Source organism: Lacinutrix gracilariae (genome assembly GCF_042684485.1).
Taxonomy (GTDB): domain Bacteria; phylum Bacteroidota; class Bacteroidia; order Flavobacteriales; family Flavobacteriaceae; genus Oceanihabitans; species Oceanihabitans gracilariae.
Genome location: NZ_JBHULM010000011.1, coordinates 1,441,788 through 1,802,692, shown reverse-complemented (window position 1 = coordinate 1,802,692; position 360,905 = coordinate 1,441,788). Strand labels below are relative to the sequence as shown.

Genomic DNA, 360,905 nt, shown 5'->3' with positions numbered 1-360,905 from the left:
AGCCGTTTAACTTAAAAATGACTACAAAAAGATATAGCGGATAGCCTGACCTTACTTTACCCTTTTGTAAAGTAAGGTAACGCCATTAGTTTTATAAAAAGAAGTTCCAAACTACTCCAAAGCGAACCGTGAAGTCTCTATATGGGTAATTTGGTGCTGAATAATAATCATAACCTGTCCATGCAGAATTAAAGTGTTCTGCTTTTAAAAAGATTCTTGCTTGACGGATTTTTGCATTTATAAAGAAATCAAACCTTGGGAATTCGCCATACTCTTTTTGGTCTTGCACATATAGCTCTGCTAAAACTGGATCATAACCATTCATATAATATTTTGAGAAATAGCTAAAGGTTATTCCTGTTTGTAAAAATAGTTCTTTATTAAAGAAGTGGTTTGTATAATATAATGTATTACGTGTTACCAATTGTGGTATATTTAATGTATTGTTATTGTCTTTTACGTTTTGGTACAGTATAGTATTATGTAAGCCTAGGTTTTTATACTTTATTTCTTTTTCTACTTTTAGCTTAAAGTAGTTTATTGTTTGGTCATTTTGATAAGGCTTTATTAAACTATCTGTGGGATTACTTTTAAAATAGGTATAATCATCAATGTTTGAAAAACTCACAGATACATTAGCTATTTTATTTGACTGTAGTGCTATTTCTACTTCTTGTGTTTTTGTATTGTTAAAGTCGTTTTTCCAGTTATAGTTGATATAATCGTTTTGATACAGTTGAAAGTTGTAATTAGGCGCTTTAGAGTTTGTATTAATTTTAGCACTTACTATTGCTTCTTTATTTATAGAATAGGCTGCTTGTGCTGTTAGAAAATTACCATTAAAATCTCCAGAGATGTTTGCTCCTAATTCTGCTTGTACGTGTAATTTATTAAAAGTCTTGTTATAAGCTCCTCCTAGAGCTAACACCTGCCCTTTTAATCTGTTTGTTATCGTATTTTGATTTAAAACCACAACGTTATCATAACCATAGTTATAATCATTATGGCTAACGTTAAATTGTAAAGTTCCAATAGTTTTATTGGTGTAATTTACATTTAACTGATTATAAAAATTTTCTAGTGTTACACGTTTACTTAAATCGCTTGAACGGAATGACTCGCCAAAATAATCGGTTTCATCTTCTTGATCATATTGAAAGAATTTATCTTCAAAGGATATAATATGTCCTATACTTAACTTATTTGATGCTAAAGAATCTTTAGGTTGTATAATATTATATTGATGGTCTAAATGAAAGCGTTTTCCTTTTAATATACTTTCGGCATCTTCAAAATTAACTTCAAAAATACCTCTGTCTTTAAATTCGGGATCACCAGTTTCAAAATATATTATATTATCGTCTTGAAGTCCTCCGTTTTCTTCATTTAAAAGATCTTGAGCTACAAAATGTGCATTTGCTATATAGCGCTTATCTTTTGTGTTATAACTTGTAGTAAACCTGAAATTACCTGTACTGGTTAATATGTGTTGATACTTACCCAAGGAACGCAAGCCTTTATAAGCTATAGACATATTGAATTGCGGCGAAGTATTTACAGTAAAAAAAGCATCTACTTGTTGTCCTTGAGAAAAAGCGGTTTTATAATAAAGCTCTGTAAATGGTGTTGGAACGCGATAGTAGTTTATATCTTCAATTTCCATATAATTAAAGTGTCTAGCTCTAGCGCCAAACAATGGCATTAGCTTATCACTATTAAAATTATATGCTAGTCTGTTATAAGTTTGCCCAACATTAGAAAAAGGCAACAGCTCAAAATTATCTTTACGCAGATAATTAAACTTATACTCTTTTTTTATGGTTAGTGTAGTATCTACATGTATTGTATCTCTTCTATGAGAGATTATTAAGTAGTCTTGAATTTTAGCTTCTTCCTCTTCTTTTTTAACATTGCTAGAACTTCTATTTACTCTAGTAGCCAAAGAATCATTTGAACTATTAAACTGTTTGGTGTCTTTTACTGTTTCTTTTTCTAATTTTGGTTTCGGTGAAACTTGCGAATACCCAAAATGAAAAACACTTAATAAAAAGAATATCAGAATTTTTTGCTTCATAATTATTTTTTAGACCTTGCAACAACCTAAAGTCTATTGTTAAAATTTTGAACACCTTTGCAAAAGCTTTGGTGTTTAAAGTGGCAAAAATAGAAAATATCTAATAGGTATTAATTACAATATTACAATTTATAACAACTTGTTATTCTTAACAATTACTTAAATGCTAAAATTAAATTACTCGAAATTAAAATTTGAATGTGGTACAGACGAAGCTGGTAGAGGCTGTTTAGCTGGTCCTGTTACTGCTGCAGCTGTAATTTTGCCTGATAATTTTAAAAATAAAATCCTTAATGACTCGAAGCAATTAAGCGAAAAAAAGAGAGATTTATTAAAACCTGTTATTGAAACAGAAGCACATTGTTTTGGTTTTGCTCATGTTTTTCAGGAAGAAATTGATGAAATAAATATTCTTAATGCATCTATTCTTGCTATGCATAAGTCTATTGAAAGTTTAAAACAAACTCCTAACTTTATTATTGTTGATGGTAATAAGTTTAAACCTTATAAAAACATTCCACATGAAACCATTATAAAAGGAGATGGAAAATTTTTAAGTATTGCTGCTGCTTCGGTGTTAGCAAAAACCTATAGAGATGCATATATGAATACTATTCATGAAGAATTCCCAATGTATAACTGGAAAAAAAACAAAGGTTACCCAACAAAAGAACACAGAGAAGCCATTAAAAAATATGGTATTACAAAATACCACAGAAAATCTTTTAGACTATTACCTGAACAGATACGTTTAGACTTATAACTTATTATATTTGTACAAATTCCCTTTTACATGAAAAAAATTTGGAGCATATTCCTTCTTACTACCTTACTTATTAGTTGTACTACAACTAACAAACATATAAATACTACAGATTATATTCCAGAAAATGCTTCGGTAATCATACAAGTTAACAATTTAGAAAGTTTAAAAAGCAATTTAGATAATAACGATATTTTAGAAAATCTAGGAAATAGCGCTTTTTATACCAAGTTAAAAAAACAGTTAGCAAACCTTAAACACTTAAACACTAGTAACCCACTTTTGGTTTGTTTTAATTATGACAAAAAAGATAGTTTACAATATACTGTTATTACTAAGCAAACGCCTGGCTTGTTTGCTATAGACTCTCTTAAAAACATTAAAATAGAATCTTATGTTTATAAAAATCTATCTATAAACAAATCGCAAATTGAAAAAAACATTACTTACAACACCTTTAAGGATAGTCTTTTTATTGCTTCTTCTAGTAAAGAACTTTTAGAGACTTCATTAGTTACAACCAATAAAGACGAAGACTTAAAAACCATTTTAAAAACAAGCGATACAAAGAAACCTTTTTCTATTCTTGTAAACAATAAATACAAACAACCAATAAATACTGTTTTTGTAAACGATTCTATTTCATTTAACTCTTTTACAAACTATACGCTTGTAGATGCAGATATTAACCAAAATGCTATTATTTTAAACGGAATTACAAAAGCAACAGACTCTACAAAAAGCTTAATAAACATTTTTAAAAACACTTTAGCTAAAGAGAATAAAATTGCCAACATTGCACCTAGTAATGCCGATGGTTTTATGAGTTTTACCTTTGATGATTTTGCTGTTTTTAATGAAAACTTAAAGCAGTTTAACGCTACAGACTCTATACCTACTAACCATACGCTTTTTGATAATGTTATTGAAATTGGTGTTGTTTACCAAGGCAGCAACCAAGCCATTATATTAAATTCATTAGATGTTATTGCTACAAAAGATGCTTTATTAAACGAGCAAAACTTAGTAGAAACTTACCGACAAATAGATATTTTTAGTTTTAGTGATGCTACGTTATTTAACCAAACTTTTTCACCATTAATTACTTTTAAAAAGGCCAACTACTATGCCAACATCAATGACTTCTTTGTTTTTACTAATAATAAAGAAACCTTAGAAAACATAGTAGCAAACTACCAAAACAAAACAACGTTTAGCGAAAAAGAGTATTATAAAAGCACCAAAGAGTACCTTACAGATGCTTCGTCTTTACTTGTAGTAGCTACTCCTTCTAGCCTAAAAAACATTATAAATAAAAATATAAACGAAAGCCTAAATCTTAATCTTAATCTTAAAGATTATAAAACTTCGGCTTTACAGTTTGTGTATGACACCAACTTTGCGCATGTAAACGCTGTTATAAAAAAGAACGAAACAAAAGCAAGAGAAAACTCGGTAACCGAACAATACAACATTAAGCTTGAAGCAGATTTAATAAACAATCCGCAATTAGTTACCAACCACATTACTAAACAAAAAGAAATTGTTGTACAAGACATAAACAACAATCTATATCTTATTTCTAATAAAGGAAAAGTACTTTGGAAAAAACAACTACAAGGTGCTATTTTAGGAGAGGTACAACAAATAGACATGTACAAAAACGGAAGACTGCAATTAGCATTTACAACTCCTAACAGACTGTATGTTCTGGATAGAAAAGGAAAAGACGTTGCTCCTTTTCCTTTAAAATTTAAAGATAAAGTTACACAACCTCTTTCTGTTTTTGATTATGACAAGAATAAAAAATACCGACTATTAGTAACGCAAGACAAAAACGTTTTAATGTATGATGCCAAAGGAAAAACAGTAAAAGGCTTTAATTTTTCATCTGCAGAAAGCACTATTAACCACCAACCTCAACATTTTAGAATAGGACGTAAAGACTATTTAACCTTTAAAACAGACAACAAACTCTATATTTTAGATCGCGTTGGTAAAACAAGAGTAACACCTAAAAAGAAGTTCCTTTTTTCTAACCAAGCGCTATACCTTTATAATAACAAATTTACTACTACAACAAAAGATGGTAAACTAGTAAGTTTTAGTACTAAAGGAAGCAGTACTACCAAAAACCTTAATCTTGGTAGTAAACACCATTTAGTAACTACAACCAAAACATTAGTAGCACAGACCGAAAACAAACTAACCATAAAAAGTAAAACTTTAGATTTAGATTTTGGTAATTATGACACACCTAAACTCTTTTTCATAAACAACAAAATTTATGTTTCTGTAACAGACCTACAAACACAAAAAGTGTATTTATATGACAGTAATGGCTTATTGCAAAACAATTTTCCTGTATATGGTAATTCTGCAATAGAACTTAATAATATAGATAAAGACAGAAATTTAGAATTTGTTACTAAAGGAGAAAACAACGCTATCCTTATTTACCAAATAAACTAGCACACAAATACTTACAGAAAAATTTATCTGATTTTTTTATGTTTTTTTTGAAAAATTGTTAACTTTAGTTTCTCCTTATTATTAACTAACTACAGTGTAACCCTTAAACATAAAAAATTATGAAAACACGTTATGTAGTATTAGTACTTCTATCTTTTATTTTATTTACTCAATTTAGTTGTGATGAAGACGATATTAATAATGAGGATGAACCAGTAACATTTACCTCTACAAATTATATTTACGAAGGAGACTTACGTATATATTATTTAGAAACAAAAAACGCACAACTAGAAGCACAAATAGCTGTATGGCAACAAGTACCAGATAGCGATCCTGGTTATAATGATGCTCAAGCTAACATTGTTGAAGCAAACAACGAAATTGCAAGTAATGAAGAAGAAGCTAATGCTATAATGAGTCCTGCAAATGCTTTCTTTATTGTTAACCCAATTCCTCCTATTCCTCCTGCTCCTTCTCCTTGTTTATGTCTTATAGAATACAATACATTTAGACATATTGTTTTACAACCAGGAACAGATGAAATGAATTTAACCATTACTTCTATAGAAGATCAAAGTATAGTAGCAAGCACCAATAACAATACAGAAATAAACACGATTGCTAATACTGATGCTATTGGAAAATATCAAAGTTTTGAACTCTCTCAAGCCAATTTTACTGGTGAAGTTCTTATAACTGTAGATACAGAAACTAGAAGCTATTCTGTTTTAGCCTATCTGCAAAACCTAGAGTAGTAAACCACAGCATATTAATACTTTAAATATTTGTAAATTAGTCTTCAATTCCTTTTTTGAAGACTTTTTTATTTATGAAAACCAAAACACTTATTTTTTTTCTTTGTATAACCACATATAATTTATTTGGCCAAAGTATTAACGACTCTATATACACAAGTAATATTTACTCCTTATTTATTAAAGCAAACCAATTTATTTACACCAAACAAGATTCTGCATACCATTATTATGATAAAATAAACGCACTTGCTAAAAAGCATAAGGATTATGAAACTTTAATTAATAGCATTAATGCAACTAATAAAAGTGCGGCTCATTTTTATGATTTAGAAAAAATGAAAACCAATTTTATACAATTAGATACTATTGTTTTAAAAAATGAAGACAAATTACAAGAAAACCCAAACGCACTATTCTACACCAATTCTATACATTTAGACAAAGGCATCTATTATTATTTATTACATGATTATGAAAAATCTAGAGCAGCATTTCTTACCATAATAAACAGTACAGAAACATTACAAGAAAGCGAGTTAAATATCTATCTTCTTGATATGTTAACTAGCGCATACAGTTTTATAGCTAAAATGTATTTTAATGATGGTAAATATGATTTAGCAAAAGAATACTACACAAAAAACATACATGTATTAGAAACAAAAAAAGCAAATGACATTAAAAAAATTAATAGAAATTATAGCTTACTAGCCGAAGTTTTAAAAAACCAACAACAATACAAGGCCTCTAACCAATACTTTAAAAAATCACTGCAACACAATTTACTTTATAACGGGAACGCAAGTAGTATCATTACAGAGGCAAACCATTTATTAGAAAATTATTTAAGCACAAAACAAATAGACAGCGCTTCTTATTATCTAAACATCATAAAAAACAATCTTTCAAAAAACCACCCAAGATGGCATGTTTACCACCAAGCAAAAGCAAAAATATTACAAGCAGAAAACAACTATTTTGAAGCAGAAAAAGAGTTACAAACCGCTTTAGATCTTATACAACAAAAATGGAAAAACCAAGCGCATAATGATATTGCCAAAGCGTATAATAAAATAGGCTTACTACACGCAAAATTTAAAAATCCTGAAAAAGCTTTACAAAATTACAACCTTGCTTTGCAACAGTTTTCTAATAATAAAAACCCTTCAACCATTAACCAAACTGCTGTTTTAAAAATCTTAAAAAACAAAGCTGCTGTTTTAAATATTTTAAATAATTCTGAAAAAAGTATAGCTATAGTTAATCAAGCCATACAAATATTAGATGATATCAAACCAAGTTTTAAAAACAACACCGACAAGCTTTTTTTAATGGAAGAAGCTTTTCCTGTTTTTGAATCTGGCTTACAAGCTACTTTTAATTTATACCAAACCACCAAACAAGATTCATTAATAGACAAAGCTTTTTATTATGCCGAAAAAAGCAAATCTGCACTTTTACTTGAGGCGCTTTTAAGTACTAAAGCTACAGCATTTGCTAATATTCCTAAAGAAATTATTGAGCAAGAACAAGTACTAAAATCACAAATAAATCATATCGAAAAACAGATTAATCAATCTAAAAACAATGTGCTACAAGATCAATTATTTACACTTAAAAATACGTACAGAGCACTCATCACTACTATTGAAACGAAGTATAAAAGCTATTATGATTTAAAATACAACACGCAAGTACTTTCTGTTTCCCAATTACAAAATCAATTACAACCTGAGGATGTATTACTTTCTTACTTTTATGGTAACAACGCTATTTATACTATAGCAATTACTAAAAACTCTAAATCTATTCAGAAATATAAAATAGACAGAAATTTTGAAGAAGAAATTATTGCTATCTACCAAATGCTAAACAACCCAAAATCTGATCTTACCCTTTTAAATAATAAGACTTATCATTTCTATGAAAACCTAATAGCTCCAAGTTTGGTGAATCTGCAACAAAAAAATCTTATTATTATAGCTGATGGTCTATTAAACTATATTCCTTTTTCTAGTTTGAATACAAATCTGGATGACACAAGATACTTAGTAGAAGAGTATGCTATTAGTTATGCTAATTCTGCAACTTTATTAGAACAGCTTAACGAAAAACAAGGAATTAATAATGAAGTACTTGCCTTTGCTCCTAGTTTTAATAATACATCTTCCACGCTATTACCTTTACCTAATAATGCTTCTGAAGCTACTGATATTCTAAAATATTTTAGAGGTGAAACACTAACAAATAATCAAGCTACGTTAGAAAATTTTAATACTAAAAGCAGCAAATATGGTATTCTACATTTTGCTACACATGCAATTTTAAATGATGAAACTCCAGAATATTCTTATTTAGCATTTCAACCCAATAAAGAAAATAACAACCTTTTATATGTAAGCGATTTGTATAATTTAAACCTCAACACCAATTTAGTAACCTTAAGTGCTTGCGAAAGTGGTATAGGAAATTTAAAGCGTGGTGAAGGTTTTATGAGTCTTGCTCGCGGATTTTACTTTAGTGGTGCATCTAGTATTTCTAGTACTTTATGGAAAATAAATGATGCATCTGCCTTAAATATTATGGATGTTTTTTATAAAAACCTATCTAAAAACTCCACAAAAGATATTGCTTTACAAAAAGCGCAACAAAGCTTTTTAGAGGCAAACAAGCAAAATGCTTTAGTACATCCTTATTATTGGTCTGGATTTGTAATTTCTGGAAACACCACTGCTTTAACCTCTGGCAGTAATTTAATATGGTATTTATTAGGTGCAACTATTGTTATTATATTAGTAGTAATACTTAGAAAACGTAGAAAATAAAGAGGTGCATTACTTACAAATGATATAAAAAAACAGCTTCTTATTACAACTTTCTATTCCATTTCTGTAAAATTAAAATTCCTTGAAGAATTAAAACTATTGAAGCTCTTTTAAAAGCAACTTCGCTTTTTCTTGATTATAAGTGTAATTACCAACTAAGTTTTCTAGATATGTTTTTGCTTGGGTTTTATTTTCTTCTTTTATAGATATTAAGGCTAAATACCAAATAGATTCTGCAACAAAGTCTGTATGCTTATCTACAACTTGCGTAAATAAACGTTTTGCATTTGCAGTATCTTCTACATTTAAATAGGCTTGTGCTTTATAAAAATTAAAATACTCTTTGGTTGCTTCGGCAGGAATAGCATTTAATTTCTCTATAGTAGTTTTATAATCTCTACTTTCAAAAGCTACAAAAGCTTCACGTTCTAATGAGTTTTGCGTATCTCCTCTTGTAATGGTATATACAGTATTTGGGTAAACACTAAAATTATCATTATACATACCAGAATAGTTTGTTTTAAAAAACGAATGATAACCAAACCAACCCATTAATAATGCTATAGATGCAGCAATAGCTAGGTTTTTATAATGAAACACAAAGGTTTTAGGTTTTGTTTTTTCAGTATTAAAATATTCTGTTTTAGTGGATTTTGTTGTTGCTAAATCTTTTTCAAAACCTATAAGTTTTGCTTTTAAAGTATCTATTTCATTACTTTTTATTACTTCTTTTAAATTTTGTTCAAATAAAAACTGTGCTTTAAATTCGGCATCATTTTCTAATAAGTCTTTAAACGCAAGCTCCTGCTCTTTTGTCAAGCTGTTAGAAAAATAATGATATAGTAGATCTTGATTATTCATTGCTATTAATTTTGTGTAATAATTCTTTCTTTTAGAGTTTTCATACATCTAGATTTTGTACTTTTCACTACATTTTCACTGGTATAATCTCCTGTTTCAATAATGTCTTTTATAGTAAATCCTCTGTAATAAAATAAGGTCAATAATTCTTGACATTTTTTTCCGAGTGTAACAAAATACTTTTTTAATAAAATTTGTTCTGCAGTTAACTCTTGTTGTTCTAATTCTAAATCAGGATCTACAAGCTCTTCCCTTTCTCTAACAATAGACAAATCAAAATCTGGATGTATAGTCTTATTGTTTTTTTTCATTTTATCAAAAATCAAGTACTTACCAATACTAAATAAATAGGTAGAGATACTACTTGTAAACTCTGTAACCTTTCCTTCCATAACATTATTGTAAAAGATAATGTATGTATCTTGGTAAACATCTATATTATCCTCTTGTGATAAATTATACTTTTTAGCAAAATTTAAAAACTTGCCTCTATTGTCTTCGTATATACTTTTAAATAACTGATCAGAACCTTGTTTTAAATCTTGAACAGTAATGTTCTCTTGAACTCTATGCATTTAATACAACTAATTATTAAAGGTTAACACACTACTGCTAATTTAACTTTTTTAATTATAACTACTTAATTTTCTTATACATATATATTTTAAACACTATTAACTCTAAAATGTTAACCTTAAAACCCGTTGCACATTAAACCATACTATTAATCATAAAACCATAAATATTATGGCAACAAAACAATTTACAGTAAACTACTACAGAGCAACTTTAGGTTATCAAAACTCAGCAAATTGGGGAAATATTAATATAAAAATTCAAGGATATATTACTTGTTATGGTAGTGACCACAGATTTATCATGTATTTTTTACATGAATCAAGTCAAGTACCACAACCCACTTATAACACTACCAATAAAGTTGGTGCAATCTTTTTACCTTTTAAAAACATGCCTATTTATGGAGACATGGTACGAAATGAAAAACCTATTTATGCCTATTTAAATTCTAGTAAACCAGAATGGAATAGCATAAAAACAGCCTCTGAACCTGTATGAGAAGAAGAAAGCTAAAACATTTAATGTGTTTAACCGAAGTAAATTTACTTCGGTTTTTTTATGTCCTAATGTTAACCTTTTACGCATATGACTATTAAATAGTGTAATCTAAAAACATCTAATCATGAATTTTTTAAAATTAACACTAGTTACATTATGTGTGTGCCTAACCACAAATACACAAGCACAACTTTTAAAAAAATTAAGCAAAACAGCAGAGAGAGCTATAGAGCGTACTTTAGAAAAAAAGGTTGACCAAAAAGCAACCAAAGAAACCGAAAAAAACTTTGACTCTACTTTCAACTCTAAAAAAACCATAAAAAAAGAACCCAATAAGGTAGACAATAACACTACTTACACTACACAAGAAACTTACCAATTTACACACAAATTTGTAATGCAAATAGAAAGTAAAAAACAGGCAAGTACTATTCATTACTATTTAAACCCAAAGGCCAATTACATTGGGACTAGCGTAGATTTAGAAAACAACAATACCCAAATGATTACTGTAATGAATATGGACAACAATACTACAACCATGTTTATGGAAATGAATAATCAAAAATCACAAATGACTATTGCTCTAGACTTAGAAAGCATCACAGAAGATACTATAGAAGAACAACAAGTAAAAATTACACCAACAGGAAAAACAAAAACCATTTTAAATTTTACCTGTCATGAATATAAAGTAGAAGGCAAAGATTACTACGGAAACATTTGGGTAACACAAGATGCTGGAATTTCCTTTTCAAAATCCTTTTACAAAACAAAAGCTAAAAAAGGTTTAAACCAAGCTTGGCTATCATTGGTAAATGGGTTAACCATGGAAATGAATATTACAAACACCTCTAAAAGAAAAGAAGAAAATATGGTTATGAAATGTATTGCCTTAGAAAAAAACAACCTAACCATTAACAGCAGCGATTATAAAAAAATGATGTAAAACAACAAGTAACCAAAAACACACAGCTTTAGCTGTTAACCTTTAAAACTAAAAAAGCTATTAATTAAAAACTATAAAACTTAAAAAATGAAAACTACAATTATGAAATTATTAAAACAAAGCAGCAAACCAGTTATTACAAACAGATCTCTTTTAATAGTAGCAATACTCTTTTTGTTTGCTATACCAACAAAAGCACAAACAGCTGTTGGTGGTGGATTAGGATATAACGAAAAAATATCTGGACCAGGAGTTACCCTTAAAGGCGTTTTTAATATTACAGATAATATTGCTATTTCACCAAGTGCTTCTTACTTTTTCGGAAGCCAAATATATGGTTACCAACGTAACCTATTAGCAGGAGACCTTAATGCACATTATTATTTTAATATAATAGAAAGCAAATTAAACGTATATCCTGTAGTTGGTGCCAATTTTTCTAGCTATAAAACCGGAAACTCCTATTATGACATTTACTATGATTATGAAACAGAAAAAATTACAGACAATGCTTTTGGTGCTAATATAGGTGCTGGAGCTACTTGGAATTTTTCAGAAAAACTAAAAGTGTATTTAGAACCAAAGTATGTAGTTAGTGACTTTAGTCAAGTGGTTATAAATGCAGGAGTTTTACTCAACCTATAATACATTTTATTATAAAATAAGAATCTACAAGAAACAATTCCTGCTATTATTCTTTTATTTGAATTAGTCGTCAAATGCAAAAAAGCTTCAGACTAAAAACCTGAAGCTTTTTTATTTTCTATCCATCTATCATCTTTAAAAATATATAGTATAAAACCTACTTATCTAAAACAACAATAAATCTATAGTGTTTTTTGGGTTACTATAGTTAGGCAGGAAACTGCTGCATTAAAAGTCGGAGAAAAATATTTCGACTTTTTTTTTGATGTTATGTTAACCTTTCTAAAACACTTCCATTAAACAGTAAATAAATATTAATCAATAATAATTAAAAATTATGAAACTTTTAAAAACAACAATTTCAAAATCAAAGTATTTTCTTTTAGCACTTTTAGTAGCATTTAGTTTTTCATGCTCACCAGAAGATGGTGAAGATGGAGCTATTGGTCCTGCAGGACCTGCTGGTTCAAATGGAACTGATGGTAATGCCAACGTGCAAACATTAACTTTTGATGCTACTACTTTTGCAGGTTCTTATGACTCTGTAACAATAACAGAACTAACGCAAGATGTATTAGATAACGATGTAGTATTAAGCTATTTAACAGAAAACAACTCTGTATGGGTGCCAATACCTTGCCCTTACGATACTATTGGCTTTGACTTTTCTGTACATGTAGCTCTTTACAATGGTGGAATGGACTTAGATTACAATGATGCATCAGGTTCTGCATATACCGTTACAGCCGGAGATTTACAAACTCTTAAAGTTGTTATTATAGAATCTACAAGTACAACAGCAGGAAAAACTAATAACGGTAAACAACAAATTTACAACGAGCTTGCTCAAGCTGGTGTAAATATTAAAGACTATCAAGCTGTATGTGATTATTACGGAATTGCATATTAATCTTTATTATCCATTCATTAAAAACCGAAGTAAAAAGCTTCGGTTTTTTTAATGCCTTTTTATAACAAAATGATTAGTATTGTAGTCACAAAATTTTCAAGATGATTACACGTAAAAACGCAACCATATCCAAATTTATAATTCATAAAGTTGGTAATAAACATAACGATACAAAAAATGCATTTTCAGATAAAGAAGTACATTTTGATGAAGAAAGCTATGAACTTATGCTTCCTTTTTTATTAAGACCATTTGGCTCTGTTGTGCAAAGTTATCGTTTTAACCACCACTCTAATGTAGCTTTAAATGAAATTAATAGTTACGCAAAAAGTATTTTTAGTGATGAAGATTCCTTTGTTGAAACTTCAAAAAACATTGTAAAGCATTTATATGAGCAAAGTGATTCTGCACAAATAAAAACAGGAGATGTTTTAGTAGCGCTTTTTGAAGGTATAGAGTTTAAAGAAATGGTTACAAATGCTATTGGTATTTTTAAAATTGAAAATAAAACCAATTTCTTTCAAACCTATCTTGAAAACAATAGTTATGATGTTTTGGTGCAACAAGGTATTTCTTCTAAAAAAGTAGATAAAGGCTGTCTTATCTTAAACCAGTCTGATATGGAAGGAAATATTATTTTAAGTGTAGATAACAATAGTTATGATGCGCAATATTGGTTAGATAAATTTTTAAACATCAAGTACGCAGATGATATGAATAACCATACACATAACTATCTTGATATGTGTAGTGAGTTTTCTACTGAAATTTTAAAAACGAGTTATGGCGAACAAGAACGAAACATTTTTCTTGCAAAAACTATTGACTATTTTAAGGAAAACGAAATTATAAACGTTGAAAATTTTAAAGAAGAAATTTTTACCGAAGAAAAACACATACAACTGTTTGAAGATTTTAAAAAGGAATACGAAAGCGAACAAAACGTTTTACTACGTAACCAATTTGATCTTGCCGAAGCCGTTGTAAAAAAAGACAAAAAGAAAATTAAAACAGATATTAAGCTAGATACTAATATCCAGATTAAATTAGATATTGATGCTCCTGATGCTGCTCAAGAATATTTAGAGCGTGGTTTTGATGAAGAAAAGAAAATGTATTACTACAAAGTATTTTTTAATGCAGAAGGATAAAATATAAAACCTTCTTTTAATATATAGATTAATGTAAAACGTTATTTGTTATAACGTTTTACATTAATCTTAAAGTCCTTACTAAAACAATACAAAGATGTTTGTTTTAATAAAAATATTACATTCTTTCTGGTACATGCACTCCTAATAAACTAAATGCATTTTTAATAGTATTTGCTACTACTTGTGCTAACTGTACTCTAAACACTTTTTCATTTTCTGTATCTGCTCCAAGAATAGACACATTTTGGTAAAAAGAATTAAACTCTTTTACCAAATCATAAGTATAATTTGCAATTAAAGCAGGACTATGGTTGTCTGCCGCATTTTGTATTACTTCAGGAAAAAGTTGTAATTGTTTTACTAGTTCTTTTTCTTTTTCATGTAAAGTGACCTCTTCTACTCCTAAAGAAACAGTAGTATCTACTTCTGCTTTACGTAAAATAGATTGTATTCTTGCATAGGTATATTGTATAAAAGGTCCTGTATTACCTTGAAAGTCTATAGAACTTTTTGGATCAAACAAAATACGCTTTTTCGGGTCTACTTTTAATATGTAATATTTTAAAGCACCAAGACCTATGGTTTTGTATAGTTCTTGTTTTTCGGTTTCAGAGTAGTTTTCTAGTTTTCCTAGTTCTTGTGAAATTTCTCCTGCTGTATTAGCCATTTCCACAATTAAATCATCTGCATCTACAACAGTACCTTCTCTACTTTTCATTTTACCAGAAGGTAAATCTACCATTCCGTAACTTAAATGAAATAGATTTTTTGCCCAATCAAATCCTAGTTTTTTAAGAATTAAAAACAATACTTGAAAGTGATAATCTTGTTCATTACCAACGGTATAAACCATACCTCCTACATCTGGATAATCTTTTACACGTTGTATAGCTGTACCAATATCTTGGGTCATGTATACAGCAGTACCATCACTACGTAAAACAATTTTTTCGTCTAGACCATCTTCTGTTAAATCACACCAAACAGAACCATCTTCTTTAGTATAGAAAACGCCTGTTTTTAATCCTTCTGCTACAAACTCTTTTCCTAATAAATAGGTTTGGCTTTCATAATACAGTGTATCAAAATCTACACCTAAATTTTTATAAGTAATATTAAAACCATCATAAACCCAATTGTTCATTTTGGTCCAAAGTGCAACAACCTCATCATCTCCAGCTTCCCACTTACGCAACATTTCTTGTGCTTCAACTAAAATAGGTGCATTCTTTTTTGCTTCGTCTTCGGTTTGCCCTTTAGCAATTAAGTCTTGTATTTCCTTTTTATATTCTTGGTCAAACTTTACATAGTAATTACCAACCAATTTATCGCCTTTTAAACCTGTAGACTCTGGAGTTTCATTATTTCCAAAACGTTTCCAAGCCAACATACTTTTACAAATATGTATTCCTCTATCATTAATAATTTGCGTTTTGTATACTTTTTTACCAGAAGCTTTAATAATTTCTGCTACACTATACCCTAATAAGTTATTACGTATGTGCCCTAAATGCAAAGGTTTATTGGTATTAGGCGAAGAATACTCCACCATTACAGCTTTTTCATTAGCTGTTGGTTCTACAAAACCATAGGTAGTGTTGGTTTTAATGCTATTGAAAAAATCTACATAATAACTATCACTAATTTCTATGTTTAAAAAGCCCTTTACTACATTAAAAGCTTTTACATCTTCTACATTTTCTACCAAGTAATTACCAATAGCTTCTCCTATTTGCATTGGGTTTCCTTTTATAGCGCGTAACATAGGAAAAACAACAACGGTTATATCACCAGCAAATTCTTTTCTGGTAGCTTGAAATTCTATAGTTTCTAAGGTTACATTATAAATAGAGGTAACTGCTTGTTTTATGGTATTTGATAAAGTGTTTTGAAGACTCATTTTTCTTTTCATTTTAAGGATGCAAAGATAGTATTTTATTGCCGAAAATATTTGCTAAAAACTAGAAAGTAAAACAGCATTATTTTTTCTGTGTAGGCTTCATAACAGACCCCTTTTCTTGCTAATTGTTAAGCAATTAACTATCAAATTAGCAATATAAATTCAAATATTTTCACTTTATCTATTTTTTTTGCATTAAATCGCTTTAATTAGTTTATTAAATATGTTTTAATCAGTTTTGTGTATTAACAGTTTTATTCTAAAATAGAAATAGAATAATTCTTTTTTTATAACTAACAATCGAACAAAGCGTTTTTAATTCCCTCAAAAAAAGACTCTTAGTTGATACCTTACTTATGTAAATGTATTAAATGAGGAAACTGATAACTCTTATTTTTAGTCTTACTTTGTTTTTTGGTTTTTCTCAAACCGAAGACCTAGACAGTCTTACTATTCAATTAGCTTTTCAGAAACCTGACACTACAAAGGTTAATACATCTATACAGATAATTAAATTATTATACCACAACAAAGACTTTAACAAAGCATTACAGTTTATAAGAGAGAGCGAAAAACTTTCTAACACTTTAAGCTACTCAGCAGGTATTGCAGAAATCACCTATTACAAAGCGCTTATTTTTGCTAAAAAAGAAGATTACATAAATGCTATTGATAATTACACGAAGTCTAAAGAACTATATATAGAGCTAGGAGACACTTTAGGTGTTGCAAAAATCAACAATTGTATTGGTTTAATTGAAATAGCAAGAGGCAATTATGATAAAGGGTTACAGTTTTCACTTTCTGCCATTGAAGAACTTGAAAAACGCAATTTAAATAATGAACTCTGTGATGCCTTCAAAAATCTAGCAGAAGCCTACCATAATATGGAAGCTTATGACCAAGCTATTACGTTTTATAAAAAAACACTGCTTTGCTCAGAAAACCTAGATAGACAAGAGGCTATTATTGAAACCAATAAAAATTTAGGAGATTTATTTTATAACAAAGAAGACTACCAAAAAGCCATTTATTATTTTAATAATGTACTAACAAGTATAGATACTACAGACTCTATATTAAGAGGTGATGTTTTAACAAAAATAGGAAGCGCATATTTGGCTTTAAATAATTTAAATCAAGCCAAAGAATATGTAACTAAAGGTTTGAGATTAAGTAGAAGGCTAGATTATGACAAAGGGATTTTACAAGGTTTAAACAGTGCAGGAGAACTATACCTAAAAGAAAAAAAAACTATTGTTGCAGAGAGGCTGTTGTATGAAGCAACAACTATTGCTAGAAAACTAAAAGATAATAAAGAGTTAATAAAAAATTACGGCTTAAGAGCACAATTAGACTCTTTAGAAAGCAATTATAAACTAGCCTATATTTGGCAAAAAAGATACTACGAACTTAAAAGTAAAGTTGAAAAACAACAAGAAGAAGCTGCTTCAAAAAAATTGACGCAAACACCTATTGCTACTATTACACCTGTAGATTTAGAAGTTAATTTACAAGAAGAAAAGAAAGCTTTAATTAGTCAGCATGAAGAAGAAAAGAAAGCAAATCAAGTTGAAATAGAAAGACTAAAATTTGTTTTTTATGCATTGCTTGCTGCTTTTGCAATGGTAACTACTTTTTTAATATTAATTTATTTAAGACGTAAAAACAGAATTAAATATACAAAAGAGCTAGAAGCCAAAAACAAACAAATTAATTTACAAAACGAAGCTATTTTAGATCAATCTAGAAACCTAGAAGATATAAACACCGTTAAAGACAAACTTTTTTCTATAGTATCACATGATTTAAAAGACTCTATTACTTCTATTAAAGGGTTTATTGATTTATTAAAAGAAGGTTCATTAAGTCAAGAAGAATTTAACCAACTTATACCAGAACTAAGTGATAATGCTAACAATGCGTCTTTACTTTTATTTAATTTACTTAATTGGTCTAAATCACAAATGCAATCTTTAGAGTCTAAGCCTAGCTTATTTGATGTACAAGAAGTTTTTGAAGATAAAATAAAACTTATTGAACGAAAGACAGAGAAAAAAGGAATTAAGGTTGAAGATAATTCTTTACGTGACTTTGTTTATGCAGACAGAAGTATGGTAGAAATTATTATACAAAACTTACTTACTAATGCGGTTAAGTTTTGTAAATATGGAGATACTATAAGTATTGAAAACCATATTAGTAATGGTAAATGTTTAATTAGTATTGGCGACACTGGTGTTGGTATCTCTAAAGAAAACCAAGACCAATTATTTAAAAGTAACTCTTTTACTACCATTGGTACTAAAAATGAAAAAGGCACTGGATTAGGTTTAACCATTTGTAAAGAATTGGTAGAACTTAATCATGGCAGAATTTGGGTAGAAAGCACAGAAAATATTGGTAGCACTTTTTATGTAGAGCTACCAAAAACAAATCCTTCTGGAGGCTTTTAATTTTTTGGTAAAAACACTTCTGCCATCATACAACGTGCACTACCACCACCACAAGACTCAATAGTATGTAAACTACTACTAACAATTTGGCAATGCTTTTCTATAAGTTTAACTTGTGATGGCGTTAAACTAGTATGAGCAGCTTCACTCATAATTAAAAAACGTTTTTGGTCTTTACCTCTTACTTGTAACATATTACCTGCAAAACTAGCTACTTGGTCTTCGGTTATTCTAATAACTTCTTTACCACTTTCTTGTAAATGTTTTACAACGTTTTTACGTTCTTTTTTATCATCTATACTATCTAAGCAAATAACAGCAAATGTTTCTGCTAAACACATCATTACATTGGTATGGTAAATAGCTAAACGCTCTCCTTCTACAGTTTGATTGGCTGTAAAAACAACTGGAGTATACTCAAAATCTTCACAAAACTCTATAAACAAACTTTCGTCTGCACGAGCAGATAAAGCACAATACGCGATACTGTTTTCTCTATCTAGAATTAAGCTTCCTGTTCCTTCAAGAAAAACGCCTTCTTCTTCAGCACTAGTATAATCTACAATATTATCAATTACAAAACCTTCTTTTTCTAAGGTTTCTAAAACATCTTCACGTCTTTCATTTCTTCTATTTTCGGCAAACATTGGGTAAATACCAACGGTTCCGTTTTCATGAAATGAAATCCAATTGTTAGGAAAAATAGAATCTGGAGTATCAAATTCTTCCGTATCACTAACCACTACAACATGAACACCTATACCTCGTAATTTTTCTACAAAATTATCAAACTCTCTTTGCGCTTTAACATTTTCTGTTTCAGGCAATACGCTATCTGCTTCTTTTTGGTAATAATTATTTACAGCAGTTTGCTCATTCCTCCTAAAGTTTATAGGACGAATCATTAAAATAGTGTTTGTTGTTTGTTGCATGTTCTCTTTTTTTAGCGAAGCAAAACTAAGCTAAATTATTGTAATTTTCATCTATAAATCAAACCCAATTGAAAATTGCCAAACTCTATTTCTAGGACTTCCTTGATCTTCATATATATCCCCTAATCCTAAATGGTATCTTACACCAAGACTTACTCCGTTATTGGTTTTAAATCCTCCTCCAAAATTAATTCCCCAATCTAATTTATTAGGTTCAAATTCTTGTGAAGTATCAAATAAGTTAAAACTACTATCAAAGGTTTCTTTATGTGAAATAGCAAAACCTGCTTGTGGACCAACTTCTAAATAAAAGCTATCTTCTGGATACATTTTAAATAGTAATGGTATATTAATATAATCTAATTTTTGAGTAAAAGTACCTCCATTACTCTTGACTTGATAACCTTGTTGTGAGTATTGAAGTTCTAATTGAAGCGCTACAGCTTTAGAAACAAAAGACTCTCCATAAATACCAACATGAAAACTATGTCTTTGTCCTGTTTCTTCTTCGCCATCAAAACTTACTGCTGCTAAATTATATCCTCCTTTTAAACCAAAGTTAGATGCGTTTGTGTTTTCTTCTTGTGCATTACTAGTAAAAATTAAGCATAGCAATGCTATAGTTATTAAATATCCTTTTTTCATTTTTTTACAATTTTATTAATTATTTACCTCCATTAGCTTGCAAGTCTGCAATACATTGAGCGTCTAATTGTGGAGCCGAACCTCCTGTAATTAAATTGGCAATTCCGTCACCTGTTTCTGCTGCATAATACATTAAGCAATTTTCTTCATTGCAATGTTTTGGGTGCGTTGCATCTTCGTGATCAGACTGTAAATCGGTTCCTAAGTTTGTTAATCCTAAAAGATGTCCAAACTCATGTGTTATTACTGTAGTTTCTAATAAACTTCTACTAGGTTCTAAAGCACTATCACTATAACCATGTATGGTTTCTTCGTATATTACAAAAGAGGTATTTCTATATGCTGTACCTAAAACCACACCTTCACTTGTATTATTAGCAGAGGCTCCATCTGCAAAAAATGCCCAAACAGTTATTTGATTTTCTGTATTATAAGCAGTTCTATTAGCATCTTCAATGGCTCTTATTTCGGTATTGGTATAAGGCGCATTTCCTGGTGAAGCTATTGCTCTTTTTTCAACTGTAATACCATTAGGTTTAAAGGTTCTTGCTTCTAAAAAAGCTACAAAGTTATTGATTGCTGTTTGTGATGGCTCAAAACCTTCAACATAAACCAACTCAATTAACATGCTTGTATAGGTAGCGTCTGATAGTAAATCATTAGCAGAGCTTCCTGTGTTTTGTTGGTTAGCACTTGTAGTACTATTATTATTGTTATTATTAGATAAATTCAAAGAAGCTTCATCTGTTGTACAAGCTACAATTGCTACCAAAAAACTAATTACAAACATTATCTTTTTCATCTTAGGTGTTTTTATAAACAGCTGCTAGAAAATCTAGCAGCTGTTTTATTAATATTGGCTTTATTATTTTAAAATAATATTACACTTGTGAAAGTACTAAAGTAATTGCTGTATTTGTTGTGCTTTGTAACACAATACTAGAGTTACTATAACTTACTACTTGCCAATCATGGTTTAACAAACTAAAAGTAGCATCACCTGTAAAATTAAGGCTTAAATAAACTTCCATTTGCGAAGTTACTTCATAAGTACCTTGAACATCACTTACTGCTGTATTTACTGTGTTTTCTGCAACAATACTTAAATCGTTTGCAAAGTCTATAGTAAATTCTGCATAATCATTAGCAGTATTAATTCCTGCATTAACAAAAGACTCTACTTGAAAAAGACCATCTACTAAAATTTCTTCTAAAGCATCTGCATCTTCTTCTGCGTCTTCCATAGCTTCTTCATCATTTATACAATCATTAATACTTGCTTGTAAAGAAGTGTCACTAGTTATTGTTGTAGAACTACCACTAGCAAAATCAATATTTATTGGGTAATTAATAGAAAACAACTCATCATTACTAAAATCATTCATGTAAGCGTATAGTTGTTGTTCTGACTCTAATACAACACTTCCTGTTTGTTCAAGCGTAAGACTATATGTTAATATAGTAATAGGAAACTCAATGTCTAAACAAGATATTGCTGCTTCACCTTCTGCTTCTGCAGTTTCACATGCATCTACTAAAGCATCATACTCTGCTTGATTAGTAACAACAACTTCTGTATAGTTACTTAAAGCAACTGTTAACGGAAACTGAAGCACTACTGTATCATCATCTGTATTAAACTCTCCTAAAATATTTAAAACTTGCTCATAGTCTGTTTGGCTAACAATGGTTAATGTTGTTCCGTTTACTGTTGCTGTAACAGGTAATAAAATAGAAGAACATGAAACTCCGTCTAAAAAATCATCAAAAGAGCCATCATACATTGAGGTTCTTATTAAATTATCTGCGGTTTGTGAATCTGCAGTATTGGTGTTTGGGTTTTCACCACTTTCATTATCTATTTCGTCTTGACAAGACACAAATGAGAATAATGCCATAAATACAATTGATGTGATTAATTTTAAATTTTTCATAATTTTTTATTGTTTACAAATTTAACTTTATTTTTTTAACGAAAATTTCGCTTTCTATAAGTAAGACAACTCAATTTCAATTTACCCTACCTTTTTTTTAATTTATTTGATTTAGTATTAAAATGGATGTTATAATTAATGACATGATCAATATTATTAGTGTAAACTCAATTAACTCTAAAGTTCTGTCTTCCATATCATTTCGGTTTTTGGTTAGTATACTTGTAAGACATTTAAAAAACATTTCACCCTACTTGATTAAAAATATATTATCTTAGAATTTTAATATTCCTTTTTAAGAATATGGACAAACCCACTGATAACCTTTGCAAAGAATCTACTTTTAATGCCTTTTACACAAAACAGGTTCAAGCAGCTAGTAACTTTGCTTTTTACAAGTGTGGAGATAAAGACCATGCTCTAGATTTAGTACAAGATGCTTTTTCTAAAATTTGGGTGAACTGCTCAAAAATTGACTATACAAAAGCAAAAACATATTTATTTACTACTGTCAATAATTTGTTTTTAAATACCATAAAGCACAAAAAAGTAGTTTTAGAATATGCTAAAACCTCTCCTTATCAAGACACTAATAACCAAAACCCTGAGTATTTATTAGAAGAAGAGGAATTTAAAGTAAAATTGCAAAATGCTATTGCGTCATTAACAGATGGACAAAGAGAAGTTTTTTTATTAAATAGAATTGAAGGTAAAAAATACAGAGAAATTGCCGAACTATTAAACCTATCTCAAAAAGCAGTAGAAAAAAGAATGTCTGCAGCTTTAAAAGCTTTAAGAGCAGAAATAGAAAACATTTAATCATATTATGGTAGGGTAAAAACAAATGTAATTGTCTTACTATTAGAATGCTAAAAAATGAAACAAGAAAAAGACATATTAAAATGGTTTAACCAAGAGCTTTCTGAAAAGGAAATTGCTAATTTAAAAGCAAGCCAAAAAACAGAAACGCTTAGTAAGATAGCACATTATGCTTCGCAATTAGAAGCACCAGAAATTGATGCACAAAAAGCTTTAGAAGATTTTAAAACTAGAAAATTATCTAAAAAAGAAACAAAAGTAAAAACCTTAAACTATAAACAATTTTTAAGAATAGCTGCTGTTTTTGCTATCTTATTAACCTCATCTTATTTTTTATTTTTCAACAACTTACAGTCTTTTGAAACACAATACGCAGAAACAGAAACAGTACAACTTCCTGATAATTCTGAAGTTGTATTAAACGCTGGCTCTAAATTAAGTTTCAATAAAAAATCCTGGAAAAACAAAAGAGACTTAGAGCTAGATGGTGAAGCCTTTTTTAAGGTTGCAAAAGGGAAAAAATTTACAGTACATACAGACGCAGGAACTGTACAAGTTTTAGGAACCCAATTTAATGTAAAAGAAAGAGAAAACTTTTTTGAAGTTACCTGTTATGAAGGTTTAGTAAGTGTTACCTTTAATAACGAAACTATAAAATTAGCTAAAGGAAAGTCTTTTAGAATTTTAAACAATAATGTAGAATTTAAAGATATTGATGCTACAAATCCGTCTTGGTTACAACAAGAATCTAGCTTTACAAATATACCTTTAAGTCAAGTAATTGAAGAATTAGAAAGACAATACAACCTACAAATTGATGCTACTAGTGTAGATACAAACCAATTATTTACAGGAACCTTTACACACAACAACAAAGATATAGCGTTACAATCTGTAACTATTCCTTTAAAATTAAGTTATAGTATTACTGGTAAAAATGTTACTTTCAAAAACTATGACGCTAACTAGATGTATTTTTTACATACTATTCTTTTTTACATGTATAAGTTATAGCCAAACTACTACAGCAAAAAAGCCACTTCCTTCTATACTGAACTCTATAGAAGAAAAGTTTGATGTAAAATTCTCATACTCTGTAGATGATGTAAATAATGTAGTTATTGAAAGTCCTTCACCACAATATACCTTAAACCAAACTATAGCGTACTTAAACAACAAAACGCTTTTAAATTTTAAGCTTTTAAATGAGAGGTATATAACCGTTTCTATAGTTAATAAAACCATAGATATTTGTGGTATTATACTAGCACAAGAAAACAATACACCTTTATTAGGAGCCACTATTATTATTACTAATACGCAAATAGGAACAGCTACAAATTACTCAGGTAAATTTAAACTTACCAATGTACCTAGTAATGCTACACTAAGTATATCCTATTTAGGCTATGCCACCAAACAGCTAAAAGCAAATTACTTTTTTAATGAAGAAAACAATTGTAAAACCATTATTTTAAAAGAAACCAACCAAGAGTTAAACCCTATTACTATTACTAAATTTTTAACTACAGGTTTACAAAAAAGAATAGATGGTAGTACTGTTTTAAATACCGAAAAATTTGGCATACTTCCAGGTTTGATAGAACCAGATATACTAGAGTCTATTCAAGCGCTTCCAGGAATTGAAAGTGCTAATGAAAGTATAGCTAATATAAACGTAAGAGGCGGAACCAATGATCAAAACTTAATGCTTTGGGATAATATTAAAATGTACCATTCCGGACATTTCTTCGGACTGATTTCTGCCTATAATCCATACCTAACAAACAAAGTTATTGTTAGCAAAAACGGAACAAGCAGTGCTTTTAGTGATGGTGTTTCAAGTACTATAAACATGTTTAGTAAAGATCATATTACCAATACATTTTCTGGAGGAGCTGGTATAAATTTAATTAGCGCTGATGCTTTTTTACAAATACCTATTTCTAAAAAATTAGAATTTCATGTATCTGGTCGTCGTTCATTTACAGATTATTATAGCACACCAACCTATGATAATTATTTTAAACGAAGCTTTCAAGATAGCGATATCAATACCCAAGAAATAAACCAGAGTAATACCTCATCAAACTTTTACTTTTATGACTACTCTGCAAAACTTTTATTTAATCTAAACCCAAAACATAAATTTCGTGCTAACATCATTGGTATATTTAATAATTTAGATTACGCCGAAACGCTTACAGATACAAACCAAGAAACTACTTCTAAAAACAGTTATTTATCACAAGAAAATTTAGGGTTTGGCGGAAATTGGCAAGCACAATGGAGTAAGAAATTTAAAACCAAACTTATTGCTTATTCTTCAAAATACACTGTAGAAGCAGATGACTACACAGTACAAACAGACCAACGCTTACAACAAGGTAATGAAGTGTTAGAAACCGGATTAAAACTTAACACACATGTTTTAGTTTCTAATCATTTTTCACTGTTAAACGGTTATCAATTTAATGAAACCGGAATATTAAACAAAACCTTAGTTAGCAACCCTTCTTATATTAAAGAGAAAAAAGATGTACTCTTAAATCACGCCTTTTTTACCGAAGGAGAATATAAAAAAAACAGTACCTATTTAAGGCTAGGTGTGCGTGTTAATTACTTTCAAAAGTTTAACAAATTACTTATTGAACCACGATTAAACTTCAGACAAAATATATTTAAACATCTAGCAGTAAAACTAGAAGGCGAATTCAAAAATCAATCTACAACCCAAATAGTAGATTTTCAAGATGATTTTTTAGGTGTTGAAAATAGACGATGGATTTTAGCAAATCAAGAAAACATACCAATAACAACAAGTAAACAAGGCTCTTTTGGCTTAGAGTTTAATAAAAAAAATTTTCATGTAGATCTTACTAGTTTTTATAAAAAAGTAGAAGGTATAACTGCATCTAACCAAGGATTCTATAACAACTTTCAATACCTAAATGCTACAGGTAACTACACATCTAAAGGATTAGAATTTTTAACGAATGTAACTGCTGCTAAATACAGTACCTGGTTAAGCTACACCTATAGCATAAACAATTATTTTTTTGAAAGCTTTACGCCTAAACAGTTTCCTAACAATACAGATATTAGACATTCTATTTCTTTAGCTTTTAATTATAATATTTTTAAACGCTTACAAATTTCATTAGGTAGTATTTACAGAACAGGAATACCTTATACCAAACCATTAGAAGATAACGAAACCATACAAGTTGGTAGTTTTTATCAAGTAAATTATGATGTACCTAACAAAGAAAACTTAGATCCTTTTATTCGTTTTGATGCATCATTAAATTACAAACTTAATATTTCTAAAAAAGTGCAATCATCACTAAGAGTTGGTATTAAAAACATTACCAACCAAGACAATGTTATTAATCGTTATTACACTGTAGATGAAAACAATAAGCAGAAAGCAATTCAGGTAGATAACAAATCGTTAAGCTTTACTCCTAACGCCAGCCTAAGATTCAACTTTTAAAGTCTTTTTGTATTAAATCAACAAAAAGAATGTTAAATTTTTATTAAAACAAATTAGATTATATATTTGCGCTCAACTTATAAAACCTAAAAGCTAGTTCGGTTATGTTTTAAATAAAACCCAAACACTTTTATTATAAGTTTCACTATTATTCACTCTCGCTCTCAGTATTAATTTTAATAATTAATACAATAATCACTATTAACATGTATTACCAAGAAACCCTTGTATGTAAATATAGGTTTCTATCACTATTAACATGGTACTAATTATGTATATAATTGTTACCAATCTCTCTCAATAATACTTAACAAAAGTTATTCTTGTTAAGAAAACCTTAATTTTTTGTTAGGGTAAAATTAGATTCAATTGTCTTAACAATGTTAAGGGCATAATTTGTCTGTTTTTGTAATAACAAATCATGTCTTAACTACAGTATGACACTAAGAGTTAGTGTTTTATTTTTTAACTATTTAATTATTATTATGATGAAACAAATTTTACTTTTTGCTTACTGCATACTCCTTTCTGGATTTATGTGTGCACAAAACAAAAAACAACAAAATCTTGAAAACAATTTAAAGTCAAACACTAAAATTGAATCGTACTTTATAAATCCCGATCGGCAAACACCATCTATGATAAAAATTAAATCCGGATTTAATTTAACAGTAGACAACCTTCCAGAATTTATTAAAAACATTCTTCTAATTGATACTGATGCTTATCAATTAGCTATTTCAGACAAATCTAAATCTAAAAATGGTTCAGAAATTATTACTTTCTCAGCAACTTACAATGGCATCCCTTTAGCTCATGCAAAATACAAAGCCTTTATAAAAGAAGGTAGCGTAAAATTTATCTCCTTAGAGCATTATTTATTAGATGCTAGCATGAACCAATCTGTAAGCCTTACAAAAGACCAAGCAAGAACCTATGCTACACAACACATTGGTGCAGACACCTATGTTTGGGATTTTATTGAAGAACAAATGACAAATACGTTTAACACCGATTTATTACAACAACTAGAAGCGGACTATAACGCGTATTTCCCTGTAGGTGATTTAGTATATATAGATGATTACAATACTCCTGAAGCAGATTTAAAACTAGCCTATAAATTTAATATTTATGCCTATGAACCTGTGTACAGAGCTAATGTTTTTGTTGATGCACAATCAGGAAAAGTGTTACTTGTAGACGCTATTATTAAACATGCAGATGAAATAAACAAAAAAAGAGAAGAAGCAAAAAATAGCTATACCTATGCTCCTCCTTTTTTTAGTCAAGCATCAGGTGATACTAGATATGCTGGTACCAGAACTTTTGAAACCACTTTTGATGACCAAGGAGACATAGACCCTTTAAATGATAGATTTTCTTTAGACGGAACAATAAACCTAGCTCCTTATGGTATTACAGATGATCCTTTAACAACAGAAGTAGATGAATCTTTAGTACTTAACGAAACAAGATCTTATGATGGAATTGGTGGAGCACCTATTAGTGTAAGCGGAATTCCTTCATATTCTATTTATGATGGTTATTCAAGACCTGAAGAACTACAAGTTACTGCAGAAATTGGAGACAATAACTGGTCTGCTGCAGAGCATTACAGAAATGATTTTAGCCTTAGTTATCCTACGCATAACGAAACAAGTAATGATGATATTGCTTTAGATGCACATTGGGGAGCAGAAATAGTGGTAAGATATTGGGCAGATGTTCATGGTAGAAGTAGCCATGATAATAAAGGAACTAAAATTCTTAACTATGTACACTATGGTGATGCTTATGACAATGCTTTTTGGAACGGAACAGCAATGACTTATGGTGATGGTAGCTACCAAGGAGGAACAAACCCTAATGGTTCTTTTGCTCCTTTAACTTCTTTAGATGTTTGTGGTCATGAAATTGGTCATGGTGTATGTTCTGCAACATCAGATCTTGTGTACGCAAGTGAATCTGGTGCCATGAACGAAGGTTTTTCAGATATTTGGGCTGCTGCTGTAGAAAACTATGTACTAACACAAATAGACAACACCTTACCTTATGATCCTTGGGGAGTTGGTGAACAAATAGATGAAAGAGATGGAGGTGCTGCTCCTGGTGCTACAAATTCACAAGCTTTACGTTGGATGGATGATCCTAATGCAGAAGGAAATCCTTCTTGTTATGGTGGAGCAGATTGGACAGACACTGAAAATTGTGTAGCCTCTTTAGCAAATGACCAATGTGGTGTTCACAATAATAGTGGTGTACTAAACAAATGGTTTTATTTAATGGTAACAGGTTCAGGACAACCATTTTCTCCTGGTGCAGATAAAATTGCAGCAGACCCATCAAAAGCAGATAGAGGTGCAGGACATGATTATTATGTAGAACCTCTTGGTTTTGATATTGCCGAACAAATTACCTTTAAAGCAGAAGTATTATTAACGCCAAATGCTACATTTGAAGAAATGAGAAATGCAACAATTCTTGTTGCTGAAACAGATTATTCTATTTATGAAGTAGAGCAAGTTACCAACGCTTGGTATGCTGTTTGCGTAGGAGAGCAATATATCGCTCCAGATCCTAATGTTTTATATTACGAATCTTCTAGCGTTAGTTTAACTACCGAAAAAACAGCTACTAATGGTTGTAATGAATTTAAAACCATTACTGTTTCTGTTTCTGCAGCTTCGGTAACGGAAACACAAACGGCTACCTTTTCATTTGAAAATTCTACAGCTACTTTAGGTGAAGATTTTGATATTTCGCCTTCTAGTTTAACTTTTCCTGTGTCTGAAACTATTAATACACAACAAGTAACTGTTACTATATATAATGATGGACTTATTGAAGGCAATGAAACTATTGAAATGCATTTTTCTAATGGCCCTAATACAGAAGATTTAAGAAGCCATACCATCACTATTTTAGACGATGATTATATACCAACTGTAGGATCAGGAACCGTAGAATTATTAAATGAAACTTTTGATACTTCAGAAACTCCAGCAAACTGGTTTGTAAATTCAGAATTTGATGCAAACACATGGTTATTTAATGGTAGTGGAATAAAATCTGCAGGAAGAGCTTATGTAGTTCCTAGCCTTTCTTCTACTACAGAACCTACTTATGATGGTACTGCAAATAGTAGTATTCACTTAATTAGTAAAGTTGTTGATGCTCGTGGTATTAATAATGTAACCGTTTCTTTTGATTGGGAAGCTGGTGGTGAAAATGATCAAACCACCTATTTTGATTGGGGAGAATTTATGTACTCTTTTGATGGTGCAACTTATGAATCTGTAGAGAAATTTTCAACAACAGGATCTCCTGCAGGATTAGGTGCGAATGCATCAGGAACATTTAATCTAGCAATGCCTGCTTTAGATGACAAAGCTTTTACATTAATATGGAGATGGTATAATGATGCATTAGTTCAAGGTGCATTTAGCTTTAGTATTGATAATGTAGTAGTAACAGGTAACGCAACTCCTGTAGAAAGCAATATTGCAGATGCAGATAGCGAAACTGTAAAAGCAGGAAACCAAATATATTTTATTAGTGATCAAGATGCCGAAGTTATTGGTATTATTGAAAACGCTACTGAAGATTTAGGCTGTGTTACTTTATCTGTTCAAGAAATTGGCTCTTCTACAGATTTTACAAACATAACAGGTTCTCATTCTGGTAAAGTATTTAATATTGAAGCAGACGGACCAAATGCAAGTACAGCAAGTTATGATGTTACCCTTTATTTTACCAATGCAGAATTAAGTAGCTTTAGTCATGCAAGTGCTTTACAAATAATTAAAGTAGATAGCGCTACTATTGATGATGCTTCAGATGTTGCTAATAACTATACTATTTCTGGAGGTCTTTTAGAAACAAATACTACTCAAGAATATAGTACGTATAAAGGTACTTTTACTGGTTCTGGCACATTTGCATTGTATCAAAGCAATTCCTTATCTAACTCAGAATTTGAAACTTCTGCCTTTAAAGTGTACCCAACCATTTTAAATAGTAATGAAGTAATACACATTAAAAACGCTTCAAATACTATTGAATCTATTTCAATTTACAATATCAATGGTGCTTTAATTAATACACAAACAGTTCAGGCTAATAATGCTACAGTTTCTACAAGTAAACTGTCTTCTGGAATGTATTTCTTAATTATTAATAAAACCAATGTTGTAAAATTCATTGTGAAGTAGTTTAAATATTAAAAAAGCCTGGTGTTGTCCATCAGGCTTTTATTCCTAATAACTTTAATATAATAATATGAAAAAATTTACCATAATTATTACCGTAGTTCTTTGCGCTTTTATGAGTATTTCATGGGCACAAAACAAAACAAGTGATTGGTCTAAAACAACAGTTCAAAGCAACATAAAAAACATTAGTTTTAATAAAGATAAAATGCCTACAGCGTATACATTATACACTATGGATATTGAATCTATTAAAAACAAACTTCAAAATGCACCTATTCAAGGAGCCTTTTTTGGCGAGTCTTCAAACATAATTCAAGTACCTAATGCTGCTGGAGGATTAGAAAGTTACCGCGTTTTAGATACCGAAATATTACATCCAACTTTGGCTGCGCAACTTCCTAACATAAAAAGTTTTGTTGGACGTTCTATAGAAAATCCAGGTACTTTTATTCGTTTTAGTGTTTCACAAGCTGGATTTCACGGACAAGTTTTTGAACCAGGAAAATCAACTTTTTTTATTGATCCGTATACTAAAGACAAATCTGTATATATTGCTTATAAACGTGAGGATTTAGTAAATAGCTCTAGTGATATTTTTTCTTGCGAAACAGATAATACAATGTATGAAAAAGCAAAAAATACAGCTTCTAGTGAAGTACTTCGTGCTACAGACGATAGTAAAATTAGACGTTATGAACTAGCAATGTCATGTACTGGAGAATATGGTGCTTTGTTTATTGGAAGTGCTACTACAGACTTTGAAAAAAAATCGAATATCATGGCACAAATGGTAATAACCATGACTCGTGTAAATGGTATTTATGAAAAAGAAATGGGTATAACATTTCAGTTTGTACCAAACAATTTTGATATCATGTATTATGATGCAGCTACAGACCCTTTTGATGGAGAGTATAATGACAAAACACAAGAAGTTATAGATAATAATATTGGTGATGCAAATTATGATATAGGACATAACTTTAATACAGATGGAGGCGGAAACGCTGGTTGTATTGGTTGCGTATGTACTTCTGGAACTAAAGGAAGTGGAATGACAGGTAGAGCAAATCCTACTGGAGATTCTTTTGATGTAGATTATGTAGCGCATGAAATTGGTCACCAAATGGGAGGTTACCACACACACAACGGAACAACTACTTGTTTAAAAAGTGGAAACAATACTGAAGTAGAACCTGGAAGTGGATCTTCTATTATGGGTTATGCAGGAATATGTACAGGACAAAATGTACAAGACAACTCTGATGATTATTTTAATTATGTAAATATTAGAGATATTAGTGCAAACATTCAAGGCGGAGTTAGTTCTGCTTGTTTTGAAGAGATTACTGTTACTAACTTACCTCCTACTGCAGATGCTGGTGATGATTATATAATACCAATTGGTACTGCATTTGTTCTTACAGGTGCTGGTTCAGATCCTGATACTGCAACTAATGGTGATGTTCTTACGTATACTTGGGAGCAAAATGATAATGAAGACATGCAGTCTCCGCTTATGCCTGTACCAACAGCAACAGCAGGACCAATGTTTAGATCTAGAAGAGGTACCACTTCTCCTAAAAGATACTTTCCGCAAATGAGTGATATTATAAATAATGACCTTACACCTACTTGGGAAGTAATTCCGTATGCGCAACGTGCTTTTGAATTTGCACTAACGGTTAGAGATAATGTTATTTATGGAGGACAAACTGCTGATGATTTAATGACTATTAATACAGATATATCTGCAGGTCCTTTTGAAGTGTCTAGTCAAAATGAAAATACCACTTGGACTCAAGGTGCTACAGAAACCATTACTTGGGATGTTGCTAATACTACAAATATACTTACCGTTAATTGTCAATTAGTAAACATTACATTTTCTGCTGCAGGTGATTTTTCAGACACAGTAACTTTAGCTAATAATGTACCAAATAATGGAACAGCAAATATAGTTGTTCCTTCTACTGTTACAACTACTGGTCGTATAATGGTAAGTGCTGCAGACAATATCTTTTTAGATGTTAATGATGCTATAATAACTATTGAAGAAGTTACTACACCTACATTTTTCTTAACAGCAATAGATGTTACAAAATCAGAATGTAACAATACAAACAGTACTTCTTTTAGTTTTGACTATTTACCTTCAACCGGATTTTTAGAAACCGTAACATTTTCTGCTACAGGTTTACCTTCTGGAGCTTCTGCTACTTTTACTCCTGCTACAGCAAGTAGTACCGAAGAAACAATTGTTATGACTATAGAAGGTTATGATGGTGCAACAGCACAAGATTACTCTCTAATTGCTGAAGGTACTTCAATAAGTGCTACTAGATCTGCTACAGTTAATTTAACATTAAAAGCGAGTACTTTTTCTGTTCCATCCTTAGTAACTCCTGTAAATTATAGTACCAACCAAGCAACCTACCCGAACTACACTTGGAGTGCAGATAATACTGAAACAACAGTAGTTTATGATATTGAAATTGCAAGCGATTCTAATTTTAATACCATTATAGAAACAAGTACTGTAGCAAGTAATACCTATACACAAGCAACTAGTTTAAATGAAAACACAACGTATTATTGGCGAGTAAAACAAAAAAACGAATGTGGAGAAAGTGCTTTTTCTACTGCTTATAGTTTTACAACTGGCGCAACAGAGTGCTTAACAGCAAATAGTACAACTCCTACTTTAATTCTTTCTACACAAACAACAAGTAATACCATTACTATTGAAAATGATATTCCTTTATCAGATATTAATATTAGTGTAGATATAACACATCCTTATATTGGTGATGTAGTATTAGAGCTAGTTAGTCCTCAAGGAACTTCTATATCATTAATAGCTACACAATGTGATTCTAATCCAGATATGCTAGTAACGTTTGATGATGCAGGATCTACTGCTATTAACTGTTCTTCTACAAGTCCAGCTATTTCAGGAACGTTACAACCTATACAAGCGCTTTCAGCTCTTAATGGAGAGAGTAGTCTTGGAGATTGGACATTAAATATTACAGATACTGGTATTGGTGATGATGGTTACCTTAACTCTTGGAGTATGACTTACTGTGGTGTTCAAAGTGGTACCTTAAGCGTAGATACTTTTACTAAAAGTACTATAAAAATGTACCCTAATCCTGCCACTAATTATGTTACCATAACTTCTAATGATGGTGAAGAGCTTGCTGTTACTTTATATGATTTATTAGGTAGAAAAGTACTTTTTAAAGAGCTTGATAATACCAACAAAAACATAAACACCTCCAACTTATCTTCCGGAACTTATATTGTTAACATACAAACAAGTAATAACGTTAGAGTAATAAAAAAGTTAATTATAGATTGAGAGACTCTATGGTTAATAGTGAAGAAAATGCGTCGCAAATGTGGCGCATTTTCTATTTAACACTAATCTCTTATTAAAGGCATAGTACTACAACGCAGTAATCCTTCTTGTTTTGCTATTTCAGCATAAGGTACTTCTTCTACAGTAATACCATTTTTGCGTAACCATGTATTTAATCGTGTAAAGTTCTTTTCAGAAATTACTACATCTTCCGCAATAGAAAATACATTACTATTCATATTATACATTTCTTCTTTGGTAATAATGAAGCAATTTTCTTTTCCGAAATAATTTAACAACCATTCATATTCTTCCTCTTCTAAAAATCCTTCTTTATGTAAAATGGCTTTGTTGGTACCTATAGGTTGAAAACAGCAATCTAAATGCAATGCATTATCTCTAGGATTGGTTTGTGACTTCCTTAGGTTAAAAGATTTTACTTTTTTATGCGGAAAGGTTTTTTCAAGAAAAGCAACACCTTGTGTATTGGTTCTAGCAACAATATAATCTGGATAGTCTTCTTCTCTGTAGGTACCTACAAAGATATAATCATTCCAAAGCATCACGTCTCCTCCTTCAATATGTACTTCTTCTGGCGGACGAATAACTTTTTCTGGATGTACTTTATCTATAACATATTGTATAGCATCTAATTCTTCTTCTCTATCTGGTAAGATATTTGCTTTTACAAAAACATCGTCTATTACAAAGGCAATATCTCTAGCAAATATTTGATTACAATCTTTTATTAGCTCTGGTCTGTAAACCATAACATCATACTTTTTAAAAACAGCAGCAACGGCTTCCATTTCTTTTACCATATCTTCTTCTACAGGATAGGTTCCTGCTTTAATATGTTCTAAAGATTTAGGATCATAAGCTTCATCTAAGCTTGGTGTTGGTCCATTACTAACTGCAGTACCCAAAACAACTGCTCTTAACCTAGAAGTTTCATTTTTAACGTTTAGTTTTAGCATAATGTAAATATATAAAAAAGCTTCATAATTACTTATGAAGCTTTAATGGATAAAATAAAATATATTATCTGTTTTCTATGTCTTTAAATGCTCTACTGTTTTCTCCAGTATAGACTTGTCTTGGTCTTCCAATAGGTTCTTTACGTAAACGCATTTCACGCCATTGTGCAATCCAACCTGGTAATCTTCCTAATGCAAACATTACTGTAAACATATCTGTAGGAATACCCATCGCTCTATAAATAATTCCAGAATAGAAATCTACATTTGGATATAGTTTTCTATCTACAAAGTATTGGTCTTCTAAAGCTTCTTTTTCTAAACCTTTAGCAATATCTAAAATTGGGTCTTCTACACCAAGATCTCCTAAAACTTCGTCTGCAGCAACTTTAATGATTTTTGCTCTAGGGTCAAAGTTTTTATAAACTCTATGACCAAAGCCCATTAAACGGAAAGGATCACTTTTATCTTTAGCTTTAGCCATGTATTTTTTAGTATCTCCACCATCTGCTTCAATACCGCTTAACATTTCTAAAACCGCTTGGTTTGCTCCACCATGTAATGGTCCCCAAAGTGCAGATATACCAGAAGAAATAGAAGCAAATAAACCTGTATGTGCAGATCCTACTATACGTACTGTAGAAGTAGAACAGTTTTGTTCGTGATCTGCGTGTAAGATTAATAATTTATCTAAAGCGTTAACTAAAATAGAACTTTGGTTGTACTCTTCATTTGGTTTTTTAAACATCATTTTTAAGATGTTCTCTACATAACCTAAAGAGTTATCTCCATAGTCTAATGGTAAGCCTTGTTTTTTACGCATTGTCCAAGCTACTAATACAGGGAATTTCCCTAGTATTTTAACTACGCTTTTATACATATCTTCTTCAGAATCTACATTTACAGAAGAAGGGTTAAAAGCGGTTAAGGCACTTGTTAAAGACGATAACACTCCCATTGGGTGTGCTGTCTTAGGAAAAGCGTCTAATATCTTTTTTATATCATCATCTACAACAGATTGTTCTTTTATATCTGCATGAAATTTATCTAGTTCTTCTTTTGTTGGTAATTCACCAAAAATAAGTAAGAATGCTACTTCTAAAAAATCTGCTTTTTCAGCTAATTCTTCAATAGAGTAACCTCTGTACCTTAAGATACCTTCTTCACCATTTAAAAAAGTTATTGCACTTTCACAAGAACCTGTGTTTTTAAAACCAGGATCTATAGTTGTAACTCCTCCTGTTGCTGTTCTTAACGTTTTAATATCTATAGCAACTTCGTTTTCTGTTCCTACAATTAAAGGAAACTCATATTTTTTTCCATCAATTTCTAATGTAGCTGTTTTTGACATATTTATTTTTGAATATTATTTATTTTTGCGGAATGCTAAATTACGAAAAATCACACGATTTTTAAAGCGGAATGCCAAAGGTTTTTTCAATAATATTATTAGGAAAATTGATGATAAAAAAAAAGTGCTTATTTTAAACAAATAAGCACTTTTTATTCTTGGTATAAATGGTATTATTTAATTTTAAAAGCCTTCTCTTTTGGGTAATAAGCGACTTGACCTAGTTCTTCTTCTATACGAAGTAATTGGTTGTATTTAGCCATTCTATCACTACGTGAAGCAGAACCTGTTTTAATTTGTCCTGTGTTTAAAGCAACCGCTAAATCTGCAATAGTATTATCTTCTGTTTCACCAGATCTATGTGACATTACAGAAGTATATCCTGCATTATGTGCCATATTAACTGCAGCAATAGTTTCTGTTAAGGTACCTATTTGGTTTACTTTAATTAAAATAGAATTAGCGATACCATTTTCTATTCCTCTTGATAAACGCTCTACATTAGTTACAAATAAATCATCACCTACTAATTGTACTTTATCTCCAATTTGTTCGGTTAAATATTTCCAACCATCCCAATCATTTTCATCCATTCCGTCTTCAATAGAAATTATTGGGTATTTAGCAGCTAATTCTGCTAAGTAATCTGCTTGTTCTTTACTGGTTCTTATTTTTCCTTTGTCTCCTTCAAATTTCGTGTAGTCGTATTTACCATCTACATAAAATTCTGCAGATGCACAGTCTAAAGCAATCATTACATCATCACCTAATTTGTAACCTGCATTTGCTACTGCTTTAGCAATAGTTTCTAAAGCATCTTCTGTACCTCCTTCTAGGTTTGGTGCAAATCCACCTTCATCACCTACAGCTGTACTTAAACCTCTATCGTGCAATACTTTTTTAAGGTTGTGAAAAATTTCTGTTCCCATTTGCATTGCATGTGTAAAGTTTTTAGCCTTTACTGGCATTATCATAAACTCTTGAAATGCAATAGGAGCATCACTATGTGAACCTCCATTTATAATATTCATCATTGGTACAGGAAGTGTGTTTGCACTTACACCACCAACGTATCTGTATAATGGTAAACTTAATTCATTTGCTGCTGCTTTTGCTACAGCTAAAGAAACACCTAAAATGGCATTTGCTCCTAATTTAGATTTATTTGGTGTACCATCTAAATCAATCATAATTTGATCAATATCGTTTTGTTCAAAAACGGAAACACCTAATAATTCATCTGCAATTATAGTATTCACATTAGTTACTGCTTTAGTAACTCCTTTTCCCATAAATGTATCTCCTCCATCACGTAACTCTACAGCTTCGTGTTCTCCTGTTGATGCACCTGATGGTACAGCTGCTCTTCCTAAAAACCCGTTTTCTGTAATAACGTCAACCTCTACTGTTGGGTTTCCTCTTGAATCTAAAATTTGTCTTGCGTGAATATTAATTATAATGCTCATAAAATATGTTTTTGTTACTCAAATTTACTTTTTAATTCTCTTTTTTTTAGTACGTTAATTAAATTATTATATAAAATAATTGCTAAAACGTTATAGTAAAACAGAAAAGACAACAAATTTCTACATTTGTTGCCTTTTCTATATTAATTAGATGTCATATTTTTAACAAACTCATCAAATAAATAAGATGAATCATGTGGACCAGGACTAGCTTCTGGATGGTATTGTACAGAAAAACAATTTTTACTTTTCATTTTAATACCTGCAACGGTATTATCATTTAAGTGTACATGCGTAATTTCTATATCTTCATGTGCTTCTGTTTCTTCTCTATTTATTGCAAATCCATGGTTTTGTGAAGTAATTTCCCCTTTTCCTGTAATTAAGTTTTTAACAGGATGGTTAATACCTCTGTGTCCATTGTGCATTTTATAAGTAGAAATACCATTTGCTAGTGCAATTACTTGGTGGCCTAAGCAAATACCAAATAAAGGTAAATTTCTTTTAATAATTTCTTTAGCTACTTGTTGTGCTTCTACTAAAGGTTCTGGATCTCCAGGACCATTAGATAAGAAATAGCCATCTGGTTGCCATGCTTCTAAATCTTCAAATTTTGAATTATATGGAAATACTTTTATATAGGCATCTCTTTTAGCAAAATTACGAAGTATGTTCTTTTTAATACCAATATCTAAAGCTGCTATTTTTAATGAAGCATTTTCATCTCCAAAATAATATGGCTCTGTAGTAGAAACTTTAGAAGCTAGTTCTAAACCTTGCATGTTTGGTATATCAGCTAGTTGCTTTTTTAAAGCTTCTACATTTTCAACATCTGTAGATATTACTGCATTCATAGCTCCATGATCTCTTATATAACTTACAAGAGCTCTTGTGTCTATATCTGAAATTGCAAAAAGGTTATTTGCATCTAAAAATTCTTCAAGTGAATTGTCTGCTGCATCACGAGAATACTCATAGCTAAAGTTTTTACAAATAAGTCCTGCTATTTTTATGTCTTCAGATTCTACTTCATCTGCTTTGGTTCCATAATTACCTATATGTGCATTGGTAGTTACCATAAGTTGCCCAAAGTAAGAAGGATCTGTAAAAATTTCTTGATAACCTGTCATTCCTGTGTTAAAGCAAACTTCGCCAAAGGCTGTGCCTTCTTTATTAGCTACTGCTTTACCATGAAAAATAGTGCCATCTGCCAATAGAATAATAGCTTTTCTAAGAGATTGGTATTTCATTATATTTTTTATGTAGTGTTGTTTGTTTTGCAAAATTGCATAAAAAAAAGGATAAACTAAAATAGTTTATCCTTTATATTTTTTACACTCAAAATTTATTTGATTAATGTGTTATAATAATCTAATATTTGTATTAGATCTTGCTCTTTGGTAATGGATAAATCGTTCTCTTTCATATAGCTTTTAACTTCACTTTTTTTGTCATCCATTAAACTCATTAAAACCGATTTTTTAAGTTTTATTTCTTCTACCTTGTTGTTTTTCTCAAAATAATAATTGCTTTTTACTACTATTTTATCTTTTCCCATTTTTTGTTGTGTCATAGGATTAATAGTAGCTTTTGAAATAGATATATCATAGGCTTTAAATAAAACCGTTTGTTCACCTTGTTGTAATACTTCTACTAACTGGTTAGTACCTTTATTGGTGTTCTTTTTTATAAAGACTTTATTATTAATTTCAACTTTACTAATATCTCTAGTATTAAAAGCAAAAATTTTACCTTTTACATCATCTAATTGCGCTTCTATACGATTAGATTCAATATTAAAATTACAGTTTGGTAAATTGTAGCGCTTACCTGCTATATCATAAACAATGGCATTATTCAACCAATTTTTAAATAAATAAGAACTTCCTTCCATATCTTCTGCAACAGAGGAATTTTTAATCCAAAGTCCATTAGTAGATGAACTGTTAATTTCTGCAGCTCCATAATTAGATGAACTATTAGTGACTATTTCGGCATCTTGACCAAAAGAATTAGTTATTAAAAATAACGCAGGTACTAAAAAAAGATATTTCATAATTATTTATTTTAAAATTAAGGCGCAAAAATTATACCATATATTTGATTTAAGTTTAATAAAAAAGGCAAACTAAATAGCTTGCCTTTTGTATTTTTCTATAATGAATTATAGTAATTAAATATTTTATAAAGATCTGCTTCATTAGAAACAGAGAGTTTATTTTCTTTTATAAAGCTTTTAACTTCTTTTTTCTTACTAGACATTAAACTTAATATTGCTGATTTCTTTTGTTTAAGAGGAGTAAGCACACCATCTTTTTCTGTATAGTATTCTTCTGATATTTTTATCATATCATTTCCTAATTTTTGAGAAGTCATTGGGTTTACTTGTGCATACACTAATTTAGAACTGTATTCTTTATATAAAGAGAACTCGGTTCCTAAAGCTATTAACTCCATAAAATAGTTACTTCCTTTACCATCTACTTTTTTCTTTAAAAAGGTTTTGTTAGCAATAACAAACTTTTTAATGGTTCTTGAATCAAAAGAAAAAATAGAATCTACAGATACATCGCTTAAATTAGATTCAAATCTATTATACTGAATATTAAAGTTACAATTTGGTAATTTATAGCCTTTGTCTTCATTATCATAAACCACTGCTTTATTAAGCCAGTTTTTAAATAAATAATTAGTACCTACTATATCTGTTTCGACTGCTTTATTCTTTATCCAAACTCCATTCTTCATATTAAACCCTCCATAATTATCTGAATCATTATTTAAGATTAAAGATGCGCTTTGTTGGGAGAAAATAAAATTTGCGCTTAATAGGAGTGTAATTAAAAGGAGTTTTTTCATAGTATAAATAATGTTATTTTTTGTTTTGGTAAATTTAAAAAAAAAAGGCAAACTTCTTAAAGTTTGCCTTTTTTAGGGTGTTAAAAATATGTTATTTTTATTCCTCTTCGTTTGTAGCTTTTGTTTCTACAGCTGGAGCAGTAGTTTTGCTACCACCTCTTCTACTTCTACGAGTAGATTTCTTAGCTTTCTTATCTGCATTATAGATTTCATTGTAATCTACAAGTTCAATCATAGCCATATCAGCGTTATCTCCTAAACGATTACCTAATTTGATAATACGAGTATATCCACCTGGACGATCACCAACTTTAGTAGCTACTTCTCTAAATAATTCAGTAACTGCTTCTTTTTGTCTTAATCTAGAAAAAACAATACGTCTGTTGTGTGTTGTATCTTCTTTAGATTTTGTAATCATTGGTTCTACAAACTGCTTTAAAGCTTTTGCTTTAGCTACTGTTGTATTAATACGTTTGTGCTCTATTAAAGAACAAGCCATATTAGCTAACATTGCTTTTCTGTGTGCTGTTTGTCTACCTAAGTGGTTTACTTTTTTTCCGTGTCTCATGACCTTTTTGTTTTAGCTTCATCTTGCTCTAACTCACTATTGAGGAGCAAAATATGAAGTAATTAATCTTTATCTAATTTATATTTTGAAAGATCCATACCAAAGTTTAAACCTTTAACATTTACAAGCTCTTCAAGCTCTGTTAATGATTTTTTACCGAAGTTACGGAATTTCATTAAGTCGTTTTTATTGAAAGATACTAAGTCTCCTAATGTATCTACTTCTGCTGCTTTTAAACAGTTAAGAGCACGTACAGATAAATCCATATCTACTAATTTAGTTTTTAGTAGTTGTCTCATGTGAAGAGATTCTTCATCATAAGTTTCTGTTTGTGCAATTTCATCCGCTTCTAAAGTGATACGCTCATCAGAGAATAACATGAAGTGGTGAATTAATGTTTTAGCTGCTTCTGTTAATGCATCTTGTGGAGTAATAGAACCATCAGTAATAATTTCGAAAACTAATTTTTCGTAATCTGTTTTTTGCTCTACACGGAAGTTTTCAATGCTATACTTAACATTTTTTATTGGAGTGTAAATTGAATCTGTAAAGATTGTTCCTATTGGTGCAGATGATTTTTTGTTTTCTTCTGCAGGCACATAACCTCTACCTTTTTCAATGGTAATCTCCATGTTAACATTTACTTTAGGATCTAAGTTACAGATTACTAATTCTGAATTTAATACTTGGAATCCTGAAATAAATTTTTGAAAATCTCCAGCTGTAATTTGTTCTTGACCAGAAATAGAAATAGAAACAGACTCGTTATCTACATCTTCTATTTGACGCTTAAAACGCATTTGTTTTAAGTTTAAAATCATTTCTGTTACGTCTTCAACAACACCAGGAATAGTAGAAAACTCATGATCTACACCTTCCATTCTTACAGAAGTAATTGCAAACCCTTCTAAAGAAGAAAGTAAAACTCTTCTTAAAGCGTTTCCAACTGTTAATCCATATCCAGGTTCTAAAGGACGAAATTCGAATTTCCCTTCAAAATCTGTAGAATCAATCATGATTACCTTATCCGGTTTTTGAAAATTAAATACTGCCATTTTTTTCTTCGTTTTAATTGTTATATAGTTGCGCGATTTAAAAGTTTGAAGATCGCTTATAAATCCTTTGGCTATATACCAATATGATTAATTTATTATTTAGAATATAATTCTACGATGAACTGCTCGTTGATGTTTTCTGGAATTTGAATTCTAGCAGGTACAGAAACATATGTTCCTTGCTTAGTATCATTGTTCCAAGTAATCCATTCGTAAACTTGACTTGAGTTTGATAAAGATCTATCAATAGCTTCAAGTGATTTTGATTTTTCTCTTACTGCAACAACATCACCAGCTTTTAATTGGTAAGAAGGAATATTTACTAATTCTCCGTTTACTGTAATGTGCTTGTGAGATACTAATTGTCTTGCTCCAGATCTAGAAGGAGAGATTCCCATTCTGTATACTACGTTGTCTAATCTAGACTCGCAAAGTTGTAATAAAACTTCACCTGTAATACCTTGTGCAGCTGTTGCTTTTTTAAATAAACCTCTAAATTGACGCTCTAAAATACCATAAGTATATTTAGCTTTTTGTTTTTCCATTAATTGGATTGCGTATTCAGATTTTTTTCCACGACGTCTAGCGTTTCCGTGTTGTCCTGGAGGGTAATTTCTTTTTTCAAAAGATTTGTCTTCTCCAAATATAGCTTCTCCAAATTTACGAGCTATTTTAGTTTTAGGACCAGTATATCTTGCCATAATAAATTGTTTTTTAAGAGCATTTGTGAATTAAGGTCTTAATCTTATCCTTCGACAAATGTTGTTCTCTTTTTTAATACTTGTTTATATTAATTTTTTTCAGTTTGCAAATTTACATATAAAAAATGAAATAGCAACTATATAAACAGCTGCTATTTCATTTTAAAAATAAGTAAATTATACTCTTCTACGTTTAGGAGGACGACATCCATTATGTGGTAATGGTGTAACATCAATAATTTCTGTTACTTCAATTCCTGCATTATGAATAGAACGAATAGCAGATTCTCTACCATTTCCTGGTCCTTTAACGTAAGCTTTCACTTTCTTTAAACCAGCTTCTTTAGCTACACCTGCAGCATCTTCTGCAGCTAATTGTGCAGCATATGGAGTGTTCTTTTTAGAACCTCTAAATCCCATTTTACCAGCTGAAGACCATGAAATAACGTCTCCTTTTTTATTGGTAAGTGAAATAATGATGTTATTAAAAGAAGCAGTAATGTGTGCTTCTCCAACAGCATCTACTATAACTTTACGTTTTTTAGTACTTGACTTTGCCATATTATATTTAGCTTTTAGTTTTAGTTAATAGTCGCTAGAATCCTAAACCGTTAAATTTCAAACAGATTCTTTCCAACGTCTAAAGACTAAAGACTATATTATTATTTAGTTGCTTTTTTCTTGTTAGCAACAGTTTTTCTTCTACCTTTTCTAGTTCTAGAGTTGTTTTTAGTTCTTTGTCCTCTTAATGGAAGACCAGATCTATGACGAATACCTCTGTAACATCCAATATCCATTAATCGCTTAATGTTTATTTGAGTTTCAGAACGTAATTCACCCTCAATTGTGTACGTACCTACAGCATCACGAATGGCTGCTATTTGGTCATCGTTCCAATCTTGAACTTTAATACTTTCGTCAACTTTAGCTGCTGCTAAAATTTCTTTTGATCTGCTTCTACCTACTCCGTAGATATAAGTTAGAGATATTACTCCTCTTTTCTGTTTTGGTATGTCTACACCTGCAATTCTTGCCATAATTACCCTTGTCTTTGTTTGAATCTAGGATTCTTTTTGTTAATCACGTAAAGTCTACCTTTTCTACGCACTATTTTACAATCTGCGCTTCTTTTTTTAACTGATGCTCTTACTTTCATCGTATTGGTATTAGTATCTATAAGTTATACGAGCCTTCGTTAAATCGTAAGGACTCATTTCTAATTTTACTTTATCTCCTGGTAATAATTTAATATAATGCATACGCATCTTACCTGAGATATGTGCTGTCACAATGTGACCATTTTCTAATTCAACACGGAACATTGCATTAGATAATGCTTCAATTATTGTTCCGTCTTGTTCTATTGCTGCCTGTTTTGCCATAGTATATAAATTAAGCTACTGCCTTTCTATTTTTACCAGTTTTCATCAAGCCATCATAGTGTCTATTTAACAAGTAAGAATTTACTTGTTGCATAGTGTCAATTGCAACTCCAACCATAATTAATAGTGATGTACCACCAAAAAATAAGGCCCAACCAGATTGCACATTCATTAGCTTAACTATAAATGCTGGGAACACAGCAATAAGTGCTAAAAATATAGAACCAGGTAATGTTATTTGCGACATGATTTTATCTAGATATTCTGAAGTTTCAGATCCAGGACGTATACCAGGAATAAATCCTCCGCTACGTTTAAGATCGTCTGCCATTTTATTTGTTGGTACTGTAATTGCTGTATAAAAATAAGTAAATACTATAATTAATAAAGCAAATATTAAGTTGTACCAAAAGCCAAACATATCAGAAAAATTTGTTTGCATCCATTGTCCGGCTGCAGTATCTTTTAAGAATGAAGATCCGCCTATTAAACCTGGTACAAACATAATTGCTTGTGCAAATATAATTGGCATTACTCCTGAAGCATTCAGTTTTAATGGAATATATTGTCTTGACCCAAATACATTCTTTTCATAACCTCCTGAAGCGGTTCTTCTAGCGTATTGTACTGCAATTTTTCTAACAGCCATTACAAGCATAATACTTGCTGCAATAATTGCTAACCAAATTACAAGTTCAAAAAGAATTAACATAACGTTATTTCCTTCTAATCTAGAAGATGCATTAAGTAAGAAGTTTTTAGGTAAGGTTGCAATAATACCAACCATAATTAATAATGAAATACCATTACCAATACCTTTATCTGTAATCTTCTCACCTAACCACATTGCAAATATACATCCTGTTACTAAAATAATAACAGAAGAGAAATAGAATAAACCTCCTTGCCCTAGTAAAAAGGCAGATTGAGGAATACCTAAAGCTGGTAAACTTGCTAAATATCCTGGTGCTTGTACCAAACATATTGCAATAGTTAACCAACGTGTAATTTGCGTGATCTTCTTTTGTCCACTTGCTCCTTCTTTTTGTAGTTTTTGTAAATAAGGAATAGCTATTCCCATTAACTGAACTACAATAGAAGCAGAAATGTAAGGCATGATACCAAGAGCAAAAACAGATGCATTAGCAAATGCTCCTCCTGTAAATGCGTTTAATAAACCTAATAAACCATCTTCAGTATTACCTTGTATACCTTCTAATTGTGAAGCATCTATACCTGGAAGTACTACTTGTGCTCCAAAACGATATACTAAGAGTAAACCAATTGTTAAAACGATTCGGTTTCTTAGTTCTTCAATTTTCCAAACATTTTTTAATGTCTCTATAAATTTCATGCTTCTTAATTAAATTATAAAGTTACTGCTTCTCCACCAGCTGCTTCAATAGCTGCTTTTGCAGTTGCTGTAAATTTATGCGCTGTTACTGTTAGTTTAGATTTCAATTCACCACGTCCTAATATTTTAACTAGTTCATTTTTACCAGCTAAACGTAATGTAATCATTGTATCTAAATCAAGAGTATCTTTAATTTTTTTATCGTCAATTAACTGTTGTAATGTATCTAGATTAATTCCTTGATAGTCTTTACGGTTAATATTAGTAAAACCAAATTTAGGTACACGACGTTGAATAGGCATTTGACCTCCTTCAAAACCAACTTTTTTAGAGTAACCAGAACGAGATTTAGCTCCTTTGTGACCACGTGTTGCAGTACCACCTTTTCCAGAACCTTGTCCACGACCTATACGTTTACCTTGATTTTTTACTGAACCTTCTGCAGGTTTTAAATTACTTAAATCCATTTGTAAGTGTTATATTATTTTGCTTCTTCAACAGAAACTAAATGTGAAACTTTAGCAACCATACCAAGGATATTTGGTGTGGCATCGTGCTCTACTACTTGACCAATCTTTTTAAGACCAAGAGCTTCTAATGTTCTCTTTTGTCTTTGCGTACGATTGATTGCACTCTTTACTTTTTTAACTTTTATCTTTGCCATCGTTTTCCTTTATTATCCTTTAAAAACTTTTTCAAGAGAAACTCCTCTATCACGAGCAATTGATCTTGCATCTCTTAATTGTAATAAAGCATCAAAAGTTGCTTTAACTACGTTATGAGGGTTTGATGAACCTTGAGATTTAGATAATACATCGTGTACTCCTACTGCTTCAAGAACAGTTCTTACTGCTCCTCCAGCAATTACTCCTGTACCAGGAGCTGCAGGAATGATGTTTACTCTTGCTCCACCAAATTTTCCTTTTTGTTCATGTGGTAAAGTACTTTTTACTAGAGGAATACGTACTAGATTTTTCTTTGCGTCTTCTACTGCTTTTGCAATTGCACTAGCAACGTCTTTAGATTTTCCTAATCCGTGTCCTACTACACCAGCTTCATCACCAACCACTACGATTGCTGAAAAACCAAATGCTCTACCACCTTTAGTTACTTTAGTAACTCTTTGTACACCAACTAAACGATCTTTAAGATCTAATCCACTTGGTTTTACTAGCTCTGCGCTTTTGTATTTTTGATACATAATTTCTTAGAATTTAAGTCCTGCTTCTCTAGCTCCTTCAGCTAATGATTTTATTCTACCATGGTATAAATAACCACCTCTATCAAAAGAGATTGTATTAATACCAGCTTTTATTGCTTTTTCGGCAACAGATTTACCTACTAAAGTAGCTATTTCAGATTTATTACCTTTTGCAGAACTAATGTCTTTATCTCTTGAAGATGCTGCACTGATAGTGTTACCAGTTACATCGTCAACTATTTGAGCATAAATTTCTTTATTACTTCTAAAAACAGATAATCTTGGTCTTGTAGCTGTACCAGATACAGTCTTACGAATTCTGTTTTTTATTCTTATTCTTCTTTCGAATTTTGATAGTGCCATAACTTACTTATTAAGCTGATTTACCTGCTTTTCTTCTTAATACTTCTCCAACAAACTTAACACCTTTTCCTTTGTAAGGTTCTGGTCTACGGAAGCCACGAATTTTTGCAGCTACTTGACCAACTAATTGTTTGTCAAATGAAGTTAATTTGATAATTGGATTTTTTCCTTTGTCTGAAATTGTTTCAATTTTCACCTCTGGAGCAATATCCATTACTATGTTATGCGAAAAACCTAAAGCTAAATCTAATTTTTGCCCTTGGCTTGAAGCTCTATATCCTACACCTACTAACTCTAAACTTTTAGTCCATCCTTTAGATACACCTTCAATCATGTTATGCATTAATGATCTGTATAAACCATGTTTTGCTTTTTGATCTTTAGAGTCTGAAGAACGAGTAACTAATACGTTACCATCTTCTACTTTGATATCAATAGTATCAAAGTTTTGTGTTAATTCTCCTAATTTACCTTTTACAGTAACAACATTATCTTTAATGTCTACTGTTACGCCTTCTGGAATGGCTACTGGATTATTTCCTATTCTTGACATTTCTTTTGGGCTTTAAATTAGTAAACGTAACAAAGTACCTCACCACCTACATTCTCTCTCTGTGCTTGTTTACCTGTCATTACTCCGTGAGAAGTAGAAACAATGGCAATACCAAGACCGTTTAAGATTCTAGGTAATTCTTTTGAACTTGCATACTTACGTAAACCTGGTTTACTGATTCTTTGAATTTTCTTGATTACTGGTTCTTTTGTTTCTTTATTGTACTTAAGAGCAATTTTAATTGTTCCTTGTACTGAAGAATCATCGAACTTGTAACTTAAAATATATCCTTGATCGAATAATATTTTAGTGATTTCTTTTTTCAAGTTAGATGCAGGAATTTCTACCACTCTGTGGTTAGCTCTTACCGCATTTCTAACTCTAGTTAAATAATCCGCTATTGGATCTGTGTACATAACTAATTGATTTTGTGATCTTGGTTTTCAACGTTGGTGTTGAACCTAAAATCTGATTATATTTAAATTTACCAACTTGCTTTTCTAACTCCTGGGATTAAGCCTTGATTTGCCATTTCTCTAAATGTAACACGAGAAATACCAAAGGTACGCATGTATCCTTTAGGTCTTCCTGTTAATTTACATCTATTGTGCATACGCACTGGCGAAGCATTTTTAGGTAACTTTTGTAATGCTTCGTAGTCTCCAGCTGCTTTTAAAGCTTTACGTTTCTCTGCATATTTCGCTACTGTTTTTGCTCTTTTAACCTCGCGGGCTTTCATTGATTCTTTAGCCATAACTTAGTTCTTTTGAAAAGGTAATCCTAGTTCTGTTAATAATGATTTTGCTTCTTTATCTGTATCTGCAGAAGTTACAAATGTAATATCCATACCAGAGATTTTGTTTACCTTATCGATATCAATTTCTGGAAAGATAATTTGTTCTACAACACCTAAGTTGTAGTTTCCTCTTCCGTCAAATCCAGTAGCTTTAATTCCGTTAAAATCTCTTACTCGTGGTAAAGCAGTTGTTATTAAACGGTCTAAAAACTCATACATTCTTTCTCCTCGTAAAGTAACTTTTGCACCAATTGGCATTCCTTTACGTAATTTAAAAGTAGCAACATCCTTTTTAGAAATTGTTGCTATAGCTTTTTGTCCAGTTATAGTTGTTAATTCTTCTAACGCGTAGTCGATTAACTTTTTATCTGCAACTGCAGCACCAACACCTTTAGATAAAACTATCTTTTTAAGTTTAGGTACTTGCATTACATTATTATAACCAAATTCTTCTGTAAGAGCAGCAACTATTTTGCTGTTATACTCTTCTTTAAGTCTAGGTGTATATGCCATAACTATATTACTTCATTAGATTTTTTTGAAAATCTTACTTTCTTATCGCCTTCCATTCTGTATCCTACTCTTGTTGCTTCACCTTTAGAGGTTAACAATGTTAAGTTAGATATTTGAATTGCAGCTTCTTTTTCTACGATTCCACCTTGAGGACTTTGTGCACTTGGTTTAGTATGTTTCTTAACCATGTTTACTCCCTCAACGATCGCTTTGTTCTTATCGATTAATACTTTAAGTACTTTACCTTCTGAACCTTTATGGTCTCCAGCAATTACTCTTACTGTATCTCCTGATTTTATTTTAAGCTTTGTCATCTTTATAAATGTATTAAAGCACTTCTGGTGCTAATGATACAATTTTCATGAATTGTTTATCACGAAGTTCTCTAGCAACAGGTCCAAATACACGTGTTCCTCTCATTTCACCCGTTGGGTTTAAAAGTACACAAGCATTGTCATCAAATCTAATATAAGATCCGTCTGGACGTCTTACTTCTTTTTTAGTACGTACTACAACTGCAGTAGAAACAGCTCCTTTTTTAATGTTTCCATTAGGAGTTGCGTCTTTTACTGTAACAACGATTTTGTCACCTACAGATGCGTATCTTCTTTTTGTACCACCTAGAACACGAATGGTTAAAACCTCTTTTGCTCCAGTGTTATCAGCTACCTTTAATCTTGATTCTGTTTGTACCATAATTATTTAGCTCTTTCTATTATTTCAACTAATCTCCAACATTTAGATTTAGATAAAGGTCTTGTTTCCATGATCTTTACTGTATCTCCAATGTTACAGTCGTTTGTTTCGTCGTGTGCAACATATTTTTTTGTTTTTAACACGAACTTACCATACATAGGGTGTTTTACTTTTTTTACTTCGGCAACAACGATTGATTTCATCATTTTGTTGCTAGTAACTACACCTATACGTTCTTTTCTTAAGTTTCTTTTTTCCATCTTTTCAGCTGAATTATTGTAATTCTCTTTTAGTTAATTCAGTCGCAATTCTAGCTACTGCTCTTCTTACAGAACGTAACTGGATTGGATTCTCTAAAGGAGATACTACATGAGCCATTTTAAGGTCTGAATAACTTTTTCTAGTCTCACTAAGTTTCTCTTGTAACTCAGCAGTAGATAATTCTTTAATTTCTGATTGTTTCATCATCTTAAATTATTATGCTTGATAATCTCTAGCAATTACAAACTTAGTTTTAACTGGTAGTTTTTGTGCTGCTAAACGTAAAGCTTCTTGAGCTACTTCTAATGGCACTCCACCAATTTCAAATAATATTCTTCCTGGTTTAACTACTGCTGCCCAATATTCTACAGCACCTTTACCTTTACCCATACGTACTTCAAGAGGTTTCTTTGTGATTGGTTTATCTGGAAAGATTTTAATCCACAATGATCCTTCTCTTTTCATGTAACGAGTAGCAGCAATACGTGCAGCTTCAATTTGACGTGAAGTTAAAAAGTTTGAATCTAATGATTTTATTCCAAAAGTACCGTATGATAATTGGTGACCTCTACCAGAGTTCCCCTTCATACGTCCCTTTTGCATTTTTCTAAATTTTGTTCTTTTAGGCTGTAACATTTTTTCTTTTCTTTAAAAAATTACTTTCTACGACGAGATTGATTCTTATTATCTCTTCCGCCTCTTCCACCTTTTCCTTGCTTCTTAGATAATCCAACAAGCGGAGAAAGTTCTCTTTTACCATATACTTCGCCTTTCATGATCCATACTTTTACACCTAATCTACCGTAAGTAGTGTGTGCCTCAACTAAAGCATAGTCAATATCAGCTCTAAAGGTTGATAAAGGAATTCGTCCTTCTTTGTAGTGTTCACTACGTGCCATTTCAGCACCATTTAAACGACCACTAATTTGGATTTTAATTCCTTCAGCATTCATTCGCATTGTAGCAGCAATTGCCATTTTGATTGCACGTCTGTATGAAATTCTGTTTTCAATTTGACGAGCAATACTTGATCCTACTAAAAATGCGTCAAGTTCTGGTCTTTTGATTTCAAATATATTAATTTGAACCTCTTTACCTGTAATCTTTTTAAGCTCTTCTTTTAACTTGTCTACCTCTTGTCCTCCTTTTCCGATAATGATACCAGGTCTAGCAGTAGTGATAGTAACGGTTACAAGTTTTAAAGTTCTTTCAATGATTACTCTTGAAACACTAGCTTTAGATAAACGTGCGTGAACGTATTTTCTGATCTTATCGTCTTCGGCAAGCTTATCACCATAATCGTTTCCTCCGTACCAGTTAGATTCCCATCCTCTGATAATTCCTAAGCGATTTCCGATTGGATTTGTTTTTTGTCCCATATCTATCTTAGCTTTGTGTATTATTGTTTGCTCCTACCACTAATGTTACGTGGTTAGAACGTTTTCTTATTCTATGTGCACGACCTTGAGGTGCTGGACGCAATCTTTTTAACATTGCTCCACCATCTACTCTTATCTCTTTAACTATTAATTCTGCCTCTTCGATGTTAGCATCTTCGTTTTTAGCTTGCCAGTTTGCAATTGCAGACAATAACAATTTTTCTAAACGATTAGAAGCTTCTTTTTGGCTAAATTTTAATATGTTAAGTGCTTTTTCTACGCGTTCACCTCTTACTAAATCGGCTACTAAACGCATTTTTCTTGGTGATGTAGGACAGTTATTAAGTTTTGCAAAAGCGATTTCCTTTTTTGCTTCCTTAATAGCGTCTGCCATTTGTTTTTTACGACTTCCCATAGCTTTCTACTTTTTACCTTTATTTTTAGCACCAGCGTGACCTCTAAAAGATCTTGTTGGTGAAAATTCTCCTAACTTATGTCCTACCATGTTTTCTGTTACGTAAACTGGTACAAATTGACGACCGTTATGTACTGCTATTGTTTGTCCTACAAAATCTGGAGTAATCATACTTGCTCTTGACCAAGTTTTGATTACTGTTTTTTTGTTAGCTTCAACGTTAGCTTCAACTTTTTTCTCTAATTTATAATGAACGTAAGGTCCTTTTTTTAATGATCTTGACATGTCTTATTTCTTTCTACGTTCTACAATATATTTATTACTTGCTTTTGTTTTAGAACGGGTTCTATAACCTTTAGCAGGTATACCGTTTCTTGAACGAGGATGTCCTCCAGCAGATTTTCCTTCTCCACCACCCATTGGATGATCAACAGGATTCATTACTACTGGTCTAGTACGTGGACGTCTACCTAACCATCTTGTTCTACCAGCTTTACCTGATACTAACAATTGATGATCTGAGTTAGAAACCACACCTATTGTAGCCATACAAGTCACTAACACTAAACGTGTTTCACCTGATGGTAATTTTACTGTAGCAAATTTACCATCTCTTGCCATTAACTGAGCAAATGCTCCAGCACTACGCGCCATAACAGCACCTTGTCCAGGACGTAACTCCACACAAGAAATAATAGTACCTAATGGTATATTACTTAAAGGCATTGCATTACCAATTTCTGGAGTTGCTGTATCACCTGACACTACTGTTTGACCAACTTTAAGGCCGTTTTGAGCAATGATGTATCTTTTTTCGCCATCTTGATAATTCAATAATGCGATAAAAGCGGTTCTGTTTGGATCGTATTGGATAGACATAACTTCACCAGGAACTCCTGCTTTATCACGTTTAAAATCGATAATACGATACTTTCTTTTATGACCACCACCAATATAGCGCATGGTCATTCTTCCTTGACTGTTTCTACCACCAGACCTTTTATTCGGAGCTAATAAACTTTTCTCCGGCTTATCAGTAGTTATGGCGTCATACCCATTTACTACTCTAAATCGCTGTCCTGGTGTGATTGGTTTTAATTTTCTTACTGACATTTTAGTCTAATTACATGTTAGTGTATAAATCAATTATCTCACCTTCCGCCAGTTGTACAATTGCCTTTTTAACAGCATTTGTTTTACCATGTTGAATACCAGTTTTTGTAAACTTAGTACTTCTATCTGGACGGACATTTATAGTACGAACTTTTTCAACAGAAACTCCATAAGCAGCTTCCACCGCTTTTTTGATTTCTACCTTGTTCGCCTTAGTGTTCACTTGAAAAGTATAGCAGTTGTTTAACTCGCTATTAGCTGTCGCTTTTTCTGTGATTATCGGTTTAATTAAGATATTCATTTGTTTCTTATTTACTTAAATTCGTTTCAATTCCTTCTAAAGAACTCTCTAAAAGAACTACTTGATTTGCATTTAAAATCTTGTAAGTACTTAATTCTGAGTTAATTACCACTTCAGAGCCTTTTAAATTGCGTGACGACAAATATACATTATTATTTGACGCACCCAACACAAACAGTGATTTTTTGTTTTCTAAACCTAAAGCTTTTAAAACTGCTGTGAAATTTTTTGTCTTTGGAGTATCAAAATTTAAATCTTCTAATACAACAATTGACTTTTCACTTGCCTTAATACTTAAAGCCGATTTACGTGCTAAACGTTTTAGGTTTTTATTTAATTTAAAGCTATAGTTTCTTGGTCTTGGACCGAACATACGACCTCCACCTTTGAAAACTCCAGATTTAATAGATCCAGCTCTTGCTGTACCTGTTCCTTTTTGCTTTTTAATCTTACGTGTACTTCCAGTAATCTCTCCTCTTTCTTTTGATTTGTGAGTACCTTGTCTTTGGTTTGCTAAGTATTGTTTAACATCCAAATATACAGCATGATTATTAGGTTCAATAGCAAACACATCTTTAGAAAGGTCTACCTTTCTTCCTGTGTCTTTTCCGTTAATATCTACAACTGCTACTTTCATTATTTTCTAATAATTACATAAGCGTTTTTATGTCCAGGAACACATCCCTTAACAACAAGTAGATTCTTATCTGTAACTACTTTTAAAACTCTTAAATTTTGAACTTTTACTGTATCTCCACCCATTCTACCGGCCATTTTCATTCCTTTGAATACTCTCGCAGGATATGAAGCAGCACCAATAGATCCTGGAGCTCTTAAACGGTTATGTTGACCATGCGTAGCTTGACCAACTCCACCAAATCCATGACGTTTTACAACACCTTGGAAACCTTTTCCTTTTGAAGTTCCTGATACATCTACAAATTCACCTTCTACAAAGTGATCTACAGTGATAGCATCTCCTAATTTGTACTCCTCATCAAAACCTTGAAATTCAACGATTTTTCGCTTAACAGAAGTACCCGCTTTTTTAGCATGACCTAAGTCAGCTTTAGTAGCGCTTTTTTCTGTCGCGTCATCGAAACCAAGTTGTACAGCTTCATAACCGTCAACTTCTTCAGTTCTGACTTGGGTAACGATACATGGTCCAGCTTCGATTACTGTACATGGAATGTTTTTTCCATTTTCATCAAAGATGCTGGTCATACCGATTTTTTTTCCAATTAACCCAGACATAATTATTATTTATTTATTTGTTACTATTTATTAAAAAACAAGGCTGAAAATACGTTTCAGCCTTGAATTGTATTTTTTCCGTTTTTCCTTAACCATCGTTAAGGACATGTAAGTTTATACTTAAACTTTGATCTCTACTTCAACACCACTTGGTAACTCTAATTTCATTAGAGCATCAATTGTTTTAGAAGATGAAGAGTAAATATCTAATAAGCGCTTATAAGAGCTTAATTGAAATTGTTCTCTTGATTTCTTGTTAACGTGCGGTGAACGTAATACAGTGAAAATCTTTTTGTGCGTTGGTAATGGAATTGGTCCAGTTACAACAGCTCCCGTATTTTTTACGGTTTTTACAATCTTTTCAGCAGACTTGTCTACTAAGTTATGATCGTAAGACTTTAATTTTATTCTAATTTTTTGACTCATTTTCTTAACTTTTTAAGATTGTTCTCCTTTAGCTGCTTTAATTACTTCTTCAGAAATATTAGAAGGCGTTTCAGCATAGTGTGAAAATTCCATTGTTGATGTTGCACGACCTGAAGATAATGTTCTTAATGTTGTTACATATCCAAACATTTCAGATAATGGCACGGTAGCTTTTACAGTTTTTGCACCATTTCTATCTCCCATGTCACTTACTTGACCTCTTCTTCTGTTTAAGTCACCTACAATATCACCCATATTTTCTTCTGGAGTAATAACTTCTAGCTTCATAATAGGCTCCATGATTACAGCTTTTGCAGCTTTAGCACAGTTTTTAAATCCTAATTTAGCAGCTAATTCGAAAGAAAGTTGATCTGAATCGACATCGTGGTAAGAACCATCTTTTAATGTCACTTTCATAGCATCAATCTCGTAACCAGCTAAAGGTCCGTTTATCATTGCTTGTTTGAATCCTTTTTCAATAGAAGGGATAAATTCTTTAGGAACGTTACCACCTTTAATAATAGATTCAAATTGAAGTCCTACAGCTCCTTCTTCAGCAGGTTCTACAGTAAATACAATGTCTGCGAATTTACCACGTCCACCAGATTGCTTTTTATAAACCTCTCTGTGGTCTGCAGCTTGTGTAATAGCTTCTTTGTATTCTACTTGTGGTTGTCCTTGATTAACTTCTACTTTAAACTCACGTTTTAAACGGTCAACAATTACATCTAAGTGAAGCTCACCCATTCCTGATATAATAGTTTGTCCTGAAGCTTCGTCTGAACGTACTGTGAATGTTGGATCTTCTTCAGCTAATTTAGCTAATCCCATTCCTAATTTATCAACATCTGCTTTAGTTTTAGGCTCCACTGCAATACCAATTACTGGATCAGGGAAATCCATTGATTCTAAAACAATAGGATGTTTTTCATCTGTAAGTGTATCTCCTGTTTTAATAGATTTAAATCCAACAGCAGCTCCAATATCTCCAGCTTCTATATATTCAATTGCATTTTGCTTATTAGCATGCATTTGATAGATACGAGAAATACGTTCTTTTTTACCTGAACGGTTGTTTAACACATAAGATCCTGCGTCTAAACGACCTGAGTAAGCTCTAAAGAATGCTAAACGACCAACAAAAGGGTCTGTAGCAATTTTAAATGCTAAAGCAGCAAATGGCTCCTTTACACTTGGCTTACGTATTTCTTCTTCTTCTGTAACAGGGTTCATTCCTTTAATTCCTTCTTTATCAATTGGAGAAGGTAAGTAACGACATACTGCATCTAATAAGAATTGTACACCTTTATTTTTAAAAGCAGAACCACAAATCATAGGAATGATAGCCATATCCATTACAGCAGCTCTAAGTGCAGCATGCACTTCTTCTTCTGTAATAGAATCTTCATCTTCCATGAATTTTTCTAAAAGGTTCTCATCGTAACTTGCTACTTCTTCAATTAAAAGTGCACGATACTTATGAGCTTCTTCTTTCATATCTTCTGGTATGTCAATAACATCAAAAGTTGCCCCTTGTGTTTCGTCATGCCATACGATAGCTCTATTTTTTACTAAATCAATAATACCTTTAAAATCTGACTCATCACCAATGTTTAAAACGATTGGCACAGCGTTAGATTTTAACATATCTTTTACTTGTTGACAAACTCCTAAGAAGTTAGAACCTTGACGGTCCATTTTGTTAACAAATCCAATTCTTGGTACTTTATAGTTATCTGCAAGTCTCCAGTTAGTTTCAGATTGAGGCTCAACACCATCAACTGCACTAAATAAGAACACTAAACCATCTAACACACGTAAAGATCTATTTACCTCTACAGTAAAATCTACGTGACCTGGAGTATCAATAATATTAAAGTGATATCCTTTTGTATCTGGAGTTGGTTGTCCATTTTCTAATGGGAAATTCCATGTACAAGTTGTAGCTGCAGACGTAATAGTAATACCACGTTCTTGCTCTTGCTCCATCCAGTCCATAGTTGCTGCACCATCATGTACCTCACCAATTTTGTGTGAAACTCCTGTATAATATAGTACACGCTCTGTTGTTGTTGTTTTACCAGCATCAATATGAGCCGCAATACCAATGTTTCTTGTGAATTTTAAATCTCTAGCCATTTCTTATTAAAATCTAAAGTGAGAGAACGCTTTATTTGCCTCTGCCATTTTATGAGTATCTACTCTTTTCTTAACAGCTGCTCCTTCTTCTTTAGCTGCTGCTAAAACCTCTGAAGCTAAACGTTGTGCCATAGACTTCTCGTTTCTTTTACGAGCATAACCTATTAACCACTTCATTGCTGTTGATACTTTTCTATCTGGACGAATTTGCATTGGTATTTGAAATGTTGCACCACCTACTCTACGACTACGCACTTCTACGTGAGGCATAACGTTAGATAAAGCATCTTTCCAGATCTCTAATGCTGTTTTTTCATCATCTGTTTTCTTTTCTTCTACAATAGCAATTGCATCATAGAATACTTTAAAAGCTATAGACTTTTTACCATCCCACATCATCATATTAACGAAACGAGTTACTAACTGGTCGTTAAATTTAGGATCTGGTAAAAGCGGTCTTTTCTTCGCTGCTCTTTTTCTCATGTCTTCTTCTTAAAGTTTAAATTACTTCTTAGGGCGTTTTGCACCATACTTAGATCTACGTTGCGTTCTACCTGCAACACCTGCTGTGTCTAAGGCACCACGAACAATGTGATATCTAACTCCTGGTAAATCTTTTACCCTTCCACCTCTAACCAATACTATCGAGTGCTCTTGTAAATTGTGTCCTTCTCCACCAATGTATGCATTCACCTCGTTACCGTTTGTTAAACGAACCCTTGCCACCTTACGCATTGCTGAGTTAGGTTTTTTAGGTGTTGTTGTATAAACACGAGTACACACACCACGTCTTTGTGGACACGAATCTAAAGCAGCCGATTTACTCTTCTTGGTTATTTTGGCTCTTCCTTTTCGTACTAATTGTGAAATTGTTGGCATATATATTATATATAAATTTTAAAATCCTCTTCTTAGAGGGCTGCAAATGTAGGAATTAATTTGAAAGAATCAAACTCTAAACCATTAATTTTTAATAGATTTTAAAATTTAATTTTCAAACTGTATTATTCCTATTGTTTTTCCGTTAGATTTACACAATTAAAAAAAGCAGAAAATTCATCGTGTCTAAATCTTTCTTTTTTACCATATTATTATGCCTTTTATTTTCTTTGAAAGTAATTGGCCAAAATTTTTATTTAAAAATTACTGGTGAAACCGAAATAGAAAATACTGTTATTGACTCTCTTTCTTATAAGCAATCACATATTGATTTTAACAGTATTAAAGCAGAAGTAAATATGCTTCAGCAAAAACTTTTTCAAATTGGTTATATTGAAAACGAAGTAAAACCATTAATAAAAGAAAATGACAGTTCTTACCTCTCATTTTTCCAACTAAAAAAAAGATACGTTGATATACATATATATTATAACGAAAAAATAGTTCCGAGAAATATCATAGAGAAAGTTACCCACCAAATAAATGACAACTATTTTATTTTACCTTTTACAGATCTAGAAAAAAGTCTATATACTTTAAATTCTAAAATTAGCGATTTAGGTTTTCCTTTTAACAAAATACAACTGCAAAATATTACCATAAAAAACAATACTACCTTAAAAGCGAATTTAACTTCTGTAACCAACACCGAAAAAAGATCTATTGATAAAATTATAATTAAAGGATATGAGAAGTTTCCTAAAGCGTATTTAAAACACTATTTAAAGTTAAAAACAAATACCACTTTTAATCTTTCTGAAATAAAAGAAAAAACGGAGGCATTAAATGATTTAAGATTTGCCAATAAAATAAAAGACCCCGAAGTACTTTTTACAAAAGACTCTACCATACTATATATGTATATTGAAAAAGCTAAAAGCAATAATTTTGATGGCTTTCTAGGTTTTGGTACTAATGAGTCTACTAATAAGATTGATTTTAATGGTTACCTAAACCTTAACCTTAATAACAATTTAAATGCTGGGGAATCTTTTAACTTGATTTATAAAAGCGATGAAAGTGAACAAAAAACATTTAATGCCAATTTAAATATTCCATATTTATTTTCTTCCCCTGTTGGAACTGAAGTAGGTTTACAAATTTTAAAAAAGGATTCCTCCTACACCAACGTAAACCAAGTTGCTAAATTATATTACCAAATAAACCCACAAACCAACATTTACTTAGGTATTAAAAACACCAACTCTAATAACCTATTAAGTGATGATAATGCAATTTCAGAAATACAGGATTACAAGTCTAACATGTATACCTTAAAGTTTAGTTACAGTAAACTACAGAACAATTATCTTTTTAATAGAAATTTATTTTTAGCATTTGAAATAGGTAACGGAAAAAGAAAATATCTTAATAATTCTGAAAACCAAACCAGCTTATTTATTGATGCCTTTAAAATATTTAATCTAAACCAAAAAAATAGCGCCTACATTAGGCTAAATGCTTCTAGTTTATTTTCTGAAAATTACTTAGAAAACGAATTATTTTTATTTGGAGGTATAAACTCTATAAGAGGTTTTGAAGAAAATAGTCTTAACGCCTCTATGTATGGACTAGTAAACACAGAATACAGATACCAATTAAGCAACTCGCTTTACATACACTCCATCATTGATTTTTCTTATTTTGAAAACAAGCTTACCATACAAAAGGAAAAACTATACGGTTTTGGATTTGGTTTCGGGCTATTAACCAAGGCAGGATTACTTAAATTTAATTATGCAAATGGTAAAAATGAAAATCAAAAATTTAAATTTTCTAATTCTAAGATTCATTTAAGTTTAACCGCAATTTTCTGAGTTATTAGCAAGCTTAAAAGCATTACTCTGAAAAAAAATTCAAAATTTTAACCTATAATTATTGTTTTATTAACTTTTTATTATGATTTTTGGCATAGACTAATTCAAATAAAATATAAAATGAAAACAAAGTTTAGTGGAATTTTAACGCTATTACTGGCGTTTGTTGTGCAATTTACGTTTGCACAAGAAAAAACAATTTCAGGAACAGTTTCTGATGAAAACGGCTTGCCTCTTCCAACGGCAACAGTTATTATTCAAGGAACTAGTACTGGGACATCAACCGATTTTGATGGAAACTATTCAATTAGTGCAAAACAAGGTGATGTTTTAATTTTCAGTTATGTTGGTTACGCAAACCAAACACAAGCTGTAGGTACATCAAGTACAATTGATGTTTCTTTACAACCTGACAACACTTTAGATGAAGTAGTTGTAACTGCTCTTGGTATAAAAAGAGAAGAGAAAGCATTAGGTTACGCGTCTCAACAAGTTAAATCGGAAGAATTAACTACAGTAAGAGATGGTAACATTGTAAACTCTTTAAGTGGTAAAGTAGCTGGTGTAAATGTAACAAGCGCATCTGGAGCTGTAGGAGCTGAAAGTAGAATCGTTATTAGAGGTATTACTTCTATTAGTGGTGATACTCAGCCTTTAGTTGTTGTAGATGGTGTTGTGCTTGATAACGGAAGTTATGGTAACTCTACAAGTAGTGGAGGTACAAGTACACCTAACGGTTTAGCAGATTTAAATCAAGATGATATCGAATCTATAAACGTTTTAAAAGGTGGTGCTGCAACTTCTTTATATGGTATGCGTGGTGCTAACGGTGTATTAGTTGTAACAACTAAATCAGGTAGATCTAAATCTGACAAATTAGGAATTGAAATTACTTCAAGTGCTAGTTTTGAAAATCCTTTTATCTTACCAGATTACCAAAACTCTTACGGACAAGGTAACAGTGCTTCATATTTTGAATATGTAGACGGTGTAACTGGAGACGGTGGAGTTGATGAAAGTTGGGGTCCTGCTTTAGATGCTGGATTAGAATTTGTTCAATGGGATTCTGTTAATGGTGAAGCTACTCCATGGGTATCTTATCCTGATAACGTAAAAGATTTCTTTGAAACTGGTATTACTACTAATAACAACATTGCATTCTCAAAATCAAGTGAAACAGTAGATGCTAGATTATCTTTAGGTTTAACAGACCAACAAGGTATTCTTTACAATACAGACCTTAGAAAATACAATATTTCTACAAAAGTAAACATGAAATTATCAGACAAATGGACTGCTGGTGTTAGTGTTAACTATATTAAAACAGAAAGTAATAACTTACCATCTGTAGGTTATGGAGATGCTAATAACCAATTAGGTCAATTAGTTTGGTCTGCAAGAAACGTAGATTATACAGCTTTAAAAGATTGGAGAAACCTTCCAACAGGTTTTGCTGCTGGAACAGATGATGCTACTCCTATTAACTGGAACTTAGCATATAACAATAACCCTTACTGGTCATTAGATACAAACACAAATGAGTTTGATAGAGACCGTCTTAATGGTAATGTAAACTTAGGATACCAATTTAGCGAGAAATTTAGTGTTTCTGTACAAACTGGTCTTGATTACTTCTCTTCATTAGATGCTAAAAAACGTGCTTTTGGTACTTATGAAACTCCAAGAGGTTCTTACCAAGAAGTTATCCGTAACCGTTCTGAAATTAACTCACAAGCTATCTTAAGTTATAACACTGATATAGGAGAGAATTTTAAAACTAGTTTAAACGTGGGAGGTAACATGATGGTTAACAACTACCACTTAAACAACATGGTAGCTGGTGAATTACAAGTACCAGATGTATATAACATTTCTAATACAAGAGATGGTGTTACTCCAACTTTACAACAATTCACTTCTAAAGAACAAATAAACAGTGTATTTGGTTTTGCTCAAATTTCTTATAGAGATTACTTATTTATTGATGTAACAGGAAGAAATGACTGGGCATCTGTATTACCAGTAAAAAACAATAGCTTCTTTTACCCAAGTGTAACTGGTAGTGCTATTGTAACAGATATGTTTGATATTTCTGGAGAAACTGTATCTTACTTAAAAGTAAGAGGAGGTTGGTCTAAAGTAGGTAGTGCAGGTCCATTAGCACCTTACAGTATTGATCCTACTTTTGCATTTTCAACATCTCCTTGGGGATCTACTCCTGTAGCTTTCTTACCTGGTACTTTATATAACCCAGAAATTGGAAATGAAGATACGCAAGAATATGAAGTTGGTTTAGAAACAAGATTATTCAACAACAGAATTAACTTAAACGCTACTTACTACGATAAGAAAACTACAGATGTAATTATGGCTAAGGATATTGATCCTGCTTCAGGTTACACTGCTTTCTGGGATAACGTAGCAGATATTACTAATAAAGGTGTTGAGTTATCTTTAGGAGCTAAAATTTTAAGAAGTGATGATGGTTTTAACTTAGGTGTTAACATTAACTTCGCTAAGAATACAAATGAAGCAAGCAATATCGATGATGACCCAACAACAAACAACGGTCAAGTTGTTTTAGGAGGATTATGGAACGTAGATGTTGTAGCTCGTGAAGGAGAAGCAGTAGGAGCTTTATATGGTCCTGGTTTCTTAAGAGATGATGCTGGAAACATTATTTATGAAAATGGTTTACCACAAGCAGATGCTACTAACAAAATATTAGGTAACATCAACCCAGATTGGACTGGAGGTTTAGGAATTAACATGTCTTACAAAAACTTTAGTTTATCTACTTTATTTGATGTGAAGTCTGGTGGAGATATTTATTCTCAAACAAACTCTTGGGGTAAATTAGCTGGTGTATTAGAAGAAACAACTCAAGGTCGTGAGACTGGTATAGTTGGTCAAGGTGTAATGGATGATGGTACAGGAAACTATGTTCCTAATAACGTTGTTACAACTGCACAAAGTTTCTTCTCTACTACGTATTCTCAAAACATTGCAGAATCTTCAGTATATGACGCATCTTTCGTAAAATGGAGAGAATTAGCATTAACTTATACTATTCCTAACAGCTTATTTAAAAACACAGGAATTGATAATATTTCTGTTGGAGCAACAGTTAGAAACGTAGCTATTCTTTACAAAAAAGTTCCACATATTGATCCAGAATCTGCTTTTAGTAGTGGTACAGGTAACCAAGGTCTTGAGTATGCACAAATACCATCTACAAGAAGTATTGGATTCAATTTAAATCTTAAATTCTAAAAAAAAAGAATATGAAAAAAATAAAATTTTTACTAGCGCTTGTAATACTGGGGCAAGCCCTTACGTTTACAAGTTGTGATGGTGATTTCGAAGAGACAAACACCGACCCTAATAATCCTGTTTCTGTTCCTGCTGAATTACTTTTAGCTGGTATTACAAGATCTGCAGGAGATAGAATACAAGATATCTTTTTAGCTGGTGAGGCTGGTTCATGTTGGGCACAACACCTAGGAAAACCAGTATATAACGATAATGAATTATATATACCAAGACAAGCTTCTATTGAAGCTTTATGGTCTGTATTATACTCATCTGTAATTAAAGATGCTGTAACAATGGAAGAATTAGCAGCAGAAGAAGGTAATAGTAACCTACAAGGTGTTGCTTTAGTAATGCAAGCATATGCTTACCAATTATTAACAGATACTTTTGGAGATATTCCAATGACTGAAGCTTCTCAAGGAGAGTCAGGAATTATTACACCTGTTTATGATGATAGTGAAACAGTAGTTTACCCTGCAATAATTAGCATGCTTACTCGAGCTAATACATTATTAAATGGTACTGGTACTATTGATGCAAGTCAAGATTTAATTTACGGTGGAGATTACACGAAATGGAAATTATTTGCAAATTCCTTAAAATTTAGAGCTTTAATGAGAGCTTCTTCTGGTGGATATAATGCAGCTGCTGAATTACAAGCTTTAGTTAACGCTGGTGAAATGTTTGCTAGCAATGATGATGAGGCTAAAATGGCTTACTTAGCTGCTTCTCCAAATGCTAACCCTTATTTTGAAGGTTTAGTTGATGGTGGTCGTGTTAACGAATGGTGTTTAGGTGAAGAATTAGTAAACTATATGATTGCTACTGGTGACCCAAGATTACCAGTTTACGCTCAAGAAGTTGGAGGTAATGGTTCTGGAAACGGTTATGTAGGTAAGCCTGCAGGTATCGAAGCAATTGGAGATTCTTTCTACGGAGATTCTAACAATGTTTCTCTTATTGGAGAAAAATATTTAGAAGCTGAAGAACCAGCTTATTTTATGTCTTTTGCTCAATTAAATTTCTTAATGGCTGAAGCTGCTGAAAAAGGTTACATTGGTGGTAGTGCTGCTGATTACTTTAATGCAGGTATCGCTGCTTCATGTTCTTCTAACGGAGTTGCTAACGTATCTATTTCTTATAGTGGTGGGCAAGCAGGATTACAACAAATAGCTGAACAATCATGGGTAGCTTTATATTTACAAGGTTTTGAAGCATGGACTGAATATAGACGTACAGGATTCCCTGTTTTACCTCTAGCAATTGATGCTCAAGAATCTTCTATTCCTAGTCGTTTAAATTACCCTATTGCACAACAATCTGTGAATGGTGTTAATTATTCTGCAGCAGTAGCCGATCAAGGTCCTGATGTATTAACTACGCCATTATGGTGGACAAACTAATTTTAAAAAAAAAACAAAATGAAAAATTTAAAAAATATATTTTTAGCATTCGCAGCATTATTTAGTATTGTTGCATGTGAGACTGATGCAGATACTGTAGCAGAGATCGCAGACGAAGCTGGACTATTAGTAGATGTTACTGCTACTTCAAATAGTTCTATCTTAGGTAGTCCTGAAGCTGGAGTACCTCTAGAAGATGCTTTAGTAACAATTACTAATGCATACTTAGATATGACTGTTTCACAAACAGCTGGAACTACGGATCAATTAGAAAAAATCGAAATTGTAAAATCATTTAATGGTGGTACTGAGATTTCTTTAGCAGAAACAACTTCTTTACCTTACAACTTAGTTATTAGTGACCTAACGTCATTATTATCTGGTACAGGTGTTGTTGAAGCTGACTTACGTATTGGTGATGTTTTAAGCTTTAGAACTAAAGTTTACAAAACTGATGGATCTGTATACTACTATAACTCTTCAATGGGAGATTATAGCTTAGTAGTTAACTGTTCTTCTGATTTAGCTGGAACATATGCTATTAACTATTCTTCTGGACTTCAAAATCACATCGTTACTGAATTAGGACCTGGTTTATATGAAATCGATTCTATGATGGGATGGCCAGGTGCTGGTTATGCTGTAACATTTACTGATACTTGTGGTGAATTAAGTTTAATTGACGAATGGCAATACTCTAACCCTATCTATGCTGAAGGATATGTAGATAATGATGGTAACATTGTTTGGACTACTTCTGGAGTAGATGGTGTTTATGATGGAAGTGCTTGGGTTATGTACAAGCAATAATTTTAATATAAAACAAAGAAAATATTATGAATAAAATATTTAAAAACATTGGATTATTAGCTCTTACAGGTATTTTAGTTACTGCTTGTAATGAAGATGATAATACAAATGAATCAATTATAGATTACAGCACTGCTACTATAACTCTTTCTTCTTCATCTGCTACATCAATTGACGAAAGTGCAATTGACGCTGATGATGAAAGTACTTATCAAATAGAAGTAGTTGCTACTTTAGCAGAAACTCAACCTGTAAACGCAGTAATTGATTTAGTTCAAGTTGGAGGTTCAGCAGATAGCGCTGACTTTGAAGGACACACAATTACTATTCCTGCGGGAAGTACTACTGGTTCTGCAACTGTAGATATATTACAAACTGGTGATATTGAAGGAGATGAAACATTAGTTATTGGAGGTTCTTCTAGAGCTAACTTTAACATTGCTGCTTTTGAGCATACCGTAACTATTACTAATGACTATATCAATACTTTTATTGATTTAGATTTAGATTGGGATGGTCAAGTTACTATTGAAGAAGAAGATGTTTCTTCTACTACAGTAGAACTTTGTGCAATTGATTTTGATGTTGTTCTTTTTGATGCAGCTACTTTTGCTAACTTAGGTTACCTAATGGCTACAGCATCATGTCCAGAAAGTGATTCTTATTTCTTTGGTGATGGAGAATACCTTCTTATTGCTGAATTATATGACAATCCACATGCTGGATTTGGAGACACTACAGATGTTCCTTTAACTTTAAACTTTAACCACGAGTATTTTGACAATAGTGGTTCAATAGTTGTTACAGGTGCTTTTGATTTATCTGCTACTTCAGGTCAAGCTCCAATAGCTTACTTAACAGTATCTAATGGAGGACAAACTTATGAAGTTACTCCTTACTAATTTTAAGTAATTAAATCATATTAAAAACCACCTCTTTTTGAGGTGGTTTTTTTATATACATAGGTTAAGCTCTACTCTATTTATAATAATGATAAAGTAAAAGCATATATAAAATGACACATGTTCATGGTTTAAATAACCTAAAATATATCTTATAAAAAACCAACTAATACAAGTTGGTTTTTTTATACCTTTGCACCAATGGAAAACAGTACACAAATATTTGGTATAAGAGCAGTTATTGAAGCAATAAATGCTAATAAAGCAATTGATAAAGTTTTTATTCAGAAAGGTCTTAAAGGAGAACTATCTCATGAACTGGAATCTTTAATTAGAAAAGAAGGTATCAATACTTCTTATGTTCCTGTAGAAAAATTAAACCGACTTACTAAAAATAACCATCAAGGTGTTGTTGCACAAATTTCACCTATTGCATTTTATAACATAGAAGATCTTGTTTTAAATGTTAATGAATCCGGAAAAACACCCTTATTTTTACTTTTAGACCAACTAAGTGATGTTAGAAACTTTGGTGCTATTATTAGAACTGCCGAATGTACAGGAGTTGATGGTATTATTATTCAGAAAAGTGGTAGTGCTCCTGTAAATGGAGATACTATAAAAACTAGTGCTGGTGCTGTATTTAAAATACCTATTTGTAAGGTAGACCACATAAAAGATGCCATGTTCTATTTACAAGCTTCAGGCATTAAAGTAATTGCTGCTACAGAGAAAACAGATAATACGCTTTATGATGTTTCTTTTAAAGAACCTTGTGCTATAATTATGGGGAGTGAAGGTCGTGGTATTAACCCTTCGGTATTAAAATTAGTAGATGCTAAAGCAAAACTACCATTACTAGGTGAAATAGAATCATTAAATGTTTCTGTTGCTTGTGGTGCTTTTTTATATGAAGCTATAAGACAACGTATGTAGTTTGCTATAAACTACTCTTTACTTTTTTTATAAATATAATGAATTGTTGTACTTCCCTCCTTTTCAGGTGTATCTTGAATTTGAGGTTTTTCTTGTACTTTGTTTTCTTGTACTTTGTTTTCTGGTTCTGTTTCTGGTTCTGTTTCTGTTTCTGGTTCTAGTAATTCTATAAAGTTTCCGTTTGCATCAAAATGTTTTAAAAAAGGATCTTCATCTTCATTGTAATCTTTTTGTTGCCAAACGTATTTTTTGGGTTTTGCTATTTCTTTTCTAAATATAAAAGCAAATAGTAAACCGGTTATTAAACCAGACAAGTGTCCTTCCCATGAAATACCTTTTTCTATTGGCATGGTATACCAAACCATGCTTCCGTAAAGAAAAATAATCAATAGAGAAAGTGCTATTAATCGGTAATGTTTAGCTAATATTCCTTTAAAAAAAGTAAAACTTACTAACACATAAATAAGTCCGCTAGCACCAATATGGTAAGATGGTCTGCCAATACACCAAGTTAAAAAACCAGAAAGTAAAATACCGTAAAAAAGTACTTTCCAAGCAATGGGTCTATAAAAATAAAAAAGCGCTGTTGATAGTACAAATAACGGAATAGTATTAGAATACAAATGTTTTATACCTGAATGTATAAATGGACTAAAAAGCACACCTTGTAGTCCAGAAAGTCTTTTTGGGTATATACCATGACTATTTAAATTTACATGAAAGCGAATTTCGAACCAAAAAACAATCCATAATATCAATACAAATGCTATTGGATAACCTAAAACTCCTGGAGTAAATTTAAATTGTTCTTGCATATTTTAAAGATAGCAAATAGTTATCCAATATGATTAAGAATGATAAATTGTCAGCAATACAAATTTTACTAAAATTATAGTTAAAAATTTCAACAAGAAGATAATTGACAACTTAGGAATTTGTAATTTTACCATTATGAATGAACCATTAGCAGAACGTTTAAGACCTAAAACTTTAGATGACTATATTAGTCAATCACACTTGATTGGTGAAAATGGTTCTTTAACAAAACAGATAAAATTAGGTTTAATTCCGTCATTAATTCTTTGGGGACCACCAGGAATTGGTAAAACTACGCTTGCCAACATTATAGCAAATGAATCTGGAAGACCTTTTTACACCTTGAGTGCTATAAATTCTGGTGTTAAAGACGTGCGTGAAGTTATTGAAAAAGCCAAACAAAGTGGAGGGCTATTTACTACCAAAAACCCTATTTTGTTTATTGATGAAATTCATAGATTTAGCAAATCACAGCAAGATTCTTTATTACAAGCAGTAGAAAAAGGATGGGTTACTTTAATTGGTGCTACCACAGAAAACCCTAGTTTTGAAGTTATTTCTGCACTTTTGTCTCGTTGCCAAATATATATTTTAAAGGCTTTTAATAAAAACGATTTAGAGACCCTTTTAAAACGCGCTATAGAAAAAGATGCGTACTTATCTAAAAAAAACATAATTCTTGAAGAAACAGATGCCTTATTAAAGCTATCAGGTGGTGACGCAAGAAAATTATTAAATATTTTTGAGTTATTAGTAAATGCTGAAGATGCTGATAAAATAGTGATTACCAATGCTAGTGTTTTAGAAAAGGTACAGAACAATACAGTACGCTATGATAAAACAGGCGAACAACATTATGATATTATTTCTGCATTTATAAAATCTATTCGTGGTAGTGACCCAAATGGTGCTGTGTATTGGTTAGCAAGAATGATTGAAGGTGGTGAAGATGTAAAATTTATCGCTAGACGTTTATTAATTGCTGCTAGTGAAGATATTGGTAATGCAAACCCAACAGCTTTAGTAATTGCTAATAATACTTTTCAGGCAGTTTCTACCATTGGATATCCAGAATCTAGAATTATACTAAGTCAATGTGCTACTTATTTGGCATGCTCACCTAAAAGTAATGCTGCATACCAAGCAATTGGTAAGGCACAACAATTAGTTAGAGAAACAGGAGATCTTTCTGTGCCTTTAGAAATTAGAAATGCGCCTACCAAGTTAATGCAAGAATTAGGTTATGGCGATAACTATAAATACGCACATAATTATGAAAATAATTTTGCGAATCAAGAGTTTTTACCTGAAGAAATTAAAAACACCAAATTGTATGATCCTAGTAACAATACTAGAGAAAATGCACATAGAGAGTTTTTAAAAAAACGATGGAAAGATAAGTATGGTTATTAGTGTTAGTTGCAACTAGAATTTAATGGTATATGTTTTTGATTGTAGTTTTTCATTTTCATAATACTCCATTACCCAACTAGCATTTAACATATAGATTATGGCTTCTTTATCTTCTACTATATACACATTAGGGATTCCTGTTTTTTTTATGGTATACACTACTTGAAGTGCATTGTCTTTTAATTGATAACCATTTGCAATACGTACAGCGGTTAAAACATCTACAGCAACAGTTTCTTCAACCTTGGTAATACTTTCTATTACTTTAGTGTCTTCTATTAATGTAGTATCTACTTTAGCAACATTTTTAGCAACATTGTTTTGTGCTTCTTTTTCTTCCTTTAAAACTTTTATCTCTTCTTTTAATTTTTCAATTTCAATATTATCTACTTTATTGCCATTCTTACTGTATGCTAGTATGTCTGGATTTTCTTGATATTGGTAATTAATCGTGTGAAAAGATCTAAATGCTTGTCTTAATGCCAAAGTATAAGCAACTTGGTACATTTTTTCTCTAGAAGAGCCAATAGCTGTTGTAAAAACAACTTCATTTTTACAATTTTTTAATTGTACTTTTAATTTAGAATTAAATACTCCAGATTCATTTAAAACATTTGCTTTTAAAGATAAACAGTTATTTAAAACGGCATCATCAGGAAATTTTTCATCTTCCATAATGGTAGTAAAACCATGTTTTTCTAAAAGAACTTTTGTTAGTGTATTTAATCTATATTGGTCTGGTTCATTTAAAAAATCGAACTTGTTTGGTACAATTACATATTTATAATCATTAATATTAATTTGAGCTTGTATTTGATTACATGTAAATACTGCTATAAAAAGGAAAAAGATAATTTTAGTTTTCATTGCTTTTAAATATATAGTTAAAACCTAATTGCAAAGATACACTTTGTGCTTTTGCTAGGTTTTTATATTTTAATAAATTATCTGCTGCAATATAAAAATGTATATTTTTAATAGTAGTTGATACTGCCAAACCTACATTACTAAAAGAATAAGCGTCTAATGTATAACTAGTTTTTATACCTAGATTAGAAAGTAGTCTTCTATAATAAAATGCCGTTAATGCTGCTTGTGGTTTTCTTGGTCTCTTCATTAAAAAGAGATGTGCTCCTATTCTATTTTGAAAGTCTTCTTGTACAGATAAGCAATTACATTCTTTACTGTTTTTTTTACCAAATGCATACTGCAAAACAGCATTAAACTTTATAGGTTTGGCCAAAGTATATTTGGTATTGGTAGTATCTATTTTAAATAATTCTTCAAAGTCTTCTTCTACAGTATCCCAATATTCTTCTGCTGTTTGTCCTTCACCAGATTCTGGAAACAAAGGATTTATTCCTTCAAACGTAAGGTTTCCGTCTAGTTGATAATTTTCAACATCCTTATTATACTTTATAAAACCTACATCTTGAATACTTGCTTCTAGCATCCATTGGTCTGTAAAACTATAGGTAAAACCAATATCTAATCCTAAACCCAAATTGCCTCCAAAAAAGGCTCGTTGTACTATGGTACTTATATCTTTACTTAATTCTGTATTTTCATCCTCTAAAAGGCTTTTAAGTCCACTGGTTTGTACTTCTAAATCTAAATAAAACTGATGGTTTAAAAAGTTGTTTTCACCAACTGTAGTTTGAAAAGTACCTCTATTATTTGTAGCGTTAACATTAAAAATGCTAGAATAAATTTTACCTCGTAGTCCATAGGTTAGCTTTTTATTCACTTTTTTATTAAATCCTAGATGAAAGACAGCAAGTATCTCTGCACTAGTATTTAAATGTCCTAAATTAAAAACTCTATCTATATTTTCATGGTTTCCTTCATACGCTAAAACAGCATAATCTTTAGGAAAATATACAAAAGCATTGGTTTCTTGGTACATACCAAAAGAAAGGTATTTATCTTTTTCAAAACCTCTACCAAAAGCAAAACCTGCAGAAAACAAATCTAGTTGTTGGTTAACAGCAAAATAATCGGTGTCTTTCATAGCGTAAATAGCATCTTTTAATTTGCTATTAAAATCGCGACCATCATCTGCAAAAACATCATAGACAGTTAGCTTAGACATGCCTAAATTAGCGTGTATATGAGACAGAAAAGGTATACCAATAAAACCATTATTAGTTACAGGAGCTCCTGGATTTATTAAAAGGTTTTGTGGTATTTCATGAAAGCCATACAATAGCTGCTTGTTTTGCGCAAAAGTTACACAACAAGTAGTTATTAGTAATAACAGACTTAGTGCTTTCATGTAGAAGTGTCTAGATTAAGATAAAAGGTGGCTTTAGACCTAAATTTTAAGTTTCCAGGGCTTTCTTCGGTTAAAATAGAACCATCATTACTTGGCATTAAAGTAAGTGTGATTACTAACTTTGTAGTTTGTTTAAATGCTTGTAAAGATTGGTTTTCAAAGATTTCTAGGTGTTCTGCTAAAATTTCTTCTTGATTTAAGGAAGCTGCAACAGAAAAACTAAAACTATGTTGCAAAACGTTTGCTTGATCTAGCAAATCTACTTGCGCTTGAAAGCTTCTATTTATAGTATTTGTTACTTCAAATAGAAATATGGCTTTTGTAAGATTATCTACAGTAAATGCATCTGCAAACACATCTACATTAACAGAATCTCTAACTATGCTTTGTTCTGTTATTCCATTTACAAAAGAACTTGCTGGTGTATCAAAATAAATTACACTAGCATCTATTATAGGTGAAATTGCAAAACTTTCGCTTTGCGAAAAATCTATATCACTTACACAAGCGGTTAGACATAATACACCTGTAAAAAGAAGAATTGAATATTTTAAAGCACACTTAAACATAACGTAAACCACTTATTATTAGTGACTTACTAAATTTAAGCTATTTTATTTAAAAAAACTTTTTTAACTCTATTAAAGTTTCAATTTTTTTAATTTTTGCATCTAAAGTAAAATTATGATAATTAAAACATATAGCATCTATACCAAAATCTAATGCACCAAGTATATCTGCCTCATAATTATCTCCAATCATGACACTTTGTGCTTTTGTAGTATTGGCAAGACCTAAAGCATGGTCAAAAATTTTAGGGTTTGGTTTTTTAACACCTACCATTTCACTATTGGTTACTGTTTTAAAGTAATTATTAATGTTTGCTTTTTCTAACTTTTTATGTTGTACTTCATGAAAACCGTTAGTAATAATATGCAAATTATAATTAGGTTTCAGGTATTCTAAAATATCTACAGTACCTTCAAACAAATGATTAAAACTAGAAAGATGTGTAATATAGTCTTCTGAAAGCTGATGGATTAAGGCTTGATCTGCTGTAAAACGTATCGCTTCAAAAGTATCTGAAAGTCTTTTATAACGTAAATTTACTTTATCAATTTTTTCTTCTCGAAAAAGCTTCCAATAATTAAGATTTATTGGTTCATAATGTTTTAAAAATTCTTCGGTATTAATAGTAACATTATTTATTTCAAATATTTTTTGAAAGGTTAAAGCGGAGTTTTTATCAAAATCCCAAAGGGTATGATCTAAATCAAAAAAAATATCTGTTATGTTTTTATGCATCGTTTGGAGAGTCAATTATTATATTAAAAAGTTCTTTAAATCCATGCCATCTTTCTACATCACTAAAGGTATAATTATGAAACACAGGAATAAAAGAACCGTTTACTTTTTTAATTTCATTTATTACTTGGTTTAACACCTTCTTTTTATCTAAAAGCGAATTGTTTTTCAGTAAGGCATAGTCTAATAAATGGTATGAGTATATTTTTAAAGGTGTTTGCACTTCATAATCTAAATCATAGAAGAAAAAAGGTGTACAGGTTCCTGCTCTAAAACCAATATGGTTTACAAAACCCATGGTATAATCTTCTGGAACTTCTAATTCTACCAAATTTCTATAGGTTTCTGGTAGATTTAATTTTGAAAACGAATTTCTAGAAGCCAGTAAGGATGTATTTATAACAGCTTCTAGTTTTTCTTTTTCTTGTTTTAGTATTTTAAAATTAGAGATTGCAAAATAGGATGCTTTTAAACCTACAATACTATAGTCTGATACTTGTTTGATTAACGAAACAAACTGTGCTTTATTTATATTTATATTTTTATCATAGGTAGAATAATCACCAATTAAAAAGAAAAACACAAACTTAAATTTAGTTTGTTTTTGCTTGTTTAATATGTACTTAAAAGTATCATACGTATCTCTTTTGAATCCAAATAAAACCGAAAATCTAGTATATAATCTTTTAAATTTAAAGCTTACTAAATCATGTAATGTACCACCAAAACTTCGCATAAGTCCTTTATTTTTAAAAGTAAATGCTTCAGGAACATCAATTACAGGAATTACTTGGTATTGTTTTGTGGCAAACTGAAAATCTGGATAATTTTCTTGTAGTATTTTTTTAAACTTATACGCCCAAATATCTACAATGGGTTGTTGCAAAAAATTATGTTTATAGGCTAAACTTTCTTCTGCTGTAAAGCGCGAATAATCATCTTTTACATGAGGTAAATACTCTTCATACCTAGAAAGCATATAAAAAGAAGCTGCAAAAATATCATAAGGTAAAACGCTTTTATCTCCTGCAGTAAAAAAGCCTTTGGTGTCTTCCCAGTTTTGTACATTAATATCTACATCACTTAGTCCTTGCTCAAACAACAAATGGTGACTACGAATAAAAATTTCATGGCTTAATGGTTGTTTGGTATAAGATATTTTTAAACTATCATGTGCTATAAACTCTTCTATAGTTGTAGTAAATGTAACAGGAAGACCTAAAATTCTAGTACATATATGTTTAAAAACATATTTAACTCTTGGTGTAATTTTATGTGTATATACTAGTAACATGTTTTTTTAGTAGCAGTATTGAGTAGCAATTGGCAGCAAATAATTATTTCAAATGTAATAAAAGCATCTGTATTTAGCTTACCAATACCTTGTAAAAGGTATAACTATTTCTAATTTACACATACCCATTTTTATTTTATAGTATCTACCTTTTTTACTTTTAGCTATATCACTTTTAAATTTTAGATGCTTTTACAATAGCGCTTCGTCTGCAAAACTAAAGTATGCTTTTTCGGTTATAATTAAGTGGTCTAGCACTTTAATATCTAAACTTTGTGCTGCAGTTTTAAGTTTATTGGTAATTTGCTTATCTGCTTGGCTAGGTTTTAAAGTTCCTGAAGGATGGTTATGCGCCAAGATAATTCCTGTAGCACTAACCTCTAAGGCTGTTTTTAGTGCTAAGCGAACATCTACTAAGGTTCCTGTAATACCACCTTTACTCAATTGGTTTTTCTGTATTACTTTATTCGAGTTGTTTAAATATATAATCCAGAATTCTTCATGCGCCAAATCGCCAATTATAGGTTGCATTAGTTCAAAAACCGAAACACTAGAGGCTATTTTCTTTTTTTCTAAGGCCTCTCCTGCTCTACGTCTTCTTCCTAATTCTAATGCAGCAGTAATACTTATTGCTTTAGCTTCACCAATACCTTTAAATTGCATGAGTTGTTTTATAGACAGTTTACCAAGTTCACTTAAGTTGTTATCTACACTCGCCAAAATACGTTTACATAAGGCAACAGCACTTTCTTCTCTATTTCCAGAGCCTATTAAAATAGCAACCAACTCTGCATCACTTAAAGCAAGCTTGCCTTTATCGCGAAGTTTTTCGCGAGGCTGATCATCTTGACTCCAATTTTTTATGGAAAAGGAAGCTGGTTTTTCTTGCATCTTATAAATATAATTATTGTAAATTGATAAATCAAAAAACATACATTTAAATTCATTTTCCTTTTGAAGTATCCTCCTAAGCACCACCAAGATAACTCTAAAAGCAACTTATTAGAAGTCATTAAAACCTATCCGCTTGCAACCCTTATTTCGGTAAAGGATAACCAACCTTTTATTACGCATTTACCATTAATTTATAGAGAAACCGATGGTAAACTTATTGGCCATATTGATATTTATAATCCGCAAACCAAGTTATTACAAGATAATAATGAGGTAACGATTATCTTTTCTGGTCCACAATGCTATATTTCACCAAGCATTTATACTACCACACAATTACCTACATGGAATTACGTAAAAGTGCACCTTAAAGGAAGCGTTAAAGCCATTGAAAATAAAGAAGCTTTAAAAGAATCCTTAATAAAAATGACCGAATTTTTAGAAGCTCCAGAACACAAATATATTCTAGAAGTAGACAACCCAAGAATGGAAGCTAATCTAGAATATATTAAACTATTTGAAATTACTATAGATTCTTGGGAAGGCAAATTTAAACTCTCACAAGACAAAAAAACCATAGATACTGCTAACGCTAAAGCGGAATTGATTCGTGCTAGTCAAGAAAGTATTCAGGTGTTTTTAGATACTATATTTAATTAACCAAAGTATACGACTCTAATCGTCTTTCAAGAAAATGTTGAGCAGTAGAAAGAAAAGTACTTGTATTTAAAACCAAGCCTATACCATCTGCATAGTAATAATGCGAAATTCCTGGGTACTGATTGCCATCTTGATCTCTTGCATATAATTCCATATCTAAAGCATCAAATGTTCCTGCAGCTGTGGTAACATTATAGCTGTTTTCTGCTAAGCGCAGATACTGCAAAAGAGAAGTATTAAACGAATCTATTAATCTTTCTTCATGATTTTCTCTAAGAAAAATAATATCGTTTCTATCATTTATCAAATTCCCTGAATCTTCTCTAAAGTATCTAAAAGATTCTCCATTTGTTGGATAATTGGGTGAGTTAACATCGTTACCTGTTGTAAAATATCTAAATTTAAAATAGGTTTCGCCTTCTATTTCTTCGGTAGAAACAATAGATACAGATTCGGTAATAGTACTAGCTTCAAAACTATTACTAGATGAATTATAATCATAATAGCGATACTCCCAAGAATTACCAACTGTTAAGGCGTAAAATCCAGCCTCTGGTGTTGTCACACTATTATTAGTAGTATCATCATCAGAATTACAAGAAAAGAAAAGGGTAAAAAAGCATACAGAAAAAAGAATACGTTTCATATTTATTTGGTTTGATTAATAGTTAAAAAACGTAATTATGCTTTATAAAATACTGGTTTGGTTGGTTTTAGCATAACGCATCTATTCTTGTTTTATTTTATAGAACGCTATAATTTTTAACTTAGATGCTGAATCTGCTCAAAAGAGATACTTCGACAGGATCAGTATGACAACTGCTTAATCATTAAAGATGTATAGCATTGAAAACTGCTCTTTATCATTTTGAATTTAATACGGAATCTACTCAAAAGAGATACTTTGACAAGCTCAGTATGACAACCGCTTAATCATTAAACATGTATAGCATAAAAAACTGCTCTTTATCATTTTGAATTTAATACGGAATTGCTGAGAAGAGATACTTCGACAAGCTCAGTATGACAACCGCTTAATCATTAAACATGTATAGCATTAAAAACTACTATTTGTCGTTTTGAATTTAATACGGAATTACTGAAAAGAGATACTTCGACAAGCTCAGTATGACAATCGCTTAATCATTAAACATGTATAGCATGAAAAACTACTATTTATGGTTTTGAATTTAATACGGAATTGCTGAAAAGAGATACCTAGACAGGCTCAGTATGACAACTGCTTAATCATTAAAGATGTATAGCATTGAAAACTGCTCTTTATCGTTTTGAATTTAAGACGGAATCTGATGAAAAGAGATACCTAGACAGGCTCAGTATGACAACCGCTTAATCAATAAACATGTATAGCATGAAAAACTATTATTTGTCGTTTTGAATTTAATACGGAATCTGATGAGAAGAGATACTTCGACAGGCTCAGTATGCCAATATTTTAATGGATTAACTCTTTAACCGCATCAAAATCTAAACCTCCATAATTACCAGAACTCATTAACAACAAGGCTGTATTATCAAAGTTTTGTTTAAAAAGAAAGTCTTTAAACGCTTCTGGATTGGTATAAATAACTAAATCATCACGCTTAAAAGCATTTGCAATTTGGTCTTGTGTTACTTCTTCTAGTTTTTTAATTTCTACTGCATGCGGACTGTAAAATACTACAGCAACATCTGCTGCATCTAAAGCTCCTTTATATTCCTTTAAAAACTCAGCATTTAAACTACTATAAGTATGTAGTTCTAAACAAGCTATTAATTTTCTATCGTTATATTGTTCTTTTACTGCTTTAGTGGTTGCTTCTACCTTACTTGGCGAATGTGCAAAATCTTTATAAGCTACAGCGTTATTACTTTCGGCAATTTTTTCTAATCGCTTGCTTGCACCTTTAAATGTTGAAATTGCTTCATAAAAATCGTCTTCATCAATTCCCATGTGTTGGCAAATCCATTTTGCTCCTGCTAGGTTATTAAGATTGTGTTTACCAAAAATTTCAATTGGCATTAAACCTTCAGGTGTTTCTAATAAGGTTTCTCCATCTTCAACAGTATATTCTGGTGTGTGGTAAGCAATTTTACGAATAGGATTTTCTGATGCTTCTACTACGCGTTTCACCTCAGCATCTTCTTCGTTATAATTTATACTTCCTCCTTTAACAATACTATCTACAAAAATGCTAAACTGTTCTACATAGTTTTCATAAGTAGGAAACACGTTTATATGATCCCAAGCAATACCACTTAACAATGCTATGTTTGGTTTGTATAAATGAAATTTTGGTCTTCTATCTATTGGAGAACTTAAATATTCATCACCTTCTAAAACAATAAAATCATTGTCATCTGTTAATTTCACCATGACATCAAAACCTTCTAATTGTGCACCTACCATATAATCTACATCGCGATCATGATAATGCATCACGTGTAAAATCATAGAAGTAATGGTAGTTTTACCATGACTACCACCAATAACAACTCTAGTTTTATGTTTAGACTGCTCGTACAAAAACTCTGGATAACTGTATATTTTTAAGCCTAACTCTTGTGCTTTTAACAATTCTGGATTGTCTGCTTTAGCATGCATACCTAAAACAATAGCATCTAAATTTGCTGTTATTTTTTCTGGAAACCAGCCAAAAGATTCTGGTAATAATCCTTTTGCTGCTAACCTAGATTTAGAAGGCTCAAAAATAGTATCATCGCTTCCTGTTACTTGATATCCTTTATTGTGTAATGCTAAGGCTAGATTGTGCATTGCAGATCCACCAATAGCTATAAAATGTACGTTCATGTTTTATTTTTGAAGATGCTTCAAAGATAGTTTTTTGACCTGAATTTCACTAATTTTCAGGAATCTGTTCCTTTAAATTATTAAATACTAACTGCTAAATTATTAAATAGCTTGGCTTTAGTTTCAAAAAAACTGTTTTCTAATAAAATTGCTTTTAAGCGTGCATCCATAAGTTTTCTTTCTCTTGCATTTACTAAAAACAAAGAACTTTCTCCTAATGTAAATTTACGTTCTTCGGCAGCTACTAATTGCTGATAATCTTGAATCATTTTAGCTGTTAAATCGTTTTGAACAACATACGACTGCAACTCATTTTTAATAGCATCTACCTTATTTTTAATACTAAGTTTAGACAAACTAATATCTAAAGAGGTATTTTTCATTTTTAATTTTGCTAGTTTTAAATCTCCGCGTTCTTTTCTTAAAAACAACGGAAAAAGCATGGTTACACCACTTTTATAATTGGCAGTATTAAAACTATTAGTCGCTTCTGGTGTTTGTGATAAAAAATTATATTGCAAGTCTATTTTAGGCAATAGCATATTTGCTTTTAGGCGTTTTTCTATTTTTAAACTTTCGTATTTATAGCTTAAAGATTGTACTTTTGGATGCATTTCAACATCAAAATCATACAAAGCTAATTCTGAAATATTCAAACTATCATCAATACTTGCCTCGCTATTTACATTTGGTATTACGTTGTCTTGCAACTCGACAGGAATATTATTTTCTAGCCACAAGTAATTAGATAACTCTAAAGTTGCTTTCATGAATTTCACTTTTGCTTTTTCATGTAACAACGCTCTTTCATTTACAACAATTCTTGCTTCTACTGCATCTATTGCTGCACTTTCACCAACTTCTACATTTTGCTTAATACCATTAAACCTCACTTGCGCATTGGCTAAAAACTCTTGATATAGGTTTACTTCATTATACGCTTTTAACCAATTAAAATAAACCAAAGAAGCCTCAAAAAGAATGTTATTTACAATAATATCTCGATCTGCTTCTGCTTGCTGCTTAAAAAGCTTTGCTTGTTTTAAAGAAGCCATGCGTTTGTTAATAAGAAGCCCTTGTGCCACAGAAAACGAAATTCCTGCACTATACAAACCATCTTCAGGAAGTGTAGATTCTGGATTTAAATATACACCATCTGCTTCTTCAAAATTTGCCTTAAGCTCTATACCATACCAAGTAGGAATTTTAAAGGATGTGTTTAATTTATCATAATATTCTGTGCCTTTAAACTTCTTTCTATTATAATCTAAAGCTAATTTAGGATCGAAAGCACCTCTTGCTTTTAATAATTTTGCTTCACTTTCACTGATTACCAATTGTGCTTGTTTTGCTATAGGATGATATTTTTTTACAAATGCTAAATACTCATCAAAACGCAACACAGAAAGGTCTTCTTGCGCAAAAAGCATACTTGAAAAACAAAGCAAAAATAGAGTTAATCGCTTTTTCATTCTTTTACTTTTTTATCTGTTTTATTGGTTTCAGGTTGGTAATAATTAGGCGGAAAACCATTTAGTGTTCGCCATAATTCAAACCAAATTGGTACATCTTCTAATAAAGCCATTGTTTTGGCTCCAGAACCAACACGAATAGCTTCTGGCCAATTTGCTTCTTCACCATCTGGAGCTAGTAACACTCTATATTTTCCGTTGCTGCTTATAAAATTTTCTATAGCAACTACTTTTGCGCCATAGGTTCCATAAGATACGTTTGGCCAACCACTAAAAACAATTGCAGGCCAACCATCAAACTCAACACGTACTTTTTCGCCAACATGCAACAATGGCAAATCTAATGGCTTCACATAAGTTTCTACAGCCAAATCATATTGTGATGGCATGATATTAACTAGGCTTTCTCCTTCTTTAAAGGTTTCGCCTAAACCTCCACGAATGGCTTTGTTTATAAATCCGTTTTGAGGTGCAGTTACATAACGAAGTTTGTTTCGCATTTCGTAATTAGAATAACTAGTTTCTAATTTACTCACTTGTGCTTCTGTATCAAACTGACTAGATTGTGCAGTAAATTTATCGCTTTGTGCTTTAGATACTTTATCATTAAACGAAGCATTAACACTAGCTATTTCTACCTGTGCATTAATAACATTGTTTTTACTTGCCAATAGTTTATTTTCTTGCGAAATAAGTTTTGCTTGGGTTTCTTGAAGCTTCAACCTTTTTTCTTCTACATCTTTTAATGCTTTTAAGCCTTCCTCTTGAAGTGTAACTATACGATCAAATTGTGTTTGTGCAATTTTTAAATTGGTATGTGCTGCTTCTAGCTCAATACTATCGCTTTTTACTTTTAAATGCGCTTGCATTAATTTGTTTTTGGCTTGTTCTAGCTTTAAATTTCTTGCGGCATTTAATGCTGCAATTTGCCTATCTAGCGCTTTTACTTTTTCAGAATAAGAGCTTACAGATGCGTTTTTAGAATGTATTTGATTTTCTGTTCTTGTTACTAGATTAGGATCAAAATAATCGCTTTTAATTTCAGAAATTTCAAGAATAGTATCTCCTTTTTTTACTTGATCTCCTTCTTGTACAAACCATTTTTCAATTTTTCCAGGAATTGGAGATTGTATGGTTTGTGGTCTTTGATCAAGCCTTAAAGTAGTTACTTTTCCTTGTCCACTTATATTTTGTGTCCATGGAAAAAACAACACTATAAAACAAAAAATAGCAAAGCCTAAAAGAAACCTATTAAAATACTTATAGTATCTTTTGTTAAAGGTTTTTCGTCCGGATTTATAGGTATTAAAATCGAACTTTTTATGTAATGTATTGTTAGATATATTTAGCATAGCATTGATAAATTAAATCATTTTTCCTTTGTGTAATACAATAGTATTTTGGCATTTTTCTTTCCACCTTTTATTACCACTTACTACTATAACAGCCCAATTGTTTGCCTTATCTAATAAAAAGTTCATAACCCTTTCCCATTCGGTAAATTCAAACTGGTCTAAAGGATCTTCAAGAATTAATAGTTTTGGTTTTCTAACAATTGCTCTAGCTAAAATTATTTTTTTTGCATCTGTATACGCAATTTGTTTTCCTTCTGGATTAATAATAGCATTAAGTCCTTTAGGTTGTTCTTTAACAAATTTCAGGAGTCCTACTTTTTCAATGGCCCAAAAAACGTCTTCGTCTGTAAGACTAGCATCTCCAAAAGTAATATTTTCACGAAGCGTAGCTTGAAAAGGAGTTTCATCTGATAAAGACATTCCTATTTGTCCTCTATATTTATTTAAATGAATATTGCTTAAAGAAAAGTTATCTAAAAAGATACTTCCTTTTGTTGGCTTTATTAATCCTGCAAACAAACGCAACAAACTAGATTTACCTGCTCCACTTTCTCCACGAATCAAGGTACTTGTATTGGCATGTACTTGCATAGAGATATTTTCTAATATATTTTTATCTCTTTTAGGTACATTATAGGTTACGTTTTCTAGTTCTATTTTAAAATTGTCTTTAAATATAGGATCTTCTCCTGTTTGGCTTTCTAATTCTTTATCTACTACCTGACCAATTTTTTCTAAAGAAGTTAAAATATCATAGAAAGACTCTAAACCAAGTATTAGTTTTTCAACAGAACTAATTACCAATAGTATAATTATTTCTGCTGCTACAAATTGTCCAATATTCATTTCTTGGTTTAAAACTAAAGCACCACCAATAGTTAACAAACCAGCAGTTACAATAACCTTAAAACCTATCATTTGTATAAACTGAATGACTAACACCTTAAAATGTGCTTCTCTAGAATGTAAATACTTATCTACTAAAGCATCATTTTTGGTTAATGCTAAATTGGTTTTTCCAGACAACTTAAAACTTATAATAGTTCTTGCAACTTCTTGAATCCAATGCGCAACTTTGTATTTGTTTTTAGATTCTTGCAGACTTGTTTCCATTCCTTTACGTGCTGTAAATTTAAAAACCACATATACTAGTATTAAGAGTATAATACCAAAAGCAATAAAAAAAGGATGGTAAAAAGAAAGTAATATAAGTGCAAACACAATTTGCAAAACTGCTGCAGGAATATCTACTAATATTTTAGCTAAGCCCTTTTGCACAGTTAGTGTATCAAAAAAACGATTTGCTAATTCTGGTGGATAATAACTACGTAGCTCTTCCATTGTAATTTTTGGAAAGCGATAAATAAACTCAAAAGACGCTCTGGTAAAAACACGTTGCTGAAGGGTTTCTATAATTCGCATTTGCATCAATTGCAACACACCAACAAAGGCAACACCAAGAGTAACTAAAACAACTAAAACAATCCAAGAGGTAGTTACTTGTGCTCCTTGTAATAAGATAATAATTGCTTGAATACCTAAAGGCAAGGATAGCGAAACTAATCCTGCAAAGATGGCATAATAAAACACTTGAAAAACAGCACGCTTTTCTAATTTAAGCAAACCAAAAAGCCTTTGCCAAGGCGTCATTGTATTATTCTTCATAAATTTATTTTAAAGCATTAAAGGTGAGTTCTGTAAAAAATTGGGTTGGTGTGGTTGTTGCATCACAATCTGTAATAGACTTAAAGTGTTCTTTTAAAAAATGCTGATGCAAAGCTCCTTCAACTACTGTACTTGCAAGAGTGGATGCATATTTATACTTAGGGTTTATTTTAATCATCATATCTCGCAACCTAGTTACTAATCTTTTATAGACAATAAAGTATCCTTCTTTATTTTCGGTATCTACTTCTTTGGTTAAGTACGATTTTGAATACTCATTAATAACAATTCTATTTAATACAACTTCATTAATATACAAGAACGTATTATCTTCTTTAATCGACCTTGTAACTACTTCAATAGCTTTTTGTAGTTGTAATTTTTCATCAGTAATATTATGCGTAGCAAAAACAAGTTGATACTCTATCCAAGCCCAATACCACGAAGTTAAATACAATAAGAGTTTGTGCTTACTTTCAAAATAACGATATATAGAACTTTCATTAGAACCAATTTTTACACCTAATTTTTTAAACGTGTAACTATCAAAGCCTATTTCATCTATTAATAATATACTTTGCTCTATAATACGTCTACCTAATTTAGAGGACTCAGGATCTTTAAGATAGATTTTTTCTGGTACATTAATTTTTAAATTTGATAGTAAATTAATCATAATTACATATTTTGATTGCAAATATAATAGTATTACTATTAATTATGCAATCGAAATAAAAAAAAACTGCTAATGCAGTTATTAATAAAATTTATAATTGATCTATTTTAAGTTTCTCTTCTTTAAAAACTTGTATTTCTGGAAGCTCAGAAATAGCCAACGTAATGGCGCGTAATGCTTTTTCTTTTTTGTTTTGGTGCTTATAAATTTGTGCCAACCTATAATTTGCCCAAGCTATTGGCACACCATCTTCAGCTCTATAATTTTTTATATAAGTCTGTAAACATTGTTCTCCTTTAGCTAATTGTACATTATACTCAGCAGCAACCTTTCCTATTTGGTAATGCAATGCATTACGTTTGTGTTTTTTTTGTGATGCCTCTATAGTTGAAATCGCTTTTTCTGGTGTATTCGTACTTTCGTAAAACCTAGAAAGCTTCTCATAGCAAGTTAAAGACCCTCCTTCTGTAATTGCCATCTTATAATATTTCTCTGCTAAATCTGGCTGTTCATCATATTCATAAATATAACCTTTGGCCAAATAACCATCTACCTTAGATAAGGCTTCTAGCTCATTAGCATATTGTAAAGATTTACTTTGGCTTCCTCCAACTATTGCTGGTAACTGCATATATAATTCTACTAAAGCCCAACGCGTATTTATATGCTTAGTATCAAGTTTTGCTGCAGTTAAAAAGGCTTCTTTAACATCTCCAATAATAGTTAAAGCTATAAACTTATTTACTTGCAAAGCCTTCATACCTAAAGCGCCTCCATATTTATAATGGTAATTAGCTTCTAACGGTTTTGCCTCTACCAATTTTTTATATTGTGTAATGGCATCATCCCATTTTTTTTGGTAACCATAAGCATCTCCAAACAACTCAATAGCTTTTAAGTTTTTTGGGTGTTCTGCAATAATTAATTGGAGTAAATTTTCTGCGCTTACATATTTTTTTTGCATTAAAAGCGCTTCAGCTTTGCCAATATTTTGTTGGCTAAAGCTCAATAAAGGAAACATTAATAAAACAAATAATTTATGCATAGCATCAGGTTAGATACAACAAATATAACCTTTCAAAATCTAATTTAAGAAAGTACTATTTACTTAAAAAAAAGTTAACTTCACTCCACAAAACGCTGATTTTACGAATTCGGTGTTTTTTGGAACACATTTTGAAGTTAGCTTTACGTAAAACTAAGCACATGAAACACACCATCTCTATTCTTATGATTATTCTTTTTGCAAATTTTTCTCAAGCACAAAACAACGATTACAATAATCTTTGGGAAGAAATAAAACAATTAGAAAAAAAAGGCTTAACCCAATCTGCTTTAAAAGCTGTAGAAGCCATTAGCGTAAAAGCAAAAGCAGATAAAAACGCTCCACAAATTGTAAAAACACTACTATACAAAAGCAAATATGCTTTAACGTTAGAAGAAGATGCACAGCTAAAAATTATAAACGATTTTAAAGAAGAAATCAACCAAAGCGTTTCGCCTACCAAAAATCTACTGCAAAACATGCTTGCCAACTTATATTGGCAGTATTTTAATCAAAATCGTTATCTGTTTTACAACAGAACAAAAACCGAAGACAAAGTAGATGCCACAGATTTTAGAACTTGGGACTTACAAACACTGTTTGCCGAAATTAGTACTTACTACCAACACTCTTTAAAAAACAGCACACTACTACAGCAAACAAGTTTAAATAATTATGATGCGCTTTTACTAGAACAAGAAAACTCTAAACTATTTAGACCTACTCTTTTTGATTTACTAAACCATAATGCCTTAGAATTTTATAAAACTACAGAGAATAATATTACCAAACCTGCCTATACATTTGAAATAGATAAAGAAGCTTATTTACGAGAAGCAGAAGCTTTTGCTAACTTAAAAATCACTTCTAAAGATAGTGTATCTTTACAATTGCATGCTTTAAAAATCTATCAAGAACTTATACAGTTTCACAGTACAAACAAAACAGCAGAAGCTTTAGCAGATGTAAATATAGAAAGATTACATTTTGTTAAACAGCATGCTACTTTTAAAGATAAAGAGACTATTTATTTAAAAGCTCTACAAGCAGAAAGCAAACAATTAAAAGGAACTACAATTTCTGGCTTATATGATTATGAAATTGCTAATTTATTCTTAGAACAAGGGTATGAATACCAACCAGAAACCAAAGAAGAAAACCGTTGGAAAAACAAAGAAGCACTTGCTATTTGCGATACTGTTTTAAAGCAATTTCCTAAAAGTATTGCTGCACAAAAATGTCAAATTTTAAAGCAGCAAATTTTACAACAATCTTTACAGATTACTACAGAAACACATTTACCAATACAAAAAGAAGCAAGGCTTTTAATTCGCTATAAAAACATAGACCATATTTCTTTTACAGTATATAAAATTTCTGAAAACCAATTAGAACAACTAAACAAAACATACACACAAGAAGAACAGTTAGCCTATATAAAAAAACTTGAAAGCGTTACACAATGGCAAAGTACATTACGTAATGAAAAAGACTACCAAACACATACCACAGAAGTTATTTTACCAAAATTAAATAATGCACGCTACATTATTTTAGCAGAAACAAATAATGGCTCAAACACCTTTGGCTTTGCAAACCTACAAGTGACTAATTTGGCTGTAGTTGAAAACAAAGTTTCTGATAAAACCGTTTTTCAAGTAGTAGATAGAACCAACGGAAAACCTATTGCAAATGCCAAACTTAAAATCACTTATTTAAAAAATAACAACCGCAAACAACAAGTAAAAAACCTAGTTACCAACACGAATGGCGAAGCTTATATTTCTAAAACCAAAGAAAGATATAACAATCTAAAAATAGAAGTCGTACACAACAACGAGAAAGCCTATTTTGGCAACTATTATATTTACCAACTTTACAAAGAGAACAACAATAAAGTAAACGAAACCTACAATGGTTTTCTGTTTACAGACAGAAGTATTTACAGACCAGGACAAACCGTTTTCTTTAAAGGCATTGCCATAAAAACCAATAACGATGTCTCGGAAGTATTAACAGATACCAAACTAAACGTCACAATAAAAGACGCTAATTATCAACAAATAAAAACCTTAACATTTACTACCAATGCATTTGGTTCTTTTCAAGGCGAATTTATTTTACCAAATACAGGATTAACAGGTAATTTTAATATTAGTATTTCTTCTGAAAAAGTACACATAAACGGAAGCACAAATATTTCAGTTGAAGAATATAAACGACCTAAATTTGAAGCTAAATTTCTTCCTATTACAGAAACCTATACCATAAATGATGAAATTACAGTAAAAGGAAATGCGCTTGCTTACGCAGGAAGCAACATTACAGATGCTAAAGTGGTATATAGAGTACACCGAAAAGTACAATACCCAAGATGGTATTATTGGTATAGACCATCTTTTATTAGCGAACCACAAGAAATCACTTTTGGAGAAAGTAAAACCAATGCTAAAGGAGAATTTGAAATCAAATTCAATGCGCTTCCCGACCAAAGTGTAGACAAAAAAAACCTACCTGTTTTTCACTATGAAATAACAGCAGACATTACAGATTTAAATGGCGAAACACAAAGCGCAACCACAACGGTTAATGTTGGCTATCATGCTTTATTGGCCAACCTTTCAGTTGCCAACAAACTAGATAAAAATAGCAAAGAGCACACTTTACAAATAGATACCAAAAACTTAAATGGCGAATTTGCTCCTGCAAAAGGAAGTATTAAAATTTATAAATTAATTGCACCTCAACACGTTTTAAGACCTAGACCTTGGGATGCTCCAGATTATCAAGACATCTCAGAAAAAGAGTTTAAAACAAAATTTCCGCATGAAGCATATCAAGACGAATATAATAGCAATACTTGGCAAAAAGGAAAACTGGTTCTAGACGAAAAGTTTGACACCTCAAAAAAGAAAGAATTAAAATTAGGGAACATTAAAAAATGGCAGTCTGGAACATACTTAATCCTTTTAGAAAGCAAAGACAAATTTGGTCAACTAGTAAAAGACCAAACCAAAACAACACTCTTTAGCACTAAAGACAAAGATTTAGCAGACAACCAATTATTTAGTAGCACAACAGATAAAGACAGTTACCAACCTGGAGAAACTGCTTTAATAACATTTGCTTCTGCTGCAGAAGATGTCTATGTTTCTGTTTCCGTTGAAAAAAATCACAAAACAATTCAACAAGAGGTTATTCATTTAAACAAAAATAAAAAAACCATTAGTATACCTGTTACTAAAGACGATGTTGGTGGTTTTGTGGTGCATTATAGTTTTTCAGCTTTTAATAGTTACCATAGTTCTAGTATACATATTACGGTTCCGTATCCAAAAACCGAATTAGAAATAGAAACACAAACCTTTAGAGATAAACTACAACCAGGAACAAACGAAACGTGGAGTTTTAAAATTAAAGGACCTAAAGGTGAAAAAGTGAGTGCAGAGTTACTTGCAAGCATGTATGATGCTTCACTAGACCAATTTAAAGCGCATACTTGGAATTTTAACCCAATTAGTCAGCCAGATTACTATACATACAATACAAAAAACGCAAGGCAAAGTTTTGGCATTTCTGGTTTTAGAGTGTATAATAAAAATACAAGTACTGCATCACAATTGTATCAAAATTACGATCAAATTAATTGGTTCGGATTTTATTTTGGGCATTCTAGAATGTTGTATGATGCAGATAATGTGATGATGGCAAAACGAAGCGTTTCGCAACAAAAACAAGTTGCAGGTGCTCCTGTTGTTGAAATAGAAATGTCATACTCCACTTTAGATGAAGAAATTTCAATAGAAAATGCTTTATCAGAAAAAGCAGGTGGCATAAAAGTTAACAAAGAGCAAACAACACAAGAAGATGCATTCGCTGCAGTAAGCATTAGAAAAAACCTACAAGAAACGGCATTTTTCTTTCCGCAATTACAAACAGATAAAGACGGAAACATAAGCTTTAGCTTTACAACTCCTGAAGCATTAACTAAATGGAACGTACAATTATTAGCACATACCAAAAATTTAGAAAGCGCAGTTACTAACCTAGAAACAGTTACACAAAAAGAATTGATGGTACTACCAAATGCACCTCGTTTTTTACGTGAAGGAGATGAAATAGTAATTAGTTCTAAAATTGCAAATCTTACCAAAAAGCAAATTACAGGAGAAGCTGTGTTACAACTTTTTGATACCACAACAGGAGAACGTATTGATAAAAAACTATACACAGAAGCCGAAATACCTAGTGCAACCTATTCTGGAAGTTATGGTACAAGAACTTTTACTGTTAATGCAAACGGAAACACGCAAGTATCTTGGCTGTTATACATTCCTGAAGACATTGCTGCTGTGCAATATAAAATTATTGCGCAATCAGAAAACTATAGCGATGGCGAACAAAACGTGCTTCCTGTGTTAACCAATAGAATGTTGGTAACAGAAACGCTTCCAATGTGGATTAAAAGCAACCAAACAAAAACTTTTACTTTAAATAAGTTAAAAAACAATACTTCTACTACACTTAAAAATCATAATCTAGCTTTAGAAATGACAAGCAATCCTGCTTGGTATGCAGTGCAAGCGCTTCCGTATTTAATGGAATATCCTTATGATTGTAACGAGCAAACCTTTAGCAGATATTACGCAAATGCGTTGGCTAGTCATATTGCAAATAGCAACCCTAGAATTCAAGAGGTTTTTAAACAATGGAAAAACACAGACGCACTACTTTCTAACCTAGAAAAAAATCAAGAATTAAAATCTCTTTTAATTCAAGAAACACCTTGGTTACGTGATGCACAAAGCGAAACCGAACAGAAAAAACGCATTGCCTTGTTATTTGATTTAAACAAAATGAATAACGAATTACAAATCGCAAAACGTAAACTAGAACAAAACCAAATGCATAATGGCGCTTGGTCTTGGTTTGCTGGAGGAAGAGAAAATCGTTACATCACACAGCATATCATTACAGGTTTTGGTCATTTAAAACACTTAAATGTCATTCCGAGCGATAGCGAAGAATCTAATATGATTAAAAACGCTATAAATTATCTAGATGCAGCATTTGTAGAAGAATACAATGACATTAAAAAATACAACAAAAATGTAGACCTAAGTAAAGACCATTTAAGCAACATGCAGTTGCATTATTTATACATGCGAAGCTTTTTTCCTGAAATTAAAAAAAGTAAAGAAGTACAAGACATTACAGCATACTACCAAACACAAATAAAGAAACATTGGTTATCAAGAAGTTTATATGCTAAAGGAATGATGGCTTTAATTTTAGAAAGACTAGACGATAAAAACACTGCAAATGCCATTTTAAAATCGTTAAAAGAAAACAGTATTACTAATGAAGAATTAGGAATGTACTGGAAAGAAAACACCAATTCGTGGTATTGGTATCAAGCACCAATAGAAACCCAAGCCTTATTAATTGAAGCATTTTCAGAAATAGAAAATGACACAGAAACCATCGATAATTTAAAAATATGGTTACTTAAAAACAAACAAACCAACCGTTGGAAAACCACCAAAGCAACCACAGAAGCTATTTACGCTTTATTACTACAAGGTAGTGATTGGTTAAGTGTAACAGATATGATAGATATTACTATTGGTAATCAAGAAATAGATCCTAAAAAACTTGAGGCTGTACAAGTAGAAGCAGGAACAGGTTATTTTAAAACATCTTGGAAAGGCAACGATATTAAACCAGAAATGGCAGAAGTGAAGATTACTAAAAAAGGAAAAGGAATTGCTTGGGGAAGTTTATACTGGCAATACTTTGAAGATTTAGATAAAATAACAACAGCAAAAACACCTTTACAACTAAAGAAAAAACTGTTCTTAAAAAAGAATACAGATCTTGGTGAAGAACTAAAAGAAATTACCATAGATACTAAGCTGCAAATTGGTGACCTAGTTCGTGTTCGTATAGAATTAAAAAGCGATCGTGCCATGGAGTTTGTACACATGAAAGATATGCGTGCTGCAGGACTAGAACCTGTAAACGTACTATCACAATACAAATGGCAAGATGGTTTAGGGTATTATGAAAGTACTAAAGACGCTGCTACCAATTTCTTTTTTGACTATTTACCAAAAGGAGTTTTTGTATTTGAGTATGATTTACGTGTAAACAATTCAGGTTACATGAGTAATGGTATTACAACCATACAAAGTATGTATGCTCCAGAATTTAGTAGCCATAGCCAAGGAGTAAAAATTACTGTAGAATAAATACTAAAGAAAGATACCCTTTTCCTCTTTTCAAGGGAAAAGAACCTAAGTACAGAAGGATTTTACAAGAAAACAGCTATTTGTAAGTAAACATTTAACAACACGACCTAAGGTTAGAAATATAGAATTTATCATTCTATGATATTATACTAACTAACACATCCCTTATTATGAATTCAAAAGTATTTATGATTCTAAGAATTTTACTTGGAATCTTTGTATTGATTTTTGGACTAAACAAATTTTTAGGCTTTATGCCAATGCCAGAATTATCTGCAGAAGCAGGAGCTTTTTTTGGCGCATTAACTTCAGCAAAAACAATGACACTTGTTGGTATTGTAGAAATAGTTGCAGGTTTAGCTTTAATTCTAAACAAATATGGCGCTCTATTAACTATAATTTTAATGAGTATTTCTATTAATGCCGTTTTATTTCATGCTGTTTTAGATCCAGCAGGAATTGCAGGAGCTGCAGTTTTATTAATATTAAACATTGCTGTGCTTTATGGTTATAAAGACAAATACACCAATTTGTTAGCATAGCAAACAAATTAGATTTAATAAAAAAAGAGGCTTATATAAGCCTCTTTTTTTATTTATAAGGTTTTAAATTTTAATTAATTATTAACTTTACGCCTTATTATTTTTTATTCATAATCTGTTTATGGTATCAGCTAAAGTATATTTAAAATCTTCCGTTATAGTACTATTATTATGCTTGATTTCTTGTGCTTCAAAAAAACCAACAACATTAGAGAGTGAAAAAACAATAGAACAACCAAAGGTTATTTATAATAACAAAATTCTAATTATAAATTACCTACTAACAAAAAATGCACAAGACCAAAAAAGCATTTCGTTAATCAATAAAATCAACACCGAAGGAAATCTAAAAGAAAGACCTAAAAAACCACTAAACACCACTATTGGCGATTTACAATACGCTCTTTTAGATGCTGATTTAAAAGAAATTGAAACACATACTTTAAAAAATCCGTTAAAAAAAACAGTGGAGTTTGTAAACGATTTTGGTAATTTTGAAAAAAGAATTTTAGATTTAGATAGTGTACAATTTAGTATTAGATTACAACTACCTGAAAATGCAAAACATATTGTTATTTCAGAAATAACAAACAAAAAACCAATACAACTCCTTAGTACAAAAATAGAATAAGCATGAAAAAAACATTACTATTATTACTTCTTATTTTTAATTTACAACTTGTTTTTTCTCAGACTTTTGAAGTACTAAAAATAAAGGACTCTGGAGAAGATGCTAAGCGAATTAATCTAGTTATTTTAGGTGATGGTTATCAAGAAAGTGAGCTTTCGCAATTTGAAACAGATGCTACTAATTTTATGAACGATTTGTTTGCTGAAGAGCCTTTTGCTAGCTACGAAAACTACTTTAATGTACATATTATAAAAGTAATATCTACAGAAAGTGGTGCATCACATCCTGGAACTGCTAATGACGAATCTAGTTATACTGTGCCAGCACAAACAATAGATAATTATTTTGATACTACCTATGATAGTTATAATATTCACAGACTACTTTACACTTCAAACCAAGCATCTATTAGCACTGTTTTAGCAACTAATTTTCCAACGTATGATCAAGCACTTATTTTAGTAAACTCACCTTATTATGGAGGTAGTGGAGGTCAATTTCCTATTGCTTCTACTGGAGAAGATGCAGGAGAAATTGCTATTCATGAATTAGGACATTCATTTGTTGATTTAAAAGACGAATATTATCCTGGTGACGTACTTGCAGCCGAAGCAATAAATATGACCCAAGAAACAGATCCTAGTTTGGTGAGATGGAAAAACTGGATTGGTATTAATAATGTTGGTATCTATCCTTATGCTACTTCTGGTAATGCTTCTACATGGAACAGACCACATCAATCTTGTAAAATGCGCTATTTAGGCTATCCTTTTTGCTCTGTTTGTAAAGAAGGAATCATTGAAAAAATACACGATTTAGTTTCGCCTTTAGACTCTTATACACCTACAGAAACTACCATTAGCGAAGCTTCTTTTCCTTTAGATTTTGAAATAAATACTGTAGAAACACTTCCTACTAATACATTACAAAGTACATGGACACTTAATAACGTCAATTTTGCTACGAATGTAAACACTGTAAATATTGAAGAAAGTGATTTAAATTCAGGAACCAACAACTTAACTGTTATTGTGCATGATGCAACCAACTTACTAAACATTGATGGTCATGAATCTATTCACTTAGCAACAGTTTCTTGGTCTATTGATAACACTTTAGGTATTCAAGATATTACAGCTAATGAGCTTAACTTATCGATGTACCCAAACCCAACAAATAATGTGGTACACTTTAAACTAGAAAACACTTTAGCGAATAGTATTGTTGTTGAAATAGTAAGTATGGATGGTAAGCAAGTAAAAACAGTTACACTTAACAATAACCAAGACACACAAGTAGATATTAGTACTTTAAGCCAAGGAATTTATATCACTAACTTTTATGAAAACCAAGTTTTAATTGCTAGTAAAAAGTTAGTAAAAAATTAAGTTGCTAGTGTATTCAATTGTTTTTTAAAAGCTTAAAACACCAGAGAGAAATACGCTTATTTTGATTCTGGAGGATAATTTTTAAACACCTTTTCTACAATAGATTGCAGAACAGCTTCGCGTTTTTCTGGTGTAGCATTTGGGTTAAAACTACTTTCTGTTTCTGCTTGCCAAAAAAGGCCAATACCTTTTTCATCAACAAACTCAAATAAAATCTGTCTTGTAATTTTTTCTTGACCAACAGGAATACCAATAGATATTCCTCCACCAACAGTACTTCCTGTACCACCAACACCTACTCCAACAGCACTATTTTGCGCTGCTTTGTATTCTTTACTCTGAATATTAATATAGAAATCTGGGTTTTCTGTAACAGAGAACCCTTGAAGTTGTAATTGCTTATCTAAAACATAAAACAAACGTTTAGCCTCTAAATCGCTCAAGCCTGTTTCTATATCTTGATAATAGTTATAGGTTTTATACTTAGAAAAATTGGTGCCTTTTTCAAAATCTGTTGCAACATAAATTGGTGCACATGCTGTAAATAGAATGATTAAAGAAAATAGTATAAAATTATTTCTCATATCAAGACTATTTTTAATCATTCAGCATATTCCAGAGTTTATCTTTAAGTGCTGTTAATCCTTTTTGAGCAACCGAAGAAATAAACATATAATCAATTGGTAAGGTGTTATCTAATTCTTCTTTTAATTCTGCTTGTAATTCTTCGTCTAACATATCACATTTAGAAATAGCTATCATACGTTCTTTATCTAGCATTTCTGGATTGTAACGTCTTAATTCATCTAACAGAATATCATACTGTTTTTTAATATCATCTGCATCTGCAGGAATTAAAAACAAAAGAATAGAATTACGCTCAATATGACGTAAAAAGTAATAACCAAGTCCTTTTCCTTCTGCAGCTCCTTCAATAATACCTGGTATATCTGCCATTACAAAGGTTTGAAACTCTCTGTGTTTAACAATACCTAAGTTAGGTTTTAATGTAGTAAACTCATAATCTGCAATTTTTGGTTTTGCAGAAGTCACTACAGAAAGCAATGTAGACTTTCCTGCATTAGGGAAACCTACTAAACCAACATCTGCTAATAGTTTTAACTCTAGCGTAATGTCTTTTTCTTCTAACGGAATTCCTGGTTGTGCGTAACGAGGTGTTTGGTTGGTTGGCGATTTAAAATGCCAATTTCCACGACCACCTTTTCCTCCTTCTGCAATAATTCTTTCTTCTCCATCTTTGGTGATTTCAAAAAGAATTTCATTGGTTTCTGTATCTCTAACAACGGTTCCTAATGGTACTTCTACATATTGGTCTTGACCATCTGCACCAGAACTTCTACCACTACTACCATGTTCACCATGCGTGGCTCTTATGTGTCTTTTAAACTTTAAGTGTAAAAGCGTCCATAAATTAGAGTTTCCTTTAAGAATTACGTGACCTCCACGACCTCCATCACCTCCATCTGGACCTCCTTTTTCTAAATATTTTTCGCGGTGTAAATGCGTAGATCCTTTTCCTCCATTTCCAGAAGATACGTGCATTTTTACGTAGTCTACAAAGTTCCCTTCAGTCATAATAATTCCCCACAAAAGTGGAAATAAATTTAGTTAATTTCTTTTGATAATAAACATGCTTAATATCTCATGATGGCTTAAAACCACCATGAGATTTTATATATTAAAGCTTATCTATTACTGTATTTAATCGTTTTGTAATATCTGCAATACTACCAACTCCATCTACACCAAAATATTTATCTTGTGCTGTGTAGAAGTTTTTAAGAATAGCTGTTTTAGCGTAGTATTCTTTTATTCGGTTTCTAATTATACTTTCATCTGCATCATCTGCTCTTCCGCTAGTTTTACCTCTTTCTAATAAACGCTCTACTAAAACTTCATCATCTACTTCTAAAGCTACCATAGCATTAATTTGAGAATCTTTACGTTTCATTAAATCGTCTAAAGCCTCTGCTTGTGCATTAGTACGCGGAAAACCATCAAAAATAAAACCTTTAGCATCGGCATTTTTTTCTACTTCTGCTTCTAACATATCAATAGTCACTTGATCTGGCACCAACTCTCCTTTATCTATATAAGATTTAGCTAGCATACCTAAAGCAGTTTTATTTTTTATATTAAAACGAAACACATCACCTGTAGAGATATGCACTAAATTATATGTTTCTTTTAAAAAGTTAGCTTGTGTTCCTTTTCCTGCTCCAGGAGGTCCAAATAGGACTAAATTTGTCATGTGTTGTGTTGTTTTTAATTGATATATTTCTGGTAAATCTCTTCCTAAATTATTATAATCTAGACCATAGCCTACTATAAATTTATCTGGAATTTCTATACCAACATAATGAAGTTTAAAATCTTTTTTATATGCTTCTGGTTTAAAAAACAAGGTCGCTATAATTAAAGATTTAACATTTTCATTTTCAAAAATTCTATGTACTTCTGCTAATGTTTTTCCAGAGTCTATAATATCTTCTAGAATTACAACTGTACGTTCTGTTAAATCTTGTGTTATTCCTATTAGCCTTTGTATGTCGTCTGTAGATTTTAACCCTTCATAAGAAGCCAATTTTATAAAAGTAACTTCACAAGGTTTTGGGTATTTTTTTACAAAATCACTAACCAACATAAAAGATCCGTTTAAAATACCTATAAACACAGGTACCTCATCTCCTAAGTCAGCTGCAATATCATCTGCCATTTTTTGTACTGCAGCATCAATTTTTTCTGCAGAAATAAACGGCTTAAAATATAAATCGTCTAGCTTAATCATGTAAGTCTAACTTGTTTTTTATTAATTTCTAGCAAAGATAATTCTTTTAGTTTTAAGACAGAAGCTAGAAACTGGAAGATTTTAAAACTCCGTCTAAATTTAAACCTGAAACCATTCAATATTTAATGTATTGAATTAAAAAATGTTACGATTTAACATACAATCCTAAAAGAGAAATCTAGATATTTTAATAAATATACACAAAAAGTTTGTCTTTTATTCCTGTTGTTAAAGGGCTAGATGAATTTCTTACAATTCGTATTACTACAACGTAAACCAACTTATTAGTCCTTTAAAAAGCTACAAGCCTATGGAATAAAATTTCATTCAAACTGTACATAAATATTAGGTGAGACTCAGGTTTTAAGTGTATTTTTGTAAAATAGAACGATTTTTAAAACAAATGTTTCATTTAAAAACAAATTTTCGCTTACGCGGAAAAGCTTATGAATTATTTTTCTTCAAATTTTAAACTTGGTATTCTTGGTGGTGGACAACTTGGTAAAATGCTACTTACCGAAACCAGAAAACTAGATATTTATACTTGTATTTTAGATAGCAATACCGAAGCGCCTTGCAAAATAGGAAGCAATGAATTTCACTTAGGAAGCCTAATGGATTTTGATACGGTTTATCAATTTGGTAAACAAGTAGATGTGCTAACCATAGAAATTGAAAACGTAAATATTGACGCTCTTGAAAAATTAGAAAAAGAGGGTGTTACTGTTTATCCTGCTTCTAAAACGCTTCGAATTATTCAAAATAAAGCAAAACAAAAGCTATTTTATGTAGATGAAAATCTGCCTACTGCTCCGTTTTCTCGTTTTGCATATGTTTCAGAAATTGAAGACGCTATAGAAAATGGTGGTTTAAAATTTCCTTTTGTTTGGAAAGCTGCACAGTTTGGCTATGATGGTAATGGTGTAAAAGTGGTAAGAAATCTTGAAGATTTAAAAAAACTACCAAAAGGAGAATGTATTGCTGAAGAGTTAATTCCGTTTAAAAACGAATTAGCTGTTATTGTTTCTAGAAACGCTAAAGGAGAAGTAAAAACTTTTCCTGTTGTAGAAATGGAATTTCACCCAGAAGCTAACCAAGTAGAATATGTAATTTGTCCTGCTAGAATTGAACCTGAAATTGCTAAAAAAGCAGAACGTATTGCCTTAAAAACTTCAGAAGCTTTTAAACATGTTGGTTTATTAGCTGTAGAAATGTTTTTAACGCAAGACAATGAAATTTTAATAAATGAAGTTGCGCCTAGACCGCACAATTCTGGACACCAAACTATTGAAGCAAATTACACTTCACAATTTGAACAACATATAAGAGCTATTTTAAATTTACCTCTAGGAAGCACTGCAAATAAAGCAGGTGGTATCATGGTAAATCTTGTTGGTGCAGAAGGTTACACGGGTAATGTTATTTACCAAAACATAGAAGAAATCATGAATATGGAAGGCGTAACACCACATATTTATGGTAAAAAAGAAACACGTCCTTTTAGAAAAATGGGACACGTAACCATTGTAAATAAAGATATAAACGAAGCTCGTAAAATAGCCGAAGAAGTTAAAAACACAATTAAAGTAATAAGTAAATAATAAACAATTATGAAAGTAGGAGTAATCATGGGAAGCAAAAGTGATCTTCCAGTAATGCAAGAAGCAATAGATATTTTAAAAGGTTTTGATATACAAGTAGAAGTAGATATCGTTTCTGCACACAGAACACCAGAAAAAATGTTTGATTACGGAAAAAATGCACATAAAAATGGTATTGCTGTAATTATTGCAGGAGCTGGTGGTGCTGCTCATTTACCAGGAATGATAGCTTCTTTATCCCCTTTACCTGTTATTGGTGTTCCTGTAAAAAGTAGTAATTCTATAGATGGTTGGGATTCTGTTTTATCTATTCTACAAATGCCAGGAGGTGTTCCTGTGGCAACTGTAGCTTTAAATGGTTCTAAAAATGCAGGTATACTTGCTGCTCAAATTATTGCAACATCAGACTCCTGTGTATTAGATAAAGTAATTGCTTATAAAGAAGGATTAAAAGTAAAAGTAATAGAGTCTGCTAAAGGTCTATAAGCCAATAACCTCAAGATAAATCTTGAGGCCATATCGCTATTAATCAATTTCTTAAATATGAGACGCAAATCTCACATGAAAAAACCTTATACAAAGATTACACTAAATCCTTTTGTATTTTATAAAAAATGAGGGTTTTTTACTTTTTTCGATGAAAAGTAAATAAACACGATTAAGTGCTGTGTTCTTGATTTTTAAGCATAAAAAAAACCTTGACTTGCATCAAGGTTTTTAGCTATTAATCAATAATTTTAACAATGAGTAACCAGCTCTTATGAAAAAATCTTTACAAAGATAGATATAAAGGATTTTGCAATCAACACATAATTCACTTTTAACATAATATTAAAGAATGAACAAGAATATACTTACAGAAAAGTTTACTACAGCATTTCAGACAGCACCTTTCTCTAAAATTGCTACTAAAGATTTTCTTCCAGCTTTTAAACTATGCATAAAAAATGCGAAAGCAGAAATAGATACTATAATACATAATCCTGAAGCTCCTACCTTTAAAAACACCATTGAAGCTTTAGATTTTTCTGGTGAGCAATTAGATAGAGTATCTAGTATATTTTTCAATCTTAACTCGGCAGAAACCAATGAAGAAATTCAGAAAATAGCACAAGAAGTTTCTCCTTTACTTTCAGAATTTGGAAACGACATTACACTTAACCAAGATTTATTTGAACGTGTAAAAACAGTTTACAACAATAAAGCAGACTTACAACTAACTACAGAGCAAGAAACGCTATTAGATAAAAAGTACAAAAGCTTTGCTAGAAATGGTGCTAATTTACCAGAAGATAAAAAACAAGAACTTAGAGAAATAGATAAGCAACTAAGCAAGTTAAAACTTCAGTTTGGTGAAAATGTTTTAGCCGAAACCAATAAGTTTGAAATGCTAATTACAAATGAAGAGGATTTAGCAGGATTACCAGATGGCGCAAAAGAAGCAGCAAAACAATTAGCAGAATCTAAACAAAAAGAAGGTTGGCTAATCACCTTAGATTATCCTAGCTATATTCCGTTTATGACCTATGCAGACAATCGTGAATTACGTGAAAAATTATCATTAGCAGCAGGAAGTAAGGCGTTTAAAAAGGATGCTTTAGATAATCAAGAAATTGTGTTACAAATAGCAAAATTAAGATTTAAAAGAGCAAATCTTCTAGGCTATAAAACACATGCACATTTTGTGTTAGAAGAACGCATGGCTAAAACACCTGAAAAAGTAATCGACTTTTTAAACGAAATACTTGAAAAAGCAAAACCTGCTGCAAATAAAGAATATGCTAATCTAGAAACTTTTGCTAAAGAGCTAGATGCTATAGACACCTTACAAAAATGGGATTCTGCTTACTATTCCGAAAAGCTAAAACAAAAACTTTTTAGCTTAGATGATGAGCAACTAAAGCCCTATTTTAAATTAGAAAACGTAATTGATGGTGCTTTTACTATTGCAAATAAATTATTCGATTTACAGTTTGAAGAAATTGATACTATTGACAAATACCATGAAGATGTATTAACGTATAAGGTAAAAGACAAAAACGGAGAATTAGTTTCTATTTTTTATGCCGATTTTTTCCCTAGAAAAGGAAAACGTAATGGTGCATGGATGACAAGCTACAAACCACAAAGCATTAAAAACGGAGTAAATGATAGACCACACGTTTCTATTGTTTGCAACTTTACCAAACCTACAAAAAGCAAACCATCTCTTTTAACTTTTAATGAAGTAACGACACTTTTTCATGAGTTTGGTCACGCATTACATGGTATGCTAGCCAATACAACATATCCTAGTTTATCTGGAACTAGTGTTTTTTGGGATTTTGTAGAATTACCAAGTCAAGTTTTAGAAAACTGGTGCTATGAAAAAGAAGCCTTAGAGTTGTTTGCAAAACACTATGAAACAGGAGAAGTAATACCTATGGAATTGGTAGAAAAAATAAAAGAATCAGCAACCTTTCATGAAGGCATGCAAACACTACGTCAATTAAGTTTTGGTTTATTAGATATGTCTTGGCATGCACAAGACCCAACAGAAATAAAAGACGTAAAAGCACACGAAAAAGAAGCCTTTGGCGACACACAATTGTATCCAGATGTTGCAGAAAACTGTATGAGCACAGCATTCTCTCATATTTTTCAAGGTGGTTATTCGTCAGGATATTACAGCTACAAATGGGCAGAAGTATTAGATGCAGATGCCTTTGAATTCTTTAAAGAAGAAGGTATATTTAACAAAACAGTAGCAACCAAGTTTAAAGAAAATGTATTAAGTCAAGGAGGAACCGAAAACCCTATGACACTTTACAAACGTTTTAGAGGTCAAGAACCAAAACCAGAAGCTCTTTTAAGAAGAGCAGGATTAATTAAATAAAATTAAAACACGCATTTACAGTCCTTCTGTTAACAATTTTATAGGTATGCTACATACCCAAAAAATTAAAATAAAAAAAGGGGTTATTTCTGTTGACGCTACATCATGCTCACCTACAGATGAAGCCCCTTTAAATGTATCATCTTATAACAGTGAAGGTGAAGAAATAATTTTCATAAAACACATAGAAAACTATGTGAAAGAGACCTTTTTAAATCATAAAACTACCCTTACCACTAAATCTGATTTTTTCACTAGAAAAATGCTTGTAAGAAGTTTGATAGCTAATAAAGTCAATGAAAACTGTAAACTAAATCCGGATAAAATTGAACGTTTTATTTTAAAGTATGATGAACATATAGAAAAAGGTTAAATAAACTTTCAATAATTATTGAAAGTTTAGAAATTTTTATATATTTGTAGTATGAATTACGAAGAAGCTAAAATTAAATTTATTAACACTTGGGGAAGTTTAGGTACGCTTTGGGGAATTAATAAAGCAATGGCTCAAATACAGGCATTGCTTTTTATTACTCCAAATCCGTTATCTATGGAAGAAATCATGGAAGAACTTAAAATTTCTCGAGGCAATACAAGTATGAATTTAAGACAGCTTATGGATTGGGGAATTGTAAGTAAGGAACTTATTCCTGGTGAACGCAAGGAATATTTCACTACAGAAAAAGACGTACAAGAGCTAACCAGAGTTATTGCTAAAGAGAGAAGCAGAAGAGAAATAAAGCCAGTAATTAAAGTCTTAAAAGACGTATCCTCTATTAAAGATGATGGTACAGAAAAAACAAAAGAACTAATTAAACAAACAAAAGCACTACAAGATTTAACCGAAAATGCAGATTTAATGATTAACAATTTAGTTGACAAAAATCAAAATTGGATTACTAAATCTTTGATTAAACTCATCAAATAAAAAATTTACAACAAACTTTCAATATTTTCTGAAAGTTTAAAATAAACAAAATGAAAATCAACAATAATTATAAAGCACTCACCTATTTTATAGCTTTGGTTTGGAGTGTTAACGGGCTGCTTTGTAAAGTGTTGAATCTGGTTTCAAGACATCAAGATATTGTTGCAAGAATCTTAGACACTAATTACTCAAGAACCATTACCATAGCAATAGGAATATTAGAAACAATTATGGCTCTATGGATTTTAAGTAATTACAAATCGAAATTAAATGCCATTGTACAAATAATTATTATAGCTACCATGAATGTGTTAGAGTTAATATTGGCGCCAGATCTATTACTCTGGGGAACCTATAATTCTCTATTTGCTTTCTTATTTATTCTACTAGTTTATTTTACAAATTTTAAACAAAACAAGAAACATGTTCTCTTTTCTTAAAAATCATCCCTTTGCTGTTGAAGCCTTTTTTAAAAGCTCACTAGTACTCACTTTTGCAGTTCCAAAGGAAGAAGTACAACACCTAATACCTCCTTGTTTAGCATTAGACACCTTTAATGACAAATATGCCTTTGTCGCAGTGGCAATGGTTGAAACCAAAGACTTACGTCCTAAAGGTTTTCCAAAATTTACTGGAAATGATTTCATTTTAACAGGGTTTCGAATTTTTGTACGCTACACTAACAATAAAGGCAAACGATTACGTGGATTATATATTTTAAAATCGGAAACCAACAAACAGAAAATGAAAATTCTGGGTAATATTTTTACACATTATAACTATACGACTACAGATATAAAGTACAGCATTAAAGACCATAAAAAAGAAATCGCATCTATAAAGTCAGACTTTAAAATTGAATTAGATTCTGCAATAAAGGACGAAGTAGCATTACCTGAAAATTCTCCATTTGCAGATTGGAAAGAAGCTAGACGTTTTGCTGGACCTTTACCATTTACGTTTACGTATAACAAAAAAACAAAAGAAGTATTAATTATTGAAGGAGTAAGACATAATTGGAAACCAAAACCAGTAAAAGTCAACAAATATCACGTTCATTTTTTAAACACTTTAAACTTAAAAAACAAAGTATTGGCAAATGCTTTTATTACTGAAAATACCCCATATCACTGGAAAAAAGGTAGAAAAGAATTATGGAAATAAAAAGAAGAAAATTTAAAGGTGTTTTAAACATCCTTAGCTTTAATAGACATTTTTACTTTTATGGTGCAATCGTATTAATGTTAATAGTCATGAGTTACCTATGGTTTTCGTGGTCTACTACACTATTCTGGATAATTATTACAGCATTTATTTACGGATTATTAATGCCTTTAATTGTTTCGGCATACGTCTATGATTTTTCAGGTTATTACGATTTTAATTGGTTAAACAAAATGAACCTTAAAGACACAGGGACCAAAGAGATATTAAATATTAATGCTGGTTTTGATGAAACTAGTTTTATTCTTAAATACAATTTTCCTAAATCTAATTTAAAGGTGTTCGATTTTTATAATTCTGAAAAACACACAGAACCTGCCATAATAAGAGCCCGAAAAGTAAGTTTGGTTTATCCAAATACACAACAAATAAAGTCGAATGCTATACCTCTTAGCAACAAATCTGTAGATCTTATTTTTTTACTCTCTGCTGCTCATGAAATAAGATCTCAAGAGGAAAAAATACAGTTCTTAAAAGAATGTAGAAGGGTATGTAAACCTGACGGAAGCGTTATAATGGTAGAACACTTACGTGATTTTTCAAATTTCCTTGCCTTCTCCATTGGATTTACGCATTTTTTCTCAAAAAACACATGGAAAAAAGCTTTTAGCGATGCTGGATTTACAACATGTACTGAAAAAAAATTCACGCCATTTATGTCCATATTTACTTTTTTCTCTAAACCTTAATTTTTTTAAACATTATGTATTTTCACTTAAAAATAATAGGAGTACTTTTAATCCTTCTAGCTTTCATTCATGTGTTTTTTCCTAAATACTTTAATTGGAAAAAAGATTTAAAACCCCTAACTTTAATAAATAGACAAATGATGACAACGCACACATTTTTTATAGCACTCACCGTGTTTTTAATTGGTGTACTTTGTTTAACAGCAGCAACAGACTTAATAGAAACTAATTTAGGAAAGAAAATATCCCTTGGCATAGGAGCTTTTTGGACAATAAGACTGTTTTTCCAACTATTTATTTATTCTAAACAATTATGGAAAGGAAAAAAAATGGAGACAACAATACATATCCTGTTTACTATTCTATGGACATATTTTAGTTGTATATTTTTTATTATATACTTTCAATAAACAAAAACGAACTTGATAAAAAACAACATGAAAACAATACTTATAGCTGGAGGAACAGGATTTATAGGACAAACATTAGAAAAATATTTTTCTAACAAAGGCTATATGGTAAAAATACTAAGCAGAAATCCAAAACGTGAAAATGAAATACTTTGGGATGCTAAAACCATAAACGACACTTGGGTTTCACATCTAGAAAACTTAGATGTACTTATAAATCTTACCGGAAAAACCATTAACTGTAGGTTTACAGATGCAAATAAAAAAGCAATAAAACAATCTAGAGTAATTGCTACCGAACTTTTAGGAAAAGCTATTGACACTTGTAAAAACCCTCCAAAACTCTGGATGAACTCCTCTACTACTTCTATATATAAAGAAGCGTTTACTGAAGAACGAACAGAAGAAAGTACTGTATTTGGTAACGATTTTGAAGCAGAAGTAGCAACCGTTTGGGAAAAAGCTTTTTACAAAACCAAAAACCCTAAAACAAGAAAAATAGTTATACGCACATCTATAGTTTTTGGTGAAAATGATGGCGCATTTGTACCATTAAAAAAACTAACGCAATTTGGCTTAGGAGGAAAACAAGGTAGCGGAAAACAAATGGTTAGCTGGATTCATAAAACCGATTTTGCTAGAGCTGTAGATTTTTTAATACATAAAGAAGATGCTAATGGTGCTTTTAATTTTTGCGTACCAAAACCAACAGACAATGCAAGCATGATGCGTGACTTTAGAAAAGTAATGCACGTTCCTATTGGTATTCCTAGTCCTAAATTTATATTAAAAATTGGTGCTTATTTTATGCAAACCGAACCAGAACTTATTCTAAGCAGTAGAAATGTGGTTCCTAAAAAGTTATTACAATCAGGTTTTACGTTTAAATTTCCTACAATAACTACTGCTACAAAAGACTTAATAGAATAAATATAAAACCTTTTACGTACTTTTGTTAAAACTAGCTATAAAAGTATATGCCAAATCATCAAATAGATCCAAATAAATGGATTGATTCTTATTCCGATTATTTATTCAATTTCACCATTTCTCGTGTTAACGATAGAGATTTGGCTAAAGACTTGGTGCAAGAAACTTTTTTTGCTGGTTTAAAATCTATGAAAAACTTTAAAGGCGAAGCTAGTGAGCGCACTTGGTTAATATCTATTTTAAAACGAAAAATTATAGATTATTACCGAAAAATTAATTCTAACAAAGGAAAAGCAGAAGTACGAATGAACTATAATAGCAGTTCTGAATCTGAAGGTGATTGGTTAGAAGAACGTGTTGCAGACCCTTTTGACAAAACAGCAGAAGACTCTTTAGAAAATGAAGAACTTGGTGACGCTATCTACAATTGCTTAGGCAAACTTCCAGAAAAACAAGCAACAGTATTTAAAATGAAAACAATAGAAGGTATAGATACCGAAACTATTTGTAATGAACTAAATATTACAGCGTCTAACCTTTGGGTTATCATTCACAGAGCAAGAACCACAATGGCAACTTGTATGGAGAAAAACTGGTTTTAATATGTGTACAAAAATGAAAATAAATAAAGCTTGTGAAAAAGCAAATCATGTTTGTGACAAATCACAATATAAAGAAGCAACGTTATTAGAGAAACTTAAACTTATGCTACACCTTGTATTTTGTAGGGCTTGTAGAAATTACTCTAGCACTAATAAAAAGCTTACTACAACTATAAAAGACGCTAATGTAGACTGTATGCACAAAAATGAAAAAGAAGCTTTAAAAGAAAGCCTAGAAAAAGCCATACAGGAGCAACAACACCAACCATAATATTGGCAAACCTTCAACAAAAAAAGAACTATAATATGTAGCCTGATTTTTTTTAGAAAATACCACAAACAATAAGGTGATTAGCGTAAATAAAGCTAACACAAAAACATTTTCACTACTGGTTTGATCTTTAAAAAATTCTAAAAGGAAAAAAAACACTAATAAAACAGAACCTATAACCTTTGTTTTAGGTATTCCAATACGTTGTGGTATTGTTGAAAGCTTTAAACTATCATATTGTAAATCTCGTATTTCAAAAGGAATCATAAGCGCTAGCACAAAAATAAATCGCTGTAAAGTAGTAATAAACGCATCTGCATTTAACATAAATGCATTATCTAATAACGGAAGCAAAACAGTAACAGCAGACCACACTAAAGCAATTACATATACTTTTAATCCACTAATCTGTCTTAAATTTTGGTTACTATCTACAAATACACTTCTAGGCAGAAAAGGAATAGCATAAAAAAAGGTAATAACAGCAAGTACCAAAATATACAACCACGTTTTAATTTCTAGCTGAAACGCATAATAGCATAGCGCTAAAAAACAGAAAAAAGAAAACACTTGTATTACCTTTAACTTTCTTGCTAAACTTCTATGATGAAACTTAGCTAAGCCAAAATATTTCACAAAATTATATCCTGTTATGGTTGCAAAAAAGTTAAAATACAAAACGGTATTATCTTGAGAAACACCAAATTCTAAAAGCGTAATCCATGTTAAAGCATATACACTTAAAGCTACATGAATACTAGCATTTATATAAAAATCGAAAAAGTGTTTTACTATTCGCATAAAACAAAAATACACATTCTCTTTTACCCATTGAATATGTAAAAAGAAAAATAAAACCTAGTAATTATAAAGCTTGCTAAACAGACAAACAAACCTTCTAAAAACCAGTATATTTCAGTCTGTTAAATGCATAAAAACAAGGTTCTGTTAATAACCATTTAATTTGGTTAAAAACTTTCAAAATTCAAAACTAAAAACCTTTATTATTTGCGTATTTTTGCGCCACAAAACACAACTTTTTTAAAAATGAATACAAATACTTTTGCACTTCGTCATATTGGTCCTAGAGAAGAAGACCAAGAACAAATGCTAAAAACCATAGGTGTAGATAATTTAGATCAACTTATTTACGAAACGATTCCAGATGATATAAGATTACAAAAAGATTTGGATCTAGAGCAAGCCATGAGCGAGCAAGAATACTTAGTTTACCTAAATGAGGTTGCTAAAAAAAACAAAGTATATAAAACATATATTGGTTTAGGATACCATCCAACCATTTTGCCTGCAGTAATACAACGTAACATTTTAGAAAATCCGGGTTGGTATACAGCCTATACGCCATATCAAGCAGAAATTGCACAAGGTCGTTTAGAAGCACTTCTTAACTACCAAACCATGATTACAGACCTTACAGGTATGGAGCTTGCAAACGCATCACTTTTAGATGAAAGTACTGCAGCTGCTGAAGCCATGAGTTTACTTTTTGCAGTTAGAGATAGAGCACAAAAAAAAGCTGGAATAAATAAGTTTTTTGTTGCAGATAACATTTTACCTCAAACCCTTGCTTTATTACAAACAAGATCTAAACCAATTGGTGTAGAACTTGTTGTTGCAGATGAAAAAACTTTTGATTTTTCTTCAGACTATTTTGGTGCAATACTTCAATATCCTGGTAAAGACGGACAAGTAACAGACATACAATCTTTTATTTCTAAAGCACAAGAAGCTCAAATAAAAGTTGCTATTGCTGCAGACCTTTTAAGCTTAGTAAAACTAGAAGCTCCTGGTAAATTTGGTGCAGATATAGTACTAGGTACCACGCAACGCTTTGGTATACCAATGGGTTATGGAGGTCCTCATGCTGCCTATTTTGCAACAAAAATAGCTTACAAACGTGATATTCCTGGACGTATTATTGGTATCACCAAAGATGCTAATGGTAACAGAGCGTTACGTATGGCTTTACAAACTAGAGAGCAACACATAAAACGCGATAGAGCAACATCTAATATTTGTACTGCTCAAGTATTATTAGCTGTAATGGCAGGAATGTACGCTGTGTATCATGGACCTAAAGGCTTACAATTTATTGCCAACCAAGTACACAATGCTGCTTCTACTTTAGCAGAATCTTTAGAAAAATTAGGTTTTAAACAAACCAATACTTCGTATTTTGATACGCTTCAAATTAAAACAAAAGCTAAAAAAGTATACAAAGTTGCTAAAGACAAGAAAGTAAACTTCTTTTATCCAGATAAAAATACCGTTACTATTTCTTTAAACGAAACCACTTCCGTTAAAGATATAAATACTATCATTTCTATTTTCGCTAAAGTAGCAGACAAAAAAGCATTTACAATTTCGTCTTTTACAGAAGCAAACAACATCGATGACCATTTACAAAGAACTACAGATTTTTTAAACCTTGATGTATTTAATTCGTACCATTCTGAAACCGAATTAATGCGTTACATAAAAAAACTAGAACGTAAAGATTTATCTTTAAATCATTCTATGATTTCTCTTGGTTCTTGTACAATGAAATTAAATGCTGCTGCAGAAATGTTGCCTTTAAGCCAACCGGAATGGGGAAGCATTCATCCTTTTGCGCCTTTAAAACAAGCCAAAGGTTATGCTACTATTTTAAAAGAGCTAGAAGACCAACTTACAGAAATCACTGGTTTTGCTGCAACTTCATTACAACCTAATTCTGGTGCTCAAGGAGAATTTGCTGGCTTAATGGTTATAAAGGCATACCATGAATCTAGAAATGACCACCATAGAAACATCTGTTTAATTCCAAGTTCAGCACATGGTACTAATCCTGCAAGTGCTGTAATGGCAGGAATGAAAGTTGTAGTTACTAAATCTACAGAAGAAGGTAATATAGATGTTGAAGATTTACGTGAAAAAGCCATTCTACACAAAGACAATTTATCTTGTTTAATGGTAACATACCCATCAACACATGGTGTTTATGAAGCTTCTATTAAAGAAATCACCAAAATTATTCATGATAATGGAGGGCAAGTTTATATGGATGGAGCAAACATGAACGCACAAGTAGGATTAACTAATCCTGGAAATATTGGTGCAGATGTTTGCCATTTAAATCTACATAAAACTTTTGCTATTCCTCATGGAGGTGGAGGTCCTGGTGTTGGACCAATTTGTGTTGCAAAACAACTAGCTCCTTTTTTACCTGGAAACCCAATAGTTAAAACTGGAGGAAAAGATGCTATAACAGCTATTTCTGCAGCTCCTTTTGGTTCTGCTTTAGTTTGTTTAATTTCTTATGGCTATATAAAAATGCTTGGTGCTAAAGGCTTAACAGCTTCTACCAAAATTGCTATTTTAAATGCAAACTACATTAAAACTAGATTAGAAGGTCATTTTGATACTTTATACTCTGGAGAACGTGGTCGTGCAGCTCATGAAATGATTGTTGATTGTCGTGCTTTTAAAGCTAACGGAATTGAAGTTACAGACATAGCAAAACGTTTAATGGATTATGGTTTTCATGCACCAACAGTATCTTTCCCTGTTGCAGGAACTTTAATGATAGAACCTACAGAAAGTGAAAGTAAACAAGAAATAGATCGTTTTTGTGATGCTTTAATTTCTATTAAAAAAGAAATTGATGCCGCTAGCAAAGAAGACGCTAACAATGTACTTAAAAACGCACCACATACTTTAGCAATGGTAACTGCTAACGATTGGAGCTTCCCTTACTCTCGCGAAACAGCAGCATATCCTTTAGATTATGTACAAGACAACAAGTTTTGGCCTAGCGTAAGACGTGTTGACGATGCGTTTGGCGACAGAAATTTAATATGTACATGTGCTCCTATTGAGGAATATATGGAAGTAAATTAACGGTTGAACATCGTAAATTATTACACTTTTAAAATTGCCTTTAATTTTTTACTGCTTATCTTAGCAGTTAAACAATTAAAGGCAATCCTTTTTTTATGAATATTAAGATTACAGGTACTGGTAGCTATATACCTAGTACCATAGAAAAAAACGAAGATTTTTATAATCACGAATTTTTAAATGCAAACGGCTCTAAAATTAACAGTACTAATGAAGTTATTGTTAAAAAATTTAAAGCAATAACAGGTATTCAAGAAAGGCGATACATAAAACCAGAATTAACTAATTCTGACATTGCTTTTTATGCAGCAGAAAAAGCCATAGCAGATGCTAAAATTGACAAAGAAAGTCTAGATTATATCATTGTTGCTCATAATTATGGTGATATAAAGTACAATACAGAGCAGAGTGATACAGTACCTAGTATAGCGTCACGTGTAAAACATTTATTACAAATTAAAAACCCAAAATGCGTTGGTTACGACCTGCTTTTTGGTTGCCCTGGATGGATTCAAGGACTTATTCAAGCGAAAGCATTTATTGACGCAGGAATAGCTAAACGCTGTTTAGTAATAGGCTCTGAAACCCTTTCTCGTGTGATAGATAAACACGATAGAGATTCTATGATATATAGTGATGGTGCTGGCGCTGTTATTATTGAAGAAACTACAGAAGAAGGCGGAATTATTAGTCACAACGCTGCCACTTTTGCTTTAGACGAAGCACACTTTATTTATTTTGGCGAAACCAATAAACAGGAAGATTCTAGCCATCGTAAATACATAAAAATGTATGGTAGAAAAATTTATGAATTTGCTTTAAACAACGTGCCTTTAGCTTTAAAATCTTGTTTAGAAAAAAGTGAATACTCCATAAATGATGTCAAAAAAATACTAATCCATCAAGCTAATGAAAAGATGGACGAAGCAATTGTAGAACGTTTCTACAAGCTTTATGACATGAAAATGCCTGAAGGTATTATGCCAATGTCTATAAACATGCTTGGTAACTCAAGTGTTGCAACGGTTCCTACTTTATACGACCTAATTTTAAAAGGAAAACTGGAAAATCAAGAGATAAAAAAAGGAGATATCATTATGTTTGCAAGTGTTGGTGCTGGTATGAATATTAACGCCATAGTGTACAAGCACTAGTTGTAAAATTATGGACTTTTAAAAGTTTGCGCTTACGCGGAAAACAAATATGTACGAACAAACATTTCCTCATAAAAGATATAAGCTTACCTATCAATTTTTAGAAAAACACATTTCTAAATCAGAATCTATTTTAGATTTAGGTATAGAAAATCCTTTTACTAAAATTTTAAAAAACAACAATTATTCGGTTACCAACACCAAAGGAGAAGATTTAGACCTAGATACGACAAACATAGAAAATGCCGAAGCTACAGTTGTTACAGCTTTTGAAATTTTTGAACATCTACTCTCTCCTTTTACTGTTTTAAAAGCCATACAAGCAGATAAACTTGTAATAAGTGTACCACTTAAATTATGGTTTTCTTCGGCATACAGAAGCAAAACAGATCCATGGGATAGACATTACCATGAGTTTGAAGATTGGCAACTAGATTGGTTATTAGAAAAAGCAGGATGGAAAATTATAGACAGACAAAAATGGACCAATCCTACAAAAAAAATTGGAATTAGACCCATTTTACGTTGGTTTACACCAAGGTATTATATAGTGTATGCCGAAAAAATTAGTTAATCTACAACTACTAAAAAAACAAAATTCCAAATTTTAAAACTTACTAATATAGTTTTGGAATTTGGAATTTTAATATTGTAATTTGTTTTATGAATATTTCTATTGTCATTCCTGCGCATAACGAAGAAAAGTATATTGCACAAACATTACACTCCTTAGCAAAACAAACGCTACAGCCTAAAGAAATAGTGGTTGTTAATGATAACTCATCAGACAACACTAAAAGTATTGTTGAAGACTTTCAGAAAAAATACCATTTTATAAAATTAATAAACACCACCTCATCTAACAAGCATTTACCTGGAACAAAAATTATAAATGCGTTCTATAAAGGCTATACTATTTTAGACACTAATTATGATGTAATTTGCAAGTTTGATGCAGATTTAATATTTCCTAAAAACTACTTAGAACAATTAGCAAAGCACTTTCAAGCAGACCCTAAGCTAGGCATGGCTGCAGGTTTTTGTTATATTGAAAAAAACAACCAATGGGTTTTAGAAAACCTAACTAGAAAAGACCATATTCGTGGTGCATTAAAAGCCTATAAAAAAGAATGTTTTGAGCAAATAGGAAAACTAAAATCTTCTATGGGTTGGGATACTGTAGACGAGCTATTATCTAAATATTACGATTGGAAATTACTAACCGACGAAACACTACATGTAAAGCATTTAAAACCAACAGGAATTAGCTACAACAAAGCCTCTAAACACATGCAAGGTGAAGCTATGTATAAAATGCGTTATGGTTTTACAATTACACTTATTTCTGCATTAAAATTAGCTTACAAAAAAGGAAGTTTTGCTTTATTTAAAGATTATATGTCTGGTTATTTTAAAGCAAAAAACAACAAAACGGAATATCTAGTAACCCAAGAACAAGGTGCTTTTATTAGAAAATTACGTTGGGACGGAATGCTTAAAAAATTAAAATAAAGGGTATACTAAGAAGTACAATTGAAGCCTTTAAAAACTCCAATTACTATACACTGCAGAAGCCTCTAACCTATTTTCAACAGTATCCTCTAATTGAGAAAAGAAATCAATTCCTGTACGTTTTTCTATTTCATCTACAGATACTACAAACTTGTATAAAGGCTCTTTAGATTCTTTATGATCTAACAAAAACGCAAGCATTTTAGCTTCGCCTGAATTAACATCTATCAATACTTTGTAAAATTGATTTGGTACAGCTACTTTCTCCTCACCAATAGTTTTCATTTTTCCATTTAATATTCCTCCAGAAACTACAAATACGCCATCGTACTTATTTGCCCAATAGCGTGTTTTTTGTTCTAACCTATTCCAAACACCAGCATTAAAATCATGCTTTTGCGGAGTAATATTACTTGTTAAAAAAGTTTCATCATGTGCTGCTTGACTATATTTCCTGTCGCCTGCAGGACAAAGATGCCCTCGATCATAACCCGAATTTTTATAGTTTCGCCAATGTGCAGCTCCTGTTTTTACAGCCTTATCTATTTCAAAATATGGACGTTTAAAATTGGTATTAGATAAGTGTGATTTTTTTAACTCGTAGGCAACCCATTCTGGTTGCTCATGGGTTTCGCTATAACTTAAGCTGTAGCCTTCATGATGTACAACCTGTCCTGTTGTACTAGTTGGTAAAAAATACTCGTTGGTATTTGTTTTTGCAGTAGCGCCTTGCGCAACAACTTGTTCTTCTACTTGCTGATCAAAGTAAGCATCATACCCATAAACAGCAACTAGAATTATAATAGCAATTATGGAATATATTTTTTTATTCATTTAAATAAAAACCTACAAGACTTCACATGCCTTGTAGGTTATTGTATTTTTTATTTTAAACTAGCTAAGCTACTTTTTAAGGTTTCAATCTTAGCCAAAGCATCTGCTTCTTTTTTCTTTTCTGAAGCTACAACTTGTTCTGGTGCTCCTGCAACAAAACGCTCGTTAGAAAGTTTCTTTTGTACCGATTTTAAGAAACCTTCAGTATACGTTAACTCTTCGGTAAGTTTTTTAATTTCTGCTTCTACATCAATAGCACCTTCCATAGGAATAAAGTACTCGTTAGATTTTACTCTAAAGGTTAAAGCTCCTTCAACTGGTTCAGACACATATTCTATAGCTTCTAAGTTTCCTAGTTTTGCAATTACTGCATCAAATGCTGTATTTACATTTTCATTGTTTATAACAGAAAAACCAATAGCATCTTTAAACGCAATATTCTTTTCTTTTCTAACGGTTCTAATTCCTGAAATTACTTCCGAAGCAAACTCAAACTGAGAAATAATCTCTTCATTTACTGGCTTTACTTCTGGCCATTTCGCTACTATTAATGCTTCTTCTGGAGTTCTTTCTGCAATATATTGCCAAATATCTTCAGTTAAGAAAGGCATAAATGGATGTAATATTTTTAAGTTATCTTCAAAAATAGCCATCACTTTATTGTAAGTCGCTGCATCAATTGGTTGTTGATATGCTGGTTTTACTATCTCTAATAACCAACCACAAAAATCATCATAAATCAATTTATAGATTGCCATTAATGCATCACTTAAACGGTATTTACTAAAGTGGTCTTCAATTTCTACTAATGCTGTACTAAACTTTGCTTGGTACCAATCTAATGCAATTTTGCTAGATTCTGGTTGCTCAATAGCATCACTTACACTCCATAAATTAGTTAAGTTAAAGGCATTCCAAATTTTGTTTCCAAAACCTTTTCCTTGTTGGCAAAGCGCTTCGTCAAACATTAAATCGTTTCCTGCTGCACTACTTAATAGCAACCCAACACGAACTCCATCTGCACTATAATCTTCAATAAGTTTTAACGCATCTGGTGAGTTTCCTAAAGATTTACTCATTTTACGACGTTGCTTATCACGTACTAAACCTGTTAAATACACATTGTTGAATGGTTTTTGGTCTTTGTACTCATAACCAGCAATAATCATACGTGCTACCCAAAAGAATAAAATATCTGGTCCTGTTACTAAATCGTTAGTTGGATAGTAGTATTTTATTTCTTCGTTTTCTGGATTACGTATACCATCAAAAACAGACATTGGCCATAACCAAGAGCTAAACCAAGTATCTAAAGCATCTGTATCTTGTTTTAAATCTTCGGCTTTTAAATCTGCTTTTCCTGTAACTTTTTTTGCTTTTTCTAGAGCTAACTCCATAGTTTCAGCAACTACAAAATCTTCTTTTCCGTCGCCATAGAAATAGGCAGGTATTTGTTGTCCCCAAAGTAATTGACGTGAGATATTCCAATCGCGAATATTCTCCATCCAATGACGATAAGTATTTTCAAATTTCTTTGGAAATAATTTAATTTCAGCATCTTCTCCTAAAACTGCTTCAATAGCTGGTTTTACAAGGTCTTCCATTTTCAAGAACCATTGATCACTTAATCGTGGTTCAATAACCGCTTTAGTACGTTCTGATGTACCTACTTTATTTAAATGTGTTTCTGTTTTAATTAAAGCACCAATAGCTTCTAATTCTTTAGCTACTGTTTTTCTTGCTACAAAACGATCTTGTCCTTCAAATTGCAACCCAAAGCTATTTAAGCTAGCATCTTCATTAAAAATATCTATTACTTCTAAATTGTGCTTATCACCAAGGTTTTTATCATTTTCGTCATGAGCAGGAGTTACTTTTAAGCAACCTGTACCAAATTCTACATCTACATATTCGTCTTCAATAATTGGTATAACGCGATTACAAATTGGCACGATGGCTTTCTTTCCACGTAAGTATGTAAAACGCTCATCTTCTGGATTAATACATATTGCAGTATCACCAAAAATAGTTTCTGGACGTGTGGTTGCAATGGTTAGTGTATCATCACTTCCTTCAATTTTATAATTGATATAGTATAAATTTCCTTGACGTTCTTCATGTATTACTTCTTCATCAGACAAAGTAGTTTTAGCCTCAGGATCCCAGTTTACCATTCGGTAACCTCTATATATCAATCCTTTTTCGTGTAAATCAACAAATACTTTTATTACAGCTTCAGACATGTCATCATCCATTGTAAATTTGGTTCTGTCCCAATCACAAGAACATCCTAATTTTTTAAGTTGTTCAAGAATTACACCACCATATTCTTCGGTCCACTCCCAAGCGTGCTCTAAAAACTCTTCTCTTGTTAAATCATTTTTATCTATTCCTTGTTCCTTTAATTTAGCAACAACTTTAGCTTCTGTTGCAATAGATGCGTGATCTGTTCCAGGTACCCAACATGCATTTTTACCTAACAAACGCGCTCTACGTATAAGAACATCTTGTATGGTATTATTAAGCATGTGTCCCATGTGTAAAACTCCAGTTACATTTGGTGGAGGAATTACAATGGTATATGGTTCTCTTTCGTCTGGTGTAGAATGAAAATAGTTATTTGCTGTCCAGTAGCTGTACCATTTATTTTCTACACTTTTTGCATCATATTTTGATGGAATGTTCATACTTTGGAATAGTTTTTGAATAATATCATGCAAAAGTACTTATAATTTATATTTTGAAAAATATTAATACGGTTTAATGTACCTTTAAGAAGAATGTTTTTATTAAGATTAAAGGTAATACAACTAATATTTTTGCAGAATGTATTAAAAGTAGTTAGATTTACAATAACATTAAAAACAGAAACCAAATAAACAACTTATTTACAACTGTTTAAAAACTAAAGAATAGGAATCATTTAAATAATAGCAAGATGAAACAGTTAATTACAATTTTATTTATCGGAATATTTAGCTTTTCAATGGCTGCGCAAGAAAAAGTAGCAAAAATTGAATTTAAAGAAACGACAGTAGACTATGGTACCATAGAAAAAGGAGCAGATGGCGTTAGAACATTTGAGTTTACCAATACAGGAAATGCACCTTTAATTATTTCTAAAGTATCTTCTAGTTGTGGTTGTACTGTACCCAAAAAACCAGATGGACCTATTTTACCAGGAGAAACTGGAGAAATACAAGTTAAGTATGACACCAAACGTGTAATGCCTATTAGAAAAACAATTACAGTACTTTCTAATGCAGAAACACCAACTGTAGCATTAAAAATAAAAGGAGAAGTTATTGATCCGGATAAAACTAGTGTTCTTGAAAAAAGAAAAAAAAGCGTAATGGAAAATTAAATTTCTGTAACCACAATATTTAAAAGGTTGTTTACTGCATAGTAAACAACCTTTTTTTATTAAAATACTTTTTTTAATGTAAATTTAAAATCTAGTTGTTTCCCTAATCTATCTACTTTTAATTTAATTGTCTTTCCTTCCTTTTCATAAAAATATTGGGTACACTTTTGAAGTGTTAAACCATACGTTTCTTTTCCGTTTATTTTTAAAACAATATCTCCTATTTGTAGTCCTGCTTTTTCTGCTGGAGAGTTTTCACGCAACTCTACAATGGTATAAGCTGGTTTTACAGAAAGTTTATAACTAGCATTGTAAACTACTCTTGTTTCATCATTATTGATGGCCTTAGCGTCATTTAAAGTGGTAATTCTAGTTGAATTATCTTTCTCTCGCACCAACCTAATACCATTTTGCTCTAGCTCTATTCCGCTTTTGTTATAGCTAAAATCATCATTAAAAAATTTACTTTTTTTAAGTAAAACGGATGATTTTTTATAATTAAAAACAACATGAAATCTTTTTAAAACATTACCTGCAAGGCTTCCGTTTCTATCTTTATGGTTTCTTGCAAAAGAAATAGACGTAGAGTCTGGAAAAGCAACATTAGCATTATGCAACGTAAAACTGTTTATAGTAAAAGCATCTACTTTAGAACGTTTTCCGTAAACGCTTCCGCTTAATCCATGGCCTAAAAAATCGGTAAAATAAGCTTCCTTTACATGTATACCTAAAGAAGTATTTTCAAACAACCATATAGAATCACTTCCGCCAGAATCTATTAATAACTTAACTGGTATTTGTTTAGCATCTATAGTTACTTCTGCATTTATATATGGTTTTTTATTATAAAAATACAAAGGTAATATTTCGCATTTTTTACATTTTTTTTGCTTGTATGTTTCGCTTTCAAAAATCTTTATGGTTTTTGAAACATAGTTAATTTTAACCACCAAATCTTTAAAAAAATCATAACCAATAATACCATGAATTGGTATTCCTAATTTTGGCGCAAAATCTAATTTAGAATTATAGACTACAAATAAATCTTGATTAACACTAACAGCCTCTCCTATTTGTATTACATTATTTTTAGACCGCAAAGCTTCAACAGGTTCTCCTTCTCCTAAACCACGAATTACAATTTTTTGAGCATTTTTAATCTTTAATGTTTCATTGACATTAAAAATATTAAATAAAATAGGCTTACTTACTCCTGTATCTAGAATAAAAGATAATTCTACACCATTTATTTTAACCGGAATTATAACTAAATTATTAATTAATTTAAACTTTATCTTATCGGTTTTCTTTTTATTTTGAATAACAAAAGGGCTCTGAGATAAGCCTAAAAAGGAAATCCCAAATAGTAATACAAAAGTAAAAACTACTCTTTTCATGATAAAAAAAATAACGCCCTTATCAATTTACGAATCTTTCTTCTTAAAACCGTATTTTATTACTTTTTAAAAAAACTTTGATTTAATTTTCGCAACTTTGCACTTTAATACATATAAGATGCCAGCAATTTCAAAAAAAGGGCAATTAATGCCACAATCGCCAATTAGAAAGCTAGTTCCTTTTGCAGAGGAAGCTACTAAAAACGGGAAGACTATATACTATTTAAATATTGGACAACCAGATATCAAAACACCTCAAATAGCCTTAGATGCTGTTAAAGTGCACTCTCTGGAAGTCTTAGCATATACAAGATCTGAAGGTTCTGAAGAATACAGAAGAAAAATAGCAAACTACTATTCAGACAAAGACATTGAGGTAAACCATGATGATATTATTGTAACCACAGGTGGTAGTGAAGCTTTACTTTTTGCCTTTGGAAGCATTATGGATGTGGATGATGAAATTATTATTCCAGAACCATTTTATGCAAACTACAATGGGTTTTCAACTTCCTCTGGAATAAATGTTGTTCCTGTAATATCTAAAATTGAAGATAATTTTGCATTACCTGCAATTGAAGAATTTGAAAAACTGATAACTCCAAAAACCAAAGCTATACTTATTTGTAACCCAGGAAACCCTACAGGTTATTTATATTCTAAAGAAGAAATTAAAAAACTTGCTACAATAGTAAAAAAGCATGATTTGTTTTTAATTGCAGATGAAGTGTATAGAGAATTTACCTATGATGGTAATACACACTACTCTATCATGCAAGAAGAAGGATTAGAAAATCATGCAATAATGATTGATTCTGTATCTAAAAGATATAGTATGTGTGGCGCAAGAATTGGTTGTTTAGTTTCTAAAAACAAAGATGTTATACAAACGGCTTTAAAATTTGCTCAAGCAAGACTAAGCCCTCCTACTTTAGCACAAATTGCTAGTGAAGCAGCTTTAGGTACACCACAAAGCTATTTTGACGATGTAATTGAAGAATACGTAGAAAGACGTAACGTTTTAATTGAAGAGCTACAAAAAATAGAAGGCGTACAAGTTGCAACACCTAAAGGAGCTTTTTATTGTATTGCACAACTACCTGTAAAAAACAGTGATGCATTTGCACAATGGCTTCTAGAAAACTTTGACGTAAACGGAGAAACCGTTATGGTAGCACCTGCTGCTGGTTTTTACTCTACTCCTGGAGTTGGTTTAAACCAAATACGTATTGCTTACGTACTAAAAAAAGAAAGCTTAATCAAAGCTGTACATATTATAAAAGAAGCTCTTAAAGTTTATAAAGACTAGTGCAAATACAACATAACATATCTTTAAAAAAGCACAATACTTTTGGTATAGATGCTAAAGCAAAACACTTTGTTGCTATAGATTCTGTAGCGCATTTAAAAAACGTACTTCAACTACCAGAATATACCGAAAGGTTTATTCTTGGTGGAGGAAGTAATATGCTACTCACCAAAGATATCGATGCTTTAGTTATGCACATTCAACTAAAAGGGAAAACCATTGTAAGCCAAGACGAAACATCGGTTTTAGTTAAAGCACAAGCTGGCGAAAACTGGCATGAATTTGTACTGTGGTGTTTACAAAATGACTTTGGAGGCTTAGAAAACCTATCCTTAATTCCTGGAAATGTTGGTACAGCTCCTATACAAAACATTGGTGCTTATGGCATCGAGCTAAAAGACGCTTTTGTTTCTTGCGAAGCTGTAGAAATTGAAACACTAAAGACCAAGACTTTTACCAACGAAGCTTGTAACTTTGCCTATAGAAATTCTGTTTTCAAACAAGAATTAAAAGGAAAATATATCATTACAAACGTAACGTTTAAACTCACCAAAAAAAACCATACTTTACATACTAATTATGGTGCCATCACGAATGAGTTAGAAAAAATGAATGTAGAAAACCCTACCATTCAAGATGTTTCTAAAGCAGTAATTGCAATTCGTGAAAGCAAATTACCAAACCCAAAAGAAATAGGAAATAGCGGAAGCTTTTTTAAAAACCCTATAATTTCTTTAAACGATTTTAAAAAATTAAAAGAAAATTTTCCTGAAGTACCCAACTACCCAGTTTCAAGTACATCTGTAAAAATACCTGCTGGTTGGCTTATAGAAAAAGCAGGCTTTAAAGGAAAGCGTTTTGGTAACTATGGCGTACATAAAAACCAAGCTTTGGTATTGGTAAATTACAACGATGCTAAAGGAATAGAGATCTTAAAACTATCACAATTAATACAACAAACAATTAATCGTATCTTTAATATAAATATAGAAGCAGAAGTAAATATTATATAAATATCAAATAAATATATAACTTTGGTTTTATATAAGTTAGTTAAACACTAAACAAAAAGACCTTTTGAACACACCAATAGAACAACAAATAGTTAGTTTACTTAAAGAAGGCGACAAAAAGGCCATTACTTTGTTGTACCAAAATTACTCAGATACGCTATTTGGTGTCATATCAAAAGTTATTTCTGATCCAGATTTAGCACAAGATGCCTTACAAGAAACATTTATCAAGGTTTGGAAAAAAGCTCATACCTATGATAGAAAAAAAGCAAAACTATTTACTTGGTTATATAGAATTGCATACAACACTGCAATAGATAAAGTTAGATCTGTATCAAATAAACAAAGTAAAGAAGTCCAAATTGAAAATTCTAACGTATATAAAATAACAAGCAATAGTTTAAATCAAGACGTAATTGATATTAAAAAACATCTAAAAAGCATTGATGAAAAATATCAAATAGTAATAAACGCGCTCTTTTTTGAAGGTATGACGCAACAAGAAGCAAGTGACGAATTAAACATTCCGCTTGGTACAATAAAATCAAGATTAAAAATAGGATTACGTGAATTAAAAAAGATTTACAATCCAGAAACAAAAAAGTCATGAATGATAAAATAATTACATTTTTAAATTCAGATCTATTAGACAAATACCTAGTAGGCAGCACTAGCAATGAAGAAACTGCTAAGGTAGAAGCTTACATTTCTAAATATCCAGAAGTTAAAGATGCATACAGTACTTTACAGCGCAATCTAGAGATTGTTGCTAAAAGTAATGCCATAGAAGCACCAAAAGGCTTATTAGACAATATCCTTTCTGAACTTGACGAAAAGCCAGTGGTTACATTACAGCAACCTGCTTCTAAACAAAGAATTTGGTATAAGTTTAGTATAGCTGCAAGTATAGCTGCATTCGTTTTTGCAGGATCTACGCTTATGTTTTACTTAAACAATCAAGACCTACTGCAAGAAAATGATGTGATTGCAGATGAAATTTTTGACCTACGTAGTGATATCGAAAAAAACAACAAAATGTTAAGCGATATTATGCAACAGTTTAAACAGCTTAACAATCCAGAAACCCAAAAATATATTATAAAGGGAAATGAAAGAGCTAAAAATTTAAAAACTGTAGCTTATATAAATCCTATTGATAAAACTTCTATGATAGACGTGGTTTCTTTACCACAACTACCAGAAGAACAATGCTACCAAATTTGGGCAGAAGTACAAGATAAAATGGTTAGCTTAGGTATATTAAATGAATCTGATAGCCAACTAATACCTTTACCTTATACAGAAAACGCATTAGGTTTAAACATAACAATAGAACCTAAAGGAGGTAATAAAAACGCTTCTATAGAAAAATCTGTAGCAGAAATTAGCTTAAAAAAATAAATCACTTTTCACTATAAAATCAAAAAGCCTCGTTTTAAAAAGCGAGGCTTTTTTTGTATAACCATTACTTAAAAAGTAGTATCTTTGTAAAAATAATTTAGAACATTACACACATGAAACTACTAGCAATAACATTAGTACTTTTAGGTATAGCAATAGCAGGAATAGCAATTAAAATTTGGGCAAAAAAAGATGGTAAATTTGCAGGTACATGTGCTAGCCAAAACCCTATGTTAAATAAAGAAGGAGAATCTTGTGGCTTTTGCGGTAAAACTCCAGATCAATACAAAGATTGTAGCGAACCTCAACATTCTTAATACTGCATGATTATACTGAATATTGTCTTCTACGCATTTATTGCAGTAGTAGGTATTCAACTAATATATTATCTTTTCTTATTTTCAAAATTTGCTTTTTTAAATCCGCAAACAGAAACACCAAAAAACATTGCTGTTTCAGTTATCATTTGCGCTAAAAATGAATCTGAAAATTTAAAGAAATTTCTTCCGCATATATTAAATCAAGAATATCCAGACTTTGAAGTAGTTTTAATAAACGACAACTCTCATGATGACACCTTAGACATCATGGAAGAATTTGCTGCAAAGCACAACAATATTAAAATAGTAAATGTTGTACCTACAGAAGCATTTTTTGGCAACAAAAAGTATGCTTTAACATTGGGTATAAAAGCATCAAAAAACGACTATTTACTATTTACAGATGCAGACTGTATACCAAATTCAAAATACTGGATACAAGAAATATCTTCGCATTTTAAAACCTCAAAAAGCATTGTCTTGGGCTATGGAGCCTACGCTAAAATAAAAAAGTCTTTTTTAAATAAATTAATAAGGTTTGAAACCCTTTTAACGGCTTTACAATATTTTTCTTTTGCCAAATCTGGAATCCCTTTTATGGGTGTTGGCAGAAACTTAGCCTATAAAAAAGAAGAGTTTTTTAAAGCTAACGGATTCATTAACCATATAAAAGTGCGCTCTGGTGACGATGATTTATTTATAAATCAAATTGCAACAAAAACCAATACTAGTATTTGTTTTACTAAAAATAGTTTTACTATTTCTAATCCTAAAACAACACTTAAAGACTGGATTTTACAAAAAAGAAGACACGTCTCAACAGCTAAGTACTACAAGCCTTTACATAAATCTTTACTTGCTCTTTTTTATATTTCGCAGTTTTTATTTTGGTCTTTAGCACTAACACTACTCATTACAACACATGCTTGGCAACTAGTTTTACCTTTATTTACTTTAAGACTACTTGTTTTCTACATAGTATTTGGCAAAACTTCTAAAAAACTAGATGAAAAAGATCTTGTTTTTTTCCTGCCTTTTTTAGAGATTTTTTTAATTGGCATGCAATTAACTATATTTATAACCAATCTTATTGCAAAACCTAAATATTGGAAATAGAAGAAGCCATACAACAAGCTAAAAAAAACGAACAAAAAGCATTTAATTTTTTATTAAACACCTTTTGGGATGACGTTTATGGTTTTCAGTTAAAACGTATTCAAAATGAAAACGATGCAGAAGATGTAACCATTCAAACTTTTTCTAAAGCTTTTGATAAAATTGAAACCTATAACACAGATTATAAGTTTAAAACGTGGCTGATTACTATTTCTAAAAACATTCATATAGATATATTAAGAAAAGAAAAACGATCGGTTTCTACACAAATATCTAAAGATGATGAAAGCGCTGTGTTTCAAATTCTAGACGAAACACCTTCCGTGGAAGACAAACTTATTACAGAACAAAATTTAGCAAAATTACTTCGCGATATAAAAAAGTTAAAACCGCATTATCAAGAAGTGATTAATCTTAGATACTTTCAAGAATTAAGTTATAAAGAAATTTCTACAAAATTAGAGGAACCTATTAATAATGTTAAGGTAAAACTCTTAAGAGCTAAAAAATTATTAGCAGAAATTATTCAAAAAAAATAATGTCAAAGCTTTTAAAAAAACTTGGACCAGGATTACTATTTGCAGGAGCTGCAATTGGTGTTTCTCATTTAGTACAATCTACAAGAGCTGGAGCAGATTTCGGACTTGGTTTACTTTGGGCATTATTGGTAGTTAATTTATTTAAATATCCTTTTTTTCAATTCGGACCTCGTTATGCTTCGGCAACTGGTGAGAGTCTTTTACATGGTTATAAAAAACTAGGCAAAGGGGTTTTGGTCTTTTATTTTATACTCAACATAGCAACCATGTTTACCATACAAGCTGCTGTTACTATTGTTACTGCAGGCTTAGCTACAACCCTTTTTGGTGATTTTATTGATCTAAAAACCTGGACCATTATAATTTTATGCATTTGTTTAGTCATACTGTTTATAGGTAAGTATAAGTTATTAGATAGGCTAATGAAAATTATCATTATCATACTTACCATAAGCACACTAATAGCTGTTGTTTTTGCTTTTTACAAACAAGATGCTAGCTTGTCGTTTACTCAAGTACTTCCAAAAAACAGTATAGAAATTGCTTTTCTTATTGCTTTTATGGGTTGGATGCCTGCACCTTTAGATGTGGCTGTTTGGCAATCTTTATGGACCATTGAAAAACAAAAAGACGAAAAAGAATACACACCAAAATCGGCTCTATTAGATTACAACATTGGCTATGTGGTAGCCATATTTTTAGGCATTAGTTTTCTTTTACTCGGCTATTTAGTCATGTATCATAGTGGTAATACTTTTAGTGCTTCTGCTGCTGTTTTTTCTAATCAGTTAATAGAAATGTATACCAAAAGTCTTGGTAGTTGGGCATATATTGTAATTGGTATTGCTGCGTTTACAACCATGTTTAGCACGACACTAACTACATTAGATGCTTCGCCAAGAGCTATGAATAAAACCATGGAATTACTAACAAACAAGCCTTTTAACAAAGGGTATTTAGCATGGATTATCTTTCTTGTTATTGGTAGTATAATAATCTTTTTTTATTTCGCTTCAGAAATGGGTTTACTTATAAAAATAGCAACCATTTTATCTTTTTTAACAGCTCCTTTTTACGCCATTATAAACTATATACTCATTAGTGGTAAACATACTCCTAAAGAATGGCATCCTACAAAAGCACTACATGTTTTAAGCATATTAGGTATTATATTTTTAATAGGATTTAGTATTTGGTATATCACTATTCTATAAAGGCTTTTTTTATAGAATACTTTGTATCTTTGCACTTAGAAATTACAAAGTAAATGGAAACAAAAACTGCTTCAAATATATTGCCAGATCGTCAACCAAAACCAAAATGGCTTCGTGTAAAGTTACCTACAGGTAAAAAATATACAGAACTTCGTGGTTTAGTAGACAAGTACAAACTAAATACCATTTGCGCTTCAGGAAGTTGCCCAAATATGGGAGAATGTTGGGGAGAAGGTACAGCTACATTTATGATACTTGGTAACGTTTGTACACGTTCTTGTGGTTTTTGTGGTGTAAAAACAGGAAGACCAGAAACTGTAGATTGGGATGAACCTGAAAAAGTAGCACGTTCTATTAAAATAATGAACATTAAACACGCGGTTTTAACAAGTGTAGATCGTGATGATTTAAAAGACATGGGAAGCATTATGTGGAGCGAAACCGTAAAAGCGGTTAGAAGAATGAATCCTGAAACTACTCTAGAAACGCTTATTCCAGATTTTCAAGGAATAGAACTACATATCGATAGAATTATTGATGTTGCTCCAGAAGTGGTTTCGCATAATATTGAAACCGTAAGACGCTTAACGCGTGAAGTACGTATTCAAGCTAAATACGACAGAAGTTTAGGCGTATTAAAATACCTAAAACAACAAGGACAAAGACGTACAAAGTCTGGTATTATGCTAGGACTAGGTGAAACTAGAGAAGAAGTTATAGAAACATTACATGATTTAAAAGCTAATGATGTAGATGTTGTTACCATTGGTCAATACTTACAACCTAGTAAAAAGCACTTACCTGTAAAGCAGTTTATTAATCCAGATCAATTTGAAGAATATAAAGAAATAGGTTTATCTCTAGGTTTTCGTCATGTAGAAAGTAGCGCTTTAGTTCGTTCTTCATACAAAGCCCAAAAACATATTAACTAATGGTTAATGTTGCAATAAATGGTTTTGGAAGAATAGGTAGACGTGTTTTTAGATTATTACAAAACAATCCAAACATTCAAGTAGTTGCTATAAATGATTTAGCAGACACAAAAACTTTAAGTCATTTACTAAAATATGATAGTATTCATGGCATTTTTCATGAAGACGTTTCTTGTAACAAAGAGCATATCATTGTTAATGGTAAAAATATTCCGCTATTAAATAACCAGCAAATAGAATCTATTAATTGGAAACCGTTTCATGTAGATTTTGTTATTGAAGCTACAGGAAAATTTAAAACTCAAGAGCTTCTTAACCTGCATATAAAAAATGGAGCAAAACGCGTTATTTTAAGCGTTCCTCCTATGGATGACACGATTAAAACAGTAGTTTTAGGTGTCAATGAATCTATTTTAGATGGTAACGAAAAAATAATTTCTAACGCTTCGTGTACTACCAACAATGCTGCACCAATGATTGCCATAATGAAAGAGCTTTGTGGCATTAAACAAGCATACATTACAACAGTACACTCCTACACTACAGACCAAAGTTTACATGATCAACCGCATCGCGATTTACGTCGTGCAAGAGCTGCTGGTCAATCTATAGTACCAACTACAACAGGAGCTGCAAAAGCCTTAACAAAAATATTTCCAGATTTATCTAGCGTTATAGGTGGCTGTGGTATTAGAGTTCCTGTAGCCAATGGCTCACTTACAGACATTACTTTTAATGTTGAAAAACAAGTAACTATAGAGCAAATTAACAATGCTTTTAAAACAGCCTCACAAAACAAATACAAAGGCATTTTAGAATATACCGAAGACCCAATAGTATCTATAGATATAGTAGGCAACACCCATTCTTGTATTTTTGATGCACAAATGACATCTACTATAGGAAATATGGTGAAAATTATTGGTTGGTATGATAATGAAACAGGATATTCTAGCAGAATTATTGATTTAATTAGCAATTTATCGATAAATAATTAACTTTTATCGAATATATAATTATATTTGTTACTATTACAGTTTAAACATGTTCCGAATCAACTGCTATATATGTGCTATTATAATGTTGTTGAGTTACAGTGGCTTTGCGCAAGAAGCTACTACTCAAGAAGAAGAATCTATACAACAAAATGTAGAGAATCTTATTAGGCTAGCCCAAAAAGACTTAGAAAGCGCAAACTACTTTGATGCACAGAAAGAACTTGAAAATGCCCTTGTTTATGCAACTACTATTGGCGACAAAAAAAGCATAGGAATTATACATTCTAAGCTTGGAAAAATTCAATATATCTTAGAAGAACCCAATGAAGCTATCAAGCATTTAACTCAGGCTGTTGCTACACAACGTATTGCTGCAGATAGAATTAACCTTGCAGAATCTTATAAAACCTTTGGTAATGTGTATGTTGCTAAAAAAGAATACACTACAGCTTTAGACTATTATACTTCTTCAAAAAATCTTTTTGAACAAGAAGGCTTAAATGAGTTTGTTGCAGAAGTAGAGCTTAATGAAGGCCAAACCTATCTAGCTTTAGAAGATTACAAAAAAGCTAAATTATATTTTGAAAATGCTTTAGCCTTATCTAGTAGGTTTAACCTAAAAAAAATTCATAGTAGCGCTCAAATAAACCTTGGTATAGTTCACGCTAAACTTAACAACTTAAGTAAAGCTATAGAAATTACTAATAATGGAGTTAATGAAGCTAACAACAATGATTTTGACAATATTTTAAGCGAAGGATACCTAGTTTTAAGTGATTTAAATCACAAAACAGAAAACTATAAACTGGCAAATGAATATTTAAAAAAACACATTCAGATTTCCGATTCGCTTTTAAATGTTAAAAGACAAAACGTATCACCAGAAAAACGTGTAGAGTTTTTATTAAAAAACCAAACCGAATACCACAGACAGCAAGCTGCAGATCTTGAAGAACTTCAAAACTCTAAAAACCTTAGCAAATTAACTGCTATTTTAAGTGTAGCATTAATTACCATTTTGTCTTTATTAACCTTATCCTTATACAAAAACAACAGGATTAGGTTAAAAACAAATAACATGTTACATAAAAAAAATGGCGAACTAATTCTTGCTAAAGAAAAAGCAGAATTAGCATCTAAAACCAAAGCCAACTTTTTGTCTACTGTAACGCATGAATTAAGAACACCTTTATATGCCGTTACTGGTTTAAGTAATATGCTTCTTGATGAAAACCCTAAACCAGAACAAATTCAGCATTTAAAATCTTTGAAATTTTCAGGAGATTACTTGTTAACTTTTATAAATGATATACTTCAAATAAATAAAATAGAAGCAAACAAAGTAGAGATTGAACCAGAAGTATTCAATTTAAAAAAGAAAGTGGCTAATGTTATAGCAGCATTAAACAACTCTGCTATAGATAACGATATAAAAATACACTTTGAATACGATAAAAACTTACCTGAAAACTTTAATGCAGACCAACTAAAAATATCTCAAATACTAATTAACCTTATTGGCAACTCTATTAAGTTTACAAAAGATGGTGATATTTGGGTTAGAGTCTATATGATTAATAAAACTGCAGATAGTTATTCGGTACGTTTTGAAATAGAAGACAACGGAATTGGTATAAGTAAAGAAAAACAAGAACACATGTTTGAAAGTTTCTCACAAGGATCTATTCAAATTAACAGAAAATATGGTGGTACTGGTTTAGGTCTTTCTATTGTAAAAGGATTAATAGATATTTTAAAAGGAAAAATTTATCTAAAAAGTGAACTAGGTAAAGGTTCTAACTTTATTTTTGAAATTCCTTTAAAACATACAGATGAAGTAATTAAAGAGGAAGAAAGCAAAAAGAATTATTTTAAAGATATTAGTGAAATAGAATTGAGTACCATAAAAATTCTAGTGGTTGAAGACAACAAAATCAACCAAATGATTACTAAAAAAATCCTTAATAAAATGAATCTTAATTGTGACATTGTTGATAATGGCGAAGATGCTGTTGAACAAGTAAAAACCACAAATTATGATGTTGTTTTAATGGATATTCATATGCCAGGAATTAGCGGACTTGAAGCTACTAAAATAATTAAAGGCTTTAATAAAGATCTTACCATATTTGCTTTAACAGCTGTAACTCTAGAAGATAAAATGCAAGAATTTGAAGATGCAGGTTTTGATGCTATTATATCTAAACCTTTTAAGCAAGAAGACTTTGAAAAGAAATTATACCAAGCTTTAATTAAAGACGAGATATCTACTAAGTAGACACAAAATCTAAAACACTACTATTAAAAGCCTCTGCGTTATCTAATTCAACCTCAATAGGCAGATAAAACACTTTATCTTGTAAATTAAAAGGCAACAATCTAACGTAATCTTTTTCGGTAGTTACAATAAATTTCTGTGCGCTAAACAAGGCTATATCTTCATCTGTAAAGTCATAATGATCTTTATAATGTAAATGCGTAAAATCTAATCCTTTTCCTTTTAAATAATTTACTAAAGGAGTAGCATTTGCAATACCTGTTACTAAGGTAAAATTTGGCAATGCTTCTAGCTTATACTTTGTATTTTCAGAGTAAACCACATCAGAATAACGTATAGAACTAAAAAAAACTTGTTGGTTAGCCTTAGGTTGTATTTGCTTTATAACCTTCTCTTTTTCTAGAGCATTTAAATTTTCAGGACATTTAGTTACTACAATACAATCTGCTCGCTTGGCTCCTGCTCTAGGCTCTCGCAAATCACCTGTTGGTAAAACCCAATCTTTGGTATATAAATTATTATAGGTAGTTAATAAAATATAAAAACCAGCCTGTACTTTTCTGTGTTGGTAAGCGTCATCTAATAAAACAACCTCAGGAGCTTGCTCTTGTTGCATTAATTGCGAAATTCCGTTTTGTCTATCGGCATCTACAGCAACAGCAATAGCGTTTTTAAATTTTCTATAAAACTGAAACGGCTCATCTCCTAGCATTTTAGCAGATGCATTGGTATCTGCCAAATAAAAACCTTCACTACTCCTTTTATATCCTCTACTTAAGGTAGCAATGTGTTTTTTATCTTTAAGAAGCCTAATTAAATACTCTACCATTGGTGTTTTTCCTGTACCACCAACACTTAAATTACCAACTGCTATTACAGGAAAATCATAAGATTTAGATGTAAAAAAACCAATATCATAAAAATAATTACGCAACCAAGTTACAGCATAGTAAATGGGTACAATAGGAAATAAAATATAGCGTAAAAATTTCATTAGTGTAAAATCACAAGTGGTTACATTTAAAATACAAAGAAAAGACTTTTTTTATGTAGTAACCTGAGACAATAAACAAAAAATAAAATCCACTAGCTGAAACTAATTATTTATATTTGAACTTAAACATATTTTTTTATGATAGTACAAGATGTAATTCAATATTTAGAAGAGTTTTCTCCTTTAACTTACGCAGAAGATTTTGATAATGTTGGTCTACTTGTAGGAGACAAAAACACAAAATTAAAAGGTGTTTTAGTTACTTTAGACACTTTAGAAGAAGTTGTGGATGAAGCCATTGAAAACAACTGCAATCTTATTGTTAGCTTTCATCCAATAATTTTTAAAGGCTTAAAAAAAATTACAGGAAAAACATACGTAGAACGCGTGGTAATTAAAGCCATAAAAAATGACATCGCTATTTATTCTATGCACACCGCTTTAGACAATGCTTGGCAAGGTGTAAATAGCATGATATGCAAGCAATTGCAACTAAAAAACACACGTATATTAATTCCGCAAGCCAAAACCATAAAAAAGCTAACTACTTTTGCACCAACAGAGCAAGCCGAAAATATCAGGAAAGCGCTTTTTAAAGCAGGAGCAGGAAACATTGGCAACTACAGCAACTGTAGTTTTAATTCTGAAGGAATTGGCACCTTTCAAGGTAATGAAAATGCAAACCCTGTTATAGGAAATAAAGGAGAACTACATACCGAAGCAGAAACACAAATTTCTGTAACCTTTGCTAAACATGCAGAGTCTGCAGTATTACAAGCTCTTTTTAAAGCGCATCCTTATGAAGAGGTCGCTTATGAAATTATTACACTAGAAAACAACAACCAACACATAGGAATGGGAATGATTGGCGAGCTTGAAAACGCCATGCCTGAAACCGATTTTTTAGCCTATTTAAAAGCGAAAATGAAGGCTTCCTGTATAAGACACTCGAATTTATTAAATAAACCAATAAAAAAAATAGCTGTTCTTGGTGGCTCTGGTAGTTTTGCTATTCAGGCTGCAAAACACTCAAAAGCAGATATTTTAGTGACTTCAGATTTAAAATATCACGACTTTTTTTCTGCCGAAAACAGCATTATATTGGCAGATATCGGACATTATGAAAGCGAACAGTACACAAAAAACGGTTTAGTAGCACATCTTACAAAAAAAATTACTAATTTTGCAGTCGTTTTATCAAAGACAAACACCAATCCTGTTCAATATTTTTAAAGTATGGCAAAAAAGAAAGAAGTAACTGTAGAAGAGCGCTTAAGAGCATTGTATGATTTACAACTAATAGACTCTCGCATAGACGAAATAAGAAACGTACGCGGAGAACTTCCTTTAGAAGTTCGCGATTTAGAAGATGAAGTTGCTGGTTTAAATACAAGATTAGAAAAACTTGAATTAAGTTTAGAATCTATCAATAGTGACATTGACTCAAAAAAGAATTTAATTGAAGAAGCTAAAGCTTTAATTAAAAAATATGCTGAGCAACAAAAAAATGTTAGAAATAACAGAGAGTTTAACTCACTTACCAAAGAAGTTGAATTTCAAGAATTAGAAATTCAATTAGCAGAAAAGCACATTAAAGAGTTTAAAGCGCAAATTGAGCAAAAGAAAGAAGTTATTTCTGAAACTAAAGATCGCTTAAAAGCTCGTCAAACACATTTAAAACACAAACAAGGTGAATTAAATGCTATCTTGGCAGAAACAGAAAAAGAAGAAAAAGCACTTATCAAAAAATCAGATGAGTATAAAGAATCTATTGAAGATCGTTTAGTTGCTGCTTACACTAGAATTAGAGTAAATGTAAAAAACGGTTTAGCTGTTGTGCCAATTGAAAGAGGTGCTGCTGGTGGTTCTTACTTTACTATTCCACCACAAGTACAGGTAGAAATTGCTGGTCGTAAAAAAATTATTACAGATGAGCACAGTGGACGTATTTTAGTAGATGCTGCTTTAGCTGAAGAACAAAAAGAAAAAATGGAAAAAATGTTTGCTAAACTATAATCCATTTTTAAAATTATATTTAAAAGCCTTTACTTTTTGTAAAGGCTTTTTTTATACAACATATTTAAAATTGTTCTTAGCTAGAACTACTACACCAAAGCAATCTTTTTTAAAAAAGATGTAAAATCTAGATAATTTTACGACTAAGAATTAAAATTTGAATATGAAAAAACTACAAATAGTACTTGTACTAAGCATATTATTTAGCTGTAAAAACAACGCGCAAGTAAACACCAAACAGCAAGCTGTAATACAAGCAGAACCAATAGAGGTCGCATTAGAAAACGGAAAAGCGAAAGCTTATTTTGCTAGTGGATGTTTTTGGTGTGTAGAGGCTGTTTTTGAAAGTGTAAATGGTGTTGATGAATCTATTTCTGGATATGCAGGCGGACATACAGAAAACCCAACTTATGAGGATAGCAACACAGGTACAACTGGACATGCAGAAACAGTAGAAATAATCTACGACCCAAAAATGGTAAGCTTTGCAACTCTAGTAGATGTTTATTTTGCTTCACAAAACCCTACACAAGTAAATGGTCAAGGTCCAGATAAAGGCTCACAATATCGTTCTATAATTTTTTATCAGAATGAAGAACAAAAGCAAATTATATTAAGTAAAAAGAAAGCATTAGCAGAAAAACTACAAAAACCTGTAGCGGCAGAAGTGTATCCTTTTCAAAAATTTTGGATTGCAGAAGACTACCATCAAAACTACGAGAGACTTCACCCAGAAAACAGATATATTCAAGGTGTATCTATTCCTAGATTAAAAAAGTTTCAAGCTAAAATGCCTGAGGTTTTAAAAAAAGCACATTAATTAAAAACAACCTGTAAGGTAAAAACCTTGCAGGTTGTTATACTATAACTTTGTTGCCTTTAACGTAAAAATCAAAGGATACAACTTATCTTTTGTAACATACATTCCAGACTTTGTCTCTTCTAAGTTTGGCAACACATCGTAAGGTGAAGCATCATATTCGTTTAAGTATTCTATATGCAATCCTGCTTCAGTTAAAGCATTAATAACTTCGCTTAACCCATGATTCCAACCATACTCTTTGCTTGTCATTTTTGAATCTGTATCTGCATACGTACCTTCATACTCTTCGTAAATCACTTCTTCTTGCATATAACCATATTTCATTTGTGGTTTTTCATCTAAATAATCAAACATCCAGACTATAGGATGAAATTCTGCCATAAAAAACGTTCCTCCTGTTTTTAATTTTTCGGCAATCATTTTCCCCCAAGGTTTTAAATCTGGCAACCAACCAATCACACCATAACTGGTAAAAACAATATCAAAGGTTTCTTTTACATGTGCAGAAGTATCTAAAACATTACAACAAACAAATCTTGCATCAAGCTGTAACTCTGCATTTAAATCTTTTGCTAAAGCAATTCCGGCATCACTTAAATCTACACCAACACATTTTGCACCTAACCTACTCCAACTTAAAGTATCCTGCCCAAAATGACATTGTAAATGCAAAAGCGTTTTTCCGGAAACATCTCCAAGTGCTTCTAATTCATAAGGCATCAAGGAGTTTTTTCCTTTTTTAAAAGCTTCTAAATCGTACATATCACTTGCTGCATGTACTTTTACTTTGTCATTCCACGTAGCTTTATTAGCTTTAAAATAATCTGGTTTTGCTTCCATAATGTTTGTTTTAAAAATCTAAAATAAGACATAAACAACAAACTTCTTTATATTTGAAGAAAGCTGTAAAATGAAAACAAAAAAATCACTACTTCTATTCCTCTTCGTTTCTATTATTATTTCTTGTAAAAAAGAAGCAAAAAAAGAACCGCTTAAAACACTCACTACTGCAGAAAAAATAGCCAATGCTCATGGTTTTGAAAATTTTAAAAACGTGTCAAACATTTCCTTTACTTTTAATGTAGATAAAGACAGTACGCATTTTGAAAGATCTTGGTCCTGGAACACTAAAACAGATGCTGTTACACTAATTAGCAAGCAAGACACCATTACATACAACAGAAAAAGTATAGACAGTACTACTATTAAAGCAGATCAAAGTTTTATAAATGATAAATTTTGGCTGCTTGCACCTTTTCAATTGGTTTGGGATAGCGGAACAACAATTACAAAACCTACAAAAGAGAGAACTCCCATAAGCAACACCATATTAAACAAGATTACATTAACGTATTCTAATGAAGGAGGATACACTCCTGGTGATGCGTATGATTTTTATTATGATAACGACTATATTATTAAAGAATGGATTTACAGAAAAGGCAATGCTAAAGCACCTTCCTTAATTACTACTTTTGAAAACTATAAAAATTTTAATGGTATTTACATTGCTGAAGATCACATTAAAAAAGAGGAGAACTGGAACCTTAATTTCACCAATATTACAATAGATTTAAATTAATTTTAAAATAAAACATCCAAAGTACCTCTTTGTTACGTATATAAAATACCCTCCGCAATATTTATTGCGTCTATATAAATTGAAAAACGCCTTGTAGAATATTTTACAAGGCGTTTTTTTATGCTTTTAAACTGCTAACCTACAAAGTTTTCTTTGGTATGCGTACCATCACAAAATGGCTTATTGGAAGACAAACCACATCTACAAAAGGCAGTGGTTTTATTTTTAATTTCTTGTTTTCCATCTTTATGTGTCACCTTTAAGGTACCATAAACCAACAAAGGTCCGTTTTCAAGTACTTCTACTTTCGTTTCAAGACGTTCTGCAGTATTATCCTTTTCCGCATTCATATAAAAACCTAAAGCTCCAGAAGGACATGCTTTCACTTGATTAACAATAGCTTCGGTATTTTCTGCATCTATTTTTATCCATGGTTTTTCTTTTGGCTTAAAAACTTTTGGTAATCCTTTTGCACAAATAGCAGAATGAATATATTTTTCAGGCTCCCAAACTACTGTAACTTCTCCGTTTGTATATTCTTTTACTTTCCCCATAACCTATTGCTTTAATCTTAAAGATACAAAAAATTGCAGATTTAAGAATGCTATTTTTTGTGCTTCATTCCTAAAATAATAATTCTTATTTTTGTTGGAAACCGAAAAACAACACACATTGTCTAACTACAAACAAGGTCTAGATTACGCCAAAGAGCAAGACCAAAACGACCAAATTTCACACTATAGAGACCAATTTCATATTCCTAAAGACAAAGACGGAAATGACTGGCTGTATTTTACAGGAAACTCTTTAGGCTTACAACCAAAAAGTACACAAGAATATATTCAACAAGAACTAAAAGATTGGGCCAATTTTGGTGTTGAAGGTCATTTTGAAGCTAAAAACCCTTGGATGCCTTACCATGAATTCTTAACCGAATCTATGGCAAAAATTGTTGGTGCTAAACCTATAGAGGTGGTGATCATGAATACCTTAACCACCAACTTACATTTGTTAATGGTAAGCTTTTACCAACCAACAAAAACAAAATATAAAATTGTAATTGAAAGTGATGCTTTTCCTAGTGATAGATATGCAGTACAAACCCAATTAGAATTCCATGGTTTTGATGCCAATGAAGGTGTTATAGAATGGAAACCTAGAGAAGGTGAAGAACTGCTACATATAGAAGATCTAGAAACTATTTTAGAAGAACAAGGTGATGAAATAGCATTACTACTTATTGGTGGTGTTAATTATTATACAGGACAATATTTAGACATAAAGAAAATTGCAGATTTAGGGCATGCTAAAAACTGTATGGTTGGTATAGATTTAGCGCATGGAGCAGGAAATATAAAACCAGATTTTCATAATTCTGGAGTAGATTTTGCCGCTTGGTGTACTTACAAATATTTAAATTCTGGACCAGGAAGTTTAGGTGGTCTTTTTGTGCATGAAAAACACGCACATAATAAAGATTTAAAACGATTTGCTGGTTGGTGGAGTCATAATAAATCTACTAGATTTAACATGAGGCAACCCTTAGACGTTATTCCTGGCGCAGAAGGTTGGCAACTTAGTAATCCGCCAATATTATCAATGGCAGCTATTAAAGCCTCTTTAGATATGTTTAACGAAGTTGGTATGGATGCACTACGTGAAAAGTCTGAAAAATTAACTGGCTATTTTGAGTTTTTAATTAACGAATTGAATAACGAAAAGATAAAAATAATCACACCTTCTAACCCTAAAGAACGTGGTTGCCAATTATCTATACAAGTAAAAGATGCCGATAAGAGTTTACATAAAAAACTAACCGAAGCACATATTATTACAGATTGGAGAGAACCAGATGTTATACGTTGTGCTCCTGTGCCATTATACAATACGTTTGAAGATGTTTACAGAATGGTTGAAAAATTGAAAGAGATATTGAATAAATAATTATGAGTCAAGAAACAAACTATATAATTTAGTCTTGTCCCAAATCAATTCGTAGAATTGAACGTCAAGGCGAAGAATAGATAAAGAAAAGCTCTGAAATTAGGAGAACGCAGTTCGACGCGGAGTTTTCAAATCGGTTTTCAGTTTGTAAAACTGAAAAATTCCTTGACTTGACTGTGATTTTTTGGTTCGTTTTGTATCAAGACAAAATGAACAGAATATTAAAACAAAGGAGATTTCCGCCTTCGCGGAAATAAAAAACATGAGTAATAAAAAAGAGAACATAATTATCATTGGAGCAGGACTATGTGGTTCTCTCCTAGCCTTGCGTTTAGCACAACGTGGTTACACAGTAAACGTGTATGAAAGCAGACCAGATTTACGTACTACAGATATTTCTGCAGGACGCTCTATAAATCTTGCGCTTTCAGACAGAGGTTTAAAAGCCATGCGTTTAGCAGGAGTTGAAGACAAAGTAAAACCGTTATGCATTCCCATGTATGGACGCTTAATACATGATGCCGAAGGCAACACCTTTCCTTCTAACTATTCAGGAAGAGAAAATGAATATATTAACTCTATTTCTCGTGGTGAACTAAACGGGTTACTTTTAACCGAAGCAGATCTGTACGATAACCTTACCATTCATTTTAATAAAAAATGCGAAGGAATTGATATTGAAAACAACACTGCTACTTTATACGATTACGAAACCAAAACCGAGTTTCAGGTAAAAGGAGATGTTCTTTTTGGTACAGATGGTGCTGGTTCTTCCTTAAGAAAAAGCTATTATTTAGAACGCAAATTCTTATTTAGCTACTCACAAAACTATTTAACACATGGTTATAAGGAGTTAGAAATTCCCGCTTCTGCGGAAGGAAAGCACCTGATTAGTAAAGACTATCTGCACATTTGGCCTCGAGGTGATTATATGTTAATTGCACTTCCTAATTTAGACGGAAGCTTTACAGTAACATTGTTTTTAAGTTATGACGAAGGAAAATACAATTTCAATAATCTTTCTACCGAAGCTTCTATAAAAGAATTCTTTACCACGCAATTTCCTGATGCTTTAGCACTAATTCCAAATATTGCCGAAGAGTTTGCCAACAACCCTACAGGAGCCTTAGGAACCGTAAAATGTTCGCCTTGGCACTATCAAAATAAAAACGTGTTACTAGGTGATGCAGCACATGCTATTGTTCCTTTTTACGGACAAGGTATGAATGCTTCCTTTGAAGACGTAACCGTTTTTGACGCTATTTTAGAGCAACATGAAGGCGATTGGGAAACCATTTTTAAAGTCTACGAAAAAACTAGAAAAGCAGATACAGATGCCATTGCAGATTTAGCAATAGATAACTATTACGAAATGCGTGACCACGTTGCTAATCCTATTTTTAAAGAAAAACGTGCAATAGAAATGGCTTTAGAAAAAGAATTTCCAAATGCTTATTTTTCAAAATATTCTATGGTTACCTTTAAGGAAGACATTCCGTATTACACAGCAATGACCAAAGGAAGAGCGCAAGATAAAGCAATTTTAAATCTATTAGTGGACAAAGAAATTACAACAACCGAAGATTTAAATAGTATCTTAAAAAAAGTACAAAAAGAAACGGAAGACATTTTGCAAGACGACAGAATTGCAGGATTGAAATAGAGAGCAGTGAGCAGTGAGCAGTGAGCAGTGAGCAGTGAGCAAAAAAGTAAAAAACTTTGAGCTAACAGAAACAAACTAAAAGTAAAAGTCCTTTATCAATTCGTAAGAATTGAAACATCAAGGCGAAGAATAGATGAAGAAAAGCTCCGAAAACAGGAGAACGTAGTTCGACGCGGAGTTTTCAAATCGGTTTCAGTTTATTAAACTGAAAATTCCTTGGCTTGATCGTGATTTTTTGGTTCGTTTTGTATCAAGACAAAATGAACAGAAAGAAAAACCTTAGGCTTGATTTTTTTTTGATTTATTTTCGAACAGCCAAAAAAGAATAAGTAAATAAGCACTTCGACTGCGCTCAGTGTGACATTTTACAATAAAAGGAAACCAATAAATACTAGATCCTGAAACCAGTTCAGGAGGACAAAAAATAAAAAGATGAGTGACAATAAAAATGAGATTCCTGCTTCCGCAGGAACGAAGGTAACACCAAGAGGAGCATATCCACACGTAAAACAAGTTGGCGATTTCATTTTCGTTTCAGGAACCAGTTCTCGTAGAGCAGACAACAGTATTGCTGGAGTAGATATTATTGACGAAATGGGAACAAAAAAACTAAACGCCTATACGCAAACACAAGAAGTTTTAAAAAACATTGACACCAATCTTAAAAAAGTTGGTGCTAGTTTAAAAGACGTTGTTGATGTTACTTCCTTTTTAGTAAATATGAATGACTTTGCAGATTACAACAAAGCATACGCAGAGTTTTTTGAAAAAGAAACAGGACCTACCAGAACAACAGTTGCTGTGCACCAATTGCCTCATCCAGATTTGGTAGTAGAAATTAAGGTTATGGCTTATGTTGGCAACTAACATTTAAATCTAATGTCTCCTCGAGCGCAGTCGAGAGGTTACTAAAACAGGTCTCGACTGCGCTCGACCAAACAAAAAAAATGGAAAATATAAAAAACTACATAAACGGAAATTTTCACAATCCAATTGAAAATCATTGGATAGACAACTATAATCCTAGTAATGGAGAAGTTTACGGACAAATACCCAACTCCTCTAAAGAAGATGTAGAAAATGCATATATCGCTGCAAAATCTGCTTTTCCTGTTTGGTCACAAACAACACTAGAAGAACGCAGCAGCATATTATTAAAAATAGCCGACTTACTAGAAACTAATTTACAACGCTTTGCAGAAGCAGAAAGTAAAGACAACGGAAAACCTATAAGTCTTGCAAAAGCAGTAGACATACCAAGAGCAGCAAGTAATTTTAGATTCTTTGGAAACGCCATCACACAATTTGCAAGTGAAAGCCACGAAAGTGTTGGTCTGCAAGCCATCAATTACACGCTACGTCAACCCATTGGTGTTGTTGGTTGTATTTCTCCTTGGAACCTTCCTCTATATCTTTTTACATGGAAGATCGCTCCAGCAATTGCTGCAGGAAACTGCGTGGTTGCAAAACCAAGCGAAGTAACACCAATGACAGCTTATTTATTAGGTGAAATTTGTAATGAAGCTGGTTTACCTAAAGGCGTTTTAAATATTGTTCATGGACTTGGAAGCTCTACAGGGCAAGCCATTATAGAACATGAAGACATAAAAGCAATTAGCTTTACAGGAGGAACAGCTACAGGAGCACATATAGCAAAAGTAGCAGCTCCTATGTTTAAAAAACTGTCTTTAGAATTGGGAGGAAAAAATCCAAATATCATTTTTGCAGATTGTGATTATGAAGACATGCTAAACACAACAGTACGTTCTTCTTTTGCCAATCAAGGACAGATTTGCTTATGCGGAAGCAGAATTTTTGTAGAAGCTTCGATCTATGAAAAATTCAAGAAAGATTTTGTTGCCAAAATAAAGGCTTTAAAAGTTGGTCATCCATCGGAAGAAACAACCAATATTGGCGCTTTAGTTTCTAAACCTCATCTTGAAAAAGTAAAAGAATATATAGAAATAGCCAAAACAGAAAACGGAACCATCCTTTGTGGAGGAAATGAAGTGACTGTAAAAGGGTATGAAAATGGTTACTATTTAGAGCCAACCGTTATTGAAGTACAAAGTGATGATTGCAGAGTAAATCAAGAAGAAATTTTTGGTCCTGTGGTTACTATAATGCCTTTTAACAACGAAGATGAAGTGCTAATCATGGCTAACAAAGTAAAATACGGATTATCAGCTACATTATGGACCAACAATTTAAAACGTACCATACGCATGAGCAACCAATTACAAGCAGGAATTGTTTGGGTAAACACTTGGATGATGCGTGATTTACGTACGCCTTTTGGTGGTGTAAAAGCCTCAGGTGTAGGTCGTGAAGGTGGTTTTGAAGCGCTACGCTTTTTTACCGAAGCGAAGAATGTTTGCATAAAATACTAAAAGCCCATCTTCCGTCTTCCCAAAGGGAAGAAACTAGATGAATAATTTAAGCAAACATTGAAATAAAATTAAAAATTATTACACGTTACAATCTCCTTCCCTTTCCTAAAAGAAATGGAAGACAGAAGGGTTAAAAAAATAATTAAATTAACATTAAACAGATCCTGAATCAAGTTCAGGATGACAAAAATATGGACTTACAACTTAACAACAAATACGCATTAGTTTGCGGAAGCACAGCAGGAATAGGAAAAGCAACAGCAATAGCTTTAGCAGAAGAAGGTGTACAAGTAACCCTTATTGCTAGAAATGAAGACAAGCTAAAAGCAACATTAAGTGCATTACCGCAACATAGAGATCACGATTATATTGTTGCCGATTTTTCTAATCCGAAGGAATTAAAAGAAAAAGTAAACGCTTACGTAAAAGACAAGCATGGTTTTCATGTATTGGTTAATAATACAGGTGGACCAAAAGGAGGACCTGTTTTTTCAGCAGAACTAGAAGAATTTGAAAGCGCTTTTACGCAACATTTAAAATGCAACCATGTATTAGCACAAGCAGTGGTTCCGTTTATGAAAAGTGAAGGTTTTGGTAGAATTATAAGCGTTATTTCTACTTCTGTAAAACAACCTTTAGATGGTCTTGGTGTTAGTAATACCATTCGTGGTGCTGTTGCTAACTGGAGCAAAACGCTAGCTAATGAGCTTGGTCAATTTGGCATTACAGTAAACAATGTTTTACCAGGAGCTACAGGAACCGATCGTTTAGCAGAAATTATAAAAAACAAATCTGCTAAAACAGGAAATACCGAAGAAGAATCTGCCAATGCTATGAAAAGTGCAGTGCCTGCAAAGCGTTTTGCAAAACCAGAAGAGTTAGCAAGTGCTATTACTTTTTTAGCTAGTGAACGCGCTGCGTACATTAACGGAATTAACCTTCCGGTTGATGGAGGAAGAACAAAAAGTCTTTAATATCAAACTTGATTTGATATCTCATAAATTGAAAAGTTATTATTAACTTTATACAACTTTGTCATTCCGCACTTGATGCGGAATCCAAAACAAAAAAATTATTAAATAGATTTCTGCCTTCGCAGGAATAACAAAATATTATACTATGAGTACATTATTTCCGCCTATAAATTTTAAAGCTTGGATTGAAGAAAACAGACATCTTTTAAAACCACCTGTTGGTAATAAAGTGGTGTGGAAAGATGGTGATTTTATTGTTATGGTTGTTGGAGGACCGAATAGCAGAAAGGATTACCATTATAACGAAACACCTGAGTTTTTCTATCAAGTAGAAGGTGATATTGTATTAAAAGTAATTGATAATGGTACTCCAAAAGACATCACAATTAAAGAAGGTGAAATATTTTTATTACCTCCTAAAGTTCCGCACTCTCCGCAACGTGGAGCAAATACCGTTGGTTTAGTCATTGAATATCCTAGAGAAAAAGGCGTTCAAGATGCTTTATTATGGTTTTGTGAAAATTGTACTACCAAACTATATGAAGAAGATTTTACGCTAGACAATATAGAAACAGATATGCCTAAAATTTTTGATGCCTATTATGGTGACAAACAAAAGCGTACTTGCCCAAATTGTGGAGAAGTAATGCAACCACCACAAAAAGTAACATTAGATTAAATAGAAACCAACCTGTCATTGCGAGCCTTTTTCACGGCAAAATGTTTTATAAAACGAAATGACATTAAAAATATTCCTGCCTTTGCAGAAAACACAAAATGGAAAAACGTAAACTTAGAATTAACGGTCACTCACACCTATTGCCATATCCTGAAGAAATCCCTCAGTTTATGAAAGACAAAGAGATTTTTTGGGTAGATAAAGACCGAAAATTTATGCTTCAAAAAGATTGGAACAGACCAATTACAGATTCTAGTTTCTTTTTAGATGAAAAACTAGCTTGGATGGAACGTTTTAAAATTGACCATGCTGTAGTTTTAAACCTATCGCAATTATATGGTAATGGTTTGCGTGTAGAAGAAATGAAGCAAGCCCTTAAGTTTCAAAATGATTTTAATGCCAAAATACAGCATGAAAACCCAAGTAAATTTACTTGTGGCTTTGTTGTACATCCTGGTTTTGTACGTGGTGCTTGCTGGGAAATTGAACGTTGTGTTGAAGAATTAGGCTTACAACTACTTTGCCTACCAACCCATTACATGGATACTATTGGTACTTGGCGTTGTATTTTTGATGAAGAAAATGAACCTATTTTTGAATTGGCTAACAAGTATAATCTTGCTGTAGAAATACACCCTTATGATGGTGAAAAATTTATAAAACTAGAAAATACTTCTTGGCGTTTTCACCTAATTTGGATGCTTGCACAATGTGCAGATGCCTATCACTTTTTAACCTTAAATGGTTACCAAGATAAATACCCAAATATGCGAACTTGTTTTGCGCATGGTGGACAATTAGCACAAATAAACTTAGGACGACGTATTCAAGGCTTTGATGGTAGACCAGATTTATTTGAAGGCAAAAGCCATCCAAGAAAAGCTGTAGGACATAAAAACATCTTTTTTGACACACTTGTACATGATACTGGAGGTCTTGACTTATTATTAAAAAACCAAGGCTCTAAACAGGTTTTAATGGGATTAGATGATCCTTATCCTTTAGGAGAAATGGAAAGCGAAAAACAAAGCTCTTATCCTGGTAAAATTTTAGATTTAGCAATAGAAAGTAAAATTATTACAGAATCTGAAAGAGATGCTATTTGGGAAGATAATGTTATACAATGGCTATGCGGAGATGATCAAGTTGCAAAAGATAAACTAGTAAAACGCATTTTAGGCTAAACTTAAAACCATATCAACTAGCACAGTTAACGAAGCTTTATAAACTTATATTTTTAACAAGCTGTAACTGTGCTTGACAAAACAATACCATGTACTTTTTACCAGAAAAACTAGACGAATACGTAGTTGCACACAGCCAAGAAGAACCTGAATTATTGCAACAACTTACACGTGAAACCTACCAAAAAATACTTCAACCTATTATGCTCTCAGGACCTTATCAAGGTCGTGTTTTGAGTATGATTTCTAAATTAATAAGACCAAAATCTATTTTAGAATTAGGAACTTTTACAGGCTATGCTACATTATGTTTAGCTGAAGGTTTACAAGCAGAAGGCGAAATTCACACTATTGATATCAATGAAGAGTTAGAAGATTTTCAGCGTAAGTATTTTGACAAATCTGGTTACGGAACACAAATTCATCAACACCTAGGTAGCGCTATAGATATTTTACCAACATTAGATAAAACTTTTGATCTTGTTTTTATTGATGCAGACAAGCCTAACTATGTTAATTACTTTCACTTAATTATAGATAAGCTAAAGCCTGGAGGCATTATACTTTCTGATAACGTATTATGGCACGGAAAAGTTATAGAACCCTTAAACGATAAAGATACCTCAACCAAGGCCGTTTTAGAGTTTAATACCTTATTAAAAAATGATGACAGAATAGAAACGGTATTATTACCAATTAGAGATGGCTTAACCATTAGCAGAAAAAAGTAAAACTTAAACCAAAGCTTTCTCTGGTATAGATTGACTAATGTTTTTTATAATGATTTGAAAGAATTCATAATCATCATAAGGTTTCATAATAATATCATTAAAGCCAGAAGCAAACACACTTTCTTTTACCTCCTCTATATTTGATGCGGTTAAAGCTATTATTGGTATTGTTTTATTAGATATTCTTATTTTTTTAGTTGCCTGAAATCCATCCATAATAGGCATGTTTAAATCCATGAGTATTAAATCATACTCATTTTGTTCTATAGCTCCTAATGCTAGAAGTCCGTTATCTACCACATCACTAATAAAGTTTTCTTTTTTAAGAATGTTTTGGGTTACAATTTGATTAATTTTATTATCCTCTACTATTAAAATTCTTTTCCCTTGATTTTCTACTAGACTTTGTTTGTACGACTTTTTATCTACTTTAGCTTTTGCTTCTTTGTCTACCTTAAAGGTTATATTAAAAGAAAATGTAGAACCTACACCTTCATCACTTTTTAACTCTATTTTACTCTTAAATAAACCTAATAAGTTTTTGGCTATAGAAAGACCTAATCCTGTACCTTGATAATTTTCGTTATGATTTCTATCTAATTGCGAAAAATTATCGAAAATTATTTTTTGCTTTTCTTTTGGTATTCCTGGTCCATCATCAATAATTTCAAATCGAATATTTACTAAGCCCTTATTTTGTTTTAACAGAATTAATTTAAGCCATACATTACCTTTATTTGTAAACTTTAAACTGTTACCCAATAAATTAATAAGTATCTGGCTTAAGCGAATATTATCAGCAAAAATATATTCTGGTATTTTATTATCGTATTCTAAGTGTAAGCTATTAGCTGATTCTTCTAATTGGTATTCAAAAGAATCGGTTATATTAATAACCATTTGCTTTAAGTTTAAAGAATTGTCTTGTAACTCAATTTTTTTAGATTCAATTTTACCTATTTGTAATACGTCGTTAATTAAATTTAAAAGATAGTCTCCAGAATATTTTAAAGATTTTAAATATTTCTGATCTTGAACATTTAAGTCATTATTTTCTAACAATAAAGAGGTTAAACCAACCACACCATACAAAGGTGTTCTTAACTCATGACTTACATTAGAAATAAAGCCAGATTTTAACTTAGACAACTTTTCTGCATCATTTTTAGCTTTTTCTAATTGCTGATTTCTTACTTGTAAGATCGAGCTTAACTCTCTTTTGGATAGGTAATTTATAAATAATGCGACTAAGCTTATTATTAAAAACACCAAGGCAACCAAAAAAATAGTATTTGCTTTTTGTGTTTTTTCAGTCACCTTAACTAACACATCTTTTTCTTTGTTTGCTTCAGTAGCATTACGCTTATAATCTTCTATATCAAATATTACTTTAGCGTGATTAGATTGCTTTATTTTTTCTTCGTTAAGCACTTTTTCTCTGTACTCATTGTGTTTTAATAAGGCTGCATATGCTTTGTCATTTTTATTTAAACTAGACAGAGAGGTAGCGTATTCTTTATAAATTTCAGAAATTAATAAATTTCTTTGACTACTATTTTCGTTTAACTTATTTAAAAGCACCAAAGCTTTATCAAAATTTATAATAGCGTTGTAGTATGCTTTTTTTTGCGAGTAGTATTTACCAAACATAAATTTCATTTGGCTTTCTACTAATGACGAGGTCTCAACAGCCTCTTGCAGTGTTTTAGCTCTTAGCATTAAGGTAAAAGCTTCGTCTGGTTTATTATAGTCTAAATAAATAGAACTAATATTTAAAAGAGCATTGGAAAGTATGTGTGTCTTTTCTTTTTGGGTTGTATTTGCTAATACATCAATTTTTTCAGCAAAATGTAAGGCTTTTTTAAAGTAGTTTAAGGCTTCATGTCTTTTATGGTAGCCTTTATAATACACTTCACCAATATTTAAATAAACACTTGCTATTAGGTAGTTTTCATTGATTTGTTTTGCTGCATCTAATGCTTTTAAAAAAGATTTCTCTGCATCTAAATTTTCATTCATCTTCCTGCTAATACTACCTACAGTAATATTTGCAATAGCTTTGCCGTAGTTGTCACCTATAGAGTCTGATAATTTTATAGCTTCATTTAAATACGCCATAGATTGCATAATATCATCAGTATCATACAATTTTATTCCTATAGTATTTAAACTGTCAATATTGCTAATAATCTCTCTTTCATTCTGACTGAATATATGAGATATAGCTAAAAAGTAGAAAAATATATGTAGGAAATTTTTCAATTTGGGGTGATTTAGGTTATTCAAATATAGCAAAAGGGTTGAAAGTACAAAACTTTTAAGTACATAAATAACTACAAACCAATAAATTAAAAACTATTTATCATAAAAAAACTATTATTAAAGAGCTTGATTTCTTATTTTGACTGAGCGAAGTAGATGAAATTTTGAACTTGATCTTTAGTATATAAGTATTACTGTATAGCTAAAATAAAAAACAGGAATTATGTATACTATTGTATATAGTACCTGCTATAATAAGTATTATGTTTTGTTACTACTTGCCCTAAAATCTTGGGCATATTCTTTGTGTGGTTATTTAGGAATAAGAGAAATATTACACCTAAGATTTTGAGATAGGTTTTAACCTATAATTTACGACGAACAGAACCAGTAAATTCTTCTAAATCGTCTTTTACTTTTTTAAGTTCTTCATCTACATCTTTGGTTATACTAGTGTCTATGCCATGATTTTCTGCACTTTTGGTTATTTCATGCTTAATATCATTGGTTGCATCTTTAAGCGTACGCATACCTTTACCTAAACCTCTAGCTATTTCTGGTATTTTGTCTGCACCAAATACCATAACCACCACAAATAGTATCAATACAATTTCTGGGCTACTTATAAATAAAAATGTTGTTTTTAGTATCACACTGCAAATATAGTGAGTTGTTTAATACAAATAAAAAAAAGCCGACTAATAAAAGTCGGCTTTTTAAAAAATATTTTATTTAAACTAGTTTCTTACTTCCTTTTTGAAAGAATCAAACTTGCTTTCTTTAACTTCTTTAGGCCAAGCATTATTTGAAGTATCAATATCTGCTGTTTCTAAATTAGGATCTACTTGAATAGATACTATTTCTTTTTCTGAAGCTAAAACTTTGCTAACTTCATTATCATTTAATCTCCATATTTGCGCTGGATATTTCATGATTTCTGATGTACCATCTGCATAAGTATATTCTACAATAATTGGCATTACAAGCCCTCCTGGTTTTTCAAAAGTTACATTATAGAAATATTTAGGCTCTTTAATTTGAGCTCTTTCTTCTGGAGTAAAATTATCCATGATATACTCATTTAATGTTGAAGAGTTTTCTAAGGCTGTTTTACCTTTTAAGTCGTTATTAAAATCTTCACTACCTTCTTCTACAAAAAATACTAAAGGAGGTAAATCACTTAATTTCATTCCTCTTTGTTCTGCTATTTTTTTAATTTCAGCATTTGGCTCATTAGAAACGTAATATTTTTTAACGTCTTTAACACCTATATCTACATAATCTGTAGTATAGAACCATCCTCTCCAGAACCAATCTAAATCAAATGCAGAAGCATCTTCCATAGTTCTAAAGAAATCTTCTGGTGTTGGGTGTTTAAACATCCAACGGTTAGCGTATTCTTTAAAAGCGTAATCAAATAATTCTGGTCCCATTACTGTTTCTCTTAAAATATTAAGAGCTGTTCCTGGTTTACCATAGGCATTATTACCAAATTGGTATGTATTTAAACCTTTTGTCATGATTGGAGCAATAAAATCCTGATCTCCTCCCATATAATTTACAATTTTAGCTGCAGGACCACGACGTGAAGGGTATGCTGTTTGCCCTTCAGATAATGCATCTGGATACCATTTACCAAAATCTTGTTCTGCTACGTATTGTACAAAGGTGTTTAAACCTTCATCCATCCATGTCCATTGTCTTTCATCACTATTTACAATCATTGGAAAGAAGTTATGTCCTACTTCATGAATAATTACAGACATCATTCCAAATTTAGTTCTATCGCTATAGTTACCTTCTGCATCTGGACGACCATAGTTCCAGCATATCATTGGGTACTCCATACCTTGTTGTTTAGCATGAACAGAAATTGCTTTGTGGTAAGGATAATCAAAAGTCATACGTGAATATGATTTTAATGTACTTGCTACCGCTTTAGTAGACCAATCTTCCCATAAAGGGTTTCCTTCTTTTCCGTACATAGAAACAGCCATCACATCTTTATCTCCAATCTTAACACTCATCATGTCCCAGATATATCTTCTTGAAGTTGCAAAACCAAAATCACGTACATTTTCTGCGTATAGTTTCCATGTTTTTGTTTTGGTAGATTTTGTGTTTAACTTAGCTATTGCTTCATCTTCTGTTACAATTACAACAGGCTCATCATAAGATTTTTTAGCTTGCTCATAACGTTTCAACATTTCTTTTGAGTAAACCTCTTTTCTGTTTGTTAATTTTCCTGTACCATCTAATATATGATCTGCAGGAACTGTAATGTTTACTTCAAAGTTTCCGAAAGGAAGTGCAAATTCATCTCTTCCCCAAAACTGTGAGTTTTGCCATCCTTCTACATCATTATACACAGCCATTCTTGGGTAAAATTGTGCAATTACATACGCTCTATTATCATCTTCTGGAAAATACTCATAACCAGATCTACCTCTTCCGTTTACGTGATCATTAATATTATACCACCATTTTATAGAAAAAGAGAACTTATCTCCTGTTGCTAATGGTTTTGGTAACTCTACACGCATCATGGTACGATTTATCATATGCTGTAAAGCGCGACCATTAGTATCTTTTACTTCTTGAATATTAAAACCACCATCAAAAGGTTCTGTTAAATAAGTATTTGCAAAACTACCTGGTGTAGCAGCTGGTTGTGCAGCATCATTTTGTATTAAAGGTGTTTTAGAGTCTTTAGCTCTCATATTTTGATCTAACTGTACCCATAAATATTTTAGTGTATCTGGAGAGTTGTTAGTATAAGTAATGGTTTCAAAACCAGAAAGTTTTGCATTAGTATCATCTAATACAAGATCCATTTTATAATCTGCTTGTTGTTGGTAATATGCAGATCCTGGCGCTCCTGATGCTGTTCTATACATGTTTGGTGTAGAAAACTCATCATAGAGTTGTTTAAATTTATTGTTGTTGGTGTGGCCTTGTTGTTTTTCTGGACTTTCTTGTTTTTGTGCAAAAGCTCCTGCGGAAAGAAAAACAGCCGAAAGGAAAAGATACTTTAATTTAATCATTGGATAAAAATTTGTTAGAAAATGTTGCCTAAATTAGTAAAATTTTAAAGGTATTTAACGTTTTTTAATGAAAGTTTAACAAGCGGCTAAGGTTTCCTTCTCTTAAAAGAAAGCTTTTATTTTTACCGTTTATTTTACATTTAATTATATTCTCTTGTTCTGAAAATAAATCCAGTAGTACTTTATTGGTAATTTCAATACTATTAATTGCTTTAACACCTTCTATCTCTAGGTAACAAAACATAATATCATCTTCATATTCTTTTCCTATAAAATTAAGTTTTACAGGTTTTCCATTAATTTCTATTTGTAATTTTTCTTTAAGGTAACGTTCTGTATACATATTTACAGTAGATAATTCATCTTGAATCGCTAAGGTAATTTTATCATCATAACGCTTACGTAGCAAGTTTTCAAAATCATCAATAAAAATTCTAGAAATTATTTGAACAGATTCTTTTTCTTTAACATATTCTACACTGGTAACACTAACATAATATTTGTGTGGTACTGTAAATGCTAACGCTGGTATAACCAAAAGTAAAATGGCTATTTTTAAATTTTTCATTTGTATACAATTGTTTGTAAAAGTAGTTCTTTTATGGTTTTCAAAAAAAATATTGTGAAACTAGATTATTTTTATGGATTAAAATATACCCAAAAGGGTTTTAGTTGTTTTTTAAAAACAGCTTGCTTTGGGCTAGTAAAAACTCTAATAATTCTACTTCGTTTTCTTTTTTAAGCAAGGCATAATCATAAGATGTAGTTTGTAAAAAAGCATAAAAAGATTCTACTTCTGCTAAAGGAATTTTAAAATTTTCATGAATAAATATTGGAGAATACACCTCTGAAATATCCTTATATGGTGTGACGTCATTTTCTAAAATTATTTGATTTTTTTTCTTTTTCCTTTTAAAATTTACTCCAAAAAGTTTTAGCATTTCTACAGGATTAAAACCGTTATAAAGCTCTCCTTTTTTAAGAAAAACATTATCGGGTTTATTCATTCTGATATCTTCAAATTCTAAATTATCTATTGTTCCAAAATCTATAGGTATTGGTGTAAAATAATCTGCATTTTCAACATCTACCACCAATTCTCCTGTTAAATTATGGGTAAGTACAACCACTTCATCTAGCGTATTAACCGTTTCGTTTACTAAAACAGTGAGCGTTTTACTTTTAAGTATTTCTTTACTAATAACAAGGGTTACTTCTTTAAATAAAAGTGCAGAAATTTTTATAACATCTTGTAACTTGGCCTGAATAACAAATTCGCCGTTTACGTTTGTGATGGTTCCTTTTTTAGAAGTAGCATTATAGATATTAATATTTTCTAAATCTGAAGCATCCGAAACTATTTTACCTTGAATCTCTACGGTTTGTGCCATAGAGGTTTGCAAACCAATAAATAGAAGAAAAAGAAGCTTAATTTTTGTTTTTTTCTTCATTTAAAAACAATTCACTTTGGTTTACTAAATATTCTATTAATTCTATATCTTTTCCTGTATCTAAAAGACTTGCATCTGTATTATTGTTTTCGGCAAAAACAATAAACGCTTCTACTTTTTCTTTTGGTATTTCAAAATTAGCACTTATAAAATCTTGTGTATAGCCAGTCATTAAATCATTAAAATTTGAAAACTTTTGCTGGTTTTCTTCATCTTTATTTTTAGATTTAAGTCTTGGTTTTATTAACCAATTGGTAATTTTTACAAAATCTACACCATTATAAAATCGATCCTTTTTAAGTATCATATTTTCAACTGCAGCGTATTGTGGTTCTGTATATTGAAACGCTTCTATATTTTCAACATCAGAATAAATGGCATCTATATCTAAGTTAAAGGTTTTAAGCTTATTTAAATCTGTAGCCAAGTTCCCTGAAAGTCCGAAAGGTAAAATTACCACCTCATCTAAATTATTTATACGTTCTACCAAAAAGGCTGTAAGTTGTTTAGAAGAAATAATATCTGGAGTAATAGTTACCATAAAGGTTTTGAATTGTAAAGCCGATATTTCTATTGCATCATTTACAGCTACTTCTATTGTAAATGCACCACTGCTATCTGTTAAAGTTCGCTTGTTTGATGTTTTATTGTAAACCACCAGACCTTCTACCTCATTAATTTCAACAATAACTTTTCCGTTTATTTCAACTCTATCTTGGGTTTGACCAAAAGTTGTAAAAGAAATAGAAAATAAAAAAGTAAATATTAGTAATATATGCTTCATAGTATATGGTTTTATTCAGTTTAAAGAAAAGAATTCAAATCTTAAAGAAAATACAAGAGCCAATTAATCTTTTGTTAAAACTCATTATTACTTAAATTTACAACAAATTAATTGAATTAAAAAGATTTCTATACCTAGAAAAACAACTATGAAAAACATTATTATAGCAAGCACTTCTACCATACACGGAAGCGAATATTTAGAATATCTTTTAGATGAACTAGCCGTTTTTTTTAAAAAAGCATCTACTATATTATTTATTCCTTATGCAAGGCCAAGTGGCATAACGCATGACGAATACACCTTAAAAGCAAGTGAAGCTTTTAATAAAATAGACAAGAAAGTAATAGGAATTCACACCTTTAAAAACCCTATAGAAGCTATTGAAAAAGCAGAAGCTATTTTTGTTGGAGGTGGTAATACCTTTGTTTTGGTTAATCAGCTTTATAAAAACAAGTTGTTTACAGCAATAAAAGAGGTAGTAGAAAATGGCACACCTTATTTAGGCACAAGTGCTGGAAGCAATATTTGTGGTTTAACAATGAATACTACTAATGATATGCCTATAGTACAACCACCAAGTTTTAAAACTATTGGCTTAGTACCTTTTAATATCAATCCGCATTACCTAGATCCTGACCCAAACTCTACACACAAAGGAGAGACTAGAGAAACTAGAATTAAAGAATTTCATGCATATAACTCACAACCTGTTGTTGGTTTACGCGAAGGTAGCTGGTTAGCAGTAAAAGGAAACACTATAATATTAAAAGGAGAACATACTGCAAGAATTTTTAAACACAATCAAGAACCTTTTGAGGTTAAACCAGAAACATCACTTAGCGATTTAAAATAAAACATTACAGAAGTACCAAAAAAACAAAAGCCTTATCGTTTAAGATAAGGCTTTTGCTTTATAGATTAAGTTTAATTCGTCTACTTTTACATAAACTCCTCACCTTAAATCTTCAATATCACGTAATTATATATAACAAAAAAGCCTCATCGATTAAGATAAGGCTTTTGAGCGAGAGACCGGGTTCGAACCGGCGACATTCAGCTTGGAAGGCTGACGCTCTACCAACTGAGCTACTCTCGCATTCGGATGGCAAATATATAAAATACTTTAATTTAAAAAAGAAAAAATTAAAACTTTTTTAAAAAATGATAGCCTAAAATTTTAAACCCTTCGTTAAAATAAAATTTATGCGAAGCAAAATTCTGAACATAGGTATTTAACTCCATGGTTTCCACATTTTTAGACAAAGCATAGTTTTTAATCCAAGACATAAACTTTTTTCCTAAACCTTGATTTCTATAAGCATCATCTATGTAAACATGGTCTAATTCCATACTTTTTCCCGAATAATGCCTGGTAAAAAACCACATTCCAGCAACTCCAACAAGTAAATTGTCATCATAAATTCCTGCGCATTGGTAATTTTGCTCCTGCATTTCTTCAAAACGCTGCATTAAAATGGTTTTAGAAATTTTTTCTTCGTTCAGTTTATAGACTAAAGGAATTACTTCGTGCAAATTCTCTTTTGCAACGATTGTAAACGATAAAGACATAACAATAATTTTATTGTAAATTTAGTTAATTTTGATGCACAAATCGTACTTATAAAATTATATTGAAAAGAAGACAATTTATAAAAGCAACAACCTTATCTACATTAACACTTGCAACTTTACCTAATTTTGCTTTTGCTAAAAACACAATCTCTGTACAAGAACTTATTGGTAAGGGAAAACCAAAACTTTATGGTAATGGTTATGCATTAAGAGAAGCTGCTCATCTTGCCTTTTTAAAAATGAAAACCGAAGCTCTAAAAGAAGGTATTCATATACAACCCGTTTCTAGCTACCGAAGTTTTAACCATCAAAAAAGTATTTGGCAACGCAAATACAAACGTTATAAAAGTGAAGGTTTTACAGAAACGCAAAGCATTCAAAAAATAATTAATTATTCAACTATACCAGGAACCTCTAGACACCATTGGGCAACAGATATTGATATTATTGATGCCAATGTACCAGCTCCTAAAAATGTGCTTCGCGAAGAAAATTTTCACAATAATGGCGCTTATGTAACCTTAAAAAAATGGATGGATACACATGCCAATGCTTTTGGTTTCTATCTAGTATATACTAATGATGCGGATAGAAAAGGATTTAAATATGAACCTTGGCATTATAGTTACAAGCCGCTTTCGCAAAACTTTTTAAATGCTTACAAAAAGATAAACATACAAGAAATACTAAAAAAAGAACAACTGCTAGGAAACGAATATCTTACACAAGCATTTTTAGAAACCTACCTAAAAGAAAACATTTTAGATATTAATCCGCAACTTTTATAAACCTATAAATTCTATAAAAAAGTATACATATATAATACAATAGTATAAAAAAACGGAATCTATACCTAAGTTACTGACGCGACGGAATTCTTTTTTTTATATTTGGTTCACAAAATTACATCACATGCACAAGAAAGTTATATTAATGATTTTAGATGGTTGGGGAAAATCTCCAGACCCAAAAGTTTCTGCAATAGATAATGCTGACACCCATTTTATAGATTCCCTATATACCAAATACCCAAATGCTTCTTTACGCACAGACGGTTTACATGTTGGTTTACCAGAAGGACAAATGGGAAACTCTGAAGTTGGCCACATGAATCTTGGTGCAGGACGCATAGTATATCAAGATTTAGTAAAAATAAATTTAGCAGTTAAAAACAAAACATTAGAGCAAGAAAAAGTACTTGTTGATGCTTTTAATTATGCTAAAGAAAACAATAAAGCTGTACATTTTCTAGGTTTAGTAAGTGATGGTGGTGTACACTCTCACATTAAACACCTACTAGGTTTAGTAGATGCTGTTGAAACCTATGACATTAAAAAATCTTATATCCATGCCTTTACAGATGGTCGTGATGTAGACCCTAAATCTGGTTATGGTTTTATTACAGAACTAGAAGAATATCTTGAAAATAAAAACACCAAAATAGCTTCTGTAACTGGTAGATACTATGCTATGGATAGAGATAAACGTTGGGAACGTGTTAAACTAGCTTATGACGCTATGGTTAATGGTAAAGGCAACCTTTCTAGCAATGTCTTAAAATCTATTCGTGAAAATTATGATGAAGATATTACCGATGAATTTATAAAACCTATAATTGCTGTAGATGCCAACAACCAACCTGTTGCCAAAATTGAAGAAGATGATGTTGTTGTGTTTTTTAATTTTAGAACAGATCGAGGCAGACAATTAACCGAAGCTTTATCACAAAAAGATTTTCATGAACAAAACATGCATAAATTAAACTTGCATTATGTAACCATGACTAATTATGATGATTCTTTTGAAGGAATGCACGTAATATACGATAAAGACAATCTAACAGAAACACTTGGTGAAGTACTAGAAAAACACAATAAAAAACAAATACGTATTGCAGAAACAGAGAAATATCCGCATGTTACTTTTTTCTTTTCTGGTGGTAGAGAAGAACCTTTTAAAGGAGAAACTAGAATATTAAAAAACTCTCCAAAAGTTGCTACTTACGATTTAAAACCTGAAATGAGTGCCTTTGAACTGACCGATGCTTTGGTACCTGAACTAGAAAAAGGTGAAGTAGACTTTGTATGTTTAAACTTTGCTAATGGAGATATGGTTGGTCACACAGGAGTAATGGAAGCAGCAATAAAAGCCTGCGAAGCCGTAGATACTTGTGTTGAAAAAGTAGTAACTACTGCTTTACAAAACGACTATACAACCATACTAATTGCAGATCATGGTAATTGTGAAACCATGATAAATCCTGACGGAACACCAAATACCGCACATACCACTAACCCTGTTCCTATTATTTTAATAGACAAAGACATTAAGCACATTCATGATGGAATTTTAGGAGACATCGCTCCTACTGTTTTAAAACTAATTGGTGTAGAGCAACCAGAAGCTATGACACAAAAATCTTTAGTTTAAAAAATAAAAACACCTCTTCTATGTTTATCTATAGAGAGGTGTTTTTTTTATAAAAAAACAAAGAAAACTATAACGTGAATACAAATCTAAAGTTTGTATTTTTACAAACTATTTAATAAAACAATGAATTTTAACGACAAACTTATACTTGCCATTGATTTTGATGGAACTATTGTAGATGATGCCTATCCTAAAATTGGGAAACCAAAATTATTTGCCATAGATACTCTTAAACAGTTACAAGCAGATGGCCATCGTTTAATTTTATGGACTTACAGAAGTGGACAACAACTTGATGAAGCTGTTGCTTTTTGCAAAAGCAAAGGCATAGAGTTCTATGCTGTAAATAAAAGTTTTCCTGAAGAAGTCTTTGATGCATCTAAAAGTAGAAAAATTCATGCCGATTTATTTATTGACGATAGAAATATTGGAGGTTTTTTAGGCTGGGGAGAAGTTTACCAACATCTTTCTAACCCCAAAAAAAACCAAAAACCACCTAAAAAAAAGAAAGGCTTCTTTTCTTTTTTAAAAAAAGATAGCTAAGCTTAATTTCTTTTTCTACACCACAACAACTCTTAAAATAAGGCTATTACAAATACTATCTAGTAGCATACTGTTTTAAGCATTTCACTTATATAAATATTTCCATTTATTCTTATATAAAAGGGGCTTAAAAAAAAGTGTAAAACTGCAAAATATCTGCTTTCAATAAAAAAGTCTGCCTTGTTATTTTTAGTATCTTTGCACCATATTTTTTATGCCTTATGATTATAGTAAAAACAAGAGAAGAAATAGAATTAATGCGTGAAGCAGCATTGGTAGTATCTAAAACTTTAGGAGAAATTGCTAAAGCAGTAAAACCTGGAGTAACTACTTTAGAATTAGATAAGCTTGCAGAAACTTGTATTAGAGATCAAGGAGCAATACCTGGATTTTTAGGTTTGTATGATTTTCCAAACACACTTTGCATGAGTCCTAATGAACAAGTAGTTCATGGTATACCTAACAATACGCCTTTAGTTGAAGGTGATATCATATCTATAGACTGTGGTGCCATTAAAGATGGTTTTTATGGAGATCATGCCTACACATTTGCTGTTGGTGAAATAGCTCCTGAAACCGAAAAATTACTACAAGTAACTAAAGAATCTTTATATGTTGGTATTCGCGAATTTAAAGTGAATAATCGTGTTGGTGATGTTGGTTATGCTATTCAAAAATATTGCGAAGACCATGGTTATGGTGTAGTAAGAGAATTAGTAGGTCATGGTTTAGGAAGAAAAATGCATGAAGATCCAGAAATGCCAAATTATGGTAAACGCGGACGCGGAAAGAAATTTATTGAAGGTATGGTTGTAGCCATTGAACCAATGATTAATCTTGGTACCCAACGTATAAAACAACATAGAGATGGATGGACCATTACTACATTAGATAAAAAACCTTCTGCTCACTTTGAGCATGATGTAGCCATAGTAGATGGTAAGCCAGAACTACTTTCTACCTTTGCATATATTTATGATGCTTTAGGTATTACAAGTGACGAAGAATTAGAGTTTAGACAACAACCTCTTGTACTTTAATAATTTATAATGAACAACATTACATATGTAGAAAAGGAGTTAACTCCTTTAAGAGAAGCACTTAACAACCATAAATTATATCATGTTTTATATTCGGTAAAAGACATACAATCTTTTATGGAGCAACATGTATTTGCTGTTTGGGATTTTATGTCCTTATTAAAAGCGCTTCAAAACCACTTAACAACAACATCTGTACCTTGGGTTCCTGTTTCTAATCCTGCTACATCTCGTTTTATTAATGAAATTGTTTTAGGAGAAGAAAGTGATGTTAATGAATTAGGAGAACCTAAAAGTCATTACGAAATGTATCTAGATGCCATGCAGCAAGTAGGTGCCAACCCAAATCAAATTGCGCTTTTTATACAATTTTTAAAAGAAGGTTTTTCTATTCATGAAGCTGGAATTAAAGCCGCTTTAAAAACCGAAACATTACAATTTGTACAATTTACTTTTGATGTCATTGCTACCAATGCACCTCATAAAATAGCTTCTGCTTTTACCTTTGGACGCGAAGATGTAATACCAGATATGTTTTTTCAAATTATTGACAAATCTAAAACTAGTGATAATTCGTATAGTAAATTAACTTACTACTTGAATCGTCATATAGAATTAGATGGTGATGAGCATGGTCCATTATCTTTAAAAATGATTGAAGAATTATGTGGTGATGATAGTCAAAAATGGAAAGATGTTTTACAAGTTGCTAAAGATGCACTACAACATCGTATTGCACTTTGGGATGGTATTTATAATTTAATTCGCAATACAGCAGCTGTTGAAGCGTAATACTTTTGAAAAAATTATTTAAACTCATATTAAACATTATACCAAGACCTTTACTTATAAGGTTAAGTTATGTGGTACGACCAATTTTAGCCTTCTTTTTAAAAGGAAACACATTTACAGACCCAATAGATGGAAAAAGCTTTAAAACCTTTTTACCTTATGGTTATGGTAACCAAAGAAACAATGTGCTCTCTCCTTCTACTTTAAGTTTAGAACGTCATAGATTATTATGGTTGTATTTAAAAAAAGAGACTGATTTTTTTACTGCGGAAAAAAGCGTGCTTCATTTTGCGCCAGAACAATGCTTTTTAGATCGATTTAGAAAACTAAAAAATCTAGAGTATACTACTACAGATTTATTGTCTCCTATTGCAGATGTAAAGGCAGATATATGTAATCTTCCGTTTGCAGACAATAGCTATGATATTATTTTATGCAATCATGTTTTAGAGCATATTCCGGATGACACTAAAGCGATGCAAGAATTATTCCGAGTGATGAAACCAGGTGGTTATGGTATCTTTCAAATTCCGCAAGATGTATCAAGAACTACAACTTTTGAAGACAACTCGATTACAGACAAAAAAGAACGTGCTAAAATATTTGGTCAATATGATCACGTTCGCGTCTATGGTTACGATTATTTTAATAAGCTAAGAGAAATAGGTTTTATGGTTAATGAAGAAGATTATACCGCAAGACTTTCTGAAGAAGAAATTGAAAAATATTGCTTAGCCAAGGGAGAAATCATCCCTGTAGTTTACAAATAACCATACCTAAACACTAAAAAAACACTAAAGTATATTTTAATGACACAACAAATTATTCTTGCAACTGCTGCTCTTTTTGGTGGATTATCTGTAGTTTTTGGCGCTTTTGGAGCACATGCTTTAAAGAAAATACTATCTACAGACCAATTGCAAAGTTTTGAAGTTGGTGTAAAACACCAAATGTATCACGCTATTGTTTTATTGGTTTTAGGTTTGACTCCTAAATACACAAGCGCTCCAATTTACTGGTGTTTTACTATAGGAATACTATTATTTTCTTTTAGTATTTACGGTTTAGTTTTATCGGATGCCAAAGAAAAAAAGCTTCGTTTTTTAGGTCCAATTACTCCTATTGGTGGTTTGCTTTTAGTTAGTGGTTGGTTGTTATTACTAATACATGCTTTTTAAAGGATTCGCATAAAAAACATACCTAGTAGTACATACAGTAACACAAGAAACAATTCTAATTTATTTCGTTTTAAATATTTCATAATTTTAAAAAAAAAAGCTGAGCTACCTAGATAGCCCAACTTTAAAAACTGATTAATAGCGTCTTTAGTTTTTTATAAATCTTTTTGTGTTTCGGTTTCCGGCTATATCTTCCATTTGTAGTAGATACATTCCTGCAGCAAGGTTAGAAACTTCTATTCTTTTGTTGCTACTCTCAAGTACTTTTTGCCCTTGTATATTAAATATTTCTGCTTTAAATAATTCCTGAGGCATTTTAATATTTAAGGTATTGGATGTTGGATTTGGGTAGATTATAAAATCCTTTTTAGTTTCAAAATCTTCTATATCTAAAGTAGAACCATATTCATAAGCTCCCATATCTACCGTTGTATTAAAAATACGCTGATTACCTAATAAATCTGTAGTAACTCCAGCTGGGATTTTAGTATTATCTCCAGAGTCTATTGCTGGAGAACTTGAAGTTAAGGTAAAATCATCATTTGCTGTATCCATAAACATTGGATTTGCATTACTTGTATTTGTAAGATAGGTTAGGTTAGAAAAACCATCTTCTCCTATTGAGTTATTTACTCCTGTAAATCCTGGTGCATTAGTATGTACTCTTCCTATTGAAATTGAAACTGCTCCACCAGTAGTAGTATTGCCATAAAATATACAGTTGGAAACATCTGCAGTAAAGGAACCTGTAGCAGATTTTCCCATACCTACAGTAGCGCGTTCTGCAACAGTAGCAGTACCAGTATCTATATTTTTAGAGAAAGTACAGTTTGTTATTTTTGCATCTACTATAGAATTTGCACCATTTGCACGTATCCAAAAAGCACTTCCTGCATAACCTGTAGATCCAAAATTTCTACTTCTATTATTTTCAAACAAACTATTTGTTACTTTCACATTTAATGTTTGATTATCTCCTGTTAAAGCATAAAACCCTGATCCATATCTAGAATCATTATCACTAAAAATACAATTCTCGATTGTTAAATCACCACCATTTGTAAAACTTGCATAAAGACCACAAGCTATGGTTCCGTAATTATTTAAAATAGTCGTGTTTTTAAGTGTCATAGTTGTAACTGCATCTGCTTTTTCTATAGCCGAACCTCTTGAGTTTGATCCAGTAGTTTCTGTACTAGCACCATCTCTAATTGTAACACCATCAATAATAATTCCATTTGCTGTAATTTTAGTAACATGAAAACTGTTGTCAAACAGATTAGACCCTGTATTACCATCATTCTCTAAATCACCTGATAAAATAGAAGGATTAGCTGTTATATTGCGTTGTGAAATTGAGGTTTCTGTACCATTAAAACCACCATATATCTTCAAGTTTTCTTTAGAAAAAGTAAAAGAAGAACTTCTGTTTGATGCATGTGGCGTATATCTACCTGCAGCAATCCATATTTCTGTAGTAACAGGTTCTATATTTGCTAATCCGTCTTGAAGCGTTGTATAGGCATCTGTAAAAGAAGTACCATCATTATTTCCGGTAGCATTTACATCTACGAATATTCTTGGTTTTGGAACTTCAACTGGAATGCTGTATTTTTTAACAGATACTTTTGCTCCATCTAAATATAATAAATACATGTTTCCATCTACGACATTCATTTCCATTGAAGCGAAAAAATTTGTTGTAGTTGTACTTATTCCAACAGAAGGTAAATCAAACCATTGGCTTACTGATCTTTTATATTTTTGAAAAACTAAATCATCATTACTATCTGCAAACATTAAATAATAATTTGTATCTGTAGGACTTTTACGAAGTTTTAAGTATCCTATTTTACTACCATTTGTATTTAGAGGTCTTCCTTGACTTGTTGCTCCATTTGAAAACCATATTGCACCAGAATAACCACTTAAATTATTAGCAGCAACTATGTTTTCATCTGAAATTCCAGATATTTCTCTAAAGTTTCTACTATTAAGTCCTTGCGCAAATAAAGTTGATCCACTAACCGTTCTTTTACCAAAATATGATGCTGAATAATTATCGTATTGATAGAAAAATTGCTCATAATTTACAAAATCCACAGTCATTTGCGTAATATTTGATACGCTATGCCCATAATTATTTACTGTCCATGTTCCTGTTGTTTGTGTATAAAAATGTACAGCTTTTAAATTATATTGTCCTGCAATTCTAATATTTCCAGATGCGTTAAATTGCATTTGTAATTTTACATCTAGCAAATCTCCAGCACCTTCTGCAGTAGTAACTGCAATCCAACTTGTGCCATCAAATCTATAAACGTCAAATGTATTATCACTTACACGTCTATACGCTACAGTAGGCTCATTTGTTACTGGATTTATTTTAATTACAACATTGGCAGAAGCTTCTGTTGAAACTTCAGCTACAGTTAAATCTACCCAATTAGTACCATCAAATTTTTTCACATATACTTTATTACTTGCAGCTGGATTTATATAGGCTAAATAAGGTATTCCAGCAGCATCAAATGAAATGGATGCATCTGTTGCAAAATTAGTAAATTGTGTTGCTCCAACTTGGTTCCAGGTTTGAGCAAAAGAGAAACTACTCACTAAAAGTAGGATTAAAAGTATTCTTGGTTTCATAATATAAATTGATTAATAATTATGAAACAAAGATGTACTAAAAGTAAACGATTGAACGTAAGTAATTTCTGAAACGAGGGTTTCAACTTCTAAAGCATTTAGATGCTTTGAACGATAGTTAAAAATTCTTCCTTTTTATCGTTGGATATAGATACAGTCTTGTCATTTTCCATAACAATGTACCCACCATCTTTTTTGATATACTCTTTTATATAGGAAAGATTTATGAGGTGTGAACGATGTGGACGATAGAAGGTATTTATCTTTTGAAGAATCTCTACAAAGAACTTTAAAGGTTTGCTAACTAAGATTGTACCATCTTTTATTGTAGAAACATTGGTATACATACCATCTGCTTCTAACATGATAATATCTTGAAAATTAACAAACTTAATACCATCGGCATGTGGCAATCCTATTTTTTTGAAGTTAGAATCTTGCAAACTTGTTTTCAGTTCTGCTAGACGTTGATTGATTTGCGAATTTCCTAAAAAAGCAACTGCTTTATCTACTGCTTCTTTTATTTGACTTGGCCTTACCGGTTTTAGCAAATAATCTATTGCAGACAGTTGAAATGCTTGTATAGCATACTCACTGTAAGCCGTTGTGAAGATTATTTCAAAATTATGGACTTCTTTTTCTATAAAATTTAAAATTTCTAATCCGGAATGTTCTGGCATTTCAATATCTAAAAAGACAATGCTTGGTTGTTCCTTTTTTATTAGTTCTACTCCAGAAAGCAAATCTTCGGCTTCTAAAATGGTTGTGATTTTAGGGCAGTTTTCTTCTACTAAAATATGTAAAACTTGTCTTGCTTTTTTTTCATCGTCTATGATAAGTGCTTTCATATTTACTTTTTTAGTATTGGTATTCTTAAAACCACTTTGGTTCCTTTGGCTTCCCCATTTTCTTTTAAATCGATAATTTCTACACCTATTTTCTTTTCACGACCATAGTTTAATAAATCTAACCGTTCTGTTGTAGCTTTTAATGCAAAGGATTTGTGTTGTGCTGCTCTTTTTAGATTTATTTCTTTAGATTTTTCTCTACCAACACCATTGTCAACTATAATACATTCTACTATTGTATTAGATACTTTAGAGATAGTAACATGTAGTTCTCTATTTTCTTTTTTATGAAGTAAACCGTGTTTAAGTGCATTTTCAACATAAGGCTGAATAAGCATGGTTGGTATATATACAGCATCAGATTGGATAGCTTTATCTATTTGAAAGGTGTATTCCAGTTTTTCTTCAAACCGTAGTTTCTCTAATTCTAAATACAAATTCAAATTATGAACTTCGTCTTGTACAGAAATAAAACCAGTATCACTAAAATGCAGGTAATTACGAATTAAATCTGCAAACTTCCCTAAGTAATCGCTTGCTAAGTTTTTCTGATTGAGAACAATATAATCCTGAATAGAATTTAATGCATTAAAAATAAAATGCGGATTCATTTGCGCTTTCAAGGCCTTCAATTCAGAGTCTTTATATTGCTTTTCTATTGCTAAGCGCTTTTGTGTTTCTTTTAATTCTAGGGTAACTAATTCTGCTTTCTTTTTCGCTTTTAACCTACTAAAATAAAATAATGATGCTAATAATAGTAGTGCAACTATAGTTGTAGAACCTAAAAATAAGTTTCTATTTTTTTGACTCTCTAGTTTAGTAAAAGCCACTTCTTGTTCTGCAAGTTCTTTGTCTTTAAATACTTTTTCTGTTTCGTATTTAGTTTGCATTTCTTCGATTATAGAAACTTTTTCTTTAGAAAAAATACTGTCCTTTATTTTATAATGTGCCTCTAGAAACTTGTGTGCATTTAAATAATCGTTGTTTTTTTTATAATAATTACTTTGTTCTACATATGCACGACTTAAATTCTTTAAATTATTTTGTGCTTTATATATACCTATAGCTTCACTATTAGTTACAATTGCTTGTTTTACATTTCCTGTATGCGCATAAGCTACAGCAAGTTCTAATTTAGTATGTGCTATATTAGCTTCTTGTTTATTTTTGATAAAAAAGTCTTCAGATTGGGTTAAATAATGAATGGCTGCAGTATAATTTTTTCGCTTATTTTCTAAAACACCTAAAGACGAATTTGCAATAGCAATTCCTGTTTTAAATTGAACAGATTCTGCAATTGCTTTTGCGGCTAAATAATGTTCTTCAGAATCTGCATAACTTTCTATCTCTTCATATGCAGTTCCTAAATAAAAATGTACTTGAGCTTCTATACTTTTATTCGAATTCTTTTTTAAGAGAGCTAAATTTTCTAACTGAATTTCTATAGCTTTCTTAGGTGCATCAAGATGATTGTAAATTCTTGCTATACTACTATTGGTGTAGATTAGTCCAGATACATCTTTCAAGCTATCTTGACTTTTTTTGGTAATTAAGGCCAACTCTAAAGCTTTATCATATTTTCCAGATTGCACATAAAGAGAAGTTAGGTTGGTGTAAGAATCATTTAACCCTTTGGTGTAATTTAATTCTTTACTAATATGTATAGCCTCTTCTAATATGGCTTTGTTTTTAGAAATATCTCGAGTTGTATAATGTGCAGTTAATTGATTTAAAAGAAATACTCTTGTTGTATCTCTATGGGTATGAATTTTAAGTAGATTTTTAATACTATCGAATTCTTTTTCTTGTGAAAACGTGATTTGTAAAACGAATACAAATAAAAAAGAAAGAATTTTAAATTTCATAGAATCAGAATGTAGTGCATGGCAAAATTGAATATATTATTAATAAAATATTATACGCAACTTCTAAAAATAGCATTTGAACTTCTAAGATAGAAAATTCCTACTACTTTGGAAATCCATTTATTGTCAATGTCTCTAATTCCATTCTATCATTTTCAAAAACAATAAAAACTTTAAACTCTGGATGGTTTTTTAAGAAAGCTTTTGTTTTTTCCATTCCCATTGCTTGAAATGCAGTTGCAAAAGCATCAGCTGTCATACAATTTGGTGCAATTACCGAAACACTTAGTAGGTGTGTTTTGCTTGAATACCCTGTTTTAGCATCTATAATATGCGCATAACGTTTTCCGTTTTCATCTAACTTAAATTTTCTGTAGGTTCCTGAAGTAGCCATAGCAACATCTTGTAACGGAATAGCTTTTAAAACAGATTGCGTGCCTTCAAAATTTGGCTTATCAATACCTACTGTCCATGCAGTTTCTTTTTCTACATTAATACCTTTGGTACGTATTTCGCCTCCAATTTCAACTAAATAGTTTTCTACTTTTTTACTCTCTAAAAATTCGGCAACCACATCTACTGCATATCCTTTTGCTATAGCATTAAAGTCTAAAAATGTTTCTGGGTATTTTTTAAATAATAAGTTACCTGCTTGATAGGTTTTGTCTAAACCTACAAACTGCATTAAACTATCTATTTTAAGACTGTCTAACTTCTCTATTTTCTTTTCTGGCCCAAAACCTAATGCGTTTACTACAGTTCCTATAGTTGGATCAAAAACACTATCTGTTTGTGTGTAAAATTGTCTAGAAGCAGTATAAACTTTTATAAAATGTGCATCTACCTCTTTTGCTTCATTTCTATTAATTTTTGAAATATCTGAGTTCTCCTGGTAGGTAGACAATGATTTATTAATTACATAAAACAAACTATCTATTTGCTTTTGGTAATTACTTTCGGCATCATATAATATGGAATAACTTGTGCCAAAAACAGCATCTGTTAATTTTATATTCTTTTTTTCTTTAGTACAAGAAAATAAACTAGTTAGCAATACTAGTAGAATGATAGATTTTTTCATTTAAAAAAATATTTTGTTTGCAATTTAAGATTTGCAGAAAAGTAACTTACTTAAAAACCGTTTAATTTAGGTTTGTTTCAATAACTTGAATACCATTATACTCTATTAGGTATTCTTTGTTTAAATACACTGGTAAATGTTCTCCATCTGGATTCCCTAAACCTACTCCTGCATATAATACTTTGGCATTTTTATCAGAAGCATGTTTTTTAAAAGATTCCATCCATATTACATCATAGTTATTTGGGTTTTCTGGCAATAATACAGCACGAACAATTACAAAAAAGTACTGACTATTTTTATCAATACATACAAATTGAGGATGCTTTTTTAGTGTACTATTAATAGCTACAAACTCAAAACCACGTTTTTCTAAATCTTTGCCAACATGGTTCATGGCTAAATTATGTAATTCCTGTTTTGAAAGAGGTTTGCTCATGCTACAAAAGTACTACAATTACTTATTATAATAAAAAAACCCAATACTTTCGTATTGGGTTTTTAATAGATTTAAAACAGTTTATTGTTTTACAATCTTTTTAGTGGTTTGTTTAGCTCCACTTTTTACTTTTAATAAATACATACCAGAAGATATAGTATCTAAGTTTATTGTTTTAGTAAATATGCTTGCATTATTTTTATAAGTATTAGCAAAAACTTTACGTCCTCTAATATCATATAATACAATACTTACATCTTCATTAGAACTTAATTGAATATACACTTCTCCTGTAGTAGGATTAGGATATAAACTAAATGTTTCAAAACTAGATTCGTTTACACTTAAACTAGTTGAAGTACCAAAATAATAATCACCTTCTACACCAGTAAAATCTCCTGAAACAGTAACATGATCACCAAAGGCACCAATAGTTACAGGTACAGATTCTACTGCAGAACCAGCAACTTCTCTTATAATATAGATGTCTGCTCTATTATTACCTGTTGTTGTTTCCCATCCTGCTACTTCAGCTTCAGTAAAGTAGAATGTATTTGTAGCATCACCAGAGTTGGTTGTATTTGCTGTAGTTACTCTAAATACTTTATCAGTAACAAAATCTGCAGTTACAGAACCATTATAGGTTTGTGCAGATAAACCAGCTCTAAATACAGATACATTTGTACAACCATAATCAAAACTAGTGTTGTTTTGAAGTTGTGCCATTATAAAACCTGTAGTAGCATCAAATGTAGGAGCAGTACCCATTGCATTTAATAATAAAGTTTCTGCTGTTGCTGTATTTACATCTGTTTGCACGTCTGTACCAGATACTGCATTAACATCAATAGTATCTAACAATAATAACCCATCACCTGTTGCAGAGTTATGGTGTCTAAATACTAAGCTACCTGTCATACCTATATAAGCAGACATATCATAGTTTCTAACCTCTGTTGTTGCTTCCGCTGTATTTGCATGGTTATCTTCTATAACAAACTCTTCTAAATCTGTATCTGAATCGGTTGTAAAATATACCGAATAATAGTCTTGAGCAGTACTAGTTTGACTAAATGCACCAATAATAAAACTAAGAGAAGCTTCATTCATTCCTGCAGGTATAGTAAACTCTGGGCTTATTAAATAATTATCAGGATCATAAGTACTAAATCCACCAATAGCAGCATCATTAGTTGCTGAAAATGCTGCAGCTCCCATAATATCACCAATACCTTCTGCTCCGTTTACAGCTCCCCAATTATCGCCATCACCATCTCCGTCAACAATAAGCCATCCTGTTAAATCTTCAAAATCTTCATCGTATACATCTACAAATGTTGAACTACTAGGTGCAAAATCATCATCACTAATAGTAATTGTAGTCGTGTTTAAGTTAGGATCTAAAATAGCATCACTACTTCCAGATAAACTCATAGAAACAACGATAGTTTCATCTCCTTCAATAATACCATCATTAAATACACGTAACGTTAAATTTTGTGTATCTGTTGCTCCACTAGCAAAATCAACTGTATTATTAACTAATTGGTAATCTACATTGTTAGTTGCAGAACCAGAATCTACGTTAAAAGTAACTGTTGCATTTCCTGTTGGTGCTAATTGAATCTCAACATCAAAGTTATAATCTGTATATGCACAATCTGTACCTTCTGTTGCACTTCCTGTAGCACTACCAAATTTAATATATGGTGCAGCTGCTTGACATGCATTAGAAGTATTTAATTCCATTCTTCTAGGAGAATTTTGCATTACCGTTACAATTCTTGCTTTTTGGTCTTCAGTAAAAGTATCCATACAATAATCAAAAGAATAATCCATATAATTTTGATACTGATCTGCTGAACCACAACTAGTAACTGCAGCACAATCATAATTTGCAGAATCTGATTCTGGAGTATCATCACAGTAATCATCTACTCCACAACCACCATCACCCCAAATATGGCGTAATCCTAACCAGTGACCAACTTCATGGGTCATAGTTCTTCCTAAATTGTAAGAATTGTTTATAATAAAACTTCCATCATTTAAATCTTCTGTACCAAAAGAATCATAACCAGCTACAACTCCATCTGTACTAGCTGCTCCTGCATTAGTTTGTACACCAGCTAAACCAGAATTACTTGGAAATTGCGCATATCCTAATAAACCACTTAAACCTGGATTGGTAGGATGATTTAAACTATTACCACCTGGTTTAATACACCACATATTCATGTATTGTGTAGGATCCCATTGGGTATTTGTTTTTAATTGCTGAACATCTGCATTAGTTTCCCAATCATCTGTAACAAACGTTGTTTGTGTATTAGAATAAGGTGTAATATCATGACGAACAACTCCTGTTGTTGGGTTACCATCTGGATCTGTAACTGCTAAACAAAAGTTTATTTCAACATCTACAGCAGCTCCTGTAGTATTAAGACCTCCATTAGTACCAGAAATTCTTCTATAATCTTCATTTAACACTTGAATTTGCGAAACCGCTTGTGCATAAGATATATTTTCATTGTTAGCTTCACCATTAGTATTTATACTTTTACCATCGTGTACAACATGAACTACAACAGGTATATTGTAAACTACACGTCTACCAGCTGCTAATTGTGCTTTTGTAATCTCTAATTTAGGAGCTAACCAAGCTTCAAACTCTTCTGTAGAAAGACGATTAGGATCTGATGCTTTTAATATTTCTTCATTCTCTACAGTTAAACATCTAACATATCCTGTTTCATTAAGTCCTCTTAAATTTTCTGGAGTTAATTGAAAAGCAGGTTGCTGTTGCAACTGTTTATTAGAAAGGTTTACAGTCTTTGTAGACTTGTTAATGGGTTGTTTGTTGAGTTTTTGTGCTTGGATACCTAAAACACTGAAAAATGCGAATCCAAAACATAAAACATTAAAGTTTTTTTGTTTCATTATTTTAACTATTATTTTATGCCTACAAGATAAATAAAATTTAAAATCAAATAAACTTTAAGGATACATTAAAACTGTTAAAATTTATAGGAAAAGTAATACAGACCACTTGTTTTAAATAGATTAATAACTAGCTAATTACACTACAAAAAACCTACCACCTTAAAAGACAGAAAGTTAGCTTTTATATTTTTTATTTTGATTAAAGAAACTAGATGGAAATGAAACTAATAAGCATAAAAAAACCAACACGTTTGTGTTGGTTTTTTTATGCTTGATTTCTAGAGTTTTCTAGAAATAACTTGAAAGTTTAATTGATTTTAACCTCCAAAGTCATCAAATCGGATATTTTCATCATCCATACCGAAATCTTCTCCCATTTTTTGAACCGCTTGGTTCATTAATGGAGGACCACAGAAGTATAATTCTAAATCTTCTGGTGCTTCGTGTTTAGATAAATATTGATCTATAACTACTTGGTGTATAAACCCTACAAATCCGTCTCCTTCTTCATCATTAATATCCTTTTTAACTTTCCAATTATCTGCTTCAGTTGGATCAGATAATGCAATAAAGAATTTGAAGTTCGGGAAATCTTTTTCTAATGCTCTAAAGTAGTGAATATAGAATAATTCTGCTTTAGAACGTCCACCATACCAATATGTAACTTTTCTTCCTGTTTTAATGGTTCTGAATAATTGATATAGATGTGAACGCATTGGTGCCATACCTGCTCCACCTCCTACATATAACATTTCTGCATCAGACTCATTAATAAAGAACTCACCATAAGGTCCTGATATAGTTACTTTATCTCCTACTTTTTGGTTAAAGATATAAGAAGAAGCTACACCAGGATTTACATCCATCCAGCCACCTTTAGCTCTATCAAAAGGAGGAGTTGCAACACGCACATTAAGCATGATTCTTCTTCCTTCTGCAGGATAAGAGGCCATAGAATAAGCTCTTTCTACAGGTTCGTCATTTTTCATGACTAATGGCCAAAGACCAAATTTCTCCCAATCTGCTTTAAATTTATCTGGTTCACCAGGATGATCATCTGGATGTGCAGTAATATCCATATCAGAATATTTTACTTCACAGTTAGGGATTTCAATTTGAATATAACCACCAGCTTTGTAATCCATATCCTCAGGAATTTCAACTACAAACTCTTTAATAAATGTGGCTACATTATAGTTAGAAACAACGGTTGCTTCCCATTTTTTAATTCCGAAAACTTCTTCTGGAATGGTAATTTCCATGTCTTGCTTCACTTTTACCTGACAAGATAAACGTGCACCATGTGCTAATTCTTTTCTAGAAAAGTGAGGTGTTTCTGTTGGTAATGCTTCACCACCACCAGAAAGTACGTGACATTCACATTGAATACATGTACCACCACCACCACATGCTGAAGGTAAAAATATTTTTTGTGATCCTAAGGTAGATAATAAACTATCTCCCGAAGCTACTTCTATTTCACGTTCTCCATTAATCTTGATCTTTACTGGACCAGATGGAGACAATTTTTGTTTTACAAATAATAACAGAGCTACTAATAATAAAGTTACTAGTAAAAAAGCTGCTACAGTTGCTATTATGGTTCCTAATGTACTTGCTGCTAATATCATGTTAGTCATTTGTTATTGTATTGTTAGCTAACTCTTTTGTGCTTTCTTGATCTACAGTTTCAACTTGTGCTGTACCATCTTCTTTAGCTTCTTCGTCTCCACCTGTTAACATTCCACCAAAGCTCATAAAACCAATAGCCATTAAACCTGTAATGATAAAAGTTATACCTAAACCTCTTAATGCTGGTGGTACGTTAGAATATCTAATTTTTTCACGAATGGCTGCAATTGCTAGAATAGCTAAGAACCATCCAATTCCTGAACCAATACCATATACAGTAGCAAGGCTTAATGTTGGTATTTCACGAGATTGCATGAATAAAGAACCTCCTAAAATGGCACAGTTTACAGCAATTAATGGTAAAAAGATACCAAGGGAGTTATAAAGAGATGGCGAAAACTTTTCTACTACAATTTCTACTAATTGTACCATGGTTGCAATAGTTGCAATAAACATGATAAAAGAAAGGAAACTTAAGTCGTAGTCTGCATAATCTGCACCTAACCATTTTAATGCTCCTGGTTGTAATACATACTGATCTAATAACCAGTTTAAAGGTACTGTTATAGCAAGTACAAAGATAACTGCGGCACCTAAACCAACAGCTGTACTTACTTTTTTAGATACTGCAAGGTATGAACACATTCCTAAGAATACGGAAAATACCATGTTATCTATAAATATCGATTTTAAAAATAATTCTAAATGTTCCATTTTTTTATAGTTTGTTAGTAGTTACTAGCTTAATCTTCAATTAAGGCTTTGTTTCTACTACGTTGTACCCAAATAATAATTCCTACAACAATTAATGCCATTGGAGGCATAATCATGAAACCATTATTTTCGTAACCTAATGCGTATAATCCTGTTTTTTCAATAGGATCTCCTAATACAGGAATACCTAATAAAGTACCTGCTCCTAAAAGTTCTCTAAAGAATGCAACAATAATTAAAATAACACCATATCCTAAAGCATTTCCAATTCCGTCAAGGAAAGAACGCCATGGTTTGTTTGCTAAAGCAAAAGCTTCAAAACGTCCCATAATGATACAGTTTGTAATAATTAACCCAACAAATACAGAAAGTGTTTTACTTAATTCATAAGCAAAAGCTTTTAATACTTGATCTACTATAATTACTAATGCAGCAACTACAATTAGTTGTACAATAATTCTAATTTTTGAAGGTATAATATTTCGCATTAAAGAGATAACTACGTTACCAATTGCTAATACAAATAATACAGAAACAGACATTACAATTGCAGCTTCTAGTTCTGCAGTAATTGCTAATGCAGAACATATACCAAGTACTTGAATAGTAATTGGGTTGTTATCTGCTAATGGATCTGTAATTAATGCTGCGTCTTTTTTTGATAAAAGTCCCATAAATTAATTGTTTTTTAAGTTATCAAAATAAGGTACATATTGTTTAAGCTCTGATTTAATCATTGCAGAAACACCATCTCCAGTAATTGTTGCACCAGCTATTGCATCTACCTCATTATCTGTTTTATCTTCGTTTTTAGGATCGTTGTTACTTTTAGAGATATTAATACCTTTAAAGTTTCCGTTAGACTTTAGGTGTTCACCAATAAAGTCATCCATAAAGAAACGTTGTTTAATGTTTGCACCTAAACCAGCAGTTTCTCCTTTATGATCAAAATAAGCACCTTGTACAACCATGTTTTCATCCATTGCTATATATGCCCAGATTGCATCCCAAAGTCCTTTACCCCTAATTGGTGCGATATAGTATGTTTTACCATCTTTTTCACCAATAAACAAAGGAAGTTTTCTAACGTTACCTGCTTTAGCGCTTGTTTGTTCTTTTTTTACATCGATTAGATATGCTTTATCGTTTTCAGATACTTTGTCTCCTTCAATTACAATTTGTTTTTTTATGTATTGATTAAACAATTCTGGAGCTTTATCTGTAGAAACAAAAACGGCAGAATTACCTTCGTTTTCGTTAATACCCATAGCATACAATATATTTTGTTGCTTTTCTAATCTTTCGTTATTATCAATTTTAGGTCTTAATGCAGAAGCCGTAAAAGCTAGCAAACCTCCTACTACAATTACCATTGCTATGGCAAAGATTATAGTATATGAATTTTTGTCTGTTCTATTTTCCATCGTTATGCGATTTTTGCTTTTAGACGTTTCATTCTTTTCTTAACATTTGCTTGAACCACATAATGGTCAATAGTTGGAGCAAACACATTCATTAATAAAATGGCTAGCATTACTCCTTCTGGATATGCAGGATTAAATACTCTAATTAATATAGAAATGAATCCTATTAAGAATCCGTAAATCCATTTACCTTTATTAGTTTGTGATGCTGTAACAGGATCTGTTGCCATAAATACAGTACCAAAAGCAAAACCACCAATAAGTAAGTGATGCCAGAATTCTGTACTCATTAATCCGTAAAACTTGCTTGTTTCGGTTATCCAACCAGAACTAACAACACCATTAAATATTAAGCCCATTACTAAAGCACCAACACAAGAAGACAACATGATTCTCCAGCTTCCAATTTTAGAGAAGATTAAGAATAATGCTCCTAATAAAATTAATAGTGTAGATGTTTCACCAACAGAACCAGGAATAAATCCTAAAAACATATCTGCTACAGAGTGTGTAACGTCATGGTTTTGTGCTAGTGTTCCTAAAATGGTTTCTCCAGAAATAGCATCTGGCGTTCCTGCTAATTCTTTAGCACCTTCAACCCAAACTTTATCTCCAGACATCCAAGTAGGATATGCAAAGAATAAGAATGCACGAATGGTTAATGCTGGATTAAGAATATTCATTCCTGTACCACCAAATACTTCTTTACCAATAACAACACCAAAGGCTACTGCTACAGCAAGCATCCATAATGGAATATCAATTGGTACAATAAGAGGAACTAACATTCCTGTTACTAAGTATCCTTCTTCTACTTCGTGTCCTTTAATTACTGCGAAAATAAATTCGATAAGTAAACCTACACCATAAGAAACAACCACTAGAGGTAAAACTTTTGCAAGTCCTATTACTAAGTTATCCCAAGCCCAAAAAGAAGTGCTAAAAAATCCGTTAGCTGCTTCAATTGCTCCTGAAGCTAAGTGGTGTTGGTAACCAGCGTTAAACATACCAAATATTAAACATGGTACAAGTGCCATGATTACCGTATTCATGGTACGTTTTAAATCGTCTGCTGCTTTTATATGAGTTCCATTATGTGTGGTCTCATTTGGCAAGTATAAAAAAGTATGAATGGCGTTAAACGCAGGAGCCATTTTGGTTCCTTTATACTTTTCTTTTAAGTTATGTAAACTGCTTTTTAAACCCATTATCCTATCTCTTTTAGCATTAAGTCTAAACCTTTTCTAATAATATCTTGATGTGGTTGTTTAGATACACATACAAACTCTGTTAAAGCAAAGTCTTCAGGTGCAACTTCGTACATTCCTAAAGCTTCCATTTCATCTAAATCTTTATACATACATGCTTTTAAAATTTGCATTGGATATATATCTAGAGGAAAAACTTCTTCATAAGTTCCTGTAGTAACAAAGGCACGATGCTCACCATTAGTATTGGTAGTTAAATCGTACTCTTTTTTAGGAGTTAACCATGAAAATGTTAATGCTCTTGAAGTAGATACTTTATTAAAAACAGGTTTATTCCAACCAAAGAATTCATAATCATCACCTTCTGGTATTACAGTAATCGTATTGCTGTAATAATCTAAAAAGCCATCTGGTTGTACTTGCTTACCGCTTAATACATTACCAGAAATAATTCTAATACTTTCGTTTTTATCTACACCATTATCATAAATCATAGAAGCAACTTCTGCTCCTAATTTAGTGACAAAATATCTTGGCTTTTTAACCGAAGAACCTGCAAGTGCAACAATACGCTCTGCATTAAATTTTCCTGTTAGCAATAATTCACCAATAATAACAAGGTCTTGTGCATTTACTGTCCAAACAACTTCTCCTTTATTAACAGGATCAATTTTGTTTATTTGCGTACCTACATTTCCTGAAGGATGCGGACCTGAAACAGTATGAATAGTAGCTCCAGAAACATTTGCTAATGGTGAGTTACCATTTTTACCAACAGATACATGCACTTGGCCTTCTGTTAATTTGCCTAAAGCAGTAATTGCAGCTTGTAATTCTGCTTCTTTACCTTGAAGGGTAAAATCTAAATCTGCAACCAATGGCGCAGAAGCATAAGCAGAAATAAAAATTGCTTTTGGTGCTTTTTCTGGATTTGCAATCACATCATACGGACGTTGCCTAATAAAAGGCCAACATCCTGAAGCTAACAAGTGCGCTTTAATGTCTTCTGCTTTTGCGGCATCTACATTAACCTTACCATTATCTTGGTAAGATTGCTCTTTGTCTGCTTGAATTTTAACTGCTAAAATTTTACGTTTTGCTCCACGAGGAATGTCTATTATTTCACCAGAAACTGGAGAAACAAATTTCAATGCTTCATTAGCCTTACTGTAAAAGATAGGTTCTCCTGCTTTTACCTTAGTTCCAACTTTGGCAATTAATTTGGGTATAACACTGTGGAAGTCTTCTGGTCTTATAGAAAAGTAATTACTGACAATGGCGTTCTCTTTTGCCTTCTCTGCAGTTCCTTTTAACTTAATATCTAGACCTTTTTTAATCTTAATGTCGTTGGACATATTATTAATCTATTAGTTAATAGTTATAGTGTTTATAATTCTTATAATTACTTAAAAATCGATGCAAATTTACGAATTAATACATAAAAACACGTCTAAAATTCAGCTTCCACACTATTTATACTCAATCTAAATAAATAAATATGCTTAGGCATAAAATTTGCTTATATTTACTGCAAAACATCAAATTTATGCTTGTGAATTTCAAACATTTAATCGTTACTTTTTTATTTTCAGCTTCCCTTTTTGCACAAGTTGCTCAAGAAATTGCTCCGCCAGACTATATAAAAACCATAACTTTTAAAAGCAATACTGCTGAAAGTCAACTCCCTGTTTTAAAACTTGGCGAGTACTTAAACTTAGAATTTGATGCTTTAAATGGATATGAAGAAGATTATTATTATGAAATAGAACATTATAATTACGACTGGACTCCTTCGGTTTTATTTAAAATGGAATATTTAGAAGGTTATGACAAACAACGCATACGTACCTATGAAAATTCTTTTAATACGCTTCAAATTTATTCTAACTACCAACTTACCATTCCTAATGACAGAACACGTGGCTTAAAAGTTTCTGGAAACTATATGCTTAAAATTTACAACGATTATGACGAGGTTGTTTTTACAAGAAAGTTTATGGTTTATGAAAACAAGGTTAATGTTGGTGTTGCTATAAAACGATCTCGTGATGTTAGAGATATTGAAAGCAAACAAACAGTGGATATTACTATATCTTCTAGTAGTATGCAAATTAACAATCCTAAACAAAACATAAAAACAGTTATAGTACAAAACAACAACTTAAACACTGCTATTTCAGGAATACAACCTATGTATACGCTTGGCAACGAACTCATTTACAAGTATAATAAAGAAACTACCTTTTGGGCTGGTAACGAGTATTTATGGTTTGAAAATAAAGATGTAAGAGCCGCAAACACAGGTATACAATTTATAAATTTAAAAGATTTATACCACAACTACCTATTTACCAACACTACTAGATACAACAAAGCTTACACCTACAATCCTGATATAAATGGTAATTACTTAGTAACTGCAATAGATGCTACCAACTCTAGTATTGAAGCAGATTATGTATGGATGCATTTTTCTTTATTAGTAGATGCACTACCAAAAAACAAAACCATTCACGTGTATGGTAATTTTAACAACTACACACTAGACGAGAGCACCAAAATGGTTTACAACCCAGAAAAAGGGGTTTATACAAATGAAATGCTTTTAAAACAGGGATTTTATAATTACAAATATGTAGTTGTAGACACTGACGAAACCATAGAAGAAGGCGCCATTAGCGGAAATTTCTGGCAAACAGAAAACAACTACAAAGTACTTGTATATTATAGAGATTTAGGTGCACGATATGATAAAATTATAGGTTTAGGCGAAGCTAGTTCTGTTAATATTACCAATTGATAAAAAAAATTATTATCTTCATGCAAAATCGAGAGAATACCAATTCTTTTTTTAGTATTTTTAACCAGTAAAAACCTCGATTACAAGAAGCTAACAATGGTTCAACAAGTAACAAAAGGCATAAAAATTTCGGTAGACACTACTTTTGAAGGCACTTTTTATAAAAACTATAAAATACAATTTGCCTTTGGATATGAGATTACTATTGAAAACCAGAGCAAAGACTCTGTACAACTTAATGCAAGACATTGGACTATTTTTGATGCACTAAACCATGTTGTTATTGTTTCTGGCGAAGGTGTTATTGGTAAAAAGCCCGTTTTAAAACCAGGAGAATCACATACCTACAATTCTGGCTGCTTACTTACTTCTCCTTTTGGAGCCATGAAAGGATATTATGAAATGGTGAATTTTAGTAATACCACAAAATTTCATGTAGCCATACCAACCTTTAAATTAAGTGCTCCTTTTGCTTTAAATTAATTTTTATTGCAACCTTGTCGTCACCTTACCAATAAAACAAAAGGTAAAAAAAAATTACGGAGTTATAACTACCCAATAAGCACTACCTACTCCTTTATCTCGAACCTATATATAGTACCTTTTTGTTCAATATGAAAAAACTTACAATTTGAATAATGTATAAATTCATACATCTCGTGGTAATTAAAACCAACTTCATTTACCGTGTATAAAGCATGAACATCTACATTTCCGTGAGGAGAAATTCGCTTATACCAATACTCTAAACTATTTTCTGTTGCATGCAATTCATACCAAGCTCCTGCAGCAATACCAGAAAGCCACTGTGCTTTTTCATGTAAATCTGCAACTGGCTTAGGCTGTAACGTGCCTACAAAATTTGGTGCGTGGTTTTTTAATCTATCTAAAAAATACAATACATTATCTTTACTAACTGTAGAAGTATAATCTGCAATTACTCCTGTTTCAGAAACCTCATACACTTTGTTTTTAGTATCTGCTAGTATTACATTACCAATAGTACTTGGCGTAAACCATTTAGATTTTTGTAGTTTTTTAATTATTGCTGCATTGGTTACAGAAGCAATTAAAGTATCGGTTACAAAACGCGCACAATTACATGCATCTTTTGCAAAAGCAGCATAACGTATAAAATGACGTTGTTGCATTTTTGTAATATGCGTTCTAGCCAACGTATAATCTACAGCATCACAAACCGAAGCTATTAATTTACCATCACCATGTGTTAGTTTAGGGTGTGTAGCTAGAAACTGTAAAATTTCATTTAAGTTTTGTATTTCGTTATTTTTAATAGTTGCAGTAAGAGGAAAATCTAATTCATGATCTGTATCTCTACCTCGCACTCTTCCGTTGGGTTCTGGTGTTATATACCTTCCAAAATCATGGTACTCTAAAATTCCTGTAGATTTATCTATTAACACCAAAGCTGCATGACCTGCTCTTAAATAGTTCTTTTTTCCAACTCCTAAAAAACGTAAAAATGGCGAATACCATTCTTCTGCAACCATAACTATAGTTTCAGGATAAGCTAGCGTTATTATAAATGCGGTATTATTCATGTACGGTTTCTGTAAATAAAAACGTCTTTAAAGATTTTGTGTTTTCTGCTAAGCTTTCAAAACACATAGACACTGTATCCTTTGTTTTTTCTACTTGCGTAATACTGGTAGTTTTTACAAAACCTCTATCCATTACTACACCATATTCTTTATTTGCAGTATTTGTGTTTTTATGAAATTGTAACGCTTTCGCGGAATTTAATTGATTTTCCTTTTTAAAATCATTAAACCATTGCGTTCTTTCGTTTTGCATTTCTTCAGAATACAATGTTGAAGAAGACCATATTTTAGCTTCTTTGGGTAAGTTTTTAAAATATTTTTGGTCTCCATCCCAAACCAATTCATAAAATTGCAAATTGTTATTCCAATCGGCAATCACCATAGTAAAAGGTTCAATATCTAGAAAATTATAAGCTTCAATTGCAGCTATAATCTCTTTGCAAGCCAATAAATCTTTCACCACAACACCTCTACTTAATCTGTAGCTTTCTTTTCTTTTATGACGTTTAAAACCTCCATTTAACAAACATATTAATCGGTGTTTATCACTAACACCAATCCATGTTCCTCCTGCTTTTTTATCTTTAGGAAACAACATTTTAGTAGCATCTACCTCATAAAAATCTGGCGCTAGAGATACTCGATTTGGCGCTTCATCTCTATTAGAGGTAAGCACAAAATCATTTTCACCTGTAGGAAAAATAGTTACTGTACACATGGTATTATAGTCTTTAAACGGAAGAGCAACTTACAAAAAAATATCTTATAATTTAACTTGTCTTTAGTATTACTAGCACTTACATATCTATAAAAATATCGTAACTTTGTACTTCAAAAATTTTCGAATCACAAAACCAATAAACAATCATGGGAAAAGGATTTTTTAACGTACCAATTGCCATTAATGAGCCTGTTAAATCTTATGCTCCAGGATCTCCAGAAAGAGAAGCTGTATTAAAAGCATACAAAGAAATGTTTAACAGTAAGGTAGATGTACCAATGTATATTAACGGAAAAGACGTAACTACTGGAAACACTAGAACGATGTCTCCTCCTCACGACCACCAACATGTAGTTGGAACTTACCATGTAGCGGAACAAAAAAATATTGACGAAGCAATTTCTACAGCTTTAGAAGCTAGAACTGCTTGGGCTAATACACCTTGGGAACAACGTGCTGCTATATTTTTAAAAGCTGCCGAACTAATTGCTGGACCATACAGAGCTAAAATTAATGCTGCAACTATGATTGCACAGTCTAAAAACATACACCAAGCAGAAATTGATGCTTCTTGTGAGTTAATAGACTTTTTACGTTTTAATGTTCAGTTCATGACAGACATTTATCATGAACAACCAGAAAGTACAAGCGATGCATGGAACCGAATAGAATACAGACCTCTTGAAGGTTTTACATATGCTGTAACACCTTTTAACTTTACAGCCATTGCAGGAAACTTACCTGCTTGTATGGCTTTAATGGGAAATGTAGTTGTTTGGAAACCTAGTGATAGCCAAATATATTCTGCAAAAGTAATTATGGATGTATTTAAAGAAGCTGGTGTACCAGACGGTGTTATTAATGTTGTTTTTGGTGATCCTGTTATGATTACAAATACAGTATTAGCTAGTCCAGATTTTTCTGGTTTACACTTTACAGGTTCTACTTTTATCTTTAAAGAATTATGGAAACAAATAGGAACCAACATTCACAACTACAAAACGTACCCAAGAATTGTAGGTGAAACTGGTGGTAAAGATTTTATTGTTGCTCATAAAACAGCAAATGCAAAACAAGTAGCTACTGCTATTGTTAGAGGTGCTTTTGAGTTTCAAGGACAAAAATGTAGTGCAGCTTCAAGAGCGTATATTCCTAAAAGCTTATGGGCAGATGTAAAAGATTTTGTTATTGAAGATATGAAATCTTTAAAAATGGGATCTCCAGAAGACATGAGTAACTTTATTACTGCAGTAATTCACGAAGGTTCTTTTGATAAGCTAGCTAAATATATTGATGGTGCAAAAGCAGATGCTGATGCAGAAATTATTGCTGGAGGAAACTATGATAAGAGTAAAGGATACTTTATTGAGCCTACAGTTATTCTTGCTAAAGACCCAAAATACACAACCATGTGTACAGAGTTATTTGGCCCTGTAATTACTATATATGTATATGAAGATGACGCATATTCTGAAACTTTAAAATTAGTAGACGAAACTAGCGAATATGCTTTAACAGGTGCAATATTAGCAACTTGTAGATACGCAATTACAGAAGCTACAGAAGCTTTACAAAACTGTGCTGGAAACTTCTACATTAATGATAAGCCAACAGGAGCAGTAGTTGGACAACAACCATTTGGAGGAGCTAGAGCTTCTGGAACAAATGACAAAGCTGGATCTGCACAAAACTTATTACGTTGGGTTTCACCTAGAATGGTAAAAGAAACATTTGTAACTCCTACAGATTACAGATACCCATTTTTAGGATAGTATATAAAAACTATTAAACACAAAAAAAAACCGAAGCTTTCGCTTCGGTTTTTTTATTTATTAAAAACGCTTTTTAGTTTTCTTCAAAAGCTTGGTCTTCACCAAAATCTCCAGATCTAGAGTTTACTGCTGCATTGCTATCATCAACAACAAAAGCAACTACATGTATGTTTGATGCATCACTAACATTTGAAGGAACAGCTACATTAAAAGAAGCAGTGTAAACACTTTCTTTAGTAGTCTCTGCACTTGGTATTGCATCTCCTAATAAATCTGTTAAAGAAGCTCTTAAAACATGATTATGCTCAAAATCACTAATAACAGAAGTTCCTCCATAATAAGTAGTATAATTTGTTTGGTCATAAATTAGTCCGTTTTCTAAAACATAAACAACAAGTTTTAAATCTGTAGATGAAAAATCTTCTCCAAATTTTACATTCACATCAATTTCCATATCAGATCCATGAATAGCAGAACTTAAAGCTAAACCTAACGCTGCATCATCTCCTGTTAAATTTACAGCTTGTCCTGAATTAATTGGTTCTGGATAATTCCAAGTTGTAGTTCTATTCAACATTGCTGTTGGATAACCTTCTAAACCAACTAAATCCTCCAAAACACTTGCTGGATAGTTATAAGGATCCACATTACTTCCAGAAGCATTACCTCTATGTATTGCTACAACCACTGCTTGCTCTGTACTTGCTTCAACACGCTCTATACCATAAGCAACTCTTGGGCAATAGCCACACCAAGCACCTGTATAATCTTCAATTAAAACATTTTTATCAAATACAATTGGCGGAGTATCTACCGTAATTACAGTACTACTAGTAAGCGCCTCATAAGTAGCTACTGCATTAAAAGTACCTGCTACTGCAGATGAAAAAGTATTACCTGCTAAAGCAGTACCATCAACAACTATATCTGCCAAAGCAGTAAGGTCTGACCCATCATTACCTGTTACTGTAAAAGTTACAGTTTCACCAACATAAACACTTGCTACATTTGCACTTATAGAAATACTAGTCAAGGTAACAACATCTACACCTCCATCATCATCTGCACCAGAAGATCCAGAATCATCACTGCTGCTGCTACAGCTAAAAGTAAAGGCTAATAAGCTTAAAAAAAATGTACGTAAAAATAATTTTGTTTTCATAAAGAAGGTTTAGGTTATTAAAAAATTTTCGATAAATATAGCACATTTTTATAATTTTGGTATTAATATTGCGCTTTTATTACCTTAAATCTTATTTTACTTTACAATTAAAAATTTATTATGAAAAACACTACTATTCTTCTAACATTACTACTATTTTCTTCTACCTTATTTTCTCAAACCATACCTAATATTGATTTAAAATCTCTAGATGGAACCGTTGTTAACGTAAGCGAAATTGCAAACTCAGATACAGTTAAAGTATTTAGCTTTTGGGCTACTTGGTGCGTACCTTGTGTTAACGAGCTAGATACTATAAGCGAAGTGTATGACGAATGGCAAGAAGAAACACAAGTAGAAATTATTGCTGTTTCTACTGATGATTCAAGAACTCAAAAAAGAGTAAAACCAATGATTAATGGAAAAGGATGGGAATACACTATTCTACTAGACAAAAATCAAGAATTTAAACGCGCTCTAAACATATCTACTTTACCACATATTGTAGTTGTAAAAAATGGCGAAATAGTTTACAGACATAGTGGTTATTCTCCTGGAGCTGAAGATGAATTATACGAAATTATTCAAGAACACTCTAAGTAAAACACAAACCTTCCTCACTAAAACACACAACAACAAACTAACTAAATGAAAAAAATAATACTAGTACTCGTTTTCTGTATTTCAGGAAAATTTATGTTCGCCCAATTAATTGACAATTTAACTATTGGTCTTGAAAGTAATGGAGCTTGGTATAATGACGACAAAAAAACAGGCTCTTTTTTTGATGGTGTAAATAATGATGGTGATGAACACATAAGATTTAATAACTATTTAAAATTAGATTACACTTTTTTAAAAAACTTCACTGCTTCTGTTCAAGTAGAATCTTATGAGCCTTTTGCATTACTAAATTATTCTCCAAATTTTGAAGGTACTAATATTGGTACTTACTCATTAAACTACAAAAACTCTAAATTTGACGTATCTGTAGGACATTATTATGCACAATTTGGAAGTGGATTAATATTAAGAAACTGGGAAGACAGACAATTAGGTATAAACAATGCACTATTTGGAGGTAAGGTTAATTACAACCCTACAGACTTTCTTTCTCTTACTGCTTTATATGGTAAACAACGTGTTGGCTTTGACCTTTCTGAAGGAGAACTTTTTGGATTCAATACTGTATTTGATGTTTCTAATGCTTTAAAATTTGAAAAAACAAACCTTAGCCTTGACGTAAGCTATGTTGGTAGAAAAGAAGCCACAGATATCATTGACCCAGAATTTAACGAACTTACTAATGCCTTTTCTGGAAGTTTAGATTTTAGTCATAACAATTTTTACTCTAGTGTAGAATACGTAACTAAAGGAGAAGATTTAATTGTACAAAACATCAACAACACCAACATTTTTCCTGATGATTTTGTTAAAAACGGAAACGCTCTTTTATTTAATGCTGGTTATTCAAAATCAGGTTTTGGTCTTGACGCTACTTTTAGACGACTTGAAAACATGAGTTTTTACTCAGATAGAGAAACAGCCGGAAATATATATTTTGAAAACATTGTAAACTTTATACCTGCTTTAACCAAACAGCATGACTACCTATTAACCAATATTTTTGTGTACCAACCTCAAGGCGTTGTAAATTACACTTATGATGCTGGAATATTTAAAGTTGGAGAAATTGGCGGACAAATAGATATGTATTATAAAATAAAGAAAAACACACCATTAGGAGGTAAATATGGTACTAAAATAGCTGTTAATGCATCCTATTGGGCTGGACTTAAAGGAGATATTAATACCGATTTTGAAAACCTAGATTACGATATGGACTTTTTAGGTTTTGGTAGTAAATATTTTTCTGATATAAGTTTAGAAGTACGTAAAAAATGGAACAAAAAATTAAGCTCTATTTTTTATTATGTAAACCAATATGCCAACCAAAAAGAAATGCTAAGTATTTTTTCTGCTGAAACTATTAAAACAAATATTCTTGTTGCAGAATCTACTTATAAACTTGGTAAAGGAAAATCTTTTAGGGTAGAAGCTCAAAAACTATGGTCTAATTCTGATGACCACGATTGGATTGGTGGAACTATTGAGTACAATTTCAACTCTAAATTTTCAATCTATATCAATGACATCTACAATAAAGGAACAGATAAAGACACCGAAAAAACAGACTATTATAATTTTGGAGGTAGCTTTACCAAAGGAGCTACACGCATAGGACTTAATTATGGTCGTCAACGTGCTGGACTTGTTTGTGTTGGTGGTGTTTGTCGTTTTGTTCCTGAAGCAACAGGATTAACCATGAACTTAACTACATCTTTCTAAAAAAAACATACTAAATTCTTAAAAAAACCTTTAAAATTTTATCATTTTAAAGGTTTTTTTATACACTTTATCCGAATTTTACTACAAAACTAGAAAAACAACAAGAGAAGTTTATATATTTAAATCAACTAATCCATCCTTAAATATATATTATGAAAAAATTCTATTTCCTAGTATTTACCCTCTTAAGTATCTCATTATGTGCACAACAAAAAAAAGCTTTTCAAAAGTTTGACACTTCAGACATGGAAACTTCGGTTTTAACACAAAACCAATTAGCAGAGGATATTACAAACTACAATCAAAAAAAAATAAACCACTTTCAATTTTATCAAGCCTATAAAACCATTGCGCAAGGAGATTTACAAGAACGCCTTCTACCACTACAAAGCCTAAAAGAACAAACCAAACAAAGTTATTTTACTAAAGCAATTCCTTTAGCAATTCTACATAGTGAATTTGAATCTATAACAGATACTGCAATGCAAAACAATACAGTAACTGTTGATGCACAAGGCTACGTATTAAGAACAGATACCGAAACACCTATTTTTGAAAAAAAGAGCATAACCATTGCTGCTCCTCTTCGAAAAAAAACAAAAGGACTACAAACCACTTTTCGTTTAAACAGCTCTAATATTTTTAATACTACCAATAACAGCATTACTAAAATCACAGTAGATTTTAACGATGGAGAAGGTTTTAGAACCATACCTCTTGATCAAAACATTACCGTTTTATATGAAGAAGAAGGAAAAAAAACAATACGCTTTAATTTAACATTAGATTCAGGCGAGTTAGTTTCTAGAACCTCTACTATTGAAATTAAATACGCTAACCAAGATTTAAGTAATTTATACAACAGAGAAGTTGCAACCTTTACATCAAGCATTACTCCTAACCTATCTGCTTATGGTGAAAGCACTTCATATCCTGGTGTTGGAGAATACGAAATATTTTTAAGCAACGACAACATACTTGACAAACCTATTTTTTTAGTAGACGGATTTGATCCTGGAGATGGCAGAGATATTACTGGATTGCAAGAACTATTAGATTTTGATGATAATGGCACAACCTCAAACCTAGAAACTTTAGTAAAAGAAGAAGGTTTTGATGTTGTGTACTTAAATTTCCCTGTATATACAAGAGCAGCAGACAATCAAGTTATTGATGGAGGTTCAGATTTTATAGAACGAAACGCTATGCTATTGGTAGAATTAATAAACCTTATAAACATGCAAAAAGTAGGTACAGCTCAAAACGTAGTGATTGGGCCAAGTATGGGAGGTTTAATTTCAAGATACGCATTAAACTATATGGAAAATGCGAATATGAATCATGAAACTAGATTATGGATTTCTTTTGATGCACCTCATCATGGAGCAAACGTTCCTATTGGTTTTCAACACCAATTTAACTTTCTTGCCTTTGGTTTAGACGATTTTTGGGTACTAGGAGATCAAAACGTAGAAGAACTACAACCCATTATTGATGGTATGCTAACCTCTCCTGCTGCTAGACAAATGTTAACCGATCAATTTGAACCACATATTACTAATAGTGATGGTGTAACTTTTAATAATAGTTTAGCAACACCAAGAGCACATGCTTTTAAAAACATTTTTTACACCAATTTAAACAATCTTACTACCTCTGGTTATCCTGAGTTAACCAGAAATGTATCTATTATAAACGGAAGCGGAAACAATAGTCGTTACCCAGACAATACCAATAACAGCAATGATTTGCTTCCTGGTAGCAAAATTCTAGATGCAGATATTGATGTAATGACTGGAGCAGAATTAAAGGTAGACACGCGCTTTACACCTTACGCAGGAACACAAGTACAAACCAGTAAAGTACATTTAGATTTTTCATGGTGGTTTCCTTTAGCTAATGATAGAGAAAATAATGCAAACTCTACCGCTTTTACCTACTCTAACGGAATTGATGCTGCTTCTGGAGGCTTGTTTGATATATTAAAGTTAACCGAAGAATTAGCTACAGATGGTTTAGTTGGTGATTTTTTAGGTTCATTAAACACAGACCACTTTAATTTTATACCAAGCGTAAGCGCTATGGCTTTTGAAATTACTAATAATGAAATAAATTGGTTTCATACACCTTCAGGAATTACTACTAGCAGAGCTACCACAAGCACAACTCCTTTTGATGCTTGGTACATGCCAACAGTAAACGAGCCACATGTTACTTTAACCCAAGGAAACGTAGCTTTTGCTTTATATGAAATATTTCAAGAAACACTTTCTACAGATGCTAAAATGCAAAACAGTATCAAACTAGAGCAAAACCCAATTAATAACGGTTTAAACATTTTAAGTACAGAAACCTATGAAAATGCAAAAATTACAATTATAGATGTAACAGGAAAAATGGTTTACAATACGCAAATCACGTTAAACGAAAGAACAAACATACCTTTACATATTGCTTCTGGCTTATATATATTAAATATTGAAACTACAGAAAACCAAAACTTAAAAACCAAGTTTGTGGTAAAGTAATATAATATACTACCTACAAAAAAAAGCGCTTCTAAACTAGAAGCGCTTTTTTTATGAAACAGAATATTGTTTTAATTAACCTTTAAATTTTAGTGGTAAATGCACCACTTTTTTAGTTTCAAAAAAATCTTCAGAATAAAAATCTGAAATATTATATATAGTTGCCTTTGGGTAGTCTTGAAGCTCTTCGGCTAAATCACCTCCTTTTAAATAAATAATACCATTTTTAAGTGTGTGGTTTTGTTTTTTAGCAACTCTACCTTTTACCCAATGCACAAAAGTTGGCATTGCAGCAACAGCTCTGCTTACAATAAAATCATAAGTATCTTTAATTTCTTCTACTCTACAATGTGTTGTTTTTACGTTTTCTAAACCTAAACCATCTACAACCTCTCTAACTACATTTAGTTTTTTATTGATGCTATCTACCAAATGAAAAGAACATTCTGGAAACAAAATTGCTAAAGGTATTCCAGGAAAACCTCCTCCTGTACCAACATCCATTATTTTAGTGTTAGGTTTAAATTCTATCACCTTAGCAATGGCTAAAGAATGAAGAACATGACGTAAATACAGTTCATCAATATCTTTTCTTGAAACCACATTAATTTTTAAATTCCAATCTTGGTACAAAGCCTCTAGCTTAGTAAACTTATCTATCTGATCTTCTGTTAGGTTTGGAAAATACTTAAGAAGTAACTGCATAATATTTTAATTTTGCACAAAAGTAGAGAAATTATTGTGCATTTTTATGAAAAATTTATTAAGATGCACATCAATATTAATTATCTTTGGAGCGATAATTGATACTTATATTTTTAAGCTTCAATACAGTAAAAAGTAACAAGATGACAAAACAAACAATATCCTTTTCAAGAACAGATTCTGCAAAATTTTTCAGGACACTAAACAAGCGTGTTAACAACTATTTTAAAGAAAATAACATTAAAAAAACAGGTAACACAAAACTATACATTAAGACCATTATAATGTTTACATTATTACTTGGTCCTTTAGTATTACTATTAACTATTGACATGCCAACTTGGCTACAAATTATATCTATGATGGTTATAGGTATAGGTATGGCAGGAGTAGGTATGAATGTAATGCATGATGCAAACCATGGTTCATTTTCTAGTAAAAAATGGGTAAATAAATTAATGGGAAGTAGCATACATATTCTAGCTGGTAACGATTACAACTGGAAAGTACAACACAATGTTTTACACCACACGTACACCAACATTCAAGGACATGATGAAGACATTGATGCTGGAAGAATTATTCGTTTTTCTAAACATTCAAAATGGTTAAAAATTCACCAATACCAAAAATATTATGCCTTTTTCTTATATGGTTTATTAACTGTAAACTGGGCAATTACCACAGATTTTAAACAAACCTATGTGTACTTAAAAAGAAAATTATCTTATGGTGATTTTCCTAAACCAGCTACACAATGGACCAAATTAATCATTGGTAAAATAATTTACTATTCTATTTGGGTAGTTTTACCTTTAGCATTAGGCTACACTTGGTGGCAAGTTTTAATTGGCTTTTTAATCATGCACTATACTGCAGGAATTATTCTTAGTGTTATTTTTCAATTAGCACACGTAATGCCAAATACAGAAATGCCTGTACCTGATGAAAATGGTAACATGAAAAACACTTGGGCTATTCACCAATTATTTACTACTTCTAATTTCTCTCCAAAAAGTTGGTTAGTAGAATTCTATACTGGAGGATTAAACAGACAAGTAGAGCATCATTTATTTTCTCATATTAGCCATGTTCACTACAAAAACATAGCAAAAATTGTTAAAGAAACCGCACATGAATTTAGCTTACCTTACAACGAGTACAACTCAATTTGGACAGCAATAGCAGAACATTATAAACAATTAAAGGTACTAGGTCAAAAACCTAGTATGGCATAATTAATAATAGTACCATAAATAACAATTTACAATGAGCCTACTTTCAGAAAGGATAATGAACATGTCTACATCTGCCACTTTAGCTATGGCAGCAAAAGCTAGAGAACTAAAAGCAGAAGGAAAAGACATTATTGGTTTAAGTCTTGGTGAACCAGATTTTAACACACCTGACTTTATTAAAGAAGCAGCTATACAAGCTATTAATGAAGACTATAACTCATATACTCCTGTTGATGGATATGTAGAGTTAAAACAAGCGGTTATTACCAAGTTTAAAAGAGACAACAACTTAACGTATACCTTACCACAAATTGTGGTTTCTACTGGAGCAAAACAGTGCTTGTATAATGTAGCAATGGTGATGCTTAACTCTGGAGACGAAGTTATTTTACCTTGTCCATATTGGGTAAGCTATAGTGATATAGTAAAAGTTTCTGAAGGTGTTCCTGTAGAAGTTGCAACCTCTATAGAAAACGATTTTAAAATGACAGCTGCGCAATTAGAAGCTGCTATTACACCAAAAACCAAAATGGTATGGTTTTCTTCACCTTGCAATCCTAGTGGATCTGTATATAGTAGAGAAGAACTAGAAGCGCTAGCTGAAGTTTTAAGAAAACACCCAAATATTTATGTAGTTTCTGATGAAATTTACGAACACATAAACTTTATTGGTGGTCATGTAAGTATGGCTGAAATAGATGGTATGTATGACAGAACCATCACTATTAATGGTGTTTCTAAAGCATTTGCTATGACTGGTTGGAGAATTGGTTATTTAGGTGCTCCAGAAGCTATTGCTCGTGCTTGTAATAAAATACAAGGTCAAGTAACAAGTGGTGCAAACTGTATAGCACAACGTGCTGTAATTACTGCTTTAAACGAATCTCCTAGCAAAGTACAATTCATGATAGATGAATTTAAAGTACGTAGAGATTTAGTTCTAGATTTATTAAATGACATCGATGGTTTTACCACTAACACACCAGAAGGAGCATTTTATGTATTTCCTAATATTTCTTCTTTCTTCGGAAAGACATTAAAAGGTAAAAAAATAAACAATGCTACAGATTTTTCTTTATACCTATTAGAAGAAGCTTTAGTTGCTACAGTAACTGGTGAAGCTTTTGGTAATCCTAACTGTATTAGAATTTCTTATGCTGCAAGTCAAGATCAAATTATAGAAGCTATAAAAAGAATTAAAGAAGCAGTTAGCTAATTAAGCACTTTTATAAAACACTTAAAAAGCCATGAATTATATATTCATGGCTTTTTTTTTATAAGCAATAACAACAAGGCTTCAACTAAGGCAAAGTTGTTTATATATACATGCCTATTAGTATTAGCAAAAGGCTTAAAACAAAGGCAAAAATAATATACTGCTTTATCCTTGTTTGTTTGCGTTCTTGTTGCAACCTAACTTCAATTTTCTTTAAATCTTCCTTAGTTGCAGTATTAGGAAACTTTAATCTCACCTTAGCATAGCTTCCATCCAACGATTTTCGTTTGCTTCGTCGCGAACGCATTTTTTCGTTATTCTTTAAGACAGTAATCATTGCTTGTACAGAACCACCAAACCCCATAATTTCTAGATATTATTCCGAAGACTTCGGAAGTGAAACATTACATTTTAGACCATAGAAGTGTATTACAAGAAAGGACTTTCTTGTTTTCTATATTTTATACTATAAAAGATTATTTTGAGGGTAACTCAAAAGATCATCAGTTAACAATCTTATAAAAGCGGCTTTATATATATGTAGTATTTTTTATACGTATGTTACACTTTTTCAATAAAAAAAGGGATTCTTCAGAAGAAAAGAAAGGAAATGAAATTTAAACTCTATCTATTACGCCAAAAGAATGGAGTAAACAATATAAGTACAGTAAACAATTCTAACCTACCAATAAGCATTAAAAAGCTACACCACCATTTTCCTAAATCAGGCAAAGCGCCATAATTATTTACAGGACCAAAATTACCAAGTGCAGGACCAACATTACCAAGACTTGAAGCAGCTAAACCTATAGAAGATTCAAAATTTATTCCCATCATAGAAAACACTAAAGCTCCTACAATAAATGACAACATATAAAGAATAAAAAAGGCAAGAATATTAAATACAATTTCTCCTGAAATTGCTTTTTTATTATATCGAACAGGAACAATTGCGTTTGGATGTAAAGTACGCTTAAATTCTAAAAAACCGTTTTTTATCAATACCAGATGGCGTACAACTTTTACACCTCCAGAAGTACTTCCTGCAGAACCACCAAGAAACATAATACCAAAAAAGAAAACCACTAAAAACGGAGTCCATAAGGTATAATCTGCCGTTACAAAACCTGTTGTTGTTATAACCGATAATACTTGAAATAATGCATGACGAAAAGCGCTTTCGCCTTCTCCCCAAACCATAGGATGCACAATAGTAGACTCTGTAAGATCTGCTCTAAAATAAATTATCAAAGCTACTATAGCTGTAAAAATAGCTATAAACTTAAAGTAAAGTTTAAACTCTTCATCATGTATTACTTTTTGCACTTTTCCTTTAAAAGCAAAGTAACTCAATACAAAGTTGGTTCCTGCTAAAAACATAAATACAATGATAATATATTGTATTATAGGCTCGTTATTCCAATAAGCAACACTTGCATTTTTAGTAGAAAAACCTCCAGTAGACAAGGTACATAACGAATGGTTAATGGCATCAAAAAACGACATTCCTGCCACTTGCAATAAAATAGTTTCAGCAATAGTATAACCAAAATAAATTAGCCATAAACGCTTTGCTGTATCTGTAATTCTAGGATGTAGTTTATCTGTACTTGGTCCTGGAGCTTCTGCTGCAAAAAGTTGCATTCCTCCAATTCCTAGCAAGGGTAAAATAGCTATTGCTAAAACAATAATACCCATACCACCAATCCAATGGGTTAAGCTTCGCCAAAACAACACTCCTTCTGGCACAGCTTCAATATCATCTAAAATGGATGCTCCTGTAGTAGTAAAACCAGACATGGTTTCAAAAAAAGCGTCTGTAAAATGCGGTATACTTTCTGTAAAAACATAAGGCAAAGTTCCAGAAAGCGACATGACAATCCAGCCAAAAGTTACCACAATGTAACCTTCACGTTTGTTCATTTCTTTGCTATGTTTTCTGGTAGCAACCATTGCTATAACACCAATAATAAGCGTTACAATACCAGAAAGAAATAACTTATAAGTAACACCATCTTGATAGATGTAACTTATTAATGAAGAAAGAAGCATAAAACCTCCATTAAACAATAGTAGTAATCCCAGAAAATGGAAAATAATTTTGTAGTTAAGCTTTATTGCTCTCATTTACAAGAATATTTTTTCAACGCGTTTAATAGATCTTGGTAAACAACATACAACAACATTATCACCTTTTTGAATTTTAAAGTCCCCTAATGCAATATAGCCTTTACCATCTCTAATAACACCTCCAATTATAGCAGACCTTGGAAAATCTGCATCTTTAATATACTTATTATTAATCTTTGAAGTTTGTTTAACCTTAAACTCTAACAACTCTGCATTCATGTTGTTTAGTTTAGTCATTGCAACCACTTCTCCTTTACGTATATATCTAAAAATATTATTTGCAGCAAGTAGCTTTTTATTAATAAGTGTATCAATACCTATAGACTGTGACAACTCAAAGTAATCCATATTTTCTACAAGAGCAATGGTCTTTTTTACACCTTTAGATTTTGCTACAAGACAAGACATGATATTGGTTTCAGAGTTTCCTGTTACAGAAATAAAGGCATCCATATCTGCTATACTTTCTTCGTCTAGCAAATCTACATTTCTACCATCCCCATTAATTACTAAAACTTTTTCTAATTCATCTGCAAGATCAAAAGCTATATCTTTATCTTTCTCGATAAGCTTAACATTAAAGTTTTTAGTACATAAATCTCTGGAAGTTTTATAACCAATTTTACTACCACCAAGTACCATGACATTTTTAATTTCGGCATTGCTTTTGCCTGTCATTTTACAAAGCTCTTCTCCTCCACCTTCACTGGTAATAAATACTACATTATCCCCTTCTTTAAATTCTGTATCTCCACGTGGTATAATGGTAAACTGTGTTCCAAAACGCTGAATTGCAATTGGCACAAAATGAATTTCATTAAACAACTCTGCAGCTTCTTTTACTGTTTTACCTACAAACGAAGCTGTTTTAGCTAAGGTTAAACCAACCATAGTTAAAGCGCCTTCTTCAAACTCATAACTATCATTAAATGCAGATTTATTAAGCAAAAGATTGATCTCTGCTGCTGCTAAAGATTCTGGTGAGATTAATTCATCTATACCTAACTCTGTAAACCCTACTTCGTCTTTGTTTTGTATAAACTCCGTATTAGAAATTCTAGCAATAGTACGTTTAGCACCAAGTTGCTTTGCCAATACGCAGGCTGTAATATTGGTTGTCTCAGAAGCGGTTACAGCAATTAGTAAATCTATTTGATTAACGTTTGCTTCTTTTAATATAGAAATAGAAGTGGCATCTCCCTTAATAACCTTTATGTCTAAATGATTATCTGCATAAGACAGACTCTCTTTATTGATATCGATTAAGGTTATTTCCTGCGACTCATAAGACAATAATTTTGCTAAATGAAATCCTACTTCACCAGCTCCAGCAATAATTATTTTCATCTGTTAATGTGCTTTATTTTAAAAGGGTAAGATGTTAAATGCATTCTTTAAATATACAAAACATTACATAACTTGTAATGTAGGTTTTATTAGTTTTTAATATAAAAAGTATGCAAATATACAGCAAATTATTTTAGAATATAAATTAAGGACAAGTGTTTGATTTGATTAGTCTAGAACTGTTTAAAGAAAAAAAATATGTAAGTTTGCAAAAAAAATAAATTTGTCGAAAATAAAACCATATAAGGATAGTGATTTAGGTAAGAAAGAGCAAGTTACCAAAATGTTTGATACTATCTCAGAAGATTACGATGGCTTAAATAGAGTTATTTCTTTTGGAATTGATGTTTCTTGGCGTAAAAAAGTAGTTGCAATGGTTAGCGAAGCGAAGCCAAAAACAATTTTAGATATTGCTACAGGAACAGGAGATCTTGCCATTAATTTAGCAAAAACCAATGCCGAAAAAATTGTAGGCTTAGACATAAGTAGTGGTATGCTTGACATTGGTAAAACCAAAATAAAAAAACGTGGATTAGAAAACACTATTGAAATGGTTTTAGGAGATAGCGAGAATATGCCTTTTGAAGACAATTCTTTTGATGCTATAACTGTTGCTTTTGGTGTAAGAAATTTTGAAACTCTTGAAAAAGGACTAAAAGAAATTCATAGAGTTTTAAAACCTCAAGGTACTTTTGTGATACTTGAAACTTCAATGCCTACAAAAACACCTTATAAACAAGGGTATAATTTTTACACAAAAAACATTCTACCTTTAATAGGTAAAATCTTTTCTAAAGATAGAAGTGCGTATAAATATTTATGCGAATCTGCTTCTGTTTTTCCTTTTGGTGAAGCTTTAAACAATATTTTAAGAGAAACGGGGTTTATTAATGTTAAAGATTTCCCGCAAACATTTGGTGTGGCTACAATTTATAAATCATCAAAATAATTTATGAAAAATTTACTTACTATAGTTATTACTCTTTTTGTTTTTCAAACTTCTTCTGCACAATTATTTAGCAAAGAGCGTATAAAAAACAATGAAAATGTAGACAAAGCGCGTTTAAGCTATGGCTACTTTCTTGGGTTTAATAGCTATAATTTTAATTTTGATTATTACGAAGACAAAAAAGATATACAAGTAGAAACAACCACAGGTTTTAGCGTTGGTCTTGTTGGTAACTTAAGAATTAACGACTATGTAGATGTAAGACTAGAACCAGGTTTATTTATAACTTCTAGAAATTTAATTTATGACGAAAGTTATTTTGCAGGTTTAGAATACACAGATGCAGACTTAATTCGTGAAGTAAAATCTACGTATATACATATACCTTTACTTTTAAAACTTTCTACCAAACGTATAAATAACTTTAAACCATTTATTGTTGGAGGTATTTCTACCGCTTTAAACCTTTCTAGTAATCAAGACAATCCGGACGATAATAGTGCTGGAGAGTTTAGAATGAAGAAAAACAACATGTACTATGAAATTGGTTTTGGTATAGATTTCTATTTATTCTTCTTTAAATTTACGCCTTCTGTTCGTGGTATTTTTGCTTTAAATGAAGAAATTGTTCCTGATGAAGACCCAAACAGCCCTTGGACAGGAAATATTTCAAGCATGAAAACTAGAGGATTGTTTATAAACTTAACGTTTCAATAAAACAGGCAACTTAGTAGTAAGTTAACATAAAACTTAAAAGTAGTTTAGAGAATTTTTTACAATAACAGTTCTCTAAACACTTTCTCTTTTAAACTCACTTAACAAAATAGCTGTTGCAGTTGCAACGTTTAAACTTTCGGTTGCTTGTAATTGTCCAAATCTAGGAATACTTATTCTTTTACTTGCTAATGCTTCAATAGCTGTAGAAACACCGTTAGCTTCGTTTCCTAAAACTAAAACACCCTTATTTGGTAATTGGCTTTTATATACATTTTCGCCATCCATAAAAGTACCAAAAACCGCTGTATTGGTTTCTTTTAAAAAGTTTTCTAAATGTAAATAACTAATATTAACTCTAGTTATAGATCCCATAGTTGCTTGTATAACTTTAGGATTATAACAATCTACAGTTGCATTACTACAAACCAAATCAACAACACCAAACCAATCACATAATCGTATTATAGTTCCTAAGTTACCAGGATCTCTTACATCATCTAAAGCTACAATAAGGCTATTGGTATTTATCTTTCTAGTTTCTGGTATTTTAAAAACAGCTAAAGCCTTATTAGGCGTGGTTAAAAAGCTAATTTTTTTTAATTCTTTTTCTGTAATTATCGTTTCTGCTTCGTCATTAATTTGAAAAGACGTTGTTGTAAATACATGATACAGCTGTAATGAAGAGTTTAATAATTCTTTAATTGTTTTTAATCCCTCAGCTACAAACAAACCTTCCTGCTGTCTATACTTTTTTTGCTTTAAACTAGTTATTAATTTTATTTGGCTTTTGGTTAACATGTAAATAATGTATTTTTGAAACTATAAAAAGGTTTTTATTGGCTAAAGATGAAACCTTAAATTCATTAAAACAAAATTAGTATTAATTTATCACATAATATTCTTGAATCTACAACCCTTTAATACCAATTTAATAGCACTTGTATTACTTGCTGTGTTTTTCACTTCTTGTGATACGGTTAAAAGAGTTGCAGATGATAAACACCTACTGGTTAATAACAGCATCGTTGTAAATAATAAAAAAGTAAACTCAGAACGTATAAACAACCTGTTGTTTCAAAGTCCAAACCGAAAACTTTTAGGAATTCCTTTACGCCTTCATATTTACAATACCGCAAGACCTAATATAGACTCTATTGTAAACGAACAAATCAACAAAAACCCAAAACACAAAAAACATTTAGAAAATTTTCTTTCTAAAAAACAACTAGACAAATACATAGAATCTAAAGTAAACTTTAATGCTTGGCTAAAAAAAACAGGAGAAGCTCCTGTAGTTATAGACGAATCTAAAACTAAAAAATCTATAAACCTTTTAGAAGCTTACTATATTAATAACGGTTGGTTTAACGCTACAGCTTCAGCTTCAATAGATACTTTAGCCAACAAAAAAGCTGCTGTAAAATACACAGTAAATACAGGAAAACTATATAAAGTAGACTCTCTAATAACCTCAATAGAAACTCCTATTTTAGATTCTCTATATCAAGCACAAAAAAGCAAAACCCTAATTAAAAAAGAACAATATAAGTCTGTTAACTTTGAACTAGAAAGACAACGTATTACAGATCTATTTTTAAATTCTGGTATCTATCATTTTAGTCAGGATTATGTCTTTTTTGAAATGGATTCTATTAACAACAACCAAAAAGTTATTGTTGATTTACAAATTAAAAACAGAGTACTAAGAAAACAAGATTCTAATTACACTAGTCCTTTTAAAAAATACACAGTTAAAGACGTTAATATATATACCAATAGTTCTTATGAAAACCGAAACAAAACCATAAGCGACACGTTAACCTATAACAATTACAATTTATTTAGTATTGGCAAAATGCGATACAACCCAAAAGCATTAACAGATGCCATTTTTATTACTCCTCACAGTCTTTTTAAAGATATAAACAGAACACGTACTTACAGACATATTAGTAATTTAAAAACCTTTAAGTATCCAGATATTGAATATATAGAAAACAAAGACACTACGCTTACTGCTAATATTTACTTAACTCCTTTAAAGAAATTTAACCTTGGGTTTAGTGCAGAAGTTTCGCAAAGCAATATACAAACCATTGGTTTTGCATTAAACCCTAGTATATTTATGCGTAATGTATTTAAAGGAGCAGAAACTTTAGAACTTTCTGCCATAGGTTCTATTGGTGCTTCAAAAGATGCAGCAAATGATAGTGACCAATTTTTTGACATCAATGAAATTGGTGCAAACCTAAAACTTACTATTCCAAGATTATTTTCTCCTTTTAATACCGAAAAAATAATACCAAAACACATGTTTCCTAGTACCATAATATCTTTAGCTATGTCTAGCCAAACAAACATTGGTCTTGATAAACAAACAGTAACAGGAGCTTTTAATTACAAATGGTACCCAAACAGAGTAGTAACAAACAGGTTAGATGTTTTTAACGCACAATATGTAAGAAACTTAAATACCGATAATTATTTTAATGTCTATGAAACCTCTTATGATAATTTAAATGATATTGCACAAGACTTAGCATATACTACAGATAGTGAAGATTTATCTATTCCTGAAGAAGCAGATTTATTTATTACAGATGTACTAAACGGAAACACTTCTCTAACCCCTAGTGATGATGATTACCAAACCATTTCTGCTATTAGTGAACGTAAAGACAGGCTAACAGAAAACAACCTAATTTTTTCTTCTAACTACTATTACACAAAAGATAAACGTGAAAATTTATTTGATGAAACCTTTTCTATATTTAGATTTAAATTAGAATTAGCAGGAAACATCTTCTCTACAGCATCTAAAGTATTTGGACTAGAAAAAAACAGCAACGATCAATACGAATTTTTCAATGTAGCATTCTCTCAATATGTAAAAACAGAGTTTGACTATATACGTCACTGGGATTTAGGTAAGAAAAATGTACTTGCTGCTCGAGGTTTTTTAGGTATAGCCATACCTTATGGTAACTCAACAAATATTCCTTTTTCTAAAAGTTTCTTTGCAGGAGGAACCAATGATAATCGTGCATGGACCGCTTATAGTTTAGGTCCAGGAAGCTCAGAAACCAACAATGAGTTTAATGAGGCTAACCTTAAACTAGCATTTAGCATTGAAAACAGATTTAATGTTTTTGGCAATGTTAACGCAGCACTATTTATAGACGTTGGTAATATCTGGAATGTACTAGATGATGTAGAAAATGACGAAGCAACCTTTTCTAGCTTTTCCTCATTAAACGACATCGCTATTGGTTCTGGTTTTGGTATTAGATATGATTTTGGTTTTGCTGTAGCAAGGCTAGATATAGGATTTAAAACCTACAACCCAGCACTAGACAATAACCGTTGGTTTTACAACTACAATTTTAACAAAGCGGTATATAATATAGGTATAAACTACCCTTTTTAGGCACATTACTACGAAAACGTTATAGCATAATTTCTAGCTAAGATTCCGTTTATTCTACTATAATTATTTAAAAATTACGTACTTTTGGTTAAACAAACTTAAAACTAAATACCAAAATAGAATGGCACATAATATAAAACCAGGAGTAGCAACAGGTCGTGAAGTACAAGAAATTTTCAAACTAGCTAAAGAAAAAGGCTTTGCGCTACCAGCTGTAAACGTTATTGGCTCTAATAGTATCAATGGTGTTTTAGAAACTGCAGCAGAATTAAACGCACCAGTTATTATTCAATTCTCTAATGGTGGCGCACAATTTAATGCAGGAAAAGGACTTAGCAATGAAAACCAAAAAGCTGCAATTGCAGGAAGTGTTGCTGGCGCTAAACACATACACCTAATGGCAGAAGCTTATGGTGTTCCTGTAATTTTACATACAGACCATTGTGCAAAAAAACTATTACCTTGGATTGATGGTTTACTAGATGCTAGTGAACAACACTTTGCAGAAACAGGTAAACCTCTTTACAGTTCGCACATGATTGATTTAAGTGAAGAACCTTTAGAAGAAAACATAGAAATATGTAAAGAGTACTTAGCAAGAATGAGTAAAATGGGCATGACCCTAGAAATAGAATTAGGTATCACAGGAGGAGAAGAAGATGGTGTAGATAATAGTGATGTAGACGAGTCTAAACTATACACACAACCAGAAGAAGTAGCTTATGCTTATGAAGAGTTAAGTAAAGTAAGCGACCAATTTACCATTGCAGCAGCATTTGGTAACGTACATGGTGTATACAAACCAGGAAACGTAAAACTAACACCAAAAATTCTTAAAAACTCACAAGAATTCCTTTCTAAAAAACACAATTTACCACACAACCATATCGACTTTGTATTTCATGGAGGATCAGGATCAACGCTTGATGAAATAAGAGAAGCTATAGGTTACGGAGTAATTAAAATGAATATCGATACAGATATGCAATACGCATTCATGACAGGCGTAAGAGATTACATGGCAGAAAAAACAGACTACTTACAATCACAAATTGGTAGTCCAGATGGTCCAGAATCTCCAAACAAAAAACATTATGACCCTCGCGTTTGGTTACGTAAAGGAGAGCAAACATTTGTAGAGCGTCTTAAAAAAGCATTTGAAGACCTTAACAATGTAAATACCCTTTAAAAGTATTTTTTGGCGTTACCCAAGGGTCGGGCTCTCGCAAGTCGCAATCAAAGATGTGCTCCAACAATTGCTCCATCCCTAACGCAAATCAAGATAATTACATAAAATAAAATTCCGTTTAAACTGAACAACATCAGCACTTAAACGGAATTTTTTATGCAGAAAAACTACAAGAAAACAAGATAGCTACATCTATTTTTCAGTTGTATTAATAAAATCAGTAATTTTGTACACTTATCTTATTTTAAATAAGAACTAACTAAATTAATTTTAGAAAACTAAAATCGTAAATCTATATGGCTTGGTTTAAAAGAAAAGAAAAAGGTATCACTACCTCAACGCAAGAAAAAAAAGACACTCCAAAAGGCCTTTGGTACAAATCACCAACAGGTAAAATAGTAGACGCAAAAGAACTAGAAAAAAACTTTTACGTTAGTCCAGAAGACGGTTACCACGTAAGAATTGGTAGTAATGAATATTTCGAAATACTTTTTGACGACAATAAATATAAAGAATTAGATGCTAAACTAGAATCTAAAGATCCTTTAAAATTTGAAGACACTAAAAAGTATCCAGACCGTTTAAAAGCTGCGCAAGAAAAAACAAAACTTAAGGACGCTGTTCGCACAGCAGTTGGTAAATCTAAAGGTAATGATTTAGTAATTGCTTGTATGGACTTTAGTTTTATTGGTGGTTCTATGGGTAGTGTTGTAGGAGAAAAAATAGCTCGTGCAGCAGACTACGCATTAAAAAAGAAATTACCATTCATGATAATCTCTAAATCGGGAGGAGCTCGTATGATGGAAGCGGCATTATCTTTAATGCAATTGGCTAAAACCTCTGTAAAACTAGCACAACTAGCAGACGCAGGATTGCCATACATTTCTTTATGTACAGACCCAACAACAGGAGGAACAACTGCTTCTTTTGCCATGTTAGGAGACATTAACATTAGTGAGCCAGGAGCTTTAATTGGTTTTGCAGGACCTAGAATTGTGAGAGATACTACAGGAAAAGAATTACCTGAAGGCTTTCAAACCTCTGAGTTTTTATTAGAACATGGTTTCTTAGACTTTATTACACACAGAAATCAATTAAAAAACAAAGTAAACCAATATATTGACTTGGTACTTAACCAACCTTTAAGAGCCTAAAAAGCAATACAATAGACAAAAAGACCTTTTCTTCTTAAATAGAAAAGGTCTTTTTTTGTTTTTATATATTTATGTAAATAAAAATACTTATATTTGCCGCTCGAAAGAAAAGCTTTCGTGTACATAAAAATCATTTACAATAATATTAGAATGTATTTAACTAAAGAAGCAAAAGAAGAAATCTTCGCAAAACACGGTAAAGGAAAAAACGATACTGGTACAGCTGAAGGACAAATTGCATTATTCACTGCAAGAATTAATCACTTAACAGAGCACTTAAAACAAAATCGTAAAGATTATAATACAGAGCGTTCATTAGTAAAGTTAGTAGGTAAGCGTCGTGCTTTACTTGACTACTTAACAAAGAAAGATGTCTTAAGATATCGTGCAATTATTAAAGAATTAGGATTAAGAAAATAATCTCAATAAAAAGACCACGCTTTTCAGCGTGGTTTTTTGTTATAAATTAACTCGATTTGAACGAGTATAAATTTCAAAAAATTGAAGAAGCTAATTACAGTTTTTCATTGGTAACACACAACAACTACACAACACAACTACCAATGTTTAATTAGAATTAAAAAATTTATGATTCCAAAAGTTTTTAAAGAGGTCATAGACCTAGGGGATGGTAGAGAAATCTCTATCGAAACCGGAAAATTAGCAAAACAAGCGCATGGTAGCGTTGTTGTGCAATCTGGAAAATGTATGTTATTATGTACAGTTGTTTCCAACTACAAGCAAGCTGATGTAGATTTCTTACCATTAACGGTAGATTACAGAGAAAAGTTTGCTGCTGCAGGTCGTTATCCTGGAGGTTTCTTTAAAAGAGAAGCAAGACCTAGTGATGGTGAAGTATTAACAATGCGTTTAGTAGACCGTGTTTTACGTCCATTATTCCCAAAAGATTATCACTCAGAAACGCAAGTGATGATTCAATTAATGTCTCATGATGAAGATGTAATGCCAGATGCTATGGCAGGATTAGCTGCTTCTGCTGCTATTCAATTATCAGATTTCCCTTTTGAATGCCCAATCTCTGAAGCTAGAGTTGGTCGTGTAAACGGTGAATTTATCATCAACCCAACAAGAGCGCAATTAGCAGAATCTGATATCGATATGATGATTGGTGCTTCTGCAGATTCTGTAATGATGGTAGAAGGTGAAATGGATGAGATTTCTGAAGAAGAAATGACTGAAGCTATTAAGTTTGCACACGAAGCTATTAAAGTACAATGTGCTGCTCAAGTAAAATTAGCCGAAGCTTTTGGTAAAAAAGACGTTCGTGAATACGAACCAGAAAGAACAGACGAAGACTTAGCGAAGAAAATTCACGATATGGCATACGATAAAGTGTATGCTGTTGCTAAAGCAGGTTCTTCTAAACATGAAAGAAGTGCTGCCTTTGCTGAAATTAAAGAAGAAATTAAAGCTTCTTTTTCTGAAGAAGAACAAGAAGATTTTGGTGGCTTAATTTCAAAATATTACTCTAAAGCAGAAAAAGCTGCAGTTAGAGATTTAACTTTAAATGAAGGTTTACGTTTAGATGGACGTAAAACTACAGACATTAGACCAATCTGGTGTGAAGTAGATTATTTACCATCTACACATGGTTCTTCTATTTTTACTCGTGGAGAAACTCAAGCTTTAGCTACAGTTACTTTAGGTACAAGTAGAGAAGCTAACCAAATAGACATGCCATCTTTTGAAGGTGAAGAACGTTTCTATTTACACTATAACTTCCCTCCTTTTTCAACTGGAGAAGCTAGACCTATTCGTGGAACATCTCGTCGTGAGGTAGGACATGGTAACTTAGCACAACGTGCTTTAAAAGGTATGGTTCCTGATGATTGTCCTTACACTGTACGTGTGGTTTCAGAAATTTTAGAATCTAACGGTTCTTCTTCTATGGCTACAGTATGTGCTGGTACTATGGCAATGATGGATGCTGGTGTACAATTAAAGAAACCAGTTTCTGGTATTGCAATGGGATTAATTTCTGATGCAGATTCTGGAAAATACGCAGTATTATCTGATATTTTAGGTGATGAAGATCACTTAGGAGATATGGATTTTAAAGTAACTGGTACTGCAGATGGTATTACAGCTTGCCAAATGGATATTAAAGTAAAAGGATTATCTTACGAAATTCTTGTTAATGCTTTAAAACAAGCTCGTGATGGTCGTTTACATATCTTAGGTAAAATCACAGATACTATTGATACACCTAATGAAGATGTTAAAGAGCATGCTCCAACTATGGTTTCAAGACGTATTCCTAATGAATTTATCGGAGCCTTAATTGGTCCTGGTGGAAAAGTAATTCAGGAAATGCAAAAAGAAACAGAAACTACTATTGTTATTAACGAAGATCCAGTAACCGAAGAAGGTATTGTTGAGATCTTAGGTGTTGGTAAAAAAGGTATTGATGCTGTAATGGCAAAAATCGATTCTTTATTATTTAAGCCTCAAGTTGGTAGCATTTATGAAGTGAAAGTAATTAAAATGCTTGACTTTGGTGCTGTTGTTGAATATACAGAAGCTCCTGGTAACGAAGTATTATTACACGTATCTGAATTAGCTTGGGAACGTACAGAAAATGTATCTGATGTGGTAAACATGGGTGACGTTTTTGACGTAAAATACTTTGGTGTAGATCCTAGAACTAGAAAAGAAAAAGTTTCTAGAAAAGCAATCTTACCAAAACCAGAAGGTTATGTTGCAAGACCACCTAGAGAAAATAATGATCGTGGTGGACGTGATAACAGAGGTAAAGATAATCGTGGACGTGACAAAAAACGTGACGATAGAAAACCTAGAGGAGATAAATAAGAAAATTATTTTTCTTTAATTATAAAAACAAACCCAAGTAGATGTATTTCTACTTGGGTTTTTTATTTTCTATAACTTATTTTTTTCTAAAAAAAAACAAAACTATAAACCCTATATTTTCAACCAGTTAATGTTTTTAAAACATAATATTTTCTTAAAAGATAAAACACAAACATCTAAACAAACAATTAACACGTAAATCCTATTGTAAGTAAAAACTTAACAGCAAGATTTATGCAAACAAAAGTACACGAAGCCACTAAATTAAAATCTAAAACTAAAAATTTCAACTCGTTTTTCAGTTCCATACTTCACACGAACGGAAAAACACAAAACCCTCAAAACAGAATTGTACTATTAAGTACTTTTTTATTCATTTTAATGGGTGTTTATTTTTTCTCTGTTTTTCACAATGACTTCGAAAAATTTAATGCATTTTTACTAGAATCTACATTAGGCTTCACTTTTATAGCTATTGCTACTACTCTTTTTGTTTACAAGATTTTATTTTTTATCTACACAGCCTACAACTATATCAAATACAAACCTGTTGCCTCTGTAACAGATAATGAATTGCCAACTTGTACTGTAATTGTTCCTGCTTATAACGAAGGAAAACAAGTATGGCATACCTTAATGAGCTTAGCAAAGAGTAATTATCCAGAACATAAATTACAACTTTTAGCAATAGATGATGGTAGTTTAGATGACACCTGGAAATGGATGCTAGATGCTAAAGAACAACTTGGTAATAAACTAGAAATACTTAAACAACCAGAAAACAAAGGCAAGCGCCATGCTTTATACAGAGGTTTTAATATTGGTACTGGCGAGATATTTATTACAGTAGACAGCGATTCTATAGTAACAGAAGACACACTTAGAAACCTAGTTAGTCCATTTGTAAACAATCCACAATGTGGTGCTGTTGCAGGAAACATTAGAGTTTTAAATAACAAAAAGGAAATGCTTCCTAAAATGTTAGATGTAAGTTTTGTAATGAGCTTTGAGTTTGTTCGTTCGGCAGAAAGTAATTTAAACTCTGTTCTTTGTACTCCAGGAGCATTAGCGGCCTACAGAAGTACAGCTGTTGCTAAATGTTTACCAGAATGGATAAACCAAACGTTTATGGGTTCACCATCAGATATTGGTGAAGATCGCGCAATGACCAACATGATTTTAAAACAAGGAGAACACGTTCTCTTTCAAAAAAATGCGGTTGCCTATACCAATGTACCAGAAGAGTATTTAGGTTTATATAAAATGTTTATACGTTGGGGACGCAGTAATGTGCGTGAAAACCTAGAAATGGCAAAATATGTTTTTACTAACTTTAGAACAGGTAAAAAAACAGGTACTCGCTTATTATTTATTAGCCATTCTGCTCGATTAATCATGAGCTATCCTTTATTAATTTTTATGCTATTCTTTGTTTTAACGCATCCTTTACTTTTCTTGGGTTCTACATTAGTTAGTATATTAATACTTTCTACTTTTTCATTAGTATTTTTTGCAAATCGTCATAAATCATCACAAGGTTTCTGGGCATATCCTTATAGTATTTTATACACTTTTGGTTTATTCTGGATTACACCTTACGCAATTGCAACAGCTAGCAGAAGCGGTTGGTTAACTCGTGGTTTGCCTGAAAAAAAATAAAAACATACTACTTTTTAAGAATTCAGACCTCAAAATTTAAGTACTACCATTGTGTGTAGTATTTAATTTTGAGGTCTTTTTTTATGAAAACATTCCAAATTGTCACCGACACGATGTCAGTTTGCTAATTTCGCTATTTTTTCAAATTTCCATTTTCGCATATAATGAGCGCTTTACATATTACATATTAATATTTTATCTAAATATTTTTAAGATTTCATAATTCTTTAAATCCGTAGTTCCTTTTGGCACTTATGTATAGTCCTTGTGGTAATTAAGACCAAACAATATATATAAAACATGAAAGTATTAGTAATTGGAGCTGGAAACATGGGTTTAACGTATTCTGAAGGAATGGCAAAATCGTCATTATTAGGAAACCAAAACCTTATGATATTTGACACAGATCCTGAAAAAATTACAACATTAAGTAAACAACCACAATTTACTGTTTTTGATAACTTAGAAAACTGTTTACCAAAGGCAGACATTATTTTTATAGCTGTAAAACCATACCACAGTGAAGAACTATTTAAAAACATAAGATCTCTTATTAACGAGCAACAATTATTTGTATCGTTAATGGCTGGTGTTACTATTCAAACTATAGCAGAACAGCTTGGAGCAAAAAAAATAGTAAGAGCCATGCCTAATTTACCTGCTAAGGTTGGTAAAGGAGTTACCTCTTACACAGAATCTTCAGATGTTTCAAATGTAGAACTTATTATGGTTAGAAACCTATTAAGCACCACAGGAACCTCTATATATGTAAAAACCGAAAAATTTATTGATGCCTCTACTGGTATTTCTGGAAGCGGACCAGCGTACGTATTTTACTTTATGCAATCTATGATGGATGCTGCTTTAAAAATGGGCTTTTCAGATTACGATTCTAAAACACTAGTAAGTAGCACTTTTGAAGGAGCTATAGAACTTTTTAATCAAAATAACATTTCACCAAAATCATGGATTGACAAAGTAGCATCTAAAGGAGGAACAACACAAGCTGCTATAGATTCTATGGATGATAATAATGTAAAACAACTTATTCAAGATGCTGCTTATGCTGCATTTGATAGAGCTGTAGAATTAGGAGAAGAAAAATAATTTATGAAGAACGATATTAAACGAATTGTAGTAAAAGTTGGTACTAATGTACTTACCAATAAAGATAATAGAATTTTAGGACCAGTTTTACGTGAATTGGTTAGACAAATAGCAGAATTATATGAACGTGATATACAGGTTGTTTTAGTATCTTCTGGTGCTGCTATTGCAGGAAAAGAGGTGCTTGGCGAAACAGACATTAAAGACATGGCTATTAGAAGACAGGTTTATTCCTCTGTAGGACAACCACGAATGATGCGTCATTATTATAGTATATTTTATGATTACGGAATGCGTTGTGGTCAAGTGCTAGCAACAAAAAGAGATTTTGACGAAGGGAAACATCGTGAAAATATGATTAATTGTTATGAAGGTCTACTCTCTGAAGGCGTAGTACCTATTGCTAATGAAGATGATGCTGTATCTCTTACCATGTCTATGTTTTCAGATAATGATGAGTTGGCCAGTTTGGTTGCTAAATTATTAGATGCCGACCGATTAATAATACTATCTGATACAGATGGTTTATATACTGGTCACCCAGACGACAAAAATTCTAAAAAGCTTAAAGAGGTAACCGTAGACCAAAACGTAGAGCAATACGTGCAGGCTTCTAACAAAAAAGAAGGCGAAGGTCGTGGTGGCATGGCTTCTAAGCTAAAAATTGCCAAAGGCGCAGCAAAAAGAGATATTCCAACATACATTGCCAATGGTAAACGCAGAAATGTTATTGTTGATATTATTGACAATAAAGAAGTTGGAACAAAATTTATTCACTAAAAAATTATGATGAAATTATTAAATACAAAAACAAAAAACAACGTACTTCTATCTATGATGAAAATCATTAATAGAGAACGAGATAATATAATAGCAGCTAATAAAAAAGACCTTGATGCTTTTAGTAAAAACGACCAGGCTTTATATGATAGACTTATAGTAGATGAAGCTAAAATTAATGGCATGATAAACGCCATTGAAGAAGTTAAAAACCAAGAAGATCCTGTAGCACAAATTATTTCAAGCACCACACTAGATAGTGGTTTAAAAATTGAAAACAAAAGCGCTCCTTTTGGTACCATTATGATTATTTATGAATCTAGACCAGATGTAACTATTGAAGCTGCTGTATTAGCTTTTAAAGCCAACAATAAAATTTTATTAAAAGGTGGTAAAGAGGCAATAAACAGTAATCTTATTCTTGAAAAATGTTGGCACGAAGCATTAACAGAAAACAACCTATCTAAAGAGTGGATTAAACTATTGCATTTACAACGTGAAGAAACGCAAGAATTTTTAAAAAACCCACCAGAAAAAATAGATTTAATAGTACCTAGAGGTGGTGAGCGTTTAATTAAGTTTGTTAAAGACCATTCTTCTTGTGCTGTACTTATTAGCGGAAGAGGTAATAACTTTTTATATGTTGCTAAAACTGCCGATTGGTTAAAAACAGTAAAAGTAATTATTAATGCTAAAACCGATAAAATTTCTGGTTGTAACGCCTTAGATAAAGTATTAATAGATAAGGCTATTCCTGATTACGAAAAGAAGGTTAAAGAACTGCAAACCATTTTAAAAAAGTTAGAAGTAGATTTAGTTGTAGACGAAAAAATAAGCAACATTCTTCCTGATGAAAATAAAATAGACGCTCAAGATATTTGGTATGAAGAATTTCTAGCCATGAAACTTTTAATTGCTGAAGTTGCCAATGAAGATATTGCCATTGATATGATTAACAATTATTCTGGAGGGCATTCGGCAGCTATATTAACAGAAGATGCTAAGCAAGCAGAAAAATTTATGCAACAAGTAGATAGTGCTGCTGTATACCACAATGCTTCTACTAGATTTACAGATGGAGGACAAATGGGTGTTGGTGCAGAATTAGCTATTAGTACAGATAAATTACACCATCGTGGACCACTTGGTTTAAAACAATTGGTTACTAATAAATATTATATATTTGGTGATGGACATATTAGAACCAATATATAATACAGAAAACATATTATTAGTTGCTCTATAGCCGCTATTCATTGGCGAAACGCACTCAAAACGAATAAAAAAATATGGATAAAACAAAAATAATTGCTTTAGGCTTAGTCATAATTGGAATTATTATTCAATATACTTTAAAAAGCGAATATGATTTAATCTCTGGGCTATTAATTGGTTGTGGAGTTGGACTTTCACTTAAAAAATGGAAAAGTAAAACAACATCCTAATTAAATTCAGAATTTGAAAAAATTACAGAATTACTCACTTCATCAAAATTAAAAGGTTTAAAGGATAAAACGCTAACTGAGTTTACTCGAATTCTGAAAACAAAAAGAATTTACAACTGTATTTAAACCTACTGAAAAAACAACGAATTGCCAACTAAGTAAGCGCGTTAAGGATGGAACGGCATGTTTGAGCTCCTCAAAGAGAGCGAGTAGTGACAGCCTGACTTTTTGCTAACTTTAAATACTTACAAACAACTTTATTTTAGATTTCACCTTAGTAAATAGGCGCAAAAAGTAACGCCCAAAAAAATAAAGTAAAGTTTTTTGTAACATTTTCTTCTCTTTCTGCGTATAACTAAATAGAACGTTTTATTCACACAAATTTTACACGAGAACATTAGATGAGACAACTTAAAATTACCAAGCAGGTTACCAATAGAGAAACCGCTTCATTAGACAAATATTTACAAGAAATTGGTAAAGTTGACTTAATTACAGCAGACGAGGAAGTAGAATTAGCACAACGTATTAAAGCAGGTGATCAGGTTGCTTTAGAGAAGTTGACAAAGGCTAATTTACGTTTCGTTGTATCTGTAGCTAAGCAATACCAAAACCAAGGTTTAACACTACCAGATTTAATTAATGAAGGAAATTTAGGGCTTATTAAAGCAGCGCAACGTTTTGATGAAACTCGTGGTTTTAAATTTATATCTTATGCTGTTTGGTGGATTAGACAATCTATTTTACAAGCATTAGCAGAACAATCTAGAATTGTACGTTTACCTTTAAATAAAATTGGTTCTATTAATAAAATTAATAAAACGTTTGCCTTTTTAGAACAAGCACATGAAAGACCACCAAGTGCAGAAGAAATTGCAAAAGAATTAGACATGACTATTAACGATGTTAAGGAGTCTATGAAAAATTCTGGTCGTCACGTAAGTATGGATGCTCCTTTAGTAGAAGGTGAAGATTCTAACTTATATGATGTATTAAACTCTGGTGAGTCACCAAATCCTGATAAAGATTTATTACATGAGTCTTTACGTACAGAGATTGAACGTGCTCTTGAAACATTAACTCCTCGTGAAGCTGACGTTATTAGATTATACTTTGGTTTAGGAAACCAACACCCAATGACCTTAGAAGAAATTGGTGAAACGTTTGATTTAACTCGTGAGCGTGTAAGACAAATTAAAGAAAAAGCTATACGTAGATTAAAACATACGTCTAGAAGTAAAATATTAAAAACGTATTTAGGATAGTAGTTTTTACTAATTACACCTAAATTATAGTAACAAACAGTTTATACTTAAGAGATTGAGTATTTCATAACTGTTCGTTTTTTGATTGATGAAAGAACCCAGAGCTGATTACTCTGGGTTCATTCATTTTTAGCCATTTCTTAAATTATTTTGCTTACAAAAGCGGCTTTTCTTGTACCAAAAAGGTATACACTTAAAAAAGACTTTTCTATATTTGCGCAAACACAACACAAACTAAAAAATGACTACAAAATTAATTGCTCCTTCAATGCTTTCCGCAGACTTTGGCAACTTACAACGTGATACAGAAATGGTTAATAATAGTGATGCCGATTGGTTTCATATTGACGTAATGGATGGTCATTTTGTACCAAACATTTCTTACGGAATGCCAGTAATTGCTGCTATTAAAAAGCACGCAACCAAACCATTAGATGTACATTTAATGATTGAAAAACCAGAGCGTTATATTGAAGAATTTGCAAAAGTTGGCGCAGATATTATTACTGTACACCATGAATCTACAGTACATTTACACAGAACGCTTACACAAATTGAAGATGCTGGCTGTAAAGCTGGTGTGGTTTTAAACTTAACAACTCCTGTTTCTGTTCTAGAAGATATTTTACCAAAATGTTATATGGTATTATTAATGTCTATTAATCCTGGTTTTGGTGGTCAGAAATTTGAAGAAATGACCTACGCTAGAGTTAAGAAACTTAGAAAAATGATTGACGAGCAAGGTTTAGATACTAGAATTGAAATTGATGGTGGTGTAACCGATAAAAACATAGAAAAACTAGTAGAAGCTGGTGCTGATGTTTTTGTTGCTGGAAGTCACGTTTTTAAGAGTGAAAACCCAACTGCTACTATTGCTAATTTAAAGAAACTTTCTAATTCTTAATAGCCTATAAAATTAAAGTTAAGCATTTGCTTTACATGTTTATATACATTAGGAAAGTGAATTTTAAACTCGTTAGGAGTTTCAATAAAATTCTCGATGATTACTGCCGTAAATTCAAAATCGTTTTTAAAAGCATAGCTTCTAAAATAAGTTGAGTTTTCCATCTGTAATTTAAGGTTTGCTTTAGACTGTATATAAGCATGTAATGCATCTAAGCTACTAGTAAATATATGAGCGCTAATATCATTATTACGCTTAGAATGTAAGTAGCTTAAATGTAATGCATGTACAAATTCATGAATACCAAGATTTAAGTTGTCGTCTTGAATTTTATGTCCATGTACAAAATCTTCCCAAGACAATATTATTGCTCTATATCCTGGATTAAAATGCCCTTTATGGTAGTTTTTATCTAGCTTAGAATAAAACACAGTAGGATATATTAATATTTTATCTACCAAGTTAATAGCATAATCACGATACCCAAAAGTAAGCATGATTGCTGTTGCTGCTACTAAGGTTTTCTTTTCATCATCTATTTTAATATTTTCTTTTCCTACAAAATCTACATGAGAAATAAATGTATATACACGATGCCTAAAATACTTTTGCTGTTTAACATCTAGACGTTTATAAAAACTAAAATCGTTTTCTAAAATTCTTTTTTGATTTGCATTCAGCTCTTTAGGAAACAAATACAAATGCCTAAACAATGGTTTTTTAGCTATAAAATCTACATAAAAGCCTTCAACAAATTTAAAAAGGCCAATTCCTGCAATTATTAAAAAGCCTATAACAATTAAAACAACAAAAATAACACTTGAAGATTCATTATTTTTTGAAGCAGATTGAAATAGAAAAAGTAGGTTTATCATTTGTAAATAGTAGGCTAAATAATTTGTATAAAATTATTATTGCCAATTTACATGTATTGCTTTTATCTTACAAGGAAAATGTATCATGGAAAAGAAAAAAGAGGAATTAAGTCTGTATAGGACTAAAAACAAAAAAGTTTTTTAACAAAACCAAACCTGTTGATTTCACTAAAAAACTTTTATGCTTACCTTGTATAAAGTACTAAGCTAATTTAGCTTTTACAATGGTAGAGATTGTTTTACCATCTGCTTGTCCTGCAAGTTTTTGGTTTACTATTCCCATTACTTTACCCATATCTTTCATACCTTCTGCACCAACAGCTGCAATAGTTTCTACAACTACTTTTTCAATTTCTGCTTCGCTTAATTGTGCTGGTAAGAATTGGCTAATAACTTCTGCTTGTGCTAATTCTGGCTCTGCTAAATCTGTTCTATTTTGTTCGGTAAAAATAGCTGCACTATCCTTACGTTGCTTTACTAATTTAGATAAGATTTTTATTTCTTGCTCTTCTGTTATTTCCTCTTTAGAACCTGTTTGTGTTTGTGCTAAAAGTATTTCAGATTTTACTGCTCTTAATGCAGATAATGCTGTTTGGTCTTTAGATTTCATTGCAGCTTTCATAGCTGTCATTATATCTTTTTGTAAGCTCATAACCTATTTTAAATTTTGAAGTACAAAGGTATAAAAAAGTGAGCATTTGCAAGTAGGAAGCTACAGTATTAAACTAAAAAACCCGAAAAATATTTTGAAGTATTTTTCGGGTTAGTTGCTATTAATCAAATTACTTAATCTACATTATCATGTAAGAATGAATTGTTACTACGGAATAACATATCATCATTATCATCAATACTTAAACTAGTTTTAGACATACTTGTTTTTTGTGATGAGTGTTGTACATCTTGCAGATCTACACCTTGACGTTTATATGCTGGTACTTTTTCTATATCATCAATTTTAGCATTATTGAATTTATAGTTAAAATCCTTCATTTTACGTCTACGTTCTTCTGCTCTATCTTTTAGTAGGTCTGAAATTGGACTATTCATTGGGTCAATTTCTTCTACTTCTTCTTTAACTTCAACCTTTGCTACTTCTTTCTTTTCAAAAACAACTTCTTGGTCTAGTTCTTTATCTACTACCTCTACTTTTGGCTCTTTTTGCTTAGGCTCATCAGTAGATTCAAAATCTAAATAATCATCTAAAGCGTAACGTATTTCGCCATCTTTATTTGTTTCTGTAACAGATACAAGCTCTACATAATCATTAACAGGAATTTCTTTAATTTCTTGGGCATCTAAAGTATGAACCACTTTTTTCTCTTCCTCGATTACTTCTTCTTTAGTATCTTCAACTTCTGGCACAGCAGGCTTTACAGGCTCGCTTAAAGGCATATCAAAAGTTAGCGTTATTTGTTTCTCTTCTTCAAAATCTGAAATAGGTTCAGCTTCTGGTGTTGCATTTGTTATTACAAAATCATCTTCTTGTAAGGTATCTTCAAAAGTTACTTCTTTTAAAGGGTTTTCTGTAATAGTAGTATCTTCTGTAGTTTTAGGTGCAACAACTTCGTCATATACTACATGCATATTTTTAATAGTATCTGTAGTAGGTACTAAATCTACAGGTTTTGATACTTCCTTTTTAGGAGTTTCAAAAGCATCTTCTAATTCATTTAAATCTAAAGTGTGTTTTACAACTACTGGTTCTACCTTTTTCTCTAACTCAATATTAGGTTTTAGTATTGCAGGATTGTTTCCTTTTTTAGAGGTGTCTGTATCTAAGTTTTTTTCTTCTTCTAGTGTATGAATTACTTTTTTAGTTTCGGTATTCGAAATTTCATCTTGTTGTTCAATATCAAAACCTGTAGCTATAATGGTTACAGCAATAGACTCATCTAGAGACTCATCTTCACCAACACCCATAATAATATTTGCACCATGACCAGCTTCGTTTTGAATATGATCATTAATTTCACCTATTTCATCAATAGTAATTTCTTGAGCTCCAGAAACGATTAGCAACAATACGTTTTTAGCTCCAATAATTTTATTATCATTTAGTAAAGGCGAATCTAATGCTTTACGTATTGCTTCATGAGCACGATTTTGACCAGAAGAACTAGCAGAACCCATAATAGCTGTTCCGCTATTACTTAAAACAGTTTTAGCATCACGTAAATCAATATTTTGTGTATAGTGGTGTGTAATAACTTCTGCTATACCACGAGCAGCAGTAGATAGCACTTCGTCTGCTTTAGAGAATCCTGCTTTAAACCCTAGATTACCATATACATCACGAAGTTTATTATTGTTTATTACAATTAAGGAATCTACTACGTTTCTTAATTTTTCAATACCTTCTTGTGCTTGCTCATTACGCATTTTTCCTTCAAACTGAAAAGGCATAGTAACAATACCTACTGTTAAAATGTCTAAATCTTTAGCCATTTTAGCAATAATAGGTGCTGCTCCAGTACCAGTTCCTCCTCCCATTCCTGCTGTAATGAAAATCATTTTGGTATTGGTATCTAACATACGTTGTAGATCTTCAAAACTCTCAATAGCAGATTGCTCTCCTACATCTGGATTTGCTCCTGCACCTAACCCTTCTGTAAGGTTAAGACCTAGTTGAATTTTGTTGGGTACACCGCTGTTTTGAAGTGCTTGCGCATCTGTATTACAGATTACGAAGTCTACCCCTTTAATGCCTTGTTGAAACATGTGGTTGATAGCGTTGCTACCTCCACCACCTACTCCAATAACTTTAATTACATTTGATTGATTTTTTGGTAAATCAAATGATATGTTGGTTTCGAATTCTTTGTTGCTGCTCATGAATTTCGGTTTTATTTTCTTACTTATTACTTTACTCTGCGTTATCTAAAAAATCTTTTAAGCGTTCACTTAATTTATCTAAAAAGGAACGTCTTTCTTTTACTGGTTGTGGTTGCTCTATAGCTTCTGTTTCTTCTTCTGTATTTTCATTTTCTTCATCTATAGTTTCAATTTCTTCTGCAATAGTTTCTGCTTTTTTTCTTTCATTTCTTTTTAATCCATCCATAACCAATCCTACAGCTGTAGCAAATAACGGACTTGTAATCTCATCATCACTATTACCTGCAAGGTGCTCATTAGGATATCCTATTCTGGTATCCATTCCTGTTATAAACTCTACCAATTGCTTTAAATGTTTTAATTGTGCGCCACCACCTGTTAAAACAATTCCTGCAATAAGTTTCTTTTTTTGTTCTTCGTGACCATAATTTTTAATCTCTACATATACCTGCTCAATGATTTCTACCACTCTTGCATGTATTATTTTAGAGAGATTTTTTAAGGTAATCTCTTTGGGTTCTCTACCTCTTAAACCTGGAATAGAAACAATTTCATTGTCTTTATTTTCTCCTGGCCATGCAGACCCAAATTTTATTTTTAAAAGTTCTGCTTGCTTTTCTATAATAGAGCAACCTTCTTTTATGTCTTCTGTAATTACATTACCTCCAAAAGGAATTACAGCAGTATGACGAATAATACCATCTCTAAAAATGGCTAAATCTGTTGTACCACCTCCTATATCTATAAGCGCTACTCCTGCTTCTTTTTCTTCTTGACTTAATACAGCGTTAGAAGATGCTAAAGGCTCTAGAGTAACACCCTCTAATTGTAGTCCTGCACTTTGTATACATCTACCTACATTTCTAATAGAAGATACTTGACCAACTACAACATGAAAATTAGCTTCTAATCTTCCGCCATACATACCTACAGGTTCTTTAATTTCGGCTTGACCATCTACTTTATATTCTTGCGGTAGTACATGTATAATTTCTTCACCAGGAAGCATTACTAACTTATGCACTTGATTAATTAGTCTATCTATATCTTCTTCATCTATAACCTGGTCTGAGTTTGCTCTTGTTATATAATCACTATGTTGCAAGCTTCTTATATGTTGTCCTGCAATACCAACGGTTACACCTTCTATTTTTGCAGCTGCAGCAGTTTCTGCTTCTTGTACTGCCAACTGAATAGACTGAATAGTTTGCGTAATATTATTTACTACACCACGATGTACACCAAGGCTTTTAGATTTACCTATACCTAAAATTTCTACCTTTCCATATTCGTTTTTACGACCAATCATAGCCACAATTTTTGTGGTTCCAATGTCAAGTCCTACTGCTATATTATTTTCCATAGTTTACGTTTTGGTGCACACTACTTGGTTATCAAACTGTAAATTAACTTTACTGTAATTATTAAGTGTTTTTTCTTTTAATGCCTTTTGATAAAATGCCTTTAAGTTATTTATCTTTTTATCTAATTGATTTAATTTTCCTAAATGAACCACAAAGGTAGACTGTCTTAACTTTAAATAGATACTATTATCGCGATTTTGATGAATTTCTATCACATATTTATTTAAAAAAGGGTCTTCATTTATTTTTTCAGCAATTTTAAACACATTTTCTAGCGATTCTTTTTTTACAAAACCGGTTACCAATGGTACTCTTGCTGCATGATTTTTAGACAATGGCATATATTTGCCTTGATCATCTATATAATAGGATGAATTAGCACTTACTCTTGCTATAGGTGTTTTCTGCGTCACTTCAGCTTTAAGCTCTCCACTTACAGAAAGGTACACTTGTGCAGACTTTATCATTGGATTAGAGTTTAGGGCTGCCTCTAACTTGTTCAAATCTAAAATTTCTTTAGACGCATTTGAAACTGCTACTTGATTTTGTATTAACAACTTACTAACATTAGCCTGTGTTATAAACAGGTTATTATCGCCTAAAAATTGCACTTGAGGTTGCGATACTTTTCTTACCTTATTTTTTGTTGTAGAAAAAGCATACAGAAACCCTACTAATACTAGTAGTACACCCATTTTTATGTAGTTCCAATTAACTCGCAACGCTTAATCCTTTTTTTATTTGTTCTACTTCTGCTCCTATATCTCCTGCACCTATAGTTAAAATTACTTGTGCTTTACTTTCCTTTATTTTTGTAACCAACTCCTTTTTAACTACAAGCTGCTTATTTTTATTTTGTATTTTTTGCAGTAACCAGCTAGAAGTAACACCTTCCATTGGCAATTCTCTTGCTGGATAAATATCTAGCAACATCACTTCATCAAACTGCGATAAGCTTGTAGCAAATTCATCTACAAAGTCTTTTGTTCTAGAAAACAAATGCGGTTGAAATACAGCCAACACTTTTTTGTTTGGATACATTTCACGAACAGCTTGATGCACTGCATTTATTTCTTCTGGATGATGTGCATAATCATCTATATAAACCAATTCTTCGGTTTTAATTTGATAAGTAAACCTACGTCTTACGCCTTTGTAAGATGCTAATGCTTTGGCGAGCTGCTGGTGAGGGCAACCATATTCTGCAGCCATCGCCAAGGCTATTAATGCATTCGACAAATTGTGTCTACCTGGTAGGTTAAATTGAACATCTTTTAGTGTTGCATTTGGCATTTTTACATCAAACACATAAACACCATTTTGTATTTTTATATTTTGTACAGAATAGTCAGCATCATCTTCAATTCCGTAAGTAATTCCTTGTAAAGGCAAACCATTTTTAACAAACAGTTTTCCGTTAGGTTTTATTTTTTCTGAAAAATCTTGGAAGGATTTAATCAATTCTGAAGCATCACCATAAATATCTAAGTGATCAGCATCCATAGAAGTTATACATGCTAAATCTGGTGATAGCGTTAAGAATGATCTATCAAACTCATCGGCTTCTACTACAGAAACTTTATTTCCGTTTAGTATTAAATTAGAATTATAGTTTTCACTTATTCCTCCTAAAAAAGCAGTCAACTCCACATTACATTGATACATTAAATGCCCTAAAATACTTGTTGTGGTTGTTTTACCATGCGTACCTGCAACTGCTAAACAAAAGGTATTTTGGGTAATTAATCCTAAAATTTCTGATCGTTTTAAAACAGTAAAGTTTTTATTGTTTTTAAAATACGTAAGCTCTTTATGGTTTTTAGGAACCGCTGGAGTATACACCACCAAAGTGGTATCATAATTTAAGAAAGCTTCATCTACTTGCGCAATAGAGTCTTCAAAATGAATTTTAATACCTAAATCTACCAAACTATCTGTAACCGCAGTTTGGGTTTTATCATAACCAGCCACATTTTTATTACTAGCTTTAAAGTAACGTGCAAGCGCACTCATGCCAATGCCTCCAATGCCAATAAAATAAATGTTATGTATGTTGTTTAAATTCATTTTTATTACTCCTTTACAAGTAGGAATCTATGTTTAATTATATATTTTATTTTTTTAATAGTTTTTCCACTTCATTTACTATTTCTTTTGTGGCATGCACCAATGCTAGTTTCTTAATATTGTCTCCTAATTCTTGTTGTTTTTCTGGTGAAGCCATTAGCTGCGTAAACTTATTTTCAAAATCTACAACCAGATCACTTTCCTTAATTAACATAGCAGCATTTTCATTAACAATAGCCATAGCATTTTTTGTTTGATGGTCTTCTGCTACATTTGGTGACGGAATAAAAATAACAGGCTTACCAACTATACAAAGCTCACTTACAGAACTTGCTCCTGCACGTGAAATAATGATATCTGCTGCTGCATAGGCTAGATCCATATTATTTATAAACTCATGAAGTTGCACATGCTTTTCATTGCCATCAATTTTATACGTTTTATAGTATAATTTTCCGCATTGCCAAATCACCTGAATGTTTAACGTATTAAAATAATCTAGTTCTTCTTTTATTAACTGATTAATACGTCTTGCACCTAAACTACCTCCAATAACTAGAAGTGTTTTTTTGCCTTCTTTTAAATTAAAGTACTTTTTTGCTTCAGCTACTTTAGAATCTATATCTAGTAAATCTTGACGAACAGGATTTCCTGTTTTAATTAATTTTTCTTTTGGAAAAAAACGATCTAAACCATCATAAGCAACACAAATTTTCTGTACTTTTTTTGCTAACAATTTATTGGTAATACCAGGAAAAGAATTTTGCTCTTGTATTAAAGCAGGAACTCCTTTAGAAGTTGCTACTTGCAATAGTGGTCCGCTTGCAAAACCTCCTGTACCTATAGCTACATCTGGTTTAAATTGCTTTACAATTTTTCTAGCATGATACAAACTACTTAAAAGCTTAAACGGAAACATTAGGTTTTTTAATGTTAACTTACGCTGTATACCAGAAATCCAAAGTCCTTTTATAGCATAACCTGCTTGAGGCACTTTTTCCATTTCCATTCTATCTTTTGCACCAACAAACAAAATTTCAGCATCGGGAAAACGAGACTTTAATTCATTTGCAATAGCAATTGCAGGATAAATATGTCCTCCTGTTCCTCCTCCTGAAAGGATAATTTTATATGTTTTTTTCTCTGTACTCACTTTTATTTTCTACAGCACTTTAACAAGTGATGTGTAACATTTAATTTATATAGTTTCCGAAAGTATTTCTAACGGATTATCTTCTTTACTTTCTTGGGTCTTTTTATTTATATCTTCTTCTCTTTTTGCGCTTACACTTAACACAATACCAATAGCTAAACAGGTCATCCAGATAGATGTTCCTCCACTACTAACTAGTGGTAAGGTTTGCCCTGTTACAGGAAACAGCTCTACAGCTACAGCCATGTTAATTAATGCTTGAAAAACAATTGGCAAACCAACACCAAGCACCAGCAGCTTACCAAAAACGGTATCTGATTTTTGCGCTACAATTAAAATTCTAAAAAGTAGCCACATATATAATATCATAAGTAGCAAACCTCCCATTAAGCCATATTCTTCTACAATAATTGCAAAAATAAAATCGGATGAGGATTGTGGCAAAAAGTTTTTCTGAATACTTTTTCCTGGACCTACTCCTTGAATACCCCCTGAAGCAATTGCTATTTTAGCTTTTTCAATTTGGTAATCTGCCTCAGTATCTTCGCCATTAGAGAAACTTTCTATTCTACTCATCCAAGTATCAATTCTATTTGGCATAGCATCTGGAAATGCTTTTGCTATCAAAACAAAGAGCATTAAAGCAAAAATTCCGGAACCAATAATAACAGCCAAATAGCGCAACGGATAACCACCTAAAAACACCAATATAATAGTCATAACAAAAATAATGGCTGCTGTTGAAAAGTTTGCAGGCAGAATAAGTATTAACACTAAAAACACTGGTACCCAAAGCGGCAAAATAGTTTCGACAAAAGTAATTTTTTTATCATGTATTTTAGACATATATCTAGCCACATATACCATGAGCACAACAGCTGCAAGCGTAGATGTTTGAAAAGACATATTAACTATCGGGATTTGAATCCACCTACTAGCATTAGCGCCTTCAATAGTGGTTCCTTGTAGCATGGTTACAACCAATAAAACCAGTACTACAGGAATCATAATCATAGACAAACCTCTAAAATATCTGTACGGAATTTTATGCACTCCATACATGATTACAAATCCTAAAAACAAATGCATAAAATGCTTTATAAAAAACGAAAAGGTATTTCCTGTACCACCAACATAAGCCAAGTTGCTTGCTGCGCTATATACAGGTAAGAATGAAAAAATAGCCAATAGCGCTGCTAATGCCCAAATTAACCTATCTCCTTTTATGTTTTTAAATAACTCTTGCATTTTTTACTCCTACGTAATCAGGAATCACATTTTAATTAATTACTCTTTTTTTAACGCGTTTTCTTCGTTGTAATTTTTTTATAGATTTCTTACAGCTTCTTTAAACTGTCTTCCTCTGTCTTCATAATTTTCAAACAAATCAAAACTTGCACAAGCAGGTGACAACAACACGTTATCTCCATTTTCTGCAATTTTATAAGCCATTTTTATAGCTTCGGTCATAAATTGTGTTTCTGCAATAACATCTACCATACCACCAAAAGTGCTCATTAGTTTTTCGTTATCAACACCAAGACAAATAATTGCTTTTACTTTTTCGTTTACAAACGGAAAAAGCTCTTCGTAATTATTTCCTTTATCTACACCTCCAACAATCCAAATTGTTGGCGCGTCCATACTTTCTAAGGCGTAATAAGTTGCATTTACATTAGTTGCTTTAGAGTCGTTGATATATTGCACTTTGTTAATTTTTAACACGTGCTCTAAACGATGCTCTACACCTTGAAAGTTTTGTAAACTTTCGCGAATAGTTTGTTTTCTTATTTTTAATAAATGCGCTACAGTAGATGCTGCCATTGCATTTTTTAAATTGTGTTTACCTTCTAACGCTAGTTTGTTTGTTGGCATAATTATTTGGTTGTTATCTATTGTTATTATAATGTTCTCTTGCTTTAAATACGCACCATTTTCAATAACTTTCACTAGTGAAAATGGTAATAATGTAGATTGTACTGGATGTGTTTTTAACCAATTTGTAATTACTTCATCATCTGCATCATAGATTAAATAATCTTCTGCTGTTTGATTTTTAGCAATACTAAATTTAGAAGCGATATAGTTTTCAAACTGATAATTATATCTATCTAAATGATCTGGTGTAATGTTAGTTATTACAGCTATTTGTGGTTTAAAATCTACAATACCATCTAACTGAAAACTACTTATTTCTAAAACATAGTTTTTATAATCTTCTTCTAAAACTTGTTTTGCAAAACTGTCTCCAATATTACCAGCTAAACCAACGTTTAACTCTTGTTTTAAAATATGATCTGTTAGTGTAGCTGTGGTAGTTTTACCATTACTTCCTGTAATACCAACTATGGTTGCTTTGGTATATTTTGAAGCAAATTCAATTTCTGAAATAACAGGAATCTCTTTATTAATTAGTTGCTGTACTAAAGCCACTTTTTCTGGAATTCCTGGGCTTTTCATTACTACATAAGCATTTAGAATTTTAGATTCTGTATGCTTTTGCTCTTCCCATTCAATCTCATTATGTATAAGAACTTTTTTATATTTTTCTTTTATTATTCCTTTATCTGAAACAAAAACCTCATATCCTTTTGCCTTTGCTAAAAGCGCAGTTCCTACTCCGCTTTCTCCTCCTCCCAATATGACTAATCGTTTCTTTTTCATTTCTTTTCTATCATCCCTGCAAAAGCAGGAATCTGATTTTTATTGTGGATTCCTACAAAAGCAGGAATGACAAAACTTATCTAATTTTCAAGGTTACTATTGAAAGTATTGCTAATAAGATTCCTACAATCCAGAATCTGGTTACAATTTTACTTTCGTGATATCCTGATTTTTGATAGTGATGATGCAAAGGAGACATTTTAAAAATGCGTCGTCCTTCGCCATATTTTTTCTTGGTATACTTAAACCAACTTACTTGCATTACTACAGATAAATTTTCTGCTAAAAAGATTCCGCATAAAACAGGAATTAACCATTCTTTTCTCACTGCTATTGCTATTACTGCAATAATTCCGCCTATGGTTAAACTTCCTGTATCTCCCATAAAAACTTGAGCTGGATAGGTATTGTACCATAAAAAACCAATAAGTGCACCTACAAAAGCTGCTATATAAATGGTAATTTCTTCTATTCTTGGTATATACATGATGTTTAAATAATCTGAAAACACAATGTGCCCAGAAACGAAGGCAAAAATACCTAGCGTTAACACAATAATGGCCGAAGTTCCTGCTGCAAGTCCGTCAATTCCATCGGTAAGATTTGCTCCATTAGAAACTGCAGTAATAATAAATATAGAAGCAAGAATAAAAATGATCCAAGCATATTTTGCCCAAGCTGGATTTACCCATGTAATTAAATCTGCATAGTCAAACTCATTTCCTTTTACAAAAGGAATAGTCGTTTTGGTTGACTGCTCTTCTGCTGCAAAAAACTTACTAGGTAAAGCATTCGGGTTTTCAGCTAAAATTTCTTGTTGCTGTGCTACTGGAAGTTTTTCTTTGATAGTAACATTAGGATTAAAGTATAATGTAGCACCTACAATAATACCTAAACCTACTTGTCCTAATATTTTAAACCTTCCTTTTAAACCTTCTTTATCGTTTTTAAATTTTTTAATATAATCATCTATAAAACCAATAGCTCCCATCCATAGAGTAGTTACTATTAACAAAATAATGTATGTGTTTTCAAGTTTTGCTAGTAATAACACAGGAATTAAGGTAGCAAGAATGATAATGATTCCTCCCATTGTTGGTGTACCAGATTTTTCTGCCTGACCTTCTAAACCTAAATCTCTAATGGTTTCTCCTACTTGTTGTTTTTGTAAAAAACGAATAATACGTTTACCAAATATTGTAGAAAACAACAACGAAATTATAATAGCAACTGCCGCTCTAAAGGTGATAAACCCAAAGAGTGATGCACCTGGAAATTGGTATTGTTTTTCTAAATATTCAAATAAGTAATACAGCATATATTTTAATTTTCAAATTTCAAAAAGTTGCCTTTGCAGCTTGTTTTATAACCTTGAAATTCTTTCTTTTTATTATTGTTTTTATTTCTGCAATTGCTTTAAAAGTTCTTGCACTGTTTTATAATCATCAAAATCATGGCGTTTACCATTAATTTCTTGATAGGTTTCGTGTCCTTTTCCTGCTATTAATATGATATCATTAGCATTTGCCAGTTGACACGCCGTTTTAATAGCTTGTTTTCTATCTACAATAGAGAGCACTTTTTTATAGTTTAAAGGATCTACTCCGCTTTCAATTTCTTCAATAATTGTTTCTGGCACTTCACCTCTAGGATTATCACTAGTAAAAATCACTTTAGTACTTAAAGCAGAAGCAATATTTCCCATTTTTGGTCTTTTGGTTTTATCTCTATCACCACCACAACCAACAACAGTTATTAACTCTTCGTTTTTAGTACGTATACTATTTATGGTTTCTAATACATTTTGCAAAGCGTCTGGTGTGTGCGCGTAATCTACAATTGCAGTAATTTTTTGATCTGAAATTAAATACTGAAAACGACCACTAACACTTTCTAACTCACTCACCAACCTTAGTATTTCTACTTTTTCAAGACCTAACAATTCAGCAGTAGCATAAATTGCCAGTACATTATAAGCGTTAAATTTTCCGATAAGTTTTGTCCAAACTTCTGCATCTTCTACCTTAAGCAACAAACCACTTAGTTGATTTTCTAAAATCTGAGCTTTGTAATCTGCATAGCTTTTTAAGGCATAGGTATATTTTCTTGCTTTTGTATTTTGAAGCATTACCATACCATTTTTATCATCTGCATTAACTAGTGCAAAAGCTTCAGCCGGAAGACCATCAAAAAACGCTTTTTTAACATCGCGATATTCTGCAAATGACTTATGATAATCTAAGTGATCATGCGATAGGTTGGTAAAAATTCCGCCTTCAAAATAAAGTGCTTCTGTTCTATTTTGATGAATACCATGCGAGCTTACTTCCATAAAACAAAACTCTACACCTTCTTCATTCATTTCTTTTAAATAACGATTAATGGTTAAAGAATCTGGCGTAGTATGTGTAGCTTTATACTCTTTAACATCTACAATTATTTTAACTGTAGAAAGCAAACCTACTTTATAACCTGCATTTTTAAATAACTGATATAAAAGACTTGCTATAGTGGTTTTACCATTAGTTCCTGTAACACCAACAAGTTTTAGATTTTTTGAAGGAGAACCATAATAATTAGAAGCCATAATAGCCAATGCTTTTGTAGCATTTTCTACTTCTACATAAGTAACTTTAGGATTTAAATTATGTGGTAAATTTTCACATACCACAACCATTGCACCTTGTTGAATCGCTTTTTTTATATAATCATGACCATCTACAACAGCTCCTTTTATAGCAACAAAAACATCATTAATAGCAATTTTACGTGAATCGAAATCAATATTTCGAATATACACGTTAGTGCTACCAACAACTGCATTGATATTCACCTTATATAATATGTCTTTAAAATTTGTCACGATGCTTCTAAAACTATTGTTTGTTTATTTTTAAGTTTTGTGTTTTTATCTACCGATTGTTTTTTAACAGTACCAGAGCCAGAAATTTTCACCTGCACATCTACATCCATATTTTCTAATAAAGAAATAGCATCCATTGCAGGTAAACCAATTACACTTGGCATTATTGTTTTATAAGTTTGCGCTGTATTATAATAGTTTTCAAATTCTTTTTCTACAGCTGCATTTTGTACTTCTAAAGACTCTACCTCATCTACAATTGGCGTGTCTGTAAATATTTTTTGAGCAATACGTTTAAAAACAGGACCTGTAACATCTGCACCATAATACCCAACTTTTGTACTTGGCTTATGTATTACTACAATACAAGAATATTTAGGTTTTTCTGCTGGAAAATATCCTGCAAAAGACGAAATGTATTTTGGGTTTTTATTCCACGCTTCGTTATCTGCATAATCTGTTCTAGCGGTTCCTGTTTTTCCTGCCATAGAAAAAGTTTTTGAATACAACTTTTTACCTGTACCTCTTACTACTATATTTTTAAGAATGTCTTTTATTTTAAAAAGTGTTTCATCAGAACAAATTTTATCTACAATCACTTCTTTTTCAAACGTCTCTACCTCTCTATCAAACTCCTTAACTGCTTTTAAAAATCTTGGCTTAATTAGCTCTCCATTATTAGCTATAGCATTGTAAAACGCTAATGTTTGCAAAGGTGTTAATTGCATATTATAGCCATACGCCATAGATGGTAATGCATTTCTACTCCAAATTTTATCACCAGGTTTTGGAATCACAGGATTACCTTCACCTATAATAGAAACACCTAACGGTTGATCTAATTTCCATTTTCTTAATGTTTTAAGAAATTTTTCTGGTTTTTTAGAATAATGATCATCTATTATAGTTGCCAAACCTATATTAGAAGAAACCTCTAAAGCTCTTGCTGCCGAAACCTTACCAAATCCACCACGATGCGAATCACTAATTGTTCTTCCGTAAAAACGCTTTCTTCCTTTTCCTGTATCTACAACAGTAGAGGTATCAATCACCTTATCTTCTAAAGCAGCCATTAAAGCCATTACCTTAAATGTAGAACCAGGCTCATGCGACTCACCAACAGCATAGTTTAACTTTTCGTAATAACCACCTTTACTAGTTCTACCCAGATTAGAGATTGCTCTAATTTCACCAGTTTCCACTTCCATCACTACTACACAACCATGTTCTGCCTCATAATGCTCTAATTGTTTTAAAAGTGCATGATGTGCTATATCTTGAATATTTACATCAATTGTTGTGTATACATCATACCCATCTTTAGCTTCTACTTGATCATAATCTACAATAGGTTTCCATTGGCCTTTTCCTATTTTTTGCTTTAAACGCAAACCATCGGTTCCGCGTAAATACTTAACACCAAAAGCACCATCAATTCCTGGTCTTGTAACATTACCTTGGCCATCTGTACGCTCATAACCAATAGTACGCTCTGCAATTCCACCCATTGGATGCTCACGTTTTGTAGTTTGCTCTACAATTAAACCTCCTTTAAAAGCACCAAGCTTTAACATTGGAAAATTGCGAAACTTAATATAATCTGAATACCCAATATTTCTAGCCAGCAGATAATATCTATTTCTATTCGCTCTTGCCTTACGCAATTCTTTTTGGTAATACGAAGCAGGTTTTCCTGAGTATTTAGAAAGCGCTTCACTTAAAGGCTTTAAATTTTCTTCGAAGGTTTTTGCTGAAGGCGTAACCGCATCAATTCTAATATCATATTTAGGAATAGAGGTTGCTAACAAATTACCATTAACAGAATACACATTTCCTCTATTGGCAGGAATTGGCACTTCTTTAATAGTTCTGCTATGCGCTATTTTCTTGTATTTATCACCTTGCACAAATTGAATGCTCAAAAGTTTAAACACCACTGCTAGAGCAAAGATGAACATACATCCTGCTATAAAATACAATCGGTTTAATATGTTCTTTTCGCTTGTTGACAAAGTTGAACTATTCTTTTTGTGATTTAACTTTTATTTTTTTTGGCGGAACCTCTGAAATAGCGATTCCTTTTTCTGCCATTTTATTTTCTAAAAAAGACTCTTTTTTTAGCTTCATTAATCTTCCTCTACCATCTATCATAGCCGAACGAAGCTCTTTAACTTGGTTATTTAATTTTGCAATTTCATGCACTTTTTTATCTGCACTATGCGAACTCGCAATCATTACCAATGCCAAACCAGAAAGAAAAAAAATCATTTTCCAGCTCTTAAAGGCATCATCACTTACTAGAAACCTTCCTTTTAATATGCTATAAATACTTTTTTTCATCTTTAGTTTCTGCTAAAGCAGAAATCTCTTTTATTTTTTACTTTTTAAAACGCGCCAAATTCAACCCTCTTCACCATGACCTATATATTACATTGAAAACCTAAAAACATTTCCTAGTAATAAGGAAGAAGAAATGTTGCGCTCTATATTTTTTTAGCTATACGAAGCTTAGCACTTCTTGCTCTATTATTTAATTTTATTTCTTCTCTGGTAGGCACAATCAAACCACCTACTTTTTTAAGAGGCACTTCAAAATTGCCAAACATATCGCGTTCTGGCTCTCCTTCAAACAAACCATTTCTTATAAAACGCTTCACCAACCTATCTTCTAAAGAATGATAGGATATAAAACTCAATCTTCCATCAGGCTTTAAAACTTCTGGTGTTTGCAACAAAAACTCTTTTAAAGCTTCTATTTCTTGATTTACCTCAATACGAATAGCTTGATAAATTTGCGCTAATACTTTATTTTCTTTTTTATGTTGCAAAAAGCGTTTCAACACCTTTTTTAATTGATCACTAGTTTTTATTGGCTCATCTTTTCTTTGCTCAACAATCTCTCTAGCCATTGCTGGAGCCTGCCTTAATTCGCCATATTGTAAAAGCACTTGCTTTATCTGCTCTTCATCATACTCATTCACCACATGATATGCAGAAATTTCACTTTGCTGATTCATACGCATATCTAAATCTGCTTCAAATCTGGTTGAAAAACCACGCTCTGCAACATCAAACTGATGCGATGAAACACCAAAATCTGCCAAAATACCATCTACTTGCTTTACGCCATAAAACCTTAAAAAACGTTTTATATATCTAAAGTTTTCATGTATTAACGTAAACCTTTCATCATCTATAGCATTTTCAAGAGCATCAGGATCTTGATCAAACGCATACAATCTTCCGTTAGCACCAAGTCTTTTTAATATCTCTCTACTATGTCCTCCACCACCAAAAGTGACATCTACATAAATGCCATCTTCAACAATATTTAAACCATCAACGGTTTCTTTTAATAAAACTGGGTTATGATATTCCATGCTCATCTTCGTCTTGTCCCATTACTTCTTCTGCTAAATCTGCAAAATCTACAGCAGCATCATCAATAGCTTGTTCATATTTATTTTTATCCCAAATTTCAACAATGTTAATTGCTGAAGAAACTACAATTTCTTTTGAAATATCTGCAAAAACCACAAGATCCTTAGGTATTAACAATCTTCCAGTTGCATCTACTTCAATCATTTTTACACCTGCAGTAAAACGACGAATAAAATCGTTGTTTTTTTTCTTAAATCGATTTAAAGTATTCATCTTAGCCATTAAAGCCTGCCACTCATGCATAGGATACAATTCTAAGCAAGGTTGAAAAACTGCTCTTTTAAGCACAAACCCATCTTGTAACACAGGAGACAACTGCTTTTTTAGCGCAGCAGGAAGCATGAGTCTTCCTTTTGCATCTACCTTGCATTCGTATGTTCCTATTAATGAGTTCAATGTATCTTTTTTATGTAAAAACGATTAAGATTCAAATATATTGAAAATTCTACCACTTTTTACCACTATTTACCACATTGTTAATAAATTTTCGACTAAATGATATTTTATTTCGATTACAAAATCTCTAAAAACGCGCTAAACACTACAAACCAACCGTTTAAAACGCTTATAAAATGATTTTTCAAGATTGTTAACATCTCATTAAAGAAAGTCGCATAGTGTTTTTATTTAAATAGTTATAATTTGAAGGATTTACCTATATTTGTTTTTAATAGAAATGACTATTTATACATGACGCATCGCTTAAAAAAAGAAAATGACTACAACTACATTGAGGTTGGAGAAGGCAAGCCAATTATTGTACTTCACGGTCTTATGGGAGGACTAAGTAATTTTGATGCTGTTACGAAACATTTTAGCAAAAAAGGATATAAAGTTATTATTCCTGTGCTACCTATTTACAGCATGTCTTTACTAAAAACCAATGTTAAGTCTTTTGCCAACTACCTTCATAAATTCATTGAATTTAAAGGCTTAGATGATGTTATTTTACTAGGTAACTCATTAGGAGGACACATTGGCTTATACCATACCAAATTGTACCCTGAAAAAGTTAAAGCTCTAGTAATAACAGGAAGCTCTGGCTTATATGAAAGTGCAATGGGAGGAGGCTACACCAAACGTAGTGACTATGAGGTAATAAAAAAGAAAGCACAAGATGTTTTTTATGATCCAGCTGTTGCTACTAAAGAAATTGTAGATGAAGTTTATGAAACCGTAAACAACAGAAACAAACTTATTAAAACATTAGCAATTGCTAAAAGTGCTATTAGACACAATATGGCTAATGATTTACCGCAAATGCAAGTACCTACCTGTATTATTTGGGGAAAAAACGATACAGTAACACCACCAGAAGTAGCAGTTGAGTTTAACGAATTGTTACCAGATTCTGAATTATTTTGGATTGACAAATGTGGTCATGCTGCAATGATGGAACATCCTGAAGTTTTTAACCAGATACTTGACAAATGGTTAGAAAGTAGAAATTTATAAAAAAACTCAAAGCTAACAATACACACAGCAAAAACGAATAACGCTTTTAAAGCTAGTATTTTGTAACTTACGCGTATGTATTTACCTTTGATTTTTTTAGTATTAATTTAATGAGATTTTCCTTTTTACGGAAACACAATAGCAATGAAAATAAAATCTGCAGAATTTGTAATGAGCAACTCTAATGTTGCTAAATGTCCGAAAAACAACATTCCGGAATATGCTTTTATTGGTAGAAGTAACGTAGGTAAATCATCACTTATAAACATGCTTACCAGCAGAAAGAGCCTTGCTAAAACTTCTGGTAGACCTGGAAAAACACAACTTATAAACCATTTTTTAATTAATAAAGAATGGTATTTGGTTGATTTACCTGGTTATGGTTATGCTCGTGTTTCTAAATCTGCAAAAAAGACTTTTCAGAAATTTATTACCCAATATTTTGCCTCTAGAGAACAACTAGTTACTGGTTTTGTTTTGGTAGACATAAGACATAAACCACAACCTATAGATTTAGAGTTTATGCAATGGTTGGGAGAAAATGGTATTCCGTTTTCTATTATATTCACTAAAGCAGATAAACTGAAGCCTAAGGCTATTGAAAACCATGTAGAAGACTACAAAAAAATTCTTTTAGAAACTTGGGAAGAGGTACCTAACTACTTTATCACTTCTTCTTCTAAAGACATTGGAAAAGAAGACGTATTAGAGTACATAGACTCTTTAAATGCTAATATGGAGCTAGAGTAAAAACCACTCTAATTATTACAATACCTTAAAAACAATATACTTTAACTCTTTACATCTAAGGCGTCACGCAGCGCGTTACCTATTAACATAAAAGCCATTACTAAAATCATTATACATAGACCAGGAATTAAGGCTAAGTAAGGTTTTCCTAAAATGATGTAATTATAATGATCTTTTATCATTGCTCCCCAACTCGCCATTGGAGGTTGCGCACCAATACCTAAAAAACTCAAACCGCTTTCTATTAAAATAGCAGCCGCAAAATTGGCTGCAGATATTACAATTACTGGAGCCATTATATTAGGTAAAATATGTTTGGTAATGATTCTAAAATCTGTAAAACCTAAGGCTTTTGCAGCAGTAACATATTGCATTTCTTTTGCACTAATAATTTGTCCTCTTACTACTCTTGCTACTTCTACCCACATAGTTAAACCAACAGCTATAAAAACTTGCCAAAACCCTTTACCTAAAGCTAAGGTAATTGCAATTACGAGTAATAATGTTGGTATAGACCATGTAACATTAATAATCCACATAATAAAAGCATCTACTTTACCACCAAAATATCCTGCTAGGCTTCCCATAAAAACACCTATAAGTAAAGAAATAAAAACAGCCACAAAACCTATAAAAAAGGATATTCTTGCTCCTACCAATATTCTACTTAAAAGATCTCTTCCGTATTTATCTGTTCCGAAGAGGAAGGTTTTAGTACTTATTAATGTGTTTAATTTTTCTTCTGATACGTTAGTAAGATCTATAGTTTTTTGCACACCTTGCAATCCATCTGAAGCATATTCGGTATAGGTTAAACTTTCACCTTGCTTGGAATAACTAGAGATAGGAATTTCGGTATCTGTATTTTTTCTTCCAAAGAAAAGAGCTTCTAAAAAATTTTGCTCATTTTTTATGGTAGAAGGAATACTAAGCATTTGCACTTTAAAGCCAGGTTGTTTAGAGTGAATAGACAAGTGCATCTGGTTTGCATACTGCGAATTATCTGGCGCAATTGCATAAGCAAATACAGAAATTAAGCCTATAGCTACAATAAGCCAAAAACTAAAAACGCCCCAAAAATTGTTTTTAAATTTCTGGAGCGCTAATGCACTTAATGAGTTGGTATTACTACTCATAAAATAGTTTATTCTTTTACTGTTGAAGCTACGTTTTTAACTGTGTAAGACATTTTTAAATCTTTTAACACATGTAAAGCCTCTTCCATATATACGTCTTGACTAAGGCTTTCATGCCATCTGTCACGTTTTTCTTTTAAAATAGAATCTGTTGCAAAAAGCTGACTTTCATAAGGCAGAGATTCAAACGTTAGGTTTGTTTGATATTCTGATATTTTATCAAAGCGTTTTGCTTCTTCTTCATTTAATTCTATTTTTTGTTTGTAAGCTTCATAATTTAAAGCATGTGTATTTTCATCCATTCTAGTTTTTACCCATTTTGCATTTTCTTCAATAAGCTTTAATTGCTCATTATTACTCATACGTTCTTGGCTCTTTTTTATGGTAGTATCATAATCAAAATAGCTTCCCCAAAAAGTATAATCTACAGGATCAATTTTATCCCAAGGCAATGGGTTTTCTTGGTCTTTTTCACCAACATTAATAAAGCTATATCTGTCTGGTACTACTACATCACTTTTTACTCCTTCAAGCTGTGTTGAGCCACCATTGATTCTATAAAACTTTTGTGTTGTTAGTTTTAAAGCACCTAAATCTCCTTGCGAGTTGTTACGCACCATTCTGTTTAAATCTAAAACATTTTGCACAGTACCTTTCCCGTAGGTTTGCTTGCTACCTATAATAATTGCTCTTTTATAATCTTGCATGGCAGCTGCTAATATTTCTGATGCAGAAGCCGACAGCTCATTTACCAAAATCACTAAAGGTCCATCCCAAACTATAGATTTATCTTTATCTTTTAAAACTTCTTTTGGCTCACCTGTTGATTTTACTTGAACAATTGGTCCGTCTTTAATAAACAATCCAGCCATATCAACCACTGTTTGTAAAGAACCACCTCCATTATTACGCAAGTCTAAAACAAGGCCTTCCATTCCTTCTTCTTTTAAACGTTCTATTTCCTTTTTTATATCGCTGGCAGCGTTACGTTTTCTGTAGTCTTGAAAATCTACATAAAACTTAGGTAGATTAATAACTCCAAAACGACTATCATTTTCTTTAACAATAGAAGACTTTGCGTATGTTTCTTCTAACTCTACAACATCTCGAGTAATAGAAATTTCTTCAATACTACCATCTACTTTTTTAACTGTAAGATTTACCTGAGTTCCTTTAGGTCCTTTTATAAGTTTTATAGCATCATCTAAACGCATACCTACAATATTCACTGCTTCTTCTTCATCTTCTTGACGTACTTTTTGAATAATATCACCAACTTCTAACTCTTTCCCTCTCCAAGCTGGTCCACCAGAAATAAGCTCTACTATTTTAGTATTATCCATTCTTTTAGATAATCTAGCTCCTATTCCTTCTAACTTACCTGACATTTGTTGATCAAAACGATCTTTATCTTCTGGTGCAAAGTAAAAAGTATGCGGATCGAATTCTTCTACAATAGCATTCACATAAATAGAAAACCAATCTTTACGTTGTTGATCGTCTATATAATCGTTGTAGTAATTATCAATAGATTTCAAGGTTTCTTCACGAGATTCTTCTTCTAATACTACTAATGATTTTTTTTCTTCTTCGCTCTTTTCATTTTCTGAAACTAACTCATCATAATTAGCAATAGTAGTAAATTTAAGCTGTTGTCTCCAACGCTCTTTCATTTGCTTTTTATTCTTTACATATTCTAATTTTTCATAATCAGAATTATACGTTTCGTCTACAGAATAATCAAAAGGCTTACTTAAAATATCTTTGTAGATAACTTTAGTTTCTTCTATACGCTTAAGTAAACGCTCATGTGTTAGATTAAAAAAAGTAACATCATAGGCTTTAAGCTGATCATCAATTTGAGTTTTATATTTTTCAAAGTCTTCTATGTCTGACTTATAAAAATAACGTTTTAAAGGATCTAACTGCTCTAAATAATCGGTGTAAACAGCAGTAGAAAATTCATCATCTATATCTTTAGGGTCAAAATGACCACGCTCTAAAACATAAGTAATAACCTGTATTAATAGCTTATCTTTGTCTGGATCATCAAAAGTTTTATTAGTAAAACTACAAGACGCAAACGCCAACAAAAGTAACAGGATTAGTATATTATATTTATTCTTCATTTTCAATTTGCTTTTATTAATTTAAACCTATAACAGATTTAAGTTAGAGATCTAAGTGAATGTACTAAATTAAAGAAAAAACCATGCCGATAAAAGGTATTTGATACTAATTTTTTGTTAAACCTAATTAATTAAGTATATACTATATAAAAACCGTATTTTAGCCTAGCTAAAACCTTGTATTAATATGACAAAAAAACCACTTATTTTAGTTACCAATGATGATGGTATTACCGCTCCAGGAATTAGAACCTTGATAGCAGTCATGAAAACCATTGGTGAAGTTGTTGTTGTAGCTCCTGACAGTCCGCAAAGCGGAATGGGTCACGCTGTTACTCTAGACTCTACCTTACATTTAGAACAGGTTTATATTGATGATGGAGACCAAAAGGAATACAGTTGTTCTGGCACACCTGTAGATTGTGTAAAAATTGCAAAAAGTGAGATTTTAGATCGAAAACCAGACTTATGTGTTTCTGGTATTAATCATGGGTCTAACTCTTCAATTAATGTTATTTATTCTGGTACAATGAGTGCTGCATTAGAAGCTGGTATTGAAGGCATACCTTCTATTGGTTTTTCTTTGTTAGATTATAATTGGAATGCTAATTTTGAAGCAGCTGCAACATTTGCAAAAAGCATTGCTTTAAATGTTCTTAAAAACGGATTACCAGAAGGCGTTGTTTTAAATGTAAACTTTCCTAAATTAGAGAAAGAAGAAATTAAAGGAGTACGTATTTGCAGACAAGCAAAAGCGAACTGGAAAGAAGAATTTGACAAAAGAGTTAGTCCGCAAGGCAAAGAATATTATTGGCTAACCGGAAAATTCGTTAATTTAGATAAAGGAGAAGACACCGATGAATGGGCGCTACAAAACGGTTATGTTTCGGTAGTACCAGTAAAGTTTGATTTAACAGCTCATCATTGTGTACAAAAATTAAATACTTGGGATTTTTAAATCCGTAATTTTAAAAAACAATAATTCCACTTACGTGGAAAACAAACATGAAAAAAGACATTACCATTGGTTTAGTAGTAGGTTTAATAACAAACATTATTGGTTTATTTATAGCTACTAAAGTATTAGGAAAAGGAGAAAGTTTTATACTGGGTTTAGAAACTGCAAAAGCGCAAGGATTTCTTAACCAATTAATAAGTTTAGGTGCTATTTTAAATTTAATTGCATTTTTTTTCTTTTTAAGCAAAAGACAAGACGACAAAGCAAAAGGTGTTCTTATAATTACTATTTTTATTGCAATATTAACCTTTGCATTTAAATTTTTATAAATGAAATATTACATTATTGCAGGAGAAGCTTCGGGTGATTTACACGGCTCAAATTTAATGAAGGCATTACAAAAACAAGATATACATGCCGAATTTAGATTTTGGGGAGGAGACCTTATGCAAAGTGTTGGAGGTACTTTGGTACAACATTATAAAGAAAGAGCCTTTATGGGTTTTGCAGAAGTGCTTTTAAATATAAACACCATTTTTAAAGCTATTTCTTTATGCAAAAATGATATTGCAACTTACCAACCTGATGTAGTTATTTTTATTGATAATTCTGGTTTTAATTTACGTATTGCTAAATGGGCAAAAGAGCAAAATTTTAAAACACACTATTATATTTCACCGCAAGTTTGGGCATCTAGGGCAAATAGAGTTAAAAAGATAAAAAAGTATATAGATGCTATGTATGTTATTCTTCCGTTTGTGGAAGATTTTTACAAAAAATACAATTACAAAGTACATTTTGTTGGGCATCCTTTAATTGATGCTATTGCAGACAGAACACAAGTGGACGAGTATACCTTTAGAAAAGAATACCTATTAAACGAAAAACCAATAATTGCATTACTTCCTGGTAGTAGAAAACAAGAAATTAAAAAAATGCTAAGCGTAATGCTTAGTGTTGTAAAAGATTACCCTAACTACCAATTTGTAATTGCTGGAGCACCAAGCCAAGATTATAGTTTTTATTCGCAATTTATAAAGACCAAAAATGTTTCTTTTATTTCTAATAAAACCTACGACTTACTAAGTCTTTCTACAGCTGCATTGGTAACCTCTGGAACTGCAACGCTAGAAACAGCTCTTTTTAAAGTACCACAAGTAGTATGCTATAAAGGTAGTTGGCTCTCTTACCAAATTGGTAAACGCATTATCACACTTAAATTTATTTCATTAGTAAATTTAATTATGAACAAAGAAGTAGTTACTGAGTTAATTCAAAATGACTTTAACACCAAAAGACTTAAAGCAGAATTAGATACTATTTTAGACGAATACCAAAGAACAAAGTTTTTTATAAACTATTATGAATTAGAAAAAAAGCTAGGCGGAAGAGGTGCTAGCGAAAAAACAGCTAAACTCATTTACAACTCTATAACAGCAAACACTTAAATATGTGCATTAAAAAATTTGCCCTAATTCTTATACTTTTAATCTCTTTTTCGGCTTGTAAATCTAGCAAAAGCAAACGTGTTGTTACCAAAAAAACCAGAACAACTAAGACGGCTACTAACAAAACAACGACTAAGACTAATGCTAACATAAAAAAGGTTGTTGATTATGCTAAAACTTTTGAAGGCGTAAAATATAAATACGGAGGTACTACTAAAAAAGGAATGGATTGCTCTGGGTTAATTTATACTTCGTTTAAAAAAGAAGCCATTAGCTTACCAAGAACTACACACGACTTATCTACAACAGGAAATTGGATAGACCTAAAAGAAGTAAAAGTAGGAGATTTGTTGTTTTTTGCAACCAAAAAAAACAGCCGCAAAGTAAACCATGTTGGTATTGTAACTACTGCTAGAACAGGCTATGTTGAGTTTATTCACGCATCTACAAGTAGAGGTGTTATGATTTCTAACCTTGCTGAGCGTTATTGGTATTTGGCTTACGTACAAGCGAGACGAGTAATGTAAGAAAAATCTTTTTGATTTGTAAGTAATTGATTATCTTTAAGTTATGAAGATGATTAATTTCAACATAATAAAACTTACATTCTTTTTAATTTTAGGAATATTAATTGGTTTCTATTACTACATACCCTTACCTACAAGTATATACATAACTTTTTGCTTAATCGCTTTATTATGCACAAGCTATTTAATTAGTAAAAAACAATTTAAAAAAAACATTTGGTTTGGCATCATAGCCTTTATCACTACTTTTTCAATAGGAATATTAACTACAAATATTCACAACGAAAAGAACTACAAAAACCATTATACCCATTTTATTTCTGATGTTAAAAAACCTACTAACACCATTACTTTTAAAATTAATGAGGTTTTAAAACCTGGTAATTATCACCATAAGTATGTAATAGACATACTTAAAATTGACACCAAAAAGGTTTCCGGAACATCCTTACTATATATTGCAAAAGACAGTCTGCAAGATCTACTAGAAGTAGATGAAATTTTAATTACAACCGATAGTTTTACAGCTATTTCTCCTCCTATTAATCCGAATCAATTTAATTACAAAAAGTATTTAGAGAAGCGCTATATCTACCATCAAATATATTCTACAAACAAAAATTTATTCCGCGTAAGCAATACCACACATACTTTTTTTGGATATGCTGCACAGCTAAGAAAAAACATAAATACCAAACTTAAAAAACACCAATTTAAGCCAGACGAATTAGCTATTGTTAACGCGTTAATTTTAGGACAAAGACAACTTATTAGTAAAGATGTGTATAGCAATTATGTAAACGCTGGAGCCATACATATTCTTGCTGTTTCGGGCTTACATGTTGGTATATTATTACTTCTATTAAATATTATTTTTAAGCCTTTAGAACAACTTAAGAATGGCAGAATACTAAAGATGGTTGTTGTTATACTTTTACTTTGGTGTTATGCTATTATTGCAGGAGCTTCTGCTTCTATTATTAGGGCTGCAACTATGTTTAGCATTATTGCCTATGCCATGCATTTAAAAAGACCAAGCAACATTTACAACACCTTAGCTATTTCGGTATTTTGTATCTTACTTGTTAAACCTTTGTTTTTATTTGATGTTGGATTTCAATTGAGTTACTTGGCTGTTATTGCCATTGTCTCTATACAACCTATTCTTTATAAAATTTGGAAACCCAAATTATGGTTAGTAAATAAATTATGGGAAATAACCACTGTAACATTTGCGGCACAGTTTGGTGTTTTACCAATTAGCCTATTTTATTTTCATCAAATTCCTGGCTTGTTTTGGTTATCTAATATTGTTATTATTCCGTTACTAGGTACAATACTTGTTAGTGGTATTTCTATTATAATACTTGCTTTAATAAATGCTTTACCTCAATTTTTAGCAGATATTTTTGGATTTATTATTGGACTAATGAATGCTTTTTTTGAATGGATTGCTAGTAAAGAAGAATTCCTTTTTCAAAATATTTCATTCAATATCTTTTATGTACTTACCTCGTATTTAATTATTATAGCATTGGTAAGGCTGTACATAAAGAAAAACCATAAGACATTAGTGTTTTTATGTCTTTCTGTAATTAGTTTTCAAATAGCAACCATTTACACAAAATATAAAAACAGAAAAAATGCATTTATTATTTTTCATAAAAGCAGAAATACTGTGATTGCTGTTAAAAAGAAAAACACATTAAATGTTTTTCATAATGTAGATAGCTTACTAAAAAACAAAAATATTAGCACTTTTGCTGTTGCCAATTTTATTAAAAACATACAGGAAGATAGTTTACAAAACCTTTATGTATATCAAAATAAAAAAGTTTTAGTGGTAGACAGTTTAGGCATTTATAACTTTAAAAGTATACAGCCAGATTATGTTTTATTACGCAACTCTCCTAAAATAAATATAAGTAGACTGATAGATAGTTTAAAACCAAAAACAATTATTGCAGATGGCAGTAATTACAAAACTTATATATCTAGATGGGAAAACATTTGTAAAAAAAGAAAGCTCCCTTTTCACTATACAGGTAAAAAGGGAGCTTTTATATTAATAGAATAGGTTATTAGCAATACTAATAACAGCTAGTTTTAGCCTTTAAATTCTGGCTTAAACGCTAAATAATACTCGTTAAAAGCATCTTGTGTAGTTAACGTTTTATAATCATTGTTTGCAAACATTTTTAAGTATAACTCAATTTGCGTTGGTGTTTGATATCCTTTAATAGGAGCAATTAAATCTGCATTTTCATCTAAATACACAATGGTAGGATATGCATTGACTTGAAAATATCTAGATAATTGATGAGAGCTATTACGTCTTGATGCTTTAGCAGGATCATAACTAGGGTTTGTAAATTCTTTACCTTGAAAGCTTACCACATCATTACCTTCTGCATTAAATTTTACAGCATAAAAGTTTTCATTCACATAGGCTGCAACCTCTTTATTTTGAAAGGTATTTTTATCTAGCATTTTACATGGACCACACCAAACGGTATACATGTCTATCATAATTTTTTTAGGTTCTTTCTTTTGAAGCTCTAAAGCCTCTTCTAGTGTCACCCAATTGATTTCTTGAGCTGCAACAGAACCAACTGTAATCACTGTAAGTAAAAATGTAAGTACTAAATTTTTCATATTATATAAATGCTTTATTTATGTTTTTATTTCATTTCAAAAGGATAGTCTCAATTACTATTCCAAAATTACAATTATCTAACGTTATGCATTAATCGCTTTAAAATAGGGTTTAAAATTATAGAAATAATACCTACAGCAATAGGAACTAATGTAAATATTAAAAAGAACGTACTCAGAGAGTATTCTTCTGTAATTTTATCAATCATTCCTCCCATTGTTCCTGCTGCTTTTTGGCCAATAGCAATTGCTAAGTACCAAATACCAAACATAAAACCAATCATTCTACCAGGAACTAATTTACTTAAATAAGATAAACCTACTGGTGAAATACAAAGTTCTCCCATGGTATGAAATAAGTAAGCAAATATTAAGAAAAACATACTAACAGAAGCTGTTTTTGCACCTTGTTCTATTCCCATTGTACCCATTACTAAAACTCCAAATCCTAAACCTAAAAGAATAAGACCTAAACCATATTTCATGGCTGCACTAGGATTGTATTTGCTTTCCCACCACTTTGAAAATAATGGAGCTAGCGTAATAATAAAGAAGGAGTTTAAAATCCCAAACCAAGAGGCTCCTACCTCTGTGGCATCTTTGCTAAATTCTCTATTTACTTTCCAAATAACAATACCCCAAAGCGAAATAAACGCTAAGGATAATACAATATTAGAATACGGAATTTTAGAGTATGTTTTTTTAAATAACAAAAATAAAACCCAAGTAATAATTGCTAATGGACCTACTGTTAATATTAAATCAATAATTTTAAAAACCATTGCCGAAGAACCAGATAAAGCTCTTCCTGTATAATCTCTAGCAAAAATAGTCATAGAGCCTAAAGATTGCTCAAAAGCTGCAAAGAAAAACACTGTAAATATACCAAATACAGAAACTGCTATAATTTTGTCTCTTATGATTTTAGAGTATCGTGAAATTCTAGTAATTATTAAATAAAGAAATAATACTAAAGCAGTAAGAATGGTTACATTAGAACCTTCAAGGCCACCAATATTAAAATTCAATATATTCACATCACCAATTTTAGACATTGGGTCATTGAATAAGTATAAAACACCTCCTAAAGCAGAAAGCACAATTAGTATTTTATCAATATTTGTAAAAGGATTTAGCTTTTCTTCTAATTTGTAATCCTCTGTAGGACTAACCTCATTAATGTTTTGCGGAATCTCTACTTCATGAATTTTTGTAGGTTTTTCACCTATACTTCCAAACAAATCTTTAGCTAACCAGAATTGTAACATTCCTAAAAACATAAATATTCCGGCAAGACCGAATCCCCAAGACCATCCAATATTTTCAGCTAAATAACCACAAAGCATCATTCCAAAAAAGGCACCAGCATTAACTCCCATATAAAATATAGTATATGCTCCATCTTTTTTAGACTCTTTTCCTTTATACATTTCAGATATCATAGAAGTTACGTTAGGTTTAAAAAAACCTGTACCAATAACTAATAAAGCCAATCCTAAATACAGTGTAAATTGCGTTTCAAAAACCATTGCTGCATGACCAAGCATCATGATAAAGCAACCGATAATTACAGCCCACTTATAACCAGTAATCTTATCTGCAACCCAACCACCAACAATTGGTGTTAAATACAAAAGAGATGCATAGGTACCAATTAATGCTAAAGCGTGTTCTCGTGGCCATTCCCATCCTGGGTTTTCACCTATTAAAGGAGCTGTTAAAAACAGAACTAAAAGTATACGCATTCCGTAAAAAGAAAAACGTTCCCACATTTCAGTAAAAAACAATACAAACAATCCTGCTGGATGTCCTATTACTTTGTCTTTAAATAGATTTTCAATATCTGTATTCATTAATAATAAAGAGATTAGTTAGTTTAATATTTTCTAGATAAGAATGTATTATTCAATTCCGTGCATTTTTCTTTTAAGCATTGGATTTAATAAAAACATTATTACAGCTGCACCTATTGGAATAATTGTAAATATTAAAAAGAAAGTAGTTAAGCCGTGTTCTTCCATGATTGGATCCATATAACTTCCTGTAAAACCACCTAAAAGGTTAGCAAAGAAATTAGCTGTAAACCAAATACCAAACATCATACTCACTAATTTAATAGGAGCTAATTTACTTACGTAAGATAATCCTACTGGTGAAACGCAAAGTTCTCCCATTGTATGTAAGAAATATGCAACTACCAAATAAATTAAACTAACAGAAGCTGTTTTTGCTCCATCAGGAATACCTGCAGAACCATAAGCTAAAGCCGCAAATCCTAATCCTACTAATAGTAATCCTATAGCAAATTTTACAGGACCTGAAGGGTTAAATTTACTTTCCCAAATTTTAGAAAATAAAGGAGCAAATAAGATAATAAATAAAGAGTTTAGTACTGAGAACCATGATGCAGGAACTTCTGTTGCGTCTGATTGAAATTCTCTAACAAGCATCCAGATTACAATTCCCCAAATAATTACAAAACTTAAAGCTAGTAATATATTAGCTAGTGAATATTTAGCAAAAGTTTGTTTAAATAACATGGCTAAAACCCAAGTGATTACCACCATTGGCACCACTGTTATAATGGCATTAATTATTTTAAAAGTAAGAGCTGCGCTTCCTACTAAAGATCTATCTGTATAATCTGCAGCAAAAATAGTCATAGAACCACCTGCTTGCTCAAATGCCCACCAAAAGAAAATAACAAACAGAGAAAAGATACCAATAACAAATAATCTGTCTCTTACTACTTTTGAATTTTCAGCTTCTTCAATAACGTCTTCAACATTATCTTCTAATTTTTCAACACTATCTTCAATTACATCATCAAAATCTTCGGTTTGTTTTGGTGATAATCCTATTCTACCAAAGATACTTTGTGTAAAAAAGAATTGTAGCATTCCTAAAAACATAAAGATTCCAGCAAGTCCAAAACCAAAATGCCATCCAATATTTTCACCTATATAACCACATAATAAAATTCCTAAGAAAGCACCTGCATTAATTCCCATATAAAATATAGTATAACCAGCATCTTTTTCTTTTCCTTGTGATTTGTATAACTGTCCTACCATAGAAGAAATATTTGGCTTAAAGAAACCATTACCTATGATTAAGAATGATAGACCTGCATAGAAAAACATTGGTGTAATGCCTTCTAATGCCATAGAAGCATGCCCTAAAGTCATTACAAAGGCTCCAAGTACAACGGCTCTTCTATAACCCATAAATTTATCGGCAATAAAACCTCCAATAATAGGTGTTATATAGACTAAACCTGTATACCATCCGTAAAGCACTAAAGCATCTGCTCTACTCCATTCCCATCCACCATCAATAATGGTTGACACTAAAAACAGTACAAGTAAAGCTCTCATACCATAGTATGAAAAACGTTCCCACATTTCAGTAAAGAAAAGCACGAACAACCCTGCAGGATGCCCTAAAACTGTTTTTTGATTCTCTGCAGAACCTCCAAATTTAAATTCCATATGTATTTATTTTAATTAGTTAGTTAGTTTATTATTCTTTTATATGCTTAATTTCTTGTTTGGCTTTTGCTTTTATAATTTATCACCAAGCTTAGCATCAATAAAATTTGTCATTTTTTTATACAAATGTAATCTAGTGTTACCACCATAAATACCATGATTTTTGTCTGGATAAATCATCCATTCAAACTGTTTATCTGCTTGAATTAATGCTTCAACCATACGCATTGTATTTTGCACATGTACGTTATCATCTCCAGAACCATGTATTAGTAAAAAGTCTCCTTTTAATTTATCTACATGATTTATTGGTGAGTTATCATCATAACCACTTGCATTTTCTTGAGGTGTTGTCATGTAACGCTCTGTATAAATAGAATCGTAAAATCTCCAGCTTGTTACTGGCGCAACAGCTATTGCCATTTTAAAGACATCGTTTCCTTTAAAAAGCGCATTACTACTCATAAAGCCACCAAAGCTCCAACCCCAAATTCCTATTCTAGAAGCATCAACATAGGCTCTATCGCCAAGTTTTTTTGCTGCATCAATTTGGTCTTCTAATTCAAATTTACCCAATTCATTTTGAGTTACTTTTTTAAAGGCTGCACCTTTAAATCCTGTTCCTCTTCCGTCAATACAAACCACAATATAGCCTTTTTGTGCTAAATGTTGGTACCAATAATCATTAGCTCCATTCCATCGGTTTGCTACTTGTTGAGATCCTGGACCAGAATATTGATACATAAATAAAGGATATTGTTTAGTAGCATCAAAATCTAGTGGTTTAATCATCCACATATTTAAATCGTTACCATTTACATTAATGGTAGAAAATTCTTTTTCAGAAATTTTATAGTTTAAAAGCTTTTTTGAAAGTGCGCTATTATCTTTAATACGTTTTACTAAATTTCCTGAAACAGCTTCGTTTAACGTATATTCTGGAGGTGTACTTGTATTAGAAAATGTATTTATAAAATAGGTGAAATCTGCACTAAAAGAAGCATTATTGGTTCCTGTATTTTTAGTCAGTCTAGTTTTATTGTTTCCGTTTAAATCAATTTTATATACATCTCGATTAATAGAACCATTTTCAACCGATTGATAATAAATAACATCGTTTTTATCATCATAACCATAGTAATTAGTTACTTCCCAGTTTCCTTTGGTAATTTGATTAATAAGCTTTCCTTTTTTATCATAGTGATAAATGTGGTTGTGTCCATCTTTTTCACTTGTCCATATAAAGCTATCGTCTGTTAAAAAGGTAAGATTATCGGTTACATCTACATAGGCATTATCTTTTTCTGCTATTGCAATTTTAGCACTTTCCTTTTTAGCGTTAATCATCCATAAATCTAGTTCGTTTTGATGTCTGTTCATGTATTGTGCACTTAAAACATCTGGATCATTCGTCCATTTTATTCTAGGAATATAAAAATCATTATACGCTTTATCTAACTTAACCTCATTGGTTGTATCAGCCTTTAAATTATATGTATGTAAAGACACAATAGCGTTTTTTTCTCCAGCTTTGGGATATTTAAACACTTGTTGTTTTGGGTATAATGCAGAACCATAAACATCCATTGAAAATTCTGGAACATTGGTTTCATCAAACTTTATAAATGCTAATCTATCACTAGAAGCATTCCACTCAAAAGCGCGAACAAAGCCAAATTCTTCTTCGTAAACCCAGTCTGTAATACCATTAATGATTTCATTTTTCTTACCATCAAAAGTAATTTGTTTGGTTTCACCAGAAACTAAATCTTTTACATATAAATTATTATTTAATCCGTAAGCTACTTTGGTAGCATCTGGAGAAAATGTTGGTTCTTGAATTTTATCTTCGGCAATTAAAGTAACCGATGCATCACTAGTATTGTATACATAAAAATGACCTAAAGTAGAGCGTCTAAAAATAGACTCTACATCTGTAGCTAAAATAATTTTGCTTTCATCTGCACTAAAGGTATAATCTGTAAAGTAAGGTATAGCTTCAATATCTGAAGAGTTTACTAAGGTTTTTACCTTGCTTAAGGTTTTATAATCATACACATCAATAGTGGTAGACTTTGAAACTCTATCATAGTCTAACACAGAATATTGCTGTCCGTTTTTCATAGAATGTAGCGCATCCATTCTTTGGGTTCTAAAAGTACCATTCCAAATGTCTTCTAAAGAAATATTTTGTGTTTGTGCTGAAGTATGAATTGCTGTTAAAAAAAAGCAGCTTAATAGGAAGAATCTAAAAGTTCGCATTAAAAAAAATGATTATATTAAAATGACGTCAAGTTTACTAAAAAATAAGCAAAAAACCCTAAATATTAACAGTAATTTGGGGTTACAAAACCCCAAAACACCTTTCCTTTTATTTATTACAAACATAAATTACATAAATGAAAACCATTAAAAATGGGTATACTATCTTTGTGTTTTAAAAACCAAGTACATGAGTGCAACTATTTCAGGCTTTTCAAAACTATCTAAATCTAAAAAAATAGATTGGATTGTTGAAACCTATTTTTCTAATAAAGAAGAAGCTAAAAAAATTATACAACAATATTGGAACACCAATTTGTCACTACAAAACTTACATGATGAGTTTATAGAAAACACCATTACCAATTACTATTTGCCACTTGGCGTTGCTCCTAATTTTTTAATAAACGGAAAAATGCACACCATACCTATGGCAATTGAAGAAAGCTCTGTAGTTGCTGCTGCTAGTAAATCTGCTAAGTTTTGGTTATCACGCGGAGGTTTTAAAACTCGAGTACTTTCTACTACAAAAATTGGTCAAGTACACTTTATGTATGCTGGTGATTTTAAAACACTAGAAACCTTTTTTAACCATGTAAAAGCGCAACTAATAGCAGACGCTAAGCCAATCACCAAGAACATGGAAAAACGTGGTGGTGGTATTACAGACATAGTTTTAAAAGATAAAACCAATGCTATTTCTGGCTACTACCAATTGCATGCAACCTTTGAAACACAAGATGCAATGGGAGCCAATTTTATAAATTCTTGTTTAGAGCAGTTTGCTAAAACTTTTAAGGCTGAAGCCGAAAAACAACTACAAGAATCTATAGAAATTGTAATGAGCATCTTATCTAACTACGTACCAGATTGTTTGGTTCGCGCAGAAGTAAGTTGCAAATTAGAAGATTTACCTAAAGACGATTTTAATGCCGAAAAATTTGTACAAGCTGTAGCAATTGCAGAAGTAGAACCTTACCGAGCTGTCACGCACAACAAGGGTATTATGAATGGTATTGATGCAGTAGTTTTAGCTACAGGAAATGATTTTAGAGCAGTAGAAGCAGGTGTGCATGCCTATGCTTCTAGAAATGGCTCTTACAGCAGCCTAACACATGCTAAAATTGAAAATGGTGTATTTACTTTTTGGATGGAAATACCACTAGCATTAGGAACCGTTGGTGGCTTAACCAACTTACATCCTTTAGTAAAATTAGCTCTAGAGTTATTACACCAACCTAGTGCAGAAGAGCTAATGCAAATAGTAGCTGTTGCAGGTTTAGCACAAAACTTTGCTGCGTTACGCTCTTTAACCACAACAGGTATTCAACAAGGACACATGAAAATGCATTTAATGAATATCTTGAACCAAATGGAAGCTACCGAAACTGAAAAAGAAACATTGGTACATTATTTTAAAACCAACACAGTAACACACAGTGCAGTAGTTGAAGCTTTTAATGAATTAAGAAAAAAGAATAATTAATAACTCATGCAGCAATTTTATAGCAGCGGAAAATTATTACTTACAGGAGAATATGTAGTTCTTGATGGAGCAAAAGCACTTGCTGTACCAACAAAATTTGGGCAGAATTTGCTTGTAGAAGAAATAGAAGCTTCAAAAATACTATGGAGTAGTTTAGATGAACAAGGAAACACCTGGTTTAAAACAGATTTTAAATTAGAAAACAATACCATTTATTTACAAGATCAAGAGGACTCTGAAATCTCTAATAGACTTTTAGAAATATTTTGTGCTGCAAAAGCACTGAATCCTGAATTTTTAAAAGACAAAAAAGGATTTAAAATAACAACAACATTAGAGTTTCCAAAAAATTGGGGACTTGGTACATCGTCTACCTTAATTAACAACATTGCTACTTGGGCTAATTTGGATGCCTACCAGCTACTAGAAAAAACTTTTGGAGGTAGTGGTTATGATATTGCTTGTGCACAAAATGCCTCGGCAATTACATATCAATTACATAACAATGCACTTTCAAAACAAGCTACAAACAATAAGCGAACGGTAAAACAAGTATCTTTTAACCCTATTTTTAAAGCACATTTATATTTTGTGCATTTAAACAAAAAACAAAATAGTAGAGAAGGTATTTCGCATTATAAAAAGAACACAAATAATCTAGATAGTACTATTGCTGAAATAAATAAAATAACCGAAAACATTATTGCTTGTTCTTCCATAGAAGCCTTTAATCTGCTTATAGAAAAGCATGAGCAAATCATTGCAGAAACAATACACTTACAACCAGTAAAAGAAGCACTATTTAGCGACTTTAACGGAAGCATAAAAAGTTTAGGTGCTTGGGGAGGAGATTTTGTTTTGGTGAGCTCTAAAACAAATCCTACTGCATATTTTAAAAACAAAGGCTACACTACTATTTTAAAATATGATGAAATGGTTACAACTACCTTGTAGTTTTATAAACAAATACCCATTTATAATTGGGCAAACTATTGTTTAAACAGAAAATAGAAGAAATAAAAAAAGCGACCTTTTGGTCGCTTTTTTTATATAAATATACGGCAAATAAACTTTAGCTTATTGTACTGTATTTGCTCTGTTATCTTCAATTTCAGCAGCTTCTTTTAAAGCTGTATATAATCTTGAATCTACTGCAGATTGTTTTTGTTGTGCTACTTGGTTAGCAAAAGCTTGGTAGTTTGCTAATTCAACAGCTGGAGTAACTTTAGTTACTTGAACCATATACACTCCATTTTCTCCTTCAATTAAATTAGAAGTTTCTCCTTCTTTTAAACCAAATGCAGCACCAACTACTTTAGGCTCTCTACCAACACCTGTAACTGTAGGTGTTTTCATATTGATTGCTAATGCAGTTCTTACAGTTTGTCCTTCTGCTTTAGCAACATCTTCTATTGTAGTTGCAGAAATTCTGTTTTTAATGATGTCTGCTTTTTTAGCTTTACGTATTGCTGGTAAAGCAGTAACAGATGCATCTTGCGTATTCATTAAACCTGCTTTGTTTTTAGCAGTTAATTGTGCAATAACAAAACCATCAGTAATTGCAAATTTCTTAACATCTCCTACTTCAGCATCTTCTTCAAAAGCCCAACGAACTATTGGTCTTTGACTGTTTAATCCAGGAATGTTTTCGTCTAAAACTTTAATAGAGTTTACAGGACGTACAGTATAGTTGCTTTCTTTTGCTATTTCTTCAAAGTTTCCTTTTGCTACAGCGTTTTCAAAACTTGCAGCATCTCTAAACACTTTAGATATTGTAGCTTCACTTGGCTCAATTTTTCTAGCAATAGTACCTACTTTAATAGTACGTTGTAAGTTCTTTTGGTCTAAAATTTCAATTACGTGAAATCCGAAAACGGTTTCAACTACACCAAAGTCTCCTTTTTTATTTTCAAAAGTAAAGTCTCTAAATTCTGGTACCATAGCGTTGTATGTAAACCAATCTAAAACTCCTTCTTTTTCATTACTTACTGTATCTGCAGAAAAATCTAATAAGCTAACAAATTTTGAAGGTGTAGCTTTTACTACACTCATAATACTATCTGCAGTTGCTTTAGCTTGTTCTTTTGTTTGAACCGTTTCTGCAGTTGCAGAACGAGAACCTACAAATGGTAATAAAATATGTCTTGCTTTTACAGAGTCTGGTAATTGTTTTACTGCAACTACTTTAGAAATTTTAAAGTAATTAGCATCTTTATAAGGACCAAATACTTCACCAGTGTTTAAACTATAAAGAGTATCTGCAACAGTTGCTGGTAATTCTGATTTTTGAACAAAACGATCATCAAACTTAATATCTGAATTCGCATTGATAAAAGACGCATTGTCTTTTACTTTTAAGAAACTAGAAATAGTATCGTTTCTTTTAGTTACTTCGTTATATACAACTTGATCTTTTAAAAGATTAGTTAAGCTTTCTTTAATTGCGTTTTCATCTTCTAATGAAGCAACTTCTTTAAACTGTACATAGTTAATATCTCTAGAAGCTTCAACTGTATATTGTTTTTTGTGCTTGTTTACATAGTTTGTAATATCACTATTAGAAACTGTAATTGTACTATCTGCAATAGAAGAAAAAGGTACTTGAACAAATTTAATATCTACTTGATCACCTTCTAATTTATGTTGTAATTCTCCTTCGGCAAGAGTACCAACCATACCTGCTTTAACCATATTAATATAGTTTTGGCTTAGTGCGTTTGAAGCAATTCCTTTTTCATAGTCAATCCATTGTTGGTATGCTATAGCAGAAGTTTCTTTTAAATTAGCAATATATTCGTTCATTTTGTTTTCATCAAAAAGACCTGCTTCGTTTTGAAAATCTGCATTACCAGATAAACTTGTTTTTAACAAGTCACGCATTTGATCTTTTTCAACAGTAAAGCCTAAAGCATCAAATTGTGTTTGCATAACAGCTTGACGTACTTCTTGGTTCCAAACGTTGTTCATAGCTTGTGTGCTCGTTCCGCTTCCTCCCATTTGACGTTGCATTAACTCTACTTTCTGCATGAAATCTTCACGAGTAATGTCTTTGCCATTTATAGTGGCTACCACATTTTGTGATTTTGCTGTAAGTGCATCGCTGTTTCTAAACAAATCTGCTAATACAAATGAGAATAACGCTAATGCAATTACTGCTATTAGTACTAATGATTGTTTTCTAATGTTATTTAAAATTGCCATTTTTGGTATAAATTTTATTCAATATAGTGCGCGAAAATACCATTTTCTATTTAATAATGAAAGGGTTATTTTGATAAAATGAAATTGAAGTTAAAATTGTTGCTAAAATAAAATTTTAGAGGGCTTCTTGTTGGTAGGTGATTTATGTGTGATGCCTTAAGAGGAACCAGTAAAACTAATCTTGGTCTAACACTTTTAATTCTACTAAATCTATTTTAGTATTAGATACTTCTAGAATAGTAAACTCAAAATTATCAATAGTTACTATTTCTTCTTTTTGCGGAATTTCTTCGGTATGCGCAACAATTAAACCTCCTAAAGTTTCATAGTTTTCTTCTTCTGGAAGGTTAAGCTTAAAGGTTTCATTTATATAATCTACCTCTAATCTTGCTGAAAACTTATAGTTGTTTTCGTCTAGTTTTTCTTCAATTAAAACTACTGTATCGTGTTCATCTTCAATTTCACCAAAGAGCTCTTCAACAATATCTTCAACAGTCATAATTCCAGAGGTTCCTCCATACTCATCTAACACTACTGCTATACTTTTATGTTTTTTAATAAGCACGTTAAGCACATCATTAATTAGCATGGTTTCTGGAACAAAACCAACAGGAAGAATAATAGATTTTATGGTTTTGGGCTTTTTAAAAAGCTCAAAAGAGTGCACATAACCTAAAATATCATCTATATTATCTTTGTATACAATAACTTTAGAGCAGCCTGTTTCTGTAAAAATAGCGTTTAAGTTTTTAATAGATTCATTAATTTCTACAGCTATAATTTCGGTTCTAGGCACCATGACTTCTCTAGATTTTACTTCGGCAAATTCTAGTGCATTTTGAAAGATTTGTATTTCAGAATCTATATCATCATCTTCTTCAACAGATTCCATTTGCTCGCTAATATAATTACCAAGTTCTACTTTGGTAAAGGCTAACTGCACTTGATCTCCTTCGGTTTTAAAGAACTTTTTTAGTACAAAATCTGAAATCCAAAGAACAAAATCTGATATAAAAGTAAATAGTACATAAAATATATATGCAGGAAATGCCAATATTTTTAATAAAGAATTAGCATAAATTTGAAAGAATACTTTAGGTAAAAACTCTGCAGTAATTAATATTACTATTGTAGAAATTATAGTTTGTGTTAGTAGGCTAAAATCTACAAACATATAGTTAACAAAACGGTTAGTAGATGGCAACATAGATTGAAACCAATTTACTAACAAATCACCCATAAAAAAACCATAAACTACTAATGCAATATTGTTACCAATAAGCATTGTTGCAATAAATTTTGATGGTTTTACGGTAAGCTTAGTAAGTATTTTTGCTAAAAATCCTTCTTGTTTTTTTTCTATTTCTATATGTATTTTATTAGAAGACACATAGGCAATTTCCATACCTGAAAAAAAGGCGGAAAGAATTAAACAAACAATGATAATAACAATGTAAACACTCATTACTTAGCGTTATTGTTGTCTTTATATTTATTATTAAATTTTCTTCGGAAGAAAAACATAAATATAGCTAAAGCAGTAAATGCTAAAGATATATATGTTCTGTTACTATCTACATTCCAATTTGTTACAGCATCATATAAAAATAATGCGGCAAAAAACAGGTATATGTATTGAAAAAACTTAGCAATTTTCATTTATAATATTTTGGTTGAAAGTTATTAGTATCAAATATAAGTATTATTCTTCTAGTGTAATAATACCATCAATTTCTAAAACCTGTGCTTTTTTAAATTCGGAATCCGAATCAAAACCGTTTCCGTTTATAAGGTCACGACCTTGTCTAAAAGTAACGGGTTGGTTTGTAAATAACCATTCGTCACTTTGGTCATAATACAACTGCTCTGCAAACAAGGTATCTTTTTTGTGTGATGTAACCACTACATTACCTTGCAAATCGATTAGGTTGGTTTCTTTATAAGAAATAGCGTAATCTGCTATTACTGTATTTTTTTGGTTTAACTCGTCATACATATGTAAGACAATACCTTCTGGAAACTCATTATACCCAAAATCTCTATTGGTAAAATCTAACATTTTAGGACTAATAAGATTTGCGGTTACTCTACCAGAATCTGTGTATTTTAAATTAATGTCTTCAGCAACACCAATAGGTTGATCTTCTGAAACACCAATTTTTTGCACCTCGTTAAAGTTGCTTTTACATGAAAAAAACAAAGTCACAGTAAATACTGTGACTAAGCTTTTTATATATAAATTATGGATTTTCATTATAGGTTTGGTACAGTTACACTTCTACCAATCCAACATCCAATACTAATAGTTTGTCCTGCTTTTCCTGCAGAGAAAATTTCAGATTTACTTGGTGCTTTAGCTTCATAATTAGCAGCTAAACTAGAACTTCCTGCTTTTCTTGCTTCTGCAGCAGCTAACCAAAATACAGCTCTTTTGTTAAAGTTTGTATCTCCACAGCTATTTGCACTTGCAGCATACATTCTAGCAATTTGCTCGTATGGTTTTTTATCTGATGGGTTTTGAGCTAATGCTTTCATAAAGTATTCTCTAGCCTTACCATAGCTACCTTTTTGTTTAAAGTCTCTACCAATAGTATTGTAAAGTTTAGCTTTTCTAAAAGGATCTGTTTCTAACTGTAAAGTTTGATCAAAGTATTGTTGCTCACCAGTAATTAAGTATAAGTAATACGATGTTTTTGCGTTAGGCTCGATGCTGTTTTTTTGTTTTACCACTTTAACAAACATTGGGTCTTCTTTACAACCTTTTTCGTATAATTTATTCATTGCTCTTTGTAACCAAACACCATCATTTTTGTTTTCTTCGTAATCTTTTTGGTATAAAGGAATAAGGTTATCACAATTTGCTCTATCTCCTAATTTAGAATCTACACTACCAGAAATTTGATCAAAAGCTTTTAATGAGCTCTCATAATATCTTTTGTATTGTCCTTCTTTTTTAGTTAAAGCAGTACCAGCATCTTCTTTAGCAATTAATTTATTTAATCCTTCAGAGCTACTTTTTACTTCTGTTTCAATTTTATCTACAACATCATCATACTTATCAAATAACTCTTGGTCTGTTTTCTTACCAGCATCATATAAATCTACCATTAAAGAAAAGTAAGTATATAAAGATTTCGCATTTTTAAATGTTTTTAAATCTGTAGTATACGCTTTATCAAAGGCATTGTAAACGTCTTCATCTGTTAAACCTAATTCGGTTTTATAGTCATACATTAACTGTGCTTTGTCTGATAATAAATCCCCTATTTTAGTTTTACTAGGAAAGTTTTCTAACTTTTCATCCCAAAGTTTTAAAAGGTCTTTTATAAAAGCAACTTTTTCTGCTCCAGTTGCGTTTTTAATTTTATGCTTAAGAATTTTTTCTCCGTCTACAGGAATAGCGTTATTAAATTTAGGCCATTTAGTACGCACTTCCATCCATGGTTCATAAGCTGCATCGTAATTTTTAGCTTTCACATATTCATGAAAAATAGAAAGCTTTGTCATTGCTTCTTCGTTTTGTGCAAAGCCAAAACCAAGTCCTAGAAATAGTATTGCTAATAGTGTAAATTTCGTTTTCATCGTCTTCATAATTTTTGATCTTAATCGTATTTGCTTTTTTGAAACCATCTATCGTTCAAAGATAAACTTAATTGGAAATTAATAAAATTCTCTTGTATTAAATTTAAGTTAGTTGTACCACGCTTACCTACTTCAAAACCTAAGTTTGCGTTAGAGAATAAATTACCAACTGGTAATCCTACTCCAAAAGATATGCCAAACTCATTTATAGACTCACCATTAATAACTAATCCTGTTTTTTCTGTTCTAAATCCAGCACGATATACCATACGTTTTAAGTACGATTTGTAGGCATTATAATCTGGAATATAAAAACCACCTAATGAAAAAGTACTACTGTTTTCATAGGTAGTTACTGCACTTGATGATGTATACAAGTCATTACTAAACTTACTTGTTTCTTGAAAAATACTTTCTACACCTACAAACCATTTTCTTGGATCACCAATACCAACACCAAAAGAAAATTTAGCTGGCATAACTAAGTCTGTTTCTTCTAAATCTTGTGTTTCTAAATCTGCTTCTAGCGTATTTATCACAGATTCTAAACCTGATGCGCTATTTATAACAATGGTATTTAATGATCTTTGGTTTTTAGATTTTAAATCACTTCTAGGCGAATAGGTAGCACCTGAAACCAGCTCTAAGTTACCGTTGATTTTTGTTTTGTAAGAAAGACCAAGGTTATATGTTAAACCACTAATATCTGATCTATTATTTTCTCTTGTTTGGTATTGCACTAAACTACCATCTTCATAAAGGTACTCAATAGTGCTTCCTTCAATATTACCAAAGTTATATTGCAGATCAACACCAAAACTTAAATCGTTTGTTAATTGATATCCTGCAGATAAATAAGTTCTGTTAACACCACCATCTCCTCTATATTTATTGGTAATACCATCATCACCATAAGTCTCTAGCTTATATCCTACAGAAGTATATGGCAATAAACCAAAACCAATACCTAATTTACCAAGAGGTAATGAAACAGCTATATAATCAAATGTAGAAACAGAAGTACGATCGCTATTAGTATCACTTTTTAGCTTTGTAGAATTGTGGCTTCCAGCAACCGAAAACGTCATTGGTCTACCTTCATTGCCATACAAGCCTAAACTATTACCTCCATAGGAAGCAGGGTTTCTTAGGTTTATATGTATACTGTCTGTATAAATACTTAATCCTCCCATACTTCTATTTTCAACAGTACCTTTAAATTTAAGGCTACCCATTCCGTAAAAGGAATATGGTGAAGAAGTACCTTCTTGAGCGAAACTTTGAATTGCAAATAATGCAATAAAAACTATTAGCAGTTTTTTTATCATTAGTGTGTATTATATTGTAAAATAAAATTTAATCCCTGTAAAAGGAAATTAGAGTTGGCAAATATGCTACTTTTTAATTGTTTAGACAAAAAATTAGTGTCTCCTCCTGTTAAAATAACTGTTAAATCAGGATATTTTAACCTATATTCTTGAATTGCTCCATCAATTTCATGTAAAACTCCTTTTACAACACCAGAATGCATAGAGGTAACTGTACTAACTCCTATACTATTTTTTGGTATCTCTGTTTTTAATAACGGTAAATTTGCGGTAAAATGATGTAAGGCTTTATAACGCATTTGTATTCCTGGTGAAATAGCACCACCTAAATACTCGTTTTTGCTTGTAATACAATCAAAAGTGATACAAGTACCTGCATCAATAATTAAAACATTTTTATTAGAATATTGTTGCACAGAGGCACAAACTAGAGCAATTCTGTCTATTCCTAAAGTTTTAGGCGTACTATACAAATTTTTAAAAGGCACTTTTGTTTCGTGATTTAAAACAATTGTTTTGTAATATTTATGCAAATAAGCTACATCTGCTTTTTTTAATTTGCCTACCGAAGAAAAAATTGCCTTATCAATGTTTTTATATTCTTTTCTTATAATTCTTAAGGTTTGCAACACATCTTCACTAAGCACCTTATAAGCCTTTATAAGCTTATCTTGTTCAAAAACAGCAAGTTTTACAAAAGAATTACCAACATCAATAATTAGATTCATATCATTTTTAAAAGCATCAAATTTACAAAATGAGTTATTTTAAAACCCTCTTTTTTGCAATTAAAAAAAATAAAAAAAATATTTTTCGTTTTTTTCTTTGCGAATCCCAAAAAGGTACATATATTTGCACTCGCAATTTTATGCAACTGGTGCCTTAGCTCAGTTGGTAGAGCAAAGGACTGAAAATCCTTGTGTCCCTGGTTCGATTCCTGGAGGCACCACCACTTTAAACCCTTGACACGTTTTTATAAACAAGTTAAGGGTTTTTTGTTATACCACACTTTAGCTCATTAAATTTGCGTTTCTACACAGCATTAACTAGCTAACTAATTATTGAAAAGTCTTTATTACTTATAGATGTTTACTTGAATTGCTTAGACGCACAGAAAGCAGCCTACAACTACAGTATACTGCTTTATATAATTTACACCTTGATCTAGTTACACAAACTCCTGTAGCTTCTTTGAAGATCCTGCTACACGTTATGCTTACACGAAACTACTAGTTACCTTCTTTTAAATTAACATCTTCTGCTTCAGAATCAAATCTTTTAAGGTACGATTTTAGTGGTATTGTATTACTCTCTGATGTATTAGAAGTAAACAATTTATTTGAAGAATTTGAAAAAGAAGCTTTCACTTCTTCTTTATTATTATCCTGAGAATTAGTAGAGGAATTTTGCATATTTTTCAACGTTTATTTTAATTAATCTTACTAAACTTATTAAATTATCTTACAAATTTGAACCACCCATTTCTAGCATATTAACTATCAAAAAGCCACTATCTAGAACAACCATTATCTTGCAGAATGTTTTTGATTTAACAACACCTCTGCTTGTATTTTAACTGAAACAAAACAACTACATACAGACGCTGTTAACACTTTATTTTTTGCCAAGAAACTCATTATTACTTACACCAAGCTCCACATGCTCCTGACAACATAAAATGGATACTATTTAATTGTTTTTATAAAAATCATTTTTAGCTTGCAAACAATATTCTTTTGCTGATTCTATATTATCAAACACAACAAAAGGCGTTGCAGGCTCATATATTCTTTTATAACTAGTTATAACCAGTCTTACTCTCATGCTATTGATTACATAAGCTTCAGAAATCCTTAACTTATTTAATATTGGCGAATTAGCTAATAAACTAGCAGACTCTCTTGTAAGCACTCCTTGAGCATCTCTTAAATCAATTAAAAACGGCATTGGCTTACCTTTACACAACTTATCAATTACCTTAACAAAAACTTCAATTTCTTCTGTTTCAAGATTATAATTAAATTCTCCTCTTTTAAATTCACAGTAAAGAATACCATTGTCAGTCCAAAATTTTGAGTTTCCTATTCGAATTACATCTTTCATACTAACTCTCGCAGCTAATAGAGTTAAAAACATCATAGTATTGATGACTATAGCGCTCAGCCAAACTAAGGTCTTTAAACACTAAATTTGGCACCTTAGTATCACTAAACAACATGTAATAAGAAAGTAAAACTTTTTGTTTATAGTTTTTAACCAAAAACACCTTTGATAACACACAACCTCTAATCTTACAGTTGTTTGATAAAAGTTTAAATAATTTTACAGAAACCGAGCTGCTAACTTCACTAAGATCAAAAATCACAGGCAAATAAGAGCCATCTGACAAAATGGAAATAGCTTTACAAAATAGCTCCTCATACCCTTTACATGTAAAGTCTACCACAGAGTCATCATACAACTTACAATAGATAATATTTTGGTCTAACCAAAATTTAATATTATTAATAAGTATTTCGTCTTTCATTACAGTTACTTTGTTTAAAGATTTCATACCAATAGAAGTGCCAAAAAGTGTTTCTAAAAGCAAAAACTTCGTAAACACCATGAAAATCAATCGATTAAATTATTAGTGCTATTTTAAAGAAAATACTCACCTATCGATATTCCGTGAAATAGGACACCTAAATGAAGAAATTGACGGAATACCGTCAATCATATAATACTTTAAACACTTAAATTCACTACCCAATATAAAAGCATATATAGCTAAAAGACTTCAAGACCTCAACATATAAAAAGAGCGTTTGCTCTAAAAAAACCATTTAACCTATTGCTTTTTTTAACAAGCAGAAAAACAGATAAATAAAAATTAAAAACTATTAAACACCTCTTATTTATAATAAACAAGAGGTGTTTTCATCTATTCACTTACAATCTTTTTGTTGGCAACTATCTTTTAGAATTACACCTTTATTTAATATTCATATTTAAAGAAAATACCGTTATTGATGTTGTACCAGAACCAGTTAATCGCTCTCCCCAAATTTCAATATAATCTCCAGGATCTAGCGTAACAGTTCCAGAAATAGAATTACTAGAAATATCTGAGGTATTATTAACACGCATTAAAGTATTTGTTTCAACCAAAGTTTCTGTACCATTTCTTTGTATAAAAAAAGCGTAATAATCACCTACACCTGAATTACCTCTAACAGATAGCGTTGCATTTATTTGAAATGTTCTTGTTTTCTTACCTAAATACTTTAATCTGTTATCTTGAGGAGAAGACATTCTTAACAAATTAACAGCAGCAGTGGAGTTAGAATTACTATTTCCTCGCAAGTTTAACGCAGTACCATTTGTAACAGTTTGCACAAAACCAGTAGTAATACCTCCATCATAATAAATATTACCACTTGCAAGTTGATCTGATTCTACCGGAATACCAGGACAATCTATTGTCCATGCATTACTAAAACTAAACCCAGCATAACACCCAGCAGTATATCCTTTTACATACTGCGTACTAGTACCACTAAAGCTAACACCTGTTAATATACCTTTACCAACAGCAGGACTACTACTTACATCTAAACCAATATTAGCACCATTTATCTCTGAGAATCCACCTTGTTTTTCAATAATGCCAAAAGTACCTGTAAAGGTTTCATAAGTCCCAGAATTATTAGAAAACCATCCCATGTTACTCAATAATAAATCGGTTATATTACTATACGTTATTCCTGTAGTATTTCCTGCAAACTGAACTATACTTAAAAACACCAACCCGAAACCATCAATAGAACCTACAGATGCTGAACTAGCAACTATAGAATCTCTAAAAACAAAGTTTTCTGTACTTGTACCTGTTAAATTAAAAACAGTTCCTCCTGTAGCAGTTAGTGTTAAATTTCTAATACTCCCTCCACTAGAACCCACAAACATAGTTCCTCCTGTTTTCTTTAACACATCCTCATTAGTATCTAATCCTACTAAGTAAGCATTATTTAAATCTATAGACTGTGCCAACGTAACCTCTCCATTAATTTCATACAATGTATTTGAAGATAACAAGTATTTACTTCCTCCTCCTGCTGCCAACTCATCACTTAAATCTGCTGCAGAAGAAATAATTTTATGATTACTTCTTGTAACCGAAGCTGAATCCATTTTTGTCCAAACACTAGATTTGAAAAAATAAAATGCATTTTCTGTAATGTCATAAACTAACAAACCATTAGCTGGACTTGCTATAGCAGCTCTTTCTGCTGATGTCATTCTTGGAGCCAACATTCCCTTTTCTGTAGAACTAAGATCTAACATTGAAGAAGCGTCTGGTGTTAATGTTCCGATACCTACTTGCGCTAAAGCATTATAATTAAAGCTTACAAAAGCTATTAAAGTTAATACGGCTATTTTTATGTTTAATTTTTTCATAATTATTAGTTTAATATTTTTTTAGTTAGTTTACTGTCAATGGTTTCTACATTAACCAAATAGACCCCTTTACCTTGATTAAATGGTATCTGCACTCTATCCTTGTTATTTAAGTTTGTATTGGTGTTTAAAATTTCTTGTCCTAAAACATTGTATATTTTTATGCTTTTTATTGTAATTCCATCTGTATTATTGACTACAATATTGTTTTGCCCATCATAAAAAACATTTATATTTAAAAGGTCTGCATTTGAAGTAGACAAAGATTCTTGTGGCAAAAACACCAAAGAGTATCTATCTAGATATTCACCAGCTGGTAAATTGATACTAAAATTAGAAGCACTTAAATTGTGTGTAGTATTTAAAACATTATCCTTTAAGTAGATTGTATTTTGAAAATTATCTATTTCGTCAATCATAATTTCATGCAAACCTGCTTCTGAAATCACAATACCTAACGGAAGCTCTATACTTTCATGAAAAGCATCAACTCCTTGAATAGCGAACTTTTTATTTAATTCATCATCTACAACAAAGAAAAGGTCATCATCTCTATTATCTATTAACAAGGCATCATAACCAAGGTTATAATGTATATCTGCAGGAGAGTTAGGCAAAAAAGCTAAAAGTAATTGTCTATGAAACCCTTCAGGATCTTGATATCCTATTCGTATATATTGATTATTAACATCTCTATCTGAAACACTAGAACCATCATAAAAAACTGAATTACCTGAAGACTCTGTAACAAAAGCCCTTTGCGAGTTATTAAAAACAATAGAACCGCTTGCATAAGCATTTACAAAAAAACCTTGACCTATTGGTACATAACGATTAGGAGCCTCAGCACTTCCTGCTGAACCAAGACCTCCTACTAAAGATGCAGGCACAGAAGGAGCAGTTCCACCTGATAAGTTACGAATAGCATATCCTCCTAAATAATCTGTAGTACCATGCGAGGTTGAACCTCCATCTACCCAAAAATAAAGGGCATCAAATAGCGCTAAATTATCTGTAATAAACGCTTCTGCATCTAAAGCCGAAGGATATGGATTACCTAACAATGATTCTTCTCCAGAATTAATAGGCATCAAATACTCGCCATTATTAGGCGCACCATAATACACGTAATTTTGACTAGTTAAAACAGTATTTGTTCCTTTCATGGTATACCCTTCTGCTGGGTTTAACGCACTATTTTGGTTTAAACTAACCCAATCTCCATACGCTCCTACACCTTGTAAGTATTTGTATATCCATCTTGTATTAATAGTTAAAGAAGTTGTTACGTTACCACTACCATCTAAAACAGATGGCAAGCCATTATAAGGTGAACTAGTACTAAATGACATTGCCTGTGGATTAAACGGGTTTACATCTGCATCTGAACCATCAAACTTACCGTCTAGTAAAGTAAAAACACCTCCATTATTTACAGGTGCAGACCAATAGTTATATTTATAAGCAGAAGCATAACCTTGTTGATCTATTAATATCTTACCAGAACTTACTGTGTTAGCATCTACTCCTAAATGTGTCTGTACAAGTTGCGCTTCACCTGTTAAACGAATATCGCCACTCACTAAATTTAAAGCGTTCTCTACTTGCAGTGCAAAACCATCTTCAACAGACACTCCTTTTTTACTTATTGCAGTAATATCTATTTCTAAATTATTAAACTGAATAGCATTTGAAGTACCAGAAATACTTACTAGAGGATTGTCTGAACTTTTAAAATAGGTGGTTCCTGATGTTGATGAAGTGTTACCATTATTTATAAAACTATCATTTAAATAAAGGTTTCCGTTGCTTTCATGGCTTCCTGTATTTTTATTAGTGTATTCGTTTTCAAAATACACATTGGTTGCTGGCTCAATTTGTAGTAAGCCTTCATTCACAATTTGCGAATAGCAACATAAAAAATTAAAAAGAAGAAAGCATTTTAAAAAAAAGTATTTCTTTGTCATAGGTTAAGGTTTTGGGGTTAGTATTGGGCATGTATAATAAAAAGGGAAAATTATTTGAGTAAGTTATTAGCTAAGTGCGTTATACACTTTATTGTTTTCATCACAGTAGCGAAACGCAGCTTTAAAGTTTTTAAAAACTGCATCTGGAATAATAGTTATACGTGTAAAATTCTGAAGACTTAAAAGAATTTTTAAAAAGTAAGAATTAACCAAAAAAGTTTCTGAAAGAACAACCGACTTGATTTTGGAATTATTAGATAGAAAACGGAACACCTTAATAGAGTTATAAAAACTAAGGCTTCCTATATTTATTAAAATAGGCAAATATGTATCCTGTGATAATTTTGAAATAGAACTTGAAAAAACATCTTCTAAATCTTCATCTAAACATTTCTCATTAAAATCATTATACACATCACAAAAGATGACATCTTGATCTACTTTAAAATTAAATACGTTTACTAACTTGTTGTTTTCCATGGTTATTAGTTTGGAAAACGTATTCCAATACAGATGCCAAACTAGACTCAGAAGCAAAAAAAAACCATAAAACACTTATTTACAGCGCCTTATGGTTTTATAGTAAATTTTAAGAAATATCAAAAAATCGACATACCGCGAATATTTCAGACGAAATACTCCAACTAACGGTATACCGTTAATTTATTATGGCTTTACAATTTTTAATTTAGTCATTCTATCTCGTAATGTACTTGGTTTTAATTTTAATACATCAGCAGCTCCATTAGAACCACTAATTTTCCAATTACATTGCTCTAATACCTGCACAATATGGTTGCGTTGCACAGTATCTAGACTCAAATCTTTATTATTAATTAATTTGGCCTTTTGCACTGAAGATTCAAAACCAGGAACAACTAAAGTATCTGTAGTAGATAAAATGGAAGCACGCTCAATTAAGTTTTCTAACTCCCTAATATTTCCTGGCCAATTATATGCTTTTAGCTTATTCATAGCATCATCAGTAATATACTGAATGCTTTTACCATAAGCTTTATTAAATTTATCTACAAAATGTTCTACCAACAATGGCACATCTTCTTTTCTATCTCTTAAAGCAGGCACATTAATAGGAAACACATTTAGACGAAAATATAAATCTTCTCTAAACTCCTTTTTTTCAATAGCATTTTTTAGATTTCTGTTTGTTGCAGCAATTACACGAACATCTAATTTTTTTGATCCACTAGAACTACCAACAACCTCTATTTCTCCTTCCTGTAAAAATCTTAGTATTTTTGGCTGCATATCTAAAGGCAACTCGCCAATTTCATCTAAAAATAAAGTTCCTTTATCTGCTAGTTCAAACTTTCCTACCTTATCATTTACAGCTCCTGTAAAAGACCCTTTTTTATGACCAAACAATTCACTTTCAATCAGCTCTCTAGGTATTGCAGAGCAATTCACCTTAATTAAAGGCTTATTATTACGTAAACTAGTATTATGTATAGCTCTAGCCAATAATTCTTTTCCTGTTCCAGACTCTCCTAACAACAAAACTGTAGCGTTTGTAGGAGCTACTTTTTCAACCTCTGTTAAAACATTACTAAAAGCCTCACTACCATAAACCATTTCTTCATAGTTAAACACAAGCTCTAACTCATTTCTTAAATAAACATTTTCTTGCTCTAACTGTTCTCTTAACTGGTTTAACTCTTTATTGACTACTGTAAGTTTTTGATTGGCTATTGTAATTTTATTTTCGGCAATTTTACGCTCTGTACTCTCTACCATAAGAGACACTACATTCGCTATTGAGGTTGCAAACTCAAGATCTTCTGCACTCCAATCTCTTAAAGAATCACCTACATGTTCAAAACAAATAATACCATAATATCCTGTGGCACTATTAATAAAAACATCCATAAGTGATGTTATATTATTTGGTTTTAAATAAGGGTTTAAAAATAGTTTAGTAACAGCATTATTTTGAACATCTTTAACCAGTAAGGCCTTTTTTGCATTTAAAGCTTCAAAGTAATCTGGATTATCTGCGTATTGAATTTCCATTCCTTTTTCAATACTACCTGTTCTTAAATTGAATAAGTTTTCACAATGTAATATTTTCTTATCCTCATTAAACTTCCAAACACTTACTCTTCCTACATTTAAGGTTTTAGCTGCTAATTCTGTAATTTTATTTAATGAAGAAGAAAAATCTTCACCTACTAGATTGGCTAATTTTAAAATTACATCTTTCTTTTCGTTAGATTTTTTAGCTCTATCAATTAATACTTGCTTTGCCCTTAACTCTTCTGATACATCTTTAACAGTAGCATATAAAGCAACAACCTCATGTTTGTCATTTTTTATGGTACCTGTATAAAAAGATGCTGTAATTTTTTCACCATTTTTTTTAATGATATCAAAATGAAACTCTTTTGCTTCTTCACTAGCTACATCTTCATAACTTTGTAAAACTGCTTCATGGTCTGATTTTTGCCAAAAAGGATAAGGATGTCCATGATCTGTTAGCTCTTCTTTAGAGTAACCCGTTATCTTACACAAGGAATCATTAACCAAAATAATTTTAGTATTTAACCCTGTAATAAGCAAACCTTCTTGCATAGACATGATAAGCTTGTCTCTAAATTCTTTGGCTAATTGTAAAGCTAATTCTGCCTTTTTTCGTTCTGTTATATCTTGTACTGTAGAAAAATTTGCGGTTTTCTCTCCGTTTTCATCATACAGACTAGATATTGACACATACACAGGAAAGCGTTCTCCATTTTTACGCATGTATGTGTTTTCGTATTCTTTTTTATTCTTATTTGCTAATAATAACTTGTAACGCTCATCGTTTCCTTCTCTGAGTTCTGGTGGCGAATATGGAAACGGACGTTTTACACCTATTAATTCTTTTTCAGAAAAACCAGTCATTGCGCAAAAGGCAGGATTTACACGAATTATTTCAGACTCTAAATTTATAACTACCAAGCCTTCACGCATAGAGTTTAAAAGACTAGACGAAAACTCTTTAGCATCTCTTATTTCTTTTAAATTATTTTGCCATTCTGTAATATCACGAGCAATAGCGAGTACTTTACCATCATTTTGAAGTTTTGCAGACACTTCAACCTCTAATACAGAACCATCTTTACGTTTATACTTTCTAGGAAATAAAATAGATTTTCCGTCTAACAACTCTTGATGTTTTACTGTATTTTGAATTAACTCATCTACATAAAAATCTTGTATTTTTAGTGTAGAGAACTCTTTTTTAGTGTATCCTAAACTTTGGTAAGCAGCTTTATTAAATGAATATATAGTCCCTTCTAAGCTATAAGAAATTATAATATCACTTGCTTGACTAACCAAAGACTTATAAGACTCTTCTTGTTTTTTTACTTCTGCTTTAATATTAAATTTTACAATAGCCATTTTGGCTAATCTAACAGCAGAATTTAATTCTTTAATATCATCTAAAGAAGGAGTATTAATAGCACTACTATAAATAGCAAAAGTACCTAACACCTCATTGTTTTCTGAAAGTACAGGAATAGACCAACAAGATTTTAAATTATATTTTAAAGCAACATCTTTATACTTTTTCCAGAATCTACTAGTACTTATATCTGAAACAACAACTGGTTTTTTTGTAAATGCAGAAGTACCACAAGACCCAACCTCATCACCAATAACTATGCTTTTAACAAATTCTTTATACTCTTTTGGAATAGAAGGCCCAGAAACAAAATCTAGATGAACACCATCTTCACGCATTAAACTAATAGAACCATAGTATTCTGGATGCAGTGACTCATAATTAGAAAGTATATGATTAAATATTTTATAAAGCGAGGTGTTGCTAGCTATTAAATCTAAAACCTCGTTTTCATTAACTAATATTTGTTGTGCTTTTTTACGTTTTAACGCTTCTTTTTCTAGATCTAAATTTTTTTGTTCTAGTTTACTAATAAGCCTTTTACTGTATAACTTTAAAGCTTCTTGCTCTGTAAACTCTAATTCTTTTTTCGTTTTTTCAACTAGTGTTGCTTTTTTAAAAATATCATGAATTAACTCTATAATTACCTCTGGATCTGTTGGCTTTCTTAAAAAATGTGTTGCTCCTAATTTAAGAGCAAAATCTTCATCTAGTTTATCTGTATAGGTAGAAGTGTAAAAAACAAAAGGAATATGCATTAGTGATGCATCTTTTTTACAAGCTTGACACAGCATATACCCATCCATTACAGGCATTAAAATATCAGAAATGATTAGGTCTACTTTATTGTTTTTTAGTTTTTCTAATCCGTCTCTTCCATCATTAGCTTCAATAACCAAAAAGTTAGCCTGCTCAAGAATAATCTTTAAAAAATAAAGATTTTCATATACATCATCTACTATTAAAATAGTTTTCTTTTTCACTATTTACATCATTTGGTATTATAGACACTTTCCATTTGACTTATAAAAGTATCTGGATTAATAGGTTTTTCAATATACCCATTTGCTCCTGATTCTATTGCCTTCTCTCTATCTCCTCCCATTGCATATGAGGTAACTACAATAATTACTGTTTCTTTTGGAAGCCCATTATGCCTTAATTTAACACATAATTCATGTCCATCCATATCTGGTAACTGAATATCTATTAAAATAATTTCGGGATGTTTTTCATGCGCTAACTTTAAACCATCAATAGCATTATACGCCTTTAAGATATTAAAATTATTTTGTTCAAGTAAATAAGATAACATATACATATTCTGCTCGTTATCTTCAATTATTAAAATATTTGGGCTCATTTAATTTGTTAATTTCAATATCAATACATAAAACTTTAAATATACATAATTGATATAAAACTGTACTTACAATTGTTATTATTTATCGGGAGAATAATCTAAAGGTAAAATAAATGTAAAATTACTTCCTTTGCCTAATTCACTCTCGGCGGTAATACTACCTCCTAATTTTTCAACTAGGTTTTTACAAATAGCCAAACCCAAACCTGTTCCTTCATGATTTCTACTTAAACCTGCTTCTAACTGAATAAAAGGCATGAATAGTTTTATTAGATTTTTTTTACTAATACCAATTCCTTGATCTATCACTTGCGTTATTAGTTGATTATCTTTAACTGCTACCTTTACTAGTATATCTCCTTTTTTTGAAAATTTAATAGCGTTTGAAAGTAAATTTAGCAGAATTTGCTCTACACGTCTTTCATCACTTACTAGTGTTATTTTCATTTCGGAAATCTCTGTTTTTAAATGAAGGCCTTTAGCTGAAGCTTGTGGTGTTAAAAAATCGAGTGTGTTTTTTAAGGACACCAAATAATCAAAAGGATAATAAGAAACTTTTAATTTACCTGCTTCTATTTTAGAAATATCTAAAACATCATTAATTAAACCCAATAAATGCTCACCACTATTTTTAACCATAGCTAGTTGCTTTTTTTGTTCCTCATTTAATGGTCCTGCTAATTCTTTTAATAAAATACCTGTAAACCCAATAATAGAATTCATTGGTGTTCTTAACTCATGAGACATGGTAGCTAAAAATGCAGATTTCATTAAATCTGCAGATTGTGCTTTTACTTTTTCTTTTTCTAGCTCTATAGATTGAACATTCATATCTTCTAAAAGATTTAGCAAAGCCTCTCTACTATCATGTAGTTCTTCGGTTCTTAAACGTACTAACTTTTCTAAATTGTTCTTATAAATCAACAACTCTTTTTCGTTGTTAATTCTTTCTGTAATATCTGACGCAATACCAATAAATCCATATCTATTATTATCGGCATCAATAAGTTTTACTGCTTTTGCTTGAAACCAAGTAACAATCCCATTTTTATCCTGAAATCTTAGTTCTGATTTAAATTCGGTATCATTTAGTATGGTATTCTGCCATTCATTTACTACTCTTTCTCTATCCTCAGGATGTATTGCTTTTTGCCAACCAGCATCTAAAGATTCTTCAAGGCTCAAACCTGAATATTTAACCCATTGTTCATTTACATAAGTAAACGCTCCTTTTTTATTGGTATTAAATATAACAACTGGTGCATTTAAAGCAAGACTACGATATAGCATTTCGCTTTTTTCAATTTTTGATTTAGAAGATTCATAAACTTGATTTAATTTATCTTCTTGCTCTTGTAACTTACTGTTTACAATCTGTTTTAATCGTAGCGATTGTCCTTTAAAAAACCAAACACTCCAAGCTCCTAAAAAAGAAATTATTAAACCAAACACCATATAGCTTATTGCTGTATTGTATGTTTCGTTAGTTGGTACAACATACAGTTTCCATTCTCCAGAAGTCATTTTTATAGGCACTGCAAAAGACTGGTAAGACGACATGTCTTTTTCTAAAAAAAACTCTTCCTTACCTGTTTTAAAATTAACTCTTGACAACTGATAAATAAAGTCTTTATCTTTTTCAGTATCTATATTTAAATCGTTTAAAAAAGTAGATAATGTAGTTACAACAGCAGAAAAACCAGAGAATTTATCATCTATAAAAATAGGCTGTCTACTTACCATACCTATGCCTCCTTGTTTTAAATGAACTGGGCCAGCTATAAAAAAATCTTTTCGTTCTATTGTTGCTAAAGCACCACTACTAGCTTCAATACTTTTTATAATATTAAAACCAATTACTTCATTATTTTTTAAAGGATACACGTGCGTAATAAACCCATCAGCATCTACTAACTCTACAACGTCAAAATATTTATTTCGTTCTAAAAGTTCACTAGCTATGGTATTAAAATCGTCTGGAATACCATTTCGTTCTACAATGTATGCCAATGTTTTTGTAGCAGAATGGCTATACATTACTAGAGCCTGTATTTTTTCCTTAATTAAATCTACTTGATTACTTAATTCTTTTTTGTGTTGATTTTTATTTATCACATACTTTTGATATGCAATAAACTGTGTGATAGCAAGCAATATTATTAAAGTGGTAAAACCCCAAACAAAAGGTTTTTTAAGTAAAGAATAAAAAGCAATCCTTGTCATATAAAGCAAATATTAAATGGGTTTTTATTCTTTTTAATTATCATTTTTTAATTTCAATTCTTTAATAATATTTTTTAGTTCTTTCATTTTTAATTCTCTTCCTACAAACAGATTATTCATTCGTTGTAATTCTTCATTTTTAGAATTCACTTCTTCTGTTCTAACTTTCACTAACTCCTCTAAGTTATTTCTATATTTTTTTAATTCTAATTCCGTTTTTTTACGCTCTGTAATATCTCTTATAATTCCAATTAAAAATTTAGTACCATTACCATCAACAAATCGTGTTTTTTTGGTAGAAATCATTCGTGTTTCTTTTCCGGTTACTGTTAAAGTTTCCTCATTAACATTCTCTACACCTGTTTCAATAACCTGCTTATCTATTTTTAAGAAACTTTCTTGTTCTTCTGGAGAAACGTGCTCCACTAAAGTTCTTCCTATTACAGCATCTCTTTCTAAATCAAAAATGGAACAGAATGCATTATTTACAATTACTAATTTACTTTCAGCGTCTTTTACAAAAACAGGATCTCCAATATTATTAATTATATTTTCAAGATATATCTGACTTCTTTTAACTTGTTCTTCAGCATTTTTTCTTTCTGTAACATCTAAGGCCACACCTATATAACCATATAATTTATTATTAGCATCAAAGGTTCCAACGGCTTTAACAGACAACCAAGTTATCTTTTCTTTGGTTTTAAATCTAAATTCTGAAATAAATTCTTTTGCATTTAAAATACATTGTTGCCATTGTTGGCGAACTCTTTCTTGATCTTCTGGATGTATAGCGTCAGTCCAACCAAAGCCCATTGCCTGTTCAAAAGACATTCCTGCATATTCTAACCATTCATCATTTACATAATTACAGAAACCTTCTTTATCTGATTGAAAAATACCGACTGGCACATTAGAGGTTAAACGCCTAAACAAAAGCTCACTATTTTTTAATTTTTCTTCGGCTTCTTTACGTTCTGTAATATTTTTAGCCACGATACCTAGCGCTATTGGCTCGCTTGTTTCGCTATCTTTAATTAAAAACCTAGACATTTCAATAGGTATTAACTCTCCCGTTTTAAAATTTTTAAACGCTGCTTCTCCTGTCCATTTATTCGTTTTAAAAATAGCACTAAAATGTTCTGTTTGTATATTTTCACGATAGTCTTCAGGAAAGAAACCAGCTATTGAATCAGGCAATTCCTCCTCTTTTTCTAATGCCACTAATTTTCTTCCATTAGCATTCAAATAAATTGGCTTTCCATCTAAAGTTGCTAAACCAATAAACTCATCGCTTGTTTCTATTAAAGAGAGTAGTTTTTGATTTTTTTCGTCTGTATTTTTCTTTTCAGTAATATCTGCAAAGTAAATTGTTAAACCATCTGGAGTTGGGTAAATTCTATTCTCAAACCATTTATCTAACGGTTCGTAATAATCATCAAAATATACCGTTTCTTGCGTTTCTACAGCCTTATAATAAGCCTTATAAAATGAACGCCCTACACCTTCCGGAAATTCGGTCCAAATATGTTTTCCAAGTAATGTTTCTGGAGATCTTCCTAAAAGCTCTGCTGCTTTTTTATTAACAAACGTATAACACCAATTAGCATCTAGAGATATAAAACCACCACTAATATTATTTAAGGAAGTTTCTAATTGAGAGGTTAAGCTCTTCTTCAATTCTTGCTTTTCAGACTTTAGTTTTAAATATTTCTTTTCATACTTTAATATAGAAAAAACACCACGATCTTGATTAGCAACAAATGAAGTACTACTTTCCTCTTTATCTATATACTTTAAATACAAATACAGAAGAAAAGAAAACACGAATGCTGCAAAAAACTTTCCAACGATATTACCTACTAATAAATTATAGAAACGTACATTACCCCAGTATAAGGTTATATTAAACACAAAAGCATCAAAAGTAAAAACAGTTAAAAGCGATATAAAGAGTATAAAAAAGAAATATTTTTTATTAATTATTGATACTAAAAATTGATAGATTATTACCAGCCATAGAAAATCTAATAACAACAGGATGCTTCCCGTAATAAAATACTTATCATCTATTAAAAAAGCAAACGTAGAATTTATATCTACTAAACTCCCCATATGCATAATACCAAACAATGCAGACAAAATAAGGTTGGAAAAGATAATTCCAAAAATAAGCGCTCTCGCACTAGCAGCTCCTTCTTTAATATAAATCAATAAAACAGCAAACACAAGCCCACTAAATATAATAATAGATATCGGATAAATAATTAAGTCATCAAAAACAGTAATACTTACCATTGTTCCCGAAAGTGCCTGAAGATATCTAACCGCACCCAAAAAGAGATAGAGAGGGGCTAAACCCAGTACTTTTCTAAATTTAAAGAATAAAAGAATACTGGAGGATATGAGTAAAAACTCAAGAATTATTATAGTATAAATACCCATAAAATGAATTGGTTAAGCAAGGAACTTTAAAAATACAATTTTTACTTTAAACTTAAATAGAATAAATAATTTTAAAAAACTACAAAGCAACAAAATCGTATTGACAATTAAGCAATTAGACTAAAAAATATATTAAAAAACACCTTATCTTCTTGAAATAACCGTGTAAAATTAATTTATAAATAAAAACAACCACAAACAAAACATATTAAGTTTGAATTCCTTTTCTATAAATCACTATTTAAAAATAGTATATTAGCTTGTTAGTAAAAAAATAAAAACACAACATGAGTAATAAAGAACAATTTATGAAAGAAGCTGTAAACGCAGCTTTAAAAGGAATGAACAACAACGAAGGTGGACCATTTGGCTGCGTAGTTGTTAAAGACGGAAAAATTGTAGGACGCGGAAACAACAAAGTAACCTCTACCAACGACCCAACTGCACACGCAGAAGTTACTGCTATTAGAGATGCTTGTAAAAACTTAAACTCTTTTCAGTTAGATGGTTGCGAAATTTACACCTCTTGTGAACCTTGTCCAATGTGTTTAGGTGCTATTTATTGGGCTAGACCAGACAAAGTATATTACGGAAGCAATCAAGTAGATGCTGCAAATATTGGTTTTGACGACGAGTTTATCTACAAAGAAATCCCTTTACCATACGAAAAAAGAAGTATTCCGTTTGAGCAATTAGCGCGCGAAACTGCATTAGAACCATTTCAAGAATGGACAAAAAAAGTAGATAAAACCGAGTATTAAATAAAAACTAAATTTATATTATACTGAGAACGCAACAAAAATTCAAGTCCCAATTTCCGACACAGTCAGAATTATCAATCTGAAGAAATAATGAGCAGAAAACAAAAGTGCCATGCGTAGCTTAAAGCATATAGTTTGAAAGCGAATGCTCCGCAGGAATTCCCTCAGACTGATTTGAATTTTTGGTTCGTTTTGTTTCAAGACAAAATGAACTTAAAGAAAAATTAAAACATGATTACCTTCATCCTAAATAATAAAACCATTAAAACTTCGGAGCATTCCGGAATGACCTTATTAGATTTTGTTCGTTACCAACAACGTCTTACAGGAACCAAAATTGGTTGTCGCGAAGGAGATTGTGGTGCTTGTACACTTTTGGTTGGCACACTTAATGGAGACACTATAAAATACCAAAGTATCACCTCTTGCATTTCTCCCTTAGGAAATGCGCATGGAAAACATATTGTAACGGTTGAAGGTACAAATCTAAAAGACAAACTAACCACAGCGCAAGAAGCCATGAAGGCAAACTACGCTACACAATGCGGATTTTGCACTCCTGGTTTTGTGCTTGCACTTACTGGTTTTGCATTATCAAATTCTGATAAAAATTACAACAATGCTATTAACGCTATAAGCGGAAATATTTGCAGGTGCACAGGATATAAATCTATTGAAAAAGCAGCACATCAAGTAGTAGAAAAACTAGAAAATAAAAAGGAAACTACTTTGGATTGGCTTATTGAAAACCAATTTATTCCTGAGTATTTTCAATCTATTCCAAAACGTTTAAAAGCCATTGAAACTAAAGATGAAAAACAACCTAAAGGAAAATATATTTCTGGAGGAACCGATTTATATGTGCAACAAGCCGATTCTTTAGCAGATAGTGAAGTACACCTTATTGCCAAAAAAGATTTTTTAAAAGGAATTACTATTAAAAATGACATTTGTACTATTGGTACCAACTCTACAGTTTCTGATCTATGGAATCACAAGGAATTAAATAATTGGTTACCAAACTTAAGAAAACACTTAAAACTAGTATCTTCAGAACAAATTAGAAACATGGCTTCCCTTGGCGGAAATCTAGTTAATGCTTCACCAATTGGCGACATGACCATATTCCTTTTAGCGCTTAATAGTACTATTACGATATTAAATTCTGAAGAAAAAGAAAGAATAATTCCGCTTAAAAACTTTTACCAAGGCTACAAAACTTATGATTTAAAAGAAGGCGAATTACTAAAAGCTATTCGTTTTAAATTACCTTCAGAAAACGCTTTTTTCAATTTTGAAAAAGTGTGTAAACGTACTCATTTAGATATTGCTAGTGTTAATGCTGCAATTCATATTTCGGTTGAAAACGAAACCATTACCAAAGCACATGTTGCTATTGGAGGCGTTGCTGCAATACCAAAATATTTACACGATACCTCAGCCTTTTTAACAGAAAAACCATTGACCTCTAAAACCATAGTAGAGGCTAACAAAATGCTTCAAAAGGAAATCGCACCAATTAGTGATGTTCGTGGTACCAGCGACTATAAACGTTTATTGGCAAGACAATTATTCTTTGCTCATTTTACCGAATTATTCCCGAAGCAATTCACCTTAAACGATTTTGTTCAGCATGCATAAAAACAAGACAAATAAAGAACTAGACACGAAGTTAGATGCTGTTTCTAAAGCCTTAAAAAAAAGCATTAAAAACTTAGACTCTTACACGCATGTTCGTGGTGAATCGCTATATGTAGATGATGTAAATATAAGACAAGGCACCTTTCATGCAGTGGTTTTTGATGCACCAAAAGCACACGGAAAAATAAAAAGCATTGACTACTCTAAAGCAGAAGCTCTAGAAGGTGTAGAACGTATTTTCACCTACAAAGACATTCCTGGTAAAAACGAAATTGGTGGTATTATTGCAGATGAACCTTTATTTGCTGAAAACGAAGTGCATTTCTGGGGAATGCCAATTGCTCTAATTGTTGCAGAAACCGAATTTATTGCACGTAAAGCACGAGGCTTAATTCACATAGAAATTGAAGATTTACCAGTAATTACTACTGCAAAAGAAGCAAAAGCAAAAGGCAGCTTTATTAATGCACCACGTTCTTTTAGCTTGGGTGATACCGAAAAAGCTTTTGCAGATTGCCATTACGTTTTTGAAGGCGAAACCTTCTCTAACGGACAAGAGCATTTATACATTGAAGCGCAAGGTGCTTATGCAGAACCCATGGAAAATGGAAACATAAAAATCACCTCTTCTACACAAGGACCAACTGCTGTACAAAAAACAGTTGCACAAGTTCTAGGTGTTGCCATGCATAAAATTGAAGTAGATGTAACACGCCTTGGTGGTGGCTTTGGTGGTAAAGAAGACCAAGCAACACCTTGGGCTGTAATGGCTGCTTTGGCTACTTATCATTTAAATCAATCAGTAAAATTAATATTGAATCGTCATGACGATTTACGTATGACTGGAAAACGACATCCTTATGAAAGCACCTATAAAATCGGACTTTCAAAAGACCTAAAAATTCTAGCCTACCAAACCGAATTTTTACAAAATTCTGGTGCAGCAGCAGATTTATCTCCTGCCATTGCTGAGCGTACTTTATTTCACGCAACCAATAGTTATTATGTACCTAATGTAACCACAAAAGTACTAAGTTGTAAAACCAATTTACCTCCTAACACAGCCTTTAGAGGTTTTGGTGGTCCACAAGGTATGTTTGTTATAGAATCTGCTATTGCAAAAGCTGCGCATGAAATTGGTGTGCCTGCAAGAGAAATTCAAGAAGCCAATTTACTAGACGAAAACGACACCTTTTCTTACGGACAAATTGCTAAAAAAGTAGAAGCCAAAAACACCTGGAATTCGGCTAAAAAAACATATAATATTGAAGCTTTAGAGCAAGAGGTTGCAGACTTTAATAAAAACAATTCTGCCTTTAAAAAAGGACTTTCGTTCATGCCAATTACCTTTGGTATTTCTTTTACCAATACACCTATGAATCATGCTCGTGCATTGGTTCATATTTATTTAGATGGTAGTGTTGGCATAAGCACTGCAGCTGTAGAAATGGGACAAGGTGTAAATACTAAAATGATGCAAATTGCTGCAGATGTATTTTCTATTCCTATAGAGAAAATTAAAATAGAAACCACCAACACCACTCGTGTTGCCAACACCTCTCCTTCTGCTGCAAGCTCTACTGCAGACTTAAACGGAAAAGCAACCTTAATGGCTTGTAATGCGTTAGTAGAACGATTAAAAAAAGTAGCTTCGGAAGAATTAAATGTTTCTGAAAACAATATCACTTTAAAAGAAGAAGCCGTTTTTGTAGACGGAAAAAAATCAAATGTAACTTGGACCTCATTAATTAGTAGCGCCATGTTAAAACGTGTAGCTCTAACCGAAAATGCACATTACGCAACGCCTGAAATTCACTTTGATAAAACCAAAGAAAAAGGACATCCTTTTGCGTATCATGTTTACGGAACAGCAATAACAACAGTTACTGTAGATTGTACTCGTGGCACCTATGTATTTGATTCTGTAAAAATTGTTCACGATTACGGAAAAAGCATGAGTGAAGGTATTGATTTAGGTCAAGTAGAAGGCGCTTTAATACAAGGAATTGGTTGGATGACCTTAGAAGAGATTGCCTATAACGAGAAAGGAAGATTACTATCTAACGCACTATCCACTTATAAAGTACCAGATATATTTTCTGTACCAAAAAGTGTAGAAGTGATTCCTGTAGAAACCGAAGGAAATGACATGGCTATTTTAAAATCGAAAGCCGTTGGAGAACCTCCTTTAATGTACGGAATTGGCGCTTATTTTGCGCTTCAAAATGCAATAAAAGCGTTTAACCCGAACTACGATTTACAATTTCATGCACCAATGACACCAGAAAAGGTATTAACTGGTTTATACCAAAAATAACTAAGCCTTATCGCATTACACTACAAAAAACAAAACATTTTAAAAGGCGCACTAATTTATAGTGCTGGTGATTCTATTGCTGCTCTTTTATTAGATGAATTTTCTTGGTATCGTTTATTAGGAATCATGTTTATTGGTGCTACTTTTTACGCTTTTGAAATTCCGAATTATTTTGATTGGATTGTAAAAAAGACACAATTTTTAAAAGGCATTAAAGCTACTTTAACCAAAACGGTTTTAGCCATAGCATATTTTAATCCATTATGGATTGCTAGGCACTTACTATTTATCAAGCTATTTTCGGGACAGTTTGAAGCGATTGGTTTCCATCTTTTAGAAATTGCTTTTTGGTCGTTTTTAGTGAATATTCCTATTTCGTTTATTGCGAATTATATTATTCAAAATAGATTTAAATTGAAATGGCGATTTATGGGAAGCGCTGTTTTTTCTGCGATAATGGCGATTTATTATGCTTTGAGTGAGACTATTTTTGGGTAATATATTCCTAGCTTGAATATAAAAACACTATATATTATATTATTACAAATGTGACTATATTAAATAAAAAGCCTCTCTACGTAATCTTAAAGAGGTCTAGATTATAAATTTAAATATGTATTATTATTATTTAATTACCAACTTAACCGTAGCCTTTTTAGTACCTGATACAACTTTTACGAAATAAACACCAGCAGTAAATTGCTGTGTATCTAAGTCAATAACATTCGTATCACTGAATGTATGAGCAGAAACTTGATTTCCTAAAACATTAAAAATGTTTACAGAAACCTCATTATAGCTTTCACCTAATTGTATTATTGATAATCCTACACTTGGATTTGGGTAAATCATAAACTTTCTACCAAATGTATTATCCTCTATACTTAAAACTAAGTTTGTGTAAACACGAACGTGACCAGAATCAGAGCCGTTTCCATCGTTACCATTAGCACCAATTACTACAGTGCTTCCATCAGAACTTAAACTGACAGAGGAACCAGATCCGTCTCCAGCAGCCTCACCATCTATATTAGAATCTATACGCGTCCATGTTCCTGCTATATTTTGATATATACCTACTTTTCCTTGACCGTTATTATTACTAGGAGAACCTATTGCAACAATATTACCATTAGAATTTAAACTAACCGATGCTCCTAATGCATCACCAACTTCACCATCTATGTCTAAACCTAATTGTGTCCATACACCTCTTATATTTTCATATACACGAACATGACCAGAAAATGGACCAATACCATCATTTTTTTCAGCTCCAATAGCAATAATATTACCATCAGAATTTAAACTTGTAGCACTACCAAACCCATCATAAGCTGCTTCTCCTTCAATATCTACACCTATTTGCGTCCAAGTTCCTGAAATGTTTTCATATATCCTTACATGACCTGAAGCAGTTCCATTGACCCCATCATTAATTGGTGCTCCTATGCCAACTATAGTTCCGTTTGAGTTTAAACTAACTGAATCACCAAAATTGTCACCAGAAGCCTCACCATCAATATCTTCACCTATTTGAGTCCAAACTCCAGATATATTTTTAAAAACACGTACATGACCAGAAACAGCACCATTAATTCCAGTATTTGATGGAGCACCAATAGCAATAATAGTACCATCACTACTTAAACTTATAGAAACTCCAGAGGTATCAAAAGCTGCCTCGCCATAAATATCAGAACCAATTTGTGTCCAAGTATTAGAAACATTTTCAAATACTCGTACTTGACCTGAATTTGTACCATTACCATTATTTGTATGAGCTCCAACAGCAAGTATATTCCCATTTGAATTTAAACTTACTGAAAACCCAAAAAGGTCATTAACAAAATCCCCATCAATATCTGCCCCAATTTGGTTCCATATTCCTGATATATTTTCATAAACACGAACATGACCTGAACTAACACCATTAGAATCATTATCCTTGGCGCCTATTGCGACAATACTACCATCACTACTGATACTTGTTGACCAACCAGAATGATCAAATTCATTTTCTCCATCAATATCGTAACCTATTTGAGTCCATTGACTGAAGCTAAAAATTGGGAATAATAAAAGTAGTAACGTTATTTTTGTCATTGTATGATTTTTGCTACAAATATAATTAGTTTAACTACAATTATATTTTGCTATAATTAGATAAATATTAGTATACTTTATTAAGTACAAAACAAAATTAAAAATGTGACATTGTGATGCGGAAAAACAAATCATTTTAATAATCCTAAACCTTCCTTTTTCAAAGTCATATATTGAGAGATCCCGTATTTTATCAAAACGTCTTCCAATAAATAATCACGAACTACCAAAATTAAATGTTCGCTTTTATGGAATTCATATTTTGGAATTATTTTTTTAGCTGCATGATGTAAACCTTCATTCTTCAACTCTAGCTTTCCTATTTCATCAATAATTAGAAATTGATTTTCAGTGTTTGAAGCTATAGAAATCAAATAATCCTTTGCTATTTTAAATGCAGATTGTAAAAACGTAAAATTCCCTATGCTAATAACACCTTTAATGTCAAGTTCTGTTTCAAGTTTAAATTGCTTTTGAGATTTTATTTTTAAGAAATAACGCTTTCCATCTTTGCCATCTGGACACAGCAATCCATCTACATTGTTTTTCTGTAGAGACCAATCTAACAAAGCAGTGGTTTTTCCTGACCTTATTTCTCCTGTTAAAATGTAAATCATTCTTCACGAATTTTAAAATGAATACAATTAGAAATGCTATTTGCTATAAAATACTTAAATCGCGTATAGCCTTTTAGGTGCTTTGTCTCTTTCCAGGTAAAGGCAATAATTTGCCTGAAATACGGAAACAAATCCATGGCATTGGTTATTTCTTCTTGATATTTAGACTCTTTTTTAGCAAGATTTTTTCGAATAAATTTTAGTGCAAAAGGCCCTAAAACCAAATACCAAAGCATTAAAAACAAAAAACTTCTTGCTATAATATATATTGCTTTTTGCCAACCAAATAAAGGCCCTCCAAAATAAGTGAATGCCAAAACAATTACAGCAACAGTAGCTAGCCAAACCCAAAGTACTTTAAACTTTTTTCTTTTAGTCTGTTTTGTAGTTTTTGAGGTAGTTACAGGTGCTTTTAAATAAAAAGGTTTTTCTTCTTTAGTAGCAATTAACCCAATCATACTTTTAATAAATAATCCAGCTAAAAGTCCGCTAAACCCATAAATAAAAAGATACAAACTTATTAAAACAGAAGTGGTAGATGTTTCAGTAATAAAGTTTATTTTTTCTTGAATCCAAGTACCATAAATATTAATAGCATGCCAAAAATCTGTTCCGTAGATAATGGTTAGTTTCAATAATTTTTGCAATGCAGATTGCAAGAATGTAACCATTCCTAAAACAATTAACGTGATTCCTTTCCATGAAAAATTAGAAAATAAAAAGGCACCAAAAACAGCTTGAAAGCTTACCGAAATATACGCTGTAAATGGCGAATAAGGGCTTACTGCCATTTTTATAATCAAAACAATTACTAATGCTTTTAAAATAGATTGCCATTTGTTTTCGGCATAAAAAGCAATTAAACTAATAATTAAAATTGCAATTCCACCAACAATTAATCCTGTAAATGGCGAGTTAAACACATGCAAAAAACCTCCTAAACCAGATTCGTTTAAAGCCCAAAGTGCAGTAAGCTTATCTATGATGGATTTATTGTTTTGTTTTAAAAGATTCTTCGCGTCGCTCTGAATGCCATTACTCATTTTTGTAATGTATTTGTAATAATTGCGCAACAACACTAATAGCTATTTCTTTTGGTGTATCACCTCCTATATCTAAACCAATCGGACAAACCACATTAGTCATTCCTTCAGGAATATGCATATCTTTAATAAGCATATTATTAAAGCGTACTTTCTTGGTTTTACTACCAATTAAGCCTAAAAATTTGGTTTCGTGTTGTAATGCCATTGCAATAATATCAAAGTCAATAGCATGATTATGGGTTAACACCAAAACATAACAGTTACTTCCCCATTTTACAGCATCTTTAAAGGTTTTAAAATCGGTTTCACTTGTTTGGTGCGTAGTAATACTTGCATCTAACGTTAGATTTTCAAACCAATCATCACGAGAATCAATCAAGTTCACTTTAAAGGGCGTATCTACTAAAAGCTTACAGATTTCAAGACCAATATGTCCTGCTCCAAATAAAAATAATTCTGGGGATTGGTTCATGGGTTCTATTATAAATTCAACTTTTCCGCCACAGCATTGTTCAAATTCTGGTCCTAAAGTATAACTAGATTCTATAATTCTATTCTCATTTAAAGCCACTATGGCTTCCTCTATGGCTTTGTATTCAAGCTTTCCTCCTCCTATAGTACCATGTATTTGCTTATTTTTAGTCACCAACATTCTTGAGCCAACCACACATGGCGTTGAACCTAAACATTTTGTAACTGTAATAAAAGCAACAGGTATTTGCTTTTGTTTAAATGCTGCTAAAAGAGAAATCCAGTTTTGCATAAACTTATTTTACTTCTACTTTTTTCACTAATTTACCAACAGTCATTCCTTGTACTAGTATAGAAAACACAACAACCACATAGGTAATTACTAAAAATAAATCACGCTCCATTACTTGTGTTAATCCCAAAGCTAATGCTATTGAAATTCCTCCACGCAATCCTCCCCAAGTCATAATTAAATTGGTTTTTGGTACGAAGTCTAACTTCTTTTCAAAGAATTTTATAGGAACCAATAACGAGATATATCTACACAATAACACCAAAGGAATTGCAATGAAACCAGCTAATAAATATTCAAATTCAAAAGTTAAAACCAGCATTTCCATACCAATTAAAACAAATAAAACCGTGTTTAAAAGTATGTCTATTAATTCCCAAAACTTGTCTACATAGGTTTCTGTAGTTTCAGACATTGCACTATCTCTAACTGTATCATTACCAACCACCAAACCAGCTGTAACCATTGCTAATGGCGCAGAAATATGCAGTTTTTGCGCTAAAACCGTTCCTGCCATAACTGCAGCAAGAGTTATAATTACTTCAATATCATAATCATCTATAGACCTCATTAATCGATAGGTAATCCAACCTAAAATTAATCCTAAAACAATTCCTCCAATAACTTCTACTCCAAATAATTCAACAACCTCTAAAACCGTTACATTTTCAATTCCTAAGTCGGCAATTTTAAATATGGTTAAAAACACAACCACACCTACTCCATCATTAAAAAGAGACTCGCCTACTATCTTGGTTTCTAAGTTTTTTGGAGCACCAGCTTTTTTTAGAATTCCTAAAACAGCAATAGGATCTGTTGGAGAAATTAAGGAACCAAATAACAGGCAGTATATAAAATCAATATGCAAGCCAACAATTGGCAATGCATAAAACATTATTAAACCAACCAAAAAAGTAGAAATTACCACACCAAAGGTAGCAAAAGCTAGAACTGGCCAACGCTGTACTTTAAGTTGCTCAAAATTGGTATGCAATGCTCCTGCAAAAAGCAAGAAACTAAGCATAACATCTAGCAATACTGCTTTAAAATCTATTTGTGTAATGATAAACCGTTCTGCATTTAGCAAGGTATCATCAAAATAACTCAATGCAAAAACGGCAAGTGTAAACACAATGGTTATTAACATTAAGCCGATAGTATTTGGCATTTTTAAAAACCGCACATTGATATAACCAAAAATTGCAGATATAAGCACTAAAATAGAAGCGATTACAAAATAATCCATAAAAAAATATTTTTACTGCTAAATTAAAAATTTATATCTTTTAACTATCATTAAATGACTTTTATGAAAAGGGCATACATCGATTTACATTGTCATCCAGCACTAAAACCTTATGGTAAGAGTTTTAAATACCAACCAACAAAACAAAACCACTTAAATGCTGGTAGAAAAAACTCTATTTGGCATTATAGTCCGCCAAACTTTTTAGAGCGCCAAATCAATAAAATACTAACCTTAACAAAATTTACACAAACAGACTTAACGGCTTTAGCAAAAGCAAATTGCCAAGTTGTGGTGGTTTCATTTTATCCTTTTGAAAAACACTTTTTAAAAAAAAGAATGTTAGGCTTTAAGTTTATTTCTGATATTTTAGTAAATCTTGCTGCTGGAGTTAGCCACTCTAGAATTGATAACATTAGAAGCCATAATAGTTATTTTCAAGACCTTTTAGATATCTATAATTACTACCTACAATTAAACAACTTTGCTCAAAAAATTGACAATATAACCTACACCTATAGACTAACTAATAGTTTTACAGAAGTTGAAGAAAACATTGCAAAATCTACAGATACTAAAAAAATAATAAGCCTTGTACCAACCATAGAAGGTGCTCATGCTTTTGAAACCGGATTATTAATAGATAAAAACACCGCAAATGAGCAAACCGTTTTAAATAATATTGATAAAGTAAAAAACTGGACTCACAAACCTCTTTTTATAACCTTAGCGCATCACTTTTATAATGAAATTTGCGGACATGCAAGAAGTATAAATATTGGCGCTATAAAAGACAACCAAAACAGAGGACTAAACACAGATATTACAGCGTTGGGCTTAAAAGTAATAGACAGACTTTTAGACAATACAGATAACAAACGCATACTCATAGATGTAAAACACATGAGTACACCTGCCAGAAAAACATACTACAAGCTACTAGAAACTACTTATGCAGACCAAAACATTCCTATAATTGTAAGTCATGGTGCTGTAAACGGAAAACGTTCTATTGAAGAATGGAACCAAAAAGATTCGGCTTTAAGCGATCAATTTAGTGATGTAGATATTAATTTTTATGATGCAGAGATACTTCGTATTGCTAAATCTAAAGGAATTTTTGGCTTACAATTAGACGAAAGGAGAATTGCTAGCAGAAAAGCAATAAGAAGCTCTAGAATTTATATACCCAACAAAAAAAGCCGATTAAGAAACAAATCTGAACTCATCTGGAACCAAATACAACACTGTGCCGAAATACTAAACAAAAACCATATGTTTTGCTGGGAAACAGTAGCGATAGGATCTGATTTTGATGGTATTGTAAACCCAATAAAAGGACTATGGACTAGTGAAAACATAAAAGACATAGAACCTTATTTAGTAGAAAAAGCAGAAGAATACCTAAAAAACAACCACCAAAACTTAATAGCTATAAATAAAATTTCAGCACAAGAAATAATTGATCGTGTGCTCTATTTAAATGCAGAAACCTTTTTAAAAACCAACTTTAAATAAACTTATTTTTTTGTTAAGTTCTGTTTATCTTCACGACATAAACAGTATATTCATTTTTTAGTATACATTTTAAAACTACAAGATGCAAAAAACATATTACGATCCTGCTGACCTAAAAAAATTTGGTAAAATCACAGAATGGAGTGAAGAACTAGGAAATAAATTCTTTGAATATTACGCTAAAGTTTTTGAAGAAGGCGCCTTAACTGCACGTGAAAAATCGCTTATAGCATTAGCTGTTGCTCATACAGAACAATGTCCTTATTGCATTGACGCATATACTAAAGACGGCTTACAACGTGGTATTACTAAAGAAGAAATGATGGAAGCCATTCATGTTGGTGCTGCTATTAAAAGCGGAGCTACCTTAGTGCATGGTGTGCAAATGATGAATAAAGTGAATAAATTAGACGGTTAATAGTACGTATATGACCAAATTAAAAACACAATCTCTTCATAAAAAAGAAAGCGACTTAGCACAAGCTAACAAACAACTAGAAATACTTTCTAACGGAATATTTAAAAGTGGTGAGTTACCAACTTTTGCAAAAAAAATAAAAGAAACCAATCCTGCTCCTTTACGTGCTAGAAAACTAGAAATACTTCAAATTAACGTTGGCTATATGTGCAATCAAGTATGCACGCATTGCCATGTAGATGCTGGTCCAGACCGAAAAGAAATTATGACTGTAGAAACCATGCAGCAATGTTTAGCGGTTATAAAAAATACTGGAGCACATACCTTAGACTTAACAGGAGGAGCTCCAGAAATGAACCCTAATTTTAAATGGTTTGTTGAAGAAGCTTCTAAAGCAGGAATTAAAGATTTTATTGTACGTTCTAATCTTACTATTATTCGTGCCAACAAAAAATACCATGATCTGCCAGAGTTTTTTAAAAAATATAATGTTCATGTCGTTTCCTCTATGCCACACTGGACCAAAGGAAAAACAGACAAACAACGTGGTGATGGTGTTTTTAATCAATCTATTCAAGCGCTACAAGAATTAAACGCTGTTGGTTATGGTATGCCAAATAGCAATTTAAAATTAGATTTGGTATACAACCCTTCCGGAGCATTTTTACCAGGAGACCAAGCTGCTTTAGAACGTGATTTTAAAAAAGCTCTAGCGCAAGATTTTAATATACAATTTCACCACTTATTTGCTATTACTAATTTACCAATTAGCAGATTTCTAGATTACCTTATCGCTTCAGAAAACTATGAAGAGTATATGTATTCTTTAGTAGAAGCATATAACCCTTCAGCTGTTGCAAACGTGATGTGTACCAATACTATTTCGGTAAGTTGGGATGGTTATTTATACGATTGTGATTTTAACCAAATGTTAGAATTGCCTGTAAACAGTACATCTAAACATATTTCAGATTTTAACGAAGAACTACTAGAAGGTCGTAACATTGTAATATCACAACATTGTTATGGTTGCACTGCTGGAGCAGGAAGTAGTTGCCAAGGAACAGTAGCTTAGTATGAATTATAAATTAACAAGCATACTCCTTTTTTTTGTGGCAGCATTACCAAGTACTGCACAAGAAAGTCTTTCGCAATTATTAAACAAACACAACACTAAAAGCGTACCTTATATTTCGGTTCAAGAATTAGCAATGCCAAAAACCGAAGCTCTTATTTTAGATACTCGTGAATGGCAAGAATACCAAGTAAGCCACATAAAAAACGCCTTACATGTTGGTTATACACACTTTAATTTAGAAGAAACTACAAAGCTACTAAAAGACAAACAGCTACAAATTGTGGTGTATTGTTCTTTAGGAATTAGATCCGAAAAAATTGCCCAACAACTAAAAGACGCTGGATATACCAATATTTTTAATTTATATGGTGGGATTTTTGAATGGAAAAACAACAACTTTCCGCTTTATAATCTAGAAAAAAAGGAAACCGAATACGTACATACCTTTTCTAAAGCATGGAGCAAATGGCTTTTAAAAGGAAACAAAATTTTTAATGATTAACAACAATAAACAAACGTGAAAAACCAAAACCTCATTATTGTATTTACTCGCAATCCAGAACTTGGTAAGGTAAAAACACGTTTAGCAAAAACAATTGGTAACGCTTCTGCTTTAAAAATCTATACTTTTTTATTAGAACACACCGAAAAAACAATAAAAAACATAGCGAGTGACAAAGCGGTGTACTACTCCGTAAAAGTGCGTGATCATGATATTTGGGATAATACTATCTACCAAAAACACTTACAAGAAGGTGATGATTTAGGCTATAGAATGCTTCACGCTTTTCAAGATGCTTTTCAAAAAAAGTACCAAAAGGTAGTAATTGTTGGTAGTGATTTATTCGATTTAAAAGAAAATCATATTCAAGAAGCATTTAAAGAACTAGAAAATCACGATGTAGTTATTGGTCCTGCCAAAGATGGTGGTTATTATTTATTAGGAATGAAAACTTTGCACACTAATGTTTTTAAAAACAAAGCCTGGGGAACTTCTTCTGTTTTTAAAGATACTATGAAAGATTTACAGAAATTTAAGATACATCACCTAGAAAAGTTAAATGATATTGATACTTTTGAAGATATGGAGCATAATTCCGAATTAAAAAAACTTATAATTCAAAATGATTAAATATATAAACGAAACCGTAGAATACCTACAAGAAAAAGGTTTTGACAAACCGGAAATAGGAATCATTCTAGGTACAGGACTAGGAAAACTTTTAGAAGAAATAACCGTTATAAAAGAGGTAAGTTACAACCACATACCAAACTTTCCTACGGCAACCGTAGAATTTCACAAAGGAAAACTTATATATGGCGAATTAGCTGATAAAAAAGTAATCGTCATGCAAGGACGTTTTCATGTGTATGAAGGCTATACCTTACAAGACGTAACTTATCCTGTTCGTATTATGGAAAAACTAGGAATTAAAACCCTTTTAGTTTCTAATGCTTCTGGTGCTATAAACACCAACTTTAAAAAAGGCGAATTGATGTTAATTGATGACCATTTAAATCTACAAGGAAGCTCTCCGTTAGCATTTAAAGGAGTTTCCGAATTAGGAGAACGTTTTGTAGATATGAGTGCTCCTTATGATACAGAAATTAACAACACTTTTAAAAGTATCGCCAAAGCAAATAACATAAAACTTCACGAAGGTGTTTATGCAAGTGTCGTTGGACCACAATTAGAAACAAGAGCAGAATACAGAATGCTTAAAATTATTGGTGCAGATGCTGTTGGTATGAGTACCGTTCCAGAAATTATTGTTGCCAACCATTTAAAATTAAAAGTAGCAGCAGTATCTGTTTTAACCGATGAATGTGATCCAAATAATCTAAAACCTGTAAATATTAATGAAATTATAGCTATGGCTGAAAAAGCAGAACCAGATATGATTACTTTATTTAAAGAATTGATTAAGAGTTTATAGTAAGCTTTGGGCGTTACTCTACTTCGCGAAAAGCTACGTAGAGTCAGGCTATTCACTATATCTTTTTCTCGTACCTCAAAAAAGGATGCCGTTGCAATCCTTAACGCGAAAAAAAACAGCAATAAAACAAGGATTTTCAATCCCTTAAGAAAAGTAAAATAATAAATAAAAAGATACCTGCCTTTGCAGGCATAAAAAATGAGTTACCTAGAAACCACGCACGACGTTTACAAAGAAGCAGCACTAACTCCAGATGTTGGACTTTGCTGTACTACGAATCCGATTTGGGAATTACCAGGATTAAAAATTCCGAAAATCATGCAAGAAATGAATTATGGTTGTGGTTCTACGGTGCATGCTCGTGATTTAACCAACAATCCTAAAATGCTTTATGTTGGTGTTGGTGGCGGCATGGAGTTACTACAATTCGCATATTTTAATCGCCAAAAAGGTGGTGTGGTTGGTATTGATGTGGTAGACGAAATGTTAGAAGCTTCTCGTAAAAACTTTATCGAAGCCGAAGCACAAAACCCTTGGTTTAAATCGGAATTTGTAGACCTTGTAAAAGGAGATGCGTTAAACCTTAATGTACCTGATAACTCTATAGATGTTGCTGCGCAAAACTGTTTGTTTAATATTTTTAAAGCAGAAGATTTAAAGAAAGCAATAGCCGAAATGTATCGTGTTTTAAAACCACACGGAAAACTAGTGATGAGCGATCCTACTTGTGAGCAACCCATGAACGACACATTGCGTAACGACGAAAGATTAAGAGCTTTATGCCTAAGCGGAAGCTTACCAATTGCCGAATACGTAAAAGCACTTACAGACGCTGGCTTTGGAACTATTGAAATTAGAGCAAGAAAACCATATAGAATTCTAAATCCTAAAAATTACCCAACAGAAGAATTAATCTACATAGAATCTATTGAGGTTGCTGCAATTAAAGATCCAATGCCAAAAGACGGACCTTGTATTTTTACTGGTAAAGCTGCCATTTATTATGGAGATCAAGATTATTTTGATGATAAAGAAGGTCACGTTTTATTAAAAAATCAACCATTGGCAATTTGCGATAAAACGGCAAATGCATTAGCTAATTTAAAAAGAGACGATATTTATATTTCAGAATCTACTTTTCATTATGATGGTGGAGGTTGTTGCTAAGTACCTAAAGTTACACAGCTAAAAATCCAATTGTTTTACTTTTACTCCTATGGAAAAATATATAGACATCATTAAAAATTCGTATACTGGTTATTTTAACTACCTTAAAAACGAATTAATCACTATCAACCATTGGGACAATTATTTCTACGGATTAATTGTTATTTCTCTAGTAGTTTGGGGATTAGAAATTGCTTTTCCTTGGCGTAAAAATCAGTCTATTTTCAGAAAAGATTTTTGGTTAGACACCTTTTATATGTTTTTCAATTTCTTTTTGTTAAACCTCATCGTGTTAATTGCATTATCTAATACAGCTGCCGCATTTTTTAATGATATATTAAGTATTGTAGGTGTATCTATTTCAAGTTTTCAATTGTTTGATGTAGATGATTTACCAAAAGCAGTTGGTTTATTTATTTTCTTTATTATTAGTGATTTTGTACAATGGAATACGCATCGTTTACTACACAAAGTTCCTCTATTTTGGAACTTTCATAAAGTACACCATTCTGTAAAAGAAATGGGCTTTGCTGCACATTTACGTTACCACTGGATGGAGCCTGTTATTTATAAATCTTTATTATATATTCCTATTGCTATAATTGGTGGTTTTGATGCGCAAGACGTAGCAATTGTACACTTTTTTGCAATAACCGTTGGCCATTTAAACCATGCTAATTTAGGTTGGGATTATGGTTTTTTAAAGTACGTTTTTAACAATCCTAAAATGCATATTTGGCATCATGTTAAAGAGCTTCCAAAAGATAAAGCTGACGGAATTAATTACGGAATTACACTAAGCCTTTGGGATTATATTTTTAAAACAGACCACGTACCTTACGATGGTAGAGATATAGAATTAGGCTTTGAAGGAGATGAAAATTTTCCTAAAGATTTTATTGGCCAAGAATTATACCCTTTACATAAAAACACCAAAAAATAAAACCTCTTCTTTGTAAGGTACAGCCTCCTGAATTGACGAAAAGAAAAACAAACAACATGAAACATTTTACTTGTATTCTTTTTGCTATTCTCTTTTCTACTTTTGCTTTTGCTAAACAAATAGCGCTAAGTAATGAAATTAAAAAAACAGAAAACACTTTAGCAAAACCTCAAGAAGCAGCTACTAAAAACCAAACTCCTGAAGCATTTAATCACGATGCTTGGAATACACTATTGCAAAAAAATGTTTCTGAAAATGGTAATGTAAACTACATCGCTTTTAAAAATAACCCAACAGAACTACAAGATTATATTACCGCTTTAGGCAATAATATGCCAACAGATACTTGGACTAAAAAAGATAAACTTGCCTATTGGATTAACGCGTACAACGCACTAACCATAGATTTAATTATTAAAAATTATCCTGTAAAAAGCATTAAAGACATTAAAAATCCTTGGGACCAAAAACTATGGAAACTAGGCGAAAAATGGTATAACCTAAATGAAATTGAGCATGAAATTTTACGTAAAATGAACGAGCCAAGAATTCATTTTGCTATTGTTTGCGCCTCTTTTTCTTGTCCTAAATTACAAAACCAAGCCTTTACAGCTTCTAATCTAGAAGAACAGTTAAACAGTGCTACCAAGGCATTTTTAGCAGATAGCAATAGAAACGAAATAGCTTCCGATAGCATTAAAATTTCAAAAATCTTTCAATGGTTCTCTAAAGATTTCAAACAAAACGGAAGTCTTATTGATTTTTTAAACACCTATTCCGAAGTACAAATTTCTTCCAACGCAAAAAAAAGCTACAAAACATACAATTGGAATTTGAATGACTAATTTTGTCCTACTTACAAAAGCAAGAATACTGCTCCCAACAGAAACAAGGTAAGTTCTTGCTTTTGAAGAAATGCTAGCTCATGAATAAAATTTCTATCATCATCCCTATGTTAAACGAAGCAGATCATATTAAAAATCTGCTAGAACATATCATTGAAAATAGTAAGGCTAAAAATATTGCTGAAATTATTGTGGTGGATGGCGGAAGCATAGATAACTCACCAGAAATAGTTAGTAGTTTTAATACTGCTACTTATAACGAAAAAGAGAATTCTGAAAAAGCTTTAAACATGGCTAGACCAAAAGTGTTCCTTTTCACCTCAAAACGTGGTCGAGCCAAACAAATGAATGTTGGAACAAAAGCTGCTTCTGGCAATATTTTATATTTTTTACATGCTGATTCCTTTCCGCCAAAAAACTTTGATCAATTAATTATTAACGAAGTTAAAAAAGATAATTTGGCTGGTTGTTTTAGACTACAATTTAAAAGTACACATTGGTGGTTACGCTTAGCAAGTTGGTTTACTAAATTTAATTGGAGTATTTGTAGAGGAGGTGACCAAAGTCAATTTATTACCAAAAAATTATTTCATGAAATTGGAGGTTTTAATGAAAACTATACCATTTATGAAGACAATATTTTAATTCAAGAACTTTATAACCGAAAGCAATTTGTAGTTATCAATAAAAAAATTGAAACCTCTGCTAGATTGTATGAAAAGCATGGAGTTTGGAAACTACAGTACCATTTCTGGACCATCTATATAAAAAAGTGGCTTGGCGCATCACCAGATAGCTTGTTTGCTTATTATAAAAAACATATTTGTTAGCCTATAAGAACTTCAAACTTTTAAATAAGGCTATTTATTTCTACCTAGTTCGTTTGGGTAAAAACTATAAACAGGCTCACTTTGATAGATTTCCTTGGTATCAACATCTATGGCAGAAAGTTTTCCTTTAAATGCAGCTCCTGTATCTACATTCCAAATATTTACAGCATTTGTAGGTGTGTGTTTATTAAAATTTGTGGTTGGTGTATGACCAATATAAATTTCGTGATAATGCTTTAATCTTTTAGGATAAATGATAGCATCTTCAGGAATACTTTTATCCATAGTTAAAGCCATTTCCCAAAGGGTTCTATCATAATAAAAACTTTCTGGGTTCACTTCTCTTGTTACACCATGCATAGAAGTAAACCCTGCATGTAAAAACAATCTGTTTTTAGAGTCTAGCAAATAAAGTTTGGTCGTTTTAAAAAACGCAAGGTGCTCTTTTTTTTCAGCATTTGTAATGGTTTTATAACTTGCTATAGTTTCTTTTCCTCCATGCAAATACCAAGAATCATTTATGTTTCCTGTTTCTAGCCATTGCATACACCAAACATCATGGTTTCCTCTTATAAACGTACAATTATATTGTTTAGAAAAATCTATTAAAAACGAAATTACTTGTGCAGAATCACTCCAACCATCTACATAATCACCAAGAAAAATAAAGCAATCCTTTTCTGTTACTTCAATACGTTGAAGCAATTGTTTTAAAGCTTTTAATCCTCCGTGAATATCTCCTATTGCAAGTGTTCTACTTTGTTTCATCTGTTTTATTTAGGTGTTTAGCCCTTAGTAAATAACATACTATTAGCAATTAAAAAAACATTTTCTGCATTACTAAATTATTAATTTAAAAAGGCATAAAATCGATCTGTAACTAAAATGCCTTATACACCTCTTTAATCACTTTTTCTACTGGTTTATTTTGTGGTGTAAATCGGTTATTTGTTTCTCCTCCTACTTCTTGGTGGTTATGAAACCATTTCCAAATAAAACCACCAGCAAACCAATCTTCTTTCCAAAAAGTTTGCAGCAAAGCTTTGGTAGTATTGGTTTGTGCTTCTAGGTTTACACTAGTCATACTTCTATCACTTCGCCAAGGTTCTTTTCCCGAATAGTCCACACTTCTATACCCAAATTCGGTAAACAAAATAGGTTTTTTATAGGTTTCAGAAAAAGACTTAATCGTTGCTACGTGAGGTTTCCATCCTTCTATACACGCTTCAATAGTTGGTGTTTTTTCTTCGCTTATAGGAAAATAAGCATCCATACCAATAAAATCTAAATCGCTCCAAAAAGGGGTTCTTTTAAATTCATCCCAATTGGCTGCATAGGTTAGTTTCCCTTTATATACCTTTCTTATTTCCACAATTAATTGCTTCCAAAAATCGGGTCTGTTCACAACAAATTGTTCCAATTCTGTACCAATACATAAAATTTCGGCCTTTGTTTCTTCCGCTAAAGCGGCATAATCTAAAATAAACGTAGCGTAAGATTCTTCTAAAAGTTTCCAATCTGCTTCGTTTTTCATTTTAATATATCCTGTGAATTCCCCTTTTCTAACCCAGATTTGAGGTTTCATCATGATTTTAATGTTTTTCTTTTGCAAAGCCTCTATATATTGCTTTGCTCCTACTCTAGTTTCTCCAAACCACTGTCTGTTTTTATTGTAAACCACTTTTGGATCTTGCAACTCTTGCACAAAACCAAAAGGCATTACCGCAGCATAATTGGCATGAATATTAACTATTGGAGCAATATGCGCATCTTTAACAAACTCTCTAGAGGCAACAAAACTCACTCCATTAATCTTCTCATTTTCTAATGGAGACATAGAGCAAGAACAGATAAATAAGAAAAAAACAATCTTTAATATAAAACGCATACGTGTTAATTTATGTCTAAAATTAATCAAATTGAAATTACTGTGTTAAGGTTTTAACTTAACTTTCGACAAAACGGATAACTAAACCAAATTTATGGAACATATTGTCATTATTGGAAACGGAATTTCTGGAGTAACAGCTGCAAGGCATATTAGAAAAAACTCAGATAAAAAAATTACTATTATCTCTGCAGAAACCGAACATTTCTTTTCTAGAACAGCGCTTATGTATATATACATGGGACACATGAAATATGAACATACCAAACCCTATGAAGATTGGTTTTGGGAGAAAAACAGAATAGAACTAAAACAAGGTTTTGTAAAAAATGTAGATACCCTTTCTAAAACACTTCATTTTGCAAACGGAGAAACCCTACAATACAGCAAACTTATTATTGCTACAGGAAGCAAGCCTAATAAATTTGGTTGGCCAGGACAAGACTTAAAAGGTGCACAAGGTTTATACAGCAAACAAGATGTAGACAATTTAGAAGTGTATGCACCAAACAATAAAGTGTGTAAAAGAGCTGTAATTGTTGGTGGTGGTTTAATAGGTATTGAACTTGCCGAAATGCTTAACTCACGTAACATTCCGGTTACCTTTTTAGTTAGAGAAACTAGTTTTTGGAATGGTGTTTTACCTGAAGGTGAAAGCCAAATGATTAACAGACATATTAAAAACCATCATATAGATTTACGTTTAAATACCAATTTAAAAGAAATTGTTTCCGATGAAAATGGCAAAGTAAAATCTGTTATTATCGAAGAAACAGGCGAAGAAATTGCTTGTAACGTTGTAGGATTAACTGCTGGAGTTTCCCCAAACATAGACTTTTTAAAAGACTCTAACATTGAAACAGGAAGAGGCGTTTTGGTAAACCGTTTTTTAGAAACAAACATACCAGACGTGTATGCTATTGGTGATTGCGCAGAACAACACCAAGCCATTGGCAACAGAAGACCTATTGAAGCGGTTTGGTACACAGGACGCATGATGGGAGAAACACTTGCACAAACTATTTGTGGCAACAAAACAGCATACAAACCAGGACATTGGTTTAATTCAGCCAAATTTTTAGATATAGAATACCAAACCTATGGTTGGGTTTTTGGAAGCAGAGGAAAACCAGAATACGAAAAACATTTTCATTGGAAACATGAAGACGACACCAAATGTATTACTGTAGCCTACCATAAAGACACCAACCTGTTTTTAGGAATAAATACTTTTGGCATACGAATGCGTCATGAAACGTTTGATACTTGGTTAACACAAAAACGCGATGTAGCTTATGTAATAAACCACTTAGCAGAAGCTAATTTTGACCCTGAATTATTTAAACATTATGAAACAGCAATTCAAACTGCTTTTAACAACCAATTTCAAACTGCCTAATTATGAGTAATAAATTAAATCACAGCATGTCGTTGGCTAAACCTGATGCTTTAGATATTTCTAACAAACAAAAAATAGCATTAGCCATAGGAGTAATAGGTCTTTTTATTCTTGCATTAGCTCTTTTTAACACCAATTTCCCTAACAAAGGGTTGTTTTTAACCCTTGCTTTAGGCTGCATTTCTTTAGGTATAATTGTATATGCTAGAGGTGCTTACCTTCATAAATTAGAAGGCATAAAAAACGATGGTGTTTGGTTTAAATCTATTTCGTCTCGAGGTGTTTGGGGATGGATTGTTGGTGTTATACTTACCACATTTTATATTGTATTATACTTTTTTCCTAAATATTTAGGCTTAGGTACAGATGGTGCAGAAAACACAGGACTAATTGCTTTGTTTGATCCGTTAAGCAAATTACTTTCTGGTAGACCTGCAAGCCAGTGGTTTGTTTATGGTACCTTATATACGGTTGCTATTTTAGCTTTTGGATACAAATTTATACTTAAATACAGACACAATAGATACCAACAAGTACGTACGGTTTCTGTAATGTTCTTTCAATTAGGTTTTGCCTTTTTGATTCCTGAGTTTATGTATGTTATGAATAACGATTTGCCATACTACGACTTAAAATCGATGTGGCCACTTAACTATTATATTTTTGATGAATGGTCTGTTAATGGCTTTTTATCAAACGGAAATATTGGTTTGGCATTAATACTTTTTGGTATTATTTCCATCTTTGTTATTTCGCCAATTTTAACCTACAAATACGGAAAACGCTGGTACTGTTCTTGGGTTTGTGGTTGTGGTGGATTGGCCGAAACTGCAGGAGACTCATTTAGACAATTATCCTCTAAAAAAATGTCTGCATGGAAAATAGAACGTTGGTTAATTCATACCGTTTTAGTATTTTCTGTAGTAATGACAACTGCAATGATTTACACCTATTTAGGGTATGACAGTAATGATTTTTGGTTAACAAGAGGTGTATTTATCTCTTTAGTCATTGGTTTTTTAACCCTACTATTTACTGCTGTTTTATACTTTAAAGGCAAAGAATTTGGTAAAGACGTAAAATATGGAGCTATTGGCTTTTTTGCTACTATTATCTTATTACTAATACTTCACTTTTCAGGAACCACAGAACATGTGTTTTTTATAAAAGCAGGAACGCTTCGATCTATTTATGGTATTTATATAGGTTCTATTTTTTCTGGAGTAATTGGTACCGGTTTTTACCCCATTTTAGGAAACAGATCTTGGTGTAGATTTGGTTGCCCGATGGCTGCTATTTTAGGATTTCAACAACGTTTGTTTTCTAAATTTAGAATTACAACCAATGGAGGACAATGTATTTCTTGTGGTAACTGCTCAAACAGTTGCGAAATGGGAATAGACGTTAGAGCCTATGCACAAAAAGGAGAAAACATTGTACGTTCTAGTTGTGTTGGTTGTGGTATTTGTTCTGCAGTGTGCCCAAGAGGTGTTTTAAAATTAGAAAACGACACTATGAAAGGACGTATTAATCCTACAGAAATATTATTAGGAAACGATGTAGACTTAATGGATTATGTAAATAAAAAATAGTTACAAACAAGCGCATCTTAGTGCAACAAAACAACAATTTATAATAGCAGCAAAAGTTTTACAAATTACCAAAGCTAAACACGTGGAAAAGAAACCATACTGTTTATAACAAATTATGTGCATTTCTATTGTACTTTTGCAATTCCTAAGAAAAAATTAATGCCAATAATAAAAGTTATTATTCCTGCTTATAACGAAGCAGACTCTATAGCAAAAGTAGTTCATGACATTCCGGAAACGGTTTCTGAAATTATTGTAGTAAGCAATAACTCTACAGATGCCACAGAAAAAAATGCTAAAAATGCAGGTGCAACCGTTTTAACAGAAAATCAAAAAGGATATGGTTATGCTTGTTTAAAAGGAATGCATTACATTGCACAGCAAGAAACCAAACCAGACATTATTGTATTTCTAGATGGTGATTATAGTGATTACCCAGAAGAATTAACAAAATTAGTAGCTCCAATTATACAAAACAATATTGATTTTGTTGTTGGGTCTAGAGTTAAAGAGTTACGCGAATTAGGTGCTATGACTCCGCAACAAATTTTTGGTAATTGGCTAGCCACATTTTTAATGAAACTCTTTTTTGGAGCAAGGTTTACAGATCTTGGTCCATTTCGTGCCATTAAATACAAAAAGCTTTTAGCCTTAAACATGGAAGATAAAACTTATGGTTGGACCGTAGAAATGCAATTAAAAGTACTGAAGCAAAAATTATCTTATCTTGAAATCCCTGTAAATTATAGAAACAGAATTGGCGTTTCTAAAGTTTCAGGAACCGTAAAAGGAAGTGTTTTTGCAGGAATTAAAATATTAGGTTGGATCTTTAAATACAGCTTTAAAAAATGATTTTAGAAACAATCATCATCACCATTTATACTATTTCGTTATTGCTAATTTTCTTTTATGCATTAGCACAACTAAACCTACTATTTAATTATATTTCTGCACAGAAAAAGGAAGACCATTCGCCAAAATTCAATCTAAAAAACACCGCAGAAATACCATATGTAACCATACAACTTCCTGTATATAATGAGTTGTATGTTATGGAGCGTTTGTTAGATAATATTGCCGAAATAGAATACCCAAAAGACAAATTAGAAATTCAGGTTTTAGATGATTCTACAGATGAGACTGTAGCAAGCACAGCCTTGCAAATAGAAAAACTAAAAGCACAAGGTTTAGACATTAAGCACATTTGCAGAACCAACAGACAAGGTTTTAAAGCAGGTGCACTAAAAGAAGGATTAAAAATTGCCAAAGGAGAATTCATAGCTATTTTTGATGCCGACTTTCTTCCTAATAAAAATTGGTTATTACAAACCATTCCGCATTTTAAAGATGCACAAGTTGGTGTAGTACAAACACGTTGGGCACATATTAACAGAAACTATTCTACCTTAACAAAAATTCAAGCTTTTGCTTTAGATGCACATTTTACCTTAGAGCAAGTTGGTAGAAACAGTAAAGGACATTTTATTAATTTTAATGGTACAGCAGGTGTTTGGCGTAAAGAATGTATTCTTGATGCAGGAAACTGGGAAGGAGACACACTAACCGAAGACCTAGATTTAAGCTACAGAGCACAGTTAAAAAACTGGAAATTTAAGTATCTAGAAAACGTAGAAACTCCTGCCGAATTACCAGTAGTAATTAGTGCAGCACGCTCACAGCAGTTTAGATGGAACAAAGGTGGCGCAGAAAACTTTAGAAAAATGCTCTTTAAAGTACTTAAAAGCAACAACATTTCTGCTAAAACAAAAATGCATGGCCTGTTACATTTACTAAACTCTACCATGTTTTTAAACGTACTTATTGTAGCTATTTTAAGCATACCAATGCTATATATTAAAAACGAGTATGCACACTTAAAACCTTACTTTTATGTAATGAGCTTTTTTGTAATAAGTACCCTTATTTTCTTTGTGTGCTATTGGTATATGTATAAAAACACCTATGGTAGTACAGTTAAAAACTTTATACAATACATTGCACTTTTCTTTACCTTTTTCTCTATTGCAATGGGCTTTTCACTACACAACTCTATTGCTGTTTTAGAAGGACATTTTGGTAAACGAAGTGATTTTGTACGTACACCAAAATTTAATATCAATAATCTTACAGATAGCTGGAAAGGCAATAAATACTTAAAGAAAAACGTTTCTGCAAACGTCATTATTGAAGGCTTACTTATGCTCTATTTTGCATTTGGTATGTATAGTGCTTTTGTAGTTGGAGATCAAGGAGGCGACTTTGGTTTATTCCCTTTTCACCTTATGCTTTTTGTAGGTTTTGGGTTTGTATTTTTTAAATCTTTAACCTCTAAGGCCTAATTTTTTTTGGGTGTTTCTTTTTACGTTTAGCTACAAGGCAAAGCACAAAACAAGTTTAGCGCATTGCCTTGCAGGAACATAAAAAGTCGCGCTTTCCGCTATATCTTTTTTGCTTTTAATGGCAAAAAAGGATGCCGCATCAATCGCTAACACAGGCTTACCCAATGGTAATTTCTAAAAAAAAGTGTGTGTGTGTGTGTGTGTGTGTTATTTAATTAATTGTAGTGCTTCTCTTTTAGCTTCGTCGGCAACACTTTTTTGATTCCAATAAGGTTCATTCAAACTAGACTTTAATGTAGCTGTAGTGATAAAACCATCACCAGAATCTTCGGTCCATTCTAAAATTTTATAAGGAAATTCTTTTTCCACTTCAATGCTTAAAGTTCTATCTATATCTAAATAGTTAATGGTATAAGCAAAAGCAGTTTCAGTTTCGGTTTTACTAATTTCTGCTGTATGCGCTTGCATTTTTTTATAGTTAAATCGACTATATATGGTAGAAGGAATCAATTGCAACTCACCAATAGGCAGTTGTCCAGAATGTATACGAATACGTGTCATTAAATCTTCTTCTAGTAAGGCAGCATTTAATTTTCGTTCCTCATCTCCATCAGCTTCAAAGTATGAAAACAGCTTAAAATGATATTGATTATCATCCAAATTTAATTGGGTAAAGGTATGTCCGCACCACTCTTGTATACTTGTTGTTGCTTTAAGGGTTAACGGATGGTTTGTAAAATCAATAGGAGTAAAAGTAGAAGTAACAATAGAATAGTCATAAATACCAGTATTAAACTTTCTAATTTGGTTTAATTTCATCACTGTTACCTTGTCTGCTCCTGCTTGCTCTGCATGATCTAATTTTACTTGTTTGCTTAAAGAAAAAGGCTCCGTAACAAAAATCAATACTACTTCTCCTGTTCTAATTTCATTATACCTAGCCTGTTTAAGTACATAACTACTAAGTTCTGCTTTTCCTGAATACCAATAGGCATTAAATGCTTCATTAGTAACTGCACTACTAGTAACTCCCTTATTTGCTGCAGTATTTACAACTTTTGCTTTACTTGTTGTATTTAAAGTAACTATATTACTTTTTTCTGGTTTACAAGAAAAGATTAAAAAGAGAATAAAAGAAAGGATTGTTATAGCGCTTTTCATAATAATTAGATGGTGTTTTGCTTTTCTACAAAATTAAAGGAAAACAACCACAACCTTAGTTAACCCTAAGTTAAACCACAGTTTATTATTTATTGAACAGGCAAGGCTACTTTATTTAAAGTAAAGACCATATTAGAAATATCACCATTAATTTCATTGATTCTAGAATTTGTAAAATACAAGTGCTTATTATAAATACTAAACGTATCTGCCCATTTAATTTTTTCGCCTTCTACAAGTGTATGTATACTTCCATCTGGTTTTCTGTATTGTATTTTGTTATGCTCTAAATCTGCATAATATAAGTTACCATTTGCGTCTAAAATCATTCCGTCAGGAGCAGCTGTTTTAGCAATAAAACGTACTTGATCTTGTATTTTATTTTCATCGTCTTCATCAAAAGCACTAGTTGGTATAGCAAACAGACTATATCCTGTTAAAGCATGATAATAAAGCATGTTGTTTTTTGTATCTAAAGCAATACCATCAGAGTTAATGGCTCTTTCCCATTTTTTATCACCAAACGTTAAATGCGTCATTTCTGCGCTAGTAGAAACATGGTCATTTAATACTCTTTTTGAAATACCAGAATGCATATCTAACACTACCAATCCTGCATGACCAGAATCTGTAAAATAGATTTTATTCTTCTTTTTATCTACACGAAGATCATTAATATAAGAATCTGGATGGTAACTGTTTTTGCTAAGTATAAACGTTTTACTTAACGTGTTAGTCGTTAAGTTAAAAACAAAAACACGAGGAGCATCTAGTACATCTTGAAACAATTGGCTTCTTGTATCTAAAACATATAAAGCATCTTCAAAAGCAACTACAGACTGCACACCAACAAACTTATCTTCTACTACAGGATCTCCTATTTTCCAGGAGTTCCATCTTGCATTTGGGTAACTTTTTTGTTGTTTATCTGCTGTAATTTCAACTACCGAATGAGCAACACCATCTCGCCATCTTGGAAAATTTACAAATACACGACCTGTATTAGAAACCGAAACTCCTGTTACTTGCTGGCCTTTAAAACTAGCTACTTCTGTAATTGGCACTTCAGTACTTAAATCTTGTGTTGTAGTAATTGTCTCTACTTCTGTTTTATTGGTTTGTTTACAAGATGTAAGACAAAATAAAAGCAAGGAAACATATAGTATATTTTTCATAAGAATAGTTGTTTTTCAATACTCAAAAATAACAAAGATTATTTGTTTTATAGAACATAAAAACGCCTTAAAAAGTAAGGTAAATGTTAAAAAAGACACTTAGTTATGAGAATATGTAATAAGGTTACAATTTACTTTTAAAACATTCTATTAACAGTACATACAAAATCAACAAACAAATAATATTTATATTTGGCCTATGCTTTACAATACCTTCTTTTTAAAACTTAAAAAACCTTCTGTTTTATTGGTATTAGCCTGCCTGTTATTTTATTTTTCTTTTGCCTATAATTTGGTAAGAACAGATTATATAAAGCTAATAACACTGTATATTGCATTGTTTGTTCTATTTTATAAATTGATACAGTTTAACAAAAGTAATCTTAAGTTTTTAACGTACATAGCCTTTTTATTTCGAGCCGTTTTTATTCTTGCTATACCTAATTTATCACAAGATTTTTATCGTTTTATTTGGGATGGTCGTATGATTTTAGAAGGTTTTAATCCGTATGTATATACACCAGAATCTTTTTTAACCAATCAGCAATTACCAGTTGCACAAGCCGAAGCATTATACAAAGGAATGGGAGCTTTAAACGCTAGCCATTTTACTAACTATCCTCCTATAAATCAACTCTGCTTTATCCTTGCAGGAATTTTTGCAGGAAAAAGCATTGTAGGATCTGCCATTATTTTAAGACTAATAATTATTGCAGCAGATTTTGGAACGCTACACTTTGGAAAAAAACTTTTAGAAAAATTAAAACTTCCTGCCCACAACATATTTTGGTATATTTTAAACCCATTTATTATTATAGAACTTACAGGAAACCTTCACTTTGAAGGTGTTATGATTTTCTTTTTGGTGTGGAGTTTATACTTATTACATATTGGTAAATGGAAACAAGCAGCTGTTGTTTTTGCGGCTTCCGTTTCGGTAAAATTAATTCCTTTGCTGTTTTTACCTTTGTTTTTTAAATGGTTTAGAAAAGAAAACAGCATGGAAAGTGCTACAACACAATCTGTCTCTAGTAAGGAAACGTTAAAGACCAATCTAGATACCAAACGTACTTCTGTTTTTACAGGAATAACAAAACTCCTTTCGTTTTATACAATAATAGGCTTGGTTACACTCCTTTTATTTCTTCCTTTTTACTCTTCTGCTTTTGTAAATAATTATGCACAAACAGTAGCTTTATGGTTTCAGAATTTTGAGTTTAACGCAAGTATTTACTACATCGCTAGAGAAATTGGCTACTGGATTACTGGATATAATGAAATTGCTATTATTGGTAAAATACTTCCTGTTATAGTTTTTCTTTTTGTTTTATATATGGCTTTGTTTAAAAAGAACAGCAGTACACCACAACTAATACAAAGCATGCTTTTTGCATTTGCTTTTTACCTATTTATGAGTACGACCATACATCCTTGGTATGTATCTACATTGTTAACTTTATCGGTTTTTACCAATTATAAATTTCCGTTAGTATGGAGCTTTGCTATTATACTTAGTTATTTAGCATATATACAAATAGGGAAAGCAGACAAGTCTGAAAATCTATATATTATTGCTTTAGAATATATTATCATTTTTAGTGTATTTTTATACGAATTAAAAAAAAGGAAATCTGTTGAAAATTAATTTTAAGAAAATAGTTAGACGATTAAAGAAAATTACAATAGCTCTTATTTTATTGTACCTATTCTCTTTAGTCTTTTTATACTTTAAGCAAGAACGCTTCTTTTTTAATCCAAAACATTTAGACAAAGACTACGTTTTTGAGTTTACAAACCCTTTTGAAGAACTAAATATTGAAGTAGAAAAAGATGTTTTTTTAAACGCTGTACTTTTTAAAGCAGAAGCCTCTAAAGGAGTTATTTTATATTTTCATGGTAATGCTGGAGCCATTCATGATTGGGGAAAACGCGCTCCTTTATTTTTAGAAAACAACTATGATGTGCTTTTTGTAGATTATAGAAACTATGGTAAAAGTGATGGAGCTTATTCTAACAGCGAAGAAATATTTCAAGATGCCCAAAAAGTATATGATTATACTAAAACTAGATATCAAGAAGACAATATTATTGTTTTAGGTTTCTCTCTAGGAACAGGAATTGCAAGTTATGTAGCCTCTAATAACAACCCAAAAATGCTAATTTTAAATGCGCCTTATTACTCTTGGAAAACCTTGATAGCAGATGAAATTGCGCCACCAATACCAAAGTTTTTAATTAGATACCATATACCAACCTACCAATTTGTAAAGCAGGTAAAATGCCCAATACATATTTGTTATGGTACGCGAGACTTTTTAATACAACCAGAAACAAATACCAAAAAACTAAAGATTTTAAACCCCAAAAACATCATGCTGCATCCTATTACAGATGCAGGACATAATGGTTTACATATTACTAAAGAGTATTATGATTTGTTAAAAATTATCTTGTAATTTTAATCTAAATCTTCGTCTGTAATTTCTGGATCTTGTATTGCTTTTGGGTCTGTTTCATCAAAAGCTTCATAATCATCTTCGTCATAATTCTCCATAGTTACTGCAAGTTTTGTACTTACTTTTACTAGATACTTAGTGTCTTCAGTAGTAACCTCAACAGCTTCGACAATTTCATTTTTAATATTTCTAAATGAAATGACTTGATCTTCATCATAACCATCGGGATATTTTTCTACCAATAAAGCTAAAATTTCTGGTGTTAGTTTTTTAAAATCTACAATTACTCTTTTTAAGTTGTCTCTTTTCTTTGCCATTGAAAATTTATTTTCATTTTCAAAACCCTATTTAGCTGGTAAACAGGATTGAAAATCTAATCTTATAATGAATGTTTAATAATTTAAATATATTATTTATTGTTGTTAATTCTAACAACATCGTAAAAATCTTTTCGTCTATCTTTTAAATTTTTTACTGCTCCAAAAGAATGCAATTCTTTTAACAAACTTAGGTCTACATCTGCTACCAAAATCATTTCGGTATTTGTGGTAGCTTCTGCTTTAATACCATTACTAGGAAATGAAAAATCACATGGTGTAAACACAGCAGACTGTGCGTATTGAATATCCATATTATTTACATTTGGTAGGTTACCAACACTTCCTGAAATAGCTACATAGCATTCATTTTCTACTGCACGAGCTTGTGCACACAAACGAACGCGAGAATAACCATTTTGGGTATCTGTTAAAAACGGAACAAAAAGAATATCCATACCTTCTTCTGCTAACAAACGCGATAGTTCTGGAAACTCGGTATCATAACAAATTAGTATGCCTATTTTTCCTGCATCTGTTTCAAAGGTTTGTAATTTATTTCCTTTTTGCATTCCCCAAACTTTAGCTTCGTCTGGAGTTACATGTATTTTTTCATAACGCTCTATGCTTCCATCTCTTCGGCATAAATAACCTACATTATAGAGTTTATCATCTACAACTTCTGGCATACTACCTGTTATAATATTGATGTTATAAGAAATAGAAAGTTGGTGCATTTTCTTTACAATAATTGCTGTAAATTTTGCTAACTCTCTAATAGCATCTGGCTCGTGTAAATGATTAAATTCTGCCATTAATGGCGCATTAAAAAACTCTGGAAACACAGCAAAATCTGAACGATAAGCAGCAACACTATCTATAAAAAACTCTACCTGCTCCATTAAATCCTCTAAACCTTTATAAGGACGCATTTGCCATTGTATGAGTCCTAACCTAACCACTGTTTTTACAGTACTTGCTTTTTTATTAGGTTTGGTATAATAAATATTATCCCACTCCATTAAAACAGCATATTCATTAGATGCTGTATCGCCTTCTAAATACCCTTTTAGCACACGAACAGGATGAAAATCGTTAGAAATTTGAAAGTTTAAAACTGGATCATGAATTTCTTTACGCTTTACTTTTTCAATGTATTGTTTAGGAGTTAAATGGGTATGTTTATGAAAGTTTGGCATTCTTCCACCAAAAACAATCCCTTTAAGGTTTAAGTTTTCGCAGACTTCTTTTCTATAATCATACAATCTTCTTCCTAATCGCAAACCTCTGTATTGTGGTTTAATAAAAACCTCAATACCATAGAGTACATCACCTTCAGGATCATGGTTTTTAAACGATTTTCCTCCTATAATATCTTCATAAGTATGCTCATCTTCAATAGCATCATAATCTACAATTAACGATAATGCGCAACCAGCAATGTCACCATCAATTTTGATAACTACTTGACCTTCTGGAAACATAGTAGTTAACTCTTCTATATGGTGTTTTTTCCAATACGAATTAAGCACACCACCATACGACTCTAAAGTGACTTCTTTAAGCGCTTCAAAGTCGTTGACGGTTAAGTACTTTAATTCTATATTATCTATTTTATTAGATTCCATTATTGATCTAACAAATAAGCAAAAATTAATGGAGCAACGATGGTTGCATCACTTTCAATTATAAATTTTGGAGTATCAATATCTAGTTTCCCCCAAGTAATTTTTTCGTTAGGCACTGCTCCTGAATACGATCCATAACTTGTAGTAGAATCACTAATCTGACAAAAATAGCTCCAAAATGGCGTATCTGTACGTTCCATATCTTGATATAACATTGGTACCACACATATAGGAAAATCACCAGCTATTCCTCCTCCTATTTGAAAGAAACCAATGCCCTTTTCTGAATTATCGGTATACCAATCTGCTAAAAACGTCATGTACTCAATACCAGATTTCATGGTACTTGCTTTTAGTTCTCCTTTAAGAACATAGCTTGCAAATATATTTCCCATGGTGCTGTCTTCCCAACCAGGACAAACAATAGGCAGGTTTTTTTCTGCAGCAGCATACATCCAAGAGTCTTTTAAATCAATTTCATAGTATTGCTCTAATACTCCAGATAATAACATTTTGTACATATACTCATGTGGCAAATAACGTTCGCCTTTAGCTTCAGCCTCTTTCCAAATTTCTACAATATGTTGTTGTAGTCTACGAAAAGCTTCTTCTTCTGGAATACAAGTATCTGTAACTCTATTTAATCCTTTTTCAAGTAAATCCCATTCCTCTTGAGGTGTTAAATCACGATAGTTAGGCACACGTTTGTAGTGTGAATGTGCTACTAAATTCATGATATCTTCTTCTAGGTTTGCTCCTGTACAAGAAATAATTTGCACTTTATCTTGACGAATCATTTCGGCAAAACTTTTACCAAGTTCTGCTGTACTCATAGCTCCAGCAAGAGACACTAACATTTTTGCGCCAGCATCTAATTGTGCTTCATACCCTTTTGCTGCATCTACTAAAGCTGCTGCATTAAAGTGTAAATAATGTTTTTCTATAAACTGAGAAATTGGTCCTTTAGTACGCATCTTCATCTTGAAATTTAGTGTTGTTATTTTTATTTATTGTAGCTTCAAAAGCATTGTCATACTCTTCTGCTATATCTTCATTTTGAAACTTATAGCTAAGCATTTTATAGTATAATTTAGCTGCAAGAAAATCGGAAGATTTATCTATTTTATTTGGGCAAAGTTCCACAATATCAAAACCTACTACGTTTTTCTCTTCAAATACTTGCTTTAAAAAATCTAGCGTTTCATACCACAACATACCTCCTGGTTCTGGTGTTCCTGTACTTGGTAAGATTGAAGGATCAAAAACATCAAGATCTATAGTAATAAATACATTTTCTGTCATTTGGTCAATTGCAGTATCTACCCAAGTATCTTCTAATGCCATTTCATGCGCAAAGTATGTTTTTTCTTGGTCCATAACCGTTTTTTCAATCACATCCATAGAGCGAATACCAACTTGAATTAAATTGGTGTTTTGGCTCGCTTCATACATAGCACAAGCGTGGTTACAAGCAGAACCTTGATATTCTTTACGTAAATCTGCATGTGCATCTAGTTGTAACACCGTTAAACTTGGATACATTTCATTAAAAGCGCGAACAGTACCTATAGACACCGAATGTTCACCACCAAAAACGGTTACAAACTTGTTCTTTTTAATGTACTTTTTTGTTGCTTGATGTACAGCATCTACCATAGCTTCTGGAGAGCTATTTACTGTAACAGTATCTGCTAAAAACACACCTTGCTGGTATACTTCTGTTTCTGTTTCAATATCATAAAGTTCCATGTTTTCTGAAGCATGTAAAAATGCTTCTGGACCTTTATCTGCTCCTTTTTGCCATGTGCTTGTACCATCATAAGGCACAGGAATTAGCACGATTTTTGATGTTTCAAGTTTCGAAAATTCTTCCGAAATACCTGCATAAGTTTTAGTTTGCATACCCTAAAATTTTAAGTAAGTCTTCACTTTTTTGTTGTTCACTAAATAGTTTTGTAGAGATTTTTCCGTCGGCATCTCTATCTATTAATATATGTTTTGGTGACGGAATTAAACAGTGTTGTAAACCACCAAATCCACCAATACTTTCTTGATAAGCTCCTGTATTAAAAAAGCCAATATATAGTGGTTTATCTTTATTGTATTTTGGTAAATAAATAGCATTCATATGTTGCTCGCTATTGTAATAATCATCACTATCACAGGTTAATCCGCCAAGCAGAACACGCTCATAAGTTTGTTCCCAACGGTTTAATGGCAGCATAATAAAACGCTTGTTAATTGCCCAAGTGTCTGGTAAAGTTGTAATAAAAGAGGAATTTATCATGTTCCATTTTTCACGATCGTTTTGTTGTTTTTGGTACAATACCTCATAAATTGCTCCTCCACTTTCACCAACAGTAAAACTTCCAAATTCGGTAAAAATATTTGGCACTTCTACGCCTCCTTCTTCGCAAGTAATTTTTATTTGGTTAATGATTTCATCAACCATATATTCATAATCAAAATCAAAAGCTAGGGAGTTTTTTATTGGAAAACCTCCTCCAATATTTAAACTATCTAGGGTAGGACAAATCTTTTTCAAGCTTGTATATACCTTTAAACACTTTTGCAATTCGTTCCAGTAGTAAGCGTTGTCTCTAATTCCTGTATTTATAAAAAAGTGAAGCATTTTAAGTTCTACTTTTTTATTAGTAGCTATTTGGTTTTTGTAAAATGGTACAATGTTTTTATAACCAATTCCTAAACGAGAAGTATAGAATTCAAACTTTGGTTCTTCTTCTGAAGCAATACGAATTCCTATATTAAACTTACCTTCAATTTCTTGAGAAAGTAAATCTATTTCTTCATAATTATCAATAATTGGAATAGCGTTTTTATGCCCTTCATTAATAAGTCTTGCAATATTTGTAACATACTGCGAACGCTTAAACCCATTACTAATAACAAAAGTATCGTTTGTTATTTTTCCTTCTTTTTTAAGGTTTTCAACAATATCAATATCAAAAGCCGAAGAGGTTTCTATATGTATATCATTTGATAAAGCTTCATTTAATATATGTTTAAAATGCGAGCTTTTTGTACAGTAACAATAGTTGTATTTACCTTTATAACCTTGTTTTTCAATAGCATTTGCAAACCATTTTTTTGCACGTTGAATGTTATTAGAAATTTGTGGTAAATAGGTGAATTTTAAAGGTGCTCCATACTCTTCAACCAATTGCATTAGGTCGATATCATGAAAGCGTAGTTTATTAGCCTCAAGGGTAAATTCTTCTTGAGGAAAATCGAAAGTTTGATCAATTAGATCAATGTATTTTGTGTTCATTATTATTTTTAAAAATGTTAGAATTTAAATAAGAAACAGCGCAAAAATGCTGCTTAAAACAAATAATAATGATGCAATCAGATTTGTATTTTTAGTTCTGTAGTAGGTACAAAACCGTATTGATGCTGGCTAGCAACGATAGAAGAATACTCGGAAGTTAGCTTTAAAATTCGGTCGCTTAATCTGTAAGCTGCTTTTGAATATGACTTCCTAATTTCCAAAAGCCCGAACATAGAAACAGTGTTCAATTTGTTCAGCTAAATGCAATACAAATGAAATACTTTTTTTTGAATTGCAATCTTTTTTTTAAAAGATTTTTATTTTTTTTTGAAAGATATTTTAACGGCTCTTTTTGAAGAAAAAAGTTGGTTTCAATAATTCCTTTTTGGTATACAATACTTTTTACAAAGTGCAACCAAAGGCATCAAGAAACAGATTTAAAACACAAGAAAAACTAGCTTAATCCTGTACTAAATTAGCTATGTGTCTAAATAAAAAGAAAGTCGCCAAATATCTCTATTTGGCGACTTTAATAAATATTGTAATTGTTATTAAAAAAAAACTTATAACATTTTTAAGGTATTTATTTCTTGTTCTGTTAAGTGTTTCCAGTGACCACGAGGAATATCTTTTTTAGTAAGATGCCCAATTGCAACACAATCTACACTAACTACATCATAGTTTAAATAATCAAAAATAGTACGAATAATAGTATTCCCTGTATTTTTAATTTTAAGTCCTATTTCTTTTTTAGAAACTCCATCAATATAACTCACTTCTTCTACAGTAATAAGTTTACCTTCTACTCTAAAGCCTTCTCTAATTTTTTTAAGGTCTTCTGCTTTCAGGTTTTTATCTAATTCTATTTGAAATAAACGAGGAACACCATTTTTAGAGTTGGTGAATTTTTTTGCTACCAAATCATCATTGGTAAAAAACAATAATCCTTTACTATTTCTACCTAATCTACCAATTGGCTTTATTCTTGAATTTGTTGCATTTGCAACTAAATCCATAACTGTACGTCCTTTACCTTCACTTGTAGTAGTAGCAAAACCTTTTGGTTTATTTAGTAAAACGTAGGCTTTCTTTTCTGGATTGATTCTTGCTCCATCAAAACGAACCTCATCTTCTAGCTTTACTTTGTAACCCATTTCTGTAACTATCTTTCCGTTTACAGAAACTAGCCCAGTTGCTATATGCATATCTGCATCTCTACGAGAACAAATTCCTGAATTTGCTACGTATTTGTTAAGACGAATTTGGTCTGAGTCTGATGCTTTTTTAGACACTGCTTTCTTTTTTATTGGAGCATTTCCTCTTGCTTGACTCTGGTTACGCGTATTATTGTGTCCACGTCCTGAAGGCTTTCCTTTGCTTTTATTTTCTCTTTGCTTACTCATTGCTCTTAAATATATTACTTTAAAGCTGCAAAGATATAGTATATATTATGATTTATGATTGTTGGCTTCTTATTTTTAATAGTAGTACTATACTGTATGAGTAATTGTGCTGATTTCTTTTTTTTAAAATATAAGAATAAGCAACGCTTTTACTACACTCTAAAACACTTACAAACGCATAGCTACGCAGTTTCACCAAGAGGTAAGCTCCTAAATTTATAATATAACTAACTTGTTTAAAAGTAGATTTACATCTATTAGTAAAATGCTAAAAACACCTGATACAATTATAAATTTTAAAATATTATGCAGGATTAAGTATTGTGTTTTTGTATTTGATTTAAAAAGTAACACCAAGAATACTACTAATAAAACAGCACTTAAATAGAAGAAATAAACCATTTTACCTACAGGATATGTGTTTATTAATAAATATGCAGGAACCAATGTTAAAACACTTAAAATGGTAAGCATTATTTTAGATGCTTTTTCACCATAAACAATTGGTATGGTTTTATAGTTTAATGCTAGATCTCCTTTTATGTTTTCTAAATCTTTTACTAATTCTCGCATAGAAACTATTAAAAACAAAAATGCTGCATGAACAAAAATCACATGTTCAAAATTTTTGTAATACATAAAAATGGCAAAAAAAGGCGTAATAGTTAATATAGCAGAAGTAATATTACCTATAATTGGTGTTTTTTTAAGTTTATGCGAATAAAACCAAATAGCAAAAATATACACCGAAAAGAACAATACAGCTTTAAACGAAACTGCACTAGCCATAATTACAGCTAGAAAATTAAGCACAAAATAAAAGGATAGTTTGGTATTTTGACTCACCAATTTATCTAACATAGATTTTTGAGGTCTATTGATTAGATCTTTTTCAGAATCATAAAAATTATTAATGATATAACCTCCTGCAATGGTTGCTGCAGAAGCCAAAACCAGCATTAGTAGATTTATATCTAAAACAACTTCGCGAAGCGTTTTATCATGAGCTAAAATATAAATGGATGCTAAATATTGTGCGAGTACTACAATTAAAATATTGTATCCTCGTACCACAGAAAACATGCTAAAAAACTTTAATAATATGTGTTTTTGTTTTCGGGTTAGCATAAAAGGATTAATGAGAATCTAAAAAAAGGCACTTAAAGCAAATCTAATGATTCTTTAAGAGTTAAGCGAACTTTAGAAGTTATAAACTACTTCTAGCTTATACGCTTTAAGCGATTGTTTTGCTTTTTCAAAATTTTCTGTAAAGCCTAAAATATAGCCTCCACCACCAGAACCGCAAAGTTTTAAGTAGTACTCATTGGTATCAATTCCTTTTTTCCAAAGTTCATGAAACTGGTTTGGTATCATAGGTTTAAAGTTGTTTAAAACTACTTTAGATAGTTGCTTGGTATTTTTAAATAAAGATTTTATATCTCCTTTTAAAAAATCGTCTACACAAGCATCTGTATGTTTTATAAATTGGTCTTTTAGCATACTACGAAAACCTTCTTGTTTCATGTTTTCCATAAAAATGCTAACCATTGGAGCCGTTTCTCCTATAATTCCGCTATCTAATAAAAACACAGCTCCTTTGCCATCTGTAGTTTGCGAAGGAATTCCTGTTGCTTCAATATTATCTTTAGAATGTATTAAAATAGGAATACTTAAATAGCTATTTAAAGGATCTAAACCAGAAGATTTACCATGAAAAAAGGATTCCATTTGAGAAAAAACACTTTTTAATTTTAGTAGTTTTTCTCGTGTTAAATTTTCTAAAACGGTTATTTTATTTTTAGCATATTTATCATAAATAGCTGCAACTAATGCACCAGAACTACCAACACCATATCCTTGAGGTATAGAAGAATCAAAGTACATACCAGCATCTACATCTTTTTGTAATGCTTCTAAGTTAAAAGCTACCACCTCTTCATTCATTTGTTTTAAATGCAATACAAAGTTTTTTAAACTTGCGTTAGAGTTTATCGCTTCTTCAGAAGGATTTTCATCCTTTTTTAATGCTCCATTATAAAAACTATAAGGAATAGATAATCCTTTAGAATCTTTAATGATTCCGTATTCACCAAACAGTAAAATTTTTGAGTAAAAAAGAGGTCCTTTCATAAATATTTTCAGCTAGTAGTATTATCGTTTACAGTAACTTATACCAAATATACGCAATTTATATTAGTTTGGTTTAGCACCAAAGCCAATCGTGTCGCAAATATAATGTCCATTTTGGCAATACGCAACTAATTCATTTTTAATAAATTCAATGCATTTTGCTTTTTCTGCCTCTGGATATAGTACATGAACATTTGCTCCAGCATCTAATGTAAAGCTAATATGCAGACTAGATTGTTTTCTAAATGCCCAAATAGCATTAATTATTTTTAGCGTATTAGGTTTCATTAAAATAAAATAAGGCATACTCGTCATCATCATAGCATGTAGCGTTAGCGCTTCGCTTTCTACTATATCTATAAATTCTTGTAAGTCTCCAGTTTTAAAAACAGACATAAGCTTTGTCATGTTTTCACTTGCTTGATCAAAACGTTGTTTTGCAAAAGGATGGTTATGCATTAAATTATGACCAACAGTACTACTTACTTGCTTTTCGCCTTTATCTACCAACAGAATAGTGTCTTGGTAATTTTTAAAATTATCGTGAACAGCATACGGATATTTTATTGCGAAAAGATTAGAACTACCTTCAATATGTTCATGGTTTCCCCAAACAATTAAATCGCCTTCAATACTTCTGCAAGCACTACCAGAACCTAATCGAGCTAAAAAAGAAGCTTTTTGATTAAAATATTCTGGAGTAATATCTGGATTCATTTGCTTTTCTATACTCATTAAACAAAGCGCCAAAGCACTCATACCAGAAGCAGAAGATGCAATTCCTGAGCTATGCGGAAAAGTGTTTTGCGTTTCAATAGTAAAATGATAGTCTTTTAAAAAAGGTAAATACGCTTCAATACGCTTAAAAAAAGTTTCAATTTTAGGTTTAAAATCAGAATTCTTTTTTCCTTCAAAAATTACATCAAAAGAAAACTGATTATCATCTTCCTTTCTATTAAAACCTAAACTAGTTATTGTTTTACAGGCATCTAGCGTGAAACTAATAGATGCATTTTCAGGAATTTGATTTTCCTTTTTCCCCCAATATTTAACAAGGGCTATATTGCTTGGTGATGACCAAGTATAGGTACCTGATTGTATATTATTATTTTGTAAAGTAGATAAAAAGGTTGCTTCTTTTGTCATTAAAATAAAATTTTAGCAAAGATAGTTTATAAATCCATTCTATTATTCACTATTTTTGATACTATTAGTATTGCATAATTAAAAATACGAATGGAAAAAGAACAACGTATTATTTTAACTACTCTAGAACTTGTAGTAAAACAAGGCTTTCACGCAACACCTATGTCTCAAGTTGCCAGAGAAGCTAATGTTGCTGTGGGTACTATTTACCATTACTTTAAAAACAAACAGCAGATTATTGAAAAAATTTTCTTGATGATTTATAAAGATTTCGGTACTGTGATGCTAACAAACATTAAACCTGCCGACGATTACAAAACACAGTTTTCAACCATGTGGCGTAATTTGTACAACTACTTTTTAAGTAATCCCTTAGCATTTTATTTTGTAGAATATGTTGGTGTTCCACCTCTTATTACACCTGAAATTGCTAAAAAATCAAAACCGTTTTATGCAGAAGTGGTAGACTTCTGTACGCAAGGTGTGCAAACAAAAAAACTAAAAAACATTGACGAGGTATTAATTACCAATTTATGTTATGGTATTATTTCATCTGCTGTAAAATTAAAAATCAAGGAAGAATTACCAATGAGCGAAAAACAAATAGACCAAACTATTGAAGCCTGTTGGAATGCTGTAAAGTATGAGTAATTACGTTTTATGTAATTAAATCTATTAGTTTTTTCATGGTTCTATAATTTCTTGCTGTTGCAGGTGTTTTTAATGCGCGTTCAAAATAATTAGCATTGAATTTCGATTTTCCGTAACCAGCTTCATTATAAAAATAGATGCAGTTGTTTATTATTTTATATTCTTCGTTTTTATATTCTTTTTTAGAAGCTAATGCTACCAAATCTTTATCTGGTGTTTCTTGAAGTAATAAAAAGTAACTTGCCTCTTTTTTTTCATTTTCAAAAGGGCAATCCTTAAAAATAGTATCGAGTTCTTGTTTTGTTTTTACTAACACAGCAACTTCAAATTGAAAATAAGACAGTATGGTTTTACCAATAATTGCTTCAATAGTTTTTGTGTTTTTTTCTGAAGACTGTAAAACTACATTTCCGCTTTGTATATAGGTTTGCACGTTTTTAAAACCTGCTTTTGTTAACCGTTCACGTAAAGTAGCCATAGGTACTTTTTTATGTCCACCAACATTAATTCCTCTTAGCAAAGCTACATACGTATACATATTATTTAGAAATGTGTTGCGAAGCAATATAGGCTCCTGTCCATGCATTTTGAAAATTAAAACCTCCTGTTATAGCGTCTACATTAATAACTTCACCAGCAAAATATAGGTTTTCATGCAGTTTACTTTCAAAGGTTTTAAAGTTAATTTCTTTTAAATCTATTCCTCCTGCAGTTACAAATTCGTCTTTAAAGGTACTCTTACCTTCTATTACAAACTGTGCTTTGGTTAATTGTGCTGCAAGTTCTTCTAGCTGTGTTTTATTTAAATCTGCCCAACGGGTTTCATCTTGAATTTTTGATGCTAGTACTAGCTGTTGCCATAAACGTTTTGGCAAATCAAACTGTGGGGCTTTTAAAACCGTTTTTTTTGCAAGGTCTAATTTTAAATTCTTTAAAACATCTAAAGCATCTAGAACCGTTTGTTTAATAAAATTAACTTCAATAGTAAAATTATAATCCAGTTTAGCAAGCTCTAAAGCACCAAAAGCAGAGAGTTTTAAAATTGCAGGAGCACTAAAACCAACATGAGTAATTAGTAACGGACCTTCTGAAAACAAAGATGTTCCTAAAACCTGTACTTCAACATTTTGAGCTACTACTCCAGGAATATTTTTTATACGTTTATCTTTACAGTTAAAAGTAAATAACGAAGGTACAGGTTGTATTACCTTATGCTGTAGTTTTTCAAGCAGCTTCCACATTTTTGGGCTACTTCCTGTTGCTACCAGTATTTTTTTTGCTGTGAATTCTTCCGATTGCGTAATAATACTCCAACCAGCTTCCTCTTTTTCAATCGCTTTTACTGTTTGGCTATACAGCACTTCTACCTGATGCTTTTTAGTTTCGTTTAAAAAACAATCTATAATGGTTTGTGAGGTATTAGATTCTGGAAACATGCGTCCATCTTCTTCTATCTTTAAAGCAACACCTCGTTCTTCAAACCAAGCAATAGTATCACCTGTCATAAATTGATGAAAAGGACCAAGTAATTCTTTTTCTCCTCTTGGGTAATTATGCACCAATTCTTGAGGAATAAACTCTGCATGTGTAACATTACAGCGTCCTCCTCCAGAAATTTTAACCTTTTGCAAACCTTCTTTTCCTTTTTCAAGTATAGCAATAGATAATTTTGGGTTTTGAACCGCAATATTAATTGCCGCAAAAAAACCTGCAGCTCCACCTCCTATAATAATAACGTCTTTTTGTTTCATACTTTTTAAAAACCACGTAAATTTAGCATTAATAAATGAAAACTGCTTTGAATAAATTCCTTATCCTAATATTATTTTTTTACGGAAGCTGTACCACAAAAAACATTGTAAATATTACCGATTTGCCTGCAGATGTAAATGAAGTTTCTGGAACCGAAATAGCCATCGATTCTGATCTTATTTGGATGGTAAATGACAGTGGTAACAAACCCAAACTTTTTGGGCTTGATGCCAAAGGAAAAATTAAAAAAGAATTAAAAATCGATGCCAAAAACCATGACTGGGAAGACTTAACAAGTGATGACCAAGGCAATCTTTATATTGGTGATTTTGGTAATAATGATAGTAAACGTAAAAATTTAACCATTTTAAAAATACAGGCTTCTAGCTTAACAAGTGATGCTACTGTTAAGGTAGAACGTATATCATTTAGTTATCCCGATCAAAAAAAATTTCCACCAAAAAAGAAACAGCTTTATTTTGACTGCGAAGCTTTCTTTTACTTCAATAAAAATTTATACTTATTTACTAAAAGTCGTGTAAAAGGAGATTTTGGCAAGACAAGTGTTTACAAAATTCCAGAAGAAGCAGGTAATCATGAAGCGCAGCTTTTAGGTTCTTTTAATAGCTGTACAGAATCTCATTGCTGGATAACCTCTGCAGACATTAGTCCTGATAAAAAAACAATGGTACTATTAAGCCAGAAAGCCGTGTTGCTTTTCACTAATTTTGAAGGAGATGATTTTTTTAATGGCACTATTAAAGAGTTTCCTTTTGAGCATATTTCGCAAAAAGAAAGCATTTGCTTTAAGGATGCAACAACGCTATATATTACGGATGAAAAAGCACATGATACAGGAGGAAACCTTTATGAGTTTCATTTTAATTAACTTTAAAAGAAACCTTTATGCACAATGAAAGTTTTACTATTTTTTTAGACTAAATGGTCTGCATATTAAACTTTAATTAAATGTTTAGTATTTTTACTTAAAATCATATTTCTTTTTATGAACCACCTAATAGCTGAAGCAGAAAAACATGTTGTTAACTTATTAAACACGCATTTAAAAAATAGCTTTGTTTACCATAATGTAACACACACCCAAAATGTTGTAAAAAACGCTATAGAATTAGCAGATTTAGCAAAAATCGATACACATTCTAAATCACTTCTAGTTATAAGTGCTTGGTTTCATGATACAGGTTTTGTTAAAAGCAATACTACACATGAAGTGCATAGTGCAGCTTATGCAACAGCATTTTTAAAAGAGCATCATTGCTCAGAAGAAGACATTAAGTTAGTATCTGACTTAATTTTAGCAACAACAATGGGTTTTAAGCCAAAAACACAGCTAGAAAAATTTATTCGCGATGCAGATTGTGCACATGTTGCAAACAAAAATTTTGAAGATGTAACCCTTCTATTAAAAAAAGAATTAGAGTTAACCAACCAAAAACAAATTACAGATATAGAGTGGCTTGAGCAAAACATTACTTTTTTTACTCAAGAGCATAAATTTAATAGTGATTTAGCAGTTTCATTATGGGAAAAAGGGAAAAGTAAAAACCTTGCTAAACTATTAAAAACCTACAGTAAAATAACAAAGGATACTTCAAGGCTAAAACAGAAAAAAGACGAATTAAAGTTTAAAAAACATAAAATAGAAATTCCTGAACGTGGTATAGAAACCATGTTTAGAGTTACCCTAAAAAACCACATTACTTTAAGTAATATTGCAGATACAAAAGCAAACATTTTACTTTCTGTAAATGCTATTATTGTGTCTTTAGTTTTAGCCAACCTTTTACCTAAACTAGATAATCCTTCTAACCAATACCTAATTTACCCAACTTTGGTTTTTGTTCTTTTTACAGTAGCTTCTATAATCTTGTCTGTTTTAGCAACTAGACCCAATATTACTAGAGGAAAATTCACTAAAGAAGATGTTGCCAACCAAAAAGTAAACCTATTGTTTTTTGGTAATTTTCATAAAATGAAATTAAATGAATTTGAATGGGCTATGGGAGAAATGATGAAAGACAAAGACTACCTATATTCTACCTTGAAAAAAGATTTGTATTTTCTAGGTTTGGTTTTAAACAAAAAATACAAAATATTACGCATTACCTACACAGTATTTATGGTAGGTATTATTTGTAGTGTATTAGCTTTTGCTATAGCTTTTAAATACGCAGGATACTAGGCTTTAATTTCTTTCATTAAATCATTATAAGTATAAAATGCCTTATCTTCTTTACTTATATGGTACAATACACTAACTTTAATAGCTTTTAAACCTGTTACAGCTTGCAAGTCTTGTAACTCTACAATTTCAACATCTGTATCTAGATAATGCTTAGATTGTAAAAACTTTATATAACGTAAATATTCTATTTCGTCTTCTTTTTGCGAGTATACAATGGTTATTTTTCCTTTTTCGGTAACTCTTTCATTGGTTCCTTTTATAAAAGCTTTATCTACGCGTTTTTTTACAATTTCATATCTGGCGTTATAGGTACCATCTACATCAAATTGCTTTTCGTCCATTCTAAAACTTATAGATAATGGTTGGTTAAAAACCAATATCATAGAGGCAACATCTAGTGCTAACGGAAAATTAGATTTCATTTGGTAATAGGCATTTTCCATTTCGCACATAACCTGTAATTGCCACAATCTTAAATTATATAAATAAATTGGATTAAAGCTATCTTCTTTAGTAATAGACTCACCAATGTACATATTATGTTCTACACCATCGGTTTTAAAACGCTCAAAATAATGCGGATACATTTTTTGTGCATCTTCTTGTTTTTCATCTAAAAGAGATGCCATTGCTTTATTAATTGCAGCAACAGTATCGTCATATTGTTTTCTATGGTTATAGACTACATTAGCTGCAGCATCAATACTTTTATAGTAGTTTTCTATTTCTAATTTTAATGATTTTTCTAAAGCTAAATGCTCTAAAAACGGTTTTATATCCTCATTAAAAAACGAAGTGATTTGCTGCTCACTATCTACTTTAAAATGATTTTCTAAACCTTTTAAATATTCATTTACTTGAAAAATAAGCTGCTCATAAATAGGAAGACTTTCTAGTTTTGAAGCACTTTCAATAATAGATTTTACAGCATTTAACTGTACTATTAAATCTTGCTTGGTAGCTTTGTTTCTAGCTTCCGAAGAACCTTTAATATCAATTTGCCCATATAATGGATAAATATTATCGAAGGCGATTTTATTAAAACTTGGCGATTTTCCTTCGGCTTGTGCTTTAATAAAATTTCTTGCTTCTTTTACAAATCGCCAATTTACACTAGAATGAATAGAAGTACATTCTTGCTGAATGATAGCTTCAATTAAATTTTCTTCTTCATTTTTTGAACGCTCTACAGCAGAAACTATAAAAGGCATAATATCTGCAAGTTTATTGGCATTTATACTGTTTAAAACTTGAGGTTTGTATGAAATAATTTCAAGAATACCCATGACTTCGTCATTGTTTGCTATAGGTGCTAAAATAGCACTTTGTATTCCTTGATTATGTAGTGTATTTATATGCGGAATTTTCCCTTTTGTTTTTTCAAACATAAGGTTAACATTAGACACTGTAAAAAACTTTTTTTCATTTAAAAGTCTGTTGTACGACCAATTACACAAAGCATCAGAACATTTTGAAGTATCTAAATCATGCAGTAAAAAACTACTTATTCCAGCACCATAAACTCGTTCAAAAACATCTTCTTCCTTATTGTAAAGAGAAAAACCTACTTGAATATCTTTTAAGCTTAATAGCGAACGAAAGATTTCATGAAATCCTTCCATAAAAGCATGGTCTTTACGTTTGTTTTCACCTATTAAAGAAGATTTTATATTAGATATAGATTGGTCATCTGTAACATCAAACATATTAGAAATTACAAAGCCCTTAAACTCATAACTATTTGGCGGAAACTTTTCTTTCCACATGTCCATATTTTCAAAGTTATCTAATAACTCATCATAATCTTGTTGTGTTATTTTTGGTGCATTTTCATTAGGAATAATTTCTGTGAAATCTGCATTATATAAAATTTTATAATAACGCATTACACCATTTACATCTGGTATTTCGTAATAAAAAGGTCTTTTAAAATCTAGAGAATAACCATAGTAAAAGTTTAAGATAATAGCGCAAAAACTAATATACCTATCGTCTTCTGGTAAGTTTTTTATTTTTAATTCAAAATCTTCTCCTGCAGTTTTAACTATAGATTTAAATCTTTCAGAAGAGTTAAAAATAACATCTTCAAAAGGTATAGATGCTGTTTTTATTTCGTTTTTAGTAAGTACAGGACTAAAAGAATCTTGTAGTAATACTTGAATTTCATTTTTATATTTTTCAAGTAATTTGTAATCAGAAAACCCTTCACGAAGCACAGGATAAGGCGCTGCAGTTTCTAAAACTCGTTTGGCTTTTTTTGCAATAAACTCATCAGCATTAGAAGCTAAATCTTCATACTGTTCTAATAGCTTATTAAAGCTAATCTTAAAGCGCATTGGTGATTCTGATGGGTAATTTTCTTTCATTTAAGACTACTTTATATATGCAAAATTACAAATTATATTTATTAGTCGAACTACCATATACATCTTAACAGTTTATTTCTAGGGCTACGCTATTTAAAAAACTCAAACTTTATGCTTCATTTTTAAATCTTCCAAATATTTTAACTAAATTTATTGATTATCAAGCTATTAAATCAAAAAACCAACCAAATGAAACGTGCAACAAAAAAAAATTCTTTATGGATTTTACTATTTCTATTTTTAAGCTTTACACCAAAACTAAAAGGACAAAATTGGTCAATAGCCAATGAAAACGAAAACTATATTGCGAGGCATGAATTTGGATTTGTACAAGCTGGTGATAAGTTTTTTATTTTTGGAGGAAGAGAATCTCCTAAAGTAGTTGAGATTTATGATTACACTTCTAACACTTGGTCTCAAGGAGCAATGGCTCCTGTAGATCTTAACCACTTTCAAGCAGTAACCTATGAAGGGCTAATTTGGGTAATTGGCGCTTTTAAAACCAACGAACCAAATCCTGAATTGTCTGCAGATTATATTTACATGTACAATCCTGCTAGTCATCAATGGATTCAAGGAATAGAATTACCATCAAATAGAAAACGTGGATCTACTGGTTTAGCCATGCATAATGGCAAATTTTACTTAGTTGGCGGAAATATGTATGGTCATAGTGGAGGCTATGTTCCTTATTTTGACGAATTTGATCCTGCTACTGGTACATTTACCGCTTTAACAGATGCTCCTCATGCTAGAGATCATTTTCAAGCCATTACCTACAATAATAAACTCTACGCTATAGGCGGAAGACTTACCGGAAGTACAGGAGGCTTATTTGCTCCGCAAGTACCAGAAGTAGATGTATATGACTTCAACTTAAATACTTGGTCTACCTTAGATGTTAGTAGTAATTTACCATACCCAAGAGCTGGAGCTGCTACTGTTTTCTTTCAAAATGAAATATATGTTATAGGAGGAGAAACTACCTATGGAAGTGCAACAGGTAATAATGGACAACGCGATATTGTTGAAGCTTTTAATCCGCTAACCGAAAGTTGGACAACTAAAGACAACTTAAATCATGACAGACATGGTATTCAAGCCATAGTTTCTGGTGATGGTATTCATGTTATTAGTGGTTCTAGTGGTGGTACTTCTATGAGAAACATGGAGTATTATAATATAAATAACCCAACCGGAAGCCCTAATATAAATAGCGTATTTGCTGCAGACCAAAACATAAAAACTTTTGATTACGGAACCGACTATGGCACAGTAACTATACCTATAACCTTATCTAACAGCCAAGGAACCACAGGAACTTATATAGATAATATTACGGTTTCTGGCACACACTATACTTTAAATGAAACCTATGCCAATATGCTTTTAGGTGCTAATCAAGATATAACTATTGAAGTAACTTTAAACAATACCTTACTCAACGAAAACAATGGTAATGTACAAGTAACGTATAACAATAATGCAACCTTAAATATAGCGCTAGAAGGAACTCTAAACCCTACCTTATCGGTTAGCAATTACAATAATTTAGACACGCTAAATATTTACCCAAACCCTGTAGAAGCAGAATTCACACTAAATAAAAGCAGTACACAATTAAGCATATTAGATGTAACAGGAAAAGTTATTAAAAAATTTATTGGTGATTTTGAATACCACCACGCTTTTAATATAACAGAATTACCACATGGTATTTATTTTATAAAAATTGAAAATGAGGTACAACAAACCAAAGTAAAGAAGATTATAAAAATGTAGCTCAAGCAACTAAAATCAAAAGCTTTTACATAAAGCTATAAAACAAAAAATCTCTTGAGGTATTGCTACTACAAGAGATTTTTATAATAAAGAGAGAGACTCTTATTTTAATTTATATATGTCCAGTTTACACCATCACTAATTACAAGCATGGTTCTTGAATGGTTTTCATACATATACACCTCAGAACTTCCTATTGTAGAATCTTTAGGAAACAATAATCCTGCTACTGTTGTTAGTTTTGCAGTAACCGAATTATTAATATTTCTAATAATATAAACTCTACCAGGAAAAACGGTTGGATCTGGCAAAACAAATTCTTGATCTTGTACTATTGGATTTATTGACAAATAAACTCCATCACCTATAATAGTAGGAGTTGCACTTCCTGTTAAAACCATGTGTTTTACAGAAAGGTTACCATTAACATCTAAAGTACTTAAAGGGTTTGTTGTACCAATACCAACTTGTGCAAAATTGGCAGTACTACATAATAACGTACAACAAATAAGAAATAGTATTTTATTCATCATTTTAAAAATTACTCTACTAATATTTTATACTCCCAAGCCTCTAAAGTAACGGTATCTTCTTGAAATTCTTCTTTAGCATTATCCATATAATTTATATAAGTTCCTTTTACTACATTATCAAAAGATTGTTCTTTATCGGTTAGGTTTGCAAGAAAAACAACTGCGCTTCCGTTTTTACTACGTTTAAATGCTAAGATATTTTCATTTGCAGTTTCTATTGTTTCAAAAGAAGCAGGTTTTTCACCTCCATGTAAAGCAGAACTTGTGTTTTTCAGTTTTCCTAATTTCTCTAACACCTTCCATGTTTTCCCTTTGGTATGCGGAAAGCTATCTTTTTCAAAAAACAATAATCTGTGGTCTAAATCATATTCTTGACCAGAATAAATTAATGGCATTCCTGGAGTTACGTAAGCTAAAGCAGTCATGGTTTCACTTGCTTCTCCCATGCGTTCTTTAATGGTACCATTCCAAGAATTTTCGTCATGGTTGGTAACAAAGTTCATTATAATATCATCTGCTTCATAACGCTCAAAGTCGGTATGTAACACCTTAGTATATTCGGTTGCATCCTTTTCTCCTTGTGCAATATGGTTCATGGCATGGTGTCTATCCCAACCATAAGCCATATCAAACAAACCGTCTTTTAATAATTCTGGTTTCCAAGCTTCAGCTAGCATAAAAATGTCTTTTTTAGCACGTAATTCTGGAATGGCTTGTTCCCAAAAATTGGTTGGCACAGAACCTGCAACATCACATCTTAAACCATCTACACCTTCTTCTGTTAACCAATAGCTCATGTCTGCAATCATTTCTTTACGCATTTCTTGGTTATCGTAATTTAAATCTGCAACATCTGTCCAATCGGTATCTTCAGGATGTACCACTTCACCTTTTTCATTTTGTGTGTAATATTCAGGATTGGTTTTTAACCAAGTATGATCCCAACCTGTGTGATTAGGTACCCAATCTAAAATCACATAAATTCCGTTATCATGTGCTGTATTTACAAGGCTTCTAAAATCTTCAATTGTACCAAATTCAGGATTGATTTTAGTAAAATCAGACACTGCATAATAGCTACCTAAATACTTGTCTTGTTCTGCTTCTGGAAAATCAGTAGCAAACTTGCTATCTTCTCCTCCTGTTGCTTTACGTTTTGTTTCTGAAATAGGAAAAACAGGCATTAACCAAATCACTTTTACACCTAATTTCTTTAACTGCGGAATGTCTTTGGTGAATGCTTCAAATGTTCCTTCTGGCGAATATTGTCTGATATTAGCCTCATAGATAACAGCTGTTTCTAAATCGGAAGATGAAATAGGTTTTATTGCTGTTTTTTCTTCTGAAACGGTCTTTATTTCTTCTTGTTTTTTCTCTTCTTTACAAGCAAACACACTTATAAATGCTAAGGATAAGATTAATTTTTTCATGAGTCTATTTAGTTTAATTCTTCTAATAATAAAATGTTTGTTTCTACTGTTATAGTGATCGTTCCGTTGGAAACTTTATAAGTTTCGCCAGAATAAAAATCTTTAATTTCTTGTCCTTCTTTAAAAACGGAAGACACCTTTATAATTTGTTCTCCTTTAGGAATATCGACACCAATAATTACTTCATCTTTAAAATTGCCTTTAGTATAACTTCTGCTAAACAGATAAGGTGCATTGCTAATCATGGTGTGCTTTCCTGCTCCAACAGAAGGATGATTACGTCTAAACTGACCTAATTTTTGCCAGTGCATTAGCAAATCTTGTTGGTGCTCCATTTCATTCCAATTCATAAAGCTTCTTAAAGTAGCATCACCAACAGTACCTTCTATGGTTAAATCTCTTGCAGACTCGTCACCATAATACACTTGAGAGGTTCCTGGAGATAGTAGTAATCGTGTTGCTGTTTCGTAGGTTTTCTCTCTGTTTTTATCAAAAGGTTGACCATCATCATGAGAGGTTAAATAGTTTAGTACACCATAATCTTTTAGATTGGTATGTAAAAGGCTATCGTATTTTTTGAATTGCGCTTCATAGGTTTGCTGAGCAGCATTCCATTTAAATTCAAAATTGATTAGACTATTAAAGGCAGCATCAAAATAGTTGACTTTTTTATCTCCAAAATCGAATGCCTTTCCTGCTGAAATTCCGTAGTTATACACTTCTCCAACCAAGTAAAACGCATTATCGTCTAATACTTTGTTTGGGTTTTGCTTTTTAAATTCCGCGAAAGCGTTATCACAAACCGATTTAAACTCTTGCCAAACATAAGCTTCGGTATGTTTTACAGTATCTACTCTATAACCATCAATACCAAAATCTGTGATATAATCACTTAACCATTTCATGATATAAAAACGAGGAGCACGAGGATATCCTGTGGCTTTAAAAAAAGCATCTAGTTCTGCAACTTCTTCTTCATATCTACCTTCTGCTTTCCATTTATCGGTTAATTGCGATGGTAATTCTACAGCCTCATTACTTTCGGTTTTTATATCTGGAAGGTTTTTTACCAAGGTACAAGTTACCGTGTTTTGGTAATTATCATAACTACATTGAGGTTCTGTTCTTACCCAATCGCTTGGCCAAACAGGATCTTGATCTGTAACAGGACCTGTGTGATTAATTACTGCATCTAGCAACACACGAATGCCTTTTTTATGTGCAGCTTCGACCAAATTTTTAAGGTCTTCTTTGGTTCCTAAATTGGCGTCAATATTGGTCCAATCTTTAGTCCAATAGCCATGAAAACCATAGGTTAATCCTGTACCTTCATCTGTTCCTCCATGAATTTGCTCTACAATTGGTGACATCCAAATGGCATTGATTCCTAAATTAGTAAAATAACCATCTTCAATTTTTTGGGTGATTCCTTTTAAATCTCCACCTTCAAAACCACGTAAAACACCTGTTTCTTTAGTTCTGTTGTAATTTATGTCATTGGTTTTATCGCCATTATTAAAACGATCTGTCAACAAAAAATACAAGTTTGCAGCTTCCCAAACAAAAGGTGTTTTAACTACTTCTTTATTTTGGTTTACAGCTATATCTTGATTTGCTTTTTTATCGGTTTTACAACTGAAAGCAAGAATAACTATTGCAATTAAAAGTATGTTTTTTTTCATGTTATACTTAATATTTAATTTGTGTTTCTACTTCATTTGAAGTATTCCAATTCACCTGAAAAGTCAATGTTTTTAGAACTTCATTATAGTTAAACTCTATTTTTTTTCTGTTGAATTTTATGCGTTTTGGTGACTTTGGGAAATTGTGAATTATAACATCTATTGTTTTGGTTGAAGCTAGAAAATCAACACCTGTATCTGCTTGAAAATCGAATTTTAAAGATGTATTCGTTGTTTCTGCTTTAAATTGAAGAATTTCATAGTTTCCTTTTTCAAAGGCATTTTTTGTTGCTCCATCATCATTATACATTTTGCGAGTACTTTTTGCTACAGAAGCATCAAAATAATAATGCAAGTCTAAATTAGTTCCGTTATACTCTGCAGTACTTTGCATGGCTTTTGCAGTAGGAATAAATGCACCACCACGAACGTAAGTTGGTATATAATTTTCTTCTGTTTTTACAGAAAGGGTTTGTCCTCCTACTACTTTTTTATTGGTATAAAAATCAAACCAATTACTGTTTTTTGGGAAGTAAACTTCCGCTTCTTTTTGTTCTGGATTTACAATTGGAGTGATAAGAAAATCATTTCCCCAAAGGTAAGTAGACACTATAGTTTGCAACTTGGCATTGTCTTCCTCTTCAAAAAATAAGGCTCGCATTAAAGGTGCTCCTGTTTGGTTATTTTCAAACACTAAATTGTAATTATATGGCAATAACTTATAGCGTAACTCGATTGCTTGTTTGGCTAACGCTTTGGCTTTATCGCTTCTAAAAACAGGTTCTGCAGGTACTTCCTCTTGTGCATGTGGTCTATAAATAGGTTGAAAAACGCCATATTGCAACCATCGTGCATACAGTTCGTCATCTAAATTATTACCAGCAAATCCTCCTAAATCACTATGCATATATGCCAAACCTTGTAGTCCCATTTGCAATGCAATTTCTGGCTGACTTTGTAATCCTCCCCAAGTTCTGTTGACATCTCCTGACCAAGGAATCATACCAAAACGTTGCGAACCAGAACTTCCTGCACGCATTAAAATAAAGGGTCTTGTATTTGGGCTATTTTCAGTGTACATCTCTTGTACTAATGCTGCCCAATGATGACCATAAATATTATGAACCTCATCTGCTGTTCCTGTAGCATGAAGTAAGGCTTTTGGATGCACTTCTGGTTCTCCTAAATCTCCCCAAACACCAGAAACACCTAAACGAGATAAGTCTTTATAAATATTTTGAAACCATTGTTTTCCTTTTGGGTTGAAAATATCTATCAAACCTGTGTTACCAAAATAGAAATCGAATGTAAACGGGTTTCCAACAGAGTCTTTGGCAAGCACATCGGCTTTAACAGCTTCCTCCCAACGACTAGAAGTGGTTAACACAAAAGGCTCAGTTACCAAAACGGTTTTTACATTATCGTCTTTTAACCCTTTTATCATCTGTTTTGGATTAGGAAAAGAATCGCGATCAAATGCTAAATTCCCCATAGTGCCTTGAATGGTTTTTCCGAACCAGAAAATATCAATAATTACAGCATCTAACGGAATATTTTCGTCTCTAAATTTTTGAACGGTTTGCGTGACTTCTTCTTGCGAATGGTAGCCAAATCGACTAGAAAAATTACCCAAAGCCCAACGTGGTGGCATGGGTTGCGTTCCTGTTAGTTTTGTATAGTTTTTAGTTACATCTAACCAAGAATTCCCGACCACAACTTGATAGGTTTTTCTACCAGAAATGGTTTCGTAGGTTAATGTATTATCTGCGTTGCTATCTAAATCTAAAAAGCCAATTGGTGCGTTATCAAAATGAATGAGATACTTATTAGAAGAAACCACAATTGGCATGGTGTAATTCATCAATTCACTTCTATCTTCATACCCATAATGAGCTTTGTTGTACAATTCTAAACGATTTCCTCTTCGGTTCATACCTAAAGCTCTTGCACCTCCACCATATAACACTTCATCTGGTTTTAGATTAAAACTAATGGTTTCAAACTCGTCTGTTTTTTGATAGCTATTTTTTACAGAAGTGACTTCTTTTCCGTCCTTCCAATAGGAAATATGAAAAGGTACTTTGGTGATTTTTACAGCTAATTGCTTTGATTTAAAAGTGATTTCGTCTTCTGTTTCATTAAAAATTACATCTGAAAAAGCTTTGTTTAAAACTACAGCATGTGATTTTTTATTCCTTACTGTTTCACCAGTTGGAAGAAAAGTAGTTTCTATTATTTCTGGAGTATAAAATTGCATTGTATAGTTTCCATCAGAAACTTTTAGCTCCAATTGATTATTAGAGATATTTGCAGAAACAAATTCTCTTTTTTTAATGGCATCTTGAAATAACCATGTAATAGCTTCTTCAAAATTGTTTCGCCATAAAGCTTCATTATGCTTGCCTTCTGGTACTACTTTAGACTGTATGTTTTTTTCAGGAAAACCGTTATTTTTCAATACAGTTATCATGTTATTCATGTCTGTAACTGTCTGACTAATTTCTACTCTTGAAGTATTTGTTCCTTCTTTTCCACCTGCTAATAAATACATTTTAGTATCGTTTATATTAGCATGCTGTTTTGTATAATCATTTACCTCTGGAGCAAACCAAAATGCAGGAGAATACACACCAACCTTACCAAAAACCTTAGGATATTTTAAGGCAGCATAATGTGAAATTAATCCTCCCATTGAGCTACCAAAAATGGCTGTATTGCTTTTATCTTTTTTGGTGTTAAAATTAGAATCTATATAAGGTTTTAAAGTATTTACTATAAAATCTAGATAAGCATCTCCTTCTCCTCCACCATATTCTGGATGCGTCCAAGGGGAATATTCATCAAGACGCTTGGAGTCGCCATGATCTACACCAACAACAATAAGTTTTAGGTTGTCTTTAAATAATTTATCTAAAGTTTCGTCTACTTGCCACTCGCCATAACCAGAAGTTTTGGTGTCAAACAGATTTTGCCCATCATGCATATAAACCACAGGATATTTTTCATTAGATGTTTTATAATCTGCAGGAAGATACATCCAAACACGACGCTTTCTGTTTAGTTGTGGTATATAAAATTCTTCAGAAAGAATGCTTACATTTTTTGAAGCTGTAGAAGCTTCTTCAACAGTAAATAAATGGCTCCAACCTGCAATTTTTACTTTTAGGGTATCGTTTGGTTTATTAAATTTATGGATACGATTATCTATTTTCAACCCTTTGTTGGTACATTCTGATGTTTCCCAATTTCCTAAGGTGAACTTGAATAGAATACGTTGTTCAGTTTTAGGAAGCGTTATTTGATACTGTCCATTAACGTTTTGTAATTGGTAATCTTTATTTCCTCCAGACCAACCTTCAAAATCTCCTGAAACAAAGATAGAAGCATCTTTTGGTGTGTCTTCTGGAAGTGCATCAACTATAATTGTAACCTGAGCAAAGGTGAATTGAAATAGTAAAAAGTATAGTATGTATAATAATTTTTTCATGTTTAATCTTTAAAAGTAGATTCCGCATCAAGTGCCGAATGACAAACAATTATATTTTTGTGGTTAGCAACAAACTTCCTCTTTGGTTTAAGATAATTTCATCTTCCCATACAAAAGTTTCATTAGTTACTATATTTTTTAATGTTTTTCCGTTTAAACCAATTTCTGCATAGCGCTTTAAATCGATGCTAATTGGTTGTTCGTTTTTATTAATGATGTGCACAAAAGTTTCTTCTTCTGTAACTCTAAACAAAAAATAGGTTCCTAAAAAAGGTGCAAAATGAATGGTTTTTCCATGATGAATGGCAGCGCTAGACTTTCTATAATTCAATATTTTTTTAAGGAATAACTGCATGTCTTTTTGGGTATTGGTTAAACCTTCGCCTGTAAAAGCATTTACAGCATCATCTTGCCAACCACCTGGAAAATCGGAACGAATTAAACCATGATCTCCTGGTTTTTTAAAATCGTTCATTAAAATTTCTGTACCATAATATATTTGTGGAATTCTTGGTAGAGCCAACACATAACTAAGTGCCATTTTGGTATTTGGCACATCACCTTTTAGTTGCGTAAAAATGCGACTCATATCATGATTATCTGGAAAAATCATAATGTCTTTTGGTGATGCGTATGCAAAATCATTTGCAAGACCTTCGTAGGTTTTCACCAATCCAGCATCCCATTTTTCTTCTTCGTTAAAAGCATCTACAATATTTTTTTGCATGGCAAAATCCATAGTAGATTTTAAATGCGATTGGTAACCATCTTTATTTTTTTGTCCTTCTTGCCAATAGCCAATTAGTAATGGGTTGGTACTCCATTCTTCACCAACAATTGAAAAATTAGGATATTCATTCATGATCGCTCTAGCCCAATTAGACATAAAGGTTTTATCTGGATATGGATAGGTATCTTGACGAATTCCGCTAAGGTTTAAAGTTTCTACCCACCAAATACTATTTTGAATAATATAATTTGCCATAAACGGATTGCGCTGGTTTAAATCTGGCATTGCAGAAACAAACCAACCTTCTGCCATTTCTTTTTTATCACGCTTAGAAGCATATAAATCTTGATTGCTTGTTCGTCTGTGATTAGAGTTATTTAAAGGTTTATTATTCTCAAAACTTTCTTGTTGATTTATCCAGTTTTTAAATGGTAAATCTTGCATCCACCAATGTGCATTACCACAATGGTTAGCCACTTGATCCATGATAAGTCCAATATTTTTCTCTTTGGCTTTGCTTGCTAATTCTTTGTACTCATTTAGTGTACCATAACGAGGATCGACTTGGTAAAAATCGGTCATGGCATAACCATGATATGAAGATTCTTGCATGTCATTAGTTAATAAAGGACAAGGCCAAATTTGAGTAAAACCCATTTGTTCTATATAATCTAAATGCTGAATAATGCCTTGTAAATCTCCACCATGACGAGCATAATCTTCTTTTCTATTAATGGTTTTCTCCTTTAAATTCTCATTAATATCATTAGAAGAATCACCATTAGCAAAACGATCTGGAGTGATTAAATAAATGGCATCACTACTATTAAAACCTTGATATTTGGCAGCTTCTTGCTCTCTATCTTTTAAGGAATAGGTTTGCACGAGCTCTTTACCATCTTTATATTTAAAATGGATATTGAATTGTCCTGCTTTGGTATTTTCTGCAATATGAAGATCTAAAAACAAGTAGTTAGGACTATCTGCTTTATGAACTTTTGCAATAGAAACACCTGAATAATGAATGCTAGGTTCCGCTTCCGAAATATTAGGATGTTTCACTAATAACTGTAATTGTTGGTTTTTAAAACCAATCCACCAGTTTGGTGGTTCTACTCGTTCAATTTCCCTTTTTACGTTAGAAACAATTTCTGTAGTTGTAGTTGGGTTTGAAGCCTTTTTACAAGACACACTAATACTAATAAATAGGACTAATAATATGTGTATGTTTAGCTTCATTTTTTAATTGTATATAAACCTGCAAGATTCTGGATACTAAAACAAGTTTGGCACTTGGTCTTGCAGGTTTGTGTTACATTATTATGGTTTGGTTTATACTTTAATCAAGTTATTTGGCGAGATTGTTATTTGTTTATTGTTTACAACAATATCTAAATCGGTATCACCTTCTAACTCAAAAGTTGTCTCTTTTTGCGAAACGTTTACTTTTAAAATTTGCTCTCTAAAGTTTACTTTAAACGAATAAGCTTGCCATTCTTTTGGAATTCGAGGTTCAAAGTTTAGCATATCTTCTTTCACACGCATTCCACCAAAACCTTCAACAATACTCATCCAGGTTCCTGCCATAGATGTAATATGTAAACCTTCTTCTACTTCTTTATTATAGTCGTCTAGATCTAAACGTGAGGTACGTAAATAGAAAGTATACGCTTGCTCCATTTGGTCTAATTTAGCCGCTTGAATACTGTGTACACAAGGTGACAACGAGCTTTCATGTACTGTAAATGGTTCGTAAAAATCAAAATGACGCTTTAGTTCTTCTATTGAAAAATGATCTTCGAAGAAATAAAAACCTTGTAAAGTATCTGCTTGTTTAATGTAAGGCGAACGTAAAATACGATCCCAACTCCATTTTTGATTTATAGGTCTATCTTCTTGAGGTAAATCTGCAACAGTAATTAATTCTTTATCTAAAAAGCCATCTTGTTGTAAGTATATTTGATGTTTTTCAGAATATGGAAAATACATATTATCTGCTACTTTTTGCCACTCTTGAAGTTCTTTGTCTGTAATTTTTGTTTTGCCAGAAACACGTAAATAATCGTCATGATAACCCTCTTTTACTTTTTCAATATTTTCTAAGGCATAATCAATACACCATTTTGCTAAATAGTTAGTATACCAATTGTTATTGATATTATTTTCATACTCATTAGGACCAGTAACACCTAAAATAACGTATTTATTTCTAGCTTCTGAGAACGTTGCACGTTGCTGCCAAAATCTAGCAATACCTATAAGTACTTCTAACCCCATTTCTGGAATATAACTAAAGTCTCCTGTATAACGATAGTAGTTAAAAATGGCAAAAGCAATGGCTCCGTTTCTATGAATTTCTTCAAAAGTAATTTCCCATTCGTTATGGCATTCTTCACCATTCATCGTTACCATTGGGTACAATGCTGCTCCGTTTTTAAAGCCTAATTTTTCAGCATTTTCTATCGCTTTTTCTAAATGGTTATAACGGTATTTTAATAAATTTCTAGCTACATTTTCATTTTTGGTAGCCATATAAAAAGGAATACAGTACGCTTCGGTATCCCAATAGGTGCTTCCTCCATATTTTTCGCCTGTAAAACCTTTTGGACCTATATTTAAGGTAGAATCTTTACCTAAATAGGTTTGGTTTAATTGAAAAATATTAAAACGAATACCTTGTTGTGCTTTTACGTCACCATCAATAGTGATGTCTGACATTTCCCAGATTTTAGACCAAGCCTCTTTTTGTTTTTCTAAAAGCGTGGTAAACCCATGTTCTATAACGGTTTCTAAAACGTTTTTAGCTGCAGAAACCAATTGACTTCTTTCTAGTTTTCTGTCTACAGTATATCCTCCAAATTTATGAATACTTGCCGTTTCTCCAGCAGCAACATGTACTGTGTAGTGAAATGCAATGGCGTTAGACTCTCTTTTTATTTCAGGTTTTTGGTCTTGTTTTTCATTATTTACAAAAACAGAAGACTCCATAAATGTACAGGTATAAAATTCTGTTTTCATGGTTTTAGCTTCAATGAAAGCTTTTTCACCTTCTATGGTAATTTGTAATGTGTCCCAAAACTTATCATCCCAATTGGTATCTTCATTTGTAATACCAGAATCTAAATAAGGTTGAAAAGTAATTTCGGCATCACTATTTAGTGGTTTTACTTGGTATTTAATAGCACCAACCTCATCTAAATCTAAACTAAGAAAACGTTTTGTAGAAACTTCTACTTGTATGTTATTTGGAAGCGTTGCCTCAAAACTTCTTGACAACCATCCTTCTTTCATATTTAACTCTCTACGAAAGTTTTTTACTTCTTTACAGGTAAATAAATCTAGAGGTTCTTTATTTACAAGCACATTAATTCCTATCCAACTTGGTGCATTAAGCACTTTGGCAAAATATTCTGGATAGCCATTTTTCCACCAACCTACTCTAGTTTTATCTGGATAATATACACCTGCAATGTAGCTTCCTTGAAATGTTGGCCCTGAATATTGTTCTTCAAAATTAGCGCGTTGTCCCATTGCTCCATTTCCGATACTAAATATACTTTCTGAAGACTTCACATTATCTGCGTTAAAGCCTTCTTCAATAATAGACCAATTGTCTGGTTTTATATAATCTAAATTCATTGTAATCTTATATTGTCACTCCTTTTTTAAAGGAAATATTATTATTTAAAATGAAAGTCACCTGTTAAGTTTTCTCTTAGTTACTGTAATTAAAAAACAGATTTTTTACAGTAGTGTTTAGCGTGACTTTCTTATCTATTTATTAACTCTTCAATAAAGCTGTTTTCCATTTCTGTAAAATCTGAAAAAACGTAATCTGCTTCATGTAATACTTCTTTTTCTCCTATACCAATACTAATCATATTTGCTGTGTTAGCGGCTTGCACTCCTGCTACTGAGTCTTCAAAAACAATACAATCTTCTGGTTTTATATTTAAGGCTTTAGCAGCTATTAAAAACACTTCTGGATCTGGTTTTGCTTTGCTAACATCATTACCATCTACAATGGCATCAAACTTTGAAAGTAGATTAACTTTTTCTAAAATTGGTCGTGCATTTTTACTTGCAGAACCTAAAGAAATTGGTTGTTTTTGAGCAATTAAATAATTTAAAACTTTAGATACATCAGGTAAAATTTCATTATCATCCATGGTAGCTATAAAGCTTAAATACTCTTCATTTTTTTTACCCATTAAGGATGTAAACTGTTCTTCTGAAATGGTTTTATTTCCCCATTCCAGTATTTTTTCTAATGATTTTACACGACTAACACCTTTAAGTTGTTCGTTTTGCTCCTTTGTAAAATCTATATCTATACTTTTTGCAAGGTTTTTCCAAGCTAAAAAATGATACTTAGCAGTGTCTACAATAACACCGTCTAAATCGAATATGAATCCTTTTTTGTTCATTTTTAAATGTCTTCGGTTTGATACGTAATAGCGTTTTTATTGGTAATAAGTAAATTGCAAAGTCCTGCAATTATTAAACTTATTCCTGCAATTGTCATTGCATTTATGGCATCAGGACCTAATAGGCCTGAAACAAAATTAATTCCTCCTAGTGCTGCAATTATTTGCGGAATAACAATAAACATGTTAAAGATTCCCATGAACATTCCCATTTTATTAGGATCTACAGAACTAGATAACATGGCATAAGGCATAGAAAGGATGCTTCCCCAAGCAAAACCTATTAGCACAAAGCACCACTTTAAGTTTTCTGGTGATGTATAAGTCATTAACAAAAAGCCTAAGCCTCCTAAAAATAAAGAAGCCATGTGCACGTATTTTCTATTAATGCGTCTTTTTGAAGTATAAAAGGTTAATAGCAATGCAAATGCCATAGAGGATAAACCGTAAATACCCATTGCAGAACCAACAGAATTTGAAGATTCTTGAAATGCAGTATTAGCAACATTAAAAGCTTCTTTTTGCGCAACATCTGTCATATCATAAGCGCTCTCTACAGGAACTGGTGTTTGAAACACATGCTCTGTAAGTGCTGGGTTTGCCATACTCCACATGGTAAAAAATGCAAACCAAGAAAAGAATTGAATAACTCCTAACTTTTTCATGGTTTTTGGCATGTGGCCAATATTGTTTAAAATGTCTGGAATGAATTGGTTCTTTTTTGCCTTTTCTTTTTCAAAGGCTTCCATGTCTTCTGGAGGATACTCTGTAGTAGTAAAAACAGTATATAAAATACTTATTAGAAACACAAAAGCACCAATAGCAAAGGCTACTTTTACAGACATTGGCACCACACCTGATGCAGCTTCATTACTAACACCTAATTGCGAAACCAACCAAGGCAAGTTACTGGCGACCCAAGTACCAATACCTATAATTAAGGTTTGAATTACAAAACCATAAGAGCGTTGTGATTCTGGAAGTTTATCTGCTACTAAAGCACGAAATGGTTCCATAGAAACATTTATAGATGCATCGAGAATCCATAAAAATCCTGCGGCAACCCAAAGTGCTGGAGAATGTGGTACAAAAAATAAGGCTAGAGAGCTTAAAATAGCTCCTATAAGAAAATAAGGTCTTCTTCTTCCCCATTTTGCACTCCATGTTCTATCACTTAAATAACCAATAATTGGTTGTACTAATAAACCAGTTAAAGGTGCTGCAATCCATAATAGCGGAATGGCATCTTTTTCTGCTCCTAGTGTTTGGAAAATTCGAGACATAAAGCCTCCTTGTAGTGCAAATCCGAATTGAATTCCTAAGAAACCGAAACTCATGTTCCAGATTTCCCAAAAACCTAATGCGCGCTTTTTCATTAATAGTATATTTTAAAATGAATACTATTCTGATAAGCTATTTACTTATCAAAACTTATTGGTGAGAAATGAAAATATAAGTTTTGATTTGGGTGTAAAGATATAAAAGTTTTTAAATATTCGGTGTTATTTTTTTATTTGGTGGATTCTCTCTCAATTAATTCGGTTTCAATAACTACAGTTTCATAGATGTCTTCTTCGTCTTCTCTTTCTAAATTATTGATTAATAATTCGGCTGCTTTTTCTCCTATTTTTTTACCATGCTGACTTACTGTTGTTAAAGCAGGAACAGCGTGTTTAGAGAGAACTCCATCTGTAAAACCAATAACTTGAATATCCTCAGGAATTTTCAATCCTAGTTTTCTTGCCACCTTCATTGCTGTTAATGCATACAACTCATTTACGGCAAAAACACCATCCATATTTTTATTGTTTTGAAATAAATTTTCAATTTCTTTTTCCAGGTCATCTAAATGATCTTCAGAGAGCAACTGGTCATGTACCTTTAAAATTAAACTAGCTTTAGGGCTAATTTTATGGTCTTCTAAAGCATCTAAATACCCTTGCGTTCTTAATTTACCTACACTAACATAATCTTTGGTAGAAATAATAGCTATGTTTTTACAACCACAATCAATGAGTTTATTTACTGCTAATTTTGCTCCTTCAGAATCATCAACGATTACTTTATCACATTTAATTTCGTTTACAACTCTATCAAACATTACAATAGGCATACCTTGTTTTATGGTTTCGGTAAAATGATGATAATCTTGCTGCTGTTGCGTTTCTTTTGCAATAGATAAGATAAACCCATCGATACTACCATTGGCTAACATTTCCATATTAATAACCTCTTTAGAAAAAGACTCATTAGATAAACCTACAATAACATTGTATCCTCTTTTATTAGCTACAGCCTCAATACCACTAATTACCTTTGAAAAAAAATGATGCACAATCTCTGGAATAATGATTCCTATTGTTTTCGTTTTTCTGTTTTTTAAACTAAGCGCAATATTATTTGGCCTATAGTTATACAGTTTTGCAAAAGCTTGTACTTTTTGGCGTGTATCTTCACTAATTTCAATACTGTTTCTTAAAGCTTTTGATACTGTTGAAATAGATACATCTAATTCTTTTGCGATCTGTTTTAGGGTTACTTTTCGTTTCATAGATTTTATTAATTGCGTAAAAAAGGGACTATTTAATTACCAAAGTAACAATTTTTACTTGTTTTAAACACAAAACTCTCACTTTTTAAAAAGTTTTCAACACGAAAACGTTTGCGTAAATGTTTTCTTTTTTTCAATTTAAAACTTTACATAAAATTTACATAGTTTTAACATCGAGAAGTGAAAATATAACAATTAAATTAATAACTAATTAAAATATTTTATGAAAACAAAACTAAATAGTTTACTATTTTTTCTACTGTTTTTCCCTTTGTGCATCATGGCGCAAAATACAGTAAAAGGAACAGTAAGTGAACAATCTTCTTCATTACCGCTTCCGAGTGTGAATGTGATTATAAAAAACACATCAACAGGAACTGCTACTGATTTTGATGGAAATTATGAAGTTAAGGTAAACAATGGTGATGTTATTGTTTTTTCATACATAGGTTTTTTAACTCAAGAAGTTGTTTATAACGGACAACAAACAATTAACATTAACTTAGTAGAAGACGCTTCAAACCTTGATGAAGTTGTGGTTATTGGTTATGGTACTGTTAAAAAATCTGATTTAACAGGAACAACAGACTTAGTAACCAGCGATGACTTTAACAAAGGACCTATAGTATCTGCACAATCCCTTATTAGTGGTAAAGTTGCAGGTGTAAATGTAACTTCTGGAAGTGGAGCTCCTGGTGATGGACAAAGTATTAGTATTCGTGGAGCTGGATCTTTATCTTTAACCACAGAGCCTCTATATGTAATAGATGGTGTGCCATTAGATAATTCAGGTGTAGGTGGTTCTAGAAACCCTTTAAACTTTATTAACCCTAATGACATTGAAACTTTTGTAGTTTTAAAAGATGCATCATCATCTGCAATTTATGGTGCTAGAGCAGCAAATGGTGTGGTGTTAATCACAACTAAAAAAGGAAAAGACAAAGAGTTTAAATATAACTTTAGTGCACAAACAACGGTTTACACACCTGTAAATGATATTGATGTACTTTCTTCTGGTGAATTTAGAAATCTAATCCATGAAATTGGTTCTGCATCAGAAATTGCTTTATTAGGTAATGCAGATACTAATTGGCAAGACGAGATTTACACAACAGCTTTTGGTCAAGACTATAATTTTAGTGCTATAGGAAATGCTTTTGGAGTACCATTAAGAGCTTCTGTAGGACATTCGGATCATGATGGAATTTTAGTAGGCGATAACTTACAACGTACAACAGGTTCTATTAGCCTAACGCCTTCTTTATTAGACGACCATTTAAAAGTACAATTAAATGCTAGAGCAGTATATACCGAAAACACCTTTGCTAACAGAGATGCCATTGGTAGTGCTGTTAGTTTTGATCCAACACAATCTATATATGATGCAAACTCACAATATGCTGGTTATTTTGCATGGTTAGATAACGGAACAGGAAACCAAAACAGTCTTGCTCCTGTAAACCCTATTGCCTTATTAGATTTAATAGACGACACATCTGAAGTAAGACGTTTTGTTGGAAACGCTAAATTTGACTATAAAATTCATGGTTTTGAAGACTTAACAGCAACAGTTAATTTAGGGTATGACACTTCTAACAGTCACGGAAGAAAAATAACTTCAGAATTTTTACCTATTGCTGATGCAACCTTTAATGGTTCAAGAACAAGTTATGTACAAAATTCTTACAACAAACTTTTAGACGCTTACTTAACGTATAACAAATCTATTAATGATATACATAATTTAACTGTAACAGCAGGACATGTATTTCAATCTTTTGAGTATGACAACTATTCTTATGATAGTGAAAAAGAAGAAGATGGAGCGCAATTTGAATTTTATGATCCATCAGAAAATGTATTATTATCTTACTTTGGAAGGTTCAACTACGATTACGACGGAAAATACTACGTAACTGCTTCTTTAAGAGCAGACGCTTCTTCAAAATTAAATCCTGATGACCAATGGGGATATTTCCCTTCTGCTGCTGTAGCATGGAATATACATCAAGAAGATTTTATGGATAATTCTTTCTTAGACGAATTAAAACTTCGTGTTGGTTATGGTGAAATAGGAAACATAAATGGCTTAGGAGATTATCAATTTTTAACTAGATACCAAGGAAGTACAGATACTGCAAATTACCAATTTGGAAGCAGTTTCTACCAAACCTACAGACCAGAACCTATTAATACAGATTTAAGATGGGAAGTTGGTAAAACACTAAACATAGGTATAGATTATGCTTTATTAAACAGACGTATTTCTGGTTCTATTAATGCATACAAAAAGGAAACAAAAGATCTTATTGCAAGTTCTCTTGTAGATCCATTTACAAACTTTGGAAACCGTATAGATGCTAATATTGGTAATATGGTAAATAAAGGTTTAGAATTTAACTTAAACTTATTACCTGTTAGAACAGAAGATTTTGAATGGTCTGTAAATTACAATATCTCTTTAAACGATAATGAAATTACTAAATTAAACGTAGACCAACCTCAAGGTGGAATATCTACTGGTGTAGGTAACAATGTGCAAGTACACAGAGAAGGAGAATCTGCTAATAGTTTTTATGTTTTTGAACAAGTATATGATGAAAATGGAGCTCCTTTAGAAGGTGTATTTGTAGACAGAAATGGAGATAACATCATCAATGATGAAGATAAATACATAAACGAAGATCCTTTTGGAGATATTTTAATGGGTCTTAATACTAATGTAAACTATAAAAACTGGGATTTATCTATACAATCTAGAGCTAGCCTAGGTAACTATATGTATAATGATGTTGCTGCAAACAGAGGTGTTTTAGACAATGCAACCAACAACAACATTTTATCTAACATTCACTCTGATTATTACAACACAGGATTCACTACTATTGATGGTGATACTGCTTTAAGTGATCATTTTGTTGAAGAAGCTTCTTTCTTTAAATTAGATAACATCACTATTGGATATACCTTAAATAAAATAAAGAATACCACTTTTAGATTATACGGTTCTGTTCAAAACGTTTTAACAGTTACTAATTATGACGGTTTAGATCCAGAAATAAACTTAGGTATAGACAATAATTTCTACCCAAGACCTAGATCTTTTGTAATGGGTGTAAACATTGATTTTTAATTAAAAAAAGAAATAATGAAAATAGAATTTAAAAACTTAATAATAATCATGACCTTAGCTCTTGGGCTAGTATCATGTCATGACGAATTAGACCAGTCACCAACAGATCCAGATAGTTTTACTGAAGAGGATGTGTTTGCAAATACTACTGAAGCAAAAGGTGCACTAGCTAAACTATACGCTAGTTTAGCACTTACAGGGCAAACAGGACCTGCTGGAGATGCTGATATTTCTGATATTGACGAAGGATTCTCGCAATATTCAAGAATGCTTTTTAACTTAAACGAATTAACTACAGATCATGCTGTTGTTGGTTGGGGAGATGCAGGTTTACCAGACTTACATGGTCAATACTGGTCTGGAAGCAATGACTTTACAGAAGCAATGTATTACAGATTAGCACAAGAAGTTTCTTTTTGTAATTCTTTTATTGCCAATGCAAGCGCATTACCACAAGACGAAGAAGTTACTAGTTTTATTGCAGAAGCGCGTTTTTTAAGAGCATTTGCTTACTATAACCTAATTGATTTATATGGTAATGTACCTTTAGTTACAGAAGTAACTACAGATTTGCCAATGCAAGCTTCAAGAGCAGAATTATTTGATTTTGTGGAAACTGAATTATTAGAAATACAAGATGATTTAAAACCTAGTAGATCTAATGAATACGGAAGAGTAGATCAAGTAGCTGCTTGGGCTTTACTATCTAAATTATACTTGAATGCAGAAGTATATACAGGTTCAGCACGTTATGCAGATTGTGTAATCTATTCAAACAATGTAATTAACTCTACATATATCATTAACACGAATGATGCTAACGGAAACGGAACAGCATATGATGAGTTATTCCTTGCAGATAATGATACTAACGGAGCTCAAAACGAATTTATCTTTACATTAAACTTTGATGGTTTAAACTCTCAAACTTATGGAGGTACTACTTTCTTAGTACATGCTGCAATAGGTGGATCTATGGATGCAACAGAGTTTGGTGTTAATGGTGGCTGGGGAGGCTTAAGAACTACTAAAGCTTTAGTAGAAAAGTTTCCAGAAGTTAGCCTTGACGATTTAAACGCTGCATTAGGTACACAATCAGATTGGGGAATTGTTGGAGACGCAACACCTAATGGTTGGGATGGTCCTGATACAGAAATGTATGAAACAGGAACAAACCAATACACCTTATATACTACACTTACTGCTGGTCTTTTAAAATTTAGATTTAATGAAGACTGGGGAAATAACTATGGAGATAACGGAGCAGATGGTTCTCTAGAAGTTGGTGGTGAAAACATTTTAGTTTCTGCTGGAACTTACCAAATTATACTAGATCTAGACGCACTTACTTATTCTATTACACCTTTTTCTCCTACAAGTGATCAACGTGCAATGTTTTACACAGATGGTCAAAATTTAGAAATAGAAGACATTTCTGAATTTACAGATGGATATGCTGTTACTAAATTTAAAAACATTGACAGCTATGGTGATCAAGGTAATGATAGCGCTGGAGATTTTGTAGATACCGATTTTCCTTTAATCCGTTTAGCAGAAATTTATTTCAACTATGCCGAAGCTTCTCTTAGAGGTGGTGGTGGTGATTTAAATTTAGCTGCAACTAAAATAAACGAATTAATAGAAAGAGCTACTGGTAGCACAAATGCAAACATAACGAGTAGTGATTTAACTTTAGATTTCATTATTGATGAAAGATCTAGAGAGCTATACTGGGAAGGACAGAGACGTACAGATTTAATACGTTACAATTACTTTACTACAGATTCTTATGTGTGGCCTTTTAAAGGAAATGCTCCATTAGGAACTTCTGTTTCTTCTTTTAGAAACCTATTTCCTTTACCTACAAGTATTATAACAGTTAACCCTAACCTTTCTCAAAACGAAGGGTATTAATAACTATTAAAATGAAAAATATATTATTCAAATTAATTCTTTCCTTATGCCTTACAACACTAGTTGTTAGTTGTGATGATACGGAAACAGTAGAATTAAACAGCAATAGTGTCCCTGAAATAACACTTTCAGATAACACCATTATGTTAAGCGAAACAAATGCAGACTTAGATGCACTTACCGTTACTTGGACAGATCCTGACTATGGTTTTGACGCAGCACCAGATGCTTATAAAGTATTAATAGATACTGCTGATGGTGATTTTTTAAGTGCAGAATCGGTTACTGCAGAAATTCCTTTTGAAAAAACCTTTACTACTCAAGAATTAAACGCACGTTTAATCGCTCTTGAGTTAGCACCTAACGAAGAGGCGCAAGTACAACTTAAAGTAGAAGTTGTTTTAAGCCCTTTTAAAAGTGTTTTTTCTGATGTAGTTGTACTAAATGTAACTCCTTATCCTGCTCTTGTAGATTTAAGTACTACTTGGGGAATTGTAGGAGACGCAACACCTAATTCTTGGGATGGTCCAGACCTTCCATTTTATAAAACAGATGTTGAAAATGTTTATGCAGCTTATGCGCATTTAACCGATGGATACATTAAATTCAGAGAAAATAATGATTGGACTGTAAACTATGGAGAAGGTGCAACAGCAGGAGCTCTAGAAGGTGGCGGAGCAGATATACTTGTTACAGCTGGAACCTATTATATTACCATGAATTTAAATGACCTTACCTACACCATTGATCCTTTTCTAGGAGATGTTTGGGGACTTGCTGGTGATGCTACTCCTAACGGTTGGGATGGTCCAGACTGGACACTTTTTCCTGCAGGTAACGACATCTTTGTTTCTTACGTAACATTAATTGATGGAGCCTTATTAAAATTTAGATTAAACAATGACTGGGGAACCAATTATGGAGACTCAGGAGATGATGGCACCTTAGATAATGGTGGTGATAACATAACCATTACTAATACAAGTACTGGAAACTATAAAGTTACCATGGACTTATTTAATCAAACTTATATTTTAGAAGAATTAAATTAACTAGGTATAATAACTACCCTTATTATATGCATTCTAAAAGCCTATTTAAGTTGTATACCTAAATAGGCTTTTTTTGACTAATTATAAGCTTTAAAAAATAATTTTTACGATTTAAAAAACCAATAAAATGAAAAAACTATTACTTTTTACCTTGCTCTTAAGTGTATTTAGTACCTATGCACAACTATCTTGGCAAGCAGGAACAACTCCAGATGACACCGATTCTGCAACGCTACTTTTTGATAAAACAGGAACAGGTTTAGAAACCTATACAGGTACTATTTATGCACATACTGGTGTTACTATAAATGACAGTGCAGATTGGCAAAACGTTATTGGTAGCTGGGGAGATAATGCTGCGCAGCCAGCTTTAACTCTTGTATCTGGAAACACTTACAAACTAGATTTAACCCCTTCTATTAGAAGCTTTTATAGCTACAGTGATTCTGGTACTGTAACTGCTATTAATATTGTTTTAAGAAGTGATGATGGTTCACAACAAACCACAGATTTATCTATTGATGTTGGTTCTTTTCAAGTTACTATGATTAATCCTGGTGATAGTGATGATACTGTTGTTGTAAATTATGGTGCTAACACACAAATATTGGTACAAAACACAAATGGAAATGCAGATTATGAACTAAAAGCAAACGGAACAACCATAAACACAGCAAATACTTCATTTTACAATTATTTTATTTCAAATATTACAGAAAATCTGGATTGCGAATTAATAGTAACACAAGGAAGCGCAACGGTTACTAAATACTTTAGCATATTAGTAAATAACACACAAAACCAAGCCATACCTAGCGGATTAGAAAATGGTATAAACTACACAAGCAATACCACTGCAACACTTGTTTTAGAAGCTCCTGGTAAAGATTTTGTATATGTAGCAGGAAGCTTTAATGGTTGGAATCCTGATGCTAACTATGCCATGAAAAAAGATACTACTTCAGATAAGTTTTGGTTAGAATTAACTGGTTTAACACCAAACCAAATAGAAACATACCAATATTGGGTAGTAGACCAAACTCCTATTGCTAATTCTCCTGCTATGGTAAAAACAGCAGATCCTTTTTCTACTTTAGTTTTATCGCCTTATGATGATCCATATATTCCTGCAAACACATATCCAAACTTACCAGCTTATCCAGCAGGTCAAGAACGTGAAGTAACGGTTTTACAAACAGGTCAAGACGAATACAATTGGGTGGTAACAGACTTTGAAAAACCAAAAAAAGAAGATTTAGTAATTTATGAGGTTTTAATTAGAGACTTTGATGCAGACAGAAACTTTGAAGATTTAATTGATAAAATAGATTATTTTAAAAACTTAAACATCAATGCCATTCAATTAATGCCTGTAATGGAATTTGAAGGTAATGAAAGTTGGGGATACAACACCTCTTTTCACTTAGCCTTAGATAAATTTTATGGTACCGAAGAAAAATTTAAAGAATTCATTGATTTATGTCACCAAAATGATATTGCTGTAATTTTAGACGTTGCACTAAATCATGCTTTTGGTAGAAATCCTATGAACAGAATGTGGATGAATGATCCTGACGGAGATGGTTGGGGAGAACCTAGCACAGAAAACCCATATTTTAATACAACAGCTATGCATAGTTATAGCGTAGGTTCAGATTTTAATCACCAATCTAGTTATACACAATATTACGTAGAACGCGTAGTAAAACACTGGATAGAAGAATTTAAAATTGATGGTTTCCGTTGGGATTTAACCAAAGGGTTTACCCAAAATGCAGAAGGTAGCGAAACAAATACTAATGCGTATCAAGCAGATCGTGTAGCAATATTAAAAGACTATGCTGATTATTCATGGACACTAGACGAAACTCATTATGTCATTTTTGAACATTTAGGATTTGGCGGAAGCGCTCAAGAAGAAACAGAATGGGCTAATTATAGACTTAATGAATCTGTATCTAAAGGTATTATGCTTTGGGGAAAATTAACAGAACCATATAACCAATTAACAATGGGTTATAATTCGGATAATAACATTGATGCTATGGGACATGTTAACAGAGGTTTTGATGCTCCAAGATTAGTTGGTTATGCAGAAAGTCATGATGAAGAACGTTTAATGTACAAAAACCTACAATATGGTAATGCAACAAACAGCGCTCATAATGTTACAGATTTAAATACAGCAATATCTAGAATGTCTGCTTTAGGTGCTGTAAGCTTAACAATTCCTGGTCCTAAAATGATTTGGCACTTTGGCGAGTTAGGTATGGAAAACTCAATTTATACTTGTTACAATGGATCTGTAAATGATACTAGTGGAACAGATGGTGATTGTAAATTAGATACAAAACCACAACCACAATGGGCAGATAACTGGGAATTAGATCCTGTAAGAAGCCAAGTATATAGCGATTGGTCAAGAATTAATGACTTAAAAATAAACGAAGCTGTTTTTGAAGGAGATTATACCATTACCTCTGGAAGCTTAACGCCACGTATTGATATCTATGATACATCTATACCTTCAACAGCATTAAGAAATGTTATTGTATTAGCAAACTTTGATGTTGTTTCACAAACAGTCAATACTAACTTCCCTTCAGGTGTCACTAATACTTGGTATGATTTAATGGATGAAACAGGAAACACTACAATTAGTAATGCAACAACAACCATTACAATTCCTGCTGGAGGGTTTAGAATTTTAGGAAACCAAAACACAACCTTAAGCACAGATGCTTTTGAATATGCTTCTACTTTATCATTATACCCTAACCCAACTAATAATTCTTTTAGATTAAATAAAGACGTTACTAGTCTAAAAATATTTGATGTTTCAGGAAAACTAGTACAAGAGTATACTGGTACCTATTCAAAAAACACAAGTTTTAATGTGTCTCAATTAGCTCAGGGTTTATATGTAGTAAAAATAGAATCTAATACAGCTTCTGTTTCTAAAAGACTTATTATTAACTAATAACTTAAAATCATGAAAAAAATATATACTTTATTATTTTTATGTACTACACTGTACTTAAATGCACAAACAACAGTAAATTATTCACAAAAAGCAGAAAACTACCAAATATATTCTAGTGGTGCTGGCATCTATAATGATGGCACAGAGAATATTGGTATGTGGGCTAACTACGATGCTAAAGAAGTTGTAGGTTTCAGAAATTTCACAGAAACAGGATTACCAGGAGGCACTGCTTCTACCATGGCTATTGGTGATAGTTTTACTATAACATTAAGTGCTACTAGAGCATATGGTCAAATAGGTATTGCACTTTTATCTAGTCCTACTTCTACTACAACTTGGTTAGATAGACACAATAATTATGCAGTACAAGTAAACATGAATGGTAATACTGGTAGTTATGATCCTATAGAAATTGTTTCTAATGCAGGAGCTGTAGATGTATCTACTATTAGTGGTTCTACAACGTATGCCGATTTTAAGTTTACATTTACCTTACTAACTAACACTACAATGGCAGTATCTATTAATGATGGTGCAGCTGTATATAATGTAACTTTAAACAATACAAACATAACTGGGTATTCAATATATCTTGCAGATGATTGGAATGGTAGTGTAAATGCTAATATTTACTGGAAACCAACAACAGAGTATGTATATGCTTCTACCTTAAGTGCTTCAGAATTTGTTCAAGAACAACAAGTTTCTTTAGCACCAAATCCAACAAATAACTCCTTTACAGTAAATAAAGAAATTTCTAATCTTGAAATATTTGATATTACAGGAAAACTTGTAAAATCTTATGCTGGTAATTTTACAAAAAATTCCAATTTCACCGTTTCAGATTTATCTAAAGGTAGCTATCTAGTAAAAGTAAAAAATATGTCAGGACAACTAAGTACCACTAAACTAATTAAATTTTAATTCTAAATAGAATTAAAATAATGTTCTTACATTAAAAAAGCGCAACCAATTTTATTGGATTGCGCTTCTTTTTTATACTGTTTCTATACTGTTCTTTTTCTTAAAGATCTACTGCAATTGTTTTCGTTTGAAAAGCAGTAGTGTCTTTACTTTTAATTCTTTGTAATAGCAGTTTGGCTGCCTCCTTACCAATTTCTTTGGCATTTTGGTTAATTACAATAAGTGAAGAATCATACTTAGATTGTAAATCATTACAAAAACCAGCAATAGAAATATTACAATTCTTTTTTTGTAGCTTGTTGGTTAAAACTATTGCGTTTAAAACACTTTTTTCATTTAGTCCAAAAACACCATCAATAGTAGGATCACTTTTTAATAAAGCTGCAAGTTTTTGTTTTAAACCCTTAGATCTATCATCTATAATGACCTTACATTTTACCTCATCCTTATATTTTTCAATTGCTTTTTCAAAGCCTTGTCTTCTTAAATCTAAATGTTGTAGTGTATTGGTTTTACAAGTAATAACAATATGTTTACAATTTCTTTCTTTTATTAAATATTCTGTAGCATCAAAAGCAGCTTGATAGTCATCAGTGATTATTTTATCACATACCAACTCATCACAAATTCTATCAAAAAGTACTATTGGTGTACCATTATCAATTAACTGTTTTATATGGTCATATTCTTTCTTTTCTTCTGCTTCTTTAGAAACACAAATAATTAGTCCGTCAACAAAACCACTTGACATAACCGATAAATTTTTAGTTTCCTTTTCTATAAAGTCATTAGAAATAGAAGTAATTAATTTATACCCATGATCATCTAAATAGCTTTCTACACCTAATAATACTTTTGCATAAAACGGATTTAAGATATTAGGGATAATTAAACCTATAGTACTTGTAGTTCCTTTTCTAAAACTAGAAGCAAAACTATTTGGCGTATAATTATTTGCTTTTGCATACTCTAAAACTCTTTTTTTTGTTTCAACACCAATTTCTGGACTATTAGAAAGCGCTTTAGAAACTGTAGATACAGAAATTTCTAGAGCTTGAGCTATAGACGCTAAAGTTGTTCTTTTTGTTGGCATTTAATGGGAGTTTTAAAATTTAATTTATGTTTTTCTATTAATAAGGTAAAGCATAATATGTAACAAAAATACTGCTTTTATTCCTTTATTTTATCATTACCGCAATTTTTAAGACAAAAAGCTACGTTATATATAAAAAAAGCCTCTCTAAAATAGAGAAGCTTTTTTGTCTGTACAGGCGGAGAGACTCGAACTCTCACACCTCGCGGCACTAGATCCTAAGTCTAGCGTGTCTACCAATTCCACCACGCCTGCAACTTTTCCGATTATTTCGGACTGCAAATATAAACAATACTTTGAATATTCATAATATCTTGATAAAGAAAATTATTTACTTTTTGTACTTTTACAAAAACCGTAAAATTTATTATGCAAAATATTAAAAAGTATATTGATCAACATAAAGACAGATTCTTAAATGAATTGATAGAACTACTTAAAATTCCGTCAATTAGCGCAGACTCTGCATACAAAAACGAAGTACTTAAAACTGCAGACCACATAAAAGCTAGTTTAGAAAAAGCAGGTTGTGAAAATGTAGAAATTTGCGAAACTAAAGGATATCCTATTGTATATGGTGATAAAATTATAGATAAAAACTTACCAACAGTGCTTGTTTATGGGCATTATGACGTGCAACCACCAGATCCTATTAACCTATGGGACTCTCCTCCTTTTGAGCCTGTAATTAAAAAAACAGAACTGCATCCTGAAGGCGCTATTTTTGCTCGTGGTGCTTGTGATGATAAAGGACAAATGTACATGCACGTAAAAGCCATGGAGCTTATGACACAAACCAACCAATTACCATGTAATGTAAAATTCATGATAGAAGGTGAAGAAGAAGTTGGTAGTTCTAGTCTTTCTGACTTTGTAAAAGAAAATCATGAAAAACTAAGTAATGATGTTATTTTAATTTCAGACACAGGAATGATTGCTAAAGATGTTCCTTCTATAACTACAGGATTACGTGGTTTAAGCTATGTTGAAGTAGAAGTTACTGGTCCTAACAGAGATTTACACTCTGGTTTATATGGTGGTGCTGTAGCAAACCCAATAAACATTTTAACCAAAATGATTGCTTCTCTACACGATGAAAACAACCATATCACCATTCCTGGTTTTTATGATAAGGTAGAAGAACTAAGCAAAGAAGAAAGAGCAGAAATGGCAAAGGCACCTTTCTCACTTGAAAACTACAAAAAAGCATTAGATATTGATGCTGTTTATGGTGAAGCAGGCTACTCTACCAACGAACGAAACGCTATCAGACCAACCTTAGACGTAAACGGAATTTGGGGAGGTTACACTGGTGAAGGCGCAAAAACAGTAATTGCAAGCCAAGCATTTGCAAAAATATCGATGCGTTTAGTACCAAACCAAGACTGGAAAGAAATTACAGAACTCTTTAAAAAACACTTTGAAAGCATTGCTCCAGAAGGCGTAAAAGTTAAAGTAACACCACACCATGGAGGTCAAGGTTATGTAACACCTATAGACAGTGTTGGCTACCAAGCCGCTAGCAAAGCCTATGCAGATACTTTTGGAAAAACACCAATTCCGCAACGTAGTGGAGGTAGTATCCCAATTGTTTCGCTTTTTGAGCAAGAATTAAAAAGCAAAACCATACTTATGGGATTTGGCTTAGACAGTGATGCTATTCACTCTCCAAACGAACACTTTGGTGTTTGGAACTACTTTAAAGGTATAGAAACCATTCCTTATTTCTATCACTATTTTACAGAACTAAATAAATAATTTTTGGGTGTTACCACCTTTTGCTTTTTTGTGTAAGCAAAAGGTGGTCGCGCTTTTCATTATATCTTTTTTTGCCTTATATGGAAGCAAAAAAAGGATGCCACTACAATCGCTAACACAAGAGCAACCCTCCCCTTACATGAAAAATAATCACGTAAATCACCTATTTGAGCTCACGTTTGCAACACTACTTATTAGCACCTCTGGGGTATTAGGTAAATATATAGACATGCCAACAGAAGTAACCGTTTGGTGGAGAAGCGCTTTAGCACTTATTGTTCTTTTTATTTATTGTAAATACAAAAAAGTAAATCTAAAAATATACTCTAAAAAAGATTTCCTTACTTTTATTATAAGTGCTTTTTTTATGGGAGGACATTGGATAAGCTATTTTTATGCACTTAAATTATCTAACGTAGCCTTAGGCATGCTTTCCTTATTTACCTTTCCTATTATCATTGCGCTTTTAGAACCTTTATTTGTAAAAGTAAAGTTCGACCCAATACATATTGTTTTAGGAGCATTAGTACTATTAGGCCTCTATATTCTTTCGCCAGAATTTAATTTAGAAAACACACAGGTAAAAGGCGTTTTATTAGGACTACTTTCTGCATTTTGTTACGCCATAAGAACCCTTATTTTAAAACAACAGGTTTCTAAATATGATGGTACTGCATTAATGCTATATCAAATAGTTATAGTTACTATTGTTCTTGCTCCAGTAATGTTTTTAATGGATACTAGTAACATAAAAACACAATATCCTTTTGTTATTTTACTAGCAGTAATAACCACAGCAATAGGACATACGTTATTTATTAAAAGCTTAAACTATTTTAAAGTAAGTACAGCAAGTATTATAAGTAGTACACAACCCGTTTTTGGTATACTCTTAGCCTATATTTTTTTAAACGAAATACCTACACTTAACACCTATATTGGTGGTTCTTTAATTATAGCAACCGTTTTAATAGAGAGCTTTAGATCTAAAAAAAACGCTATTTAATCTTTAAGTATTTTAGCAAGACTAAACTTAGTACTAGTACTTGCTTTTATAAAATAAACACCACTACCTAAATTACTTAAATTTAAAATTGTTTTACTTTTTGATGAAGTTTTACTTAGCACCATTTTTCCTGTAATATCATACAGCTCTAACATAACGTCTTCTTGTAGATTAGACATCTCTACAACCAAGTTTTCTTGTACAGGATTAGGATAAAATGAAATTTCGGCAGCATCAAATTCTTGTAAACCTAAAGAATCAAAAACAATACAAGCACTTTTTTCAACACAAGAACCCGAAGTTATTTCTACAGCATAGCTACCATTTATGGTTGGTATAAAACTTTGGTTTGTTTCTCCTGCAATAGCTGTATTGGTATCACAATTTATCCATTGGTAAGAAACCAAATCTTGATTAGCGGTTAAAGTAGTAGCGTTTTGGCTAACCGTATTATCTACATTTATAAGTCCTGCTTTAGTTACCATATAACCCATTATAACTTTAGAAAGCTCAAAATAATACGGAAAATTAAGCGTGTTATACGTATCGTTAGAGCTGTGGTAATATGGTGTTTGGTCATTGGTTTCCCAAGACTCTCCTACCAATACAGCAGAAAAATCTTGATTCCAAAAACGAGAATGATCACTAGCTGTAGTACCAGGATTTACCACATTAACATCTAAAGTAAATCCGTATTCCGGAGTATTTAAAATAGCAATAATATCATCTTTCATGGTTAAAGAATTAGCAACATCTCTAACATCAATATCAAAGTTATTATCATTATTTCCGTCATAACCCATCATATCAATATTTAAAACCCCTAAAATATTGTCATTATTAGCAGCAGCTTGATTTGCATAGTATCCTGCTCCTACCAAACCTATTTCCTCTTCATCCCAAAGTGCATAAACAATGGTATTATCTAAACATTGGGTAGATAAAATTCTTGCTATCTCTAAAACAGTTGCTGTTCCTGAAGCGTTATCATCTGCACAATAATCTGCAACAGCATCATAATGTGCACAAATAATATAAATATCATCCGGATTAGTTTTTCCTAACTGTGTAGCAATAATGTTTCTTCTTCCAGCTTCGCCATTAATTAACTGGTTAGTAACCGTTAAATTATCTAAGTTATCTAATTTCTGAAACAAATAATCTGCAGCAAGATCATTATTAGAATATACTCTATTGGTTATTGTAACCTCGTTTCCGTTAACTATAGTAGGTTGTTCTCCAGAAAATTCTCTTAAGGTAAGTTGTAAAGAATCTAAATCCATTTGATTTATAACTTCTGTAATACTTTGTGCACTCATAAAAGAGCTTGAAAATAATAAGAAAGAGAATATAATAAAAGATATGTTTTTCATAATGCAAACAGTAATAAATAAGGCATAAAGATAAGACTATTCTAGCTGTACTAGTAAAGAGATTATACAATAACCTAAAAAACCTTTCTAATCTTAGAATTAGAAAGGTTTTTTTGTGGTTAAAAATAAGCGTAAACCTGTTGGTTTTTAACTAAATACCAAACGGATTATCAATACTATGCATAGGTTCTGTAAACCATTTAGGACCATCTGTAGTCATATAAATATGGTCTTCTAGTCGAATTCCGAATTTATCTGGTACACAAATCATTGGTTCATTACTAAAAGTCATTCCTGGTTTTAAAACGGTTTTATCATTTCTAACAATATATGGCCATTCATGAATACCTAATCCAATTCCATGACCTGTTCTATGTGGTAATCCTGGTAATTTATAGTCTGGTCCTAAACCGTGAGATTCTAAAACCACTCTTGAAGCATTATCAATATCTTCACAGGTATTACCTAATTGTGCTGCATTAAAAGCTGCTTGTTGGGTTTCTTTTTCAATGTTCCAAATGCGTTTTTGTTCTTCATTTGCTTCACCAAAAACATAAGTTCTTGTAATATCTGAAATATAATCATGAAGCATACAACCTGTATCTACTAACACTACTTCATTTTCTTCTAAATTTTTAGGTGTTTTTACGCCATGCGGAAAAGAGGAATCTACACCAAACAGTACAATACAAAAATAAGATCCTGAAGTTGCTCCATATCTTATATGTGCTTCATGAATAAAATCTGTAACTTCTTTTGCCGAAATACCTACGTATAAAATTCTTGCTACTGCCTTATGTACTTTTAATGTGATATTCATGGCATGTTGCATGATAGCAATTTCTGCTTCCGATTTAATCATTCTGCAACCTGCTGTAATTGGTTTTGCGTTTACCAACTCATAGTCGTTTTGGCAATTTTTAATACCGTCAATTACAAAAAATGGTGTTGCTTCATCCATAGCAACAGGGCCAGAATCTACACCGTTTTCTTTTAAAATGGAAACAAATAATTGGTGCGGAGACTCATGCTCTTCCCAACCTTGTACATCTCCTTCAATTAGCATAAAATCAAAAATGGTTCCTTTTTCAAATTCTGGCGCGATATACACAAGCTTTCCATTTGAAAATAATACCGCACCAACCATACGTTCACTTGCTCCCCATTTTGTTCCTGTAAAGTAGAACATATTGGTTCCTGCATTTAAATACATAGCTGGAATGTTTTGCTCTTGCATGAGTTTACAAGCTTTATCCATTCTTTGCTGAAACTCTTCTTTTTGTATTGGTTGCACCAAATGTGCTATTGGTTTAATTGCCTCTAATTCGGCTTTTATTGTTGATCCTCCTATTCCTTTCATATTATTTTTTATTTATTAAAGCTTCAATGTCTTCTATTTCAATAGGCATTGCTTCTGTTAAATTAATATTTCCGTTTTCTGTGATTACATAATCATTTTCTAATCTGCAACCTATACCTTCTTCTGGTATATAAATTCCAGGCTCGCAAGTAAGTACCATTCCTATTTCAAAAGGACGAGAATACAAGCCTACATCATGCACATCTAACCCAATATGATGCGCTGTACCATGCATAAAATATTTTTTATACAATGGTTTGTTGGCATCTTGATTAGCAACATCATTAGCATCTAGTAAACCTAGTTTTATCAATTCTGTTTCTACTAATTGCGCCATGCTTTTTTCATAATCTGCTGGTAGCACTCCTGGTTGTATTAGTTTGCTTCCTTCTTTTAAACAATGTAATACTGCATTATAAACTTCTTTTTGTCGTGCAGAAAATTTTCCGTTTACCGGAAAACAACGTGTCGTATCACTATTATAGTTTGCATAACAAACACCAAAATCCATAAGTACCATTTCGCCATCTTTACAAACAGCATCATTGGCATTATAATGCAAGGCACATGCATTTTTACCAGAAGCTACAATAGGTTTAAAAGCATGTCTTGTAGCTCCAGATTTTATTAAATTATAGGTTAGTTCTGCCTCTAAGGCATACTCTTTTATGTTTGGTTTTACTGTTTGCAAAACTCTTTTAAAACTAGCAACACTTATATTTGCCGCTTTTTGCATTAAAGCAACTTCTTCTTTAGATTTTATAGGTCTTAAATCTCTAGTTATTTTTGCAGCTCTATGGTATGTATGTAAAGGATATTTTTTCTTACACCATTGTATCATTCTGTCTTGCTGTGTTTCTTGATCTTTGGTAACACGTTTAAGGTGTTCATTATGGCCAAGATAAAAACCGTCTGCTTCAAAAGCCATGTATTGCAAAAGGATTTCGAAATCTGAAATGGACTCTACACGATCTATTCCTGAAATTTGTGCAGCTTGCTCTTTGCTCAATTTTTCGCCATCCCAAATTTTTTCTTGTTCGGTAGCTTCTTTTATAAATAAAATGCTTTTGTTTTCTTGTTTATAAGCATCTGGATATAGCACCAAAATGGTTTCTTCTTGGTCTATTCCTGAGAGGTAAAACAAATCATTGTTTTGCGCAAATGCCATAACATCATCTGCATTATTATGCTTTACATCATTAGATGTTAAAATAGCAATTGTATTGGGTTTCATTTTAGAAGTGAAACGACTTCTGTTTTCTTGGAATAAGGTATTTGAAATGGGTTGGTATCTCATATTAGATTTTTATATATAAATGAAAAAATTAAGTAGTTATTGGTATTAATACGTTTTTAAAAAACGTATTTGCCAAGACAAAAATTACAGTTTGTGTTTTTTAAATGTGTTGAAGGTTTTTTAGGTGAGAGATAATACGTTATAGGTGTAGAATTTTTAAAAATACTATTTTACTCGTTTTGGTTTTACCTAAAATTAGCCTTAGTTAAAATAAATTTTAAACTGTTTTATATTCTTGAAGTAAAAAGGCAAGTAAGAACGTATTATAGTTTTATTGACCCAAAAGTCAACGCATAGTTAGTCTACTATGTTTACCAGTGTGTATGGTATTGCAATTGCTTGTTTAGTATGCTGCAGCTGCGTTAAGGATAGCAACGGCATCCTTTTTTATTTTTCTTAAAAAAGATATAGTGAATAGCCTGACCTTTGGTGATTTTTTAAGGTTTTTTCGCCTTAAAAAATCACTAAAGGAAACGCCAAAATATTATATTTTCTTTACGTAATCTGTAATAATTACTATTTGTGTTGGGCCAACTTTACCTTCAATATAGGTTTCGTTATCACGATCTAAACGAATGTTTCTAACTGCTGTACCTTGTTTTGCAACCATACTAGAACCTTTTACTTTAAGGTCTTTTATAAGCACTACAGAGTCTCCTGCTTCTAGCACCACACCATTTACATCACGATGTACTAGCTTGTCTGCATCATCTTCTCCTTCTCCTGTTGCTTTTGCCCACTCTAAAGTATCTTCTTCTAGATACATCATATCTAAAAGGTCTTGTGGCCAACCTTCTGCACGTAAACGAGAAAGCATACGCCAAGCGACTACTTTAACTGCGTCGTGCTCACTCCACATACTATCATTTAAACACCTCCAATGATTTGCGTCTGTAGTATCTGGGTTTTCTATTTGGTCAATACAGGTTTTACAAGCCATGATGCTTTCTTCTAAGCCTCCTTTTTTTGTAGGAAGAACTGTATAAACGCTAATATTTTCAGGATTGGCACATAACTCGCATTGTGAGCCACTACGTTTTTGTAAATCTCTTTCTAAACTCATTATAAATATATTTTTGAAAAAACAAAAATACATTTATTATAACAGTACAACAAGAAGAAACAGTGTTAAGCTACTTGATTGGTATTAAAATGAGTAGATAATTGCCCATTACCTAACCCGATTATAGATAATTTTTTGTTTTTAGAGAGCGCCTCATTATGCATTTGCACAATAGCAATTACTCCTTGATTATCTATAGTACTAAGGTCTTGTAGGTTTAACACAATATCATCTGCTTTATAAAAAGCATCTTTTAACTGGTTTTTAAAAAGAGACACATTAGACTTGATAAGGTTTCCTTTTATCTTGTATATATTATTCTTTTTTGTGATAATGAGTTTCATAATTTTTCTTTTTTTAATAAATAAATTGGTGCTATAGCCAACTATTTACTTTTAGGCTGCGTCAATAGCCCTCAAGTGATCAAAAATTTCTTTACTACCTATTCCTGTAATAAAAAAAGCTTTATGTGTTTTTAAAGATTGTTTGTACAACATTTCAAAAGCAGATACACCTTCTTGATCTATACTTTTTAATTCATCAATATTTATGACCAACTCATTGGTTTGGCTAAAAATATTTTTAAAATGGGATTGAAATTTTTCTACGTTTGTTTTATTAAGTATTCCTTTTACTTGAAACGTGTCTAGTGAATTTGTGATTTCTAGTGCCATATTTTATTTGTATTAAAATTAAAAAATGTAATGCGCTATTAATCACTATAAATATGTTACTTATTATTTAACAAGCCTAATATGTTCGATAAACTACTTTATAAATTGTTGAATGCAATAAAAAGTAATCTTATTCATTCATTATAATAAAGAGCCTCTTTGTTTTTTAGTTAAACCCTTCACTACCAAATCATAAGAATGATCAATAAGTTCAAAAATAAATTTTGGAGGTAGGTTATTTTGATGTAGTTGTATGGTGTTCCAGTGTTTTTTATTCATATGATAGCCTGGTTCTATACTTTTATATGCTGCACGAAGTTCTTGTGCATAATCGGGATTGCATTTTAAGTTAATAGATGGCGTACCTGCTTCCCAATTTTTCAAGGAGGTTAAGGCATACATTTTACCCAGCACTTTAAACACGAGTGTGGTTTCATCAAAAGGAAAATGCTCTGTAACTCCTTTTTTGTTTAAACAATATTCTCGAAGCTGCTCTATATGCATAACAATTTACTTTAAAACGGAAAGCTTATTCTTTAATTAGCTTGGCTGTTTTTTCTTCTAATTTTAAAGCAGAATAATCTAATTTCCAACCAATGGTTTCCACAATATTTTCCATAAGTAAAATAGTTTCTAACGCTTCTTTTTGTGCTACTTCTATTAAACCACTTTCTGGAACTTTATCTAAAATATGTTGTTTGGCTTCTTGGTTTAGCCCAGTTAAATCGGAAGCATCAAACTTATTAAAATAGCCATCTTTTTTATCGTAATAATTCAAGTTGGTTTCTACAGTTAGCACTTCTGGTTGCGGAAAATACTTGATTATAATTTTCTTGTTTTCTTTATCAGATTCTAGTTCTATTTTACTTAAATCATAACCAACATGTGCTTTAGCATTAATTACTACCAATGCCTTTTTTTTGCTTGTTACTAGTTTTAAAAAACGCTCTTTTACATCTTCATAATGGTAAATTTCTGCAAAATCTCCTTCTACAGTTATAAATTTACAAACGGTTTTAATTTTGTCTAAAAGCAATAAAGATTGCGTGTTTACTAATTGCTTTTTTTTAATTGATTTAAAGTAAGTAACTACACCTAAGCTAGCTAAAACTCCTATTATAATTCCTAAAAAGGCTTCCATTTATTTACTTTGTTTATTTTTTATTACGCAATTTATATACCACAATTTAATCGCTTAGTTGCGCATATAAAATAGGCTTACTTGGCGAAGCATCATTTTCAAAAGGTGCTATTTGTAGGTTTAGAAAATAAGTACCATCCTCAACAGTATTTGGTACAAAAATAAGTTCTGTTATGGTTGCGTTTATGCGTATGTTTCCTTTTCCTTTTGTATTCCAAAAAGCATTGTGTGCTAAAAGCGCTCCTTCATCTTTTTCTTTATCTACACTTGGCAGATCTATTAATAAGTGGTCTACACCTTTTGTTTTTAAATATGCAGCAGCTTCTTCTAACAAATAAGGAGGATTGGTGTGTGAATATTGCGCAGATAACTTATCATTGGTATTTGGCAAGGTTCTAATAATTACCGCTTTTCTTTTTTTGTTTCCTAAAGCAAATTGAATTTGTTTTTTAGAAATCACAAAATCATCACCTAACTTTTCTGGTGCTACAGTTATTACTTCGGCTAAAAAGAAAAACTTTTTTAAATTTTTATTTATCGAGTGTACCTTTTCTGTAATATGACCAACACATTCTGTATGTGTACCATGTGCATGCGGATTAAAATAAATATTATTAAAATTAATACACGCTCCTTCTTTTACACTTGCTGTCCAGCCTTCATCTTGAAAAGGCTCTATGGTTGGTTCTTTTAAATACCACGCATTGACGTTATTTTTTGATGCGATTAAAGGTATAGAAATATCTAAAGGTTTAGATAAATCTATTTTATATTTTTGAGAATTGGTTTCTATAGTTGCTATCATTAATGCTGAATTTTTTTCAGTAATTTTCTAAAATTCTATTATTCCAAATATAAGTAAAAGAAGTTGTTTATATAAGTCCTTGCTTCTTGAATTGCATTTAAAGATGCTTTATATTTTTTAGAAAAAAGAGGTAGTTATTTAAACAATAAACATTTCAGAAGCTATTCCGTCTACCAAAAACTTTCCTTTTTGTGTTGTTTTAATAAAAACTTCTTCTACAAGACTTGAGGAAGAACTAGTTGTTTTTAACAAACCGTTTGCTATATATTTTTGAGAAACTTTTAATAGATGAGAGGTATAATCTGCACCAAAATCGGTTTCTATTTTTTGTAATGAAATTCCCCAAATGGTTCGTAAACCTGTCATTACATACTCGTTATATTGATCTTGAACACTTAAGGTTTCTATAGTATTAGGCAACACTTTGTTTTGTATACTTTGTATGTATTTGGTGTTGTTAGCTATATTCCAACTTCGTTGTGTTTGGCTAAAGGAGTGTGCAGAAGGACCAATACCAATATAACTTTTACCTTGCCAATAACTAGTATTGTGTTTTGAAAAGAAGTTAGGCTTACCAAAGTTTGAAATTTCATAATGCACAAAACCTTGCTTTTGGGTTTCTGCTACTAAATGATTAAAATGCTGTAATGCTAAGTCTTCATCTATTGGAGGATAGTTTCCTTTTGCAATAAAAGTAGCTAAGGCGGTTTTAGGTTCTACTGTTAAAGCGTAGCTTGAAATATGATTAACACCAAAAGAAAATGCCTTATCTAGGTTGGCTTGCCATTTTTCAATAGACATATTAGGAACACCATAAATCAAGTCTATTGTAATATTATTGTAATATTGCGATGCATATTCAAGACATTTTTCTGCTTCTTCTGCATCGTGTGCTCTGTTCATACTTTTTAGATCGTCTTCAAAAAAAGATTGCACACCAATACTCAATCTATTAATTGGTGTTTTTGCTAATTGCACAATTCTATCTTTGGTTAAATCGTCTGGATTTGCTTCTAGTGTAATCTCTGGATTTTTAGAAACTATATAATTTTCATGCACTGCATTAATTAGCAATAACAATTCGTTATTGGTAAGTAAAGAAGGGGTTCCTCCTCCAAAATAAATGGTTTCTACTACCTGGTTTTCTAGCTCTTTTTTACGGAGTTCAAGTTCTGTAATTAATGCTTGTACTAGCTCGTCTTTCTTCTTCATAGAAGTAGAAAAATGGAAGTCGCAATAATGACATGCTTGCTTGCAAAACGGTATATGTATGTAAATTCCTGACATTAATTAAGTTTAACGAAATAAGATTCACGAAGAATATTTTCCTCTTCAAAGAGTTTTGGATAATTAATTATATATCCAGAAAATTTAACTTTTTTCAAAATAAGTTTACTAACTAAAACATAGAGCCTAAGTGAATCATGAAAATAATTTTTCTCTAGGTTAACATATGCTTCTTCCGAATCTATTTGAATACTTTTAGGAATAATTCTTCCATGAAAAAAATGATTTCTTTTCTTTAGAACAAATCTATCTTCATTAGATAAATTAATATTTAAAGCATCAAAAACTTGTTCATAATTAACAATATTGTTAGTTAATCTCTTATCTATATTTTCGATTATGTCATCTAAAATAATGAAGTCTTCCGCAGCTATACTTTCCTTGTACTTTTCTAATAATTTTTGCCCTAATTTATATTTTAATTCTTTTTGAATATAATTGGTATCCAAATCATTCTTAAACTCTTCGCATATCACCTCTAAAACAACGAAAAGCATTGATACTCTAGATAATACCGAAAAATTATAAAAACTAAAAACCATTCTAATAGAAAAATAAATCCGAGGATATCTAATAAGAAGCTCTACTAATTCCAAAAAGCTTTTTTTACTTATTCTTGATGAGAATTCTTTTTTCTGAAAGCTATCTAATTCATATTCATTTTTAAATTTCCAACTCCAACTATTAGGAGAATAAGTAAAAGGTTCAGGGAATGAAAATTCTAAATTTGAACTTCTATAAAACAAATCTGTATTAATTGAAAAATCTTTAACAGTTGACTGAAAAAAAAACTCTTCTTTCTTATAGAATTCACCTGAAAAGAAACCAATTGATACAATTATATTATTTACATAATGCTTAAATTTCTTAAAATCAAGCTTATTTTCACATTGAATACAAAGAAGATCTACTTTTTTTTTATTATTAATTATACATGTAGAAATTTTGAATTTTAATCCTCTAATATAAACAGATAAATCCTGTTGATATTCTTCAAAAAAATTGAGAAGAAAAAAACTATTTATTTTTGAATAATAACTATAATATTTTTCTTCTTTACTATTAAAATTAAGAGTTTGAAACATATATGCTTCACAAACTCTGCTCATTAAACTATGTTGTTCGTTTTTTACTAAAAAATTAACAATATCTAAAGTGATTAATTCACTAGATAATTTAAAAACAGCATCTTTTTTATACAATAAATTAAAAAAAGGATGAGGTAGTCTAAAACTTAAACCTGTATTATTCTTTTTTAACAAAACTTCAAACTCCTTGTTAGTCGTAGTTTCTAATAAGTTTATTTTTTTTTCTTTTTCGAAAGAATTTATAAAATTAAAAATTTGTAATACATCCATTTCCTATTTCTTAACGCGATCTTTATTCTGTTTTACAAAACTGTCCCAACCAGAATAACTCTTACCAACACTTACTTTACCAGAATTATAAAAATGGCAAACTGCAGCAGCCAAGCCATCTGTTGCATCTAAGTTTTTGGGTAAGGTTTTTAAACCTAGCATGCTTTTCAACATTTTAGCAACTTGCTCTTTGCTGGCATTTCCGTTTCCTGTAACAGCCATTTTTATTTTTTTTGGCAAATATTCAGTAATAGGTATTTCTCGCGAAAGACCTGCAGCCATAGCAACTCCTTGTGCTCTACCAAGCTTGAGCATACTTTGTACATTTTTACCAAAAAAAGGAGCTTCAATAGCAATTTCATCTGGATGGTGTGTATCTATCAACTCTATGGTACGCTCAAAAATAAGTTTCAGTTTAAGATAATGGTCTGTATATTTTTTTAAATCTAACTCATTCAATTGCAAGAATTCCATCTTTTTGTTTTTTACTCTAATGAGCCCAAAACCCATAATGGTTGTTCCTGGATCTATTCCTAAAATAATTCTTTCTTCGCTCATTATTGGCAATAATAACAACCACTTAAAGATATAGACACACCAATGGTTGCTGTTAAAAGGTTTCCGTTAAAGGTACCAAATCCGTCAAAAGTGGTATCATAATCGCTACTAAAAGCATAAATATAAGAGGTATCTAAAAACACCGAAAGTCCTTGCGAAATCCCATAATGAAACTCTAATCCTGCCATAGCATTTAAAAACGATGTATTGTTATCTGTATAAACTCCTAAAGGCTTAACAAAAGTATATCCTGGTCCTGCATGTGCCATGATTGCATAACTATTTGGCACTCTAATTATGCTACCAAGATCATAAACCGCTTGTATATTGATTCTAGAATAATTGATTTTAAACTCTGGAGAATCACTATTTGTAGCATTAGAAATTCTGTTATAACCATAGTCTA

313 protein-coding genes, 3 tRNA genes and 1 pseudogene (1 of these 317 only partly in view) are annotated in these 360,905 nt (G+C 31.7%); 137 read left to right on the top strand and 180 right to left on the bottom strand.

The genetic code is table 11. The annotated features are described in order from the left end of the window. Positions 1-91: 91 nt before the first annotated feature. Positions 92-2,074, bottom strand: coding sequence for a putative porin (locus ACFSSB_RS14915; protein WP_379905661.1), 1,983 nt, complete (start codon positions 2,072-2,074; stop codon positions 92-94). Positions 2,075-2,237: 163 nt separating this feature from the next. Between ACFSSB_RS14915 and ACFSSB_RS14910 the strand changes: the two genes are divergently transcribed. From ACFSSB_RS14910 to ACFSSB_RS14895, 4 genes are all read left to right on the top strand, one after another. Further along, positions 2,238-2,837, top strand: a complete 600-nt coding sequence (locus ACFSSB_RS14910) for a ribonuclease HII (RefSeq protein ID WP_379905659.1) — start codon at positions 2,238-2,240, stop codon at positions 2,835-2,837. Between the two features lie 30 nt (positions 2,838-2,867). After that, on the top strand, positions 2,868-5,309 hold the full coding sequence (locus tag ACFSSB_RS14905) for a ribonuclease HII (RefSeq protein WP_379905657.1): 2,442 nt from the start codon (positions 2,868-2,870) through the stop codon (positions 5,307-5,309). Positions 5,310-5,428: 119 nt separating this feature from the next. Beyond that, positions 5,429-6,067: a hypothetical protein gene (locus tag ACFSSB_RS14900; RefSeq protein ID WP_379905655.1), complete on the top strand. Its 639-nt coding sequence runs from the start codon at positions 5,429-5,431 to the stop codon at positions 6,065-6,067. 74 nt (positions 6,068-6,141) lie between these two features. Then, positions 6,142-8,895 carry a CHAT domain-containing protein gene (locus tag ACFSSB_RS14895; RefSeq protein WP_379905653.1) on the top strand — a complete coding sequence of 918 codons (2,754 nt, stop codon included), beginning with the start codon at positions 6,142-6,144 and terminating at the stop codon, positions 8,893-8,895. A 96-nt stretch (positions 8,896-8,991) separates the two neighbouring features. Here the strand turns inward: ACFSSB_RS14895 and ACFSSB_RS14890 are convergent, their stop codons facing one another. Both ACFSSB_RS14890 and ACFSSB_RS14885 read right to left on the bottom strand, forming a co-directional pair. Next, positions 8,992-9,756, bottom strand: a complete 765-nt coding sequence (locus ACFSSB_RS14890; RefSeq protein ID WP_379905651.1) for a tetratricopeptide repeat protein — start codon at positions 9,754-9,756, stop codon at positions 8,992-8,994. 5 nt (positions 9,757-9,761) lie between these two features. After that, complete coding sequence (locus ACFSSB_RS14885) at positions 9,762-10,331, bottom strand: RNA polymerase sigma factor (protein WP_379905649.1); 570 nt, start codon at positions 10,329-10,331, stop codon at positions 9,762-9,764. A gap of 172 nt (positions 10,332-10,503) precedes the next feature. Between ACFSSB_RS14885 and ACFSSB_RS14880 the strand changes: the two genes are divergently transcribed. From ACFSSB_RS14880 to ACFSSB_RS14860, 5 genes are all read left to right on the top strand, one after another. Then, the gene (locus ACFSSB_RS14880) at positions 10,504-10,833 is read left to right on the top strand and encodes a hypothetical protein (protein WP_379905647.1); all 330 of its coding nucleotides are present in this window, start codon (positions 10,504-10,506) and stop codon (positions 10,831-10,833) included. A 124-nt stretch (positions 10,834-10,957) separates the two neighbouring features. Next, a complete protein-coding gene (locus tag ACFSSB_RS14875) occupies positions 10,958-11,782 on the top strand; it encodes a DUF4412 domain-containing protein (protein WP_379905645.1) in 825 nt (274 codons plus the stop codon). An 87-nt stretch (positions 11,783-11,869) separates the two neighbouring features. Next, complete coding sequence (locus ACFSSB_RS14870) at positions 11,870-12,427, top strand: outer membrane beta-barrel protein (RefSeq protein WP_379905643.1); 558 nt, start codon at positions 11,870-11,872, stop codon at positions 12,425-12,427. Between the two features lie 337 nt (positions 12,428-12,764). Beyond that, a complete protein-coding gene (locus tag ACFSSB_RS14865; protein ID WP_379905641.1) occupies positions 12,765-13,337 on the top strand; it encodes a hypothetical protein in 573 nt (190 codons plus the stop codon). A gap of 101 nt (positions 13,338-13,438) precedes the next feature. Then, entirely contained in the window at positions 13,439-14,488 is a 1,050-nt protein-coding gene (locus ACFSSB_RS14860; protein ID WP_379905639.1) for a nucleoid-associated protein, read from the top strand. Between the two features lie 118 nt (positions 14,489-14,606). Here ACFSSB_RS14860 and argS read toward each other — a convergent pair whose 3' ends face one another. Continuing rightward, positions 14,607-16,391, bottom strand: coding sequence for an arginine--tRNA ligase (gene argS / locus ACFSSB_RS14855; protein ID WP_379905637.1), 1,785 nt, complete (start codon positions 16,389-16,391; stop codon positions 14,607-14,609). A gap of 371 nt (positions 16,392-16,762) precedes the next feature. On the opposite strand from argS, the gene ACFSSB_RS14850 reads away from it, so the two are divergent. Continuing rightward, positions 16,763-18,847 (top strand): tetratricopeptide repeat-containing sensor histidine kinase, encoded by a 2,085-nt coding sequence (locus tag ACFSSB_RS14850; protein ID WP_379905635.1) that lies wholly within the window; start codon positions 16,763-16,765, stop codon positions 18,845-18,847. On the opposite strand, the gene ctlX is transcribed toward ACFSSB_RS14850, so the two are convergent. From ctlX to ACFSSB_RS14830, 4 genes are all read right to left on the bottom strand, one after another. Beyond that, positions 18,844-19,779, bottom strand: coding sequence for a citrulline utilization hydrolase CtlX (ctlX, locus tag ACFSSB_RS14845; protein ID WP_379905633.1), 936 nt, complete (start codon positions 19,777-19,779; stop codon positions 18,844-18,846). The genes ACFSSB_RS14850 and ctlX overlap by 4 nt on opposite strands. A gap of 51 nt (positions 19,780-19,830) precedes the next feature. Next, a complete protein-coding gene (locus ACFSSB_RS14840) occupies positions 19,831-20,424 on the bottom strand; it encodes a porin family protein (protein ID WP_379905631.1) in 594 nt (197 codons plus the stop codon). A 19-nt stretch (positions 20,425-20,443) separates the two neighbouring features. Then, complete coding sequence (locus ACFSSB_RS14835) at positions 20,444-21,226, bottom strand: membrane metalloprotease (protein WP_379905629.1); 783 nt, start codon at positions 21,224-21,226, stop codon at positions 20,444-20,446. A gap of 79 nt (positions 21,227-21,305) precedes the next feature. Continuing rightward, the gene (locus tag ACFSSB_RS14830; RefSeq protein WP_379905627.1) at positions 21,306-22,358 is read right to left on the bottom strand and encodes a hypothetical protein; all 1,053 of its coding nucleotides are present in this window, start codon (positions 22,356-22,358) and stop codon (positions 21,306-21,308) included. Between the two features lie 303 nt (positions 22,359-22,661). On the opposite strand from ACFSSB_RS14830, the gene ACFSSB_RS14825 reads away from it, so the two are divergent. The 5 genes from ACFSSB_RS14825 to ACFSSB_RS14805 all read left to right on the top strand — a co-directional run bounded on the left by ACFSSB_RS14825 (position 22,662) and on the right by ACFSSB_RS14805 (position 34,251). Next, complete coding sequence (locus ACFSSB_RS14825; protein ID WP_379905625.1) at positions 22,662-23,177, top strand: RNA polymerase sigma factor; 516 nt, start codon at positions 22,662-22,664, stop codon at positions 23,175-23,177. Between the two features lie 57 nt (positions 23,178-23,234). After that, positions 23,235-24,146 carry a FecR family protein gene (locus ACFSSB_RS14820; RefSeq protein ID WP_379905623.1) on the top strand — a complete coding sequence of 304 codons (912 nt, stop codon included), beginning with the start codon at positions 23,235-23,237 and terminating at the stop codon, positions 24,144-24,146. After that, complete coding sequence (locus tag ACFSSB_RS14815) at positions 24,133-26,673, top strand: TonB-dependent receptor (protein ID WP_379905621.1); 2,541 nt, start codon at positions 24,133-24,135, stop codon at positions 26,671-26,673. Before ACFSSB_RS14820 ends, ACFSSB_RS14815 begins: the two co-directional genes overlap by 14 nt. A gap of 638 nt (positions 26,674-27,311) precedes the next feature. Continuing rightward, positions 27,312-30,887: a M4 family metallopeptidase gene (locus tag ACFSSB_RS14810; RefSeq protein ID WP_379905619.1), complete on the top strand. Its 3,576-nt coding sequence runs from the start codon at positions 27,312-27,314 to the stop codon at positions 30,885-30,887. A gap of 67 nt (positions 30,888-30,954) precedes the next feature. Then, positions 30,955-34,251 carry a reprolysin-like metallopeptidase gene (locus ACFSSB_RS14805; RefSeq protein WP_379905617.1) on the top strand — a complete coding sequence of 1,099 codons (3,297 nt, stop codon included), beginning with the start codon at positions 30,955-30,957 and terminating at the stop codon, positions 34,249-34,251. 62 nt (positions 34,252-34,313) lie between these two features. On the opposite strand, the gene ACFSSB_RS14800 is transcribed toward ACFSSB_RS14805, so the two are convergent. The 38 genes from ACFSSB_RS14800 to rpsL all read right to left on the bottom strand — a co-directional run bounded on the left by ACFSSB_RS14800 (position 34,314) and on the right by rpsL (position 58,253). Then, positions 34,314-35,228, bottom strand: coding sequence for a dimethylarginine dimethylaminohydrolase family protein (locus tag ACFSSB_RS14800; protein WP_379905615.1), 915 nt, complete (start codon positions 35,226-35,228; stop codon positions 34,314-34,316). Between the two features lie 64 nt (positions 35,229-35,292). After that, complete coding sequence (locus tag ACFSSB_RS14795) at positions 35,293-36,579, bottom strand: citrate synthase (protein WP_379905613.1); 1,287 nt, start codon at positions 36,577-36,579, stop codon at positions 35,293-35,295. A 173-nt stretch (positions 36,580-36,752) separates the two neighbouring features. Next, the gene (gene eno, locus ACFSSB_RS14790) at positions 36,753-38,045 is read right to left on the bottom strand and encodes a phosphopyruvate hydratase (RefSeq protein ID WP_379905611.1); all 1,293 of its coding nucleotides are present in this window, start codon (positions 38,043-38,045) and stop codon (positions 36,753-36,755) included. A gap of 143 nt (positions 38,046-38,188) precedes the next feature. Continuing rightward, entirely contained in the window at positions 38,189-39,295 is a 1,107-nt protein-coding gene (carA, locus tag ACFSSB_RS14785; RefSeq protein WP_379905609.1) for a glutamine-hydrolyzing carbamoyl-phosphate synthase small subunit, read from the bottom strand. Between the two features lie 95 nt (positions 39,296-39,390). Continuing rightward, positions 39,391-40,101 (bottom strand): hypothetical protein, encoded by a 711-nt coding sequence (locus ACFSSB_RS14780; protein WP_379905607.1) that lies wholly within the window; start codon positions 40,099-40,101, stop codon positions 39,391-39,393. Between the two features lie 98 nt (positions 40,102-40,199). After that, the gene (locus tag ACFSSB_RS14775; RefSeq protein WP_379905605.1) at positions 40,200-40,904 is read right to left on the bottom strand and encodes a hypothetical protein; all 705 of its coding nucleotides are present in this window, start codon (positions 40,902-40,904) and stop codon (positions 40,200-40,202) included. Positions 40,905-41,001: 97 nt separating this feature from the next. Beyond that, positions 41,002-41,472, bottom strand: coding sequence for a 50S ribosomal protein L17 (gene rplQ / locus ACFSSB_RS14770; protein ID WP_379905603.1), 471 nt, complete (start codon positions 41,470-41,472; stop codon positions 41,002-41,004). A 62-nt stretch (positions 41,473-41,534) separates the two neighbouring features. After that, positions 41,535-42,527: a DNA-directed RNA polymerase subunit alpha gene (locus ACFSSB_RS14765; RefSeq protein WP_379905600.1), complete on the bottom strand. Its 993-nt coding sequence runs from the start codon at positions 42,525-42,527 to the stop codon at positions 41,535-41,537. Positions 42,528-42,622: 95 nt separating this feature from the next. Continuing rightward, on the bottom strand, positions 42,623-43,228 hold the full coding sequence (rpsD, locus tag ACFSSB_RS14760) for a 30S ribosomal protein S4 (protein ID WP_379905598.1): 606 nt from the start codon (positions 43,226-43,228) through the stop codon (positions 42,623-42,625). A 177-nt stretch (positions 43,229-43,405) separates the two neighbouring features. Continuing rightward, complete coding sequence (gene rpsK, locus ACFSSB_RS14755) at positions 43,406-43,789, bottom strand: 30S ribosomal protein S11 (RefSeq protein WP_379905596.1); 384 nt, start codon at positions 43,787-43,789, stop codon at positions 43,406-43,408. A 101-nt stretch (positions 43,790-43,890) separates the two neighbouring features. Next, positions 43,891-44,265 (bottom strand): 30S ribosomal protein S13, encoded by a 375-nt coding sequence (gene rpsM / locus ACFSSB_RS14750; protein ID WP_215966981.1) that lies wholly within the window; start codon positions 44,263-44,265, stop codon positions 43,891-43,893. A gap of 2 nt (positions 44,266-44,267) precedes the next feature. Beyond that, the gene (gene ykgO, locus ACFSSB_RS14745; RefSeq protein WP_013305171.1) at positions 44,268-44,384 is read right to left on the bottom strand and encodes a type B 50S ribosomal protein L36; all 117 of its coding nucleotides are present in this window, start codon (positions 44,382-44,384) and stop codon (positions 44,268-44,270) included. Positions 44,385-44,394: 10 nt separating this feature from the next. After that, the gene (gene infA, locus ACFSSB_RS14740) at positions 44,395-44,610 is read right to left on the bottom strand and encodes a translation initiation factor IF-1 (RefSeq protein WP_007094967.1); all 216 of its coding nucleotides are present in this window, start codon (positions 44,608-44,610) and stop codon (positions 44,395-44,397) included. A gap of 10 nt (positions 44,611-44,620) precedes the next feature. Beyond that, positions 44,621-45,964 (bottom strand): preprotein translocase subunit SecY, encoded by a 1,344-nt coding sequence (gene secY / locus ACFSSB_RS14735; protein WP_379905593.1) that lies wholly within the window; start codon positions 45,962-45,964, stop codon positions 44,621-44,623. A gap of 14 nt (positions 45,965-45,978) precedes the next feature. Then, entirely contained in the window at positions 45,979-46,431 is a 453-nt protein-coding gene (rplO, locus tag ACFSSB_RS14730) for a 50S ribosomal protein L15 (RefSeq protein WP_379905591.1), read from the bottom strand. 14 nt (positions 46,432-46,445) lie between these two features. After that, a complete protein-coding gene (rpmD, locus tag ACFSSB_RS14725; RefSeq protein WP_215966978.1) occupies positions 46,446-46,628 on the bottom strand; it encodes a 50S ribosomal protein L30 in 183 nt (60 codons plus the stop codon). Between the two features lie 12 nt (positions 46,629-46,640). Beyond that, a complete protein-coding gene (gene rpsE, locus ACFSSB_RS14720) occupies positions 46,641-47,165 on the bottom strand; it encodes a 30S ribosomal protein S5 (RefSeq protein WP_215966977.1) in 525 nt (174 codons plus the stop codon). 6 nt (positions 47,166-47,171) lie between these two features. Then, positions 47,172-47,528: a 50S ribosomal protein L18 gene (gene rplR, locus ACFSSB_RS14715; protein WP_379905588.1), complete on the bottom strand. Its 357-nt coding sequence runs from the start codon at positions 47,526-47,528 to the stop codon at positions 47,172-47,174. A gap of 10 nt (positions 47,529-47,538) precedes the next feature. Beyond that, the gene (gene rplF / locus ACFSSB_RS14710) at positions 47,539-48,081 is read right to left on the bottom strand and encodes a 50S ribosomal protein L6 (protein ID WP_379905586.1); all 543 of its coding nucleotides are present in this window, start codon (positions 48,079-48,081) and stop codon (positions 47,539-47,541) included. A 17-nt stretch (positions 48,082-48,098) separates the two neighbouring features. Further along, positions 48,099-48,497, bottom strand: coding sequence for a 30S ribosomal protein S8 (gene rpsH, locus ACFSSB_RS14705; RefSeq protein ID WP_215966974.1), 399 nt, complete (start codon positions 48,495-48,497; stop codon positions 48,099-48,101). Positions 48,498-48,565: 68 nt separating this feature from the next. Beyond that, the gene (rpsN, locus tag ACFSSB_RS14700; protein ID WP_299254120.1) at positions 48,566-48,835 is read right to left on the bottom strand and encodes a 30S ribosomal protein S14; all 270 of its coding nucleotides are present in this window, start codon (positions 48,833-48,835) and stop codon (positions 48,566-48,568) included. Positions 48,836-48,838: 3 nt separating this feature from the next. Then, positions 48,839-49,390: a 50S ribosomal protein L5 gene (gene rplE / locus ACFSSB_RS14695; RefSeq protein ID WP_379905583.1), complete on the bottom strand. Its 552-nt coding sequence runs from the start codon at positions 49,388-49,390 to the stop codon at positions 48,839-48,841. A 2-nt stretch (positions 49,391-49,392) separates the two neighbouring features. Further along, positions 49,393-49,704, bottom strand: a complete 312-nt coding sequence (gene rplX, locus ACFSSB_RS14690) for a 50S ribosomal protein L24 (protein ID WP_379905581.1) — start codon at positions 49,702-49,704, stop codon at positions 49,393-49,395. Between the two features lie 13 nt (positions 49,705-49,717). Continuing rightward, complete coding sequence (gene rplN, locus ACFSSB_RS14685) at positions 49,718-50,086, bottom strand: 50S ribosomal protein L14 (protein WP_183486600.1); 369 nt, start codon at positions 50,084-50,086, stop codon at positions 49,718-49,720. Between the two features lie 2 nt (positions 50,087-50,088). After that, positions 50,089-50,346 carry a 30S ribosomal protein S17 gene (gene rpsQ / locus ACFSSB_RS14680; protein ID WP_013869035.1) on the bottom strand — a complete coding sequence of 86 codons (258 nt, stop codon included), beginning with the start codon at positions 50,344-50,346 and terminating at the stop codon, positions 50,089-50,091. 13 nt (positions 50,347-50,359) lie between these two features. Beyond that, the gene (rpmC, locus tag ACFSSB_RS14675) at positions 50,360-50,551 is read right to left on the bottom strand and encodes a 50S ribosomal protein L29 (protein WP_379905578.1); all 192 of its coding nucleotides are present in this window, start codon (positions 50,549-50,551) and stop codon (positions 50,360-50,362) included. A gap of 12 nt (positions 50,552-50,563) precedes the next feature. Further along, positions 50,564-50,983: a 50S ribosomal protein L16 gene (rplP, locus tag ACFSSB_RS14670; protein WP_055442878.1), complete on the bottom strand. Its 420-nt coding sequence runs from the start codon at positions 50,981-50,983 to the stop codon at positions 50,564-50,566. A gap of 20 nt (positions 50,984-51,003) precedes the next feature. After that, positions 51,004-51,726 carry a 30S ribosomal protein S3 gene (rpsC, locus tag ACFSSB_RS14665; protein WP_215966971.1) on the bottom strand — a complete coding sequence of 241 codons (723 nt, stop codon included), beginning with the start codon at positions 51,724-51,726 and terminating at the stop codon, positions 51,004-51,006. A 7-nt stretch (positions 51,727-51,733) separates the two neighbouring features. Then, positions 51,734-52,141: a 50S ribosomal protein L22 gene (gene rplV, locus ACFSSB_RS14660; protein ID WP_215966970.1), complete on the bottom strand. Its 408-nt coding sequence runs from the start codon at positions 52,139-52,141 to the stop codon at positions 51,734-51,736. A 6-nt stretch (positions 52,142-52,147) separates the two neighbouring features. Further along, positions 52,148-52,426 carry a 30S ribosomal protein S19 gene (gene rpsS / locus ACFSSB_RS14655; protein WP_215966969.1) on the bottom strand — a complete coding sequence of 93 codons (279 nt, stop codon included), beginning with the start codon at positions 52,424-52,426 and terminating at the stop codon, positions 52,148-52,150. A 3-nt stretch (positions 52,427-52,429) separates the two neighbouring features. Then, positions 52,430-53,254 (bottom strand): 50S ribosomal protein L2, encoded by an 825-nt coding sequence (gene rplB / locus ACFSSB_RS14650; RefSeq protein ID WP_379905574.1) that lies wholly within the window; start codon positions 53,252-53,254, stop codon positions 52,430-52,432. Between the two features lie 10 nt (positions 53,255-53,264). Beyond that, a complete protein-coding gene (gene rplW, locus ACFSSB_RS14645) occupies positions 53,265-53,555 on the bottom strand; it encodes a 50S ribosomal protein L23 (RefSeq protein WP_055442882.1) in 291 nt (96 codons plus the stop codon). 7 nt (positions 53,556-53,562) lie between these two features. Then, positions 53,563-54,192, bottom strand: a complete 630-nt coding sequence (rplD, locus tag ACFSSB_RS14640) for a 50S ribosomal protein L4 (protein ID WP_379905572.1) — start codon at positions 54,190-54,192, stop codon at positions 53,563-53,565. Next, positions 54,192-54,809 carry a 50S ribosomal protein L3 gene (gene rplC, locus ACFSSB_RS14635; RefSeq protein ID WP_379905570.1) on the bottom strand — a complete coding sequence of 206 codons (618 nt, stop codon included), beginning with the start codon at positions 54,807-54,809 and terminating at the stop codon, positions 54,192-54,194. The genes rplD and rplC overlap by 1 nt, the downstream gene beginning before the upstream one ends. 120 nt (positions 54,810-54,929) lie before the next feature. After that, positions 54,930-55,235: a 30S ribosomal protein S10 gene (gene rpsJ / locus ACFSSB_RS14630; protein WP_310991110.1), complete on the bottom strand. Its 306-nt coding sequence runs from the start codon at positions 55,233-55,235 to the stop codon at positions 54,930-54,932. 12 nt (positions 55,236-55,247) lie between these two features. After that, the gene (fusA, locus tag ACFSSB_RS14625; protein WP_379905568.1) at positions 55,248-57,374 is read right to left on the bottom strand and encodes an elongation factor G; all 2,127 of its coding nucleotides are present in this window, start codon (positions 57,372-57,374) and stop codon (positions 55,248-55,250) included. A gap of 6 nt (positions 57,375-57,380) precedes the next feature. Next, complete coding sequence (rpsG, locus tag ACFSSB_RS14620; RefSeq protein WP_379905566.1) at positions 57,381-57,857, bottom strand: 30S ribosomal protein S7; 477 nt, start codon at positions 57,855-57,857, stop codon at positions 57,381-57,383. A gap of 21 nt (positions 57,858-57,878) precedes the next feature. Then, complete coding sequence (gene rpsL / locus ACFSSB_RS14615; protein ID WP_008269190.1) at positions 57,879-58,253, bottom strand: 30S ribosomal protein S12; 375 nt, start codon at positions 58,251-58,253, stop codon at positions 57,879-57,881. A 230-nt stretch (positions 58,254-58,483) separates the two neighbouring features. Here rpsL and ACFSSB_RS14610 point away from each other — a divergent pair, with 230 nt between their 5' ends. The 6 genes from ACFSSB_RS14610 to rlmB all read left to right on the top strand — a co-directional run bounded on the left by ACFSSB_RS14610 (position 58,484) and on the right by rlmB (position 67,496). Continuing rightward, entirely contained in the window at positions 58,484-60,130 is a 1,647-nt protein-coding gene (locus tag ACFSSB_RS14610) for a POTRA domain-containing protein (protein WP_379905563.1), read from the top strand. A gap of 120 nt (positions 60,131-60,250) precedes the next feature. After that, positions 60,251-63,403, top strand: a complete 3,153-nt coding sequence (locus ACFSSB_RS14605) for a SusC/RagA family TonB-linked outer membrane protein (protein WP_379905561.1) — start codon at positions 60,251-60,253, stop codon at positions 63,401-63,403. Between the two features lie 11 nt (positions 63,404-63,414). Next, positions 63,415-64,848, top strand: coding sequence for a SusD/RagB family nutrient-binding outer membrane lipoprotein (locus ACFSSB_RS14600; protein WP_379905559.1), 1,434 nt, complete (start codon positions 63,415-63,417; stop codon positions 64,846-64,848). Positions 64,849-64,866: 18 nt separating this feature from the next. Next, the gene (locus ACFSSB_RS14595) at positions 64,867-65,658 is read left to right on the top strand and encodes a hypothetical protein (protein ID WP_379905557.1); all 792 of its coding nucleotides are present in this window, start codon (positions 64,867-64,869) and stop codon (positions 65,656-65,658) included. 26 nt (positions 65,659-65,684) lie between these two features. Beyond that, on the top strand, positions 65,685-66,560 hold the full coding sequence (locus ACFSSB_RS14590; protein WP_379905555.1) for a hypothetical protein: 876 nt from the start codon (positions 65,685-65,687) through the stop codon (positions 66,558-66,560). A gap of 201 nt (positions 66,561-66,761) precedes the next feature. Then, complete coding sequence (gene rlmB / locus ACFSSB_RS14585) at positions 66,762-67,496, top strand: 23S rRNA (guanosine(2251)-2'-O)-methyltransferase RlmB (protein ID WP_379905553.1); 735 nt, start codon at positions 66,762-66,764, stop codon at positions 67,494-67,496. An 11-nt stretch (positions 67,497-67,507) separates the two neighbouring features. Here the strand turns inward: rlmB and ACFSSB_RS14580 are convergent, their stop codons facing one another. After that, the gene (locus ACFSSB_RS14580; protein ID WP_379905551.1) at positions 67,508-68,311 is read right to left on the bottom strand and encodes a rhomboid family intramembrane serine protease; all 804 of its coding nucleotides are present in this window, start codon (positions 68,309-68,311) and stop codon (positions 67,508-67,510) included. A 136-nt stretch (positions 68,312-68,447) separates the two neighbouring features. Between ACFSSB_RS14580 and ACFSSB_RS14575 the strand changes: the two genes are divergently transcribed. Continuing rightward, positions 68,448-69,725, top strand: a complete 1,278-nt coding sequence (locus ACFSSB_RS14575) for a replication-associated recombination protein A (protein ID WP_379905549.1) — start codon at positions 68,448-68,450, stop codon at positions 69,723-69,725. Between the two features lie 12 nt (positions 69,726-69,737). Here the strand turns inward: ACFSSB_RS14575 and ACFSSB_RS14570 are convergent, their stop codons facing one another. The 6 genes from ACFSSB_RS14570 to radC all read right to left on the bottom strand — a co-directional run bounded on the left by ACFSSB_RS14570 (position 69,738) and on the right by radC (position 75,490). Then, positions 69,738-70,592 (bottom strand): hypothetical protein, encoded by an 855-nt coding sequence (locus ACFSSB_RS14570; RefSeq protein WP_379905547.1) that lies wholly within the window; start codon positions 70,590-70,592, stop codon positions 69,738-69,740. Further along, positions 70,582-72,000: a DUF5723 family protein gene (locus ACFSSB_RS14565; RefSeq protein WP_379905545.1), complete on the bottom strand. Its 1,419-nt coding sequence runs from the start codon at positions 71,998-72,000 to the stop codon at positions 70,582-70,584. The genes ACFSSB_RS14570 and ACFSSB_RS14565 overlap by 11 nt, the downstream gene beginning before the upstream one ends. Then, on the bottom strand, positions 71,997-72,569 hold the full coding sequence (locus tag ACFSSB_RS14560; RefSeq protein WP_379905543.1) for a hypothetical protein: 573 nt from the start codon (positions 72,567-72,569) through the stop codon (positions 71,997-71,999). The genes ACFSSB_RS14565 and ACFSSB_RS14560 overlap by 4 nt, the downstream gene beginning before the upstream one ends. Positions 72,570-72,618: 49 nt before the next feature. Further along, positions 72,619-73,305, bottom strand: a complete 687-nt coding sequence (locus tag ACFSSB_RS14555; protein ID WP_379905541.1) for a YjjG family noncanonical pyrimidine nucleotidase — start codon at positions 73,303-73,305, stop codon at positions 72,619-72,621. Then, entirely contained in the window at positions 73,298-74,599 is a 1,302-nt protein-coding gene (locus tag ACFSSB_RS14550) for a polysaccharide deacetylase family protein (RefSeq protein ID WP_379905539.1), read from the bottom strand. Before ACFSSB_RS14550 ends, ACFSSB_RS14555 begins: the two co-directional genes overlap by 8 nt. Positions 74,600-74,791: 192 nt before the next feature. Beyond that, on the bottom strand, positions 74,792-75,490 hold the full coding sequence (gene radC, locus ACFSSB_RS14545) for a RadC family protein (RefSeq protein WP_379905537.1): 699 nt from the start codon (positions 75,488-75,490) through the stop codon (positions 74,792-74,794). Positions 75,491-75,553: 63 nt separating this feature from the next. On the opposite strand from radC, the gene ACFSSB_RS14540 reads away from it, so the two are divergent. Then, a complete protein-coding gene (locus tag ACFSSB_RS14540) occupies positions 75,554-76,153 on the top strand; it encodes an FMN-binding negative transcriptional regulator (RefSeq protein WP_379905535.1) in 600 nt (199 codons plus the stop codon). Here ACFSSB_RS14540 and ACFSSB_RS14535 read toward each other — a convergent pair. The 7 genes from ACFSSB_RS14535 to ACFSSB_RS14505 all read right to left on the bottom strand — a co-directional run bounded on the left by ACFSSB_RS14535 (position 76,146) and on the right by ACFSSB_RS14505 (position 85,178). After that, on the bottom strand, positions 76,146-76,799 hold the full coding sequence (locus ACFSSB_RS14535; RefSeq protein WP_379905533.1) for a hypothetical protein: 654 nt from the start codon (positions 76,797-76,799) through the stop codon (positions 76,146-76,148). The two genes, ACFSSB_RS14540 and ACFSSB_RS14535, sit on opposite strands and share 8 nt — an antisense overlap. Positions 76,800-77,609: 810 nt before the next feature. Beyond that, positions 77,610-78,965, bottom strand: a complete 1,356-nt coding sequence (locus tag ACFSSB_RS14530) for a UDP-N-acetylmuramate--L-alanine ligase (RefSeq protein WP_379905531.1) — start codon at positions 78,963-78,965, stop codon at positions 77,610-77,612. An 80-nt stretch (positions 78,966-79,045) separates the two neighbouring features. Further along, the gene (locus ACFSSB_RS14525) at positions 79,046-80,437 is read right to left on the bottom strand and encodes a TolC family protein (RefSeq protein ID WP_379905529.1); all 1,392 of its coding nucleotides are present in this window, start codon (positions 80,435-80,437) and stop codon (positions 79,046-79,048) included. Next, positions 80,434-81,789, bottom strand: coding sequence for an HlyD family secretion protein (locus tag ACFSSB_RS14520; protein ID WP_379905526.1), 1,356 nt, complete (start codon positions 81,787-81,789; stop codon positions 80,434-80,436). The genes ACFSSB_RS14525 and ACFSSB_RS14520 overlap by 4 nt, the downstream gene beginning before the upstream one ends. Positions 81,790-81,801: 12 nt before the next feature. Further along, the gene (locus tag ACFSSB_RS14515; protein ID WP_379905524.1) at positions 81,802-83,457 is read right to left on the bottom strand and encodes a peptidase domain-containing ABC transporter; all 1,656 of its coding nucleotides are present in this window, start codon (positions 83,455-83,457) and stop codon (positions 81,802-81,804) included. A gap of 4 nt (positions 83,458-83,461) precedes the next feature. Beyond that, positions 83,462-84,133 carry a TetR/AcrR family transcriptional regulator gene (locus ACFSSB_RS14510; protein WP_379905522.1) on the bottom strand — a complete coding sequence of 224 codons (672 nt, stop codon included), beginning with the start codon at positions 84,131-84,133 and terminating at the stop codon, positions 83,462-83,464. 91 nt (positions 84,134-84,224) lie between these two features. Continuing rightward, on the bottom strand, positions 84,225-85,178 hold the full coding sequence (locus ACFSSB_RS14505) for a tetratricopeptide repeat protein (protein ID WP_379905520.1): 954 nt from the start codon (positions 85,176-85,178) through the stop codon (positions 84,225-84,227). A gap of 161 nt (positions 85,179-85,339) precedes the next feature. On the opposite strand from ACFSSB_RS14505, the gene ACFSSB_RS14500 reads away from it, so the two are divergent. The 4 genes from ACFSSB_RS14500 (at position 85,340) to ACFSSB_RS14485 (ending at position 93,990) form a co-directional block, all read left to right on the top strand. Beyond that, positions 85,340-91,429, top strand: a complete 6,090-nt coding sequence (locus tag ACFSSB_RS14500) for an alpha-2-macroglobulin family protein (RefSeq protein WP_379905518.1) — start codon at positions 85,340-85,342, stop codon at positions 91,427-91,429. Between the two features lie 170 nt (positions 91,430-91,599). Further along, the gene (locus tag ACFSSB_RS14495; RefSeq protein WP_379905516.1) at positions 91,600-91,971 is read left to right on the top strand and encodes a DoxX family membrane protein; all 372 of its coding nucleotides are present in this window, start codon (positions 91,600-91,602) and stop codon (positions 91,969-91,971) included. A gap of 121 nt (positions 91,972-92,092) precedes the next feature. Next, complete coding sequence (locus ACFSSB_RS14490; protein ID WP_379905514.1) at positions 92,093-92,602, top strand: hypothetical protein; 510 nt, start codon at positions 92,093-92,095, stop codon at positions 92,600-92,602. 2 nt (positions 92,603-92,604) lie between these two features. After that, a complete protein-coding gene (locus ACFSSB_RS14485) occupies positions 92,605-93,990 on the top strand; it encodes a T9SS type A sorting domain-containing protein (RefSeq protein ID WP_379905512.1) in 1,386 nt (461 codons plus the stop codon). 56 nt (positions 93,991-94,046) lie between these two features. Here ACFSSB_RS14485 and ACFSSB_RS14480 read toward each other — a convergent pair whose 3' ends face one another. The 3 genes from ACFSSB_RS14480 to ACFSSB_RS14470 all read right to left on the bottom strand — a co-directional run bounded on the left by ACFSSB_RS14480 (position 94,047) and on the right by ACFSSB_RS14470 (position 96,799). Continuing rightward, the gene (locus ACFSSB_RS14480) at positions 94,047-94,574 is read right to left on the bottom strand and encodes a DUF4136 domain-containing protein (RefSeq protein WP_379905510.1); all 528 of its coding nucleotides are present in this window, start codon (positions 94,572-94,574) and stop codon (positions 94,047-94,049) included. Positions 94,575-94,587: 13 nt separating this feature from the next. Then, on the bottom strand, positions 94,588-95,586 hold the full coding sequence (gene obgE, locus ACFSSB_RS14475) for a GTPase ObgE (protein ID WP_379905508.1): 999 nt from the start codon (positions 95,584-95,586) through the stop codon (positions 94,588-94,590). Between the two features lie 103 nt (positions 95,587-95,689). Then, positions 95,690-96,799: an adenylate kinase gene (locus ACFSSB_RS14470; protein WP_379905506.1), complete on the bottom strand. Its 1,110-nt coding sequence runs from the start codon at positions 96,797-96,799 to the stop codon at positions 95,690-95,692. A gap of 446 nt (positions 96,800-97,245) precedes the next feature. Between ACFSSB_RS14470 and ACFSSB_RS14465 the strand changes: the two genes are divergently transcribed. The 11 genes from ACFSSB_RS14465 (at position 97,246) to ACFSSB_RS14415 (ending at position 106,329) form a co-directional block, all read left to right on the top strand. Next, a complete protein-coding gene (locus tag ACFSSB_RS14465; RefSeq protein ID WP_379905504.1) occupies positions 97,246-98,400 on the top strand; it encodes a 5-(carboxyamino)imidazole ribonucleotide synthase in 1,155 nt (384 codons plus the stop codon). A 6-nt stretch (positions 98,401-98,406) separates the two neighbouring features. Continuing rightward, positions 98,407-98,886 (top strand): 5-(carboxyamino)imidazole ribonucleotide mutase, encoded by a 480-nt coding sequence (gene purE, locus ACFSSB_RS14460; RefSeq protein WP_379905703.1) that lies wholly within the window; start codon positions 98,407-98,409, stop codon positions 98,884-98,886. Positions 98,887-99,238: 352 nt separating this feature from the next. Further along, positions 99,239-101,275: a M3 family metallopeptidase gene (locus ACFSSB_RS14455; RefSeq protein ID WP_379905502.1), complete on the top strand. Its 2,037-nt coding sequence runs from the start codon at positions 99,239-99,241 to the stop codon at positions 101,273-101,275. Between the two features lie 46 nt (positions 101,276-101,321). Then, entirely contained in the window at positions 101,322-101,648 is a 327-nt protein-coding gene (locus tag ACFSSB_RS14450) for a hypothetical protein (RefSeq protein WP_379905500.1), read from the top strand. 51 nt (positions 101,649-101,699) lie between these two features. Beyond that, positions 101,700-102,203, top strand: coding sequence for a GbsR/MarR family transcriptional regulator (locus ACFSSB_RS14445; RefSeq protein WP_379905498.1), 504 nt, complete (start codon positions 101,700-101,702; stop codon positions 102,201-102,203). Positions 102,204-102,253: 50 nt separating this feature from the next. Beyond that, positions 102,254-102,643: a DoxX-like family protein gene (locus ACFSSB_RS14440; RefSeq protein WP_379905496.1), complete on the top strand. Its 390-nt coding sequence runs from the start codon at positions 102,254-102,256 to the stop codon at positions 102,641-102,643. Continuing rightward, entirely contained in the window at positions 102,627-103,367 is a 741-nt protein-coding gene (locus ACFSSB_RS14435) for a DUF2071 domain-containing protein (protein WP_379905494.1), read from the top strand. The genes ACFSSB_RS14440 and ACFSSB_RS14435 overlap by 17 nt, the downstream gene beginning before the upstream one ends. Continuing rightward, a complete protein-coding gene (locus ACFSSB_RS14430; protein WP_379905492.1) occupies positions 103,358-104,116 on the top strand; it encodes a class I SAM-dependent methyltransferase in 759 nt (252 codons plus the stop codon). Before ACFSSB_RS14435 ends, ACFSSB_RS14430 begins: the two co-directional genes overlap by 10 nt. Before the next feature lie 437 nt (positions 104,117-104,553). Then, positions 104,554-105,456 carry a TIGR01777 family oxidoreductase gene (locus ACFSSB_RS14425; protein ID WP_379905490.1) on the top strand — a complete coding sequence of 301 codons (903 nt, stop codon included), beginning with the start codon at positions 104,554-104,556 and terminating at the stop codon, positions 105,454-105,456. Positions 105,457-105,503: 47 nt separating this feature from the next. Beyond that, positions 105,504-106,058, top strand: coding sequence for a sigma-70 family RNA polymerase sigma factor (locus tag ACFSSB_RS14420; protein WP_379905488.1), 555 nt, complete (start codon positions 105,504-105,506; stop codon positions 106,056-106,058). A 13-nt stretch (positions 106,059-106,071) separates the two neighbouring features. Further along, the gene (locus tag ACFSSB_RS14415) at positions 106,072-106,329 is read left to right on the top strand and encodes a hypothetical protein (protein WP_379905486.1); all 258 of its coding nucleotides are present in this window, start codon (positions 106,072-106,074) and stop codon (positions 106,327-106,329) included. On the opposite strand, the gene ACFSSB_RS14410 is transcribed toward ACFSSB_RS14415, so the two are convergent. Beyond that, positions 106,291-107,130 (bottom strand): hypothetical protein, encoded by an 840-nt coding sequence (locus ACFSSB_RS14410; RefSeq protein ID WP_379905484.1) that lies wholly within the window; start codon positions 107,128-107,130, stop codon positions 106,291-106,293. The genes ACFSSB_RS14415 and ACFSSB_RS14410 overlap by 39 nt on opposite strands. 246 nt (positions 107,131-107,376) lie before the next feature. Here ACFSSB_RS14410 and gcvP point away from each other — a divergent pair, with 246 nt between their 5' ends. The 4 genes from gcvP (at position 107,377) to ACFSSB_RS14390 (ending at position 112,895) form a co-directional block, all read left to right on the top strand. Continuing rightward, positions 107,377-110,229, top strand: a complete 2,853-nt coding sequence (gene gcvP, locus ACFSSB_RS14405) for an aminomethyl-transferring glycine dehydrogenase (protein ID WP_379905482.1) — start codon at positions 107,377-107,379, stop codon at positions 110,227-110,229. Between the two features lie 95 nt (positions 110,230-110,324). Then, positions 110,325-111,383, top strand: coding sequence for a 3-oxoacyl-ACP synthase III family protein (locus tag ACFSSB_RS14400; protein WP_379905480.1), 1,059 nt, complete (start codon positions 110,325-110,327; stop codon positions 111,381-111,383). 49 nt (positions 111,384-111,432) lie between these two features. Further along, positions 111,433-111,957, top strand: coding sequence for a methyltransferase (locus tag ACFSSB_RS14395; RefSeq protein ID WP_379905478.1), 525 nt, complete (start codon positions 111,433-111,435; stop codon positions 111,955-111,957). An 89-nt stretch (positions 111,958-112,046) separates the two neighbouring features. Beyond that, positions 112,047-112,895 (top strand): glycosyltransferase family 2 protein, encoded by an 849-nt coding sequence (locus ACFSSB_RS14390; RefSeq protein WP_379905476.1) that lies wholly within the window; start codon positions 112,047-112,049, stop codon positions 112,893-112,895. A gap of 30 nt (positions 112,896-112,925) precedes the next feature. Here ACFSSB_RS14390 and ACFSSB_RS14385 read toward each other — a convergent pair whose 3' ends face one another. Together ACFSSB_RS14385 and ACFSSB_RS14380 are read right to left on the bottom strand one after the other, a co-directional pair. Continuing rightward, positions 112,926-113,729, bottom strand: a complete 804-nt coding sequence (locus ACFSSB_RS14385; RefSeq protein WP_379905474.1) for a DNA/RNA non-specific endonuclease — start codon at positions 113,727-113,729, stop codon at positions 112,926-112,928. 50 nt (positions 113,730-113,779) lie between these two features. Further along, complete coding sequence (locus ACFSSB_RS14380; RefSeq protein WP_379905472.1) at positions 113,780-116,416, bottom strand: valine--tRNA ligase; 2,637 nt, start codon at positions 116,414-116,416, stop codon at positions 113,780-113,782. A 251-nt stretch (positions 116,417-116,667) separates the two neighbouring features. On the opposite strand from ACFSSB_RS14380, the gene ACFSSB_RS14375 reads away from it, so the two are divergent. Continuing rightward, entirely contained in the window at positions 116,668-117,093 is a 426-nt protein-coding gene (locus tag ACFSSB_RS14375) for a DUF1573 domain-containing protein (protein ID WP_379905470.1), read from the top strand. 59 nt (positions 117,094-117,152) lie between these two features. Here ACFSSB_RS14375 and ACFSSB_RS14370 read toward each other — a convergent pair whose 3' ends face one another. After that, complete coding sequence (locus ACFSSB_RS14370; protein WP_379905468.1) at positions 117,153-118,490, bottom strand: aspartyl protease family protein; 1,338 nt, start codon at positions 118,488-118,490, stop codon at positions 117,153-117,155. 118 nt (positions 118,491-118,608) lie between these two features. Here ACFSSB_RS14370 and ACFSSB_RS14365 point away from each other — a divergent pair, with 118 nt between their 5' ends. The 11 genes from ACFSSB_RS14365 to ACFSSB_RS14315 all read left to right on the top strand — a co-directional run bounded on the left by ACFSSB_RS14365 (position 118,609) and on the right by ACFSSB_RS14315 (position 129,610). After that, positions 118,609-119,799 carry a pyridoxal phosphate-dependent aminotransferase gene (locus ACFSSB_RS14365; protein WP_379905465.1) on the top strand — a complete coding sequence of 397 codons (1,191 nt, stop codon included), beginning with the start codon at positions 118,609-118,611 and terminating at the stop codon, positions 119,797-119,799. Beyond that, positions 119,799-120,812, top strand: a complete 1,014-nt coding sequence (murB, locus tag ACFSSB_RS14360) for a UDP-N-acetylmuramate dehydrogenase (protein ID WP_379905463.1) — start codon at positions 119,799-119,801, stop codon at positions 120,810-120,812. Before ACFSSB_RS14365 ends, murB begins: the two co-directional genes overlap by 1 nt. Before the next feature lie 64 nt (positions 120,813-120,876). Next, entirely contained in the window at positions 120,877-121,422 is a 546-nt protein-coding gene (locus tag ACFSSB_RS14355) for an RNA polymerase sigma factor (protein ID WP_379905461.1), read from the top strand. Next, complete coding sequence (locus tag ACFSSB_RS14350; protein WP_379905459.1) at positions 121,419-122,213, top strand: anti-sigma factor; 795 nt, start codon at positions 121,419-121,421, stop codon at positions 122,211-122,213. The genes ACFSSB_RS14355 and ACFSSB_RS14350 overlap by 4 nt, the downstream gene beginning before the upstream one ends. 113 nt (positions 122,214-122,326) lie before the next feature. Then, positions 122,327-122,530 (top strand): membrane or secreted protein, encoded by a 204-nt coding sequence (locus tag ACFSSB_RS14345; RefSeq protein ID WP_379905457.1) that lies wholly within the window; start codon positions 122,327-122,329, stop codon positions 122,528-122,530. 6 nt (positions 122,531-122,536) lie between these two features. Next, positions 122,537-123,649 (top strand): glycosyltransferase, encoded by a 1,113-nt coding sequence (locus ACFSSB_RS14340; RefSeq protein ID WP_379905455.1) that lies wholly within the window; start codon positions 122,537-122,539, stop codon positions 123,647-123,649. After that, positions 123,640-124,188, top strand: coding sequence for an RNA polymerase sigma factor (locus tag ACFSSB_RS14335; RefSeq protein WP_379905452.1), 549 nt, complete (start codon positions 123,640-123,642; stop codon positions 124,186-124,188). The genes ACFSSB_RS14340 and ACFSSB_RS14335 overlap by 10 nt, the downstream gene beginning before the upstream one ends. After that, complete coding sequence (locus ACFSSB_RS14330; protein ID WP_379905450.1) at positions 124,188-125,402, top strand: Nramp family divalent metal transporter; 1,215 nt, start codon at positions 124,188-124,190, stop codon at positions 125,400-125,402. The genes ACFSSB_RS14335 and ACFSSB_RS14330 overlap by 1 nt, the downstream gene beginning before the upstream one ends. Positions 125,403-125,455: 53 nt before the next feature. Beyond that, positions 125,456-126,334, top strand: coding sequence for a lipoyl synthase (gene lipA, locus ACFSSB_RS14325; protein ID WP_379905448.1), 879 nt, complete (start codon positions 125,456-125,458; stop codon positions 126,332-126,334). Next, complete coding sequence (gene gap, locus ACFSSB_RS14320) at positions 126,334-127,332, top strand: type I glyceraldehyde-3-phosphate dehydrogenase (RefSeq protein WP_379905446.1); 999 nt, start codon at positions 126,334-126,336, stop codon at positions 127,330-127,332. The genes lipA and gap overlap by 1 nt, the downstream gene beginning before the upstream one ends. A gap of 46 nt (positions 127,333-127,378) precedes the next feature. Beyond that, the gene (locus ACFSSB_RS14315; protein ID WP_379905444.1) at positions 127,379-129,610 is read left to right on the top strand and encodes an ATP-binding protein; all 2,232 of its coding nucleotides are present in this window, start codon (positions 127,379-127,381) and stop codon (positions 129,608-129,610) included. On the opposite strand, the gene lpxK is transcribed toward ACFSSB_RS14315, so the two are convergent. After that, positions 129,603-130,604 carry a tetraacyldisaccharide 4'-kinase gene (gene lpxK, locus ACFSSB_RS14310; RefSeq protein WP_379905442.1) on the bottom strand — a complete coding sequence of 334 codons (1,002 nt, stop codon included), beginning with the start codon at positions 130,602-130,604 and terminating at the stop codon, positions 129,603-129,605. The two genes, ACFSSB_RS14315 and lpxK, sit on opposite strands and share 8 nt — an antisense overlap. Before the next feature lie 138 nt (positions 130,605-130,742). On the opposite strand from lpxK, the gene ACFSSB_RS14305 reads away from it, so the two are divergent. The 3 genes from ACFSSB_RS14305 to msrA all read left to right on the top strand — a co-directional run bounded on the left by ACFSSB_RS14305 (position 130,743) and on the right by msrA (position 133,440). Beyond that, positions 130,743-131,837, top strand: a complete 1,095-nt coding sequence (locus ACFSSB_RS14305; RefSeq protein WP_379905440.1) for a Nif3-like dinuclear metal center hexameric protein — start codon at positions 130,743-130,745, stop codon at positions 131,835-131,837. Positions 131,838-131,840: 3 nt separating this feature from the next. After that, a complete protein-coding gene (locus ACFSSB_RS14300; RefSeq protein WP_379905438.1) occupies positions 131,841-132,620 on the top strand; it encodes a zinc ribbon domain-containing protein in 780 nt (259 codons plus the stop codon). Between the two features lie 163 nt (positions 132,621-132,783). After that, positions 132,784-133,440 carry a peptide-methionine (S)-S-oxide reductase MsrA gene (gene msrA, locus ACFSSB_RS14295; RefSeq protein WP_379905436.1) on the top strand — a complete coding sequence of 219 codons (657 nt, stop codon included), beginning with the start codon at positions 132,784-132,786 and terminating at the stop codon, positions 133,438-133,440. Positions 133,441-133,482: 42 nt separating this feature from the next. Here msrA and ACFSSB_RS14290 read toward each other — a convergent pair whose 3' ends face one another. Next, the gene (locus ACFSSB_RS14290) at positions 133,483-134,283 is read right to left on the bottom strand and encodes a class I SAM-dependent methyltransferase (RefSeq protein WP_379905434.1); all 801 of its coding nucleotides are present in this window, start codon (positions 134,281-134,283) and stop codon (positions 133,483-133,485) included. A gap of 70 nt (positions 134,284-134,353) precedes the next feature. Here ACFSSB_RS14290 and ACFSSB_RS14285 point away from each other — a divergent pair, with 70 nt between their 5' ends. Further along, a complete protein-coding gene (locus ACFSSB_RS14285; protein WP_379905432.1) occupies positions 134,354-135,025 on the top strand; it encodes a hypothetical protein in 672 nt (223 codons plus the stop codon). Positions 135,026-135,159: 134 nt separating this feature from the next. Here the strand turns inward: ACFSSB_RS14285 and ACFSSB_RS14280 are convergent, their stop codons facing one another. Beyond that, a complete protein-coding gene (locus ACFSSB_RS14280; protein WP_379905430.1) occupies positions 135,160-135,579 on the bottom strand; it encodes a (4Fe-4S)-binding protein in 420 nt (139 codons plus the stop codon). A 118-nt stretch (positions 135,580-135,697) separates the two neighbouring features. Here ACFSSB_RS14280 and kynU point away from each other — a divergent pair, with 118 nt between their 5' ends. The 8 genes from kynU (at position 135,698) to ACFSSB_RS14240 (ending at position 144,590) form a co-directional block, all read left to right on the top strand. Continuing rightward, positions 135,698-136,969 carry a kynureninase gene (gene kynU, locus ACFSSB_RS14275; RefSeq protein WP_379905427.1) on the top strand — a complete coding sequence of 424 codons (1,272 nt, stop codon included), beginning with the start codon at positions 135,698-135,700 and terminating at the stop codon, positions 136,967-136,969. 262 nt (positions 136,970-137,231) lie between these two features. Beyond that, positions 137,232-138,632, top strand: coding sequence for an FAD-dependent oxidoreductase (locus ACFSSB_RS14270; RefSeq protein ID WP_379905425.1), 1,401 nt, complete (start codon positions 137,232-137,234; stop codon positions 138,630-138,632). 432 nt (positions 138,633-139,064) lie between these two features. After that, positions 139,065-139,499, top strand: coding sequence for a RidA family protein (locus ACFSSB_RS14265; RefSeq protein ID WP_379905423.1), 435 nt, complete (start codon positions 139,065-139,067; stop codon positions 139,497-139,499). 80 nt (positions 139,500-139,579) lie between these two features. Then, positions 139,580-141,022: an aldehyde dehydrogenase gene (locus ACFSSB_RS14260; protein ID WP_379905421.1), complete on the top strand. Its 1,443-nt coding sequence runs from the start codon at positions 139,580-139,582 to the stop codon at positions 141,020-141,022. Between the two features lie 191 nt (positions 141,023-141,213). Then, positions 141,214-141,996 carry an SDR family oxidoreductase gene (locus ACFSSB_RS14255; protein WP_379905419.1) on the top strand — a complete coding sequence of 261 codons (783 nt, stop codon included), beginning with the start codon at positions 141,214-141,216 and terminating at the stop codon, positions 141,994-141,996. A 145-nt stretch (positions 141,997-142,141) separates the two neighbouring features. Further along, positions 142,142-142,675, top strand: a complete 534-nt coding sequence (locus tag ACFSSB_RS14250) for a 3-hydroxyanthranilate 3,4-dioxygenase (RefSeq protein WP_379905417.1) — start codon at positions 142,142-142,144, stop codon at positions 142,673-142,675. Positions 142,676-142,773: 98 nt separating this feature from the next. Further along, the gene (locus ACFSSB_RS14245; protein WP_379905415.1) at positions 142,774-143,859 is read left to right on the top strand and encodes an amidohydrolase family protein; all 1,086 of its coding nucleotides are present in this window, start codon (positions 142,774-142,776) and stop codon (positions 143,857-143,859) included. 89 nt (positions 143,860-143,948) lie between these two features. Beyond that, complete coding sequence (locus ACFSSB_RS14240) at positions 143,949-144,590, top strand: O-methyltransferase (protein ID WP_379905413.1); 642 nt, start codon at positions 143,949-143,951, stop codon at positions 144,588-144,590. A gap of 3 nt (positions 144,591-144,593) precedes the next feature. On the opposite strand, the gene ACFSSB_RS14235 is transcribed toward ACFSSB_RS14240, so the two are convergent. The 6 genes from ACFSSB_RS14235 to ACFSSB_RS14210 all read right to left on the bottom strand — a co-directional run bounded on the left by ACFSSB_RS14235 (position 144,594) and on the right by ACFSSB_RS14210 (position 152,131). Continuing rightward, positions 144,594-146,852, bottom strand: coding sequence for a response regulator (locus ACFSSB_RS14235; RefSeq protein WP_379905411.1), 2,259 nt, complete (start codon positions 146,850-146,852; stop codon positions 144,594-144,596). Between the two features lie 365 nt (positions 146,853-147,217). Then, positions 147,218-147,505 carry a Sec-independent protein translocase subunit TatA/TatB gene (locus ACFSSB_RS14230; RefSeq protein WP_379905409.1) on the bottom strand — a complete coding sequence of 96 codons (288 nt, stop codon included), beginning with the start codon at positions 147,503-147,505 and terminating at the stop codon, positions 147,218-147,220. Positions 147,506-147,589: 84 nt separating this feature from the next. After that, on the bottom strand, positions 147,590-149,896 hold the full coding sequence (locus ACFSSB_RS14225) for a M1 family metallopeptidase (RefSeq protein WP_379905407.1): 2,307 nt from the start codon (positions 149,894-149,896) through the stop codon (positions 147,590-147,592). Positions 149,897-149,960: 64 nt separating this feature from the next. After that, on the bottom strand, positions 149,961-150,464 hold the full coding sequence (locus ACFSSB_RS14220) for a DUF6702 family protein (protein ID WP_379905405.1): 504 nt from the start codon (positions 150,462-150,464) through the stop codon (positions 149,961-149,963). A 100-nt stretch (positions 150,465-150,564) separates the two neighbouring features. Then, positions 150,565-151,347: a carboxypeptidase-like regulatory domain-containing protein gene (locus tag ACFSSB_RS14215; RefSeq protein ID WP_379905403.1), complete on the bottom strand. Its 783-nt coding sequence runs from the start codon at positions 151,345-151,347 to the stop codon at positions 150,565-150,567. Further along, on the bottom strand, positions 151,325-152,131 hold the full coding sequence (locus ACFSSB_RS14210; protein WP_379905401.1) for a hypothetical protein: 807 nt from the start codon (positions 152,129-152,131) through the stop codon (positions 151,325-151,327). Before ACFSSB_RS14210 ends, ACFSSB_RS14215 begins: the two co-directional genes overlap by 23 nt. A gap of 148 nt (positions 152,132-152,279) precedes the next feature. Here ACFSSB_RS14210 and pepE point away from each other — a divergent pair, with 148 nt between their 5' ends. Then, a complete protein-coding gene (pepE, locus tag ACFSSB_RS14205) occupies positions 152,280-152,987 on the top strand; it encodes a dipeptidase PepE (protein WP_379905399.1) in 708 nt (235 codons plus the stop codon). Between the two features lie 170 nt (positions 152,988-153,157). Here pepE and ACFSSB_RS14200 read toward each other — a convergent pair. Beyond that, positions 153,158-153,230: transfer RNA gene (locus ACFSSB_RS14200), tRNA-Gly, on the bottom strand. A 47-nt stretch (positions 153,231-153,277) separates the two neighbouring features. Beyond that, positions 153,278-153,703, bottom strand: a complete 426-nt coding sequence (locus ACFSSB_RS14195) for a GNAT family N-acetyltransferase (protein ID WP_379905397.1) — start codon at positions 153,701-153,703, stop codon at positions 153,278-153,280. A 62-nt stretch (positions 153,704-153,765) separates the two neighbouring features. On the opposite strand from ACFSSB_RS14195, the gene ACFSSB_RS14190 reads away from it, so the two are divergent. From ACFSSB_RS14190 to ACFSSB_RS14160, 7 genes are all read left to right on the top strand, one after another. Continuing rightward, positions 153,766-154,494, top strand: coding sequence for a M15 family metallopeptidase (locus tag ACFSSB_RS14190; RefSeq protein WP_379905395.1), 729 nt, complete (start codon positions 153,766-153,768; stop codon positions 154,492-154,494). A 124-nt stretch (positions 154,495-154,618) separates the two neighbouring features. Then, positions 154,619-156,136 carry a 2,3-bisphosphoglycerate-independent phosphoglycerate mutase gene (gene gpmI / locus ACFSSB_RS14185; RefSeq protein ID WP_379905393.1) on the top strand — a complete coding sequence of 506 codons (1,518 nt, stop codon included), beginning with the start codon at positions 154,619-154,621 and terminating at the stop codon, positions 156,134-156,136. Between the two features lie 123 nt (positions 156,137-156,259). Then, positions 156,260-156,679, top strand: coding sequence for a BT0820 family HAD-type phosphatase (locus ACFSSB_RS14180; protein WP_379905391.1), 420 nt, complete (start codon positions 156,260-156,262; stop codon positions 156,677-156,679). Between the two features lie 221 nt (positions 156,680-156,900). Beyond that, entirely contained in the window at positions 156,901-157,719 is an 819-nt protein-coding gene (map, locus tag ACFSSB_RS14175) for a type I methionyl aminopeptidase (protein ID WP_379905389.1), read from the top strand. Between the two features lie 9 nt (positions 157,720-157,728). After that, a complete protein-coding gene (locus ACFSSB_RS14170) occupies positions 157,729-158,511 on the top strand; it encodes a DUF3050 domain-containing protein (RefSeq protein WP_379905386.1) in 783 nt (260 codons plus the stop codon). 5 nt (positions 158,512-158,516) lie between these two features. Next, on the top strand, positions 158,517-159,281 hold the full coding sequence (locus tag ACFSSB_RS14165) for a class I SAM-dependent methyltransferase (protein WP_379905384.1): 765 nt from the start codon (positions 158,517-158,519) through the stop codon (positions 159,279-159,281). Between the two features lie 39 nt (positions 159,282-159,320). Beyond that, on the top strand, positions 159,321-159,689 hold the full coding sequence (locus ACFSSB_RS14160) for a DUF423 domain-containing protein (RefSeq protein ID WP_379905382.1): 369 nt from the start codon (positions 159,321-159,323) through the stop codon (positions 159,687-159,689). A gap of 147 nt (positions 159,690-159,836) precedes the next feature. Here ACFSSB_RS14160 and ACFSSB_RS14155 read toward each other — a convergent pair whose 3' ends face one another. The 12 genes from ACFSSB_RS14155 to ACFSSB_RS14100 all read right to left on the bottom strand — a co-directional run bounded on the left by ACFSSB_RS14155 (position 159,837) and on the right by ACFSSB_RS14100 (position 175,847). Next, positions 159,837-162,338, bottom strand: coding sequence for a T9SS type A sorting domain-containing protein (locus tag ACFSSB_RS14155; protein WP_379905380.1), 2,502 nt, complete (start codon positions 162,336-162,338; stop codon positions 159,837-159,839). Positions 162,339-162,436: 98 nt separating this feature from the next. Next, entirely contained in the window at positions 162,437-163,186 is a 750-nt protein-coding gene (locus ACFSSB_RS14150; RefSeq protein ID WP_379905378.1) for a LytR/AlgR family response regulator transcription factor, read from the bottom strand. 2 nt (positions 163,187-163,188) lie between these two features. Next, the gene (locus ACFSSB_RS14145; protein ID WP_379905376.1) at positions 163,189-165,051 is read right to left on the bottom strand and encodes a tetratricopeptide repeat-containing sensor histidine kinase; all 1,863 of its coding nucleotides are present in this window, start codon (positions 165,049-165,051) and stop codon (positions 163,189-163,191) included. Between the two features lie 103 nt (positions 165,052-165,154). Beyond that, positions 165,155-166,132 carry an FAD:protein FMN transferase gene (locus tag ACFSSB_RS14140; RefSeq protein ID WP_379905374.1) on the bottom strand — a complete coding sequence of 326 codons (978 nt, stop codon included), beginning with the start codon at positions 166,130-166,132 and terminating at the stop codon, positions 165,155-165,157. A 61-nt stretch (positions 166,133-166,193) separates the two neighbouring features. Continuing rightward, the gene (locus ACFSSB_RS14135) at positions 166,194-166,571 is read right to left on the bottom strand and encodes a Na(+)-translocating NADH-quinone reductase subunit F (RefSeq protein ID WP_379905372.1); all 378 of its coding nucleotides are present in this window, start codon (positions 166,569-166,571) and stop codon (positions 166,194-166,196) included. Between the two features lie 81 nt (positions 166,572-166,652). After that, a complete protein-coding gene (locus ACFSSB_RS14130) occupies positions 166,653-169,511 on the bottom strand; it encodes a choice-of-anchor J domain-containing protein (RefSeq protein WP_379905370.1) in 2,859 nt (952 codons plus the stop codon). Between the two features lie 320 nt (positions 169,512-169,831). After that, positions 169,832-171,145, bottom strand: a complete 1,314-nt coding sequence (nqrF, locus tag ACFSSB_RS14125; protein WP_379905701.1) for an NADH:ubiquinone reductase (Na(+)-transporting) subunit F — start codon at positions 171,143-171,145, stop codon at positions 169,832-169,834. Between the two features lies 1 nt (position 171,146). Beyond that, positions 171,147-171,860, bottom strand: a complete 714-nt coding sequence (gene nqrE, locus ACFSSB_RS14120) for an NADH:ubiquinone reductase (Na(+)-transporting) subunit E (protein WP_379905368.1) — start codon at positions 171,858-171,860, stop codon at positions 171,147-171,149. A gap of 29 nt (positions 171,861-171,889) precedes the next feature. Then, positions 171,890-172,534: an NADH:ubiquinone reductase (Na(+)-transporting) subunit D gene (locus ACFSSB_RS14115; protein WP_055445098.1), complete on the bottom strand. Its 645-nt coding sequence runs from the start codon at positions 172,532-172,534 to the stop codon at positions 171,890-171,892. A 3-nt stretch (positions 172,535-172,537) separates the two neighbouring features. Continuing rightward, complete coding sequence (locus tag ACFSSB_RS14110; protein ID WP_379905365.1) at positions 172,538-173,284, bottom strand: Na(+)-translocating NADH-quinone reductase subunit C; 747 nt, start codon at positions 173,282-173,284, stop codon at positions 172,538-172,540. A gap of 2 nt (positions 173,285-173,286) precedes the next feature. Continuing rightward, positions 173,287-174,492, bottom strand: a complete 1,206-nt coding sequence (locus ACFSSB_RS14105; RefSeq protein ID WP_379905363.1) for an NADH:ubiquinone reductase (Na(+)-transporting) subunit B — start codon at positions 174,490-174,492, stop codon at positions 173,287-173,289. Continuing rightward, positions 174,492-175,847, bottom strand: coding sequence for a Na(+)-translocating NADH-quinone reductase subunit A (locus tag ACFSSB_RS14100; protein ID WP_379905361.1), 1,356 nt, complete (start codon positions 175,845-175,847; stop codon positions 174,492-174,494). The genes ACFSSB_RS14105 and ACFSSB_RS14100 overlap by 1 nt, the downstream gene beginning before the upstream one ends. 191 nt (positions 175,848-176,038) lie before the next feature. Here ACFSSB_RS14100 and ACFSSB_RS14095 point away from each other — a divergent pair, with 191 nt between their 5' ends. Then, positions 176,039-177,292, top strand: a complete 1,254-nt coding sequence (locus tag ACFSSB_RS14095; RefSeq protein WP_379905359.1) for a type IX secretion system plug protein — start codon at positions 176,039-176,041, stop codon at positions 177,290-177,292. 96 nt (positions 177,293-177,388) lie between these two features. Continuing rightward, positions 177,389-177,775 (top strand): Co2+/Mg2+ efflux protein ApaG, encoded by a 387-nt coding sequence (apaG, locus tag ACFSSB_RS14090; protein WP_379905357.1) that lies wholly within the window; start codon positions 177,389-177,391, stop codon positions 177,773-177,775. Positions 177,776-177,861: 86 nt separating this feature from the next. Here apaG and ACFSSB_RS14085 read toward each other — a convergent pair whose 3' ends face one another. Together ACFSSB_RS14085 and ACFSSB_RS14080 are read right to left on the bottom strand one after the other, a co-directional pair. Beyond that, positions 177,862-178,854: a DUF6695 family protein gene (locus ACFSSB_RS14085; RefSeq protein ID WP_379905355.1), complete on the bottom strand. Its 993-nt coding sequence runs from the start codon at positions 178,852-178,854 to the stop codon at positions 177,862-177,864. Continuing rightward, the gene (locus ACFSSB_RS14080; RefSeq protein ID WP_379905353.1) at positions 178,847-179,572 is read right to left on the bottom strand and encodes an NRDE family protein; all 726 of its coding nucleotides are present in this window, start codon (positions 179,570-179,572) and stop codon (positions 178,847-178,849) included. Before ACFSSB_RS14080 ends, ACFSSB_RS14085 begins: the two co-directional genes overlap by 8 nt. A gap of 149 nt (positions 179,573-179,721) precedes the next feature. Here ACFSSB_RS14080 and pruA point away from each other — a divergent pair, with 149 nt between their 5' ends. Next, a complete protein-coding gene (pruA, locus tag ACFSSB_RS14075) occupies positions 179,722-181,347 on the top strand; it encodes an L-glutamate gamma-semialdehyde dehydrogenase (protein ID WP_379905351.1) in 1,626 nt (541 codons plus the stop codon). Between the two features lie 73 nt (positions 181,348-181,420). Here pruA and ACFSSB_RS14070 read toward each other — a convergent pair whose 3' ends face one another. Further along, complete coding sequence (locus ACFSSB_RS14070; protein WP_379905349.1) at positions 181,421-182,509, bottom strand: Omp28-related outer membrane protein; 1,089 nt, start codon at positions 182,507-182,509, stop codon at positions 181,421-181,423. Between the two features lie 120 nt (positions 182,510-182,629). On the opposite strand from ACFSSB_RS14070, the gene ACFSSB_RS14065 reads away from it, so the two are divergent. The 3 genes from ACFSSB_RS14065 to ACFSSB_RS14055 all read left to right on the top strand — a co-directional run bounded on the left by ACFSSB_RS14065 (position 182,630) and on the right by ACFSSB_RS14055 (position 187,386). Then, positions 182,630-183,112: a TlpA family protein disulfide reductase gene (locus tag ACFSSB_RS14065; RefSeq protein WP_379905346.1), complete on the top strand. Its 483-nt coding sequence runs from the start codon at positions 182,630-182,632 to the stop codon at positions 183,110-183,112. Positions 183,113-183,157: 45 nt separating this feature from the next. Then, the gene (locus ACFSSB_RS14060) at positions 183,158-184,858 is read left to right on the top strand and encodes a DUF6029 family protein (RefSeq protein WP_379905344.1); all 1,701 of its coding nucleotides are present in this window, start codon (positions 183,158-183,160) and stop codon (positions 184,856-184,858) included. A 152-nt stretch (positions 184,859-185,010) separates the two neighbouring features. Further along, a complete protein-coding gene (locus ACFSSB_RS14055) occupies positions 185,011-187,386 on the top strand; it encodes a T9SS type A sorting domain-containing protein (RefSeq protein ID WP_379905342.1) in 2,376 nt (791 codons plus the stop codon). A gap of 75 nt (positions 187,387-187,461) precedes the next feature. Here ACFSSB_RS14055 and rsmG read toward each other — a convergent pair whose 3' ends face one another. Next, positions 187,462-188,091: a 16S rRNA (guanine(527)-N(7))-methyltransferase RsmG gene (rsmG, locus tag ACFSSB_RS14050; RefSeq protein ID WP_379905340.1), complete on the bottom strand. Its 630-nt coding sequence runs from the start codon at positions 188,089-188,091 to the stop codon at positions 187,462-187,464. Between the two features lie 143 nt (positions 188,092-188,234). Between rsmG and ACFSSB_RS14045 the strand changes: the two genes are divergently transcribed. Continuing rightward, complete coding sequence (locus ACFSSB_RS14045) at positions 188,235-189,329, top strand: fatty acid desaturase family protein (RefSeq protein WP_379905338.1); 1,095 nt, start codon at positions 188,235-188,237, stop codon at positions 189,327-189,329. 31 nt (positions 189,330-189,360) lie between these two features. Next, positions 189,361-190,545 carry a pyridoxal phosphate-dependent aminotransferase gene (locus ACFSSB_RS14040; protein WP_379905336.1) on the top strand — a complete coding sequence of 395 codons (1,185 nt, stop codon included), beginning with the start codon at positions 189,361-189,363 and terminating at the stop codon, positions 190,543-190,545. A 624-nt stretch (positions 190,546-191,169) separates the two neighbouring features. On the opposite strand, the gene ACFSSB_RS14035 is transcribed toward ACFSSB_RS14040, so the two are convergent. Both ACFSSB_RS14035 and trkA read right to left on the bottom strand, forming a co-directional pair. Beyond that, the gene (locus ACFSSB_RS14035) at positions 191,170-192,672 is read right to left on the bottom strand and encodes a TrkH family potassium uptake protein (RefSeq protein ID WP_379905334.1); all 1,503 of its coding nucleotides are present in this window, start codon (positions 192,670-192,672) and stop codon (positions 191,170-191,172) included. Further along, a complete protein-coding gene (gene trkA, locus ACFSSB_RS14030; protein WP_379905332.1) occupies positions 192,673-194,022 on the bottom strand; it encodes a Trk system potassium transporter TrkA in 1,350 nt (449 codons plus the stop codon). 223 nt (positions 194,023-194,245) lie between these two features. Between trkA and ubiE the strand changes: the two genes are divergently transcribed. Together ubiE and porT are read left to right on the top strand one after the other, a co-directional pair. Next, positions 194,246-194,971 carry a bifunctional demethylmenaquinone methyltransferase/2-methoxy-6-polyprenyl-1,4-benzoquinol methylase UbiE gene (gene ubiE / locus ACFSSB_RS14025; protein ID WP_379905329.1) on the top strand — a complete coding sequence of 242 codons (726 nt, stop codon included), beginning with the start codon at positions 194,246-194,248 and terminating at the stop codon, positions 194,969-194,971. A 3-nt stretch (positions 194,972-194,974) separates the two neighbouring features. Next, complete coding sequence (gene porT, locus ACFSSB_RS14020; RefSeq protein ID WP_379905327.1) at positions 194,975-195,688, top strand: type IX secretion/gliding motility protein PorT/SprT; 714 nt, start codon at positions 194,975-194,977, stop codon at positions 195,686-195,688. 72 nt (positions 195,689-195,760) lie between these two features. Here the strand turns inward: porT and ACFSSB_RS14015 are convergent, their stop codons facing one another. Further along, positions 195,761-196,486 (bottom strand): TrmH family RNA methyltransferase, encoded by a 726-nt coding sequence (locus ACFSSB_RS14015; protein ID WP_379905325.1) that lies wholly within the window; start codon positions 196,484-196,486, stop codon positions 195,761-195,763. 103 nt (positions 196,487-196,589) lie between these two features. Here ACFSSB_RS14015 and tamL point away from each other — a divergent pair, with 103 nt between their 5' ends. From tamL to rpe, 12 genes are all read left to right on the top strand, one after another. Next, the gene (gene tamL / locus ACFSSB_RS14010; protein WP_379905323.1) at positions 196,590-199,115 is read left to right on the top strand and encodes a translocation and assembly module lipoprotein TamL; all 2,526 of its coding nucleotides are present in this window, start codon (positions 196,590-196,592) and stop codon (positions 199,113-199,115) included. A 121-nt stretch (positions 199,116-199,236) separates the two neighbouring features. Further along, entirely contained in the window at positions 199,237-200,304 is a 1,068-nt protein-coding gene (gene fbaA / locus ACFSSB_RS14005; RefSeq protein ID WP_379905321.1) for a class II fructose-bisphosphate aldolase, read from the top strand. A 296-nt stretch (positions 200,305-200,600) separates the two neighbouring features. Beyond that, positions 200,601-201,458: an acetyl-CoA carboxylase, carboxyltransferase subunit beta gene (accD, locus tag ACFSSB_RS14000; protein ID WP_379905319.1), complete on the top strand. Its 858-nt coding sequence runs from the start codon at positions 200,601-200,603 to the stop codon at positions 201,456-201,458. Positions 201,459-201,608: 150 nt separating this feature from the next. Continuing rightward, positions 201,609-201,878 (top strand): 30S ribosomal protein S15, encoded by a 270-nt coding sequence (rpsO, locus tag ACFSSB_RS13995; protein WP_379905699.1) that lies wholly within the window; start codon positions 201,609-201,611, stop codon positions 201,876-201,878. A 168-nt stretch (positions 201,879-202,046) separates the two neighbouring features. Next, the gene (locus ACFSSB_RS13990; RefSeq protein ID WP_379905317.1) at positions 202,047-204,290 is read left to right on the top strand and encodes a polyribonucleotide nucleotidyltransferase; all 2,244 of its coding nucleotides are present in this window, start codon (positions 202,047-202,049) and stop codon (positions 204,288-204,290) included. A 234-nt stretch (positions 204,291-204,524) separates the two neighbouring features. Beyond that, a complete protein-coding gene (locus tag ACFSSB_RS13985) occupies positions 204,525-205,949 on the top strand; it encodes a glycosyltransferase (RefSeq protein ID WP_379905315.1) in 1,425 nt (474 codons plus the stop codon). A 300-nt stretch (positions 205,950-206,249) separates the two neighbouring features. Continuing rightward, the gene (gene proC, locus ACFSSB_RS13980; protein WP_379905313.1) at positions 206,250-207,056 is read left to right on the top strand and encodes a pyrroline-5-carboxylate reductase; all 807 of its coding nucleotides are present in this window, start codon (positions 206,250-206,252) and stop codon (positions 207,054-207,056) included. A gap of 3 nt (positions 207,057-207,059) precedes the next feature. After that, on the top strand, positions 207,060-207,836 hold the full coding sequence (gene proB / locus ACFSSB_RS13975) for a glutamate 5-kinase (RefSeq protein WP_379905311.1): 777 nt from the start codon (positions 207,060-207,062) through the stop codon (positions 207,834-207,836). A gap of 9 nt (positions 207,837-207,845) precedes the next feature. Beyond that, positions 207,846-209,051 (top strand): glutamate-5-semialdehyde dehydrogenase, encoded by a 1,206-nt coding sequence (locus tag ACFSSB_RS13970; RefSeq protein WP_379905697.1) that lies wholly within the window; start codon positions 207,846-207,848, stop codon positions 209,049-209,051. Positions 209,052-209,125: 74 nt separating this feature from the next. Beyond that, positions 209,126-209,281 (top strand): hypothetical protein, encoded by a 156-nt coding sequence (locus ACFSSB_RS13965; RefSeq protein WP_379905309.1) that lies wholly within the window; start codon positions 209,126-209,128, stop codon positions 209,279-209,281. Between the two features lie 401 nt (positions 209,282-209,682). After that, complete coding sequence (locus tag ACFSSB_RS13960; protein WP_072349917.1) at positions 209,683-210,546, top strand: sigma-70 family RNA polymerase sigma factor; 864 nt, start codon at positions 209,683-209,685, stop codon at positions 210,544-210,546. 241 nt (positions 210,547-210,787) lie between these two features. Beyond that, positions 210,788-211,450 (top strand): ribulose-phosphate 3-epimerase, encoded by a 663-nt coding sequence (gene rpe, locus ACFSSB_RS13955; protein WP_379905307.1) that lies wholly within the window; start codon positions 210,788-210,790, stop codon positions 211,448-211,450. Here rpe and ACFSSB_RS13950 read toward each other — a convergent pair. The 15 genes from ACFSSB_RS13950 to mraZ form a co-directional block, all read right to left on the bottom strand. Next, the gene (locus ACFSSB_RS13950; RefSeq protein WP_379905305.1) at positions 211,447-212,325 is read right to left on the bottom strand and encodes a zinc-dependent peptidase; all 879 of its coding nucleotides are present in this window, start codon (positions 212,323-212,325) and stop codon (positions 211,447-211,449) included. The two genes, rpe and ACFSSB_RS13950, sit on opposite strands and share 4 nt — an antisense overlap. Before the next feature lie 202 nt (positions 212,326-212,527). Continuing rightward, a complete protein-coding gene (locus ACFSSB_RS13945; protein WP_379905303.1) occupies positions 212,528-212,977 on the bottom strand; it encodes a GatB/YqeY domain-containing protein in 450 nt (149 codons plus the stop codon). A 134-nt stretch (positions 212,978-213,111) separates the two neighbouring features. Beyond that, positions 213,112-215,160, bottom strand: a complete 2,049-nt coding sequence (gene ftsZ, locus ACFSSB_RS13940; RefSeq protein ID WP_379905301.1) for a cell division protein FtsZ — start codon at positions 215,158-215,160, stop codon at positions 213,112-213,114. Positions 215,161-215,191: 31 nt separating this feature from the next. Continuing rightward, positions 215,192-216,523, bottom strand: coding sequence for a cell division protein FtsA (gene ftsA, locus ACFSSB_RS13935; protein ID WP_379905299.1), 1,332 nt, complete (start codon positions 216,521-216,523; stop codon positions 215,192-215,194). 3 nt (positions 216,524-216,526) lie between these two features. Beyond that, a complete protein-coding gene (locus ACFSSB_RS13930; RefSeq protein WP_379905297.1) occupies positions 216,527-217,219 on the bottom strand; it encodes a cell division protein FtsQ/DivIB in 693 nt (230 codons plus the stop codon). Positions 217,220-217,235: 16 nt separating this feature from the next. After that, on the bottom strand, positions 217,236-218,591 hold the full coding sequence (gene murC, locus ACFSSB_RS13925; protein ID WP_379905295.1) for a UDP-N-acetylmuramate--L-alanine ligase: 1,356 nt from the start codon (positions 218,589-218,591) through the stop codon (positions 217,236-217,238). A 46-nt stretch (positions 218,592-218,637) separates the two neighbouring features. Then, entirely contained in the window at positions 218,638-219,744 is a 1,107-nt protein-coding gene (gene murG / locus ACFSSB_RS13920; protein WP_379905293.1) for an undecaprenyldiphospho-muramoylpentapeptide beta-N-acetylglucosaminyltransferase, read from the bottom strand. 45 nt (positions 219,745-219,789) lie between these two features. Further along, positions 219,790-220,992 (bottom strand): FtsW/RodA/SpoVE family cell cycle protein, encoded by a 1,203-nt coding sequence (locus ACFSSB_RS13915; RefSeq protein ID WP_379905291.1) that lies wholly within the window; start codon positions 220,990-220,992, stop codon positions 219,790-219,792. A gap of 78 nt (positions 220,993-221,070) precedes the next feature. Beyond that, positions 221,071-222,408 (bottom strand): UDP-N-acetylmuramoyl-L-alanine--D-glutamate ligase, encoded by a 1,338-nt coding sequence (gene murD / locus ACFSSB_RS13910; protein WP_379905289.1) that lies wholly within the window; start codon positions 222,406-222,408, stop codon positions 221,071-221,073. Between the two features lie 76 nt (positions 222,409-222,484). After that, positions 222,485-223,726 (bottom strand): phospho-N-acetylmuramoyl-pentapeptide-transferase, encoded by a 1,242-nt coding sequence (mraY, locus tag ACFSSB_RS13905; protein ID WP_379905287.1) that lies wholly within the window; start codon positions 223,724-223,726, stop codon positions 222,485-222,487. 81 nt (positions 223,727-223,807) lie between these two features. Further along, the gene (locus ACFSSB_RS13900; RefSeq protein WP_379905285.1) at positions 223,808-225,271 is read right to left on the bottom strand and encodes a UDP-N-acetylmuramoyl-L-alanyl-D-glutamate--2,6-diaminopimelate ligase; all 1,464 of its coding nucleotides are present in this window, start codon (positions 225,269-225,271) and stop codon (positions 223,808-223,810) included. Then, on the bottom strand, positions 225,268-227,229 hold the full coding sequence (locus ACFSSB_RS13895) for a penicillin-binding protein (RefSeq protein WP_379905695.1): 1,962 nt from the start codon (positions 227,227-227,229) through the stop codon (positions 225,268-225,270). The genes ACFSSB_RS13900 and ACFSSB_RS13895 overlap by 4 nt, the downstream gene beginning before the upstream one ends. 61 nt (positions 227,230-227,290) lie before the next feature. Beyond that, positions 227,291-227,611 carry an FtsL-like putative cell division protein gene (locus tag ACFSSB_RS13890; RefSeq protein WP_379905283.1) on the bottom strand — a complete coding sequence of 107 codons (321 nt, stop codon included), beginning with the start codon at positions 227,609-227,611 and terminating at the stop codon, positions 227,291-227,293. Between the two features lie 143 nt (positions 227,612-227,754). Then, entirely contained in the window at positions 227,755-228,651 is an 897-nt protein-coding gene (gene rsmH, locus ACFSSB_RS13885) for a 16S rRNA (cytosine(1402)-N(4))-methyltransferase RsmH (protein WP_379905281.1), read from the bottom strand. Then, positions 228,638-229,108 carry a division/cell wall cluster transcriptional repressor MraZ gene (gene mraZ, locus ACFSSB_RS13880; protein ID WP_379905279.1) on the bottom strand — a complete coding sequence of 157 codons (471 nt, stop codon included), beginning with the start codon at positions 229,106-229,108 and terminating at the stop codon, positions 228,638-228,640. The genes rsmH and mraZ overlap by 14 nt, the downstream gene beginning before the upstream one ends. 294 nt (positions 229,109-229,402) lie before the next feature. On the opposite strand from mraZ, the gene ACFSSB_RS13875 reads away from it, so the two are divergent. Both ACFSSB_RS13875 and yihA read left to right on the top strand, forming a co-directional pair. Further along, entirely contained in the window at positions 229,403-230,167 is a 765-nt protein-coding gene (locus ACFSSB_RS13875) for an alpha/beta fold hydrolase (protein WP_379905693.1), read from the top strand. A 144-nt stretch (positions 230,168-230,311) separates the two neighbouring features. Next, a complete protein-coding gene (gene yihA / locus ACFSSB_RS13870; protein ID WP_379905277.1) occupies positions 230,312-230,917 on the top strand; it encodes a ribosome biogenesis GTP-binding protein YihA/YsxC in 606 nt (201 codons plus the stop codon). Between the two features lie 41 nt (positions 230,918-230,958). Here yihA and ACFSSB_RS13865 read toward each other — a convergent pair whose 3' ends face one another. Together ACFSSB_RS13865 and ACFSSB_RS13860 are read right to left on the bottom strand one after the other, a co-directional pair. After that, positions 230,959-232,053, bottom strand: a complete 1,095-nt coding sequence (locus ACFSSB_RS13865; RefSeq protein ID WP_379905275.1) for an ABC transporter permease — start codon at positions 232,051-232,053, stop codon at positions 230,959-230,961. An 8-nt stretch (positions 232,054-232,061) separates the two neighbouring features. After that, positions 232,062-234,182 (bottom strand): carboxy terminal-processing peptidase, encoded by a 2,121-nt coding sequence (locus tag ACFSSB_RS13860; RefSeq protein WP_379905273.1) that lies wholly within the window; start codon positions 234,180-234,182, stop codon positions 232,062-232,064. A gap of 187 nt (positions 234,183-234,369) precedes the next feature. Between ACFSSB_RS13860 and surE the strand changes: the two genes are divergently transcribed. The 5 genes from surE to ACFSSB_RS13835 are packed head-to-tail and all read left to right on the top strand — an operon-like array spanning position 234,370 to position 239,192. After that, a complete protein-coding gene (gene surE, locus ACFSSB_RS13855) occupies positions 234,370-235,140 on the top strand; it encodes a 5'/3'-nucleotidase SurE (RefSeq protein WP_379905271.1) in 771 nt (256 codons plus the stop codon). A gap of 47 nt (positions 235,141-235,187) precedes the next feature. Continuing rightward, positions 235,188-235,469 carry a hypothetical protein gene (locus ACFSSB_RS13850; RefSeq protein WP_379905269.1) on the top strand — a complete coding sequence of 94 codons (282 nt, stop codon included), beginning with the start codon at positions 235,188-235,190 and terminating at the stop codon, positions 235,467-235,469. After that, positions 235,470-236,588 (top strand): lipid-A-disaccharide synthase, encoded by a 1,119-nt coding sequence (lpxB, locus tag ACFSSB_RS13845; protein ID WP_379905267.1) that lies wholly within the window; start codon positions 235,470-235,472, stop codon positions 236,586-236,588. A 2-nt stretch (positions 236,589-236,590) separates the two neighbouring features. Next, on the top strand, positions 236,591-237,115 hold the full coding sequence (locus ACFSSB_RS13840) for a C40 family peptidase (protein ID WP_379905265.1): 525 nt from the start codon (positions 236,591-236,593) through the stop codon (positions 237,113-237,115). 49 nt (positions 237,116-237,164) lie between these two features. Continuing rightward, a complete protein-coding gene (locus ACFSSB_RS13835) occupies positions 237,165-239,192 on the top strand; it encodes a ComEC/Rec2 family competence protein (RefSeq protein ID WP_379905263.1) in 2,028 nt (675 codons plus the stop codon). 29 nt (positions 239,193-239,221) lie between these two features. Here the strand turns inward: ACFSSB_RS13835 and ACFSSB_RS13830 are convergent, their stop codons facing one another. The 4 genes from ACFSSB_RS13830 to ACFSSB_RS13815 all read right to left on the bottom strand — a co-directional run bounded on the left by ACFSSB_RS13830 (position 239,222) and on the right by ACFSSB_RS13815 (position 245,523). Continuing rightward, positions 239,222-239,770, bottom strand: a complete 549-nt coding sequence (locus ACFSSB_RS13830) for a thioredoxin family protein (RefSeq protein WP_379905261.1) — start codon at positions 239,768-239,770, stop codon at positions 239,222-239,224. A gap of 74 nt (positions 239,771-239,844) precedes the next feature. Beyond that, on the bottom strand, positions 239,845-241,623 hold the full coding sequence (locus ACFSSB_RS13825; RefSeq protein WP_379905259.1) for a peptide MFS transporter: 1,779 nt from the start codon (positions 241,621-241,623) through the stop codon (positions 239,845-239,847). 48 nt (positions 241,624-241,671) lie between these two features. After that, complete coding sequence (locus ACFSSB_RS13820) at positions 241,672-243,261, bottom strand: peptide MFS transporter (protein ID WP_379905257.1); 1,590 nt, start codon at positions 243,259-243,261, stop codon at positions 241,672-241,674. 72 nt (positions 243,262-243,333) lie between these two features. After that, the gene (locus tag ACFSSB_RS13815) at positions 243,334-245,523 is read right to left on the bottom strand and encodes a S9 family peptidase (RefSeq protein WP_379905255.1); all 2,190 of its coding nucleotides are present in this window, start codon (positions 245,521-245,523) and stop codon (positions 243,334-243,336) included. Positions 245,524-245,710: 187 nt separating this feature from the next. Between ACFSSB_RS13815 and ACFSSB_RS13810 the strand changes: the two are divergent. Both ACFSSB_RS13810 and ACFSSB_RS13805 read left to right on the top strand, forming a co-directional pair. Then, positions 245,711-247,009: pseudogene (locus tag ACFSSB_RS13810) on the top strand (hydroxymethylglutaryl-CoA reductase, degradative); the annotation flags it as partial. 6 nt (positions 247,010-247,015) lie between these two features. Further along, the gene (locus tag ACFSSB_RS13805) at positions 247,016-247,963 is read left to right on the top strand and encodes a GYDIA family GHMP kinase (RefSeq protein WP_379905253.1); all 948 of its coding nucleotides are present in this window, start codon (positions 247,016-247,018) and stop codon (positions 247,961-247,963) included. A 123-nt stretch (positions 247,964-248,086) separates the two neighbouring features. On the opposite strand, the gene ACFSSB_RS13800 is transcribed toward ACFSSB_RS13805, so the two are convergent. The 7 genes from ACFSSB_RS13800 to ACFSSB_RS13770 form a co-directional block, all read right to left on the bottom strand. After that, positions 248,087-250,210 carry a SurA N-terminal domain-containing protein gene (locus ACFSSB_RS13800; RefSeq protein WP_379905251.1) on the bottom strand — a complete coding sequence of 708 codons (2,124 nt, stop codon included), beginning with the start codon at positions 250,208-250,210 and terminating at the stop codon, positions 248,087-248,089. A 175-nt stretch (positions 250,211-250,385) separates the two neighbouring features. Further along, on the bottom strand, positions 250,386-251,675 hold the full coding sequence (locus ACFSSB_RS13795; protein ID WP_379905249.1) for a hemolysin family protein: 1,290 nt from the start codon (positions 251,673-251,675) through the stop codon (positions 250,386-250,388). Then, positions 251,675-251,869 (bottom strand): hypothetical protein, encoded by a 195-nt coding sequence (locus tag ACFSSB_RS13790; RefSeq protein WP_379905247.1) that lies wholly within the window; start codon positions 251,867-251,869, stop codon positions 251,675-251,677. The genes ACFSSB_RS13795 and ACFSSB_RS13790 overlap by 1 nt, the downstream gene beginning before the upstream one ends. A gap of 43 nt (positions 251,870-251,912) precedes the next feature. Next, complete coding sequence (lptC, locus tag ACFSSB_RS13785; protein WP_379905245.1) at positions 251,913-252,464, bottom strand: LPS export ABC transporter periplasmic protein LptC; 552 nt, start codon at positions 252,462-252,464, stop codon at positions 251,913-251,915. Continuing rightward, on the bottom strand, positions 252,464-253,792 hold the full coding sequence (locus tag ACFSSB_RS13780) for a hypothetical protein (RefSeq protein WP_379905243.1): 1,329 nt from the start codon (positions 253,790-253,792) through the stop codon (positions 252,464-252,466). Before ACFSSB_RS13780 ends, lptC begins: the two co-directional genes overlap by 1 nt. 20 nt (positions 253,793-253,812) lie before the next feature. After that, positions 253,813-255,120, bottom strand: coding sequence for a hypothetical protein (locus ACFSSB_RS13775; RefSeq protein ID WP_379905241.1), 1,308 nt, complete (start codon positions 255,118-255,120; stop codon positions 253,813-253,815). Next, the gene (locus ACFSSB_RS13770; protein WP_379905239.1) at positions 255,120-255,848 is read right to left on the bottom strand and encodes a type III pantothenate kinase; all 729 of its coding nucleotides are present in this window, start codon (positions 255,846-255,848) and stop codon (positions 255,120-255,122) included. Before ACFSSB_RS13770 ends, ACFSSB_RS13775 begins: the two co-directional genes overlap by 1 nt. A 148-nt stretch (positions 255,849-255,996) precedes the next feature. Here ACFSSB_RS13770 and ACFSSB_RS13765 point away from each other — a divergent pair. After that, positions 255,997-256,072, top strand: a tRNA-Phe gene (locus ACFSSB_RS13765). A 277-nt stretch (positions 256,073-256,349) separates the two neighbouring features. Here ACFSSB_RS13765 and ACFSSB_RS13760 read toward each other — a convergent pair. The 10 genes from ACFSSB_RS13760 to ACFSSB_RS13715 form a co-directional block, all read right to left on the bottom strand. Beyond that, positions 256,350-256,532 carry a hypothetical protein gene (locus ACFSSB_RS13760; RefSeq protein WP_379905237.1) on the bottom strand — a complete coding sequence of 61 codons (183 nt, stop codon included), beginning with the start codon at positions 256,530-256,532 and terminating at the stop codon, positions 256,350-256,352. A gap of 277 nt (positions 256,533-256,809) precedes the next feature. Further along, positions 256,810-257,223, bottom strand: a complete 414-nt coding sequence (locus ACFSSB_RS13755) for a DUF7793 family protein (RefSeq protein ID WP_379905235.1) — start codon at positions 257,221-257,223, stop codon at positions 256,810-256,812. A 1-nt stretch (position 257,224) separates the two neighbouring features. Continuing rightward, the gene (locus ACFSSB_RS13750) at positions 257,225-257,710 is read right to left on the bottom strand and encodes a hypothetical protein (RefSeq protein ID WP_379905233.1); all 486 of its coding nucleotides are present in this window, start codon (positions 257,708-257,710) and stop codon (positions 257,225-257,227) included. Positions 257,711-258,093: 383 nt separating this feature from the next. Further along, complete coding sequence (locus ACFSSB_RS13745; protein WP_379905231.1) at positions 258,094-259,560, bottom strand: hypothetical protein; 1,467 nt, start codon at positions 259,558-259,560, stop codon at positions 258,094-258,096. 5 nt (positions 259,561-259,565) lie between these two features. Next, entirely contained in the window at positions 259,566-261,527 is a 1,962-nt protein-coding gene (locus ACFSSB_RS13740) for a T9SS type A sorting domain-containing protein (protein ID WP_379905229.1), read from the bottom strand. A gap of 66 nt (positions 261,528-261,593) precedes the next feature. After that, a complete protein-coding gene (locus tag ACFSSB_RS13735) occupies positions 261,594-262,007 on the bottom strand; it encodes a hypothetical protein (protein WP_379905227.1) in 414 nt (137 codons plus the stop codon). Positions 262,008-262,193: 186 nt separating this feature from the next. Beyond that, positions 262,194-265,916: a sigma 54-interacting transcriptional regulator gene (locus ACFSSB_RS13730; RefSeq protein ID WP_379905225.1), complete on the bottom strand. Its 3,723-nt coding sequence runs from the start codon at positions 265,914-265,916 to the stop codon at positions 262,194-262,196. An 8-nt stretch (positions 265,917-265,924) separates the two neighbouring features. Further along, the gene (locus tag ACFSSB_RS13725; protein WP_379905223.1) at positions 265,925-266,296 is read right to left on the bottom strand and encodes a response regulator; all 372 of its coding nucleotides are present in this window, start codon (positions 266,294-266,296) and stop codon (positions 265,925-265,927) included. Positions 266,297-266,374: 78 nt separating this feature from the next. Next, positions 266,375-268,519, bottom strand: coding sequence for a sensor histidine kinase (locus ACFSSB_RS13720; RefSeq protein ID WP_379905221.1), 2,145 nt, complete (start codon positions 268,517-268,519; stop codon positions 266,375-266,377). A 33-nt stretch (positions 268,520-268,552) separates the two neighbouring features. Then, on the bottom strand, positions 268,553-270,964 hold the full coding sequence (locus ACFSSB_RS13715) for a PAS domain S-box protein (RefSeq protein WP_379905219.1): 2,412 nt from the start codon (positions 270,962-270,964) through the stop codon (positions 268,553-268,555). Positions 270,965-271,251: 287 nt separating this feature from the next. On the opposite strand from ACFSSB_RS13715, the gene ACFSSB_RS13710 reads away from it, so the two are divergent. The 4 genes from ACFSSB_RS13710 (at position 271,252) to ACFSSB_RS13695 (ending at position 276,181) form a co-directional block, all read left to right on the top strand. Continuing rightward, entirely contained in the window at positions 271,252-271,725 is a 474-nt protein-coding gene (locus tag ACFSSB_RS13710) for a nucleoside deaminase (protein ID WP_379905217.1), read from the top strand. A gap of 231 nt (positions 271,726-271,956) precedes the next feature. Next, positions 271,957-273,366, top strand: a complete 1,410-nt coding sequence (locus ACFSSB_RS13705; RefSeq protein WP_379905215.1) for an FAD binding domain-containing protein — start codon at positions 271,957-271,959, stop codon at positions 273,364-273,366. Next, positions 273,359-275,683, top strand: coding sequence for a xanthine dehydrogenase molybdopterin binding subunit (locus ACFSSB_RS13700; protein WP_379905213.1), 2,325 nt, complete (start codon positions 273,359-273,361; stop codon positions 275,681-275,683). Before ACFSSB_RS13705 ends, ACFSSB_RS13700 begins: the two co-directional genes overlap by 8 nt. Before the next feature lie 126 nt (positions 275,684-275,809). Further along, positions 275,810-276,181: a hypothetical protein gene (locus ACFSSB_RS13695; protein ID WP_379905211.1), complete on the top strand. Its 372-nt coding sequence runs from the start codon at positions 275,810-275,812 to the stop codon at positions 276,179-276,181. Between the two features lie 126 nt (positions 276,182-276,307). On the opposite strand, the gene ACFSSB_RS13690 is transcribed toward ACFSSB_RS13695, so the two are convergent. The 5 genes from ACFSSB_RS13690 to ACFSSB_RS13670 all read right to left on the bottom strand — a co-directional run bounded on the left by ACFSSB_RS13690 (position 276,308) and on the right by ACFSSB_RS13670 (position 281,461). Next, the gene (locus tag ACFSSB_RS13690) at positions 276,308-277,789 is read right to left on the bottom strand and encodes a T9SS type A sorting domain-containing protein (RefSeq protein ID WP_379905209.1); all 1,482 of its coding nucleotides are present in this window, start codon (positions 277,787-277,789) and stop codon (positions 276,308-276,310) included. A gap of 131 nt (positions 277,790-277,920) precedes the next feature. Beyond that, the gene (locus ACFSSB_RS13685; RefSeq protein ID WP_379905207.1) at positions 277,921-278,406 is read right to left on the bottom strand and encodes a nucleoside-triphosphatase; all 486 of its coding nucleotides are present in this window, start codon (positions 278,404-278,406) and stop codon (positions 277,921-277,923) included. Next, a complete protein-coding gene (locus ACFSSB_RS13680; protein WP_379905205.1) occupies positions 278,403-279,449 on the bottom strand; it encodes a hypothetical protein in 1,047 nt (348 codons plus the stop codon). Before ACFSSB_RS13680 ends, ACFSSB_RS13685 begins: the two co-directional genes overlap by 4 nt. Next, positions 279,442-280,215, bottom strand: a complete 774-nt coding sequence (gene xdhC / locus ACFSSB_RS13675; protein ID WP_379905203.1) for a xanthine dehydrogenase accessory protein XdhC — start codon at positions 280,213-280,215, stop codon at positions 279,442-279,444. Before xdhC ends, ACFSSB_RS13680 begins: the two co-directional genes overlap by 8 nt. A gap of 4 nt (positions 280,216-280,219) precedes the next feature. Continuing rightward, positions 280,220-281,461, bottom strand: coding sequence for a cation:proton antiporter (locus ACFSSB_RS13670; RefSeq protein WP_379905201.1), 1,242 nt, complete (start codon positions 281,459-281,461; stop codon positions 280,220-280,222). 63 nt (positions 281,462-281,524) lie between these two features. On the opposite strand from ACFSSB_RS13670, the gene ACFSSB_RS13665 reads away from it, so the two are divergent. The 10 genes from ACFSSB_RS13665 to ACFSSB_RS13620 all read left to right on the top strand — a co-directional run bounded on the left by ACFSSB_RS13665 (position 281,525) and on the right by ACFSSB_RS13620 (position 290,197). After that, positions 281,525-282,979 (top strand): membrane dipeptidase, encoded by a 1,455-nt coding sequence (locus ACFSSB_RS13665; RefSeq protein WP_379905199.1) that lies wholly within the window; start codon positions 281,525-281,527, stop codon positions 282,977-282,979. 82 nt (positions 282,980-283,061) lie between these two features. Continuing rightward, positions 283,062-283,397: an arsenosugar biosynthesis-associated peroxidase-like protein gene (locus tag ACFSSB_RS13660; RefSeq protein ID WP_379905197.1), complete on the top strand. Its 336-nt coding sequence runs from the start codon at positions 283,062-283,064 to the stop codon at positions 283,395-283,397. A gap of 10 nt (positions 283,398-283,407) precedes the next feature. Beyond that, positions 283,408-284,472 (top strand): arsenosugar biosynthesis radical SAM (seleno)protein ArsS, encoded by a 1,065-nt coding sequence (gene arsS / locus ACFSSB_RS13655; protein ID WP_379905195.1) that lies wholly within the window; start codon positions 283,408-283,410, stop codon positions 284,470-284,472. A 1-nt stretch (position 284,473) separates the two neighbouring features. Beyond that, complete coding sequence (locus ACFSSB_RS13650) at positions 284,474-284,977, top strand: rhodanese-like domain-containing protein (protein WP_379905193.1); 504 nt, start codon at positions 284,474-284,476, stop codon at positions 284,975-284,977. A 15-nt stretch (positions 284,978-284,992) separates the two neighbouring features. Continuing rightward, positions 284,993-285,607, top strand: a complete 615-nt coding sequence (locus ACFSSB_RS13645) for a TIGR04282 family arsenosugar biosynthesis glycosyltransferase (RefSeq protein WP_379905191.1) — start codon at positions 284,993-284,995, stop codon at positions 285,605-285,607. After that, the gene (locus ACFSSB_RS13640; protein ID WP_379905189.1) at positions 285,600-286,412 is read left to right on the top strand and encodes a purine-nucleoside phosphorylase; all 813 of its coding nucleotides are present in this window, start codon (positions 285,600-285,602) and stop codon (positions 286,410-286,412) included. The genes ACFSSB_RS13645 and ACFSSB_RS13640 overlap by 8 nt, the downstream gene beginning before the upstream one ends. Before the next feature lie 198 nt (positions 286,413-286,610). Beyond that, positions 286,611-287,579 (top strand): arsenosugar biosynthesis arsenite methyltransferase ArsM, encoded by a 969-nt coding sequence (arsM, locus tag ACFSSB_RS13635; RefSeq protein ID WP_379905187.1) that lies wholly within the window; start codon positions 286,611-286,613, stop codon positions 287,577-287,579. 49 nt (positions 287,580-287,628) lie between these two features. Further along, the gene (locus ACFSSB_RS13630; protein WP_379905185.1) at positions 287,629-288,522 is read left to right on the top strand and encodes a sterol desaturase family protein; all 894 of its coding nucleotides are present in this window, start codon (positions 287,629-287,631) and stop codon (positions 288,520-288,522) included. A 56-nt stretch (positions 288,523-288,578) separates the two neighbouring features. Then, the gene (locus ACFSSB_RS13625) at positions 288,579-289,367 is read left to right on the top strand and encodes a DUF547 domain-containing protein (RefSeq protein WP_379905183.1); all 789 of its coding nucleotides are present in this window, start codon (positions 288,579-288,581) and stop codon (positions 289,365-289,367) included. 80 nt (positions 289,368-289,447) lie between these two features. Beyond that, the gene (locus ACFSSB_RS13620; protein ID WP_379905181.1) at positions 289,448-290,197 is read left to right on the top strand and encodes a TIGR04283 family arsenosugar biosynthesis glycosyltransferase; all 750 of its coding nucleotides are present in this window, start codon (positions 289,448-289,450) and stop codon (positions 290,195-290,197) included. Positions 290,198-290,227: 30 nt separating this feature from the next. Here the strand turns inward: ACFSSB_RS13620 and ACFSSB_RS13615 are convergent, their stop codons facing one another. Both ACFSSB_RS13615 and ACFSSB_RS13610 read right to left on the bottom strand, forming a co-directional pair. Then, positions 290,228-290,965: a metallophosphoesterase family protein gene (locus tag ACFSSB_RS13615; RefSeq protein WP_379905179.1), complete on the bottom strand. Its 738-nt coding sequence runs from the start codon at positions 290,963-290,965 to the stop codon at positions 290,228-290,230. Positions 290,966-291,077: 112 nt separating this feature from the next. Next, positions 291,078-292,034: a glycoside hydrolase family 113 gene (locus tag ACFSSB_RS13610; RefSeq protein WP_379905177.1), complete on the bottom strand. Its 957-nt coding sequence runs from the start codon at positions 292,032-292,034 to the stop codon at positions 291,078-291,080. 145 nt (positions 292,035-292,179) lie between these two features. On the opposite strand from ACFSSB_RS13610, the gene ACFSSB_RS13605 reads away from it, so the two are divergent. From ACFSSB_RS13605 to ACFSSB_RS13590, 4 genes are all read left to right on the top strand, one after another. Further along, the gene (locus tag ACFSSB_RS13605; protein WP_379905175.1) at positions 292,180-293,484 is read left to right on the top strand and encodes an NAD(P)/FAD-dependent oxidoreductase; all 1,305 of its coding nucleotides are present in this window, start codon (positions 292,180-292,182) and stop codon (positions 293,482-293,484) included. A 2-nt stretch (positions 293,485-293,486) separates the two neighbouring features. Continuing rightward, positions 293,487-295,076, top strand: coding sequence for a 4Fe-4S binding protein (locus tag ACFSSB_RS13600; protein WP_379905173.1), 1,590 nt, complete (start codon positions 293,487-293,489; stop codon positions 295,074-295,076). A 159-nt stretch (positions 295,077-295,235) separates the two neighbouring features. After that, on the top strand, positions 295,236-295,928 hold the full coding sequence (locus ACFSSB_RS13595) for a glycosyltransferase family 2 protein (protein WP_379905171.1): 693 nt from the start codon (positions 295,236-295,238) through the stop codon (positions 295,926-295,928). Continuing rightward, positions 295,925-297,415, top strand: coding sequence for a cellulose synthase family protein (locus ACFSSB_RS13590; protein ID WP_379905169.1), 1,491 nt, complete (start codon positions 295,925-295,927; stop codon positions 297,413-297,415). The genes ACFSSB_RS13595 and ACFSSB_RS13590 overlap by 4 nt, the downstream gene beginning before the upstream one ends. 207 nt (positions 297,416-297,622) lie before the next feature. Here ACFSSB_RS13590 and ACFSSB_RS13585 read toward each other — a convergent pair whose 3' ends face one another. Continuing rightward, on the bottom strand, positions 297,623-298,576 hold the full coding sequence (locus tag ACFSSB_RS13585; RefSeq protein WP_379905167.1) for a septum formation inhibitor Maf: 954 nt from the start codon (positions 298,574-298,576) through the stop codon (positions 297,623-297,625). Between the two features lie 89 nt (positions 298,577-298,665). Beyond that, entirely contained in the window at positions 298,666-299,751 is a 1,086-nt protein-coding gene (locus tag ACFSSB_RS13580; RefSeq protein WP_379905165.1) for an L-dopachrome tautomerase-related protein, read from the bottom strand. A gap of 199 nt (positions 299,752-299,950) precedes the next feature. Here ACFSSB_RS13580 and ACFSSB_RS13575 point away from each other — a divergent pair, with 199 nt between their 5' ends. After that, positions 299,951-301,396 carry a mannosyltransferase gene (locus ACFSSB_RS13575; RefSeq protein WP_379905163.1) on the top strand — a complete coding sequence of 482 codons (1,446 nt, stop codon included), beginning with the start codon at positions 299,951-299,953 and terminating at the stop codon, positions 301,394-301,396. Further along, positions 301,386-302,207, top strand: a complete 822-nt coding sequence (locus ACFSSB_RS13570; protein ID WP_379905161.1) for an alpha/beta hydrolase — start codon at positions 301,386-301,388, stop codon at positions 302,205-302,207. Before ACFSSB_RS13575 ends, ACFSSB_RS13570 begins: the two co-directional genes overlap by 11 nt. A gap of 2 nt (positions 302,208-302,209) precedes the next feature. Here ACFSSB_RS13570 and ACFSSB_RS13565 read toward each other — a convergent pair whose 3' ends face one another. The 9 genes from ACFSSB_RS13565 to ACFSSB_RS13525 all read right to left on the bottom strand — a co-directional run bounded on the left by ACFSSB_RS13565 (position 302,210) and on the right by ACFSSB_RS13525 (position 312,120). Continuing rightward, a complete protein-coding gene (locus ACFSSB_RS13565) occupies positions 302,210-302,524 on the bottom strand; it encodes a hypothetical protein (RefSeq protein WP_379905159.1) in 315 nt (104 codons plus the stop codon). A 92-nt stretch (positions 302,525-302,616) separates the two neighbouring features. After that, positions 302,617-304,152, bottom strand: a complete 1,536-nt coding sequence (locus ACFSSB_RS13560; RefSeq protein WP_379905157.1) for a bifunctional GNAT family N-acetyltransferase/carbon-nitrogen hydrolase family protein — start codon at positions 304,150-304,152, stop codon at positions 302,617-302,619. Next, a complete protein-coding gene (locus ACFSSB_RS13555; protein WP_379905691.1) occupies positions 304,152-305,126 on the bottom strand; it encodes a deoxyhypusine synthase family protein in 975 nt (324 codons plus the stop codon). The genes ACFSSB_RS13560 and ACFSSB_RS13555 overlap by 1 nt, the downstream gene beginning before the upstream one ends. Continuing rightward, positions 305,116-306,054 (bottom strand): agmatinase, encoded by a 939-nt coding sequence (gene speB, locus ACFSSB_RS13550; RefSeq protein WP_379905155.1) that lies wholly within the window; start codon positions 306,052-306,054, stop codon positions 305,116-305,118. The genes ACFSSB_RS13555 and speB overlap by 11 nt, the downstream gene beginning before the upstream one ends. Then, positions 306,044-307,441 carry an arginine decarboxylase gene (locus ACFSSB_RS13545; RefSeq protein WP_379905153.1) on the bottom strand — a complete coding sequence of 466 codons (1,398 nt, stop codon included), beginning with the start codon at positions 307,439-307,441 and terminating at the stop codon, positions 306,044-306,046. The genes speB and ACFSSB_RS13545 overlap by 11 nt, the downstream gene beginning before the upstream one ends. A 563-nt stretch (positions 307,442-308,004) precedes the next feature. Then, the gene (locus ACFSSB_RS13540) at positions 308,005-308,844 is read right to left on the bottom strand and encodes a pseudouridine synthase (protein ID WP_379905151.1); all 840 of its coding nucleotides are present in this window, start codon (positions 308,842-308,844) and stop codon (positions 308,005-308,007) included. A gap of 216 nt (positions 308,845-309,060) precedes the next feature. After that, on the bottom strand, positions 309,061-309,972 hold the full coding sequence (locus ACFSSB_RS13535) for a geranylgeranylglycerol-phosphate geranylgeranyltransferase (RefSeq protein ID WP_379905149.1): 912 nt from the start codon (positions 309,970-309,972) through the stop codon (positions 309,061-309,063). 72 nt (positions 309,973-310,044) lie between these two features. Continuing rightward, the gene (locus ACFSSB_RS13530; protein WP_379905148.1) at positions 310,045-310,974 is read right to left on the bottom strand and encodes a mevalonate kinase family protein; all 930 of its coding nucleotides are present in this window, start codon (positions 310,972-310,974) and stop codon (positions 310,045-310,047) included. A gap of 63 nt (positions 310,975-311,037) precedes the next feature. Then, positions 311,038-312,120, bottom strand: coding sequence for a diphosphomevalonate/mevalonate 3,5-bisphosphate decarboxylase family protein (locus ACFSSB_RS13525; RefSeq protein WP_379905146.1), 1,083 nt, complete (start codon positions 312,118-312,120; stop codon positions 311,038-311,040). Positions 312,121-312,210: 90 nt separating this feature from the next. Between ACFSSB_RS13525 and ACFSSB_RS13520 the strand changes: the two genes are divergently transcribed. Next, entirely contained in the window at positions 312,211-312,771 is a 561-nt protein-coding gene (locus ACFSSB_RS13520; RefSeq protein ID WP_379905144.1) for a TetR/AcrR family transcriptional regulator, read from the top strand. A 7-nt stretch (positions 312,772-312,778) separates the two neighbouring features. On the opposite strand, the gene ACFSSB_RS13515 is transcribed toward ACFSSB_RS13520, so the two are convergent. Then, positions 312,779-313,309 carry a DUF1697 domain-containing protein gene (locus ACFSSB_RS13515; RefSeq protein WP_379905142.1) on the bottom strand — a complete coding sequence of 177 codons (531 nt, stop codon included), beginning with the start codon at positions 313,307-313,309 and terminating at the stop codon, positions 312,779-312,781. A 1-nt stretch (position 313,310) separates the two neighbouring features. Beyond that, positions 313,311-314,522 carry a BaiN/RdsA family NAD(P)/FAD-dependent oxidoreductase gene (locus ACFSSB_RS13510; protein WP_379905140.1) on the bottom strand — a complete coding sequence of 404 codons (1,212 nt, stop codon included), beginning with the start codon at positions 314,520-314,522 and terminating at the stop codon, positions 313,311-313,313. A 35-nt stretch (positions 314,523-314,557) separates the two neighbouring features. On the opposite strand from ACFSSB_RS13510, the gene ACFSSB_RS13505 reads away from it, so the two are divergent. Both ACFSSB_RS13505 and ACFSSB_RS13500 read left to right on the top strand, forming a co-directional pair. Further along, on the top strand, positions 314,558-315,412 hold the full coding sequence (locus ACFSSB_RS13505) for a hypothetical protein (RefSeq protein WP_379905138.1): 855 nt from the start codon (positions 314,558-314,560) through the stop codon (positions 315,410-315,412). 117 nt (positions 315,413-315,529) lie between these two features. Further along, a complete protein-coding gene (locus ACFSSB_RS13500; protein ID WP_379905136.1) occupies positions 315,530-316,726 on the top strand; it encodes a Pycsar system effector family protein in 1,197 nt (398 codons plus the stop codon). On the opposite strand, the gene ACFSSB_RS13495 is transcribed toward ACFSSB_RS13500, so the two are convergent. After that, a complete protein-coding gene (locus ACFSSB_RS13495; RefSeq protein WP_379905134.1) occupies positions 316,723-319,095 on the bottom strand; it encodes a GAF domain-containing protein in 2,373 nt (790 codons plus the stop codon). The genes ACFSSB_RS13500 and ACFSSB_RS13495 overlap by 4 nt on opposite strands. A gap of 189 nt (positions 319,096-319,284) precedes the next feature. Here ACFSSB_RS13495 and ACFSSB_RS13490 point away from each other — a divergent pair, with 189 nt between their 5' ends. Continuing rightward, entirely contained in the window at positions 319,285-320,877 is a 1,593-nt protein-coding gene (locus ACFSSB_RS13490; RefSeq protein ID WP_379905132.1) for a Kelch repeat-containing protein, read from the top strand. Positions 320,878-320,984: 107 nt separating this feature from the next. On the opposite strand, the gene ACFSSB_RS13485 is transcribed toward ACFSSB_RS13490, so the two are convergent. The 9 genes from ACFSSB_RS13485 to ACFSSB_RS13445 all read right to left on the bottom strand — a co-directional run bounded on the left by ACFSSB_RS13485 (position 320,985) and on the right by ACFSSB_RS13445 (position 335,717). After that, complete coding sequence (locus ACFSSB_RS13485) at positions 320,985-321,407, bottom strand: hypothetical protein (protein ID WP_379905130.1); 423 nt, start codon at positions 321,405-321,407, stop codon at positions 320,985-320,987. Positions 321,408-321,418: 11 nt separating this feature from the next. Next, positions 321,419-322,840, bottom strand: a complete 1,422-nt coding sequence (locus ACFSSB_RS13480) for an alpha-amylase family glycosyl hydrolase (RefSeq protein WP_379905128.1) — start codon at positions 322,838-322,840, stop codon at positions 321,419-321,421. 8 nt (positions 322,841-322,848) lie between these two features. Then, the gene (locus ACFSSB_RS13475; protein WP_379905126.1) at positions 322,849-324,522 is read right to left on the bottom strand and encodes an alpha-amylase family glycosyl hydrolase; all 1,674 of its coding nucleotides are present in this window, start codon (positions 324,520-324,522) and stop codon (positions 322,849-322,851) included. 7 nt (positions 324,523-324,529) lie between these two features. Next, complete coding sequence (locus ACFSSB_RS13470) at positions 324,530-328,009, bottom strand: TIM-barrel domain-containing protein (protein ID WP_379905124.1); 3,480 nt, start codon at positions 328,007-328,009, stop codon at positions 324,530-324,532. A gap of 49 nt (positions 328,010-328,058) precedes the next feature. Then, positions 328,059-329,978: a glycoside hydrolase family 13 protein gene (locus ACFSSB_RS13465; protein ID WP_379905122.1), complete on the bottom strand. Its 1,920-nt coding sequence runs from the start codon at positions 329,976-329,978 to the stop codon at positions 328,059-328,061. Between the two features lie 93 nt (positions 329,979-330,071). Then, entirely contained in the window at positions 330,072-332,378 is a 2,307-nt protein-coding gene (locus tag ACFSSB_RS13460; RefSeq protein WP_379905120.1) for a glycoside hydrolase family 65 protein, read from the bottom strand. A 131-nt stretch (positions 332,379-332,509) separates the two neighbouring features. After that, a complete protein-coding gene (pgmB, locus tag ACFSSB_RS13455; RefSeq protein ID WP_379905118.1) occupies positions 332,510-333,166 on the bottom strand; it encodes a beta-phosphoglucomutase in 657 nt (218 codons plus the stop codon). A gap of 2 nt (positions 333,167-333,168) precedes the next feature. Next, the gene (locus tag ACFSSB_RS13450; protein ID WP_379905116.1) at positions 333,169-334,542 is read right to left on the bottom strand and encodes an MFS transporter; all 1,374 of its coding nucleotides are present in this window, start codon (positions 334,540-334,542) and stop codon (positions 333,169-333,171) included. A 134-nt stretch (positions 334,543-334,676) separates the two neighbouring features. Then, positions 334,677-335,717 carry a LacI family DNA-binding transcriptional regulator gene (locus ACFSSB_RS13445; protein WP_379905114.1) on the bottom strand — a complete coding sequence of 347 codons (1,041 nt, stop codon included), beginning with the start codon at positions 335,715-335,717 and terminating at the stop codon, positions 334,677-334,679. Between the two features lie 223 nt (positions 335,718-335,940). On the opposite strand from ACFSSB_RS13445, the gene ACFSSB_RS13440 reads away from it, so the two are divergent. The 5 genes from ACFSSB_RS13440 (at position 335,941) to ACFSSB_RS13420 (ending at position 345,726) form a co-directional block, all read left to right on the top strand. Then, positions 335,941-338,850, top strand: a complete 2,910-nt coding sequence (locus ACFSSB_RS13440; RefSeq protein ID WP_379905112.1) for a SusC/RagA family TonB-linked outer membrane protein — start codon at positions 335,941-335,943, stop codon at positions 338,848-338,850. A gap of 15 nt (positions 338,851-338,865) precedes the next feature. Next, positions 338,866-340,764 (top strand): RagB/SusD family nutrient uptake outer membrane protein, encoded by a 1,899-nt coding sequence (locus ACFSSB_RS13435; RefSeq protein ID WP_379905110.1) that lies wholly within the window; start codon positions 338,866-338,868, stop codon positions 340,762-340,764. An 11-nt stretch (positions 340,765-340,775) separates the two neighbouring features. Continuing rightward, on the top strand, positions 340,776-341,816 hold the full coding sequence (locus ACFSSB_RS13430; protein WP_379905108.1) for a SusE domain-containing protein: 1,041 nt from the start codon (positions 340,776-340,778) through the stop codon (positions 341,814-341,816). 127 nt (positions 341,817-341,943) lie between these two features. Further along, on the top strand, positions 341,944-344,796 hold the full coding sequence (locus tag ACFSSB_RS13425) for an alpha-amylase family glycosyl hydrolase (RefSeq protein WP_379905106.1): 2,853 nt from the start codon (positions 341,944-341,946) through the stop codon (positions 344,794-344,796). Between the two features lie 12 nt (positions 344,797-344,808). Next, positions 344,809-345,726, top strand: coding sequence for a T9SS type A sorting domain-containing protein (locus ACFSSB_RS13420; RefSeq protein WP_379905104.1), 918 nt, complete (start codon positions 344,809-344,811; stop codon positions 345,724-345,726). A 100-nt stretch (positions 345,727-345,826) separates the two neighbouring features. Here ACFSSB_RS13420 and ACFSSB_RS13415 read toward each other — a convergent pair whose 3' ends face one another. Together ACFSSB_RS13415 and ACFSSB_RS13410 are read right to left on the bottom strand one after the other, a co-directional pair. Continuing rightward, positions 345,827-346,819 (bottom strand): LacI family DNA-binding transcriptional regulator, encoded by a 993-nt coding sequence (locus ACFSSB_RS13415; RefSeq protein WP_379905102.1) that lies wholly within the window; start codon positions 346,817-346,819, stop codon positions 345,827-345,829. Between the two features lie 173 nt (positions 346,820-346,992). Then, a tRNA-Leu gene (locus tag ACFSSB_RS13410) sits at positions 346,993-347,074 on the bottom strand. A gap of 114 nt (positions 347,075-347,188) precedes the next feature. On the opposite strand from ACFSSB_RS13410, the gene ACFSSB_RS13405 reads away from it, so the two are divergent. Together ACFSSB_RS13405 and ACFSSB_RS13400 are read left to right on the top strand one after the other, a co-directional pair. Next, positions 347,189-348,577, top strand: a complete 1,389-nt coding sequence (locus tag ACFSSB_RS13405) for a dipeptidase (RefSeq protein WP_379905100.1) — start codon at positions 347,189-347,191, stop codon at positions 348,575-348,577. Positions 348,578-348,716: 139 nt separating this feature from the next. Continuing rightward, positions 348,717-349,583 (top strand): DMT family transporter, encoded by an 867-nt coding sequence (locus ACFSSB_RS13400; RefSeq protein WP_379905098.1) that lies wholly within the window; start codon positions 348,717-348,719, stop codon positions 349,581-349,583. Here ACFSSB_RS13400 and ACFSSB_RS13395 read toward each other — a convergent pair. The 13 genes from ACFSSB_RS13395 to ACFSSB_RS13335 all read right to left on the bottom strand — a co-directional run. Continuing rightward, positions 349,580-350,956, bottom strand: coding sequence for a M28 family peptidase (locus tag ACFSSB_RS13395; RefSeq protein ID WP_379905096.1), 1,377 nt, complete (start codon positions 350,954-350,956; stop codon positions 349,580-349,582). The two genes, ACFSSB_RS13400 and ACFSSB_RS13395, sit on opposite strands and share 4 nt — an antisense overlap. A 151-nt stretch (positions 350,957-351,107) precedes the next feature. Continuing rightward, positions 351,108-352,316 carry a M24 family metallopeptidase gene (locus tag ACFSSB_RS13390; RefSeq protein ID WP_379905094.1) on the bottom strand — a complete coding sequence of 403 codons (1,209 nt, stop codon included), beginning with the start codon at positions 352,314-352,316 and terminating at the stop codon, positions 351,108-351,110. Position 352,317: 1 nt separating this feature from the next. Continuing rightward, positions 352,318-353,613: an aminopeptidase P N-terminal domain-containing protein gene (locus ACFSSB_RS13385; protein ID WP_379905092.1), complete on the bottom strand. Its 1,296-nt coding sequence runs from the start codon at positions 353,611-353,613 to the stop codon at positions 352,318-352,320. 484 nt (positions 353,614-354,097) lie between these two features. Beyond that, positions 354,098-354,676 (bottom strand): PhnA domain-containing protein, encoded by a 579-nt coding sequence (locus ACFSSB_RS13380; RefSeq protein ID WP_379905090.1) that lies wholly within the window; start codon positions 354,674-354,676, stop codon positions 354,098-354,100. A gap of 65 nt (positions 354,677-354,741) precedes the next feature. Next, on the bottom strand, positions 354,742-355,020 hold the full coding sequence (locus tag ACFSSB_RS13375; RefSeq protein ID WP_379905088.1) for an STAS domain-containing protein: 279 nt from the start codon (positions 355,018-355,020) through the stop codon (positions 354,742-354,744). 51 nt (positions 355,021-355,071) lie between these two features. Beyond that, positions 355,072-355,350: an STAS domain-containing protein gene (locus ACFSSB_RS13370; RefSeq protein ID WP_379905085.1), complete on the bottom strand. Its 279-nt coding sequence runs from the start codon at positions 355,348-355,350 to the stop codon at positions 355,072-355,074. 141 nt (positions 355,351-355,491) lie between these two features. Further along, positions 355,492-355,854 carry an MmcQ/YjbR family DNA-binding protein gene (locus ACFSSB_RS13365; RefSeq protein WP_379905083.1) on the bottom strand — a complete coding sequence of 121 codons (363 nt, stop codon included), beginning with the start codon at positions 355,852-355,854 and terminating at the stop codon, positions 355,492-355,494. 25 nt (positions 355,855-355,879) lie between these two features. Then, positions 355,880-356,491 (bottom strand): DUF4230 domain-containing protein, encoded by a 612-nt coding sequence (locus ACFSSB_RS13360; RefSeq protein ID WP_379905080.1) that lies wholly within the window; start codon positions 356,489-356,491, stop codon positions 355,880-355,882. A gap of 46 nt (positions 356,492-356,537) precedes the next feature. After that, positions 356,538-357,296: a cyclase family protein gene (locus ACFSSB_RS13355; protein WP_379905077.1), complete on the bottom strand. Its 759-nt coding sequence runs from the start codon at positions 357,294-357,296 to the stop codon at positions 356,538-356,540. Between the two features lie 138 nt (positions 357,297-357,434). Further along, positions 357,435-358,583 carry a radical SAM family heme chaperone HemW gene (hemW, locus tag ACFSSB_RS13350; RefSeq protein WP_379905074.1) on the bottom strand — a complete coding sequence of 383 codons (1,149 nt, stop codon included), beginning with the start codon at positions 358,581-358,583 and terminating at the stop codon, positions 357,435-357,437. Next, entirely contained in the window at positions 358,583-359,941 is a 1,359-nt protein-coding gene (locus ACFSSB_RS13345) for a hypothetical protein (RefSeq protein WP_379905071.1), read from the bottom strand. Before ACFSSB_RS13345 ends, hemW begins: the two co-directional genes overlap by 1 nt. 3 nt (positions 359,942-359,944) lie before the next feature. Next, positions 359,945-360,499 (bottom strand): crossover junction endodeoxyribonuclease RuvC, encoded by a 555-nt coding sequence (ruvC, locus tag ACFSSB_RS13340; protein WP_379905069.1) that lies wholly within the window; start codon positions 360,497-360,499, stop codon positions 359,945-359,947. Continuing rightward, positions 360,499-360,905, bottom strand: partial view of an outer membrane beta-barrel protein gene (locus ACFSSB_RS13335; protein WP_379905067.1) — the 3' portion only. It continues 229 nt past the right edge of the window; only the last 407 of its 636 coding nucleotides appear in the window; the start codon falls outside the window, past its right edge — the gene reads right to left on this strand; its stop codon occupies positions 360,499-360,501. The genes ruvC and ACFSSB_RS13335 overlap by 1 nt, the downstream gene beginning before the upstream one ends.

What these genes read in the sequence shown, in the direction of transcription:
- ACFSSB_RS14410 (WP_379905484.1), bottom strand. Translation starts at nt 107,130, where the DNA reads ATGCGAATAGTAAAACACTTTTTCGATTTTTATATAAATGCTAGTATT.
- ACFSSB_RS14425 (WP_379905490.1), top strand. Translation starts at nt 104,554, where the DNA reads ATGAAAACAATACTTATAGCTGGAGGAACAGGATTTATAGGACAAACA.
- ACFSSB_RS14875 (WP_379905645.1), top strand. Translation starts at nt 10,958, where the DNA reads ATGAATTTTTTAAAATTAACACTAGTTACATTATGTGTGTGCCTAACC.
- ACFSSB_RS14100 (WP_379905361.1), bottom strand. Translation starts at nt 175,847, where the DNA reads ATGTCCAACGACATTAAGATTAAAAAAGGTCTAGATATTAAGTTAAAA.
- ACFSSB_RS13540 (WP_379905151.1), bottom strand. Translation starts at nt 308,844, where the DNA reads ATGAGTAAGCAAAGAGAAAATAAAAGCAAAGGAAAGCCTTCAGGACGT.
- radC (WP_379905537.1), bottom strand. Translation starts at nt 75,490, where the DNA reads ATGCAAGAAAAACCAGCTTCCTTTTCCATAAAAAATTGGAGTCAAGAT.
- rpsJ (WP_310991110.1), bottom strand. Translation starts at nt 55,235, where the DNA reads ATGAGTCAAAAAATTAGAATAAAATTAAAGTCTTACGATCATAACTTA.
- ACFSSB_RS13745 (WP_379905231.1), bottom strand. Translation starts at nt 259,560, where the DNA reads ATGAAAAAATTAAACATAAAAATAGCCGTATTAACTTTAATAGCTTTT.
- ACFSSB_RS14550 (WP_379905539.1), bottom strand. Translation starts at nt 74,599, where the DNA reads ATGTTACTAGTATATACACATAAAATTACACCAAGAGTTAAATATGTT.
- ACFSSB_RS13565 (WP_379905159.1), bottom strand. Translation starts at nt 302,524, where the DNA reads ATGGCAAAGAAAAGAGACAACTTAAAAAGAGTAATTGTAGATTTTAAA.
- ACFSSB_RS14105 (WP_379905363.1), bottom strand. Translation starts at nt 174,492, where the DNA reads ATGGGTTTAAAAAGCAGTTTACATAACTTAAAAGAAAAGTATAAAGGA.
- ACFSSB_RS14060 (WP_379905344.1), top strand. Translation starts at nt 183,158, where the DNA reads ATGAAAAAAATAATACTAGTACTCGTTTTCTGTATTTCAGGAAAATTT.
- ACFSSB_RS13695 (WP_379905211.1), top strand. Translation starts at nt 275,810, where the DNA reads ATGTTTATTGGTGCTACTTTTTACGCTTTTGAAATTCCGAATTATTTT.
- ACFSSB_RS13840 (WP_379905265.1), top strand. Translation starts at nt 236,591, where the DNA reads ATGTGCATTAAAAAATTTGCCCTAATTCTTATACTTTTAATCTCTTTT.
- ACFSSB_RS13605 (WP_379905175.1), top strand. Translation starts at nt 292,180, where the DNA reads ATGGAACATATTGTCATTATTGGAAACGGAATTTCTGGAGTAACAGCT.
- ACFSSB_RS14415 (WP_379905486.1), top strand. Translation starts at nt 106,072, where the DNA reads ATGAAAATAAATAAAGCTTGTGAAAAAGCAAATCATGTTTGTGACAAA.
- obgE (WP_379905508.1), bottom strand. Translation starts at nt 95,586, where the DNA reads ATGACTGAAGGGAACTTTGTAGACTACGTAAAAATGCACGTATCTTCT.
- ftsZ (WP_379905301.1), bottom strand. Translation starts at nt 215,160, where the DNA reads ATGAGCAGCAACAAAGAATTCGAAACCAACATATCATTTGATTTACCA.
- infA (WP_007094967.1), bottom strand. Translation starts at nt 44,610, where the DNA reads ATGGCAAAACAGGCAGCAATAGAACAAGACGGAACAATAATTGAAGCA.
- accD (WP_379905319.1), top strand. Translation starts at nt 200,601, where the DNA reads ATGGCTTGGTTTAAAAGAAAAGAAAAAGGTATCACTACCTCAACGCAA.
- ACFSSB_RS14590 (WP_379905555.1), top strand. Translation starts at nt 65,685, where the DNA reads ATGAATAAAATATTTAAAAACATTGGATTATTAGCTCTTACAGGTATT.
- ACFSSB_RS13945 (WP_379905303.1), bottom strand. Translation starts at nt 212,977, where the DNA reads ATGAGCTTACAAAAAGATATAATGACAGCTATGAAAGCTGCAATGAAA.
- ACFSSB_RS14040 (WP_379905336.1), top strand. Translation starts at nt 189,361, where the DNA reads ATGAGCCTACTTTCAGAAAGGATAATGAACATGTCTACATCTGCCACT.
- rplQ (WP_379905603.1), bottom strand. Translation starts at nt 41,472, where the DNA reads ATGAGACACGGAAAAAAAGTAAACCACTTAGGTAGACAAACAGCACAC.
- ACFSSB_RS13835 (WP_379905263.1), top strand. Translation starts at nt 237,165, where the DNA reads ATGATTAATTTCAACATAATAAAACTTACATTCTTTTTAATTTTAGGA.
- ACFSSB_RS13390 (WP_379905094.1), bottom strand. Translation starts at nt 352,316, where the DNA reads ATGAAAGGAATAGGAGGATCAACAATAAAAGCCGAATTAGAGGCAATT.
- ACFSSB_RS13505 (WP_379905138.1), top strand. Translation starts at nt 314,558, where the DNA reads ATGAAAACTGCTTTGAATAAATTCCTTATCCTAATATTATTTTTTTAC.
- ACFSSB_RS14345 (WP_379905457.1), top strand. Translation starts at nt 122,327, where the DNA reads ATGAAACTACTAGCAATAACATTAGTACTTTTAGGTATAGCAATAGCA.
- ACFSSB_RS13465 (WP_379905122.1), bottom strand. Translation starts at nt 329,978, where the DNA reads ATGAAGCTAAACATACACATATTATTAGTCCTATTTATTAGTATTAGT.
- ACFSSB_RS13950 (WP_379905305.1), bottom strand. Translation starts at nt 212,325, where the DNA reads ATGATAAACCTACTTTTTCTATTTCAATCTGCTTCAAAAAATAATGAA.
- lipA (WP_379905448.1), top strand. Translation starts at nt 125,456, where the DNA reads ATGGAAACAAAAACTGCTTCAAATATATTGCCAGATCGTCAACCAAAA.
- ACFSSB_RS13585 (WP_379905167.1), bottom strand. Translation starts at nt 298,576, where the DNA reads ATGAAAAGCGCTATAACAATCCTTTCTTTTATTCTCTTTTTAATCTTT.
- ACFSSB_RS13375 (WP_379905088.1), bottom strand. Translation starts at nt 355,020, where the DNA reads ATGAAACTCATTATCACAAAAAAGAATAATATATACAAGATAAAAGGA.
- nqrF (WP_379905701.1), bottom strand. Translation starts at nt 171,145, where the DNA reads ATGATATTAGCAGCAAGTACATTAGGAACCATAATAGCAACTGTAGCA.
- ACFSSB_RS14240 (WP_379905413.1), top strand. Translation starts at nt 143,949, where the DNA reads ATGTACTTTTTACCAGAAAAACTAGACGAATACGTAGTTGCACACAGC.
- rpmD (WP_215966978.1), bottom strand. Translation starts at nt 46,628, where the DNA reads ATGGCAAAGATAAAAGTTAAAAAAGTAAAGAGTGCAATCAATCGTACG.
- ACFSSB_RS13660 (WP_379905197.1), top strand. Translation starts at nt 283,062, where the DNA reads ATGCAAAAAACATATTACGATCCTGCTGACCTAAAAAAATTTGGTAAA.
- ACFSSB_RS14130 (WP_379905370.1), bottom strand. Translation starts at nt 169,511, where the DNA reads ATGAAACAAAAAAACTTTAATGTTTTATGTTTTGGATTCGCATTTTTC.
- ACFSSB_RS14795 (WP_379905613.1), bottom strand. Translation starts at nt 36,579, where the DNA reads ATGTCAAAAACAGCTACATTAGAAATTGATGGAAAAAAATATGAGTTT.
- rplC (WP_379905570.1), bottom strand. Translation starts at nt 54,809, where the DNA reads ATGTCTGGGTTAATTGGAAAAAAAATCGGTATGACCAGCATCTTTGAT.
- ACFSSB_RS14180 (WP_379905391.1), top strand. Translation starts at nt 156,260, where the DNA reads ATGAATTTTAACGACAAACTTATACTTGCCATTGATTTTGATGGAACT.
- ACFSSB_RS13430 (WP_379905108.1), top strand. Translation starts at nt 340,776, where the DNA reads ATGAAAAATATATTATTCAAATTAATTCTTTCCTTATGCCTTACAACA.
- ACFSSB_RS13610 (WP_379905177.1), bottom strand. Translation starts at nt 292,034, where the DNA reads ATGTCTCCATTAGAAAATGAGAAGATTAATGGAGTGAGTTTTGTTGCC.
- gpmI (WP_379905393.1), top strand. Translation starts at nt 154,619, where the DNA reads ATGCACAAGAAAGTTATATTAATGATTTTAGATGGTTGGGGAAAATCT.
- ACFSSB_RS13490 (WP_379905132.1), top strand. Translation starts at nt 319,285, where the DNA reads ATGAAACGTGCAACAAAAAAAAATTCTTTATGGATTTTACTATTTCTA.
- ACFSSB_RS14015 (WP_379905325.1), bottom strand. Translation starts at nt 196,486, where the DNA reads ATGTTAACCAAAAGCCAAATAAAATTAATAACTAGTTTAAAGCAAAAA.
- ACFSSB_RS14380 (WP_379905472.1), bottom strand. Translation starts at nt 116,416, where the DNA reads ATGAACATTCCATCAAAATATGATGCAAAAAGTGTAGAAAATAAATGG.
- ACFSSB_RS13755 (WP_379905235.1), bottom strand. Translation starts at nt 257,223, where the DNA reads ATGAAAGATGTAATTCGAATAGGAAACTCAAAATTTTGGACTGACAAT.
- ACFSSB_RS13640 (WP_379905189.1), top strand. Translation starts at nt 285,600, where the DNA reads ATGATTAAATATATAAACGAAACCGTAGAATACCTACAAGAAAAAGGT.
- ACFSSB_RS13665 (WP_379905199.1), top strand. Translation starts at nt 281,525, where the DNA reads ATGAAAAGGGCATACATCGATTTACATTGTCATCCAGCACTAAAACCT.
- ACFSSB_RS14315 (WP_379905444.1), top strand. Translation starts at nt 127,379, where the DNA reads ATGTTCCGAATCAACTGCTATATATGTGCTATTATAATGTTGTTGAGT.
- ACFSSB_RS14905 (WP_379905657.1), top strand. Translation starts at nt 2,868, where the DNA reads ATGAAAAAAATTTGGAGCATATTCCTTCTTACTACCTTACTTATTAGT.
- ACFSSB_RS13485 (WP_379905130.1), bottom strand. Translation starts at nt 321,407, where the DNA reads ATGAATAAAATACTATTTCTTATTTGTTGTACGTTATTATGTAGTACT.
- trkA (WP_379905332.1), bottom strand. Translation starts at nt 194,022, where the DNA reads ATGAAAATAATTATTGCTGGAGCTGGTGAAGTAGGATTTCATTTAGCA.
- apaG (WP_379905357.1), top strand. Translation starts at nt 177,389, where the DNA reads ATGGTTCAACAAGTAACAAAAGGCATAAAAATTTCGGTAGACACTACT.
- ACFSSB_RS13360 (WP_379905080.1), bottom strand. Translation starts at nt 356,491, where the DNA reads ATGGAAGCCTTTTTAGGAATTATAATAGGAGTTTTAGCTAGCTTAGGT.
- ACFSSB_RS14895 (WP_379905653.1), top strand. Translation starts at nt 6,142, where the DNA reads ATGAAAACCAAAACACTTATTTTTTTTCTTTGTATAACCACATATAAT.
- ACFSSB_RS14195 (WP_379905397.1), bottom strand. Translation starts at nt 153,703, where the DNA reads ATGTCTTTATCGTTTACAATCGTTGCAAAAGAGAATTTGCACGAAGTA.
- rpsE (WP_215966977.1), bottom strand. Translation starts at nt 47,165, where the DNA reads ATGTATCAAAAATACAAAAGCGCAGAGCTAGTAAAACCAAGTGGATTA.
- yihA (WP_379905277.1), top strand. Translation starts at nt 230,312, where the DNA reads ATGAAAATAAAATCTGCAGAATTTGTAATGAGCAACTCTAATGTTGCT.
- ACFSSB_RS14885 (WP_379905649.1), bottom strand. Translation starts at nt 10,331, where the DNA reads ATGCATAGAGTTCAAGAGAACATTACTGTTCAAGATTTAAAACAAGGT.
- ACFSSB_RS14285 (WP_379905432.1), top strand. Translation starts at nt 134,354, where the DNA reads ATGAAAACAAAAAAATCACTACTTCTATTCCTCTTCGTTTCTATTATT.
- ACFSSB_RS13345 (WP_379905071.1), bottom strand. Translation starts at nt 359,941, where the DNA reads ATGGATGTATTACAAATTTTTAATTTTATAAATTCTTTCGAAAAAGAA.
- ACFSSB_RS14480 (WP_379905510.1), bottom strand. Translation starts at nt 94,574, where the DNA reads ATGAGAAATAATTTTATACTATTTTCTTTAATCATTCTATTTACAGCA.
- ACFSSB_RS14045 (WP_379905338.1), top strand. Translation starts at nt 188,235, where the DNA reads ATGACAAAACAAACAATATCCTTTTCAAGAACAGATTCTGCAAAATTT.
- rlmB (WP_379905553.1), top strand. Translation starts at nt 66,762, where the DNA reads ATGGAAAACAGTACACAAATATTTGGTATAAGAGCAGTTATTGAAGCA.
- mraY (WP_379905287.1), bottom strand. Translation starts at nt 223,726, where the DNA reads ATGCTGTATTACTTATTTGAATATTTAGAAAAACAATACCAATTTCCA.
- ACFSSB_RS14870 (WP_379905643.1), top strand. Translation starts at nt 11,870, where the DNA reads ATGAAAACTACAATTATGAAATTATTAAAACAAAGCAGCAAACCAGTT.
- ACFSSB_RS13495 (WP_379905134.1), bottom strand. Translation starts at nt 319,095, where the DNA reads ATGAAAGAAAATTACCCATCAGAATCACCAATGCGCTTTAAGATTAGC.
- ACFSSB_RS14595 (WP_379905557.1), top strand. Translation starts at nt 64,867, where the DNA reads ATGAAAAATTTAAAAAATATATTTTTAGCATTCGCAGCATTATTTAGT.
- ACFSSB_RS14530 (WP_379905531.1), bottom strand. Translation starts at nt 78,965, where the DNA reads ATGAACGTACATTTTATAGCTATTGGTGGATCTGCAATGCACAATCTA.
- ACFSSB_RS14150 (WP_379905378.1), bottom strand. Translation starts at nt 163,186, where the DNA reads ATGAAAGCACTTATCATAGACGATGAAAAAAAAGCAAGACAAGTTTTA.
- rpsN (WP_299254120.1), bottom strand. Translation starts at nt 48,835, where the DNA reads ATGGCTAAAGAATCAATGAAAGCCCGCGAGGTTAAAAGAGCAAAAACA.
- carA (WP_379905609.1), bottom strand. Translation starts at nt 39,295, where the DNA reads ATGAAATACCAATCTCTTAGAAAAGCTATTATTCTATTGGCAGATGGC.
- ACFSSB_RS14600 (WP_379905559.1), top strand. Translation starts at nt 63,415, where the DNA reads ATGAAAAAAATAAAATTTTTACTAGCGCTTGTAATACTGGGGCAAGCC.
- ftsA (WP_379905299.1), bottom strand. Translation starts at nt 216,523, where the DNA reads ATGGAAAATAATATAGCAGTAGGACTTGACATTGGAACCACAAAAATT.
- ACFSSB_RS13700 (WP_379905213.1), top strand. Translation starts at nt 273,359, where the DNA reads ATGCATAAAAACAAGACAAATAAAGAACTAGACACGAAGTTAGATGCT.
- ACFSSB_RS14900 (WP_379905655.1), top strand. Translation starts at nt 5,429, where the DNA reads ATGAAAACACGTTATGTAGTATTAGTACTTCTATCTTTTATTTTATTT.
- rpsS (WP_215966969.1), bottom strand. Translation starts at nt 52,426, where the DNA reads ATGTCAAGATCATTAAAAAAAGGACCTTACGTTCATTATAAATTAGAG.
- ACFSSB_RS14775 (WP_379905605.1), bottom strand. Translation starts at nt 40,904, where the DNA reads ATGAAAAAACTCCTTTTAATTACACTCCTATTAAGCGCAAATTTTATT.
- ACFSSB_RS14270 (WP_379905425.1), top strand. Translation starts at nt 137,232, where the DNA reads ATGAGTAATAAAAAAGAGAACATAATTATCATTGGAGCAGGACTATGT.
- ACFSSB_RS14085 (WP_379905355.1), bottom strand. Translation starts at nt 178,854, where the DNA reads ATGAATAATACCGCATTTATAATAACGCTAGCTTATCCTGAAACTATA.
- secY (WP_379905593.1), bottom strand. Translation starts at nt 45,964, where the DNA reads ATGAAATTTATAGAGACATTAAAAAATGTTTGGAAAATTGAAGAACTA.
- ACFSSB_RS14365 (WP_379905465.1), top strand. Translation starts at nt 118,609, where the DNA reads ATGCCAGCAATTTCAAAAAAAGGGCAATTAATGCCACAATCGCCAATT.
- ACFSSB_RS13860 (WP_379905273.1), bottom strand. Translation starts at nt 234,182, where the DNA reads ATGAAGAATAAATATAATATACTAATCCTGTTACTTTTGTTGGCGTTT.
- ACFSSB_RS13420 (WP_379905104.1), top strand. Translation starts at nt 344,809, where the DNA reads ATGAAAAAAATATATACTTTATTATTTTTATGTACTACACTGTACTTA.
- rpsL (WP_008269190.1), bottom strand. Translation starts at nt 58,253, where the DNA reads ATGCCAACAATTTCACAATTAGTACGAAAAGGAAGAGCCAAAATAACC.
- ACFSSB_RS14145 (WP_379905376.1), bottom strand. Translation starts at nt 165,051, where the DNA reads ATGAAATTTAAAATTCTTTCTTTTTTATTTGTATTCGTTTTACAAATC.
- ACFSSB_RS14560 (WP_379905543.1), bottom strand. Translation starts at nt 72,569, where the DNA reads ATGTTTAAGTGTGCTTTAAAATATTCAATTCTTCTTTTTACAGGTGTA.
- ACFSSB_RS13915 (WP_379905291.1), bottom strand. Translation starts at nt 220,992, where the DNA reads ATGCAAGAGTTATTTAAAAACATAAAAGGAGATAGGTTAATTTGGGCA.
- ACFSSB_RS13415 (WP_379905102.1), bottom strand. Translation starts at nt 346,819, where the DNA reads ATGCCAACAAAAAGAACAACTTTAGCGTCTATAGCTCAAGCTCTAGAA.
- ykgO (WP_013305171.1), bottom strand. Translation starts at nt 44,384, where the DNA reads ATGAAAGTAAGAGCATCAGTTAAAAAAAGAAGCGCAGATTGTAAAATA.
- rplN (WP_183486600.1), bottom strand. Translation starts at nt 50,086, where the DNA reads ATGGTACAAACAGAATCAAGATTAAAGGTAGCTGATAACACTGGAGCA.
- ACFSSB_RS13805 (WP_379905253.1), top strand. Translation starts at nt 247,016, where the DNA reads ATGCAGCAATTTTATAGCAGCGGAAAATTATTACTTACAGGAGAATAT.
- ACFSSB_RS13525 (WP_379905146.1), bottom strand. Translation starts at nt 312,120, where the DNA reads ATGACAAAAGAAGCAACCTTTTTATCTACTTTACAAAATAATAATATA.
- rpe (WP_379905307.1), top strand. Translation starts at nt 210,788, where the DNA reads ATGACTACAAAATTAATTGCTCCTTCAATGCTTTCCGCAGACTTTGGC.
- ACFSSB_RS13990 (WP_379905317.1), top strand. Translation starts at nt 202,047, where the DNA reads ATGATTCCAAAAGTTTTTAAAGAGGTCATAGACCTAGGGGATGGTAGA.
- ACFSSB_RS14835 (WP_379905629.1), bottom strand. Translation starts at nt 21,226, where the DNA reads ATGAAAAAGATAATGTTTGTAATTAGTTTTTTGGTAGCAATTGTAGCT.
- ACFSSB_RS14370 (WP_379905468.1), bottom strand. Translation starts at nt 118,490, where the DNA reads ATGAAAAGAGTAGTTTTTACTTTTGTATTACTATTTGGGATTTCCTTT.
- rpsM (WP_215966981.1), bottom strand. Translation starts at nt 44,265, where the DNA reads ATGGCAAGAATTGCAGGTGTAGACATACCAAAACAGAAAAGAGGAGTA.
- eno (WP_379905611.1), bottom strand. Translation starts at nt 38,045, where the DNA reads ATGAGCATTATAATTAATATTCACGCAAGACAAATTTTAGATTCAAGA.
- ACFSSB_RS13890 (WP_379905283.1), bottom strand. Translation starts at nt 227,611, where the DNA reads ATGAAAAAAAGTATTTATAGCATATTAAAAGGAAGGTTTCTAGTAAGT.
- ACFSSB_RS14470 (WP_379905506.1), bottom strand. Translation starts at nt 96,799, where the DNA reads ATGATTAAGCTAGACGATTTATATTTTAAGCCGTTTATTTCTGCAGAA.
- ACFSSB_RS14135 (WP_379905372.1), bottom strand. Translation starts at nt 166,571, where the DNA reads ATGAGCAAACCTCTTTCAAAACAGGAATTACATAATTTAGCCATGAAC.
- ACFSSB_RS14385 (WP_379905474.1), bottom strand. Translation starts at nt 113,729, where the DNA reads ATGAATAAAAAAATATATTCCATAATTGCTATTATAATTCTAGTTGCT.
- ACFSSB_RS14570 (WP_379905547.1), bottom strand. Translation starts at nt 70,592, where the DNA reads ATGAAAACTAAAATTATCTTTTTCCTTTTTATAGCAGTATTTACATGT.
- fbaA (WP_379905321.1), top strand. Translation starts at nt 199,237, where the DNA reads ATGGCACATAATATAAAACCAGGAGTAGCAACAGGTCGTGAAGTACAA.
- ACFSSB_RS14420 (WP_379905488.1), top strand. Translation starts at nt 105,504, where the DNA reads ATGCCAAATCATCAAATAGATCCAAATAAATGGATTGATTCTTATTCC.
- ACFSSB_RS13385 (WP_379905092.1), bottom strand. Translation starts at nt 353,613, where the DNA reads ATGAGATACCAACCCATTTCAAATACCTTATTCCAAGAAAACAGAAGT.
- ACFSSB_RS14115 (WP_055445098.1), bottom strand. Translation starts at nt 172,534, where the DNA reads ATGGGACTTTTATCAAAAAAAGACGCAGCATTAATTACAGATCCATTA.
- ACFSSB_RS13520 (WP_379905144.1), top strand. Translation starts at nt 312,211, where the DNA reads ATGGAAAAAGAACAACGTATTATTTTAACTACTCTAGAACTTGTAGTA.
- ACFSSB_RS14485 (WP_379905512.1), top strand. Translation starts at nt 92,605, where the DNA reads ATGAAAAAAACATTACTATTATTACTTCTTATTTTTAATTTACAACTT.
- ACFSSB_RS13575 (WP_379905163.1), top strand. Translation starts at nt 299,951, where the DNA reads ATGCTTTACAATACCTTCTTTTTAAAACTTAAAAAACCTTCTGTTTTA.
- ACFSSB_RS13770 (WP_379905239.1), bottom strand. Translation starts at nt 255,848, where the DNA reads ATGAATCTAATTATTGATGTTGGTAATTCTTTTGTAAAACTTGCTGTT.
- porT (WP_379905327.1), top strand. Translation starts at nt 194,975, where the DNA reads ATGAAAAATTTACTTACTATAGTTATTACTCTTTTTGTTTTTCAAACT.
- ACFSSB_RS14535 (WP_379905533.1), bottom strand. Translation starts at nt 76,799, where the DNA reads ATGAAACGTATTCTTTTTTCTGTATGCTTTTTTACCCTTTTCTTTTCT.
- ACFSSB_RS14290 (WP_379905434.1), bottom strand. Translation starts at nt 134,283, where the DNA reads ATGGAAGCAAAACCAGATTATTTTAAAGCTAATAAAGCTACGTGGAAT.
- ACFSSB_RS13515 (WP_379905142.1), bottom strand. Translation starts at nt 313,309, where the DNA reads ATGTATACGTATGTAGCTTTGCTAAGAGGAATTAATGTTGGTGGACAT.
- ACFSSB_RS14435 (WP_379905494.1), top strand. Translation starts at nt 102,627, where the DNA reads ATGTTCTCTTTTCTTAAAAATCATCCCTTTGCTGTTGAAGCCTTTTTT.
- ACFSSB_RS14080 (WP_379905353.1), bottom strand. Translation starts at nt 179,572, where the DNA reads ATGTGTACAGTAACTATTTTTCCTACAGGTGAAAATGATTTTGTGCTT.
- ACFSSB_RS14440 (WP_379905496.1), top strand. Translation starts at nt 102,254, where the DNA reads ATGAAAATCAACAATAATTATAAAGCACTCACCTATTTTATAGCTTTG.
- rpsK (WP_379905596.1), bottom strand. Translation starts at nt 43,789, where the DNA reads ATGGCAAAGTCAAGTACTAAAAAACGTAAAGTTATAGTAGATGCTGTT.
- ACFSSB_RS14095 (WP_379905359.1), top strand. Translation starts at nt 176,039, where the DNA reads ATGCTTGTGAATTTCAAACATTTAATCGTTACTTTTTTATTTTCAGCT.
- lptC (WP_379905245.1), bottom strand. Translation starts at nt 252,464, where the DNA reads ATGAAAATCCATAATTTATATATAAAAAGCTTAGTCACAGTATTTACT.
- ACFSSB_RS14555 (WP_379905541.1), bottom strand. Translation starts at nt 73,305, where the DNA reads ATGCATAAAAACATAACAGATATTTTTTTTGATTTAGATCATACCCTT.
- ACFSSB_RS14265 (WP_379905423.1), top strand. Translation starts at nt 139,065, where the DNA reads ATGAGTGACAATAAAAATGAGATTCCTGCTTCCGCAGGAACGAAGGTA.
- rpsC (WP_215966971.1), bottom strand. Translation starts at nt 51,726, where the DNA reads ATGGGACAAAAAACAAATCCAATCGGAAATCGCTTAGGAATTATCAGA.
- ACFSSB_RS14280 (WP_379905430.1), bottom strand. Translation starts at nt 135,579, where the DNA reads ATGGGGAAAGTAAAAGAATATACAAACGGAGAAGTTACAGTAGTTTGG.
- rpmC (WP_379905578.1), bottom strand. Translation starts at nt 50,551, where the DNA reads ATGAAACAATCAGAAATTAAAGAATTATCTACTGCTGAGTTACAAGAG.
- ACFSSB_RS13470 (WP_379905124.1), bottom strand. Translation starts at nt 328,009, where the DNA reads ATGAAAAAATTATTATACATACTATACTTTTTACTATTTCAATTCACC.
- ACFSSB_RS13620 (WP_379905181.1), top strand. Translation starts at nt 289,448, where the DNA reads ATGAATAAAATTTCTATCATCATCCCTATGTTAAACGAAGCAGATCAT.
- ACFSSB_RS14915 (WP_379905661.1), bottom strand. Translation starts at nt 2,074, where the DNA reads ATGAAGCAAAAAATTCTGATATTCTTTTTATTAAGTGTTTTTCATTTT.
- ACFSSB_RS13425 (WP_379905106.1), top strand. Translation starts at nt 341,944, where the DNA reads ATGAAAAAACTATTACTTTTTACCTTGCTCTTAAGTGTATTTAGTACC.
- ACFSSB_RS13365 (WP_379905083.1), bottom strand. Translation starts at nt 355,854, where the DNA reads ATGCATATAGAGCAGCTTCGAGAATATTGTTTAAACAAAAAAGGAGTT.
- ACFSSB_RS13680 (WP_379905205.1), bottom strand. Translation starts at nt 279,449, where the DNA reads ATGAGTAATGGCATTCAGAGCGACGCGAAGAATCTTTTAAAACAAAAC.
- ACFSSB_RS13400 (WP_379905098.1), top strand. Translation starts at nt 348,717, where the DNA reads ATGAAAAATAATCACGTAAATCACCTATTTGAGCTCACGTTTGCAACA.
- ACFSSB_RS13930 (WP_379905297.1), bottom strand. Translation starts at nt 217,219, where the DNA reads ATGGGTGTACTACTAGTATTAGTAGGGTTTCTGTATGCTTTTTCTACA.
- ACFSSB_RS14430 (WP_379905492.1), top strand. Translation starts at nt 103,358, where the DNA reads ATGGAAATAAAAAGAAGAAAATTTAAAGGTGTTTTAAACATCCTTAGC.
- ACFSSB_RS14210 (WP_379905401.1), bottom strand. Translation starts at nt 152,131, where the DNA reads ATGAAGCATATATTACTAATATTTACTTTTTTATTTTCTATTTCTTTT.
- ACFSSB_RS14500 (WP_379905518.1), top strand. Translation starts at nt 85,340, where the DNA reads ATGAAACACACCATCTCTATTCTTATGATTATTCTTTTTGCAAATTTT.
- ACFSSB_RS13780 (WP_379905243.1), bottom strand. Translation starts at nt 253,792, where the DNA reads ATGAAAACGAAATTTACACTATTAGCAATACTATTTCTAGGACTTGGT.
- ACFSSB_RS14260 (WP_379905421.1), top strand. Translation starts at nt 139,580, where the DNA reads ATGGAAAATATAAAAAACTACATAAACGGAAATTTTCACAATCCAATT.
- ACFSSB_RS13380 (WP_379905090.1), bottom strand. Translation starts at nt 354,676, where the DNA reads ATGAGTTTAGAAAGAGATTTACAAAAACGTAGTGGCTCACAATGCGAG.
- ACFSSB_RS14155 (WP_379905380.1), bottom strand. Translation starts at nt 162,338, where the DNA reads ATGAAACCAAGAATACTTTTAATCCTACTTTTAGTGAGTAGTTTCTCT.
- ACFSSB_RS14890 (WP_379905651.1), bottom strand. Translation starts at nt 9,756, where the DNA reads ATGAATAATCAAGATCTACTATATCATTATTTTTCTAACAGCTTGACA.
- ACFSSB_RS14810 (WP_379905619.1), top strand. Translation starts at nt 27,312, where the DNA reads ATGATAAAAATTAAATCCGGATTTAATTTAACAGTAGACAACCTTCCA.
- msrA (WP_379905436.1), top strand. Translation starts at nt 132,784, where the DNA reads ATGAAAAAACTACAAATAGTACTTGTACTAAGCATATTATTTAGCTGT.
- ACFSSB_RS13705 (WP_379905215.1), top strand. Translation starts at nt 271,957, where the DNA reads ATGATTACCTTCATCCTAAATAATAAAACCATTAAAACTTCGGAGCAT.
- map (WP_379905389.1), top strand. Translation starts at nt 156,901, where the DNA reads ATGATTATAGTAAAAACAAGAGAAGAAATAGAATTAATGCGTGAAGCA.
- rplF (WP_379905586.1), bottom strand. Translation starts at nt 48,081, where the DNA reads ATGTCAAGAATAGGAAATAATCCAGTAGCCATTCCAGAAGGCGTAACA.
- ACFSSB_RS14065 (WP_379905346.1), top strand. Translation starts at nt 182,630, where the DNA reads ATGAAAAACACTACTATTCTTCTAACATTACTACTATTTTCTTCTACC.
- ACFSSB_RS13985 (WP_379905315.1), top strand. Translation starts at nt 204,525, where the DNA reads ATGCAAACAAAAGTACACGAAGCCACTAAATTAAAATCTAAAACTAAA.
- ACFSSB_RS13460 (WP_379905120.1), bottom strand. Translation starts at nt 332,378, where the DNA reads ATGAATTTAGATTATATAAAACCAGACAATTGGTCTATTATTGAAGAA.
- ACFSSB_RS14465 (WP_379905504.1), top strand. Translation starts at nt 97,246, where the DNA reads ATGAATTATTTTTCTTCAAATTTTAAACTTGGTATTCTTGGTGGTGGA.
- ACFSSB_RS13725 (WP_379905223.1), bottom strand. Translation starts at nt 266,296, where the DNA reads ATGAGCCCAAATATTTTAATAATTGAAGATAACGAGCAGAATATGTAT.
- ACFSSB_RS13650 (WP_379905193.1), top strand. Translation starts at nt 284,474, where the DNA reads ATGAATTATAAATTAACAAGCATACTCCTTTTTTTTGTGGCAGCATTA.
- ACFSSB_RS14350 (WP_379905459.1), top strand. Translation starts at nt 121,419, where the DNA reads ATGAATGATAAAATAATTACATTTTTAAATTCAGATCTATTAGACAAA.
- ACFSSB_RS14505 (WP_379905520.1), bottom strand. Translation starts at nt 85,178, where the DNA reads ATGCATAAATTATTTGTTTTATTAATGTTTCCTTTATTGAGCTTTAGC.
- ACFSSB_RS13720 (WP_379905221.1), bottom strand. Translation starts at nt 268,519, where the DNA reads ATGACAAGGATTGCTTTTTATTCTTTACTTAAAAAACCTTTTGTTTGG.
- ACFSSB_RS13355 (WP_379905077.1), bottom strand. Translation starts at nt 357,296, where the DNA reads ATGATAGCAACTATAGAAACCAATTCTCAAAAATATAAAATAGATTTA.
- murC (WP_379905295.1), bottom strand. Translation starts at nt 218,591, where the DNA reads ATGAATTTAAACAACATACATAACATTTATTTTATTGGCATTGGAGGC.
- ACFSSB_RS14450 (WP_379905500.1), top strand. Translation starts at nt 101,322, where the DNA reads ATGCTACATACCCAAAAAATTAAAATAAAAAAAGGGGTTATTTCTGTT.
- ACFSSB_RS14390 (WP_379905476.1), top strand. Translation starts at nt 112,047, where the DNA reads ATGAATATTTCTATTGTCATTCCTGCGCATAACGAAGAAAAGTATATT.
- ACFSSB_RS14880 (WP_379905647.1), top strand. Translation starts at nt 10,504, where the DNA reads ATGGCAACAAAACAATTTACAGTAAACTACTACAGAGCAACTTTAGGT.
- ACFSSB_RS14520 (WP_379905526.1), bottom strand. Translation starts at nt 81,789, where the DNA reads ATGCTAAATATATCTAACAATACATTACATAAAAAGTTCGATTTTAAT.
- ACFSSB_RS14495 (WP_379905516.1), top strand. Translation starts at nt 91,600, where the DNA reads ATGAATTCAAAAGTATTTATGATTCTAAGAATTTTACTTGGAATCTTT.
- rplP (WP_055442878.1), bottom strand. Translation starts at nt 50,983, where the DNA reads ATGTTACAGCCTAAAAGAACAAAATTTAGAAAAATGCAAAAGGGACGT.
- ACFSSB_RS13960 (WP_072349917.1), top strand. Translation starts at nt 209,683, where the DNA reads ATGAGACAACTTAAAATTACCAAGCAGGTTACCAATAGAGAAACCGCT.
- rplV (WP_215966970.1), bottom strand. Translation starts at nt 52,141, where the DNA reads ATGGGAAGTCGTAAAAAACAAATGGCAGACGCTATTAAGGAAGCAAAA.
- rplR (WP_379905588.1), bottom strand. Translation starts at nt 47,528, where the DNA reads ATGGCACTATCAAAATTCGAAAGAAGAATAAGAATAAAAAACAGAATT.
- ACFSSB_RS14300 (WP_379905438.1), top strand. Translation starts at nt 131,841, where the DNA reads ATGGCAAAAAAGAAAGAAGTAACTGTAGAAGAGCGCTTAAGAGCATTG.
- ACFSSB_RS14250 (WP_379905417.1), top strand. Translation starts at nt 142,142, where the DNA reads ATGAGTACATTATTTCCGCCTATAAATTTTAAAGCTTGGATTGAAGAA.
- ACFSSB_RS14815 (WP_379905621.1), top strand. Translation starts at nt 24,133, where the DNA reads ATGACGCTAACTAGATGTATTTTTTACATACTATTCTTTTTTACATGT.
- ACFSSB_RS13500 (WP_379905136.1), top strand. Translation starts at nt 315,530, where the DNA reads ATGAACCACCTAATAGCTGAAGCAGAAAAACATGTTGTTAACTTATTA.
- ACFSSB_RS14780 (WP_379905607.1), bottom strand. Translation starts at nt 40,101, where the DNA reads ATGAAATATCTTTTTTTAGTACCTGCGTTATTTTTAATAACTAATTCT.
- pgmB (WP_379905118.1), bottom strand. Translation starts at nt 333,166, where the DNA reads ATGAACAAAAAAGGATTCATATTCGATTTAGACGGTGTTATTGTAGAC.
- ACFSSB_RS14865 (WP_379905641.1), top strand. Translation starts at nt 12,765, where the DNA reads ATGAAACTTTTAAAAACAACAATTTCAAAATCAAAGTATTTTCTTTTA.
- ACFSSB_RS14490 (WP_379905514.1), top strand. Translation starts at nt 92,093, where the DNA reads ATGGTATCAGCTAAAGTATATTTAAAATCTTCCGTTATAGTACTATTA.
- ACFSSB_RS14510 (WP_379905522.1), bottom strand. Translation starts at nt 84,133, where the DNA reads ATGATTAATTTACTATCAAATTTAAAAATTAATGTACCAGAAAAAATC.
- proB (WP_379905311.1), top strand. Translation starts at nt 207,060, where the DNA reads ATGAAGAACGATATTAAACGAATTGTAGTAAAAGTTGGTACTAATGTA.
- ACFSSB_RS13615 (WP_379905179.1), bottom strand. Translation starts at nt 290,965, where the DNA reads ATGAAACAAAGTAGAACACTTGCAATAGGAGATATTCACGGAGGATTA.
- ACFSSB_RS13530 (WP_379905148.1), bottom strand. Translation starts at nt 310,974, where the DNA reads ATGAAAGGACCTCTTTTTTACTCAAAAATTTTACTGTTTGGTGAATAC.
- ACFSSB_RS14840 (WP_379905631.1), bottom strand. Translation starts at nt 20,424, where the DNA reads ATGAAAAAAGGATATTTAATAACTATAGCATTGCTATGCTTAATTTTT.
- ctlX (WP_379905633.1), bottom strand. Translation starts at nt 19,779, where the DNA reads ATGCAACAAACAACAAACACTATTTTAATGATTCGTCCTATAAACTTT.
- ACFSSB_RS14445 (WP_379905498.1), top strand. Translation starts at nt 101,700, where the DNA reads ATGAATTACGAAGAAGCTAAAATTAAATTTATTAACACTTGGGGAAGT.
- gap (WP_379905446.1), top strand. Translation starts at nt 126,334, where the DNA reads ATGGTTAATGTTGCAATAAATGGTTTTGGAAGAATAGGTAGACGTGTT.
- ACFSSB_RS14455 (WP_379905502.1), top strand. Translation starts at nt 99,239, where the DNA reads ATGAACAAGAATATACTTACAGAAAAGTTTACTACAGCATTTCAGACA.
- ACFSSB_RS13760 (WP_379905237.1), bottom strand. Translation starts at nt 256,532, where the DNA reads ATGCAAAATTCCTCTACTAATTCTCAGGATAATAATAAAGAAGAAGTG.
- rplO (WP_379905591.1), bottom strand. Translation starts at nt 46,431, where the DNA reads ATGGATTTAAGTAATTTAAAACCTGCAGAAGGTTCAGTAAAAAATCAA.
- ACFSSB_RS13395 (WP_379905096.1), bottom strand. Translation starts at nt 350,956, where the DNA reads ATGAAAAACATATCTTTTATTATATTCTCTTTCTTATTATTTTCAAGC.
- ACFSSB_RS13670 (WP_379905201.1), bottom strand. Translation starts at nt 281,461, where the DNA reads ATGGATTATTTTGTAATCGCTTCTATTTTAGTGCTTATATCTGCAATT.
- rsmG (WP_379905340.1), bottom strand. Translation starts at nt 188,091, where the DNA reads ATGCAGTTACTTCTTAAGTATTTTCCAAACCTAACAGAAGATCAGATA.
- rplD (WP_379905572.1), bottom strand. Translation starts at nt 54,192, where the DNA reads ATGAAAGTAGCAGTTGTAGATATTAACGGAAAAGACACAGGAAGAAAG.
- hemW (WP_379905074.1), bottom strand. Translation starts at nt 358,583, where the DNA reads ATGTCAGGAATTTACATACATATACCGTTTTGCAAGCAAGCATGTCAT.
- ACFSSB_RS14110 (WP_379905365.1), bottom strand. Translation starts at nt 173,284, where the DNA reads ATGGAAAATAGAACAGACAAAAATTCATATACTATAATCTTTGCCATA.
- pruA (WP_379905351.1), top strand. Translation starts at nt 179,722, where the DNA reads ATGGGAAAAGGATTTTTTAACGTACCAATTGCCATTAATGAGCCTGTT.
- ACFSSB_RS14140 (WP_379905374.1), bottom strand. Translation starts at nt 166,132, where the DNA reads ATGAAAAAATCTATCATTCTACTAGTATTGCTAACTAGTTTATTTTCT.
- ACFSSB_RS13710 (WP_379905217.1), top strand. Translation starts at nt 271,252, where the DNA reads ATGAGTAATAAAGAACAATTTATGAAAGAAGCTGTAAACGCAGCTTTA.
- ACFSSB_RS14245 (WP_379905415.1), top strand. Translation starts at nt 142,774, where the DNA reads ATGGAAAAACGTAAACTTAGAATTAACGGTCACTCACACCTATTGCCA.
- gcvP (WP_379905482.1), top strand. Translation starts at nt 107,377, where the DNA reads ATGAATACAAATACTTTTGCACTTCGTCATATTGGTCCTAGAGAAGAA.
- ACFSSB_RS13825 (WP_379905259.1), bottom strand. Translation starts at nt 241,623, where the DNA reads ATGAATACAGATATTGAAAATCTATTTAAAGACAAAGTAATAGGACAT.
- xdhC (WP_379905203.1), bottom strand. Translation starts at nt 280,215, where the DNA reads ATGCAAAACTGGATTTCTCTTTTAGCAGCATTTAAACAAAAGCAAATA.
- rplE (WP_379905583.1), bottom strand. Translation starts at nt 49,390, where the DNA reads ATGGCATATACACCTAGACTTAAAGAAGAGTATAACAGCAAAATAGTT.
- ACFSSB_RS13970 (WP_379905697.1), top strand. Translation starts at nt 207,846, where the DNA reads ATGAAATTATTAAATACAAAAACAAAAAACAACGTACTTCTATCTATG.
- ACFSSB_RS14765 (WP_379905600.1), bottom strand. Translation starts at nt 42,527, where the DNA reads ATGGCAGTATTTAATTTTCAAAAACCGGATAAGGTAATCATGATTGAT.
- argS (WP_379905637.1), bottom strand. Translation starts at nt 16,391, where the DNA reads ATGAGTCTTCAAAACACTTTATCAAATACCATAAAACAAGCAGTTACC.
- ACFSSB_RS13630 (WP_379905185.1), top strand. Translation starts at nt 287,629, where the DNA reads ATGGAAAAATATATAGACATCATTAAAAATTCGTATACTGGTTATTTT.
- lpxB (WP_379905267.1), top strand. Translation starts at nt 235,470, where the DNA reads ATGAAATATTACATTATTGCAGGAGAAGCTTCGGGTGATTTACACGGC.
- nqrE (WP_379905368.1), bottom strand. Translation starts at nt 171,860, where the DNA reads ATGGAACATTTAGAATTATTTTTAAAATCGATATTTATAGATAACATG.
- arsM (WP_379905187.1), top strand. Translation starts at nt 286,611, where the DNA reads ATGAGTTACCTAGAAACCACGCACGACGTTTACAAAGAAGCAGCACTA.
- ACFSSB_RS13545 (WP_379905153.1), bottom strand. Translation starts at nt 307,441, where the DNA reads ATGAACACAAAATACATTGATCTAATTGATCAAACTTTCGATTTTCCT.
- rpsH (WP_215966974.1), bottom strand. Translation starts at nt 48,497, where the DNA reads ATGTACACAGATCCAATAGCGGATTATTTAACTAGAGTTAGAAATGCG.
- ACFSSB_RS13510 (WP_379905140.1), bottom strand. Translation starts at nt 314,522, where the DNA reads ATGAAACAAAAAGACGTTATTATTATAGGAGGTGGAGCTGCAGGTTTT.
- ACFSSB_RS13595 (WP_379905171.1), top strand. Translation starts at nt 295,236, where the DNA reads ATGCCAATAATAAAAGTTATTATTCCTGCTTATAACGAAGCAGACTCT.
- rplX (WP_379905581.1), bottom strand. Translation starts at nt 49,704, where the DNA reads ATGACAAAGCTTAAAATAAAATCAGGAGATACAGTAAGAGTAATTGCT.
- ACFSSB_RS14580 (WP_379905551.1), bottom strand. Translation starts at nt 68,311, where the DNA reads ATGCAAGAACAATTTAAATTTACTCCAGGAGTTTTAGGTTATCCAATA.
- ACFSSB_RS14830 (WP_379905627.1), bottom strand. Translation starts at nt 22,358, where the DNA reads ATGAAAAATTTAAAATTAATCACATCAATTGTATTTATGGCATTATTC.
- ACFSSB_RS13440 (WP_379905112.1), top strand. Translation starts at nt 335,941, where the DNA reads ATGAAAACAAAACTAAATAGTTTACTATTTTTTCTACTGTTTTTCCCT.
- surE (WP_379905271.1), top strand. Translation starts at nt 234,370, where the DNA reads ATGACAAAAAAACCACTTATTTTAGTTACCAATGATGATGGTATTACC.
- ACFSSB_RS13865 (WP_379905275.1), bottom strand. Translation starts at nt 232,053, where the DNA reads ATGAGTAGTAATACCAACTCATTAAGTGCATTAGCGCTCCAGAAATTT.
- fusA (WP_379905568.1), bottom strand. Translation starts at nt 57,374, where the DNA reads ATGGCTAGAGATTTAAAATTCACAAGAAACATTGGTATTGCGGCTCAT.
- ACFSSB_RS13625 (WP_379905183.1), top strand. Translation starts at nt 288,579, where the DNA reads ATGAAACATTTTACTTGTATTCTTTTTGCTATTCTCTTTTCTACTTTT.
- proC (WP_379905313.1), top strand. Translation starts at nt 206,250, where the DNA reads ATGAAAGTATTAGTAATTGGAGCTGGAAACATGGGTTTAACGTATTCT.
- rplW (WP_055442882.1), bottom strand. Translation starts at nt 53,555, where the DNA reads ATGAATATCTTAATTAAACCGATAATCACAGAAAAAGCGACAGCTAAT.
- ACFSSB_RS13735 (WP_379905227.1), bottom strand. Translation starts at nt 262,007, where the DNA reads ATGGAAAACAACAAGTTAGTAAACGTATTTAATTTTAAAGTAGATCAA.
- ACFSSB_RS14070 (WP_379905349.1), bottom strand. Translation starts at nt 182,509, where the DNA reads ATGAAAACAAAATTATTTTTACGTACATTTTTTTTAAGCTTATTAGCC.
- rsmH (WP_379905281.1), bottom strand. Translation starts at nt 228,651, where the DNA reads ATGGAATATCATAACCCAGTTTTATTAAAAGAAACCGTTGATGGTTTA.
- ACFSSB_RS14860 (WP_379905639.1), top strand. Translation starts at nt 13,439, where the DNA reads ATGATTACACGTAAAAACGCAACCATATCCAAATTTATAATTCATAAA.
- ACFSSB_RS14395 (WP_379905478.1), top strand. Translation starts at nt 111,433, where the DNA reads ATGTACGAACAAACATTTCCTCATAAAAGATATAAGCTTACCTATCAA.
- ACFSSB_RS13450 (WP_379905116.1), bottom strand. Translation starts at nt 334,542, where the DNA reads ATGAAAAAGCGCGCATTAGGTTTTTGGGAAATCTGGAACATGAGTTTC.
- ACFSSB_RS14305 (WP_379905440.1), top strand. Translation starts at nt 130,743, where the DNA reads ATGATAGTACAAGATGTAATTCAATATTTAGAAGAGTTTTCTCCTTTA.
- ACFSSB_RS13685 (WP_379905207.1), bottom strand. Translation starts at nt 278,406, where the DNA reads ATGATTTACATTTTAACAGGAGAAATAAGGTCAGGAAAAACCACTGCT.
- ACFSSB_RS13600 (WP_379905173.1), top strand. Translation starts at nt 293,487, where the DNA reads ATGAGTAATAAATTAAATCACAGCATGTCGTTGGCTAAACCTGATGCT.
- ACFSSB_RS13895 (WP_379905695.1), bottom strand. Translation starts at nt 227,229, where the DNA reads ATGTTCATCTTTGCTCTAGCAGTGGTGTTTAAACTTTTGAGCATTCAA.
- ACFSSB_RS13555 (WP_379905691.1), bottom strand. Translation starts at nt 305,126, where the DNA reads ATGCGTACTAAAGGACCAATTTCTCAGTTTATAGAAAAACATTATTTA.
- ACFSSB_RS14035 (WP_379905334.1), bottom strand. Translation starts at nt 192,672, where the DNA reads ATGAGAGCAATAAAGCTTAACTACAAAATTATTTTCCATTTTCTGGGA.
- ACFSSB_RS14825 (WP_379905625.1), top strand. Translation starts at nt 22,662, where the DNA reads ATGGACAAACCCACTGATAACCTTTGCAAAGAATCTACTTTTAATGCC.
- ACFSSB_RS13790 (WP_379905247.1), bottom strand. Translation starts at nt 251,869, where the DNA reads ATGAAAATTGCTAAGTTTTTTCAATACATATACCTGTTTTTTGCCGCA.
- ACFSSB_RS13690 (WP_379905209.1), bottom strand. Translation starts at nt 277,789, where the DNA reads ATGACAAAAATAACGTTACTACTTTTATTATTCCCAATTTTTAGCTTC.
- murD (WP_379905289.1), bottom strand. Translation starts at nt 222,408, where the DNA reads ATGAAAAAGAAACGATTAGTCATATTGGGAGGAGGAGAAAGCGGAGTA.
- ACFSSB_RS13830 (WP_379905261.1), bottom strand. Translation starts at nt 239,770, where the DNA reads ATGAAAAATTTAGTACTTACATTTTTACTTACAGTGATTACAGTTGGT.
- ACFSSB_RS14055 (WP_379905342.1), top strand. Translation starts at nt 185,011, where the DNA reads ATGAAAAAATTCTATTTCCTAGTATTTACCCTCTTAAGTATCTCATTA.
- rpsD (WP_379905598.1), bottom strand. Translation starts at nt 43,228, where the DNA reads ATGGCAAGATATACTGGTCCTAAAACTAAAATAGCTCGTAAATTTGGA.
- lpxK (WP_379905442.1), bottom strand. Translation starts at nt 130,604, where the DNA reads ATGAAATTTTTACGCTATATTTTATTTCCTATTGTACCCATTTACTAT.
- ACFSSB_RS13535 (WP_379905149.1), bottom strand. Translation starts at nt 309,972, where the DNA reads ATGCTAACCCGAAAACAAAAACACATATTATTAAAGTTTTTTAGCATG.
- ACFSSB_RS14850 (WP_379905635.1), top strand. Translation starts at nt 16,763, where the DNA reads ATGAGGAAACTGATAACTCTTATTTTTAGTCTTACTTTGTTTTTTGGT.
- ACFSSB_RS14525 (WP_379905529.1), bottom strand. Translation starts at nt 80,437, where the DNA reads ATGAAAAAGCGATTAACTCTATTTTTGCTTTGTTTTTCAAGTATGCTT.
- speB (WP_379905155.1), bottom strand. Translation starts at nt 306,054, where the DNA reads ATGCAAACTAAAACTTATGCAGGTATTTCGGAAGAATTTTCGAAACTT.
- ACFSSB_RS14805 (WP_379905617.1), top strand. Translation starts at nt 30,955, where the DNA reads ATGAAAAAATTTACCATAATTATTACCGTAGTTCTTTGCGCTTTTATG.
- ACFSSB_RS14215 (WP_379905403.1), bottom strand. Translation starts at nt 151,347, where the DNA reads ATGAAGAAAAAAACAAAAATTAAGCTTCTTTTTCTTCTATTTATTGGT.
- ACFSSB_RS14255 (WP_379905419.1), top strand. Translation starts at nt 141,214, where the DNA reads ATGGACTTACAACTTAACAACAAATACGCATTAGTTTGCGGAAGCACA.
- ACFSSB_RS13475 (WP_379905126.1), bottom strand. Translation starts at nt 324,522, where the DNA reads ATGAAAAAAAACATACTTTTAATTGCAATAGTTATTCTTGCTTTCAGT.
- ACFSSB_RS14910 (WP_379905659.1), top strand. Translation starts at nt 2,238, where the DNA reads ATGCTAAAATTAAATTACTCGAAATTAAAATTTGAATGTGGTACAGAC.
- ACFSSB_RS13480 (WP_379905128.1), bottom strand. Translation starts at nt 322,840, where the DNA reads ATGAAAAAATTAATCTTATCCTTAGCATTTATAAGTGTGTTTGCTTGT.
- ACFSSB_RS13815 (WP_379905255.1), bottom strand. Translation starts at nt 245,523, where the DNA reads ATGCGAACTTTTAGATTCTTCCTATTAAGCTGCTTTTTTTTAACAGCA.
- ACFSSB_RS14340 (WP_379905455.1), top strand. Translation starts at nt 122,537, where the DNA reads ATGATTATACTGAATATTGTCTTCTACGCATTTATTGCAGTAGTAGGT.
- ACFSSB_RS13580 (WP_379905165.1), bottom strand. Translation starts at nt 299,751, where the DNA reads ATGAAAAATATACTATATGTTTCCTTGCTTTTATTTTGTCTTACATCT.
- ACFSSB_RS14160 (WP_379905382.1), top strand. Translation starts at nt 159,321, where the DNA reads ATGACACAACAAATTATTCTTGCAACTGCTGCTCTTTTTGGTGGATTA.
- pepE (WP_379905399.1), top strand. Translation starts at nt 152,280, where the DNA reads ATGAAAAACATTATTATAGCAAGCACTTCTACCATACACGGAAGCGAA.
- ACFSSB_RS14565 (WP_379905545.1), bottom strand. Translation starts at nt 72,000, where the DNA reads ATGAAAGCACTAAGTCTGTTATTACTAATAACTACTTGTTGTGTAACT.
- ACFSSB_RS13435 (WP_379905110.1), top strand. Translation starts at nt 338,866, where the DNA reads ATGAAAATAGAATTTAAAAACTTAATAATAATCATGACCTTAGCTCTT.
- ACFSSB_RS13405 (WP_379905100.1), top strand. Translation starts at nt 347,189, where the DNA reads ATGCAAAATATTAAAAAGTATATTGATCAACATAAAGACAGATTCTTA.
- ruvC (WP_379905069.1), bottom strand. Translation starts at nt 360,499, where the DNA reads ATGAGCGAAGAAAGAATTATTTTAGGAATAGATCCAGGAACAACCATT.
- ACFSSB_RS13820 (WP_379905257.1), bottom strand. Translation starts at nt 243,261, where the DNA reads ATGGAATTTAAATTTGGAGGTTCTGCAGAGAATCAAAAAACAGTTTTA.
- ACFSSB_RS14515 (WP_379905524.1), bottom strand. Translation starts at nt 83,457, where the DNA reads ATGAAGAATAATACAATGACGCCTTGGCAAAGGCTTTTTGGTTTGCTT.
- rplB (WP_379905574.1), bottom strand. Translation starts at nt 53,254, where the DNA reads ATGTCAGTAAGAAAATTAAAACCAATCACACCAGGACAGCGATTTAGA.
- ACFSSB_RS13445 (WP_379905114.1), bottom strand. Translation starts at nt 335,717, where the DNA reads ATGAAACGAAAAGTAACCCTAAAACAGATCGCAAAAGAATTAGATGTA.
- ACFSSB_RS13715 (WP_379905219.1), bottom strand. Translation starts at nt 270,964, where the DNA reads ATGGGTATTTATACTATAATAATTCTTGAGTTTTTACTCATATCCTCC.
- ACFSSB_RS13875 (WP_379905693.1), top strand. Translation starts at nt 229,403, where the DNA reads ATGACGCATCGCTTAAAAAAAGAAAATGACTACAACTACATTGAGGTT.
- rpsQ (WP_013869035.1), bottom strand. Translation starts at nt 50,346, where the DNA reads ATGGAAAAAAGAAACTTAAGAAAAGAACGTATAGGTGTAGTTACTAGC.
- ACFSSB_RS13795 (WP_379905249.1), bottom strand. Translation starts at nt 251,675, where the DNA reads ATGAGTGTTTACATTGTTATTATCATTGTTTGTTTAATTCTTTCCGCC.
- ACFSSB_RS14225 (WP_379905407.1), bottom strand. Translation starts at nt 149,896, where the DNA reads ATGATTAAATTAAAGTATCTTTTCCTTTCGGCTGTTTTTCTTTCCGCA.
- ACFSSB_RS13740 (WP_379905229.1), bottom strand. Translation starts at nt 261,527, where the DNA reads ATGACAAAGAAATACTTTTTTTTAAAATGCTTTCTTCTTTTTAATTTT.
- ACFSSB_RS14375 (WP_379905470.1), top strand. Translation starts at nt 116,668, where the DNA reads ATGAAACAGTTAATTACAATTTTATTTATCGGAATATTTAGCTTTTCA.
- ACFSSB_RS13370 (WP_379905085.1), bottom strand. Translation starts at nt 355,350, where the DNA reads ATGGCACTAGAAATCACAAATTCACTAGACACGTTTCAAGTAAAAGGA.
- ACFSSB_RS14400 (WP_379905480.1), top strand. Translation starts at nt 110,325, where the DNA reads ATGAATATTAAGATTACAGGTACTGGTAGCTATATACCTAGTACCATA.
- ACFSSB_RS14220 (WP_379905405.1), bottom strand. Translation starts at nt 150,464, where the DNA reads ATGAAAAATTTAAAAATAGCCATTTTACTTTTGGTTATACCAGCGTTA.
- ACFSSB_RS13850 (WP_379905269.1), top strand. Translation starts at nt 235,188, where the DNA reads ATGAAAAAAGACATTACCATTGGTTTAGTAGTAGGTTTAATAACAAAC.
- ACFSSB_RS14605 (WP_379905561.1), top strand. Translation starts at nt 60,251, where the DNA reads ATGAAAACAAAGTTTAGTGGAATTTTAACGCTATTACTGGCGTTTGTT.
- ACFSSB_RS14170 (WP_379905386.1), top strand. Translation starts at nt 157,729, where the DNA reads ATGAACAACATTACATATGTAGAAAAGGAGTTAACTCCTTTAAGAGAA.
- ACFSSB_RS14820 (WP_379905623.1), top strand. Translation starts at nt 23,235, where the DNA reads ATGAAACAAGAAAAAGACATATTAAAATGGTTTAACCAAGAGCTTTCT.
- ACFSSB_RS13590 (WP_379905169.1), top strand. Translation starts at nt 295,925, where the DNA reads ATGATTTTAGAAACAATCATCATCACCATTTATACTATTTCGTTATTG.
- ACFSSB_RS13560 (WP_379905157.1), bottom strand. Translation starts at nt 304,152, where the DNA reads ATGGAATCTAATAAAATAGATAATATAGAATTAAAGTACTTAACCGTC.
- ACFSSB_RS14330 (WP_379905450.1), top strand. Translation starts at nt 124,188, where the DNA reads ATGTCAAAGCTTTTAAAAAAACTTGGACCAGGATTACTATTTGCAGGA.
- ACFSSB_RS13775 (WP_379905241.1), bottom strand. Translation starts at nt 255,120, where the DNA reads ATGATAAAAAAACTGCTAATAGTTTTTATTGCATTATTTGCAATTCAA.
- ACFSSB_RS13800 (WP_379905251.1), bottom strand. Translation starts at nt 250,210, where the DNA reads ATGGCAATTTTAAATAACATTAGAAAACAATCATTAGTACTAATAGCA.
- rpsO (WP_379905699.1), top strand. Translation starts at nt 201,609, where the DNA reads ATGTATTTAACTAAAGAAGCAAAAGAAGAAATCTTCGCAAAACACGGT.
- ACFSSB_RS13965 (WP_379905309.1), top strand. Translation starts at nt 209,126, where the DNA reads ATGGATAAAACAAAAATAATTGCTTTAGGCTTAGTCATAATTGGAATT.
- rpsG (WP_379905566.1), bottom strand. Translation starts at nt 57,857, where the DNA reads ATGAGAAAAAGAGCAGCGAAGAAAAGACCGCTTTTACCAGATCCTAAA.
- arsS (WP_379905195.1), top strand. Translation starts at nt 283,408, where the DNA reads ATGACCAAATTAAAAACACAATCTCTTCATAAAAAAGAAAGCGACTTA.
- ACFSSB_RS14575 (WP_379905549.1), top strand. Translation starts at nt 68,448, where the DNA reads ATGAATGAACCATTAGCAGAACGTTTAAGACCTAAAACTTTAGATGAC.
- ACFSSB_RS14800 (WP_379905615.1), bottom strand. Translation starts at nt 35,228, where the DNA reads ATGCTAAAACTAAACGTTAAAAATGAAACTTCTAGGTTAAGAGCAGTT.